Genomic DNA, 461,373 nt, shown 5'->3' with positions numbered 1-461,373 from the left:
CTTCACTCCTCAGCAGAAACAATTGCAGCACTACCTGGCTGCCCAAAATGCTCAGTCAGACTATTTTGATTTAGAGGAAAAAACTGCCAATATCTATCAATACGGGGCTCAAAATGAAGAGGACGAGTACACGCAACTTTTTCACTGGATAAAAGAACGTCTTGCACAGGGGAATACACGTATTGGGGTTGTGATACCCGATTTGGAAAAAAAATCGTCCTTCTTACAGCGAAAATTACAGCATCATCTTTCTTCAGAAGAATTTAATATCTCTCTAGGTAAACCTCTGGCCGACCTTCCTATGGTTGCACATGCCTTATCTTGGCTTAGCTTAGACGGTCAAACCCTCAATATTCATCAGGCCCGTTTGCTATTAAGTTCGCCCTATCTGGCATCTTCCCAGAGTGAATTACTTGCTCGAGCATACGTGATGGAAAATAGTTTCTGTTTACGTGAGCTAAACTTTTCGCAGGCCGCATTTGTCGGTGAATTAACAACCAAAGCACCAAAGCTGGCCAAACTCCTCCAAAGCATTGTTAGCTACCCAGAGGAAGCTAGTGTTCAAACCTGGATTACATTATTTCATCAACGACTTAAAAATCTTGGTTTTCCTGGTGAAGCAACTCTAAATTCCGCGAACTATCAATGCTATCAGCGCTTACTGCTATTATTTGATGAATACAAACAATTAGCATTGATTACCCCTAGTCTTAATAGAGGGGATGCATTGGCTGCTTTCAAACAATTGGCTGACTCCACCATTTTTCAACCACAAAAAATGGCTACTCCGGTACAAATTCTTGGGTTGCTAGAAGCATCTGGCTGTGCTTTTGATAGTTTGTGGGTTACAGGTTTAACTGATCAATGTTTACCACAATCCGTTAAACTCTCTGCTTTCATACCACTAAGCTTACAACGGGATGGCCTGATGCCCCACGCAGATCCGGCTCGCGAACTCTATTTGGCTGAAAAGACAATAAGCCGCTTAAAAAATGCAAGCTCATTTAGCGTTTTTAGTTACCCTCGATTAGTTGAGGATAAACCCAATATGGTCAGCCCTTTAGTTAGTGATTTGACTGACTATCAACCAATCAGATTGGACGTCGTTTCCTTAACTTCAGCACTTGAAACGGTTGTTGAAGAGTATTCGCTGCCCTTTATTGGTCCAGAGAAAATTTCAGGAGGCACCGCCATTTTAGCCAATCAGGCCAAATGTCCTTTTCGCGCTTTTGCTGCCCATCGTTTGCATGTGCGAAATGGATTAGAAACCTCCGATGGTCCCGATGCCAAAGAGAGAGGACAATTGATTCACAAAGTTCTGGAGTTGTTATGGGCAACCTTAAAAAGTCAGAAGAATCTTTTACAACTGGAAGAAAATGCATTAAATCAATACATTGAATCAGCGATAAATACCGCTCTAGAACCAATTATTCAGCAGCGGAAGTATTCATTTTCACCTATCATCCAGGAAGTAGAATTAGAGCGACTTAAACAATTAGTGCAAGCCAGTTTGGATTGGGAGCGTCAACGTCCCGCGTTTGAAATCGAAGCGCTTGAACAAGAATTTAAAATTAATTTAGCAGATATGACATTTAGAGTTCGCGTTGATAGATTGGATATCACCGAAAATGGTCAAAAATGGGTGATAGACTATAAAACAAGCTTGCCTCAAAGTTTACCCTGGAACGAAGAACGCCCTAAAGAGCCTCAATTACTGCTTTATGCATTGTTAGATGATGCCATTAATACTTTACTTTTTACCCAGTTAAAAGCGGGTCATTTAACCCCTAAAGGATTGAGTGAAGAGGACCTGACAACTCCTGGTATAAGTTCATTAAAAAAAGGACAAACTTGGACTGAGCTTCGCCAGTATTGGCATGATCAGTTAAATGAGTTAGCGCATGAATTTATTCAAGGGCACTGCAAGCCTCAGCCAAGCAGTCCGAGTATTTGTCAACAATGTGATTATCAAAACCTGTGTCGATTTAAGGTAAGTTAAGTATGAAACATTTGATTCTTGGTTATGGCTATTGTGGTTACTATTTAGCTCGACATCTATTAAATCAACAACAATCGGTCACCGCTATTTCTCGTCATTTAGATAGTGCGTATGCATTAGAAGGATTAGCGCATATAAGCCACGATATTGCAACGCCGTTCATATGGGAAGATGCCGATACAATAATTTATTATTTAATTCCACCAGCTGGGGATAATGACCACGATTTAGGTTTGCAGAAATTTTTAACGCACAGTCATTTGCAAGCCTCACAAGTCATTTATTTTGGTTCAAGTGGTGTCTATGGCGATCACCAGGGAGCCTGGGTGGATGAATTATCAGTGTGCCATATAACCAGTAAACGACAACAGCGTCGATTAGATGCTGAAAATCAGTGGGTAACTTTCTGCCAAAAGCACCATATTCCTTTAACTTTATTACGTATCGCTGGAATTTACGGGCCACATCGATTACCACTACAAGCAGCCAGAGAGCAAATACCTATCATCAATCCTCAAGTATCCCCTTACACCAATCACATTTATGTTGAGAATTTAGCAGAAATTAGTGTCGCACTTACCCAAATAAAATCGTCTGGTATTTATAATATTGCTGATGGCAATCCCACTACTTTTGGAGTATTACAACAGTTAGTGGCGCAACTATTAGAGCTTGCGCCCCCTTCTCTTGAAACCTTCGAGCAAGCTTGGGAAAGGGCAAGTCCCATGAAAAAAGAGTTTCTTAGTGCTTCAAAACGCTTGTCAATTCAGTCTTTAAAAACTAAGCTTCAATCTTCACTTCATTTAACGCCATTGGCTGACGCTGTGAAATTAAGTCTAAAATCGCAAGGACTACTCTCATGAAAATTTTGATTGCAGGCGCTTCAGGATTTATAGGTACAGAACTGGTTAATGCTCTACTCCCCCATCATGAGATTACTGTTTTAGGACGCTCGAAACGCAAAATGGAACAGCATTTTGGTGCGAATGTCACTCAGACAACCTGGGATATGCTGCCAACATTGGACGCGACTAATTACAACGCCATCATCAATTTAAGTGGTCATAACATTGCAGCCTCGCGTTGGACTGATAAAGTGAAGCAGTTATTGATAAGCTCTCGGGTGGATACCACTGCCATACTTATTAATTGGGCCGTATCTCACAACATTAAACCCCATTTTTATTGTGCTAATGCAGTAGGTCTGTATGGTTTACAACAAAATGGTGATCTTAGAGCATTTGACGAAAACACTACCATTGATTTTTCAAAACCCGCCGATTTTCTGCAGGAAATTGGTATTAAATGGCAGCAAGCTTTACAACCAGCACTTGATCACGGTATGAAAGTAACCACTACTCGTTTTGGAGTAGTGTTAAAAAAAGAAGAAGGCATGTTAAAGCGGTTAATCCCCAGTTTTAAGTTAGGTCTGGGCAGCATCATTGGTAATGGTCAACAAATTATTTCCTGGGTCCATGTCGAAGATGTTATCGGGGCTTTTAAGTTTCTATTAGAGCACCCAGAGCTTACTGGTTCGTTTAATATTACCTCCCCTAACCCGGTCAGCCAGGCGGAGTTTGCAAAAACATTAGCAAACGTTATGCATCGTCCCTTATTGTTTAGAACACCTGCTTTTGTTATTCACATTCTATTTGGAGAGATGGGAGACAGCCTCCTTCTACACGGGCAGCGCGTTTTACCTAAAAATTTGTTAGCTGAAGGCTATCAATTTCGCTTTCCTGAGCTTCGATTGGCTTTGGAAAAAGAACTCAAAAAGTAATGCATGAAGAGCAATTGTCTTCATGCATTTTTATCTTAATTGAAACCGAATGTCATTGAATCATCAAAACTAGTTTGAGAGCTTGAAGTGTTGGTGGGAGGAGTCATAAGCATATCCAGTAAAGAAGGATACTTTTCTTCTACTCCCTTCATGAATTCGTTCCAGTCTTTCTCAATAGTTACGAATGTTGAAGGTATAGTCTCCTGGGGCGTCACCTCTTCAGTGAATTCAGCACCGACTTCATTCATTTCAGTATCGGATACCACAACAGGATTAACTATAGATAGGGTTTGCTCTATTCTTGCAACTGCAATAGATTGCTTGTGTAAAAAGGTTTTAAATTTGGTTAAATCACCAACAACAGCAGCTTTTGTTTGCTCAAGATACAAAGCGGCATTGTCTTTATCATCAAATAAGGGGAGTTGTCGAGACAGATTGTTCAACAATGACAATGCACCATCGCAATATTTATTAACCCAATGGTTAAGATCAACTGTGTAATTATGACCACTAAAGAAACTTGGTTTTGCTGATATTTTCGCATAAGCTTTGATCTGTTTATAAGCCAAGACAACCACATTATTCCAGAATTCATTATACTGATTTTCAAATTTTCCTGAAAACTTCATTAAATCACCTATACGTTTGTTAATACATGCAATTAAGAATTTTGTAATTATTTTATACATTTATTATTAAGAAAATATTAATAGATATATTTTTAAACAAATATATTGAGGTGACAGGAGCTTAAGCTCTTGAAAAATCGAAGGTTAAAACATTTGCGATCGTTGTTTGAGAAAGTGCCAAAGCCAACAGTCTATCAACCCCAAGAGCCACTCCGCTACAGGATGGTAGTCCATGAGATAACGCTTGTAATAAATATTCATCGGGCTTTGGAAGCATCAATCCCATCCGTTGGCGTACAGTTAAATCCTGATCAAAGCGGTTGGCTTGTGCTAAAGCATCTGTTAATTCATGAAACCCATTCGCAAGCTCTACCCCTTTAAAATAGACTTCAAATCGCTCTGCAGTACCCTCATGCACTTTCGCTAAGGCAGCTTGGGAGGAAGGGAAATTATAGATTGCTACAGGAACTTCTTCCTCTCCAAGAGCAGGTTCAACAATGTGACTCATAATTAGAAATAAATATTGATCAAGATCATCTTCATCAGCTGGTAGTACATTATCGAGTGCGTGTTGCTTTAAAAAAATTTTGAGCTTTGGAATAGTAATTTCGAAAGGATCAAACCCACAAATTTCGAGAAAACTTTGTTGATATGTTTTTCTTATCATTGGTCGGGATTGCAAAATTAACTGCAACAAGGCATCAACCTCATCCATTAACTGATGATGATTAATATTTAATTGATACCATTCTAACATAGTGAATTCAGGATTATGCCAACGTCCTAATTCATCATCGCGAAAAACACGTGCGAGCTGAAAAATGGGTCCACTACCAGCCGCAAGTAACCTTTTCATGTGATACTCGGGCGAAGTTTGTAAGCAATAGGATTCACCCCGAAAAGTTGCTCGGATATTCGACAAGTATACGTCTGTAACACCAAAACGTGCCATTATAGGGGTTTCGACTTCGAGATAATTACGCTCAAGAAAAAATCTGCGAATTTGCGAAAGTAATTGAGCACGTAAACGTAAAACATCAAAGGATGCAGAAGGTTGCCAACGATTTTCTTTCATGACTAATAAAAAATTCCAAGCTCCAATCGAGCAGCTTCAGTCATACGCTCCTGAGTCCAGGGCGGATCCCAAACCAACTCTACCGTACAATCATTAACACCCTCTACTTGATTCACTGCTTGCTCGACAGTACCTGGAAACGTTTGAGCCACAGGGCAACCTGGAGTAGTCAAGGTCATTTGAATATGCACATGCTGCTCGTCATTAATGGCAACATCGTAAATTAATCCCAAGTCGTAAATATTGACTGGTATTTCAGGATCAAAAACGGTTTTTAGGGCAACGATAACTGCTTCTTTCAATGCTTCATTATCCTGTTTTTTTCTAAATCCAAACATGACCTCACTCCGTACTGACAGGGTCCTTACTTTTATTGAGTGCGGCTTCCAGGGTATGCCAGGCGAGTGTGGCGCATTTAACACGAGCTGGATACGCTTTAACGCCAGCAAGTACTGTCAATTTATCCAATGAAACCGTCTGCTCATCATTTGATGTAATCATTGAATGAAAACGCTGAAACAACTCATGCGCTTCGGTCATTGTTTTTCCGAGTAGCGCTTCGGTCATTAAAGAGGCAGAAGCTTGTGAAATAGCACATCCCGAACCGACAAAACTGACATCAATAATGACATTTTTTTCTAACTTCAAATAGACTGTGAGCTTATCACCACATAAAGGATTGAAACCTTGTGCCTGAGCACTCGCATTCTGCATCACATGGTGATTACGCGGATTGCGATTATGATCAATAATAATTTCTTGATAAAGCTCTCGCAGTTCCATTGTCATGCAAATACCTCTTTCACTTTATGCAGCGCTTTTACACAGCGATCAATTTCTTCCTTCGTATTATAGAACGATAAAGAAATGCGGCTTGTTGCTGCAAGACCTAGAAAATCCATTAATGGCATTGTACAGTGATGCCCACTGCGAGTCGCAATGCCTAACGAATCTAAGATTGTACCAATATCATGCGCATGAATTTTGCCATGAACAAAAGAAATAATAGGCACTTTATGTTTTGCTGTGCCTACAATGTTAAACCCTTTTACAGACTGAACTGCCAGTGTGGCATAGTCCAATAAATGCGCTTCATAAGCAGCGATAGCCTCCATATCTAAAGACCACAGATAATCTATTGCGGCTCCTAAACCAATTGTGCCCGCAATATTGGGAGTACCTGCTTCGAACTTATGAGGCAATTGAGCATAGTCTGTGGCCTCTAAAGTGACATAGTTAATCATTTCCCCACCACCTTGATAGGGTACCATGTCATCTAAGATTTTTTCTTTTCCCCATAGGACGCCAATACCCGTAGGACCATACATTTTATGCCCAGAAAAAGCATAAAAATCACAGTCCAAATCCTGTACATCGACAGGCAAATGTGCTGTTGCCTGGGCACCATCGAGTAGAACAAGCGCTCCATAAGCATGCGCCATTTCAATCATTTTTTTAACAGGATTAATCGTTCCAAGCGCATTGGAAACATAATTAATGGCCACAAATTTGGTGTTCTCGCTTAATTTTCGCTCAAACTCATCTAGCAAAATATCCCCATCAAATGAAATTGGGGCTACTTCAAGACGTGCTCCAGTTTTCTTACACACCATTTGCCAGGGAACAATGTTGGAATGATGTTCCATATGCGTAATTAAAATTTCTTCACCGGGCAATATACGTGGAGCAACAAGGCTTTGGGCAACCAGATTAATCCCTTCTGTTGTGCCACGAACAAAGATACATTCACGCGCTGATTTGGCATTAATAAATCGCTGAACTTTATTCCGAACGGCCTCAAATTGTTGCGTTGCTCGAACACTTAATGCATGAACGCCACGATGCACATTCGCATTATCATGCGCATAGTAATGAGCAATCGCATCAATTACCGCCTGCGGCTTTTGCGTTGTTGCTGCATTGTCTAAATAGGTTAATGGATATTCATTCACTGTCTGATTCAGGACAGGAAAATTTTTTCGAATTGCGTCAATATCCAATGTTTCAATTAATGCTGTCGCGCTACTCATAGCTATCACCTAACTGCTGCGTTAATAATGTTCCCATCCATTCGGCAAGCTCACGATGAGGCACTAAACGTAAATTATCTGCAGCAAAAGCATGGATTAAATAACTACTCGCTTCGTGCTTATTAATTCCTCGAGTTGCTAAATAAAATAAAGCGTCTTCGTCGAGCTGCCCTACTGTTGCACCATGGGTACAAATTACATCATCAGCAAAAATTTCTAACTGGGGCTTGGTATCTATTTCAGCTTGTGCCGATAACAGCAAATTTTTATTCTGTTGCTTTGCTTCTGTATGCTGGGCATTTTTTGCCACAACAACTTTGCCATTAAACACTGCTCGAGAACGTCCGGCTAAAATTCCTTTATAATCTTGCTCACTATGGCAATTGGGCACTAAATGATGCACCGTCGTATGATGATCAATATGTTGACCCTCTGTTGGCGCATAAATACCATTCATTAAACATTGTGCTCTCTCTTTATTTAAATAGAGGGAGATGTCACTACGAACCAATTTCCCCCCCAAACTTAAAGAGTGACTATTAAATTGGCTATTTTCTTCCTGTTGCACAAAAATGTGTCCTATATGATAAGCCGCTTTACTCTCACGCTGAATTTTATAGTGCGTTAATTTAGCATCTTTGGCAGTCCATATTTCTGTAATTGTATTGGTAAAATAACTGGATTGTTCAGCTCCATGGTAATTTTCAACTACAGTTACGTCACTGCCTTCCCCCACAATAATCAAATGACGACTATGGACAGCTTGTTCTTTATCCTGCCAGTGCGAAAGCACAATGGGCTCTTCAATTATAAGACCCGCTGGAACATAAATCACAACACCCGTATGCAACATTGCGGTGTTTAATGCATGAAAACCATGCTCTTGCTTTAGCAGTTGATTGAAATAGGGCTTAATTTTATCTTCATGTTGCGCTAATGCTTGAAATAAGGGCTGTATCAAAACTGTAGAAGGAAGCTGTTTACCCAGTTCATTGATTCCTGAAATTTGTCCGTTTTGAATGAGAATCTGATGTTTACCAGGGATATCTGAAATTATACTTGCTTCAGTTTGAGTCGCTTGCGGGCTTAAAAATTGTTGCTGCAACAAAGCATCTACCACTGTATATTTCCAATCTTCATTGTGTCGAGTTGGAAAACCGTAGTAAGTCAATTCTCGCAAGCCTTTTTCCTGTAGCTCAGCTACCCAGGGAATTGAAGACAATCCTTCTTTGGCCTGCTTTTGATAAAAATCAAGAACTTCGCTCATGCTTGTTCCATCTCCTCAAGCCAACTATACCCTCTTTCTTCAAGCTCAAGGGCCAATGACTTGTCACCTGATTTGATAATACGACCGTTTGCTAATACGTGGATAAAATCAGGTTCAATATAATTTAAAAGCCGTTGATAATGGGTTACCAAAATGATCGCCCGCTCAGGGGAACGCATTGCATTCACACCTTGGGAAATGATGCGTAGGGCATCAATATCCAAACCCGAATCAGTCTCATCAAGAATAGCCAATTTAGGCTCTAAAGCGAGCATCTGCAAAATTTCATTACGTTTTTTCTCACCCCCAGAAAAACCTTCATTAATGCTGCGATATAAGAAACTTTCATCCATGTCTAATAGTTGACATTTCTCACGGATAAAACTTAAAAATTCAATAGCATCCAACGGCTTTTTCCCTTGGCCTTTACGTACTGCATTGACCGATGCTTTAAGAAAATTAATATTGGTCACCCCTGGAATTTCAACAGGATATTGGAATGACATAAAAATACCTGCTTGAGCACGCTCTTCCGGTGCCAAAGGCAATAAATCCTGATTAAGGTAGTCTATTTTTCCACTGGTTACTTCATAGGAGGGATGACCGGCCAACACTTTTGATAAAGTACTTTTGCCAGAACCATTAGGCCCCATGATGGCGTGAACTTCACCTGGTTTCACGTTGAGATTAATACCCTTTAAAATGGGTTGCGCATTAATTGCGACATTTAATTGTTCAATTGTTAACATTAACCTACTGCCCCTTCCAAACTGATACCTAGTAATTTGGTGGCTTCCACCGCGAATTCCATAGGTAACTCTTTTAAAACTTGTTTACAAAAACCATTGACAATCATTGATACAGCATCCTCCATTTCTATTCCGCGTTGCTGACAATAGAATAGCTGTTCTTCACTGATTTTTGAGGTTGTTGCTTCATGCTCTACTTGTGCTGTTGGGTTCTTCACTTCAATATAGGGAAAAGTATGCGCTGAGCATTCACTTCCCATCAGCATCGAATCACATTGTGTATAATTACGCGCATTGGTTGCTGTCGGTGCAATACGAACTAACCCACGATAAGCATTATGGGCACGACCAGCACTAATCCCCTTAGAGATAATCGTTGAACGTGTATTTTTGCCCAGATGGATCATCTTTGTTCCTGTATCCGCTTGTTGAAGATTATTCGTCAACGCCACAGAGTAAAACTCACCCACAGAATCATCTCCTTGCAGGATGACACTTGGGTATTTCCAGGTAATAGCCGAGCCTGTTTCTATTTGAGTCCAGGAAATCTTGGAACGCTTACCGCGACAGGCACCGCGTTTCGTGACAAAATTATAAATACCCCCTTTGCCCTCTTTATCCCCAGGGTACCAATTTTGCACTGTTGAATATTTAATTTGCGCACCATCCAAAGCGACTAGCTCAACAACAGCCGCATGCAACTGATTTTCATCACGCATGGGTGCAGTACAACCCTCAAGATAGGAAACATAGCTGTCACTGTCTGCAACGATAAGTGTACGCTCAAATTGTCCAGTGGATGCTGCATTAATCCGAAAATAAGTCGATAATTCCATCGGACAACGGACACCTTTCGGTATGTAGACGAAAGAGCCGTCACTAAATACTGCTGAATTAAGTGCCGCATAAAAATTATCGCGATAAGGCACAACTGACCCTAAGTATTGACGAAGCAAATCCGGATATTTGTGAACTGCTTCAGAGAAAGGACAGAAAATAACCCCCACTTCAGCCAATTTAGCCTTGAATGTCGTCGCTACAGACACACTATCAAACACAGCATCGACAGCCACACCGGCCAACATTTCTTGTTCTTTTAAAGGAATTCCCAATTTTTCATAAGTTTTTAATAATTCAGGATCAACCTCATCAAGACTCTTTGGTGCATCCTTTTTACTTTTTGGCGCTGAATAATAGGAAATCGCTTGATAATCGATTGGTGGATAATGAACACTTGACCACTCTGGATGAGGCATGGTTTTCCAATATTCAAACGCTTTTAAGCGCCATTCTAATAAAAACTCAGGCTCACCCTTTATCGCTGACAAACGGCGGATGATGTCCTCATTTAAACCAGGCTCAAAGGTATCAACTTCAATATCGGTTACAAATCCGTGTTGATACTCCCTTTCCAATAGGGAATTAATTTGTTCACTGCTTTTAGCCATGCGTAACTCCACTTGCCAACTGCTTGATTCGATCTATTTCAACCGCTGGGAGTGTTGGTTTAGCCAGCATTTCCAAACTCACACTATCGAGTGCAGTTTCAATAGCCTGACTTATTAGCCGCCAATTTCCTTGAATATGACAAACTCCTTGTAAAGAGCATTCGTTTGGTTGCAAACTACACTCAGTTAATCCTCGCTGTTCATCCAGGGCATAAATAATCTGAGCGACAGAAATCTCAGCCGCAGGTCGTTGTAAACGATAGCCCCCAGTCACTCCACGAACTGACGTAAGTAATCTAGCCGCGGTTAAACATTTTAATATTTTGCTGACTGTTGGCACCCTAAGGTGGGTATGTAGCGCTATATCGCGCGCATTACACAACGTCTGTGCATGCTTGGCGAGATACACCATTACAACTGTTCCATAATCAGCCAATTTGCTGATGCGCAGCATAACACCCCCACATCAAATAATCTAGTACTAAATAAGTCTTATTTAATCACTATTAATATAGTACTAAAATGGTTCCATTTGAAGTAAACGAAGAATAATACTCTATTTTTAATAACTTGGCTAATAAAATTAACAAATTCGGGAACCTCTAAGCGTCACAATAAGCACAAAAATAGCTTTGAATTTCGCCGAGGTAGTTTGAGCGGGTGATGGGAATCGAACCCACGCTATCAGCTTGGGAAGCTGAAGTTCTACCATTGAACTACACCCGCATAAAATTCGACGTAATGATTTTATTACCATACATTTGGGAATTAGTAAAAGCAAGCATACCATCTAATGTTAGATGCTCATTTTGATTATATTGGAGACTACCAACACAGAATTCAATTGTGTAGCCTTTTGTTTCTGCAAATTTCAATGAATCTATTAAGCATTGCGTAATTACTGACGATCTCTTTTCATGTTCAACGCTCCACCTATTTCATAGTTCAGTATCATCCTTATTGGCCGAGCAGCTTTCCGCAATTCCATTAGGATAACTTCAACTCTAGCAAGTGTAAGTTAATGACATGAAATCTGCGCTTTATAAGGTGTGGTATAATTTAAATAACCTGTTACAAATAGTCTTTAGGAGTTTGTGGTGAGTAAGGCTTTTACGAAGGAAGAGGATGACTATATTGAGCCAGAGCGTCCAGACTTAGAGTTACCCGATATAAAAAATTATATGACTCCTACGGGGTTTGCGATGCTGCAAACAGAATTGCGTGATTTAGTCAGTAATGAACGACCTGAAGTTGTAAAGGTAGTCAACTGGGCAGCGAGTAATGGAGATCGCTCGGAAAATGGGGATTATATTTATGGAAAAAAACGTTTGCGTGAAATTGACAGACGTATTCGCTATTTAATGAAACGATTGGAAACCGCTGAAGTCGTCGATCCTAAACTTCAAGTTGGTCTTACTCAGGTATTTTTTGGAGCTACCGTTCAGTATCTCAATGAAAATGGTGAGCATCAGTCCGTCAAAATCGTAGGCTTGGATGAAGCAGATATTAAAGCAGGAAAAATAAGTTGGATCTCTCCGTTGGCAAAAAAATTATTGAAAGCACGAGTAGGAGACAGAGTATTCCTGAGGGTCGGTAATACAACCAATAGTTTAACGGTAATAAATATTTCATATGGGTAATTTTTAAATCTAAACTCTTAGCAAAAAACCCAATACCATGTAGTTCTCATTCGATAAACCTAATTACTAGACGAAATTATTTCCTATTGACCACTTTTAACAAACCACCGGACTACGCCTTTACGACTTTCATCAAAAATCAATATCGTTGAAGCGACGCCAATCGCCATCGCCCACTGGGCAAGAGTCAAATGAGTTGTCCCAAAAATAGATTGGGCCAGTGTCCAATGCACTACCAAAATCTGTAGAATGACAACAGCGGTGAGTGATAACCATAACATTCGATTTTTGAAAAAGCCTTTAACAAAGGCCGAGCCCTTTTCAACACGAGCATTAAAAATATTAAAAAACTGGAACAATACAAAGGTAGTAAATGTTAATGTCAAGGCACTCCGCTCGCTGTAATTGCTCACTGCATAGAACAGCACTCCAAGCGTACCAATCATCATTGTTAAACCGAAAGAAAAGATACGAATTATCCGCGACCATGGCAATATAGGCTCCGAACGATGACGTGGAGAATCTCTCATAATTCCTGCCCGAGGCGCATCCAGTGCCAGAGAGACTGCTGGTGGTCCATCCATGATGAGCGCAACCCACAAAATCTGGATAGGATTGAACGGTTCCGGTAGCCCCAGGAAAGGCGCACAAAATACAGTTAGAATAGCTCCCATGGTGGTGGAGAGTTGAAAACGGATAAATTTGAGAATATTGTCGTAAAGCACTCTTCCCTGTTTGACTGCAACAACAATTGTAGAGAAGTTATCGTCTGTGAGAACCATAGCTGAAGCTTCTTTAGCCACCGCAGTACCAGTAACACCCATCGCCACGCCAATATCTGCAATTTTCAAAGCAGGTGCATCATTAACACCATCACCTGTCATCGCAACTACATGCCCCTGACTCTGCAGCGCTTGAACAATTTTCACTTTATGAGCGGGTGAAACTCGCGCAAATACGGCAACACCATTGATGATTTTAGCAAGCTGTTCCTCATCAAGTCGATCGAACTCTACGCCAGAGATAGCCTCACCTTGTAAACCAAGTTCACGTGCGATAGCTACCCCCGTATCCTGATGATCTCCTGTAATCATTTTAACAGCGATTCCGGCTGCTTTACATTGCGAGATAGCTTGCTTTGCCTCTGGACGAGGAGGATCCTGAAGTCCAATCAGACCTAAAAAAGTGAGATCATTTATCCAAATCAATAAATTATCTGATACTTCAAATTTTTTGGCATCGAGGGTATGCGATGCTATGAGTAAACATCGAAGCCCACGGGATGCCATAATGCGGTATTGATCTTCTATTTCTTCTTTGTGCCTACTTTCTAATAAATCATGTTGCTCATCCTTATTTATAAAATGTTTACAGCGAGTGAGAAGAACATCAGGTGCTCCTTTCACAAAGATCCGAATATTTTCTCCAAGACGATGAAACGTGGCCATGAATTTATAGGTTGAATCGAAAGGTATCTCCGCAATGCGAGGGTACTCAGCCAGTATAGGTTCACGTGGAAGCCCCGCTTTTGCCGCAAATATTAGCAAAGCAGCTTCAGTCGGGTCGCCGATGACTGTGCCATTCTCTACATGACTATCATTACAAGAAACCAGGGGCACCAAAATTGGCCGCATATCTGGCATCAAGTGATTATTTTTTTCTTGAAAGACAGCACCTGCAGTACTATAGCCTTCGCCAGTAACTTTAAACAGCCGACCCAGGTAGAATAACTCACGAACAGTCATTTGGTTAAGGGTAAGGGTTCCAGTCTTATCAGAGCAGATAACTGTTGTGCAGCCCAGACTCTCAACACTAGCCAGACGCTTGACGATCGCACGTTGTTTTGCCATCTGATACATACCCAAAGCCAGGGTTACCGTCACCACCACAGGTAGACCTTCTGGCATTGCGGCGACGGCAAGCGCAATGGCATCGATAATAGCATGTGTGAGGCTCACACCTTGAAATAATTGAAATATAAATAGGAGACTAATCAGCAGTAAAGCAATCCCCCCTAAACGCTTACCGAGCTTCTCTAACTGAATTTGTAGCGGACTTAGACTTTCTAGTGTCGATGCTAATTGCTGCGATAATTTGCCCATCTCGGTTCGCATTCCAGTTGCCGTAACGAGAAGTTCAGCCCTCCCGCGAGTGACTATCGTATTCATGAAAGCCATATTCAAGCGATCGGCTACTGGAAGATCAGTTGCGCACATGGGGTTTACCTGTTTGCTAACTGGTTGGGATTCACCAGTTAAGCTTGACTCATCCACATCGAAATTAGCAGCAAGCACCAGTCTGCCATCAGCCGGAAGTTTGTCACCAGCTTCCAATAATACTATGTCACCAGGTACCACTTCTTCTGCATCAATAGTATATTTCTTACAATCACGCCGAACATTGGTTCGCGATGGAAGCATCTTTCGTAAAGCAGCTAGACTTTGTTCTGCTCGGTATTCCTGATAGAAACCAACGAAGGCATTTATAATGACTATCACAAGGATTACGCCAGCATCCTTGAAGTTTCCTACTAATGCAGCTAATGCTGCTGCTCCAAAAAGAATGAGAATTAAAGCGCTTTTAAACTGGTTCAGAAAAAGCAAGACTGGTGCTCGTGACGATTTCCCTTTCAGTCGATTAAATCCAATTAATGCTAATCTTCTCGCTGCTTCTCGCTGTGTAAGCCCATTAGACAGATTAACGTTAAGATATTGGGCTACCGCTGTAATTTCAAGAGTATGCCAAGATTCGTTATGACCTATGTCAGAATCTTTGTCTGGTTTCCCATTCAGTTGCATAACATTCCTTTTAATATATCAGACCCAAAATCTTGCTCCTTAGCCGGTATTATCTAACTAACTGAGTAGAAAACTCAAACCACGTTCATTGTAGATTAACCAAAGCCTCATTGAGGAATTGTTTACCTGCTATTCCCGATAGGAATTCCACCCATCTAAAAGTTTCTTTTTAAATAATTAATCGATTTGTTTAATATTTAATCATATTCATGATTGGAGAATACCCTTGAAAGCACGTTCAGAAACCATACAGCCTATACCATCACTTTTTCAATATATCTGGGCAGGTGGGCCAATCCCTGCAGATGACTTAACTCAAATTTGCGAGTTATCAACCACCAGCCGTAACTCTGGCTTCAAAACGATTCTATGGACAGATGATGAAAAATATATTCAAAAAACACTTGAACAGATTAATTTAGCAACCTCGATATATAAAGAAAAAAAGTTTTCAGCTGCCTCAAGACTTAGAAGTCAAGACACAGCAAAAAATAATTCAGCAGCAACTTTAGGGATTGACATCAATGCTAAAAATTTTAATGTTGAAGTAAAATCGATTTATGAATTACTGGAACTGCTAAAAACTGATCCTATCTTCCCTGATGATGAAACGAATCAATTTATTATTAATGTCTTTCGTGAGGCAATTGGACATAGAAATCTAGCATCCGTTAGTGATTTAATCCGTTATTGCGGTTTGTATTATTTTGGCGGTTATTACCTGGACACTGAGTTGAGAGCTAAAATTAGCTCTCAACTTTTGACTGCAGATAAACCGGAGTTTGGAATCATCGGGAATTTTTATATCGGTTTGGCAGAGACAGAAAAATTTAAAAAAAACTTTGGATTGCCTTATGAAGAGAAGTATGAAATTTACGGGAATAATGATGCGTTTGGAATAATACCTAGACATCCAATATTACGTGTGGCAATCCAAAAAACATTGAATTTTTACAAAAAGTTGGATGAAGATTCTATAATCTATAGCAAGGTCCTGGCTTCATCAATGGAGAAAAACCAGATTCCTCTTGCTCCCTTCGATAAGGCCTTTATAGAAAAGCTATCTCTAGTGGAAAATAAAGACCTTAAAGATAGCTTCATGAATTTCCTTCTCGATACAAGTTTTAGTTTGCGCCTTTTAAGAAATACCAAAACTGAATCTCAACAAGAGATTGATGAGCTTCAGGCAGATCTCATAAACGATCTAGAGGATAAAATTGAAAGAACAAGTGAGCAGCTAGGCTTAAATCCAAAAGACAATAGTGTCGTCTCTGCCTTAAGTAAAAAATTTCTTAACCATATTAATCTAGAAATTAAAGAGCACCAAAAACAATACGGTTTTGGTTATGAAAAAGCCACAGAAATGGATGCCAAACGATACCCTTATCAAAAAGGGATCAAGGAGACAGGGAGCAAAAGAAGGAAACATACTGTAAAAGCTGCTGTAAATTCTCTCTGCGATGCAGCTACAGAATTTCTACAATACAATGATAATAAAGAAAACTCCTCTTACACTCCAGAAGAGATGGCAAATTTCCCTATAGAGCGGCTGACACTAGCAAATTTTAGGGAGAACACTTTAACCCTGGAGCTTTATCATGATGACTCAACAATAATGATGGCTAACTGTTTAATTAAAATGGAGTATGCAAACAGTTGGCTTAAAGCTAATAGGAATAATAAACCCTCTTTTGATGATAGCGCCTTACCCTCCAAGACAAAGCTACGACTCTTCAAAGCAGGAGATAGGGTCAGAAAAACGAAAGAGGAGCGAAGCCAAGAGGTTGCCATAAACATGCAACCCAAATTCGAGACGTTTAATGAATTACCAGAAGCGCTTAAACTCGAAACCGCACAAAATTTATCAACCAGTGATTTAGTGAACTTGGCTCAGACATCAAAATATCATTTAGCTTTGTTTAAACCCATGATTAATGTTCGTAAGCTACTTAATCACGTGGTGCGTGGTGAGCATTATGCAGTTCACTCAATATTAACAGAGGATATAAGTTTAATGTTTAAAAGAGGCAAAGTAACGGATTGTTCTGGGCGAGAATTTGAGAACATAAGTGCCTTTGAATATGCACTTTGGGCCCTGGATAAACACATGTGGGGAAGAATGATTAGGCGCGTACCTAAGAATGAAGAAGGTAAAAAGACATTCCAAATATTGATTGCTCAATACAACAAAGTCAACACCGACGGAGTTACTTATAAGCTTAATGGAAAAATAATCACTGAAAAGCATTTTGATTTCGAAAATACCCTCATTAAAGAGCTGCAAACGCAAGTAAATTCGATGAACGAGCCAGGGGTTAAGAATTGGGATGCCATTGATAATCAGTTGCGAGAAGGTGTTGGTAGCGCACAAAAACGACTACCTATGCATATTGTTGATGAATACTGCTCTAAGGAGCCATTCGATCCTGTTCCTGATTTTATCTCACAGCCAATATCAACGAGAAAATTCTACATTTGGACTACTGATAGAGACGAATATTGGTTTAGCGGTGATTCCAAGTTAGGTTCTGAGTTTGCTATATATAAAGGCACGTGCTTCGGGCCGGTGCGTGCCCGACCGGCTGAGTGGCTCACCGGGCCGTGGCCCGTGCAGCGGGACGTCCTGTTGAGGCACGTGAGCGCGGATTTAGTTGCCATGAAGGCATTATGGGAAGTAAGAACCCTAGATCTTATTAATCTCAAATCACAACTGGAAGAGCAAATGGGCTTGGATAATCACTACCAAATTGTTCCGATGTGATCTAACCAATAAAAAAGGGCTTATTTATTCGAATAAGCCCTTTTTTAGAATGAAAAACCAAAGTTCGACTGGGGAGCATTTACTTACTTTAATTCGTAAAGTATAGTGAACAGGTAGAAGGATCTTTAATAAATTCTGTTTATGAATGAAAAGCTTATAGAACAAATTAAACTTTTTATAGCGAAATATAAGAGTAAATCTACTGAAAATTTTGAGGAACAATTTAAGTTATTTTGTAAAGAAAATAATCTGATTTTAGTTAAACCTAAACAAGATATTTCTTCTTTTGATCTTCTACAGGGTCAGATTTTATTTTTAGAAGCCCAAGATTTTAAAGATACTGAATTAAAAAAAGCCCATGATGCTGCACGAGAAGCACTCGGACAATCTTTCGATAACCCAAATGATACTAAGGCAAAAGACGCCTCACAAAAAGCTCTGGAAGTGCTATGTCTTGCAAAGAAAAAATATCTCAATCTATTGCATCAGGGAACAAGCTTTTATAACTTTAGATGTCAATTACATTATTTGTTTAATAAAAATTTAGACGAAGCGGACGATATTGACATTCCAAATTTGCTTCATAGATTGGCTATTGCTAAAAAAGATATTGAATCCTTTCAAACCCGTTTTCCCAACGAAGCAAATTTATTTTCAGCATTTCTATTTAGCTTTTTTGCTCAAAGTCTTAAAGATAAAATGGAATCGTTTGACTCCTTTTCCTCTAAAATTGATACTTCCAAAGAATCTGCCATTCCCAACAAAATTGCTAAAGATTTTATCTTCTTTCAAACGTCTCAATTAAATCAGGTAAGAAGAATTTGTCCTGAAGAAATTCAATATTGTATGGAAAACGCCCAAAAATGCTTCTCGCAATTTAACAATACGATGAGTAAAGAGATAATCGAATTTTTTGCCCTCGATCTTTTCCATTCAAATAGTTTAGCTGTTGAAGATAAACCTGGCACAGCAGACTCTGCTTGTAACTTTCTTATAAGTTGTATAAATCAATTGAATGAAAACTATAGCGAAGTTGGCAAAGAGGAATTAGCCCCTTTTTGACATGAAAACTCGTCTTACCCTCGGATGCTTTTAAAGGTCTTGTTGTTTGCATTCAATGCTCACACTAAGCAACTATACTAAGATATGAATAGGTTCTCAGGAAAAAATAATGCATAACCCTTCAGCATCGAATCCCTTGCTTTACACCGCCATTATGAATCTTGATGTTGAACAGTGTAACGGTCTTTTAAATGATAACAAAATTAGCGATATCAATGAATTTTCCGAAGTGATTACGAGTCTTCTCGCTGCCCCTAAAATTAATGAAAATCGTCATTCCTTTGGTAAGGCAGTTCAGATTTTAGATAACCTTTCGAATCAAGGTTTGTCTCTTGATGTTTACAAGTTACCTGAGGAGATATTCCATCGTTTATTGATGGAATATCCTGATACAGTTTTTAAGGTTATTAACGATTTTCAAAAAAAAATCAATCCAGAGTCATTCTCGGTTTATAGTGAGTTTCTGCAAAAAAATCTTGATGCGATGCTGTATAGCTATTCTGTATTAGGTTTCCCTGATAAAAATGGTCCTGCTTTTAAAAAATGTTTAGATCTTATTTTAAACTTTTTAAATGAAAATCAAGTCGATTATACGAAAGCACCCGAATTTGCATTTTTGCAAAGTTATAAATCCTCTTTTTGGCATTTAATGGCAACTCTAGTACAAAATGATAGTGTCATATCCTTCCAATCACTCCGAGAATTTCCAATATTCGCTCAATCAATGGATGATTGGGAAACATTGGCTATCTCAGAAGACAGTCCTAGGATATTCAGCAAAATTTGGCTAAAGAACATGGAAAATATGAGCCTGGATCAAATTTTCTCTACAATTAATACGCTTTATTCCAATCAAGCCTATAAATGTATTTCAGTTGTTATGGAAAATTTAGAGCTCAATGACGAAGTAATAAAACGCATTCAGGATTTAAGAACAATAAGTTCTAAGGATAAAATAAATGCGCTAAAGACAGGTAATTTTACAAAATTAAAACTGAAAGAGAATGGTGAAATTTTGCTTGCTCTATTTAAAAATAATTATCAACTTGCAGCAATCGAAAGTTTTAATTTATCTGAAATAAAATCCTATGATACCCAAAAAGTAAAAGATACCATGAAATATCAATTTTTATTTTTATTTTCATCAACATCTTTCGACAAAATTGATAAATTAGTTACCTCTATTCCTAAAGATCATCCCCATCTACAAACCATTAAAGAAGTTTATGCGGAGGTTAAAACTAAATATTGTGGCGCTGCACCCTGTTTTTCACGTTATGTTAAACCGCAACATACTGATAAACTTAAACAGATTTATGGAAAAACAGCAGGAAGCATTTATGATGATATCCAATTTGGTGCTAAACGCATGGAATTAGTTTATAAGCTCAATAACTTATTATCTAATTCAACACAGGTTACACCAAGCAGACCACCTTTTAACACCCTTTTACCCTCTAGCGGTAAATCACAATTAGCTGCTGTGGCTCTTGAAAAAGTATCTGATCTGCTTTTACAGACGGGACGAGAGAAGGAGGTAGGTCAGTTACGAGACTCTAATGATTATGGAACACCTGTTCGAGCGCAGTATTCATTTGCATTACCTCTTATTCGAAATGTGTTTTATTCCTCAAATAACGTAAGAGTAAATAAAAATGATTACTCGGTCAGTTATGGGCTATTTTATGATGATCTTCAAGTTAATAACATTGAGGAGACTAAATCTATTTTTAGTGGAACTCCTGAGGATTTTCAAGCAAAACCCAACTTGCAATGGCGACATGGAATGGCATCATTAAATGATACCTGGCCTAATATTGAAAATTTATTTGCAGAAATCTGGTCTATGGATTTATCTCCTGCAGGAGACTATTCTAGCTATCAAGAGAAGCTTACAGGCTTTTATAAGAGACTGGCCGAATTATCGTGGTTGATTGGGAATACCCAACCTCTACAACGTGGCACGGGTAGCTTTGCTGAAACGGTAGTCGCATTAATGCATGTCCATCATGGTTTAAACCCGCCAATTCTCAAAATTGATTTTCCACAACTTGACGTATTAAATATTACATTTCCTTTAGAGACCTATAAAAACATCTTCCCCTATTTTTTTGAACCATCAACCATTCCTAAACACTTAAGATCACTTACTAATATTCCTAACATGGAAAAATTCTCTATCTCCCAACAAATGCACCTTCTACTCACTCAATTCCAACAACAACCAATTACTAGTCGTTATGAGCTCGATGAAATTTCAATCAATGCTGTTCTAAAAAGTCATGTGACAAAAAATAAACCACCAACATTTGCTTTTTTGAATAAAGCAAAAAATTTATTAGCCAAAACATCAAATTATTATTTTTCTCTCTTTAATAAAGCGGAGAGTCCTGAGCAAAAAACGCTTCTTGTTTTAGCTATATTACAGTTTTCTAAAAATAAACATTTACAATTTGATATAGCAAAACAAATTTGTCTGGATAATTTTATTGGTTGTACTCACACGATGGATAGGGAACAAGTTATTAATAATGCGTTAGACTTCATCAAGACCAAGGCACTTGAAAATCCCGAAAATATGGACGAAAAAAGAATTGAACATTGGGAACATGCTGCAAAAGAAATTGCAAAAAATGAAATGGGGGAACCAGACAGAATAGTCCTCTCCAAGTTTGACAATAGCTTTATTAAGAATGGTACTGATAATAAACAAGAAAGTCCCTCAATACCCAATAAAAATAAAGTCACTATTAGCATCATGAAGATACCTCTGAATGAAAGAGAAGAAAATATTTTCGCGGTCTATGCGGTATTAAAGAATGATGATTTGTTGAGACATCCTAATGGAACCGTTCCAGCCATTATAAAGACCATACGAGACATAGTGGCGAATATCGACCCCTCAAAAGAAGACAATATAAGTAACGCTATTATTGAAATCAAAAGAAAAATAGCTGAAAACAAAGACAACAATTACAATGAGAATGCCGATGACATTCTCAAGGCCTTTGCCAAACCAAGCTGTTGCGATTTTCGCAAAATTCGCGAGGCCTTAACCGCCAATCCTAAAATGGATGAAATAATGAAACCTATCCGAGAAAGTGGGCAGCTAAAACTGTAAAACAAGAAACTTAATCCTTAGAGAATACCTTTGTTCCAATGATTGTCACCCCCTTGATTTATTAGATTTTAGTTTTTGATAGACAGAATTTTAGTACCTTAAACATCATGACCTTCTGTTATCCAGACAGATTAAGTACATTTTGTCTTCTATTCAAGCGAATAATTTTGCTCTAAACTACAAAAAATTAACTTGCCAATGCTTAAATTTATAGTTTTTGCACGACTAAGACCTCATCATCGTTATGCATATCAGTTGTGGTAACTGTTTTCTTTGGTGTTTCACTCATTAACATAATTTTCGTATCTGTTCTTGCCCCAAAAAATGACGCGATATAGTTCTTTGTTAATCCATGCCCATCTGCAGGAGAGTTACCTATTGAGTTAACAAGAATAAACCGTGAATCAGGAGCGGCACGTTTTAGAAGTGTAAATATAAGTGCGCCTAATGCCTTATCATCCAAGTACTGGAATATTCTTATGGCTATGAAATTAGTGGGTAAATTGCCATCAACATCCAGATCCATGCACTTATTAACATTAGCTACATCATTTAAATTTACTTGCCGGCAAGGTAACTGTTTACTTTTTAACATTTTAATAGCCTGGTCACTATAATCATACCCCATAACTGGATATTTCGTTCTGTACTCCTCCAAGAAACAACCTGTAGAGGCACCAAACTGTAAAATTTTAGAGTCCTTCTTTAAATAAACATCTAACATAAATTGTTTAAAGAATATTTGCGAATAACTGCTAGAACGAATAACTTTTCCGTTCTCGTAATTACCTACCGGGTTTTCATCATTGTATTCTTCCCAATAGTCTTTGTTTTTTTTGTTCTCTGGGTTCTCTGTGTCCAATGTTTTTTTAGATTGGATAGCTTTAAATTGTGGCTTCATAACAAATATTGACTCATTAGTTAACAAATAGAGAGCGATTTTATCACGAAGAAGATTACTTAAACCTTAAGGAAAAATGAAAACCCCATCGGTGGATTCCAACTTATTAGTGCAATTATTGTATGTAGGGAGTCAGATTATAAATAAAATGTACTACTCTATTGGTTATAAAATGGAACATTTTTATATTTTTCCGTTCTATTTAAATTGATTTCACATCCTTGAATTAAGGCATCTATATGATTGAAGGGTTAACCAGAGGAAATTGAATTTATACTAAATTTTAAATTACACGATATACTGGCTGTATAATGAATCCCCCTACTTGTCATCAAGGATCCCACATTTGAATCACCAATATCAAACCCCCTATGAACTACTTGACCCTAACGTCATTTTAGATGCTATTGAAAGCCTGGGTTTTCTTTGTACTGGCAGTCTGCTCGGACTTAATAGTTATGAAAATCGTGTTTATCAAATAGGGATTGAAGATGCTGAGCCTCTCATCGCTAAATTTTATAGACCTCATCGCTGGAGCTCAGCAGCTATTTTAGAAGAACATCAATTCTCATTTGAATTAGTAGAGGAAGAAATACCCATTATTGCGCCTTTAATAATAGACAATAAAACCTTACATCATTATAGTGATTTCAGTTTTGCCCTCTTTCCGAAACGCGGCGGCCGCGCACTAGAATTGGACAATGACGAACAATTGACATGGATGGGGCGTTTTATAGGGCGCCTACATGGAGTCAGCTCGTGCAAAAAATTTCAACATCGCATTCAATTAAATACTCAAAGCTATGGCCATGAACCCTATCAATTCCTGATTGAACAAAATTTTATTCCAGAATATTTAAAACCTAATTTTTGTAACACTGTCGAAACAGCCTTACAAAAAATCAATCAGATATTCGAATGTATAGGCCCCATTAAGCAAATACGCTTACATGGCGATTGTCATGCAGGAAATGTGCTATGGAGCTCTTCAGGACCTCATATTGTGGACCTAGACGATTGTCTTATGGGCCCTGCGATACAGGATCTTTGGATGTTGCTTTCAGGTGAACCCAAGCAAATGGATATACAATTGACGAAGATTCTACAGGGTTACTGTGAATTTCATGATTTTAACCCACGCGAACGCCATTTAATTGAAGTTTTACGCACGCTACGCATGCTGCATTATCAAGGATGGCTCGCAAAACGCTGGGCTGATCCAGCATTTACTTTGAGCTTTCCATGGTTTAATACACCAGTTTATTGGCAGAATCAGGTTATTAATTTAAATGAGCAGATTGAATTATTAGATCAAATTGAATGTTAGATGAATCTTGTTCGTACCTGACAAGATTCATCAACAACTGGTTAAAACGTTGACGCATCCATAAATAAATTAAAATCCCCAAACTAAATCTTCTAACTCTTTTAAAGTAGATACCGTGTTTTCCCAATCGTTAATTCTAACTTGAATCCTTAAGTTACTTCTATTTATGAAGAAGCATTAATGTAATTGATGACCGAGATTAGAATTTTGTTCATTAGGTAAACATGGATTTATCTCTGCTTCAGATGAAATTAACCCTTCTCATTGGATGTTGGCATTAAATATAATAGTTAACTAATTTATTGAGAGTTGCAATATTCCAGAGATTTTTAAATTTCATAATATAAACAAGATAACTCATAAGATGTCTTTCGCCTGCTATTTGATGGCCTAAACTGAATAGGAAACTTAAATTAGATTTAAAATTATAACTTCCACCCAGGGTAGTTAATGTGGTTTGTTTACCAGTAACAAGATTACCTGTTTGATTAAAAATTTCAGCACCCAACCCTCAAAGTAAAAATTCTTTGTATTTGGAGCTAGATTTTGAACATAGCCACCACCACCATACGTGGTCCAATCACCAAAAGACTTTTGAATCCAGATTGGATAAGTATTAATACTTCTACCATTACCCAATCCTTTTTTAGGATTCCCTGTTGGAAAACTCACAATTGGCGCAAAAGCAATCTGGGGAAATTTATTTGTTTCTTTAACCAGGGCTTATTTAAGAGTTAAATTTATATCAGTAAAACCGTATCCTCTTAGCAAAGAAGGTTCTTCTGTATCCTCTGCATGAATAAATTGTTTTTGATAAAGTAAACCGGTTGTTAAGCTCACTTCAAGATTAGAAATCGCACCGTAATTAATTGTTAATGAAGGAATATTTGCTTGGCGATAAATTTCAGATTTATCCATTGTAGAGAATAAATAGAATTGCCAGTGCTTCTATTCAACAGGCATGGGATCATCTGTAATAAAAGGTGGAGCAGCGTTCGTAAGCGAAGCAATCTGTTGAAGAAACACTCCTAATATAAATTTCTTAAAACTTTAGGATTTCTTTCAGTTTTACAGTTTTCGCCTTTCAGTATAGCTCCCACTTTCAATATTTAAATTTAGTATAAGGAAAAATCGATTTTTTATATTAGAGCCAAGTTTTAGAATTAATCAAATGAAATGGACTCGCCCACTCTAGTACGGCGCCCAAGAAAGTGCTGAAAAATGGAGGAGTCCAAGGTGAATATTAAACGATTAGCTGTTGATTTGGCAAAAGATGTCTTTCAATTATATGGTGTTGATGAACAAGGCCAAAAGGTATTAGATAAGCGTCTTACTAGTCGGGAGAAGTTTACTCGATGTGTTATCAAGCTCGGCGCAAGCTGTGAGATTGTGATGGAAGCATGCGGTAGTGCTAATTATTGGGCAAGAAAATTTATCGAGTTTGGTCATGTCGTCAAACTAATTTCCCCACAATACGTTAAGCCCTATATTCAGCGGAATAAAAATGACTTTCGAGATTCTAAAGGGATAATGGAAGCGTCTTTCTGGCCAGGTACACCCTATGTGACACCTAAAACGATAGTTCAACAAGATATCCAAAGCTTGCTTCGTATACGCACTAACTATTTAGAAATGCGTACAGCTGTGAGTAATCAAATAAGAGGGTTAATGAAAGAATATGGCGTTTTCGTTAAACAAGGCTATAGAAGCTTTTGTTAGGTATTAGTAAGCGCGGCGATACTTATGTGCGTCAGTTACTTATTCATGGTGGTCGAGCTGTTGCTCGTACTTGTAGTAAAAAAAATGATAATAGAAGCTGTTGGTTCAATCGAATTAAGAACAAGGTGGTTTCAATAAAGCGGCTGTAGCTGTTGCCAATAAGAATGCACGTATTGCTATGGCAATATTGTTATCAGGTGAGCCCTATAAAAAATCAGCCTAATGTCATAAAAAAGCAATTAATAAGTATACACAAAACTGAATTGCGAAGAGCATTCATCATAATGTTAAACAGGTAAGACCAACGCTTGAAAAACCTGATTAAGTCTGGGGCCCACCAAGGCCGGTAATCAGATAAGGAGCAAGCGTGCAAAGTTCATTAGGGTACCGGAGGCAATAAATTGATTCTAATATGCATTCACTGTCTTTCCAGATGTCGGATATAAGACTGAAATCTTAACCTTTTAAACAAAATGAAGTTTATTCTTTGACAATATGGTCGAGTCCATATAAGACTTAATGAGTGAATTTTAACCTTCCCTATATGACAATTTGAGGTTCGGCCGGGATCCCAACGAAAAGGACCGTTTCTTGTTATTTTTAACTCAATTTAAATTCAACTCAGTTTTTCCCTATCTCCTGTTAGAGGAAATAATCCAAATCGATTAAGATGACCTGTGTGATACGGCGATAAACCATTGAGCGGGGCGAATTTCATAGCCTTTAGTTTTCATCTCATTGATAACATTAGTCATATTGGCCACGACATGTAGAATAACGGCATTAGCAGCCAAGCGACCAAAATTAATAATTTTCTTTTGGATCCCTTGTAGGTAATCTTCAATAGTCCCCTCATGTCCGAACGCTACCCAATCAATGAAGTTATTAAACTCTTCACTTTCACAAGTGGCTGCATGAATAACCCGCCTCAGTTCAATATCATCGATATAATTGAGCAAAAATACCGTCTGAATTACCCGGCCTAATTCACGAAATGCCTGATAAATCTTATTCTTACGGCTTTGCGTGCATAACTAATTGTTATATGAAAATTTTTGTTTTATCTACAAAGTCTGAGTTTAAAGGAGTAGGATAATTTGATTATTAATTGATCATTATTTATCCTATATAGCCTACTTCGTATCAATATTGCTATGATCAAGATAATTATACTAATTTTTGTTTTTTTTATTAACTTTACTCTTCACGCATCAGACACAGAGTCATCCTCTTGCAATAATGCTTGCAAACGAATGACTATCAAAGTCCGCGGAAATTCAGCTCACTTTTACTGTTTGCATAAACAAGATGCGCCATCGGGATGGGGCTGGGTAGAAGATGGAAATTCACAGCAAGCACTACCATTATGTGAATGTCATCCTATGAGTCGTCCGGAAAAAAGATATTATGTGTATTGCGCATAAGATAAAAATTTGGTCGATATTAACATTGGAAATTTAATAAAATTCAGGGTCTTTAAAAACGTTTATTCCCATGTCTATAAGCTTCATATTGAACCTTTCAGTATATGGGATTAACCCTATTAATTTCACTTTTAAGCCATTACCTGTCTTCACTTATCAAATCTGGTTTAGAATTTATCAGACCTAAGATTGATACCATCATCACCCCATCTTACATCCGCAACTTTAGATGACTGTATTAAGTATTTATTGAAACCGAGGATTTTAATCAAGTATGAAATGTATAAACATTCAATGTCGGAGTCCCTATATTAATTGAACTATTTCATGGAATAAGAAAAATATTATTGTATAATTTTTTATATATTGTATATAATATATATTATTTGGAGGTGTAGAATGGAAAAGATTCTAATATCAATGTCAGATCAATTGGCATCTAGAATGAGGTCCACTATTCCTGCGCGGCAACGCAGTAAAACTATTGCTAAATTAATTGAAAAAGAAATAGAGAAACGCGAAAAAGCTCTCTTTGAATGTGCCCTAGCAGTTGAGAAAGATTCTGTTTTAGAGAAGGAAATGAAAGATTGGGATATAACCATAGGAGATGGTCTAAATAATGATTCGTGGTGACGTTTATTGGGTAAATTTAAATCCAACAACTGGTTCAGAAATCAATAAAGAAAGGCCATGTGTATTAGTCAGTGCCACCCCTATTAATAAAGCACGACGCACTGTTGTGGTCGTCCCTCTTTCTACCTCGGCGAAAGCTATACCACCTATAACAGTGGCAGTTACGTGTTTAGGGAAACAGGTAGTAGCTGTGTGCGATCAAATCAGAACTATTGACAAATCTAGACTAATGAAATCTGCTGGTAATCTATCAGCATCAGATTTAGATAAGCTAGACGATGGATTAAGACAGGTTTTATCTTTATAGCGAGTCGTGTGAATGGAAAAATGTGAAAGAATTCTAAGTGCCCCTCCTCTTTACTGACATATCAAGTATTTTCAATAATCGTCAGTGAAATTTATGGAATCTCAAAAGAATTAGCAGAAAGTGAATATATTGAGGCATTAAACCAACTCGCTTTAGAGTTCAATCTTTCAGAAAATCAAATTCAAGAATGGTCAGACAATCCTGAAACAAGGCTACACCTTTATAGAAGAAAAGATAAAACCTTACTTTTTTCTAAGAAGAAAAATATTGAGTATACTGGTAAAGATGTTAGCTTTGATGAAATACCTCATGATGTTGATCAAATCTATATTACGGCAGACGGGAAAGATAGAAAATTAATATCTTTGCAAATTAAAAATAATATTTTCAAATTTTTTCCTTTGCATGAGTCAAACACTATTTTAATTCAAGGTGACGAACAATGGGGGAATTGTATATACGAAACAATAAACTGCAATCTGGAAAAAATAAAAAAACCATTTAGAGATTTTCTATATCGCTTTATAAACTCAATCGGGTATTCATTAATTATTTGTTTGTCCTTTTTAGAATTACGACTTATCAAAGTCGCAGCCTGGCCGCGTAAGCCGCCACATGCTCATCAAAATGAATAAAATCACAAATAATCTGGTTTTTCATAGGTTACCATTCTTAAGAAAGAAGGAAACATACTGTAGAAGCTGCTGAAAATTCACTCTGCGATGCAGTCACAGAATTCTTACAGTATCATGATCATAAAGAAAATTCTCCTTAGCCCCCAGGGTAATTTAGGTTCCTTAACTTTATATCACTGGGAAATTGCCTTGGTGACCGGCTTTGGGGTGGGTATAATTAGTCTGCTTGCATCCTTTGGACATTTGGTTAAATTTCAAACCTCTCGTTGGGGTATAGCTTTTGTTGCCCCTGTCGGCACTGCCCATTTCTGATTATTTTAATCATGCAATGCTACCAGAAGCATTAGTGACAGGTTAGGAGCTGCATTGCTATCCTTGGTATTATCGTTAACACCGCTGGATCAGTTCATAGAAAAATTACAGGATACAAACAGTACAAAGCTTTAACAGCCCTAGGAGCTAAGTATTGATAGCGGCATTTTTCTTTAAACCCCATACGAATAGCCAATAATCACAATTGATTTGTAACGTTTTCATGTTAGAGTGTTGTGTCTCAAATCATTGATTTGGAATTTAGATTTAGCGTTTATATGGAGTGTATATGCTGAAGAAAAAAGTAGTTTCCTTTGCAATTTGCAATTTATTAATAACTTCCATTAGCCATGCTGGTGCAATGGGGGATGTTAACAATAACTTTGCTGTGTATGTTCCCAATTTGCCCGCATCAAGTGAATTTACTGCTGGGGCTGTTTTTCTACGTCCAGGCGGAAGTAATGATTATGCGGTTTTAGTTAGCCCCTTCACCCCAGATGTAACAACGCCTATTCTTTCCCCAGATTGGGAGCCTAAAGGAATTGATGCTGATTTTAGCCCAGGATTTACACTAAATTATCGCTATGTTTTTGCAAATTCAGGGACTGATTTTAATCTCTACTGGACGCATTTACATACTTCTGATGATTCAACATTCCCCGTGAATAGAAATCCCCCACCTGAGCAACAAATGACAGGACCATTCTGGAATGTTGGTCCAGATGCAGGACCTGTCAGTTCAGCCGCCGGCCAATTAAAAAATAAATACGATGTGCTTAATGCTGAGGTAGGTAAGCATTTAAATTTTGGTCCAAACCTTAAAAGTCGTTTTTTTGCTGGGGTAAGTGGTCTTTGGCTAGAACAAGAAATAATTGCCAACTTTGGAGGTACAGATCCTATTCTTGGTCCTTTTCGTTTTGGTATAAGCACCAAATCTACTTATAACGCTGCAGGTATGCGTTTGGGAATGGAGGGAGAATATGATGGATGGCATAATATCAATGTGGTGGGGTTATTAGCTGGCAATTTATTCATTGGGAGCCAACAACCCTCTACGAACTCTACTGGTTCAGGAAGTGTTTTGGCCGCTGCAGGAATTCCTGTAAATTATCAGTCCATCTCGCATAAAAGCTTTGTGCAAGTTGTTCCAGCCCTAGATGCAAAATTAGGCCTTAAATACTCACGACAATTTGCAAATGATAAATTATTTGCAATCGAAGGAGGCTATATGGCTTCAATTTATGTGAATGCGATACAAAACTACGTTCCATCAACCTATGTTCCCGGGTCTTTAGGAATAGTGAGTGGCGCGATGTTTTTGCAAAGTTTAGTCAAGACAACCGATAGTTTCTCTGTGGATGGACCCTACGTGACTGCCTCATTAAAAATCTAACCCTCAAGTCAACAAGACATCTGTCGCCTACCTGCCTCGGCTTGTCCGGGGCATCTAGAGAGGTTTTGAAATCTGTTCAATATTTCGTACAATATTTTTTGTAAGAAGGTTCAAAGGTAAATTATTTTCACCTTCGCCAAAAGGCTCCTCTAATTCTTCTGCTAAAATCTCCAAACCTAACCAAATATAAACAATCATTACCATAACCACGATCACTAAATAACCGAAAGTATCAGCCCAGCCAAAAGGGAACATAACGATATAAAATAATAACGCTTGCTTAACGAAATAAGAAAATGCAGGAGGGATAGTAGTGTTCGCAATTCTTTCACATCCTCCAACCATATCAATTAAGTTCACTATGTGTGTATCGAGTGCTAAATATTGCTCAAATTGTAAGACATTTTTTTGGCGTAGTTCATTAATGATGAAATACATACGCTTTGTTACGAGTAACACGGGATTTTGGGAGTTAAGTTCATGGATACATAAGGAAAGTAGCTCTGTCTCCAATTCTTTCGTGTTCTTTCGCAAATGCGCAGTAATAATCACGGGCAACTTAACTAAAAGATCATAAAATTCAGGGTTTTGTTTTAATCCAACAAAAATATCAAATTTTTGACCCAGGTTACGACAATTATTGACAATTCCTCCCCACAAAATACGCCCTTCCCACCAGCGCGAGAAACTACTGTTTACTCTAAAACTTATTATCACCGTTAAAATAAAACTAAAAATCAGATGAAATTGTCCTAAATTGTATTTATTCTTATTTTCAAAAAAATAAGCAATTAAAACTGCATAAATAATAATAATTGCCATTATGGGTAAAAGTTTGCGGAAAACTTTTTCTTTATAGAAAAGAAAAAGATGGGGAATCCAGGTTAAAAGATTATAGGATCTTAATTTCATCAAAACTTGCCTTTATTGATCTATTTAATAATACACTGACCATATGTTTTTCGAGTTAAGTTTATCTATAAATACCTTTCAGACAAAGGTAATTCTTTGAATAATCGTTGAATATTTTTTAATACGCTCAATAACAACACACAACTGATTATCTATCCATTCAATAAGGAATAAAATAAAATGCTTGCTTCAAAAGGCAATGAGAGGGATCTACGTTGATCATTTCCGATTATAAATTAAAACAATATCCAGAACTCAACAGCTTCTTAAAAACCGACCAGGAAGAAGAGATTTTACAGCAAAGTAAATTGCTGGCCCATTCGTATGCTGGATTAACTACCCCTTCAGAAATAAAACTAACGCCTATTGAAATAGCTGCTTATTTCAATAAAAAAATTCATGTAAGAATTCTATTATCTTTACCAATACTTCCTCTAGGAAATTATCCGCAATTAGTGGGGTATGTATTAAAAAGAGAAAATAACGACTCTCAATCTATGGATCAACATTCAGCAATTGCTACCTTATTTACTGATGCAAGCCAGTTTGTTGAGTTAAATAAAATGTCGTATGAAGCAGCAACATGTCTGGTAAAACATAATGATGCCTGTAAAAAAATAATAGACCTTTTTAAATCATCCCAACAATTTATTGAGCTTGCCAAAGGATCCAGTAGTGCTTCTCAATGGATGCTGTTTGATGAACCCAATGCCTCTAAGGTGATTCAACTGTTTAAAAAGTCCTCAGAGTTTAATGAACTTGCCCCCAATGGTGGTACTGTTGAAGCATTTTTATCTCATGACTCTGTCTGTGAGATAGTCGCTGGTTTATATACTCACGTAGATGAGTTTTTGGATTTAGCCAGACGATCTGAACCTTTACGCTCCGCTTCTGCAAGACTGGTGGGAAACGCACGCTCTACAGAAACAATCGCAAAACTATTCCCTCGTGCAGAAAAATTTATCGAGCTATCCGAATTGTGCCCTTTAACAGCACAGTATCTCACTATACCCAAACCAAACTGTATCATTATTGCGAAACTTTTTAAAAGCCAGGAGCAATTTTCTAAATTTGTAGCCACAAAATGTATTTCAGCCCACTATTTAGTTCTTTATGACGAGCCCTGTAAACTACTCGCCAGATTATTTACAAACACCAAGCAGTTGCAACAACTGGACGAAACGATGAAAAATTGCAGTTTTATATATAAAACAGACTGTTATGTAACTTTTATAGGAAAACATTTGGACTCTAAGCAGCAACTGAAGTTTTTCAAACCCGAGGATGCAAAAGATACTTCACTACAAGCGCCCCCAGGATATGAATGCTAGATGTTTAATTCAGTTTACGTCGGGAGTTGCACATTCGAAACTCCAGACCTATCTTCAGTTTCAGATACCAATTGATTCTTAATTTACTTTTGGAAATCTCTAATTGTAAACGGAAATAACAAGCTATCTATTATTTCGAATTACTTAAAAATATAAGTACTTAATTAGTTAGAAAATCATTCATGCTCAATATGTAGACATTTCAACGAAAAATCATTGAGATGTCAGCTTAGATTCAACTGATTAGTGCAACTTTTGTATATAATAAAGACAGAAGAAGTTAGTAAACTTCCCAGTCTTTAAATACAGTAGTTGTTTAATAAGTTATACGCGTTTGGACTATCTTAGGTTACTCGACTTATAAAGCGAATTACACACAAAAGTATGCCGATGATCGCCAAAGAGATAAGCCTAGGTATGTAAAAGCTAATGAACAGATTAAAACGTTTATTTCAGAGAAACTAAAGCAGGATTGGAGCCCAGAGCAGATTAGTGGTTATGCGAAGAAAAAGCGATTATTTAATTTAAGTTCTGAATGGATTTATCAGTTCATTCTAAATGATAAAAATCAAGGCGAAACTCTATTTAAACATTTAAGGCATCAGCAGAAGAAATATCATAAACGCTACGGTAGTCCAAAGCGACAAGGACCTATTAGAATTAGACGTTTCATTGATGAGCGACCTAAAATCATTGATAAAAAAACTCGAATTGGTGACTGGGAGATAGATACAATTATTGGTAAAAATCGTAGACATGCTGTTGTTTCAATCGTTGAATGTAAAACGAAGTTTATGCTTCTTAAAAAGGTCACAGACGAGTATCAGAATCTGTTACATAATTGGTTATATTTTAATCGACTAATTATTTCTATGAAAAACCGCTTTAGCGTCAATGTGGCATGGGTTACAGGTTGATTTAAAAGAGAAGTAGCCCATTTGCATACCTACAATCACTGCCTTGGATTTATCTTGTGCATCATCTAAGCTTAACCTGGAGTATATTTCAAGAGAATCTCTTTTAGTATGACCTGAGTAAGGATGAATAAAGTGTCATCAATTTTTTGCATCACAAGGCAAGTTCTATAGCTTAACGTCATTTAATTAACTTGACGTTGCCAACAAAACTCATTATTCGGGCTAGACTATATAGTATGGTGCAAATTTGGTGACTTACTATGGTCAAGGAATCAACCGGAATCAAAGGATTAGATGACGTTCTTTATGGTGGCTATCCAGCAGGAAGACCTACGCTTATTACGGGTGATTCTGGTACGGGAAAAACAATAATGACCCTTTTGTACGCCCGAAACCTACTATTACAGTCGGAACCCCTACTCTATATCTGCATGGATGAAAAACCCAGCGACTTAATTGCCAATATGAATTCGTTGTATAACAAGACGGAAACACCCTCATTGGATCAATTATTTTTTATCGATGCAGGAAGCCAGGTTGATCAGGAAGTATCAGGTAATTTTGATATGATGCTTCTGATAGAGCGCGCATCAAACTTGATAAAAAAGCATAAAATCAAAAGTATAGTTGTGGACTCGATACAGTCTATTCAATTGGGTACAACGAATTACAATCCAAGCCATGAGATTCTCCAGCTTTTCGAGTATGCCAGAACAAATGATCTCACTCTTGTGGCAACATTAGGTGAAGGCTTGTTAGACAAGGATGAATTGGTTGCCCGATTCTATGTTGATTGCGTCATTGAATTAAAGCAAGTCGTAAAAGAGACCATAATGACCCGCTTTTTAAGGGTTTTAAAATATAGAGGATCGCAACATGGAACTGATGTATACCCCTTTAGTATCAACAACAAAGGGATATCGTTGTTACCTATAACCAGTTCTAATTTAAAATATGATTCTACGGTTAGTTACATGTCTAGCGGGGTCAAAAAGCTGGATCAGCTCTTGGGAGGACGCGGCCTTCCTCTCGAGGCCACCATAATTATCAGTGGCCGAGCAGGCACTGCAAAAACGTCCTTAGCGGCGAAGATTGCCGAATCGGCCTGTGAAAATGGTCTAAACGTATGTTTCATGTCGTTTGAAGAGTCACCAGGAGATCTCATTCGACATACAGCGAGTTGCGGTATCAATCTGACAAAGCATGTAGAATGCCAAAAGCTGTTCCTGCGATCCCATCGCTCTGTTGAGCAAGGCCTGGAGGAGCATATTTTAACCACTATCGATTTTATCGAAGAAAACAAAATTGATATGATTGTCATTGATCCCATAACCGCATTGATGGACATTGGTGATAGCCGATTCGTTAAAAAACTGCTGTTACGATTCACCAGCTACGTTAAAGAACGCCGCATGATGGCTTTGTTTACAGAACTTATACCCGATTATTCTGATGATAAAAGTTATCTCAGTATTTCAAGCTTGACCGATGTATGGATTCGTCTTCGTCTAGTTGAGGAGGACGGAGAGTTTTACAGGGCTCTCCATGTAATTAAGGCTCGTGGTTTGCCGCAATCTCATGAAGTAAAAGAGATGAAATTAAGTGCTACCGGCATCGAACTACTCGATCCGTACGTAAGCGAAAATAAAATAGTGTTTGGCTCCAAAAAAGCCATTCTCGAAATGAAGGACAAAATGATCGAGACCGAGATGCGTGTCGAGGAGAGAAAAATTGCTGAGGATATCAAAGCCCTTCAGATGAAAAGACAAATATTGCAAGAAGAGATCAAATTACAAGTAAGCCAAAAAAATGCTTATCAGAAATCGAGGGAATGAGGCACTTTATGACACTGGTACAGGAGAAACGTCAAGTTACACTTTATATCCACAGCAAGTCGCCTCTCTCAATTGGTGCAGTTAAAGTCGTGAGAAAAATTTCTAGGGAAAAATCATTTAAAGCAAAATATCGACTGGCAGTAATTGAAATAGACAAGAAAATTGAGTTGGCTGAAAAAAACAAAATTTTGGCAACACCTGCGCTTATTATTGAAACAAACAATATCGAAAAAAGGATCATTGGCAACTTGTCCGATTTAGCGAGCATTTACAGGGAACTGTCTATAACTGGTGAATAGCATGAATCTCAACGAGGAAAAGACACTTAAAGGCTGGGCGGCACTGGTCAACGCACTGCAAGTTGGTGTCATCATAACCGACAATGAGAGTGTGATACGTTATATTAACGTCAGAGCTGCCGAAATCTTCCAGCGAAACTGCCAGGAACTCATAGGTAGTCCCTTTGGGTTTACACTAAGCAAGAATGAAGATACCGAAATTGAAATCATCCATCCAGACCAGAGCGTCACCATTGCTGAAATACATATAAATCAAGGGTTCTGGCTCGATAGAAAATCCTGGATTATTACCCTGCAGGACATTACTGAGAGAAAACACAAGGAATCAGAACTCGAAGTTGCAGCAAGAGTATTCAGCTCCTCCTGTGAAGGCATCATCATTACCGACATTGATGGTCGAATGATTGATGTAAATACGGGTTTTGAACACACTTTTGGCTATAAAAAAGAAGAAGCCATCGGCAAAAACGTCAGTTTGATAAAATCAGGCATGCAGCCGCCAGAGTTTTATCAGCATATGTTCAGTTGTCTCAAGAAAAACGGTAGTTGGCAGGGTGAACTTTGGGACAAAAGAAAGGACGGCAAACTGGTTCCAATAGTCCTAACGATTAGCTCCATAAAAAATGTCAATAATGAGACAGTGTTTTATGTCGGTTTGTTGCATGATATATCGATTATCAAGAAACAAGAGCAAGAATTGAGATATTTGGCACATTTTGACCCCCTTACCAATCTTTATAATATAAATTACATCACCGCAGAGCTGGAAATATCCATTAAACACTACAAAACATCCGGAACCCCCTTTTCTCTTGCATACGTTGACATTGACCGATTTCAAGATATAAACAAGCAGTTTGACACCCACATTGGGGATATAGTTCTTAAAAAATTCGGGAAAAACATGAAGCGTTTTATTGGTGAGCAAGGGTTGGTTGCTCGTGTCTCAGGCAATACCTTTGTAATATTGGTTAACCAATATCATGCCGAAAAATCGGCTCATATTTTTTTTGAAAAACTGATGAAAACCATCAACAAAAAGATCAGAATCAAAAAAAATGATATCTATATTTCCTGCAGTCTAGGATATGTCATATACCCATTAGAAGAGAACACCTCCTCAGGTCAAGTTCTTCGCCAGGCAGAAGCTGCCATGATTGAATCCAAAATAAAAGGAGGCAGTCAAGCCACAGAATATAACATTGATGAAGTCATAGAGCAAAAATACCGATACCATATCATAAGTGAGGTCACTCATGGAATTAACGCCAATGAGTTCGCTGTATTCTACCAACCCAAGGTAAACATGAAGACTGGAGAAATCTTAGGGGCCGAGGCTCTGATACGTTGGCATCACCCACAAAAAGGCTTGTGTTATCCAGAATATTTTTTACCCTATGTTGAGAATAATGAGGTAATGAATCGTCTATCATCGCTTATTTTTGATGAGGTTTTTAATCAGCTGGAAGAGTGGTTAAAACAAGGTATTGATTTAAGGATAAGCATCAACGTATCTGCTCATGAGCTTCAACAAGAGAATTTTTTTAACGAGATCAAAACAAAGATGGAACAATATGGCAATAGATTAAATAGGAATATTGAGCTTGAGTTACTAGAATCGGCAGCTGTTCGTGATATTAAATCAGTCAGAAAAATTATATCTCAATTTCATGAAATTGATTTGCGAATATCTCTTGACGACTTTGGTACTGGATACTCGTCACTCAGTTATCTTCGAGCACTGCAAGTAGATGCAATAAAAATTGATCAGTCGTTTATCAATGAGATTTCCAGCAGCCCCAAAGTAATTGCTATTATCGATTCTATTCTTCACATGGCAAAGCGGTTTAACCAGAGCGTTATTGCAGAGGGAGTAGACTCTCTAGAAAAAGGTATCTTGCTCCTGAAGCTTGGATGTGTCGAAGGGCAGGGATATTTTATAGGAAAGCCTATGCCTGTCTCTGAGTTTCAGAGCTGGATGGAATCATGGAAAGCACCTCCAGAGTGGCAGCAACAGCAGTCGGTGTACCAGGAAAATCTCGATTTAATTTACGCCCAATCATTCATTGTATGGGCAGTCAATACACTATCTCAAGCTAAAAAAATTTCCCACAGGGAAATGGTAAGCTTAGAGTCTAGCCTGAACTCCTTAGCCCACTATGTAAATAGCAGCTTTTCGCCACACTCGAATACCGTGAAAATGGAACTAGAGGAACTGATTGATGAATTTTTCCAAAAATGTAAATCTTTCAATACCGCTAGAATCACCCAACAAAATAGAGAGTCTTATCTGGCTGACCTCGTAAATTCCAGCCAATTATTGCAAAAAAAAATTGATCTACTAAATTTAAAATATGAACCTAATCAGAACAATCTATGTTAGCAAAACCGCAGGACACCTATCGATGTCAGATATTGATCATATATGGCGTATCTCGGTAAAAAACAACTCAGAGCTGCAGATACACGGATTGCTGCTGTACAAAAAAAATCAATTTATTCAGGTCCTGGAAGGTGAAAAAAAGGACATAAAAAAAATTCTACAAAAAATTAAAAAAGATAAACGACACAGCGAATTCAAAATTTTAGGCTCCGAACCGATTGATCACATTCATTTTAAACATTGGAATATGGGATATATTCTGGAAACCCCTCAGACCAGGCACATATTGGGGCAGTATTTTCCCGAATCCTATGCTCCTGATACCTTAACATTCGAAAGAGCTGTCCGTTTACTGAAAGAAATCGCTAATCAACACGGTGTTGTCCTTGATATTAAAACTCCTTTGAGGACTTCAGATTAAACTATACTGCCCGCGGCCACGTAAGTATTATTTGCGCGAAGCAATATAAACCAGGTAGCAGTAAGTTTCATTTCTACATCTCATTAGTATCTATCACTACAAATCCTAAAGAACTTATTTTATGTTGGTCGCCTATTTCCTACCCTGACTAGGCGTATCAAGTATTCATCGAATTTGTTTCCTCAGTTATGAAATCAACTTAATAGGATGTATGTCATAAATTCTCAAATAAATGGATTCGATACACCGAATGTAAATAGAGGCGTCAGGATAAAATAGTTTTATGGCTTTAAACTCCTGATTCAGGTACAAAATGTCATGCGGCTGATAGTAATGGTTGCCCCGATGGCTAGCCCTTCAAGAACAGGCTTCAACAATAATCTTCAAGCCCAATACAGTCCCATATTGTAATAAATTCTTGGAAATTTCTTAAGAATTAAACTATCACAAAATTAACCCGTTAATGCCTTCGCTTTTCCATAGAAACGCGCTATAAAGGAGTAAATTATTACTTTCGACGCTTAGGAATATCTGATACCCACTTTGTTAGGGCTTCAATTTCACGACAAATTTCTTTTTACCAGCCGACCTGCTTCGACTTCTCTTAGAATTTTTACAATTTGTGTTTCTGTATAACGTGATTTTTTCATTTTTGTTCTCCTCAAACATAGTTTAACTTCGAGAACTCTAATCAGAAATGCACCTATTTTAGGTGAGGGTTACAATTCCTCCCTAAAAATAACGATATTTTTAGGGAGGGTGAAAAATGGAAAATAATTTAGAAAATTTCCTGTGCCTTAACACCACACTGATAGTATTTATTGCCGGGTTCATTGAAATTTGAACTACCCATTTTTACCAGGATCTCGACCAGGGGGTTCTTGCACAAAACCAATCCATAATGTCTCTTTACTTTTCAATCTGTTCGTGTATAGTAGGAGCCAAATTTAATCTGAATGAATATAGATTGGACTTATATATGCAATCCAAATCCGAAATTTTTAATAACTTACTAGAAGAACTTAAAATTGAAACCGCTCAAAACTTATCGAATCGTGAGTTAGTTAATCTTTCCATGACATCAAAATATCATTTCAACTTGTTTCAACCTCTGATTGATGTTCGTAAATTATTGCATCATGTGACACGCGGGGAACACGATGCGGTTAAAGCGATGTTAAAGAAGGACATGAGTTTAATTTTTAAAAAGGGCCTCGTTACGGATTGTTCTGGGCGAGAATTTGAGAACATCAGCCCTTTTGAATATGCGCTATGGGCCCTGGATAAACACATGTGGGCAACAATGATTGCGTGCATTCCTCAGAATCAAGAAGGCAGAAAGGTATTTAAACAATTGATTGCTCAGTACAACAAGGTGAACACAATTGGTGTTACTTATAAGCTGAATGGAGCAACAGTCACTGAACAGCATTTTGATTTCAAAAATATCATCATTGAAACGCTGGTAGATTTGGTAAACGCGCAAGGGGTTAAGAATGGGAATGTCATTGGTATTGAGTGGCGAGTAGGTGTGGGTGGTGTACAAAAGCTACTGCCTATGCACGTTGTTTATGAGTACTGCTCTGATGAACCTTTTTTCCCTGTGCCGGACTTTACCTCACAACCAAAATCATCGAAACAAATCTATGATTGGGTTACTGATAGCAATGAAAATTGGTTTGGCGTTGATTCCAGGTTGTCCGTTGATTTTGCAGTATATAAAGGCTCGGTGGCTAAAGCACGTGCCTTACTCAGCCCGAGATTGCCCGGGGTTCGCTTGGACTTCGATTTGAATGCCATGATAGCCTTATGTAAGGTGAGAACAAAGGATTTTCTCGATCTCAACTCACAGCTTAAAGACCAAATGACGTTAGATAATCATCACCAGGTGTCTCAGATTTGTCCGAATTGATATCATGTCGATGGAGAGGTTCGGCGCCGTAAGGCGCCACATGCTCAGCCCAGCATGAGTCCAAAAACCATAAAAGCAAGTCCTGTATAACCAGCGGGCTCCTATTCTCACCCACCACAGAAATTGATCCTCTCCCTAAAATTAATCCAGCATTAATTAGAAAACCGGCACCTAACACCTTCTGTTTGAACTGATTTGGAGTCAAATTGTTAAGTAAAGAATGAGGTCGAAAATCATTATAATCCAGTCGCCATTCTTCAATTTTGTTTTTAGCATCGTCAAGAGAAAGAAACCAGTGGCTATTCAAGCGCTCATCCCGAAAACTTCCATTAAATGACTCAATAAAGGCATTGTCTGTTGGTTTTCCAGGCCTTGAGAAATGCAGAGTTACGTGATTCAGATAAGCCCACTTATCCGATATTTTTGAAATAAACTCAAGACCATTTTCACAACAGTTTGTTTTCCAGTACTCTATGTCCTTCAAGAACGCCCATGACTTCTTCACCTCGGATAGCTTTGTCCTACATAAATAGCCAGGCATTCGCGACTAAAATTATCCACTATAGTGAATGCCCGTATTTTCTTGCCATTAAACATGGTTATCGGAAACAAAGTCCATACTCCAGCATTCGTTTAAAGTAGAGGGTAGCGACCGCTCCTCTATGTGACTACCAGCTAACTGTCGTCGAGGTCGCTTCATTTGAAGATTAAGACCTTCTTCGCAATAAATGCGATGAACTTTCTTATGATTGATGACCGAGCTTTCTCATTGAAGCAGTACATGAATACACTGATAGCGATAACGAACTCTTGTTTCGGCTATTTCCCTGATACGGTGTCTTATAAAAGTATCTTCACCACGGGATGAGCTGTATTGGAATACGCTACGGCCTGTGATTAAAACTTCACAGCTCCTACGAACACTTATCGGATAGCCATCCTGAAGAGAAACAGTCAGTTCCCGCTTCTTACCTGGCTTTAAAGCTTTTTTTTCAGAACATCGTGCAACATCTGCTTATCCAAGCTTAAATCAGCTACCCGCTGTTTCAGGCACTTATTTTCATCTTCCAACTGTAGCAGTTTTCTAAGCTCGGAGGCACCAAGACCACCATATTTCTTCTTCCATATACAAAACGTCGCTTCGCTGATGCCAAGCTTCCCAAACACCTCCGATACGCTTGTGCCTAGCTCTACTTGCTTTAGCCAAATAATATGTTCCTCTCTAAATTTACTGCGTTTCATCGCAAATACCCCGTTTTTATTAATTGATATTTTGCCAGATTCTCCAATAAAACAGACCAATATGAAAATAAAAAATCCTTGCTCTGTGCTAACCCTGTTGAGGTTTTATCAGGCCTCAACAGCAAGCTTTTTCTCATTTTTGGCATAAGCAAATGTACCTGCCAAAAATAGAAAATAAACAATCCCTGAAACCGCACAGTACCATCCAAACAATATATTCGAATGGGTTTGATATAAATAATTTGCTATTTCGATTCCAACCGCCTGAATACACATTGCAAGCATGCTCATGAAAGCTGATGTTGTGCCTTTGCCTATAGGCGTTGAGAAAAGAATTAGACGACTTAAAGGAGCAGTTGCCACGCCTAAGCCAAAGAAATAGACAATTAACCCTGGCATTAACCAGAAAAAATAATTGCCCATGAATAGAGGCAATATAATCACTGCAAGTAAACTGACTACAACAATTATCGAGCCTAGCCATAAAATTCGTTTCAGTGAGCCTTTATGGGTTAATTTTTGTAAAAACCAATTCCCGCCTATGCATGCTCCAAATAAAGGCATTTGCCACAAACCGTATTCAATGACGGATAAATTAGCATCCTTAATTAGAATAACAGGAGCTAACGCTATCCAAACAATGCAAGGCAATCCCAAAAGACCTAATGCCACAGAACCGAACGTCACAGGTAAATTGATGAATAAATCTTTGTAGTTTTTTAAAACGACTTTAGGTGACAAAGGAACCGCTTTAATTTGTTCACCATCCCGTTTGGTTTGCCCAATAGGTTCTGGCATAAATCGCCACAACCCCCATAAAGCTAATAAAGCAAAACCACCAATGAGGACAAAAATATAGCGCCAATTAAAATATTTAACGAATACAGCACCTAAAAGCGGACCAATCAGAGGGGCTAAAATAGCCGCATTTGCCATAATAGCAATTAATCTAACTGCATCCATCTCAGCAAAAATTTCCTGCAGCGTGGCATAACCAATTACAGAAATAAAACAAAGTCCCATGCCCTGAAAGAAACGTGCAACCAAAAATTGATCGATAGAATTTGAACAAGCAATTAACACCGTGCATACAAAGAAAAAGGTAGCACCAAAAAGCATAACAGGACGGCGACCATAGCAGTCCGAAATAGGCCCTAAGAGCAATTGCAAACTTGCGCCCCCTAGAATATAGGCAGTTAATGAGGTGGCAATCGCTGATTCTGGACCATGAAACGAACTAACGACTTGTACCATCCCTGGCATAATCATGTCATTGGCGATATAGGTAAGGAACTCATATAGCACTAAAAAGCCAGCAAAAAATAAGGCTTGCTTACGTGTGATGTTAATTAAAGGTTGCGACATGGTATTCCTATAAAGAAATTGAATCGTCCCTGATTGTTTTCAAATTCTATTTTTTAAAACGTAGCTATCATTGCCGCGCTAAGTTCTTACTAAATATCAGTTTTCTAGTACGATTGCAATACATAAACAAATTGAACAATTGACATGCATCTTTTAACAGGTATAATTTTAACCCATTTTTAAATTTGTTGGGTTAATAATGAAAGGATCCATTAAAGCAATTGCCAAACCGCTAATTATCGCAAGTTTTCTCTCCGTTTTTTCCTTTTCTTCATATGCAGAACCTAATAATTTAAGCCTGCTCAAGAAAGAAATACAAACCTATCATGATTCTGGCTTATACGAAAAAGAGCTCGCGCATGTTATAAATCAAGCGGAGAATTATATTATTCAACAAGCAAAGATTAATGCGCGCCATGGCCATACAAAGAAATTAGCGATCGTTCTAGACATTGATGAAACAAGCTTAAGTAATTACAACAAAATGGCTAAGCGAGAGTTTATCGGCGATAAGACCCTCATTCATCAGGAAATTCTGGCTGCAAACTCCCCCGCTATTGAGCCCATGCTAAAACTTTACAACGATGCCATAAAAAATGGAGTTCAAGTATTCTTTGTCACTGGACGTGTCATGTCTGAACTGAATGCGACAAGGAAAAACTTACTAAATGCAGGATTTAAAAACTGGGCCGGCCTTTACATGCGTCCTGACAGTTACAACCAACCTTCAATTGCACCCTTTAAAACCCAAGCGAGAGCATCAATTACCAGCCAAGGCTATACCATAGTAGCCTCTATTGGTGATCAGTACAGCGACATTGAGGGTGGCTATATGCAAAAAGGATTTAAACTTCCTAATCCTTTTTACCATTTGCCCTAACCAGTTTTTATTCTTCATCTCTACGTCCCGCGGCTTGTCCGCGGGAGCTATAGTCAACAGGTGCACTGTTGGTAAATGGCTTTCTTATTTGTAGTCTACACCAACAATCTCGTACTCAACCATCCCACCTGGTGTTTGTACAGTAACCGTATCGTCAACCTGTTTACCAATTAAGGCTCGACCAATAGGAGAGCTATAAGAGATTTTATTGATTTTAATATCTGCCTCATCCTCACCAACTATGCGGTAGCTAATTTTAGCGTCGGATTGAATATGATAGACATGCACCATGGCACCAAAAACAACCTTCCCATTGTTTGGTACTTTACTAAGATCAATCACTTGAGCATTGGAAAGTTTAGCTTCAAGCTCTTTAATGCGTCCTTCGTTAAAACTTTGTTGTTCACGAGCTGCATGGTACTCAGCATTTTCTTTTAAGTCACCATGTGCACGTGCTGTCGCTATCGCCTCGATAATTCGTGGCCTCTCAATCGACTTTAATCGATGAAGTTCATTTTTTAGCGCTTCTGCGCCTTCCATTGTCATTGGATGCTTTTGCATATCCACCTCTAGTGTAAATCCTGTAATCGAGTTACTGTGTCTCGATCCTCATATTTCATTGCTAAACACGCAGCTTCTGCTCCAGATAGAGTGGTAGTATAGCTAATCTTATGCTGTAATGCATTGCGCCTTATGGCAAAAGAATCAGCGATTGCTTGCTTGCCTTCTGTAGTATTTACAATGAAATCAATTTCATTATTTTTAATAAAATCTACCACATGCGGCCTTCCTTCGGCCACTTTAAAAACGCGTCGGCAATCGATACCCGCTGCTTGTAACACTAGTGCGGTCCCTCTTGTTGCAATAATTTCAAACCCAAGTTGGATAAGACGTTTTACAATCTCACCCACGCGAGCTTTATCAGCATCACGCACAGATACAAATGCTCGTCGACGTTTTACAATATTACAACCCGCTGCTAGTTGTGCTTTAGCATAAGCCTGGCCGAAGCGTCTAGCAATACCCATCACTTCACCTGTCGATTTCATTTCAGGTCCTAAAATGGAATCAACCCCGGAAAATTTAATAAACGGAAATACAGGAAGCTTAATGGAATAAAATGCTGGCATTGGATAGTTCATACCTAAGCCTTGTTCTTTTAAACTTTGCCCCACTTTACAACGGGCAGCAATTTTAGCCAAAGGTAATCCGGTTGCTTTTGAAACAAAAGGGACAGTTCTTGAAGCACGAGGATTTACTTCAAGGACATAGATATCATCCGCTTGTATTGCAAATTGCGCATTGATTAAACCAACCACACCCAACTTCAAAGCCAGTTGACGAATTTGCTCCATCAAATCTTGCTGCACTACAACACTCAAACTAAACGGTGGTAGTGTGCAAGCAGAATCTCCGGAGTGAACGCCAGCCTGCTCAATATGTTCCATGATTCCGCCTATGAGGACCTCTTCTCCATCACAAACAGCATCAATATCAACTTCAATCGCATCATTTAAAAACTTATCCAATAATACTGGGGAATGATTCGAAACAGCGACTGCTTGTGTTAAATATTGACGTAAATCTTCTTCCTGGTGCACGACTTCCATGGCTCTTCCCCCGAGTACGTACGAGGGTCTAACGACGAGAGGATAACCAATTCGTTTTGCCAGTTCGATAGCTTCTGCTTCACTGCGAACAGTTCCGTTAGCAGGTTGGTGCAAGTTAAGCTCGGATACTAGTTGTTGAAAGCGTTCTCTATCTTCTGCCTGGTCAATTGCATCCGGGGAAGTACCAATAATAGTAACTCCATTGAGCTCCAGTTCCCGTGCAAGTTTCAGTGGTGTTTGCCCACCATAGTGAACAATAACGCCTTCTGGTTTTTCAACGGCAACGATTGATAATACATCCTCAAGTGTAACGGGCTCAAAGTATAGCCGATCGGAGGTATCAAAATCAGTTGATACCGTTTCAGGGTTGCAATTGACCATTATTGTTTGATAGCCAGCTTCTCTTAATGCCATGGCTGCGTGTACACAACAATAATCAAACTCAATTCCTTGTCCAATGCGATTAGGACCACCACCTAAAATCATCACTTTTTTCTTATCAGCTTCAGGTTTGGCTTCACAGACAGTTTCATAACAAGAATAAAGATAGGCCGTATCACTTGGGAATTCACCAGCACACGAATCGATGCGTTTATAGACTGGGGTTACTCCTAATTCTAAACGGTGTGCCCTAACTTGCTCTTCACTGCTAAACACGAGATCAGCAAGATAGGCATCGGAAAAACCTCGTCGTTTGAATTGACGCATGGTCATTTTATCAATCATCTTGATAGACTGACCATGAAGCGTTTTTTCCAATAAAATCAATTCCTGAATTTGAGCGAGAAACCAAGGATCAATTTTGCTTTCCTGATGAATCTCTTCGAATGTTAAATCGTGACGAAATGCATCAGCCACATACCAAAGTCTGTCTGGTGTCGGTTCACGAAGATGACCGCGCAACCTTGCCATGTCTCCTTTTTTAAACAAAGGTTCCAGACCTGAGCGCCCAATTTCCAAACCACGAATTGCTTTTTGCAAAGATTCCTGGAAATTTGAACCGATTGCCATAACCTCGCCAACAGATTTCATTTGTGTGGTCAGTGTTTTGGACGTCTGAGGAAATTTATCAAAGTTAAAACGAGGAATCTTGGTGACTACATAGTCGATGGTCGGCTCAAAGGAGGCCGGCATTTTACCGCCAGTGATTTCGTTAGCAAGCTCATCTAAGGTGTAACCCACGGCCAGTTTGGCAGCTATTTTAGCAATAGGGAAACCGGTGGCTTTTGACGCCAATGCGGAACTTCGTGAAACGCGAGGATTCATTTCAACAACAAGCATGCGTCCATCCTCAGGGTTGATAGCAAACTGTACGTTCGAACCCCCAGTATCGACACCCACGGCTCTTAGAACTTTAATCGCTGCATCACGCATACGCTGATATTCTTTGTCAGTGAGTGTTTGTGCTGGTGCCACGGTAATAGAATCACCCGTGTGAACACCCATGGGATCGAAATTTTCAATAGTACATACAATAATGCAATTGTCCTTCTTATCGCGCACCACTTCCATCTCATATTCTTTCCAACCAAGTACTGATTCATCAATCAATAATTCATGAGTAGGCGATAATTGCAAACCACGTGTACAGATTTCTTCAAATTCTTCACGGTTATAGGCAATACCTCCACCACTTCCTCCCATGGTAAACGAAGGACGAATAATTGCCGGGTAACCTAACTGTGCTTGCACCTGAAAAGCTTCTTCAAGGCTGTGGGCAATCGCTGAACGCGGCATTTCCAAACCAATTTTTTTCATTAACTGACGAAATTTTTCCCTATCTTCCGCTTTATCAATTGCTTCGCGAGTAGCCCCGATCATTTCAACCGAATATTTTGCTAACACACCTTCTCGCACTAAATCCAACGCACAGTTCAATGCTGTTTGTCCGCCCATCGTGGGCAATAAGGCATCTGGACGTTCTTTTTCAATAATGCGTTCAACTTCTTTCCATTGAATCGGCTCAATGTAAGTTGCATCGGCCAGTTCCGGATCCGTCATAATGGTTGCAGGATTTGAGTTTACTAAAATAACTCGATAGCCCTCTTCTTTAAGAGCGCGAACTGCCTGGGTTCCCGAATAATCAAACTCACAAGCCTGACCAATGACAATAGGTCCGGCACCCAGGATAAGAATAGATTTTATATCAGTTCGTTTTGGCATAGAAAATACAAAAAAAAAGGTAAAGTGACCTATTTTACCGAGTTTTGCCTAAAGATTATACCTATTCTTATTGATGATTTAATGAATCTTTTTAGATTGGGCAAATTAGACATTATAAAAAATCAGCAAGGAGAATTTTTATCTTGAAAAATAGAGGCTATCTCAGTACTATCAAGTGCATCACTATTGATAAATTTGTTTGATTTTTCTTGCACAACCAAAGAGGATTTCTATGCTCAATAAATTTAGTGCAGCATCGTTTGGTATTCTTTGTCTTGCTACATCGACTGTTTATGCAGAAAATGATTTCTCTTGTAAAGTACAAGTTGCTGTATCCACGCCTCCAGTACTACTTACCGATAATGTAGCCTTTAACATTAACTCTGTTGATGGCACAGGACCTAATAAGTCAATGACACTTAAAGGAGGCAGCGCTCCACAACTTTTGGATGTAGCGTGTTACTATGCCTACACAATTAGCGCTACTATATACCCCACGCCTTCAAGTCGACTCATGTCCCCTATCGGGGAATGCAGCTTAAAAGCAGGAAACATTGCTTTTAATTATTCCAATGACAATATTTCTGTCGTATTTCCGAATGATTTCATTTGTAATCAAGCTTAATTTCGACATAATCTAAATTTCAATGTTTAGGTTGTGTTCTCCCTTTATATCGACTTATTTACACTTTGATTATTTTTTTCACAGAAAGTATTGCTTTTTACATGGATAATGTATGAGAATTATCTCATTTGATTTTAACCTCATCATCATGTAGGAATTGAGCGCATGTCTAAAAAAGAGTTAATTGCTTCAGTAAAAGCATTGATTAAAGAAAAGAAGGTCAGAAAGGCCGATCAAATTCTAGCCAAAATTGAAAAAGGACAATATGGAAAAGCACTTTTGCTTGCTTGCAAAAATTGTAAAGCAGGTGACAGCGACATGCTCATACTCATTAAATTGATCTGTCGTTATAAAGATAAACTCTCGATTAATATTGATTACAGTGAAGACGGAGTCACCCCAATAACCTATGCTGCATTAAACACCAATGTTGACGTATTTCAAGAATTGATGCTTGCAGGCGCTAATATGTTCCATCCTTATTCAAGTTCTAGAATTGTGGGTGAACTTTTTAACGACAATATTAAAAAAGCTAAAGAAACAATAGCTCCCTTCTATAAGAAGCAATTCCAAGAGGAATATCAACAATTAAATGCTTGTTTTAATGACTCTAATCTATTGCCAAAAAGAAAAGAAGTCGTCTCGGAAACTGAAAACGCTACCTTTGATTTAAATCGCATTCAATTTATCATTCAAGCACTTGATTTTATTAAAAAATATCAAGATCTCACAGCTCGATTTAATCCTCTTCCCAGAGGTTTAAAATCTTCTGATCTTAGTATGGCCGAAATCGAGCTGGTAGAAAAATGTCGCATTTTAATTGAGCAAATATGTGTATGTATACAAAATCTATCCTATGAATTGCGTTCAGAACTAAGCTCAAGTTTTGCTCCTACTCCTTTTACATGGATTACATTTGATCAATTTGGCGGTTTAGCGAAAGAGCCCCCTTTAAACCAAATCAGAGTTATTCCAATCGTTGATATACAGGTCAAAGACGCTCATGATCTGACGCCAAATATTTCTCCTATGACGAGTGCTGTCAATATGTTAAATGAGCTGGCCGATCATCAGGAGATTGTTGAAGCAGCTCTAAAAGATTTCATTAACAAAGATTCAGATTCTTTAAAAGCCTTTTTCCAGGAAGTCGCTGTAAGAATTACTCACCCTGCCGAGAATCCTATCAAACCTGTCACTTTACCTTGTGTCAAAGCAATTACTACTTATGTATCTGATTTAGAAAATTTAATTAAGCTACTCAATTTAGTAAATTTCACAGGCAAACTCGAGCCTAAACGACCCGTTTTTAGCTTTGGTAATGTATTAATGACAGCGGTTCGTGATCGGACCGAACAATATAAAACTCGTTTTAACCTCACTACAAAAAGAGGGCAGCATGCGGCACTTCGCTTGCTAGAGATGATTGGTGAATTAATTACCGGTAAAAATTTCTCTCAATTTTTATGCAGACTCGATAACTCTATTGATTGGCGTGCATTTATCCTGGTAAGGGATGGGATTGTTCATCAAGATGAAGGTGATAACAAATATCAAATAGACCAGTTATTAGAGAATATTCCCTTATTAGAAAAAATATTTGGTGAAGACCTAAGTGAATTTTGGAGCCGATTAGTTAATCTTCTTGTCTTACGTGAACAAAAGTTAGGCGTCTATAGGAACGAACCCACTCTCTATTGGTCAAGAATTCTAAAACTTGACGCAGAAAACAAATCGGCTGAGGAAGAACAAATTCCCGTACCGGTTGTGCAAATTGAACGACGAGCCACTCTTGAAGACGAGCAAACATTCATCGAGGCGCTGCGAGAAAAAAATGCTGCTGCGTCAGTGATTGACACCTGCAAAGCAATTTTTGATGGAACTGGTAAGATACCTCCTAAAATGCAGATTGGCGAGATAATACGTTGTCTTCCAACTCGAGCAGAGGATAAAGAGCGAAATAAAAAACTTGTCGCAATTATGACAAAAGCCACCAGTAAGCCTTCTACTACTGAATCCGCGAGAAATGAAAAACGTGCTCAGGACCAGGCTGCAAGAGAAAGACGAGAATTAGAGAAAAGGCAACGATTAAAAGGCCTTGAACATATCCGCGGTTTGGCAGAAAAATTACACCAAGCAGACCCAACACATCTGTTAAATCGCAAAAAACGAGTAATGGCAGCGTTTGAGGCGCTATTAAATGTCAAAACATTTTTAATGGAAGAACACTATTTATTTGACGATTTACCTTACACCACTCTTTCAGAATGGGATGCACATCATGAGAAAGATTCTGGGTTAACACTTGCTAAGCTACTTGAAGCAAATTACGAATTAAATGATGCCATTGAATACAACGCAGCACAATTTTTGCAACATTTGAACACCATTAAAGAATATCCGGAAGCGGCAATATGCAATCAAATTATTGATAACTATGAGGACCTTAGAGCATTTAGAAATTACTTGGAGCATGGTGATCCACTCTATGATAATGAGAGATATAACTCTACTCAAGTTATTCCTACGCCGGATCTAAGACAACGATTAACTGCTCCTATGTTCATCAAGTTAGTCTATGAGATACTTCCTGAATTAATAAAGATGGTGGATACATTTGTAGCTGATCCGCATTTAACACCGCTTGTTAGTCCTGAAGAAGATAAACAATGGACCTTAGCCTGTACTCAAGGCTACAAAGATAATGGATTTTTTGTTAGTAATGAGAAGAAAACTGCTGCAAATAAAGCATGTACTCAATCTGACGCTGATAATGAATGTAAATATGGTTAATCTCTTAAGTGGTTATTGAAATTCAATAACCACTGCATTCATTTAATGTCTATAATTATGATGCAAAATTGCCCACCATCCTCCTAATACCTCATGTAAAGCAATGCTCAAATAAAAAAGATTATAAGGATTTGGCAGATAAATTTTTCCAAGGCGTTCATCATTCCAGAAATAGGTGAAATCTGTAGGTGCTGCTATGGGACGCAATCCTTGCGCAAGACACAATGCCATCGAGCGACGCATATGAATTGCCGAGGTTACTAAATAAAACGGCTCTTCTTTTACAAAGGATTTAATCGCTTTAGCTTGGTCAGCGGTATTGATAGACGTTATTTCCAGTACCATTTTAGATTGAGGAATGGAAAACCAAGACGCCAGTTCTGCAAGACGAAAAGCTTCAGGCCTCTCAAACCCATAGCCTCCTCCTGACAATAATAATTGCGCTTTAGGTAATTGGCGCAACAACCGGACACCTTCCAAGAGACGTTTAATGCTCGCTGAATTTAACTGGGCATTAATAGGTTTATCGTTAATTTCCGATTGCCCTCCACTGAGAACTACTACCCAATGAATAGTTGGATCAACTTTGGTAATCACCGGATACCTATCTTCTAATGAGCGCGTCAGAGTCTGCGGAAGCCATCCTGTACTAAAAATAATGAACAACACCAATACCAGCGTTAATCCCCAACAGACTAAGCGATTAGCCCTCCGTAACCATAAGATCACTAAGAATACAGCCAATAACACTAAACAAATCAGGTAAGGATTTAATAACATTTCCAATAAATGACGAATAATAACCATTACTTAACCCGACGCATTAAATAAAGTCCTAATAAAGCAAAGAGTAGAGTGGGGCCAATAGCAGCAATTTCCGCGGGCCATTGGAAAACTTGGCTTACAGGACCAAAAAAACGGTTAATAATATGAAAGCCAAAACCAACCGTAGCTCCTGCTACAATTTTTGAACCCATTGTTGATGAACGCAAAGGGCCAAAAATAAATGGAATAGCTAACATCATCATGACAACTGTTGTTAAAGGTTGCATTAAACGTTGCCAATACGCCAATTGATAATTTAAAGCACTCTGATGATTTTGTTTCTGGGCACGCAAAAATTGCCGCAGTTCATGCAAGGTCATTTCATCAGGCTCGTTACTACTTACTCGTAAAATACTTGGTTTGACAGATACATCCCAAACCATGGTTGGAAATTTCCGAGCTACCGTTTGATTATTATTAATCATTGTTTCGCTGATGTTATAAGCCTGCCATTGATTGTTCGTATGAACTATCTTCTCAATTTTACGTGCAAGACGCATATGATGCTCTGCATCAAAGCGAAATTGAAATACATTTTCCAGTGTATTGTTTTGAAGAATAGTACCAATTGCTATGAAATCATTGCCGTTACGCACCCAAACACCATGAGCAGTTCTTAAGGTCTGTCCTCCACTTAGCGCCTGAAGTTTTTGATCATTTGCCCAATGAGCTAATCGGGGTACCACTGTTTCTCCAGTGATAGTTACAAAAAGAATCACAATAAATGCTGCTTTTAGCACCGCAACAGTGACTTGACCAATAGACATGCCAGCGGCACGCATCACGACTAACTCTCTATTGTTAGCCATAACACCTAAGCCAATTAAACAACCTAGCAAACTGGCTAATGGAAAAAATAAATAGACTTGATAAGGCATTAGCAATAGTACATAAAGGGCTGTTTGCCAAATTCCAAAATCAGCCTTACCAATATCATCCAATTGATTCACAAAAAGAATAAAAATTTGTAAACCAGCTAGCATTAATGTCACTAATGCAATTGCTGACAGTACGGTTTTAGCGATGTAACGATCGAGAAGTTTCATGCGAGCTTCACCTGGTTACGCCACATTAAAAATATACCAAGCAATGCCACAGTGAGATGAAGCCACCACATGCCAACCCATAAAGGAACTTTAGCCGCTATAATCCAATCTCTGGAGACAAACATAAGATTGGCATAGACAATAAAAAGGACAATGGCCGGTAATAATTTTGCATATTTTCCTGAACGTGGATTGACTCGGCTCAAAGGGACTGCAACTAAAGTTAATGAAAAAACCATCAATGGGATTGATAAACGCCACTGTAATTCGGCCGCTTTTCGCAAATCTGAATTTGTAAACGGTAATAAACTCGCCGTAGATGCTGACCGAGTATCATTTTGAATGGTGATTGTTGGGTGTGGTAAGCGGACTTTATACTGCTCAAATTGAGCGACCTGGAAGTCCGCGTTCCCCGGTAATCCCTCATATTCACTGCCTTGCTGCAATACGATGTAATCCTCAAAAGTTTTGGGATCAGTTTCTGCAAAAGCTCGCTCTGCCCATAAAATATCCCACTGTGGCTTTTGTTCTTTAATAACCTGCCGGGCAAGAAATATATGTTGGGCTTTGGTATGGTCACGACTCATAGACTCCACGTAAAATACTTGCTTACCCTCGGATACCTGACGAAATCGACCTGGAACAATTGTTTGAATTAATGTTTGTACGCCAGTAGTTTTCATCAGTTTGGCCCGTTCAGTCGCAATCAAGGGGCTTGCCCAAAGCACAATTACCGTAACAATAATGGCTACCACAGTTGCCATGATGAAAGTGTGTTTAATCAACTGATAGGGTCCATAGCCACAAGCCTGTAATACGGTCATTTCACTTTCGGCATACAAACGGCCATAGGCAATCAAAATCGAGATATAAAAACCCAATGGGAGCAATAACCCCATCAAATTAGGCAACTCCAGCATCATTAATTTCATGATAATCATGCCAGGAATATTACCCGCAGCAGCACGATTTAAATATTGAACAAACTGATTACTCATAAAAATCAGTAGTAATATTGCCGTTAAAGCAGTTAACGTGATAAAAACTTCTTTGGCTAAATAACGAAAAATCAACACGAGGTTCTCTATTTGTTAACGCTATAATCCTACTCTTAAATTATATTTGCAGGTAGAATAGCAGGATGACCCTAGGTAAACTAACAGTTTTTACTCAAGATAGGAAGTAAAAATGAACTATGGCCTTATTGAAACGCCTACTCTAAAAGCCAGTGACTGCTTGGTTTTAGGACTTTTTGCAGACGAAGATTTTAGTGATTTTTCTAAAACTTTAGATAAGCAACATCAAGGTCTCATCAGTCGGTTATTTTCCAAATTGTCTGAAAAAGGGGATTGGACCTGGCAAGCCGATATTGATAAGCATAGTATGCTGTTAATTAACTGCGGTAAAAAATCCGAGTTTAATAGCAAAGACTTAAAAAAATATTTAAATGAGATAGTTCCCGTACTTATCAAGCAACGCCTTGCGACTGTAACTATTTGTATGCCAAAACTCCCCCATCATGAGCCTGACTGGCAGATTGAGCAAATGCTATTACAAATTGATGCACTCCTTTATCAATCTTTAGCATTTAAAACCACTAATAATAAAGTTTATCGTCTTGAAACGATTCAATTCCATTTGGCCGGGGCTACAGCCACCGCCATAAATGTAGCTAAAGCTATTGCTGAAGGCGTAAAATACACCCGAACTCTGGCAGATATGCCAGCGAACATATGTACTCCATCTTATCTTGGCGAGCAAGCTATGGAGTTATCAAGACAACATGAGCATTTGACGGCGACGATTTTATGCCAGGAAGAAATGCGTCAGATGGGCATGGGGGCATTACTAGCTGTTTCACAAGGTAGTATTCAAGAGCCACGACTTATCGAGATTAACTATTGTGGTGGCGGTGATACCTCTCCTATTGTTCTGGTAGGGAAAGGAATTACCTTTGATTCAGGTGGTCTTTCTATAAAACCTGCCAATGCCATGGATGAAATGAAATATGACATGTCAGGTGCTGCCAGTGTTTTTGGTGTAATAAAGGCTTGCGCTTTATTGAAATTACCTGTCAATGTTATCGGTCTAATTGCCAGTGCTGAGAATATGCCCAGCGGTTCCGCTGTAAAACCTGGTGATATTGTTACCTCTATGTCAGGGCAAACTATCGAAATCTTAAATACAGATGCGGAAGGAAGACTTGTTTTAGCAGATGCATTAACTTATGCAGAACGGCTTAATCCCGCCTTTGTGATTGATATTGCGACCTTGACGGGAGCAATGGTTATCGCCTTGGGCTATGTAACTACAGGCTTTATGACTGACGATGAACCATTAGCTATGCAAATTTTAGAGGCCGCGAAAGAAAGTGGCGATAAAACATGGCGTTTTCCTTTGTATGAAGATTATCAAGAAGCTCTGGAAAGTCCTATGGCTGATATGATTAATGCTTCATTTGATAGAGCTGCCGGTGCAATTACTGCCGCCTGTTTCTTGTCACGTTTTACAAAAAAATATCGCTGGGCACATTTAGACATTGCTGGAACTGCCTGGGTTTCTGGCAAAAAACGCAATGCTACTGGTCGCCCTGTTCCTTTACTTGTTCAGTTGTTACGACATGCCAGCAATTCGCGTTGATTTTTATTTATTAAGTGGTCAAGAGGATTCTGCACGCTGGCTTTTAGCGTGCCGTCTTCTTGAAAAGGCCTATTTACGTGGTCATCGAGTCTTTGTCTATTGCGAGTCACAAAAAGACGCTCATCAGCTGGATGAATTGCTTTGGACATTTAAAGATAATAGCTTCATTCCCCATAACTTACAGGGTGAAGGCCCTGAACCTCCGCCGCCCATACAAATTGGCTATCAAGCCGAACCCCGAGGCTATTCTGACATCTTGTTGAATTTAAATTCCAACATTCCGGAGTTTTACAAGCGTTTTAAACGAGTGATGGAAATTGTAGTTAATGACGAAACTGCCAAGGAATTAAGCCGAAGAAATTACAAGGAATACCGCGCTTATCAATGCGAGTTGTACACACACAACATCGACTAGTACTGTTTCTATTGTCCAATAGCATTTGAGTTTTAATGCGTCTGAAATTAAATACTTCTCCCCCTGGGAATGCAAATACAAACGAATCTACAGCCTATTTTACATTCACAACTCAAGAGCATTATGGCTCTATGAAGCAATGTTGGCTGTTAATTTATCCTTAATGATCATGATGTAATATGGTTATTTTTTGCATTAAGTGATTATTATGAAATCTCTATCAAGCATTTATGAACAAATTCAGCAAGACAAAAAATCTTATCAAGGGATTACTTTGTCTTATCAAGGGGCTCGCTATGGAGAAGCACACTTTGATAAAAACGGATATCTTGATTTTAATTCAGACTTAAGCCCACTCGAGGCTTTCGCTGAACGCTTCAAGAACATTGGAGCTTTAGTAATCCGGTTTCATTTAGGGCAGGGGCAACGTGCTGGATTATTACAACAAGTCGCAAAATTTGATTACTCTAACAACCCTGTAGAACGACCTGCACATGGAAATGATGAGGTTGATATGTTCTTTGATGGCTCTGACGTCTCGAGCTCAAAAGCGGTTGGTCAATCTTTAGAATTTGCAAGCCATCTACCCTTAGGTCGTTCAAAATTATTAAACGAAAGAGCGCAGCCTTTGGTGCATGTGAATAAACAAACGACTTATGGCGAACAAGCCCTATGGGATATTATTCACGCCCCAGTATGGAATGTCGGCCGAAATATGCGTTATGAACTAACCAAACAAGGATTCATTTATATAGCTTGTCCTTCTACCGTTAGCCCTACTGTTCGAAGAGGTATCGACAAAGAGTTACGAGAATCTGGAAAACCTGTTGACTCAGTATTTTCTAAATTTGGTTTGAAATTGGAAATTTCCCAAATCAGCAAGCTTGGATTTTATATGGATGACATGCAAGAATACACCAATGAGTCTAACGGACTTGCTATTTCTACACCTGAACATGAAAAATTTGCACCTTTAGGTTGGATTGTTCATGATCAAACAGGAGAGTTGTTGCCACAAGAAATAACGGAAGACATCATTCGCGTGACAGCAATTTCAGAAGGTGGGTTTTATGAAAAACGCCCTGCACAACAAAAAATCTTACAAGCAGGTAACCTTGTTAATAGCAGTGGTTTAGGTTTGTTTATTCAAAACCAAGCCTTTAATGCGATGTATGTCATTTTTGATTACTTACAAAAATACAATTTTGACCCACGACCATTGCTAAGCACCTCCTTATCAATCGTATGCAAAAAGCCATAAAAGAAGATCCTTCCTGTGTGGATGATTTTCTGGTGGGGGCTTTGCAAGATGAAATGGTGCAACCTTTACGTGTGAGTCAGCCGCGAAGTAAACGAACAGTATTACCCATAAGGTTTACAAATAATTTTGAGGTAATTTATAACAACTTAAAGGCGATTGCTTATGCTTTTGATATGAAAGACAGCCAAAACCAACCTATTTTTCGACCTTTTGATGATGGTGAAATTATTAATAGCCATAGTGATTTTATTGACGCTAAAGTTAATGGCTATTTGGTTAGTCCTTCTTTTAATACCAGCAGCCATGTCGCAGCCATATTAGCTACTGCCTTGTTAGTCGCTGAAGAAATGATACTGGAGCAATTATTACCAGAAGCAATTCGTTCAAAAGATAAGAGTGATTTTTTCAATCTTTTATCTGATCTTTTAGATAAGGAAGCCGCTCAACGAATAATTAACGAGTTAACTGTTGTTACAGGAAGTTTTCCCAAAGAAGAGGGTAAAATCATTGCTGGTACTCAGTTTGATTATTGCGAACCTGTTTTACAGATTTTACGTAAAAATCTAGGTTTGAATAAATTACCTGAGTTAATTTGTCGTCTTGCAAAACCTGGAGTTAGCACCGAAGAGGCATTGTCTCATTTTACTCCCAAGGAAGTTGAGCAATTAACGCATGGGTTAAAAATTTTGTATGAAATAGGTTTAAAATTACAAGAATACCCCTTAACTAGTGCTCAATCAGCAGGGTCAAGAGGAATCAATGCTGGACTTCAATCCTTAATTGCGCACCTGAATCCCCAATTGGCAAAGTCGTTGCGAATTCCGATGGACACTATTGTAAGGGCTGAAGTAAAGCCTGTTAATAAAGAAAAAGCAAAAGACAGAATATCAACTCAAGCTATTAGTAAATGCCCCTTCTTTGCACCGAAGGCAATTATGAACACTCAAAAAACCTCAGCTGCCACTGACTCAGAGATACCTCACAAAACCGCTGCATCTGCAGTTCCTATTCAGGAAGAAAAAAGCAGTAATGAGCCAAAATATCAACCTTCATTTTTTACTAAGTTATGGAATCATAAGCAAGAGATCGGAATTGCGGTGACTGGAGTAGTTTGTCTTGCTACTGGTCTTGTTATTAGTTCTCAATCTTAATCACTAAAAGCAAGATAAAGTTTACCTAAAAACCTTTATCTTGCTCGCTTTCTAAATAGCGAAATCAGATTGTTAAATTTACTTGCTACAAATTCATGATATGTATTAGTAAAGACAAAAATCTGCCCAATACAATCTTGGAATCTAGCACATTAGCTTAATATATGAATTTTTAAAAAGTAAGTTATCACTATTAAACATAGTCTTTCCTGCCGTATTTTTTTGTCAAATAGCCGGTAACCGCACGAAGTCCCATTGCTTCTCCACCTTCAGGCCGACCAGGTTTTGAAGAGACATTCCAAGCCATGATATCAAAGTGTGCCCATGAGACAGAGGCAGGAATAAAACGTTGTAGGAATAAGGCTGCAGTGATAGCTCCTGCATAAGGCGAGGCACTGGCATTGGCTATATCTGCAAGTGTCGAATCAAGCATACTGTTATACGCTGCAAACAAGGGTAAACGCCATACAGGATCATTAGTACTCTGAGAAGCCTCCCCTAGGGATTGAGCAAGTTTGTCATCATTACTAAACAGTGCCGCAATTTCGGTTCCCACAGCAACTCGTGCCGCGCCCGTTAAGGTCGAAAAATCGATTAATAACTCAGGCTGCTCTTCACACGCTTTGACAATAGCATCGGCAAGAATTAAGCGTCCCTCTGCATCCGTGTTATCCACTTCGACGGTTAAACCATTACGCATCGTTAAGATGTCTCCCGGTCTAAAGGCATCAGGTCCAATCGCATTTTCAACCGCTGGAATAAGAATCTGTAGACGAATAGGCAACTGTTGCTGCATAACCCATTGCGCTATACCCATCACATGAGCGGCACCCCCCATGTCTTTTTTCATTAAACGCATAGCTGTTGAAGGTTTAATGTCTAACCCCCCACTGTCAAAACAAACGCCCTTACCCACTAAAGTAACCTTGGGATGTTTTTCATCCCCCCAGGTTAAAGAAATAAGTCTAGGCGCTTTTGCGGAAGCACGTCCTACTGCATGAATAGCAGGGAAATTGTCTTTAATCAGTTCAGTGCCGACCCATTGTCGAAAAGTCGCATTATTCTTTTTTGCCAAATCAGCAACAATCGCTGCAAGTTCTTCTGGTCCTAAATCATTCGTAGGTGTATTAATTAAATCACGTACAAGAAAAATAGCTTCCACGTCTGACAATATATTGGGTAGATTTGCTTCATCAACAACCAGGATATTGGGAGTAATTTCCTGCTTTTTATAGGCGGTAAAGCGATACTGTGCCAAAGCCCATGCGGCAAGCGCATGCTGCGGTACAGTTTCTTTAAGCTGATAACGTGATATTGGCAATCGGGAAGCAGCACACGCAAGTGCAAGAGCATCTTCTTGATTCCCAGTTCCAAGGTAAGCTTTAACTAGCTCACCGTCACTGTTCATGATTAAACAAATTTCCCCTGCCTTTGCTTTGAATTGCTGCAGTGAGAAAAAATTGCGTTCAGCTGGAGTTAAACTCTCTACTCCTTGCTCCCATTGCTTTTGGCTAATTAAAACAAGTGGCAATGCTTTATCAGTGCTGGTTTCATAAAATAAATTGGCGTGCATAACTACTCCTTCATTTGACCGCGAAACTGCGCCGGACGCACCCCTAGTAATCGCAGACTCACAAAGTAAAGAATGACAACGACGGCTACATGACCAAGCAGCGTCGATAAACGTAACAAAGCCGACTTGGCTAACCAATCCTCTATATCTCCAACCATTACAAATAAATACGCTGCAACTACCGCATTCGCTAGTAGTAATTGCAACGTAAATTTGAGCCAACCTGGGGAAGGTAGATAAATTTTTCGGCGGATTAATAAAATTAGCAAAATACCACAATTCACATAGCCTGCCAGTGCCGAGGCTAATGCAAGTCCGGCATGAGCCAGGGACCAAATGAATAATAAACATAACAAACTGTTTACGAACATGGCCAATGCCCCGATTTTAACCGGTGTTTTAATGTCTTGGCGTGCATAAAACCCGGAGGCAAGTACCTTCACCATCATGAACGCAGGAACTCCAGAACCAAGCGCAATAAGACTTTTTTGCGTCTGAATCAAATCATAGGCTGAGAATTCTCCATAGGCAAAACAACCAGCAATTAAAGGCATCGCAAACATCGATAATCCCAGACCTGCTGGAATACCAATTAACAAGATTAACCGCAGCCCCCAATCGAGTGCACGTGAATATTTTTCAGTGCTTTGCTCAGCATGACGCCTTGATAAATGAGGCAAAATAACCGTGGCAATTGCAACACCAAATACGCCTAAAGGAAAATCGGTCAATCGATCGGTGTAATATAACCAAGTCACACTACCGACTTTCAAGAACGAGGCAAAGATAGAATCCACCATTAAATTAAGTTGGGCGATTGAAACACCAAACAATGCCGGAACCATTAACTTTAAAACACGCTTAACACCTGGATCATGCCAACCCACTTTAGGGGTGACGAGTAATTTATGGCGATACAAAAAGGGTATTTGGAATAACAATTGGGCAATTCCTGCAATTAGCACCCCCCATGCCAAACCAACAACAGGCTGCTCAAGATTCGGGCACAAATAGAGGGCTGCAAGAATCATACTGATATTCAATAAGACAGGAGTGAATGCCGGTACACCAAAATAGCCATAGGTATTAAGAACAGCACCTGCCATTGCTGTTAAGGAAACCAGCATTAAAAAAGGAAAGGTCAGGCGTAGCATTTCTGTGGCAAGTACCGAGCGCATGCTACTCTCACCAAATCCTGGCGCAAAAAGCCAAATAATGACGGGAGCTGCTAAAACCCCAATCACCGTCACCAAGGATAAGACTGCACCTAATTGACCAGAAACACGCCCGATAAACTCCCGCACCTCAGGAAAAGAACGTTGTTGTTGGTATTCTGCCAAAACGGGAACAAATGCTTGCGAGAAAGCCCCTTCTGCAAATAAACGTCTCATAAAATTAGGGATTCTGAAGGCTACGTAAAACGCGTCCATCCCTGCTTGTGCCCCAAATAATTGAGCAATCACCATATCGCGAACAAAACCTACTAGCCGAGATATTAAAGTCATTGCTGACACAAGTGTTGTAGAGCGTAAAAGACTTTGTCGTTTAGGTATCATTGTTTCAATCGCAGACATGATATAAATAAAAAAACTGGCAATGCTCCCTATGATACCCTAGTCGCTGGATTTTTATAATGAGGTGATATAAATTCGCAACAGCATGGGAAGATAGCTTTGGCTAAATAACCAGTTGAAAAGGATTTTTTTTATGACCCCATCCATCATTTCTATTGCACTCTATTCTCTTGTTGCTGCTTTTAGCATGATTCTTGGTGGAGCAATTGCCAGTTTTTACCAACCTGGTAACAAAGTAACAAGCGCTACCCAACATTTTGCTGCTGGCGTTGTCTTTGCTGCGGTAGCCAAAGAGCTTCTCCCCCAACTAGGTATTAATCAGTCTACTCTCGCTCTAATTATCGGTTTTTCTCTTGGCGTTCTATGCATGCTGTTTCTTAAAATGCTGGCAAATCAGCTATCGGAAGATGAGGTCAATGAATCCGGTGTTTCATTAGGCTTAGTCAGTGCTGTAGCCATCGATTTATTTATTGATGGCATTTTAATTGGTATTGCGTTTTTAGCAGGAGCACGTGGGGGATTATTAATTGCTATTGCTCTTGCCATAGAAATTCTTTTTTTAGGTGTATCTACTACTGCAACACTTGGAAAGCGTAACGTCACAAAAAAAGTTAGATTAGTATTAACCCTGCTCCTTGCTCTATTAATCCCTGTTGGTGCTGTACTTGGTGCCTTTTTATTGTCTCGCCTGGCTCCTGTTATCACCGAAGGTATCCTTTCATTTGGTGTCGCAGCCCTACTTTATTTGGTCACAGAAGAACTGCTAACCGAAGCGCATGAGCATGATATTGAAACTCCTTTCATCACAGCCTGCTTTTTTATTGGCTTTTTATGTATTCTGCTATTAGAAAATATTGCTGGATAGCAAATTTTCTCATGCAATTTCTTTTTACTCAGGCTATAATTTAAAAATTTGAGGCAGTGAGTTGGATGTTGTTATTAGTCCCTGTCTATATTGACAAATTCTGATACATTGTGCATGATCACCGTCTTTTGTGACATCTGAAATGAGTGGAGATTTTTAAGTGGCAAATATTAAATCAGCGATCAAGCGTGCTCGTCAAAACGTAAAACTGCGTCAGCATAATGCCAGTGCACGTTCTATGTATCGCACTTACGTTAAAAACGTTGTAAAAGCTGTTGAAGCTGGCGATCAAGAAGCCGCTCGCGCTGCCTACGCTAAAGCACAACCTGTTATTGATAAAGCTGCTAATAAAGGTTTAATTCACAAAAATAAAGCTGCTCGTATTAAAAGCCGCCTAATTGCCCGAGTTAAAGGGATGGCTGCTTAATTCCTGCTTTTTCCGTCGCTCTAGTCCGTAAACACCCGAACTGGTTTATTCGGTTCGGGTTCCTTTAAATTCAACCATGCTCTATAAGACTTTGTTGATTATGGAATGTCTTCCTGAGGTTTTTGTTTGCGGATTAGCGCGTAATCCTCGTCTTCTTGATTTTTTTGAATAAATTGGGCCAGACGACCTGAAAAGGATCGTCAGTTTTTGGTTATTCCCTTATTACTACGTCCCGCGGACAAGCCGCGGGACGTAGTAGCCACTCACTACTTGTAGTGAGCGAGAGCATTAAACTGCTTGTAGTAAACAATTACACTAAACCCAACTTGATTGTAAACCTTCATTGTTGGCTATTGCCACTTGGCGCACTCTTTTTCTTGGTGGTTTCTAAAATCCTGATATCATCTGCAAAGCACTTGGTTTCTCCTCGCCATGGTGCAACAAATTCTTCGCAATGATAATAAACAATAACATGACTATTATTTTGCATCGCTAATTCAGCTCGCTCGACTAAATCCGATTTAAATTGACCTATGGTGAAATGAAACTCTCGACCGGTTGCTCCTGTAGCATCTTCCAGTCCACCACGTATTAACTCTGCTTCATAGGTTCCCCAATAGCGACCTTCTTTAGCAACTTTAACAATGATCCCTGATTTTTGTCCCGATTTAACAGTCCAACAGGCAGTTAATAAGCTTGTGCTAACGACAAGCAATAGAAATAATAATTTTTTAGTCATCTGTTCAACCTTTTCACGCTCTAGTTTTACTTGGTTAGATAATATTGATGGCACTGAAAGAGTCAAATATTTTTCTATCTCACAGCACTATCTTATTTAAAAATACATTTAACAGAAAGCTAAAATACCGCAAACAAAGCGGTATTTTAGCTGCAAAAAAGTCTCCAATCCTAGTGCGCAATACTTACATTCAGCGGCGCTGGGGAATTAATATCTTGGTTTAATTGCTCAAAGGCACGTTTGGCAGGAATGTATTGGGGGAACTGAGTCATTATTCTATTTAATATCATGCGCGATAATGTCTCATCACCACGATTCCACTCATTTAATGCATCAAAATACATCAGATTAGCGGATTGTCCGGCCAGGATTGGCATTTGATTCATCATAACAGGCTCAATAAAGCTTAATCTATCCTGTTGTTGAGCATCCAGCCATTGCAACGTTTTGCGTGCCTGTTGACTTCCATTTGCACTCGCCTGGAGAAGCAATTTTTTACCCTCTTCAGGTTTCTGAGCTCCATCCAAGTACAATAAAGCTAGCTGGTATTGTGCATAGGCATTATTGTTTGCAGCGAGCTCAATGTATAATTCAACGGCTTTCTGGCTGTCTTTCACCACACCCAGGCCATATTGATACATTCTTGCAAGAGCCAATTTTGCCTTGTCATTCCCTTTATTAGCAGATTCCTGGTAGTAATTAACTGCGTTGGAAAAATCAAGTTTTGTTGCAACGCCTGTTTCAGAGAGCAAGCCCAGCTGATACAAAGCATCACTTTCCCCTAATGCTGCAGCTTTTTTATACCAATGCAAGGCTTGTTGCTCATCTCGAGAACCACCTAAACCATTAAAGTATAATTCTGCAAGCTGCGTCATGGATTGTTTGTGCCCCAACTCCGCAGCTTTCCCGAAAAGAGCTCTAGCTTTGGCGTAATCCACTGGCATGCCTTTACCATCTTCGTAAATTAAAGCTAAATTATATTGACCTATCTTATCGTTTTTCTGCGCAGCTAACTCATAATTTTTAAACGCGAGTGAGTAGTCATCATCAACCGTATCATAAATAAATCCGAGTGCTACAGAAGAACGAGAATAACTGGATTGTGAAGCGGAATACCATTTTTTCGCTTGCTCATAATCCGGTGCATTACCAATTTTACCTAACTGATACATGCGACCCAGTAAAAATTGTGAAACGGGTTGGCCCTGGTCAGCTGAAGCCGTATACCACTGTGTTGCCAGCTGGGTGTCAGGCTGCCCGCCTAATCCTTTTTCATAAAGGAAGGCCAATTTTAATTGTGCATCTTTATCACCTTTTTCAGCAAAGTATTGATAAATATCTCTAGCTTGCTGTAACTTCTCCGGATCTGCGGCTTGAGATAGGTAATAATCCGCTAATAATAACCCTGCAGTGCTATTTCCTGATTGGCGTGCTTTATCCAATTCTGAAAGGAAATTTTCACCCATATCGTGTTTTAAAACTGCGAGATTTAAATTTGCATAAGAGAAACCAGCATCAGCTGATTGCTGCAACAATGCTTTTCCTTTTTGAAGGTCTTTGCTAACCCCATTCCCTTCTGTGTAATAAGTTCCCAAGATAAAGTTATTGACAGAATTTGAGCCGGCTTGTTGATACCAATACATGGACTCAACATTATTCGCAGGTACGGCAATACCTCTTTCAAACATAATCCCTAAAAGAAGGGCTGCATAACTGTTGCCGGTTTTTGCTTCCTTCTTGGCGACTTCCAAAGCTTGCGCTTGTTTTTTCTTGTCTTCATCCATTGCATAGTAAAACGCCAAAGGTAAATTCGCTTCAGCGACCCCTTCTTTCACTGCACCTTCATACAAGCGTTTAATTAACTTGGTACGATTATTTTTAGCAGCAACACTTAATCCACCTTGCTGTTGTTTGACTAAATATTCAGCCAGTCGATATTGAGCTGGACCATAATGGTTAGAAGAGGCAAGATAATACATTGACATTGCTTGCTGTGGATTTGGTTGCAGGACCAGATTACCGGCGGCATCTTTGAACCCTTTTTCATAAATATGCGCCAATACATACTGTGCATTAACATTCCCTTTAAATGCAGCATCCATTAACCAGTTAATACCTTGCTGATAATCAACAGGATCCGTTAATCCACCTAAATACAAAATTCCAAGATTATATTCAGCTCTAACATCTTGCTGCTGAGCGGCCAATTTATAATAGGTGATTGCCTGAGGAATATTTTTAGCTACGATAACCCCATAATGATACAGTTGTCCTAATTCAAATTGGGCAGCAGACTCTCCTAAAATAGCCTTACCATACATTTGACTTAGCACAGCTTGATAATTCGCCTGTTGTTGCCAACCATTCATCATTTGGTTTATATAGTCAAAAGGCTGTGATGGATCAGATGAGGTTGGATACGGTAATCCTTCATCCACCATAGACACTCTTGGGGAATGCGTTAATGCCAATGATTCATTTTTTAACAAAGCTTCAATTTGAGGATCTAAAGGATAGCGAGGGAAAGCAAAAGCGCCGGATTGATCATCAGGGTTTAATGCTGGCGCAATGACATCAAAATAATCGCTAATAGCAATTTCTTTAGGTTGCATCATTTCAAAATTGGGCCTATACAATTCAGCTCGTGTAACTTCTTCCATTTGAGGCGCTGGGTTGTAATTGTTTTCTTTTAAAGCCCGTGGATTTTGCCAGGCATTAAAAATTCCACCTAATCGATAACCCTGCATCTCGAAATTACTGGATTGACCATTACTCAACCATTTTGAAACTTCAATGCCTGGATTAATCTTGGCTTCGTGGGCTGCTGTTTCTTTTGCTTTTTGTTGCCAAAGATTCGCCAGTTGTTGATCAGCAGCCACACCGGTTCCATCCTGATACATTTTAGACAATGCTTCTTGTGCTAGGGAAGAACCACTTTGGGCTGCTTGCAACATCCACATAAACCCAGTTTTTGGATTGTAGAGGCTGCTTTTGTCATCAAGATAGAGATTAGCCAGAGCCATTTCAGCTTGAGTATCATTTGCTGTTGCAGCTTTAGTGTACCAAGCCCTTGCTTTCTCAAAATCATTCTGTTGAGCCGCTATTGCTCCATATTTTATCATGGCAGGGATATAATTTTGTGCCACTGCTTTGTTAAGTAGTTCATAGGCTTTATTATCATCACGAGCGACAACACCTCCACTCAAATAAAGCTCTGCTAGTCTTAATTGAGCCCGGGGATTACCTTGTTCAACTGACTTATTTAACCAAATTAACCCTAATTTCTTATTTCTTGAATCGCGACTTTCAAGGAAATACTCACCTAAAGTAGCTTGCGCAATCGCATCGCCACGTTTGGCAGCATCAATGAAATAGCGTCTGCCCATGTCTGGACTTTCTTTAGAACCATAACCATTAATATAAGCAGCAGCACAATAAAGCTGTGCACTCAAATCACCCGCTGCAGCGGCCTTTTTAAACCAAAATAATGCTTTTTCAGGATCTTTGACTTGAATTAAATTATACCGTGCAAGTAACAGTTGTGCTGATAACACACCTTTTTCTGCAGCTTGTTCAAAGTAGCGCAATGCCAAAATATCGTTTTTTAATTCACCATAGCCATACAGGCGCATCCGACCAAGATAATAATTCGCAACGGGATCCTTATCTGATTGATTGACGAGTGTCTGGGCAGCCACTGAATAACTACCTTGACGATAAGCTTCCAAGCCATCTACTGCATAAGCCAATTGGCTGCCGGTAGCTGCCACCAGATAAAACCATGGTACGTATGATTTCATGGCTAATTCCCCTCTATATTTTGTTACCGCTGCGAGCGGCTTATTGCGCTGGAATAATTCCGTAATGAACGACTTCCCTGAGTGCGCCACTTCTAGTATTACTGTTTACTATCCAGTAATTGCCCCGATTGTTTAATCCGTAACGAACATTGGTATATTCACATACACGAACGCTATCAGCACAATCTACAATTTTTCCATACTCTTCTTTTCCGTCTGGAACAGCACAAATAAATTTCACTTTTTTCTCGCTAGTCGATAATACTGCCCATTGACCAGGTTGAATTGTATGATTCATATACATTGTTCGAGAACTTTCTTCATCTCGCATCTGGTACAGATTAACCTTTTGATTTAAAGAGTTAAACAAGAAATACATCGATTGTATTTCGCCTGCTTTTCCAGGAAACAGATGGAGAGTTTTCAGGTCAAATTGATAACCAGTATCATAGCAACCGAGTGGATTTCTGTTGTCCTCAACTTCTTTAGCTTCTTTGGCAGCCAAAACATTACCAGCCCCTGTACACAAGAAAGATACTAAAAAAATACTATTTAAAGTGGTTTTAGTGTTTGTTTTCATTATTTCTTCTCACTTGCTGTGGCCATAATGGGACGAACAATCACTTTAGTTCCCATAAAATGATTTTTCTCGTTGGATAATTCAACAAAGTTATGATTCATCCATTCCGCATCTTGCGTAAACATCCGCACACAACCATGACTTGCACGATAACCAGGAATATCTTGGGCACCGTGTAAGGCAAAACCTTTATGGAAATACATACAGTAGGGCATTTTGGCACCACCGCGACCGATGGGGAAAACCCCGGAACGACATTTTTCGTTTTCTTTGCTAAAGAAATGGAAGATACCTGTAATGGTTCTGCAAGTGCGAGCACTATTGTCAGAACATTTATCGCTACCAGAAGAGATAGGCCCCCATTTCACCAAACGGCCGTCTCGATCATAAGCCGCCCAGGCAAGCTTATCCTGATCAACAATAACTTGTTTTTCACCATCCGCATCTATTTTTAAGGGGAAAGGAGAAAAATCGAAAATTGTTTTTTGCGCTAAATTGCGCGGTACAACAATTTCTTTACCAGCCCAAAGGTAGTTATAAGATCGATTAAGGCGTTGCACAATGTCACGCTGCTGCTCATCGGGGAAAAGCTTTTCCCATGTTTGCCCGCTGGAGACTTTAATGCATTCATACTGTGGGTATGCGCACAAAGCAGTACCATAATAACTCGTGGCATTAACCAGAAATGCAGGTACCATGAGTGCAATCACTTCTAATAATTTCTTCATCGTGATTCCCCTAATCTTTAAAGTAATTTTTGTAATGCAAGAAGTATGCATAAATTACAATTCTTTACATCTAAATGCTATTTCGGTCATTTTTTAAAAAAGTTTAGGCAATAAGCTACTCTCTATGATTCAAATAAAAACAAACAAAGAGAAGAGGATATCTATATGATAATTAATATTTTTTATATTAATCAAAGAAAAATCATCAGGAATGAAAATGTTGATAAATTCGATTGGCAAGTTCTTCATTAATACCGCCTACCTTAGCTATTTCATCCACAGGTGCGCGCGCAAGCTCACGTAGGCCACCAAATCGGCGCAGCAAAGCTTGCCGCCTTTTGGGCCCGACGCCCTCAATTGTTTCAAGTGAAGATTCAAAACTAGCATGTTGACGTTTTTTGCGGTGGGTTGTAATTGCAAATCGGTGAGCCTCATCTCGAATATGCTGCAATAAATGCAATGCAGGTGAATCAGCAGGTAAGCTGACCTCTTTTTGCTCAGTCACCAAGATTAATCGTTCCCATCCAGCTTTTCTATCTGGTCCTTTAGCAATACCCAACAATACTACACTCTCAATGGCAAGCGACTCAAACACTCGTTTTGCCACAGCTACCTGACCTTTTCCTCCATCGATAATAAGCACATCAGGTAAACGTTGCTCTTGTAATAAACGTTTGAAACGACGCGTAATGGCTTGCTCCATAGCTGCATAATCATCACCTTTAGTAATACCTTCAATATTAAAGCGGCGATATTCATTTTTGCGTGGACCTTCAGCATCAAACACCACGCACGAAGCCACTGTTTCCTCGCCTTGGGTGTGGCTAATATCAAAGCATTCCATACGAGTAATTACTGTGTTGAAATGTAGCAGCTCGGCTAAGGCTTCATATCGTTTCTTCATGGTTGCCGAAGAGGCCACATAGTCTGCTATCGCTAAACGTAAATTATTAGTGGCAAAATCTAACCAACGTGCTTTCACACCGCGAGGGTTAGTTTGAATTTGACATCCTTTACCTCGCAATTGACTCAATACCATTTCCAGGGGGTCTTTCTCTGAAAAATTTTGGTTAGTTACGATGAGCGCAGGAATCCGCTCTGGAGTATCCATATAATAAAAAGCAACAAACGCTTCAAAAACCTGCTGCCATAAATCATTTTCAGATTGCTCTTCTTCTAAAAATGGGCGTTGCGGTACGGACGGAAAGAAGCTTTGGCTTGCAATAACATGACCATCCCGTACAGTCACACACTGAATACAAGCAAAACCAGGTTGTGTCTCAATAGCAATGACATCAGCATCCCCTCGTAATTGGACTACACTTTGCTGCTCTTGAATTAAACGCAAACTTTTAATTTGATCTCTTAAGACAGCCGCCTCTTCAAAATCTAAACGACAAACGGCTCGCTCCATGCGTTTGGCTAAATCATCAAGGATTAGTTGACATTTCCCTTGTAAAAATCGTGTAGCATCATTAATCGATTGTTTATAAGCTTCTTGGGAAATATACCCCGTACAAGGCGCCGTGCAACGTTTAATTTGATATTGTAGGCAGGGACGCGATCGTGCATTGAAATAACTATCGCGACAGTTTCTAATTTTAAATGTCTTTTGAATAGTACTTAACGTCTCTCGCACCGCTGCCACACTGGGAAATGGACCATAAAACTCACCCTTTTGCGGCTTTTTTTTGCTCCTGTAAAGCTCCATGCGTGGAAAAGCATGATTGCTTACATGAATATAGGGATACGACTTATCATCACGCAGTAAGACATTATATTTAGGACGTAACGTTTTAATGAGATTACTTTCAAGTAATAGTGCTTCTGTTTCACTGCGAGTCACACTCACTTCGATGAAAGCGATTTGATTAACCAGCGAGCGCGTTTTGGCACCAGCATTTTGTTTATTAAAATAGCTGCTGACACGTTTTTTTAAATTTCTTGCTTTACCCACATATAAGACAGTACCCTCTTTGTCTATCATACGATAAACACCAGGTTCGCTAGTGAGATTAGCTATAATTGCACTTAAATTATTAACACTCATTATTAATTATCACGAACAACTTCTATTGGACATCACAAGGCATTAACAACTTATTATAGTCCATTCCTTTAATCTCTAATATTCATTCTAAGTTAATTTAATAGCGATGCGGATTTGCTAATGTTTGTTGGGTCATCCTGACCCCAATTGTATAAAACTGATGTAAAAATTTATTGTTCCAAGGAATGATTATTCATCATGTAATGCATCATTGGGTTGTTCAATGACACGGTGTTTCATTGCCAGGAAAGTAAGCTCAACGTCGTTTTTTATACCTAATTTTTCAAACATTCGATAGCGATAGCCATTAATTGTTTTAGAGCTTAGAAATAATCGATCTGCAATATCTTGCACAGTCATACCGCTGGTAATCATTAGCATGACTTGCATTTCACGTTCTGAAAGCAGATCAAAAGGAGAGTCTTGTGTTGCTTCAAGGCTATTGATAGCCATTTTTTGTGCGATCTCCGCACTTAAATATTTCTCGCCTCTAGCCACTTTACGAATCGCCGCGGCCATTTCTTCAGCACCAGACTCTTTGGTTAAATAGCCCATCGCCCCCAATTGAAGAACGCGAGTAGGCATCGGCTCTGCACAGACAGCAGTCACAGCAATCACCTTCACTAGAGGATTAGATTTTTTAAGCCGTCTGGTCACTTCCCAGCCATCAATTCCAGGCATTTTCATATCAAGCAAGACTACATCAGGCTTATGAGATTTTACCAATGTCAAAGCTTGCTCACCGCTTTCAGCATCAGCAACTACTTCAACATCCGATAGATCCTCAAGTAATCGTCGAATCCCCATTCTTACCAGGGCATGGTCATCAACAATTAGAACTTTTATCAAACGATGGCTCCTTGACGTTTAGCCAATGAACACAAAACATGCATCGATATTAGCAAGACTAATCAGGCATTACAATTGGTACTGATTTTAATCATTCAGGAACTGTGATTCCCTGTTAATTTGCTAAGCACTTCTCAACATATTGATTCTTTAGCATGATTAGAAAAGAGTAATAATGTCCATTCCTGATTATAGTCGATTAATAAGAATTCACAGTTTAACAGCGCATGGAAATCTCATATTTTGGCGCGCTAACACGCCAAAATATGGATACTGGGATTATTTTCATCAACCGCGAAAAAAGGTGGGTATTCGCCCAATTCTTTTGCCCGCTCAAGAAATTTCATAATATCTGCTTCGACAAAATTATAAAGCATTTGGTAATTATCAATAACGAAATAGACGGGTTGTAACATGTCAATACGATAAGGCATGCGAAAGGCAACAACAGGGTCAAACAGCACACGCATGGGAATATCACTTTCAACACTATAAGGTGTCTCACTGATAGAGGATAAAATACCACCTCCATAAGCTCGCAATCCTTCAGAGGTTTTGATTAAACCAAACTCCACAGTAAACCAAAAAAGCCGCTGCAAAAGCGGCCATTTATCCTCCGTTAGATTTAAAACCTTGCGCGCATAATTGCAAACAAAATCCGCATACACGGGATCAGTTAACATGGGGCAATGGCCGAAAATCTCATGAAAAATATCAGGTTCCTGGACATAATCAATTTCTTCTTCACAACGGATAAATGTAGCGGCTGGAAAACGTCTTTCTGCTAATAATTGAAAAAATTCGCGCGCTGAAATTAAGGCAGCGACAGGAGCAACTTCCCAACCTGTTAGTGACTTAAGTCGACCACTTACCTCAGGTAATTGAGGAATACACTCTGAAGACAATCCAAGACTTTCCACGCCTTGAATAAATTCATTACACGCTCTGTTAGGAATAATTTTCATTTGGCGTTCATAAAGTAATTGCCAAATGCGATGCTCCTCACTGCTATAATTAACCATACCTTTGGCATCAGGTTGATGAGAAACATAACGACTGACAAATTCCATAAGAACTCCTAGATGCTAGAAAATAGTATTCCCGGATCATTTAGATTATAGCGCTTTTAGATAGACAGTATAAAACAAACTGACATTCTGAACACCTCTAAAACCGGCCTGGAATGACAAGTTAAGAAGTTACAATTTTAATTATTTTGAAACAGGACGTCGTAGAATTTGAGAAATAGGAATTAATGTTTCTGTTCCATCACCCACAACACGCTGCTCCCCTTTCCATGCATGCCCATAAACGACTTCATAGGTGAGCGGATACTTGCCTTCGACTGTACACAATGCTTTATAAGCTTCCTCGAAAACTTGCCAAGCTTCTTTCCCAGTTAAGCCTTCATTGCGTTTGGAGTTAATATTACGTACGCCCTGTGCTTTTAAATTGATTAATAACTTCTTTAAATTACCATAATGTACAGTTAGTAATTCCATGTCAACCACTGGATCTAGAAATCGCTCTTTTAAAAGACAATCCCCAATGTCATGCATATCGGCAAATTCGTTCGTATGCGCATACTGATCAGCAACTTGCCATGCTTGTTTTAATTCCTTAAATGTATCAGGCCCTAATGTTGAGAACATTAAACAACCATTAACATTCATAACTCGATTTAATTCTCGTATTACGGAAGATAAAGGTTGAGCCCAGTGAATCGTTTGATTCGCAAACACTAAATCAAAGGTTCCAGCTGCAAATGGGAGCGATGTCATATCGCCATTAATCAATGGCCATTTATTACGCCACCAACCTTGCTTTTTCTTCGCTTCCAAGAGCATATTTCTGGCTAAATCCAAACCGACAATTTCGGCTTGAGGATATTTCTTTTTAAGATGAAATGAGAACAATCCAGGCCCACAACCTAAATCCAGAATATAACGAGGATTAATTTTGAGATAATCAAGGCGTTCGAATAATCGCTGGCCAATTTCATGTTGTATCTTGGCAGCTTGTTGGTATTCGGTAGCATGCTTATTAAATGTATTGCAAATTTCTAAATTCAAATTCATCATGGAAAAGGAAATAATTACAAGGAAGCCAACTTTCGTGCGCTACAAAATAAGCAGTATAACACACATGTTACGTTTCCCATCTGCTTGTGTTATCTGTTCTCAGTATCATCGTGAAAACTGTGCGGTTTGTAAAAACTGTATGACTCTATTGCAGCCATTAGGTCATGCTTGCCAATACTGCGCATTCCCTCTACCTGATAAAGATTTTTTAGTGTGCGGTCAGTGCGCTAAAGTAAAACCTGCATTTGATAAAGCCTTTGTAATGTATCAATTTGAAGAACCCTTACGCACCCTTTTACACCAGTACAAATACAATGGCGCACTTTATTTACGAAAGTTTTTAGTACAGCTAATTCTCTCTGCCTTACCCACTGAAAAGACCAAAACTCAATGTCTTATTCCTGTCCCTTTGCATCCTCAAAGATTGCGTGAACGAGGATTTAATCAGGCTGCAGAATTCTCCAAACATTTGGCAAAAACATTAAAAATACCTTGCGAACTCAATTTGTGTAAAAAAATATTGCATACTCCCGCACAAGTCAGTCTCAACGGAAAAGCACGTCGAAATAATTTGCGTCATGCGTTTGAAATAAAAAATAACGCTTATCGTCACATTACTTTAGTAGATGATTTATTAACTACAGGCAGTACTGCAAATGAATTAGCAAAGCTTTTTAAAAGACAAGGAGTGGAGCGAGTTGACATTTGGTGTTGTGCTAGAACATGTTAATTTGATTATTAAGTTCTCTAAGCTCATTTAATAAATTATATCGTGCACTTTTTAAATATTTTTCACGAAGTACTTCAGTCTTGTATAACTGCATCGCTAATAAACTCTTTAAAACTTCTATTCTTTCCAAACAAAATTTTTTTAGCGTTAAATGCTTATATTCCAAACGGATTTGCTGCACATAGTTCTTGTATTCTTCTGCAGACGCACCAAGAATTGCCAAATCAAAGTCAAGAAAAAATAACAAATCATTCTCATCTTGCAACGATGAATCAACCAAATGTGTTTTGGTAGCCAAGATAAAATTAGAAATTCGGTGAGTATCTTCGTTATCTAAGTGGCTTTCCTTTGCAAAATCTAAAAAGAAATCATTACTTTTCTCTTCATTATTTTTCTCAGTCGCTTGATAAATAGCATCATGAAACCAGATGCTTAATAAAACCAGATGAGGAAGCTTTAGAAAACGATAATAATCGGTGTATAAGGTGATTAGATAGTCAATGTGAGATAAGTTGTGATAGAAACGATTTTTTTGAGTATATTGATGCTTTAAAATTCCCCACCATTTTTGAGCAATCTCTCTATCGCATCCAATATCTTGCATTAAAGAAAACCAATTGTTTTTAAGAAGAAAATCAAGCACAGGTTCCATCCTTTAATTAAGGATTAACAAAAAACACCAAAATTGTTTGTTGTTTTGAGATATAAAAGACCCAAGTCTCCAATACTACGAGTATAGCTTTAATACCGTATTATCAAAAAATATAAAATTTTAAATGTGTTATTAGGGCTTTAAATTATATGATGCAATTACTTTTTATTGAAACCTTGATATGTGATAATCTTACGACCAGAATGCTCAAAAATTCGACAACTCCAATTCGTGAAATTATTGAATCATGGAAGAGTTACACAACCAATGGCATCAGCAATTGGGAGATTTGTTGTTCTCATCGAAGACAGCCTATTGCTTATGGTTTTTTTGGGAAAGTAGCGGTCGGAATTTATAACGCATTAAACAAAACAACGACTACCCACTTTATTTTGAACTTGGCAGATACTCAGGATGAACAAACGATACATACCAATTTTAATTCGCCAAAATGAGAAGAGAACCTGGTTAATTCAAATGACCCAACCTACTACTGCACTAGCAGCAGCATTCTGGTCATTTTTAAAATTAGTTGCATACCTGATTGTGGATGCAGTTGCCTTTAGAATCACATGTTTGGCAATTGCTTGACCCATTGATAATGACTGGGGCTAGCTTTTAATGCAGATAACGCTTTATATCGTTTAAAATAAGTTGAACAAGCAAAACAATAAAAATAATCGTAACCAGACGATGGAATAGAATTTCCATGGGCACTGAAATCGGTTTCCCCCGAATTTTTTCGAGTAATGCATAGACAATTAAACCACCATCTAACCCAGGAATGGGGAATAAATTCACAAGACCGACCGCCAAACTTAAATTCGCGATAAAATATAAAAATACGGTGAAACCCTGGAAAAAAGAAGTAACCGATGCTGAAAATAATCCAATAGGGCCTAATAAAACTGCAAAAGGCAAAACTCCAGTCACTATCTGTTTAAGCATGGTCAGGAAAAAAGAAAGTAATTGCATAGACTTAACTACAGCGTGACAAAACGCATTAATGATAGACTCACCGTTTATTTGCTCTTTAGGGAGGTCTGTTTGTGGCTCAATTCCCAAGCTCTGCAGCAAGGACATCCCTCTTTGGTATCGCCACTGGGAGAAATCAAAATTCACTGACCTTAACTGACCTTGATTATTTATTATCACTGCAGGGACATTCTTTTTACCAAGAAGCATGATAAGCCTCATCCCTGTTTCTTGCCAGGAATTTACATTTTGCTCAGCTAAACTAATAAAACGGTCTCCCGGTTTAACACCCGCACTGCTTGCAATGCTATCTGCTTTTACCGATTGCACCAGTGGTGGGGTTTGTTGATAGCCGATTAAAAACAGTAGCGTTAATGCCAACCAAGCAGTGATTAAATTAGCGAGTGCACCTGAAAGCAAAATAATACATCGTTTCCATATGGGTTTTTTATCAAAGCACACTGGAAACTCTTCTGGAGGAACAGGCTGAATACGGGAATTGAGTAATTGAACATAGCCTCCAAGGGGCCATAAAGCCCATACCCACTCTTGATTAGATTTGGTTTTCCATGAGACTAACGGTTTACCAAAACCAATAGAAATTTTCTGAATTTTTACTCCAAAAATTCGTGCAGCAAGCGCATGACCTGCTTCATGAATACCTACAACCAAAATAAGAGTTAGAAGTATTGCCAGTATGGCCCATAACATTCATTATCTCACTTCTTTATTTTTGTATTATCAACAACGAGATGTAGCAAAGGCTCGCCTCGTCGTCCTCCAAGTTCATAACCTTTTCTATAAACCTCAAAGGTACGATAAGTTCGAGATGTTTCGCTATCCACAAGCTCCACCTCATCACCACTCTCATCAACCAATGTTACTGTAAGATGCATTTCGCGAAATTGGCCAATATTATAACGTTCTTTAAATAATCTCAGGACTGTTAATAAACTTTCAGCAGCCTCTTCACTATTATGCTGGCCTTGGAAAATGATATCCATCTGCATTCCCTTATCAGGAGAGCGTTCCTGAACAACGTGCCCTATTCATGTTAGCGGCTAAAAATAAAAGGACTTGAGCTTTTTAAGAACAATTAGTTTACTTTCGTATTCTTTTTCATCGGTACAAAGTCTGTAAATTCCGACGCTAATAGTTTACAATTCCAAGATTATTCTGCTGCCATTTTGAAAAAATCTATGGTGTTTGTTGCCTGCGGCCTAAATCATAAAACTGCTCCATTAGACGTGCGTGAAAAAGTCGCTCTGCCTTTGTCTATGCAAGAGGCTTTGCTTCATAATCTCATTGATTTACCTGCAGTGAATGAAGCCGCTATTTTGTCGACTTGTAACCGCACGGAGATTTATTGCGATACAGAAGACCCCGAAAGCTTAGCTCCATGGCTTGCGAAGCAACATCAACTTGCTCCCGAACTACTCTCTCCCTACCTTTATATGCATCATGGCCCTCAAGGGATACGTCATACTTTAAGGGTAGCGAGTGGTCTTGATTCAATGATGCTTGGTGAACCACAAATTCTTGGTCAGATGAAGCAGGCTTATCAACAGGCTTGTAAGTTAGGCGCAGTGAAAACAAATTTACGTCATGTCTTTGAATACATTTTCAGCGCGAGTAAACGAATTCGCAGCCGCAGTGGCATTGGTACTAATCCTGTTTCCATAGCTTATGCTGCAGTGCAATTAATTGGTAAATTATTTTCAGATTACAGCGCCCTGAAAGTATTCATTATAGGCTCAGGTGAAACATCCACCTTGGTTGCTAAATATTTGCATAAACAAGGCGTTAGACAATTTTTAATCGCCAGCCGTACAACTGAAAATGCAAAACAGCTTGCCGCCATATTTGATGGTCAGGCTTTGGCGATTGGTGATATTCCTGAACATCTATCTCAAGCCGATGTCGTTATCTCAGCAACGGCCTGTCCGCTTCCTTTTATCAATAAAAGTCTTGTTGAGCATGCCTTAAGCAAGCGAGCACATGCGCCCATGTTCTTCCTCGATTTGGCAGTTCCTCGTGATATCGAAGCGAATGTGGCCGAATTAAATGCCGTTCATCTTTATAATATCGATGATTTGCAACTGCTTATTGAAAAAGGAATGGATGAACGACGTGAGGCAGCCCTTCAGGCTGAGCAACTAATTGAGAGTGAACTTGACAATTTTATCCGTTGGCACCGTTCTTTACGAGCAAAGAATGTGATCTGTGACTACCGCAGTTACATGCAAGACTTAGCGCAGAAAGAATTACAGCGAGCCCAGGATAAACTTTCAGCAGGCTATAATCAAACTATGGTACTGCATGAATTTTGCGAGCGCTTAGTCAATAAATTAACACATCATCCCACTGTTGGATTACGTCAAGCTGCCTGGGATGGCCGTGAGGAATTACTTGATTTAGCACAATACTTATTTAATCCATCTAGTGATCCAGTTTCCATATGAAAAAATCGCTTGAATTAAAACTTGAGCAAATGCTTGAGCGGTTTCAAGAAGTGAGTCGTTTACTTTCTGAAGCCTCTGTTATTGCTGATCAAAATCAGTTTAAGAATTTATCAAAAGAATATGCCCAGCTGGAGCCGATAGCCAACTGCTATAATGCCTACATCAAAGCACGTGACAATGTCAGTTCCTTGCAAGAAATGCTGGCCGGTGGTGATAAAGAATTAGCCGCTATGGCAGACGAGGAAATTGCTAACGCGAGAGAAGATGTCGAAAAATTGGAAGATGAACTCCAGTGGCATTTGATTCCTAAAGATCCAGATGATACTTGTAATGTCTACCTTGAAGTTCGTGCGGGAACCGGTGGTGATGAAGCGGCAATTTTTGCCGGTGATTTATTCCGTATGTATCATCGCTATGCTGAAACTCAAGGATGGCAAGTCGAAATTATTAGCGCCAGCCATGGAGAACATGGTGGTTATAAAGAAATTATTGCGCGGATTACGGGGCAATCCGTTTATTCGCAATTAAAATTTGAATCAGGCGCACATCGCGTACAACGAGTTCCTGAGACGGAATCTCAGGGTCGTGTTCATACTTCTGCTTGTACCGTTGCAATTTTACCCGAAGTGGAAGAAATCGATAATATCGAAATTAACCCAGACGAAATACGTGTTGATACTTATCGCTCCTCTGGTGCTGGCGGTCAGCACGTTAATAAAACTGACTCGGCTATTCGTATTACTCATATACCAACAGGTGTGGTTGTTGAATGTCAGGATGAGCGTTCCCAGCACAAAAATCGCGCTAAAGCCATGGCCCTATTAAAAACAAGACTGTTAGATGCTGAACAAAGCAAACAGCGCCAACAACAAGCTGACACGCGAAAATCGCTGGTCGGGACGGGGGATCGTTCGGAGAGAATACGTACTTATAATTTTCCTCAAGGACGACTTACAGATCATCGAATTAATCTCACGTTATACCAACTTACAGATGTAATGGAAGGTCATTTGTCGCCCGTCATTGATGCTTTACAGCGCGAACATCATGCCGAATTGCTTGCTGAACTCGGACAATATGATGGAGATTAAGCAAGCCTTGGAACAAGCATCCATACAATTAGCACAATGCAGTAGCAGTGCCCGTCTGGATGCCGAAATCCTGCTTGCTCATGTTTTAATAAGAAATCGAAGCTATCTTTATGCATACCCTGAAGCAACACTAACGCAAGTTCAGTGGCAAAGCTTTCAACGTTTAATTGCCAGACGACTGGAGGGCGTGCCTATTGCCTACTTGACGGGAACACGAGAATTCTGGTCTTTACCTTTAAAGGTATGTGAAGACACTTTAATACCGCGACCAGAAACTGAACTTTTAGTTGAACTTACTCTAACATTGTTGGCCGACAATAAACAGGCACAAATTCTTGATTTGGGAACTGGTAGTGGTGCTATTGCCTTGGCTTGTGCCTCAGAAAAACCACAATGGAAAATTACAGCTTGCGATTGCAGCCCAGGTGCCTTGCAAACTGCGGAAGAAAATGCGGCAAGATTAGCATTATCGAACGTTTATTTTTATCACTCCGATTGGTTTGAGAATATAACACCTCATCAACTTTTCGATGCCATTGTGGCCAATCCCCCCTACATAGCTACCAATGATCCCCACCTTGTTGAAGGTGATGTTCGCTTTGAACCCCAGTTGGCTCTAGTGAGTGGAGAAGATGGACTATATGCATTAAAACATATTATTAAACATAGTATTGCTAGGCTTAAGCCAGGCGGGCTGTTATTATTAGAGCATGGTTTTGATCAAAAATCTGCGGTAACGTCTATGCTTAATGAGTATGGGTATACAGAGATTCAATGTTGGCAAGATTGGCAAGGTAATGACCGTGTGACGGGTGGTAAACGAATAATTTGTTGATGACCAGCACGATTTTTGATATACCTAGCGGTTTTCGATCGTGTGCCACAGTGGCATGACGAGAGGATGCAATAGCAGGAGGCATTGATGCCAGAACAAATAATCGATTCAACCAATGAGAGTATACGAAACGTGAAAAATGACGCCGTTAGCAACATGGGAATAGCACCATACCAGGAAACGGATGGCGAAGAGTACATGAATGACAAGCAACTTGCTCATATTGAGAAAATTTTGCTTGCATGGCGCCAATCACTGATGGAGGAAGTTGACAGGACAGTAACGCACATGAAGGATGAAGCGGCTAATTTTCCTGATCCTTCTGACAGAGCCAGTCAAGAAGAAGAATTTAGTCTTGAACTCAGAACTCGTGATAGAGAGCGTAAACTCATTAAGAAAATCGAAGATGCGTTAGAGCGTCTACGTGATGAGGATTTTGGCTATTGCGAAGCCTGTGGCATTGAAATTGGATTAAGACGCCTGGAAGCTCGACCGACTGCAACTTTGTGTATTGATTGTAAGACCTTGTCTGAAATCAAAGAGCGCCAAAACCAAGGTAGTTAATTTCTCATTGGTCTATTAGTGTCTTGTCTTGCTGATTTGTCAGATCAAATGATCTGACAAATCATTAGTTTTTCTTGATTATCTTAATAAGCCTCGCATCTTGTTCATACCAATGTCTCCGGCTTGGTATCCATATCCTACTACCTGATATCCCAAGTCCTACTGCTTGATATCCCACGTCCTACTGCTTGATATCCCACGTCCCGCGGCTTGTCCGCGGGATCTATATATTTGCAATAAAGCTGGTTCCCGCGGACAAGCCGCGCGACATAGTAAGCTTTGTTGTAAAGCATGGTAAGCGTTATTGTAAAGCATAGTAAGCAAGCGTGTAGTAAGCCTTGTTGTAAACACGCGTGCTATTTAATGAAGTTGTCACTCTTTGAGAATAGCGACTAAACCTCAGCGAATAGCGTTAAGAGCACTCTCTATTCTCTCAGCGTATCGTGCTACAGCACCTTTGTTCATTTCAAGAACTTGCGTCGCATTTTTTATCAATTGATCTTTTCGATTTTTATCATGATGAAGAGTAACAACTCGCGCAATTAATTCTTCGGCATTTTCAACCAGCTCAATCGCTTCTGCATTTTTAAGATCTTGGCAAATCGTCTTAAAATTATGAACGTGTGGCCCACTGAATACAGGGACTTTCATCGCTATAGGCTCAAGGACATTATGACCACCAACAGGCACAAAACTTCCTCCTACGAACGCATAATCACTTACTTGATACCATCCTAATAGTTCCCCTAGAGAATCTAATACAATGATTTCATTTTCTGGTGTTAAGGTTTCTATTTGCGAGCGAAGCCCAGTATTAAATCCCATATTTCTACATAATTGATGTATTTTTTGAAAACGTTCAGGATGTCTTGGAGCAATTAGGAGTATTAGCTTGGGGATTGCTGCCTGTAGTTTTTTCAATTGCGAAAGTATTTGCTCTTCTTCACTCTCATGAGTACTGGCAATCATCATTACCACTCGCTCATTACCCCATTTTGCTTTTAACTCAGTAAACAATTGCTGATTAATATCTTGGGTCTGCAAGTCAAATTTCATATTACCAAATACATTAACGGTTTTAGTATCTGCTCCTAATGCTATAAAACGTTTAGCGTCATCTTCTGTTTGAGCCAAGATATAATTGAATTGTTGCAGCAAAGGTTTGAAAAGAAATTTTACTTTTTTATAGCCTTGATAGGAGCGCTCAGAAAGACGAGCATTCACCAGGATAAGAGGGATTTTTGCTTGATGGGCGTAAAAACCTAAATTTGGCCATAATTCTGTTTCTACAAAAACCGCAACTTTCGGTCTATTCTTTTTGTAAAAACGCCCCACAACATCAGGCAAATCATAAGGAACATATTGGTGCGAAACTTTGTTGCCAAAGCGTTGCTGAACACGCTCAGCACCTGTAGGTGTCATCGTAGTCATCAAAATACGCAGCTGCTTTTGCAATAATGTATCAATCAAAGGCGTTACCGCAATCACTTCGCCCAAAGAAACAGCATGGACCCATACATCGAATTCCTCTTGTTTTATAGGACTAAGTGTGAAACGTTCTGAAATGCGCTCTCTGTATCCAGGAATTTGTCGCCCTTTCCACCAGAGTCTGAGCAATAAATATGGAGTAAGTATATAGAGCATTAAGGAGTAGGCTAGTCGCATATCTTATCCAGAGAAAAAAAAGCAAGTATATATTTATTTTGCTCTTTTGCGATTAAAAATTTTAAATGATTATAAATTTTAGGAAAATGCAATTCGAAAGAAGGGGCGAGCTTGAAATGCAGCGCTTAAGTATTTGTCGCTTGAAATGCTGGATTTACAAGTACAGAGTCAAGCATAATGCTAGTATTATGCTCTCATTGATAAAAAAAAGTTAATTTCTGCATAATTTGCACTCTAGGCATATAATTAAGCTTAGAATGGAAGAGTTCTTAAAAGAAAACAAACTGGATAATCAACCGCATGAATTTACGTGATTTTTTTAATCATTATCACTGGTGGGGAAAAGTGCTAGGTGCTTTTTTCGGCTATCTTATTGGAGGACCTGCCGGTGCCCTCTTTGGAATCCTTATTGGAAATTTTTTTGATCGCGGTATCGTTGAGCATTTCAATCGACCTCACTGGCACTACCACAAAGAGCGTCGAGAAGCCGTTCAAAAGATTTTTTTCGAAGCCACTTTTACAGTGATGGGTTACGTTGCTAAATCGGATGGTCGAGTCTCCGAGGAAGAAATTCAAATGGCCAAAACACTTATGGATGAGATGCGATTAAGTCGCGAGCAAAAAACATTAGCAAAGAAATTCTTCAATCAAGGAAAATCAATAACATTTGATTTGGCAGAGATGCTAAACCGCCTAGAACAGGTATGCAATGACAATCCAGATTTATTGAAATTATTTATGGATATTCAATATCGGGCTGCCAAGACTGATGAATTCTCAGAAGCCAAGATGCACGCATTGGATGTCGTCTTCAGACGTTTAGGCTTTGCCCCCATCCGTCAGCAATATCGGTTCTATGAGGATTTTGGGTTTCGATCATCACAATCCTCACAGCGCTCTCAATCTCAAAGTTCCTCGGATCAACAACGGCAATACTCTAACTATCAGACATCGACTAATAGTCTTGCCTATGCCTATGCCCTATTAGAAATTGATCAAAATGCCAATAAGCAAGAAGTAAAACGGGCTTATCGCCGTTTAATTAGTCGCAACCATCCCGATAAACTAATTGCTCAGGGATTGCCTGAGCAGATGATAAAAGTGGCAAATGAGAAAACACAAAAAATTCGCAAGGCTTACGAGCAGATATGTGCCAGCAAAGGATGGCAATGCTAGTTTTACAAATTGTTCAGTGTTGGTAGAGCATTTTCCAAATCTACAACTTCAGGTGAGACTTTAGGTGTACAGCATTCAACCAATAGTTTCGCTGTTTTACTAGCAAAACACATCCCGAAACAATTTCCTACCGTATAAACAACTATTGTCAGTGCATAAGTTGTCGCTTGGGTATTAGTATCTGCTTTAATCGCGTTTAAAACCGGTATTGCCACAGCTAAATAAATCCCTGTTAAAACGATTCCACCCACACAACTCATTCCTTTAACAAAACACTCATGGGTGCTAAGATTTTCTCTTTTCTTCTCCACTTTCTCTGAACGTTTTTGTTCTTTCTCAAGATAAATCTCTTCTGCTTTCTTAATTATCTCTTTTTTAGGTTCCTCCACATATTTCTGCTGGATTTCAGGTGAAAGCTCCATGTTAAGTTGAAAAAACAACAGTGGATTGCTCTTTTTGACTGCTTGAGCGGCAAGCATTTTCAGAGTAGGAACCTTTTCTGTTTTCTCTTTTTTCTTGTTGGAGCTTGCGTCAGTTACAGGACTTCCTTGTTGATTGAGTGCATTATTTTTTTTCATTTACTCTTACTCAGCATTTGTAGCGCATTGGTTGTAAAGTTTACATTCATTTTCTTAACGATTTATTAATATATTCTTATATAAAAATTACTCTTAATAAGATAAAAACATTCAATATAAACCTGAAAAAATTAGCGAATTTGGCGATTGCAAGCTAGTATTTAGGGAAAGAAACTCACTAAGCTAAATTATGATCGGGTTATATAGCATAGTTGTTGTATTAACCGTCTTAATTGTCGCACTCATTCAGCATTATCGCGGAATTAAATTTAAAAAATCATGGATCTTACTTGTCATTATCCTTATTCCTGTACTAATTTATACCAAACTTTATATTGCTCCTTTTTATCACGCAAAAACTTTTGAGGCCGATCTCAAAAAAGAATCACCCCTATTTGCTCTTCTCGCCGAAAAGTCACCCTTGGCTTTTCAAAACTACATCGACAAAGCTAAACACGATATTGTTTATAATCATGCAAAAAATATCTTGCCTTACACCGTTGATTTTATTTCTGCAGAGCTAACGAAGTATACTCCTCATGCTACGAATGAGTCTTTATATAATGAAGTTAAAATTACCGCCGAATACTATGATAAAATTTTAAAAATTAATCCCCTACTTATTCTATTTTCGGAGTTCCCCGATAAATTTGCAGACCAGGTTTCTATCGATGAAGTCGAAAAAATTCCTGGAGATTTTTCAAAGAAATTAATGGATGCCAAACTAGACATTATACAAAGCGCACTTAATACCCCTCAACTCGCTCTTTCTCCTGAGGAAATTAATCAAGGTCAAACACTGCTTAATGAAATCTTTGAGGCTTTAATCAACAAGTATGGCAATGATACAGTAGAAGGCACCTTCCACAATCCGGATAATCCCAATTTAGATAGAGCGGTCGAAGCAAAAATTATACTTGAATTTTATCAACGAATTCTTGATAAAGGTGAAAAAAATGCAGGGTTAATTCTTAAATATATTGAGACTGCAAGTGCATCCACTACATGATACAAGATGCATCATGTAGTGGTTTAATGAATTAGTGTACCTTATCTTCATCAGCATAAGGGAGTACCGTGACTTGTGTACCTATTGTGATGAACTCTTCATTTAACCATTTAGCAGCACTAGGTAGTACTCTTATGCAACCATGGCTGGTATTTGAATACGGTACTTCATATCCAGCGTGGATTGTATATCCTTGGAAGAAATACATGCAGTAAGGCATTTTGGCGCCCCCTGTCGTTTCTACAGGATATTCGCCTGAACGGCAGTCAATACCTTTTTTGTTGTAAACATGGAAAGTCCCTGTGACAGTACGGCAAGATTGGTTTTGATTTTCATCACAAACATCTTTACCACCAGAAGCACTACCTGTCATGACGCGATTACCGTCTGGATCATAAGCTGCCCAAGCAAAAGCTTTAGGATCGAAAATAAATTGCTTTTTACCCGTTGCAGGCGCTTTTACAGGGAAATAGTCCTGGCCTCTTTTATCTACAGTGTAATGAGTAGTACGATGAACAACTCCAACGTCGTCCGTGATATAGCAAGACTCATCACAGTATGGCATACAGCCTGCTAGTCCTAGACACAATAAGCCAACCCACAACAACAACTTATTCATGGTAAATCATTCTCTCTTTTTAGTTATTAAGACATCATGGTGAGGTAGACATCATGCTACCACACTTTTATTAAGCATCTAAACGACGATATTTAATCCGTGACGGTTTATCCGCTGCATCTCCTAAACGTCGCTTTCTATCCGCTTCATAATCTGTATAGTTTCCTTCAATGAAAACAACCTGCGAGTCGCCTTCAAATGCCATTAAATGGGTACAGATTCGATCGAGGAACCAGCGATCATGCGAAATAACAATCGCGCAGCCAGGGAAGTTTAATAAAGCCTCTTCGAGTGCACGAAGTGTTTCCACGTCTAAATCGTTACTTGGTTCGTCAAGTAGAATCACATTCGCACCTCGTTTCAAAAGCTTCGCTAGGTGAACGCGATTTCGCTCTCCTCCTGATAACTGCGACATTTTCTTTTGCTGATCACCACCTTTGAAATTGAAGCGACCGACATAAGCACGTGAGGGCATTTGAAAGGAGCCAACTTGCATAATATCATGACCATCGGAAATTTCTTCCCATACCGATTTGTTCGCATCAAGATCATCGCGCATTTGATCAACATAAGCCAAGTTAACTGTTTCTCCAATACGGATTTCACCAGCATCAGGTTTTTCTTGACTTGTGATCATTTTTAAAAAGGTTGATTTTCCTGCGCCATTGGGGCCAATGATGCCAAGAATACCCCCTTTGGGTAATTGAAAACTTAAATCGTCTATCAATAATCGATCGCCAAATGATTTACGCAAATTCTTCGCTTCAATCACTAAATCTCCCAGGCGCTCACCTGGTGGAATATAGAGTTCGTTTGTTTCATTACGTTTTTGGAATTCTTTGGAGTTCATTTCTTCAAATCGTGCCAGTCTTGCTTTATTTTTAGCATGACGACCTTTTGGCGAGGTGCGTACCCATTCCAACTCTGCTTTAATCGCTCGTTGATGAGCAGCCTGCTGTTTATCTTCCATTTCTAAGCGAGCTTCTTTTTGTTCCAGCCAGGATGTGTAATTGCCCTTGTAGGGAATACCTTCGCCTCTATCCAGTTCCAAAATCCATTCTGCTGCATTGTCTAGGAAATAACGATCGTGGGTAATTGCAACCACAGTGCCTTGGAATTCTTCAAGGTAACGCTCAAGCCAGGCAACACTCTCCGCATCAAGATGGTTAGTAGGCTCATCGAGCAATAACATGTCAGGGTTAGATAATAATAGTCGACACAGTGCCACTCGACGACGCTCTCCCCCTGAAAGCTGGCTTACTATAGCGTTCCAGTCAGGTAGTCGCAAAGCATCGGCAGCTACATCCAGGCGTCGATCAAGTTCCCAACCGCCACAGGCTTCAATATCATTTTGCAACTCACCTTGTTTGGTTAGCAAGGCATTCATTTCATCATCACTCATTGGTTCGGCGAAACGCATACTGATTTCATCAAACTGAGTAAGTTTAGCTTTAATTTCAGCGACACCCTCTTCTACTACCTCACGCACCGTTTTGGTTAAATCCAATTCCGGTTCTTGCGCCAGATAACCAATTTTTATTCCAGGCTGAGGTCTTGCTTCGCCGTCATAATGTGTATCAACACCGGCCATGATACGCAATAACGTTGATTTACCCGAACCATTTAAACCTAGAACACCAATTTTAGCTCCAGGAAAAAAACTTAACGAGATATCTTTTAATATAAAGCGTTGATTATCAACGACTTTGCTAACGCGATTCATGGTAAAAATATATTGCGACGACATAAGGTGCTCCATCTTCAAAAGCAAGCGCAGAAAAGTAAACCAAACAGCTTAATTTCTCAAGAGGGGAAACTCTTTAGAAAAGTCATTGATGAGTCTGCGACCCTCATCAATGATGTGAACTAAATTCCACTAGGTCCAATCAAGAATAACTTTTCCAGATTGTCCTGAGGCCATAATTTCAAACCCTTTTTGATAATCAGCTACAGGGAAATGATGCGTGATAACAGGTTCTAAGTTTAAACCACTTTGTAACATGGCTATCATTTTATACCAGGTTTCAAACATTTCTCGGCCATAAATACCTTTAATCACTAATCCCTTAAAAATAACCTGATTCCAATCAATAGCAGTTTCTTGGGGTGGAATACCCAACATAGCGATATGGCCCCCGTGATTCATAGTCTTCACCATGTCATTGAATGCCACGGGATTTCCAGACATTTCTAAACCGACATCAAAACCTTCTAACATCCCTAATTCGCTCATGACTTCTTTAATTGATTGGGATTTTACATTAACAGCTCTTGATGCGCCCATTTGCCGCGCTAATTCCAAGCGATACTCATTAACGTCAGTAATGACTACATGACGTGCACCAACGTGACGGGCAATAGCAACTGCCATTATCCCTATTGGCCCTGCACCTGTTATTAAAACATCTTCGCCAACCATATCAAAAGCTAAGGCACAGTGTGTAGCATTGCCAAATGGATCAAGAATAGATGCTTGATCACTAGTAATATTGTCAGGTAGAACCAAAACATTACTCGCCGGTAATGATAAATACTCTGCAAAGCAGCCAGGACGATTAACACCAACCCCTAGAGTATTACGACATAAGTGACGCTTTCCAGCACGGCAATTGCGGCACATACCACAAGTAATGTGACCTTCACCGGAGACACGTTGACCAACCTTTAAACCCTGTACTTCACGCCCAACTTCAACGATTTCACCATAAAACTCATGTCCGACAGTCATTGGCACAGGTATTGTTGCTTGAGCCCATTCATCCCATTTATAAATATGAATATCTGTACCACAGATAGCTGTTTTCTGAATTTTAATAAGGACGTCATTCACTCCATATTCTGGTACGGAAACATCTTCCATCCATATTCCTGGTTCACGTTTTGCTTTTACTAAGGACTTCATGCATTTCCCCTAAAAAATTAATTACCCAGGTTAATCTCACTGTCGAATTAATTGATTACACCTAGTTCTCTACCTACTTTTGCAAACGCTTCCAATGCTTTATCCAAATGTTCCAATTCATGAGCTGCAGACATCTGAGTGCGAATGCGTGCTTTACCTTTGGGGACTACAGGATAAGAAAATCCTACAACATAAATTCCTTCTTCAAGAAGACGAGCTGCCATTTTTCCAGCTAAGGCAGCATCTCCCAGCATAACTGGAATTATCGCGTGTTCGCCGGGAACCAAATTAAAACCAAGTTTAGTCATGCCATTTCTAAAATATTGACTATTGCGCTTTAGCTTTTGAGCCAATTCATTACTGTTTTGAAGCAAGTCGAGAACTGCAACAGAACTATGAGCAATCATGGGCGCTAATGTATTTGAGAAAAGATAGGGTCTTGAGCGTTGTCGCAACCAATCGATTATTGTTGCATGGGCAGCAGTGTATCCACCTGAAGCACCACCTAACGCTTTACCAAGAGTGCCAGTGATAATGTCGATTTTATCAGCGACCCCACAATACTCGGGGGTTCCACGTCCGGTTTCCCCCATAAATCCAACCGCATGAGAATCGTCAACCATCACCATTGCGTCATAGCGCTCAGCTAATTCACAAATGGCGGGTAAATTGGCAATAATACCATCCATTGAGAAGACACCGTCCGTCGCTATCAAACGAAAGCGAGCATCTTTGGCAGCCTTAAGCTGCTCTTCCAAATCTTTCATATCATTATTTGCATAACGAAAACGTGCTGCCTTACACAAACGAATACCATCGATAATACTGGCATGATTTAAGGCATCACTAATGATGGCATCTTCTGGCCCCAACAAAGTCTCAAACAACCCGGTATTTGCATCAAAGCAAGAAGAATAAAGAATGGTATCTTCCATTCCTAAAAATTGACTTATTTTCTTTTCCAAGTCCTTATGAGGAGTTTGGGTTCCACAAATAAAGCGTACAGAGGCCATCCCATAACCATATTTTTCAAGCGCTGCCTGCCCTTCTGCAATTAAAGTGGGATGATTAGCAAGACCTAAGTAGTTGTTTGCACATAAATTAATAACTTTTCCTTCTTTCACTGTCACTGCAGCCTGCTGTTGACCAGTAATAACACGCTCCCCTTTATACAACCCTTCTTTTTTGAGTGTGTCTATCTCTGACTGCAAAAATTCAGTAAATCGCTCAACCACATCAATCTCCTGTAATCAACAAAGCCGCAAATAATAACAAATTTTACACAACACCACTATGGAATCGTGCAATTCTTCTCTACCTCTAACACTCATTAAATAAATTATATAAAAATTGCTGAATCTCTCGTTAAGGAATCGCACCTTTTATCAATTCTTGCTAAAATGCCCGCAACGTTTTAACCTAGATATTCAAAGTAACGGTGAATTACCAATGACTAGTCAAAATGCGCGAGTTAATATGGTCAAGCAACAGCTTCGCACAGGCGAGGTTCTTGATGAAACCATTCTTTCTTTATATGAGGAGATTCCTCGTCATGAATTTGTGCCCCATAATCTACAACATTTTGCCTACTCAGATATGCAAATCCCATTAGCACACGGACAAAGAATGATGACTCCTCTGGAAGAGGGTAAATTATTACAAACGTTAGAGCTCAAAGGGAATGAAACCGTTTTAGAAGTCGGAACCGGGACAGGTTTTTTAACCGCTTTATTGAGTCGGTTAAGTAAAAAGGTCATTAGTGTTGATTATTTCTCTGATTTTACTAATCATGCTCGACGCAAAATGCATGAATATCATTGCACGAATGTTGAATTAATCACTGGCGATGCTTCTCGAGGTTGGCTTGACCAGGCTCCATACGATATTATGGTTTTCACAGGTTCTATTGAAGAACTTCAAGAAACCCACCGCCTGCAACTCTTACCAGGTGGAAAATTATTTGCCATCATTGGCAAAGAGCCAGTAATGCAAGGCCAATTACATCAACTAGGTTATGACGGAAAATGGCATGCAAAATTACTTTTTGAAACCAATATTCCTCCTTTAATTGATAAATTAAAACCGAAAGAATTTGTTTTCTAGGACAAGCTCGTATGAAAAAAACGCTGTTATGCTTGACATTGACTATTGGCTTTTCTTCTCTGTCTCATGCCACGGATTTGATGGATATTTATCAACAAGCATTGGAGAATGACCCAGAATTCAAACAAGCTTATAGCACTTACATGTCTAACACAGAGGCTATCCCGCAAGCCCGTGCAGCCTTGTACCCGCAATTAACAGTCAATACTCAGGCTGCTCGTAACATTGAGAATGTAAGTGCCGGAGGTTCTTCTGTCGAAGCCACATACAATAGTAATCAATGGCAGGTTACCACCTCACAGGCTGTTTTTAACTACCAGGCCTGGGCACAAGTACAACAAGCCAAAGCCTCCGTTAAGGCTGCGCAAGCAACCTTCAACGATGCGGCACAAGATCTTATTCTGCGAACAGCCAAGGCCTATTTTGACGTTTTGCTAGCAAGAGATACTCTTAATTTTGCAGAAGCAAAAAAACGGGCTAACAAACGCCAATTCGAGCAAGCTGAACAACGATTTAAAGTAGGATTAGATGCCATTACTTCTGTTTATGAAGCAAAGGCGGCTTATGATCAATCGGTAGCCGAGGTTATTTCAGCAAGAAATAATCAAATTAATAGAAATGAAGATTTACGTAAATTAACAAATCATATTTATGAGAATTTATCGCCACTACGCAATAGTGAAATACCACTCCTTAAACCCGAACCTGATAATGTGGATGAATGGGTAAACACAGGACTATTGCAAAACTATAAACTTTTCTCGGCCAAATATAGCCTTGAAGCTGCTCGAGAAAAAATCAAAGTTCAAGCTGCAGGCGCCTGGCCTACTCTTGCGATTCAAGGGAATGCCCTTCAAACTCATAATCAATCCTCGGGCTCTTCATTTTTTATCCCAACAAAGCAAAGTACCGCAAGTGTGGCTATAGCGCTAAATTTCCCTGTCTTTCAGGGCGGCTTAGTGCAGTCTCAAACAAGACAAGCCCAATTTGACTTTCAAACATCTAGTCAACAAATGGAGCAAACTTATCGAGATGTGGTTGTTAATAGCCGGATTGCTTTTAACACTATTGTTGACGGTATTAGCAAAGTGAAAGCAGACAGGCAAACCATCGTTTCTCAACGAAACTCGTTAGAAAGTACTGAAGCACAATTTCAGGTTGGTACGCGCACGATGGTGGATGTAGTGAATGCTCAACAACGTCTATTCGAAGCGCAAGAACAGTTAGCACGTGATCAATATAATTTCATCAACGCCATATTAAACTTAAAATACCTGGCAGGAACACTAAACGTCAATGACCTTGAAGAAGTTAATTCCTGGTTAGACACAACACGCATCAGTGCATTCCCCCCTCAAAAAACCTGTAAAGGAGTCGCTAAGGCGGTTATTGTTAAGCCATTAGTGAAGAAAGCCATTGTTAACAAGTCGAGGGTAAAAACCGCGTCTGAAAAAACCGTTCCCGACAAAACCATGCCAGAAAAAGAAGTGTTGGAAAATGCCGCGCAAGAAAAAGCTGTTTTAGAGAATGCAGTGCAAGAAAAAACCGTGCCAGAAACAGTCATGCCAGAAAATGAAGTGCTAGAAAATGCCGCACAAGAAAAGGCTGTTTTAGAAAATGCAGTGCAAGAAAAAACTGTGCCAGAAAAGACCGCAGATACATATGGCGAATAAATAAAACATTCCCGTACAAGCGGGAATGTTTTTACGTCGATGTAACATATTAATCATCAATTTCACATCAATTAAAAGCTTTTATAGTCAACCCTCTGCAATTTGCGATAAACTTAGCGTTTTGAATCGTTAGTTTTAGGTTGTATATGTCTTCTACTCCTTCATTTGTTGAAAAGAAACTTTTACATTATACCGGCAAAGCCATTGCTGATTTTAATATGATTCAGCGAGGGGACCGGGTTATGGTTTGCTTATCCGGAGGCAAGGATTCCTTTACTTTATTAACTCTTCTCCACACTTTAAGACGCCGTTCAAACAACAAATTTGATATTTTTGCGTTTACATTAGATCAAGCGCAACCCGGTTGGGATGATAGCAAATTGCGTCAATGGTTGGCTGAACGCAATATTCCTCATGAAATTTTAACACGAGATACCTACAGCATTGTCAAAGAAAAAATTCCCGAAGGTAAAACTTACTGCTCATTATGCTCAAGATTGCGCAGAGGTATAATTTACCGTTATGCTGAAGAGCAAGGTTATACAAAAATAGCCCTAGGCCATCACCGTGATGATCTTATCCGCACACTCATGATGTCTATTCTTTATAATGGTGATGTTCGCTCTATGCCCCCCAAATTATTGAGCGATAACAGAAAGCACATCGTTATTCGACCTCTTTGTTATGTCCAGGAAAAAGACATCATCAATTTTGCTCAGGAACAAGCTTATCCTATTATTCCTTGTAATTTGTGCGGTTCTCAAGAAAATTTGATGCGTAAACGTGTTGGAAAACTAATTGACCAATTAGCGGAAGAAAACCCTAAAGTACCTAGTAATATTCTCCATGCATTACAAAGCATTAAGCCAAGTCAACTCATGGATCAAGATCTTTGGCAATTTAAAAATCTGGAAAATCAATTAATAGCACCTTCGATGATTGATCAAGAAGCCGTTTTTTCCGATGAAGAATTACAACCCTTAGAGGAAGAATAATTCGTAGTAATTCTTAAATCCCTTCCGCGCTTCATCCCTGAGGAGTCCCCACAACCGCCATTATAAAACGCAACGATCCGAAATCGATACTTCGTATAATTTCAGGTCCCTGCAGTCGTAATGATATTATAAGTTAAATAAGAATATTTTATTCTCTTCAAAATTCTGAGGAGTTTCTTCAGGCTACATGCACCTTAATCTATCAACCCGCTTTATTAACACTCTGTCAAAGAGAATAATTGTAATCTAGGTTGAAAATAAATAAGATGTTATTCGGTTTCAACTTTTGCATTGAATAATAAATGACGAATTTTTATTGAATTTACCTGTCAATGTTAAGAAATTTTTCTTTTCTGTAAAGAAATAGGTTCACAAAATAAACAAACTGCGTTAGTATTGTGTTGGCTAAATCAGGGTATAACTAATCATGCGTGAAGCATTAACAACAAATCTTCGTAGGTTTCGTGTATACAAACACCGCTCTTTTAAATTTGATTTCATTGCAGCTATCGTAGTTTTTCTTGTTGCGATTCCATTATGTCTAGGCATTGCCTTAGCTTCTGGAGCACCTTTATTCTCCGGAATTTTAAGCGGCATCATTGGTGGTATTGTTGTTGGTGCCATTAGCGGTTCTCAGGTCAGTGTCAGCGGTCCTGCCGCAGGGATGGCAGCCGTAGTACTCGCCACCATCAGTCAGTTAGGCGACTTTAATGTGTTCTTGCTGGCCTTGGTTTTAGCTGGCGTGCTACAAATTGTAGTCGGTAGTCTGCGTGCAGGTTTTGTTGCTGATTATGTTCCTTCCAACGTGGTGCAAGGTTTATTATGTGCTATAGGAATTCTTCTTATAATCAAGCAGCTGCCTTTAGCATTTACTTTTTCTGATGATTTACAAGATTTAAAAGCTCATTTGTTGGAATCTACTGAAAGTGTCACATTTAATCCTCTGTATGATTTGTCCTATCATATCAATGGAGGAGCTGTAATTATTTCATTGATTTCCTTTGCTATTTTGATTTATGGGGACAAGGCAAAAAATAAATTGACACAAAACATCCCTGCTCCGATCGTGGTGGTTATTGCAGGCATCTTGGTCAATGAACTCTTTATCTTCACAAACTCCCTGTTTGCACAAAATAACCCACAGTTAGTGAATATTCCTCGTCATGATGGATTTTCCGATTTTTTAAGCCAATTAACATTTCCCAATTGGGGAGCCTGGACGAATCCCAAGGTCTATATGTACGCCCTCATTATTGCGATAGTAGCCTCCCTGGAAAGTTTGCTCAATGTCAAAGCCAGTGAAAAATTGGATAAAAAACGACGTCGTTGTTCAAAGGATAGAGAATTAATTGCGCAAGGTTGCGGTAACCTTGCAGCCGGCTTAGTGGGTGGTATTCCCATTACCTCAGTGATTGTTCGCACCTCGGTTAATATTCAATCTGGTGCCCGAACGAAGATGGCTGCTGTCTTACATGGGTTTTTTATTCTTCTCGCTGTTTTGCTGATGGCTAATTGGCTTAATAAAATACCATTATCCTCACTAGCAGTTATTTTGATTTTCACAGGGTATAAATTAACTAAACCCTCAATTTATACCAACGTCTATAATCAAGGGATGGATCGATTTATTCCGTTCATTGCTACTGTGATTAGTATTGTTGCTTTTAACTTACTTGCAGGTATTCTGATTGGTTTGGGTATTAGTCTCTTTTACATTTTAAAATCAAACAGCAAGGCTCGATTGGACATTGTCAAAGAAAATTATCCCAATGGTGTTACCAACCGGTTAATTCTGCCGCAGCAGATTACTTTTTTAAATAAAGCATCTCTTATAGCTGAGCTTGACTCTATTCCAAGGAACTCTCAATTAATTATTGATGCCCGCTATTCAGATTACGTTGATAAGGAAATTATTGAATTAATTAAGGAATTCAAGGATGAACAAGCGCCGTTGAAACAAATTGCACTAAACCTTATAGGATTCCAGGATCAATATGACATTCATAATTATATCGATTTTATCAATGTCACAACCTATGATGTATTGGCAACCCTAAAACCTTATCAAGTATTAAGCTTGCTGCGTGAAGGAAACCAGCGTTTCTTGCAAGACCATAGAATCCACAGAAGTTCCAAAATTGACATTAAATACACCTCTGAAACTCAGCATCCAATGGCGGTTGTTTTAGGTTGTATTGATTCTCGCGTTCCCGTTGAAACTATTTTTGATATGAGTTTTGGTGATTTATTTATCGCGAGAGTTGCAGGAAATGTCGTTAACAATGATGTGCTGGCGAGTATTGAGTATGCCTGTAATGTAGTTGGAGCAAAATTAATCGTAGTTTTAGGCCATACTCGCTGTGGAGCAATTCAAGCTGCTTGCGATGGTGTAAAAAAAGGGCATATCTCCGAGTTATTAGAAAAAATTCAACCGGCAGTACAGGCTGAAACTGAAACGAAAACCAATAGAAGCAGTAAAAACAATCAGTTCGTCAAACATGTAACTGAATTGAATGTTGCCAATACCTTGCGACAAATCTATGAAGAGAGTGAAATTTTAAGGCAAATGATTAATCAAGAATCTATTGGTATAGTTGGTGCAATTTATGACGTAACTACTGGAAAAGTTGATTTTAACGATTTTAGAATGAATGCAACGGAAGAAAATGACAAGGTAGTTCTCCCGTTATATGAAAAAAGTAAAAAAGTGCTTGAAGATGCTGAAAAAAATCCCTCAACATTTCAGATAGTCTAACACTGTCTTAGAGCCATCCCTATGGATTGCTTCGCGCTGCTCGTATTGAAAAACTGGACATCGTCATTATGGACATAGCCAAGCAATCCATATCAAGCTGTTAGAAACTTAATTTTACCAGTAACTTTCACTTAGCAAGTTTACATAAACGTTGCTAAATTGGCTGTCATGGCATCTACCCAAACTCGTATCTTGGGTTGTAAAAACCTTGCAGGATGGTAAAAAAGAAAAACTGGAATGACAGGCATCTTGAATTCAGGAAATAACTCTATCAATTCTCCACGATTTAGAGAGTCCGCCACTTGATAGTGATGCAAAGCTACTATACCGAGCCCACGAATGGCACAATCAGCCAAAGCAGCAGCATCATTAAGATACATCTTTGGTTGCAGTTGAATAATCTCTCCTGAAGGAAATACCCAACTATCATTAGGGGAACGCATACTGTGGGTTAAATAACTGTGAGCTTGTAAATCAAGCGCTCGCCTGGGATATCCATGAGACTCAAGGTAGGTCGGTGCGGCACAAAATACGTAACGAGTGGTCGTTATTTTTTTCTGTATCGAATTTGAGGCGACTTGCATCGACATGCCGTAAACGACATCAAGCTCCTCTTCCAGTAAATGCGGGACTTCTTCGGCGATTTGCAAATCCAAAACAAGTTGTGGATATTGGGCAATTAAAGCAGGCATACGCGGTAAGATTATTGTTTCGGCAAAAAAGCGGGAACTTTTGACCCGTAGAACACCTTTAGGTTCTGCTTGTGAAGCAATGACCACTGTTTTTGCCTGCTCTAGAGCGTGCAAAACAGCTTGTACCTCTTGAAAATAACTCTCACCAATTGAAGTTAGAGAGACTTTACGTGTGGTACGTTCAAGCAACATTACTCCTAGCTCAGCCTCGAGTAAGTTAATTTGTTTGCTAACTGCTGCAGGCGAAATGGTTAATTGCTTTGCGGCTGCAGTGAAACTTCGACATTGCACGACCTTACAGAAGGTTTGAATAAGAGCAAGGGTATTCACGTTCAGTATCACTCTTGTTTGTTAATCACCGCAGTATATAATACTTGCTTTTGTATTATCAGCAGGAGCAAGCATGCGCACATCGCAATGGTTATTGGCTACTCTCAAAGAGACCCCAAATGATGCAGAAATTGTTTCGCATCAACTCATGCTAAGAGCCGGAATGATTCGCAAACTCGGCTCAGGCCTATATACCTGGTTACCTCTTGGACTCAAGGTGTTACGTAAAGTCGAGTACATTGTTCGTGAAGAAATGAATCGCACGCATGCTATGGAATTGCTGATGCCTGCAGTTCAGCCTGCTGAGTTATGGCAAGAAACAGGACGGTGGGAAACCTTTGGCGGTCAATTATTGACAATGAAGGATAGTAATGACCGTGATTATTGTTTTGGTCCTACGCATGAAGAAGTGATTACTGACTTGATGCGAAGTGAATTACAATCTTATAAGCAATTACCTGCGAATTTTTATCAGATTCAGACTAAGTTCCGTGATGAGATTCGTCCTCGCTTTGGTGTAATGCGCGCCCGTGAATTCATTATGAAAGATGCTTATTCCTTTCATTTAAGCCAGGAATCGTTGCAAGAAACTTATGATGCCATGTACCAAGCCTATTGTCGCATTTTTGATCGATTGGGCTTACGTTATCGCGCTGTAGAAGCAGATACAGGCGCCATTGGTGGTTCCGCCTCTCATGAGTTTCAGGTGTTAGCTGATTCCGGCGAAGATTTAATTTTCTATAGTGATGAAAGTAGTTATGCGGCCAATATCGAACAAGCTACCTCCCTATCTCCTAAAAAAGCAAATACTCATCCTAAAGAGACAATGACTATTGTTAATACACCAGGACAAAAAACGATTACTGAAGTCGCTGATTTTTTAAAGATTGATGCAAAAGACATGGTCAAAACGTTGATTGTTGTTGGTGAAGCTCATCCTCTTGTAGCTTTGGTATTGCGTGGTGATGATGAGCTGAATGAAGTAAAAGCCATAAAACATCCTCTTGTAAAAGCCCCCTTACAATTTGTTGATGATCAAACTATCGTACAAAGATTAAAGGTCCCTGTTGGTTCTATTGGCCCTGTTGGTCTTGATATCCCTGTTATTGTTGACCATCAAGCTCTGGCAATGACAGCTTTTGTTTGTGGCGCTAATCAAGCGGATAAACATTATGCCCATGCAGCGTGGGGTCGTGATGCTACTTATCAAGATGCTTATGATTTACGCAATGTTAAAGAAGGTGATCCAAGTCCTGACGGTAAAGGAAAATTATATTCCTGTCGAGGAATTGAAGTGGGCCATGTTTTCCAGCTAGGTGATAAATACGCTAAAGCCATGAAAGCCGCCGTGATTAATGAACACGGTCAATTGCAAACAATGATCATGGGCTGTTACGGCTTGGGTATCAGTCGTGTGGTTGCCGCTGCTATCGAACAACACCATGATGCAAACGGTATCATCTGGCCACAAAGCATAGCACCCTTCCAATTGGTAATAATTCCCATCAATGGACATCGCTCAGCTACTGTTAAAGAGATGGCTGAGTCACTTTATCAACAATTCACAGCACTTGGAATTGATGTACTCCTTGATGATCGTAATGAACGTCCGGGCGTGTTGTTTGCTGATAGTGATCTCATTGGTATTCCCCATCGTCTGGTCATTGGTGAACGGAATCTGGAACAAAATGTGGTGGAATATAAAGCACGCAACAGTGATGAAGTAAAACTTATTCCCCTGGCAGAGTTGAAGACCTTTACTGCCGGTTTATTCTGATGCTTCTCAATTTGGTTGGGTCATATGACCCAACCTGCTCCTCTCACTTACGACTATTCCTTATAAGAAATTATTTCCTTTTAGAGTGCTACTCATATTTTCATTATGAACGTAATATTTTCTTAATCTAAAATAGATACACTCTTAGTTAATAGTATATAGATATAGTGAAGTTTAAAAATGTTTAAAAAATTAAGTGGTTCGGTGATTGATGTTTTTAAAGCATTGTGGACTATCCAGTCTGAGCAAGATAAATACTTTAAAATAAGAAGCTATGAAGAAAATAAATCAACGCTAGAAAAAGATATTCCTAGAATGTCTCTTGTTGACTTTACTTCCACTTTTGCTGAATTTGCCAAAGTTTGTAGTTCTGAGGACATGTATAAACAACAATATTTACAAGGAAATTTAGACGGGGGGCTGGCTATTGACCTCTTTAAAAGTTATGCCGCGGAACACATTGATGCTTTAGAGAAGCAAGCAAAACAATATCCTGTAAATAGTGATGCAAGAAAAAAATTTGACGAGGATATCGAAAAACAACTTTCACTATGGTTCAACCAAAGTAATCATGTAGTGCTGCGCTTCGCTTATCGAGATGAAAAAGGGCAATTATGTGCCTTAGGTTTTATGGCAAATACAAAAGTCCCCAATCACTGGACACTACAAATTTCTAAAAATGGCACCGACCCTCTTGAACAGAGAACGACAAGCTTCTTTGCCCATGAAAATTTTATTACTTCACCATCAGCATCAGCAGTTCAGCTAGAAGAGCTGCAGGAACAAATTAAAGCAGACTTAGGCTCCCCAAAAGTCTATCAGTTAATATCCTCAATACTTCAAAAAAATGGCGAAGTTTCGGTTCCAGAACTCAATGCACTCAACTTACGTATTATTTCTAACCAAAATATTGATAATCGTGATTTGAAGAAGCAGCAATTGTTAGATTATTTTAAATTTATCAGAGAAAATTTCTCTAACGACCAGTTATTGAAAATTATTGAAGATATTGAAAAGAATTCTGTAGAAGATATTAATTTCTTTAAGGATGAGAATTACTCAACAACTTTGAAAGAAATTTATGATACCGTCAATTTTTCTATCTCTCAACTTAATGAAGGCCCCGAGAAAGCTGACTTAATTTACAAGAATCAATTAACTTTTTTTGCTATACAATTTGAGCTTTCGGTACAAGCTCAGAAAGATGAGGAGTACATACCCGAGCATGTACGCTCCTCTTTTTTAGAAAAAGCCAGACAATTTCGTCAAGAACGTCATAACCTATCTAACCAGGCAAAAAATTATCAAAATAAATCCTTGTCTGAATTGATGAAAAGCACCGTTGATGAGGCCAACGAAGCTTACAAAGCATCTTTAATAAAAACTAGAGATAGCGAAATTGAAAAAAATAACAATAAAAAAATTTCACCGCCAATGAAGCACGACCAAAATTTTGGGGAACGTAACCAAGAATTGCTTATAGTAGGAGCTCTGGCAGTATTAACTACTATTTCTTTAATTTTAATCTTAACTGGCGTTCTCGCCCCGGTTGGCATTGCAATTGAAGTGGGAATCTATACCACACTAGCAATAGTTGGAACAGCACTTGCCGGAACTTCAGCGTTAGCTGCCGGCTCAGCAATCTTGTATCAGGAAAAACAATTTGCTAATGAAATGCAAACTTACGAAACAGAGGTGCAGAAACGTGAGAACCACACTAAACGATTAACTGAAGAGTATGCCCATCTTATTGAGAATGGAATAACTTCAAGCTGCGACTTCTTAAGCAGGATATTAGAAAACACTCAAGAGCCTCATCACGCTGAATCAAAAGATTTATCGGATGCACTTACTAAACTTGAAGAAATAACAGCCTCCTCTCCTGAGTATAATCGCGCTGAAATTTTGGTGGATAGCATATCCTTACCCTCAACAACAACAATAGTTAAGACAGCGAATGAAGAGCAGCAAGCTGTTCCGGCAATATCAGATGTTGATCCCAAGATCTAATTGGAGCAGAAAATATGACCAATGTATTTTTTGACACAAAGGGTGGTTTTTCCACCTACAAGAAAGTGCTCGATCAGAATGAGCACGAGTCACGCAAAATACGCATAGCTCACGCTGAAGAAGCACTGCAGCGTTTGAAGCAGGAAATTGATAGACGAATGGATAAGTTAAATGAAATTCTCATCCTCTCAGAGGAAAGGCATGCGCTATATGATTACAAGCTAGCGCAATATGAAGCTAAACCAACTCGAGCTTTGGCAATTGAATTAGGTGAATTAAGACAAGAGAATGAACAATTGGATAAGGCTCTCGAAGAAGCGCATCCCGAGGGGGTTATTGCTGCTTTAAGTGAGGGATACCGCGCATTAACCGAAGAGTTAGCCCAGAAAAAAGCGTTAGTATAAAACAGATTAAACTTGCAAAACACTGGCCAGTAATTGTTGAGTATAGGGGTGTTTTGGATATTTTAGAATTTGCTCACAGCTGCCATGCTCAACGACTTGTCCGTGTCGCATGACAAGCACATCATCGGCTATATAAGACACCACAGCCATGTTATGGGTAATGAACAAATAAGCCAACCCTTTTTCCTGTTGAAGTTCTTTAAGTAAATTTAAAATTTGTGCCTGTACAGAGATGTCCAAAGCACTGGTAGGTTCATCACAAATAAGTAACTCAGGCTCAGTAGCTAATGCACGGGCAATGCAAATGCGTTGCCGTTGGCCGCCTGAAAATTGATGAGGGTAGCGATGAAGACTATTTCGTGGCAAATTTACCTGCTCAAGTAAAGTGTGCTGTTTTTTCTTGATTAACTGTGTCGACGCGCCTTGGGCAAGCATCCCTTCCGCTAAAATTTCAGCCACCGTCATGCGTGGGTTCATAGAAGAGAACGGATCCTGAAAAATAATTTGCACTTTTTTTCGATAGTTACGTAATCGCTCTCTCTTTAAGCATCTAACATCTTCACCGCGATAAATCACTGCTCCCCCACTAATGGGTTGTAATCGGAGCAAAGCACGACTGGCAGTTGTTTTACCACAACCAGACTCACCAACCAGCGCCAGGGTTTTCCCTGAATAGAGCTCCAAGGATAGACCATCCACTGCTTTAATTTCCTCACTCCCTTTAAACAACCCCTTTTTAATATAAAAATAAACCGATAAATCTTTGGCAGAGAGTATAGGCTGATTCGAAACTGCCCCCATTTCTGGTGCCAATGATTTTCTTTGTATTTCCAAAGAAGGGGGTTCGGTTAACTGAGGATAAAGATGGCAACGTACTGTTCGCTCGCCAATGTTTTGCAACTGCGGCTCTACATGATTGCAGGGGGAAAATGCATGAGCACAACGAGGATGAAAACGACATCCTAAAGGTAGGTCATCAAGCGTAGGTACAGCTCCAGCGATGGTTTGTAAGCGTTGACCTCGTTTATTAAAATTAGGTACTGAAGCCATCAATTGTTGAGAATAAGGATGTTTGACCTGTGTAAAAAACTCTTCAACAGTGGCTTGTTCAACCACTTGTCCTGCATACATAACACAAACACGATCAGCAGCTTCTTTGACAACGCCCAAATCATGCGTAATCAACAGCATACTCATATTATGCTGACGTTGTAATTTTTTAAGCAAGGCCAAAATTTGGGCTTGAATCGTGACATCCAAAGCAGTTGTGGGTTCATCAGCGATTAAAATTTCCGGATTACTTGCCAAAGCCATAGCAATAACGATTCGTTGCTTTTGCCCACCTGACAGTTGATGAGGATACTGATCTAGACGCAAATGCGGTTTGGGAATTTCAACTTCATGAAGCAAGGCAATTAACCGCTCTTTTATTTGTGCTCGATTCATTTTTGGAGTTCGAGGCAAGGCTTCAATAAGTTGCTGACTTATTGTTAATACCGGATTTAATGCGGTCATGGGCTCTTGGAAAACCATCGCCAGACGTTTTCCGCGCAGGCGACGCATAACAAACTCAGGTATAGCGAGTATATCCTCTCCCTGAACGATTACTTCGCTTACTTTACCATATACAGCATGAGGGGGTAATAATCGCATCAATGCTAAGGAAGTTAATGATTTACCGCAACCTGACTCACCTAACATGGCCAGTGTTTCCCCGGGCGTAAGAGAAAAGCTCAGATTATCTACAGCAGTGATAGTTTGTTCTGACGTTTGAAACGCGACACTAAGTTTTTTTATTTCGGCCAAATTAGCCATGATATAACTTCAATATCCGGAAAATTTCTCAATGTAACAAAGAGATAGTCCAAAGGGCAACTAGTGTTTTCTTGCCTTGCGTATTTTGCTTAGCAGATCCATATCCGAACACGATTAAAAAACTTGAGGGATTGCCTGGTTTATTCGCAAAGAAAATAAGTAACCGCTTTATAAAAACTCGAAATCGTGACAGGATTGGAATGAGTTGTGTATAATCCAAAACATCCTGACACAGGAAATTCATTTTAATTTCAAAATAAGAAAAAAACCATGTCTAGAATAGTGATATTAACAGCCATGATTCTGTTTTCATGCCTGGCTCAAGGGAAAAATGCATCGCTTTATCAAGTGGATTTAATTGTTTTTACTCATCAAAATGCTTCATCTTTACTTAGTGATTTCAATGAGACAACTCCCCGCAGTCTGCATGGCATCCCTCTAAGGACAGAAATTAATTCTGCTATTACACCCTATCATTTAATGCCTGCTTCAACATCAAAGCTACGGCAAGAATACTGGGCCTTAAATCGTAAGCCACAATATCACGTACTGTTACATTACAGCTGGCTTCAACCTTTTAATAGCCAACAAGCAATAGTACTTCCAAAACTTAGTAGAGATGGTTGGAATGTCGAGGGTACAATAAGAGTTCGTCGTTCGAATTATTATTTGCTGGATACAAACTTGTTATTTTCTACTGCAAGTAACGCTGCCTTTGTTTTTTCGCAAAAACAACGCTTAAAAGGTGGAGATATTTATTATCTCGACCATCCACAAGCAGGAATACTTATTAAAGTGCATCAATTAGGATAAATTAACTGTATCTTTCTTTAATAATTGGTTGGCCGTGCTGGTTATGATCTTGGCAATTGCTTGCAGGCAATCTCTTTTTGCTGTGCCAGGCCTCCAATGCAACGCAATGGTACGAGTAGGGGCGGGTTTTGCAAAAGACCTTAATTGTAGCCCCCTCTTATTCTCATAAACGGCTAATGCAGGCAATAGTGTTACTCCCATTCCAGTTTCCACCATAAAGCGTAAAGTTTCCAAGCTAGTGGCTGTAAAATCCGCTCTTCCCTCTGCTTTAGCTAATTTACAAACGGCAATAGCCTGCTCTCGTAAACAATGTCCCTCTTCTAGTAACATAACCTGCTGATTCACCAAATCGCTCAGCTGCATTTCCGTTTTTTGTTTATTTTCAGTCCGATTTGTGGAAGCAAAATAGAAGGGCTCATCAAAAAGAACCTGACTTGCAAAATCCTCATTGACAGGCGTTGCCATGAGAGCTGCATCCAATTGGCCACTGGTTAATTTTTCAATTAAGCGATGCGTTTTTTCCTCCACAAGCCAAACACGCAATTTGGGAAAAGCACTCTGAATAGCAGGCATTACATGGGGAAGTAAATAAGGAGCCAACGTTGGAATAACCCCTAAATGCAATTCGCCACTAAAAGGGTCTGACGCCTGACGAGCAACGTCTTTCATCTCTGCAACTTGGGTGAGTATTCGTTGCACTCTTCCAAGAATTGCTCGCCCACCCTCTGTAAGCATGACTTGTTTGTTATTGCGTTCAAAAAGTAAAAGACCGAGCTCATCTTCTAGCTTTTTAATTTGCATACTCAAAGTAGGTTGGCTTATATGGCAGCGCTTTGCAGCTTCGCCAAAATGCATTACCTCTGCCAAAACAACAAAATAATGCAGGTCGCGTAAATTCATCCTTTCTCACAATAATAAAGCATATGCATAGCATAATTATTATCTAATATTTCTATGATATACCCAATCCAATCAAAGTTGTGTATAGTCAGCCTTTTTTTAATACATCGTAATAATTAATGACTCCTGCTAGTATTCCCTTTGTAAAAACGGTAGAGCGCTACGGCATTTGGTTAATAGGTGTTTCCTTTGTTTTGTTCCAGTTTTTTCTGCAGTTATCTTCTGGAGTTATCATAGGTAGCATCATGCATGAAATGCATCTTTCTGCATTGATGGCTGGAATTTTAGGCAGTTCCTTTTACTATGTATATACTAGCTTGCAAATCCCGGTGGGGCTACTGTTTGATAGCAAAAATACCCGTGTATTATTAACATCCAGTGCTGCATTATGTGGTCTTGGTTGTTTTTTCTTTGCTCACAGTTACAGCCTTCCTTTTTTGATTCTGGGAAGAATGATTATTGGCACAGGTTCAGCCTTTGCTTTTGTTGGTTTATCTCATTTATTGCGGCAGCATTTTCCATTACGACAATTTGGTTTTATGATTGGCCTATCAGAAACGCTCGGTTTTCTTGCCACCATGTTTGGCATGATAAGTATTGGAGCAATGGTTTCTCAATGGGGTTGGCGAAGTTTTCTTAATGGAGCCACCTTCGTTGGTCTTGGTATTGCTTTTTGCAGTTGGCAATCTATTCCCGATTATGCAAAAACATCTTCCCCTGTTAAGTTTGGTGAGCAAATCGGCCAAATTTTCACGAGTAGTCTTGCCTGGCTTAACGGATTATTTGTAGGGTTAAGCTTTACTGTGATTACTGTTTTTGGAGCGATGTGGGCAGTCCCTTTTATTCAAATTAAACTTTCTTGTAATTTAATTCTTGCCAGCACGATAGATTCGATGATTTTTCTCGGAGCAGCACTGAGCTGTCCTCTCTTTGGCTATCTAGCAGTCTTATTTAAACGACGACCGTTAATGCTTGGCTCTTGTCTTTCTACAGCAATACTCATTTTGATAGTACTTTATTTACCATTCCCGAATGCATTTATTCTTGGATTCTTCATGCTCATGATCGGGCTTTGTTGTGGGGCCTACATGCTTGCATTTTCCATCGCAAATGAATTAGCACCCAGTGAATCATTATCCACTTGCACCGGATTTACTAATACATTGGCAATGATTACGGCACCTTTGTTGCAACCTTTAGTCGGTTTTCTTCTGGATGAATTTAATCAAAAAACACCATTAGAAGCCTATCAAGCTGCATTATTAGTTGTTCCTATCAGCCTCCTCATTGCAGCGAGTTTGGCACTTTTTCTACCTGAGAAAAATACTGTCTAACTGATTCAGTGTGCGTTCGCCATGACAGCTAACTTTAAAGCATCTGGCAAAATTTTCTGTCCGATTTCATCTTTACTAATCGTACAAAATCCTGGCATTAAATCATTGGTAACACCTGCAATAAGATGATGGGGTTCATTTTCTTTAGCAAGAACATCCTGTAATAGCAGGTTTACTTTTGGAGAGGCGACCTGAATATTCCACAGACCTTCTTTTGTTTCTTTAATGGTTACAAATTGTGACATCGACACGGGGACGCCTTGAGCATTTCGCCATCCAGCCACAGCACCTCGCCATGCATCTGTCTCCTGCAAATTAACAGCGTAAAAGCCGCTGCCATCATTAAACTGACATAATACACCAGTGAAAGGATGTAACGAGTCTTGGGGCTTGCTTACCCAAATTTGCCTAAACCAAGCTTTAGGTGCCGTCACAAATTGCTCTGAACTATCCACACCGGTGTGCAAATGACCATTTAAACGTCCTGTTTGACTAACTAATAGTTCCACACCAGAACGAAGATCTTGGATGGTGGGTGTGTTTTGTTCTGCTCTTAACATATCGGCTTTAAAATTAAATCCTTTTTTATCTTTGGTTTTTATACCAAAGACCCAACTATTATTAATAGGATTGAATTGTAAAAAGGCATGCCCGACGTGCCAGTTGCTCAAGTCAGGTTTTTCAATAACAGCATTATTCTCTTCAAACAATAAAAGACTTTTTGTTTGACTATCTATAAGAGCCGCAACAGCATGAAATTGGGAATCCTTGCGATGCATTTGAAAATAGTAACTATAACGCTCACCACTTTCATTGCTCACGGTGCCTGAGAATACCCAATCTCCTTGTACAGCGTTAAGTGAAAGAATTTTATTTTCAACCGGACTAGCCTCAGGCTCTGCGGTTGCTGCAAGGGTGTTAACGCTTCCGGCGAATAATACAAAGTATAGAAACCACAGCTGCCATCGTACTTTCATCTTAAATATAGCCTTGTAATTGTTTATGTGACCATAATGCATGCCAAAATGACTCGCTCAGCGTTGCTTCAACGGGTAAAAAATACCAGGAGTTTGCGGCAAAAGATTGACATTTGACTGCATCTTTTTCTGTCATCACTACTATCTTTTCCCTGAATTGTAGCTCATGTGGCTGAAAATGGTGATGATCCGGAAATGGATACTTTTTAAATGATATTCCAAGATTATGCAAGGTTGTAAAAAAGCGTTGTGGATGACCGATAGCTGCCACAGCAGCAACTGGTGCAGTAAGAGACTCTTTGCTAATTTTCTGGCCTGTTAAGAGGTGTGTCAAACTTCCAGGTGTAAGACTCATAGAATAACCTTGCTTCTGCTCATCACCGTTAATAACAATGAAGTCCGCTTTTTGTAGTCTCTTAGATGATTCACGTAAAGGGCCTGCAGGTAAACACAATTCATTACCAAGCCCTCGTACCCCATCGATAACCACAATCTCCACTGCGCGTCCCATCGCATAATGTTGTAACCCGTCATCGCTAATGATAATTTCGCTTTGATGTTTATCAAGCAGATACTGAACGGCCTGGGTTCGTTTAGGAGCGATAACAACAGGACAGTTTGTTTTCCGAGCTATCAACAAAGGCTCATCCCCAACCAATAAGGCGTCGTCAGAAGAAGATACTTCATGGGGAAATTGCTTAAGCGTTGCCCCATAACCTCGACTAACTATTCCCACTCGCAATCCTTTAGCACACATATTTTTTGCCAGAGTAATAACTAGTGGCGTTTTACCAACGCCTCCCACCGTTAAATTACCAACAACAATAATGGGTACGGGAAAGTGTTGTTGGCGAAAATGAAGTAAATAGAAGCGTCGAATAGAGGTAATTAATTTATAACATTGCGCTATTGGCCACAGTAACCAACGTATTGGATGTTTTTTATACCATAGCGCGTCAATAGATAATGAGAAATACTGTGAACTATTCATACTTAGTCACAAAATTTACTGTGATATTAAGCAAGCACTTCATGTTCAATACCGAATTTTTGGGTACCATATAGTTGAGCATAATATCCATCCAAAGCAAGCAATGTCTGGTGATTACCCTGTTCAACAATTTTCCCTTGATTCATGACAATAATCTTGTCAGCCCGTTTGATAGTGGACAATCTGTGTGCAATTACGACAGTAGTACGATTTCGCATTATTTGCTCTAATGCCGCTTGAATATAGCGTTCAGACTCACTATCTAAAGCAGAAGTGGCTTCATCAAGTATTAAAATAGGTGCATCTTTTAAGATAGCTCTTGCAATAGCGAGCCGCTGGCGTTGTCCTCCTGACAACAATACCCCATTTTCACCAATTTTAGTGTCATAGCCTAACGGTAAGCGTTGAATAAATTCATCGGCGAACGCCAGTTTAGCTGCATGAATTATTTGCTCACGCGATGCATTAGGGCATCCATAAGCAATGTTGTTGGCTAAAGTATCATTAAATAAAGTAACATGCTGGCTGACCAAAGCAATTTGTGCTCGCAAACTACTGAGTGATAAATTAGCAATGGATTCACCGTCCAGCCGTATACAACCTTGATTAAGCTCATAGAAACGAGGTAACAGGCTAGCAATAGTAGTTTTCCCACTGCCAGAATGCCCTACTAAGGCCACTGTTTCTCCTTCCGCCACGGTAAAACTTACATCGTGCAATACTGTTTGGCCTTTACGATAAGCATAACTGACTTTATCAAACTCAATTGCACCCTTTGCTTTTTGAGTAAGTTGCTTCCCTTGTTCATTTTCGATAGGTTTATCCAGCAATTCAAATACACTTTCTGCCCCTGCCAGCCCTCGCTGGATTGTTGCATTCAGTGTGGTCAAGGTTTTCATAGGTTTAATCAATTGCAACATTGCAGCAATAATGGCTAAAAAAGATCCAGCCGTAATAGTAATTACTGTGGCTAATTGAATAGCAGCAAGAATAATTGCTGCAATCCCAATAGCAATAACAAACTGTACACCAGACACATTGATTGCCTTGCTTACAGCAACTTTCATATCATTTTTACGTGAGGTTTCTGTGGCCTTATTAAACTTTTCAATCTCGTATTGCGCACCGCCAAAAATTCTAACCACTTGATAACCGTCAATCACTTCACCGGCAATTTCAGTGACTTCTCCCATAGATTTTTGCACTTTATGACTACTGCGCCGAACTCGTTTGTTCGTATAGTTGACTATCAGTCCGACAAAAGGGATTGTTAGTAAAAACATCAACGATAATTGCCAGTTAATGACTAACATCACAATTAACAAACCAATGACAAGACAGGTATTTTGCACAAAATCCGTCAAGGCATCAGCGCTCACTTGAGCGACCTGCTCAACGTCATAAAGAATTTTTGATAATAATTGTCCTGAGGTTGCCTCATCATAGTAGTCAGCAGGGAGTCTTATGATATGAGCAAAAACTCCTTGTCGTAATACTTTGACAACCGAGCGCGCCACCCAAGTCATACAATAGCTACCCGCAGAACTTACCAGGCCCCGAATGGTAATCCCTAAAAGAACAATCATAGGAATCTTGCGGACAAAAGCCATATCAACATCGATGAAGCCTTTATCTAAAAAAGGACGCATCATGTAAGTAAATCCGGCGTCAATGGTGGAATACAAGACGTTCGCAAAAATACCAAGCAATAAAATAGGCCAAAAGGGTTTCACATAAGACAACAACCGTCTATACAGGAGGCCTGTTTTACCGTGAAGCTTTTTTTTCATTAGTACGCAAAGGCTGGAATAGGAAAGAGCAAATTGTACTCTTAAATATTGGGTACGCCAACTAGAACAATTTGTAGGGTTAAAATAAACTGATCTGAACTGAAGCTCAGATCAGTTTAGAGGATAATTAAACGGGCGGAGCAAAGCTTGTTTCAATTTCTGTGCCCAGCTTATTAACCTTATTAATAGAATCTGTATTTAATCTAAATAAAGTCAAATCGCCTTTAATTGCAGCAGCAATACCGTAACCGACAAATGCTGTTGCGATGAGAGTCAGTAAATTTAAAAGCACTTCTCCGACTTTCTTAAGTTTAATCCCGCGAAATTCTTCTAACTTAGCAACTTTTTCTTTAGATAAATAAGCTTTAGATTGTGTACGATATTCATCAGGAGTCATCTCTGTAGAAATATACTTTTTATTAACTTCTCTTATACCGGAAATAATTGCATCCAATTCGTTGAAAGCATCCGGATATTTTTTCAGTTGATCTTTTTTCTTTTCAAGGAGATCTAACTGAGCATTTATCTTACTTAGGTGTAGAGAACGAATTGCTGTCTCGACCTTAGTGGATTTCTCCGCTAATTGGTCTGTAGTTGAACTCTCTTTAGAAACGTTTGGATTCTCACCTGAAAAAGTTGGTTTCCCTTCAGCAACAACTGGTTTACCTTCAACAACAACTGGCTTCTCTTCAGCAACAACTGGCTTCTCTTCAGCAGAAATTGATGAACCCTTGGTGGCACCTAAAATATCTTCTGTAATCGCTTCCCCACTTAATTCAGATTTTTTCTTCTCTATATTGCCATTGCTAACGACTTTAAATTCTTGAATTCGTTTCCTAGTCAATTGAGAAATTTGTGTATCTAAGCTCTCTAATGTTTCTTGATGTGCCTGTGTAAGTTTAATATTTGGTTTTTTGACGATCGCGCTCATATTTCGTTCATAAAGTCGTTTAGCATCAATCAACTCCTGCAAAGAAGTACATCTATTATCACTCAAAAGAAAATCTTTAAAATTAGTTTTGGGCCAGTGAAGCTTGTTAAAATACTCTTGCTCTTTAACGGCGGCGGCGGCAGTCTTTTTTGTCATTGAATTACTCCTGGTAACAAATTTCTGAACAGATTTTATTGCATCTAAATTGGCAGACACGCAAAAAGGTGAAAAAAAAAATTAAGAAAGTTTAACTTTATTTTGAAACTTTGTCCACTTAAAGATCATAGTGTCGAATTAATAATATAAACAGAATCTACTTACTCTTATGATTCTTTTAAATTTTTTATTAGCAAAGAAATTAATTGCGGACCTTGGTAAATCAACCCTGTATAAATTTGTAACAAAGATGCACCGGCTTGTATTTTGTTCTGGGCAACTTCTGGCCTATCAATACCGCCTACACCAATTAAAGTGACTTCTTTGCCGACAATTTCTTTTAGCAATTGCAGACATTTTGTTGAACGTTTAGCAAGAGGACTGCCACTTAAACCACCTTGTTCATCACCATGAGGGAAATGACTAACCGCTTCCCGCGCGCAAGTCGTATTTGTCGCAATAATCCCTGCGATCTTTTTTTGGAGAATAACATCAGCCATGTGTTTTAAAGTTTCATCCGATTCATCGGGGGAAAGCTTAACCACTAAAGGTACAAGCCGTTGATATTCGTCGGCTAGTCGTTTCTGTTCTTCCACCAATTGATCCAAGAGTTGACCTAAAAATTTATCTTGCTGTAACAGCCTCAGATCCGGTGTATTCGGTGATGAAATATTGATCGTCACATACGAAGCATAGGGATAAACTTTACGCAAACAATGCACATAGTCCTCTCCTGCCCTGGTTAATGGCGTCTCCTTATTTTTCCCAATATTAACTCCCAATATGCCTTTGTAATTTGCCTTTTTTACATTAGCAACCAGCACATCAACCCCTTGGTTATTAAAGCCCATGCGATTAATCAGTGCCTGAGCCTTTGGCAGGCGAAAAAGGCGTGGCTTGGGATTTCCCGTTTGAGGACGAGGAGTAATGGTACCAATTTCTATAAAGGAAAATCCGAGTTTACTTAAGGCATGCAAATGATCTCCATTTTTGTCCAACCCAGCTGCGAGTCCAATGGCATGGGGAAACGTCAAGCCTAGGGCTTCAATGGGCTGACCTTGCTCTTTTTTAAAACAAAAAGCAGGAAGCCAATCCAGTAACGACAACGTCAATTGATGGGCTTTTTCAGTGTCCATACGAAAAAGAAAGGGACGAATGAGAGAATACATTCTTAACTCCAATCATCAACTAAAAGCAAATTCAGCGATAGCAATTTAAAAAAGCAGTGCATCATACCTTAAGTTGTAGACAAGTTATATTTCTTTATTACTACCTTTTACTTGTAGTCAATCGCATTATTCTAGGTTAAAGTTAAATTTTTAGTTTTAATTTAAGCGCTTACAACTATGGAATTCTGGGCATGCAACGTATCCTTAAGATAGGTACATATTTCGGATTATGTCTTTTAGTGTCCTGTCGGATTGCCCTACCTCCGCACCAACAAGTGCAACATTTACAAGCAACTCCTAAAATGAACCATACCGTGAACGCAAAGCTAAAAGAAAAAGAAATTTTTGCAGTAGGTGACTGGCCGAAAGAGCAATGGTGGCTTGCCTACAACTCACCAGAATTAAACTGTCTAATTCACGATGCTTTAGCAGCAAATCCATCGATTCAAGAAATTAAAAGTCGCGTGCAAATGGCCAGACAGGAGGCCATTGTTACCCGATCCACGCTTTTCCCATTGCTGTTTTTCGATGCCAGGGAAAATAAACAATATTTAAGTAAAAATGGATTGTATCGTGCTTTAAATCATACGATTCCTTTAGATGTCAATCTTTTGGATTTGTCACTCTCATTTACTTATGATTTCGATTTTTGGGGACAAAATCATAACCTTTTCTATGAAGCAATTGGTAAAATCAAAGCACAACAAGCCGAAGCAGCGGAAGTTCGACTGCTGATTACTACAGCCCTTGCGCAAGCGTATTTTGCATATCAGGTTAACCTGACTAAAAAACAATTTTACGACCAGCTTGTTAAGGTACGAAGCAATATTGCTCATTTACAAGCTCTTATGGCCAACACAGGCCTTGCCGGAGAATTACCCTCCTATTCTTCTCAAGAAAATTTAATTGAAGCAAAAAAATTGCTCAGCAGCATCCAGGAAGAAATTGCCATCGACAAACATCTAGTTAATATTTTAGCGGGGCGTAATCCAGAATTCCCACTGACAACTTCTCCTAAGTTACCTAATATTCCACGACGATTAGAGATCCCTAAAACACTTTCGCTCGATCTAATCGCACGTCGACCTGACTTGATGGCTCAAATATGGCGCGCTAAGGCACTTGCGTTTAGAACCGGAGCAGCAATGGCTGAATATTATCCGGATGTAAACCTTATAGGTTTGGTAGGATTAGAAAGTACTCGTTGGGAAAAGCTTTTAAGAGGTTCAAGTTTCACTGCAGCACTAAGACCTGCCATACATCTACCCATTTTTACAGCGGGCGCTATTAAAGCAAATATCAAAGCAACCAAAGCAGAGTTCGATGCCGCAATCTTTGCTTACAATGATTTACTATTACGTAGCGCTCAAGAAGTTCTTGATACGCTTGAATTTGCACAAAGTATTTATCAGCAAAAGAAAGAGCAAATGGGTATTTTGAATTATACGGATAAGCGCTATAAACTCACCCAATTACGGCAAAGAGAAGGTTTAGACAGTGAATTTGATATCTACACTCTCCAGGAAGAATTAATTGAAAAAAAACTTGTTAATTTAACGTTACTTTATAATCAATATTTAGCGTCTATCAAATTAACTAAAGCGTTAGGCGGTGGTTACTGTCAACCTAATGTTCCATTAGTGAGGCAGTCATGAACGAAAAAAGGCAGACAAACGAAAGAAAACCTACCTTCTATTTTTTTATCGCAGTTTTAATTTTGCTGTTACTACTTTTCTTTTATTGGCTATTTTTCTGGCGTTTTCAGGTCTTTACCAATGATGCTTATGTGCAGGGTAACCAGGTTAACATTAATGCATTACGGCGCGGTTTTGTTACCGGTATCTATACTGACGATAGTTTCTTAGTCAAAAAGGGACAGTTACTTGTTACTCTGGATGAAACAGATTCAAAAATTGCCCTAGACAAAGCGAAGGCTAAATTAGCACTGACTGTGCGTGAAGTTTGTCAGGCCTTTCATGATGTTTTTAGACTTGAAGCTGAAATAGGTGTTAGACGGGCAGAACATTTGAAAGCACAACAAAATTACCGTCATCGCGCAGGTGTAATTAAAGCCCGTGGTATTTCACTTGAAGATTATCAGAATGCTGCCGATGATTTACAAGCCAGTCTTGCTGCACTAAGAAGTACCAAAGATAATTATCAAAAAATTCTCGCTTTTGTACAGGGAACGTCAATCACTGAACATCCTGCCGTTCAACAGGCCGCCCAGGAAGTGAGAGATGCCTGGGTTCAACTTTATCGCTGTAAAATCTATGCCCCAGTGGAGGGACTTGTTGCTCAACGCACCATCCAGGTTGGTATGTGGGTCAAACCCAATCGCCCGCTTATGTCAGTTATTCCACTTGAACAAATGTGGGTTAATGCCAACTACAAAGAAACTCAGCTAAGTCATATTCGTATCGGTCAAAATGTTAATATCACTTCTGATTTATATGGGAGAGCTGTTGTTTTTCATGGCAAGATAGTGGGTCTTCCAGGAGCAGCAGGGAATGCATTTGCTTTGCTACCTCCAGAGAATTTATCAGGAAACTGGATTAAGATCGTCCAAAGACTTCCTGTACGCGTGGCTTTAGATGCCAATGAATTGAAACAACATCCACTTCGAATTGGTTTGTCTCTTGAAGCAACGACTGATATCTCTATGCAAGATGGATTACTGGTTCCTAATTCATTTATGGGTCCCTCTTACAAAACAGATATTTTTAATCGCGAAGAAACAGGAGATAAGGAGCTCATCGCCGCTATTATTTCTGCCAATATAGATCCTAATTTACAAGCTTATGCCCATGCTCCACTACCACTTAAAAAAATATCCATCGCAGGAGTGTCGCGCTAATGACTATGGCGATTTTGCTTCTGTCCTTAGCTGCCGTTATTTTTAATCTCACTTTGCCGATTATGGCTGGCATCTACATTGTAGGTGATTTGGGTGGAAGTACCTTTCTTAGTGTTTATGGAGTGAGTTTTTATTGTATTGGTAACGCGCTATCAGTCCCTCTGGGCAAACCTTGCATGACTCGCCTTAGTGCCGTGCAACTGTATCTAATTTGTTTGGGCCTTATGCTCTTTTTTTCGTGGCAATGTGCTACTTCTCAAGATTATTTCCATTTTGTTGTTTATCGACTTTTAGAAGGACTTGCTTCTGGGCCTTTGTATTTAATCATTACAGGTTCATTAATACCCTATATTTCTACACCAGAAAAACAAGCAAAATTATTGCCCTTTTTATACATTATTTTCTCCTTTACACCCGTTTTAGGCGCAAGCTGGGGTGGTTGGATTGCCTATGCGAATCACTGGCGGGCACTGTTTCTTACAAACATTCCTTTATGTCTCTTTCTCATACTCTATATGAGTTATAAGTTTAAGGAGTTTCATAGACCGCCCGAAAAACCACTATTTGATTCTATTGGTTATTTTTCTTTTTTTATTGGGATTCTCTTCATTGGAAGCGGATTAATAATGGGGCAAGAGCTTGATTGGTTTCGCTCTTCATTAATTACTTTTTGGTTATTCGTTGGGAGTTTGACGCTAATTTTCTTTATCTTGTATAGTCTTTCAGCCTCTCATCCTATCATTGATTTTTCACTACTTAAGAATTTTTATTTTTCATTTGCTATGATTCAGATCGCTTTACTCTTTGCCATTTATTTTGGCATGGTTGTATTGCTTTCTTTGTGGCTTAAACTTTATGTAAATTATACCCCCAACTGGATTGCAATTATCATCGGAACCATGGGATTCGGTGCCTGGGTGCCCATTTTTTTAAATTACAAACGTTTCGACCCGAGATTGCCGCTTATAGTATCTTTGATATTTTTTGCTATTTCTTGTTTTTATACGACCTACTTTAACGTAGAAATTAACTTTAACCGCATCGCTTATTCTCGTTTTTTAGCGGGTATTGCCCTTATGTTTTTTTTACCACCTCTTTTCCAGCTTTCCGTACAAAGGTATCCGCAAAAACTGAGTGAATCGAGCAATTTTTTTCATGTGGTACGACTGATAAGCTGCGGCTTAGGTGCTTCACTATTTGTTATTTTATGGCATCGAAGACAAGTTTTTTATTACGAGCGTTTAGGCGAAAATTTAACTGATTTTTCACAAAAAACCATCGATTTTTTAAGCCGAGCACAACAATTTCATGTTGAAGGGAAAAAGGCCTACGCTCAACTCAACGTGTTCCTCACGCGGCAAGCTACTGCTTTAGCACTTGATGATTGTTTCTATCTAATGGGCTGGATCAGTGTATTTTTAGCAATACTTGTATTTTTGACTTATTTTCCAATGCGTTTAAAACCCAATATCGTAGCGCCTAAAAAACTTACGCATTCTTAATCTGCCCATAAGGAATTGTAGGTATAATAATGCTACAAGTTATTTTAGCAATCTTCTTATGATAAACCCTGTCCCCAGTATAATTTACAAATCTCCACGCTCTGGTGATGAGAGAAAAATTATTGTGGTTGATGGCATACCATTTTATCAATCCACTGGAAAAAATTCCGGCGCGCGCGATACCTGGTTTCCTTTCGTAACGCTCCGAGGTAATAAAGAGCCTACAATTCCCGAGGATTTAACGGAGATATCCTCAACTTACTTAAGTTATATATTCGATAACTCTCCTGAAAATTACATTATAAAATATGATACTACTTGGGTAAAAACCGACCTGCCTCAAGTCATGTTTGATGGACGAATTCCCACAAAAAAAACATTGATTATTTCTTCTCGCTTAAACCCTTCTCCTGATGAAGAAGCTCTAACTGCTGCTGGATTAACCCCTAGTGAAATTGCCTTAGCGCAAGACAAAATAACTCTTGCTGCTGAAAGCGAAATAGTCAATGATCCGGATGCAGTCAATGAATGGTTAATAACTCAAAATGCTGAAATAGTCAGTAAGATTTTTGGTAAAAAAATAAATACACAAGCAAAATCCGGTAATAAAACTCAAGAATATGTTGATGCTTTTATTGCGGATATAAACGGGGATTTAAACGCTAAACAATATCAATTTTTATTACAGCTATTTGAACTTAATGAAAAAGTTAACGATCTTCATACAAGAGGTCAAATAAATGCTTTTGAGCAAGCATCCGCACTGCATACTACTTTATCTGATAATCTTAAAAATTTAGTCAATGGTACTATGGATAATGACACATTCAGAACAAGCTCCTCGAACGCTATCAAGCTGGCGCGTACTGAATTAGAACATTTTCGCGGCCTAAAGCTTATACTCGCTAATCTTGCTATTGCTTTAGTCACTCTGGGAGTTGGTTATATTGCGGCAGGATTGGCCAATTTATTTTTTACAGATCATTTTGTGCTATTAAGGCCACAATCGGCGCGAAAACTAGATGAATTAGATTCAGAACTATCGCAAATTGCACCTGGTGCATAACATTCTGAAAAAAAATAATCACTCCTACACAGGCAGGAGTGATTATGAATTTAAATTTCACATTGCTGTGCCCAAACCCGTAGCATTGCATTGCCACTAGGCTGCAAATGATAAGTCACTTCACGGACTTCTACGCCATAGTTTTCTTGTTGTAATCCTAAAAGGACAGGACCTAAAAATGGAGAAGGTTGATTGTGGCGATCGATAAGTGGAAAAATTCTTACCTCTCTTGCAACTCGTGCTAACTCTTTGATAACTTTCAAGTGAAACTCAACATCCTGATCATCCAAATCAGCAAATAAATAGTGTGAACTTAAGGCAAAATCGAAAGAAAAATTATCAAAAGGAAGCGTGTAGTTTTGCACTCCATAATAACGATTTTCCTTTTTCCCGCTTTCATAATCAGCAAAAAATTGCTTCATCCCTTTGCGTCTTTTCTCAATTAAGGCATCAAGGCTGCCATAAAAACTAAAATCGAATTTGTCCTGATCCTTGATGACTCGGGCAATCATATCTGCAAAGACTAATTCCACTTTGCTATATAAAGTATCTTTATCGAGAGTAAACAATGGGTCAGCACTAATAATTTGCCGTCCTTTTTTGCCAAGCTCTACATTGACCGCGCTAGGCCCACAACCATATTCTAAGATACGGGCATTCTTATCCGTATCTGCGAGGGAAAACATTTCCTGGTATTCATCAGCATGATGTCCCCAAAGCACAAGTTTACGCATGAATACCTCCTTCCTTTTTATTTAACTGCAATAAATTTCATAAAGTAGACCTCTTTATATTCAGTCTTCAATGACTGTTAACAAGAACTCTATTGCAACTTGAATTTGATTGGGTATAGTCTAGCCTATTTGCTTAAGTAACAGGAAGTCAATCTATGTCTAAAGGCCTACAATACCAACTTGGTGAAACCTATGACCTCTTGCGGGACAGTGTCTATCAGTTTGCAAGCAAGGAAATTGCTCCAATGGCTGCCAAAATTGATGAGGAAAATGCGTTTCCTAATCATTTATGGCGTCAGTTAGGAGACATGGGCTTATTAGGAATTACAGTAAGCGAAGAATACGGTGGCGCGAATATGGGCTATCTTGCCCATGTCATTGCTATGGAAGAAATATCGCGAGCGTCCGCTTCTGTTGGTTTAAGTTATGGTGCTCATTCAAATCTTTGTGTTAACCAGATTTATTTAAATGGTAGCAGTAGGCAAAAACAATATTATTTGCCTAAACTAATTAGTGGAGAACACATCGGCGCTTTGGCCATGAGTGAGTCCAACTCAGGTTCGGATGTCGTTAGCATGCAATTACATGCTCATGCAGAAGGTAATAAATTCATTCTGAATGGCACGAAAATGTGGATAACGAATGGTCCAGATGCAGATGTTTTGGTTGTGTATGCAAAAACTGACAGACAAGCCGGCAGCAAAGGCATCACCGCTTTTATTATCGAGAAAGGATTCAAAGGTTTTCGCACCGCGCAAAAGCTTGATAAACTGGGTATGCGCGGTTCAAATACGTGTGAACTCGTATTTGAAGAGTGTGAAGTGCCTGCAGAAAATGTTTTGGGTGAATTTAATAAAGGCGTGAAGGTATTGATGAGTGGGCTAGATTACGAGCGCACTGTGCTGGCAGCCGGTCCAATTGGTATCATGCAAGCCTGTATGGACATTGTTCTTCCCTACGTCCACGAACGTAAGCAATTTAATCAGTCAATTGGTGAGTTCCAATTTATCCAGGGAAAACTGGCTGATATGTATACAGAATTAAGTGCGTCCAGAGCCTATCTCTATACAGTTGCTCGCGCTTGTGATCAGGGTATGGTGAGTCGGAAAGATGCCGCTGGAGTGATTTTGTACACTGCGGAAAGAGCAACACAAACGGCGTTACAAGCCATTCAGATTTTAGGTGGTAATGGATATATTAATGAATATCCTACTGGCCGCTTGTTACGTGATGCTAAGTTGTATGAAATTGGAGCCGGTACCTCTGAAATTAGACGTATGCTTATTGGTCGTGAACTTTTTAATGAAACTGCATAAGGAAAAGAAAACATGGAACAGAATGATATTGTTATTGTTGCCGCAAAAAGAACACCTATGGGCGCCATGCTGGGCTCACTCTCAGGTATATCTGCCCCCGAATTAAATGCCGTTGCACACCGTGCAGCAATAGAACAAGCAGGTGTTTCCCCTGCCGATATTGATGAAGTTATTAGCGGTTGTGTCTTGCAAGCAGGTATTGGACAAGCTCCAGCCAGACAAGCAGCGATTTACGCAGGAATTCCCAATTCAGCAGGTGCTACAACCATTAATAAGATGTGTGGTTCTGGCATGAAAGCGGTGATGTTAGCACACGATTTAATTAAACTTGGTTCTGCAAATGTCGTAGTAGCGAGTGGTATGGAAAGCATGAGTAATGCACCCTATCTGCTCAGTAAAGCACGCGCTGGGTATCGCTTAGGTCATGGTGAAATCAAAGATCATATGTTTCTTGATGGTTTGGAAGATGCCTATGACCGCGGTCAACTCATGGGATGTTTTGCTGAAGAAACTGCCAAGCACTTTAACTTTAGCCGTCAACAACAAGATGAGTTTGCTATTCGCTCATTAACCCGTGCATTGAAAGCGCAACAAGAAGGCTCTTTTATAGAAGAAATTGCAGCTGTCACTATCGCAGGTCGTAAAGGCGATGTTATTGTTGACAAAGATGAAGGACCTGATGAAAGTAAATTAGCAAAAGTATCTCAGCTTCGACCAGCCTTTAAGGCTGATGGCACAGTGACTGCGGCAAACTCAAGCTCGATTTCAGACGGTGCTGCCAGCCTTATTTTGATGACTGCGGCGAATGCAAAAAAACGTAATATCAAACCTTTGGCACGCATTGTTGCTCATGCTAGTCATGCACAAGCCCCACAATGGTTTACAACAGCACCCGTTGATGCCATCCGTAAGGTTTTAAACAAAGCAAATTGGCGTCCAAATGATGTTGATTTATATGAAATCAACGAGGCCTTTGCTGTTGTTACTATGGCTGCTATTACTCAACTCGAACTTGATGATGAGCTTGTTAACGTTCATGGCGGCGCCTGCGCTTTAGGTCATCCAATTGGTGCTTCTGGTGCTCGCATTATCGTTACTTTAATGCATGCTTTAAAACAGCGTCAAAAAACACGTGGTGTTGCTTCCCTATGTATCGGTGGTGGTGAAGCGACAGCACTTGCTATTGAAATGCTGTAAGCAAATATGCATACTTGCGCATTAATTAAAGGTAACCGCGATCTGTTGATTAAGAACTGTTATACCGCAATTGTCTGCGGTATAACAGAATCAAATGTCATCAGTCTTCTTAACCCTGCTCTAACAAATCATTAGGGTTAAATATTACCTACACAGTGATTAACTTAACAAAGGATGTACATGCTTAGACAGAGTCTTATTTACCTAGTGTTAAGCATTCTGGTCGTAGTTTTTGCCAAATTCGCCCATATGCTTATTGTTTATATCGATATGCTATATGCATACATCAATGTTAAGTTAACCCCTATTTTTAGTCAAAGTGGTTTAGGTCTAGCCATTAGAAAAACAATTTTATTAGTCTTTATTCCAGTGATTATCGCGGCAATTCCTGCCCTTACCTATCGCTTGGTAAAAGGTAAAGATATGCCTCATCTTCTTGAATTAACCTGGTGCTTATGGCTTGTGATTGTGCTCAGTAATATTTTGATACATTAAGGGATGAGTTATGAGCAAAATTATTAGTCAGATAAATCCTGGCAGCAATGAATTCAAAGCCAATCAAGCCGCTATGCAGTCCCTGGTTACGGAATTACAAACTCTCATCAAAAAAATTGCGCAAGGTGGCGATGAGAAAGCGCGCCAAAGGCATTTAAAACACGGCAAATTATTACCTCGAGAACGCTTGCAGCAATTATTGGATCCGGGTAGTCCTTTCCTGGAGCTGTCACAATTGGCAGCCTATCAAGTTTATGACGATTACGTACCTGCAGCGGGGATTATTGCGGGTATTGGCTATGTCGCAGGCACTGAATGCATGATAGTCGTTAATGATGCCACTGTGAAAGGTGGAACCTATTACCCTTTAACCGTCAAAAAACATTTACGTGCTCAGGAAATTGCCAAGGCAAATCATCTGCCTTGCATCTATTTAGTCGATTCAGGGGGAGCTTTTTTACCACAACAGGATGAAGTTTTCCCCGATCGCGATCATTTTGGACGAATTTTTTATAATCAGGCTACATTATCTGCCGCCAATATTCCGCAAATCGCAGTGGTTATGGGGTCTTGTACTGCGGGTGGTGCTTATGTGCCAGCCATGGCAGATGAATCCATTATGGTACAAAATCAAGCCACAATTTTTTTAGGAGGCCCTCCTTTAGTCAAGGCAGCAACAGGCGAGGTGATTTCTGCTGAAGAATTAGGCGGTGCCGATGTCCATTGTCGCCACTCTGGCGTTGCAGATCACTATGCAGAAAATGATGCGCATGCATTGCATTTGGCCCGGGTTGCGGTAAGTCATTTAAATCGTATAAAACCTGAGTCACTCTGTCGCATCCCTAGTCGCGAACCTGCTTATGATCCAAAAGAGTTAAATGGCATAGTCCCAGCAGATCCCCGCAAGCCTTATGATATTCGTGAAGTGATTGCACGTCTCGTTGATGCTTCCGAATTAGATGAATTTAAAGCACTTTATGGCACCACACTGATTTGTGGCTTTGCTCATCTTTTTGGCTATCCCATTGGTATTATTGCTAACAATGGTATTCTATTCGGAGAAAGCGCACTTAAAGGCGCTCATTTTATTGAGCTTTGCACTCAGCGGAAAATTCCATTGCTATTCCTGCAAAATATTACTGGTTTTATGGTGGGTAGCAAATATGAAGCAGCGGGTATCGCAAAACATGGTGCAAAAATGGTGACTGCTGTAGCTAATGCCAACGTCCCTAAATTTACAGTGATTGTGGGTGGCAGTTTTGGGGCAGGCAATTATGCGATGTGTGGTCGCGCTTATGGCCCGCGCTTTTTATGGACATGGCCTAATGCACGTATTTCAGTCATGGGTGGTGAACAAGCTGCTAATGTATTGGCTCAGGTTAATCGTGATAAATATAGCAAGCAAGGTACATCCTGGCCTATTGAAGAAGAAGAGGCTTTCAAAGCAGAATTACGGGCTCAATACGAAGCACAAGGCAATCCCTACTATGCAAGTGCAAGACTGTGGGATGATGGGGTAATCGCACCAGAAGACACCCGTAGAATTCTTGGTTTAAGTTTATCTGCAGCGTTGAATGCACCAATTGGATCAACCCAATTTGGCGTCTTTCGCATGTAATTAACTTTTGCATTGTTAAGCGACTGAAGAGTAGCTCAAAAGGAGATGGCTCGTGAATGATTTGTTGTTAACTGAATTACAACAGCGGATTTGTATTCTAACGTTGAATCGCACCGACAAACATAATGCTTTTGATGATAATTTATTAGCAGAATTGCAAAAGAAACTTGATGAGGCCATTAGTAGTCCTGACGTGCGCATTATTGTATTAAGAGCCAACGGTCGGCATTTTTCTGCAGGCGCCGATTTATCCTGGATGCAACGCATGGCCCAATTTAATGAAGAAGAAAATCTTCGTGATGCTAAAGTTCTAGCACGTGTTATGCACACATTGCACAATAGTCCCAAACCAACGATTGCGGTTGTTCAAGGTGCTGCTTTTGGTGGAGGCGCAGGACTTGCTGCCGCTTGCGATATTACCATTGCTGCCTCATCAGCCCGCTTTTGCTTCTCAGAAGTTAAGTTGGGTTTAATTCCAGCGGTTATAAGTCCCTATGTTGTCAAAGCGATTGGGGAGCGTGCTGCTAAATGGTTATTTATGAGCGCTGAGACGTTTGATGCAGAGAAAGCCCAGCATTTAGGGCTTGTTCATTATACTGTTGCAGACAGTGAATTATGGAATTTTAGTTTTAATTTTGCAGAACAAATGACCAAACTTGCGCCACAGGCCGTCACTGACTGTAAACACCTTGTTGATAATGTAGCGAATAAAATATTGAACGAGGAACTACTAAACTATACAGCAAGTTTAATTGCAAAAAAACGTGTTTCCGCAGAGGGACAACAAGGCTTGCATGCCTTTTTGAATAAAGAAACACCTAACTGGAACTAGGACCTTCGATGTTTAATAAGATTCTTATCGCCAATCGTGGTGAAATCGCTTGTCGAATCATTAGAACCTGCCAAAAGATGGGGATTCATACGGTTGCCATTTATTCGACTGCTGATAAAGACAGTCGTCATGTTATGCTTGCAGATAATGCTTTTTGTGTAGGTGAAGCACCCGCTAAAGCAAGCTATCTCAATATTGATGCCATCATTAAAGTTGCCATTACCAGTGGTGCAGAAGCGATTCATCCGGGATACGGTTTTTTGTCTGAAAACCCTTTGTTTGCAAAAGCATGTGAAAAAGCAGGTCTCGTTTTTATTGGACCCTCTATCCCTGCGATGGAAGCCATGGCCTCAAAGCAACTTGCTAAACAATTACTCGAAAAAACAGCAGTACCGTTAACACCAGGTTATCATGGCAGTGAACAAACTGATGAACGTTTACTCATTGAAGCGCGTCGCATTGGTTTCCCTGTGCTATTAAAGGCTGCCAGCGGCGGTGGCGGAAAAGGCATGCGCGCAGTTCATCAAGAAAGTGAGTTTACCCAAGCTTTAGCCGGTGCACGGCGAGAAGCGATGGCAAGTTTTGCTGATGACACCATGCTCATTGAAAAACTTATTTTAAATCCACGCCACGTTGAAGTACAAATTATGGCGGATAATCATGATCAAGTCGTTCATCTGTTTGAACGCGATTGTTCCATTCAGCGTCGTCATCAAAAAATTATTGAAGAAGCCCCCGCCCCGAACTTGTCAGACACCTTACGTCAAGGACTTGCCGAAGCAGCCTGTGAAGTTGCACGTTCAATTCATTATCGAGGAGCAGGCACAGTTGAATTTCTGGTCGATGGCGATACGCATTTTTATTTCATGGAAATGAATACGCGTTTGCAAGTCGAACATCCCGTCACAGAAATGATAACCGGCTTTGATTTGGTAGCCTGGCAATTAAAGATTGCTGCCAATGAGTCCCTCCCCTGCTCCCAAGAGAATATTTCCGCAAAAGGACACGCCATTGAATGTCGCGTGTATGCAGAAGATCCCCGTCAGGGATTTATGCCATCGATTGGTCAACTGCATTTCTTACAAGAACCCCAGGGTGAAGGCATCCGAGTGGATAGTGGCGTCACAGTCAACTCAAGTATCACCATGCACTATGATCCCATGATCGCCAAACTGATAGCATGGGGAGAAAATCGTGAACAAGCCTTGCAACGTTTACAAAATGCATTAGAAAAATATGCTGTTGGTGGTGTAAAAACCAATCTCTCCTTTTTGCAGGCTATTTGCCAACATCCACGCTTCAGGCAGGCTGATTTAAGTACGGACTTTCTATCTCAGGAAACCATCGATTTGCCAACACCAGATACTGAATTGGCTCTCGTAATGGCTGCAAGTTATGATTATTTATTATTAACACAAAAAGAAAATGATCCTGTTCTTCACGAAACTTTTGCCTGGCAAATGCATTTATCCAGTCATTGGTATCGCCGTTATCTTCTTGACGGTAAGCAAGAAGACATTAAAATTATCCCGCGTGATGAATCGTCTTTTCAATTAATCCTGCAGGACAAAGAATTTAATATACGTGCTAAATTAATTGGAAATCAGCAGATTGCTATTGATGACGGTCAAAAGACACGACTTGCCTTGGTTGAAGATCAAATGCAAACTATTAGTTTTTATTTTAAAGAAGGCCCCGTCGTAATCGAGCGTTTCAGTTGGCAAAGCCTCGATTCTCAGACCGCCAAAAAAGGGCAACTCACGGCTCCCATGCCAGCAACCGTGGTCGCCATTTTAAAAAATATTGGTGATAAGGTGAAGGAAGGCGATAGTTTAATAGTTTTAGAGGCAATGAAAATGGAACATACCATTCATTCGCCACGTGACGGAGTGCTTGCAGAACTATTTTACGACGTTGGCTCACAAGTTAATGAAGGGGCTGAATTATTGGCTCTTAAAGACTGACCAGGGACATCCATGAAGTATCCGAAAAAAGTTACTATAGTTGAAGTAGGACCACGTGATGGATTACAAAATGAATCGTCTTTCGTGCCTACTGAGACCAAAATTGAATTGGTCAATTTATTGAGTCAAAGTGGCTTACGCCACATTGAAGTTACCAGCTTTGTTTCTGCAAAAGCGATTCCACAATTAGCTGACAGTGAGACTGTATTTTTATCCATAGAAAAACCAGAATCGATTCATTTTTCCGCCTTAGTGCCCAATGAGCGCGGTATGCTTAAAGCACTAGATTTGGGTGTAAAAGAAATTGCTGTTTTTACCGCTGCCAGTGAATCCTTTAATCAACGAAATATTAATTGTTCAATTGCTGAAAGTATTACTCGCTTTGAACCGGTGATTGAGATTGCAAAAACAAATAATATTCGCGTAAGAGCCTACATTTCTTGTGTTCTTGGGTGTCCTTATGAGGGACAAATTGCGCCTCAACAAGTTGCACAAGTAACACAGCAATTATTAGCCTTAGAAGTCGATGAAATTTGTTTGGGAGATACCATTGGTGTAGGAACTCCTCGGCAAACCCAAGCAGTTATTGAAGAAGTATTAAAATTCATGCCCCTTTCCCAACTGGCAATGCATTTTCATGATACTTATGGCCAAGCTGTTGCCAATATTTTTGCATCACTCGAATGTGGAGTTGATCGTTTCGACAGCTCTGTAGCAGGCTTAGGCGGCTGTCCTTATGCTCGTGGTGCAACAGGAAATGTTGCCACAGAAGATGTATTGTATTTAATGCATGGTCTTGGCATAGAAACAGGTGTTGATATTTTTAAAATTGTGTCCGCAGGCGACATGATTTGCAAAGCCTTAGGTAAAAAGAATCAATCCCGAGTAGCGAATGCATTATTGGCCAATCAAAACTAATTATTCGTAACAATGCCGTAATCAACTGTTACTTTTGCTTAAATTGCAAATTTATCCCCATATTTCTCCCAATAGACTATTTTTGATCGTAGTTAATAGTGATATCTTAACCGCATTTTTTCTACTGGATTAAATGATGACCGCCAATAAATTAAAAATCGGACTAGTACAAGAGAGATGGAGCGAGAACCCTCAAGAGCATCAAGAGCGCTTGGCTGCAGGAATCTTATCTGCTGCTAATCAGGGTGCGCAAGTCGTTTGTTTACAAGAGCTGACCTTGTCCCCTTATTTTTGCACGCGGCATGATGTCGATGGAACTCCTTATCAAGAGGATATCCAAACTGGTCCTACGGCACAGTTTGTAGGAACTATGGCAAAAAAGGCAAATGTAACTATCACGGCGTCTCTTTTTGAAAAGGCAGGTTTTAATACCGCTGTAGCATTTAATGAGCAAGGCAAACTAATTGCAATCACGCGCAAGCAGCATATCCCGAGTGGTGAAAAATACCATGAAGATTATTATTTTAAACCAGGAGATTCTGATTACCCAGTCCACACTTTAGTAGGTCACAAATTTGGATTACCAACCTGTTATGATCAGTGGTTTCCAGAGTTATCACGAATTTATGGCTTAAAAGGTACTGAAATTCTTGTTTATCCTACGGCTATCGGTGGTGAGCCCACTGCTCCAGGTTTTGATAGTCAACCTATGTGGCAAAAAGTAATGGTTGCTCAAGGTATTATGAGTAACACCTTTGTTGTTGCAGTAAATCGAATTGGTTGCGAAGACGATCTGGAATTTTACGGGAGCAGTTTTATCAGTAGCCCCATGGGAGAAGTTTTAGCGCAAGCACCACGCGATAAACCTGCTGTATTAGTTGCTGAACTGGATTTTAGTCACCGTGACCTTTGGGGTCGTTTATTTCCATTTTCCAGACAGCGCCAGCCTGAAACTTATCAGGAGCTTTTAAAACCTTACAACTCTAGCCTGGAATTTCCCTAATGATTAATAAAGTATTGGCAGAAGACAATTTATACAATATTGCTCACTGGGGTGAGGATTATTTTACAGTTAACTCTCGCGGCAATGTTCAAGTACACAAAAATAAAGAAAGCATCGGCGTAGAACTACAAGCCATTGTGAATGCAGCCAGTCGTGCTGGATTGCAGTTACCTCTGTTAATTCGTTTTACAGATATTCTTCACGATAGAGTAGTAAAACTTAATCAAGCCTTTGAAGAAGCCATTGAAGAAAATGATTACCGTGGAACTTACAAGCTGGTTTATCCCATTAAAGTTAACCAGGAATCGAGTGTTGTCAGGGAACTATTAAAAGCCCCTAAATATTCCGTGGGCCTTGAAGCCGGAAGTAAACCTGAACTCATGGCGGTTATTGGTTTGCTTGGACAAACCCCCTCTACAATCGTTTGCAATGGATATAAAGATAGCTCCTATATTCGCATCGCATTAATTGCTCAACAGATGGGACACGAAGTTTTTATTGTTATTGAAAAACGTTCCGAATTGGAGATTATTCTTAAAGAGTCTGCGCGTTTAAATATAAAACCCAAGATTGGCGTTCGTATTCGCCTCGTTACCAAGGGGGCTGGGAAATGGGAAAACACAGGGGGTGCTAAATCCAAATTTGGTTTAAATGCTGAGCAAGTACTTGATTTGATTAATCAATTAAAAGCCCATAATTCGTTAGATTGTTTGCAACTCATGCATTGCCATTTAGGTTCGCAAATAGCAAATATTCGCGATATTCGCCGCTGTATGCAAGAAGTTGGTCGGTACTATATTGAATTACGTCGCTTGCAAGCGCCTATTACTACAATTGATGTAGGGGGCGGCTTAGGTGTTGATTATGAAGGCACCCATTCCTCTACCGACTGTTCCATGAACTATTCGATAAAAGAATATGCGACTAACATTTTGCTTGCCCTGCGCCCACTTTGCGAAGAAGCAAATCTGCCTGAGCCTAATTTAATCTCTGAATCAGGCCGTGCATTAACGGCCCATCATGCCGTTTTGGTGTCCAACATTACCGATGTTGAAGTTATAAAACGAACACGCGAATTACCTTCTATTCAACCAAATGACTCTCACGTGATTCGCGATATTTGGAATACCTACCAGACAATGGCAGAAAATTCACCCAGTGAAATTTATAACTACGCGGTTTTAGCGTTGGAAGAATCAAATTCCATGTTTAAGCATGGTGCAATTAGTCTTGAGGAAAAAGCCAAGGTTGAGCAGTTTTTTACCGCCATTTGTTTTGTCATTGAACAGCAGTTGGATGAAAGCAATCCTGGAGATAAAGAATTATTAAATACCATTAATGAGCGCATGGCGGCAAAAATATTCTGCAATTTATCTTTTTTTCAATCACTTCCTGATGCCTGGGCTATTGAACAGATTTTTCCAGTGGCACCTATTTCACATCTTCATGAAAAACCAAGCATGCATAGTATTCTTCAGGATTTGACCTGTGATTCAGACGGTACCATTAAAAAATACACCGGCAGTGATGCCATCAATACAACTCTGATGTTACCTCCTTATAATCCACAATCCCCCTATGCAATTGCTTTCTTTTTAGTAGGGGCTTACCAGGAAATTTTGGGGAATTTACATAATTTATTTGGTGATACTAATTCACTAGACGTGAAATTACTTGGCGATGGTCAATTTGAGATAACGGATCTTATCAGTGGTGACACGGTTACAAACGTATTAAATTTCGCTCATTTTGATACAAAAAGGCTGTTATTATCTTATGAAAAGCAATTAATTCATGCGGATTTGCCGAGCGAAAAAATTCAAAGTTATCTCAATGAGCTACGCAGTATTTTCAGCCAACTAACTTATCTTGATAGTAAATAAGGATAATTATGATTACACCTAAAGACGCGGGTTTTAAAATGCCAGCTGAATGGCATTCTCATGCAGCCTGTTGGATGGCTTGGCCTTGCCATCAAGAAACCTGGGCAGCCATTGGGTTTGAACGCGCCAGACGCGCTTACGCGTTGGTAGCAAAAAGCATTGCTAAATATGAACCCGTAATCATGCTGGTAAATCGAGGTGATGAAGATACTGCAAAGCGCTATTGTGGCGAAGACATTCGTATTGTCAGTTTGCCACTCAATGACTCTTGGACAAGAGATACCGGTTGTACTTTTCTAATTAACGATAGCCAGGAATTAGCGGGTGTGGATTGGATTCATAATGCCTGGGGTGGTAACTATGAGGATTGTTCTTTAGATAATCAAATTGCCGCAGCCATGATTGAAAAAACTCATGCTCGCCATTTCAAAGCGCCTTTAGTGATGGAAGGGGGCTCTTTTCATGTGGATGGCGAAGGAACTGTGCTGACCACTCGTGAATGTTTACTTAATGTCAATCGTAATCCTCAGTTATCCCAAGTCGAGATTGAAAATTATCTTCATAATTATCTCAACACAGAAAAAGTTATTTGGTTAAACAAAGGGTTACTCGGTGATGAAACAGATGGGCACATTGATGAAATCGCTTGTTTCATCGCCCCAGGCAAAGTACTCGCTTTGATTACGCATGATAAAGAAGATGCTAACTACGAAACTTTGCATGAAAATCTCGAGCTATTAAAAACAGCAACAGACGCCAAAGGCAGAAAGCTTGAAGTATTTACTGTCGAACAACCTCCAGCGACTTATATGGATGGCGAGAGGCTCACCTTGTCGTACATCAATTTTTATTTGGCGAATAAGGGAATCGTCATGCCCGCTTTTGGTCACCCTAAATATGATAAAGCAGCGTATGATTTGTTTATCAAACTTTTCCCGAACTATCATATTTCGCAAATCGATGCGATTGATGTTTTTGCAGGTGGTGGTGGTATTCACTGTATTACCCAGCAACAACCCTTGATTTAAACTAAAATTTGAAGACTCCTGGATTAATTTAAAATTCGTGCTTTTAAGGAAAATAAGATGGACACACTGGTATGGCAGCCTAATGAACCCAAATTGACAAGAATGTGGGAATTTATGAATTTTGCAGGAGAAAAATATCAACAAACATTTACTCAATATCAACAACTCTATGATTGGTCAATCAAAGAACCGGCACAATTTTGGGAAACAATTTGCGAGTATTTTAAAGTTACTTTTGATACACCTGCGACCGAAGTACTCAATAATTATGATCTTATGATCAACGCCAACTGGTTTTCGGGGGCAACCTTTAATTTTGCGGAAAAACTGTTAAGCCGTCACGATGACCACCCAGCCATAGTAAGTGTGCTTGAGAATGGTGAGCGACATGTTCTTACTTATAAGCAATTACATCAGGAAGTTGCGGCCGTTGCCGCTGGATTGAAAGAAGCAGGTATTGTTGCAGGAGATCGAGTTGCGGCCATTATGCCCAATGTCTCATTCACCATCATTGCCATGCTTGCCACAACCTCCTTAGGCGCCATTTGGTCCTCCTGCTCTCCTGACTTTGGTGCTCAAGCGGCGATTGATAGACTTGGACAAATTGAACCCAAAGTGCTTTTTGCATGCGATGGCCATTTTTATATGGGTAAGCAACATGATGCAGCAGCGAAAGTGATTGAAGTAGCCAAAGCAATACCGACTTTAAAGAAAGTGGTTATTTGCCCCATTACTAAGAGTAAACAAAATTTAACTACCATACCCCATGCAACCACTTGGCAGCAATTTGCAAGGCCTGGAACACGCTGCGAATTTAAAAGCGTGCCTTTTGCACATCCGATTTATATTTTGTTTTCTTCGGGCACAACTGGTAAACCGAAATGTATTGTGCACGGTGCTGGCGGGACTTTATTACAACACTTGAAAGAATTGGGTTTACACACCGATATTCGCCCACATGATAATTTGTTCTACTACACGACTTGTGGCTGGATGATGTGGAATTGGATGGTCACCACTTTGGCTTTAGGCGCGACACTCACAGTTTACGATGGCGCCCCCACGCATCCCGATGCGAATCGATTATTTAAGCTAATTGATGATGAAAAAATAACTGTATTTGGCACTAGTGCAAAATTTATCTCTAGTGTAGAAAAAGCCGGAGCCAGCCCGCGCCATCAATTTTCGCTAAAAAGTTTACGAGCCATTTTGTCAACTGGCTCTCCTCTTCTGCCCAAAAATTATGACTTTGTTTATGAGCAAATTAAGCCAGACTTGCAGCTAAGCTCTATTTCAGGGGGTACTGATATCGTGTCTTGCTTTGCTTTAGGCAATCCAATACTTCCTGTTTATCGAGGCGAGCTTCAATGCCTCGGTCTTGGCATGGCTGTGAATGTGTTTAATGAGCAAGGCGAACCTATCCGTGAGGAACGAGGTGAGCTTGTGTGTACAAAACCCTTTCCATCGATGCCAGTTTACTTCTGGAACGATGCTGACAAGAAAAAATATAAGCATGCCTATTTTGAGCGTTTTGATAACATCTGGGCGCATGGTGATTATGCTGAAATTACAAGACACAATGGACTGATTATTTATGGTCGTTCTGATGCTGTTCTAAATCCAGGAGGAGTTCGTATTGGTACAGCAGAAATTTATCGGCAAGTAGAAAAAATTCCAGAGGTTCTTGATAGTGTTGTTATTGGACAAGACTGGCAAGATGATGTACGCGTTATCTTGTTTGTGAAGTTGCGCGAAGGCATTGCGCTTGATGAAACGATTGAAGATAACATTCGCAAAGTTATTCGCCACAATGCATCACCACGTCACGTACCAGCAAAGATTTTGCAAGTCGCAGATATCCCAAGAACGATTAGTGGCAAAGTTGTCGAAATTGCAGTACGCCAGATTGTACATGGTGAAACGATAAATAACATTCAATCTTTGGCTAATCCTGAAGCGTTAGATTTTTTTAAAAATCGCCACGAACTCAATGATTAATGTAACTTAGTTTGTTGGGTTAACGACCCAACAAACTAGTATAAAGAGCAGGATTATGAGGATTGAGGAGCCATTCTCGCAACAGGTGTCTCTTCAATATCGCTTTGCATTTCCATTCTCTCTTCAGGTCTAAGCATAGTTCGTATCTGCTTGCAAAATATTGCTTCCTTATAACTGTCATTTTGCGGATTAACAAATCTATAAATGCTTAAGATATAATTGATGCTGTTATCATCAAGATTACTCAATTTAAACCCTGTATTTAATTTTACAAAACATCGATTAATAAACTGAACAGCAACATATTCTTTATCATCTTTGAATTGATTATATAAATGTTCAATGATGAGTTTTTTATCCTGCAACATTGCTGCTTTATAACCAGGGAACTCTTTGAAATTATCATTTGCTATTTTCACAATATCCGAGAAAGGCATGGAATGAAGCTGATGAATCGTTTCAAAAATTTCGCATTTTATATGTTGTGATTGTAGAAACTGTCCAGGGAGCGGCGGTTCAACATATTGAGCTTGAGGATTATCAAGAATTGGTTTAGCTAAACTACTATATTGTTGAAAGACAGCATTAATTACATCAAAGGGATTTTTGAAATTTAGCCAATCACTGTCTTCTTTAGTTTTTGAATTTGAGGGCACTGAACTTTCCAAATCTTGATAATCGACATCTGGACCTCGATTATCAGTGTTTTGTTCCTCTATGCATTTATCCTTGGGATCTTCTAGATATCCTGTATCCTCTGCGTTTTTCGCAATGCCCTCTAATTCGTCTTTGCAGTCTTCATCTTCAAAAAGTATAAACTGAATAAGACATTGGCCAAAATCAATTAAGGTAATTTGAAGGTGTGTATCACATTCCACCACGCCCCAATTAGTATATCCTCTATCTCCTCGACCAAGAACTGTTAATAAAACAGCGCATGCACCGAGTCCCCGTACGGGTTTCGTGGCTCCTTGCGGAAGTACCACATCTCCTTCGGAATTAATTTTATACCCCAGGATTGTTTGTGCACTATGGTTGTAAGATGCCTTCCAGGTTTTGAAATGTTCCATAAAATCTGATCCAATGAACAATTCATTCAAATCTTTTCCATGGTATCGATTATATTTGGAGGTGCAACCAGGATTAATAGTACGTATTAAGTCTCCACAAAACATCTCTCTTGAGATCGCGAATAATTCTTCATTAACTTCAATTTCATCAGCGTATACGCTTTCATAGAAAGATTCATTACCAAGAACATCCCCTACCTTTATCAGTGCTCTTTTTGTACCATTCTCTTTTTTAGCTATACAAACAACTGAATTACCTTTAGGTCCATCTGAAACACGGGTAAAAAGCGTTGTCTTTTGTGGGTTTTTTTTAGATATTTTGAAAAAATACAAGATTCACCTTTATTGTTAGAGATTAATAATACTCCATTTAAAGTTATCCATTTTTAGCCATTTTTGCTTGGCGCGCAGCATAGCAAAATTTTTAATATCGTCAAGGTCAAAAAGTTACCAACAACTTTATTTCACTGAATCCCCAGGCCTAAATTTTTAATGCCTTAATTTTTTATTAAAACATCTATGTTAGACTCCAAATCTCTCGTTTATGCTAGGAACATGATGTGGTATCACACAATTCTTAAATCTTTAACAACAAAGGTTAATTATGAAGAAAGACACAATACCCACCTATTTTTAACAGTGTTCATTGAGTATTTGGATAATCTTCATCAACCACAACAGGTAGGTTCCCAACCATTCTTAAAGGATCTCTATAAATTAATCGATAGATGTATTCGCAGTAAGCAAAAGGTTTCCACAGAATCCGTCTGCAAGCTTTTGGATTTTCATTTTAAAAGACGAGAACCTCTTACAGTTTCATCGTTTACTAGTATGATGAATGAAATCTTTCTGAAGAAAGGCCCTCATTGTGCGAAGTTTATTCAGAATATCCTGGATAATAAATATGAGGCCAGAGCCCCACTCCCATTCGAGCTAGTCCTAGGTTTGGTTCAGCACATGTTTGCCAAGTATGAATCTTGTGATGATAACTCGGTTAATTTTACTAGTTTTACCCAAGATTTGTTCAGCCTTGGGCTAATTTATAGCAAATCCGCCCAAGACGAATTCCGCATAGATAACTCTGATTTTTATGAATTTTTCAGTTCACCACTTAGGCTGAGAACTCTTGAAGTGCTTCTCAAACAAGTTACTAATAAGACACGAATACCATTGCTTTCTCAACAAGATATCGAGCAGGTCAAAAAGAAGATAAGTCAACTTGAGCGGTTTACATTAGAAGCATTAAGTTTTTCGACAGAAATTAATTTTAACTTTTTATTGGAAGTGATTAAACGCCATCAATCCCCTCAACTTATTCAGGAAATGATGCAGTTTTTTAGATTATCGCAATTAAGTCCCTTTCCTTATATCGTCAAACAAAATGATCATTTCGTAAAATTTATTCTAGCTATACAGCGACTTCAATACCCAACAGAAGCTCAAAATTCGCATAGTTTCTTTAGTATGAAGATTCATTCCAGTGCAGTAACTCTTCAACCTTCATCATTAAAATATTCAGCGTTTACTGGCTTTGATTTGTTTGCGCATACTCGCGCTGAACTGCTACAAAGGAAGGATAATGGACCGGAAACGGTCAAAGAACTAAGCGTTTAATAAAAAGGCCAGATAATCTGGCCCTTTTTATTTATTTTGGAGTATTTTCTGACGTAATCTGCAATTCTTCGTCGGTTGATGAGGGATGACTCCCTTCCGTAAAAAATCGATCTCGTCCATAACCCGATTTTCTGGAAGAGTCATTGTCCTCAGCAACGTTAGATTGCTTTTCTGTCGTACTAGGAGATGCAACTTTAACATTTTGCTTTTCTTTTGCAGAAGCATCAGCGGCAGCTAGAACAATTCGAGCTGATTCAGCCACTACAAAAGTACGATAAAGTTTGGTCAATTGTGTGAGAACATAAGTATCTGCTTCCTCTCTATCTTTAGAGAGACCGAAAGGATTAATATTTTTCTTAAACAGAATAGCGTATTCCTTTTGCTGCTCTAAATAAGCAGCCTGTTCTTCCTCAATATCTGGCAATTTCCCTTGAAAGGCGGACAAATGAGCTTGTAATAAATGTTTTTGTTTCTTTTGATCATCGGCTGCTGCTAAATAATCTTTGTCCTCTTCTTTGAATCGTTTTTCTTCTTTCGCAATTAATTTAGCCCTATGCTTAAGCTGCACTTCCAATTCCACTTCCCATGGCTGCTGGCTTTTCAAAACTTTCTCAAGGAAAGTGATTTGTGCTTGATAACCTGACGAAATATCTGCATCACTTTTGCGAAACTTATCAATTCTTGCGAGTTGTCCCAAAATGTTATCTAACACTTTCCCTTGTTTTTTACGAAGAGAGTCACTGAGATAATGCAAAGGAATATCTTTATATTTTCCATACTCATCATCTATTTCTGTTTTGTAATGGCCCTCATCTGTGGCACGACTAGCATAAACACGAAGCGATTGAATTATATTCTCTACACTACGCTTTTCTCTACTAAAATGAGTAAATTCTGAGAGTGTTCCTTCTTCAAATCGCTTAAGGAGTGGAAGATAGCTTGCTTTATGCTCAGATAATTTGGTAATTGAATCTTTAAAGGGTTGGAGCCGTTTTTCGAATTGCTCTTTAGACTCTTGTGCAGCCTTTTCAGTATCTGTGCCAATTAAACGACTTAACCAGGCATCTTGCCCTATGAACAAACTTAATAATTCAGGTTCAATAGACACTAACTCTTTAAGGTGATGTCGCTTAATAAAGGAAGGAAGTTTTTTCCCAACTTTGTTTAACTTTATAACATTCGTTTCTAATTCCACTAGGGGATTAAAAACTTTTTGAGCAAACTCAACGAGAATTTTTTTATCATCCCCAAATGACACTATTTTTTTGAGGTCCGATTTCTTGTTGTTAAAATCTTGCTCATACTTCGTGAAAGGGTCAATTACTATCGCTCCACTCTCCATAGAGCTCTTTGGCAGTGAACCTTCCGGAGGTAAACTTTCTGGGTTTGAACCTTGGGCTGGATCATTTTTGTTTGAAACATCTCTAGATTTACTAGCTTCTAGAAAATCTTTCATTTCTTTAATTGCTCTTACCCTATTTAGTATGTCACGAAAATCCTTACGAATTTGCGCGATTTTTGCTTCATACTCGGCTTCTAAGGTTTTAAAAGCACTTACAGGCTTAACTTCTTGGCTCATAACGGCTCACTTACAATCTCAACTGGGAGGATTTTGATAAAATATATCTCTAATTGGAAAATATATCACTACTTTATTAAGTGAAGATTAAGGACTGTGAGTTTTATGCAAAGATTGATTGCTCACACACTGTCTAAATGTAAAAAATAATCGAACTAAAAATTTAAGCTAAGAGTTTTCTTCAATCGAAAGTTCGTGTATCATGTACCCTGCGCCGATTTGAAATTCAGCTTGCGGGCGCTCAATAGCAACTCTATTGTAAATACGGCTAAAGCGGGTTCTCTTCCTTCTTTACCCTGCACGCTGTAACTGTCAGGTAAAATCATGATTGAATTAAATGGATTAAATAAATCCTATGCGAATACTATTGCTTTGCGCAACGTTAACTTATTTGTGCAAGAAGGCGAGATTTTTGGCATTATTGGTAGAAGTGGAGCGGGTAAATCCACCTTGCTACGCTCTGTCAATTTATTAGAACAACCAGACAGTGGTGAAGTTGTTATTGATAACGAAGACTTAACCACCCTCTCTGCCAGGCAATTGCGAATTGCACGCCATAAGATGGCGATGATTTTTCAGCATTTTAACCTCTTGAGTTCAAAAACCGTTTACGAAAATATTGCGCTCCCAATGCGGATTCAAGGAATGTCCGAAGCAGTTATTAAAAGCAGGATTGAGGAACTTTTACCTTTAGTGGAACTTGAAGAAAAAATAAATTTTTATCCTGATCAACTAAGCGGTGGTCAAAAACAACGGGTGGCTATCGCGCGAGCGCTTAGTTGTTCCCCTAAAATTTTGCTTTGTGATGAGGCCACGTCTGCACTAGACCCCGAAACAACAAACTCCATTTTAGAACTCTTGAAAAAAATCAATAGCCTCTATGGGATAACGATTGTTTTGATTACCCATGAAATGGAAGTCGTAAAACGTATTTGCCATCGTCTGGCAGTGATGGAGGCAGGAGCCATCATTGAAACAACTGCATTAGCAAGTGTATTCAATAACAAAGATAGTCAAGCTCGCAGTATGCTTTACGCACAATTAAGTCCTGAGCTTCCGGTATGTCTACGTAATTCCCTGTCCAATACCCCGAACAATAAACCCTTGTTACGTTTATTTTTCCAGGGAGATAACGCTACTGTGCCATTCATTAGCCAAACCAGCCGCGAATTAAATCTGGACATTAATATTTTATTGGCCAATATTGATCGTTTTGATAGGGTCACTTGCGGTGTCTTAGTCGTTGAATTAATTGCGGATAAAAACTTATTAGATTTATTTATCAAGCGCTGCGAAGCGTCCAATTTAACTGTGGAGATTTTAGGGTATGTCACTGACAATGCTTTATGATTTATTAATAGCCAGTGGCGAAACTCTATACATGGTGCTCGTCAGCACCTTCTTCGCTGTTTTGCTGGGCTTACCATTAGGAACTCTTCTTTTTAGTAGTACTAAAATTAAGCCGCATGCCTTTTTAAATCGTTTTATTTCAGGATTTATTAATTTCAGCCGTTCTATTCCTTTTATCATCCTCTTGGTTGCACTAATTCCATTTACCCGGTTATTAGTGGGAACATCCATCGGTATACATGCGGCCATGGTGCCACTAACATTAGGAGCCACCCCTTTTTTTGCCCGGTTAGTAGATAACATTTATCAAAATGTGCCCAATGGATTAATTGAAGCCGGCTTCTCAATGGGTACAAATACCTGGCAAATGATTCGCTTTATTTTATTCCCTGAAGCTTTCCCTGCGTTAATTCAGGCGACTACAGTTACAGCAATTACACTGGTAAATTATTCGGCAATGGCAGGTACAGTCGGTGGCGGAGGCTTGGGCGATTTAGCAATTCGCTATGGCTATCAGCGCTTCAATATTGGAATCATGCTAGCCACTGTCGTGATATTGGTTGTCATTGTGCAATTGTTGCAAATGGGAGGCGACCGTTTGGCACGGCGCTTTTCGCATAATTAAGTCATTTTGAAGTAAATTGATTACGAGGAGAAAGAGTTAATGCGTATTTTAAGCCTGTTCGTCTTGATAGTTGGTTTAGTTGCCTGCAATAAACCCTCCCCGAATGCATTAAACATTGGCACCATAGCAGGTCCTGAAACTGAATTAGTAGAAGTTGCCAAGGATGTTGCTTTAAAAGAGTTTGATCTTGAAATCAAAATTGTTGAATTTAATGATTATAATTTACCGAATGAAGCGTTAGACGATGGTAGTCTCGATGCCAATGTTTATCAGCATCTACCTTATCTACAAGCTGCTATGAAAGCACATGGTTATAATTTGGAAGTAATAGGAAAGACCTTTGTTTATCCAGCGGGTATTTATTCGAACAAGGTTAAATCGTTAAAACAATTGAAGAATAAAGCAATTATTGCAATCCCAAATGATCCCAGTAATGAGGCACGTGCCCTATTACTCTTGCAAAAAGCAGGATTGATTACTCTAAAAAAAGCTGACACGACATCAGTGTCCGATATCGCGACCAACCCTAAACAACTGGTCATTAAAGAGCTTGATGCCGCGCAATTGCCTCGAGTTTTAACGGATGTTGATGCAGCAGTCATCAACACGACTTTTGCAATTCCTGCAGGACTTAGCCCTTCTCGAGATGCGATTTATAAAGAAGGTAAAGACTCCCCCTATGCAAACTTAATTGTAATTCGCCGAGATAGCATTAAAAAGCCTCAGCTTGAACAATTTGTTAAAGCAATGAACTCACCTGAAGTAAAAGCAAAAGCAAAAGAGCTTTTTGGGGATGCAGCCCTTCCAGCCTGGCAGTAATTTAAACGCCAAAAACCCGGAAGTCTGCTTGGTTTGCATCCGGGTTTTTTTCAGAACATTTCCTGCAAAAAAACACTGGCTTAAAGACTTAAAAAGCTTAATTCTAAGTTAAGAAATTAATGTTATACTGTTTTTATTAGAAGTTCTTACAGGAATTAACATGGGGCTTTTTAACTATCCACTATTTAGACTTCTTAGTACCACCAAAGACCTCGATAAATATTTCAGTCCTTCCAAACGAAAAGAATTTATTGAGCAGTATTTGCAAAGTATTCACCTTTCTCAAGGTGTCTCAGGGACTGAGAGTTTTAATACCTATCAGAAAACACGTGATAAAGGGTTAACTGATCTTCTTAAATTTCAGGTAGATACCGGTAAGAAAGACGATAAAAAACAACCGATTACAGCACCTGCTCTAGGGGATAACTGGAAGAGATTGCAAGAGAGCAACCATGCCAATACACCTGATGTTAAAAATGCAATTAAAACGGCATTGCAAGATACGCCCACACTGACAACAGCACTTGAGCGTTTTAATAACGACATGGAGATGCTCAACCAAAGGCTAAAAAATCCTCCTGTCACAGGCACTCCTCAGGAAATTCAGGAATACAATAAATTAATTAAGAATCTCCCGGGAATACTTCATGCCTCCAAGGTAGAAGCAATGGATGCCATTAAGGCTCATCAAGCTGAAGCCAAGCAAAATTTGATGGACTTAAAAACCGATGTGAATTTTAGAACTCATCTACAAAATGTAATGGGTTTAACTGGTGACGACGAAATTGATAATGCAATTGATGAACTGATTGACGCATCCGATAAATCACATGCTGCAAAACTGAAAGAATTTGAAAGCGGTGTTAACGATAGTATTTCAATGACTCATCAAGCAATACAACGCGAGCATGATCGTATTGCCTATATTGGTGCTATGCGCACCCTCAATAACAAAGAGTTTCAGAAAGCTATTGATGAACTTGCTACCCAAAACTTGAAGAAAATGGGTATAAAGCAACCCGGCGTAATAATGAGCAGTAATCCTGACACCGGTAGCGTTAACTTAAAAAATATGCGTGTTGAGGATCTATCTGTACTAAAAACAATTACAGGAAGAGACATTGTTAAAGCCCCAGACGGTAGTTTTAATGTGCAACTTCCTAAATTCGGTTTCATTTATTACAACAGTCGCCATCAACAGGTAGATTATGATCTTCAAAGTCTCGCAGAAGCCGTAAGAGCCTGTGGTCATGATACCGTTACTATTAATGTTAATTATGAAAAAGACCCTTTAGAAGCAGAAGAATACGCAAGAAAAATGTATGAAGCCTGCATCAATGCTGGTTTTGAACCTGACAAAATATCCATCAAAGTCAACGGTGCCGACAGAAAATTGACTAGTTCCAGTCACAAAGAAGGTGAGCCTGGTGGATTGTTTGATAAAGACCCTACTCGTCTTCAACGAACAGAAAGAATCGCAAAAAATTTGAAGGCAGAACGAGAAGAAAGCGCCAAAGCTCCTGCAACTACAGATCTTGCAAAGTATAAAAAAGAATTGAATACATTACGTGAAACACCCATACCTGATATCCCAGAACCCGATGCTCAACCACAACACACCCCTCCCTAAAAAAGCAACTTGCCAGAATTCCACTGTTTTTAACATTGGAATTCTGTTATTTTTCTATAAAGGGTCATATGATCACGGATTAACTTGCTGCAAGGAGGAATTGCAATGACCATACAACGCTTTGATGATTTCGACACGGACATGGAAGAAACTATCGCCTCACAAGACATTACCGAATCGGGGTTAACTACAAAACTTGAACGCCGCAGACGAATTGAAGAGCTTTTTGAAGAAAAGCGTCTTCGTGATGAATTGAATGAGTTTGATTTTATTTAATCATCGAGAACTGGATTACCCCTTTCTCCTGGAGCCTCGGACAAGCCGAGGCACGTAGAGAATAGGCCTCTAATCTCTGCTTACCCGCCGCAATCGCTATACTTTTGAACTAAACAAAGCCAGGTACGTAGAGAATGGGACTCTAGTTTCTCCGTTTAACTGCAGCACTTGCTATATTTTTTACCAGGACAATCGGGACCTAGTGAATGGACCTCTAACCTCTGCATTTACCCGCCGCAATCGCTATACTTCTGAACCAAAAAAACCCGGACATGTAGAGAATGGGGACTTAGTTTCTGCGTTTAACCACAGCAATTGACACATTTTTAACAGGACAAACGGAACATAGGGAATGGGACTCTACCTTCTAGCTCACTCATTACCTAGATTGGAAAATTTGACCTAAACTAAACCTCCTCCTCTCTACGTGCCTCGGCTTGTCCGAGGCATCCAGATTAATCTCTACCAGGAAAGTAAATATCAAAGCGTACTGTTTTGCCCGCTATAGTCGTGTCAGGTTTTTCTAACGCTGGTGAATGTTGTGGCCATTTGACAACAACTCTTTTCATTACTCTAGTCTTGGCCAATTGAATTAATTCTTCGGTCTTATCGTCTCGCGCAATCAATTGCTGCAATACCTGCATGTCTTTTTTTACCAACGCAGATTTTTGTCGTTCAGGATGCATCGGATCGATATAAATCACATCGGGGTAATCTTGTTGTGATAACTCATGCAGATAATTGAATGCATCGACATGATACAATTTAAGTTGCAAAATTTTTCTGGTATGCGCATCACGACGCATTAAAGCGTCATTCAATAACGCCGCTAAAATAGGCTGACGCTCTAACATGATTACCCGCGCTCCAAAACTGGCTAGCACTGCTGCATCACGCCCCCATCCTGCTGTAGCATCGATAATGCGAACACCAGGTCCAGGTTTACAAGCACGAATTAATCCCTGCTTTTTCCCTGCATCACGACGCTTCTGCCAGGTTGAGGCAGTAAAGTCAGCGTTTAAAGGTAAGAAATCACCCATTTTTAAAACAAGTTTATCGGCGGTAACAACCAATTGTTGTTCGGCTTGATTATTAATTTTTAACTGCAACGATTGGGCAAGTTCCTCTGCTTGGATTCTTTGCTCCTCGCCTTCATAACCAATTGCAATTTCATTCGTCATGTTTTAGCCAATAAAAAATCTACATATTCAATCAATGAGGAATACACCGGTACATGGGCATAATCTTGCAAGCCAACACGATCAGTCATCGGGGAAAGCACCATTATAGGAGTTGCCCCTGCCGCTTCAGCGGCTTGAATATCAGAAACCCTGTCACCTACAAAAGGAACATCACTTAAGGAACAATTCAAACGCCGCGCAAGTGCCTTTAGCATCCCAGGTTGCGGTTTGCGACAAACACATCCTGCATTAGGCATATGAATACAGTATTCTATTGCAGCGATTTCTCCCCCATCAGCCTGCACCTCCTGGATTAATTTATGATGAATAATTGCTAATTCTTCTTCAGTATAATAACCGCGAGAAACCCCTGATTGATTGGTCGCGACACCAATACGATAACCTGCTCTAGTTAGTCGAGCAATCGCATCAATGCTGCCTGGCAAAAAGATAAATTCTTCGGCTGATTTGATATAATGCAGTGAGTCCTGATTAATTACTCCATCCCTATCTAGAAGAATGACTTTATTCATGGATTCAACTGCAACAAAGAAATATCAGCAACTCCCTGCAACAAAGCTTGTAACCGAGCTAACAACTGTAACCGATTTTTTTTGATAGCTTGATTTTCAACCATGACCATGACGTGCTCAAAAAATGCGTCAACGGGTTCTCGCAAACTAGCAAGTTGGGTCAGTATATTTTTATAATCTGCAGCAATATAAAGTGGCTCTACTCTCTTCTCCATATCGCGCAAATGTGTAAAAAGTGACCTCTCAGCGCCTTCTTCCAATAGGTTTTCATCAATGGACATAGCTAGTGATTGATCTGCTTGTTGCAACAAATTATTAACTCGCTTACAAGCAGCAGAAAGCACCGTGGCCTCTGGTAATACAACAAACTCTGCTAATGCCACAATACGTTTGTCAAAATCAAAAAGCCAATTCTCTTGTCGTGCACGTACTGCATGGAATAAATCCACACTTATATTTTGACTATGGTAGTGAGATTGCATGCGCTCCAAAATAAACGGTTGAATCTCAGCAATAGAAGCTGCATCTATTGATACTTTATTGCCATAAATTTTAACCGTTTCTGCGATCAACATTGCAAGATTAAGTTTTGCTGGTGTTGAAATTAAAAGACGGGCAATAGCCAGGGCATGACGGCGTAATTTAAAAGGATCTTTAACACCAGAAGGCTTCTGTCCAATCGCAAAAATACCAACCAGAGTATCTAATCTGTCTGCTAAAGATATTGCGACACCTAAAGGCGACGAAGGCAAATTATCCGCTGCGAAACGCGGCATATATTGCTCATTTAAAGCAACCGCAACTTCATTCGCTTCCCCATCATGACGCGCATAATAATAGCCCATGAGACCTTGTAGCTCCGGGAACTCACCTACCATGCCAGTCATTAAATCGCATTTCGATAATTGAGCGGCACGAGTTGCTTGTTGTTTGTCCAAATGAAGTGAATCACTGAGCACTTTCATTAATTCTTCAATGCGTGCCGCTTTTTCACGTAACGTACCTAATTTAGCCTGGAAGACAACTTTTTCAGTAGCTGCAATACGCTGACTTAATGGTTCTTTCTGATCTTGATGGAAGAAGAATGCTGCATCACTTAAACGTGCCCGCATAACCTTCTCATTTCCTAATACCACTTGTGACGGTTGAGAGCTTGAAATATTTGCTACCGTAATAAAGTGAGGTAATAGTTGTCCTGATTTATCCTGTAAGGCAAAGCATTTCTGATGGGATTGCATCGAGGCTATTAATGCTTCCGACGGCACCTTGAGAAATTCTTTCTCAAAATCAGCAAGAAGAGCTTGTGGCCATTCAACAATAGACGTTACTTCATCCAGTAAACTTTCTGGCATCACAGCCTTTGCGCTGTAATTTTCTGCAAGTTGTTGCACTTGTTTTACAATCATAGCTCTACGCGCTGCAAAATCAGTAATCACAAAGGCTTGTTGCAGTAACGACTCATAGTCTTTAGGTGCCGTTATTTCAATTGCTTGCGGATGATGAAAACGATGACCGTAGGTCTTACGTCCTGTTTCTACTCCCAGAATATTGGTTTTGATAACTTCATTACCGTATAACAATACTGCCCAGTGTACTGGTCGAGCAAATTCAGCATCACCATCCCCCCAACGCATAGGTTTTGGGATAGGTAAATTAGCAATGGCCTGATGAACCAATTCCGGCATCAGATCTTTCGTTTTCGCGCCTTCGCTGGTAGATTCATACGCCAACCATTCGCCTTTATCAGTTTTACTGACTGAAAGCGCTTCCACCTCCACCCCACAAGATTTTGCAAATCCAAGTAAAGCAGGTGTAGGTTGTCCATCGGGGGCATAAGCCGCAGCTACAGCGGGCCCGCGTCGAGATACAGTCTGACTTGGTTGCTCTTCTTGCAATTGTGTAATTAGCACAGCTAATCGTCTTGGGGTAGCAAAAGAGTGCACTTTCCCATAGCTAATTTGGGCCTTTTCAAGCGCTTGAAGAAGATTGGCCGTCAAAGCCTCTGTTAGGGGCCAAACAGCACCTGAAGGAAGTTCTTCACATCCTAGTTCAAATAAAAAATCATTGACCATTGCACACCTTTAGCATAGGAAAACCCAGCGCTTCACGCGCATCATAATAAGCCTGAGCCACCGATCTTGATAAATGACGTACTCTAAGAATATAGCGTTGACGTTCGGTGACGGAAATAGCGCGTCTTGCATCTAACAAATTAAACGCATGTGAAGCTTTCATAACCATTTCATAAGCCGGCAAAGGCAGGTTAAGTGCCACTAATTTTTGCGCCTCTACCTCATAATAATCAAATTGCTTAAATAAGGCATCGACATTGGCATGTTCAAAATTGTAAGCAGACATTTCAACTTCGTTTTGGTGAAATACATCGCCATAAGTGACAATGCCATTAGCCGTTTTACTCCAGGGCAATTCAAACAAATTATCAACGCCTAAAACATACATTGAGATACGCTCAAGACCATAGGTCAATTCACCAGTAACTGGCTTACAAGTTAATCCACCAACTTGTTGGAAATAGGTAAATTGAGATACTTCCATCCCATTTTGCCAAACTTCCCATCCTAATCCCCAGGCACCAAGTGTGGGTGACTCCCAGTTGTCTTCAACAAAACGGATGTCATCAGCCAGCGGGTCGACGCCTAAGGCACGCAACGAATCAAGATATTTTTCCTGAATATCCAAGGGAGAGGGCTTTAATACAACCTGGAATTGATAATAATGTTGGACGCGATTTGGATTCTCACCGTAACGACCATCTGTAGGGCGACGAGAAGGTTGCACATAGGCAGCAGACCAAGGTTCAGGACCGATCGCTCGCAAAAATGTAGCAGGGTGAAATGTTCCCGCGCCTACTTCCATATCCAAAGGCTGCAGCACTACACAACCCTGGTCAGCCCAAAACTGCTGCAATGTTAAAATAATTTCTTGAAACGTGCTTGGTTTTGTCATAGTAATCTCAATACTGCCAGATGCCCGATAGTAACATTTTTTTGGCGTAGTTAAAGAGGAAAAATATTATTTCTATACAGTATAACCCGTATGGCGCCAGGCCTGTATCTTTTATTGCAATAGCATGACGAGAACGAAGTGACATTAACTCGGAAGGAACTATACATCAGTGACAAGCAGGTAATCCAAATCGGATCACCTGCTTGATGACTATTTAATTGCTAGTAGACGCCTTTTTAATAAGCTCTTGCAATGATTCTTCACTTGCAGCACCTGGAATAAATGAAGGTGTACTACCCTCTTTTAAATGTCCAGCAGGTGTAGCTGCAACGATAAAGGCAGGAGTACCCATTAAGTGTAGTTTTTCCGCCAATTCTCGATTTGCATTCAAAGCATCAGTCACTTTTTTGCTTTCCATATCGGTTTTTAGTTTTGTTGTGTCCAAACCAATAGATTTTGCGGTGTCCATGATAATTTTTTCATTGAGACGCTGATCTTGCTTAATTAAAGCGTCATGCATTTCTTTATACTTACCTTGCATAGCTGCGGCAAGCGCGGCACGAGAAGCCATATCAGAACTTTTACCGAAAATAGGAAACTCTTTAAATACCACTCTTAAGTTGTTATCTTTTTTAATTAATTCGCTGATAACAGGTGCCATTTTTTTGCAATGAATACACTGGTAATCAAAAAACTCCACTAAAGTAACATTACCTTTTGGGTTACCGAGTACAGTCAGGTCGTCATTGAGCAATTGGTTAGCATTATCTTTAATGGCAGCCTGAGCTTGCTCTTGCATGGCTTGTTGTTGTTTTTGTTGTAAGGCTTGAGAAGCTTCCAGTAAGACTTCTGGGTTATTCACCAGATAATCATGAATGATTTTTTCGATTTCTTTTTTTTGTGTTGCAGACATTGAATCTGATTTAGTAGTGTCTGCTGCACCAGCAGCAATAGCTAGTGGTGATGTCATAACTGTTGCCAAAACCCCAGCTGTTAACAGATTTGTAAATTTCACACCCTTCCCCTTGTTATAAATTAACATCATATTTAACGAACCATTGCTGGATCTGTCCTTTATTTACAGCGTTTATAAAATGGTCTAAAGACCCTAAAATTTTCGCACACAGAAACGTAGCACCTGCGTGTACTAAATTCAATATTTAGACGCAGTAATTACTTAAAAAGGTGCGTAATCCTCAACAGGTGTTAAATTAGCGTAGGCTAATACCAGCCATTTGGAACCGTGATCAGCAAATTTTACTTGCACTCTTGTGTGGGCACCACTTCCTTCAACAGCTAAGACGACACCTTGACCAAATTTAGGATGACTAACATTTTGCCCAAGTTTCAACCCAACTTCTTCGGCGGCAACAGTTGACAGATTTTTCGGAGAAAGTGGGGCTTGAAAACGCGCCTTCACTCGTACCTCGTCTAATAATTCCTCAGGTAGCTCTCGTAAGAAACGAGAGGGACGATGGTACTCTTCACGGCCATATTGTCGACGAACTTCAGCATGAGATATCACCAGCTTTTCCATTGCTCGCGTCATTCCAACATAGCAAAGTCTGCGTTCCTCTTCCAGTCGACCAGGTTCTTCCAAACTTTGTTTGCCTGGAAACACCCCCTCTTCCATACCGACCAAAAAGACTAATGGGAATTCTAATCCTTTAGCCGCATGAAGTGTCATCAAATGTACTGAGCGCTCATGCTCTTGTGCTTGCATTTCTCCAGCTTCCAAAGAGGCATGGGCAAGAAAAGCAACTAACAACGGTAAATCCTCTTCAACCTCTTGTTCATAGCGGAACTGTTTCGCGGCATTCACAAGCTCTTGGAGGTTATCAAGTCTGGATTCTGCTTTATCACCTTTCACTTTTGCAAAATGAGCATATAAGCCACTGTTTTCAATGACTGTGTTTATTTGTTCATCCAATTCTTGATGAGTAGTTTCAGCTTGCAGAGTTTCGATAAGTTCTACGAATTTTGCAAGAGACGTGGCAGCACGCTGAGGTAGTTGCTGCGCTTGCAATACTGTTTTTGTAGCCTGCCACAGTGAAATATCTTCAGACCGCGCTAAATGACGCAATTCATCCAAGGTTTTTTCACCAATCCCCCGAGTTGGGAAATTAACAATGCGCTCAAATGCCGTGTCGTCATAAGGATTGGCAATCAATCGTAAATAAGCCAGGGTATCTTTGATTTCGGCTCGTTCGAAGAAACGAAGGCCGCCGTAAATACGATAAGCGATACCTGCCCGCAATAATGCTTCTTCAATAACCCTTGACTGAGCATTTGAACGATAAAGAATGGCAATTTCATCCGCACTACGACCTGTATTAATTTCCATTGCAATTCGTTCGCTAAGAAAGCGAGCTTCATCTAACTCATTAAAAGCACTATAAACGATAATTTTTTCACCCGCAGAACCTGCAGTCCATAAATTCTTACCCATCCTTGAATTATTATTAGTAATTAATGCATTTGCTGCATCCAATATTGTGGAGGTAGAGCGATAATTTTGCTCAAGGCGAATAAGCTGTGTATTGTTAAAATCATGAGAAAAACGCTGGATGTTCTCAATTTTTGCACCGCGCCAACCGTAAATCGATTGATCATCATCACCAACTGCCATCACAGCGGCATGCTCACCCGCTAACAAGCGAATCCAGGCATATTGAATGGTATTCGTATCCTGAAACTCATCGACCAGAATGGCTTGAAAACGGTGACGATAATGCGCCAGAATGTCTGGATTGTCCCTTAATAGTTCGTGCGTACGAAGTAATAGCTCAGCAAAATCAATAACACCTGCTGTATGGCATGCCTGCTCATAAGCCTTATAAATTTGTACTAATGTGCGAGTGGGTCCATAAGGCAAAATATGGACATGCTCCGGCCTTAAACCTTCGTCTTTTTGGCCATTAATGAAGGATTGTGCCTGCTTAACAGGCCACTGATCTTCATCAAGATTCAATGCGGTCAATACGCGCTTTATCACTCTAGCCTGGTCTTCGCTATCTAGAATATGAAATTGCTCAGGTAATTTTGCCGCTTCATAATGACGACGCAACAAACGATGACATAAACCATGAAAGGTTCCAACCCACAACCCCACCAAGGGAGTTTCAAGCATGCTATTTAAACGAGTTTTCATTTCTCCAGCCGCTTTATTGGTAAACGTTACCGCCAATATTGCGTGCGGAGAAATGTGTTCCTGCTCAATTAGCCAAGCAATGCGACTAACTAACACGCGAGTTTTGCCACTACCAGCGCCGGCTAAAACCAGTGTATGTCCTAACGGTGCGCTCACCGCTTCGCGTTGTTTTTCGTTTAATTCTTTAAGCAGTGCTGTCATGCTTTAAACCTAATCAATCAAAATAAAACTCATTATCTTAAATTTAGCAGTGAAAAACAAAGCTTCAATAACAATACTCCATTTCCATGAAGGAATATAAAAAAATTACACGATTATCTATACTTAAGAAAAATAGTCGTTAATGAAGCCCGTCTATACATTCTCTCTTTGCATCTTGTAATTGACGGTATAATATGAAGACAAAAACGAGAAATTTATGCATTCCCTTTACCCTGCTATCAAGCCTTATCAGCGCCATGAGTTACCAGTCAGTGATCCTCATGCCCTTTACATAGAAGAAATCGGCAATCCCAAAGGAAAACCTGTTATCGTCTTACATTCAGGGCCTGGGGCTGGAGGAAATGAATGTTTTCGACGTTTTTTTGACCCCGAGCTTTATCACATAATTTTATTTGATCAAAGAGGTTGTGGCCGTTCTACCCCCCATGGGGAATTGAAAAACAATACCACACAAGAATTACTAGATGATATTGATGCCATTCGCGATTATTTAGGAATAAACCGATTTGTGTTATTTGGTAGCGGTTGGGGTACATTGCTAGCACTACTGTATGCTCAACAGTTTCCACATCAGATTGGTGCGTTATTATTGCATCAAGTTTTTCTTGGGCGCAAAAAGGACATCGACTGGTTTTATAAGGAAGGAGCCAACCTTATTTTCCCAGATTACTGGCAAGATTTTATTAGCGTGGTACCTGAATCTGAACACAATGCTCTTCCAAAATATTATGCACAATGTCTACAAGGTGATAACGAACTGGCTCGAATGTCAGCCGCCAAGCATTGGGCTCTATGGCAGGCTCGCTGTTCCAGTCTACATCCTCATCTGAACGTTATTGATCAATATTGCCTCCCTCATTTTGCCTTGGCGTTGGCAACCTTGGAATCTCACTACATTAGCAATCATTTTTTTATAAAAGAAAATCAAGTGATTGAGAATGTCCATAAAATTAGGCATTTGCCCACTTACATCATCCATGGTCGATATAATATGATCTGTCCTCTTGCAGGCGCTTGGGATTTATATCAAGTATTACCTGCCTCCAATCTTAGTATTGTTCGTGATGCAGGTCACTCAGAGCGTGAAGCAGGTATCATTGATGCATTAATTACTGCCAGCAAAGAAATTGCTCATAAGGATTTAGATGTATGTTAATAGTCGTTCAGCGAGTCAGTGAAGCGCATGTATCAGTTGATGACAAAATAATCGGAGCAATTTCTCAAGGACTTTTAATCCTTTGTGGTTTTGAACAAGATGATAACCAACAAACTCTTGAGCGCATGTTGGACAAATCTTTAAATTATCGCATCTTCAGCGATACAGAAGACAAAATGAATCTAAGCTTAAAAGATATCAAGGGTGGATTACTGCTAGTACCCCAATTTACCTTAGTCGCCGACACTAAAAAAGGCTTGCGACCCAGTTTTTCATCAGGGGCATCGCCTGCATCAGGGCAAGCCCTGTTTGAACAATTAATAGCACTTGCTCGTCAAAATTATCCTGAAGTCGCATGTGGTCAATTTGGCGCAAATATGCAGGTTCATCTTTGTAATGATGGTCCTGTCACATTTATCCTTAAGTTCTAATAGGTTTCAGTTTTCAATATAAACAAACTGGTGTAACATCACCTGATGCAGCAAATAAAAATATAAAGAATCATGCGCTTAATTGTAACTTTTGCAACAATAACCAGCTCTTTGATGCTCTCTGCCTGCATGACAAAAGGCCCCAATCCAGGTGATCCCTATGAATCCTATAACCGTAGGGTTCATAATTTCAATATGGCCGTTGATTCTACCGTGTTAAAACCCACCGCAAAATTTTATAAAGTCATTGTGCCACCGCCAGTACGCAGCGGTATTAATAATGCCTTCAATAACGTAGCGATGATACCTACAGTGGCTAACGATCTGTTACAGGCAGAATGGCGCTATGCTATCAAAGATACCTGGCGATTTATGATTAACTCCACATTTGGTATTGCCGGTGTATTTGATGTAGCTGACAAGCATTTTAGTTTACCACCACACTATAACGATATGGGGTTAACCTTTGCCAAATGGGGCGATAAGAAATCACCTTATATTGTGATTCCGCTCTTGGGCCCTGCTACCATTCGTGACGGTATGGGTATGGTATTTGATTACACCCTTTTAAGTCCTTATGCTTATATCAATAATGGTGCAGTCATTTGGGGATTGGCAGGATTAAGGTATGTTGATTTACGTTCTCAAATGTTTGAAACCGAAGCTTTAATGGCTCAAGCTTTAGATAAATATGCCTTTATTCGAGATGCGTATTTACAACACCGTGATTTCCGAATTACCGGTGAACAGCAAGAAATAGGTTCTCTTTACGTCGATGATGATGACAATGATGAAGACATTGGCGACTACATTGATGATGATCCACCACCTGCTAAAAATTCTGAATCTGCAAGTACAAAGAATGCTACACATAGTTCTCCATCAGCCTGAAATCCCCCCTAATACCGGGAATATCATTCGCTTGTGCGCCAATAGCGGCGCACAATTGCATCTTATTCATCCTTTAGGTTTTGCCCTGGATGACAAACGAATGCGTCGGGCAGGTCTCGATTATCATGAGTGGGCAAACATAATCCATTATGACAATGACCAAAGTTTCATTGAAAAAAATCAGCAACGACGAATTTTTGCTTGTTCAACGAAGGGAACCAAGGGCTATCATGAAATTAATTATAAAGATGAAGATATGCTTCTTTTTGGTGCGGAAACGCGTGGATTACCTGCTGATTTGAGAGAGCGTTACACCGCTATTCGCATTCCTATGTGTCCCAATAATCGTAGTTTAAATTTATCCAACTCCGTTGCTATTATCCTTTTCGAAGCCTGGAGACAATTGGATTTCCAAGGTAGGATATAGACCATATAGACAATGGCCCACAGATGCCGAATTTAATTAAAAAACTAAGGTATGTGGAGCTCTTAAGTCACACCCTGCATCATTTTTAAAGTCGACGCCCAACGTCATTTTAAAATCCACGTCCCGTGTCATTTTAAAATCCACGTCCCGTGTCATTTTAAAATCCACACCCCGTGTCATTTTAAAATCCACACCCCGTGTCATTTTAAAATCCACACCCCGTGTCATTTTAAGGCCACGTCCCGCGGCTCGTCCGCGGGATCCATGGATACCATCGATAAACCACGGCACCTCGACGTTTAAGGGTGAATTGTCTACAAACCCTAAACTCTGCTGTTTAATCCTTAATCTTTTTCTCCAGACATCGCAAATAATCACCTGCTATATCCAATCCGGTTTCTTTTGCAATCTCCTGCAAACAAGTGGGACTTGTTACATTAATTTCTGTCAAATAATCACCAATCACGTCTATGCCAACAAAATAAAGCCCTTTTTCCTTTAAAGTGTGACCAATCTGCTCGCAGATCCAACGATCTCTATCCGTAATAGGAACAACGTCCCCTTTGGCTCCCGCAGCAAGATTACCACGCAACTCGCCTTTCGCAGGAATACGAGCCAAGGCATACGGAACTGGTTCTCCATTGATTAATAAAATTCGCTTATCGCCCGAGTGAACAATTTCAGGGATATAATGCTGAGCCATAATGCTCACCGCTTGCCCTTTTGTTAACACTTCCAGGATAACCGACAGATTCATTGCCTTCTCATCGACATGGAACACCGAATTACCCCCCATCCCCTCAAGAGGTTTAAAAATGACATTGCGATGTTCCTCCCAAAAGGCACGCAGGTGTGCGATATCGCGACTTACTAATGTTGGTGGACAACATTGCGGAAAATTGAGAGTAAAAAATTTTTCATTCGCATCACGAAGGCTTTGAGGCTTATTAGCAACTAAAACCCCCTCTTTTTCAGCCAGCTCTAAAGCATAAGTTGCATAAATATATTCCATATCAAATGGAGGGTCTTTACGCATTAAAATAATATCCATTTCACTTAAATCTTGCTCACCAAGTACTGTGACTTGAGCCCAATCTTTTCCTGATAAATCACCAATACTAATCGTTGATAGCTGGGCATAAGCTCGCCCCTGTCGGCAAAATAAATCAGCATGCGTGAAATAATAACAAGACCATCCGAATGCTTGTGCCGCTTGAATCATAGCTAACGTCGTGTCTTTATACGGTTTTAAATGATGCAAAGGATCCATTAATACCGCAAGTTTCATGCAAAGCTCCTTTAGTTTTTATCAGGCTGAATCGCTGCGATTTCTCTTGCAGCGGCTAATGCAGCAAGACGGGCGATTACCCCATAAGCATAGAATCGATTTGGGCACTCAACGACATCCAAATCACGACGAGGCATGTTACACGCTTGGGCAAACGCTAATGGTTCAAAATGCATACCAGGAGCATTAAGATTTTCACTAGTTCCTCTGCCTTGATGCACACGATAAAAACCACCAACAACGAACTGGCCTATCATGTAAACTACAGGTTCTGCCACGGCACCATCAGGCATGGTTTCAAAGGTATAAACACCTTCTTGAATCATGACTCTATCAACTTTGCGGCTTCCTTTACTTGCAGACATACGGGTACGTTGCTTACGATTTAATTGCGTTAACTCTTCAGCTTCATGAATCATCATCACGCTCATGCCATAAGTGCCGTTATCTGCTTTAATGACTAGAAAAGGTTTTTCCGTAATGCCATAAGTTACATATTTATCTCGAATCATTGATAGCAGTTTGTCTGCTTCCAGAGCCAAACTATCAATACCTTCTTGAGCCATAAAATCAATACCATCAACTGCTGAAAAATAAGGATTGATTAACCACGGATCTATGTTAACTACTCTGGCAAATTCAGAAGCTACATCATTGAAAAAATGGAAGTGACTAGACTTTAATCGGTTAGCCCACCCTAATTTCGCAGTCGGTCGTATGGGTTGTTCTAAACCCTGAAAAATATCGGGAATCCCTGAAGACAAGTCATTATTGAGCAGTACAATACAAGGATCAAAATCAGAGAGACCTACTCGATTTCCCTGCCGTTTTATAGGTTCCAGACGTAAAACGCCGCCTTCCTCAACAATAATGTCTTGAGGTTCTGTAACTTCTGGATCCAAACTACCAACGCGAACCACAAAGCCTGCTTGTATAAAAATATCACGAAGTATACTTAAACTTTGTAAATAAAATTTATTTCGTGTGTGACTTTCAGGAATCAGCAAAATTCGCATGCAATTAGGAATAGAATCCACCATAACCGACTGCACAGCTTGAACGCATAAGGGTAAAAAATCACGATTTAAATTATTAAACCCTGCAGGAAATAAATTGGTGTCGACTGGAGCGAGTTTAAAGCCAGCGTGGCGAAGATCCACAGAGGAAGTAATGGAGGGGGGTGTTTCCTGCCATTTTTCTCTAAACCAGGATTCAATCGTTGCAACCTGATTTAAAATAATCTTCTCTACGTGATGTAGAGGCCCGCAATGTGCTGTTGTCAAATGAGGTACTGGTACATCTGTAGGATGCATACTGTTCTCTCCTGCAAAAACTATCAAAGGATGGTAACTCAAGGCGCGACTGGAAGCAAAGCATGAAAATTGTTTTGTATTCAATATAAAATGATAGACTAATGAGATTATAACTCAGACTTAGGTTTACTCGCTGTGAACAAGCGAACACTACTTTCCTTGCTCGTTTTAACAATATTAGGATTCACTTGGGGTTCTGGCTATGCACTTGCCAAATATGCAATGACTCATGATGTACCTGCCCTAGGTTATGCGTTTTGGCAGTCAGCAGGACCCGCACTGTTACTAACCGTGCTCAGTTTGTTAACAGGCCGCAATACCATTTTACAACCTCAATATTGGCCTTATTTTTTGGTATGCGGACTAGTCGGTATTGCCATTCCCAATACCAATATGTATTTAATAGCCAGCCACATTCCCGCTGGTTTACTTGCTGTGTTAGTGAATACAGTACCCTTGCTAGTTTATCCCATGGCCTTAGTCGTTAAACAAGAGTATTTTGACAGTTGGCGTATGATGGCACTGTTTATCGGGGTTGCCGGTATTTTACTCATTATTGGCCCCACGTTTCAGGGGTTCCTCTCTGGATGGGCGTTGTTGGCTTTGATAAGTCCCTTTGCTTTTGCTCTTTGCTCAATTTATATCACTGCTAAACAACCTTCTACACTTACAGCGCTTGAAGCCGCCAGCGGTATGCTACTGGCGTCTACTCTATTACTTTTACCTTTGGTTATTCAACAACACGCATTCTACCCACTAACTGGCCCTTTAACGCTAACCAAGCAGGTAGTCATTTTGGAAATTATTTTATCCAGTTTGGGGTATTTACTCTTCTTTAATTTATTGAGTTTGGCAGGGCCGGTATTTTATAGCTTAACAGGCGGAATGGTTGCATTAACTGGATTGTTTTGGGGCTTTGCAATGTTTAATGAACGTCCTAATCAGCTGCAAACTCTGGCTATCTTTTTGGTCGTTTCAGCTCTTTTTCTGTTATCATGGCGGCAGTCTAAACAATTGCAGGAGGCTGTGTGACGTTCAATGAACTGATTCATCAATACGAGGGACAGCTACAAACTTTTCAGTACTTGCTAATATTGATCAATGCATTATTGCATGTCTTGTTTGCAGGTGCAGTAGCTCGTGATGCTGGAAATTTATACCAGCTTGGACAGCGCCCAGCCCTGGTATCTGCAGCAACCTGGGCCTTTGCCACACTAATCGGTGGTGTAATTACTGCAACCATTTATTGGTTTATTCACCACTCTACTCTAACAAGACCCATGATTCGAGACAAAGCCTATGAACGAGAATAATATTGCAACGATTGACGTGCAGGAATTAAAAAAACTATTAGATGCAAATCCTGCCTTATGTCTTATCGATGTACGAGAATTAGAAGAATGGCAAAGCATCCGTATCCCTGGAGCAATTCATATTCCTAAAGATGAACTTCCAGAGCGCATTGAAAATTACATGTCAGACCTTAACCACCCTATCTATCTTCATTGTAAGGGAGGTGTTCGTTCGCTGTATGCAGCCCATTGTTTGTTAGATATAGGGTATAAAGAGGTTTATTCGGTGGACGGTGGAATCATTGAATGGGTAATGTTCGGTTATCCGGTGGAGGAGAAACACCCTGCGTAAACGCAGGGTGTTTTCGATTACACCTTAGCGCCTTTGGTATCTTCTAAAGTATCATCATACTCTTCTTCATCATCCTTCTTCTTGCTCGTTCCACTGAACCAACCCATAGGATTATAAGAAGCATAGGGACCTTTTTTACTTTCTGCTTCTCGACGCAAGCGTTCTTTTTCTTCGTTGATCATAGCATGACGACCATTATGAAGAACCGCTTTGCGAGCTGTGGCACCTAAGTCAATTCCTTGGACTTCAAATGTTACGAAATCCATACTCTCAATTTTGGAGAAAGGATTTTGCGCAAGCATTTTATCAGTACTTCCATGAGGGAATATTAGCGCAGTATAAAACTTCATGGCTTCTGAAGTCATATGAGCAGCACTCATTGGATCAATGATGTTTGCAGTAGTCCCTTTATCCTTGTTTTCAGCTCGAACACCCATAGTTTCTTGCAGAATATCACGTAGTAGACTCCCGCTAGCAGGCAACATCCCTTCGCTAATGATATACATTGCACCTGTAAGAATAGATGCTTTTAATCTTTCTTGCTCACGAATTTCTTTCTCCGTGTTTTTTACAGGAAGTTGATCAATTTGCTCAATCATTGTTTGCAGGAAGAGAACATATCCCTTTCGATGAGGAGGTAATTTATCTACTGAAGCAACTTTATGGTGACCTAAGAAAGTGAGAATTCCACGATCGAAACTCTCTTTCATAGTATTATACGACGTCAATGTAAAACCCATTATACTCTCCTTACTCCTTGAACAGGTTATTTGGTGTAATCATTCACCGTTGACCAGTGTAAACCAAATAAAACTTTTCGTCATGTGTTTTCTTTAAACGGACTATTCAATTTACAACCTACTGATTTAATTTAACTTCTTCCCATTATTCAGACAAGTAAAAGAAAATGATTTTCTTTTTAGGTAAAAATTAAACTATTTTGGATAATTCCCTATTTACCCATTGCGTGATCTGCATTAGGATCGCTCTATTTATTTTTTGCGAGACAGCCATGAAAAAAAAGTTGACTCTCCTGTTGTCACTAGCATCAACCTTCGTTTTTGCCACTCCCCAACAACCCAAATTGGTAGTACAACTTGTTGTTGATCAATTGAGAGGAGATCTCATTAGTCGTTACCAACAAAAGTTTGGCACTGATGGCTTTAATTATTTGCTAAATCATGGAATTGATTACCATAACGCCCATCACCCGCACGCCAACACCGTAACTTGTGTTGGACACGCAACTATTGCTACCGGAAGTTACCCTGCTTTACACGGTATTGTCAGTAATGAATGGTATGACAGAAAAACGCAACATGCGATTGCTTGTGTTGAAGATCCCCAAAGCCCTATCTTAACAACCATCCACTCTCAAAAATCTGTTGTCGGTCGTTCACCACGACATCTGATGGCCTCCACTCTAAGTGACGAAATTGTACTGGCACAAACAGGGCAAGCGTTTGCTGTGTCGTTAAAAGACCGTTCTGCGATTACTTTAGCCGGACATGCTGGAAAAGCATTTTGGTTTGACAAAGAAAATGGCGGCTTTGTAACCAGTCAACATTATTACTCGTCTTATCCTGAATGGGTCAATAACTGGAACAAGCATTATGATGCTAAAGAGTTAACGTGGAATTTAAGTGCTCCTTTGGCCAATTACACGTTCGCAAAAGCCCCAACATTTAAAAATCGCTTTCCAGAATTTGGTGCCTCATTCCCACACCATTTAGGCTCTCCTAAATCGGATACTTATTACAAATTCTTATCCATGACGCCTTATTCAGATGAATTGACCGCCGATTTTGCGATTAACTTGCTCAATCAAGAAAAATTAGGAACTTCAGAGGGGAAAGTTGACTATTTAGCCATCAGTTTTTCTGCCGTAGATGCCATTGGCCACCAATTTGGCCCTAATAGCATTGAGTCGGAAGATAATCTTTTGAGACTTGATAAAACCTTGGCGAAATTACTCGCTGCAATTGATAAACAAGTCGGTTTGAACAATACACTGATTGTATTAACCGCCGATCATGGCGTCAGCGACTCTCCTATTTATTTAGCCTCTCACGATATTAAAGAAAATCAGTCGTTAAAAATCCCACAGATGCAAACAGTGATTGAGCAAACTTTGGATAAACATTTCCAATTGCCGGCTAACACGTTACAAGCTATCTCCCCCCCTTATGTTTACCTTAATCATGAGATAATCAATCAGCACCAGTTGTCTATTAATCAAGTGAGTTCTTATTTGGCGGAAACACTGCGTCAGCAAATTGGTGTTTTCAAAGCCTACCCAATACCTTTAGCCAATACTGAACATGATTGGCTAAGCGCCAAAGTAGATAAAATGGCTTTTCCTGATCGTTCTGGTGATATTTATCTTGTTCCACCACCTTACCAGGCGTTGGCTGAAAAAAATGACCAACGTGTTGCTCATGGTACCCCCTGGCAATATGACAGTTATGTTCCGCTGTTATTTGTTAATGGTAATTTTAAAGCAACACGCATCACGAAACCTGTCACCACAATTGATATTGCTCCTACGTTGGCAGCAATTTTATCGATCAAATCTCCCTCTGCGGCTATCGGCCAACCTCTTCCTGAAGTGATAAACGCTTTTAACAAGAAAGCTTGAAATTGCCCTAAAATGCCCCTACTTTTTAGCTAAGGGGCATTTAAATGGACTTGTTATGAATAATGTAAAAACTTTTATATTACTTGCAGCTTTAACCGCTTTATTACTAATCATTGGTAATGTTTTAGGGGGTCGAGCAGGATTAATTTTGGCACTGGGCTTTGCCATTGTGATGAACTTTGGCGCCTATTGGTATTCTGATACCATTGTTTTAAAAATGTATAATGCACAACCGTTGGACCCAAACCATCCGGTCTATCGTATAGTGAACGAATTAGCGCAAAAAGCACAAATTCCCATGCCAAAGGTTTACGTGGTTGACAATCCAACACCAAATGCCTTTGCTACTGGCCGCAATCCCGAACATGCAAGCATTGCGGTAACCACGGGAATCCTTTCTCGTTTAACTGAAGAAGAATTAACTGGCGTTTTAGCACATGAGATGTCTCACGTTACGCATCGCGATACTTTAATTAGTGTCATTGCAGCTACTTTAGCCGGGGCAATTAGTGGTATTGCCAATATGTTTATGTGGACATCGATGTTCAGTCACGGTGATGAAGAAAGACCTAATGCTTTAGTTGCAATGCTAATGATGATTTTAGCGCCTTTAGCTGCAGCACTTGTGCAAATGTCTGTTTCGCGCGCACGGGAATATGAAGCCGATGCCGGAGGTGCTGAATTATCTGGTCATCCTTTATGGTTGGCCAGTGCCTTGGGCAAATTGGAAATGGCAAATCAACAGGGTCAATTTCAACAGGCGGAAGCACACCCAACAACAGCTCATTTGTTTATCGTAAATCCATTAAGTAGTGAACGATTAACAAGCTTATTTGCTACCCACCCTCCCATCGCTGATCGCATTAAACGTTTGCAGGAAATGGCAGGCGTCTATCGATAACCATTTTAGGGAGAATCTCATGGATGATAATAAATTCCAAAGGGCGTTTTCATTTGTTGATTTAAAACCTCTTCCTCCCAAACCACGTAGTACAGGACTCATCGAAATCCGAGGTCCTTACTACGAGGCATTTACCACCGTTGAACTTAAAGAATTGCTAAACACCTGGGGCTATTACATTGATGGGTTCAAATTTGCCGGAGGTACACAAGCTTTACTGGACCAAACTACAGTAAATTCATTTATTGAGATTGCTCACCATAATCAAGTCTATGTGAATACCGGGGAACGAATTCTTATCCAGGATAGCTGTCACATTGACCAGTACCTTAATGAAACCAAAGAATTAGGCTTTGATATTGTTGAGATATCAAGTGGTATGTTCGAGCATCCTGATGATTTCGTTCCCGAGGATCAAGTCAAACTCGTCAAAAGAGTTGAGAAATTGGGTTTAAAAGCAAAACCTGAGATTACCGTTATGAGTGGTGTAGGTGGAGGTGTAAAAGAACTTAACTATCAGCAGAACGTTAAGGCGACTAAAACTTTAACTCAACTCATTGAAGAAGCCGAGCGTTTTTTTGAAGCAGGTGCCTTCATGCTTATGGTTGAATCAGGGGGCATTACTGAAGGTATTGCTGATGCTAAAGATTGGAGAAGCGATATTATTTTTGCTTTGATTGAACAATTTGGACATGAAAAATTAATGTTTGAAATTTCCCCAGAAGATGATGAGGCCCGTCGAACATTCAAATGGTATCTAAAAAATGTCAGTCCTGACATTAATTTGATGATGAATGCCAAGAATATCGTAGAGTTTAATGCATGGCGCTTGCAATTATGGGGTGACCGCGAACTTTGGCGACATAAAAAAGTCTCTTTGAATCATTAAGCAATACCTGGATGCCTCGGACAAGCCGAGGCACGTAGGGCAAGGACCTATCTTACCTAGGGCTAGGGGACCTATCCCACCTAGGGCTAGGGGACCTATCCCACCTAGGGCTAGGGGACCTATCCCACCTAGGGCTGGGGAACCTATCCCACCTAGGGCTGGGGAACCTATCCCACCTAGGGCTAGGGGACCTATCTCACCTAGGGCTGGGGGACCTATCTCACCTAGGGCTGGGGGACCTATCTCTCCTAGGGCTGGGGGACCTATCTCTCCTAGAGCTAGAGACCTATCTCACCAAGGGCTAAGGACTATCTAATGTAATTCTACGTGCCTCGGCTTGTCCGAGGCATCTAGTAAAGAAGCCATTCTACTGCGCCTTACTACCCCTGATGCTTATGCTTTCTCTCGTGCTCAATCATCCATCGTTTACGAGCAAGCCCCCCACCATAACCACCCAAATCACCGTTACTGTTAATAATACGATGACAGGGGACAATAATAGCTAACTGGTTGGCGCCATTCGCATTAGCTACAGCCCGATAGGCTGAGGGTCGCTCCAAAAGGATAGCCTGTTCACGATAACTTCGTGTTTCACCATAAGGAATACGGCATAGTGCTTCCCAAACACTTTTTTGAAAAGGGCTTCCCAGCAACCACACTGGGGTTTTAAAGTGTTGGAGCTTACCCGCAAAATAAGCGTTTAATTCTTCCTCGATGGAAATGATTGGTGCTGTAGTCCCAGGAATGATGGCAGCGTTTAAACGCTGTCTTAATCGTTCCACCTCCCTTTCTAAACCACGTCTATCAACAAACTCTAAAAGATGAAGAGCCTCATCATTGGCGATAGCAAGCATAGGTCCTAATGGCATATCTAACCAGGAGGCCTTTAAAACCTGTTGTTCTTTTTTAGCCGAGGAAGGAGGTCCTCCCATAATTTTTGAAAATGCATCGCGAAAACCACTAGTAGACTCAAATCCCGCATCCAATTGAGCCGAAATCACAGAATCACCATGACGAATTTGTTTTAATGCCAGACCTAAACGCCGAGCACGAGCATATTCTACAAAGGTCATGCCAAATCGTTTTTTAAATTGCCGACGCGCTGTTGAAGCATCAATGGATAAGGCATCAAAATCTTTATCCTTCCATCGTTTGGTTGGGTTAAGCTCCACTGCCTCAACTAACAATCGAACTGTATTTGATACTTGATGGGGATTAGACAGAGGACAACAGCGCTTACAGGGACGATATGAGGCAAGTAACGCCTCTTGTGCCGTTTGATAAAATTCGCAATGCTCAAATTTGGGTTTTCGCGCAGGGCAGCTGGGACGACAAAATATACCCGTTGTTTTGACAGCTACAAAAAAAATACCATCGTAATTGGTATTTTTATCAAGGAGTGCTTGATAATAATCCTTTTTCATCATTTCAGTGAACATACATTATCATTTGCTTAAACAGTTATATTTCAACTATATCAAACTTTAGAATAAGGCATGACCGAAATTCAGGCATTGTTTTTTCTGCGCATTAACTAATTCAAGTGTATTATATTTGCTTATACCTAAGATTCTCTTAATATTAAAAAGATATAATTTACTCATACTGTTTCTATTATGACCTATTTGAAATGTTTGCCCAATTACTTAATGATGCCTTAGTCCCAAGAAATGATAGCTTTCTCTATCCTTTCCCTGCCTCTTTTTTATTTTATGATGTGCAAATCGATCCCTCGACTCCATTTCTTATAAAGAACAAGCAGGTTACTAAATTAAGATTGATGTACCAACACGAAGTACCCAATTTTTATGTTGACCAAAGACCACTTCCTGCAAATGCTGCCTGCTATATTCGCTATGAAAGCGGTGAAAAAGAGGTGTTGTCGATAGCGCCAGATAAACTGCAAGCTGTCCACGAACTTTTTAAAAAGCACTGTATCAAGTCTGTTCAATTTTTTTCAAGAATGAATCAAAAAAGTTTGAACTGGGATGAGCATTCAATGGATTTTATTTATAAGCAGCAATCTCAAGATCCAGGAGTATTTTACGCTGAATTGCACAGCAAAATAATCTCAGGCATTGAGTTTGTTGCAAAACGTGAACAGTTTATAGGTATCAATATTATTGATGGTGGTTGCGGAAATGGAGGGCTTTTAAAAAAAATCGAAAGCCAGTCTTCAGCCAGCCTCCCCAAGATGAAACTTCTAGGCTTTGATTTTAATCCGGAAAATATTAATGATTGTCTTTATGATTATTATGGTCAGTGCATTTTTATTGAAGGTAATCTATTAAAAATTGAGCAACTAATAAAAATTGCTAAAGAGAAAGGATGGATTAATCCTGATTGGCCCATTTTTCTTATTCTCTCCGGTTCTCTCACTCGCCTGGTTCTTACCGATGGATTTCAAGCTGCTAATGTATTAATGAAAGCATCAGCAACCAAGGTGAATTATTTAATAGGTGGAGGCGTTGGTGAGCCGTTGGTGACTCCCTGGGTGCTAAAGCATGTAGGATATAAGAGTAACGTCCTGCCTATAAGCGAAGGACATCATTTTTTTTCATACCAACAACAATCACCCGATGAGTTTTCTTCTGCCAAGCTTTCTAAATTACAAAAGACAAATATTTTGGATTTAGCACTTGCTCCTGAGCCTGTGAAATTACTCGATGTAATGGCAAGCTATTTAAAGAGTGACTCAACGATTGATTTATCCTTCCTTCCGCTAACACCTACACTTATAGATAGTATCACCGCTGTTTTACAATCAACACCTACTCTGAAATTAACTTTCTGGCATCCCCATGCTGAAGTAATTAAACAATTCCTAGCGCTTTTTTTCTTCAAAGTAGAAGTCTCTACCAAGATAACTTTTCAAGATGCTAATTTACTCTCATCACATCGATTCTATAGTCTGTTAAAGACTGCTGATCCTAGGGATTTCTTAGATTACGATATGGCGAATGACCTAATTTTTAATTATTTTCACGATAAACTTTCACTAAAATCATCTAAATATGGTAAAAGTGAAATAACTCATCTGAACGATTTACTCACAAATATAAGTATGCCCACCGTAAAAATTGAGGAAACAGATGATGAAAGAGCGCTCATTATTTTACCCAAAAATGATGACGAGTTTCTATTTAAGAAGCATTTTGCTCAATTTGTTTGCTCTCTGGAGAAGAAGATATTGGCTGGGAAGTTGGCTGATTTGCCTATACTGATATTTTGGTATAGAAAGGGAATCAATATTCGATATCAATCAAATTCTTGCTATGAAGTTGAATATCTCCATAGACCTGTATCAGAAATTCAACTCTACTCCTATTTAGCCAAAGAGCATTCTGCTCTCTTTGAAAGCGGGGCAATGCGATTATTAGCTAAGTGGACGATTTCAACGCAAACCAAACCTGAAACTCAAGAGCGAAAGGAAGCAATTGCAGAACTGGAATCCTCATGGCCTTCTTCCAGTGCATCACTGGCAACCACATCAGTGTCTACATTATCAACACCTTATTCTTAGCAGGAAAATTTATCACAACCATTTTTTATACTTAAAAAATTTATAAGAAAAAATACCTGAAAGAATCATCATAATAATGGCAAAGAGATATCCCCACTTCCAGGAAAGCTCAGGCATAAACTTAAAGTTCATGCCGTAGATGCTAGCAATAAGCGTGGGGGGTAGAAAAATAACAGCAGCAACAGAAAATATTTTAATAATAATGCTTTGATCAATGCTGATGAAACCTAAGGTAGCATCTAATAAAAAACTTACTTTATTAGCAATAAAGCCTGCATAATCACTTAAAGCATCTATATCTTCAGTAATTGTTGCCATTCTTAATTTCATTCCCTTATCCAAGGAGAATTCTATATTTTGAGATAAGAATCTAAATAAACGACTAAAAGTGACTAAACTATCACGCACTTTATTATTCAAATCAGCATAAAAACCGATTTTTCTTACGATAGATTGATAATTTACTTTCCTGGCTCGTTTACTCAAATACCCTTGACCAAAAATTTTCTTAGACACCTCATCAAGCTCTTCGCCCACAAGTTCCAAATTATCAGCTAGTCTATCAACAATCGCCTCCAGCAAGCCCATCAAAATGGCAGGGGCATTATGATGCGCCAATTGCAAATTGTTAACTTGTGAAAGAAATAAAGGGAATGCCTGCGGTTCTATATAGCGTACGGTTATTAGTTTTTCGGAAGTTAATATAAAACTTACTGGCTCATGCTGAGGTTCAGAGGTGGTGGAACCGGCAATCATCATAGCTGTCATATATAGGATTTCATTCTGTTTATACAGCCTACTCGATAACTCAATAGAGCGCATTTCTTCTCGAGTGGGTATATTAAGGCCAAAAACCTTCTCCAGCATTTCTTCTTCACTTTTCGTAGGTGAAAGCAGGTCTATCCATATTGCCTCTTTGATTAATTTCAGGTTTTTTCTTTTAACTTCACGAGAAATAAGTTTTTTTCTATCTGAATGAAGAGTTATCATATTTCTACTCCCTGAAGATATTTTTCTTATCGACAATTTTTACAAAAACTGTACATAAACCTCAGTTAATGGAAAAAAATTTTATTGATGACCCCATCAAATCATTTTCGTCCATGACTTGCTTTAGGTCGGCATTCTTAGGATAATTCGCCAATTTGTTGTTATAATTGGATAGACGTATGGGGCAGCTCGGACAATTTATTGTTAATCATTGGCCACTTTGGCTCGCATTGATCATTATTTTACTTTTGATCTTTATTAATGAAGCACATGCACAAAAAAAACGAGCTAAAGAACTTTCCCCTCAAGCAGCCGTTGACTTGATCAACCATAAAGACGCAGTAATCATAGATTTACGAGATGCAGAGACGTTTCGTAAAGGTCATATTATTGATGCGATCCGTGCAAGCAGCGAAGACTTCGATGAGCAACGCATGGATAAATATAAAGAAAAAACGATGATTCTTGTCTGTGCACGTGGTTTGCAATCAGCTCAACTGGCAGCGAACTTACGAGAAAAAGGTTTTTCAGAACCGCTGGTTTTAGCAGGAGGCATTGCCGCATGGCAAGCAGCTGAATTACCCGTAGTTAAAGGGAAATAAATAAAAGGAAGAAAACAATGGCTGACGTAATCATGTACAGTACTGCTTATTGCCCATACTGTTCCCGGGCACGTGATTTATTAGATAAAAAAGGGGTAACGTACACTGACATCCGTGTTGATGACGAGCCTGGCAAACGTGATGAAATGATTGAAAAAAGTGGGCGACGCACCGTTCCGCAAATATTTATTAATGGCCAACATATTGGCGGCTGTGATGATATGTACGAGCTGGAAAGACAAGGGCATTTAGATAAACTTTTACGAGGATAAAAAAATAATGACAGATCAAGCAAGTAGTGCACAAAATGCACAACAAGAAGCTCAATTCATGATTCAACGAATTTATATGAAAGACTCTTCTTTCGAAGCCCCAAATACCCCAGCGATTTTCCAGCAACAATGGGAACCTGAGCTTTCTTTAGATCTCAACACTCAAAATACTCAACTTGAAAAAGATGTGTTTGAAGTGATACTCACGGTTACTGCTACTGTAAAGAATCAAAATACCACAGCCTTTTTGGTTGAAGTAAAACAGGCAGGAATCTTTACTATCCAGGGTCCATCCAAAGATCAATTAGACCATTTGCTCAATAGCTTCTGTCCCAATATTCTTTTCCCTTATGCGCGTGAAGCAATCACATCACAAGTGATTCGTGGAAGCTTCCCACAATTAGTATTAGCGCCTATTAATTTTGATGCATTGTATATGCAACAAATGGAAGAGAAACAAAAAGCTGCTAAAGAACAAGCTGAATCAACTCATTAATATGAAAACAAAAACGATTGCCATCCTTGGTGCCGGTTCCTGGGGTACTGCTGTTGCAGTACACCTGGCAAATTGTGGTAATCCTGTCATGCTGTGGGGACACAATCCACAGCATGTACAAGACATGATTCTTAAGCGTAGCAATCAACGCTATCTACCTGAGACGATTTTCCCAGACTCACTTACTCCGGTGGTTGATTTTCAACAATGCATTGATGAAGCAGATGAAGTGATCATTGCAGTTCCCTCTCATGCATTTGCAAGTTTGCTCATTCAGATTAATAAACCACTTCATGGTATATCCTGGTTAACGAAAGGTATCGATCCTGTTACCAACAAGCTACCCAGTCAATTAGTCGCTGAACGTTGGGGGGATTCTTTTCCAGTAGGTATTATTTCAGGCCCATCTTTTGCACGCGAAGTTGCCAATTTTTTACCCACCGCCTTAACTTTGGCAGGTAACAGCTTAGATTATCAAAAATCGATTCAATCCTTACTACACCAGGGCAACATACGAGTCTATTTAAGTAACGATATGGTTGGTGTGCAGCTGTGCGGCGCGGTAAAAAACGTGTTAGCTATCGCTTGTGGTATTAGTGATGGTTTAGGTTATGGCGCTAACGCCAAAGCAGCCCTGATTACTCGAGGCCTGGCCGAACTGACGAGGCTCGGCATTAAAATGGGTGCCAAAGAAGAAACCTTTATGGGTTTGGCCGGTGTGGGTGATCTTGTTTTAACCTGTACAGATGATCAATCACGAAATCGCCGATTTGGCCTGTTCCTTGGTCGCGGAGTTAATTCATTGGATGCGACAAAACAAATAGGTCAAGTAGTAGAAGGAAGGCAGAACGCCGCACAGGTTTGTTCGCTAGCAGCAAAATTTAAAGTTGAAATGCCGATTTGTACCCAAGTCAATGACATTTTAGAAGGAAGAATCACTCCTCAACAAGGGACGCATAACTTAATGAGCCGTTCCTCCCGAGAAGAATAGGGCACTTAAACTTATTGCATCATTTGTCTAAGGATCTTGACTAGTGAACCCGCACCAGATTCCTCATTTTTTTGGGTTATTTTTTTTAATTACACCAATTTTTGCCGCGCCGGCTATTTATAAAATCCCAAATTTCTACCCCGTCACAGGAATCAGCGAAGACGAGGTACGCCAGCAATTAAATAATTCGGGTCCTATTATTAATAATCAACATTTCGATGCACAAACCCTTTGGCATATTAATTGGGATTATACCTGGCATTATGATAATCCTTCTCAAAATCCTTGTTACGTTACTAATACCAATGTCACTGTAACAATTACTCTTTTACTCCCCAATTGGATTAACCAATCTTCAGTACCGATTAACTTACAAAATAAATGGGATAACTATTTAATCGCACTTCAAAATCATGAAAAACAACATGAAAACAATGCCATCAATGCCGCGAAAGACATTGAGTCTGTTTTACTGAATAGTCCTAAAATGTCAAGTTGTGAATTATTGAAAGAAAAAATTAATCTAGCTACCAAAGAAATTCTTAATAAACATCATCTTTGGGATACACAATATGATATTACTACCAACCATGGTAAAAATGAGGGTGCAAGTTTCCCATAAGTCACCATTAATCAGATATCAAGCAAGCTTGGGAGGCTCTTGTCTATCTTGTTCGGTCGCTGCATGCGCGTCCTTCATTGCCTCGGCATCTCTCATCATGTGCATGAATTCTCGCATGTCTTTCGTTGTAGCCATTGCAGCCGCAGGTTTAACCTCGGCAATTAACTCCCTTTTTTTACTTGCTTTCGCCTCTACTTCCTCGAGATGACCGTCAATTACAATCTCATTATAAGTACCCATCCCTAAATCATCTTCAATTGCTGCTCCATAGCTAAAGCTAGCCTTTACAGCCCCATATAAAAAATGGGCTGTCTCCCCAACCTTTGCAGCCGCAGCCTGTGTTCTTATTTGCGCTAGTGTTTTCTCATCCCATTCTGGGTTCGCCGCCCCCTCTTCCATTAGTTCAGCATGCTCCTCTCCAAAAGAATGAGAAATTAATCGTTCTGCGGCCAAATCTGCCCCTGGCTCGAAGGGATTCATCCCTTGATTAAGTTGCACCAGGAAAAGAGCCAACTCTTTATCTCGTAATCCTACTCCGTGTTCATTCAATGCTCTGTTAACACCAGAGACTTCTGGACGCGGAAGAGCAGCATCAAGAATTTCACGATTGAGACACACCCAGGCAGGGGGTTTAGCTTGAGGAAAAACAACACCCGCAGCTACTGCCGCTGTAGCCTTAGCATAATCAGCTGCTCGTGGCTGATAAGGTGCGCGTGTTCCTTCAAAAAGTGCGTAAGCACCAGCAACGGCCAAGGCGGAACCAACAGCTACAGCTACCCGTTGTGTAGGCATAGTGCGTCCTATTATTTAACCTAATTAGTAAAATAATAGAACATTTTGATTAATTTTAAACTTTTACTGACTAAATCTATAGCACTTTTCATCCCATGCCCCTACGTGCTCGACTTGTGCGAGGCTAGTAAAGATAGAGAAATTTGATGAATAGATAGACTCCAGTCTGTTTAGGAATAGCATCCTATGGGTCAAATTTACATTCTAAGGCAATTATTCGCCACAGCCCCAAGGAGAACCACAGCCAAAATCAAAGTGCTGTAAATCGAAATTTGGCTGTTCTTGCTGAATCTCAGTAAGAGCACAAACCTTTTTTATTGGCATTTGAAACATTGTCTGCCCGACAACTTGCTCCAGTTTCTCCAAACGCTCCATAGCCGCGGACTCAATTGGGCTCTCTTTAGGCTCTAAATGAATACAGGGGCTGCATTCAAGACTGGGATGTAATAAAGGAGAAAAGCCCGTTCGCGTTATTAGTTGAATAAAATCCGCCTCTAATGTTTGCCATAGCGGATTCCACAAGGTTCGCCCTTGATATAATTCATTTTCATATTCGAATTCTTGCAAATCAGCATATCGTCGTGAATCACTTCGACGTTTTCCGGAAACGATATAAGCTTCACATGAAGGATCATAGTCATCCAAATGACTAATTATCGGTAAGCCCTTAAGAAAGCTGGCACACCACTGGAATTTTCGACTGGGGAATTGTTTACGTTCTATCACCATTTGTGCAAAAGTGGCTTGAGATTTTAACCGATGAACCCTAACCCCCTGCGCTGTCGCATAATCTGAGCAAGCCGCAATTCTTTGTGACCAGGAAGAATCAGCCCATCCTGTTTCCACATAAAGAAAATGCACGTCAGACAAGTTCTTTTCAATCAGAGCCTGCATCGCAGCTAAAGAGTGATTGCCAAAATTACCAATGATTATGTACATAATAGGAATGGTGCCCAGGGCCGGAGTCGAACCGGCACGGAGTTTAACCTCCGAGGGATTTTAAGTCCCTTGCGTCTACCTGTTTCGCCACCTGGGCATTTATTTCTGGAGGCTGAGGCCGGAATCGAACCGGCGTACACGGCTTTGCAGGCCGCTGCATAACCACTCTGCCACACAGCCAAAACTAATTCATTTAAAAAAAAAGCGACTACCGCGTCGCTTTAATTTGGAGCGGGAAACGAGACTCGAACTCGCGACCCCAACCTTGGCAAGGTTGTGCTCTACCAACTGAGCTATTCCCGCCTGTCTACGGGTTGCCATTCTACCGAAAATTAAGGCGCTGTCAACAAATTAAATTAATTTTTTTTATAACTAATTAATTGAATTCTAAACACTATGCAAAACGTTTAGATTTAACTCAATATTTGATAATAACCCAGATTAACATGTGAAATTTAGCTGCAAAAAGCCGGTACTAATAGGTTAAAGCAATTAGTACCCAAATAAGTATTGATACAACGATAGACCTAATTTTAGGATGTCGAGGATGACACAGGATGTTTATTCATTAATTGCGGCCAGGCTATTGTAAGATACATTATCATGGACCAAATGGTTAGAATTGCCGCTAAGTACAACAAGATAAAACCCAATACGCCCCAGCCAGATTGTGAAGGTGTGAAAGCAACCAATAAGAAAAGCGCAAACATTTGCAGGGTAGTTTTTATTTTGCCAATGTAACTCACCGTGACACTGGCGCGACTTCCAATTTCAGCCATCCACTCTCGTAATGCAGAAATAACAATTTCACGCCCTACGATAATAATGGCAGGAATGGTTATGTAGTCCATTTCTTTAGCACCTACAAGAAGCAATAAACTGCAAGCCACAAGTAATTTATCGGCGACAGGATCGAGAAATGCTCCAAACGGTGACATTTGTTTTAATTTACGTGCAAGATAACCATCAAGCCAATCCGTAAAACTTGCCAAGGCAAAAATAGCGGCAGCAATCCCATGAGCCCAACTAAAAGGCAGGTAAAATGCTATGATAAATACCGGTATAAGTACTATCCGCATCAATGTCAGTAGATTCGGTAAACTAGTTAAGGTACTCACTTGAGTGCTCCCTCTTTTGGCAAGTGTAAGTAATCAGCCAAATGCTGATAATCATCAAAAACTACTTTCGCCCCGGCAGCAAGTAAGGCATCCTTTTGCTGATGGTAAAAATCCACTCCAATTGCATCAACTCCAAGATTTTTAGCCATTTCAATATCCGTCACTGAATCACCTACCATAACTGCCTCGTCTGTTGTAAGACCAAACGTATCCAAAATCTCTTCAAGCATTTGCACGGAAGGTTTGGGAGCAGTTTGACCAGCTGAACGTGTGACTTTGAAAAATGCATCTAAACCAGAGACATGTAAAACACGTTGCAGTGATTGCTGGCCTTTATTGGTTGCAATCGCCACGTCAATCCCAGCCTGGCATAAACGATTTACGAAGTCTTTTGCACCTGGTATTAAATAAACTTCTGCAGTTCGAGAAATTAATGCCTGTTGTACAGCATTTAATAATTGTTCATGCTCCTCGTCACTTAAATGAGGAAATATTTTTTTTAGCGCCTTTACTAACCCTAACTCGACGGATTGACGCGCTAATTGCTCATCAATATCACCGAAATTCAAACGTCTAGCTTCCGTTGCAACACTATTGAAAATTTGTCCTAGTGTGTCTCCGAGGGTCCCTTCCCAATCAAACACGACCAGACGATATGATTTACTCATGAGTTAACAAGTTCCTCGCACGTAATCTTTTTAGTGTTTCAACAAACCGATCATCCAGGTTTGCTTCAAACAGATAATTTTTTCCGTCCAGATTAAATTGAATTGCTCTTGCATGCAAATAAAGGCGTGACTTAATTGTCTCAAGCCCTTCTAACTGCACTGCTTTTCCATACTTCTCGTCACCGACTATTGCATGTCCAAGATGAGCACTATGAACCCGGATTTGATGGGTACGGCCTGTTTTTGGCGAAGCTTCAACCAAACATGCTTGCTGGAAGTTCTCAAGTAGCTTAAAGATTGTTTGAGAAGATTTTCCTTCTGGATGCACATTAACGATTCGTTCACCTGATTTTAGTTTATTTTTTAACAATGGGGCGTCCACTAAAACAGTTTTTTTATCTTGCCATGGGTCACTCAATAATGCCCAGTAAATCTTTTGTACCTTGCGCGCCTCGAGCAGGGCCTGAATTGCACGTAACATACTTCGCTTTTTTGCTAATACCAAACAACCTGAAGTCTCTTTATCCAAACGATGCACAAGTTCAAGATACGTGAGGTCAGTTCGTGTTTTGCGCAATGCCTCAATAACTCCCAGACTTAAGCCACTTCCTCCATGTACCGCAATACCAACCGGCTTATTAATCACTAGAAGAGCGCCATCTTCAAATAAAATACTCTCTTGCAGTTGTTGTTCGAGCTTCGACCCGACAAAAATTTGTTTCTCTTCTGAAACCCGCACCGGGGGAATACGAACTACATCCCCTTCTGTAAGACGTAAAGAGGCTTGAGCCCTTTTCTTATTAACCCTTACTTCCCCAGCACGAATTATTCGATAGATATGACTTTTTGGCACACCTTTTAGAACCCTTACCAGGTAGTTATCCAGGCGCTGGCCCTCTTCTTCACTATTAATTTCAGTGTAACGTACATCACTCATTTATGCATAAACCTATTTGCTGTAGCCGTTTTTTTTGATAGTATTAAAAATCGCGTGAACTATTCGCGCGACCGAATTATAACGTATAAATTAAAAGTTTATCAGCCGCTATATAAGTCGGCTATATTAGGACCCTTAACAATTTGCAACGATGAGCACGACTAATTGTGCAATTTTGTGGCCCTCCAATTGGAGTTGCCAGCACAATATTAAAATAGTCGAAGGCGCCATTTGTAGTATAATTGAAAATAGGTCCTTAAAAATGAAACGCGCTCCCTTAAGTTTAAGAGAAAAGGAAGCACCCAATACCCAGAGCCAAATTGAAAAAGAACTCATCAGATACCCACGCATGTCAGACATGCCTTACATCAGTTTCAGTTCGTTTTGCGAATATAAGGCAAGGATGATTTTTATGAATAAAATCATCAATATCGCCTTTTTCTCACGAATTCTGTTCTTACCGATGTATCTCACAAGTATGCGCCGCAATATTTGCAGGCAACATGCGCGTGGTCTGTCCTTAAGGGTCTTGGGAAATGCTTAATAAAGTATTTTTTGTAGGTTAAGAAACGTTATTGCTAAATTGTTTATGATTTCTTGAAGAAATCAGAACTCAACTAATAAGACTGAACAATATAAGTAAGTCCTGCATAAACGGTGCTTCACAACAAGAAATAAATCCTTACACTGTCTAGCTTAGGTTGCGCCCTTTTATGGGGTAATTTAATGGAAAAAATGTTAATAAATGCAACGCAAGCCGAAGAGGTACGAGTTGCACTGGTCAAAGCCAACCATCTGTATGATTTGGACATAGAGTGTCCATCTGAAGTTAAGAAAAAAGGAAACATCTACAAAGCGGTCGTTACACGACGCGAACCAAGCCTGGATGCTGTATTTGTGGAATATGGCGCCAAACGTCAGGGTTTTCTTCCTCTGAAGGAAATAGCGCCTGAATATTTAAGCAAACATCCTGATGAGTTTGGTGATGAAAAGCCTCCAATTACGTCTCTTCTTCGCGAAGGCCAAGAGCTACTAATTCAGGTTGATAAGGAAGAGCGTGGCAACAAAGGGGCTGCTCTAACAACCTATATTACTTTAGCGGGATGCTATTTAGTACTTATGCCTAACAATCCTAATTCGGGCGGCATTTCACGTCGTATAGAAGGCGATGACCGTGATGAATTAAAAGAAACATTGAATGCTTTAGAACTGCCTGATGAGATGGGTTTGATTATCCGCACAGCCGGTGTAGGCAAGAGTCAGGATGAGCTTCAGGCTGACCTTGATATGTTATGCAATCAATGGCAAGCCATCAAACAAGCGTATAATACTCAGCTTGCGCCATGCCTCATTCATCAAGAAGGTGATGTGATCATTCGCTCTATACGTGATAATTTACGTAAATCGATTGGCGAAATTATTATCGATGATCAAATTTCTTACGTAAAAGCCAAGCAATACATTGAACAAGTTAAGCCTGACTTTTTACCGAATCTGAAGCTATATAACAGCACCGTACCTTTATTTAACTTCTACCAAATTGAAAGCCAGATAGAGATGGCTTATCAGCGAGAAGTTCCTCTACCTTCTGGTGGCGCCCTTGTTATCGATCGTACCGAAGCGTTAGTGTCTATCGACATTAACTCAGCCAAGGCTACCAGTGGTTCTGATATTGAAACAACTGCCTTGAATACCAATCTTGAGGCCGCTGATGAAATTGCCCGCCAACTTCGCTTACGCGATTTGGGTGGTTTGGTTGTTATCGATTTTATCGATATGAGTTCAAGCAAAAATCAAAGAGATGTTGAAAATCGTCTCAAAGAGGCATTAAAAGCTGATAGAGCTCGTATTCAGGTTGGTCGTATCTCTCGCTTTGGCTTACTTGAAATGTCTCGCCAGCGCTTACGGCTCTCCTTAGGAGAGAATGCTCAGGAAGTATGCCCACGCTGCGAAGGAAGAGGCACGGTAAGAAATATTCAATCTCATGGATTGTCCATCATAAGACTCATTGAGGAAGAAGCACTTAAGGAAAAGACCGCTGAAATTCAGGTTCAATTACCACCTGAAATGGCTACTTTTATCATGAATGAAAAGCGTGAATTCATCTTAAACATTGAAAAACGTCATGCGGTTCAGGTATTGATTATTGCTAACCCTTATTTACAACCTCCACATTATGAAATAACTCGTTTAAAAGAAGATAATGTGGGAAAAACTAAAAAACCAAGTTATACATTAATTCATCAGCCTGAACTTGCCCTTACTCGTGCTGATGAAACCACTAAGCTTGATGAGCCAGCAGTAAAAGCGTTTTCACTACAAACGCCAGCGAAAATACCGCATAGCGGATTCATTAAGCGCTTATGGAATAGTTTATTTGGTGCTGGTGAAACAACTACTGTTACAACTCGTCAGGAAAAAACGACACGAAGCTCTCATCCACCGAAGCAATCTCATCCTGATCGTCGCCAACAGGGCCAAGGCAATCGACGCCGACGTCCTAGTGGCAATCAAATGCGTAATACGAATAATCCACAACGCAAAAAAGGACAGGGTGGTAGTAGCCACCAGTCTAGTGGACGAGTCGTACAAATCAAACCGGATCAGGCAAAAAAAAAAGCGCCAGTTAGCAAAGACTCCCACGAGCATTGATGCTTAACTATTCATAGTTGGGTCGTATTGACCCAACTCTTTCATCGAAAGACCTACTCAACCACCTCATCTGGATAAGACCAATCACCACGCACAATTGCCACAAAGATAAGGTATGTCGAGCAAATCAGCAGTAGATGATAGACATCATTGTCGTAACGATACTGAACTGGCAATTCATAACCTAACATTGCACTAGTCCCTTCTCGCAAGCCAATCCAAATTAGGTTTGAAACAACCACAGCAATAAAACCAATACGCACCAAGCCTCTTGAATAAATAGCAACCAATGAATAAATAAAAATAACTGCAAGTGCAATGTATAAAAAGTTTTGTTGACTTAGATAAAAATAGGTAAATACCAAAGAAATAAACATGACGGCAAGGCGTATGAAACTTGAAATATTAATCGCATGAATCAAACAATAATTTAAAAATACCACACCTAAACTGATTGCAACCCAGATATGCGCTGTATAAGGTTGTCCATAAGAGTAATGCACCCATACTCCAAGTATCTTCAAAACAAAAATAGTCAGGAAAAATGTAACAATGTAGAGGGTAAATTTGTTATTACCCTTGAGCCATTGGATAGCTGCAATTAAAAAGTAGCTGAGGAGAAAAAGAGCATGAAGCGCATTAGTCCATGCATTTGTTGTAATCGCAGTCATAGGCTTTGACTTCCTTTTTAATGGATTGCTTCACCTTTTGCAATGACAAATGTTACTTCACAAAGCAGGCAACTCATTGTAAACGCAGTGAAGCAATCCAAGATTAGATAGATTCATCCTACGCAGTTCGAGTGTTTACAGATTTATGTTCTATCTTTTAAACCGGTAGCGATTGGAGTAATACCAATGTTAGGATTAAAACCGCAATCATCGAGTAATTTTAATAAATTATTCCCTCTGCGGGTCAAACGTTTTATACAATACTCCTCTAGATAACTGTAAAGAATGTAATAATATTCGGGCAAGGTCAGAATGGTAAGAATTTTTTCGGCACGCTCAACATGATGTGAATTATTATAATCACATGCCTGGAATAAAACTGCGGCAAGCATCGAGGCAAAGCTGGCTTTTCTAACGGGATTTGCTAAATAAAATCGGTGAATACACTCATCTAACGCTCTGTCCTTATCCCACTCAACCCAGATATCATAAAGATTTTTAGAGATATTTGGATTAAATTCTTCAATTGGGATTGCGCTTAATTCTTGTAATGCATAGGCAGCAGGCACTATTGCTTGAATATTCGCCCAAGAACAATTACCAGCAATCTGTGAACTAATCGGTAACTGTAAAACCTGTTGTAAACCCAATTTTTGGTTAATGATTTCATGAAAATAGCGGCGACTTTGTTTTTTATAAAGGAATTCAAGTAAAAAATTGAGATTAATCAGCTCAGGCCGAGTGATATAGTAAATATTAACACTGCCTTCGGTAAGACTGTTTTCTCCCCTATCAATCTTTGCCCACCATTGATTATAACGAACAAAACCAAGCGCATGTCCGCGACTGGCTGCTGGTAAAATTAACATGGGTGAACTCACTAGCTGAGCCAGGCGTTGCCGATGTTTATCGGTCAATAAATTGTGCTGCTGAAATTGCAGTAGTTCTGCAGCGACACCAAAAGCGTCCATAATTTGATACAGATAAGGGAAACGGCTGCGAAGATGACGTGTGGAATAACTGCTGGTAAAGCGTCGTAATGAATCTTTCACCACGGCCACAGTGAATTCTAATATAAAGCCTTCATAATCAAGCTCAATAAACTCTCCTTGCGCATTGACTATATCCACATCACCTGTCAGTTCAAAACGATGTCCCAATAATTTACCATTGATAAAATCCAGGGCAAAATCAAGCTTGGCACCATGTTGATATAAAAGATGCTTCAGTGAATCCTGCCCTCTTAAAACTGGATAAACTAAAATGGATAAACCCGCAGTGGTATAAGCATTCGCATTTGCTCCATGCTCTAACAACAAGCGAGACATTTCAAGGTCATTGTTATCTACTGCCCAATGAAGTGGTGTGCGGCCAGTGACATCCGCTTTGTTAACATTCGCACCACGGGCAATTAATTGTTCAGCAATTTGAGGTTGTCGCGTGATCGCGCATTCAATAAGGGGAGTAAAACCGTACTCATCAATATCATCCAATGATTCACCTTGACGTACATAGAAGTCAAAATCAGGCATACGGCAACTGATAATATCATTGGCAATGGTCATTTAAAATCCTATGGCTTGAATTGAGGATCTGTTCGAAACTTTGGCATATTACCCAATCGTAATTGTTTTTCCATCTCCTGCTCCCGTCGCTCATTATCATATTCACGACGCGCGTCTGTGCTTAACGGCGGTTCAGGATTTAACCCGGGATCAATGCCGTCATTACGCTGCGAATCCAAATATGGATGCTGCATAATACCGTTTTCCATTGCTTCTTCAGGTGAACGAGGTGCATTATCCTCATCACCATGCTCACGAGCATTTACTCTTGCTAATTTGCTATGCTGCTGTTGTTCCGCAATGCGTCTTTGTCGCTCCATAGAGCGAGTTTCTTCAAACAAAATGGAGCGCTCCCCCTCTTTGGAATGAGGAGGCCAGGATGACACAGCAGTACTGTCTGGTTTTTTTGGGTCAGGCATAACAACTAGTATAAATTATAAATATTCTCTCTGCAGAATTTCAGCAATCTGCACCGCATTAGTAGCCGCACCTTTACGGATATTGTCAGCTACTACCCATAAGTTTAAACCATTAGGATGAGAAATATCCTGGCGAATGCGCCCAATAAATACTTCATCATGCCCAATAGCGTGAGTTATTGGCGTCGGGTACTGTATCTTATTAAGATCATCGACTACTTTTACACCAGGCGCCTTACTCAAAAGTTTGCGCGCTTCTGCCGCTGTCATTGGAGTCTTTAACTCCAAATGAATTGCTTCGGAGTGTCCATAAAGAACTGGTACACGCACAGTTGTAGGATTTACTAAAATAGAATCATCTTCCATTATTTTTTTTGTTTCCCAAACCATTTTCATCTCTTCACGGGTGTAACCATTGTCCTGGAACTCATCAATATGCGGCAACACATTAAATGCAATTTGCTTTGGATAAACGGATGACTTAATAGGTCTACCATTTAGCAGTTCACCAATCTGGGTGATTAATTCACTGATTGCTTTTTTGCCGGTACCAGATACGGCTTGATAGGTGGCTACATTAATACGACTTATCCCCACTGCATCGTGCAAAGGCTTTAATGCCACGACCATTTGGATGGTGGAACAATTGGGATTAGCAATAATGCCGCGATTTTTATAATCACTTATACGATGCGCATTTACCTCTGGGACCACTAAAGGGATATCATCGTCATAGCGGAAACAGGATGTGTTATCAACAACAATACAGCCAGCAGCAGCAGCCTTGGGTGCATACTCTTTAGAAACACTTCCACCCGCCGAAAATAAAGCGATATCCGCCTTATTAAAATCAAATTTAGCTAAATCCTCCACGTCTAACTGGGTGTTATTGAACATTACCGTCTTCCCAACAGAGCGTGAGCTTGCCAAAGGATAAAGATTATCCACTGGGAAATCGCGCTCTTCCAGTACTGTTAATAACGTTTCACCTACAGCCCCTGTAGCACCAACGATGGCGATATTTAAACGTCTATTCATTGCTAGTCCTCTTATTATAACTGCCCTTACTGGGCATAAACACTCGAGTCTGTTAACAAATCACCCTACAAGCCGCGGGACTTGGACTTTAAGATGAAATATCAACTCACCTCTAATTAATTTATTGGTTTTGTGCTTTATGTCTTAAGTAATGATCCATTAACACCAAAGCCATCATCGCTTCGGCAATGGGCACTGCTCTTATTCCCACACAAGGATCATGACGCCCTTTCGTCACTACTGTAACCTCATTGCCCTGAGTATTAATGGTTTTTCCAGGTTTTATAATGCTTGAAGTAGGCTTTAGGGCAATACTTACCTCTAGAGTTTGTCCCGTTGAAATACCGCCAAGGATCCCTCCAGCATTATTGGTTAAAAAACCTGCCTTACTCATTTCATCACGATGTTCACTACCTAATTGTTCCACCGCGTTAAAACCCGCTCCTATTTCTACTCCTTTAACCGCATTGATTGACATCATGGCATAGGCAAGTGTTGCATCAAGCTTATCAAAAACTGGGTCCCCTAACCCTACCGGTACATTACGAGCAAGAACATTTACCCTTGCACCGATTGAATCCCCTTGTCGTCGTAATTCATCAATATAAGTCGCTAAATCTTGTATTTGATGTTCATTGGGGCAAAAGAAAGGATTTGTATCGATAAAGGCTTCATCCACAAAATCGATTGTAATGACTCCCATCTGCTGTAAGTAACCTCTAATTTCGAGCCCTAAGCATTGGTGTAAGTAGAGTCTCGCAATTGCGCCTGCTGCTACACGTGCTACAGTCTCGCGAGCAGAAGAACGCCCTCCTCCTCGATAATCTCGATGTCCGTATTTATGATGATAGGTAAAATCCGCATGACCTGGACGAAATAAATCTTTAATATCGTCATAATCACTCGAACGCTGATCACTATTATAAATTAAAAGTGCAATCGGTGTTCCTGTTGTGATTCCTTCGAAAACGCCGGAAAGAATCTGTATTTTATCCTCTTCACGCCGTTGTGTCGTATATTTCGACTGGCCGGGTTTACGCTTATCAAGAAAAGGCTGAATATCTTCTGCCGTCAAAGCTAATCCAGGTGGACAACCATCGACGACACACCCCAAAGCAGGCCCATGACTTTCACCGAAGCTTGTCACTGTAAACAACTTACCAAATGTGTTTCCACTCATAGGTTAATTACCTTGGGGCGAAAAATGGGTTTTCAACTGTTGACTAGTTAGCAGAAAGACCCCATGTCCACCGTGTTCGAATTCTAACCAAGTAAAAGGCACATTGGGAAATGCTTCTTCTAAGGCTTGGTCACTATTACCAACTTCAACCACTAAAATACCTTCTTCCGTTAAATAATCATGGGCTTTTGCCAAAATTTTTTCAACAATTGCCAAGCCGTTATTCGCCGATTCTAAAGCAAGTTTAGGTTCATGATAATATTCTTCAGGTAATGTTTGCATCTCTTCTGAACCTACATAAGGCGGATTAGAGACAATTAAATCGTAGCGCACTTGAGGTACTTTGTTCCAACAGTCTGACTCAATAAGATTAACAGTCTCTTCAACATCATGACGCCCACAATTAATAGCGGCAACAGCCAATGCGTCAGCCGAAATGTCGACAGCATCAACCACAGCATTGGGAAAGGCATAACTACAAGCAATGGCGATACAACCACTACCTGTACATAAATCCAAAACACGATGTACCCGCTCAGCAACAACCCAAGGCGCAAACTGCTGTTTAATTAGTTCAGCAATGGGAGAACGTGGAATTAACACACGCTCATCCACATAGAAGGGTAATTCGCAAAAAAATGCCTTGTTCGTTAAATACGGTACAGGGACTTTGTCATGAATACGTCGTGAAAGCTGCTTTACAAGCAGTTGTTTTTCTTCAGGACTCAGTCGAGCCTGAAAAACCATGGGGTCGACGTCCAAAGGTAAGTGTAAACTTTCCAAGATTAAGGAAAAAATATCATCCCAGGCATTATCGGTACCATGGCCAAAATATAGATTATTGGCAGTTGCCTGACTTAAACCAAAACGAAGAAAGTCTATAATTGTCGTAAATTCAGCCGTAGCCGTTTTATAAGAAACGCTCATAATTAACCTTGATTTCGAATTGCCCTTTTTAAAGACAGTGTCCATAATTATCACAAATTGTACTTGAGTTTAGAGCATTTGTCCTTAACGATGAGCCTGTCGTTGTAAGTCTTTAATCGAAACTCAAAGAGTGACTATAATCTAATTACTTATAAATATTGAAGTTACGTATGTCTGATGATTTCTTATCCGATGAAGATAAAGCCCTTTTTCGTAAAATGGCAGGCGATGTAAAACCATTGCAATACAATAAAAAAGTTGATTTTATCGCCGAAAAGCCCCGCGTTCCTGCCGCTAAATCGCAAGACGTGTTTCGTCCCCAAAATGACCCTGAGATTTATTTGTCCGATTATTATACGGATGAAGTGCAAGCTAACACGCTCCTTTCTTACTCGAGTCCTAGTATACCTCATAAGCGATTTCGCGAATTGAAAAGTGGCCAAATCAAATGGGAATCACGTTTAGACTTACACGGTTTAAGACCCGAAGCAGCCAAAGACGCATTAATTAATTACATTTTTGAACAAACCGCATTAACTCATCGTTGTTTGTTAATAATTCATGGGAAAGGTAGTTATAATGGCGAGCCACCTATACTTAAAAATTTAGTGAATCACTGGCTACGTCAATTTCCCCAAGTTTTAGCATTTTATAGCGCTTTAGGGCGGGATGGAGGAAGTGGAGCACTTTATGTATTGTTGAAACGGCAGCGAGAACGATAAATTTGAACCCATTGCGACAAAACCGTGATAATAATGGGATTAGTTGTATTTTTGGATTGAATTTATCCTTATAAACCCTTACCATTTGCACAAAATTTTGAATGATAGAATCATGAGTAAAAAAGCTATTATTATCGGAATTTCCGGTCCCTCTGCTTCAGGTAAAAGTCTTTTAGCCAATACTATTGTTAATGAATTAGGCTCTGAGCAGGTTGTAGTAATCTCTGAAGATGCCTACTACAAAGACAATAGTCATCTTCCCTTTGCTGAACGAGAAAAAATTAACTACGACCATCCTGATGCCTTTGATCATGCTTTGTTGTGTCAACATTTACGCAGTTTGCAACAAGGAAAATCAGTTGATATCCCCATTTATTCACATTCCAAGCATATCCGCTTACCAGAAACACGTCATATCGGCCAACATGCCATTATTGTTTTGGAAGGTATTCTGCTTTTTAGTGACAAAACATTAAGAGAGATAATGGATATTCGTATTTTTATGTCCACACCTTTAGATGTCTGCCTAACACGCCGATTAAAGCGTGATGTTGTTGAGCGCCACCGTTCTTTTGAATCTGTTGTTCATCAATATGAAACAACAGTCAGGCCTATGTATTTTCAATTTATTGAACCATCGAGCCGTTATGCAGATATTATCGTTCCTCGTGGTGGCGAAAATCGTATTGCTATAGATATGATTCAAGCAAAGATGCGTGAACTGCTTGCAACCCATAAGAATAGTTTATCTGCAGACCAAGTGTAGTTTTCATTATATGGGTTGCACGTATTGGTTTTATGCAAGATAGAAGTAACAATCGCTCCATAACGGAATAACTACTTCTACAAATTGAGGAGAGTAATGTGGGATTTTTAACTGGGAAAAAAGCGTTAATCGTTGGTCTTGCTAGTAATCGCTCCATTGCCTATGGGATTGCCAAGGCTTTCCACGAGCAAGGTGCCGAACTTGCCTTCACCTATCAAAATGAAAAGCTGCAAAGTCGAGTTGAAACCATGGCAGCCGAATTTAATTCAAATTTAACGTTCCCTTGTGATGTAGCCAGTGATGTTGAAATTCAAGCTGTGTTTGAGCAACTAAACCGACATTGGGACAAATTGGATATCGTAATCCATTCTGTTGCCTTTGCTCCTGCCGATCAAATCAGTGGGGATTTTGTTGACAGTGTTAATCGTGAAGGTTTTCGTATTGCCCATGACATTAGTGCCTACAGCTTGGTAGCTTTAGCTAAAGCAGCCCAACCTATGATGCAAGATACCCAAGGCTCTATTTTAACATTAAGCTATTACGGCGCTGAGAAAGCAGTTCCCAACTACAACGTGATGGGTATTGCAAAAGCAAGTTTGGAAGCCTCTGTACGTTATCTTGCAGCGAGCTTAGGTCCTAAAGGAATCCGCGTAAATGCTATCTCTGCAGGTCCTATTAAAACGCTTGCAGCAGCAGGCATTAAGGATTTTCGCAAGATGCAATCTGTCTATGCTAATTCAACGCCTTTAAAGCGTAATGTCACAGCGGATGAAGTAGGTAATACAGCAGCCTTTTTATGTTCAGATCTCGCTTCAGGGATTACGGCAGAAGTTATCCATGTAGACGCAGGGTATCATGCTGTATCTATGACTGATTTAGACTAATTTTTAATTCCTATCGTATCTTTACCGCGGCATTGTCCGCGGTTTTTTGCAGTAGTCTAATCACTCGGCATAAAAATAAATTATGCTAGAATCAAATAGAAGACTCTCTTGGTAGAGAAAACGTGAATTCATTTAAAAAAATTAATTTAAATTTAATGTTGCATTTAGATGCATTATTAAAAGAAAAGAATGTGAGCGCGGCGGCGGCTAAAGTTTTCGTTAGCCAACCAGCTATGAGTACTTCACTAAAGCAACTTAGGGATTTATTTCAAGATCCTCTATTAATTCCAAACAAAGGGCAATACGTTCTTTCCCCCAAAGCCCAAGAACTACAACCGCAATTAGAAGAAATAATGTTAGGGTTCAGCAATATTTTGCATCCTAAGGAAAAATTCAATCCAGCAAAAACCAAAAGAACGTTTAGAGTTGCTTTGCCTGATTATGTAGAATTAGTCTTGCTTCCAGAATTAATTTCGCATCTTGAAAACTACCCCCATATTGTCATTGAAACCAGTATTAAAGCCCTAGCCGATGATCCGTTGATATTTGTTGAAAATAATATTGATATTGCAATTGGCGCTATTGATGAACCTACCCTCTCTCCACATCTAAAGGCAGAAAAAATGTATGAAGAGGAAATCATTTGTTTTGCGAGTAAAAGCAATCCAATTATAAATAAACCCTTATCATTAGAGTCTTATCTATCAAGCAAGCATATTGCTTTTAGTTTCAATGAAGAAAGATTTAGTCATTCAGCGGAGTATTTGCTCAAACGAAAAATGATTCGCAATGATATACTCTTTGTGAACAATATCTTGCCCGCAATTTTCGCTGTAGCACGATCTAATAAGGTTATTGCTTCAGCCCCTAGCTTTTTAATCAACATTTTTTCCAAACAATTCTCGCTAGGAATGCAACCATTACCCTTTGACCTGGAACCAACTCCTATTTTTCTTGTGAGACATAGCAAGAGTCAGTACGATGATGGCGTAATTTGGCTCACTCAACTAATCAGTGAAAGTATCAAGTCTCTTAAACATCAGCATAACTTACCCTAGGGTGTTGCAATTCTCTTGAAGTCCCGAGGCTCGTCAGGATAAGCCTAGTGTTGAAGCCCACGTCCCGAGTCGTGTCCGCAAGATCCATGGAGATGTAAATCCTGAAAGTCCCTGATAACAAAAATCCAGTCATTGCGAGCTTAGCGAAGTAATCCAACTCGATACCTCGCCGGCTCGCAATAACGGAACGTTAGTACAGTTCTACGCCTGTAAGCGATATCGATAGCTTATCGCGGCTTTCGTATTTCGCGTAGTAATCGCTCTACTCATTGCATTTGGAGCCGCTGAGGCAAGACTATTAATCCACCAGGGCATTTGCTCGCCCTCCCAAATAAACAATAAATCACCTGCAGGTAAAGCAATAGGTTTCACAGGATGTATTAGAATTCCCTGATGATTGGGAAAAGATAACATTAAACTTCCCAATAACCAGTGCGAATCAGAAATAATTGCAGACACTTGATGACGTTCATTTCTTATATCATCAACAAATTGCTTTAATGGGAATTGAGCAAGATAGGGAGTGCGAAGAACCCATAAACTTATTAATGCCAACTGCACAATAAAGCATATCCCTAAATAGCGCTTGGCGTGGCGTACTATATAATTTTTCTGATTAACCAGGACAAGCAATCCTATTGGAGCCATGAAAAATAAGGGTAGAACCCAATGCGTTTTAACGTTGTGAACTTTTCCACCAATCACCACTAACAGTAGAAATGGAATGACTAACATATGATAACGCCGCACAAGCTGATTTTGGGCAGTCGCTGTAAAATTTGTTCTTGATACAGGGAAAAAAATGCGAATTAAAATCAAGGGAATAATAAAGCAGGCAGAAGCCTCTAATAATCGCCCTATTCCATGCCATTGATTTTTGCCAGGAATTGCTAGCTTATAGGATGAATATAAGCCCATTTTCGCATTATCAGCAAGCCATAGCCAATATGGACTTGTTATTGCCAGAGCAACCGCAATAGTAACTAGAATATGCCAGCCAATAAGCCTAGATCGATATTCTTTAATGGATAGTGCCGTTAATACAAAAACTGCCAGAAAGATAAAATAGTTAAATTTAGACAATAAGCCAATACTTATAATTAGTCCATAAATCAATGACCAAATCCCTTTTCCTAATTGTGTGGGTTTAATTAGCCAATACCACGTCAAACAGGCCGCTAATAGTGCTAAAATTGCATGAGTTCGATGCGGTAACAGATCATAACTGATGTTGGGAATCAATGCCCATGACAGTGTTGCACACCATGCTAGGAGGGAGTCTTGACAATATAGTCGACAAATTTGGTGATAGACATAAAACGATAGAAGTAACAGACTGTATTTTAAAAATGCTACACTCAGTAAACTTACCCCTAAGCCTTGAAAAATCAAGTACTGTAGCCATGTGTACAATGGCGGCTGTGAGGGATAGCCTGCTGAGAGTTTCTGAGCAAAAACAATTTGCTCTGCTTCATCCAGACCAAGAGTAGAGTTACATAGAAACAGGCGCGCCATTATTAGCAAGGCAATAACGATAGAAAAACAAATAAACACCTGTGGTTGAGAATTCAGATAGGACGTTTTTTGCATATTAAATGAGATAAATTAAAATTAGGCGTAGAGACTACCATAAGCTTAAGGTCTAAAGAAAGAATGGATGTATGAACAGTACTATTAATACAATCTTTGTCTGGGTAAGGTAAGAGAATTTGCTTAGAGTCAAAGGAACAATGCCTTTTTGCATTGTTCCTTCTTGTTTTAATGTCTATTAATTTCTGCTTTATTCAACAAACTTTTTACATATAAATCGTAATCCATTACACCATAATTGGATTCAATTTGCTGTGCCAAGCTTGCTTGTTGCTCTTTATCCAACGATTTATATTGGCCATTGTTTATTTTTTTGAGATGAACAATAACAAAATCGCCGTTCTTCAAACTTCGTCCTTGTTGAGTATTGGTACGTGCCAAACTGAACGCTAAATCATTAATCGCTGGATCAGCTTTGTCAGTATCTCGCATGGCTTGCTCAACTTGATGCCATTGTAATTGGTTAGTTTCCAATATTTTTTTCTGTGCAGCAGGATCTGTTTTTGCCGATAAGAAGGTTTCACCTAATTTTTTAGCAAATTGTTCTGCATTTCTTATCGCTAGCTTTTTGGTAATGTAGCCCTTAACCTCAGCCAGTGTTTTTTGTGTAGCAGGAAGGTGTTTATCAACACGTAATACAATCACACTGTCATTGTCTAATTGAATGGGTTCACTGTTATTACCAAATTCAAGAACATCGTGGCTAAAAGCAGCATTTACTACTTCTTTATTTTTAGTTAACGCCTCATCTCCTCCACGTCTGGGAAAAGGAGCTGCTTTTTCAATGGTTAAATTCAAAGCATCTGCAACAGGTTGTAACGAATCAGGTGATTGGTAACTCAGATCACTTAGCTGTTCTAAGGCTTGAGCATATTTGGTTTGAGAAAGCTCACCTAATAACTGATCTTTGATTTCTGATTGCACGTTAGCAAGAGGTTTTATAGTTGCAGGTTTGTAATCTATAAGTTTAAAAATCTCATAGCCGTGCGCTGATTTGATAGGCGGCGAAATTTGACCTTTTGTAGTTAATTTTGCCAACTCCTTGTCAAATTCACTATGTCCAGCAACTAACCAGGGAAGAGCGCCATTATTCATCGCAGCCAGTTTGTCATCAGATTTTGTTTTAGCCCACTCTTCAAACTGAGCAGGATTGTTTTGCAGGCTTTGATAAGCTTCATCAGCTTTTTGTTTAACTTGCTCTTCGGTTTCTGCCGATGCATCGTCAGGAACTGCAAAAAGAATGTGAGCCACTTGCCATTGAGCTGGTGTTAAAAAACTGCTTTGATTTTCATCGTAATAACGTTTCAATTCGTCATCGCTTATTTTAATCTGTTCTCTTAATTGCTGCATGGACAGACGCACATACTCAATCGACACTTTTTCGGGTGCAATAAATTCTTTTTGATGCTTCTGATAATACTCATTAATTGCTTCATCAGAAACTTGACTGTTGCTCATAAACAAAGAGATTGGAATTTGTAAGTAATCATAATCTCGAGTTTGCATGTAGAGTTTTACAAAACGTTTAATTTCATTCGGTAATGCAAAGGCACTGCCCATGAATGCAAAACGTTGTTGATTAAGCAGCATGCCTTGTTTTACTTCTTTTTGAAAAGACTCTGGCGTAAACATCGCACCGCTTAGTGCTTGCTGGTAGCGTGCGGCAGAAAAATGACCATCTTCCTGAAATTGCGGAATACTTAAGATTGCCGCATTCGCTTGTTCTACACTTACATCAAAGCCATTATCTTTGGCTGCCTGTACAGAAACCTCATTAACAATCATATCTTCCAAGACTTCTTTTTTTAAGGCTTTTTCACTTGCAGCAGTCATTTGGGCAGCATCACGCTGCTGACGTGCTCTGCGGTAATTAACTTCAAAGGCTTGTGCTGAAATAGGCTGTCCATTTACCTCAACAACAGCGTTGGAGGCTTGATGTGATTGCATATAATAGTCAACGCCAAAAAGTGTGAAAGTAATAGCAATAAGAATAATGACTATCCAGGCCACAAGGCCTTGTATGCGTTCGTTCAGCTTCTGCAACATGATTGGTGTTCCATAAATAGGGTAATTTGCAACAGAATCTTAGATTCAAAATTTGACTGGTAAAAAAAACGCGCCATACGGCGCGTTAATCTGGCGGAGTGGACGGGGCTCGAACCCGCGACCCCCGGCGTGACAGGCCGGTATTCTAACCAACTGAACTACCACTCCATTTCTTGGTGGGTGCTGCAGGGATCGAACCTGCGACCCTCGCCTTGTAAGGGCGATGCTCTCCCAGCTGAGCTAAGCACCCAAAAAACTTACGCTTCTTGTACAGCTTCTTTAAGTGATTTACCAGCTTTAAACTTAGCTACTCTTGAAGCTTTAATTTCAATGGTTTCACCAGTCTGCGGATTTCTACCAGTACGCGCAGAACGGTTACCAGTGGAAAAAGAACCGAAACCTGGCAATACAACTTGGTCACCGCTTCTTAAGGCGTCGGTCACGGTTGTCATAAAAGTATCGAGAACTCGACTAGCGTCTGCTTTAGTTACGCCAGAACCATTTGCAATTGCTTCAATTAATTCACTCTTATTCATCTTTTCCCCTATCAGTTATTCTTTCCTTACCCGTGGCGATTAAATCAGAATCATCAGCCCCAGTCAAGCAGTCACATCCTTGCATCGCCCGCCAGTAGCGGGCAACGGAGTGAAATATACCCGGTATTAATGGGCATGTAAATCCTTATTTTTAATTTTTTTTGAATTTTTGCTCGGAATTACCTCAGAGTGGGTAGGAGTTGGTGCATTTATGACCGGATTACGCTGTAAAGCAAGCTCTAATACTTGTTCAATTGTCTTCACAGGATGTATTGTGAGTTTCTTTAAGACATTATCAGGAATTTCTTCAAGGTCCTTACGATTTTCTTCAGGAATAATGACGTGCTTAATTCCACCACGATGCGCAGCCAAAAGCTTCTCTTTAAGACCACCAATAGGAAGCACTTGTCCTCTTAAGGTAATTTCACCCGTCATAGCAACATCTGCACGCACAGGAATTTGTGTCAGCACTGAGACTAACGCCGTACACATTCCAATACCAGCACTAGGACCATCTTTAGGCGTTGCACCTTCAGGCACATGCACGTGGAAATCATTCTTATCATAGAAATCATCAGGTAAATTCAGCGATTTTGCCCGACTTCTAACCACGGTCATTGCGGCATGAATGGATTCTTGCATTACCTCACCTAACTGACCGGTATGCGTGGTTTTGCCCTTACCTGGCATCATGGATGCTTCAATGGTTAAAAGTTCCCCGCCCACACTGGTCCAGGCTAAGCCAGTTACTTGCCCTACTTGATCAAACTCTTCAGCAAGACCATAACGGAATTTCTTAACACCTAAGTACTTTTCGATATTATTGCGCGTGACTGTTACTTTTTTCACACGTTTACCTGTTAATATTTCCTTCACAACCTTACGGCAAATACTTGCAATATCCCTTTCCAGGTTACGGACCCCTGCTTCACGGGTGTAATGGCGAATAATTTCACGCACACCGCTTTCAGCAATGTTTATTTCATTGGCCTTCAAACCATTCAAGACCAATTGTTTTGGAACCAAATAGGTCTCTGCAATATGAATCTTCTCATCTTCTGTATATCCCGGTAGACGAATAACTTCCATTCGGTCAAGCAATGGCGCAGGAATTTCCAAGGAATTTGCTGTCGCAATAAACATTACATCACTTAAGTCGTAATCCACCTCAAGATAATGATCGCTAAACGTATGATTTTGCTCGGGATCCAGAACCTCTAATAAGGCTGAAGCAGGATCACCACGGAAATCCATAGCCATCTTATCCACCTCGTCCAACATAATAAGTGGATTTTTTACCCCTGCTTTGCATAATTTCTGGATAATTTTTCCCGGCATAGAGCCAATATAAGTACGTCGATGACCACGAATTTCTGCTTCATCGCGGACACCCCCTAAGGCAATTCGAATAAAGGTTCTACCGGTTGCGTTAGCAATTGATTGACCTAACGATGTTTTACCAACCCCAGGAGGTCCAACTAAACAGAGAATGGGACCTTTCAAGCGTTTTACGCGCTGCTGAACTGCTAAATACTCAAGAATTCGTTCTTTAACTTTTTCAAGCCCATAGTGTTCTTTGTCAAGCAGACGCTCTGCTTTGCTTAAATCAAATTGAATCTTATTTTTTCGCTTCCATGGAACTGACAACATCCAATCCAGATAATTTCGGATAACAGTTGCCTCAGCCGACATAGGCGACATCATTTTTAATTTTTGCAATTCTGAAAGTGCTTTCTCTCTGGCTTCTTTGGGCATGCCTGCCTTATTAATAGAGCCTTCTAACTGTTCAATCTCATTACCTTCTTCACTGAGATCTCCCAGTTCTTTTTGAATCGCCTTCATTTGTTCATTGAGATAATATTCGCGTTGGCTTTTTTCCATTTGGCGTTTTACGCGACCACGAACACGTTTCTCTACATGGAGTAAATCAATTTCTCCTTCTATTGCAGCCATTAGACGTTCAAGACGGATACCAACATCGAGGATTTCAAGCAATTCCTGCTTATCATCGACCTTTAATGACAGATGAGCAGCTATAGTATCTGCCAGACGTCCTGGTTCTTCGATACTGGCTAATGAACTTAATACTTCAGGGGGAATTTTCTTATTGAGTTTTATGTATTGCTCAAATTGAGACATTAAAGAGCGCATCAGAATTTCTACTTCCTGCTGCTGCATTTGCTCGTTTATTTCTTCAATGCCTTCCAAAGATGCTTCAAGAAAACCTCTTTCATTAACATATTCTTTTACTTTGGCTCGTTGTTCACCTTCAACCAGAACTTTCACGGTTCCATCAGGTAGTTTTAACAATTGCAGAACACTTGAAATAGTACCTACAGTATAAATATCTTCTGCTCCGGGATCATCATGAGAAGATTTTTTTTGCGCGACAAGGAAGATCTGCTTATTATCCACCATAGCAGCTTCCAGGGCTTTAATTGATTTTTCCCGCCCGACAAACAAAGGAATAACCATATGCGGATAAACAACGACATCACGCAGCGGTAGTACGGGTAATAATGACGTCACTTCTTCATTTTCATCTGACATGAATTCATTTTCGCTTTCGCTAGACATAATAAGCCCTTATTCAAACGATAATCCTATGAGAAAAAGCACAGCCGCTTTAGTTGAATAGTCAATAGAAACTAAGACTGCCCTACCAGTTTAGCCGAATATGTAGGGCAGCGCTGCTAATACTTTCTTATTCTCTTCCACCAGCAGCAGATTGTTTGCTTTCTTCACCTTCGTAAATAAGAATGGGTTTTCCAGTGTTATTGATTACATTTTCATCAATAACGACTTTATTAACATCTTCCATTGAAGGTAATTCATACATGGTGTCTAAAAGTATATTTTCAAGGATAGCACGCAAACCACGAGCACCAATTTTTCTATCCAGGGCCTTCTTAGCAATCAGATGCAAGGCTTCCTCTCGGAATTCCAGCTCAACCCCTTCCATTTTAAATAGTGCATGAAATTGTTTAGTCAGTGCATTTTTGGGTTTAGTGAGGATGTCAATTAAGGCGTCTTCATTGAGTTCGTGTAATGTAGTAACAACCGGTAAACGTCCTACAAACTCAGGAATCAGGCCATATTTGACTAGGTCTTCAGATTCAAGAGCATCCAATACTTTTTCCATATCCTGGCTGTCTTTTTTCTTTTTCAATTCGGCAGAAAATCCGATGCCAGATTTATCACTGCGTTCTCGGATGACCTTATCAAGACCTGCGAAAGCACCACCACAGATAAATAAGATATTTGAAGTATCGACTTGCAAAAACTCCTGTTGAGGATGCTTGCGGCCACCTTGAGGCGGAACAGAGGCAATTGTTCCTTCAATGAGTTTAAGCAGAGCTTGCTGCACACCTTCACCCGAAACATCGCGTGTAATCGATGGATTATCTGATTTGCGTGAAATTTTATCGATTTCATCAATATAAACGATACCTTGTTGTGCTTTATCAACGTCATAATCACATTTTTGTAATAATTTTTGAATAATATTCTCGACGTCTTCACCTACGTAACCGGCTTCGGTTAATGTAGTAGCATCAGCCATAGTGAAAGGTACATTCAGGATCCGCGCTAACGTTTGCGCTAGCAATGTTTTACCACTACCAGTCGGACCAATCAGTAAAATATTACTTTTACCTAATTCAATACCATCTTCAGTTTTATGGTGTAATCGTTTGTAATGATTGTACACAGCCACGGAAAGTACTTTTTTCGCGTGAGGCTGCCCTATCACATATTCATCTAGAAAATTGGCGATTTCTTTGGGTGTAGGTAATCGAGTCTCTGTACTTTCCTGGGTTTCTTGAGTTTCTTCACGAATAATGTCATTGCAAAGCTCAACGCATTCATCGCAGACAAATACAGAGGGACCTGCAATTAATTTTTTTACTTCATGCTGGCTCTTTCCACAGAATGAACAATACAAGACCTTATCACCATCGCCGTTACCGGTTTTACTCATCTACAAACCCCTTTCTTACTGTTACCAAAAGCAGTGGTAATCTTGAAGGTTTGTCCCTAAAGCCTTCGAGATATATGGAGAAAATTGGCTGGAACAGGAATGACTCAATAGCGTGACTATTTGCTTTTGACTATCCGTGCTCCAATTTTCTACATTTCCCTTTTATTGCAACTTTAAGCACAAGCCTTAGTAAAATTTTAGACAATTGAATAAATAACGCCAAATAAAAATTTGCCAGTTATTGAAAAATAACCGGCAAACTAACAATTATTTGGTTTCAGCTAATGTATCGCGGCTGTGGAGAACTTTATCTACCAAACCATATTCAACAGCTTGTTGGGCACTCATAAAATTATCACGCTCTGTATCACGCATAATTTGATCGGGTGTTTTATTAGTATGTGCTGCCATAATATTGTTTAAACGCTCGCGAACCGCCAAGGTTTCACGTGCATGAATTTCAATATCAGTAGCCTGCCCTCTGTAGCCACCCAACGGTTGATGAATCATTACCCGAGAATTTGGCAAGCAGAATCGTTTACCTTCAGCACCAGCACAAAGTAATAGTGCTGCAGCACTTGCTGCTTGACCAATACACAAGGTACTAACATCAGGTTTGATAAATTGTATCGTATCGTAGATAGCAAGTCCTGCTGTTACTACGCCGCCTGGTGAGTTAATGTAAAGCGAAATATCCTTATCAGGGTTCTCAGACTCCAGAAAAAGGAGCTGAGCCACAACCAGGTTCGCCATATGATCTTCAACTTCACCCAGCAAAAAAATGATACGTTCTTTCAAAAGCCTTGAGTATATGTCATACGAGCGCTCACCGCGAGAGGTTTGCTCAACGACCATAGGCACCAATCCACTGGCATTTCTTATCAAGTTCTCTGAATAGGCCGCCATACTATTATGCTCCCTCTTTGGCTGTCTCTTTCTTAGGATTCATTACTTCCTCGTAACTCATTTTTTTCTCGACAAGCTTCGCATTTTCACTGATTTTCTCAGCAACCATTTCTTCCATTACTAATGCTTCGATTTCAGCCAGACGCTCTTTGCTGCTTTGGTACCAAGCACGGAGTTCTTCTGGTTTTTCGTAAGCACTGGCAAACTTTTCAATCATAGCATCCACTCGTGCTTTATCAGCAACAAGCTCATGCTTTTTAACATATTCAGAAAAGAGCAGCCCTAAATGAACACGGCGTTTTGCTTGTTCTTCAAATAATGCTCTAGGAAAATCAGGTATTTGCTCATTATCTGAATGCTCATGACCGAAAAGACGATGATACATGTCATGCTTCAAATGTTCTATTTCTTTATCGATCAAAGCGTTAGGTAAGTCAAAGGTGTTAACTGCCATCAATTTATCGAAGATTTTCTCACGATTCATTGAACTAACACGACGCTCTAATTCACGCTCCATATTTTCTTTAATATCTTTTTTCAGAGCTTCGATACCACCTTCTTTGATATTAAATTTTTCAGCGAAAGCATCATTCAATTCGGCTAATTTACCTTCCATAACTTTTTGGACAGTGATTTTGAAGGTTGCCTCTTTGCCTGCTAAATCTTTATGACCATAATCTTCTGGGAAGGTTACTTTAATTTCGAACGGTTTACCTTTCTTCGCACCAATTAATCCATCTTCGAAACCAGGAATCATTGAGCCAGAACCCACAACAATTTCATAACCTTCAGCGCTACCGCCTTCGAAAGCCTTGTCGCCCAAAAATCCTTGGAAATCGATAACGGCTTTATCGTCTTTAGCTACAGCACGTGATACTTCTGACCACTCTTTAGCTTGCTCACGTAATTTTTCGATCATCTCATCGACATCTTTATCGGTTACTTGAGCTTTAGTCACTTCGATCTTATCGTTATCAAGTTCGGTAATGGTTATTTCCGGAAATACTTCAAATGTTGCTGTATAGATAAAATCTTTGCCAGATTCTACTTGTTCAGGCTCTACCATTGGTGAACCAGCGGGCACTAAATTTTTATCTTGCAGAGCTTCATATAACGTAGATTGCACCATTTCTCTAGCGACATCTTCGCGTACGCTATCAGAAAAGCGACTTTTGACAACATTCATTGGAACTTTACCAGGACGAAAACCATCGACTTTCGCTTTGCGAGCAAGATTTCTGAGACGCAGGCTCACCTCTTCCTCTACTTTTTCGGTAGGTACCGAAATTGTTAACTTACGTTCCAAACCTTTCAAGGTCTCAACAGAAACTTGCATCTAAGTCACCTCTTGGAAATTATCATGAAATGGTGCGAAAGGAGAGACTCGAACTCTCACGGGTTACCCCACTGGAACCTAAATCCAGCGCGTCTACCAGTTCCGCCACTTTCGCAAACAGGGTGGAATTATCAAACAGTAAGCCATTATTGTAAAGACTCAGAATGGATCTTAAGCTTATATGGCTTTTTTTATTCCAAAATGCATTGTCTTCTACCTGAGTAAGAACCTTAATTACATTTTGGATGATACTGAACATGGGGTGAACGATGGGACTCGAACCCACGACAACCGGGATCACAACCCGGGGCTCTACCAACTGAGCTACGCTCACCATAGCAATACACTACTAATTTAAAGGAATTCTGCACGTGGCTGGCACGCCCGGCAGGATTCGAACCTGCTACCCTCGGCTTAGAAGGCCGATGCTCTATCCAGATGAGCTACGGGCGCAAATTTAAAAACTTGGTCGGGGTGGAGGGATTCGAACCCCCGACATTCTGCTCCCAAAGCAGACGCGCTACCAGGCTGCGCTACACCCCGTTTTTACCCGTCCCCAAGGACAGAGCGCAGATAATACTCGTAGCCGAGCTGCAGGTCAATAACCCAAGCAATTAATTTTTTTTCGAAGAATTTATTATTTAGCATAGATGCCGTGAATAAACCACGGTACGTTGGTATTTTAGTGTGAAGCGTACTACTAACAATAATAGCTCAACCAAATTATTCCTGAACACAAATCCGCTCACTGCAACGATAGTCAAAATTCTATGATTGCTGCTTTATTTTTTTTTAGTTAGCATAAAAAATCGTAATTTTATTTTTAGTACTATGAAATCTTACTTGCTACCCATTTTTGACAATATGGATCATCTTCATAAAAACGCAGACAATGTTTTGTTGCCTGATTCCCGTTTTCAAAAAGATTTTACCCATAGTTTAAATTTTTTGAAGAGCTATGTGGGTAGCCTTGGAACATTTAACAGTTACCGCCGTGAAGCTGAGCGTCTGCTGCAGTGGTGCTGGCACATTAAAAAAACGACACTTTGCGAGTTAAAACGTGACGACATAGAGCAATATGTACGCTTTTGTCAAAATCCTCCTCAAAGCTGGATCAGTTTAAAAAAAGTCCCCCGCTTTATTGAAAAAGAGGGTAAGCGCCAGCCGAATGAGAATTGGCGTCCTTTTGTAGTTAATGTAAGTAAAGCAGAAAGAAAGTTGGGAACTACCCCGTCAATCGAACAATTCAGTTTGTCACAAGGTGCTGTCCAGGAAATATTTGCCATCTTAAGTACCTATTTTAACTTTTTAATCGCTGAAGAATATTTAGTATCCAATCCTGTCGCGTTAATCCGGCAAAAAAGTAAATTCGTGCGCAAACGGCAAGGCAACGCCCCCATTCGCCGTTTAAGTTTAGATCAATGGGATGCTGTTTTAGAGGCCGCAGAAAAGCTAGCCCAGGAAAATCCAGAAAAACACGAACGCACTCGCTTCATACTTAGCATGCTATTTGGCATGTACTTGCGTATTTCCGAGTTAGCGGCAAGTGAGCGCTGGATTCCGACAATGAATGATTTTGCTAAAGACTCCAATGGTCACTGGTGGTTTACCACCGTAGGCAAAGGTAATAAGGAACGACAGGTTGCTGTTAGCGAAGCCATGCTTGAAAGTCTAATGCGTTGGCGCCAGTTTTTAGGGTTAACACCCTTACCTTCCCCTGCTGATAATTCTCCGTTAATCCCCAAAATTCGCGGAACAGGTCCTATGAGCGATACCGCGCCAATAAGGCGTCTGGTGCAGCTTTGTTTTGACCATGCTGTTGATTATTTACGACGAAATAATCGCCAGGAAGAAGCAGATAATTTAACCGCAGCAACAGTACATTGGCTACGGCATACAGGCATCTCCGAAGATGTAAAAATGCGTCCTCGAGAGCATGTACGCGATGATGCGGGCCATAGTTCAAGTGCCACAACCGACCGCTATATTGACGTGGAAATGCACGCACGTTATCAATCCGCACAAAAAAAGAAAATTGTGGTTGAGGACTAAAACCAGCTTAAGTCAACGCACAGGCATCAACGAGCTCAATTTGCTCCTGAGACAAGGGTTCCCCAAGGAAAATTTTTCCCACAGCCTGAAAACGCTTAATTGAGTCAGTTACCAGGTATTGGACAGTGGTTGTTGATGCTGTGTTGAATAAATCGGTCTCGGCTAGCACCTTATGCAAGGCTTTTGCAGTGGCTTCTGCAGAGTCAACAATTGTCACCCCTTTGGGTAAAAGTGTTTGCAGTAAGGATTTAAACACCGGAAAATGGGTACATCCTAAAAGTAAAGTATCTTCTTCGCCAAATTCAGACAAATAATGCTTTAACGCTTCCCGAGCAATCGCATTATCGGTCATGCCTTCCTCGGCTAAAGCCACTAGCACACTGCATGCTCGTGCACTAATTGTTGCATGAGGCAGCTTTTCGGATATTAGACGTTGATAGGCATTAGAAGCAATGGTTGTTTCTGTTGCTAAAACAGCCACACGATGATTTTTAGTAGCAGCCACTACAGCAGACGCCCCAGGAGCGACTACACCGATAACAGGAATATCAGGAAGCATCGCCTGCAAATGGGGGAGAGCTGCCGTTGTTGCAGTATTACAGGCAATCACCAGCGCTTTAATTTGTCGTTCCACTAATACTCGAGCCATCTGTACCGCATATTGCTGGACAGTATCAGGGCTTTTTGTACCATAGGGTAGGCGCGCCGTATCTCCCAGGTAAATAAATGACTCTTTAGCCAAAGTGGTTTTAAGTGCACGAAGCACTGTTAAACCACCCATTCCAGAATCAAAAACACCAATAGGCAGATTATTTTTATTCATTATTTTCCTAAAATAGTGTCAAACGTCAATATTACCCACCCGCTTTTATACCTGATAAATTGGGTTGAGTGGTTTGAACCTCTTTATTTTTCTGATCCACTTCCTGACGACCATCTTTCATCTCACCCCGAAAATGATCAGCTGTTTGCTTAGCCGCTTTGGTATCTTGCTCTTTAACTTTAACCGCTTCTTTACCAAATTTGGCTTTGGAAAGCTCTTTCATGGTCTCTAGGTGCCCTTCTTTATGATACTTCACCAATTCTTTATATTCAGGATCTGTAACGGTTTCTAAAGGCCATTTTCTTAGGTGTTCACTTGCCCTAAATGCGGGAGTTTGCACTTTAATAGCATCGCTGCTAAATTTCATATTCGGGTCATTTTGACCAATGACCATCAAAGCTAACCAGGCACCTTTCACGGCTTCGGGATCAGAGCCGCCTAAGTAAATAGGATTATCTTTTGATGGCGGACCGTTTAAACCTTTCAGCGCCTGCATTGCCATTGCCATGTAATATTCACGCTGCGCAGTTTTGTTAGCAGGGGGAACATTATTTGGGCCAGCGGGTACTACAGGAGGAATATCTCGAGAAGTAATGGTGTAATCAGCGGAATATTTCACCTTACCATCTTTTGTTGTTTCTGCAACATCAGGGCCACGTTCTTCCAAAAATCGACCTTGAACCTGATTGCCACCAACCATAACTCCAATCGTGTGATTACGTAGACACCCTTGAGGGATAGGTTTTTCAAGCTCAAACGCCAAACCAGGACCAGGTTTTCGGGTTTGTATAACAACGCCTCCTCCCATGGTAACTGTATCGGTACCCTTAGTACCTAATAACGATTTTTTCTGCTCGATTGGATAATCTGTGATTGAAGAATAGATTCCGAAGAATTTGATATCTTCCCCTTTCATCGCAGCTTCCAGTGTCTTTAAAAGTCCTTGTCTCTTTAAAGAACTTCCTATAGCGGGATGTGCACCGGGAATTTGCGTAGGATCAGGTGTTGGATCCCCTCTTAAGAGTTTTTGAACACCTTGATAAAGGCTAAGCTCTTTCTCGACAGATCTTAATTGTTTGTCAATCTCAGCTCTGGCTGCAGCTAATTTGTCTTTACGCCATTTCTCTGCAGTTGCAGGTAAATCAGATGCTTGTGGGATACTGGCTTTTTGCTTTTCTAATAGCGCTTTTTCATTCGCAAAAAACTGCACCATGCTGTCACACGCATTATCCAGCTCTTTATAGGTGTCTAACATTTCCCGCGCATTTTGCCTTGCAGTCGCCTGAAATCCTGGACTTAACCAATCAATCGCTCGAGTTTCAGCTAATTGTTTTAATTGTCCTTGAATTTTTTTATCAGAGGCGGTTATTTTTTTATGTAAATCTTCAAATGACCGTCGCTCTGTTTTTAAACGCTCAATTTCAGTAGTCACCTCTTGCTGAGGAGAATCAAGAAATTGTTTTTTATTCGCATTGATTTTGGCATCAGCAAATAACTCTGGAGTTATTTGCTTTTTAAGGCTTTCTAAAGTAAATATACCCGCAGGATTTGCGGCAGAATTTACCAAACCTGCATTGACTAACTCTTGAATAAATGCAGAAGGCGTTGCTGACTGTTTAAATGCTGTTATCGCATTGGCCACCTGTTGATTGTTATTTGGGAACGCAGCGCTCTTGTTTAATCCCATTAAGAATTCCAAGGCGACTTTTTCACTTGCGGTAGCAGCAATTACAGCAGGAGCAGGCGGAGCCGCTCTTCCATGATATTTAACATTTAAGTCCTGATTACGTTGTCGTTGAGCATCAATAGGGCCTTGTATGAGTGCATCAACAGCAGGCCCCACTGGATTATACCCAAAAGCTGCATTTAAACCTCCCACTGGAAGTGCTAAAACAGCAGTAATACGATCAATTGCAGTTTTATAAGCTGCTGGAGGACCTCTTAAATCTGTGGTAGGGTCTAAAAGAATCGTATTAATAGCATCAATTTGAGCAAGCGTTAGGGCTTGGGGTTGGTTACCAATAATCTCTGCCACCTTGGAATTGATGATTTTAGCAGCATAAGCATTGCGAAGGTTTTCTGCTGCCAGTGCATCTACCAAACCTGCTAAGGATGGGTCGTTAACATTGACATCATCCCCCAAAACTCGTTGAATAACTGCTCGTTGCTTTGTTGGGTCGCTACTGTGTGCATCCATTATGCTGCGAATAACATCAGGATTTGCAACAATCCCTTGCTGTTTTGCTAAGGGTAGTTTTTCAACGAGGTTAAGGAGAGCACCATGCGGACCAACGTTCGAGTAATTGGCCAAATTCGCTCTAATTAATTTCTTAGCTGCAGCAGTTTGTACTGCCGCCATGCTTTCTTTAGTTACCCAGTCATTCGAGGTAATACCAATAGCAGTAAGGGCTTGTTTAAATTGACGAAAATCTTTGGCATCAACCAGATTTTTAAAATTTTGTGTAGTTGGTCCATCGAGATCGGGATGTCTATTGATTAATGTCTCAACTAATCTGCCGCGAAACTCTTCTTTTTCTTTTTGGGAAAGGGAAGCAATTGCAGCGCCAACATTTACAGCATCTAAAGTAGCGCCATCTAAAGTTGCTGCAGCACCTGCGATCCCTGTGCGGTGACCAGATGTTGGTCTAATAATATTAAGGGCATTGATTTTTGCTTTAAAAGCCGCAAGATTCCCCCCGCTTAGGTCTATTTCTTTAGTTACTCGCAAGGTAGCTTCAACAGCAGCATAAGCCTTTAATTTTCTTTCAAAATCATGCGTTAGATCAGTAATTAAATTGTCCACATGAGGAATAGCAACATTATGCGTTCCACCTAACAAAACTCTCACACCAGCTTGCAATTCACCAGGATTAGTAGCAGTAACCATTCTCCTTACAGCTTCATTAGAGGTAAGAGTGGCATCGCTCATAGTAAGTTTAGTGAACTGCTGCAGAGCTTGTTGCTTCGCTCTAGTTACGTTATCAGGATTCTTAAAATAATTTTCAACTCCAGCTGAGGCAGGTGTCCCAGTAAATTGCTCCCAGGTGGCTTTAAAACTAGGGTTAGTACTGTTTAATAATTGCTGGAGTTTGACGGGATCATTTGCTACCAGTAAGTGCTTTCTTACAGAAGCAGCAGCAGCGATTTGTTGAGCACTTTTCGCATCAATAAATGCATTCTGAAAGTTAAGATTTGCTTTATAGCCTAAGGTATCACTTGTTGATAAAAGACGTTTGACATCCTGCACATTCGCGATTTTAGTGAGGGCATCAAGTGTTTCTACATCATTTATTTCAGCAATTTTTAAGCTTAGTGATTGTGTTGCTGCTACCTGACGTAAACTTGGAAGATTTTTATCTGTAACTGCAGCATTTAAATAGGCATCATCTGCATTAGCCGTTTTCAAGTAAGCTTTCTGCGCAGTCACGTCAGGTTGACTTGCTACATCATCAAGCTCACTGCGGTCCAGATGTTTAGCATAATATTCTTCAAGATATTTTTTACCAAATTGTTCCCGAACCCAGGTAATGTCCTCTGGGGCATTATTCAGTGGGGCGCGATATAGAGCCGGAACTACCGTCACGTCTGCCATGAATTGAACATCACCTAGTTGTAAGCTTGCAAAGGCATTAACCAAATGGAGTGGAGGAACACTAGCTAGATGAAGTTGGTATCCTTTTTTAGCCGCATCCACTGTTACTAAACGATGCAATGTTGCATGAGTCATTCTTTGGGCAGTAGCATCAGGAATACCTAGAGCTTTTACGGCATTACGCAAAGTAAGGTCATCATTAGCATTGAGTAATGCATCTATGTGGGTCTGATTCGTCGATGCAGCAATTTTTTGGGCTAAGAGTATGCGTTGCGCTTCCAATTGAATTTCAGTGATTGCGGGATCATCAAGAACAGGAGCTGCAGCCCAACCATGAATAGTAGTAGCTGGCTGTCCCACTAATATCCGTCCACCAGCATTCACTAGCATATTACGCGCATTAGCGGCAGTTCCCTCATTAATAAGAGCAGTAAGCGCTTGTTCATTCATTTGGCTTAAGCCAAGTTTTACCCGTCGAATAGCTGCTGCTTTAAATAAGGACGAAAAATTTTGGGCAACTGTAGGACCGCCACCGAGACCAAGATCTCCATCTAGTGTCAAAAAATTATTGTTATTACCATGACCTGTTGTATCAAAGTTAGATGCGCCTAAATTATTCCAAACCGCTTGATTATTCAAAATGGCTTGTCTAAAAGCATTTGCATTACCTGGATCGGTACTTAATATAGCGTTTAATGCGGGAAGTGCTTGAGGCTTGCTTGCTAGCGCTCTCTCATTAATGGCCAGTAATAATCTATCATTTAGGATAGGCATTCTTTACTCCAACGGCGGGTCATATAATCTCATTTTAAACTTAATTTCTTAAGTATTCCTTAAACTTATAAAGATTTTCCACAAAACACTTGATTTGGTCGAAACCTTCTCTATTTTTAATAGTATAGCAAGCTGTTTGGACAAGGGAATGAACAAGCTAATTTACTGTATTTTTGCATTTTTACCAGGGATTCTTTTCGCACAAGGTTGCATTGTTGGTGGTAAACCTGACAAACCCCGTTACGTTTGTGTGGATGGGCGCTCTTTGAGCCCAACAAGCAGTGGTTTTTTGTGGCATGCCAAGCGAGGATGTTTTATGAGTAAGATTCCTTGCTGTGCTTATGATGCCACACATTATGCCTTTTCTACGAATCCGTCCTATGTATATTACTCTTTTAAAAAATGTCGCGAAGGCTATCCTTATCATTTAGGAGAAATGCAAACCCATTAAACTTAATAGGCTTAAGAGTAGCTATAACTCACTGTTAAAAGAATAGCCACTAATAACCAAATATTCATGCTGGTGACAAAGGCATATTGAAAAGGTTCAAAACTTTTTCGTTTAATCCAGAAGTTAGCTAGAACAACGGGGAATACTGCCAAACCCATCATCAAAATTATATTGGCAACGGGAAGTGCGAAATCGAAAGGGAGCTGACTGGCAATCCAATCGGCCGCCTGATGTAAACACCATTTGGTCGTTAATAATCCCCATGAAACCCACGCTTCATAGTAAACCAGCAAAAAAGACACTACAAATAACGGCAGTAATAATTTCATGCCACGAATGGCAAAGATCTTTTTTAAAAAATTCGACCATTCCTGGGAGAAAAAAACCATGATTGCACAACAAAAAACGACCAGTGCTACGGTTAAGAGCATATCTACCCCTTTCCTTCCAATGTTTCCCAACGCTCATAAAGCTCAGCGAGCATGTGTTCATCAGTAGCCAGCTGTTGATTAAATGCAGCAATTGCTTGTGCCTCTTGCTGATAAAAATCAGTCTCAGCCATTTTTAGTTGAGCTTGTGCAATTTTTTCTTCTAATGCTTCAATTTTTTGTGGGAGCTGAGTCAATTCACGCTGTTCATTAAAACTAAGTTTTGCGGTATTCTTTGGCCGAGATTTGACAGGTTTTGCAGCAACCTCACGTTGCTGTTTTTTCTGGGTTTGATAATCATCATACCCACCCACATATTCGTTAAATTGGCCCTCACCCTCATAAACCAACACACTGGTTACGACTTGATTAATGAACGCCCTATCATGGCTAATAAGTATCAATGTTCCAGGATAATCCACAAGCATTGTTTCCAGCAATTCGAGTGTTTCAATATCCAGATCGTTGGTAGGCTCATCCATAACCAACAAATTGACTGGTTTTGCAAAAAGTTTAGCCAATAACAAGCGATTACGCTCTCCTCCTGAGAGAGTTGAAACCAGTTGATTAAAGCGCTCTGGTGGAAACAAAAATTCGCGAAGATAGGTAGCCACGTGTTTTTGTTGACCATTGATGGTGACATAATCAGCCCCGTCTCCAACATTCGCCATCACTGTCTGCTGCTCATCAAGTTTGCGCCTTAGTTGATCAAAATATGCAACCTCTAAGGATGTTCCTTGTCGCACCGTACCTGAGGCCGGAGTTAATTCACCCAACAGTAAACGTACGAGCGTGGTTTTACCGCAGCCATTAGGGCCAATAATACCCACTTTATCGCCACGCATGAGCAAGAAGGAAAAATCTTGCAATAACGTTTTGCCTTCAATACTGTAGTTAACATGGTTGGCTTCAATAACGACTGCTCCTGAACGAGAAACATCCAGGGAAATGGTTTTGACTTTACCCATTTGCTCTCGACGTGCCTTATATTCCTCACGCATGGCTTTTAAAGCTCTTACTCGCCCTTCATTGCGGGTACGTCGTGCTTTAATCCCAGTGCGTATCCACACTTCTTCATCAGCAAGTCGCTTATCGAATAAGTCATTCTGTTTTTGCTCGCTTAAACGCTTTGCTTCTCGCCTGTCTAGAAAGGTTTCATAGTCACAGTCATAGCCGTACAATTTACCGCGATCAATTTCTACAATACGATTAGCCACCTGACTTAAAAATTGACGATCGTGGGTCACTAAAAGCAAACTACCGGTGTAGCATTTTAAGTAGGACTCTAACCATTCAATGGCATTCACATCTAAATGGTTTGTAGGCTCATCAAGCAATAACAAATCAGGAGCAGCGATTAGTGCTGCTGCTAAAAGTGCACGACGTTTCATACCTCCTGATAATTGATTCATCTCAGCATTCGAATCGACACCAAGACGACTTGCCATCATTTCTATACGAGGCAAGATATCCCAAGCATGTAAATTATCCATTTTTTGTTGGCAGGCGGCCAATTTGACGGTGTCATTGATTGCTGTTAATTCATGGAATTGAGAAAGAACCTCTCCAACTTCCCCTAAACTTTTTACTAAAAAATGATAAACCGTTTCCTTAGAGGTTATTGGAACTTCCTGGGTTAAACCTGCTACGCGTAAACCATTTAAGCGACTTATTTGTCCACTATCTGGTACAAGTTCTCCTTGCAATAAACGTAGCAATGACGATTTGCCAGCACCATTCCTGCCTACCAAGGCAACTCTATCTTGGGGCTGGATTTGCCAGTCTGCTTTATCCAGTAAACGGTTACCACCAAGATTTAAAATGACATTATGAAAGGAAACTATACTCATACTAACTCAATTATATTCAATTTGTATTATAAACAATTTGCGGTGTGACAATTCAGTCTTAACGCTGATATGTTACGTTTTATGTCTAAGGAATGCCCTCATAAAACTCCCCTTAAAGACGGACCATTATAAGTCCTTTATGTACTACACATTTTTATTATCTTCAAATTATGAAGGATGCTTCAGTGTTTATCCACAGCATCTATGGATCCCGCTGACGAGCCGCGGGACGTCGATTAAAAAATGACGCATGACCTAGATTTTAAGATGACGCATGACATAAATTTTAAGGTAGCACATAGCGCAGGTCGTGGGGCTTAGAAGAAATATCAGCACACTAATCCTTTCTCAAAATTAAACGCTTCCCTTTTTGTGATAAATCAAATTTACCCAGCACATTCATACCTAATAATACTAAATCATCATCACCCGGTATTATGACTGCTTTAACATCCTTTAAAACAAAATCGGCAAACGATAATGTGTTAATACGGGTTAAAGACCCTGTAATATCACCGCCTGCCGTTTGAATAGTTACTGAATAACGGCCTTGTAACTTCATTTTTTTAGCCAGACTCTCAGGAATTGCCACTAATGTGGCTCCGGTATCTAACATAAACTTTACTGGATAGTCATTTATGGTGCCGTCAAGATAATAATGGCCTTGCTTATCAGGCGTTATCGTGACCATACCCGGGTTAATTTGATATTTGCTTTGACCAACATAATCATACGAATAAAAAAAAACAAACATCAAAGCAAAAAAGATAAGCCAGACGATCAGAAACATGAAACGTCCGACTTTGGTATATTCCGTATTACTCACCTGGCTTATCTTGCTATTTAGCAGGCAGAACCATAATGCCCTCAACCTCAACTTGCGCTCCACGAGGTAAGGCACTAACACCTATCGCTGCACGGGCAGGATAAGGCTCTGCAAAATAGCGGGCCATTGCTTCGTTAACCAAGGGGAAATGGCTGAGATCGGTTAAATACACGGTAAGTTTGGCAAGATGAGCAAGACTACCACCCGCAGCCTCACAAACTGCCATCAGATTATCAAATACCTGATTAATCTGCATGCGGATTTCATTGCTACATAACTGCATGGTTTTGGGATCAAGCGGTATCTGTCCAGAAAGATAAACTGTATTTCCACAACGAATTGCCTGACTATAAGTGCCAATTGCAGCTGGTGCCAAATCACTATGAATAGGTTGCATCAATTACTCTCCTGCTTATTACGATAAAGTCGCATGACTACTTTATTTGCCCGTAAGCGTCGCATTACCCGAGCTAAATGCGTTCGGTCACGTACACTGATAGAAAATGTTACTGCGTTATGACGGCCATCCCGCGGATCGACATTAATGTTACCGATATTCGATTCCGCTTCAGAAATTGCTGTTGCCAATGCAGCAAGAACACCGCGCTGATTTGCAACTTCAACCGTGATATCCACCCAATACTCACCTTGTACTTGTTCATCCCAGCGTAAAGAAATTAATTGATCGGGATTTCCTCGTCCTTGGTTGATATTTGGACAATCACTGGCATGAACAATAATACCTCTTCCTTGCTGGAATCGACCTAAGATACTATCACCTGGAATAGGTTGGCAACAATCTGCAAAATGAACCACCATCCCTTCGGTTCCTTTAATCGCCAGAGGACGACTCTTGGTTGATTTATCAAGTTCGGAAGTTTCCTGAGAAATAATCAAGCGTTTCGCAATAACCATTGGCATTTGGTTACCGATACCGATTGCATAAAGTAGTTCATCAGCCGATTTGTAATTCAAATCATGAAGTAACGCCTGCAATGTTTCTGGGGGAACTTTTGCATAATCACTCGATAATTCAGTCAATGATTGTTCTAATAAACGCTTTCCTAAAACAATCGATTCCGCGTGCTGTTGGCTTTTAAGAAAATGGCGGATATTACTACGTGCCTTGCCAGTTACCACAAAATTGAGCCAGGCAGGGTTTGGATGAGCCCCTGGTGCGGTAATAATCTCAACTGTTTGCCCATTCGTTAAAGGAATGCTTAATGGGACCAAACGTCGATTGACTTTGGCTGCCACACAACTGTTACCTACTCCGGAATGAACAGTATAAGCAAAATCAACCGGTGTTGCTCCTTTCGGTAACTCCATAATATGACCTTTGGGAGTAAAGACATAAACTTCATCCGGAAATAAATCGATTTTAACGTTTTCAATAAACTCCAGTGAATTACCCGTGCTGCGCTGCATTTCCAGTAGTCGCTGTACCCACTCACGCGCACGTAATTGCGCTTCATTGACCTCTAAACCCGAGGATTTATAAATCCAATGAGCAGCCACACCGTTCTCAGCCACTTTATCCATATCACGAGTACGTATTTGTACTTCCAGGGGAACGCCAAAAGGACCAAATAAAGTGGTATGTAGTGATTGGTAACCGTTAGCTTTGGGTATACCAATATAATCTTTAAAACGTTGAGGAACTGGTTTATAGGTGCGATGCAAAGCACCTAATACACGATAACAAGCGTCAATATCTTCTGTAATCACACGAAAAGCAAAAACGTCTGTAATTTCAGCAAAAGACGCTTTCTTTTGTCGCATTTTACGATAAATACTGTACAAGTGTTTTTGTCTGCCAAACACATGTTCATAAGGAATATTCAGCTGTTTTAGCGCTTGCTCTAAATCCTGTTCAATCTTTTGAGTTAACTCTCGACGATTCCCGCGGGATTTTTCTACTGCCGATTTAATTGCACGATAACGCATCGGGTAAAGTGCTTGAAACCCTAAATCCTCAAGGCCGGTATAGATAGCATGCATACCCAAACGATTTGCAATCGGAGCATAGATTTCCAGTGTTTCAATGGCAATACGTCGTCTTTTAACTCCGGGCATAGCTCCTAATGTACGCATATTATGGTAGCGGTCGGCTAATTTAACGATGATGACGCGGATATCTTTAACCATCGCCAGCACCATTTTACGAAAATTTTCGGCTTGCGCTTCGGCACGTGATTCAAATTTAATCTTGGTTAGTTTAGTCACACCATCCACTAAAGCAGTGACGTCTTCACCAAACTGCTGAATTAAATCTTCCTTGCTAATAGAAGTGTCTTCGACTACGTCGTGAAGCAAAGTGGCCATAATGGTTTGATAGTCCAAACGCATACGAGCTAGTATTAATGCAGCAGCAACCGGATGAGTAATGTAAGGCTCACCGGAACGGCGCATTTGACCACGATGTGCTTTTTCTGCCACCAAGTAGGCTTGATAACATTTTTCAATAAGCGGTTGCTCAAGGTAGCATTTAAGCTCTTCGTCCAACTCCTTAAAGTAGCTCACGAAAAATACTCCCGTCCCTTTAACTACCGCTCAAATTTCTTGATTTCAGTCTTTGGTAAATTGAACTGTTTTCTGCACAATTTAAGTGCAAAACCCAGATTTTCAGGCACTGCAACGGCAAAAGTCAGTAGCAAATCCTGAAATACCTGGGGGTTCAAACCATTGAAACGAAAATGATTCAATTAATCTCTATCCAGAATATCTGGCTTAATAAGGCCTGCTGCAATTTCGCGCAGAGCAACTACGGTAGGTTTATCATTTTCCCACTCAACCAGAGGCTGTTCACCACGTACAGCGATCTCGCGAGCACGTTTTGTTGCTACCATTACCAGTTCAAAACGGTTTGCTACATGTTCCAAACAATCTTCTACGGTTACACGTGCCATAACATCTACCCTCCAGAAACTCAAACATTGTGTGCCAATGATAGTTAAGGGCCTTTGTTAAGTTTACAAGTAACGGATTTTCTAATCTCTTATTTTATATACTATAGCTAATGTGCTGATAATAAAGTCAGAAAATCAACGTCTTGTCACTAAACAGGTGTAAAAGGCCCAAAAAATAGTCTATTTTACTGCGATGACAACAGGAAAGAAAGTAATTTTCTTTGTTGTATAGATTGTCGTTCTATTTTCAAGCGGTTTGCAACTACGATTGCAAGCAATTCTGCTGATGCTTTTTCAAAATCGTCATTGACAATAATGTAATCAAATTCAGAATAATGACTAAGTTCATCCTGTGCACGTTTCATACGTTCTTTAATAACGTCTTCATGATCCTGACGTCTTCCCTGCAGACGTTGCTTAAGAACATCCAGGGAGGGAGGAACAATAAATACGGAGACTGCATCAGGAAATAAACGTCGAATCTGTTGTGCACCCTGCCAATCGATATCGAGAAGCACGTCAATACCAGCCTCTAATCGAGCCTTAATTTGAGCCACAGAAGTGCCGTAATAGTGGCTAAAAACCTGAGCGTATTCAACAAATGCGTTTTCACTGACCATTTTCAAGAAGAGCTGTTCATCAATAAAAAAATAATCAGCACCATCTACCTCACCAGGACGCTTGTTGCGTGTTGTGTGAGAAATAGATATAGCAATATTATCTACGCTAGATGCCAATTTTCTCACTAAGCTGGTTTTACCTCCTCCAGACGGTGCGGCTACTATTATTAAATTTCCTGTATAAGTAACAGCCATAATGTTTACTCTATATTTTGAATTTGTTCACGCATTTGCTCAATGAGAACCTTCATTTCCAATGCACTTTGAGTCAGAGCAATAGAATCCGATTTTGAACTTAAGGTATTCGCTTCACGATTTAATTCCTGCATTAGAAAATCCAGGCGTCGTCCAGAAGCTTCTGCATTCTCTAAAATTTTAGCAACTTCTTTCACATGAATCTGTAAACGTTCCAACTCTTCACTAACATCGGCACGCGCGATTAGTAAAGCCATTTCCTGCTCGAGACGTGTACTATCAATAGCTAATTGAAAATTAGCCAAGCGTGTTAGTAATTTATCACGGGTTTGCTCTACAGAGTTAGATGTCTGTTGCAAACTTGCTTTTATTTCTTTATCCAGTTTTCCCAAACGCAAGTCTAATTGCTTTTTCAAAGCTTGTCCTTCAGTTTTTCTTACGACAAGCAATTGCGTTAAGGCTTCTGCAAATAATTGTTCAGCTTCTTTTGCCAATAATTCTGCATCGGGTTGTGTTACATCAATAACACCAGGCCAAGCTATAATGGTACTGACTGATAAATCATTCGCAATCAATTTTTCAGCCGCTAATTTATCGCCTGCTGAAAGCAATTCATTAACCAATTTTTCATTAATAACAGCTGCCTGACTAGAACTCACAGTGGCTTGAAATTTTAATTGACACTCCACTTTACCACGGCTTATTTTATCACGCACCAGAGTACGTAACACAGGCTCTAAAAAGCGAAAAGAGTCTGGCATACGAAAACTGAGATCGAGATAACGGTGGTTTACGGATTTAATTTCCCAGCAGAAAACTCCAAGATCAAGTTGGCGTTGCACCCTGGCAAAAGCGGTCATACTGTGAGTCATAATAATACCAATTAATCCAAACGTGGGCGCGACTATATACTAAATTTGTACAAATGCAAAACTTCTTTTTTATTAACTATTGTATGCCTGGCAGGTGCATAGTATGCGTGAAAGGTTTATACTTGGTCATTTTATCGAGGATTAATCATGCGCCCGAGTAATCGTGAATCTAGTCAATTACGTCCCATAAAGATAACTCGAAATTACACCCAGCATGCTGAAGGTTCAGTGCTTGTTGAATTTGGTCAGACTCGTGTTTTATGCAATGCTTCAGTTATTGATGGGGTACCCAGATTTTTGAAAGGAAAAAATCAAGGTTGGGTTACTGCTGAATACGGCATGTTACCTCGTGCAACACATAGCCGCACTGAGCGTGAAGCCAGTAAAGGCAAGCAAGGCGGTCGAACTTTAGAAATTCAACGATTGATTGGACGCTCTCTTCGCACTTGCGTTGATCTAAAACTTCTTGGAGAAAATACCATCACTTTAGATTGTGATGTACTACAAGCAGATGGTGGGACACGTACTGCGGCAATTACCGGAGCATGTGTTGCATTAAAGGATGCCGTTGCATGGATGGTTGGACGTGAAAAATTACGCAAAATGCCTGCATTTAACTATGTGGCAGCCGTTTCGGTTGGAATTTATAGAGGTCAACCTGTCTTGGACTTGGATTATGCTGAAGATGTATTGGCTGAAACCGACATGAATGTTGTAATGAATGAAGAAGGACATTTTATTGAAGTACAGGGCACTGCCGAAGATAAAAGCTTTACCCGGGAACAGCTTAACAGTATGCTTTCTCTTGCCGAGGAAGGAATTAAGCAGCTACTTGAGATGCAGAAAAACGCCTAATCAAGTCGGATGATGTCATTCCCGTACAGACAGGAATGACATCAAACGCTGGACAGGGCAGGCGATACCCAAGTTCGGCTATTAATTGCTATCTAACCATTTTTTTGCTTAATTTAACCCTATGACCACCATCGCTGAAAGAGTACATTACATCCAGGATTTAATTCAATCCACAGCTCAATATTATCAGCGCTCGTCAAAAGAAATATTGCTTCTTGCTGTCAGTAAAGGTCATTCGGTTGAGAAAATTCAAGAAGCTTATCAAGCAGGTCTTAAACACTTCGGTGAAAATCAGTATCAAGAAGCCTGGCAGAAAATTCAAACACTCCATTCTTTGCCTATTTGCTGGCATTTTATAGGACCCATTCAAAGCAACAAAGCGAAAGGAATTACCCAGCACTTTCATTGGGTGCACAGTTTAAGCCGCAAAGATATTGCTGAGCTATTGAGTAAGCATCGCCCTGGCAATCTCCCCCCCCTTAGTGTTTGTTTGCAAATTAATCTTGATAATGAAGCCACTAAGACAGGTATTAAACCTGAAGAGGCCGCTGAATTTGCTGAATTCATTAGCAAGTTACCTCAGCTAAAACTGCGTGGCCTAATGGCTATTCCCATACTTCATCATGACGAGCAATTACAATATGAAAGTCTATTACGGTTGAACCATTTAATGAACGACCTTAATAAAACACTTCATCTGTCGATGGATACACTATCTATGGGTATGAGTGAAGACTTGATTGCAGCAATTCGAGCAGGTAGCACCATAGTACGCATTGGCCGGGCATTATTTGGTGAACGAATTTAAGGAACTCACATGAAAATTAGTTTCATAGGCTTTGGCAATATGGCTCAAGCGATTGCTAAAGGATTATTGGTGAATAAGAATTATCAAATTCTTGCAGCAAGCCCTTCTCTTCCTAACGGAGTTAATCAGGATGGTATTGTTACCTCTTCTAATAATCTGGAGATTATTCGTAATGCAGAGGTCATTATTCTGGCTGTTAAACCGGGTAAAGTGAGCGAGGTCTTGCAGGAGGTCGGTAATCATCTTCCAGATAACAGCCTACTCATTTCTATTGCAGCCGGCGTTAGGCTCGACTCTTTAGAAACATATTGTCGAACAGACCAAGCTATCATTCGCAGCATGCCGAATTTACCTATTGCTCTGGGAAAGGGCGCTACGCCACTGATAGCCAATGCGAAAATGAATGACAAACACCAACAGTGGGCTGAAAACATCTTTCAAAGTTTAGGCATCATCCATTGGACAATGAATGAAAAAGACCTAAATCCCTTTACCGCATTGTCAGGTAGCGGTCCTGCTTATGTTTTTCTGTTTATGGAAGCGATGATTGAGGCCGCTCAAAAATTAGGGCTTGATGAGGAAGTTGCTAGAACATTTACCCTGCAAACTGTCGATGGTGCATTAGCTTTGGCCTATAACGCGGATATAAGCAGCTTAAGACAGCAGGTTACCTCACCCGCAGGGACAACAGCCGCCGCTTTGGATATTTTACAGCAGCATCAGTTTAAAACATTAGTATTTAATGCTATGAAAGCGGCTGCTGAGCGAGCTGAAATTTTAAGTATTTAGTCAATTTTCTGTTAAGTACTTAAGAATATTTAGCCAATGCCTCAGGAATGCATCTATAATGCAATCATTTCGCCAAAAATCGCTTAATTATTGAGAGTAGATATGTCAGGTTTAATTACGGTAATTTATTTTTTAGTGAAATTATTTTTCAATCTAGTCCTTTTTGCGTTATGGATTAGGGTAGCTTTACGTTATTTTCAAGTGAGCATGCTTCATCCAGCAGGACAACTGATTTATCAACTCACTGATCCCATTGTTCGCCCCATTGAACGTTTAGTTTACCCCCCAAAAGCGCCTCCCAAACGCTATGATTGGGTCACTTTGGGATTAATCGTTCTCGTTGAGCTGTTGAAGTTTATCGTGATTGGGCTTCTTTTCTATGGCGTATTGTTACCCTTCTTTCATCTAATATTGTTTGCATTTGCGGATTTAATCATTCAAGTTTGCGACCTACTATTCTATATGCTCCTTATCCGAGTGCTTGTCAGTTTAATCAATCCCACGCGACAACATCCCTTTTTGGATATTATTAATTTAATTACTGATCCTTTGCTGGACTTGGGACGCTTTCTTGTACCCAATATTTCTGGCTTTGATTTTTCGCCCCTTATTATTATGGTTATTTTGAAGGTTATCGCGCTATTTATGGCCGCAACACTTCCTTTTAATCTGTAAGCAAAATTAGCCAAGGAGGGCTATACTTGAAGCAAGCAAAATCCAATGGATAATCACATGACTACGCACTGGACTCTATTCCTAGGCATCGCATCACTTGGTTTTTCCATAAACGCTTTTGCTGTGCAATCGATGTATTGCCCACAAAATCATGGCTACATCAATATAGGCATGTCGCCAGACCAAGTGTTAAATGCTTGTGGCCAACCTTTGAGTCGGCAAGAATCAAATACTCCGGTTATGCAAAAAGTTCCCGTTTTACAACTTCTCTATAATAACAAGGGCTCCCAGTCTGCTTTTTACGGCGTTTGGTCGTTGCCAGTAGGAGTGAATAGTGGTGCTCAGCTTGAAATCGATATCATTGACAATAAAGTAAGTGCTGTGCGACTTAATGGCTCGCAAACCAATGCTTTTTCAATTTGTGGTGGCTCAATGGTCCAAGTAGGCGACCCCGTGGGTAAAGTTTATGGTTCTTGTGGCAATCCTTCCCTGGTTAATAATACTTTTATCAATCAACCCATTCAAAGCAACCAAAAACCTGAAATTTGGGTTTATCAGGCCGATAAATTTCAAACGCCCTTCCGCTTGACTTTTGTTAATGGCAAATTACAATCCATCGATTAGATTACTGTTGGAATAGACCAATGAGCGAAACAATCGACGATTTGACGATTGCCTATAGTGAGAATGGCATCGACACTGTGAAAGAGCTGGACAAACATGTTTTGTCAAAAGGCGCATGGACAACAATCATGTTTCGTTACCAGGATTGGGACAATGCTAAACAGGATTTTGGTCCCGTAAAATATTCTATACGCCGCTACCAAAAGAAAAACAATCAATACTGGATGAAATCCAAGTTTAATATTTCTAGCGACGATCAAGCTCGCAAAATTATAGATGTTCTTAATGGCTGGATTGAAACTGAATCAAAATAATATTAAAACAGGCAGTTGCCTTATTTACCGCAACTGTCTGCACTATAGACTGCATCAGTGTTTGAACAGTAAACCTGCCCTGTTGGTCCAGAAGTCTGGGCTTCATTTCCAAAAAGAGTACCTCCCAGATAACCTAGAAATGACGGCAAAAACAAGAATATTGTCGCAATACAAGCTTGTCCAAGTGCTTGACCAACAGAGACTTGTGTTGGATTGTCTTTATGCTGTTTAAATTTCATCACAGCCACAATTGCAAATGCCAATCCACCTATATAACTCAGTGCAGTAATGAGTCTGGCAACACTGGTAAACGAATTTGTAATATTTGTAGTGACATCTCCGAAGCTTTGTGGTGTAGCAAGTGCTCCTAATAACCCTGGGAAAATTATTAATATAAGAAAAACTGCTGCTTTTATTAGCATTTTCATCCTAATAAATTATATCCTTTTAGATTAAATTATAGTGTGTATTTGAGTTTGTTTGACCGATAAGGAGGAATTTATCTCTTTTTTTGAATCCTTATTCAAACTCCTTTATAATCATTTTTCACCTAAGCCTCGGACGTCACTGGCATGAAATACAGCTCTATTCTCTTGTTTTTGTCGCTCGCGGTTATACTCTTTGCAGCCTATTCTTTTCTATCTCCAACTCATAAATTGCACGGGAGAGTGACGGAGCCTAAACCAATTATTGTAGAAACAGCCCCCGTTACTGAAAAAATACTTGCTGATCAATTTGAAACGATAGGAAGTCTTGCGAGTACAGATAACATTGATATTAGTTCTGAACTATCAGGCCAAATTGCCGCCATTTACTTTAAGCCCGGCACCCTTGTCAAAAAAGGAACCTTACTTATTCAGCTGGATGCGACTGTATTAAAAAGTGAATTAGCAAGTGCCAAAGCAAATTTAGCATTAAGTGAAACTAACTTTGAACGCACCAGTGAACTTGCCAAAAGAAAATTAGCTTCCGAACAAGCATTGGATCAAGCTCTTGCTGACTTACGCGGAAAACAAAACACCGTAAAAGCGAAACAAGCCCAACTTGAAAAACTGAGTTTGCGCGCTCCATTTACAGGCACACTGGGATCGCGACAAGTGAGCATTGGTCAATACGTTCGAGTAGGTCAACCTCTGGTGCGATTGATAGCTAACCAGAAATTGCGTGTTGAGTACACTCTTCCAGAGCGATATTTACCGCGAGTTCTGGAAGGACAACAGGTAACGGTGGTTTCCGATGCTTATCCTGACGAAGTTTATACAGGTTCTGTCAATTACATTGATCCCGCAGTAGATAAAGAGACGAGAACAATCGCCATCGAAGCACTCATTGATAATCCTGATAATTTGTTATCTGCAGGGTTATTTGTGCGAGTTAATCACGAGTTTGGAGAGAAAACAAAGCGTCTTTTGGTCCCAGAAGAAAGTCTAATCCCCACAATCAATGGTCAAAAAATCTTTATCGTTCGCAATGATAAAGCGATAGCTATACGGGTCAAAACTGGCGCCCATCATGGGGCCATGACGGAAATTTATAGTGGTTTAAGCGTTGATGATATTGTCATCGTTCGCGGTCAACACAAACTTAGGGAAGGTAGTCCAGTTATTGATATTCACCAAGGATAGAATCGATTGTGATTTTTTCAGAACTTTGCATTAAACGCCCTGTATTTACTGTCGTTTTATCATTAATGCTGGTGATAACTGGCATTTTACATTATCAGAAATTAGTTATCAGACATTTGCCTAATATTGACAAACCGGTCATCCATGTCGCCACCGATTATGAGGGTGCAAGCCCGGAGCTTGTCGAAAAGGAAATTACCATCCCCATAGAAAATGCGCTATCAGGTATTTCAGGTATCGATACCATACGTTCTACCAGTATGTTAGGTAAAAGTCGTATTAATATCGATTTTCAGCTTGGAATTGAAATTAACGAAACAATTAATGATATTCGTAATAAATTATCAGCACTACAAGCCAAACTCCCTCGAGAAAGTCACCCACCCTCGGTCAGTAAGAATGATGCTGACGCTAACCCGGTATTAATTTTGGGTTTTCATGATGAAACCAAAACCCCTTTGGAAATTACCGATTATGTTAATCGGTTTATTAAACCTGTTTTGCAGGAAGTTAAAGGTGTGGGCGAAGTGGTTTATCACGGTAGCCGCGATTATGCAGTTAAAATCTCCTTAGATCCGGTTAAGATGGCAGCACATCAAGTCACTGTTGCCCAGGTTAAAAAAGCGCTCGCTCAACAAAATATTGATGTTCCAAGTGGTCAAATTAAAAGTAGTAATCGTTTTTACACTGTTGTCACTCATGCCCGTTTACAAGATGCCCGGCACTTTTCTGATTTAGTGATTGCTCAACATAATAAGCAACAAATTCATTTAGGAGAAATTGCCTCAATCACTGTTGGCAGTGAACGTGAAGATAATATACTGCGAATTAATGGTAAACCGGCGGTAGGTCTTGCAATTCTGGCACAATCAACCGCAAATCCAGTTGATGTAGCCACGGAGATAAAAAAAGTCATTACAGCGTTGCAGTCTACTCTACCGCCTCATTTCAGAATTCAATTAGTCTTTGATTCAACGTCATTCATTCAGCAATCCATTCATGAAGTTTATAAAACTTTTCTTGAAGCCGTTTTATTTGTAGCCATTGTTGTCTTTTTATTCATTGGAAATTTACGGGCTGCGACAATTCCTATTATTACCATTCCGATTTGTCTTATCAGTACTTTTTGGCCCATGCATTTACTTGGATTTGAACTGAATATTATCACGCTATTGGCGATGGTCTTAGCGATTGGCCTGGTTGTCGATGATGCAATCGTGGTTTTGGAAAATTGCCATCGTCATATGCAAACTGGCTTATCGGCCAAAGATGCAGCAATTAAAGGTAGTAATGAAATTATCTTTGTGATTTTGGCAATGACCATTACATTGGCAGCTGTTTATGCACCCATGGGGTTTGTTTCCGGATTCACAGGTAAATTATTTTTACAATTTGGGATTACCTTAGCCGTTAGTGTCCTTATTTCAGGACTTATTGCATTAAGTTTGTCTCCAATGATGTGTTCAAAATTATTAACCTACAAAGAGAGCGGTTATAGCCGCTGGCTTACCAAGCAGTTTGACAAGCTTGGTTCTCATTATGTCCAGAGTTTAAATCTTTCACTGAAACATCCCTTTATTGTGGGTATGGTATTAGCAGTATGTTGTTTTATCGGTCTTCTTTGTTATTGGCAATTAGGTGCTGAACTTGCTCCTGTTGAAGATCAGGGATATATCATTGGCTTTCTTTCCTCACCTACAAACTCAAGTACTCGCTACACCGATCAATACACCCGGGAGCTGGAAGCCATTTATGAAAAAATTCCTGAAAAGGCTGCTTATCTTAGCTCTGTGCGCTCGACCTCCGCGTTTACTTTGTTGAAACTTACGCCATGGGGTGAGCGTAATCGACGTCAAAAAGAAATCAGTAATGACTTAAGCGAACAAATGCAAAAAATTACTGGAGTCAATGTTTTCCCTGTCAGCCCAAACCCTTTAGGCCAACGTACTGGCAACAGCCAATTTAGTTTGGCTCTCATTGGGAATACTTCTTACTTAAGATTAAATGAGATAAGCAGCGAGATTGTTAAAGCCTTGGATGATTATCCTGGGCTTAGGCATATTAGAAATACCCTCGCTCTTGATAGTGAACAAATTGACATTGAAATTGATAGGCAACTGGCTGCAGATTTGGATGTGAATCTAGCCGATGTCGCAGAGTTACTATCAACCATGTTGGGTGGTAGTAATCCGGTTAATTTTACCTATGAAGGGCAAGCTTACAAAGTTATTTTGCAGGTTCAACAAGCTGAACGTCGAGACATAGCCGTACTCAATAAACTGTATGTTCAAAGCGGTCGCGGAAGAATGATTCCTCTCTCCACATTAGTAAATATCAGTAATAATATTGGTCCTGATAGTTTGCCACATTTAAATCGAATGCGAAGTGCGATAATTAGTGCTGAACTTGGGCCTGATGCACATCTGGATGAAGTCATTAAAGACGTGAAAAAATTGCTTCATACTAAATTACCTGACGATATCCAGTATCGTTTTACAGGCGTTGTGAAAGATTATTTGGAATCTGCTGGTAGCAGTGTCTATGCATTTTTGCTTGCTCTATTATTTATTTACTTGGTACTAGCCGCTCAATTTGAAAGTTTTATTGATCCCTTCATTGTACTTTTAAGTGTACCTTTAAGTTTGGTAGGTGCCGTACTTACGCTGCTTCTATTTCACCAAAGTTTATCTATCTACAGCACGATTGGAATTCTTACATTAATAGGTCTTGTCACCAAACATGGCATTATGATTACTGAGTTTGCCAATCAACAAATCAGTCTAGGGAAAGAGCGAATCCCCGCAGTCCTTGAGGGTGCACGTATTCGTCTTCGCCCCATTTTAATGACTACATCGGCGATGGTTCTTGGAGCTTTTCCTTTAGCAATAGCTACGGGGGCTGGCAGTGAAAGCCGCCAGCTGTTGGGCTTAGTGATTATCGGTGGCATGTTGGTGGGGACTTTATTTTCTTTATATATAGTGCCCTTTGCTTATCTGATTATCTCTAGGCGACACACCAAAAAAGTCAGCGAAACAATGCAAAGCCCAATAAGCGCGCATCCCTTGGCTCAATTCAACAGAATAGAAAAATAATCGCTCAGCGCCACAATTTCACAACTCTAACTTCAAAGATGCTTCGTTAGTTTCCGAGGTTTGTTTCGACTTGAAAAAACGATAAGAATGCTGATACGACACTTCGCCGGGTTTGATTAATTTGACAATATCCTGGCGATCAATAATTTCAGCAAGCTCAAGTGGCGAAATGGAGATTTTGTCTTCAGCCATACTTTTGCGCTCAAGGAATTGCTCCATTTTAGACACAATAATTCCTTCATTAGATTTATCTTTTTTAATACATGCCTCAATTAATTGTCTCAGTTCAACTTTATTGGTTACATGGGGAATATTGAATTTTATATTCTTTTCCAGCATTAATTTTATAAAGTCTATATCACCCCCTTGAATGGCAATATGAGCTGGGGTAATTCCATTGAGAGCCCTATCCCAATTCACATCAAGTTCATATAGCGTCGTTAGCACATTGAGCATCTTCTCTTTAATTGCTACATGAACAAGAGTTTCTTGCTGTGCATTTAAGCTCTCAAAATTAACACCATACTCATAAAGTTTTTGAATCACATTGACGCGTCCATATCGAACGGCAGCAAAAACAGGGGTTGTTCCCTTGATATCCGCTTGATTGAGGTTAACATTATAGTCATGAAGCTTTTCAAGGATAGCAACCTGGCCTTGTATTGCAGCAGTCACAGTGAGAAGACTTCCTTTCGCACTCGGTTTGTCAAGGTCAACACCACACTCATAAAGTTGCTCAATAACAGCAACACGGCCAAAATAGACTGCCAGGAAGGCTGGTGTTAAACCTTGTTTATCAGGCTTGTTAACATCGACTTTACATTCGTGAAATTTCTTAATGACGGCGGCGTGGCCATTTGTTGCAGCCTTAAAAACAGGAGTTACGCCTTTATCATCTGCTTTATCAAGCTCAACACCACATTTATAAAGCGCTTCAATGGCCGCAGCATGGCCATTTTGCGCAGCAATATAAGCAGGAGTTACTCCCCTTGTATCAGCCTTATTAAGGTCAGCACCACATTGATAAAGCGCTTCAATGACTGCAGCATCACCTTTTTGAGCAGCAGTATACGCGGGGGTTTCACCTCTAATGGTACAGCAATTAAGCTTAGCTTGGCATTGATGAAGTTTTATAATGACATCAATATGCCCATTATCAACAGCGACATGCAAAGGAGATGCACCCTCTTTGTTTGCTTTATCAATATCAGCGCCAAGTTTATAAAGGGTTTCAATGACATCGGCATAACCTTTTTGCGCCGCAATAAAAGTGGGGGTTGAGCCCTTTAAATTTTCTTTATCAAGGTCAGCACCGAATTTATCAAGTGTTTCAATGACAGCGATGTTGCGGTTATATGCTGCAATAAAGATGGGGGTTGCACCTTTCTTATCTGCTTTATTAAGATCAGCACCACATTTATGAAGTGTTTCAATGATTGCGAGATTGCCAACATCTGCAGCGACAAAAACGGGCGTTATTCCTTTATCATCAGCTTTATTAAGATCAGCACCATATTTATAAAGCCTTTCAAGGACTTCCCCGTGTCCATTTTCAGCAGCGATATAGGCAGGGGTTGTCCCCTGTTTCTCTGCTTTATTAAAATCAGCGCCACATTCGTAGAGTTTATCAAGTACAGCAACGTGACCATTTTGGGCTGCTATATAGACAGGAGTAAATCCTTTAGTTGTTGATGCATTAGGATCTGCGCCATATTCATAAAGCTTGGCCAGCACATTGACATGACCTTTATATGCTGCAATAAAGAAAGGAGTTGCACCGCTGGGTTTCGCCCTATGAAGCTCAGCTTTACATTCGTGAAGTTTTATAATGACATCAACACACCCCTTTTCGGCCGCAATATAAGCAGGCGTTCCCCCATTTAAGGTGGGTTTATCAAGGTCAGCACCATATTCATGAAGTTTTGCAATTAGATTGGCATGGCCATTTTGGGCTGCGATATAGGCAGGAGTAGCACCTTTCGTGTTTGGTTTATGAATATCAGCCTTGCATTCATGGAGTTTTACAATTACGGCGACATGGCCATTTTCTGCAGCAACGTAGGCAGGTGTGTTCCCTTCATTTGTTGCCTGATTAAGATTAGCATTATATTGGTAAAATTTATCAATCAAACCTATATGTCCATGTGCAGCAGCAATATAGGTCGGTGTGGCACCGTATGAATTTGGCTTATCAAAGTCAGCCCCTAGCTGATGCAGAAACTCGACAGAATTAAGATCACCGAGGACTGTAACAATATGGGTTAAATTTAAATCAGTATTGCCTGTACCGTTAGAAAACTTATTAACAATCGCACAAAAACGATCAAAATTTTTTTTACCGGACCCTATTGCAGAATGTTTTTTGTTATAAAAATGAGAAATTTTTGTATAGTTACGTATAAAGTTGTCAGTAAATTTGTAGTCATTGATGGTGAGTTTAAGAAATGACTTGGTATGATCAAGATCGGTTAAAATAAATTCTAGTAAGGTTTGAGGTTTTCCTGAACTTTTGGGTATTGCCCTGGTTTGCGTCAGTATTTTTGTAAATTCAAAAACAGAAAGCACAATAGCCAATCTTTTTTCTGAAAAATTGTTCATTAACTCCTGCAATGCATTTTCTTCTGGGGATAACTGAATTTCTTTCTTCTTTTGTGGTTCTTTTTTTTCAGAAGAGAGTTGAGTGTTCTTTTTCTTTTTAAGAGATGGCGGCGGCTCTTCCTTCGGAGATTCTATTTTTTGGATGTTTTCTTTTTCTTGCGTTTTATTGTCTCCAACAATAGAAATGGTGGGATTGATAAGCCCTTGTTGGAAGGTCTTAAATTCGCTCTTGGTGCGACCCAGTACGTTTAAAAAAATGTCGAGTGCCTGAGAGGCATTCCCCTGCTGTAACAGTTTTCTCGCCTCATCTTCCCAGTCTTGTGGGGTTGATTGATGGAGAGGAACCTGAGATGGCACAGGTTGTTTGTAGTCATTGTTAAACGTAGGTAATAAGGCGTCATACATCGCTTTGGTGGGATGCTTTTTATCCTGCACCACAATTAATTTACGTTTCGCTCGCGTGACTGCAGTAATCAAGCGGTTAAAATAAGGCAGACAAGAGTCATCCCCCTCCCCTGCTTTGGCGCGATGGGTTGTGGTATTGGCTATGCTTTGGTTGTCTTTCAGTTTTGTACAGGCAACTGTACTGTCTTTGACATCAAGAGGGCGCCATACAAGGATGGCGTCATACTCCAGTCCTTTAATTTGTTCTGGCGTAAAGACTAAGGGCGTTTTAAATGCTTTTTTTGCCTCATCCACAAACTCAGGGAAAGTAACGACAGCAAACCTGGTATTTTTTGCGGCCTCTTGTTGCAACGCCTCAAGCTCTTTGCTGTAACTATCAATCCACAACAACTCCCCTTGATCATCGTCTTCTTTGGCCGACACGATGTGAGCAAGTTCACCTTTATCAGCAGCCCCACCAGTGACTTGGTATTTCAGTTGAATCAGCATATTGGTGACATTCACAACAGCTTGCGAACAACGGTAACTCCCCGACAGCTGATGCGCGTTAAACTCTTTCTCATTCCTATAAAATAGCTGGCTTAAAAACGGTAAACGCGATTTGCCATCGAAAAGAATTTGATGGTCGCCTAAGAAATAAACAAGATTTCCCGCCGACAAGTGATAAAGACTTTCAAGTTGGGCATAGGAAAAATCCTGCGCTTCATCCACCAATATCATCGGATAGGGTTGCAGCGTTGAAATTGGGGTGAGTTCGCTAGCAATGTAATGACTAAGGAAGTCTTGATAGAATTGGCAGATTATCAAGCGTTGCTCTTTACTGACATTACTTTGACGACTTCCTAAACCAAGGTAATCTTCCTGCGTGTAACCTGAACGAATTCTAAATTCATGCCAGAGTTCTTCTGCGCTAAAGCTGTTATTTAACACCTTGTATCTCGGGTGTTTGCTAACCTTGTTTAACCACTCACTAAACAAGGCATAATTCGCCAGGGATTTTTCTTTGTCGTCGACAACATGCTTTTTAAATAATTCCTCATAGGTGGTGAAATTCACGCAATCCCGGTGAGGATTCTCTACCGTGCTCTCCCACTGCGATTTCATGTCCGCAACCAAAGAGGCTGAGCGACTTACATAAAGAACAGGCGCAGGTTCATGCAGACTCATCCGCTTGACGTAATCATGAAGGGCTAAGAACGCAACACAGGTTTTACCAGAACCTGCAGGCCCATATACCACAGCGGGCAGTCTGGCATGCACCGCTTGTTCTTGCGCCTCACTTAGACAAATGAAATTCTCTTTGTAGTAATCAAAGGCAATTACCCGACTCTTTTCTTTCTTAGGCGGTAAGCGTCGTTCGAGCTCGTCACTACTGCAACGCTCTGCCTCTAACTTCTCCGCAATTTTAATGTCAACGGGGCAGTTATCTAACTTGCCTAGAAACGTTTTTAACAAGCCGGGATTTCTGATGTAGCGGTTCTTGTGGTAATCGTGATTGTAGACGGGATCTAATAAACATAATTTCCCCTGATGGGTCGTGAACAACAAACGCGTCTCCCTATTCACGCGAATGCTGAAAATCGTGACTCCTTTAACCCCTTGAAGCTCCTCCAAATCAAGGCTTTTATAATCCCCTGATAATAACTGCTCTATCTCCGTCTTGAATGTCGATAATAAATCCTCTTTGCCTACAATTTCTCGCCAGTAATAAATGTCACTCATGATATTCAAATAAAAATCAAATTGATTTATATTAATCCGGCGTGCGAGATTATTGTATGGGTGAAACTACCCACACTCCTTTGCATGTCCTGTAAATTCATCTTTCATTGGTTTGCCATTAAAGACACATGTTGTCGATATTAAAGGCTGCAACGGATTTAATAAAAAGATCTGATTTTAATCTAAAAGATCGCTATGGCATGTGTTTCGTTTTAGCTTGAAGGCTAGCCCTCTATGCACGAAACGCCCGAATATTTTGATTTCTCTCAACTCTCTTCTGAAGAGATTGCCCGCCTGCTTGATACTTACAACATTCGCCTGACTACTAATGAAGCGCTGACCATCCAAAATAAGCTGTTAGAACGTCCACCTACTTATGCGGAATGTGTATTGTGGTCAATCCACGGTTCTGAGCACTGTTCTTATAAAAGTAGCCGTAAACACTTAAGCCGTTTTAATACGAAAGCACCTCAGGTTATTCTCGGGCCGAAAGAGGATGCGGGAATTGTTGCTGTTGCAACTGACAAGCAAGGCAAGCGTTATGGCATTTTTATAAGTCATGAATCCCACAATCACCCTTCGCAACTTGTGCCTTATGAAGGCGCTGCAACAGGTGTGGGTGGTAATGTTAGAGACGTCTGCTGCATGGGCGCTGAAGTCATTGCTGTGGCTGATTCTTTACGCTTTGGCGATATCAATAGAGCAAAAACAAAATGGATTCATGATGGTGTTGTGCGAGGTATCGGCGGCTATGCCAACCCTTTGGGTATTCCAAATCTGGCAGGCGATACTTACTATGATGAAGGTTATAATGAGAATGGTCTCGTTACTGTAGTTACCTTAGGCGTCGTCCGCGAAGATCAGATAATTCATTCCTACGCCCCTCCCAATGCAACAAATTATAAATTTATTTTAATTGGAAAGCCTACTGATAACAGTGGTTTTGGTGGAGCTGCTTTTGCCTCATCAACATTAGGTGAAGAGCAGGAAAGAAACAAAGGCGCCGTTCAAGAGCCTAATGCTTTTTTACAGCGTCATGTGCTTAAAGCAAATTATGCATTTTTCGAACTCCTTCGTGAGCGAAACTTAATCGACCAGGTTGGGTTTAAGGATTTAGGTGCTGGTGGAATTGCGTGTGCCAGGGTTGTGGCAGCAAAAACATTATTACCGGTATTAGGTGTCCCCATGCCTTCCTCTACCTTTACAGATGGGTTAGATGCTCTTCTTTCGATAGTACAAATGCCCGCAGGTAATCCAGTAGGAACCTTGGCTGTGGGGAAAGCAGGCGCGATTAATGCCGCTATTTTTGCAGCAACCATCCTTGGCAATCAATACCCTGAATACCGCACTGCCGTGCAAAAATATCGTGCCAAGCAAGCACAAAAAGTGCTGGAGAATTCTGAAATTAAGGGGTAGTTAATGATTGTTGTTGTCTGTTTTTAAGAGCCAGAACATACCTACTACCTAGTCTCGCGGCTTGTCCGCGGGACGTAGGATTAGAATGGCCTGAATACCGCACTGCCATACAAAAATATCGTGCCAAACAAGCACAAAAAGTACCCGATTAAGAAATTAATCGAATATGGTTAATCCTTTACCCAACTCACATTGGATTTGCATGTTTTTTACTTTGCGCTAATCTTCAGCGCGCATCACGGTAATATCAAGTGATGCCTGACCATCCGCTTTCAAATTATATTTGCTGAAAGTAAATGATGGCTTATTCGGCAAAGAGGGATCATTCAGAGAAAAATGCCGGTCTGAGGCTGTAATACGTTGATTTGCAATTACCATCACAGCATTCGGTTTAACCGATGTGATAATTTCTGGCAAGCTATTCTCTGAGCTGCAATTTTTTAGATTCCATACAAAAGTCAGCTGTTTACCAGTTGCAACTGCATTGGCCATCTCTGCAAATGAAACTAGCTCTCCTGCATGGATACCAATACTCACCATAGCGAATATCAAAGTCAATAATTTCTTCATTGCATCCTCTTCAAAACAATTCCTGTTAAATTTCTCTGCCTTTTTTGCAGCGTAAGTATTGTAATTGTTAACCTATAAAAAGTCCTCGATTATAAAGCAGTAAATTTATCTGCTACACTAATTAATTCACTCATAAGATAAAGGATTATCTAATGCGTCAAATACTTTTTCTTTTCATGATTTTATTCTCTCCGTTCTGTCTAGCAGAAGAGGTTCGTGAAATTGCCATTACTATTGATGACTTGCCCTTAGTTGGTGGACGAATGGATACCCCAGGAAATCAGCAAAGAGCAACCGAGCGCTTTATGAAAATCGTCAAAGCATTGACTGACTATAATGTGCCTGCCACTGGCTTTGTCATTGCCGGCTCTATCGCAAAAGGAGAAATGTCTTTTTTAGAGCAATTTCGTCAGGCTGGATTTATGTTAGGTAATCATACCTATTCTCACTATAACTTAAATCAAATGAGTGCTGATAAATACATAGGCGATATTGATAAAGCCGATAAAAAATTAACCTCTATTTTAACGGAACCAAAGTATTTTCGTTACCCTTATCTGGCAGAGGGCAGCAACCAAAAGAAACAGAAGGTACTGGATTATTTGGCCACTCATAATTACATCGTGGCACCAGTCACAATCGATAGTCTTGATTTTAGGTTCAACGAAAAAATCTACAGAGTTCCTTATCGCCAACGAGAAGCTTATATCCAGAAGCTTAAACCTCAGTATCTCGCATTCATATGGAAGCAAACACAACGAGCAGAAAAAAGAGCCAATGGAAAACCAGTTAAACAAATTTTATTGATTCATGCGAACATACTGAATAGCTATTTACTTGGCGACATCTTACAAATGTACAAGGACAATGGTTATAAATTTATAAGCTTAACTGAGGCACTTAAAAATCCCGCGCCGACAATTACTTTTTCAGCAGCACCCTCAAATGAGCAGCAAACAGAGGGTGATTTTTCCTTGTGGGACGAGGAGGACAGTGAGGATTAATACTCACTAAACTGTCAATCTATAGATGATAGCAGTATATATAAAAACAATGCTTTTACTGAGATTACTTAAGTTTACGTTAGAGACATTGTACTCTTGTCATTATTTGCTTGTATATGTTGCTGAGCTTCCGCTATAAGATTTTTCAACGCAGGAGTATCGTCAGCGTATACCTCCATTGAAACGTGAAGCAAAGAGTTGTTATTTAAAATTGCTGTTGCTATTGCACTTCTATCTCCAGGTTGTAAACGGCAATCCCATAATTTTAATACTAACATTTGCGTATTATTATTAATAATATGGACTAAACGTGCCACATCATCTGGATAAAAAGGGAACGTATCAAAAACAGCTAGCGTGGTATGGGGATCATTAGCTTCCAGTAATGTTAATAAACGTTCTTTGCCTTCCATTACTTGATTTTTTGTAACTCTAAACATGATAACTCCTGTTTATCAGTCATTAAAAAGAAATTAACCTTTTAGCACCTTAGCTGAATATTCATTTGCATAATTGTGAACTAATACTTCGATTTTGTTCATACTGCGAATAAGTCCACTTTTCGTGAATATACCATACACTTTACCAGCCTGCTGTTCAGCACGAGAATTTGCCTCTCTTACCTGGCCAATTAACTGTGTTAGTTCATCAACATTCTTCGCTAGATTTATTTTTTCTTTAAACTCCAGTGCGATTGCGAGTTTGTTCTTGGTTAACACGTCGTTACGAAAAACTCTACTAATAAAACTTAAATCGTCTTTACTATCACTACGACCGCGCGCAAGAAAGCCTTTGCTAATGTAGCTCTCAAATTCTCTCTCTTAAATCGGCAGGTATTTCTTGAGCGATTTCAAGTTCTCCTGCGCTTAAATACTCAACATCATCAGATGTAAGGGCCAAGGGCGTTTTTGCAAAACCTTCAATATGCTTGGGGGCATAGCTATCGTTAAAATAGGTTAGATAACGCTGCCATGCGGCTTCTCGGCGTGCACTAAATTCTGGATCAATAGCCGCTTGTTGTTTAAAAAATTGATTATAATTTGGAGGTAATGCTAATTTACCATTTTCAGGTACGGAAACATTGTAATCAGGTACTAAATTTAAGGTATACTGAGCAGGTCCAATAACCTCATGAAGACTATGAAAACCTCCACCTACAATATAGCTGGCTACAGCAGCTAAATAGTTCTTTTTTAATTCCTCATTTTCAAAATTTGCTACTACCTCCATTTGACCTAAGAACATCGAAGTCATGCCAGAAGGGCCAGCCACATAGACAGCATGATTTTCAATTAAATCAACTACATAGGGTGAAGAAAGATTAGCACCTTGATTTTTACAGTCTGTTGCCCACTGGCTTCTATGAGTAGGAAAACCAACCTCGTATTCTCTTTGGCTATTTAGCATGAGCCCCAATTGATGTGTACGTTCAGAAGACATATAGCCTTCTCTACCTCGGTTACCCCAAGCAGTATACAATCGTGAGTTATACATCTTGGCATCTGCAACGCAGGATCGTAAACTCTGTCCTTCCCATCCGTTTGCGATTCCTTTAGTAAAAAATTCTTTTGGGTCTCCTCTCCAAAATTCTTTTACTATGTCTGCAAATTTACCTACAGGTTCTCTAGCTGGAGCTGTTTTAATAGGCACGCTACGATAGATTTTTTGTGCAAACTTAAAATGAATAAACATTATTTGTATTAAGTCTTCAGGGTTATTCTCCATCAAGGTTTTTTTAATACCTTCTACAGTAGGAGTATCTTTATTATCATATCCTCCTAAAGCAATTACATGGTCTTCTTGTGTGAAAATTGAAAGATAATTGCTAAATTTACTGTATTCGTCCCATTTTTCCATTTCATCAATCATTTTTACTAATTCGGCCGATACCCTACCAACCGCTTCCATCATTGCTTGGGTTGGCTTCTGTAATAAAAGGATAGCAAGTTCTGATTCAGCACGTCGTGCTAATGGATTTTCAAATTTTCTTGGGCCGTTTGCTTGGTAAAATCGCTGTTTATTATATCTTTTGCAAGTTCCTTAACTTGAATACTAATTTGTCGCGGCAAATCAGATAGGTTTCCTAAATAGCTAGCAACCCTGGTGATATCCTGCTCGTGATTTTCCATATCAACTTTAATTTTCTCAATACAAGAAACCAGTTTAGCATGCCCAATGTTGTCTTCCTCAGAAAGACTTTATTTTATCTTTTGTAACAGGACAATTGCGTAAGAATAAGCCTCTGTTTTTGATTTAAATTGCATGGTTATCCAACAAAATATAGTCTTTAATATATTGTTATGATAGACAAAAATTGTTAATAGAATATTAATTGACCTAATTTTAACAGGACTGTTTGCTTTTTGATTTCGAGAGGGGTTTCTTTGTATAATTTTGGCCACTCTATTTCGTTGAGTTAAGAAGTATGCAGCAGTTTTTTAATGATGTTCGTCAATTACCTGGAAATAACAAATTAAATATTTTTGCCTTGTTCATTGCAAAATTATCACAGTTTGCATGTCGAAAACCTGATGATGCATTTCTTCTTAAGTCATTGATAAATGAGGTTAAAGTATTATTTCACAACCATGAACAACAGCTTGGAGTATTTGTATTTACTCTGCAGCAGAATCTAAAACAATATCCTAAGATTTCTGATGAATTATCTCTGTTTATTCTAGATGTTATTGAAAGTATGCAACTCGATGCGTGTAAAGAATATTTCGCAAACGAGTCACCGACTAAAGATGACCTTCAATGTCGTATTGGGCGAATTTTTGAATCTTATTTAGCCGTTGACATACTCTTAAATCCAGGTGCAAACACCTGGAGGACAGTCAATAAAGTGAGTATTAATTTAATAGAGTTTATTGAAAAAAATTATGAGGCAGATGCTTTTAAAACTTTTCTAAGCAACTTAGGGGCTGAAGAAGAATCTCCAGAAGCACCTAATCTTGCCTTGGCCTTTGGTCATTTTGACCATAAGCCGACCATCGAAGAGGTCATTGGAACACTTCAGGAATCAAAACATTTTGCTCGTATTATGTTGATTCATTTTATGTTTATGCGCGATGTTTATTCAGGATTTACACTTTCCTCAAAACGTGAATGTACCATTCAGCAATTTGAGTATGGAGGCGATTTTAAAAAATTTTTAGAAAAAAATAAAAAAGGCGATATGCGCTATTTCTTTTGGAATTATCCAAAATTTCCTCTTTATAGTGACAGAGGGCGTAGTGTATTTGTTGATTCTCTGTCAAAACGATTAGGCATCTGCGTTGATGAAGAAGACAGAGCAGAGTTTCCTATGGCACAAACAGCCTGGTGCCCTGATGCCATCTGCCAAGAAGCCGATTTAAATTCACCTTACGTGCAGTCATTAATAGCGCGGGATATCCCTTATGTTGCAGGCCCATCGGGAATGACCTCCGTTTTAAGCGGAACGATGCTATTTTTTGGTCAATTCAATAATTTGGACGATCACCATTACTACATTCTTGCTATCATGGCTTTCATTACTGGCGGTGGTTTGCACAGTATCCACGAGGTACTTACCGTCCCTCATGTACGCTTAGGCTTGCTCAGAAATTACAAAGCATTTGGTCAACAAGCTGGCAATTACAATGATTTCTTTTCTCTATTTAGTTCTGATGCAATCATCAGCAATAACATTGACAAGGCTTGGAAATCAACGATTAATTGGCTATGCCAACGTTATCCTGAACTAGTGACGCTCAATATCAACATCCCTCAGAATGATAGTAACCAAAATGAGAATCAACGAAATACTGGCTGTATTATTTTCTAATTCTTTAAGAAGAGTTGCTAGCTATCTTTTGATAGCCAGCAATTTTATTCAGAAGTAGCAACCCAGACCATCAAATCCGATAATTTGGCATTGTTTGAGCAGGGAATCATCAAGTTGATAAACAGTAGCTCCATAATTAGCAATTATCTTCCCAGTTTTTGTTTGGCTTAATGCAGGCTGTAAATAGGTTGTCTTCAAGGTACATGATTTCTTCAATTGAACCCATCGCAATTTTCCTAGAGTCACTACTCCACTTTTCGGTTGATATACATCTTTTCCACACAAAGATAATTTAAGATCATTTACTTTGGGTGCGGTGAGGATTAAATCATAATTAGCGATAGCAGCCTTAATCGCATTTTCAGCATTCAAAATTCCATGTCCACAAGGCTTTGTTCCTTTGCATGAATTGTTTGCATCGGCAGTTTGACCAAAATCATGCGTGGTTGCATATAGTATTTGCTCTACCTTTTCAGGTTTAATGGCACCATCATTGACAGCAAAAATTAATCCAGCAACACCTGCCACGTGAGGTGAAGCCATACTCGTTCCCTGGTAGAAATCAAATCCCGAATTTTGATAGCCTCCACCTGGATTCACAGTCGATAAAATTCCCCCTTTTTTACCATAACTAAGATCCCCACCTGGAGCCGCAAATGAAATACTCGGACCGTAGTTTGAATAATAAGAGCGAAGACCTGCAGGCCCTGTTGCGGCAACTTTGATAGTGCTATTGCATACAGCAGGGGCATTATAATGTTCCCATTGATTATCATTTCCAGCAGCTACAGAAATGACCGCTCCTTTTTTTCGAGCATAAAAAATTGCCTCTTGTAAAGCTTCATCGCAATGATCGATTTCTTTACCGGGGCGTTCATCAACACCAAAACTCATATTGAGAACTTTTGCTGGATAGGAATTAGCGGGGACACCAGGTACATCTCCTCCCACAGCCCAATAAATAGCATTAATAACCTGACTTTCATAAAACATACCAGACCTGTCAGGAATCTTTAACGGCAATATTTTTAAATCTTCTCCCATCCCCATCATGACAGCACCGTAACCTGCAATAGTTCCTGCCACATGGGTACCGTGATAAGAACCTGTTTCATCATTAATGTTGCGGTTATTGGCTGCAAAGTTCCAACCCCATACATTCCCTTGCTGATCTTTGACAAGATTATTTATCAAGCTTGGATTTAGCGCGACCCCTGTATCAAGCACAGCGACAACGATTGGTTTTGAGGCATGACCTGTTGTATAAGACCAAGCACCATCGCGATGTCCCGGAGCCGACTCCAGCATAACACCAGCAGGAGGAGTAAATTCATCCCATTGAGAGTCATGAGATAGAAGTGACAGTGTCGAAGAAAGATTCGGTTGTGTTGGCAATGGTTTGAAATGCCCCATTCGGTCCTCTACTGCATAAGCAATATTGGGATTTTGCTTTAATTGATTGATAATTTTTATCATTAAATTGCTTTTTGCTTTATGACTTAAACTCTTTGTTTCATAGACAAGAGAATAAGCCCCTCCTGCCATTGGTCTTAGAGAATGAACAGGCAAATGAGCGTCTTGGCTGAGTTTAATTTTTAATGCCGTAAATGCGGCCGGTCTTTCTTTGTACTTAATGATAAGATGAATTGTATTGTCATTCGCTATTGCAGTTGTTGCGCAAGCGAGAAGAGTGAAACCTACAAATCCTGATTGGTAAAACATGCATTCCTCCTTTGCATTGAGTTTCAAAAGATAGTATGCAGAAGAAAATTGAAAGCGGGAAGTAGGCGAGTTATCGATGATTTGTGAAGATTCTGGATTGCTTAGCGTTGCTCACGATAACAGATCTCCTTACAGTCACAGGATCATGTCATTGCGAGCGCCGTAAAGCAACCCGAAAATAATTATTGATTAATAACGATAATGCTCAGGTTTAAAAGGCCCATCTACGGAAACGCCAAGATAATCAGCCTGTTCTTGATTAAGTTTGGTCAATTTCGCCCCTATTTTTGCTAAGTGCAATCGCGCTACTTTTTCATCCAGATGTTTAGGTAGAACATACACTTGATTGTCATAATTCTGGCTATGCTGGAACAATTCAACTTGAGCCAAGACTTGGTTAGTAAATGACGTTGACATCACAAAACTGGGATGGCCTGTTGCACAACCTAAGTTAACCAAGCGACCTTCTGCAAGAATAATTAAGCGCTTGCCATTAGGAAATATTACATGATCCACCTGAGGCTTGATATTTTCCCAGGTATATTGGCGCAAACTCTGAATATCTATTTCAGAATCGAAATGACCAATATTGCATAAAATGGCTTGATGCTTCATACGCAACATATGAGCATGCGTAACAACATGATAGTTCCCCGTTGCGGTTACAACGATATCGACTTGCTCAGCAACATCATCCAGGGTAACCACACGATAACCTTCCATTGCAGCCTGCAGCGCACAGATAGGGTCGATTTCACTAATGCAAACAGTAGCGCCTTGTCCACGTAATGCCTGTGCACATCCTTTGCCCACATCTCCATAGCCTAAAATAAGTGCAACTTTACCTGCCACCATGACATCAGTAGCTCGTTTTAGACCATCTAATAATGATTCTCGGCAACCATACAAATTATCAAATTTAGACTTGGTTACTGAATCATTGACATTGATAGCAGGAATCTTCAACTGGTCTTTTTTAGCCATTTCATAAAGTCTGGCAACACCGGTCGTGGTTTCTTCAGAAACTCCTTTGATATCAGCAAACATCTCAGGGTATTTTTGATGAATAAGTAATGTTAAATCACCACCATCGTCCAAAAGCATATTAGGGGTCCAGCCATTAGGACCACGCAACGTTTGTTCAACACACCACCAATATTCATCTTCTGTCTCACCCTTCCAGGCAAATACGGGTACCCCTGCTGCAGCAATCGCCGCTGCCGCATGATCCTGGGTAGAAAAAATATTACAGGAAGACCATCTTACTTCAGCCCCCAAGGCTTGCAATGTTTCTATCAGAACTGCTGTCTGAATCGTCATGTGCAAACAACCTGCTATTCGCGCACCTTTCAAAGGTTTCTGATTGGCAAATTCTTCACGCAAAGCCATTAATCCAGGCATTTCAGTTTCGGCAATTGCAATCTCTTTACGCCCCCAGGCAGCCAGTGACAAATCAGCAACTTTATAATCTTTGGCTGAAGCAGTTTGCTTAATCGTCATATTCGCATGTTCCATAGTTTATCCTTTTTAGTGCCTAATAAATTATAAGGCTTTGCTTAAAACAGCAACTTTATCTAAGCGCTCCCAAGGAAACTCTTCTCGGCCATAGTGACCATAGCTTGCTGTTTGACGGTAAATAGGACGCAAAAGATTATGATGATTGATGATCCCTTGTGGTGTTAAATCAAAATGGGTATTAATCAAATCAATAATTTCCGCATCAGGGAGTCGACCAGTATTATAAGTATCAATGCTAATTGAGGTAGGCTCTGCTACACCAATAGCATAGGATACTTGTAATTCACATTTATCCGCGATACCTGCAGCAACAATATTTTTAGCAACATGGCGAGCAGCGTAAGCGGCTGAGCGATCCACCTTGGAGGGGTCTTTACCCGAAAAACATCCTCCACCATGGCGTGCCATACCGCCGTATGTGTCTACAATAATTTTTCTACCTGTTAAACCGCAGTCGCCAAGTGGCCCACCGATAACAAATCGGCCCGTTGGATTAATAAAATAACGCGTGTCAGAAGAAAGCCATTCAACAGGTAATACCGGTTTAATAATTTCTTCACGAACTGCTTCAACCAACTCTTCATGACTAATATCAGGCGAATGCTGAGTAGAAAAAACAATTGTATCAATACCAACCGGCTTCCCTTGGGCATATTTCAATGTAAGCTGGCATTTAGCATCAGGACGTAACCAAGGAAGCTTGTTTTCTTTTCTTAAAGACGCTTGTTTTGCCATAAGACGGTGTGAATATGCGATGGGAGCAGGCATATACACATCTGTTTCCTTGCTCGCATAGCCAAACATCAGACCTTGATCGCCAGCGCCAAGAATCTTGGTTTCAGCATTATCGACACCCCGAGAAATATCAGGAGATTGTTTACCAATGGCACTTAAAACAGCGCAAGATGCCCAGTCAAATCCCATTTCTGAACTGTTATAGCCAATATCTTTAATCACTTCGCGAACAATTTCTTCAACGTCCACCCAAGCACTGGTTGTTATTTCACCACCAACCAAGACCATGCCGGTTTTTACAAAAGTTTCGCAGGCCACACGTGCTCTAGCATCTTTAGTTAAAATTGCATCAAGAATAGCATCTGAAATTTGGTCTGCTATTTTGTCAGGATGTCCCTCTGAAACAGATTCGGAGGTAAATACATGAAAATCACTCACACTGTGTCCTCTTTAATTGATTTGACTGCATCATTGAAATAAATTGATCAAAAATAACCATTATATCATGAGGGCCAGGACTAGCTTCTGGATGCCCCTGAAAACCTAAAGCCGGCCTCTCTTTGTGCTTAATCCCTTGCAAACTTTGATCAAACAATGAACGATGTGTTACTTGTAAACAATCAGGCAATGACGATTCCTCGATAGTAAAGCCATGATTTTGACTGGTAATAAAAACGCGTTGGTCCCCATTCGTTTCAATGACCGGATGATTTGCGCCATGATGCCCAAACTTCATCTTTATTGATTTAGCACCACACGCCAACGCTAAAATTTGAAAGCCTAAACAAATACCTAAAATAGGAACGCCTTCTTGCAAAAATTGACTGGTTGCCGTGATTGCATAATCACAAGCCAGCGGGTCTCCTGGACCATTCGATAGGAAAATACCATCAGGATTCAGTGCCATAGCCTCAGAAACGCTTGATTTTGCCGGCACAATAGTTATATAACAACCTTTATCATGCAGAATCCGAAGGATGTTATGCTTCACCCCAAAATCATAAGCAACAACATGAAATTGATTGGGTTTAGATTCATTACCCCAAACTCCCCTTCCTTCATGCCAGCGTTCAATCGTTTGTCTTGAAACTTCACAGGCTAAATCCATACCTTCCAAACCAGCAAACGATTTTGCTTTTTGGATAGCTAATTCTGGTTCTTGAACATTCGTACTAATGCAAGCCGCTATTGCCCCTTGTTCACTCAGCCGAAGTGTCAATTGTCGAGTATCAATGCCCGCAATTGCTACCACTCCGTGTTTTTTTAACCACTCAGGCAATGACTGTTCAGCACGGTAATTACTGGGACGAAAAGAGCACTCTCGCATTACCAGTCCTGAAGCCCATACCCGTGATGACTCCATATCTTGCGAATTACAACCGGTATTCCCTACATGGGCAGTAGTTAATGTAATAATTTGTTTGGTATAGGAGGGATCGGTGAGCATCTCTTGATAGCCAGTCATAGCTGTATTAAAAACCAATTCGCCGATACAATCACCACTGGCACCCATGGATATGCCTTGAAAGACAGTTCCATCGGAAAGAACTAAAATCGCTGGTTTATTGAACATAAGAGACTCTTTAGTAGTGCGAACAACTGCTATTTACTGCCTTGCTCGCACTAAGGACTGCACAAAAATACTTAATTGTACAGCAGGTTTATCAAAATTTCATGTCTTCAAAAAATTTTTTTACTCCATCAAACCAGGAGGTGGTTCGAGGAGAATGTGTTTTTTTACTGCCGTCTAGAGAATCCTGAAGTTTTTGTAATAACTCTTTCTGTTCTTTGGATAAATTGACTGGTGTTTCCACAACAACTCTGCAAAGTAAATCACCCGTTGCGTGGCCACGAACAGATTTCATGCCCTTTCCACGCAAACGAAATGTGTTACCCGTTTGTGTTTCATGAGGAATTTTTAAAGTCACACGTCCTTGTAAGGTGGGTACCTCAATCGAGCCTCCCAAAGCTGCAGTAATAAAACTGATGGGAACTTCGCAATACAAATCACTATCGTGACGTTCAAAAATGGCATGTGTTTTTACATTAACCTGCACATATAAGTCACCTGCTGGTCCTCCGTGAACACCCGCTTCACCTTCTCCACCTAGACGCACACGATCACCGTTATCAACACCGGCAGGTATTTTGACCGTTAATTTTTTGCTCTCTCTTACCCTTCCCTGACCATGACAACTGTTGCATGGATCAGTAATTACTTTGCCTTCGCCATGACAACTTGGGCAAGTTTGTTGAATCGAAAAAAAGCCTTGTTGAATTCGAACTTGACCAACACCATTACAAGTTTCACAGTTTTTAGGGGTAGACCCCTTTTTTGCACCGGACCCTTCACAGCTTTCACAAGCGACATGTCTTGGAACTGTAATATCAATTTGTTTACCCAGTGCGGCTTCTTCCAAGGTAAGCTGTACGTTGACTTGTAAATCCGCACCTCGTTGAGCTCTGGATTGGCCTCCACGACCACGGCCACCCGAAAAGATATTCTCAAATATGTCTTCGAAGACATCACCAAAGCCGCCACCAAAACCACCGCCGAAACCACCTTGTCCCATTGAAGGGTCAACACCAGCATGACCAAAGCGATCATAAGCAGCTCGCTTCTGTGAGTCAGACAATATGGCATAAGCATTTTGAATGTCTTTAAATTTCTCTTCGGCTTCCTTGTCATTAGAGTTACGATCGGGATGATACTTCATTGCCAGTTTACGATAGGCCTTCTTTATCTCGGCATCATCTGCACTACGGCTAACCCCGAGAAGTTCATATAAATCCTGCTTTTCCATAATAACTCTAACACCAATTAAGATTAAACTATTCTACCATTATAGAAGTACAAAAAAGAAACGGAGTGTATAACCACTCACATTTCTTATTCGTTTTCTTCTGGTAAGCTTCAAAAGCTAACGCCAGAATACAACGTTAGCTTTGCTCAATTTCTTACTTCTTATCGTCTTCTTGTACTTCTTCAAATTCGGCATCAACCACACCCTCATCAGCACGTTTAGGCTCTTCAGTTGCCTTAGTTTCATGAGGTTGTTGTGTTTGAGTATCAGCAGATTTTTTCGCATAAACTCGCTCAGCCATTTTGCCGGAAACATTCGTCAAGACTTTTAATTTTTCTTCGATTTGTGCCTTGTCATTTCCTTTCATTGCTTCTTTTAATTCAGCAATTGCTGCTTCAATGCTGCTTTTCTCATCTGCAGATAATTCACCTTCTAAATCTTTCATGGATTTTTCACTGCTATGGATAAGAGCGTCTGCCTGGTTACGGATGTCAGCCATTTCCTTAAATTTCTTATCTTCATCCGCATGCGCTTTAGCATCCTTAACCATGGCTTCAACTTCTTCATCACTTAAACCGCTTGATGCCTTAATAACAATGGATTGCGCCTTTCCAGTCGCTTTGTCTTTCGCAGAAACATTTAAAATACCGTTCGCATCAATATCAAAGATAACTTCAATTTGTGGAACACCACGTGGTGCTGGTGGAATATCACTCAAATCAAAACGGCCTAATGATTTGTTGGCAGAAGCCTGCTCACGTTCACCTTGTAAGACATGGACAGTAACTGCTGTCTGGTTATCATCTGCTGTAGAGAAAACCTGATTTGCTTTTGTCGGAATGGTGGTATTTTTTTCGATGAGCTTAGTCATTACACCACCCAATGTTTCAATACCTAAAGATAATGGTGTTACGTCAAGTAACAAAATATCTTTTACATCACCTGATAAGACGGCAGCTTGAATTGCAGCACCTACAGCAACTGCTTCATCAGGGTTCACATCTTTACGTGGCTCTTTGGCAAAGAATTCTTGCACTTTCTTTTGCACCATTGGCATACGCGTTTGTCCACCAACAAGAATCACCTCGTTAATCTGAGACACATTCAAACCAGCATCTTTTAATGCAGTTTTGCAAGGTTCGATAGAACGCTCAACCAGGTGCTCAACCAGTGACTCTAATTTGGCACGGGTTAACTTGATATTTAAATGTTTAGGACCTGATGCATCCGCTGTGATATAGGGCAAATTAACGTCTGTTTGCTGTGCTGAAGACAATTCAATTTTTGCCTTTTCCGCCGCATCTTTCAAACGCTGTAGAGCCAAAGGATCGCTATGTAGGTCAATGCCGCTATCTTTTTTAAATTCAGACGCGAGATACTCAATCAACGCCAAGTCAAAATCTTCACCACCCAAGAAGGTATCTCCATTGGTAGCTAGTACTTCAAATTGGTGTTCGCCATCAACTTCAGCAATTTCAATAATTGAAATATCAAATGTACCGCCTCCAAGGTCATAAACAGCGATGACAGAATCACCACGTTTTTTGTCCATACCATAGGCAAGGGCTGCTGCTGTTGGCTCGTTAATAATACGCTTAACTTCAAGACCTGCAATTCGACCTGCATCTTTTGTTGCTTGACGTTGTGAATCATTGAAGTAAGCAGGAACAGTAATCACAGCCTCATTCACCTCTTCACCCAGATAGTCTTCAGCAGTTTTCTTCATCTTGCGTAAAACTTCCGCTGAAATTTGAGGAGGTGCTTTCTCCTGATCTTTAACACGAACCCATGCATCCCCATTGTCTGCTTTGACAATTTTGTAGGGGACCATTTTTATGTCTTTTTGAACGATAGGATCATCAAAGCGACGACCGATTAAACGTTTTATCGCAAAAAGAGTGTCATCAGGATTCGTCACTGCCTGACGTTTAGCAGCTTGTCCCACTAGGATTTCCCCATCAGCTGTATATGCAACAATAGAAGGGGTGGTACGATGACCTTCACTATTTTCAATAACGCGTGGTTGATTGCCTTCCATTATCGCTACGCAGGAGTTTGTAGTACCTAAGTCGATTCCGATAATTTTTGCCATTTATTCTTGCTCCGATAGTTTTATATTTGCAATGTTTTTCATATGGGGTGAAATTTATAAATTTCAAGCCGTCTTTTTAAAAACTAAGCGCTCTTTCCCTTAGTAACAACGACTCTGGCAGGGCGAATTACTCTGTCATGCAATTTATAGCCCTTTTGAAACACCGCCAAGACTGTATTTGGTGCCGCATCTTTCGCTTCTTGAATTGACATCGCTTCATGTTCTTGGGGATTAAAGGGTTCACCCAAAGGGTTCAGTTGTTTAACACCATTTTTTTCCAAAACATCAAGAAACAGTTTCATGGTTAATTCCAATCCTTCATGCATACTGTTGTTTTTCTCTTTTTCAGAAAGTTGTAGTGCTTGTTCGATGCTATCTGCAACAGGTAAAAATGAGGTGATTAGTTTCTCTACCCCATAACGGTGCGCATTAGTCACATCACGCTCCGCACGACGTCTGACATTCTCTAATTCAGCCACAGCCCGAGCAGCTTTTTCCCAGTTTTCATGGGCTTTTTGCTCTGCCGCAGTTAATTGATCCTCAAGAGCGGTATAACTGGGGTGTTCAAGCGCAGGCTCATCGACTTCCAGCATTTCTTCATCGTCACCAAAAAGGTCATCCTCTGACATTCTTTCTTCGCCTAACTCGTGTTCCTCTTTGATTTTATGCCAATTTTTTTTATTATCTTTGCTCATATAACACTCCCACATAAATTTGATGCCAATAATGGGGGCTTTTGGTAAAAATTCAAGTGCAAAACACTTACTTGCCCCAGAATAATGACATTGCTAGTAAATAATAGTCGTTATTTATCGATTTTAAAAAAAATTCTGTCAGTTAAGTGAGCTCCATAGTCCTTTTACCCTTCCAATTTAGCCAATAAAAACAATGTAGAACTTGCTAGAACTGTTCATTCATCGCATACTCGGTATTATAACTAATCAAGAGGTTCTTTTTTATGCGCGAGTGGTCGCCAGTATCTTGGCAGAAGTATTCTTACGAACAAGCAGCCAGTTACCCTGATGAGAATCAATTGGCTAAAGTTGTTGAACAACTGAGTCAACTTCCTCCTTTAGTTACGAGTGGGGAAATTAAAAATTTAAGACAAGCTATAGCCAAAGCAGGCAGACGAGAAGCATTTATTCTTCAGGGTGGAGATTGTGCAGAATCCTTTAATGATTGTCGTTCAGATATTATTACTAATAAACTTAAAATTTTATTACAAATGAGTCTTATTTTATTACATGGAATGCGAAAACCCATCGTTAGAATAGGACGAATTGCTGGACAATATGCCAAGCCACGCTCGTCGGATTATGAAACCATTGGCGGGATTACTTTACCAAGTTACCGAGGTGATCTGGTAAATTCTCAGCAGTTTGATGCTGATTCACGCATACCCAATCCTAAATTAATGTTACAAGGCTATAGTTGTGCAGCCATGACATTAAATTTTATTCGGGCATTACTGGACGGAGGATTTGCTGATTTAAATCATCCACAACGCTGGGATTTGCGATTTGTTGAACACTCACCTCAAGCCGATGAATATCACGCTATTGTGCATTCTTTATCCGATGCCTTAGCATTTATTGAAGCGATTGATGGTTTGCGTGATAGCGAATTGAGTAAAGTTGATTTTTACACCTCGCATGAAGCCTTGCATCTTCATTATGAGCAAGCGCTAACCCGCCAATTGCATGACGGCCTATGGTATAACCTTTCAACACATTTACCTTGGATAGGAATGCGTACGGCCAAGGTTGACAGTGCTCATTTAGAGTTTATGCGGGGTATACAAAATCCTATTGGTATTAAAGTAGGGCCTAGTGCTACTAAAGAATGGCTGGCGGAAGTCATTAAAACTCTGAATCCAAATCGCGAAGAGGGACGGTTACTGCTTATCACCCGCTTAGGCGCTAAAGACATACAAAAATTATTGCCGCCTCTTATAGATGCAGTAAAGACAACCAATTGTCCAATAACCTGGTCGTGTGATCCCATGCATGGTAACACGGAGACTACTCCTGACGGGATTAAGACAAGGCATTTTGACAACATCTTATCTGAGCTGCAGCAAGCGGTTACTATTCACCAAGAGATGGACAGTTATTTAGGCGGTGTTCATTTTGAGCTAACTGGTGATAATGTTACGGAATGCATCGGCGGAGCTCGTGGTCTCAACGAAGACGATCTGAAAAGAGCCTATCGCAGTTTAGTCGATCCTCGTTTAAATTATGAGCAGTCTCTGGAGATGGCGATTCAACTAAGCAAACAATTTAAATCCATGTAAGAATCATTGGAACTCGCTGATAAAGCGGGTTCCAAGTCACTCGGTTAAAATAATGCTGACTTTAAAAAGTGAGGAATCCGCTGCTCTAACCAGTACACAGGCACACCAGGCACATTACCCATGATGAAACCGACATGTCCTCCTGAAGCACTAAGCTCAAGCATGATATCTTTTGATAACTCTTGTTCTGAGGGAATTATTTCTGGTGTCATAAACGGATCATCCAATGCATGGATAATTAACGTTGGAGTTGTAATGTGGCGTAAATAACTTCTCGAACTCGCTTCACGGTAATACGTATGCACATTCGCAAAACCATGCAGAGGTGCTGTAACAAACTCATCAAACGTCCAGAAACACTGCCATTTTTCAATGTTTTTAAGTGGATTAGGTAAATTATTATCAAGGACATTGAGTTTCTGTGTGAAGACTGTCTTTAAGCGGCGTAATAAATAACTTTGATAAATTCGGGAAAAACCCTGACTGATTTTATCTGCAACCAGGCGAAGCTCAAACGGCACTGACACAGCAACCGCTACTGATAGTAAAGTTTGTGATCCTTTTTCACCTAACCATTTCAGTAACACATTACCACCCAATGACACTCCTATGGCAGCTTTTTTTGTATGCGGTTCGCGTTTTGCTAACACTTGCAGGAAGAAATCAAAATCTCCAGTATCTCCTGAATGATAAGCTCTTGGCAAGCGATTAGGTTCTTTGCTTGCGCCGCGAAAATGCATAAGCACAGCTCTAAAGCCGTAGTTATTAAGTGCATACATTAAACCTGCAACATAGCCAGACTCTACACTACCGCCTAGGCCATGTAATAACACCACAATGGGTGTGTCCTTTGATAATCCGTTGACAGCCCAAGCCAAATCGATGAAATCGCCATCAGGTAATTCAAGACGCTCATTTTTATCAACGGGCGCTTGAATCCGACGAATCAAAGTCGGGAAAAGAGTTTGAGCATGAGAGTTTGCTAACCACCATGCTGGCTTGAAATTGCTGTCAACTATCATACTTATCCTCCGTGATAAGCAGGACTATATTCGTGTATTGCTTCAAGCATAGCAGAAACATGCGCAGGCGGCACATCAGGAGTAATACCATGACCTAAGTTAAATACATGCCCTTCACCCCTGCCAAACGAATCCAGAACTTGCTTCACCTGAGCAGTTATACATTGAGGATTGGAAAGTAATACTGCAGGATTGAGATTGCCTTGCAAGGCTACTCTGTCTCCTACCTGCGAGCGAGCAAAACCAAGATCAGTAGTCCAATCCAGCCCAAGCGCATCACAGCCAGTTTCAGCCATTTGTTGTAGCCACTGGCCACCCCCTTTAGTAAAAAGAATAATCGGAATATGGGGATACTTTCGCTTTAATGCGTTAATAATTACTTGCATGTAATCGAGTGAAAATTCCTGATAACTTTGTGGAGTTAGTATGCCACCCCAGGTATCAAACAACATCAGCGCATTCACCCCAGAGTTGACTTGCTCATCAAGATAAGCAATGACAGCTTGTGCAAGTTTGCTCAACAGCAGATGTAGAGTTGCAGGCTCTGAATAAAGCAAATGCAAAATTTGCTTAAAATCACGACTACTACCCCCTTCAACCATATAGCAAGCAAGAGTCCATGGACTACCAGAAAAACCAATTAAGGGAAGATCCTGTGGCATTGATTTTCGGATTAAGCGTACTGCGTCAAAAACATAACTCAACTGCTCAAGAAGATCAGAACTATTTAATGCATTTATTGCCGTAAAGGTACGTACCGGCTTATGAAACGCAGGCCCTTCTCCTTCGGTAAAATACAATTGCAGTCCCATGGCATCAGGGATAGTCAAGATATCAGAAAATAATATTGCAGCATCCAAAGGAAACCGAGCTAGTGGCTGTAGGGTAACCTCACAAGCTAACTCTGGATTTTTACATAAATTTAAAAAACTACCGGCTTGCTCCCTGACTCGACGATATTCAGGTAAATAGCGACCTGCTTGACGCATTATCCACACTGGAGTGCGAGGCACAGGCTTACGTTGAAGCGCGCGAATAAATAACGAGTCCTGTATTGCTTTAGTATTCATAAATTATTTCAATTATTAGCATACTTTAAATTTTACCATTGTAGCTAATAAAAGACAGGTCTAAATTCCAACACTTAATCCACCAGATAATGATGCTATTGGCAATGAGTTTGAAGTTAGTTTGCGCTCAATAAATTCCAGCCGATTCGTCAAAGAACCCTGGCTATTGTAACTGGGATGTTTTTGCACCCCATTCTTTAATTGCTCTAACACTACTACAATGTCTTCACCCCTTCTAATTGATTTTATTGCCTCTGATACAGCTTCATGGTGGTGACGTCTCCAATGACCAGAGATAAATAAACCAAATACGGGAAAATTCCAATCTTGCTTTGAATAATCAATCAACACTGATAAAACATTGTCTTCTAATTGTTTTTCCTCAGACCACAAATGTCGATAATTTAACTGTTGTTTAGCGGCTTGTGCGCCCGCTTCAGCGAGAAAACGTTGTTGCAGTGGGGAAAAATTAAACCAGATTGGAAAACGCAAATATTGTAATAGCTTTTCATTGGCCTGCTCGAGATAATCAGAAGCCTGACATTTTAAAAAATTTTCAATATCAGCATCTTTTAACTTGGCTAATTGACTTAATGCAATAAAGATAGCGAGCAAATTACTAGCTTGTCCCCTCGTTCTTAAAGATTCTGCAACTTTGATTCTTTCTTTGGAAAAGGGACAGAAAATTTGATTGGATGTCAGCTGCACGCCATATTGATTCGTCAATTGCCCATGGTTAAATGATGTAATTTGAGTCTGTTGGAGAAACATTTCTTCACGAAACCTGATCAACTCCGCAATTGCCCGTTCAACATTACCTTCTATTTTGGCAAGCCGTTGAAAATCCTGGATATAAGTTGCTATATCTCTATGTATAAATCGATGAAGTTTTAGCAATAAGGGTGAATAAATGACTGAACTACTTAAAAGCGGTGCCACCTGCTGTAGTTCATTTAAAATATCATCAATGCTTTTCCCGTTCAAAGCACTCATTTTTAGTAAAAAGTCTTTATAACGCTCCTGTGATGGTGATAGATTCTTGGCATATTTCAGAGCAATACTTATACCCGTATTGTCCTCTTTTAATTCTTTTAAAATAGAACGAGAAGTTTCTGTCATCTGTTGAAGTTCTCTCGTTTTCTCATACGAGAATAGACGTACAACCTGTTTGTCGGGATAAAGGTAATTAACCAATATGGGATCTACTGGAATTTCATTTAAAACAGGATCAATCACTAGGGAAATTTTTTCTGCAATTGCTTTTCGGTGATCAGAAATATCTATATCAGAGAATAAAGGCATAGTCATATCCTTATAGCATAGCCTCGCAACAAATTACTTAACAACATTTTATTGGCATATCTTTCAGTCATGTAACCAGCTAGTGGTCCAATATAGAGCATATCTTTTGATGAAAAACTAATCAAGCAACTTTCGAAAAGAAAAATTACTACGCAGTTCAGATAGAAACATTGCTCTTCAAACATGGCATTGTTATGCTACTGCCATTTATTTCGGGAACAGTCATGGATCTTCTTCAAATAAAAGGCTTAAGTGTTCTTACTCGCATTGGAGTATATGCTTGGGAACAACAAATATTACAACGTTTATTAATTGACATATCCATCCCTGGTAATTTTAACGCTTGCCATGATGATATTGCCAATACAACTGATTACGATAAACTTTGCCAGCAGGTTACAGCCTATGTTTCATGCAATGCATTTCATCTGATTGAAACTGTTGCTGACAATGTCGCAAACTTTATTAAACAAGAATTTAATATTCCTCAACTCACAGTCAGTGTCAGTAAACCTCATGCAGTCAAGAATGCCAGTGATATCCGTATCACTGTAACGCGTTAACCGTGTGGTGTTGAAATAAATCAGGTTCTGGAGAATAGGGATTAAGTAGTTTGTTACCAAACAGTAGCGTGGGAGCTACTTCTTCTTGCAACTCAGACTTCAATGTAATTTCTGGTTTTTTACTATTAAAAAAATTGGCCAAGCATCCATACGATTCTCTAGGTCCGTCATTTTCCTCCACCTTTTTCGGCATAACATGCCCTGGATTTTGGGTTTTAAAACGATAAGCATTAAGTAAGATTAAGCTTGTTTGTAAGATCATTAAAACAACACCCACCGCGGGATTTAATGTAAACCCGAGGGCTACTAACAACCCCCCAGTCAATGTCATCGAAGCCATATTGTAAATTAAACTAAATCCAAGATTTTGCTTGATATTAGCAACAGTTTGCTTTGCAATCGTAAACACATTAACTATGGGTTGCAAAGAGTCGCCTTGAATCACAACACTCGCTTTTTGGTGGGTGATCTCATCGGCAGACTTCGATCGAATAGCAATGCCAAAACAACTCGCCACAGCAGAAGAATCGTTGGCGGCATCTCCTATCATGGCTACAACGTGGCCCTCGGCCTGAAGTTTTTTGATGAATGCCGTTTTAGACTTCTCTTGGCTATTTTCAGAATATCCCACACAACCCCAAGCAATATTTTCAAGAGGAATATCAAGCAATTCGGCAATACTTTCTGCTGTCATTTTATCTGCACCAGTACAAAGAAATATTTTTTTACCCATTTTAGTTAATGCTGCAATGGTTTCTTTAGCATTTGGGCGCAGCGGATCGGTTAGTAGCATATAGCCTAATAATTGTTTATTGCGAGCAAGATAAACCAGCGATTGGCCGCCTTTAAGATTTAAATTTTGTAGAGAAGAAACATCGATATTATTTTCTTCCATCATCGTTTGATTACCGAGAATCAACTCTTCCTCAATTTCATCAGTAGTCCCTGAATTATTGGGTAGCTGCCGAATAATTTTCGCTCTAACTCCGGAATGGTTGTTTTTATCAATCTCACTGACAGTAAACCCTTCAGGTGTCACATTTTTGACATACTCTATTATCGCCTTAGCAATGGGATGTCCGGCGTTTTTTTCCATAGCAGCAAAATAACCAAACATCGTTTCCTTACTACATAGGTGAGGGTCATGACCGAAGTGAGTGACTTGCGGAATCCCAGTCGTCAACGTTCCATGAACATCAAAAACCACAGCGGTCACACTGTCAGCCGCCTCAAGCATTTTTGCACTTTTAAATTGCACACCGTGGTCTGCGGCTTTATTCATGCCAATCTTTACCGCAAGAGGAGTTATCAAGCCAAGTGTACAGGGACAAGCAGCAACTAAAACAGAAATAGCACATTGCAAAGCGAGTGCCGGAGGGAAAAATAGGCCTATGATTATCCCGGAAATTATCGCTACCAAAATGACAGTTGGGATAAAATACTGCAGGGAGCGAGCGGTTGTTTCTTGAATTGGCGCCTTTTCAAACTGGGCTTGCTCATTATTTTTGTCCAACCTGTGTAAATAGGAATAGGTAGCCACTGACGTGACTTTTATTTTAGTTGCCGACTCCAGTCGTGTTCCTGCCAACACAAAATCACCCGCACTTATTTGTTGCTTTTCTTGTAAATCTTCATCAAAAATCTCGCAGTCCTGCTCACTTACACCATCAACAGGAGTACGATCTCCACTTTCCAGGGACACAATAATTGGAGTGGCTTTTAATTTCATTGGCGAAGCGTCTTCTGCCAAGACCATTCCTGCCAGCAATTTTTCTCCTGGTTTTACCACTCGTGGCAAAGGGGAGCCCGTGATTATCGTATCGTAAATAAGACTTGTAGTAAGGCACTCACCATCAACAGGAACAGTATCTTTTGCATACAACTGAAGTATCTCGTTTTCTTTAATCGTGCTTAATTCACGCTCTTCTTCATCAATAACTTTCACTTTAAAAGGTAGGCGATCTTTAAAGAGTTTTTCCACACCGATGTTTTGTGTAATCGTTTCTTCAATAGCAAGTCCAAGATAGCGGAAGCCAAAAATCAGTAAGCCTGCTTCAAACATCATCGGTAACCAGGGCACTACAAAAGAAGCAAGAGAGGTAATAATTACAGTCAGAGTACTCACCGTGAACAAGGTGTCCATAGTTAGTGTTCTTGCTTTTACTAAATTAATAACTGCCTGATAATAAAAAGGAGCACCAAGTGCTAATGTTAAAGCGGTACTGCCTGCTCCAATAGCAGCCATTCCTACTAAGGATAAACCACCAGTAAAGAATACCGAAAAAAGTAATAAGGTAGCCCCACTGATAGTTCCGAGAGCAGCTAAAAACCAATTAGACGTGAGTACTCGTTTATAAAGAGGTGCTGGGGCTGAGGTTGTTTTTTGCGTAATTTCTCTACAGGGAAAACCCGTTTTCGTAATGTAATGCCTAAGTATCTCTGCATTTGTTTCTCTTTTTTTACGATTGTTTTCTATCTGGAGTTTAAGTACTTTTTTTTCGCGATCGAATTGATGGGATTTGACGATTATTCCCGTCTCCGTACCGGATATTTCAAGTTGAGTTAAGATACTTGCTATACAACTCTCACAACTCGCCGTCGGTAGATTAAACTCATAAATATCAGACATAGTAACACTCTCAAATTAGATTAGTGTTGCCATTGCCAGTATTCGAAATAACTACTTAAGCATTCAGTTTTCGTACCATACCTTTAATACGCTCGCTACGAGCAACAGCAACTTGAATTTTTTCAGCTTCCATTTTGGAGCCATAAGGTCCAAGGATCACTCTAAACCATCCACCTTGTTGCGGCGGCGCAACTACGATATGAACATCAAAGCCTTTTAAAGTAAGAGAAGCTTTTAAACGTTCTGCTTCTTGCTTACTTTTAAATGAAGCCATCTGTACTAAATAGGATTCTTTTGGCTTATTCGCTGAGGCGGTTGCAGGCACAGGCTTGGCCTCTGCGACCGGCGCTGGAGCATGGTTTACCACGACAGGCGCATTTGTAGCAGGAGTTGGTGCTACCGCTACAGGGGCAGCTGCTTGCATAGGCGCTCCCTGAGGAGGCGTTGCAGGTTTAGCAGGTGTGGCTAACGTAGGCCGTTGCAAAGGAGTTGGCGAGCTATGATCTTTAGCTAACAAGGTATAAAACTCAAATTTTGGCTTTGGCAAATTTTCCTGCTTGGCAACAACCTTGGTTTCAGGTTGCGGCTCATCATGCGCCAAAATATTTTTATGAACCCAGTTATTTAAACTGGTAAAGTCAAATACATTCGCAGTTAAATAACCCAATAAAAAAGAGGCCACGATCCATAAAAATTGTTTAGGAGCACTGCTTTTTTGTCTACCCTGTCTTCGTTTTCCGTAATCCCTTGCCATCACATGCTCTCAGGAGTTGATACACCAAGTAGTCGCAAACCATTTCTCAAGATTTGTCGCACTGCTACCAATAAACATAAACGCGCACTTCTTAATTCATCTTGTTCACATAGTAATTGTATTGCGTTGTAGTAACTATGCAATCCGTTGGCTAATTCACGTAAATAATAAGCCAATTGGTGAGGTTCGCAAGCTCTGGCAGCCGATTCAATGACTTCTGGATAGCGGCTAATTAACGTTATCAATACAGCTTCTTGTGGCTCTTTTAAAAGAGTAATATTGTCAAGCCCCTTCGCCTCATCCCAACTTAAACCACGCTCTTGTAATTGTCTCAACACTGAGCTTATTCGAGCATGAGCATACTGTATATAATAAACCGGGTTATCACTGGATTCCGATTTCGCTAAATCCAAATCAAAATCCATATGTTGTTCAGGTTTCCGCATGACATAGAAGAAACGCGCGGCATCGTTTCCAACTTCTTCTCGCAATTCGCGCAAAGTAACAAAGGAACCACTGCGAGTGGACATTTGCACCCGCTCCCCTCCGCGGTAAAGAATAGCAAATTGCACCAATAAGACATCGACAGCATTTTCATCATGGCCTAGGGCCTTAACGGCTGATTTTACCCGCGTGACGTACCCATGGTGGTCTGCACCGAAAATATCTATCACACGATCAAATCCTCGATCATATTTATTCCAGTGATAAGCAACGTCAGAGGCAAAATAGGTGGTATTCCCATTTGCACGCACAAGAACTCTGTCTTTCTCGTCACCAAAATCAGTGGCGCAAAACCATAAAGCGCCTTCTTTTTCGTAGGTATGTCCACCGTCTTTCAGAGCTTGGATACCTTTTTCTATATCGCCGTCATCAAGCAAAGATTGTTCAGAAAACCAACAATCAAATTCAACGCCAAATTCAGCTAAATCATCCTTAATATCACCTAGAACTGAATCAAGTGCATGTTTATGAAATAATTTAAAATTTTGTTCACCAAGAAGGGCTTTAGCACGAGAAATAATTGCATCGATATAAATTTCTTTGTCCCCGCCGTCTGGCTCATCAGCAGGTAAACCTTCAATAACTGTAGACCAGGGATGCACAAAATCACTTCCCTTTTTATCAAGCACTTCCTGAGCAATATCCATGACATAATCACCGCGATAGCCGTTAGCTGGGAAGACTATCTCTTGACCCGCTAAAACTAAATATCGTAACCACACGCTTGCGGCAAGGATATTCATCTGACGCCCGGCATCATTGACATAGTATTCACGATTAACCTCAAAACCTGCGGCGGTAAGAAGATTCCCTAATGTAGCTCCAAATGCAGCACCACGACCATGTCCTACATGCAAAGGGCCTGTAGGATTTGCAGAAACAAACTCTAAAATAACTTTTTGACCTTGTCCCAAATTACTGCGACCAAATTGATCACCCTGTTTGAGTATCTGAGCAACTATCTGTGAAAGTGCATCATTGCGCATAAAGAAATTGATAAACCCAGGGCCTGCTATTTCAACGCGATCCACAGAAGAATGGGCTGGTATAGCATCAACAATTAATTCAGCTAATTTGCGGGGGGATTGACGACAGGGCTTTGCTAAAATCATCGCCAGATTACTTGCAAAGTCACCATGACTGTTATCTTTAGCTCGCTCCACTTTTAGATCAACATCCAAATCCTGTGGGATCACAGCAGTTTTTTTAAGGGCTTCCAGAGCTTGAGCGAGTAATTCTTCAACAGTTTGTTTCATAGTGGCTTGGGGTCAATCGTCAAAAAACAGCTATTATGCGCTTTTTCATATCAGATGCAAAGTGCAGGATGGGATTAGTTTTTAGATAACGAATAAATAGCCTCCAATAAGTCTATATAACCAATAACCAGACTGACTTATTACCCTATTATAAAGAAATCTCCCTTAGATTGCTTCTCCATTGCTCACTCAAAAAATGTGCTATTTTAAATATATTTGAACAATATTTTGAGAGATAATACTCACATTTTGGGTTAAATCTGACGGAATAGGTTAAACCCTGGAGCATGGCAATGAAACAAACGGGGATAGTTCTTCAAGGAGGTGGGGCTCTTGGTGCCTACGAGTTAGGCGTCCTGAAGCGTTTATATGAGCATATCGAATTTTCCCCCAACATTGTTGCCGGTGTGTCAATTGGCGCCATCAATGCTGTTACACTCATTGGGGCAAAAGGTGATCCTATTAAAACCCTTGAAGCCATATGGGAAGAATTAACTGTTTTTTCTATTCCTTTTAGTGAAGCTATGGAAAGTTATTTATCGCTTTGGGGAAATGCATCTTTTTTTAATCTGCGAACAGATTTTTGGACTTTACCCTACTGGACCAGTTTTTATTTTACCCAGCCATTACAAACTCTTTTGTTAAAATACGTTGATTTTAAAAAAGTAAATAATTCACCCATCCATTTGATTTTAACTGCCACTGATATTGAAACAGGTGATGTGATTACTTTTGAAAATAAAGGTAAAAATCGAACAGAAATTACGCCTTTACATGTCTTAGCCAGTGGCAGTCTTCCACCTGGTTTTCCAATGACCACAATTGGTACTAAAAATTATTGGGATGGCGGGTTATTTGAAAATACCCCTCTGTCCCCAGTATTAGAACGCCTTAATCCTAATCCGCAAGTTGAAAAAGAAATTATAGTGGTGAATTTGTTCCCTTCCTCAGGAAAAATTCCCACCAACATGGTTGAGGTTTTTGACCGGGTTTTTGAAATAATTTTTGCCAATAAGATTCGCTTTAATTTAGAACTCACTGAAAAAGTAAATGATTATATTGAAGTTATTAATGCCATCGAAGAAATCGTTCCCGCCAATAGTCCAATCAAAAAATTACCAGGATACAAACGGTTGATTAACTATAAATACATTCAAAATATCATTTACATAGAAAACATCGATCCAGAGAATGTAACAGCATCCTTTGATTTTTCACGCAAAAGTATCCAGAAGAGGATCGAAGCTGGTTATAGAGACGCAGGGAGCGCTTTTTTATAAAGTATCAAGAAAGATATTTATTCTATGGGACTCTTTTTAAATTTCCTAACAACTTCTTCAGTAATATTATCAAAGATTTCTCCATGAGTTCCACAACCATTTCCATTATGATAAGTCAGCATCCATATATAAAGATCATCGATATCATCGCCTGACTTTTGCGCTATTTCCTCATTATTTGAGTATATTTTAGCCGTATAATGATGGTTCATGGTATCTTAAAAAAACTAGTTGGACTCACAGTAAAGATAGTATTTAAAAAGAACTGTAGCAAATTATCTCCCTATTTTTTTTACCTAAAAATTTTTAAATTTTTGAGAGGAATTTAATCATAAGAAATTTTAATTATTTTAAAGAAAATAATTGATTAAATTTATTAAAAAATCTAAATTTCTTCTGGGTAAATGACAGAATTTTTATGTTCACCCTGCCAAATTTCTTCTTCAGCTAACGTTGTCTCAATAAACTCGATAGGTGTTCCGCATTCGGCTATGATAGCAACTTTGTAGCCAGAGAAAGGTTCATAAGGTCCTAAAATAACTTCCTTACCATCGATCGCTTGTTCAAGGCTATCAACTTTAAACGCCACATGAGGCATCGTTTTAATTAGAGGATGTAAGGGGGATTCCTCTTCAAATCGATGATATTGAATCCGGTATTCGCTATTTTCTCCCCCACTTGTGTACATTTTAAATGTTGAGCTATAGCGCTCGTTTTCTTGTTTAATTTGCGTGGGAATACCCATATGATGATATTCATAACGAGTCGTTTTTACAGTCATTTTTTACCTTCACTTTATGGAGTCACTCATCGATTCGTTACTTTAAATTAAAATGTGCTAAAGGGGTATAAGATGGTGGGCTCTTACCAAGTTTACTTTCTAACAAATAGATTGTACTAACTTTAATGTCTGGAATAAAAGGCAATTGAATCTCTGCAAGCGATTCCTTTTTACAATGATAATTATGTAATCGCGCTAGTGTTAAATGTCCTCGAAATGCACGCGCCTCAACTGGATAATGTGTTGCACAAATGGCTTGCCGTACTTTAATGGCCAGTTCGCTTAAACAACGTTCAGGGCCCAATGTTAGAGATATAATGCGTGGTTTCATAATGCTCGGGAACAATTGTAATCTATCCAATTGTAAGTGAAATGCAGGCACATCCCTTAATACATGCTGCGCATTTTTAATCAGTTGAGTCAGATGTTCAACTTGAATATTTCCTAAAAAACCTAGAGTAACATGAAGATTATGCACAGGGGTCCAACCAACCTTTTCTGCGGGAATAGCATTTTGCAATAAAGCAATAATTGATTTAAAACGCTGCTGAAGTTCTTCTGAAAAATTGATTGCAAAAAAAACTCGCCACTTCATTGTTAATCTCTACGCAGTAATACCATGTCAAGGTTGAATTGAACTAGAAGAATCATTCTCAAAATCCAAGCTTTTCTCATCCAAAGGGTCCGAAAGTCCATCTTTGTGTAGGTCTTTATAATCTAACCCAACAGTATCAGATACTGGAGCTAAATTACTCCCCTCTTCCTGTGGCTCATCCAATGAAGAAAGAGAGTCCCACACTATCGATTTAATTTGAGAAGCTAACTGAACCCATCCTTCAATGACTTCCAACAGCTCCTTTATTTCTCTTTCCGAACTCATAGATTCGTCCCACTCCTATATTTATAAGGCAGATATTTGTAATAATAGTACATTCGAGAGGATCACTAGAAAGCACTAAACTAACGGATGGAATTCATATGATTGAACAATTTTTAGGTTTGAATAAATTTCAATTAGATACACCGTGTCTAGTGATTGATAGAGAAAAGCTTCATCATAATTTAAAGCGCATGCAGCAACATGGGCTACAATATGGCATCAATATAAGACCGCATTGTAAAACCCACAAATGTACAGCGTTGGCCAAACTCCAATTGGAGTATGGGGCGATTGGCATCAGTGCTGCCAAAATCTCAGAAGCCGAAGGACTTATCAATCAAGGAATTCAAGGAGTATTAGTAACCTCTCCAGTCGTAACCCCTTATAAAATCACAAGACTTCTTAACTGTTTTAAACAAGCACCCGATAGTTTAGTTGTGACTGATAACCAACAAAACATAGTGGATTTGGAACTTGCAGCAGCCAACCACAAGCAAGTTATTAATGTGCTTATCGACATTGACCCGGGGCTTGGAAGAACAGGAGTGAAGCCCTCTCTTGCCATTGAACTCGCAAAAAAGATTGAACAATCAAGGTGGTTAAACTTTAAAGGAATTCAATGCTACGCCGGTAATTTACAACATATCGCCTCTTATGATGAACGTAAGATAAGCTCATTACAAATTATGGAAATGGCAAGTGATGTGGTTAAAGAGTTAAGAAAACAAGGGATACCTTGTGAAATTTTAACAGGATCAGGTACAGGCACTTATGATATTGATATTGGAGCAAGTGAAGTGACTGAGATTCAACCAGGTTCATACACTGTAATGGATGTAGAATACGCAGCCATCGGCTCAGAACAACACAAAACGCATTTTCACACCTTTTTACATGCAATGACACTATTAACTACAGTTATAAGCAGTAATCGTGCTGAGCACGTCACTGTAGACGCCGGCACAAAATCTCTTTATGTCGACAAGAAACATTTTCCCAAGATTATAAGTCACCCTAATCTCGACTATGATTGGGGAGGATTTGGTGATGAACAGGGCAAAATTACGTCTAGAGATGGTCAATTACCTGGGAATGGGGAAGTGTTGGAATTAATTGTTCCCCATTGCGATCCGACCATTAACTTATTTGACAAATTTTATATTGTAAGCAACGACACAGTAATTGACGTCTGGGACATTAATTTAAGAGGCGCATCACAATAATACTTATTATTCTGTCAGGTATTATTTGCTTTATCTTTATCAAGGACCTCTTTCCAGGCACTTTCTTCGTCTTTAGTTTTGTATATCTCTTTGTTGGATAATTTTTTTTCCAAATCTTCGCCTTTATGTTTAGAGCCTGCCAAATTGCTCGGTTTATTAGGAGACTTATTTGCTCCTTCTACCGCAAAGGGTTGTGGATTTTGAAAAATTTTCATAGATAAATCCTTTTATTGAATTTATATTTAAGTATAGTTCCTTAGCTCTTTGTGCGCCGAAATTATATTCTCTCATAAGCTTTTTGAATGTAACCATCTTGAGACAACATAACGGCGATAGGACGTGTGGCATCAAAATGCGCAAAAATAATCATCATCATTACTGTAATAGGCACCGACAAAAACATGCCCAAAATTCCCCATATTGCGCCCCATAGCGCAAGGGCAATTAAAATAACCAATGCACTTAAATTAAGTGATTTGCCTAAGAATCGCGGTTCAACCAGGTTACCAACAATAAATTGTATGGCGACAATTCCTGACGTAATAATGACAAAAGGCACCCAGCTTTGAAACTGTATTAATGCTAGTAACATAGGGAATGCCGTAGCAAGGATAGCGCCTATGTTGGGTATAAAATTGAGGAAGAAAATTAATAATGCCCAGAATTCTGCAAAATCCAGGTTGACCGATTTCATAATAATCCAACTTGCTATTGCAGTGATAAGACTAAGTAATGTTTTTAACCCCAAATAGGTTTGAGTGTCTTTAACGATGTGGGTGATAATGTTGTTGACTAATTGTCGATGACCTTTCTGAGGAATAAGGGCATTAAGTTTTTGGCGAAAGAAATGCTGCTCAACAAATAAAAAAATCACATACAACGCAATAAGAACAGCCGATCCTGTAATTGCCGTAAAAACCGCATAAATATTAACCAAAAGACGCTGCACACTTAGACCCTGCATAAAATTATCAACACTAGCCATAGTCTTAATATGAAAGCGTTTGTCCATATTATTAAAAATATTGGTTAAATTTTCTTGATACCTTGAGGACGCAGCGATAACGTCATTAACATTGTTGGTGATGATATCAATTAGAATTTTTACTAATAAGGCGACGACTAACAAGGCGAGAACCATGCTCAGCCAATTAGGTAAATGAGCACCTATAAATGGCGTACGCTGCACGGCGTTATGAATGGTATTTAACAAATGCCAGATAAAAATAGCAATCACTAATGGGATTAAAAGACTACGACCAGCAATCAGCAGATAGCCAATCAGGGAGACTAAAATCAAGCCTGCTGTAAACGTTATGATAGGATGTTTATTTTTATCCGCGAAGTTTTTTACCATGGTAAAGTCACAGGAAGCCATTTTCTGTTATTATCAATTTTTTTTAAGATAAATCATACTGTGTTGCAACAATCTTGCGAAATTTTATCTGGGGTCGGTCCTACAATGGCCACTAAATTGGCAAAGTGCGGCATTTATACCGTTGCCGACTTGCTATTTCATTTGCCCTACCGTTATCAAGATAGAACTCGAATTACCGCTATTTGTGATTTGCGCCCCAATGATTGGTGTGTGATAACAGGCAGAGTGTGCAAAACGGAAGTACAATACGGTAAACGCATGATGCTAAACTGTTATGTAGAAGATAAAACCGGCATCTTGAAACTGCGTTTTTTTCATTTTAATAAACAACAAATCAAAGCACTAAATGAAAGCAATTTTATACGCGCTTTCGGTGAAGTCCGAGTATTTGCCAATGTTCTCGAAATGATTCACCCTGAATATCAACTTTTGTCCAATGATAAAGAATGCGTCGTCGATGAAACGCTCACTCCAATCTATCCAACTACTCAAGGGCTTAGTCAAACTCGCTTACGCCAATTAGTTAAGATTGCCTTGAAAGATTTCCATGATAAATTGAACACTTTGGAATGGATGAGTCCAGAAGACATTTCATCTCACCATTTTTATTCGTTAGGAAAAGCAATTGAGCTTTTGCATAATCCACCTCCTGATACCTCTTTACTTGCACTTGAGGAAGGCAATCATCCCGCCCTGCAGCGTCTTGCTTTTGATGAATTATTAGCACAACGTTTGAGTTTGCAATTTGCAAGACGGCATCGCGAACAACTACTTGCACCGTTATTCTCTATTGAACAGCAGCTACGACAAGCATTTATTCACCAATTACCCTTCTTCCTCACCCAAGCTCAGCAACGAGTTAGCGAAGAAATAGCCTCCGACCTGGCGCAAACAAAACCAATGCTTCGTCTTGTGCAAGGGGATGTGGGTTCTGGCAAAACAGTAGTCGCAGCATTAGCTGCTTTACAGGCCATTGCGAGCGGCTATCAGGTTGCGTTTATGGCACCTACAGAATTATTGAGTGAGCAACATGCCACAAATCTTGACTTATGGCTCTCGAGGTTGGGAATAATCTGTTGTCGTCTCAATGGAAAAATGAAAACTGCTGAGCGTCGTGAAACACTGGCCAAACTAAAAAATGGTCAATGCCAACTGCTGATTGGCACTCATGCTTTATTCCAGGAAGAAGTCCAGTTCGCCAAACTTGGTTTAGTCATTATTGATGAGCAACATCGTTTTGGTGTAGAACAGCGGCTGTTATTACAACAAAAAGGACAAAAGGCCACTCTGATTCCTCACCAACTGTTAATGACAGCAACCCCTATTCCCAGAACCTTGGCTATGACCCAGTTTGCTCATCTTGATTTGTCAATTATTGATGAATTACCACCAGGACGTACACCTGTAAACACCGCCGTATTAAGTCAAGAAAAAAGAGAACCGGTCATCGAGCGATTGCAGGCAGCGATTGCCAGTGGACGTCAAGCGTATTGGGTGTGCACATTAATCGAAGAATCTGAAAAATTGCAATGTATGGCCGCGACAGCCACTTCACAAAATCTTCAACAACAATTACCCAATGCCAAAGTAGGTCTGGTTCACGGACGAATGAAAGCAGCAGAAAAAGAAGCGACTATGCTCGCTTTTAAAGAAGGTAAAATTGACTTGTTAGTAGCAACAACGGTGGTTGAAGTGGGCGTTGATGTTCCAAACGCCAGCCTCATGATTATTGAAAATGCCGAGCGTCTAGGTTTGTCCCAGTTGCATCAATTACGAGGTCGAGTAGGACGAGGCAGCGCGCAATCTCATTGTTTATTACTTTATCAATCCCCCCTATCTCAGCTTGGTGCTGAGCGCCTACGCGTTATGCGTTCCACGACAGATGGTTTTGTGATTTCCGAAAAAGATCTGCAGTTGCGGGGTGCAGGCGAAGTATTAGGAACACGTCAAACGGGCTACCATCAATTTAAAATCGCGAATTTACAACGTGATCAGGCTCTTCTCCCTCAAGTAGCAAAAACCGCTAAACAACTGGTTGAAGAAAAACCTCAGCTAGCACGTATAGTTGCCAAACGCTGGTTAGGTGAATTTGAGCAATTTTTACAAAGTTAGAAGATAGCGAAGTCTCTTTTTAAAAATATATAAAATTCTTGCAAGTCAAGACTGTTTTTTCATTTTTTCTTTGCTAAGATAGCTTTGCTAATCCTCCTGTACACTTCTTAACAGATTGTGGATAACTTTGTCGTATTTGACTATCTCTGAAACTAAATTTCTAACCATCTAGTTGCCTTAATCCTTTGTGGATGTAGCTTTCTATCTATTTTTTTAAATTTTAGTACTCGTGGGAATTATCCACAATTTTTGTGGATAATTCTGTGTACAGAATAAAAAACTCCTTGTAAAAGAACGGTTAGGTTAAACTGTTTGAGAATTCACCAAACCTGATCTTTAAACATTGCAATCCTCATCTGTTTAATCCCTTTAACTTGACCAACAGCGAGGAAAGGTTAAAATATTGGTCATTTTATCATCAGGTTTTCTCATGTCGTCAAAGCGTAAAGCTGTAGCATTGATCTCCGGTGGACTGGACTCCATGTTGGCAGTTAAAGTAATCCAGGACCAAGGCATTCACGTTGAAGGAATAAATTTTTATACGGGCTTTTGTCATTCAGGACACACCTCAGCCATTCGTAATCGAAAAACAGAAAAACCATTACGTAATGATGCACTCTGGGTTGCTGAGCAGCTGGGCATTCAACTACACATTATCGATATTGTTGAACCTTATAAAGAAATTTTACTAAAACCTAAGCACGGTTATGGCAAGAATGTGAATCCTTGTCTGGATTGTAAAATATTCATGGTCCAGGAAGCCTATAAGTGGATGTTAGAAAACAACTTTGATTTTATTATCACCGGTGAAGTTATAGGTCAGCGGCCCAAATCCCAACGCAGTGCTACCATGCCTTTAATTGCCGAGCAGTCCGGCGCGGACGATCGTTTATTACGTCCACTGTGTGCTAAATTACTTCCTGCGACCCTACCTGAACGTGAAGGATGGGTGAATCGTGAGGCCTTGTATGACTTTAAAGGCCGCAACCGCAAACCTCAATTAGGCCTGGCCGCGTCAATGGAAATTGAAGAATTTGCGCAACCTGCTGGTGGGTGCTGCGTGTTAACTGATGAAAATTATACTCGCCGTTTACGTGATATGTGGGACCATCGAGATACCCGCGATTATGAGCTTGAAGACATTATTCTGCTGAAAGCAGGCAGACACATACGTCCTTTGCCGCATTATAAAATGATTATTGCACGTGATGAGGCCGAAAGTAATTTTTTAACCGGATATCGCAAACAATTTATACACATGCAAATTAAAAATCATCGTGGTCCCATGATTCTCATTGAAGGACAACCAACTCCTGATGATTTGCACACCTGTGCACGTATAGCCGGCAGATTCTGTTCTGGTCGAGATGAGGCTTGCGTGGAAGTTGAATTAAATCATTTAGATGGACAGCAGCAAGTGTTGCAAGTACAACCTATACGGGCTGATGACATTCCGCGATCATGGTATTTATGAGGTTCTTATGGCGCATTATGATTTAGACGCTCGCCGACTTTTATGTCCGATGCCCGTGATTAAAACACAAAATATGGCGAAAAAACTCGCTCATGGTGATACATTAACCATCATTGCTACTGATCCTGGTTCTCAACATGATCTTCCTTGTTGGTGTAGGATTAATGGTCATAAACTCACTGAATGCAAAGAAGTTGATGGTGAAATACATATCACACTTGAATTAATTAAGGATTAGCAATGACTCAGCAGGATCGCTATCAACAGGCTAAAAAAATAACTCTTATTGGTGCTGTAATTAATGCGATTCTAGGATTTATCAAACTTATTGGCGGCATGCTTTTTCATTCTCATGCTTTAGTCGCTGATGGTATTCATTCTTTCTCCGATCTCTTTACTGACTTGATGGTGGTATTTGCTTCCAAGTACGGTAGCCAAGATGCCGATGAATCTCATCCTTATGGGCATCAACGCATCGAAACTGCAGCAACCTTACTGCTTGCTTTATTACTCATTCTTGCAGGAGCAGGTATCGCCTGGGATTCTATTAACGAAATAATTCGCGGCTCACATGACTATCCTGGATGGATAGCGCTTCCTATTGCCTTGTTGTCCGTACTTGCCAATGAACTGTTATTTCACTGGACTAATCATATAGGAAAGCGTATCCAATCTTCGCTGGTTATTGCAAATGCCTGGCATCATCGTTCAGATGCTGCATCATCTATTGTGGTTTCTCTAGGTCTGATTGGAACTATTTTGGGTTTCATTTACCTTGATGCGGTAGCAGCAATTATTGTTGGTGTCATGATTATTAAGATGGGCATTAGTTATGGCTGGGGTAGCGTTAAGGAGTTAATTGATACTGCCGTAGATCCTGAAACATTAAAAAAGATAGAAGATATTATTCAGGGTATCCATGGCGTTGAGCGAATTCATCAACTACGCAGTCGCTTAATGGGAGGTGACATTCTGGTTGATGTGCACATCCTTGTCTCCCCTTATATTTCAGTATCTGAAGGACATTATATTGCCCAGCATGTTCATCAAGCTCTTGTTACTCAACTTGAACGTGTAAAGGATGTGACGGTCCATGTCGACCCGGAAGACGATGAAATATCCTGCCCTTCACTGCACTTGCCAAGTCGCGATGCTTTACAAGAGCGGCTAATGCTTCATTGGCAAAAAAATTATCCGGAACTTTTAAATTGGACGATACATTACTTAGATGGCAAACTGACCATTGATTTGATTTTCTCACAAGAACATCCAAATTGGATTTCTCTTAAAGAACGCATTATTCACGACGTGGCTGCTGAAGAGTATCCCATAGGTGTACGCTTTTTTTGCCAACAAGGACATAGTTATCATGAAGAAACCTAACATCGTTGTTTTGGACTCAAAACCACTCATTAACGACGGCTTGTCTTTAGATGCACTTTACCAATTAGGCGAAGTGAGCCTGTACGATAAAACTCCAGAGGAATTGGTTATAGAGCGTGCTTTAGACGCAGAAATTATCCTTACCAACAAAGTCAAATTGCGTGAAAAACATTTTAGCCAACTACCACAACTTCGTTATATTGGAGAAACAGCAACAGGGGTTGATAATATTGATGTGAAAGCAGCAGCCAAACACAACATCATTGTCACGAATATTCCTGACTACAGTACCGATAGCGTTGCCCAGCATGTTTTTGCTTTATTGCTGACTCATACTAATCATATAGAAGCGCATAATCAATCCATTCAACGAGGTGATTGGCAATCTAATCCCTATTTTGCTTACTGGTTAAATCCTATTACCGAATTAGCGGGGATGACCTTGGGTTTAATGGGTTATGGCAGAGTGGCTCAAAAAGTTGCCTCAATAGCCAATACACTCGGCATGCGAGTGATTGCACACAAACCCACGCCCTTTTCTGATAATCTGGCAACCTGGGTCAGCGAAGAGGAGCTGTTAGCACAAAGTGACGTCTTAAGTTTGCATTGCCCATTAACCGAAGCGACTAAACATTTTATTAATGAAGACACACTTAAACACATGAAACCTGCAGCCATTCTTATTAACACAGGCCGAGGTGGCTTAATTAATGAATCTCATTTAGCACATGCCTTGAAAAAGAAACAAATAAGTGCAGCCTATCTAGATGTTCTTAGTGAAGAACCACCTGCGGCTGACAATCCTTTAATCGGTTTATCCAATTGTATTATTACACCGCACATTGCCTGGGCCTCAGTTGCTGCACGAAAACGCTTGCTAAATATAGTCTGTGAAAATATTATTCACTTTCTCAATGGGCAACCCATTAATGTAATACGTGCTTCATAAGGGGATGGGTGTATGGCTACGGCCACTTTAAAGATAATTTTTTCCGTAATTCTTTTCGTAGTGATTCTATTAGCCGGATGGTATCCCTTTAAAAAACGGGTCCAGGGAGATGGTCATATTGATTTTCCTATCGGCGAAACATTAGCTACTGGAGTTTTCCTTGGCGCAGCCTTATTGCATATGCTCCCGGAATCCAGTTTGTTATTTCATGAAATGGGTTATCACTATCCATTCGCCTTTATTATTACAGGTGCAGTCTTTTTACTCTTTTTATGGTTTGAGCATTTAGGGAAAGAGTTGTACCACCATCATGATGCGTCTCACCCTGCTTTTGCTATTCTTGCATGGGCCATGCTGTCGGTCCATTCCATTATGTTGGGGACAGCTCTAGGGTTAACTCATAGTAATTCCATGATGATTATGCTTTTTCTCGCCATTATTACGCATAAATGGGCAGAAAGTTTTGCAATTGCCGTGCAGCTTAACAAGAGCTCTTTAACGCGCAATCAGTGCTTCGGCTTTTTCTTAAGTTTTTGCTTAATGACACCGTTGGGTATTTTTATTGGTTGGTATTTCGGACATGGTGTAGAAACCAATTCGTTATTCGACCCTATTTTAATTTCTGCCTCAGCGGGTACGTTTCTCTATTTAGGAACCCTTCATGGTCTTGAGCGATGTGTAATGGTTGAGCGCTGCTGCAATTTACGAGATTTTAGTTTTGTGATCATAGGTTTCTTGCTGATGGCTTCGGTAGCAGCCTATGTCTAAATTTTTAACTCAGCAACCCATTATTCTTGCCTCCGCGTCTAAAATTCGTATACAACTTTTAACAAGCTTGGGAATTAACTTTGAGGTTATTCCAGCAGCTTGCGATGAGGAAGGGATTAAGAAAGTGTTGCGGACTGCGTCAATGCTTGAATTGGCGAATACTCTAGCGCGCTGTAAAGCACTTGAAGTTAGTAATCGCTATCCCGATCATTTTGTAATTGCTGCGGATCAACTTTGCATTATTGACGAAACTTATCTTGATAAACCACTCACCCACGCGGTTGCAGTGACACATCTTCGCCTGTTACAAGGAAAAATCCATCAACAATTGTCAGCTTACTGCATTGCAAAAGCAGGTCAGCTCATCTTGCAAAATCATGATGTCGCAAAGCTCACCATGCGTAAACTCAGTGATAGCACCATTGAAGCTTATTTAAAGCAAGATAAGCCCTACCAAAGCTGCGGCGCTTATCATTTTGAAGGCCAGGGCAAATGGCTATTTGACGACATCAACGGCTGCGAAAGCACCATCCTTGGTTTACCGTTAGTTCCCCTAACTCAGGCATTAATAAGCCTTGAAGTGGTTAGATTTGGTTAATTTGTAGTAAACTCTAGCATTGTGATTCATTGTTGAGTCAAACGAGCCAACCTACTCAATTGTGGCAATGACACAATTTACTATTGCGTCTGGCTCTGAAGTTGTAGATATTTGTTATATACTCTTCTTTATATGAGGAACTTGGAGCAAGGATATGGCTGAACGTACTTCAGGGAAAAAAAAGCCGGCACATAAAAAAGCGCTTGGTTTAATTAATAAACCTGAAAAAACAACAAATGCTAAACAAACCTATGATCGAATCGCTTGTGTATTTCAAGGTGGTGGCGCATTAGGAGCCTATCAGGTCGGTGCTTTTCGCGCTATTCATGAGCGTGGTTACCATCCCAATTTTCTTGCGGGTGTTTCTATTGGGGCCATCAATAGCGCCATTATTGCAGGCAATTCACGTGAAAATCAAATCGATAAATTATTTGAATTTTGGGATACCATTGCTCCAAAATTATGGCTCGATTTGCATACACACTCCCAGGCTCCAGGTGATATCCTGGATTGGACTCATCATCTCCATAACCGCTTCGGTGCCTTATATTCTGTTTTCTTTGGACTAGAGGGCTTTTTTAAACCAAGAATGATGCCACCAGGTCCTTTCACGCATGATACGCCAGACAAATTAAGTTATTACGATACCACCGAGTTACGCTCAACTTTAGAGCGTTTGATTGACTTTGATCGTATTAACGATAAAAAAGTCACTCTTTGTCTAGGAGCAGTCAATATTACTACAGGCGAAATGGAATTTTTTAATAATCAAATGATAACACTTACCGTGGATCACGTCATGGCCAGCGGCGCCTTGCCTCCAGGTTTCCCAGCAATAAAGATAGGAGATGATTATTATTGGGATGGTGGAATTTACGCAAATACTCCTCTGGTGACTGTTCTTGATGCGCTACCAGAATTAGATACCTTATGTTTTGTTGTTGATTGTTTCAGCTTACAAGGCCCCCTACCACACGATATGGACCAACTTGAGGAGCGTCAGAAAGATATTCGTTATGCCAGCCACTCCCGTCGCTTAACGAATGTTTACACCAGTCGACAAAATCTACAAGCTGCTATTAACTATTTAGGGAATAAATTACCACCAGACGTTAAATCGGATCCTGAGGTACAAAAAATTTTAGAGCTGGGCCATGAAAAACGTTTCAGTGTTGTGCATATCATCTATAACGGAACCCCTTATTCTCATTCTTTTAAAGACTATAATTTTATTCGTTCAGCAATTAATGTTCGTTTAAATACAGGATATAAGAATGCTATCGATGTTTTAAATAAACCCGAGTGGGAGAAGAAGTCAGATAAAAAACTCGCATGTTCGATTTACGGAGTTACTTCGGATTACTTTGAGCAACATTGATAATATTATTTAAATATTCATCAAAATAGTTTGAATTAATTTTGTCTTAATTATTTTGTTATAAAATAGGTCTATTTATTCAAAATAGTACTTATCATGCTCAACGAATTAAATTCCCAAGGTGCTACATTGTCAATCGATACAATGAGTGTTGTTGTCGACTACTATACTCAAAAAGCACGAAAAAAAGCGATTAATTTCAACTGCTTTGTTTTAGCGCGTGATAATGGCGACGGTGATGAGTTCCTTGATTTTCTCTCTATTCTTCAAGAAAACAAAGAACACTTTCCTGATTACACTCGATTTCAAGTGATGTTTCTAGACTCAGGACATTGGAGTGCTATGGATGTTCGAATTAAAAACGGTTGCCTCGAATTTTTTATTATCGATGCCGCAAACTCTCTACCTCAAGTATTAAGTGCTATTACCGCAATTCACGAGAAATGTCCCGACTCTCTGACGACTTACAGCGGTGGTTCAATGCAAGCTGATGAGGACAATTGTGCTTACTTTGCCTTAGAACACGCTTATGCTTTGGCCAAAATACCTGATCTTCATGATACTCTAAAAGAACATGTAAATACTGGAAAAATCGGTCCATTCAAAAACTATGTGAGCTTTATTGAATCTCTGATACACCAAGATACCAGAATTCTTAGAACACTTGCCCAAGACCGAGTATTAAATGCCGTAGATAAATTACAATATGTACCGACTATAAACTTCCCAAAACACTTTGGCTCTTTACTTAAACACATGCAACATTTAAGTATTTTTGATAACCATTTTGCCAAAAAGGGTTTTATCCGTCACAACAAAAAAACGTTAGATGCTTACATCAAAGATCATACTAAACCTTTCAAAAAAGATACTTACTCCCAGCCCCATGACAGGAATTTTTCGATTATTGACAAAATAGCCAAAATTAAAATGAATGTATTAGCCTATCTTAGTACAATTAATCATGCTGTTACTGCTATTTTAGAAAACAGAAAGAACTACACAAAAGAATTGCTTGCTTTACAAAAAAGATCGCCTAGTGCATTAGATACCAAGGAAGCCAAAAAAACTGCTGGTCAAGAAGAGACGTCCTCTAAATCGCAAAAAGCAATAGAATTAGATTATTTAACCTCATTACCAGCCATGATTCGTTTAAAAGAGGCAATTAGCGCATTGAAAACCCATGGTATCGAAGTTGCCAAGGAAGACGAAGAAAAAGGTCTAAAAGCACAGAAACTTGCTGAAAAGCTAGAAGAATCGGTAGCTATTTTTATCACGAGTAACAAGGGTAAGCCAAAAGCAGAAATCGATCTTGATACGTTCAAAAAAGGATTTTTTCCCCAAGATATCGATATGTCTGACCACCGCAAATTCTGGAAAGTAGGTTTGGCCAATGCCGCCATCGGATCAACGATTGTAGGTGCTTTTATACTTCTTATCAAAACTCTAGCGTCCGTGTGTAATCCGAAAATTTCACCTCTCTTTTTCTTTCAAACACAAAGAGAAAAGAAATTTGAGAATATCGTACATGAACTCAATGATTTATCCTTCAATTAATCAATAAGTATTCAATGTAATATCCAAGCTTTGAATAAGAAAAGGAGAGCCGTGAGAGGGGTCAGCCGTGACAACAAGGACGTTAAAATCAACTCTATTTCTTAGTTCAGGAATAAGGAAGGCTTGATGTACTCGCCAACAACTTGTCGCCTCGCAATCGGCAACAGTAACAACAGAGGGCACGATAGGTTGTGGATGGAGAATAATATGCTTTTCATTCATAAGTTCGACTTTGTCCCGAAAAAAAGCTTCCATTGGTCTCCAGGCAGTGGCCAAATAAAAACGACGAACATTTGCAGCCTCCGAAGCATCATCATGTTTACCAGCAACTAATGTTAGCATTAACGTTTGCTCAGTCCATTCACTAATTTCACTAATCGGGTAATCAGGATGAACTACATAAGCGACAGGAAAGGCAACCACAGGTGAGAACATAAGAGCAAATAAGAATAAAAGGTGGTAGCTACGAAGTCTTTTCATAATCACTCCCTTCCTGGTTTCTTATTCAAGCAACACGGTTGCAAAAAGCAACGGGGCATTATCAGTATAGCAGATGGATTTTATATAACATGAATAATGGCAATAAGTCTTTTGCAGATGTAAAATGCAATCCAGTTGAACTTGAAATCACTTCTACTGGATTGCTTCTCATAGTATAAAACTAGTGAAGCAAAGGTTAATTTTACTTCACTAGCTAGACAATATTACTTTTTAGGTTCAGGCATTTTTTCATTATGTCGAAACATTGCCGCTGGATTAGGATTCACAGGAATCATGGGTTTGCTGTTAGCACCAGACATCATTGGCTTGCTCTCAGGCATATTTATTTTATTGACTGGTGTCGTCATTTTGGATGCTGGCATGGCCACCTTGCTCTGAGGCATCATTTTGCTTGGCGTGCTTTTTTGTGCCGCTGAACTTGCAACTCTGGAAGTTGAAGTTTGTGGCTTTCTTGTTGCTGTAATAGCTTTAGCAACTTTGCTTGGTTTGCTAGCAGGCTTCTTCATTGATTTGGATTTTACTGTAGAAGATTTTGCTGCACTACCAGTAGCGCTCTTTTTCAACATTGGTTTTGCTTTTGGTTTCGCTTTTAGTGTTGAAGAAGATTTTGCTTTAGAAGCACCTGTTTTAGAAGAAGTCATTGCCTTCTTAGGTGCAGCCTTTTGACTTGAAGAAGTTGCTGATGCTTTTTTAGCAACAGACTTTTTCGCGCCAGAGGCTTTTGCTTTGGGTTTCGCTTTGGCTGGAGCGCTTTTAACAGCTCTTGTGGACATTGTTGATTTCGCTCTTTCAACCACAAGCTCGGAGTTTCTTCTCATTTCTTTAGAAACTAAAGCAAAAGCATTTTCTAAAATTTGAAAAGAGTGACGCATATAATCGAGCATTTGATGGCTATTTTCCATCGCAATTTTCATTTGATGGTCAATCATTCTATGAGGTTGTTGCCAAGAAGAAGAATTTTCCTCCGGCTTCATATAATGCAAATTCTGAAGCGTTTTAATATTTAGCTCCATCATTGCTTGAAATGGTTTATGCATTTCAGTCACTAAGGCAGCCCAACTTTTCAAATAATCCTGATTCATTTATTATCTCCATTTATGTTGCGTTGCACTAATGTCAGCCTAGCTGATAAATTTGAATTTTGCGAATTAATTTTGGATTTTTATAAAAAATTTTGATTTAATTCGCATTTTTGACTAAAAAAAAATCACATTGAAGTGGTAAGCACATTTGTATCCGCACAAAATGGTCCATCTATTGCGGAAGCAAATGGAGAACTGAAATGAGGGATTTCAGTGACCTTTAATTTTTCTTCTGATTCTTTTTTCGACGCATTTAACTCTTCCAACATCGATATATATGAGTGTTCTAATTCTTTAATCGTATGCGCAGGATTTGCAAAAATAACACTTTTTGTCGCTCTCACTGGATAAAGCCACTCACCAAGATCATTAAAAAAAGTGTGAGTCTTTGCAAAAGTTCGGTGCATAGAATGCGCTAGAGGAACATCCATTAACACTGCAATCCGATCCACTATCATATTGATAGTAAAGATCAATGCTTTAATCGGACTAGAAATGACTTTAAAACAAACATGCAAAAATTGGCTACCAGCAACAAGTATTCGATTCAAATCTGTAGTGATTTTGCTATACAAATCTCGCCCCGCATTTTTGATAGGCTCTAGCGGGGATGGATTTCCTAGAACCCATGCCAAGGGACTCAGAAAGAAAGCAAAAGCAAAACGTAATACTGCCGGGATGTAGGTAAGCGGAATCGAAAATAATTGAAATGCGATACTTGGTTCTTGTTCTGGATAAAGAATTTTTTTAAGAGAAGAAGCTTCCTCGACTGTAAACAATTGATCGATGTGTCTTCCTAACATAAATAACAGATCAGCCTCCAATTTTGGTAGCGTTTCAGCGTGCAATGATAACCAGGTTGCCATTTGCAAGCGTTTAATCGTTTTCTGTTGCGATTCGCCGAGGTTTTTAGAATTACCATGCTCCGTGCCATTAAAATTAATTTTAACAGGATGGAAATTTTCTGTGGGATTGTGATGAAACAATTCATAACTTCCAATGGCAAATTTTCCACCAATGAAAGGATAACTAGCCTCTGGTGTAGAGCCTAAGTCTTCTCGCAATATATCACTAAGCCCTGGAATTCTGTGTCCATGGATACCGTTAACCAGGACATACCCTAAGGTATAGGCCAACGCAAAATATGACGCATAGGTGAGAGGATCTTCAGCAACCTGTACAGCAACATTAGCACCAAGACTATCAGGGCCATGCACTACTGTATCCCAGCCACTAGCAAATACTTGAGCCTGTGTTGAACCACCTGCTAAAACAGCAGCAAACTTGCCTGCCCCCATACTGTAAGAAAAATTCGAAAACCAATTAACATAACTTGCACCAAAAAGAGAAGACGCCAGGGAAGGACAAACAATAGCAGCAGCTCCAGCAGCATACGCTGTTGTGAAGATCAAGCCTGCTACAGGGTCTTGGCCATAAATATTATGAGTAAAAACGGTAGCAAAACCATCCAAACCACGCACCATGGCGGTTAAAATATCATTCTGCTCACCCGCAGTTAAATGATAATCTGTTTTAGCAAGTTCGCTGACTACCTTAGATTCACTGTCTGGTTCAGGAAAATCCTTTAACAGTTGCTTTAATCGCCTCTCTTCTTCTTTAATAATACTAGCAATTTTATCTTCAGCGTCTTTAATCACTGCATCAACATCTTTCAACGATTTACTTGAATTCCAATCATTAAAGATGTCATTGGGAATATGAAAAAGCTCTGTTCCCAAATTCCGAATGCCCTTGAAGCAATCGACTAATGCATGCAATGCTGCCTTGAGAAACTTAACAGGTTTTAAAAAGAGTGGTTCATTAGGTTCGGCTTTTTCTCTTAGCTCTTTTGCTACAAGATGAAATTTTTTATTTTTCCATGTTTCTTCTTCCCAGGGATGGGTGTAGGTTAACATGCCTTTAAAAATATTAAATACAAAATAGAAAGCACTTTTAATCGCTGCCCCAAAATTGCGATGAAGTTGCCAATTGGTTGCAGTAATCAAAGTTAAAGGTTCACTTCCCAGATGATTCTTAATACGAGGATTTTTAGAGTCGCTGCAATCAAGAGTATCCCAGCCCTCAATAAAACTTATGCCGAGTAGTACTTGACGCTGCCGAGCCGGCGTTAAATTATCTTGACCAAAATCATAGGTAACATTGCCATTTTGACTACTATATAGCCCATGATGTTCCGCACGAACCGCATTTCTTAGATCAACACTGTAATCATCAAGTTCCTTGCGAGCATCCTCTATGCAATCATTTAAGCTACCTCGTGTCAGAGCAAATCGTCTTTTTTTGCTGTAAGTGACATCCTGGTTAATGCCTTGCATTTGGTATAGGTTTTCCAGCATGCGTTCTTTGACAAAGCTTAAAACCGAATACTCACCTCTAGCGCGATTATAGTCACGTAGTGCCTGTGTATCCTTAGAAAACTTCTCAGTCATTTGCTGTCGATAAGATTCGGCGTTAGTAATTTCATCAGAAATATCTTGCTGTAACTGCCTTATTGCAAGCGGATCAAGCTCAGTTAATTGAGTATTTGCAAAATGTGTTTCAAGATTATGACGGATATCAACTAATTGCTGGATATAACGTCCAATAGCGTCCTGATAAGTTGCGAGCGAATTGTCCCGATTCACTAATGACTCCAATTCCTGTAATGCTTCGCAGCGCTGTTGGTAGTGGTCAAGAAGCTGAATTTTGAATTGTTGAGTATTACTTACCATGCCTTTGGCAATTCGTTCATGCGCAGTAACGCGATATCGACCCAATGTGGAAATGACCTTTCCCGTTAAGGATTGCGTGCTCACAATCCCCCAGCGCACTGCTTTTTTTAAGTTCTCAGGACTGGTTTGCCACTGAAACGAATAGGGCTCCTCATTTTTACTGATAAAATTAACTTGGTGTTCGCTATATTTACAGATCGTTTTCTCAAAAAAGTCCGCTCTAGCTGCAGCGCCTATCCAGGGGACTGCAGAAACAGCAGGTAAAAGAAGGGTTTTCGCGTCATTCACTAAAAAATGTTGATATTGTTTTAAGTTGTTTTTAATCAGAAGTTTTTTAGCACTGTCAGGAAGCATAAGAATCAGTTAATTAGAGCCCAATTGCGCAATATTTTAACAGATTTCTATTAATAAAGTCTTAAATAGGACGTTAATAATCATTACAACTTTGTAAAATAATTAATTTTTGTGCGAATAATCTCATCAAAACAATTAATCAATTTTTGTTATCAACGAACAATTCTTTTTTAAATCAGATTGCCAATATTGACCACAGCATGTATATTATAAGACCATAAGATCGCTCAATGATTGAGTCTCCAATCTCTTGTGCACTTCATAGAGGACGACAAATTTTTCCAAGCATAAAAATCTGCGGTAACTACTAGCTCTTTAAATTAGGGCTTGCTGCGCTTAACTGAGGAATGTCCTATGTATAGACTATTATCTAAAAATCCTGGTATTCAAATACCTTCTTTTAGAAATTACTCTGTTTCCCTTAAAGAGTTTAGCCTTGCTAATCTCTCAGCGCATAAAGGAAAAATTCTTCGAGTCTCACTAGCGGATAAAAATCAGGTGCAAAGTTGTTATGAGGACATTTATCAGGAAATTATATTGCCCCATAAAAATTCCCTGTTTATTGGTACCATTCCCACAGTTCGCTATAGCAAAGATTATTTGCAAACTATTTATCCGGGTCATAACTTCTCATTTATTACCGATAATATGGGTAAAGTTTCTGCATCTGTCAGCAAAAGACCAGATACCAACAAGCCAATAGCCGTGCAAAAACGTATTAACGATAAACGCCTGGAATCTTTCCCTGCTGTTTTTAATTTATATGAACCACACTACACCTCTTTACCTGAGGATTTAAAGAAATGGCTTGAACGAGCTAAATTAGTGTCTGGTTGCTGTTTATTTTTTCAAATTTTTCCTTTAGCTCCTGAGCTTGGTCTGTCTCCTCATAAATACAAAGCCAATGTTAATGGTTTATTACAAGACAAAATACCCTACAGCTTGTTTAGTTGGATTCATCCTACGGATGCCGAGCGAATCATTCGGGCAAGTAATTGTAATAGTGCCATTCAAAAAGCAATTTTTGGCGAGGATATTCATGAGGTACAAGATATGTTTTGTCAGGAAGCAGCGATGACCATAGGCAGGGAATTAGCAAAGAGCGCAGAGTATGAAAAGGCAGTCGAATTTTTGCAACTTAACCAAGGTATTGAAAAATCAAGTTTGACCTCTGAAAATTATTTGCCTATTTTTACGGCTTAGTGTCGCTTTAGATTTGGTTGCAATCCCTTGCAACCATCCATGTTTAAAGTTTTTCTAATACGTCCTGAAGATGCTTAACGGGTTGTACTTCCATATCAATATTTTGTTTAGGTGCATTGGCAAAAGGAACAATAGCCCGCTTAAATCCATGTTTCGCCGCTTCACGTAATCGCTCTTGTCCACTTTGTACAGGCCTTATCTCACCCGCCAAGCCCACCTCACCAAAAATAATTGTTTCCCTATCAAACACACGATTTCGCAAACTTGAAATAACAGCAGCTAATAACGCTAAATCACTGCCCGTTTCAGTGACTTTTACGCCTCCTACCACATTGATGAATACATCTTGATCGAAGGTTGCAATGCCACCATGCCGGTGTAATACAGCAAGTAAAATAGCAAGTCGATTATGCTCAAGTCCTGCGGTGATACGTTTTGCTTGCTGTCCATGTGCTTCATCGACCAAGGCTTGCACCTCAACAAGCATCGGACGTGATCCCTCCCAGGTCACCATCACAGCGCTTCCTGGAGTAGGATCTGGCTGACGCGACAAAAAAATCGCAGAAGGATTAGCGACCTCTTTTAAACCGCGGTCTGTCATTGCGAAAACACCTAATTCATTAACAGCACCAAAACGATTTTTTATCGCGCGAATCACACGAAAACGGCTATCACTTTGTCCTTCGAAATATAAAACACTATCTACCATGTGTTCTAAAACTCGAGGCCCTGCCAATGCCCCCTCTTTGGTGACATGACCGACAATAAATACTGCGGTTTGTGTTGTCTTAGCAAAACGAACTAACTGGGCTGCAGATTCCCGAACCTGCCCAACCCCTCCAGGAGCTGAGCTTAGTGTCTCTGTAAAAATTGTTTGTACGGAATCAATCACCATAATACGCGGCATTTCCTTTTGAGTGTGGGCGATAATTGCTTCAACCTGTGTTTCAGCAAGTAAACGCAGACCAGCCATTGGCAATTGTAACCGCTTGGTTCGCATAGCAACTTGTTGTAAAGACTCTTCCCCTGTAACATACAATACTTTCTGGCTTTGCGAGAGATTGGCCAGGGTTTGTAATAATAGAGTGGATTTACCTATTCCAGGATCACCTCCAATCAACACTACTGACCCATCAACCAAGCCGCCACCTAAGACACGATTTAATTCCGACAAGCCGCAGTCCATCCTCACTTCACTATCAAGGATCACATCTTCAACTGAAGTCACCGTCGAGCGTTGATTGGCATAATGACCCACACGAGGATTACGTGCATTGGCAACAGAAATATTTTCCTCACCGACTGAATTCCAGGCACCACATTGGGTACACTGCCCCGCCCATTGTGAAAAAGTGGCAGCACACTGGTTACAAATAAATTGGGTTTTTGTTTTCATTTTGTAAGGTTGCTATTGAAAGTAATAGCACGGATCCTGCATGAATCTAAAGGGCAGTGCAACTATTCATGACCCTATCTACTTGATTCCCTTGTTAAAATAATTTTCTCACTTTAGAATTTGAAAAATTAATTTTAATTTACCGGCATATGCATAACAAAACTTTCCAATGGGCTGTAGTTGGAGCAGGACCCGCAGGGATTGCTGCTATAGGTAAATTACTTGATGCTAAAGTCAAAGCCACCGACATTCTATGGCTAGATCCAGCTTTTAAAGTAGGCGATTTAGGACAACTTTGGCATAACGTTTCCAGCAATACCAATGTTAAGCGTTTTCTCGATTTTTTAAACGACGTAGACTCGTTTTCTTATTCTAAAGCACCAGCTGATTTTAAACTCAATCATCTGGCTCCAGAAGATACCTGCTGCTTAGATGAAATTGTAAAGCCTCTGCAATGGGTTACTAATCATCTTATCCAGAAAGTAGTTACAGAGCCGGCAATAATACACAGTATGGCTTTAACCAAACGAACTTGGAATCTTTGTACTAACTCACAAACATTTAAAGCAAGAAATGTCATTTTAGCGACAGGCGCTGTGCCATCCAGTCTCAATTACCCTGGTGTTGATGTCATCCCATTCGATACCGCTATTGATAAAAAACGTTTAGCGGCTACCGTAGATAACGAGGAAACTTATGCGGTGTTTGGCTCTTCTCATTCAGCCATTATTATTGTGCAATATTTAGTAGAGCTAGGCGTCAAGAAAATCATCAATTTTTATCGTTCTCCTTGCCGTTATGCTATTGATATGGGTGACTGGATTTTATTTGATAATACAGGACTCAAAGGTCAAACAGCAGCATGGGCGAGAGAAAATATTGACGGAACCTTACCGACCAATCTTGTCCGTTACAACACCACTGAAACCAATATCGCTCGCTATTTACCAGAATGTAATAAAGTGATTTATGCAGTCGGCTTTGAAAAGCGTAAACATCTCATCATTGGTGATTATGAAGATACAAGCCATAATCCCTACGTGGGTATTATAGGTCCTGGACTTTTTGGTTTAGGCATTGCCTATCCCGAACTGCGGGCTGATCCTTCTGGTAATATCGAATCTCAAGTCGGTTTATGGAAATTTATGGTGTATCTAACTCGAGTGATGCCTTTTTGGTTTAAATATCCCGCTTAATTTAACCCCATTTGCCAGATAATTGTTTGAGACTTAGCCTTCAAGTATACTTCAAGCATTTCTCAATTGCAGGCGGTGCTTCTATGACTAAACCCATTCATTTTGAAAAATCCATGGCAGAACTTGAAGAAATTGTTATGCAACTTGAAAAAGGTGAATTGACATTAGAGGATTCATTAAAACAATTTGAGAAAGGAATTACTCTTGCACGTAAATGTCAGGAAGTTCTAAATCAGGCAGAACAAAAAATTGAATTGCTCGCGATGTCTGAAATCAACAGCGGTAATACCGCGAATGATTAACAAGGCAATTAGTCAATACTTAGCACATTATGAACGCTTTTTGAATGAATTGATTTCTCAGGCAGATATCCCCGCTAAACGAATAAAAGAAGCCACGCTCTATAGTTTATTTCCAGGCGGTAAACGGCTAAGGCCTGTACTTGTCTATTTATGTGGGGAAATTACAGGAGTTGGCCAATCCAGTCTTGACGTTATGGCTTCAGCAATTGAATTGATTCATTGTTATTCATTGGTGCACGATGATTTGCCCGCTATGGATAATGATGACTTTAGACGCGGCAAACCCAGCTGTCATAAAACTTTTGATGAGGCAACGGCGGTGTTGGTTGGTGATGGATTACAACCTTTAGCTGTTGATATTTTACTCACTTATTTACCTAACTATTTAACCCCCTCACAGGTGCTTCATGTTACTCATGAACTAGTGAAGGCAAGTGGTCCTTCAGGAATGGTCAGCGGTCAAAGCCTTGATCTTTCCGAACTCTCCAATCCTGCGACCAGTGAGGAAACATTACGCTTCATTCATTCGCTTAAAACAGGTAAGCTGATTTCCGCCTGTTTTAAAATGGTATTAGCTGCCAGTTCAGTTCCCTTCACGGTAAGTAATGCTTTACTGACGTTTGCAGACCATCTTGGATTGGTTTTCCAAATGCAGGATGATTATCTTGATCACTACGCAGAGGCTAGTCAATTAGGCAAGGGCCGAGCATCAGATGTTGCAAACAAAAAACTAACGTTTGCTACACTCTACAGTCAAAAAGAATTATTCGATTTAATAACCAACCACTTCCAGCAAGCCAAAGCTTCCCTCCTCCCCTTAGGGGAAAAGGCAACTAATTTACTGGAGTTAGCTGAGTATATACAACAGCGTAGTGTTTTATAATCTACGCCCTCCATATACCTATGCCCCGCGACTTGCCCCAAGTTCATGAAACATTGATAACGTACTAGATTCCGCGGTCGAGCCGCGGAACGTTGAGCAGGCTTAATGCTTAAAGGTTTTATAAAGTCCTGTCGCTCACAAAGACGTAGATTTTGTTAGGCATCAAGACATTATTTCCCTAAAAGGCAACAACACGATCAGTTTTCTTCAGCCATGCCTTCAATATAGTCAAGCTCTACCTCTTCCAGCTCAAACTCATTTAGCGCCAAATCATCTTGCATATGCTGCTGGTTGGTTGTTCCTGTAAGAGGAAGAATATTCTTTTGTAATGCAAAGCGAAAAATAATTTGAGGAATGGTTTTATTATATTTGGCGACCAGTGCTTTCATAAGTGGTGTCAAAAGATGGTTATAATTCGCGGTTAGCAAGGAAAAACCTTGATAAATAATTGCATGCTTTTTGCAGAACTCTCTTATTTCTTTATCCCATCCTTGAGTAGCAAAACAACGATTTTGCACAAACGTTGGTTTAATGGCAGCTTTTTGATGAAGTGATTGCAATTGCGAGAAACTGACATTCGATATACCCAGAAAATTCACTTTTTTAGTATTCACTAATTGTTCCATAGCTCCCCATGCCTCCCAATCCTCATGACAAAGTCCTACAGTAAAATAAGGTCCATGAAGGATATACGAATCGATATGGCTGGTTTGTAAATGTTGCAATGAACTCATAAACGATTGAGTAACTTGCTCTTGAATGGTGGCATTTTCATCGTAAGGTTTACGCTCATCCTGACCTGTCGCAAAGGTAAATTTTGTTTGAAGGAATAAATCCTCTCGGGTTTTATCACTATTTTTCAAAAATTCCTGCAACCCAAGCCCTACCCCCTCTTCAAAATAATGTTTACGTTGATTGGCCGTATCAATTCCTTCAAAGCCAGCCTGCAAAGCCTCACAGGTTAATTTTGCCGTATTTTGCTCTTTCCATGCTGTACCATAAAGCATGAAAGGAATAGATTGTGAATGAATGTGTTTTTTAAAATATTCTAGTGTCATGTTTTATCCTCCCTGAATAATGCTTAAAGTAGTATCGATGACATTAGATGAAATCACAGTCTGCGATCTCATCCAACGTTTATTCGTTTGACTTTTATTCGCGACCGATTAGCCTACAAAAGCGGGATTATCGGTACGAAGGAATATCTGAGTAAAATAAATTTTTCCACGACTGTCGCGAGCAAGTCCTATTCCTGTCAAATTGTAACTCCCCAAAATATTACGTCGATGTCCTGGGCTAGTTAACCAGTTTTTTACAACATCTTGTGCGTCTTTGTAATTGTAGGCTACATTTTCTGCCCCACCGCGACACTGTTGAATCTCTGAATATAATCTCTTGATGCGTTTATTAAAATCCTGGTGGCCAAAACCAATTTTATGAGTGGCCATTTCGCGACTATGTATTTCTGCCTCTTTTGACATGATTACATTCATCTTTAGCGGTTTTAATCCTTTTTTTGCGCGATATTCATTAACATAATATAAAATTGCTTTTTGCATAGGAGAGCCAATAGCCACGCTTTGATTGCTTGTTTTTGCTGCTAACGTGGGTTGAACCATCATCAATAATGAGGCAAGGCATACGCTTAAAAATAACCTTAGTTTTTTCATTTAATTACCTTTTTTCTAATTAAAACTATAATATTTTTCATGCATATTGTTACAAATTTTTTGCGTTTGTCCATAATTTATTTAAATCAGTGCCGATCTTTTATTTAGGAAGGAAACTGCACTATACTTCGATGATAAAAAATAATGAGATAACGCAATGAATATAATGCAAAGTTTCAAAAATTCATGGATTTTTTTGAACTCTTGTCTTAGATTTCTTACAAAAAATCCTGACCTACTTCTTCTGCATTTTTTTAGTAATTGCCATGATTCTTATCATAGCAAGCCTTATTATTTCTTCTTTTTTTGAATTAAATTTCTTGGTCAATAATTTTCAACAACATCCTATTTTTGTATTAATCTTAGGACTGGCTTTTTATTTTTTCCCTTCCTTCATTGTGCTTCATTTTAATGCTTCACTAATCACCTGTCTTATTCACCGTTTGCAGGGGGAAAGGATAAGTATTTTTACAGCCATGCGGCTTACCTTGCAAAAAACGAGCGCATTGCTGCAATGGACCTTTGTAAGCGCCACCATTTGTGTGATTCTTAACGCACTGGAGCAAGCACATAGCCTTGTGGCAGACATTATTTATGCCATTTTTGGCTTTTCCTGGTCAGTAACAACCTATTTTGTACTTCCAATTATGATTGCCGAGAATGTGGGGCCCATCCAGGCATTTAAGCGCTCTATTCAATTGATTGGTAAAGGTTGGCGAAAATTTCTTTCCGTTAATTTTATTCTCTTTCTTATTATCGCAGGGCTTGTTGCTTTAGTTTATTCAGTGTCCATTTTCTTTAATCAATTCCAGTTAAACATGGCAATTACTATTCCATTAATCCTGTTTCTTGTCGTAATGTGGTTTATTATCAGTAAAACATTTAATAGTATTTTTAATAGCGCACTTTATTTAACGATAAATAATAAAAATTTACAGGGGTTTGATGAAGAAATATTATCAAAATTTATGGTGAAAAAATAAAAATTTCAATCTATTGCGTGATCTATTCCCGACTGAAATTTCCAGCAAATTCGCTCATACCCAACACATGGTATTCCATCGCTTTAATAATATCCTCTTTAAGCGCAGACTGGTCATAAGGCAATACAATATCTAAAGCATACAATTTAAAGACATAACGATGACTGGTACCAGAAGGTGGACAAGGACCCTTATAACCTGTTAGCCCCCAACTATTCTTTCCACTGATAGCGCCCTGAGGTGCTTCTCCTTCAGTAAGGTTTCTTATCTCTGGAGGGATATTAAATAAAAGCCAATGCACCAAGACTTCATCTGCAGCATCAGGATCCTCAATGATTAAAACAAAGGATTTGGTCTCTTTTGGCGGATTTTCCCAAAATAACGCAGGAGATATGTCAGCACCTACGCAAGTATATTTTTCTGGAATAAATTCATTAGCATCAAAAACAGGGCTACCGAAACGAAATTCTTTGGTATCGGCAAAGCTAAAGAAGGAGAGGAGTATAAGCAATAACAATACAACTTTCTTCATTCCCTGCACCTCCACAACACTCGCTAAAAAAGAATCCTCTCTTTAGTTTAGCCCTTAACAGCCATTTTGAGTATTTTTACAAGCCTAATCCCGTTTTTTCATAGTCCTCAAAATGCGAGAACATTTTCTCAGTAGCTGTTTGACGCGTAAAAAATCTATCCAGGAAAGTAGGGGCTCTATGGACCTGTATTTCTTTAAGATGTGAATTTTTCCATTGGTGTAAGTTTGAAAAGAAAGAGGTAAGCGACTCATCACTCTTTTTTATTTGTTCATTGTAAAGCGCTTTTAAAAGTGCAAACTTATCTTGTGTTTCTTTTGATTCAGGAGCAATGTGAAGCATTTTCTCTAATCGATGAAACATCTCATTCATCACTTTCAGTTTTACAGGGTCTAAATTTGTCGATGGAGGGGCGGGCAAAATATAAAATGGCATTTCTCTATCTGGATGCACTAGGAAAGCTCGTTTAGTCTCTGCGCCCCGAGTGATTTCAAGCTCATCACCATTGGCAATTAATGTGGTCTTTAGTGGCAAACCAAAAAAGAATTGGGAAGAAATATTATCTGTCGAGTGTGCATCATGATAAACATAATTTATGATTGATTTTGCTGTATGACGACAAGTATTTTTGAAATTAGCTTTTTGAGCATCGCCAATAAGATTTTCTGCTTCTTCGCTTACTTTCTTATTCAATTCAATGGGCTCTGCAGTTAATCGAAGCTTTATTTGGGTATCGGTTTGTTCTGCTGGTCTATAACAATCGATTTCCACCTTTTCCTCTTTTTCAACTCGTTGAATTAAATCAACGAAATCGACATATTGTTCGGGGCTGATTGAATAAGCAAGGTAGCTAATAGGAAGTTTTCTATCTTTCTCTTTATAAATTTTCTCATCAATCAATCCGGCCATTGCAGAGGAGAAAGTAAAACCCAGAGTTGGTCCACAAAGATCAGTGAAAGATCCATATACCACTTTCCCCATCCTCGCTAAGATATGATTTTTATTTTTAGTTTTTACCCCGGCAAAAATAAAGCTATGTGAGCCATATTTCGCCATGGCGATGTAGAATTCATCGGACTTATTAGCAAGGATTTCAATCATAATAATATCACTTATCAGCTAAGCTGAAGATAATAGCATTCAAGGCTTAAGAAAAAATTAAGGATTAGCAAGCCATTTTAATGACAGATTGTAAAATATTTGCGGCGATAATTTAAGAGAATACTTCTTTAACGCCTGGAAAATAGTTGTCTAAAGGACATTTCGTTGCAATTATTAATAATTTGTTGCTTTGTTGGTCACTACAAGTTAACAATGATGCATGGAGAATTGTCGTAGAGTTTCCATGTTAATTTATAACGGTAAGGAACTAACAAAATATAAGGATAAAACAGGAGGTAAGAATAAAGATCCGATTGATGGCTTTTATCGGGATTCTGATGGCAATGAATTCTTTATTAAAAATCCGGCGGATTCGAGAGAGCTCTTTACTGAGTTATTTGCTGGCCTCTTGTTAGAAGAGTTTAAACGACGCGATTTGATTCCCAAGCGCTATCATTCATCATTTATTTGTTCAAATTATATCCGCCTCGAGGATGGCTGCTATGCTCTGATTCAGCCTAAAGTCTCATTTAAAGAGTTATTTCACGTCATTGGCACTGGCAATAAAGAAGGGTCTGACCGGCACAGTCTCACAGAAGTACTTTTCGGACCTGATTATTATGTACGTCTCACTGAAATAGAAAGCCATTTTGGCCTTTCTATGATCCTGATGATTTCCTTGCTCTTTGGTGATTACAGCGTTCACAGCGGCAATGTGGTTTGTTTGAATTCTACAACAAAGGCTATCCAATTTGGACGCATCGACTTAGGAGCTGCTTTTCGCAATTTTGGTTATAAAGCCAATAATAGCAATATATTATATCCGCTAGAGTACCAAGGATGGTTCAATCATACAGGCTTAACCAAAGGCTATTTTTTAAATTACAAAAAAATTATTGGCCTTTTTCCTGCGATTGCCCAAAAAGCCAAAACACTTGAGCAGAAATTAAGCACCCCCTTACTAGAAGATACTATTAATACGGTCTTAGCAAAAATCCCCGCCGATTTAATAGACGAGTCAGTTAAAAACAGACTATCTAGTTACTTAGGTATTTCCTCTTTCAGCGAGATTTCTTTAGGTAAAGAGCAAAATAGTTCATCATTTTGCCGAGATTTTATTGAAATTTTAGAGTTACGCTTAAAAAAAATTACTGAACTCCATGATCTTGTGCCTGCAGACTACGGCAAACTTTACCGCTCGAAAAGCAAGGAAAATCTAATTGCTCACCAAAAGTTAGCGTTACTGACTAACAATAAGTTGTCTTTTCCTCAGCAAATGGAGACTTGGCAAGCGCTGCTTGCGGGAAGTAGAAGCGCTTGCCTGACAGCAGATAAAATCCATTTGGGAGAATTAGTTGCTGAATTTAATCATTTTCTTAATACTCTCATCGATCATGTGGCATCGACTCAAGCTAAAATTGATGAAAGCACACTGTCTTCACAAAATTGCCAGGAAGACATCGTGTGTTCCTGCCCGGAGGCCCTTTATCTGCGCAAATTTTTTACTTTGAATAGAGATGGCATCCCCACTTTTAGTGAAAATACCTTAGAAGGCTTACCAAATCCTCACGACCCTCCGTGGAGTACAGTTCACACCCTGTTGACAGCAGGTTTTAACATCCTTGTAACGCTTCGTATCACTCAAGAAACTCAATCTCTTTCCGACCCAGACAACACCCATGATTTTGCACTTTGTAATTTATTTTCCAACCTTGTGGTGCATTTGGCTGAATTTCAACAAGCCTATCAAGCCTTAAAGTCACACTATAATCTTGCTGACCATGCACCTCAAATTATGCCCAAAAGTTCAAATGCAACCTCATCTTTGTCAGAAATTAATCCATTCCGAGAAGAAGCAAATAAAAATCGCTTGGCTCAGACCAAGTCAGGAAAATACCGCTTTTTTAATCTCGCATCATCACAAGAGGGTGTGGAGCTTGATACATTCAATTGCCCCAAAGAAGAAAATAACTTAGATGTTAAAGAGGATATTACTACCAATCAAACTGTTTAATAAGAATTATTCGCAAAGTCGTTGGTTAACGGTATAATTGATTTTTTTATCGAATGCATAGATTGCATTTAAAAAATATTTGACGTGTCACCTTCAAATCCAAACCCTATTGTGGAGGATAAATAATGCATTTATTTGATCCTGGTAAACTGTTAAACATTACTTATGCCCTAAGCATATTCTTCATTGGCTATTTAGTTGCAAAACGAATAGCAGTAATTACAGAACGAACGCTTGGCAAACGATTTTCCCGCCATCATACATTACTCGCAAGTCGTTTTACTTTTTATCTGGTTTTTACCATCTTTTTTGTAACCAGTTTACAACATTTAGGGTTTAAACTGAGCGTTTTATTAGGGGCTGCCGGTATATTTACTGTTGCTGTGAGTTTTGCATCTCAAACTGCCATTTCAAATTTGGTCAGCGGAATATTTTTACTTTTTGAGCAACCTTTTAAAGTGGGAGATACCGTTGAAATAAAGGGCATCAATGGTATTGTTGATTCTATTGATTTATTGTCCACCAAATTAAAAACACCTGATAACAAATTGGTGCGAATTCCCAATGAAGCGATGATCAAATCCGAAATTACCAATTTAAGTTATTTTTCCACGCGTCGCATTGATTTGATTATCGCAGTTGCCTACGATTGTGATATCGCGCATGTCAAAACCAAGTTACTCACCATTGCTGATAATTGTGACAAGGTCTTAAAAGACCCGCTACCCAATGTGACCATTGATAACTTTGCCAACTCAGCAGTTGAACTTAAATTTATGGTTTGGGTGAACACAGCCGAGCTCGCGGCTGCACGAAATTTGTTGCAAGAAATTATTAAACAGCAATTTGATCTGGCAGGTATTGAAGCCCCTCCACCACAGGTAACAGTACATCGAGTATAACTATGGATCCTGTTACTCAGGGTGCTTTAGGGGCTGCATGTGCCCAAGCAATTCTACATAAGAATGATAAGCATAATGCCTGGATTGTTGGTGGTCTTGCGGGTATGGCGGCAGACCTTGATATCCTGATTAATTCCACCAACGATCCTATTCTATTCTTTATCTATCATCGACACTTCACCCATTCTTTGAGTTTTATTCCAATAGGCGCAGCGTTAGTTTCATTGTTTCTCATCCTTTTTAAACGACTTCGCAAGGCGCCTTTACTGACGTTTTTGGCTGCACTTATTGGCTACGCCACGCATGGCTTACTTGATGCCTGTACGAATTACGGGACACTACTCTACTGGCCCTTTTCCAATACACGAGTCAGTTGGGATCTAATTTCTATTATTGATCCCTTTTTTACATTCCCTTTAATTCTTGGCTTGGTCTGGACAATTATTAATGATGACGTCAAAGGAGTACTGCTGGGAATAGTCCTTGCTGGTATAGTGCTACTGTTCAATGCATTCCAACACCAGCGAGCAATGCATTTAATACAATCTTTTGAAAAACAACATCGTTTAACTCTACAAAAAAAACGAGCATTTCCCAAAATGACAAGCTCTACACTTTGGCGAGGGATAGGAGTTCATAATAACCGCTTTTATGCTTTGGACATGACAGTCCCCTTATTAGGGCAAGGGCATACACGCCTGATTGCTAATTATCCTTTAGCGAGTCATCCACATCTTCCTGATTATTTAAAAAACTCACCCTCGTTGATGAGAGATTTTTTTGTGTTTTATTGGTTTACTGATGGTTACATTATCCTGGCAAAACGATTACCATTAATGGTTGCAGATGGTCGTTTCTTGCTCGATGAAAACCCAACTATAAGCCTTTGGGGAATTCTGTTTCTTGAGAATCACCCCCATATTCAGCGCCTTAGTTCAATACAATTGGATAAATAGAATGACAATAGCTTTACTCGCTACCGGGGATGAGATTATTCATGGTGACACTCTAAACACGAATAGTCATTATATTGCTCATGCTCTAAGCTCAGAAGGATTACCACTTGGTTTGCAGATGGCCTGTAGTGATAAAGAGCATGAGATTCATGAGTGCTTCAAGTTTTTGACAAAACATCATGATGTAATCATTGCTATTGGTGGCCTTGGCCCTACTTCTGATGACCGTACGCGTTTCGCTTTAGCGCATTTTCTGAAAACAAAATTGATTGAATTCCCTGATGCAAGTGAACACATTGAAAATCGTTTGCGAATTTTCGGGAGACAATTAAATGCTGGAAATAGACAGCAAGCACTTTTTCCCATGGGAGCAACTTTATTGCCCAATCCAAATGGAACTGCTTTAGGATGTTCCTATCAATGGCAAAACAAACTTTATATTCTCTTGCCTGGTCCTCCCAGAGAATGTTTGCCAATGTTTAATGACTATGTTTTTCCTTTATTGCAAACAAGACAGCATAGCAATAAATGCATTCTAAAATGGCGTCTTTTTGGTGTTGCCGAAGGTCTAATTGCCGAAAAACTTGATAAAATCCTGGCTGATTTCGACTGTCAAACAGGTTATCGTCTTGAAACCCCTTATGTTGAATTTAAAGTACGCTGTAAGGCAGAGATAGTTGCTCAAATTAAGGAACGGATTGATTCAGTTGTTGCCCCTTATCTTATTTCAACTATAGATAAAAAAGCATCAGAGCAGTTTTGTGAACAGATTTTACAATTAAAGACGCCCATTTCGATTGTTGATGAGGTTACTGGTGGGCTTTTGCAAACCCTTATTCAACGACCGGAAAACTATGATTTATTACAATTTAATAATTGCAATTCACATACGTCTATACGCTTTCATCTGCGTGGTTTAGAAGAATATTGGCACCAAAGGCCGATAAGTGGAAAAACCCAAGTCTACATAGACTATAGTAATTCCACACAACAAGGCACAGAAACTCATGAGCTTGCTCACCGCAGCGCATTGGTGGTGCACCTGGCTGCGGAATGGTTATGCTTCCGCCTCTCTCATCTCATCAATCAACTGCATTAATGCGTAAGACAATTGTTGGGTACCTTCTCCACTGATCGCAGAAATACAAAAAACTTTTTCTTTCCAGTGTAGACCGTCAATGATGGCTTGCATCGCCTTTTTGCGTTCTGCTTCATCATGAATTAAATCGATTTTATTCAATACTAACCATCGGGGTTTATTAAGAAGCTCAGGATCATACTCGCCAAGTTCCTTAATGATCGCTTTTGCTGAGTCGACAGGATTAGTTTCATCAAGAGGTGCAATATCAATGACATGCAGCAACACGCAGGTACGAGATAGATGTTTTAAAAAGCGATGTCCAAGACCAGCCCCTTCAGCCGCACCTTCGATAAGTCCAGGAATATCAGCCATAACAAAGCTTTTATGAGAAGACACACCAACCACACCTAAAGAGGGATGTAATGTAGTGAAAGGATAATCAGCTACTTTGGGTTTCGCACTGGATACCGCACGAATTAATGTAGATTTACCCGCGTTAGGTAGACCCAATAAACCAACGTCTGCTAATACTCTTAATTCCAGCCGCAAGTGACGTGCTTCACCGGGTGTTCCTGGCGTTGTTTGTCTGGGTGCACGATTGGTGCTACTCTTGTATCGTGTATTTCCCAAGCCATGAAATCCACCTTGGGCAACTAGTAAACGCTCACCTGCTTGATTAATGTCACCAAGAAGCTCTCCCGTATCAACATCAAAAACCATCGTCCCTACGGGTACACGAATGATTAGGTCTTCCCCTTTTTTACCCGTGCAATTGCCTCCCATTCCTGGTTGGCCATTATCGGCTTTATAATGACGCTGATAGCGGAAATCAACCAATGTATTTAGCTCAGAACTTGCTTCAAGAAAAACACTACCACCATCGCCACCATCGCCTCCATCTGGACCACCGCGAGGAACAAATTTTTCACGCCTGAAGCTTAAACAACCATGGCCGCCGTTACCAGCTTCTACTTTAATCAGTGCTTCATCGACGAATTTCATGATTTAATCACCTAAAAAAAAACCCCGAATACGGGGCTATTAACTATTCAGGCTCGGCTCCAAGGGAAAAATCAAACGTGACAACTACTATCCATTACTGGTGTTCTTCGCAGTACTGTGAAGATAATTAGGACTGGATAAGAAGAAACAACAACGAAAGTTAATTATTCTTATCCATCGCTTTGAGGCATCTTTCTATCAGAACGAAGCCTCAGCCTTTGAGCTTGAGCGCAACAATATATGGTTTTACTTATTCCTGGACAGCTTCAATGCTAACAAACTTGCGATTTTTCGCACCTTTGATAGAAAATTGTACAACACCAGCAACTAAAGCATATAACGTGTGATCACGACCACAACCTACACCGTTGCCTGGGTGAAAACGTGTTCCACGTTGACGTACAATAATTTCACCAGCATTAACCATTTGGCCACCATAACGCTTAACACCAAGATACTTGGGATTCGAGTCGCGGCCGTTACGAGTACTACCACCTGCTTTCTTATGAGCCATTTCTTCTCCCCTATTTACTTACTAATCGCAGTAATTTTTACTTGCGTATAATATTGACGATGCCCCATTTGTTTCATATGGTGCTTACGACGACGGAATTTAATAATTTTAATTTTTTTATGTCGGTCATGACCGAGAACTTCAGCTTTTACCACAGCATTTTTAACCAGTGGTGCGCCACAAGTAAATTTGTCACCGTCAGCAATCATAAGAACTTCAGAGAAGCTTACTTCATTACCGACGTCAGCGGGCAGTAGTTCCAGCTTAAGAATGTCACCTTCTTTTACGCGGTATTGCTTACCGCCGGTTTTAATTACAGCATACATAGCTATTCTCCAGCGCCTAAACGGCTTTCACAAATTCAACAAAGTGGCATATTCTATGGGATAACTACAACGACTTCAAGTTGATTTTAAATTATACTTACTATATTGCGTATTGAATCGCTTGAACTTCGAATATTATAAAACAAAACTCAATTTGTCCCCACGCGAAGTATATTATATACTATGTCGCCCTTTCCTGCATTTAGGTGTTTTGTCCTGGTCGCGGGCGAAACAAGGGTTTACTTAAATTATGGAGACTTATAGATGTCAACAATCGTTTTAGAAGCTGAATCAAGAAAAGATATAGGGAAAGGTGCGAGCCGCCGCCTACGTCGTCTTGAAAACAAAGTTCCCGCTGTTATTTACGGTGGTGAAAAAGCACCCAAATCAATTCACTTGCTACATAATAAAGTGATTAAAGCTTTGGAAAGTGAAGCTATTTATTCAAGTGTTTTGGACTTAAATATTGATGGTAAAGTTGAGCATGTCATTCTGAAAGATTTACAGCGCCATCCTTACAAGCCTGTTATTTTACACATGGATTTACAGCGCGTTTCTGCAAAAGATGTTCTGGTAAAAAATATTCCTATTCATTTTACCAATGAACAAGCCTCTAAAGGCGTGAAAGCAGGTGGTATTGTTACGCACACAATGACTCAGATTGAAGTACGCTGCAAAGTGAAAGACTTGCCTGAATTTATTGAAGTTGATATGACCAACGTAAGTTTGGATGACGTTGTTCACGTCTCTGACCTTAAATTGCCTAAAGGCGTTCAACTGGCTACTGCCCTTGATGAAAGCCACAATTTACCCGTTGTAAGTATCCATGCTCCTAAAGTTGGTGCTGTTGAAGAAGAAGCTCCTGCTGCTTCTGCTGCTGTTCCTACTACCGAACAAGGTCCAGAGCAAGAATCATAACGATTTTAAGGCGGGTTCATTCCCGCCTTGTTTTTAGACAGCAATAAATCTTTCCAAGTTAATCATATACATTATATAGAATACCATCATGGCAATTAAACTTATCATTGGGTTACGTAACCCAGGTTCTGCCTATGAGCATACACGACACAATGCCGGAGGATGGTTTGTTGAAGCATTAACTCGTCATCACGGTGCTTCATTTAAAGTAGAAAAAAAATTAAATTGTGAATTAGCTAATTTTGAGATTAAAAATACTCCCTGTAAAACCGTGCTCCCGCTCACTTTTATGAACCATAGCGGTATGCCTACGAGAGAAGTAGGCCAATTTTATCGCATTGAAGCCGATGAAATTCTTGTCGTTCATGATGAGCTTGATTTGCCTGCTGGCCGTATCAAAATGAAAACAGGGGGTGGGCATGGCGGTCATAATGGATTACGGGACATCATTACCCAGTTAGGAACTACCAATTTCCATCGTTTAAGAATTGGTATTGGCCATCCAGGACATAAAGATATGGTATTAAATTATGTGTTAGGCAAGCCATCACAACAAGATAGACAATTAATATTTGACGCTATAGAAAGAGGAATTGCAGCGATGCCAACTGTTTTAACGGGCACTATCGCTGCCGCAATGAATTTAATTAATGGATAATCGTTTGGATAGTTAATATGACTCTCCACCTGGATTACTAACCGAGGTAAAAAATATGGGATTTAAATGTGGAATTGTGGGCTTACCTAACGTGGGTAAGTCAACATTGTTCAATGTCTTAACCAAAGCGGGTATTGAAGCGTCCAACTACCCTTTCTGCACGATTGAACCGAATGTTGGTATTGTCACTGTTCCTGATCCAAGGCTCGATGCTTTAGCAGAAATAGTAAATCCACAACAAACGCTCCCTACAACCATGCAGTTCGTTGATATTGCCGGTTTGGTTAAAGGTGCTGCCAGTGGTGAGGGTTTAGGAAACCAGTTTTTAGCGAATATTCGTGAAACCGATGCAATAGCTCATGTCGTTCGTTGCTTTGAAAATACTGATATCATTCATGTCGAGGGTAAAGTTGACCCAATTAGTGACATTGAAGTTATCAATACAGAGCTTGCTTTAGCGGATATGGAAACTGTTGACAAAGCATTAATGAAAGCCGCCAAAAACAGCAGGAGCGGCAATAAAGAAGCTCTTTTTGAAAAGCAAACATTGGAAAAAATAAAACAACATCTTGATGCAGGAAAACTGGTAAGAACATTGGATTTAAGCAGTGAAGAAGAGATTATTGCTCGTCGCTTGTTTTTATTGACTGCAAAACCTGTACTTTATATTGCCAACGTCGATGATAATGGTTATGCCAACAACCCGTTTTTAGATCAAGTCACCAAGCTTGCTGCGGAAGAGAACGCCAAAGTTGTCGCCCTCTGCGCTGCAACAGAAGCTGAACTCATGGACTTAGACGAGGAAGATCGCAGAGAGTTCATGGCTGATCTTGGTCTAGATGAGCCTGGTTTGAATCGTGTAATTCGCGCAGGGTATGACTTATTAGGCCTTCAAACTTATTTTACCGCCGGAGTCAAAGAGGTACGCGCCTGGACCATTCCTAAAGGTGCCACAGCCCCTCAAGCCGCAGGTGTTATTCATACTGACTTTGAAAAAGGCTTTATACGTGCCGAAGTTATTGCTTATGACGCATTTATTGCACATCGTGGAGAGCAAGGAGCAAAAGAAGCAGGAAAATTGCGTCTTGAGGGTAAAGACTACATCGTTTGTGACGGGGATGTCATGCATTTTCGCTTTAACGTCTAACTAGCTTAAGCCGTTTGTAGAAAGGTCCTTTGTTATTACCTAAGCCCGCGGTTTTTTGTACCTTACCCTAATTGGCCCTACGCACCGCGGCTTGTCCGCGGGGTTTAACGATGGCTCCGTACTGGATCCCGAGGACAAGCCGCGGGACGTAGGATATAGATTACGTGAACTTAGAGTAGGGATTACCACGGGAAGACACGAATTGTCGTGGTCTAGAGTAAGAGTTCACCTACAGATAAATTGTGACAACTTATCTTATACCTATGCCCCATCTTATACCCCCGTCCCCATAATATACCTACACCTCATCTATACCTCCGCCCCATCTTATATACTTACGCCCCATCTTTATACCTACGCCCCGAGGCTTGTCCGCGGGGTCTACGATGGCTCCGCGCTGGCTCCATGGACAAGCTGTGAAGCGTGGGATATAGACTACCGCAGGACTTTAGAGTATGAATTACCGTGAGGCGAGGTAGATGCTTAACATACTACGCTTTTAGTCTTCCTCACTTTTAGGTAAACTTGACATTATTTTATGCCCCCCTTAGCATGCATAAATTCTATCTTAGAGGATAAGTAATGACGGTTGCCCGTTTACGTGAATTAGTTAATGCAGATTTTGAAGAAGTCAATGCACTAATTATTGATAAAATTCAGTCTCAAATTGGTTTGATTGACGATTTAGCGCATCATATTGTGCAAAGTGGTGGCAAACGCTTACGTCCTCTATTAGTACTTTTAGCAAGCCATGCATGCGGTTATCAGGGAAATGATCATATTGCCCTTGCTGCCATGGTTGAATTTTTTCATACAGCTACGTTATTACATGATGATGTTGTTGATGAGTCCACTTTACGTCGTGGTCGAGAAACAGCCAATGAAATTTGGGGTAGCAAAGCGAGCATCCTGGTTGGAGACTATTTATTTACTCAATCCGTTCAATTGATGGTAAATGTTAATAATTTTCAAATCTTGCGTTTATTAGCGAATACTTCTCATGAAATAAGCTGTGGTGAAGTTAAACAGCTTGTCAATCGACACAATATTGAATTAACTATTGATGAATACCTCGATGTAATTCGTGCTAAAACAGCCCTGTTATTTGCTGCGTCAGCCGCAATTGGAGCACATTTGAGCCAAGCTGGTGAAAAAATAGAACAAGGACTTTATGATTACGGACTGCATTTGGGAAATGCTTTTCAACTCATTGATGATGCTTTAGATTATTGTTCTGATGCTAAAACTATTGGCAAAAATATAGGCGATGATTTGGCAGACGGTAAAGCCACTTTACCTTTGCTGCATGCATTACAGCATGGCAATACTTCTCAGCAAAAATTAATTAAAAATAGTATTAAAGAAGGTAGCTTGCAGAATTTATCAGAAATTTTGGCCGCTATAGAAGACACAAAAGCAATAGAGTTTACTCGAAACTACGCTGCACTCGAGGTCGATAGAGCACTCACTGCTTTACAATGCTTGCCTGCTTCAGTTTATAAAGAGGCTCTTGAAGAGTTAGCCCTTTTTGCCATCAAGCGTGATCATTAATCGGAGTGTAGCTCAGCCTGGTAGAGCACTGCCTTCGGGAGGCAGGGGTCGCAGGTTCAATTCCTGTCACTCCGACCAAGCCCAGCTCGAAGTTAGACAGGAATTAATGCAAATGCTTTGAATCTTAGGTCGACTTTCACATGGTAGAAGTGTTAGTAACGTTTATCTCCTCTTGGAGAGTACCTTCACTCTGTGGACGGGTCTCTTCATCAGCCTCTTTAGTTGAGGGGTGATCAAGTGTATCCTCTTCATCGTTAACATTTGCAGAAGAAGACACAGAGCCTGGGACGTCGTTCCTGGGTTTTAACCCATCTACTTCCATTATCTTACTATAACTGCTGCCAAAAGGTACCTCAGTAACGCTGGGTCGCTCTTCATTATGTTCCGTCACTACTACAGTCCTTGGGATAGCATTAGAAGTTTTAGCACTTGTTTCAGCTGCTTCTGGAGCTTTAGGAGAAACCAATGGGGATCCCCAAGACCCAAAGAAAAATTGGGATGTACTCATATTACCATTACGCCATGCTTTGAAGTTGGGAAACCAGATCCCTTCGCCTCTCCAGGCAGCGGCAAAGTTTTTGAAAAATGCTTTGAAACTGTCCCATTTGCTTTCATAGATAACAGCGCGACCAACATAGGCAGGATCATAGGTCTTGGCAATTGGTGTTTGTAGAACCGTTTTCTGTACTTGCCGAGTAAGCAATGCTATAACGTTCTCAGGAAGACTAAGTCTAGAAAGCTCTACTCGCAATTTGCCCACCTTAACTTTGTCTTGAGGCTGTGCTTTATTCACTTTACCCGCCTCAAATCTTGCCTGGAGATCAGCTTTCATATTTGTCCATTCTGATTGCAGAGCAACTTGATAGTTTTGCAAATCACCATTGATTTGCTCTATGTTAATTGGCTCTTTCTCCAACTGAGCTTGAATTTTTGGCAACAATTGATTCCATAATTTATCACCTTTATCAACAAATTGTTGCCAGGGTACAAGAACCTCATCCGTGTTATAACCTGCGGCGAGCGAGGCTTTAAACTCGTCAAAAAACTCTTTTGTTAACTCGAGTCTAAAGTCATTAACGACATCTTTGATGAGACGCTGTTTCTGCTCAAAAACATCCATTCTTGCTTGTAAAAGCTCCAGGTAATCGTGCGTTGCTGTATAAAGCTCCAAAGGAATACTCTTAAGACCTAAGAATTTCTGGATTCGTTCGCCTTCACGTTCAATATCTAAAATTAATTGAGAATCCCCTTCAGCACCAAAGCGACCAGCACGACCAATAATTTGCCAGAAATCGCGTACTCGAGGGAGATAAGTACCAATCACTTTGAGTCCTTTCTTTATAGCCTCACCATGAAGCTCAATATCCGTACCTCTACCAAGCATAGCGGTTGAAACAGTAATCGCACCTGGCTGACCTGCTCCATCTTTAACATGGGCCAGTTCTTCCTCAAGAGGAGTTTCAGCACTGATACGTTTTAATTTTTGCTTTTGGGTATCGGTTAAATTTTCTTCCAGGAATTTATAAAGTGCTGCACTCTCATTATCGTCTTCACAAACCAAAAGAATGGGTTGGTCATTTTCAATCGCCGCGATAATGGACTTTAGAATTTTTTGTTGCTGAGCAGTTTTATTGTTAGTCAGTGCAACTGGAAAATCAATCCGTTGCTGACCACGGTGCCTAGGCACATCAAGGAACGTCATCGACTTAGTTTCTACAAGCTCTCCATGTTTATTTCTAACTTTTTGTGCATAAGCCTGTCTTGCTTCTTCTTTTTCTTGAACAGAACCAGCGGTACCTGTGACAGCCAACATTTCGCCTTCTTCATACTCATCCAGCAGGGACTTACTAGTCGACGAATAGACGATTTGCGTTTCAGGATCGATATAGAATGGTGTTGGATAGACCTTTTGATTCACCTTTTCTTTTAAAGGATCACGTGGTAATAAACCTGACCTAACCATATTTAATCGAGCATGCAAGCATTGATGAACACCAAAGGAGAATTTGGCGGCACCACTTGCACGACCATCAGAACGTAATTGTGCTTGGTTTACAAACTGAGTACCATGTTTGGTTTGCACAGTAACATCTTTAATGATGGTAAATTGATTGCCTAATTCCAGATGCAAAGCCTGCAGGGCTGCGAATTGCCAAGCTTCCAATTGGTTCTTGGAGACAACTGGTCTTGGCATGTCTTTATTAAACTCAAGGCGTGCCATCCACTCAGGATGGTCTATTAATTTGCCTCGAGCAAAGTTGATGAATGCTTCATTACATCGATCAGCATCTTTTTTAAATAGTGCTTCATTACCTTCTTGACTAAAGAAATCAACCAACAACGGATAAATCCATTCCATTCCTCGTGTTTCAGGATTGGCTTGTGCGGAATAATTAAATCGAGTATTCGCACAGTCAAAATACGTTTTATCCGCCTCATCCAACATTAGAGCGCGCTTTTTGGGATCGGCTTCAATGACTAAACTCAATTTGCCTTCACTACGTGCTTTGTTGCGAAAGAGACTCAAATTCGTTGGGTCTGAAAAATGAATACCGCCATCCAATATATATTCTTCTGGAGGCATATCTGATTTAATTAAACGAGTTTCAGCCCCAAATGATTTAAAGAATGCCTGGAATTCAAGGTAATCTCGAGTTGCTAAAGACACATCGGCGGTAACGAAATCTACCGTGTTCCCTAAAGCATATTGACAGGCAAGAGAGATCATCATTATACGAGACTTACCCTCACCTGTACCAATTTGACTTGTTACGTGCCCACCTGCTTTTAACATAGAGTGGATAGCGAGGTATTGGGTTGTATTAATTTCAAAGGAGCGACCCCATTTGCGAGTTTTACCCTCACCCACAGCCTCAAGACCTTTGGTGCGATATAGCAATTCCGCAGTTAAAGCGACTAATCGGGAAGGATCTTTACGGTTCGCTTTCTGTAAATCAGCATCAGAGCGAATTTGTTTAATTTCCTCGATTAACTGAGCAGTATCTAAATGTTTGACACCCGCATCACCGTTAACCTCTGCATCTAATTGCTTCAGATCATTCTCAGTATAATGAATGCCTTTTAACTTTTTGACCTGCTCTCTTGCTTTTTTAAGATCAAAGCCATTGACGCCCTCTTCTCGTTGTACAGGCTCGCGACTCCAACGGTTGTATTCAAAGACAATATTACTGACAAGATTTTCTGCAGGTATATTGTTAACAGCATCATCAAACCAAGAATTAACCTGCTCGAAGGAAGGGTATGGCGCATTGGCGAATACTTTCTCAATTGTTTGCTTGTAAAGTACGCCTGTTTTTTCATCCGCACATCTTGAAATCAGACCTTCAATATCTCGAAGAGAACAAGGTTTGTTGTTATTTAATAGAGCGGTGACAACCGTTAAAATCTGCTTTTTAGCACCTGGGTTGTTCTCATCTAATTTAGGGAAAGCAGTAAATGAATACTCGTGCTCACCTTTCTTGATTGTTTGACCACTGAGAATAGCAAATAAATCGCGATAATCAGTTTTTACACGATTTTTATCTTTTAATGCTCCCAACTCAGGTTTCTTAGCGACTGCACCAAAATGTTCGCATAAACTGATAACGAGATTTTGATCGTTGAGTGCTTCAAACTCGGTTTTCAACAGGTGGATATTGTTGAACGCAGCTATAATTTGCGAGCCATCTGTTGTATTAAAACTCAGATAATGGCGACACTGTGCTAAAATCTGCGATTTGGCACTTGGGTTACTGTTAATTAACTCTTTAATTAAGCCGAACGTTTCAGCCAGAGCAAAAGTATAGGATTTTGAACTACTAATTAAAGTATCCAACACGTTAGATACATTTTTAAACAACTCACGATTGGGTTCTTTTACGATGTCTTTCACACCCATTTGAGCAGGAATTATAGTTACATCTTGATCGTCTTCCCCATCAGTTCTTGTCCCTGTTTCTTTAGCTTCAGTAGTAGGACTCTCTTGCTTAGGAGGAATATTCTCTCTTGGAGTAACAGTTTCCTTCGAACTTCCCCAAAGCCATTTACCAAACCTTTTTGCACCATTGAATACGGTTTTACCAGCAGCCTTAGCGAGCTCAGTTGCAACAGAGGAAATAATCGTTTTTGCCGGTTTTTCTTTTATAATTCGTTGTTCAGGCGTTATAACGTAGGGTTCCGTTTCCTTCTTTTGCAGCCATTCAAGATGTTGCCTTAGATCCAAGATCTCTTTTAAATCAGGTCGATAGATCGCTAAATTGTTAATCGCCTCTTCAATCTTAGATAAATCAGTACCTTCAAGAGCGGATTTTAATCGAGTCAATGCATCGACTAATAGCGGCTTAATATCAAATTCTTGTTGCAACTCATTAGGATTAGCTGCTAAGACCACATCAACAGCCAAATTAGCAAGCTCAACTTCGCCAATGTCATTCGTTTTAATCTCACGAATTTGAGGAAGAGCCTTGGTTAAAAAGTAAGTCGCTTTTTCGGTTAAATTTGCAATCGGCTGATGTGGAAATCTATCGGCCACTTGTAAAAAGTAAATGAAACTACTTGAGCCTCTGTTATTAATGGCATCCAACAATGCCAAATACTCATCGAGACTTGCCTCTGTTAGTTTTGGCTGTTGCAAGAGTTTAAATAGGTCTAATCTAGCTACAGGCGTTAAATCACCACCAGCAGCATGCAATTGCATAATAAGTTTAACCTGTTTCTCCGCATCTTCTTTGCTGTAACTTGTCTGGATCTTTTGTACAAGTTCTCGAGCCTCTTTATCCTCTTTAAATCGAGTATTGATCTCGAGTTCCACTTGTGGTGTAGCTTTTGTAGCTCGTTTATTTTTAAAATAATCCACTGGAAAATGCGCTTTCATGCGCGATTCAACGAAGTCAAGTAGAGCATTTTTATAGTCTGGATTTGCTTCAAAGATGTTCTCAATCAGTTTTCTGTGTGAGTATCTCTCACTAACTTCCTCCGCTTCAGCTTCCAGCTTCAACATTTTTTCGCTATACTGAGTCATATACTCTTCATCTATTGTTTCAGCTTTAGCTTTTAGCTCTTCTTGAAGACTAGTTTTCCTTGCCCGAATCTCCGAGTTAAGTCGCTGACGTTCGTCATTGAATGCCCCTTCGTGAAGCGCGACTTCATTTTTTATTGCAGGGATGAGCTCATATACTTTATCACCTAAAGTAAAAATGAATTGCTGCAAATCTTTTGCCTTCAATCGCTCTTTTGTGCCAGCCTTCCCTATATTGTTGATATCTCTAAGGAGGTTTATTCCGTAATTAACGAGGACATTCGCGTAATCATTATTGTTCTCTTCTCCTCTATTCTCATCTGAAAAAACAAATGGACAAAAATGGCCAGCTCGAGGATGTCCTTCTGGATAAACACTGCGTCTAAATTCAGCAATGACTGGATCAACGTTTTTGTCACTATTTTTATGTTCTGCAGGATAACGGTAATTAACTTTTACTTCTTTAACGTCAAAGGCTCCACCTTCTATAATTTGTTCTGCTTTTTTATCAGAATCAATATAAAAATAAGCGACCTTTAATACGGCACCAACAGGAAGCTCTTCACCGGAAGGAATTGGCTGATTTCGCTTACTTACTTCAGAATAATTCGCTGGATAAAAATAGACTTCTTTAAGCGCTCCTACAACTGGAGGCTCTGGTAGTGGTTCCTCTTCAATAATCAATCTATTTTCAGAAAGTATTTGACCTGCTAATTCATGTCCTTTAGGGTAAACATGCACCCAGGCTCTCACCGCACCTGGAATGGTAGACACATCCACACCATCAGGTATTCTAACGCCTTTATTTTCATGGGTTTCAGGGTAAAAATACATCTTCCTTAATTCTGCGACTATCGGAGCCGCTCGTAGATCCTTTCTTTCTTTTACTAACTCAATGTCTGGTAATAGTTGGCCAGCTAATTCATGTCCTGCTGGATAGACATAACCCCACATTTTTTCGGCATCAGGAATAGAGGACACATCTACATTTTCCGGTATTCTTTCGCCTTTCTTTTCATCGGTTTCAGGGTAAACATAGATTTCTCTTAATTCTGCTTCAATATTACTAACATCCGGTGGTAGTTGTTTGACTTTAACTAACTCACTTCCTGATACGACTTGACCTGCTAACTCATGCCCCTGAGGATAGACATAACCCCGGACTTTTACCGCGTCATCAATCGTAGAAACTTCATCTACAGGTATTATTTGCCCTTTGTTTATATGGCTTTCAGGGTAAACAAACATTTCCCTTAATTCTGCTTTGAGAAAACCAGGTATTTCCGTTCCTCTCTTTTTTTCCTCGGGGTAATTACCAGGATATAGATAGGAAATAGAACTAATCTGAGCTCCCTGTCTATCTGTTGCAAACAGTAATCCTGAGCGACCTTGTCGACTTAATTGCGGTACTTTTAACCCAGCTTTTTCATGACCTTCTGGATAGGTGTCAGGAGAAAATTTATTATTTATTGCAAACTTAACAGCAGAGGCCAGTTGTTTGACATCATCAGGTGTAATATGAAATGTACTCACATGCTCCTGCATTAAAAATTGAAACTCTCTAGAATGAGAATCCAAAGTCCCGCTAAACGCGAAATTAGTCTCTGCAATTTTTTCACTGACTTCAAGATGACGTACGAATAATGACTTATTATCAACGGGTTTATAATCATTATCGTCGTAAAATTTCATACCGAGATAGATATTATCTCCGAAAGAATAAAGTAAGGATTTTAATCGTTTATTGCATTCGAGTAATTTTTTAGCTTCTTCTTCCAGCTGGCTTTCCTTCCCACCAAAAAGCTTTTTAACTTGACCGACTGTTTCCCCAGCAAGACTAATATCATGAAATGGAGCCATCGATAGCGTGGTCAATCGGGATAGAACAGGCAATGCAGGTATTTTTCCTAATTTGTAAAGTTCGTCGACAGCCTGCTCTTGTACTTGCCGGACTACTTGAGATAACGAAGCTTTTACATCCTTAATTTCGTTGATAATATTCTTCCATTGCTCCATTGCCATTTCTGGTGTCTGTGCATAGAACTTATAATTATCTCCGGTGGTAGAAGCAAGTAGTAGGGAATACAATTTTGTTCTTGTCGAATTAAAATGTTCACCGGGAAAAGCATCATCAACTTTTTTCTTTGCTTCCTTATAAAAATCCAAGGCAAAACGATGTTCCTGATAAGCAAGATAACCATAAAAAAATTTATTGATCTCTTTACTATTCGTAACTTCGGTAGAGGAATCCCACTTATAGTTGCCGTCGTATAAATTCAGGGTCAGCTCTTTGTCAGGATCGATATCCATTTGTGGGATTACAAAGCCACATGCCCGAGGTTGACCTTTTGCAAAATTTAATGCTCGTAAGGCCCCCTCAGAAGAGAGATCGATTTCACTCATAACCTCCCATTGTGCAGCCCTGTCACTCTTATTATCCCACTTACGAGAGGTATCACAAAGACTTAAGATACTCAGTATTCTACCGACAGTAGCGGGTAGATTACCGATACCTTTAAATAGTACTCCGCTTTTTTTATTATCCTGGAAATATTTCTTAAAATCGATTGAATAGAACGTTAAGCCATGCTGTGCAATCGCTGACGAAAAGGCAGTAAAACTATTGTAAACTGATAAGAAATCATCTTCTTTTGGAACATGGGCTTCGTATAACTTATCCCACCATTGTCGTTGCTCTTTACCAAATGCGCCAATTGTTTTTGCAGCATCCAAGATTCGATCGTTTAATAAAAGACTTTCATAATTTGTACTATTTTGCGCAATTGATAAAAACAAGGCGTCAGACATACCCGGCGTTGCTACGATATCATCCCATTTCTTTAACAGTTTCTCTATGCCACCCGTACCGTATTTATCATACAAACGCAGTATTTCATTCAATGAATCATTGCTTAGGTGCAATTCTTCAACAGACATCCAAAGTCTGGCACGTAAACTACTTTGTTCTTCCTGCTCTAATACCGTAAAAAGAGGATGCGTTTCTGAGGCTTGTTTTCCTTTATTGTCGGCAATCGTCTTCGCTAAAGTAACAAAACTTCTTCTACCTGCAACCGACAGAAATCTATTTTCATCAAGCATCCAGTCAATAGAAATTAATGAGTTCTCATGATCTTCATCATAATTATCAGAGTAAGAATTCCTTGCTTGCTCTAAATGTTCGAAAATAAATTGTAATTTGTCATAATCAAAGTTCTCAACATCAACACATAATTCAACAAGCTCATTGATTTTTTCAACTTCCAGTGTCATTAACTGAGGAAGGAATTTACGAAAAATTTCACTATCCTTTTGGGAATACTGTTCTTCCTTTTGTAAAGATTGCCATAAAGCTTTAAGGGGGTGCTCGGAGGCGAGCTTCGCCAATGCTGACTCGACTACGTCGATACTTAAAACAGCCTCTTTCTTAGGTTCAACCAATGCAGGTGCAAAACTACCTTTAATTGTGCTAGCAGGATCGTAGTGAAGTAACGTGGCCTGGGGATTTTTCGGATCGGAAATTAATACAAAGCCTTGAGGTAACTGGTCAATATTAATACCATTACCTTTCTGGAAATATTTTTTGAATTGTATTAATTGTTCCAATGCTGTATCAGTGAATCCAGCAAATTGAGGATTAACATGAAACAATTGTTCCCCAAATTTTGTTCCTACTTTTGAGTTAGCAATATTCGCGCTAAGTGTATGCCAGTAATCAACAAATTCTTTTTTGGTGAGTCCGCGAGCTACCTTTGCAAAAATATTGAAAGCCGCTGGATCTTCAGAGGCTAAAGCTAATCTTAAATCATCGTGTGTTACCCGATTAATCTCCGTGTATTGCTTTGATTTTTCAGTTTTCGTTACAAAAGGATCAACTATTACGCTTTCCTCAACACCTTTTTGCAATTCAACATCAGTATTAATCGCTTTAGTAAAATCGACATCAGGACGCGCGCGAACAGGGCGGTCTTTTTTCTCTTTAGCAACCAGTTTTTCCTTACTTAAAGAAGTAACTAGAGTCTCGCTGTTTTTTTCACGTAAATTAATTGCTGTAGCCGCATCAAATTGCCGTTGTAAATTATGGGCTTTAAATTGTTCTGGAAGATCAATTTTTATAGCAATTTTTTCTTTTACTACGAAATCTTTGAGTTGTTTATAATCTTTTTCCTGCAAACGTCCTTGAGGATCATCAATCGTCAAGCGAACCAAATTTTGTCTTGATAAATTTTTTAAGGCTAGTTCGAGGTGTCTTACAAAACCTTCAGTCTCTTTCTCACCAATATCGACGTTAATTTGTAATGTGCGGAAAGGGATTGCAGAATCAGACACTGCCACGAAACTGTTTAAGCCCTTTAATGCTTCGCTGTCAGCATGACTTAAGCGCAGTACCGGAACAATAGAAGCAGTCTTGAAAACGTCATTACTGAGTTCAGTAAAGAAATGTTCATATTGAATGGCATCTAAATCGTCGCTTTTAGCCCCTATCGGAAAACTTAAAAGTTCTTGTCCCGCTGAGTAGGATCCAATCCCTTTAGTCACTGCTTCACTAATGATGGTTTGTTGTACAGGAGCAGCCTCTAACTTTTCTATAAATCTCTGTAGTTCAATATCATCAACTGTAACAAGCTCCGCATCTTTAACTAGTGGCTTTTTAAACTGTTGATGCTTCGCAAAAATATTGTAAATATCGACAGGGATATTAAAGCTCTCAAGCTGTATTTGGAAAAAATGCTTAACTAAAGTTTCACTATTTGTTTTATCTAAACTAGCATAGCTCGATGCTTGCAGGTTATTACCACGGACGTCAGCGTTCTGTAATAAAGCGTGTAACGCTCGATAACCACAAGAATAGGAATCAGTTTGTGAATGATTTCCAGTAATGCTGCTAGCAGGAACATGATGTCCCTCTTCAGTGACAAGTGTTCTTTCTTTAAAGGCCGGGTGGAAACTATCTTGACTATCGATAGCGGCCTCGATAGTTTCTTGATATTTTTTTCGTGTTTCTTGAGACAAACCAACACTATCTTCAATTTGGTAGCTAACTTCCCCACTAGTAGGGCTATAAAATACTCGGGCTGAAATCCAGTGACTATCACCGCAGTTGATGATTAAAGGAATGATATAATGGGTTCCTGTCTCTGTTGTTACTTCAATAGTCTTCTCAGTTCTCTTTGCTTCAATATCCTTTTTTGCCAAATCCAAAGTTGCAGCAATACTTTGAATAGAAAGAGGTACAATACTTACTTTTTGATCAAGCCCCATTGCTTCCAGCATGCGCTTTAAGTCTAAGTCGGTAACCCAATGTTTTCCGTTTAAAATTCCTCGGGTATATTTTTCCCTGATTCCCAATTGATTTGGTGCCTCATAAACCAAAACACGATCTTTTATTTTAAGTTCAGGATCTAATAGATAAGCTTTAATCCCAAATGCAAACTCTTTATTAAAACGAACAGGTTCATGACTCGTATCAATGGTTTGATCCAAAAAACGATGAAAGAGAGTAATATATTTTTGTTGTGCTAGACGTGTCGCTTCTACCTCGGAACCCATCGCAGCAAGATTAAAAACTTCAGTGTCGACATTTTTTTCCAAGAATTGTATTGCTTCTTTAAATGCAGTCGCATAGCGTTTACGCAAAGATTCTTTCTCAGGCTTAGGTTCTTGAGCCGCTTTGTACAATTCTTCTATGTAATCTGTAAATAATTGTTGTTGCTGCTTTTTATCGGGATTCATCGAGGCCCCCACAAATTGTGTAAAAAACTATCAAAAAGTATAGCTAGAAATATGACTTAACTCTAATTCTACTTGATTCTACTTAAGGCATTATTAACAAATAGAGTGAATTTGTCTAAATTAAAGTCACTCAGGCACAAAAAAATCATTTCGATAAGATAAATTATTAACCTTTGTGAGTTTTTTTCAACCTTTATTTTACTTCAGTTATGAGTTATATTGAAGATGGCACTTTCTAAACGGATAATGATCATGACAATTTCTTCTTATGAGTTGAATTACTTTTACAATGGCCTAAACCTCACGGCCAAAACCGCCTATGAGGGAAAGAAAGAAGAAGTTGATCAACTTATATCCGATGGGGGGGCCCTTGCTGATGCAGCCTATGGCTATGCTTGGGGAGAACATCACACACTTGTGAAAAATATACTCGACGCTCATCCTGAATTAATTGAGTATGCCGTTACAGGCTATGCGCGCGCAGGTAATAAAGAAAAAATTGCTGAATTTAGTAAGCAGGAAGCTCTTAAACACGCTCTTGTTTATGGATTTGCTTTAGCAGGAGATGAAACTCAAATTCGGGCAGCTTTAAATGCACGTAATGGCACAAAATATCTACCCGATATTATTAAAGGTTTGGCCAGTGCTAACCATATGGAACTGTTATTAAATTTAGCCATGAGTACGAAATTTTACCCTATTGCACTTAGAGCTGCTGCAAAATCTGGGCATGTAAGTCTTGTCAAAGCACTTCTTGATCAACTCTCTATTGATTTTGATAAATTAAGCAAACCTCTTGAAATAGAAATTAAAACAGCTCTTGGCTACGTACTGCAAGGTTATAGTGAAGGTCGTCATTTTTTAGAGGCAGCAGAACTGCTTAATTTAGGTGTTAATCCTATGTTTTGTTTGAATAGTCTTGAAAATGGCCAAGGAAAATTAGATGCCACTGATGCGAGCTATTTGCTTTCAGCGATAAAGAACCCCAAACTCCAGGATAGCATGAAAGAATTAATGGAAAGTCAATGTGGACTTAATCTTGAAACATTAAACTCAGAATTAACCTTTAAAACCATTGAACCTTATTGGCAACATACTGCATTCAATCATCATCAATAATACAAAAAAACTCGTCTAGCCAACAGAATTTAGACGCGACGCATATTGGTTGTTTTGACTCCAATCCTGATTACATCCTGCTACATGCAGGATTGATTTAATATCCTCAGCAATCTCTGGCTTTTCACTCAATGGGGCAACTGTCGTAAGAAAATGGTGCACATCATAATCTATTTGAAATTGTTTCAATGCGTTAACAAAATCAATATATTCTTGAGGTAAGCCAAAAAGTTCAGAAGAGATAACAGGCTGTAAATCATATTTTTTAATTTTTGCCGAGAGTATGTCATTAAGCATTTTTTGGAAGGAATGAAGTACAGCCACCAATGACTGAGAAATTTCTAAATACTGATTGTCTGTTTGTATGTGACGTAAGTTTGCCTCCGAATAATCTAATAATTGCACTCCCGCTCTTGCACAGGCATACACCAGCTCTATTTGCGCATTGCTTTTTATCCATTGTTTCTTGTTAGCAATGATATAGTCAGTGCGAAAAATAGCTTGTTTATGCTGCTCTATACGCTCTTGACTACTATAGGCATCCAAGCGATTAGGATTAAACTCGGTAGCCCATTTAAGGGAGTGCGTCAAAAATAGAAAATTCATTAATAAATAATTTGTACGGCAATTTACATCATGAAAAAGATGGAGTATTTCTAATTCATGAACCAGGTTGTCAATAATTTCAATGATTGTTTCAGGATATGTGGCTTGAGAAATAGTGCGATTAAATTGCTCAACTGCTTTTTCAGCCCACGCTTCGGCAATTACACGTGTTGGCGGAAATAAATGAATTTCTTCACCGCTTTGAATTAGGCTATAGATTTTTCTTGCTAAATTATCTAATTCCTCGTCATTAAACTCATGAATATTAACTGTTGTAGGAGCAACATGACCCGCACTCGCTAAAGCATGGTCTCTTGAATGGTCAAGATCATATACAAACTCTGCTTTTGGGGAACTTTTTGTAAAAATTCGCGCTAAATCGGAATAATAATAGGATAAGTTGCTCCAAAAACGAGAATTACTCACTTTTTTATCAGGTTCAAAATCCTGTAAAAAAGTATTAATTATTAGTTCTATTTGTTTTTCAGTTACATTTTTATTTTTTTGGACTGCCTCGTGAATAGCCTTGTCTTTTAACTCGTTTAATTTATTCAGTCTTTCTAATGCCAAATATTCATCCGCTCCCAGGCTTCCCACTACTTCATTTCTAATCAATGTAGACATAATGAAACAAAAGTCGGAGGTAATAAAGCATCGTTTAAAATGACCTATTCTGAAGCCATCTGCCAGATTATCCGTTTTGATCCGCTGTAATAGTTCTTTTATTCCTGCCACCGTCACTGCATCGGCATGCAAGGGAAACGAATTGTATCCCTCTCTGAATGTACCTCGCCTGTCTTCTGTTGAGTCAGCATAAATACTATCGCTCAAAACACGATGCAATAGTTTTATATTATCCATAGTTACAGGAGAGGTTTTTGAAGACGTCATCCAAAGACCCGCCAGCAAGGTCATTCCTTGGAATAAATCATACACACAACCCTTTCCTTTTGGCTCTCTGGCATTATATTGACGCCAATTCTCAAAATTAAGGAAAAACTGATGATCAATAAATAATAAAAAAAGAATTTCTCTAGGAATCTGATTTAAATAGAGTAAAGGAGGTTGGTTTAATTGTAATTTGCTTTCGTCGTGAGGATTAAAATTAAAAGAAGCAATTTGCAAGGCCTCTCTTTTTTCAAGTTTCAATTCATCAAACGGTAACGAAAATCCCTTAATATAAATTGATTTAATCAACGATGAAAGTTTTCCCTCCTGCTCTGCTTCTGACGGTAATAACAAAATATCACTACAGAATTCTTGCAGTGCCTTCTTACTCAACTGACTCTCATCTTGTACCTCTATTTCAATAATACCTGCAACGGAGAGTCGTCTGCTAAACCAATTTTCCTTAGGTTTTTTAGCCGCATCCAGGGAAGGGTAAGCTTCAAAATACCCATAAAGAGTAGCTTTTTTTATCTCTTCCACAAGAGTTCGAACAAAGTTGTTATTGAGACGCAACGCTAAATCAGGGATAACAACATACCGTTTAATCGAAGGCATCGTTATTAATCAATTTAATTTATCTTAGAAAAAGTATAACCAGAATGAGTAGAGATTGAGAATCTGAAGTTAAGTGTTTATTAGTACTATGGATAACCATAAACATAATATCAAGATGCAGTGCATATTGGACTTGGTGACCGTATGGATATTATTTTTTAATAATATCCAAGCCTTTCATATAAGGTTTCAACGCATCAGGGATATGAATATTCCCTTCTTTATCTTGATAATTTTCCAAAATAGCAACTAAGGTCCGTCCAACAGCAAGTCCTGAACCATTTAAAGTATGTACTAATTCAGTTTCACGTGTTTCTGGATGTCTATAGCGTGCCTTCATTCGTCTAGCTTGAAAAGATTCCATATTAGAGCATGATGAAATTTCTCTATATGTATTCTGACTGGGAAGCCAAACTTCTAGATCATAGGTTTTTGCAGCGCCAGCCCCCATATCACCAGTGCATAAACTCATAACACGATAAGGCAAATTCAACCGTTGCAAAATAACTTCTGCATGGTTTGTTAATTGTTCCAATGCTTCATAAGAAGACTCGGGCGTGGTAATCCATACTAATTCAACTTTTTCAAATTGGTGCTGTCTTATCATTCCTTTTGTATCCTTTCCATAGGAACCTGCTTCACTACGAAAACAAGGAGAATGACAAGCATAGCGTATGGGTAAAGCATCCAGATTTAAAATAGTATCTCTGACTGTATTGGTTACCGGAATTTCTGCTGTTGACGTGAGATAGTAGTTTTCATCACCTTTTAACTTAAATAAATCAGCCTCGAATTTAGGCAGCTGTCCCGTACCTAATAAACTGTCTGTATTAACAATATAAGGGACATAAATTTCCTGGTATCCATGCTCTTCGGTATGGATATCCAACATAAATTGAATAAGAGCACGATGTAGTCTTGCTATTTGTGCTTTCATGACAACAAAACGACTACCTGTAATTTTTGCAGCCAAAGCAAAATCCATTTGGCCAAGTGCCTCTCCTAATTCATCATGGGATTGCACCGCAAAATCTAACTGAGGTACGTTTCCCCAGCGACGAACTTCTTTATTATCCTGTTCATCTTTACCTTCGGGTACGGAAGAATGTGGTAAATTGGGAAAGGTAAGGACCATGGTTTCCAATTTTTGGAGAACTTGATCCAGTTCTGTTTTTGAATTCTCAAGTTCGACTCCAAGTCGATTGACTTCTTGTCTCATCGACTCGATATCTTCACCGCGAGCCTTTGCCTGTCCGATAGCTTTCGATCGTTGATTACGTTCATTTTGCAATGCCTGAGTCGCTACTTGTAATGTTTTTCTACGCTCTTCAAGAGCAGTAAACGCATCGACGTCAAAATGAAAACCACGCTTTAGTAGTTGCTCTGCAACCCACTGTGGCTTATCCCGTAACAACTGAGAATCTAACATAGTTCACCCTATTTCAAACTAATGCTCATCCTAAATAATAAGTTTATTGAGAACCACTCGACCAAAGTAGATACCAATAAAAACCATGACTAACGCACCAACGTTGTTTAACACAATATTGGTTAATGCAGCTAGAGAATTACCTTTTTGATATAAAACCCACGTTTCCCAGGAATAGCTTGAGAAAGTTGTATAAGCCCCCAGGAATCCTACTACCAAAACTAAACGCCAAAATTCAGCAGCTGCGACACGCTCCAAAAGGAACACCATTATCAAACCCGCCAGAAAAGAACCGATGCAATTAACGGCTAAAGTTCCATAAGGGTAGTTATAACCCAAAACCTTTTGCATTAGCACTACTGTAGCAAAACGTACAACCGCACCCATTGCTCCACCACAGGCAATAGCAAGCAGTGATAACAACATAATTAGCGCACAACCCCTCTTGCTGATTGATTTAAAGCATCAATCATAGGGATTACTTCCGGACAATCATGTTGCATTATTTCTAATTCAGCAACCGCTTGCTGGACTGTTAAACCTTTGCGGAAAATTATTTTATAAGCGCGTCGTATTTGATCAATAGTCGTTGAAGAGAATCCTCTACGTCGTAATCCAACAGTATTAATACCGCAAGCCGACGTTGTATGACCAGCAATCATTACATAAGGTAAAACATCTTTACTGATATAGGTTGCTCTTGCAATGAATGCATACGAACCCACATGGCAAAACTGATGAATAGCTGCATAAGCGCCTATAGTGGTGTAATCGTTCATAGTAACATGGCCTGACAATGCTGCATGGTTAACCATAACGTTGCTATTCCCAATGACACAGTCATGTCCTACATGAGTATATGCCATGAAATAATTGCCATTACCTATTTTTGTCAAGCCCAGGCCTTTACCTGTGCCGCGACTGATCATGCAATATTCGCGAATGATATTATTATCGCCTATCTCCAAGCGTGTAAGCTCACCCTTGTAAGTAATGTCTTGAGGTTCATCCCCCAGAGAAGCGAATTGGAAAATTTTATTATTTTTACCTATTACAGTGGGACCTTGAATAACTACATAGGGACCAATCCAAGTACTTTCGCCGATTTCTACATCAGCACCAATAATACTGCCCGGACCTACAGAAACCCCTTTCGCCAATTTAGCAGAAGGGTGGATTATCGCTCGTTCATCTATCACTTTTTAACTTCCTTCGCTGCACTCATTAAATCGGCAGAGCAGGCCAGTTTATCACCAACAAATGCCTCTCCACTCACGCGCCAAAAATCTCTTTTTTGCCCTATTAATTTCACTTCCAATCGGAGTTGATCACCTGGAGTGACTATTTGCTTAAATTTTACTTTATCAATACCGGCAAAAAAGTATAAAAATTCATGCCCTTCTTTAGGGGTTCTCGATAAATTAGACAATATAGCAGCAGCTTGCGCCAAAGCTTCAAGCATTAACACACCGGGCATAATTGGGTTACCAGGAAAATGTCCAATAAAAAATGGCTCATTAATTGTCACATTTTTAACGCCAATCAAATACTCAAACGTTTTGTATTCCATCACCCTATCAATCAGGATAAATGGATAACGATGTGGCAATAAGTCGAGAATCTTAGCTATATTAATGACTTCATTCATGCGCTATCTCACTAATTCTTCTTTTTAAATAATATTTTCGGAACCAACTTGTGACTCATCTTTCTCAAGTTTTATAAGTCGAGTAATATAGTCATCAAGTCGCCGAAAACGCGCTGCATTGCGACGCCATTGTCGATGCTCGCAAACCATCGTACCTGATGAGTATATTCCAGCTTTTGTCAGAGATTTATTCACTGTTGACATACCAGTTATTACAACATCATCAGCTAAATGAACGTAGGGAGCAAGACAACTAGCCCCTCCTACAATACAATGCTCACCAAGTTGTGCGTATGCACCAATAACTGCACAACCCGCTATAGCTGAATTTGCACCAATGATAACATCATGTGCAATCATGACCAAATTATCGATATGAACTCCATGCGCAATCAAGGTATCACCCATTGCCCCTCTAGTGATTACGGTGTTTGCCCCCAAATGCACTCTATCAGCAATAAGCACACCACCTACTGCACGGCCTGAAAGCCAGCGTCCATGTTCTTTTACACTATTAAAAGGAGCAGCGCCAATAATTGCGCCACTTTCAATCACAACCTCTGCACCAATCTTGCTACTCGTGTGTATATGAACAGCGTGATGGATAAGGGTTTTCTCGCCTACATGTACATTCTCTTCCAACACACAGTTGGCTCCTACAGATACCCTGTCTCCAAGAATGACACCAGGACCAAGTACTGTATTTTCTCCAACTGATACCTCTTTACCAAGTTTGGCACTCGCCGAGATGAGGGCAGTCGAATGGATATTTGTGCAAGGCTTTTCTACGGGCATAAATAATGCTGCCGCAGCTTGCATACTTGAGAGCGGCTCAGACACCACAATGGCATTTACAGGGCAACACTGAAGAGAAATTTCAGTCAATAAGACGCCTCCAGCCTGAGTCTTGCTTAGTGATTCCAGGAAAGCGGGATGGTTAAAGCAGGATAAATCAGTTGGGCGGGCGAGACTTAACGAGGCAACACCCTGAATGGGTTGCATGGGATCCCCATACACAATGCCATCCAGGTGTTGAGCCAATTCGGCCAGAGTATACGCACTCACGAAATATTAATTGATTTCTTTCATTACGCGATCAGTAATATCTAACTTAGAAACACTGAAAGGTGTTGCATCTTTTTGAAGAATTAAGTCATATTTATCAGTTTCAGCGACTTTATTGATAGCTTTACGAATTTTGCTGTAGAGCTCTTCCATTGCTTCATTGTGAGCTGTGCTTAATTCTTGCTGATATTGCTGACCTTCTCTTTCAAACGTCTGTTGCGTAGCAATGATTTTTCTCTCCATCTCTTTCTTTTGAGCCTGGCTCATTACCGTACTTTCACGCTTGAATTTTTCCATCTCTTTCTTTAAGCCGTCTTCCATTGCTACAAGCTTGTCACGACGTGGTTTAAAATCTTTTTCCAATTTTTGTTGAATTGCTTTCATTTGACTGGAAGTTTGCATAATTTTTTGCAAATCAACCACACCAATTTTAGCCCAATCTGCAAACGCATTTGCGCAAGAAAATACCAACGCAAAAGCAACTAAAAACCCACTCACACGCTTCATCGTTAATCTCCTAATTAAAAGTCTCCGATGCTAGCACAATTCAACGTAGGTTGCGATAACTCTATGCAAGTAATCATTGTTTTTTATGCCCACATAATGCTATAATTGATTAGTTTTTTATCAAATAGGTGTTTTATGACAGACGTCGTCATTGTAGGTGGTGGACCAATTGGTCTTGCATACGCTTGGGGTATGAAAAAACTTAATCCAAACCTCGATATTGTAGTTCTGGAAAAATACTCAGAATATCAACGCAAACATACCCTTGTAATGCAATACAAGCAATTACAAGCTTTAATGGATGCTACTGAAACCGCAGAGGATAATACCTTAAAAAATCTCGTTATGAGATTGAAGGCCGACCCTCATATACGAACCAATGAACTTGAAACCATCTTTAAAACTTTAGCTACAGAAGCCAAGGTGAAAATTGTTACTGAAGAAGTTAAAAAAGAAACTATTCAGGAACAGATCTTCGATAAATACCCAAATGCTCGTTTAGTTATTGGCGCAGATGGAACTCATAGTACCGTGAGTGAAACCTTATTCCCTCCCAATAATCAAATAAAACACGAATTTGATTATGTTTTACAACTGCGCTACGAAGTAGAGGGTGAGAGAAAAACTAATTCCCTCAGCACAACCACCTTTTACCAAGAGATGGCACGCCAAGGATTGATTGCTAATGAGTATGTAGGTAGTTTTGCCGATGGAAAAACCCCTGTCACAATGCAAATGATGATTTCCAAAGAAGCGTTTGAACAGCTAAAAGCCAAAGCCACGTCCAAAAACCCTATTTTACCTTTCAATCAACCTGATCAGGAAGGAACAGTAATCCCGGAACAACCTATTGATGATTTACCAGGCGAGATTAGTACCTTTGTGTATCGCTACCTCCACCATAAAATTAGAGAATGCAAAGATGGTGAAAAAATTGCTTATCAATCTATTCGTGTTAGTGTCAATGAAGCGCCAGCAACACATGCAGCTCAACTAGTTCATACCAAAATCGACGATGGTGAACGCTCCACTGCTCTAGTTTTAGGGGGGGATGCCAGCTTAGGTTTATCGTACTTTAAAGGTTTGAATGCTGGACTAGAATCTACTGCCTACTTTTTTGAGCATTTAAAACCGGTGATTAAAAATGGTCTTCCAGATGCAAAAGCAATCACCTCTGCTCTTGCCAATTACCAGAGCTGGTTTTTGGAAACTTTTGCTCCCAGTAAAATCCAAGAAGTAAAGGATTACAGTACTTATCGCATTAGAAAAGTATGGAATGGTTTTAAAATTTTTCGAGACATTAAAAACGCGTCTACTATAGACATTGGTGATGGGGATACTCAAAAAGAGATTATTGCGGATTATTTTAAACTTCTTGCTCGGGACACGAAAGCTGCTTCTGACAGCAGCGTGGCTTGGCGTCCTTATCCTCATCGAAGTTATGAGCCCGTTAAGTTAGGTCAATTTGCCTACATACCTATTCAATATACTTTATCAAGGATAGGAAAGATATTTATTGATTTTTTTAAACCGTATAAATCTGAATACCAGCTAAAGCAAGATTTTAAACAACCGCTCGTCGGTTTGAATGATACTTTCATGGGACTTCTTAAAATTGTGGTGGGTTTCTTTACACTAGATTTCTGGCGTTTTGCTGACGGCATTTTCTCTGTTTTAAAAGGGGCAATTGAATTAGCAACAACTCCCCTTGTATGGATTGTAAAACCCATTTCACGTAGTCTCATCAGTCTGTTTTCCGATCCTATTAAAATTGAAGACAATAAAGGTATACGCCAGCTAGCTGCTAAGGGGTTAGATTATTTAGATAGGGGTAAAGACAGTGAATTGTCACCCCATAAATTGCATGAACTTCTGGCCATATGTAATGATCTGGATAGGAAATATAATAAATGTCTTACACGGGGTCAAACAAGTGATATTACCCAGAGTGTAGAAAAAGACTTATTTTATAAAGCCAAAAAAACATCCGTTGATAATATTTCACGAAAAGAGATAAGGAATTACTTTTCACTATTTCAACAGAAACCCGCTCAAGAACAAACTAACAAGGACGTGTCTACTTCTTTGGAGTTAAAACAATAATTGCCAAACATTTTAAATAGGCTTTGAACAATTTTATATGCAAAGCCTATTTTATCTGTTCTGTCTTTGTATGCCCAAAGTATAGCAAGATGAGGTGACATCAGACCTGATGCAGATGCCACCTATTGATAGGTCTTAGTTTAGAAGCCTGAAGACAGGGTAAACTGGAAGACTTGTTGATCATCCCATGGTTGTTTGTTCAAAGGCTTAGCAACGCTGAATGCCAATGGGCCAAACGGAGAGCGCCATTCCACGCCAATACCTGCAGAGTAACGTAATGGGCCTTCACCGAAACCACTTAAGTAAGAAGGTGTTCCACGGATAAAGACGTTACCCGCATCAGCAAAAATGGTTGTTCTTACAGTATCTCGGCTTAATGGATAAGGTAAGATTACGCCAGCTGAGCCATTCACTAAGAAGTTAGCACCTATTGCATTACCATGGTTATCACGTGGGCCTAAAGAATAACTCTCATAACCCCGAACTTGACCTGGTGATGCAATACCCCCTGCATAATAGTTTTCAAAGAAGGGTAATCCATTGTTATTGAAAGTATTTCCATAACCAACATTACCTAATACGGTAAAAATAAATCCCTTCATCAGGGGCTGATACAAATGTGCCTGATAACTTGTTTTGTAATAAGACAAGGAATCGGATGAAGCGGGTAATGCCACTAACACACTTGCTTGTTGGTTTAATCCTCTGGTTGGGAACGGGATTTGATCATAACTGTTACGATTCCAACCTGCTATTAAGCGGATTTCATGAAAATCACGTCCATATTCATTCACAAAATTCTGAACCTGCGTCACAGCTCCTGCAGATTTAATACGCAAATCCTGATAACCATAGCCAAACTGGAAGCTACTTTTCTCAGAAAGCAGCATGTTGTAATTCACATCCACCCCGAATTGATCAGATGAATACGCGGAAATATCTAATTTTTTAGGGTCAATGGTACGGTAATAAAAGTTAAGACCGCGGCCAATCCCTGTATTGGTATAGAAGGGATTGTAATAATTTAACGAGTAATCCTGTCCCCAATAACTGGCATTAAATCCAACACCAATAGAGCGACCTGTTCCCATAAAGTTGTGTTGGTTAAACGCTGCATTAAATTGTGGCCCGTTAGTACCATATCCGAGAGATGCCGTAGCCTCCGCTGAAGGAGCCTCTTCGACCTCAACATCTAAATCAACCTGGTTATTTGTTCCTGGGACAGGCGTAGTTTTAACGTTTACATTTTTTAAATAGCCTAAAAGACGTAACTGCCGTTCAGACTCTTTAATATTGTGCAACGATAGTACACTACCTTCATCCTGGCGAATAACATTACGTAATACATAGTCAGCTGTCTTGGTGTTGCCTCGGAAATTAATTCGTCGTACATACACATGGCGACCCGGCTCTACAATAAAGGTAATGAACACGGTTTTATTATTTTCATCAATACGTGGCTCAGCATTAATAGCAGGGAATCCATAGCCGATATCTCCCAATGCCAAACCGATGTCCGAAATACTTTCAGTCACTTTCTTACGTGAAAATACATCCCCTTGCCTTACCTGGATTAATGAGTCAATCTTTTCCTTCGGCAGAATCGTTTTACCCACAACACTATAACCTGCGAATCGATACTGAGGCCCTTCATTAACATGAATATTAATGAATACATCTTTCTTATCCGGTGATAATAGAACTTGCGAAGAAACAATCGTAAATTTCAGATAGCCTCTATCCAGATAGAACGAGCGAAGTGCCTCTAAAGAAGCATCCATTGCAGATTTTGAATACTGATCTTTCTTGGTGAAATAAGTAAATATTCCGCTTTCGGATAAAGACATTTCTGGCATTAATTCACTTTTAGAGAAATCATGATTACCAATGAATTTAATTTCTTTAATACGAGAAACGCGACCTTCCGAAATAGTAATCGTAATCGCGACACGGTTTTCAGTGAGTGAAGTAACACCGGTTTCAATTCGCGCATTATACTTACCACGAGCGTTGTAAGCTTGCTTTAATTCCTTCTCTAAACGCTCAAGAGAGGCACGTTGAAAAACGCGTCCTTTTACCAAGCCCATTTGCTTCAGTAACTCTTTAAGCTTATCACTGGGAATTTCCTTATTACCTACAGTCGTGATAGAACCAATCGTTGCTCGCTCCACAACATTAACAATTAATGTATTTCCCTGGCGCTCAAGAGATACGGCTTGGAAGAATCCTGTATCATACAATGCTCTGATAATTTGTGCTGTGGAGGCGGGACCCACCTCCTCCCCAACTTGAACGGGTAAGTAATTTAATACTGTACCTGTGCTAACGCGCTGTAAACCAGTAATTTTGATGTCGCGTACAATAAACCCATCTGCGGCTTGCACATGCACAGACCAAGCTAACATTGACGAACAACAAACACCCAAAATAATTTTTTTACTGACTTTTTTCATTATTATTTTACGTCCAGGACTACAGAATAAAATTCTGGATTAATTCCAGCGAGAATATAAATTGCCACCCTTTTATAGGAACTGACTGAGCCTGTCAAGAAATTCCATAGCTCAGAATTTGGTTAGATTAAATAGTACAGCATAAGTTTTGAGTGGATTTTTAAAACAATTTAAATAAAATCAAAACGCTATTCACTTTAACTAATCAATCTTGACACGTCATTACTTAGCGCCAAAATTGTTAAGGCGACTAAGAATACCAGACCTAAATAAATACCAAAGGATCTTACTTCTTCTGAGAGTGGCTGCCCACGAATAATCTCAACCAAACAATATAATAAATGCCCTCCATCCAGCATCGGTATAGGCAATAAATTTAAAACACCTAAACTGATACTCACTAATGCTAAAAATGATAAGTAATATGCTAAACCACTACGAGCAGATTCGCCTGCTCCTTGAGCTATCCCTACAGGTCCACTGATACTTTTAAGACCTAATTTGCCTGTAGCAAAACGGCCAATCAGTGAGAACGTTGCGCCTGTCAGTTCGACAGTTTGCGCAAAAGCAGTACTTAAAGCGTCTATTGGACCTTGACGTTGCACGCGTAACCATTGCGCAGGCCAATCCACTTTTTCAGAGCGGATTCCTAAAAAGCCTTCTTTTCCATTGTTCTCTGTTTTTGCCCCTATCCGAACAGGGAAATGATGGATTTTTCCCTCTCTAAGCACAGATAGCGTCAACATCGTATCGGGATGCGCCCTTACATAACTCACCATGTCCAGCCAATCATTCAAAGGTTTGCCATTCATTTGTTGAATAACATCGCCTTTTTGCAAACCGACTTTACCTGCCGGTGAATCGCTTACCACTTCACCAATTATGGGAGGGATGCTGGGGATAAAAGGGCTTATTCCCAAACTACCCAAAGGATCGGGATTGTTTGCATCAATTTTCCACTGCTTAAGCGGCAACGATAAAGAACTTCGTTTACCATCCGCCAATGATTTGACCGTAAGATGAATTGTATCATCACTACCAAGCAGAGGCATTAAAGCAAATTGAAAATCACGCCAGCTATCGATTTTCTTATCATTTAACGTCAAGATTTCCTGCTTGGCCTTAAGACCTGCTTGCGATGCAATACTGTTGGGCTCTACTTTATCAATCATTGGCGCTAACGATTGAATACCAATCACTAAAACGAGCCACAAAGCAAAAAATGCCAGAATAAAATTAAATAAAGGCCCAGCGACGACAATCGCAATGCGTGCCCAAACTGATTTATTATTAAATGCAAGATGCTTCTCATTCTCAGGCACATCTCCCTCTGCTTCATCCAGCATTTTTACATATCCACCCAGAGGAAACAGTGACCAAGCGTATTCTGTACCTTTTTTATCATGCCAACGAGCCAGGACTTTACCAAAACCAAATGAGAAGCGTAAAACTTTCACACCACAAAGACGCGCAACGATAAAATGGCCGTATTCGTGCACGGTGATTAACACTAACAAGGCTAGAAAAAAGTAAAATAATGTGGCAACCATACTACAGTCCAGGTGTTAATAAACGTAACCCCCAATAAAATAAGGGTGACGCTGCAATTAAGCTGTCCAAGCGGTCGAGGACGCCCCCATGACCAGGTAACAAATGGCCAGTATCTTTTAGTTTAGCTCTTCTTTTAAGAATGCTAATAAATAAATCACCCAAGATAGAAATTAATGCGGTAGCCGCCGCGATACAAAACCATATCAATGGTGTTTGTGGTTGAAAATAAAAATACCCAGCTACAGCAATCAATAGAGATAAAATGAAACCTCCGAGGGAGCCTTCTATCGTCTTGCCAGGACTTACCGCCGGAATCAATTTATGACGCCCGAATTTCTTCCCTGTTAAGTAAGCACCGATGTCAGCAGCCCAAATTAAAACCAGGAGATATAATATGAATGCCTTACCCTGCTCTTCTGCATGGATTTTTATCATGCTTTGGGCAAATAAAGGTAATACTAACAAACCAGCAAGGTTTACAACCCAAGGATAGCCCCAGGTAGATTGAGATGCAGGAAAATATATTACTGCCACTAAAATGCCTAGCCACAAAACAAATCCAAGTACTAGAAAGCCGTCAAACCAATACTGACAAAGCCAGGCTAATGCCAATACCACAGCGACAAAGAGACATTTGAGAGCTAACTGTCTAAGAGGTATGAGTTGCAACCATTCTATAGTACATCCCAATAGCAATAAGGCTATTAAGCCAGCAAACATCCAATCCGTGGCATAATAAAGAGCAATAAGAACTAAAGGCACTAAAACTAAAGTGGTTATAAGCCGCTGTTTAAACATGTTCTGCCTTATGAATTTGCTGTGAGGTTTTCCCGTAACGGCGCTCACGTTGACTAAAACTGGTTAATGCTTTTTTAAATTCTTCTGCCGTAAAATCTGGCCAGTGAATATCGGTGAAATAGAGTTCAGTATAAGCCAACTGCCATAAAAAGAAATTACTTATTCTCTGCTCACCACTTGTACGTATGAATAAATCAGGATCGGGTAAGCCATGACAACTAAGTGCTTCATTTAATAATTCTTCATTAATAGTTTCAATCGCTAGTTCACCCGCAGCAACTCTTGCTGCAATGTTTTTTGTGGCCTGTACAATATCCCATTTGCCCCCATAGTTGACCACTACATTTAAAACTAAACGTTTATTAGCTGCAGTAAGTTCCTCTGCGGCCTGCATTTGCTTTTGCAATTCTTTTGATAATCCGGCCCTGTCACCCGTAAAGCGCAAACAAATACCGTGCTGATGAAGTTCCTCTACCTCATGTCCCAGTGCTTCAATGAAAAGCTTCATAAGAAACTCTACTTCGTTTTCTGGCCTGGCCCAGTTTTCACTACTAAAAGCAAATAAACTTAAGACAGGAATTTGAGCTTGTAAACAACAACGGATGACTGTTTTTACAGCGTCAACACCTGCACGATGTCCTTCTACCCTTAATAATCCACGATTTTGCGCCCAACGTCCGTTGCCATCCATGATAATGGCAACATGTTGAGGTATTATCTCATTCAACCCATTCACCCGACATTCAAAATGGCTGATAGTCTAACCGCTTTAGCACAAAATATTAAGTGCTGCGATAAAACCAATTAAGTCAACACTGAATTATCGTTTACAATCATGGAATTGTATCCAGTTAAAGTACTAAGAGATCTTCAAATGAGATACATGCTTGCAATTAAGATAAGTAAATTTCGCTAATCACCCAAGAAGGCTCTGTCTAGAATTAAAAAGAAGTATATAATCGTCCTTTTATATCGATGCGAGAATTTGCAATGCAAACAAATGCACCACTCGTCCTAATTGTTTTAGACGGCTGGGGATATCGTGAAGAGCTTGCACATAATGCAATAGCCTCAGCGGATACCCCTCAATGGGATGCTTGGTGGTCCTCCTATCCTCATATGCTACTCAATGCTTCAGGTCACCAGGTTGGCTTACCTGATGAGCAGATGGGAAACTCTGAAGTTGGCCATATGCATATTGGCGCAGGTCGCATTATTCCTCAGGATTTTACCCGCATTAATGGTGCTATCGCGAATGGTGACTTCGCTCTCAATGAAGTATTTCTAACTAGTCTTCAAGATATACAGCAGCAAGGGAAACGTTTACACGTCATGGGTTTACTCTCTCCAGGCGGAGTACATAGCCATGAGGATCATTTATTTGCTTTTTTAGCGTTATGTCATGAGCATAATTTTAGCAATGTCTGTTTGCATCTCTTTCTCGACGGCCGAGATACCCCTCCACAAAGTGCATTACATAGTTTTGAGCGACTCAACCAGCATTTAAAGAAATATCCAGTCGCCAGAATAGGTTCTATCGCAGGCAGGTACTTTGCCATGGACCGTGACCAACGATGGGAGAGAACTGCTATGGTATATCGTTTGCTCACAGAAGGTCAAAGTAACTTTCAATTTGCAACAGCTGAATCTGCGATTCAACATTTTTATGCCGAAAAAAAATTCGATGAATTTATTCCGCCTACTATTATCGGCGACAATTGCCGCATGGAAGACGGTGATTCTGTATTCTTTTTTAATTTTCGCGCGGATAGAACTCGACAGTTGACTCAAGCTTTCATCAATGAATCTTTTGATGGATTCGTACGCTCGAAACAGCCAGATTTAGCACATTTTATTACCATGACTCGATATGCAAAGAATTTAGTCACTGAATGCGCCTTCCCTCCTATGATATTACGCAACACATTGGGGGAGATTGTTGCTGATGCAGGATTAAGCCAATTACGAATTGCTGAGACAGAAAAATATGCGCATGTGACTTTTTTCTTTAATGGTGGTTCAGAACAAGTTTTTGCCAATGAGGATAGAATTTTAATATCTTCTCCTCAAGTCGCTACTTATGACTTATTACCGGAAATGAGTGCTCCTGAGCTCACACGAGTTTTAGTAGACGCTATTCGCAGCGAAGCTTATGATGTCATTATCTGCAATTATGCCAATGCTGATATGGTGGGACATACCGGCGACTTCAACGCTACTGTGAAAGCGATTGAATGTTTAGATCGATGTCTACATGAGGTTGGCCAGGCAGTCCTTAATAAGGGTGGCGCTTTACTAATTACGGCCGATCATGGAAACGCCGAAGCAATGTTTGATGAAACAACCCATCAAGCTCATACAGCACATACTTGCCAGCCTGTCCCTCTTCTTTTTATTGGTGAAAAATGGCATTTTAAACAAATGCAGGGCAGTTTAATTGATATTGCCCCTACAATGTTAACCCTGTTAAACCTTGAAAGACCCAGAGAAATGACTGGGGAAGCTTTGTTAGTGGAGAATGAATGATTTTACAGCTTAGAACCTCAGCACTGTGCAATTTTGTTTTTGTTATTACCTTCATTTTCCCCATGACATTTTCTTGGTCGGAAAGCGCCACCATTGTACAAACAAAAAGCAGGTTAAAAAAATTAGATGCTCAAATTGATAAATTAAAACAAACATTGGCCACTGCCACTGATAGACGCGGCGTACTTAATCTCGAACTTGCAGGCACGGAAAAACAAATCGGGGAAGGAATACGACAATTACGTACGATTCAAAGTGATATGACTTCTAAACAGCATAAGATTGTTGCCTTACAACAAAATCTGAATGAATTAAACAAGCAATTGATTGCACAGCAGCAATTACTTGCCACTCATGTACGTACACGCTACAAAATGGGGCAGTATGAACCACTTAAATGGATAATCAATCAAGATGAGCCTTATGCCATCAGCCGTTTGCTAACTTTTTACCAATATTTAATCCGTTCTCGTCAAGACATTATTGATCAAATTGATACAACTAAACGCGACATCACTCTTAATCAAAACTCCCTAAGAATAGAACTTAGCGAACAAGAACAGTTACAAAAAGAACTTAATAGTCATCAGCAAAAACTTGAGAGGAATAAGCGTTATCACACAGCTGTTATTCAATCACTTAATAATGAAATTCAAACAAAACAACATACATTGGAGGAATACGAGCACAATAAAGACAACCTTACTCGTTTGTTAAAAACACTCGCTGTGCAGAGCATCATGCAATCAAACAAACCCTTTACGCAAATGCGCCACAAATTGCCAAGACCTGTCGCTGGCAATCGTAGTGGTTTTCAAAAAATGAATCAAGGCGTGACATTTTTTGCCGCGGAAGGAACAGCAGTAACTGCCGTTTATCCAGGAAAAATTGTTTTCAGTGATTGGTTAAATGGATATGGCTTATTGCTAATCATTGACCACGGTCAAGGATTTATGACGTTATATGCTCACAATCAATCGCTATTTAAATCAAAAGGTAGCAATGTCTTACAAGGAGAATCTATTGCAGCAGTGGGCCATAGCGGCGGACTTAAACAAAACGGACTATACTTCGAAGTGAGACATCGTGGTAAAGCGGTACCTCCGCTTGAATGGTTGTCCTAGAGATTATCTAATAGGTTCTATAGGCTGAGTCAAATTTGTAGGACTAGTTTGGAATGTGCATTTAAATCTGCCAAGACCAAAATGCCCCCGTTAATATCAACAAGGACACAGGATAATAGAATTTATTACCAGGCTCTAAATTGGCCTTGGCATTTATATTGCTATATATACTTATACCCGGAGCTGGCCGCTTGTTGCGCGCCAAACTACCAAGGAGAACAGTATGCACAACAAACGGTTTTTTTATAAAGCAGTAGTCGCTTTGATCACAACCGCTTTTATTTTACCTGCGCCAGCCTTCACAGCTGCAGCGGATACAAGCAGCAGCACTTCGGAGGATACCACTACTACAAAAAAAATTCCGATGGAAGACGTACAACGTTTCTCCAATGCCATTGGTCAGATTAAAAAATATTACGTTAAGCCAGTGGATGATAAAGAATTATTTGATAATGCCATTCGAGGCATGCTAAACGGCTTAGACCCACACTCTACCTACTTAGATGAAGATGCGTTTAAAGAATTGCAAACATCAACTAGTGGCGAATTTGGTGGTTTGGGTATCGAAGTAACCATGGAAGACGGCGTGGTTAAAGTAGTGACCCCGTTAGTTGATACCCCAGCATTTAAAGCAGGAATTAAAGCCGGAGACTATATTATCAAATTGGGAAATCGCTCTGTCCAGGGTATTAGCTTGAAAGAAGCCGTAGACTTAATGCGTGGAAAAGAAGGTACTACTCTTGATTTAACAATTTTACGTAAAGGGGAAAGTAAGCCACTTGTTTTTTCTCTCATCCGTGAAAAAATTCTAATCAAAAGTGTTAAAAGTAAATTGCTGGATGATGGTTATGGCTATGTCCGTTTAACTCAGTTCCAAGCCATGACAGGTGAGGACATGGAAAAAGCAATTGCTCAACTCAAACAGGAAGCAGGTGGCCCATTAAAAGGACTGATCCTTGATTTACGCAACAACCCTGGTGGCTTGCTAGATTCAGCAATTCAAGTTTCCGATGCCTTCCTTGATCCAGGGAAGAATGGCAAACCAGAACTAATTGTTTACACTCAAGGACGATTACCCGGTTCAAAATTTACTGCGTTGGCAAATCCTGGGGATATACTGGATAATGCACCTCTTGTTGTCTTAATCAATAATGGCTCAGCTTCAGCTTCAGAAATTGTAGCTGGCGCACTTAAAGACAATAAACGCGCAATTATCCTTGGTACTCAAAGCTTTGGTAAAGGCTCGGTTCAGACTGTATTACCTCTCGATGAAAAACGAGGTATAAAACTTACAACTGCCTTATACTATACGCCTTCTGGTACTTCAATTCAGGCAAAAGGTATAACACCTGATATCGTGGTTGAAGAAATCTCTGTGCCTAAATCTGATAACAAAACCGATGCATTCGCAGGCTTCAGTGAGGCTGATTTGAGCGGTCATCTTCTTAATAAAAATGAAGGCGTTGAGCCTAAAAATCCAACTGCTTCTAAAGATGATGCCACACTTCTTCATGAAGATTATCAGTTGTATGCCGCTTTAACTATCTTGAAAGGCTTAGCAGTTGCCAAACGTTAATCAAATTCGCCACAGGCTGTGTGCCTGTGGTTTTTTCTCCTCCGCTTAATTGCTATAAAACACTCCCGCTTCATGACTATTATTTGCACAGCGTGACTAACTAAGTTGAGATTTTTTTGTCATTTTATGAGATAATTCATCCCTAATAGTTTTCCTTCATCAAGTTATGCGTTTTTTCAGAATTTTACTTCTTGGTCTAGTAGCCTGTTACCAAACCCCTGCTCTTGCCAATATAGACAATTACTTCAATACCATTAAAAAAAATCCGAATGCCTTGTTTGCTTTTTTGAAATCAATGCCCAAGGGTGGTGAATTACATTACCATCTCGCCGGAGGTGCATACCCTGAAGCTATGTTGTCCGTAGTTGCCAAAGAAAATTACTGTCTGAATAAAAATACGTATAACCTCACCAAAATTGTTGAAGATTGCCGCGGGGTTCTTATTCAACAAGTGATGACTCAACCTGATTTTTATGAAAAAACTATTGAAGCGTGGTCCATGAAAAATTTTCATCCCCTTCAAGAGTCAGGGCATGATCATTTTTTTAATAGCTTTTTCAAATTTCTTCCGATAGTTGTGAATCACAGTCCTGAGCTTTTAGCTGAAGTGATGCAGCGCGCTGCAAATCAGCAAGAACAATATATGGAAGTGATGATTGCACCTGATAATATGAACTCCATAGGCTTTGGTACGTCTAATCTTCTAGCCACATCCCCCACTCACGCCAAAGAACAATTACTGGCTAATGCAGATTTTCAGAATAACATTCATGAGACGGTGAATGAGACAACGAATCTTCTTAAAAAAGCCAGACAACTTTTAAGCTGCGATAAAAAACCAGAGCAGCAAGTCTGCCAGTTAACCGTAAAATTTCAGTACATTGTTTTACGTGAACAACCTTTAGAAAAAGTTTTCGCTCAGGCATTGAATGGCTTTGCGGCAGCGTCCCAATCTCAAGAGCTCATTGCAATTAATTTAGTTCAACCTGAAGATGGTTTGATTTCTTTACACGATTACCATAAGCAAATGGAAATCTTTGCGTTCTTGCACCAGGCTTATCCCAATGTTCACCTAAGTTTACACGCAGGTGAGTTAGAACCTGAAGCTGTTGCTCCATCCTCGTTAAATTTTCATATGAACGAAGCAATTAACATTGCTCATGCACAGAGAATTGGTCATGGAACCGCTGTTGCTTATGAAGATAATGCACAACAGCTTTTACAGCAAATGGCCAAACGACAGATTGCTGTTGAAATTAATTTAACCAGTAATCATAAAATTCTTAATATTCATGGAAAAAAACATCCTCTGCGTTATTATTTGGCTAATAATGTCCCTGTTGTTCTATCAACCGATGACGAAGGTATACTACGCACTGATCTAACGCGAGAATATGTGAAGGCCGTATTAGAACATAAGCTTGATTATCCCACGCTAAAACAAATTAACCGGAATGCTCTCAGCTATAGTTTCTTATCTGGCAAAAGCCTCTGGCTTGATCCAGCAAAGGCAAAGCCTGTTAAAGCATGCCAAAACCTGCATAGTACGAGCTGTCTGGCATTTATTAAAACCAGTGAGAAAGCAAAATTACAATGGCAATTGGAAGATAAATTAAATCAGTTTGAAATTAGATACGCTAAGTGACTAGATCACCTCTTACAGGAAATTTGCATACATTCTCTGGATACCTAGGACAAGCCGAGGTAAATAGATAAATTACGGGAGATAAGGTATCTCTCTCCCTACCTGCCTCGGCTTGTCCGAGGCATCCAGAAAAACGGCGCATATTTTTGTTCGAATTACCTGATAGGGAATTTGTAACTTACCAGCGGATCTAACTATTTGGTTCTATTTTGTAGAACTCATCGTCCGGAAATAATTCACCCTGCGTCGCTTCCTCCCTCACATTTTTCTCTTTTGCCATATCAGGAAAAAGACGTCTTCCAACGGCCAGAATTCCTTGATAAATATGATCCACTAAACGCCAGGAAGACATCACCGACAAATGTCCGTGACGATCAAATATTTTCGAGGCGCCAGGGTTTTTTTTGACATAATTATCCACATAACTCGAATCCGTTGTAACCAAGCCATCATTATCCACACCAATAAAATTGTATTCTTTTGTACTATTGCTGATTGCTTCGTTGAGTTTATGCAATATAGCAGCCTCGGGTTCCATTTGAGCAACCGAAGTAGACACTAAAGTTAATGGCTTCATCGCCCAAGCTGAACCTTTATAAGGAGCACAGATAGGAAATAAGGAGTGAACATGTATTCCTGACTCCTCAGCAAGAAATTCTGCTGCCTGGGAAATAACCAGGCCTCCTCTAGAATGCCCAATCAAAATTACATGTTCATGTCCATTCGTTTTTATCTTTTCTATCAACTCTTTTGCAAAAAATTTAATTCCCTTACCTTGATATCGATGCTCGAAACCAACTGAATGAATTGAAGAAATATGATCGGGAAGGCCTTTTTTTATTAAGCGCTCAATGATTCTTACAAAAGCACCAGGCTGATCACCAGTGCCATGTACGCAATAGATTGCTACACCTTTTCGCAAAGAAGGATCACTTGTTTCAGGCGTTTTAAAATTTGGATTGCGATAAACAATATCACCAGACATTAAGCTGGTAAGCCAGTAATAGGTATGGCTTATAGCACCCGTTGTGCTTACAGGTTGATTTGCTCTCACCCAACCCCAGAAAGAAGAAAACATCCTTGCCTCCTTATCCGACTCTATTATCCTAGCCGCTATATAGGACCCTTTTGCTATGGTCAAATTGATGCAAATTAAAGCTATAGTTTAGATTGTAATTATAAGCAGGTTGTTAGTTGTCCAACAACCTGCTACCAGTAGATTATAGAGAAATGATTAAACGCCAAAAGGATCGCGTAAAATAATCGTAGAATCTCTTTCTGGACCTGTTGAAAGCATATCAACAGGAACCTGGAGCAATTCCTCGATACGTTTAATGTAGGCAATCGCATTCGCAGGAAGCTTTTTTATATCCGTAACGTCTGCTGTTGATTCTGACCATCCAGGCATTTCTTCATAAATAGGTTCTAAACCTTCAAAATCTTCAGCAGCTTGAGGAGGACGAGACAATAGTTGTCCAGTAACATCACGATAAGCTATGGCAATTTTTACGGTTTCAAGACCATCTAACACATCTAACTTGGTCATGCATAGACCAGTAATACTATTTAATTCAATGGAACGTCGTAAGAGTACTGCGTCAAACCAGCCACAACGGCGTGGGCGACCAGTGACAGCGCCAAACTCATTACCTCGCGATGCTAATCCTTTGCCAATATCATCATGTAACTCAGTTGGAAAAGGACCACCACCAACTCGTGTTGTATAAGCTTTAGTAATACCGAGAACATAATCTAAATAACGGGGCCCAAAGCCTGCGCCATTGACCACACTACCTACACAAGTATTTGATGAGGTCACAAAAGGATAGGTTCCATGATCGATATCAAGATAAACCCCCTGAGCACCTTCAAATAAAATAGCATCACCCTTTTCGCGATGTTCGTGCAAACAAGTTGTTACATCGCAAATCATGTCTTTTAACTCATTAGCCCAGACTTTGGCTTCTTCCAGTAGCGGCGCTAATTCAACCTCAGGTTGATTATAATAGTTTTTTAATACAAAATTATGATATTGCAGCAATTCAGTAAGCTTGGCTGTAAAACGCTCATGGTGTAACAAATCTTTAACCTTAAGCGCTCTCCTGGCAATTTTATCTTCATAAGCCGGGCCAATTCCGCGACCAGTTGTTCCAATAGCAGCAATCCCTTTTTGGCTTTCACGGGCTTTATCCAATGCGATGTGATAAGGCAAAATCAAAGGACAGGCCTGGCTAATATGTAACCGGCTACGTACGTCAACACCTTTGCTTTCCAATTCTTTAATTTCATCCAGCAACGCTTGCGGTGAGAGCACAACCCCGTTACCAATATAACATTGGACATGAGGGCGCAACATTCCTGAAGGAATTAAACGCAATACGGTCTTTTCGCCTTTAATTTTAAGGGTATGACCAGCATTATGGCCTCCCTGATAGCGAACAACAACCTGGGCATCGTGAGTAAGTAAATCAACAATTTTACCCTTACCCTCATCACCCCATTGTGTTCCGATGATTACAACATTTTTACCCATAATGGACTCTTTACTCTGCAAATTGATGAACAATGGTGAGGAGAACAACTCCTACCAGCATGCTAAACAACCCGGTGATACGCAATACTTTTTCATCCTGTCCAATAATTTTGCGCAATAATTCCTTCCATTTCACGGGTGAAGTAAATGGCATTAACCCCTCAAACACTAGCATAAGTGCAAACGCAGAGAGGAAATTAATGATCACAAACAACCTCCAACAAAAAAGGGTTAAGCATGCTTAACCCAATTTCGGCAAAATTAGCGATTATATCAGTTTTTTAAGTTAGTACCATCACCTTTTCGTCCTGCACTCTTAAAGTAGTCAAAAAAAGCACTGCTTTGGTCAAGAATAAGAATATCTCGCTTATTGTTAAAGCTGCCTTTATAGGCTTTCAGACTACGATAAAACGCAAAGAACTCAGGATTTTTGTTAAATGCTTCTGCATAAATCCGAGCAGCTTCAGCTTGACCTCGAGCTTTAATTTTTTGCCCCTCACTTTGTGCCTGAGCCAGTAAGACGGTTACCTGCGCATCCGCTGCAGCTTTGATAGCCTCAGCAATGGCATTACCATCTGCACGATGACTATTAGCAATTTTTTGCATATTGGCTCTCATTAATTGGAAAATATTATTACTTGTATTTTCCGGCAATTCGATGCCCTTAATGCGAACGTCAACAATTTTGATACCCAATTGGCTAGCTTGCTGTTCTGCTTTAGAACGTAGTTTCTCAGTCAGATCTTCTCGTCCACCAGACACATCAGAAATAGTACGTCTACCAAATTCTGCACGTAATGATGTATTTAATTGCTGCTCCAGTAAAGTTTCAGCCTTAAATTCATTACCACCAGTTGACTTATAATATTGTGCCAAGTCAGCGATTTGCCATTTAACATAATAGTCAACGATGACATCTTTCTTTTCTTTAGTAACTATACGAGAGGATTTAATATCCAACGTCTGAATACGTGTATCAAAAACGCGTACATTTTCAATAAAAGGCGTTTTAATATGTAAACCAGGGCCTAGAATTTTAACATTCTGACTATGATTATCCATAACCAAACGGCCTAAGCGGAGCAATATTCCATGCTGTCCTTGAGTAATAGTAAAGACACTCGCAAGTATCACCAATAAGATGGCAAACGCAAGAATGCCCAGTATCGTTTTTGCTGCACTCATTAGTCATCTCTCCCTTGCCGATAAGTTCGTCTACCAATATTGCGGTCAATTACTATGGTACTGTCTGCCTGATCATCTGCTGCTTCCTTTTTCTTTGCATCAGCAGGCATGGTATCCAATACAGGATTAAGACTCGCATTGGCTAATTTATCTAAAGGTAAATAAAGAAGATTTCCTGATTTACCATCGACAATAATTTTACTGCTCTTGCTCAAGACTTGTTGCATCATGTCTAAATACATACGTTCCGAGGTTACAGCAGGTGACTGAACATATTCAGGCAATAAGGCTAAAAACTCGGCAACCTCTCCCTTAGCACGGAAAATGACCTGCTGAGCGTAGGCTTGAGCCTCTTCAAATATACGCTTGGAATTTCCTTCTGCAATCGGTACCACTTTAGCTTGATAAGCCAAAGCCTGCTCTTTAAACCGCTTTTCATCTTCACGCGCCTTAATCGCATCATCAAAAGCATCTTGAACATTTTCCGGTGCTCGAGCAGGTTGTGGTGATACGTTTACAATCACGATCCCCGTTTTATATTTATCCAAAATCTTTACCAAGGTATCTTGGACACTGTTTCCCCAAGCCTCTCGCCCTTCAGTAATAATTTGATCAAACGTTGTTGTCCCTACTACCTGCCTTAAGGCACTTGATGTCGCTTGCTGGAGACTTTCCTGCGGATCAGCCACATTAAATAAATAATCTTCCAAATCACCAATACGATATTGAACGACTACAGAGACCGCAACAAGATTTTCATCCTTGGTGAGCATCTGAGCTGAATAGGAATAATCCGATACCCTATCAACATTTTGTACAATTTTGGAGGAAATAATACGTGGAATCCAATGGGGACCTGGCCCTACTGTCTCTACATATTTGCCAAAACGTAGAATAACAGCTTGCTCGCCGGTATCAACAATAAAGATACCCGCTATAGCCCATAAAATAAAAACAATCAAGGCAGCCATAATAGCGAGCAACCCGCCACTACCTTTGCTCGTTGGAGAATCCCCTTCAGGTTGGTTAGAACCGCCGCCAAAAAAAGTTTTTCTAAGTTTTTCTTGAAAACGCTTCAATGCTTCATCCAAATCCGGTGGCTGATTTTTACCGCTCCATGGATCCTTGCCCTTATCTGGCTCATTCCAACCCATCTATATCTCCGCTTTTACAGAAAATTAGAATTCTATGGGGTATACTCGCTTTAAGCAAGCAAAGTAAAACATTAGACCATCGCATTGACTTCAATGCGCTTTGTCAAATCTACTGCAACAATGGAGTTTGGTCCAAACTTACATGAATAGAGTGCGTTGTTTTAGTCATCTCAACCACAATTCTGGCGGTTCGCGAACCAGGATGCATTTCGGCATAAGCCTTAGCATGTTCCCAACAAGTAACCTCCCCCTTGGCGATTAAATGCAACATCTCACTCCAAGGGTTAAAAAAGCTGGTCTTTAAAACTTGCTTATATCGTTTGATAAATTCTGTAAAAAGCGCTTCTTCCTGAGTGAGTACCTCTTGGTTTTTTTCGTCAACAAGCTCACTCTCTTCTACTTTTGCAGTAGAAGGCTTCTGTGAACTTGATTGAATTAAAAATGGAAGTTCAAGTCCTAAACCGTCAGCTTTACCTACCAAATGACGGAACGTTTGCCCCCAGGAATTCTTGGCAAACATAATATCATGCAGAGGATCTTGTTTATTGTAACATTTTCTCAAAAACGTAGCGGCTAGTTTTGGCTGTTCCTTAGTGTATTCTTTAACTGCGGCAAATAATTCGTGGCGATTATCCATAAGCAACGAGCGCAATAACGGATGTGCAGCAACTTCTGCACCATGACAAAGCAACATGGCAATACCATGAAGCGCTTCTTTAGGCTTTTTATTATCATGCACACGGATACAGAGACGATCCATTGCACTATAACGATCTTTATCCACAACACTTATAAATTCCTGATTACTCTTCAAATCCAAACTTTGATAGTGGACAAGTAATTCTTTCATCGCGTTGATTTGCCCATGACGAGCCGCAAGTAAAAGAGGCGATTCCATCAATTCGCCAAATGGATTTGAAAGTTCAGCGCCTGCCTGAATCAATAGAGGAATAGCGTTGGAAAAACCACTCAGCACTGCTTGATGAACAGGCTGTATCTCCCAGCTTCTGCTTCCAACTTCGGATGGACTTGGCAAATGAATGTTAATACCCTGTTTGATTGCTAACTCTAAATAATCAATATTTCCACTTTCAATGATTCTATAAATGAGCTGCTTTCCCTTGATATCCCTTGTATTCAAATTTAATCGTTGTCGAGGCTCTTTATCATCAGCTAAGTGTTCTTTCAGAAAAAGAGGCACTAAATCCAGCTTTTTTAATTGAAAAATAAGATGTAAGGGCTCATTCGCATTAATGTCTATCGTTTGTTGTAAAAGCCATTCAATCTGATTAGTTACATTACATTCTTCTGAATGCATTTGAATCAAATATTCAAGAACCGTTTGTTGTTTTCCGGTGGTAGTAAAAAATACCTTGCGAAGAAAATTTTCGTCTTGTTGAACTTTGTTTTGAATTAGCTTTACAAAGGCTTCCATTCCTTCAGTAATTGCTTGATTTATTTCATCAAATAAATTCATCGTCTTTAATTCCCCAATATTTTTCTTCTTATCGAAAGACCATTCTACATATTGGACAATTGAAGATCAATTTATTTGTCTTTTAACCCTTTTTATAAATCAAATCCCAAACCCCATGCCCAAGCTTATTACCACGTTGCTCAAATTTGGTTAAAGGTCGAGTTTCAGGTCGTGGAGAAAACCCACCTTGTTGCTGCATATTCTCTAAGGATGATTCTTTAGACAATACATCAAGCATATGATCAGCATACTCTTGCCAGTCTGTCGCACAATGAATAAAACCACCTGTTTTAATTCGTTCAGTGAGCAATTTTACAAACTCCGGTTGAATTAAACGTCGTTTGTGATGACGCTTCTTAGGCCAGGGATCGGGAAAGAAAATTTGAACACCCGTTAACGATTCTTTGGCAATGTGATGCTTAAACACTTCCACTGCATCATGAGCAACAATACGTACATTATTAACTGATCTTTCATGCAAATCAGCAGCTAAACTACCTACCCCCGCTTGATGAACTTCAATACCCACGAAATTACGCTCAGGAAATTGCTCAGCCATCGCTAATAATGAGGCTCCCATACCAAAACCGATTTCAACGATAGTTTCTGCTTGCCGAGCAAACAGTTGTTCAAAATTCCATGGGGAATCCGTTAATGGTAGCTCATAATCTTTTAACCAAAGATCCAGGGCTTGTTGCTGTCTATTACTGATGCGCCCGCCTCGTAAAACAAAACTCTTTATTGTTCGCATTAAAAACACTCTTTATTAAAATGTTGTGAATTATACCTCTTACTGACAATTTTGTGATCATATGGTATGCTAATCTTTAAATTCTTAGAAATAAGAACAAATTATCTTTGCTTCTAACAAGCCCATCGGATAAAACTTGGCTTGGACTGCTTAGTCAATGTCCATAGGATGTCATTTCAATTCGTTTTGAGTAAAGATTTATTGCTGGCAAAATAAGGTAAAACATTGCATAATGAGCCTTTTTTTGCTATAAAACCGCTCTTGTATTTTACACCCGGCCAATTCGCTTGGCGAATGCCTTGAATTTATACAAAGCTGAATTATTAAATTATCGGAACACTTTGGAGTAATACCATGTCAAGAGTATGTCAGGTTACTGGCAAGCGACCAACCACTGGTCACAATGTGTCGCACGCCAACAACAAAACCAAGCGACGTTTTTTACCTAACATCAAAGAGCACCGTTTTTGGGTTGAAGAAGAAAATCGTTTCGTTCGTCTTAAAGTAAGCACTAAAGGCATGCGAATTATCGATAAATTAGGCATTAAAATGGTTCTGGATAAACTCAGAGCACAAGGCGAAAAAGTTTAATTAAAGAGGAAACATCATGGCAGCGGTTACTATTAAAGTTAAAATGGAGTCCAGTGCTGGAACTGGTTATTTCAAAACTACTACAAAAAATCCTCGTAATGTAACGGAAAAACTTGAATTAAACATGTATGATCCTGTAGTTCGTAAACATGTTATTTTCAAAGAGAAAAAAGTTAAATAAATTACATGAAGGGCCTCTTAAGAGGCCTTTTTTTCGTCAAAAAATTTTCGGTTAGTAAAATTATAAAACTTCTAGTTCATTTTTAGCCTCAACAGTCCTTAAGAATACTGTATTCGCTACTGGATAATCCCTTTGGATCAGTTAAACTTAGTAAAAAGCGGTGAGAACAAAGAGGATTTGCATGAAACCATCGTTGCAGCTAAATATCAGTCAGCAGTTAACACTTACACCTCAACTTCAGCAGGCTATTCGTCTTTTACAATTATCTACGCTTGATCTGCAGCAAGAAATACAGCAAGTCGTTGAATCAAATCCAATGCTTGAGGTAGTACCAAATGACGAAAAAGATGAGCCCCGTATAGAAAACAAACAAAATACAGATGAATTTACTGACTTTCAATGGGCTCAACTTTACTCCAGTCAAAATAAAAGAACTAATTTTGATGATCTGGATTTTAATTACGAAAATTTATATTGCACAACGACCAACTTACAAGATCATTTGCGTTGGCAGCTTGATTTAACACCGATGAGTGATGTCGATCGAGTTATTGCCACAGCCATTATTGATGCGATTGATGACGATGGCTTTTTAACTCTGCCGCTCACGGAGTTACACATGAGCCTAGACAGCGAGGCTCACCCTCTTGATTTAGAGGAGATTGAGGCAGTCCGCCACCGTGTTCAGCATTTTGATCCTGTTGGTTGTGCCGCTACTAATTTGGCAGAAACTCTTTTGATCCAGCTTGAGCAATTACCTGATCATAACGGTGATCTCATTCTGGCAAAGCAAATTATTCGAGATGACATTGAATTGCTCGGGCAACATAATTACCGCCAACTCATGAAGAACTATCAAATTAATGAGTCTACGCTTGATCGTGTGCTGCAAATTATTCAGCGCCTCAATCCTAAACCAGGTAGTTTAATTCAACAAAGCACTACCGAATACATTATCCCTGATGTGATTGTCAAAAAAATAGAAGGGGTATGGGAGGTTGCCTTAAATCAAAATATTCTCCCACGTTTAAGTATTAATACGCATTATGCCTCTCTTATCCAACGAGCAGATAATAGTGCCGATAATCAATTTCTAAAAAATAATTTACAAGAAGCACGCTGGTTTCTAAAGAGTATTCAAAGCCGACAAGAAACCTTATTAAAAGTGGCACAAAGCATTGTGGAATATCAGCAAGATTTTCTAGAGCATGGTGAGGAAGCAATGAAACCTCTTATCCTAAATGATGTAGCTCTCGCTCTAGATATGCATGAATCCACTATCTCCCGTGTTACCACACAAAAATTTATGCATACTCCGCGGGGAGTATTTGAATTAAAATACTTTTTTTCTAGTCATGTAGGGACAATTACAGGAGGGGAGTGTTCATCCACTGCTATTCGCGCTGTCATTAAAAAGTTAATTGCAGCTGAAAACCGCAAAAAGCCCTTAAGTGATAGTAAAATCGCCCAATTGATAGGAGAACAAGGTATTCAAGTTGCCCGTAGAACAGTTGCTAAATACCGAGAAGCCATGGGGATTGCTCCTTCCAATGAGCGAAAAACCATTCGTAATTAGTTGTATTAATAATAGTAGGAGAACGTTATGCAAATTAGCTTTACTGGTCATAATGTGGAGGTTACCCCCGCTTTAAGAACCTTTACGGTAGAAAAATTTAATAAACTTGATAGACATTTTGATAAGATAACGTCAATTCATGTAGTCTTCGATATTGAAAAATTGAGCCAAATTGCTGAAGCAACTATTCAAGTTGTCAAAGGCGAATTACATGCGCGAGCAGAATCTGAAGATATGTATGCAGCTATTGATGCATTAATAGACAAACTTGATAGACAATTGATTAAACATAAAGAAAAAATTCGTGACCACCGCGAGTAATAGGGTTCAGTATTCCAATGGCAGAGTTTTACTCTGCCTTTTTTTTTGAGATAGCATTAAGGAGTTGTGTCCTCACTATAAGACAAGGTAAAATACAACTAGTTTTTCTTTTAATCTGTAATCATGCAACTTTGTCAGGTGATTCATCCAAGCGATGTTTGTATTGATAGTACTTCACACAGCAAAACCGCAGTGCTATTAAAAATTAGTCAATTACTGAGTCAGACTTATCCGGAGCTGGATCCACAAGAGTTATTTGATGCTTACTGGAAACGAGAATGCCTCGGAAGTACTGCCATTGGCCAGGGAATTACCATTCCTCATATTCGCTCCGCTGCAATTAACACACCGAAAGCGTGTGTTATTCGTCTACTTAATCCTATTGATTTTGGAGCTGAAGATAAACAACCGGTGGATTTAGTGATAGGACTTGTGGTACCACAAGAACAAGTCAATCAGCATTTGCAATTACTTGATGCCATTATTAAACAATTTAGCCAGTCATCCTTTCGGGATTTATGCCGACAAACAATGTGTCCTAACGAACTTTATCAACTGGTAAGTATTACTAACTCCCCTCTTGAAACAGCCTAGCTTTAACTCAGTCATGAAGCTAATTTGCACTTCCTGGCATTTATTCCTATATAAATAATAACGATTAAATACCCAAAGGGAATTGTATGGGGAGGTGAACTTCTTTTTATTTTAACCTTTCAAAAAATTATAACTTTGGGTCAGACTAGAAGTGACTGTTATGACCAATATTGCTGCTATAAGATGGCTTACTCAAGGGCCGCGTAAACCGCCTCTAATTCAATACATGTTACTTGATCAACAGTTAGAATATCTTATTTATCCTAAACAGATAATTGTCTCTAATCTTAAGCTGGATTTATATAAGATTTTTAATCATATTGAAGAATTTTCTAAACATTCTTCGCTTAAAGTAAGATATAAATCCATCACTAAAAGTTATGGTGGTCATCGCCGAGATTCTGGAAAATTTCATTTACTTATTAACCGTATTTTACAACGAAAACATTTGCTTGAATCGAATAGTCGAACAGTGTCTTTGCTAAAAAAAGAGCAGTTGGCTTTTTTTAAAAATGCTCTTTATTTACTCGATATTGATTGCAAAACAAGAGGCAACACCTTTGTTGCTCATCTGTGGGCAATTGCTTTAAAAGTGACTAAAAAACAAGTCAGTTCTGTAGTCAAAAAAATATGGAAGACTTGTCAAGGGATAAAAAGAATGAATAAACATTCCACCGTCAAATTTGCTGAATTTTATGCCCATATTAATTTTTATAGTAAGCATCCACCTGGCACCTATTTTTGTTGATAATCACTCCCTCTAGCCTATCCACTACCCATTGTAGAAAATTGCAGCACGTGTTACATTGTAACGGTATGATTAAAACTAAAATTACCATTATCAATAAACTAGGTTTACACGCTCGAGCTTCTGCGAAATTCGTTTCTACCACATCGCGATTTCAAAGTCATATTGACGTTACCAAAGATTCAAAGACCATCAATGGAAAAAGCATTATGGGGGTCATGATGCTTGCTGCCAATAAAGGTTCTGAATTAATCTTGGAAATTGAAGGTCCTGATGAACAAGAAATGGAAAAAGCGATTACCGATCTAATCAACAATCGCTTTGGGGAAGCTGAATAAATTTAAACTTGTTTTTTATCATCCTCGGTCGCACGTTTACGCTGCTTACGCACTCGCTGTACAGCTATCAATGTTTGGATAGGGCCTGACAACGCATAAATTACAAATCCCGTAAATAAAACTACCGACGGATTCGCAGCAATCGCTACAAATAATATAACCATTACTAACAAATATAGAAACGGTACTTTTCCTTTAAAATCGATTTCTTTGAAGCTGTAATAACGAACATTACTAACCATCAAAATCGCAGCAATAATAGCGATTACTGCTGTAATAACTGCAATGATGAAATGCGTGAGTTGGTTCTGGTAACAAAACCAGACAAGCGCTGAAACAATAGCAGCCGAGGGAGGGCAGGCTAATCCTTGAAAATAGCGTTTATCCGCAGTTTCTACCTGAATATTAAAGCGCGCTAGACGCAAAGCAACTGCAGCAGTATACATAAACGCAACTAACCACCCTACTTTCCCTAGTTTTTGCAAATTCCAACTATAAAGCAGTAAGGCAGGTGCGACACCGAAGGTGACCATATCTGACAGGCTATCGTATTGGGCCCCAAATGCAGTTTGCGTATTTGTTAAACGTGCAATTCTTCCATCAAGGCCATCAGCAAGCATCCCTATAAAAATAGCAATTACAGCAGCCTCATATTGCGCTTTAAGCGATGCCACAATAGAGTAAAAGGCAGCGAATAAACTTGCCGTTGTAAACAAATTGGGTAATAAATAAATGCCTGAATGACTTTCTTTTGGGTTCACAGTCTCGACTCAGTTAAATCAACCGCCAACATCCTATCATAATCCCCGCCATTCTTGCTATTACCTCGTTGTTTTTACAAGATGATGCTATACTAGGCATACTGTTTTTATAGTGCTTAATTTTCGCAGATTGACATGACCGATTCCAAGACCAAAAAAATTGTCATTGAAGGTGTTACGGAACAAGGGAAGCCTTTTCGTCCTAGTGATTGGGCTGAGCGAATGAGCGGGACCTTGGCAAGCTTTAAAAACAGACGAATCCACTATTCTCCGCTTTTGCAACCAAGTATTAACACGGAAGGTTATAAATGTGTTTTACTGGACCCCAAACTGAAAGAATCCAGTCCACAGGTTTACCAGGCCATTCTCGATTTTGCCAAAGCTAATAATCTTAAAATTTGTGGTGAAAACGAATAATCTTGAGATGCATTCTCATTAGGAACCAGTCCCTGAACCACCGGTGTAACTTCTTATAGTGATTGTAAGCTGGACCAGTTGATTCACTATAGCAGCCAGCATGCTTGCTGTATTCTGAAAGTTCATTGCCAATATGCCGGCACAAAGAAAGACCAGCCCCTTTGGCCCCCATTGCACACCAGGCTCACTGGCGTGCACCAATAAAACACAGCCCCGTATAAACCAGATAAGACCTGCCGTTTGAATGACAAGTATCATCGAACTGTAAATATTATAAGGGTTATAATCTGAATACTGTAACACATTGCCAGTACCAAATGCGGTATTCGCCATTAAACTAACACCAGTGGGTAAATAAAGCAGTACCGCAGCCCCAACTAAATAGGCAGCTGGCACAAATGGACGTTCATTGGATTGGCGACCACCACCGATTTTCTTTAGTTTTGTTAAAGCAGTTATAAAAAAAACAATTCCCAGAATATATGCACCCCCCGAAAGAAGATGCTGAACAGGGAAAAGTGATCGGCTTATATTGCCAATCATTGTTACTAAATCGATGCTATTCATAGTCTAATTATATACCAATTCATACGTGGCTCTTGCAATGCATAATTTTTCCCCTAATATTAGTCAATTTTCTTTACTATATATTTATTATGCAGATTCTAACCTTCCCAATTACTTTAAAAGAAGCCTTTATGCTTTCGCCTAAAGTAAAGCATTTTATTTTTAATGCCGATCAGACTCCCCCGTTTAATTATATCCCTGGGCAATTTATTACCATTCATTTTGAAAAAGATGGTAAACATTTTAAACGTAGTTACAGTATCGCCAATGCACCGTCACAAGACAATCGAATTGAATTTGCAGCAGGCTATGTCGAGGATGGTCCTGGAACTGATTTATTGTTTAACTTAAAACCTGGCGACACGATTAATATCAGCGGACCTTTTGGTCGTTTAATTTTAAAAGATACCATGCCTGAGCGTTACATTCTGGTTGCAACCAGTACAGGTATCACTCCCTACCGGGCAATGATAGATGAATTAAAGCGTCGCCTACAAACAAATCCCTCACTGAAAGTAGTCATTCTTCAGGGCGTGCAAAGGCATGAAGAAATTCTCTATTTTGATGAGTTTCAAGCATTTGCAAATCAATATCCTCAAGTTAGTTTTCGTGCTCACCTAAGTCGAGAAGCTTCAGATAAATTACAAGAACATGAGTACCCAGGCTACGTGCAGCACGCCTTCCCTGATCTTTCTTTAAATCCGGAAGGTGATGTAGTTTATTTATGTGGAAATCCCGGTATGATCGATGACTCTTTCAATTATTTGAAAGATAAAGGTTTCGGTATGCAGCAAATTATTCGAGAAAAATATATTTCAGCACCAGGCAAATAATCTTTTGCCGCGTAAACAGGAGAATAAATAAATGTATTATGATGAATTATCAGCGACCATGGAGCATTTACTGCAAGATGGTAAAGGGATTTTAGCCGCTGATGAAAGCAACAGCACCATTGGCAAACGTTTTGACTCTATTGGCATTGAAAATACTGAAGAAAATCGTCGAGATTACCGCTTACTTCTCGCAACAACACCCGATCTTGAACAGTACATTAATGGCGTTATCTTATTTGAAGAAACATTCGAACAAAAAGACGAGGCAGGTACTCCTATCGCAGAGCTCTTTGCAGCGAAAGGTATCGTACCAGGAATTAAAGTCGATAAAGGTTTAACCAAACTATCGAATACTGATGATGAAAAAGTGACGATGGGATTAGATGGACTTACTGAGCGACTGGAGCATTTTAAAAAATTGGGTGCTCGCTTTGCGAAATGGCGTAATGTTTACACTATCAGTGAATACACTCCCAGCTTAACAGCTATCAAAGCAGGTGCTGAAATGCTTGCTCGTTACGCTGCAACTTGTCAGGAAGTAGGTATTGTCCCTATTGTTGAGCCCGAAGTATTAATGGATGGCGATCATTCTATTGAGCATTGTGCTGAAGCTTGTGAAATGGTTCTTCATGAGGTTTTCCATGCTTTATTTATTCATCAAGTTGAATTAGAAAATATCGTATTAAAACCTAGCATGATTACTTCTGGTAAATCAGCAAAACCATTTAGCACTCCAGAAGAAGTTGCAGATTACACGGTTAGTGTCTTTCGTAATAATGTACCTGCTGCAGTGCCCACCATTAATTTTCTGTCTGGCGGTCAATCTCCTGAACAAGCTACAGCCAATTTAAATGCGATTAACAGCACCGGCTATCAGCCATGGAATTTAAGCTTCTCTTATGGACGCGCCTTACAAGAAGATTGCCTACAAGCTTGGGGCGGAAAGAAAGAAAATATCAATGCAGCCCAAGCAGCGTTACTAAAGCGTGCTCGTTTAAATAGTGCTGCTTGTTTTGGTGAGTACAATTCCGATATGGAATAAAATGTGATTTAGATTGCTTTGTGTTGCTCGTAATGACAATAATCAGTCCCAAATCATCATGACGAACATAGCGAAGCAATCTATTGCGCTTATAGTCTCCTATTTCCCTGAATAATTAAAATTCAAACCGTGCCAAAAGTGGAACATGATCGGATAATAAACGCCATGGCTTGCCTCGTAGGCATTGCACATCAGCAACCTCCATCCCTCTGAAATATATTCTATCCACGCAAAATGCTGGCTTTATAGCAGGAAAAGAGCGCGCATGCTGCCCTTCCATCCTAAAAAAGGCTTCGTGTATACCTAACTCCTCTTCTAAAGGTTTAGAAAGATGATGACGCCAGTCATTAAAATCTCCAGCCATCAATAGCGGTTCATTCTCAGGAACCACTGCATTAATTCGCTCCATCAGGGCCTTGCATTGAGATGCACGCTCTGCTTTAAACAAACCAAGATGCACACAAAGTAAATGGATAGTCGGTGCATCCTCCGCTATCTTTATTTGTCCATGAAGAATGCTGCGAGAGGCCCTGTTCATTGATGATAAATTGATATTTTCAAACTCTTCAAAGGCAAATTTACTTAGAATGGCATTACCATGATGACCTGAGGTATATACTGCATTTTTTGCGTACAAGTAATGAGGCCATATTTTTTCAGCAATGTATTCAAATTGCGGTAGATCAGGCCACGCATCAATACGTTTCTCGCGACGACGATGCTCACCCTGCACCTCTTGTAGAAAGACAAAATCGGGATTGAGCCCTGATAATGCTTCCCGCATTTCTGGCAAGAGAAAACGAATTTTACCTAAGCTAAAGCCCTTATGAATATTGTAAGTAATCAAGGACAAGCTACGTTTTTTTGATTGCATATATTATCTAAGAATAATCTCTTATTTTAAGCATATACCAGCTTCAAGCTAAACTTCTCACTTATATAATGTAACATATACAATATTATAATGAAAAAAAGCCTTGAGGCTTCTTATGAATACATTTACTGTTTCAATTCCAGGATTTACGATTGCTGGCAAAGCCTATGGCGACCCCAATTTGCCGCCTATGCTTGCGCTTCATGGTTGGCTGGACAACGCAAATTCTTTTGATCTATTAGCACCTTATCTTGAGAAGCATTTTTATTTATTGGCTGTTGATTTACCTGGTCATGGTCATTCGTCGCATTTACCTGAGGGTTGCTACTATCATTTCAGCGATGGTATTTTTACCACGTTAGCAATTATTAAAGCTCTGCAATTTCGACAAGTACATTTGTTAGGCCATTCCATGGGCGCATGTCTTGCAAGTCTTATTGCAGGTGTAGCACCTGAGGCAATCTTGTCCTTAATTTTGATTGAAGGCTTAGGTCCTTATTCAAAACCCGAGGAAGCTTGCCGTGAACAACTGGCACAATACCTCCATCATACGAGCCAAAAAGAAAAAGAACCCAGACCCTATTACTCGCTTATGCTAGCAGCTCAGGCACGGTCTAAAAGAGGTTATTTGTCGTTAGAACATGCACACATTCTTTGTGAAAGAGGAACACGTAAAGAAAATAATGCTATATACTGGCGTCACGATAGGCGCCTTTTAACCCCAACGCCATTAAGAATGACAGAAAAACAGATCCTTTCTTGCTTATCCAATATTACCGCCAAGAGTTGCCTCATATGGGGAAAAGAGAGTTCTGTTTTCGATGACTATGATATGGAAACACGAATCAAATCCGTTGCCCATTTAAACGTTTATTATTTGCAAGGGGGACATCATGTTCATATGGAACATCCTGAGGCACTAGCCAAATGTTTAACTCAGTTTTACGAGCTGACTTAATAGGAAACAGCTAATTAATTTAAGTTTGGTCATCCCCGAAGGGATGACACAAACATAACGTTGAGCGTTATTTAGAGGGCGTGGTTAAATTGCAGAAATCATATTTTACTGCAACTTCCCCAAGAGACGCTTTTACGTCTTCTAAAGAGTAGTTATAGTCTCTTGCTGCAGCAAGTACACCACATCCACCTTCATCAAAGCTTGAGTTAGGAGTCCAGTAATCCATATTTGCTTTCACCATCACGTCAAACGCCTTGCGCGAATCCCAACCTGGTTTATTTGCCAAGATGTAATACAAGTGATTGAATACACCGCTGGAATAGTGCACGTCCAAACCACTATTGTACTCATCAGCAGAGTCAATTGACGAACCATCACGACTTGGCTTATCCATATAACGCAAAGCATCCCAACCGCTGTCTTCTTTCATGATTTCAGCGCCGATTTGCCAACTGCTTTTTCCTACTGAATAGAATTCAGCAGCTTGAGCAGCCATATCCGAAAAAGCCTCATTCATTCCACCAGATTGACCATAGTACTCCAGGTTAGAATGTTGTTCAGTAAAACCATGGCTAATCTCATGTGCACCAACACCCAGTGATACCAAAGGATACATCATCGATTCACCATCACCGAAGGTCATTTGCTCACCATCCCAATAAGCGTTTTCATAACCATCACCATAGTGAACACGCATCACTAATTTCATTGGTGAACCATCAGACTTGGTTAACGCTTGCACGCCATACCAATCAAAATACATATGTTTGATGACATAACCGGCATACAATGCATCATTTGTTGGTGAGTAAGCACCGTTGTCTCTGTCATATCCGTCACCATCACGACCTGTCCAGAAAGTGAGAGTAGTGTTATCTATAGACTTTTTACATCTGAATTTCATGGGCTTATTATTGGAATAATATTCATGTTCCATATCAACAACTTTGACATCGGTATTTTCCAGATAACAGGTACTACCAATTTTTTCACGAGTAATATCTAACAATGGAAAGTCTCTTCCATAAGAAAACAAGCCAACTTTGTTATTACCGCCAAAACCCATACCTTTTGCTGGAATACGAGCTGTTTTAACATCATTCCACTGAACAAAGGGTTTGAATGATACAGCATCAACATAGGCAGTTGGTTTCTCAGGAATTTTATCAGTATGACGTACAAAAATACTGACTTTATATGCCCAATGGGCCTGGTTGTTATCATCCATGTAAACAACAGGCGTTACTTGCTCAGCACTTAGATCTTTATTTTGGTAAGGGGCTTTAAACTTTTCTAAAGCAACTTGACCATTTTTTACAAAATCTGCAGCAGGTTGCCCTAATTCTTTTTGTAAATCACGATAAACTTTACCGTTCATGGTTGCATCTTTTTGCGCACTCAAAAGGCTTTTTGCATTACTATAGCTGTGAACTATTGCATAACCACCGATAACAGGGAAACCGGCATATTCTTGTTGCATACGAATATGAGTCACGTGATTTTTATCCGTGTGTTGCTTAAGAAACTGTAAATTGTTAACAGTAATTGAAGAAGCTTGTTTACTAACACCGGGGAGGTTTAAGTGGAATTGCTGCTGTAGTTGTTTAAAGGATTCCGTTTGCAGAGAAATCGGTTCAGCCGCTTTAGCAGAAGATGCCATGGTAAGTGCTAAACTTGCAACTAACGGTGATAAATAAAAATTTGTATGCATTAATCTACTCCTTAAATATCTGAGGCAATCTCATCCGGGAGTGCCATGTTGGGGGTAACTCTTTCCACGGTGTTCTAACTGAAAACTCATGTCAAGAAAACCTAGGTAACAACTATCCTTACAACAATATCCCGTTGAGTTGAATTTCGAACTTTAGAGTAAGCATGTTGAGGTTGGGCTATGCTAAAATCCGAGCGTCAATCTTAACAGGTATTGGTCAAGCTATCATAGTTTTTCTTTTTTTTAAATTAACAATTTCAATTTCACACCCTCTTAAGCGCCCAAATAAAAAACATTTTGTTTGAAATTCTTAAAAAATAGTTGATAGTTTAAAATTAAAGCAATAGAAGGGTTTGCCTCAAACTAGTTTTAAGTGATAATTCCCTATTGCCAAGCAGTGAAATTATTCGTTATGAGCACCATTATTACTGATGTTGAATTAGCTAAAACCCATTTACAACGGGGAGAGATTGTTGCGATTCCTACAGAAACGGTCTACGGACTTGCCGGAAACGCAGAAAATGATGAAGCTATTCATAAAATTTACGCACTCAAACAAAGACCACTCAATCACCCATTGATTATGCATGTTGCTCAAGATTGGGATTTATCAAAATGGGTCTCGTTTGTTCCTGAATACGCACGTATTTTAATTGATAAGTTTTGGCCTGGACCATTAACTTTAGTACTAAAAAGTAATCTGGCGACAGTAAGCCCTTTAATTACCGGCGGACAAGATACCATTGCATTGCGAAGTCCCAAACACCCCATAGCTCAGAAACTTCTACAAGAGCTTAATTTTCCTCTGGTGGCTCCCTCTGCAAATCCTTTTGGCAAAATCAGCCCAACCACAGCGGAGCATGTTCGTGACAGTTTTAAAGAGAATGAATTATTGATTCTTGATGGCGGGCGATGCCAGGTTGGTATTGAATCTACGATTCTTGCGGCGATAGCTCCCGACCAATACAAGATTTTGCGTCATGGGGTGATAACAGAACAACAAATTTCAGCGATTCTGCCACAAAAAGCAGCCCGAGAAGAGAGTTCTATTAGAGTTCCTGGAAAATTAGCAAGCCATTATCAACCTGAAAAACCGCTCTATTGTTTTGAGAATGCTGCGGCTATTCAGCAGTTTTGCGAACGCATTCAAGAGGCAGTGTTTGTAATTTCTTTTGCCGAATTTAACCAGCATCCCTCGCATTTATACTACAAAATGCCAGTCTCAGCAGAGCAATATGCGTTTGAGCTGTATTATCAATTACGCCATGCTGATCAATCCCAGGCCTCTTGTATTGCAATAGAGTTGCCCCCTGCAGGAGTGAACTGGGAAGGTGTTCGGGAGCGGATCCTGAAAGCTGCCTATCGCTAAACCATCAGAAATTTTACTGCACTTTAGTTCCCTTTCTCTAAATGCAGTAAAACTTGCGCCGGTGTTACCTTATCCCCTTTTTGGCAAAATATTTCGGTAATTGTACCACCAAACGGTGCTTGAATTTCAGTTTCCATTTTCATAGCTTCAAGAACCAACAATGTCTGTCCCGCGTTTACTTTCTGTCCGACTACCACGGTAAGATTGACAATGGACCCAGGCATGGCCACGGTAATATCCCCAGGACTGGACGTTTTTTTCTTATTGGAGGTTTTCGCATGAGCGTCTTCAGACTCTTCCTCTTCTTCAGTAATAATTACTTCCTCAGGCACCCCATCAACCCATAAGAAACACGCCTGTTGTCCTCTTTCGCGCTCCCCATAGCCTGCAATTTTTACATGGTAATTTTCTCCATGGAGCGTGATATCAAACTCTGACAGATTGCTATTCGTAGTAGTATTAGGTTCAGTAATGAGTGGTTCAGGTTGAAGTGTATTATGTTTACGCTCATGCAAAAATTGTCTACCAATTTCCGGAAACATTGCAAAAGACAGAACATCTTCGTCACTTTTTGCCAACTCTCCGATTTCCTGGCGCAATCGATTTAGCTCATTAGGAATTAAATCTGCAGGTCTTACATCAATTGCTTCCGTATGACCTATTGCCTTTTTACGTAAACCAGGACTTATTTTTCCGGGTGCCGCCCCATATTTACCCTGACAATACAATTTAACTTCATTAGTAATTGTCTTATAGCGTTCGCCCGTTAAAACATTCATCACAGCCTGAGTACCAACAATTTGCGAAGTTGGTGTTACCAAAGGTGGATAGCCTAAATCGTGACGAACACGTGGAATTTCAGCTTGCACCGCATCAATCTTATCCAGTGCTTGCTGTTCTTTCAGTTGACTATACAAATTTGAAATCATCCCACCAGGAACTTGATAAACTTGGACCCGAGGGTCTATATCACGCGCTTCACTTTCAAATTGCTGATATTTTTTTCGAACCTGTTTGAAATATTCACCAATATCCAGCAATAAATTTAAATCCAAACCCGTATCAAACTCTGTCTCCGTCAAGGCGGCAACCAGGGACTCCGTCGCCGGGTGCGATGCCCCACCTGAGAACGAGGAAATGGCTGTATCAATATGGGTGCAACCTGCAAGGATAGCCTGGTAATGACACATGCTGGCTAGACCAGAGGTTGAGTGGCTATGGAGATGAATAGGTAGTTGGGTGGCTTGCGCTAACGCCTCATAAAGTTCCACTGTGGCGCTTGGCGTTAATAATCCTGCCATGTCTTTGATTGCAATGCTATCACAGCCCATTTCAGTCAATGCTTTGCCCAAATCCACAAAACTTTCAAGCGTATGTACTGGACTTGTTGTATAACAAATTGTTCCTTGAGCGTGTTTTTTATTCGCTTTAACTGCTTGAAGAGCGACACGCAAATTGCGAACATCATTTAATGCATCAAAGACGCGAAAAACATCAACACCATTATTCGCCGCCAATTTAACAAAGGCCTGCACCACATCATCGGCATAATGGCGATAACCTAATAAATTTTGCCCACGCAATAACATTGACAAGCGTGTGTTAGGCAAGACTTTTCGTAACTGTCGCAAGCGAAGCCATGGGTCTTCTTTTAAAAAGCGTAAGCAAGCATCAAAGGTTGCCCCACCCCATACCTCCATCGCCCAAAAACCAACTTTGTCCATTTTGGGGCAAGCCGGCAGCATGTCTTCAGTGCGCATCCGAGTCGCGATTAAACATTGATGTGCATCACGTAAAGTAACATCAGTTATATGTACTGTTGGCATAAATCAATCCATTGCTTCAAAAAACGTTCTTCCTTACAAAGTTATTGTAAAGCCTGTCTGAAGTACAGTTTTAAAGTGAGCTAAGATTGAATTGATCTAATTCCAAGTGTGGCGAAGTCGCATAAAATTGACAAAGTGCATTTCTAAAATGTGCTATTCTTGGCGTTAGACCCGTTTTACAATATAAAGAAACCTGTTGGTAAATCGCTCGTTTAAATTCTTCAGCATCTAAAGCAGGCCCATTAAGATTATCAATACTAATTCGAAATTGATAACCGGCGGCAACTGATAAAATCCATTCCAACGCTTGAGGCTTTGCCTCAACACGTTGAAAAATTTGTTGTTGTTCTGCGCTGCGGCCATCAGGTTCATACCAATAACCATAATCCACTAATTTTCTACGCTCTTTGCCAGCAATTAACCAATGAGAACACTCATGGAGTGCACTACTAAAAAAACCATGAGCAAAAACAATAGCATGATAGGGTCTTTCTTCATCTGCGGGGAGATAAATTGGCTCATCATCGCCTTTGACTAGTCTTGTGTTATATTTTTCGGCAAAACAATTATCAAAAATTGTTATTAAATCTTGATAGTGATATTCCAAACAGCTCAATACACTAACCTCCAAATTCCGCTATTTTGCAAAGCTCACAATTATAAAAATTACGGCAATTATCGCAGAAAATAATTAAATTTCGTTGAAATTTATGGGGTGGATTAACATTTTATCTTTAAATTCTATTAATAGCCCAATTGAATGTATCCATAATTTTAATTGGCCTTGCAAAGTATTACCAAAAAAAATCCAAAGCGGATACGAAGTTTTAATGAAAATCCCCGACATTATGCCGACATCATGCCGATATCCTCGGATATCTAGACATTATTGCAAAGTTCAGGCAGAATTCCTTCAATTTTGACAAATCACCTTATGATGAAAAAAATACTTGTTCTTAACGGACCTAATTTAAACCGTTTAGGCTTACGTGAGCCTGAAGTATACGGTTCAGAAACTCTAAATGAGTTAAATAACTTGTTAATCGAACAAGCCAAGACAGCAGGTTTTACGCTTGTAAGCCGTCAAAGCAATAGTGAAGCTGAACTGATTGGTATAATTCACCAAGCAGCCGATGATAACGTAGATTATCTCATTATCAACCCCGCTGCTTTCACTCATACCAGCATTGCACTACGCGATGCGTTACTCGCGGTTAAGCTGCCTTTTATTGAGGTACATATCAGTAACATTTATGCCCGGGAAACCTTTCGGCATCATTCCTATTTCTCCGATATCGCCACAGGCGTTATCAGTGGGTTGGGAGTTAAGGGATACACCCTGGCTCTACAAGCAATCATCAACGAATTAAACCAATAGAGAGTTATTATCAATGGATATTCGAAAAATCAAAAAATTAATTGAATTATTAGAAGAGACGGGTATATCTGAAATTGAAATCAAAGAAGGGGAAGAATCCGTTCGTTTAAGTCGTCATAGCTTTCCAGTGGAACAACCTGCGCAAATTCGCTATGTCACGCCCCCTCCTCAACAAGCCATAGCTCAACCTGCTGTTGCAGCACCTGTTGCCGCAATGAGTGAAAGCAAAGCCGCAGCGCCAACCACAAAAGGCCATAAAGTACGCTCTCCAATGGTAGGCACCATGTATATATCGCCTTCTCCCGATGCAGCGCCTTTCGTCACTGTAGGTCAAAGCGTTAAAGTGGGCGATACGCTTTGTATCGTTGAAGCGATGAAGATGTTTAATGAAATTGAAGCTGACCGAACCGGTAAAATTATTGAAATTCTGGTGGCTAATGGTGAACCAGTTGAATATGACCAACCCCTATTTGTCATTGAAGAATAAGAGAGTAAATTGATGCTCAGTAAAATTGTTATCGCTAATCGTGGCGAAATCGCCCTACGTATTTTACGTGCTTGTAAAGAACTTGGCATTCAAACTGTGGCCGTCCATTCCGACGTTGATAAAGACTTGCTTCATGTGCGTTTAGCCGATGAAACCGTATGTATTGGTCCAGCAAGCTCTCAAAAAAGTTACTTAAATATCCCAGCCATTATTTCGGCAGCGGAAATTACCGATGCAGTTGCCATCCATCCTGGTTATGGTTTCTTATCAGAAAATGCTGATTTTGCAGATATTGTTGAGCAAAGCGGTTTTCGTTTTATTGGTCCCCGCGGTGATACCATTCGTTTAATGGGCGATAAAGTATCTGCCATTGCCGCCATGAAAAAAGCAGGTGTTCCCTGCGTCCCCGGATCTGACGGTCCTCTAACTGATGATGATGATCGCAACTTGGAGTTAGGTCGCAAAATTGGCTACCCAGTCATTATTAAAGCAGCGGGTGGCGGTGGTGGTCGCGGTATGCGTGTTGTTCAAACCGAATCGAATTTGCTCAATGCAATTGCGTTGACTCGCAGCGAAGCAAAAGCAGCGTTTAATAATTCCATGGTTTACATGGAAAAGTTTTTAGAAAATCCACGTCATGTCGAATTTCAAGTATTAGGGGATGGTAAGGGTAATGCAATACATCTGGGAGAACGTGATTGTTCCATGCAGCGTCGCCATCAAAAAGTGGTCGAAGAAGCCCCTGCACCAGGAATTACTCCTGAATTGCGAGCTGAAATTGGAACCTCTGTGATTAATGCTTGTCGAGAGCTTAAGTATAGAGGCGCCGGAACCTTTGAGTTTTTATACCAGGATGGCTGTTTTTATTTCATTGAAATGAACACACGTATTCAGGTTGAGCATCCTGTTACAGAATTGATTACTGGAATCGATCTGGTTAAAGAGCAAATCAAAATTGCCAGTGAAATTCCCTTCACCTTAACCCAGGAAGACATTAAATTCCGCGGGCATGCTATCGAATGCCGTATTAATGCGGAAGATGCAAGAACCTTTATGCCATCTCCTGGTACGATACGTTTACTCCATCAACCCGGTGGGCCTGGTATTCGCTTCGATTCTCATATTTATAGCAGTTATACTGTACCTCCCAATTATGATTCCATGATCGGCAAATTAATTGCTTATGGTGAAACTCGTGCAGAAGCATTTGCCAGAATGCGTAATGCACTGGATGAAATCATTATTGATGGTATTAAAACTAACATTGAATTACATGAGCGTATTTTGCGAGACAAGGCATTTATGCAAGGTGGAACCAATATTCATTATCTTGAAAAGATGTTAAAGGAACAATCTAGTGTGGTATGAGTTAAAAATTGATCAATGCCACCGTGACGAGGTTGAGCAATTAAGCGAAGCGCTAGAGGAAACTGGCGCTTTATCCATTACTCTGACAGATAAAAATGACGTGCCAGTACTAGAACCTGAACCCGGCACTACACCATTGTGGCCTGATGTCATTATCAATGCACTTTATACGGATGAAAATGACGCCAAGCAGGCCATGCAAAATCTGATGCCTCAGTACCAGCATTTACATTTTTCTATCCATGATTTGCCTGATCAAGATTGGGAGCGTGCTTGGATGGATGATTTTAAACCCCAACGTTTTGGTAACAATTTATGGATTTGTCCATCCTGGATTGAGCCTCCTGAACCTCAAGCAGTAAATTTGATTCTAGATCCAGGTTTAGCGTTTGGTACCGGTACTCACCCAACAACAGCACTTTGTTTAACCTGGCTTGATGAAACAGCACTAGAGGGAAAAACACTCATTGATTATGGTTGCGGCTCGGGAATTCTTGCACTTGCCGCCTTAAAACTTGGAGCAAACAAAGTTCATGCCGTCGATATTGACGAGCAAGCTTTACAAGCGACATTAAACAATGCTATCAACAACATTGATGATTCCTCACAATTGCATGTAGGTTTTCCAGACAGTCTGACTACCAAAGTTGATATTGTAATCGCCAATATTTTGCTGGCGCCATTACTTAATCTACAAACTAAATTTAAAGAATTTCTCAACGAAAAAGGCATGTTGGTAGTTTCTGGAATTTTACAAGAGCAAGCGGCATCATTAATTGAAACCTACGACGCTGATTTTAATCACTGTAGTACGCAAAATATGGATGGCTGGTCTTTATTGGTATTTACCCGCCGTTAAAATAAAATTTTTTTTATGTGAGCTTCATGACTATGAGCGATCGGGAATATGTGCCATTCCACCCTAAACGGGCATTATTGAGTGTATCTGACAAACGAGGTATTGCAAAACTTGCAAAAACCCTTCATGAAAAAGGAGTGGAACTTGTTGCAACGGGCAATACCGCAGCTCTGTTGCAGGAGCATCATTTACCCGTAACCGATGTTAGTGCCTGCACTCAATTTCCGGAAATGTTAGATGGTCGCGTCAAAACCTTGCATCCTGCTATTCATGCTGGATTGCTTGCTCGAGGTCAAGCTGATGAAGTGACTTTGCATGAATATCAAATCCAACGTTTTGATTTATTAATTGTCAATTTATACCCCTTTGAACAAACAATAAGTCATCCCGATTGCGATTTTCAAAAAGCGATTGAAAATATCGATATCGGTGGACCTGCCATGATTCGCGCAGCGGCAAAAAATCATGAACATGTTTTTGCTATTGTTAGTCCTAATGATTACGACGAATTAGAAACTTACGTGAGCTCTAAGAAAGTGCCTCAAAACTGGGGATTTTTGCTCGCGAGAAAAGCATTTGCCCATACAGCTGCGTACGATGCAGCAATTGCCAATTATCTGGGCACGCTAAATGATGTGAAAGAACCCTCAGGCTTTCCCTCAATTTTAACGTGTCAATTTAAAAAACAATACGAATTACGATATGGGGAAAATCCTCATCAGCAAGCTATTTTTTATCGTGATAAAAATCCACCAGAAGGCTCTCTAGCCACTGCACAAACCATTCAGGGAAAGCAACTTTCTTATAACAATCTGCTCGATGCAGATGCCGCCTTTGATTGCGTCAGATCATTTCCACAGGACGCAGTAACGTGTGTCATCGTTAAACATGGCAATCCTTGTGGTGTGGCAATAGGTGAAACACCAGCTGAAGCGTATTTGCGCGCATTTCAAGCCGATCCCGTTTCAAGCTATGGTGGTATCTTGGCATTCAATCAAACAATTGACAAAAAAACTGCACAATCAATTCTAGAAAAGCAATTTGCCGAAGTAATTATAGGACCTGCTATCAGTGACGAGGCTATAGCAATTTTTGCAAAAAAACCTGCGATGCGTGTTTTAATAACCGGCACATGGCAAAAACAGCATGCGTCTAAACTCGATATGCGCACCATTCACGGGGGTTTACTAGTACAAGAACATGACGATCATCTAATTAATAGTAATGACTTAACCATCGTGACAGAAAAGCAACCGTCTCCACAAGAAATGCAGGATTTACTGTTTGCCTGGATAATAGCCAAACACGTAAAATCCAATGCTATCGTTATTGCAAAAAATGCAGCCACGATAGGAATCGGACCAGGACAGACAAGCCGCGTTATGAGTACTCGGATTGCATTATGGCAAGCGCAAGAAGCAGGCTTTACAACCACTGCAGCAGTATTAGCTTCAGACGCGTTTATACCTTTTCCAGATAATATAGAGATGGCCGCAAGCGCTGGTATTAGGGCTATAATTCAGCCCGGAGGCTCAATTCGCGATGAACAAGTGATTGCTGCTGCCAATGCAAAAGGCATAGCTATGGTATTTACTGGTTATCGACATTTTAAGCATTAGTCTCGTAATTTACGGTGGTAACAGACGTCGTTGAAAGTGGTTCCAAAACCGTTTCTGGTGTAGGTGGCTCATCCGCTAGAGGAAACATTGAAAAGCGTGAGCCCACTGCCTCTCCTCCTGAGAGTTCAAGAGGCAAAGATTGTTCAACCTGCTCGCCTGCATCATTTTTTCTCATATCGAAGATAGTACAACTATCCAGATCAGCACGAATAAAAAAGCCTTGACCAAGAGTGCCATCATAAAGAGGAGTTTGACCGTAGCAAGTGAGTATGTGAACATCCAAATTTTCTAATTGTGGTATAGAACCCATTTTCGCTCTTTGATGGTCAGCACAAATCTCTATACCGTAATGCACACCTTTTACAGTAAAGATTGGCGAAAATAAATCTTCATGAGTTAATCCATGCTTTTGCAATACGCTGATTTCACCAGGTAGAGGTGTTTTTCCAAACATGACAACCCGAGGTACCATATCTTCCAACTCATCTTCAGCATATACTTTAACATCCATACGCTCACAATTTGAGGTTAAAGCTTGGATAAATTCTTCCTCTGATTTGATTAGTGTTGCATTAAATCCTGCGCCTGTGCGAAAAAGACTTTGCAAGTAATCCCCTTTTTTAATCAACCGAATTAAATTACCCATGTAAAAAACTGGCACTACATTTTGCACATAAACGTCGGATAAGTAATTTTTAGAACCATTTTGGCGATAATTTTTCTTGTCGATGTTTAATTTATCAACAGAAAGATAGATGCTGCCAGGAATTATCAAAACATTAGGATATTGAGCACTAATTTTACCAAGTTCATTTACAAAGAAATCAATTCCCTCTGCTTGTGGGATGCAACCATGCTCAACATTCTTACATCCACTTCTAAAAAAATCTTCATGCCCTATAACAACGCCATGAGAAAGTGATAAACGCGCAACGTCTTCAGATGTGCTTTTCACAACTGACGCGATAACGTCTTTTGCTTCGGAGAGAAGAGTTTTTACTTTATCTAAGCTCGATACTGTTTTAACTTTAGTTGGCTTTAGAAGCGGTAAAAAAGAAACCTTAATTTTCATAATTCAGTCATAATAATTTTAAAATAACCATTATGACCGAATTAAATCAGATTGACAACTATTTGAACAATAAAATCGTGGAAAATATTACCTGTTTAGTGCCATATCCTTATAGTGAGAATTAATATTTGTCATGATTTAATGCTTTATAGATATCAATAAAGGTAGAAACACGAGTAATATCAATAGGGACATGTAAGCGACGGGCAATGTCACTGGCAGAAAGAATTCCACGGATGCAATTTCCTTCATCTGTCACTAAAAAATGTTGCTTGCCTTCATTTTTAAGTGTTTCGATAACATCTCTAATTTTGGCTCTTTTTAAATCATTAAACGCAATGGCTTTTAATTGAACTCTAGGAGTCATCACATCACTGACCAAAATTTGATTTCTTGGCGTGTGGTGCGAAAGAGCCATCATTTTTTCACCGATCAAATCAGCATAGGCCAGCATGCCAACAAACTCTTCGTTCTTCTGCACAAGCTTCAATCGCACATGGGTCTTCTTCATTAAATCTTCAGCAGTTACTACATCTAATGAATCATCAATAACTAACGGTTCAGTCTTTTGAAAGTCGGTGAAAATGTCTAATGCAGGAGAATCTAATGTTATTGCAGAAAATTCTTGCGGTGTAATCAAATGATTAATGTTGGTAATGTCATAAGTTTTTAAAATCATAATTGCTTCCTTGTACAGCGATTATTAAATAACCCTCTATAAATTATTTCACAAACAGAGCCATTTGTCCTTTATCAATCAACTTCCTTGACAAAATACCCCACTGGGTATATACCCTATAGAGGTATATGGGAGAAATTTATGTCGAATCATCCAACACATGCAAAAGAGTTATCCCGCATTAATCGAGTTCTTGGTCAGCTTGAAGGTATTAAGCGGATGATTGAGGAAAAACGCTATTGTGTCGACATCATGACGCAGTTACGTGCCTCTAGAAACGCCCTAAAAACAATCGAGCTCAGTGTTCTTGAAACCCATTTAGGCCATTGCTTAACAGAAGCATGCCAAAGTAATGATGAACAACGTAAGTCTGAACAGTTGCGAGAAATTATTAATTTATTGCAAAAATATGAATAGGTGCATTTATGAATCACAAACATCATTCTCATCATCATGCAAAAGACGTAGAGCACAAACATAGCTGCTGTCATTCATCATCTACTCAAGCGAAAAAGGTGACAGAAGCCAATGGCCCAGCCATTTATACTTGCCCGATGCATCCTGAAATTCGACAGGATGAACCAGGTAACTGCCCTATTTGTGGGATGGCACTTGAACCTGAGGTTGTTTCATTGAAAGAAGAACATAATCCTGAATATATTGATATGCGTCGTCGTTTTTGGGTTGGATTATTTTTATCTTTACCTGTGTTAGTCCTTGCTATGGGAGAACATCTACTCCCCACTATTCCCGCAAAACTGTCATTGTGGATACAACTGATTCTAGCAACCCCCGTTGTTTTATGGGCTGGCTGGCCATTCTTTGTTCGAGGTTGGCAATCAATAAAAACAACTCATCTAAATATGTTCACACTCATTGCCATTGGTACTGGAGTAGCGTGGGGTTATAGTCTCGTCGCCACCTTATTTCCACAGTTTTTTCCTGCAAGCTTTCGTAACGAGCATGGGGTTGTTGCTGTTTACTTCGAGGCGGCTGCAGTAATAACAACTCTGGTATTGCTCGGGCAAGTGCTGGAACTTAAAGCCCGCGAAAAGACAGGAAGTGCTATAAAAGCGTTGTTAAGCCTCGCCCCAAACAATGCACATCGTCTTGATTCCGACAATCTCGAACAGGAAATTAGTCTTGAAGAGATTGCAGTTGACGATAGGTTACGCGTTCGCCCCGGTGAAAAAATTCCAGTTGATGGTGAAATTCTTGAAGGTTATAGCAATATCGATGAATCGATGATTACAGGCGAACCTATCCCAGTTAGTAAAAAAATAGGGGATCAAGTTATCGGAGGTACTATTAATCAGACTGGCAGCTTTATCATGAAAGCTGTTCACGTGGGCCGTGATACCATGTTACAACGAATTGTGCAGATGGTAAGTGACGCCCAACGTAGTCGCGCGCCCATCCAACGGCTAGCCGATCTGGTCGCCTCCTGGTTTGTCCCACTGGTTATTGTCATTGCCCTATTTGCATTTATTATTTGGTTTATTGCAGGTCCTCAACCCGCAATGAGTTATGGTTTAATTGCTGCGGTTTCTGTGCTGATTATCGCTTGTCCTTGCGCCTTGGGACTAGCTACTCCGATGTCAATTATGGTAGGTATTGGTAAAGGGGCAGGAAGTGGCATACTCATTAAAAATGCCCAATCTCTTGAGCAATTAGAAAAAGTAAATACCCTGGTAGTTGATAAGACCGGCACTTTAACCGAAGGTCATCCTCAACTAACTCAGGTTGTTACAGAAAAGCTTTCCGAAACAGAGGTACTAATCTTAGCAGCATCGTTGGAACATAACAGTGAACACCCTCTTGCTAGAGCCATTGTCATGTCTGCTAAAGAAAAAGGGTTAACACTGGCCACGGTGACGAACTTTGACGCGCCTTCAGGCAAGGGAGTCCGTGGTGTTATTGATGGCCATAATATTTCTATTGGCAATGCTCTGTTAATGAAAGAGGAACAAGCCGATGTGACTGCATTTCAAACCAAAGCCGATGAACTGCGAACAAATGGTGCCTCTGTGATGTTCATGGCAATTGACCATACTATTGCAGCAATTTTAGTCATAGAAGATCCAATTAAATCGACAACAAAAGCTGCCATCGATGCTTTGCAAAAAGAGGGCATCGAAATCGTCATGCTGACTGGTGACAATAAAAAAACAGCCGATGCAGTCGCTGCAAAGCTTGGTATTCATCACGTGGTTGCTGAGGTTTTGCCGGCTGACAAAAGTCGCGTCGTTGCAGAATTACAGGCAAAAAACAAAGTTGTTGCTATGGCTGGTGATGGTGTAAATGATGCTCCCGCTTTGGCAAAAGCAGACATCGGCATTGCGATGGGCACGGGTACAGATGTAGCTATAGAAAGTGCTGGAGTTACCTTGCTTCATGGCGATTTAAATGGCATCGTTAAAGCTCGACGCCTTTCTGAAGCAACCATGCGTAATATTCGCCAAAATTTATTTTTTGCCTTTATCTATAATATGCTCGGAGTTCCTGTTGCCGCAGGTATTATCTATCCTTTCACAGGATTACTCTTAAATCCAATGATTGCCGCAGCCGCGATGTCCTTAAGTTCAGTGTCTGTTATCGTTAATGCACTACGCTTGCGCTGGGTTAAGTTATGAGGATTGGTAAACCGGATGGTCACACGCTGGCATGCCTGCTAATCGCCTGTTTGTTGCCGCTAATTAGCTTTGCCTCACCCCCATTGAAGTTAGAAGCACTGACAAAAGCGGCTATTGAAAATAATAAGGACTTACGGGCAGCACGCTACAGCGTCCTTCTGGCAGCCTCTCGTCTTAAGCAAGCCGGATTGTGGCCAAATCCAAGTTTACAGCTTTCCAACACCGATGACCGTCTCCTAACGAATGAAGGTGAATATTCTCGTAGTATTGGATTTTCACAAGCCTTCCCTATCTCTGGCCGTCTTCATCAACAAAAAAATGTAGCTCGCGTTGATATTGCCATTGCTATGGGAGAAATTAGAAATGCAAAACGTCAGCTTCGAGGACAAGTGGCTGATAGTTTCTACGCCCTGCTGATTACTGAGGAGCGCTTAAAACAATTGAATAAACTTTTGAGTATTAATCAACAATTAATGCAGGTCAGTCAAAAACGTTTTCATGCCGCAGAAGTTTCAGAGTTGGATGCAAACACAGCGAAACTCGAATATCAGCGTATTTTACAAGAAAAGCAATCACTAACCAGTTTTAAAATTAATCAACAAGCGCAACTTAATCAACTGTTGGGTCGCTCAAAACAAACCCCCTTATTAATCGATAGAACTTTGCCAAAATCCATGTTCCTGCCTTCTCTGGAAGAGTTACAAAAAAACGCATTAGAACAACGCCCCGAGATGCAAATTGCCTGGTTAAGTTTCAACCGCTCTCAGGCTGCTCAACAACTTGCTCGCGCAGAACGATGGGCTGACTGGACCATTGGATTGGGCGTGCAACAAGATAAGATCGCAGTAGAAGGAGCTCCCCTGCAAAGGCCGGATCGTGCTTTTAACGTTAATATTACTATCCCTCTTCCCTTGGTAAATAGAAATCAGGGACGCATTATGGAGACTAATCTGCAAGGAACGCAGAATCTTATGAAAATTAAGGCCCTTAGTCTAACTATAAAAAATGAGGTCGCCAGTAATTACGGTCAGGTTATGGCATTGCAAACAGCTTTACGGCAATCACAATCCGGTGAAACATTCAAACTTATCAATCGTAATGTTACATTGGCAAGAGAAGCTTATCGCAATGGTCAAATTTCTTTGCTTGAAGTGCTACAAATCCAACGTCAACAAAATGAACTACAAACCACGCGATTGAATATTCTTGAAAAATATTTACAAGCGGTCGTGAAATTATGCACAGCGTTAGGCAATAACCGTGTTCCACTCTGCAGCCCTTTCTCTGGAAAAAGGACATTACATGTATGCACTCATCATGAAGTATTATAAACAAAAATACTTATTTTTGGGGTTCCTACTGTCTTTCGCATTTAGTCATGCGATTTTTGCGCATGGGGAAAAAATTGAGATTTCTGACAAGCCGCGTGGCCCCATTTTTCTTACCAAAGAACAAGAAAAAATTATTGATTTAAAGCTTATAAAAGCCACAAAAGGTCCTCTTGCTCAGATGTTAGGCCTCAATGGTGAAATTCAACTTTTACCGAATGAACAAGCTGACGTCAGTGTTAGAATTAGTGGCAATGTTTCCGCCTTGTATGCCAATTTAGGTGATCACGTCAAAGCTGGACAACCTTTGCTGAAAGTGCAATCACGCCTTATCGGTGACCCACCTCCGAGTATTATAATTAACTCCCCAATGACAGGGATAATTGACGCTCGCAATGTAACCCTTGGACAATCTGTCGAACCCAATACCATTTTATACCACATCAGCAATCGCAATCGTCTTATTGTCGTGGCTAGTGTCTATGAAGAAGATTTAGGTAAGGTAAAGCTTGGACAACAAGCCTATGTCCATGTTCTTAGTTATCCCAAGCAACCCTTTATCGGCAAAGTCATTTTGATAGAGCCTAATCTTGACTCCGTCACTCGAACCGTAAGGGTACAAATTATTCTTGATAATACAAATGATCTTCTAAAGCCTGGCATGTTTGCGCGGGCGAATTTAATTTTGCAACAAAACCAGAACGCATTGACTGTTCCCAATTCCGCCGTGTTAGAAGCGAATGATGAAAAATTTGTTTTTAAACGTGAAGGTAATCAATTTCAGCGCACCCTCGTTAAAACAGGGATAAGTGATGAAAAATATGTCGAAATTACTCAAGGTCTTGTTGACGGTGATGAGGTGGTTATTCAGGGAAATCGCCAACTCTATACACTGTGGTTAACAGGGGGACAATTACCCAATACAGAGGATCATCAATAGATGTTTAATCGTCTTATCGCATGGTCCCTTGCTAATCGGGCAATTGTATTGGCCTTAACTATGGCCCTATGTATTCTGGGTGGCTATGCTTTGCAAAGAATGCCTGTCGATGTTTTTCCAGAATTCGCACCTCCGCAAGTAGTTGTACAAACTGAAGCACCGGGTATGGCGCCTCAGGATGTCGAAGCTCTCATTACCTATCCTCTGGAGAGCGCGATTAATGGTACACCTGGGGTCACAGATGTGCGCTCACGTACCTCAGCAGGGTTATCCACAATTGTAATTATCTTTGACGACAAAACCGATATCTATCTCGATAGACAACTTATCAATGAGCGTATTCAACAAGTCGCCAGCAAACTACCTCCGGGCAGTTCAACACCAGTCATGTTACCAGTCATTTCTGCTGTAGGATGGATGCTTAAATACGCTTTGGTGAGTGATACCTTATCCCCTGAAGAATTACGTACAATTTCCGATTGGGTAATTCGTCCACGAATTCTTGCCTTGGGGGGTGTTGCATCAGTTGTTGCCTTAGGAGGGGAAGTCAAACAATATCAAGTGTTATTGGACTCTTCGCGTATGTTGGCTTATCGCATCAGCGTGGAGGAAGTGCGTCAAGCTTTAGAAAATTCGAATCGCAACGTTCCCGGTGCTTTTTTACAGAAATCAGGCCGAGAGCTTATTGTAGGAACAATTGGCCGAATAAAAACATTAGAAGATATACAAAAAACAATCATTACGACGCGTAAAGGTATTCCCATAACCATTGGGAATGTCGCAACAGTAACCTTTGGCGGTGAAATTAAACGCGGAGATGGCGCCTACGGTGCAAAAAATGCAGTTATCGGTACAATTTCCAAATCTTACGGCGCTAACACACTCACCACAACTCATAAGGTGGAAAAGGCTCTGGCCGAGATCAAAGCCTCACTCCCTTCTGGAGTTGAGTTAAAAACGGATGTGTTCCGACAAGCAACGTTCATTGAGGCAGCGATTAAGAATCTCGGTATTGCCCTCCTTGAAGGTGCTTTGATTGTCATTGCGGTGTTATTCATTTTTTTAATGAATCTTCGTGCCTCCTTTATTACATTTTTCTCAATGCCTGTGTCTTTTGTCTTTGGTATTCTCATTTTGTACCTCTTTGGGTTTGGTATTAATGCCATGACCTTAGGCGGTATTGCTATTGCTATTGGTGAAGTGGTTGATGATGGAATTATTACGGTAGAAAACGTGGTCAGGCGACTACGTCTAAATCGTTTATCAACCAATCCGCTACCCAGTCTGACCATTATTTTCGACGCTGTCGTTGAAATAAGAAACTCAGTCATTTATGCCACTATCATAGTAAGTTTGGTATTTATACCTATTTTTTTCCTCTCTGGAGTGAGTGAAAAAATCTTCAGCCCCCTGGCCGTTGCCTATATTGCCTCCGTATTAGGTTCTCTCGTGGTCTCCATTACCGCGGTACCTGCGCTGTGTTATCTGTTATTAGCAAATAAAAAAGAAAAGCTTGAGGATGATAAATACAGTGTATTGGAATTATTGCAAAGGCCTTCACGACTGGTTAAGGATACAACGGCGGAGTCATTACATGAGGTAACTGAAAAAGAAACTGGCTTTGTTTCCTGGCTTAAACACCATTTTAAACGTCTCTTATTATGGTCACTTAACCATTTTTGGTCCGTTACCACCGCCGCATTCCTGGCATTATTCATGGCATTAGCCCTTCTTCCTTTTTTTAGGACTGCTTTTTTACCGGAGTTTCACGAGGGTAATTTTATCATTGCCATGACCACGTTGCCGGGAACATCCGTGGAAGAATCGATGCGCCTGGGAACTCAAGTTCGTAAACGACTATTGAAATACCCGCAAGTGATTTCTATCGCTCAGCGCGCAGGTCGCAGTGAGCTCGATGAAGATGCCTTGCCTCCTAATGTGAGTGAATTTGATCTCTATCTGGATTTTGATAAAGATAAATCCATGCCAGCTGATGAGTTACTTCGACGAATACGTCAGGATTTGGCCCTTATTCCTGGCGCTGTTTTTAACGTCGGGCAATTCATTGCCCATCGCATGGATGAAGTACTTTCTGGTGTTCGCGCACAGGTTGCCATTAAAATTTTTGGTGACAACTTGACCCTGCTTAATGAGCTTGCCGAGTCAATCACATCATTAATTAAGAAAATTCCCGGAATCGTGGATATTAACAAAGAACAGCAAATCAATGTTCCCCAATTGATTATCAAAATTGATCGCGAAAAAGCTGCTTACTATGGCATTAACGTCGGACAAATTTCAGAAGACATTCAAACCTTGCTCAATGGTATACGAGTCTCTAGTGTGCTTGAAGGACAACGCAGTTTTGATCTTTATTTACGCCTGGCTGAATCTGGGCGACAAAGTGTGAAGGCAGTTCATGACATGTTGATTGATGCGCATGGAATTAATACACCACAGACTGAAAAAATTCCTCTACGCGCAGTGGCTGAAATATCCGAACAAGAGCAGCCTTTTTTAATTAATCGAGAAAATGTACAACGCATGGTCGTTGTGGCTTTTAACGTAGAAGGAAACGATTTGGGCGGCATTATCCGTGAGGTAAAGCAGCAAATAAAAGAGCAAGTCAAATTGCCATCCGGATATTTTATTCAATATGGTGGACAATTTGAAACCCAGCAACAGGCCTCTCGCACAATTATCTTTTTAGGTGGTTTGGCTATTATTGCTATGCTTCTGCTGTTATATAAGGCTTTCGGTACATTTAGAGAGGCATTATTAGTGCTTTTTAACCTACCTCTGGCTTTAATTGGTGGCGTCTTGTCCTTATTTATTGCTAGTGGGGAAATGAGCATTGCTGCCATGATTGGTTTTATTACCCTATTTGGTATCGCAGCACGCAATGGCATTATTTTAGTCGCTCATTACAATCAATTACGAGCCGCTGGCAAGCCTCTGAATGAAGTTGTCATACAAGGCACTTTAGATAGACTTGTGCCGGTATTAATGACTGCAGCAACCGCAGCTTTGGGTTTAATCCCCCTGCTTTGGGGTTCTCCTGTTGGTAAAGAATTAGAGCGTCCTTTAGCCCAGGTACTCTTGGGTGGGTTATTAACTTCAACCTGTCTTAATATGATTGTTGTGCCGACAGTGTATAATTACATCGAACAAAGGCGAGCTCGGCGTCTATCGCAGTAAATAGGTAATATAGTGGAGCAAATGTCGTGAAAAAATTTTCTTTTAGCATTAATCAAAAAGGCGTATTTCTTCTTTCTTTGATGTGTCTGACTTATCAACCATTAATCGCCCATACAACAGAAGAAAAGCCCCATGAGCATCACCATTCGATGAAACATGCACAACAACCCCCTACTGTTCGGTTCACTATTGAGAAAATAGTAGATGACGGTGGAAAAAAAGTTGTCTTTTTCAAATTAATGGACAGCAAGTCCAACAACCCCATCCGCTTGGCTGATCTGAAAGAAGTCCATACCCAAAAAATTCATTTGTTAATTATTGATAATACCCTAACAGACTATAGCCATGTTCATCCACAACCCACTAGCGAACCCGGCGTTTATCGTTTTCAATGGCAGCCAACACATAAAAACAGCGCGTATCGGGCATGGGCGGATCTTGTGCCAATTCACACTAACAAACAACAGTATGTTACTGCTGATTTGCTACCTGGAAAATCCAGTACAACCATAAAAGCAGACAACAAACTCTCTTATGAAAGCACCATTAATGGCTATCAATTCCACTTATCATTTGATGCTCCTCTTAAAGTAGGAAAAGCTGCTATGGGTAAAATTACTGTCACGGATAGTGAGAGCAAACCCATTCACACCTTAGAGCCTATCATGGGGGCTTTTGCTCATATCGTTGGCTTTAATAATGATCTTCAAACAGTCGTACATATTCATCCTATGGGTACGGAGCCCAACAGTGAAGCAGCACGGGGCGGCCCTGAATTGCAGTTCCATATTGAACCGGAAAAAACAGGATTTACCAAGGTTTTTGCTCAAGTGAAAATTAATGGCCAAGAACTTTATGCACCATTCGGCATTTTTGTTGAAAACAATAAAAGTTAACTACGACCTTAAGTTTGCAAATTTTTTTAAACTACATCGATTTATTTTTATTTAATTTTGATAAATATTGTCAACTTTGTTAAAATAAAAACCCACTTAATCAATTTTTTATCAAAATGCTGCAACAATCTGTAATCGATGTGGCTGTCGTCGGCGCAGGAGCTGCCGGTTTATCAGCGATTGCTTCCCTTATCGAGGAAGCAAAAAATAACCCTTCCGTAGAACTTCGAATTCATGTCATCGAAAAACGCAAAGAATTTACTCGCCGACAAAAATTGATTATTCCAAAAGATGAAGTTTTACCTGCACAAGAATTAAAATGGGATACATTTTGCCGTGAATTATTTGATCCTAAAAATGAGCTTCGAGTAAACGAAGCTGGTGAATTAGTCGATAGAAATAAAAAACCCATTGTGAATTTAAATAAACGACAAAAATTGTTACGTAAATTGCTGCGACAAACTGATGATTTACCATCGCCTAAAAATTTTTCTATCAAATCACTACAGGAAGCTCTAAAAGAGCATATTGATAGTCAAACTCTTACTAATATCAAACTAAACTGGCCTCCAGAAACTAAAGCGAATGCAGTAGATTTAAACAAAAAAACGATTGTTTTAGATAACAATGAGGTCATTAACTTTGATTATTTATTGCTATGTGAAGGCGAACAACGAGAGTTAACACAACAAATCAACAAAACTATCAACACAGATTTTACCTCCTCCATGACCCCGTTCAGCTACAAAAAAATGGGGGTTCCCACTTACAACATGGCGGCACGTTTGACAGTTAAGCCCTTAGAAAAGGGCCAAAGCTATCATGATTTTCTAGCGAAACATCGAAAAAAAATTGATTTACGTTTAAAAGATCTGCAGCCTTATGGATGGTCTATTGAAGAGGGTGACCCAGATTTTATTTTTGACGATAACTTATATAAAGAAAGATTTAAGGATCCCAACTGGACGCCTCGCTTATTTGTAGCCTCTCGTATTCCTGAACTTCTACACACCAGCTCAACTTCCATTAAACGAAGAAAAACGCTCGAATGGGCAAGCCTTTTTGCAGCAGTGCGAGTGCAAATACCGGCAGAAAATTTCGTGATTGATGAAAAAGGAGAAAGCGAAAAACAAGCCAATGTTGGTACCTTTATTTCTGATATCAAATATGTGGATGATCCAGTCAGAAGACTGCCCAATGGAGGGTATATCATTCTTTTGGGCGATTGTGCCATGTCTCCTTATTATCCTGCAGGATTTTCCTCTGCCATTGCCATGTGCGAGGCCAGGATAGCTGCAGCATGTATTGTTCATTCTCATCAAAAGACAAATCAATTCATGGCATTGGTTGCAAAATATCATATTTATGAAAAATACATCGCCGAATACGTCGGTTATCGAAATGAAGACATTGAAATGCTTGTCGATTACATCCAAGGAGTTCGAGCTGATTTGCAAAAGGCATTAGCCACGATGCCAGTATCGACTAAACACGAAATCCATGCTGCTTTGGATAAACAATCAAGAATTAATCTTTTAACCCAGCTGTGCCATTTGCTAACTGCAACAAGTAATAAAAGCAATACCTTAGCTCAAGTGAAAACAGCCCTTGACCATTTATCCCTGACAGAGATAGCCTATTTTGAAGCAATTAAATGTGAACCCAGCATAAAGGAGCTTTTTGAAACACTGGAAAATGGACAATTACTGCAGGAACTTAAGCAAAAGGGAAGTTCTTTAGGAGTGAAATTATAAGGATTGCTCCTATTCGCAATGGCCTTTTTAATACCATTGCGAATACAATCCATTTTAGGCACCCATGATTTTATTTATTTTCTCGTCGAAGGCTTCAATCGTATTCTGAGACGCTGTTTTGGCAAAAAACAAACAAGAATTAATGGAAAGCTCAGGCTTCGTAACTACACTATGTAGTGTCTTAAGAGCAATAGCAACTGCTCCGATACCAGTAAGAGCCAAGAAAATATTTGCTACAATGGGCTTCCAGGCCTCACGATGAGTATTCATTTCTTCATCTTTAGAATGAAGGGTTTGTCTAAACTTAGCAACCATTGCTTTTAGCCTACCCTGTTCGGGAACAGGCTTTTCCAATTCGACAAAAAGTGACCGCCATTGTTCTCGTAACTCAGCTACTAACTGTTCCACGCCCTGTTTCTTATCCGAGGTAATTGATTTCCCAAATTCTTCCATTTTAGTAAGGCCATCAGTCAGGTTATGCGATTTAAATCTTTCCAATCTTAATTGATTACGACTAATCAGAGGTTCAAGCAATTGCAGGGCTGGAGTCTTAAGCTCTGAAGAACTGTAAAATGTGGTGACCCGCTCCAACAACTCGAAAGAGTTGCTATCAAGCAATGCGTTATCCAACTTTTCACATAGCTGCTTGCCAAATTCAACTTCCACGTTCTCCCCCGGATATTGGGAAAAATCCATATCCCAATATGCTTGCTGACTGACGATAAGCTTATTAAAACAATCTTGGTTTGGGACTGTTGCAATAAAAAGTCTGAGATAATCAAAAAGCAATTTAACAGGATGCTCATTAAACTCTTTAAGTTTTTGAGATATTTCCTGCTTGAGTGAAGGGTAGGAGGTTTCTTCGCCAAATGCTTTCATAAACTCTCGCATGGTGGCTAAAGAACTATTTTTTAGCAAGATGGTGGTTACACCGTCGTTTAGCTTCGCCTGAAATTTACTTTTTGCAGCAGAAAAATTTGCTTCAAAACAAATTGTTTTCAATTCGGATTTGCATGCATTTAGGAGATGCAAAAAAGCAACTTTAGCAGGACTATCAGTTACCTCGTTAACAAATTTCTGAAGATGTTCTAACTCTTTGCTTAATCCTTCAATCTCGACCATACGTTGATTGATTATCGTTACTAGAGGAGCAAACAAAGGTGATTCTTTAAAGAAATCCCGAAAAGATAATATTGTCTTTTCAAAGCCATACTGAAGTAATAAACTTTCTAATTCCTTCAGAAATGGCTCAAATGAATAATCATCGGACTTTCTTTCTAACTGATAAAAATTATCTCTCCTAACTTTCATCTGCTCATTAGCTAATTTTAAAAACTTCTGGGCCATTATCGGCGATAATGTAGTAGAAAATTCTTTTAATTTTTGCAAGCCTAAAGTAAATTTGTCTTGCAAAAACGCCTGCTCAAGTTGCTTGGATATTTCTTCGGCCTGCTCAGAAAATAAACTACTCTGGGGAGTAAGATTTTTATGAAATATCCGCATTGCCTGTAAATCACTGCCAAAAATCGTTCTTACTTCTTTCAGAGTAGCTTTAATGCTCTTTTTTAATTCAACAATAAGAGTTGCATCGATTGGTTGTTGTGCAAATAGCTGTTTGAGTTCTTCATTCTTTTTCTGCAAATTCCGAGCAAGTGCCCTTAATGATTCGGCTTTATCAGCATATTGAAAACTCTCGATTTGGATAGCGGTACTCTCCATTGTCTCGATAAGACGAGGCAGGTTCAAAAATCCAATCATTTCATAAAATTCTGGAGAATCTGGTGTTAATCCTGAACACTCATTCGTGAACGCTTTTAGTACTTCTTTATCAGCATACTTTCTGAAAATAATCTCCATATGAAAGAAATTATCATTCAAATTAAAATCGGGTTCTTGCAGTAATTCCCTCTCTAGCTTATTCAGCAAATAGAGGACTGCTTTTGTTTCATTAGAGAAGAGCGTTTTTGTTTTGATTGTTTTTTTACCCGTTTGAAACTCAGTGGTTAGATCTGAAATTTCTTTTGTCCAACCCAAGTAGTGCTTCAGCTGTAGAGTGATGTAAACCAAATCAGAATTCCAAATTGCATATTCGTCTTGACTTTTAACATACACAAGAGTCCTTAAAAAAAAGAAATTGCTAAACTCAGTTAGAGAAAGCGAGCTGGGGCCTTTATTTTCAAATTTAGCATAAGTCCTTTCAATAACACTCACAAGCACTCCAACTGGGATAGAATGCTCTTTTGAATATATTTCTGATTTCAATGTATTGAACAGTTTTACCAGGAACTCTTGAGCTTTGTGTCTATCTTCCGCTTTAACGTTTTCAAGCAAAGGTGCCAATAATTTTAGATACCACATAAAACACCATGTTTGTTAAATATATTGACATTAAGAGTAACATTTGTAACTTAAGGGATTATTAATACACAATTAATTCGGTAATTTTTTATTGCAGACTTTGGACGAAGTCCCAATTTCTAAACTGTCTGCTTTTTCTCAGTCCATTTTTTAAAGGGCCCTGTAACTGTTTTCATACATGGATTGTCAAACTCTACTGCTAGTTTTGAGGTGGGAGAAAATTGGTATTCAGGAAGGCTAGGAAATTATCAGTTAGTGTATTGCATTTTTCTTAAATTTCTTTTCTATGACCTTATCAAGATTATTTATGATTTGACCACTAAAAGCGCCAAAATGTTGATCGCCCTGATTAAGCATCCAAATAAACAAACCGTCTAAATTATTTCCTGATTTTTGACTGAATCCATGAGAACCAAAATACACGGTAGCAGTATATGTAAACATTCTACTCTCCTCTCTAACTGTTAAGAGTTTTAGTGAACTAAGAGGGTATAATGTGATTACAAAACCCCTTTGAGGAGGGAGTGTTTATACTGTCTTAATATCTCTATTATAGCTTATTGTTGCACTTGCCGTCGGAATAGACTATTGAGGACTGTTTGATAGTCGGCTCTAACCATCGGGTGCCTAGGCTTATCGAAGCCTCCAGGAATAGCAATTTTTTCTATTGCAATCTCTCCTGCATCTGTTCTTCCGAGCGCTCTAAAGTCGAGAAGATTTTAAAAATTTTTTCTCTTATGCCTTTGGATGAAGACAGCGTATAGTCAATATCTGAATTAATTAATGCTTGCAATAAATGTTTATCCGTCGAGTATAATTGTAGTTCTGAAATAACAGCTGGCTTACCCTTCATCTCATTTAATAAAAATGAGATAAACGAATGATTGTTTGCACGTGCTTTATTTTTGAATTTAGTACCAGATTCATCGGTATAATTGTCACTGTAAAAATCTTGAATTCGATATACAATCTTAGAGAAAGAGACATTGCGACTATCCTCAACCAAAAGAGCCGCCTTTGCTATTCCGTCTTTACCATGTCGATGGAAAAAACCAACGGACATTGACCCGCCAGATTTTTCTTTAATCCAGTTATAATATTCAGCAAAAGCAGTCTCGATTATTGTTTGTAATTGTTTAGCGGTATCAAGAATCGTGACGTCCTCTGATTTTTGAGAGGTACTCGATGTTTTATTCTCACTTTGTGATGTTTGATGAGAGTCGAAGACCTTTAATCTTTCGGGGGCAACTTCAAACATAATTTGTCGAGCATAGAGACGAAATTTAGAAGCTTTCATAATGTCTTCCAACAGCTCTATTCCTTTTTCCTTCTTCCCTTCATACCCCATTTCTTCTTTAGCCATAAATTTTGCTTTAGAAAATAATGCCTCTTCTGAACCCAATTCAATCGCCTTATCTAGAAAATAATGCAATTCGCTTTTGTTACCCTCCCGTATCGCATCCATAGCTTGCTCCAACATAAAATCAGCTTTATTGTCTGGAAGACACATTCCCTGCATTTTGTAAAATTTTTCTGCATTTCTGAATCCACCATGATAAGTTTTTACTCTTATTTTACTTAAGTCCAAATGATATTCATCTTTCAGTATCGCTAAAAAATGGAGTAAATTTTTAATGGTTGGTTTGTAATGGCCACTCAGTGTTGTAATTTCTGTTAATGTTCCCTCTTTGAATTTAAGAGTACCCGCACAAAGAACTGATTTTCCCTGTAGAAAAGAGGAATGATGAAACGAACTGCCTAAATGGGCTCTAGGATCACTGGTATAAATCGAACCATCCTTTCCCACTACGAAGATGACCTCTCCGCCCTTAACATGTGCCCCACTTGAATTTGTTGAGTCAATAGGCTGACTACTAAAATAAAATTTTTTATCCTTAACCTTTAATTTATAATTTTCTGGATTCTTAAGGTAGGTTGTATAAACTGCACTAATTCCACTTAAGTTGTGATTATAGTGGGTTAACTCTTGATAGGATCTAAAATTATGCTTTGCATCAAAGGAAACCTCATTGATCCATTCATAAATGAAGGTATTGCCTTGAAAACGAGACTCAGGCCAATACGCTGAATCCATCAGCTTGCCCTTCGTCTTTGGTGACATTAAGTTTTTTATTAATGACCATCTAGCTTTCGCCTCTGTTTTTCCCTCGGGAAGAAAGAGCAAAGCAACTGCTTTCTTTTGGATATTTAAAATATCCACAGCTTGTGGATAGTCTTTTAATTGCTCCTGCCAAGTTACATCTTTATCGAACAGACTTTTATTTCTTAGGGTCAGAGGTATTTTTTGAATATAAGTATCAATAGCGCTAATTATCGGTTCAAGCAGGACAGGTTCAGCTCTTCCTTGTAAAGAGGCTAAATTATATTCTTCGATCGCATTATTAATGTTCTCTATATCATGATTCCCATCCGCATTTTTAATCAACTGGAAAGCAAACATATTAACGCTCGTCTAGGTATAACATAATTCTTTTAAATTATGGTAAAGACAGATTAAGAGGATATGACGTGAACTGGATGTTTTATATGATATCTTTAATACGAGTTGAGGGCAGAAAAGCAGATTTATTTTGAAAGCCTATAAGGAAAAACCACAAATCCGATAATCATTATCGGATTTGTGGTTGCCAGGTATTAATCGAGTAAACCTAGCTCTTTAACAGTATCACGCTCTTGACGAAGTTCATCGAGAGTCGCATTGAATTTTCCTTTCGCATAATCATTAAATTGTAATCCCTCTACAATTTGTATTTCGCCATGTACACGACGGCAAGGGAAAGAGAAAATCAATCCTTCATCAACACCATATTCTCCCTGCGAGCTTAAGCACATTGAGAATGATTCATGAGCTTGAGTATCCGTTGTTAAATGATTAACGCCCTGGATAATTGCGTTTGCTGCTGAGGCGGCAGATGAAGCGCCACGTGCCTTAATGATTGCAGCTCCGCGTTGTTGGACAGTGGATACAAACGTGTCTTTCAGCCAGCTTTCGTCTTTAATTACAGAGGCAGCAGGTAAACCATTAATTTTAGCATTATAGAAATCAGGATACTGAGTTGATGAATGGTTACCCCAAATTGTCATTTGACTAACTTCAGTGATATCCACGCCCGCTTTTTTAGCCAATTGCGTACGTGCACGTAATTCATCTAACATGGTCATGGCATAGAATCTGTCATTAGGAATATCTTTAGCATTATTCATCGCGATGAGGCAGTTTGTATTGCAAGGATTTCCTACGACAAAAACACGAATGTCTTCGGCAGCATAGTCATTAATAGCCTGACCTTGCTTGGTGAAAATACCACCATTAATTTGCAACAAATCAGAACGCTCCATCCCTTGCTTACGAGGCACTGAACCCACCAATAAAGCCCAATTCACACCATCCATTGCCTGTTTCAGATCGGCTGTACAAACAATACGTTTTAATAAGGGGAAAGCGCAGTCCTCTAATTCCATTGCCACACCTTCAAGTGCTGGCAATGCAGGCTCTAATTCAAGAAGATGTAATTCAACATCGGTATGAGGACCAAACATTTGTCCTGACGCGATTCTAAATAATAAGGCATAACCAATTTGCCCAGCAGCACCGGTTACCGCAACTCGTACTCGTTTATTCATTATTCTTTTCCTTGTTCCACCATTGTTTGACTAAAAAAAGCGCAGCAATACTTCGCGCCTCAGAAAAATCAGGCCTTATTAGTAATTCATCAATTGCATCTAATGGCCACTCAATCACTTCCAGTGGCTCAGGCTCATCCCCTTCAAGAGGAGAAGAATATAAATCATAGGCCACTACCAAGTCTAAAGCTGCACCAAAATAACCGGGTGCCAATGTCATTCTCTTTAATTCCTTCAGTTGCCTGGCGGCAAACCCCGTCTCTTCTCTCAATTCCCGGTTTGCGGCCTCCAATGCAGTTTCTCCCTGATTAGTAATTCCTTTCGGAAAGGCTAATTCATAAGCGTCTGTTCCAGCGGCATATTCACGCACCAAAAGAAAAGATTCACTCGCGGTAACCGCTGCTATTAGCACAGCGCCATGGCCATGACTGCGAATCCGTTCATAAATTCGTTTCGCGCCATTCGAAAAATGCAGATGCATTTGTTCAATCGTGAACAAATTGGATTTAGCAACCACAGAGCGTTTCGAACAAACTGGTTTTTCGCGCATCTTCAAAGTTACCTTTCTCAAATTACTCAGTAAACCAAATGCCTGGAGCTAAAATCAAGCTCTGACTGTTTTGTAAAAAATATTGTCATGATACTATTACAGGCTTAAACAAGCCAGCCCTATAGTAAACGATGATACCAACCTCTTTGTACATTCACATCCCTTGGTGTGTTCGCAAATGCCCCTATTGTGATTTTAATTCTCACAAAAGCCCCGACAATCTCCCTGAAGAGACTTATGTTCAGGCCTTGGTTGATGATTTAAAAGCAGATTTGGCCTTTTTTCCTGTGCGCGAAATTCACAGTATTTTCATTGGTGGAGGAACACCGAGTTTATTTTCCGCACGTGCTTACGACACCTTATTTAACCATTTAAGTCAGATGGTTCCTTTTGCAAAAGGGCTAGAAATTACCCTTGAAGCAAACCCGGGCACTGTAGAGCAACAGCGTTTTAATGATTATCGCCGACTAGGTATTAATAGGCTTTCCCTAGGGATACAAAGCTTTAATCCGCAACAGCTTAAAAATTTAGGACGCATCCATGATCACCTGCAAGCCCATACGGCAATCGAGTCTGCCCGTAAAGCAGGGTTTGATAACATTAATATTGATCTCATGCATGGCTTACCGGGTCAATCTGTCGAGCAGGGATTAGAGGATCTGAGGCATGCGCTAACGCATCAACCCGAACACTTGTCATGGTATCAATTAACTATTGAACCAAATACAGTGTTCTATAAAAAACGTCCTGTTTTGCCCAATGAAGATGAGACTTGTGAATTAGAAGACCGTGGACTCGAATTTTTAGCCGAAAAAGGGTTAACCCGTTACGAAATTTCAGCCTTTTGCCAAGGGAACAAGCAAGCTCGCCATAACCTAAATTATTGGCTTTTTGGTGATTATTATGGCATCGGCGCTGGTGCTCACGGAAAATTAACCGCGACAGACGGCGAGATTTTTCGAACTCGCAAACACCGACAACCCAGCGAATATCTGGATTCTAATAAACCTTTTCTTGCAGCTAAGGAAAGTGTTGAACCTAATTCAATCATGTTTGAGTTTATGCTCAATGCCACTCGTCTGCAACAACCCATTCCTTACTCATTATTTAACGAAAGAACAGGCTTGGAATTCACTCATTTAAAACCTCTTCTAACTCTTGCAGCAGAGAAACAATTAATACATTTAGACGAAACATTTTGGCAAATTACTGAACTCGGTCGGCGTTACACTAACAATTTACAAACGCTATTTTTACCCTAATAAAATTTTTCTTTAATCGTTGCGAAATATTCACAATTATTCGAAATTTCTTTGCCTGAGATCAGTCTATACTCTACATGTCTTCACAATGATTCCGCTTTCATGAATAATGAAGCTTTTCCACTGTCCGGGAGGCGTGATGTTATCTGCCCTGTTGTTTCTATTTGTTGTCGTAGTGGGTTATTTAGCGGGCTCTGTGTGCTCAGCAGTAATTGTTTCACAGGTTTTTTCTCTACCTGACCCTCGCATGACCGGCTCACAAAATCCAGGGGCCACGAATGTATTGAGAATTTCTGGTAAAAAATATGCTGCTATGGTGCTCATCGCAGATGTTTTAAAAGGTCTTTTACCTGTCCTTTTTGCTCAATTGCTCGGTGCAGGCCCTGTTGCTGTTAGCTTTACTTGTTGGGCTGCGGTTATGGGACATATGTATCCCGTTTTTTTTGGTTTTCGCGGTGGAAAAGGGGTGGCTACAGCGATTGGTGTTTTGTTAGGTTTGCACTTTATGCTGGGTGTTGTCGTGATAGCAACCTGGCTTTTAGTGGCTAACTTTAGCCGCTACTCCTCCCTTGCATCCATGGTTTCGATAAGCTTGGCACCATGGTATGCGCTCTTTATTCCTAATGGTTTACTACTGTTTCCTCCCCTATTCTTTATTATGTTGTTCGTCATTTATCAACATCGGGAAAACATCACTCGTTTGATTGACGGCAAAGAATCCAAGATTGAATTTAAGCGTTCATCCTTACGTGAAGAAATTAATGCTGTTTTGGAAGAAGAGCAAGAAGAACTTGAACAGACAGAAACCCCTGTGAAACTTGGCAGTGAAGAAAATCCAACGCCAACTCCTGTCGCTCAAGAGCGTCCAGAATCTGAGCCCACAGAAAATCCGGAAAAATCCTCGTAATTGAAGCGAACAATCTTCTACTTTGTGCACTAAGTAGAAGATTGTTCAGTCAATGGCCAGCGTGCTTTTACGTCGACAGAAAAATCACCATCTTTTTCCCCACGCAACAACCGCAGACAACCAGCATAAGCCACCATAGCACCATTATCAGTACAATATTCCGGTCGAGGAAAATAAATCTCACCATCCATCTCACCCATAAGTTTGGTTAATGCAGCTCTTAGTGCTTTATTAGCCCCAACCCCACCAGCAACAACAAGTCGGTGACTCGACGTTTTTTTGACCGCACGTCTACATTTAATAATTAACGTTTCGACGACTGCATCCTGAAATGCTTTTGCAATAGCCATTCTGGCATTTTCATCTTTATCACTGGCGTGCCAGGTTGTTAATGCATGCGTTTTTAAGCCACTAAAACTAAAATCCAAACCAGGCCTATCTGTCATCGGGCGTGGGAATGCTGACAGTGTATTGCTATTAGTCGTTGAAGCACTGTCAGCAAGTCCTGCCAAAATCGCACCACCTGGATAAGGTAATCCCATCAATTTTGCTGTTTTGTCGAATGCCTCACCTACCGCATCATCCAGGGTTTCACCAATAATATGGTATTCCCCTAAGGCACGCGCTTCGATAAGTTGTGTATGACCACCCGAGACCAAAAGTGCCAGGAATGGAAACTCAAGACCGGGTGAATCAAGTTTTGCTGCCAATAAGTGCGCTTCTAGATGATGAATTGCCAATGCCGGTCTACCGAGACTGAAAGCCAAACTTTTGGCAAAACAGGCACCTGTAAGCAATGCACCGATAAGACCTGGTCCCGCGGTGTAGGCAATAGCATCAAGCTCATTGATTTTAATAGCTGCCTGATTTAACGCTTGCTCAACCAGGGGAACGATGTATTTAACATGATCGCGTGAAGCCAACTCCGGCACCACTCCACCATAACGTTGATGAGTTTCCAGTTGAGAGTGTAGAGCATGAGCCATCAACCCTTTATCAGAATCGTAAATCGCAACCCCGGTTTCATCACATGATGATTCAATGCCCAATACTCGCATCACGCCTCTGCCACTATGATTAAAAAATAAACGATCATTATACGAAAGACCGTCTTGAACACCAAGAAAGACTTCACTATTTTATTATGGCACCCTCATTTACCAATTAAATGAAATAAAAAATTCCTGGCATAATAAAACTTGACGATTGCATTAACTGGCACTAGAATTGCCAGCCTATTATGTTAAATTAATTAGAGGAAATGAATTAATGCCTACAGTTCGTGTGAAAGAAGGCGAAAATCCTGAATATGCACTCCGTCGCTTTAAGCGTTCTTGTGAAAAAGCAGGAATTTTAACTGAATTACGCCGTCGCGAATTTTATGAGAAGCCAACTGCTGAGCGTAAACGCAAGCAAGCTGCAGCTGTTAAACGTCACCTTAAGAAAATTTCTCGTGATGTTTCCATGTCAGCTCGTCGTATTGCAAAACACAGACGCAAGTAATCATGACTATTAAAGACCGTCTCAGTAATGATGTTAAAGATGCAATGCGTGCCAGAGACAAGCAAAAACTGGACACGCTTCGTCTTATTACTGCTGCAGTCAAACAAGTCGAAGTCGATGAGCGCATCGAAGTCGATGAAGCTCGTATGCTAGTTATTCTTGATAAACTTGCCAAACAACGCAAAGAATCTATTGCTCAATTTCAAGCTGCTGGTCGTAACGATTTAGTCGAACAAGAACAGTTTGAGCTGGATATTATTGGTCATTATTTGCCTGCCCCACTCTCCGATGCCGACGTTGAAGCACTTATTGCAAAAGCAATTGCTGAAGTTGGTGCGGAAAAAATGAGTGATATGGGTAAGGTAATGGCGCTTTTGAAGCCTGAGCTTCAAGGTCGAGCTGATATGACAAAAGTTAGTGTGCTAATCAAGGCCAAACTGAGTTAATTCTTTATCATGTCTGGCTTAATCCCGCAGCCATTCATCGACGAACTTCTTACTCGTACCGATATTGTTGAACTCATTGATAGCTACGTCCCTTTAAAGAAAGCTGGTCGAGCTTTTGTAGCCTGTTGCCCTTTTCATAGTGAAAAAACTCCCTCTTTTAATGTTGTCGCTAAAAAGCAGTTTTACCACTGCTTTGGCTGTGGAGCGAGCGGTAACGTCATTAGTTTCGTCATGAACTATCTTAATCAAGGTTTCATTGATGCTATAGAAACTTTGGCATCTCGACTTGGCTTGCAAGTGCCTCGCGATGGGCGAGCAGAAAAAAACCAGCAATCATTAAGTTTGTATCAACTTTTAGGGCAAGTGAATCAATTTTATCAGCAAACCTTAAAAACCAAAGGCCAACAAGCTATCGATTATTTACGTCAGCGAGGACTTACCGGTGAAATCGCCAAGCGCTATCAACTTGGCTATGCCCCACCTGATTGGCAAAATCTTGAAAGACAATTTAAAAGTTATCGCGCTGAGCTGATTACCACCGGTATGCTCATTCAAAAAGATGATGGCAAAACCTATGATCGCTATCGACATCGAGTGATGTTTCCTATTCATGACCGACACGGACGCATTATCGGTTTTGGCGGGAGAGTGATTGATGCACAACAAAAGCCCAAATATCTCAATTCTCCAGAAACTGTCATTTTTCAAAAAAGCCGTGAACTCTATGGCTTGCATCAAGTTCTGCAAACCGAAAAAAACGTCGAAAATATTATTATTGTTGAAGGGTATTTGGACGTCATTGCTCTTGCACAGCATGGAATTAACAATGCTGTAGCCACTTTGGGAACTGCAACCAGTGTTTATCACATTCAACTATTGGCTAAATATACCCAACAGTTGATATTTTGCTTTGATGGCGATACCGCCGGACGACAAGCCGCCTGGCGTGCGTTAGAAAGTTGTCTACCTCAATTAAATGCAGGACTTAGCGCCAGCTTTATTTTTCTTCCAGAAGGTCATGATCCAGACAGTCTTGTTCGAGAAGAAGGCAATGCAAAATTTTTAGAACGCTTAAAACAAGCCAAACCTTTAAATCAATTTTTCTTTGAAACGCTTAGCCGTACTATTGACCTGTCTTCTGTAGCAGGTAAAAGCCAATTAATTAATGTTACAAAGCCTCATTTGCTCAAAATGCCAGAAGGGCCTTATAAGCAGCTTTTATTAGATGAGCTTGCCCGCATTAGCCACATCGAAACACATCGCCTGACGCAATTGATAAGCGATAAAACGGTACCGCAAGCATCAACAAACAATAAACCGATTACACGCTCCCCCATTCGCCTGGCCATTGCATTACTCATTCAACACCCTGAGATTTATAGCAGTAGCAAAGAAGCTATTGACCCGAATTTACTTGACGGCAAAGACCAGGATTTATTACAAAAATTATTACACCAGGTCTCCAAATCACCAGAAGTCAATACTGCAACATTAATTGAACAGTGGCGCAATACGTCCTATTTTGACGCATTAATCAAATTAGCCAGTTGGGAGCATCAAGTGCCAGAAGCCGCCTTGGTGAAAGAATTCGTTGATATCATTTTATTTTTGCAAAAACAAAATTTGGAGAATAAAATTAGCCAATACATTGCAAAATCGCGAAATGAGGGCTTAACTTTAACGGAAAGACTTAATTTACAGGAAATGTTGAAACAACGTCATCATATTGATGATAAAAAATAACGCAAAATATGCTGGCATGTTTGCCCATGCAGGTTTATAATCAAAACCTTTTTGTGGCCCCTTAACCTCACCAACGCCTATGACGACTATGAATGATCAAGAACAGCAGCACTCGCAAATCACAAAAGTCATCCGATTGGGTAAAGAACAAAATTACCTGACCTATGCACAAATCAATGATTTGTTACCTAACATCGTCGATACGGAACATTTTGATGTGATCATTAGCATGTTGGAAGGCATGAACATCAAAGTATTCGAAGTATCGCCCAGTGAAGATGAACTGGCACTACTCGGAACAACTGAAGATGCGCCTGATGACGTCGAAGAAGCTGCAGCTGTACTTGCTTCTGTTGATAAAGAGACCGGACGTACCACTGACCCTGTGAGGATGTACATGCGTGAAATGGGTACAGTCGAGCTCCTGACACGCGAAGGTGAAATTCGTATTGCCAAGCGCATCGAAGAGGGTATTTACCAGGTTCTTAAATCACTTGCTCATTATCCAGAAACAGTACAACTGGTTCTTGAAGATTATGATCGCGTAGTTACCGAAGAAATCCGCTTAAGCGACATCATTAGTGGCTTTGCCGATGTGGAAGAAGAAGCACCTGCTTCCAGTATCGGTTCTATGCTTGATGAGTCACAACAAGATGAACTCATCCTTGATGCCCTCGAAGAAGAGGAAGGTGAAGAAGGTGAAGGTGGACTTGGCGAAGCTGATGAAGGCCCTAACCCTGAGCAAGCAAAAATTTATTTTGATGAATTGCGTGAGTGCTATGCCAATGCCATGGAAGCATTAAAGAAACACGGCCGCACCGCTCCTAAAACCTTGACGCAATTAGAAGCCATGTCGGAATCGTTCTTGAAGTTAAAATTGACTTCGAGACAGGTTGACAAATTAACGCGCCATTTCCGTCAGCTTAGAAACCATATCCGTGAATTTGAACGTTCGATTATGCGTCTTTGTATCGAAAAAGCACGTATTCCTCGCAAACTCTTTATTGATACCTTCCCAGGTCAAGAAACTGACTTAACCTGGTTGGAAACAATAATTAGCAAGCATACCAAAAAATTGGATATGGCGCGTATCGAAGAATACCGTGAAGAAATCTTACGCTTACAAAGCAAGTTAGCTAGCTTTGAAGAAGAGTTTGGCTTAATCATTAGTGAAATTAAAGACATCAACCGTAAAATGTCTATTGGTGAAGCAAAAGCCAGACGTGCCAAGAAAGAAATGGTTGAAGCTAACTTACGTTTGGTTATTTCAATTGCGAAAAAATATACCAACCGCGGTTTACAATTCCTTGATTTAATTCAGGAAGGTAACATTGGTCTGATGAAAGCTGTGGATAAATTCGAATATCGACGCGGCTATAAGTTCTCAACCTATGCGACCTGGTGGATTCGTCAGGCCATTACCCGTTCGATTGCGGATCAGGCACGTACCATTCGTATTCCGGTCCATATGATTGAGACCATTAACAAGCTCAATCGTATTTCACGTCAAATCATGCAAGAAACAGGTCGTGAAGCGACTCCTGAAGAATTAGCAGCAAAAATGGACCTAAGCGAAGACAAGATTCGCAAAGTTCTAAAGATTGCTAAAGAGCCAATTTCCATGGAAACACCAGTTGGTGATGACGACGATTCACATTTAGGTGAATTTATCGAAGATACTAATATCGAATCACCAATTGAGCGAGCAACTGCTGAAGGCCTACGTGAAGCAACTCTAGAGATCTTAGAAACGTTGACTCCACGCGAAGCAAAAGTTCTACGTATGCGTTTCGGTATCGAAATGAATACCGACCACACCTTAGAGGAAGTCGGTAAGCAATTCGATGTAACCCGTGAGCGTATCCGTCAGATTGAAGCAAAAGCACTACGCAAGCTACGCCACCCATCCCGTTCAGAGAAGCTCCGCAGCTTCTTGGAAGGCGATGATACCTAGCATTAGAATAGGGTTATTAAAGAGTTATAGAACTCTCTAATAACCCCCCAATTAATTAGCAATTTTTTAGAAAAAATTAAAAAATTTTGTGGTATTAAACCCACATAACCATTACAATGGCAACTCTCTCCGGGCCCATAGCTCAGTTGGTTAGAGCAGCGGACTCATAATCCGTTGGTCCTAGGTTCAAGTCCTAGTGGGCCCACCAATAAAATCAAGTAGTTACGGTAGTTTTCAGAAAGTTCGAAAAAGTCATGTAGACGTAATGTAGACGGATTATTAAGGATATATTTGTAGGAGAGCAAATTGGAAGCAGCAGCGACTACGCATCTATACTCTAATTGGTCCTTTTGGACAGTATTAGTTTCTGCTATTGCAGTAATCCTCTCCCAACTTCCTCCTGTTCGCCTTTGGTTTAAAAAAGCTAAATTAGATATTGGAATGTACTCAAAGATATCTATCACACATAAAGTTGGCAATCCTAATCTTCAGATCCACTTGATAGTAAATAATATTGGAGGCCGGAAAGTCAGAGTCAAAGGTATTACTGCTTCAATAACAAAATACAGTGAATTGATAGCCACCTTACCAGCACAAAACTATTTAGAGAACCAAAACGGCCAGAATACATTACTATTCACCCCATTCTCTTTAAATCCTTCCGAAGAATGGGCTCATATTATAAATTTACTCAATTTTTTTAACCGTGAAAATGAGCAAGAATATAGAAGACTAGAAGCAAGAATGCTTGCCAACTATCGGTCGAAAAAAGGTACCCCTAATTCAGAATCGCAAGACCTTATCGAAATTGATGAAAATCTTGTTCAACCATTTCACAGCTTCTTTGATAAACATTTCATCTGGAGAACTGGAGAGTACCAACTAACTGTTAATATCAATACCGATCATGAAAAAACCAATATTTCCAAGAAATACAGGTTCACCATCTTTGAATCACATACGGATCAACTCAAAGAAATCACTGATAAATATAAGTTTGGCGATGGAATATGGTGGAGCTCTGGCTTAGCAAGTGTAATTCTTGATATAAAAGAAGCCTAGCCTGTCGTTAAACAAACCCAATTCTGCATGCTTTTTTTATAATGAGGATTTATTGTTGTTTCTTATCCAATATATTTCAATAAGCTCTGCTAAATCATCAGAATCAGTAAAAGAATAAGGACAAAAAATGCTTTGGAAGCAAATATTCAGGATATGCAGATTTTCCAAATATGTGTTTTTTGAGTGGGCTACTGAACCTGTTTTTAATAGAGGTCTTATTTTGGCACTTGTTGCACCCGCCATCACTCTTTCATTTTACCGCTATTTTTTTGGTGAAGATACAATGATGGAGGAATTAAATTCCTTAATAATCGGTACAATAACCTTTATTGGATCTTATCTAATATACCTTTTAATTGGTCTTTTTTGCGCCCCATTTATCGCTTATAAGAAAGAAAAAGAGAAAGGTAGTTTTTTTGGAAAACGTTTTGTTTATCACAATGCTTATCACATTTACACAACAATAATTAAACCCGAAGACCATGAACAAACTATCACTTTTGTAGTAAAAGATGCTGAACCTTATTCACTAGTTTGTTTTGATTTCAAATATAGAGGTGGACTTGGTTATGTCTCAGTGATGTGTTCGTCAGAATATGTTAAAAATTCAACTCAAGCAGCGAATTTGAGAAATCAGCAGTTGACTCTTAGATTAGATAAGCAACGTAATGCAACTTTAAAATGCTGCACGGCTCCAAACTCTGATGACACTATTCTTGGAATATATATGCTTAGTTGGGAATATTAGGGATAACAGACGCAAAGATTATTCTTAATCCGCTGAGCTAATATGGGTTAGGCTTCAGCAAGCGTAGCCTGGTTGCTTGCAACCAGGATTCATTATTCCCAAAACTTCCCCTCAAAAATGCCTACCCAATGTCTTGGTAATCGCCTTTCACGAACATAACGATGGAAGCTTGAATAAGGCCACTCTAAAACCTCTCTTACCAAGCCATGTTTCACAGAGTTGAAAAAAACTAATTCCATTACAAAGTTATCAAAAACCACAGGGACAAATGGGACTATTGGGGCAACCGCATCATTGCTGGTCTGGAGGCGTCCCCCGCCTCAAAATTCAATTTGGGGCATAAGGGACAGTTTTGGCTTGGTTAGTTTAAGGGAATATTTAATATGCCCGGCTTTCAGAGGAGTTTTTCGGGATCAGGGATAGGATTGTATGTAAAGGATGGTATGTGATCGGCATTTTTCTTCGATACGGGTTTGTTCACTTGTTTTTTATGGCGTTGGTCAATGCTGTCCTTCTGGCTATAACCAGACAATTGGCCGTTAAGATATTTCAATACATATAAACGGAATGTGTTATAGGTGGCGGTGAAGCCTCCTTCATCGTGCAAAGTTTCCCATATGGCAGTAAGCGACCAACCCTTTTCCAACGCTTCGGAGATTTCTTCTCGTAAGGCTAGAAATTCCACTTTGCTTTTGGTTCTTTTAGGGCTCTGTTCCCTAGTTATGACTGTTTCTATTAAGGATTTTTTCATTATCGATTCTCCGTAAAAATGGTTATTCAATCCTTTGAGGTTTATTGTTTATTTCCATTTATTTTTGAACTTTTAGATACCTAGCAAAGCCCTTTTTGGTAACTTTTGGAATTTTTTCGTTTATTCCCGTTTATTTTTGATTATTTTTATTTATAAACGACTATGTTCCAAAAAGCCCTCAAAGAGAGGCTTAAAATAAATTTCAAAATACAGGGCAAGATAGGTGAAGTTAGCTAACCAGCGAGCTGGTTACCATACTTGACTAATCTTATTCGCACCTTCGGTGCTCAACGTAAAAACAAATTTTATAGTCAATTCTTATTCACCTCCCCAAATTTTACCGGTAAAAACATACAACCTTGGTGTGCCAACCCCTTTGATTCTTGGCTTGTGTGAGGCTTTGCCATCAGAGGCGGGTTTAAGCCAGCCAGCTTGTAATAAAACTCTTGTCACGGTGCGTTGATCAAAGCCTTTGCACAGTTCATTTTTTTACGTCTCGGTTAACACCATGTAGATTCGAAACCCTTCGCCATCTGTATGATAAAACCCTCCTCGATTGAGAATCTTGTCATTGTTGGGTGAGTTGGCATTATCAAATCGGCTGGCACCATGAGATTCAAAGAAAGCGCGTACTTGCGCCATAATGGCGCGATCTTCGCGCTGGCCATCAATCCCAAAAGCATCCTGCCATGCAATAAAGCAGGGCTTCGCAGCATGGAAAGATTCGCTTTTTTGCCATCCTGTCAAACCAAATTGACTGGCCAGTTCTCCCGCAGCAGCAACTAATGCAAAGCGTCTGGCAACACGGATTATCTGCCCTGTTACATCGGGTTGAATGACGGCATCAACAAAGGTTTGAATGGTGTCGGTAATATATCGGCTGATTGTTTGTCGGTTGGCAACTACTTGATTCAACCACGCCATACCGATTGCGCCATGATATTGACTGCTGTATTTCTTTAGCGATAATGCCATGCTTGCTGGGCTTAGTTGATCATGAATTGTTTCAAAGATCCCCATCTGACAACCTGCATCCGCCTCAATATCAGCAAGCCTGATTTCCTGACCTGCGTTAATGCGCTGTCCTGATTTTGCCATCAGAGCCGTCAAAGATTCTTCTCCAGCAGATAAGAAAAATAAGGACCATCGGGAAGATTGCTTAACCGTGCCAGTACGTGACGCACGTGTTTTTCCCTGACCATTAGCCAGCAAATAAGCTGCCTCCCCTGCTTCCCTGGGATCGATTTGACTGAGTTCATCAAGAATCAGCAATCCATCATTGTGTAATGACGCCAAACCTTCAAGCCCATTGGTGGTGCTACGCCATAAACGACAATAAGATTGTGGGTTTCCCCAAACCGAGGCAGCCAGACTCAATGCAGTGCTTTTACCTGATGAGGATGCGCCTCTGAAATGAAAACCGCCTGAGTCTTCGCCAACAATCTTTGCCAGTACAGGTGCTAATGCCACAGATGTGGCAAACACCAATCTTGAGTTGCCTGATGCCAGCCGACCTATTGAGTCGCGCCATTCTTCAACGCTTCCCTTGATGGACACTGCTGGTTCAATAGCATTGGTATTCTGGAAGACAATCTTTTCTGTTGATTGTCCGATACATTGGGAAGCAGTTACAAAGACATCCCCATGCCACCCGAGTTTATCAACACATCTTGCACGTGCGTCTACTGGAAAGACTTGTAAATAGGAGGCTAACAAATTGCGAGCAGTTCTATTAGGTGAAATACTCAATCCCAATCGTGCTAGCTCTCGTCTCACATCAGAGGCATCACCTTGCAACAAAGCCAATGGCATTGCCCACTGATGATTTACCCCATCATCATCCTGCCATTCCAGTAAACGACCCCATTCACCACTCTGGGCATCCCGAGTCTTTGCAACGACATACAATGGCGCGCATATCCATCGAGGTGGCAATGGAGTGCCATCCTTATCAATACCGATAAAGGTTAACCCCTCAACAGTTAAGCGAAAGCGACCTCCTGCATAATCACAGATAATCGGACGCTGCTTTGATGCATTGGCTAATTCAATAACATGATTTTGTGACATACATTATTCTCCATACAACAGTCAAACCATCGGAATGAATCCAATTCATTCTGACGAATTTTAAATTTATGCGTTCTCAACGAGCTGCAACTGACCTTCGTCACTGGTTGAGTAATAAATTTTTTGTTGTTGGAGAAAATTCAGCACATCGCTTTTTCGGTATAAAACCTTGCGACCTATTTTAAATAAGGAACACCACCACCCGCCCATCGGTTACGTTCAAGTAACTGGGTGGAGCAGCTTAATACCGCAGCGATTGTTTGTTGATTAAAAAGAGCAGAATGTGGCGCAGATTCAAATTCTTTTAATAGATGTAAACGGGATGTTTTTTTTAAAGTCATAGGAAATTCCTCAGTTATTTACACCTCAGCCAAATGCCGAGAGGTATCTTCCTTGAACAGAACTCAACGCATCATCCAGTATCACCCTGGACAATTGATTGATATTCTTTTCTCCTAATCCTTTGACTTCCAACTGCCTACATTTTGTTGGAACATCGGGCTTACTCCTTAAGCTTGGAAAAAGTATCTCGTATTCCCTCAAAGAATGTCAAGCACAAAAGATCAATTTCAAAGATGTGTTATCGAACGATATTGATTGATGCTAAAAATGAAATATAACATGTCATAAATTCGGAATTCGCGAATCGCGAATTTATCATAATTAAATGCAGAGTTATCAGTGTCCCATACGTCCCAAGGTTCCAAATAAGCTAGGGACGTGTCTAGCCCAGTAATGACATGGATGCCCCATCTGTCCCATTAGTCCCGGATATTTTTTATATGTCTACAAATGAGCATTGAATAAAATTCATTTGCATTCCATTTTGGACGAGGCTATATTCCATAATAGACGGAGATACAATCCATTTTGGACGTACGTATAATCCATAATGGACGAACTCATAATCCATATTAGACGAAACTTAGGACACCTTCTTGAATACGAAAACAGATAATTTTCCAAGACAACTTAAAAGTCGAATGGAAATTGCCATGAAGGATACACCCGTTGTTTTAATAAACGGGCCTCGGCAATCAGGAAAGACCACTTTAGTCAAAGAATACTCGCCTTCCTTACCCTACTACACATTGGATGATGACAATATTCTTAATGCAGTAAAACAAGATCCTGTGGGTTTTGTTAATCGAATCGATAAAGCAATCATAGATGAAATTCAACGTGCTCCAGAATTACTACGCGCGATAAAACTTTCAATTGACGAAAATAGACAGCCCGGCCGCTTTTTATTAACTGGATCAGCCAATTTACTCGCATTACCTCAAATTGGAGATAGCTTGGCTGGTCGAATGGAAATATTAACCTTATTTCCACTTTCTCTAGCTGAAATCCAACGTAGAGAAAATCACTTTATAAAATATGCCTTAGATCAATCCTGGCCAAATCATGTAACACATTCAGAACAAACAGACATTATTTCACAGGCTCTGACTGGTGGATATCCCGAAATGTTAACGAGACCAACTTTTGAAAGACGAAATGCTTGGGCTAAATCTTATATCAAAGCAATAGTAGAACGAGACGTAAAAGATATCTCATCAATAGAAAAATTAGTGGAAATGCCACGATTACTGGAGGTACTGGCTCAACAATCAGGAAAATTAACCAATTTTACTCAAATTGGTGGGCAATTAAATTTAGATACCAAAACAGCGCAGAAGTATGTCGGTTTACTGGAAACACTATTTTTAGTACATCAATTAAGACCTTGGCAGGACAATACCTTAAGCAGGATAGTTAAAACACCAAAAATTCATTTTATTGATAGTGGTCTTTTGGCATGCCTGAACAGAGTTACCATCGAAAGCATTGAAAAAGATAAATCTTCTTTTGGAGCTTTACTAGAAACTTGGGTATATAGCGAATTACTGAAAATGTGCACTCTAGCTAATGAGCCATGGAATATTTATTACTATCGTGACAAAGACCAAGTGGAAGTGGATTTTATTCTTGAAAATCATGCTCGCAAGATTATTGGTATTGAAGTTAAAGCAAGTCAAACTATTCTTAATCAAGATTTCCGTGGATTGAGAAAACTGGCCAGTTTAGCTGATAAAAATTGGGTAAGCGGGATCGTTCTCTATAATGGAGATAAATGTTTGTCATTTGGAGATAATCTCTGGGCAATACCATTTTCATTTCTTGATTGAGATTAGAGTGAGGAAAATATTTAATGATTGAGCATGTGAATCAAATACACAAAGTCACAACTTTAATTCTTATACTCTTTGTTTTTGCATTATTTGCTTTTAGCAAATTTACATCAGTAGCACTACCTCCCTTGATAGTACTAATAATATTGTCTGCGATTTTTATACCAGCAATGATTAGTAGTGCATTATTTGCAATAGTGTATGTTAGTGGCTGAATACGAAATAAAAATATGTACTTAATTGGCTGTTACTCTATCTTTTGCCTTATAAATCATCAAATATTAACTGTTTATACAAAAGATTTAATCTATTAGGCTCTAGGGTATAACCCGCAGTATCTAGCTCATACAACGTCTTTTATCTCTACATTTGTACAATTACCGATAGGGTTATTTCTAATCACTAATTTAACAATTGTTTTTTGTAATGCAATGTTTTTATTAGTAATGCTAATACCACCTTTAGTAAAATTATTTCCCTTTTACGAAAAGGAAAAATCTAAGGAATGTCGAGATAAACTCTTTCATTTAGAATTTGGAGCCACTATTTTGGCTGTTTCTGTTATGCTGATGTATCCTCTAGCAGGCTTAATTAACCATAAGGCTATAATTCGCAACATTGCACTTATGACAGATTATTATCCTGTTTATCAATCTACATAGATATGCAAAGAAGCAAGATCATATGATCTATTCAATTATTTGAACAAAAATATGATTTCTGTATCTAAATATGATGAATATACTAATGAGCATATTTTTAAAACATTGAATTGCGCTACTGTTTAGATTGAAGAAATAAAGATCTAATCTATAAATTACTCAACATTTGATGGTCGACTATCGAAATCAGTACTTTTCATTAAGTTAGGTTTTGGTTTGGTTGCTATAACTTGTAAACACCAAAAACTAACGGGGATTAAATCTTCTTGAGAACAGACCACTTTTTTCAGATACTCAGTCACAAAGTCATTCAAAAATTCAGATTTCCTGTTTTCAGGAATTTGTTTTATCTGAGATCCTGCAGCACTAAAAAAATCTTTAAGTTGTTCTTTTGACTTAAAGGAATAAGTCATTTCTTCTTCTGATAAGTCAACTACTTCTAATCCTGATTTAACAATCATTTCTTTGTAATCATGTGGATCAAAAAATAAACGAGGGCTTACAAAATCAATAAAATAATTTTTCCATTTACTACTAGAGCAAACTTTATCCAAAACCAGATGATATAAGGATTTTTTATGCGATAAAAGAAGAACTACTTGAGCACCATATGCTGCTGATTTTTCTATCCCAAATAGAGTATTTTGCTGGTCTTTAATCCAATGGAGACAATTAAAAGAAGTAATAACATCGAATTGTTCTCTAAAAATATTTCTACTGCCATCCATGGTTAAAAAACGCAAGTTATCTTGATCCATGTATTTTTTAGAAGCAAACTCAATCATTTGTTCGGAAATGTCAGTACCAATAACACAACCTTCATGAACAATTTCAGCAATTTCATTGGTAATCACTCCATCACCACACCCAACGTCTAATACTCTGGATTTCTTATCAAATGAAATTTTTCTTAGCAATTTCATAGCAAAATTGTATTGTAGTGCATTGTTTCTACTATATTTATTAGGATCGCAAAATTTATGACCAATCATAAAAACTCTAATTTCAAAAACTTGCAATATTCTACAAAATATTATGACATGTAGAAACGGAGCCTAAGACCAGCCTGCTAATCATAATCTTCCGAATTTATGGCTCACGTATTATCGGTAAGAGATGTTTCCAGTGCTCTATTAGTTCATTGATATTCATAACTCAGCCATCGTCATAATATGCTTAAGTATAAAATTAGCTACTTGTTGCATCGGTTTCCTCAACCGTTCAACGTCTTTCATGATATACCCTGCTGTAACATCATTATTCATTTTATGATTAAGAAGTCTCTTTAAAGCATAAGCAGGTAAATCCAGGCTATCTGCGATAGTTGCAAAAGTTCTACGAAGATCATGCAAGGTAAATGGTACGCCAGATAACTCAACCACCCTATTCACTGCTTTTTTAGGTTCATAGATATAGCCAGTTTTACTTTCAGCAGGGAATACAAATTCACTGGTTTTATTCCGGCTTCTGCGCTCCATTAACTCATAGACAAAATTGGACATAGGTAGTGTATGTATTTCATGGTTTTTGGTGTCTTGCAGGGTGATGGTTTTGGATTTGAGATCAATATCTTCCCAGCGCAAAGAGGCTGCTTCCATTTTTCGCATGCCGGTGAATAAGAGTAATAAAAAATAATCATGCCACAATAAGGCATTACGGTAGTTGTCAGTCTCCACCAATATAATGACTGCTTTATACCAGTCAGCTAATTGATGCGGCTTGATGACTGTTTGTTTTCGATCTACTCGATACCATGCCCGGGTATGCGAGAGGTATTTGACTGGATTAATGGTGATGATTGGATAACCATTATCGTCTTAATACTCATACATGGCGTAATTAAAAATAGCCCTTAATACCCTCATGGCATTATTGGCACGTGCTTTACTGTTTGCCTAACCATGCTTAGTATGCCGTTTGGCTATCATCTCACGAGTAATGTTCACCAGCGGTTTATCAAGCCAGTCAGGTACGACGTCATGCAGCACACATTGGAAATCGTTTAAGGTGCGTGGCTTTAAATCTTTTCTTGCTTTAAGGTAATCATTCAATACTTGCTGCAAAGTCATAGCATGGATTTTTTTGGTTTTCTTCTCAGCTATTGGATCATCACCTCTCGCCACACTACCCAAAAGACTTTTGGCTTGTTTTCTAGCTTCTTCAACCGTCAGGTTCCCGTATTTGCCTAAGGTGACTCTTTTTACCTTGCCATTGATTCTGGTTTCAACGATGAAACTTTTAACACCACCCGAGGTAATTCTTAAAGCAAAGCCTTTTAAGTTATTATCACGATAAAAAGTTTGGGTCTTTGCTGGGATATGTTCGAGTTTATGAACGATGGTTTTGGTTAATTTAATCCCTTTTTCAGCTTCCGTCATAATTTACCCCTAAAATTCCATGTAGACGCCATGTAGACACTTGTAGACGGAATCTAGACCCGTGAATTAACCAACCTTTAATACTTTAGATTCAATTAAGATTCTTTCATAAATCGATATCATAAGATTAATTAGATCATATCCTCTTGTAGCTATATCATCATCTATTAAAATTCCCAATGCCCAACATAGTAAAACAATCTCTCGTTGGAAATGATGTATAAATGTTTCTGTTGGGGACAAGTTGAATGTTCCACCATCATGGGCATATAAAATTTTATTTCTTGCATCTGCACGTGAAGTCACAAATCCTTTGACTGTGCATTTTTCAGGAAGAAATTCTAGAAATCTGCGATACCAATCCTCAACTGTGTTTCTCTCATTTTCTGCTTCTAATGTAATATTCACTGGTAGAGGTGATATTAGCTCTTGCTCTTCTAACTTAATCAAGAGTCTAATACTATCTCCTTTTAGTACTAACTTTACTTCTTCTCTTTGGGAATCTCCAAAAAATTTCATATTCTTTAATATGGATGTGAAATAGTCTAAAACAGGGGCTAATGAAATCTTAACCGCATGATTTTTAAAATTACTTGTAAATCTGATGTTACAAAATTTTTGTATTTTTAATTGCTCAAATATACTAATTACAATCTCTTCCTCGGAAGCTACAAGTCTTATAAATGCCATTTCATCATCAAAATCGATTAGTTTAATTGATTTATTATAATGGTCTCTCGCCTTTAAATATCTGCTTTTTATTTTTGTTGGGGCTAACCTCAAAATAAAATCATTTAAATCTGATGGTATTAACTTATCCCATTTACTTATTTGCATAATACTCCTTTATAATGAGAAGTAAGTATAGCGAGGTAGCCTGGTTGAGGCTTGCAGCAACCGGGGTTATATCAATCATTGTCTTCATTCTATATTCAATAAATACGAGGTTTTGAAACTCGGTTGTCGCTTAGCGCCAACCAGGCTACACTTCCTGGACTTCCTAATCAATAACACAAAACGATAATCAAATCGTGCAGTAAAAATTATGATTTATGTTTAAGCTTTTCCAGAGTGTCTTTCACACGCCGGGTTGCTTCATGGCCTTCTTGTATCGTTTCTTGCGCACGATCGAACTCCATAAGACCGATATAGCCAAGCTTCGGTGTGATGAGAACGTCAGGTGGATCCTCTGCCACGCGCGAGTTAGTGATGCGATCCTGCATAATGTTAATGGAGCTGGCGATCACGTCGAAAAGACCGGGTTCATGGATTTTCTTCTTATGCAGGGAGGAAATAAATGAATCCAGCCTAATGCCGAAGTCAGCTTTCAGCTTGGACGCCCACATAGCGATGTTTGGATCATGCTTTTCAGCATATTCCAATTTCTTTTTGTTACCTTGATTATCCGCTGCATCACTGTGATGTAGGGAGAAATGTCTGCCGATGAGATCACTATTTAGATTAACGGCGATGATATAATCAGCACCCATAGCGCGTGCGAGTGAAATAGGTACTGGATTAACTAGGCCGCCATCCACCATAATATCGTGTTTTAAAGCAATAGGTGCAAAAATTCCAGGTAGGGCGATGGACGATCGCACAGCATTGAGTAAGGAACCATCCCGCAACCAGTGCTCTTTACCATTCAAGAGCGATGTTGCAACACACCCAAAGGTAACTTCCAGATCCTCGATATTAGGATTGCCAATGCGTTTTTCGATGGCAATCATAAGAGGTTTACCCTGGATAAAACCGCCACCAGCCATTCGCACATCTAATAATTTTAGAATGTCTACACGCCTAAGGGTGCAAATCCATTCTTCAAATTCGTCGAGGTGACCTGATGCATAAGCGCCTCCGACCACAGCACCTATGGATGAACCTGTAACAAGATCTGGTCTTATGCCCATGTTTGCCAACTCACGGATAACGCCTATGTGTGCCAAGCCGCGTGCTGATCCGCTGCCTAGTACTAGTCCTATTTTGGGTCTTTCCATATTATCCCCTGCTTTGGCCTGCATAAACCTATGAAAAAGATAACTTCTAAGCTTATGGTAAACTTTTAATAAGATCTTACTACCATAAGGAAATTCAATTTTGGTGCAACCTGCAACTATCATTAAGCAGTCGTAGCTGATTGACGCCTGCGGCAACCGTGTTATTTCAATCCATTTTCTTCATTCTATATTCAATAAATCCGAGTTTTTAAAACCCGGTTGTCGCTTTGCGCCAACCAGGCTACATTGCTACATTTGCTTCGTTTGAGATAGTACAGAGTGATCGGGCGATGTACCCGACCTACTTATGAACAATATTTATATTAGTTGCAATTCTGATTTTGGATGCAGGTGCCGTTAAAGTCACAGGTTTGGCAATTGTTGGAACCATTGATGATCACTGTTGGAGCAACCCAGCCATTGCTTGGATAGTAATTCCCAACATTTCCATTATTATAATGATATGCGCCGCCAACTCCCCCTACACCGCCAACTCCCCCTACACCGCCAACTCCTCCTACACCGCCAACTCCTCCTACACCGCCAACTCCTCCTACACCGCCAACTCCTCCTGGTCTGCGGAAACCAGGATCAGCGAAACAGTTTGTAGAGATAATGGTAATAATAAAGATAAAAATAGGGGAAAACCGATAAACCCACTTAGATATACTCATAACTATCTCCTTGTTAGCAATATATCCATAAAAGAAGCAAATGATGATTGAAGTATAGATGATTTAATGTCGCTATGAATGCTTGAATAAGGCCAAACTAAAGCACGAGTTACATAGAGTTGCCGATACGAATACAGTCAGGCTGTGCTTAAGTAAATTGGGTTTTGATATAAACCAATATTTAGGACCAAATCATTTTAATGTTTCCTTAATTTCCTTCATGTACAATCTATAGACAAAAAACCCATAAGTTATTGAAATCAATATGCCCAAATATACAAATACCGCCGGTAAAATTAACTTAAATCATTATACAAAAGTTAAAGAGCTCACTACTGGTAAGACAAATCAAGTTTCCTTATGGGAACATAAACAAGACCGTAATTTGAAAATTGTAGTTAAAGTACCCAATGGTCCTAATTCCTATCTCATTCAAAATAATGTGCGTTCTATCAATGCTTTCTTTGGGGACGATTCTGCTTGGTTAATTGAAGGAAAAAATCAAGGTAAAGAAGGGTTTGCCATGAAATATTACCCTGGCATGCCTCTTTCTCCTCAAGAAGAATCTCAACTAATTGATAAAGATGAGAGTCCCTTAAGAACTATCTCTAAGAATGGACTGTTATTTACTATGTTAGATCCCAACAAGGATAATTTCTTAAAATTATCTTCTGGTGAATTCATTCCTATCGATTTCGATTATATGATTATCCATGGGACTAAGCTTTTACCTTACCAAGAACTGTATTTAGAAGGCAGAATGGGTTTTGCAATTAGAGTGGGAGGCAGATCTGAAGCAGAGGCAACCGAATATGTTTTAGATAGTTATCCTGCTGCTGCGTCCTACTTATACGAACAATGGGGCCATAAATATCTTAAGACAGATAAGTACACTCAAACCTCTGAAGTACCAAAACTAGTTATTGATATACCAACAACCCAAAAACAGAGACCTATCAGCACCGCTGAGAAGAACTTTAATGATAATATTGATTTACTACATAAGAAGATTACAGCCTTCTCAGGCAAACCAGAATGTCAGGATGCTCTTAAGGCAGCGAATATAGTTTATGATGCCTTAATGACAGAAGGAAAAAACTATTTCTCTGGTGCACCATCAAAGGAAAGGTATACACAGTTCAAAAACAATTGTGAAAGCTACATTAAAACAGCAAGACTTGAACTTGATAACCATAGAGGATGTAGAAAAATTCTTCTTAATATTCTGGCAATTGTTCTGTCTGGCGGAATTGGTTATGCTTTTGCTGCAGGTGTAAATATTGCTTTGAACAGAGGTAAATTTACCTTCTTCTCTACAGACAGCTCCATAAAACTTAATAGTATTGTAGACGGTATTAATAAGATGGCCCCCGCGGCATAAACATCAAAACAAGCCAAACCCGGTTGTCGCTCTGCGCCAACCAGGCTACCACCTATTGAACCACCTTTTAATCACCTACACTTAGCAATTCAGCTTCGCGTGAAAACTCAGGTTTACGATATTTTGGATTAACTTTCACATGCCAGATGGGCAGCATCAAAAAGAATGGTATGACGCAACAAACGAACAAGGTCAGGAAGAAATTATCCCAGCCGTAATTTTTGATGATTGCCCCCAAAGGAGCACCAGCAAGAACTGCCCCTAAACAATAAGCAAAAAATCCGGCAAAACCAGTTGCAGTCGCCGCTGCTTTTTTATGGGCTAATTCCGCACAGGCCATACCAATCATCATTTGTGGCCCAAAGATAAAAAAACCGAAGAAGAAAAGAAACAAGGAGTCGAGGAATGGTGTATATTCCTTAGTCAACGTAAATAATAGCAAAGTGACAAATACACCTGCGGTAAAAAGAATATTAATTGGGTTGCGTTTACCTTGAAATATTTTATCAGAAGACCAACCAGCAACCAGATTTCCAAAAAAACCACCCACCTCAAACCATATGACACAACTACCTGCTGTGATTAAGGAATAATCCTTCACTTCCGTTAGGTACAACATACTCCAATCATTAATGGCCGTTCGGACAACGTAAATAAACAAATAAGAAACGGACAGTATCCAAACATAGGGGTTGCTTAACACATAATTCCAAAGAATTTCTTTGACTGAGAATTCAGTTTTTTCCTGGTGATGATGGGATAAACCAGAAAAATCGTCACGATGTTGTTCTATCGCAGGTAAACCAAGTGACTGAGGCGTATCTCTTAAACGATTAATTAAAAAAAGACCTCCAAAAATACAGATGATCCCAGGCACAAACATCGCCGAACGCCAGCCGAAATACTGCGCGCACATGGCAACAATCAAGGGAATTAATGCACCACCTACGTTATGTGAGGTATTCCAAAGGCTCCACCAACGACCCCGCTCGGATTGAGAATACCAATGTGTTAATAATTTAGTACAGCCTGGCCATCCCCACCCTTGAAACCAACCATTTAATCCCCAAAAAATAGCAAATAACCACCAGGTGGAAGACAATCCAAACAAAATATTAAAAATACCTGTCAAAATTAGCCCGATCGCCATTAAATAACGAGGATTAGACTTATCGCCAAGAATTCCACTCAAAAATTTGCTGATGCCATAACTTAAACTCAAAATGCTAGCAATCATTCCCAGTTCAGTTTTGGTCATCCCCAAGGTGCTTTGTAATGCAGGCATCGCGAAGGTAAAACTTTTTCGCGTAAAGTAAAATAAAGCATACCCTATATACATTGCATAAAAGGTACGAATACGCCAATAACGGTATTGCCGTTTAACAATGGTTTTATCCTGAATTTCGTTCAGATAAGGAGCAGGTTTTAGAATATTCAAAAATGCCATGATCTTCCATCATCATGAAAAAAACAAGATTAGAATGGAACTCACAAAGTATGTCAAATCTTTCTAATAAAAATAATAACGGTATCCTACTTATTGAGAAATGAATGAAAAATTTAAATGGAATTCTTGTGAAATTATAAATAAGCTACACGATTTGCATTAAACAGGGATTTGTAGGAATGAACGTAATAGTTAGTTTATTAGAACAAGAGCAAATCGATTTTACGCCATATAAACGTCCTGAAGTCATTATGGTTTTAAAAAGAAAATTTCAAACTCAAAAAGAGTGGATGATTACTTCTTTCAACCAATATAAATTTTCTGATGATGAAGCGGAAAAAGTCCAACAAGCCATTTTGAATGGGGATCTTCGAATCACAGATCTTCTAAAACGTCCTTTTTCCCACAATTTTTGGAGCTTTCTTACCTTTAAGTGGGGAGAGATCCTTGCGGGTGGAAAACGATTATCCAAGCAAGAAGTCTTGCAAATTGCTACCTGCTCTAGCAAGGGCCAGGAATTTTCAAGAACACCGACTCAGAATAGAAATAGGCTCCTAAAAGGAGTGCCATTGGTCGTTGGCAAAGTCGTTACCTCCATGGCACTTTGCATGGTATTTGGCTTGGGATTATTAGCGACTTTAGGAGCTCCCTTCGGCTTTAGCCTCGCTTTAGCGATAGTACTTTCCTTATGTAATGGAATAGTGTGTTTATTAAGTCGTGGGCGTGCCATGCTTGACAGTGCTGGCTTTCAGCCTCAAAAACAAAAAACATTTACGACCCCTGAAGAAAATGCAAGAGAAAAAACGGTATTCGATAGAGGTGAGAAATTATTTTTTGGTATCGTGACCTTATTGGCCTGTATTTCTGCGGGCATTTCTGGATATGCTGGTCTCGTAGGACTTCTCACTTTTCTGGGAGCAGGCATGCTCGCCTCTAACCCTCTAGTTTTGATAGTGACGGTTGGATTATCTTTGATTACCGCTATCTCTTTTTATTCATTTCAAGCTGTAGGCATACGTGAAAATTATGCAAAATTTAAAAATCTCTTTATTGAAGATTATAAAAAACCCCATGGTCTTTTGCGATGTGTCTTATTAGGAGTCGTAAGTGCAGTCTTTTTAGCGGTTTATGCGACATTAACCTGGTTTACTACTGCATCGGGTGTAAATAAATTTTTCGGCGTTTTAGGTGCGAAACCTGATACCTTTTTAGCCCATGTTATTTCTATGATATGTACTACAACAACCATGGTTGTTAATACTTTTTCACAAGTTTATAAAGTCTTTAACCCAAAAACCTATGTTGATCTGAAAGAAAAATTTGAATCAATTTATCAACCCTCGGACGAATCCCAAACAAGAGCCCAAAAGATAAAGAATGGAGCAATCAATATCCTCAAACTATGTGCTTTGATAGGCGATTCTCTTGCGTATTCTGTCGCTGGTGGAATCCGAAGTGGAATTCATGTTGGTGAAACACTGGGAGAAGCAATAGGGCAAAAAATTGCATTAACCGTTACCATGGCAATATTGTCTCCGGTGATTTTAGCATTCGTATCGATAGCGTTTACCTGGCCTACCGTTTTTAATCGAAGACAATCATCTCCACCTTCTTCACAGGTGGAAGCGCAATTGAGAAAAATGAGTTCAAGCCCTATTCCAGATATCCGCCCAAATAATACCTTATTACCAATATCTGAAAAATCTCCCCAAATTAAGCAAGGTGGACTAAGATTTTTTGATGCGAATAATACTCTTAATCCTAATGCCCCCCCTACTATAGGCGCAGGAGCAGTTTTGACATCCTCCACGCCATCATAAATTGATGTATGGGAGGGCATTGCTGGCATCAGTGTCTGGCAATCAAAGTAAGTCATTTAGCTGTGGGGCGCGGTTCTTGGGTCAAACGACCCTATATACTGGCTTTGGGCCATCCAATGACTCATGCTATTATTCTATCTAAGCAGTAGCCTGGTTGAGGTATGCGGGCAACGGGGTTTCACTAAAGCTCTTACTATGGGTTTATTACAGTTGAAGTGTCGGGGTCATCTGAAACAGTTGAGGCGATATCACTTTTTTGTAATTGCCTCACACCTTGTTTGAAGTGAGCTGTTATTTTTACGCCATTATCTACAGAATCTGTTTTTGCTAATGAGTGAATTGAGCGAACTGTTGACGCAATAGCGTCTGGCGCCTTGGGTCGGCTTTCATCATTAAAACCACAATACTTAGATAACCATTCAAATAATTGACTCATATCACCAACAATAGGCTCTGCTACCTGTTGAAACACAGACGGCCCGTTGATTGAATTTGCAAGACTTACCACACAATCGCCTGTTGCCATATCCATCGCACAAAATGAAATCGAGCCAGTATTATTGCCCCAATGAAAGGCAATCGTTTTCTTGAGGTTACTATCACTATAAACCCCCATCCCCAACCCCCATTGAACTTGTGATGTGGGAGAGGACGTTGGCGGGAGACTTGATAGAGTTCCTGTGAGTAGTTTGGATTTAAGAAATTCATTTTTAAAACAATACTGTAGAAAAGTGATGTAGTCCTCTGCAGTTGTAAGTAAGGAACCAGCAGGAACCCCGGGTGAGTTGTCTGGCACTACTGGTAAAGGTTGAAGAGCACCATTTGTATCTTCTTTATGCGCGCTGGCAACAAGAGGGCTGGCTGGCAAGCGTTTAAAAGTAGAACTCTTCATACCGGCTTTGATAAAAAAGTCTTGAGCGATTGCTTCCCATTCCTTACCCGTTTTTTTCTCAATAACCTCCTTTAAAAAATCAAGTGCCACACCTGAATAGGTAAATCGCGAGTTAGGTGTTGCAATAAATTTTTTCCCATCATCTCCGTCCTGTCCAAAGTTGGCTAGACCAGAACATTGTCCAATTACCATGCGCATTGTTAGTTTTTGATAATTCGGGTCTTTCTCAAGTTCAGGTGGCCCAAAGGAGGAATATTTAAAAAGGGGCGTGTCTAAATCCCACTTATCCGGGAGGTCTTTATTTAAATCCTGTTCAACCAAGTCTAAAACAATTGCTGCTGATACGGGCTTACTAAGAGATGCCGCTTGAAATAAAGTATGGGTATTAACCTGGCTGGGTGCTTTTGTGTCTGTCTCCCCGTAAGCCATAGCATGGCGAGTCTCTTTTTGACACCAGGATAACGATAATGCAGGAATATTTGCATTAGCAAGCAGTTCTTTCATTAATTCCTGTCGTTCTTTCATAAAACACCCCGGCACTTAATAAAGTTTTTCAACCTAAATTATAACAAGCGTAGTCTCATACTTGGGTGCAATTTCTTTTTTTCACTATTAATTTACAAATGAAAGGTAAGCGTGGCGAGCCATGGGGACCGACCCGCAAAAATTAACCTGCATCCTCATTTATAATGATAATCAACTATTGAGCCAGCTTTACCATCAATGAGCATTTTTTTGATGTTTCGTCAGTGTGTTCATAAGAGTAATTTGCTCGTTAGCTTGGTTTATTTTCATAATCCGCAAAGGGATAAGAAAAAATAAACTGGAGATTCAATGCTAAAGGTTGGGCCAAAATGTCCCAACCCTCTTTGTTTATTACTCTGGTAGCTTAGGACCGCGGGAGATATCGTAAGGAGTTGGTGACTTATAGAACTCTGCTTGAAAATCTTGGTCTGCTACAATTTTTTGTTTTGCGGACTGTGTGAGATCTAATTCAACTTTTCGTGTAGGAATCAAATTCTTATCGGTCAATCTCGTGACAAAGGCATCATATTGTTTCTTATCAGGAATTTGAATGAATAAGTTATTGTTTTCCCTGGTTAACGTGCCATGAAACTGAATTCCTCTATCATTTAACTCTTTTGCAAATTGTTTAAATTCACCATTAATTGCATCATATAATGCATCAAGATCCGCTTGGTCCTTCTGATTAAGATTCTCATCGCCTTTGAAGGTGATTAATCCATGAGATAGATCAAGGGACAGAGACAAAATGGCTAAATCACCCTCGAATAAATACAACAAATCCTCTTCGCTTGATTCATGCCAAACTTCGCTTTCATCTAAAAATGAGGATACGGAAATAGCTTCAACAGGCGTGGGTTTTAAATCGGGTGAAAGACCATCTTCATTAGTGTATGTCTCGTCATTAGTCCACTCATCACTTCCTGAACCGCCCCCAGACTCACCACCGCCCCCGCCCCCCCCCGTGCCCGCGGCAAACAGGTAAGCCAAATGCTCGACATAAACTACATGGGTTATTTTCGATAGCTTTGCTTCTTAAATCCTTTTTACTCTCTTTATCCTTACTCTCTTTATCTGCAAGTTTGACCATGATTTACTACCTTAATATTATGTCCATTCATTTTATCACCCGCTAATTTGGACATAAGAGATTACTGTCAGGATTTTACACTTTATTTGCAAAGTGTTTTTATGTTGTTTGTTCATTTGAGTTCAGCATCAGCCTGCGCAGTGTATACAGGATTACCAGACACTTCGGCAATCCCTTTATTGTGATATCAAGTTCGAACGCGTTGATGTTTAAGGGCTAATAGCTAAAAATGTTTCTTAAGAGTGAATTTAAAGTTTTCACCTGTGTAATATTAATAATGAAACCTCAAATTTTGCAATGTATGAAAAAAACATTTGCATTTGGCTAAAGATTCGGATTAATCTGGAAGAGACTCATAAGGAAAAGGAGCTCACCATGGGTAAGAAAGATGCAAATACTCGTATAGTTCATGGAAATAATAAAACTAAACAACCTTACTCAAACCAGGAAACACAACTTTTTTTCAATCAAAAACAGAAACCTTCGTCAACTGAAGTACAACCCTTTAAAGAAATACAACCACCTGCTCAAGAAATAAAGATAGAAACTACGACGGACCTTTTATTAGTGGCTATTTTAGAAGAACTAAAAACTCATAATATGATTGAACTTATGAAACTAAAGACTCAACAAGAACAAGAGGAGAAGGAACTGCAAGCCACACAAAATAGGCAGGCACAGGATAATACGCGATTCGAAGAAATCCGCTCTACTATGTATCTTTGATTAACATTTCAACATAGGTTGGTCGTTTACTCATTGGTTATTTATGGGCTAAACGACCTACCCTACCACGGTAGGACCTTAACCACCTCGGTTTCATAAGCATAGCAATTCCACACTGTTCGATTCCCATTAATTAAAAATGCAACTTGGGTAATTTGATAAAAGCCTCCGTTAATGTGGGTATCTAAAACACATAATTTATTGACCCCATCCATAGTGATATAGAATAAAACTGCATTGGATGGTGTTACGTTTGATGGAGGGAGAAGATAAACGTCGTTCCTTTGTTCCAACGCCATGGGTAGCCCCTGAACGAAAATGATGGCTCCCGAAGAGGCAAAACTCATGGTCATAAACCCTAAAAATAGAATGATTTTCATAGCCATCCTCTGATAATCATTGTTGATTATTGATTATATTATATGTAATCTGTGCCAATTTTTCTCATGAATAAGGAAAAGATAATTATTTGACTTAGCGCCACCAATGAGTTCAGCCGCTCACTTCAACATCGAGAGAAATCTCTTAAAAGTTCTTGCAAATGTGTGATTCTATTGTTGCGCAATGGTTGTAGTCTACTGATGAGATAATATTTCTTTAAGTATGAAGTCTAGAGGATTCAGAACATTTTTCAAATATGTGCAATAATTAATCAATCGCAGTAAAAAGCTTATCCAGAATGGAATATGGAGAGTGTATGAAAACTAAGGGAGATAGTACTGGAGAGGTTACCGTTGAGCTAACTCAACTCGCTGAGTGTGATTCAAAGCTTAAGGTAAACAAAGAGCCATCTATTGTTAGATATAGCCAGATTTCTCCAATTATTAAGCCTGATAAATGCGGCAAGAAGAATCTTTATTTTAATCCTTGTCACCCCTTCAAGCACTTAACGGCTAAACAGAAAGAAAGTGCCGCAAATAAAATTGCTGCCCATCTTCATGACAATATTCCAATCACAAAACAAATCAATTCTGGACTCATACCAGCCCCCGCTTCAAAAGGCAGAACAGCAGAAAAACTACAGTTACTCGCTCAAAATAAAATTGTAAGCGCGAAACAAAAAATTGACGAAACCGAAGTCCATAAAATCTATCAGCAATTTATCAATGACATCGAGGATGCTCAAAATAAATTATTTATCAGTAACATTCGCCCTTTTATTCAAATTTCTAAAAAGGATTTACAGGATCTTGATAAATTGTCTCATGCAATCTCAATAAGTCCTTTGTTCAATCCTTATTTTACGTACTCATTAAAATATTCCGTCGGACTATTTGTTAGCTATGAGCAGGAATGGCATCACCTGGGTTATTCACGCGGGGAATTAATAAAAACATTAGAGCTTGCTCCTGGAGAAACCGTAACGCTGGAATATCACTACTGGGATAAATCAATTATTAAAAATGAGAATGAATTATCCACCGAGCTTGAGCTGAAATCGAGCTCGACTGTTACACAGCGGGATACTAAACAAATCTTGGACGAGCTTACAGCTAATAATCAATTGCATCTGAATGGTCATGAGGGAGGAAGCATTAAAATTCCTGATACGCCTATAACCCTGGAAGCTGGTGCTGATGGCGGTATTTCGTCACAACTCCAGCCTCATGTATCAAATACGATAACAAACACCACTGAAAGTGTGATTAATACTGCCAATGATTTTAAGCAAAATAGAAAAGTAAGGATAGAAGAAACCAGAGACTCTGGAATCGAAAACAAACAAACTCGCGTGGTTTCAAATACAAACAGATGTCATACAGTACAATTTAATTATTTTGAAATAATTTCAAATTATACTATTGTCACGCGATTATCAACCATTCGCCCCTGTGTTCTGCTTCCTTATTCTGTAATCTATGAGAATAAACCATTAACGCCCAAGCGCATTAATGACCATTTCATTTTATGTCATGAAAATATTCTCAAAAGCGCGTTATTAGACAAAATATTTCTTCCTGGATTTGAGGCAGCCAAGAAAATTGCGTCATTCAATAAAGTGAAAAAACTCCTTGAGGGTGATTTTGTTCAATCGGGGACTAATCCCACATCAAGCTCCACTTCAACGACTTCAAATTTAGAAAAGGAATTTGCAGAATACAGAAAGCAGATTATCGAGGATTTTAATAAAATTGCAGGTTCACAAAAGCCTTTTGTTGATTTTGCCAAAAGTTTGGATTTAGCAAAAATCGATGACACCGTGACTAAAGTCACCAATTTTATCATTGAACTGCTGAATCATCCGAGCCGTGCAAGACATGTTTTATATCTGATTTCACTATCTATCAAGAATGATGCGATAAATGCTTTAAAGGCACTAAAAAAATCGATGGATGATAATAAACCAGCTGAAAGAGCAATGATCGATTTCTTTGCAAAGGTTGACGAAAATGATTATCAATTCATGGATCCCATTTCAGGAGAAATTTCTAAATTTTTCCAATCTTTTGGGGTTCCAAACGATGCTGCCGATTTTTAGCAGGTGTTGTGGAGTTCTTTTTAAGCACACAGGCAGCAGCTATAGCGGGGGCTGTTATTGGTACCTTGATAGAACCTGGGTTAGGAACTGCAATTGGTGCTGGGATTGGGGCAGCTGTAGGTGCTGGTCTTGAAGTGGGTGGTGGAACATTATTGTCATCACTCAGAGACGACGCCGGTTTACATAATGATGTCGAGGCAGCTCAATCATTCTTTAAAAATACAAAATTATCCCCCACTGGAGCTGTTAATGAAAATCTATCCAGTGATTCACAAGCAGCCCCCTATGTTAAGACAATTGCTGACTTTGTTTCGATTACTGATATTGCAGATGCTAATGTTGAACTGGAGCGATTAATTTGCCATATAAAATGCAACTATGAATACTATAAACAAGCACTCTGGTTAAACAAAGATGCCGATTTCAGAACGAGTAAAGCAAGTCTTACTGAAAGATTTTAAAATTAAAATTAGCAACAGCCGATTTAATTACAAAGGGGTTGCCAGGGGATTTTCAACCCTCGGGGTGACGGGGGGCCTAATGATTTTAAGTGGGGTATTTGAGGCCATTCAATTATTAGAAATACCTGATCAGATAGATGCAATTAAAGAAACTCAAATCGATCCCATTATCGTTGATGTTGCTTTGAAACAAAGCAGGATAAGCGCGCTACTCGATAATAAAAGAAGCAGCTTGCAAGAAATATCATGGGAAGAAGGCAGCGAACTACACTCTACCAATCTTTTAATCGACACAGAAACTGGAAATCTCGCAGCAGTGGTACTTGAAGCGACAGACGATTTGGAGGCCGGGCAAATCGTGGGTATCGGAAGGTCAAGGTTCATCACAGATAATGTTGTCATGAAGTCTAATATTTATAAAGACAATCGCACCAATGATGTTTATTTTCAATCTGAACGAGGAAATTGGCTAGTCATCGGCCCCTCCACAGGTTCATGGGAACTGTTTCCATTTCAATAATTGCTCGTGAAAAACCCGGTTGCAAGCAACTGCTATTTAACTTAGCTGTAGCCTGTTGCTTGCAACCGGGTTGTCTATATAAGCATCGACGACGCCCCCTTATTAAATTTGCTGAAACTCTGTCTCTGGCGATAAAGAGTTATCGTTCTTAGCTGTAGTTTCCTGTGATTGCTTATGAGAAAAGAAGAAGAATTGCAGCTCTTTATGCAGTAATATTTTTTTATTATGCACGTCTAGTCGTGCCGTAATATTTATTTTTGCTCCTTGTACCCGTTTTGCATCATCCTCATCTTCAGGCAACAGGACGGGAAATTGACTTACTGTCTTCAGATAATTTTGAGGAGATTGCCCCTGCTTAATATATTCATCAGCGATCATAGGGTATGCCCAAAAATCTCTAAGATTAAAATTAACGTGATCCTTATTTGCCTGAAGAATTTCATTCACTGTTTCAAAATCACCATGTCGCGCATAAGCCAACATTCGCTCTCCAATGGATAACTCCTGAGCTATTTTAAATAACTCCTGAGAATGGATTATCACATCATTAATAACAGGCGCTAACCCTAATTTCATTGCACAGGCATTAGCAGCTCGAATGTTTGCCGGTGAAAAATAGGCATGAGTAAAATTAAAAAAAATACTAAGGTTTACTTCATTGCCTGCGTGCATAGCTGTAAATAATTCATTCGTATATTTTCCTGTATCATGTTTGATAGCGCTCCCTATTTTAAATTGCCAATCCCCCTGCTCATCTTTAAAAAATAAAATATTTTCCAGACCAACCGTGTCTAAAATGATATTTGTTTTTTGATAAAACTCCCGATAATGATTTAGAAACTCACTCATCACTTCTCGCAGTTGAGCATCACTATCTAAACGTTGCAAAATACCACCGATTCGCTCATCAATATTCACATAATCACTCAGATTAAAACTGTATTGAGAACCATCATGATAAATAAGCGCTTTATTAGCCCTATCAAATAACCCTTTATTATGATTTATTAAGTATGGGTCCAGTTCAGCAGGTTCCATTTTGAAATCAAATTTCACTTTAGACTTGAAACATTTTTGATAGGGAACGATTGACAGTGCAGCGTTCTGAATTTTTTTTCCTGGGAGTAGCACTGGCAGTGTGACATGTTGTTCCCGTATGCATCTTTTCTTTCCATCTCTATCAAAACAATCGTATAAAACAGCATATTTCTTTTCCAACTCTTCAAGCTCTTTAGGATCGGGGTTATGCTTCATCAATTTAATTACAAAAGGAGCATTGGGAAATCGATAAAGCACATGAGTCCCACCCTCAGCAATATGTTCAGCTTTTGTTAAATCAATTGCTCCGGACTCGGTTTTTGGGATGGATTTAACCTGGAGGTCCCTCAAAGCACTCACCCAAGTGTTAACATCATTTTCATCGTGAATTATGTCTTCGGAGTTTTGATAGGAGGTCACTATTTTTCCCTCTACCAAGGTAATTTTATGGTTAATATTAGGTTTTTGAAGCATCTCTCCAGGCTTCACATTAGGATGCATAAAAAAATCACTGCTCTCATTAGGAGCCATCGTTCTCATTGACGTCCATTGACCATTTTCCTTTTTTATCATGGCAAGTACATGCGTTTTTCCAAGCCCGTCAACATACCCAAATACCATCTCTTTCGGCATAGGAATCTTTGAATCGGGAGTATAAGTAAATGTTGCAGTCAGGTCAGAGGAAGTATTGTCAATGGTAACCTCAACTATCCCTGCACTTTCTCCTGTTACAACTAATTTCATAAATTTTGACATTTTCGTTCTCATTTAATCTCGGTATACCGATTATCCCGGCTAAATAATCACTTTTTTGCTTGTTAGGTTAAATTTTACGCAATATTTTCAGTTTATTTCTATTTGTCATCAGTGGCTTATCTTTATTCTGATTATGTTCATGTGATACTCTTGGCGGCCTATTTAAGAACAATGGAGGTTGATGTGAAAATTAGATCGTTCGTTTTTGTAGCTTGTTTTGGTTTGTTATCAACAGCATTTGCAGAAAATCATCACTTTCATGCAAGTGCCGAAACAAATGAAACGACTTTTGCACCGGGTCCCTGTGAGATAGAAATTGTCAATGATAGTTTCGATGATATTAATATCTACGGTCGATTTGATGATGGTACTTATTTGGTCCCCTTTACAATGAAGCGTTGGGGTGAACCAAACTATATCAGTCTTTTCTATTACAATAGCTGTCATGCTGGAATGGATTTTTACATAGAAACAGTTGATGGTAAGCACAAATACAATGGCTTTACTCCTGTTGGAAAGACAATCCGAATTAAAAGCTACTAATTGATAAAGTTCAGCTAAACTCGTTAGAAAGAATTGTACAGATGCTCAAGGGTTGGCAGTTCTTGATTAAAAAAATTGCTGCATTGAGCCATTTTTTTAATCATTAATACGCTTGCTTCCTACGTCGCGCAGCCTGCCCAGGGACGTAGGAATATAAGATCAATGAAGCTGTTGTTACTTCATCAAATTATCGATTAAGCTAATCTCCTCCAAAGGTTCATTCCATATTTTTTGTGTGTTACTTCTACGTTATAATCGGCGTTTCGAAGGGATTAGAACTCAGCAATTCCTCTGTACAAGGAGATTTATTCTATGTTTCGAGCTGCCTGTCATTCCAGGGTGGGATTTAATGTTCGTCGCCGTCGTCCTGCAAGTGTGCTCCATATTACAGATAGCGAAGGCCATGATGCATCCTTTGCCAATTCAATTGCACGCAGTCATATAGTCGAGTTTGATAAACATGGGCAATTAGCATTTCAACCTTCGGCAGTAAATCCTTTTTTTGTTTATGGGGGTGATCTCACAGACCGTGGGGTTGGAGATATGAAATTACTTAAGCAGCTCCTGACTTTCAAAAAACGTTATCCTTCCCGGGTTTTCTTGCTAGCTGGAAATCGGGAAGCGAGTAAAACCCGTTTTCATACCGAATTACATCCAAAACATATTCGTGATCGCCTAATTAAGGGTACGGCCCCTCATTGGCTTCAATCAGCCCCTCATCAACTCCCTTCAGATTACGTCAAAAAGCACATGCTTAAATATGGCAAAACACCTCAGAATTCACAGGAATTAAGTGAGTATGTATACACTTTAAGCACAGAAGACTGTCAACTTATTTATTTAAAGTGGATGCTCGAAGAAAATTTAGGCTGTACCAACACTTTCTCTTATCATGCTCAAGAACTTGCGGCGCAGCTGGGAAAAAAAATTGATGAGATCTCAGAGTCCATGATACTCAATAGTATCATGGACATGACATCCCCCACAGGATTGGTAGGTGAGTATCTTAAGAATGCACAAGCTGCCGTTATTGTACCTAATACTGAAATTTTAGTAGTGCACGGGGGTTTAACTCCTGTCAATATTGGACGCATCCCTGGTATGACGCCTACTGATAAATTGATTTCTGATGCACGCGTGTGGGTAAGTCAATTCAATTATTGGTTTCGATCAGAAGTAAGGAATTGGGCCAACTCTGATCCCGCAACTATTGCATTGCAATTACGTGCCGCAAGTTCTCCATTAGATACGTTTTCGATGACTGTCCCTGCCCCTTTTAGAACGGTAGTCACCGCGTCCATGCTCGATGATCAAAGACGATTTACTGAAGTTTCACCTGAAGTGAGCTCTTATTTAACTAAAAACAAAATCTCTGTAGTTCTCACAGGACATCAACCTTGTGGCGATCATCCCGCAATTTTACGTAGTAATGATGACCAGGTTGTATTCATTAATGGTGATACTGGCTATGCCAATGCTGAAGCCAAAGATCCTCATGACACTCGCGGCCCGGTTACCCATACGCTGCAAATCTTTTCAGAGGATGACAGTACAACGATAAACATCGATGCACGCTTGCTTACTGAAGGCCGTATTTCGACTCAATTGAAAATTGCTCAAGGGAAGGTCATTAGTGAGCATCTTGTGGGTAAATTGCTGCCTGATAATCAATTAGTTCAATGTCAATTACCCAATGGAAATTATCGCATTGCTCATCAACAGGGTTTCACAGTCCGGTACGAAGAGCTAACCCCCGTTGAGGTAGAACAGAAACTCAATCTATCCTCATCCAAACAAATCTCAAAGATGACTTTGTAGCCTGTCAAAGGGATAGGCTACAAAATTATGCTCGCATTGCTAAATACTTATCAATCATTTGTCGTGAAAGACTAATTGGTTTTGGCAACTTAGGAAGCTTATCGAGTGAAAACCATTGCGCATCCTCTAGTTCATTAGTGTCGATTTGAATGTCACCACTGTCGTATTCAGCAATAAAACCCAACATTAAATTACTCTGAAATGGCCAGGGTTGAGATGAAAAATATTGCATATTTTTTACGGTAATTCCTACTTCCTCTTTAACCTCTCGCCGGACAGTCTGCTCAAGCATTTCTCCAGGCTCAACAAATCCGGCCAATGTACTATAGATGCCTGGAAGAAAATGAGGCGAACGAGCCAATAAAATCTCATTATCTCGCCAGATTAGTGCCAACATGACCGGCGAAATTTGTGGGAATATCAACGAGTCACATGAAGAGCAAACTTTTGCACGCTCTTTATCGCTGTATAGAGTTTTTTCACCACAGTACCCACAAAACTGCGTACTTTTATCCCAGTGCAAAAGTTGTTTACTCCTAGAAACAACTTGGAATAACTCATCGTCTTCTAAAGTTTCATGAGCTTGACGAATATGCTGAAACGTCATGTCCTGTGTTAATGCAACAGGCTGTTGACTAATTTGCACCGTAAAACAAGGAATTCCTCTATACATCCCTAAATAAATTTGCCGCTCAATAGTTAGATGCAGTTCATGGATACTTGAAAACTGGGGTATTTTATTATTTTTTAAAAGAATTTCTTCCTCATGAAAAATGAACCAAAATGCAGGGTGACTTAACGACGCAGGAGGATGAATCTGGGAAGTAAATGATATTGTCATAATATAAATCCATAATCAGAAAATAAATATCCAGTTAGCGATTACTACTCTCATAATGCTAATGTTCTGAGAAAATACTCCTTTTATCAATGCCAATGTCCATGAATAAGTTTTTTTTTGCGCAATTAAGTTGCTCCCAAAGATTATAAATGTATATAATGCCCGCGTTGAGAACGCACTGACTAAATAATGGATAAACTGCATATGGAGAGTGTACATATGAATAATAATAAAAAAGGAATTGCATCCCTAATCTGGGTTGTCTTCGTCGATTCAATGGGATGGGGCATCGCCTTCTCCATCTTTGCAGCCCTCTTTTTCAAAAGTCATTCTAATATCATACCCGACACTGTTTCAGAAACTTCAAGATACATGTTGTATGAGTTTTTATTAGCGATTTACAGCGTTTTTATGTTCTTCTTTGCTCCGGTTTTAGGAGGAATTGCTGATCGATACGGTCGTAAACCTGGGTTAAAGATTTCCATGCTAGGTTTAACAATGGGCTTTATTTTGAGTGCATTGGGTTGTTATTGGAGTAGTATTTGGTTTTTAATTTTAGGCCGTATTATTTCAGGAATGACTGCGGGTTCTTTATCAGTAGCACAAGCTGCCGCAGTTGATATTAGTACACCACAAAACAAATCATTTTATCTTTCAATTTTAATGTTATCAAATTGCTTAGGCTTTTCTTTAGGTCCCATTTTAGGTGGTGCACTCATGCATTTCAATGTAGGCCCAATTGGAGCTTCTACATTCTTAATTGGGGCTATAATGAGTGCGATTGGATTTTTAAGTATTCAATTATTTTTTAAAGAAACCTATGTCCCGCAAAAATCCAAAGATCAGTTCAATCTGATAAAAGATTTTGCAAATATCAAAATTGCCTTTAGTAAACCCCTATTAAGTAATTATTTACAAGCCGTCTTATTTTCCATGGTTGCTTTTGGTTTGTTCTTTTCGGATATCCCCGTATTTTTGAGTCGATATTTTCCTGCTCAAAACTCTTCTACAGATTTCATATTAAGTTTCGAAGCGATTATTTTCTCACTCACTTTAATGTTTGGTGGCAAGTATCTCTTTGATTACTTTGAAAAAATAAAAGTCGTATTCTTTACTCTGGTTATTCAGCTACTCGCTTACCTTTTTATATCCCTTGGCATTCAATCTTTTGCATTAAACGTGCTTTTGTTTACTTGTATCTCAGCATTTACAGGGCTGATGTACATAGCACTGTTAACTCTAATTTCAGACACAACAGAAAGTGATTGGCAAGGTCGTGTAATGGGTGTTGTAGCTGCTTTGTCTTCAGTAACTTGGGGTGTAGGTCCTTTGCTAACTGGCGGCTTGAATTTCTATGGTGCTGGCATCGCGTTTTTATTTTGCGCGTTGCTAATCATCATCAGCATTCTAGCTCTACGCAAATCTTTGGCAAAAAATAAGGACATTAAGTTCGCTAGTGCCAGCCAATAGTTTTTAACTGGCACTTAATACCTCGAGAAATGCGAATCCTTTGAGTCCTGATTGCTTTACAAGGAGAGGTTTAAATTGTCATTAAATAATAAACAATTAGAAGAGTTCGGCATTGAAAAGTCCTCTTTGCCGGCCGGGAAATATTCTAAAATTATTTATGATTATAGGGCTCTAGAAACGCTATCTTATGAATTCAAAACCTTATGTCAGTTATTTGAGGAACAAGTTGCCAGAGCACCCAATAATATAGCTATTGAGTATAAAGATGTTGTTCTTAGCTTTGCAGAACTTAATCAACTATCCAATCAATTAGCACGATATATTAGAAAGCAATATAAATCTGTAACCCAGGAAGAATTAAAACCAGATACACTGATTCCTATCAGTGTGGGACGAAGTGCTGACTTTCTTATAGGAATTCTAGGGATATTAAAAGCGGGTGGCGCTTACGTCCCTATTAATCCAGATTATCCGACTAATCGTATTCAACATATTTTGACTGATATTAACAGCAAAATTATTTTAACTGGGAATCAATCATCCGAGCAGTTTAAAAATAATCATGGTGATCTTCAGCAAATTGTCCTTGATGAGCGCTTATTTTTAAAAGAATCCACCGAAAATTTATATATTCAACTTAGTCCTACCGATTTAGCCTATGTTATTTATACTTCTGGAAGTTCTGGTGCCCCAAAAGGAGTATTGGCACAACATGCTAACGTTATCTCACAAGTCATTTGTGCCAATTATTTTTACGCCGATGAATCAGACACAATGGCATTTTTCTCTGATGTGTCATTTGATTCAACAACCTTTGAGCTTTGGGGTTCATTATTAAATGGTGCACGCTTATTTATCCCTGATAATTTTTTCGAGCTGTTGTCTAACCCCATACTATTTAAAGAAACTATAGATAAAAAAAATCTTACTATTCTTCTCATCACAAGAGCTTTATTTGACTTACTGTATACACTTGATGAAACCGTATTTGCTCCATTAAAATTTTTATTGGTCGGCGGGGAAGCGTTAACTAAAAATATAATGCTCAATTTGATGAACTCCCCTTATAAGCCAAAAAATTTGATTAATGCCTATGGCCCTACTGAAAACTGTACCTTTTGCACAACTTATCCAATTAATGAAGATTTTAGTTTATTAAACTCAGTACCTATAGGGAAACCGTATTCAAATCGAGTAGGCTTTGTTGTTGATAAACATCTTCAACTGGTACCCATTGGCATTATCGGTGAAATTTACGTTGGCGGACCTAGTTTATCTAGAGGCTATTTAAATAAGCCCGACCTCACCGAGGAGCGATTTATTACGAATCCTTTTTTTCTCCAAAGTGGCGAACGGTATCCTCGCATTTATAAAACCAGTGACTTGGTGAAATGGTTACCCAATGGCAACCTTGAATATGCTGGCCGTAATGACTTTCAGGTGAAGCTACGCGGATACAGAATTGAATTAGCAGAAATAGAAACCAAGATCCTTGAATATCCTGGAATAAAACATAGCGTTGTGCTACTTCACAAAAACGAAAATCTCTCCTTTTTAGTGGGTTACTATGTCGCCGACAATACAGTGGATGATAATCTGCTTCGTCATCATTTAGCAGCAATTCTACCGGATTATATGATCCCAAGTATCTTCATTTATTTAGATACTTTACCCGTTACCACGAATGGCAAATTAGATAGAAAGGCCTTGCCTGCTCCGGAATTTCAAGCTGAGGACACTGCTGAGGCTTTAGATAAATCAGCATCAGTTGAGGATACCATTTCTAAAATTTGGTCGAGAATTTTGAATTTTAGTAATTTTGGAAAAGACGAATCATTTTTTAATTTAGGGGGTAACTCCCTGGCTGCGATGATGGTTCGCAAAGAACTTGAAGATGCCTTTGCTATAAAACTTAACATTGTTGAATTGTTTCAATATACCACCCTAACCCAACTCACTGAGCGAATTTCGACACTTATTCAGTCGACTAATACAAAGAAACAAGGCAAACAAGAAAAACCAAGCCTTGAGCTGCAACAATCAGTGACAGAACAGAGATTCAACGAACCTATTGCTGTTGTGGGAATGGCATGTCGGATTCCAGGAGCAAACGATCCTGAGTCTTTTTGGAATCTTCTAATTCATGAAGAAACTAATTTGCGACAATTATCATCTGAAGAATTGAAAGCCAACTCCGTCAGTGACGCATTCATTTCCAGTGATTCCTATGTAAAGCGAGGGGCGATTTTTGAGAACCCTTTTAGTTTTGATGCAAATTTTTTCGGGTACTCAGTAAAAGATGCTGAAGTTATGGATCCTCAGCAGCGCCAATTTTTAGAGTGTGCCTGGGAAGCTTTAGAGTTTAGTGGCAATGTCCCGGAAAAATTTAAAGGTGATATTGCAGTTTTTGCGACACAAGGAAGAAATGATTATTTTATGAACCATATTTATGGCTCGCCGATCGCACAAACCAGTTTATTTCAAGCTATTTTGGGAAATGAAAAAGATTTTTTAAGTACCAAAGTATCTTACAAATTAAATTTGACTGGACCAAGTATCACCTTACAAACGGCTTGTTCGAGCTCACTTGTTTCAGTACAAATGGCCTGTGAAAGTCTTAAAACCCATAGTTCAGATATGGCACTAGCAGGCGGCGTTTCGCTCTTTTATAACTATGGTTATGAATATCAAGACGATATGATTGAATCGCCTGATGGTTACTGCCGCGCCTTTGATGCCCGTGCTAAAGGGACTGTTGTCACCAGTGGTGTGGGTGTTGTTGTTTTAAAGCGCCTGAGTGATGCAATTGCAGAGAAAGATACTATTTATGCAATCATTAAGGGAGGAGCTATCAATAATGATGGTTCCTCTAAAATGGCGTTTACAGCTCCAAGTGTCGAAGGACAATCTGCTGTCATTGAAAAAGCACTTAAAAATGCGAATCTTTCTGCGGATCAAATTAGTTACATTGAGGCTCACGGTACAGGCACCCAGTTGGGTGACCCCATCGAATGGACAGCACTTCACAATGTGTATCAAAAATACACACAACAACAAGGTAAGTGCATCATTGGCTCCGTTAAAACTAACATAGGTCATACTGATTCTGCGGCCGGTGTTTTTGGGTTAATGAAGACTGTTTTTGCTTTAAAGAATAAAGTGATTCCAGCCACGTTGAATTTTGAAAAACTAAACCCTGAGATTGCATCATTTAATAAATTATTTACAGTGTCGAATCAGACATTGCAATGGGAAACTAACGGAACTCCTCTTCGCGCGGCGGTAAGTTCATTTGGGCTAGGTGGAACTAATGCTCATATCATTTTAGAAGAATATAACGAAGACGAATCAGGGCATGACTTAAATCAAGAGAATAAGGACACTTATTTCTTAGTTCCTTTTTCAGCCAAAAATCGAGAATCACTGTATCTAATGGCTAATAAGTTAAAAAACCACATTGATACGACTGAAATGATAAACCTCAATAATCTTGCATTCACTGCTCAACAAGGACGCGCTGAATTTAAAGAAAGAGGATTTTTCATCGTCAGCACTAATTTACAAAAAGACAATAGCCTGATTAGTTTGTCCTATCTTCATGAGGGTGATTCTCATGAAAAACCACAAGTTATTTTTGTGGTGTCTGACTTTATCGCTAAATCCTTAACTCAATACGAAAGCCTTTATAATAAATATCCTGAATTTAAAGAGACGCTTGATTCTTGTGCTGTCATTATCCAGGACGAGTACCATATCGATATTAAAAAACCCTGCAATAATAATGTTGACGTTGAATTACATTCGAAACTTACCTCTTTTTCAATTCAATATGCTTTGTTTCAATTAATCGTTTCAACAAAAATAGACGCTCATGGATTACTTACCCAAGGTAATGGTGCTTACTTAGCTGCCGTTATTTTAGGTGCTTGCTCTTTCAAAGAGGCATTACCTCTCTTGTTATCCCATGAAGATAATGAACACAACCTATCCATAAAATCTTCAGAGTCAACAATTAAACTGTATACCAGTAAAAATGATTTGTTGACGGAAAAAGACCAGTCTCAGTTTATTTTTGTTGAGCTTGGCACGTGCTCTAACTTAGACCAAGATACAGTAAATGCAATGAGTGCCCACCCGACAAAAGATCAATGCGCTGAAGTGGCCTTTTTAAGAGCGATTGGTTGGTTATGGTCTAATGGCTCCCCTATTTTCTGGGACAATATCAATCCTTCATCAGCCCATTCAAGAAAAACACGTATTCCAACGTATTGCTTTACAAAAAAACACTATGAGATTGAAAAAGTTAAAACCCGTGCTGCATCGACTCAGGACGAAAATACATCAGCTAATGCAGATTTATCCATGGAAGAACAGTTGAAAGATATGTGGTCAAAAGTTCTCGGCGTTTCTGCAGGCGAACTTAGCAAAAATTCCCATTTCCTAGAGTTAGGTGGTGACTCCTTGTCATTTATTGACTTACTCAAACACATTAAAACGTCATTTCTCATTGATATGAATTTCGAAGAAGTCGTCCAAAACAATGAATTTGGAGAAATGCTTAATTACATTAGTACAAAAAAGGTGACTCATGCCTGAATTAGTTTTTGCAAATAGACACGATCTGGAAGTACAAAAATATGACCTTTCTATTGGCCAGAAAGAATTATGGTTTATTCACTCCATGGATGGTGCAGCCAAAACGGCATATAACGAGCATTTAATTTATACGCTGAAAGGGTTCCTTTCCGTCAATAGCCTAAAAAAAGCATTTCAGGCGTTACTCGATAAACATCCGATATTACGCACTTCGTTTGCCAAAGATTCGGAAGGTAATATTTCTCAACTATTGCACCCAAATGCAGGGTTGGATTTTACGGTAACCAATGACATCGGCACTGGAGAACTTGAGGAATATATTACGCAACAAATTAGCAAGCCCTTCGATTTGAATCATGCTCCTTTGATGCGCGTATCACTCGTTAAACTAAGTGATACTGCGTTTACTTTGATTATAATTCTTCATCACATTATTACTGATGGCACATCATTCTCTATTCTTATTAACGACTTGAATCAGTGTTATAACCAGGCACTGCGTGGTGAGGCAATCCAACAATCAGAAACTAAAGCATCCTATTTTGAGCACATCCATACTGAGCAGACGCATTTTTTATCCCCAGCTTACCGCGAAAAAGTTAATGCCGTTGCCGATTCGCTAAAAGGGTACTCTGGGTTAAATTTTTTAACGACGCCTCAGGGAAAAGAGAAGCTTGATATTTTTTCAGGTAATCGTGTTTATTTTAAGCTCGACCAAGCAACCTGCAGCAAAATGAATGAGTTTGCACAAGCACATCGAATGACTTTGTTTCACATTCTTTATGCTGCTTACTGCATTTTTCTAAGCCAATATACACGTAGCCAAGATATCCTTGTGGGTGTCCCCTTTGCAAACAGAGAACATGATCTTGAACGACAGATTATGGGATATTTTATCAATACCCTCCCTGTTAGAATCACCTTAAAAGAAGAGGAAAGCTTTTTTGAACTGCTTACACGCGTCAAATCGCTTATTTTTTCCTCTCTTTGCAAACAAGAAGTCGCATTTGAACACATTGCTCCCCAATTACATTTACCCAGAAAAGCTTCGGGGCAACATCCGATCATTCAAACCATGTTTGTGTGGGCTAATACAGGAAAAGTAAAACTGATGCTAGAAGGGATAAGTGCCCAACAAGAGCATCATCATTTCTGTAAAACGGCGAAGTTTGATCTTTCTCTGTTTATGCTGGAAGAAAGTAAAGACAATATCATTGCTTATATCGAATACAGAGATGCCTTATTTGAACAAGAAATTATTGAGCGTCTTGCGAGTAGTTTTACTATTTTATTGAAAAATATTCTTAATAATCCCGAGGGACTCGTTCAATCATTTAGCTTACTAGATGTCGCTGAAAAGCAGCGTATGAAAGAAAAATTTTTTACTGCGAAGCTTGACCGAGTTGTAACCACATCACTTAATGAATTGTTTACAGAGACTGTCTCTCGTCATCCCAAAGAAATTGGTTTGATTTTCGGGTCTAATCACTATGACTACGAAACGATTGAAGAGCGTAGCAATCAGTGGGCCTTTTACATCAGAAAGCAATATAAACAACTTTATGGTCGTGAGTTATCAGGGGATACTTTAGTCGCTTTATGTGTCGATAGAAATGAAGACATGATTTTTGGTATGCTCGGCATCCTCAAAGCAGGTGCTGCCTATGTACCTGTTGATCCAAAATACCCTCAAGAGCGAATCAATTACATCATTAATCACAGTCAAGCATCGCTCTTATTAACGCACCGAGTACATGATGCCCTGAGTCTTGATTTTGCTGCTGAACGCATTATTTATATGGATGATGAGCGTATTCATACGTCACCCCATTTTGTGAATCGACCACTAGAACACAAAGTCAATCCCAAAGATTTAGCCTATGTTCTTTATACCTCAGGATCGACTGGCAAACCCAAAGGGGTGGGTGTTTCACACGAAAATATCATCTGTTTATTTGAGTCCTTAAAAAAACAATTTGAATTTTCAACTCACGATGTGTGGAGCCTCTTCCATACCTTTTGTTTCGATATTTCCGTTTGGGAAATTTGGGGAGCCTTTTTATTTGGTGGAACTTTGTTAGTGATTCCCTATGAGGTTACACGAGATACCAAGAAATTTTACCAACTCATCGAATCTGAAAAGGTGAGTGTTTTGACTCAAACTGCCTCGGCATTTCAAATGTTTATCAACGAAGATATGCGCTCCAATAAAAAACTTGAGCATTTAAGGTATGTTTCTTTCGTTGGAGAATCCCTAAAGGTATCCATTCTAAGACCCTGGGTGGCAAAATATGGAGTGGATAAACCTCGTTTGGCGAATATGTATGGGATTACCGAAACAACGGTATATACCAATAATAAATTTGTAAACCAATCCGACATCGATAAGGGAAGAGACAATATTGGCTGGCCCCTTGAAGAGTTTAGCATGTGTGTGATGGATGATAGTTTACAATGGTGTCCAGTTGGGATTGTAGGAGAAATTTGCATTGGTGGGCGCGGTCTTTCAAGAGGCTATCTCTATCGAGATGATTTGACTCAGGAAAAATTTATTAAAGATCCCTATGCGTCGTTTCTAGGATTGCCAGAGGATACACGTTTATACCGAACAGGGGATTTAGGACGGTGGATGGACGATGGTTCTATTGAATATTTAGGCAGAAAGGATTTTCAAATAAAATTACGTGGTTTTCGCATCGAACTAGGGGAAATCGAATCAACGCTTGGCAGTTATCCTGGTATCACTCACACCGCTGTCTTGCTGAAGGGTGGAGGTGACAGTGCATATTTAGCCGCCTATTACACAGTAAAGGTTGGAGACTATATCGATGTAGCTAATCTTAAAAGCCATCTTAAATCATTTTTACCAGAATATATGGTACCTGCTACTTTTACTGAACTTGAATCATTCCCTATGACAGTGAATGGTAAAATCGATAGAAAAGCACTTAATGCAGTTGAAGATAATATCAGCATTGAGAAAAATGTGATCGCTTTAAGTACCTCGCTTGAATTCGAGATTGCTTCGATTTGGGCAGAAATTTTAAAAATGAATAGCCAGGATCTTGGAGCATCTTCCAATTTCTTTGAGTGTGGCGGAAACTCCTTATTGGTTGTCAAAATGCTTACTGTAGTAAGTAACAAAATCGGCAAAGAGTTATCACTGAGCCAATTTATTGCAATGCCTACTATCGCTACCTTAGCGGCGCAAATTGAATCAAACATTGATCCAAAACAACGCATGCACTTGTTTAAGGAGCAGTTACAAACTGATATACGTCTTGCTCCTGAAATTAAGCCTTTGCCAGCAACAAATTCATACATTCACGATCCAAAGGCAATTTTACTGACTGGTGCTGCAGGATTTGTTGGTGCACACTTGATCAATGAGCTCATTGAAAAAACCAATGCTACCGTTTATTGCCTGATAAGAGCTTCAAATGTTGAAGAGGCGTTAAAACGATTAATTGGCAAGCTAAAAAAATATAATCTTGAACCTAGTCTCCAAACTACGCGGATAGTCCCTGTATTAGGTGACTTAAGCGCTCCAAAATTGGGTTTATCGGAGAGGGATTATGAGCAATTAACTCAAGAAATTGATGCCATATTTCATGTAGGAGCCTGGGTACATCATGTTTTTGATTACAATACACTCTATAAAACCAACGTCCAATCCGTAAATGAAATTCTTAAAATGGCAGTTTGTCGTAAAAACAAAGCCATACATTTTATTTCAACATTGGCAACGGTTTTAATTTCTCCAATTGAACGCATTCATTCAATAGCTCCTGATTCCATCGATGCCTATTTAAACATGAATGGTTATCTCACAACAAAATGGGTTGCTGAGCAATTATTAAAAGAAGCCTCTTCTAGAGGTATTGTCGCTCATGTCTATCGCCCAGGTAATGTTGTTTCAGGAAACCATGGCGTTTATGAAGCAGAATCAAATCATACCTTATTAAGACTTAAAGGAATGTTGCAGCTTCGACAAGGCTTTGTCATGAATCAAGAAAGGGTAGAAATGATGCCCGTTGACTTATTAGCTTCCGCAATTATTGAAATTGCCAAAGACCCACAGCTCTTTGCATACAATTTAAATAATGCAAAATCCATATCTTGGTTTGATTATTTAAAAGTCGCTCAAAATAAAGGTTATCTATTTGACTTTATTTCTGATAAGGAAAAATGGAATCAACTCATTAGTAACTTGGATGAACAAAACGCATTGTATAAATTATCTCACTTGTACAAGCTTAACTCCTCTGCTGATAATGAGTACCAGGAAGAGCTTCTAATCACACCGGATTATACCATTGAAACGCCTTCTTATTTGGAGATGATAGAACAGCAATTATCATCCCTTATTGAAAATGGTTTCCTGGAAAAACCTCCTGTTATTTCTGTTTAGTCAAAAACTATATCAAAAACTATAAAGGTTAAACTTCGTAATCCGGATGCCAAGCAACACCTGGATTACGAAGTTTTTTCTTTACTCTATTGCCCCTTAAAAATTAGACGCATTAAGTTTTTTATTCATCATTTATTGGTGTATTTGATTTGAATTTAATTTATACTTGGCGCCTTTAAAAAGGACTGACTAGGAAATTTTTATCATGTTTAGGATGTTCAATGGTGAAAAAAAAGAGCAAACAAGTAAAGCGTTAATAAAAACAAACAGCGTAACCCCGCAAACTTCTGTAAATAATGAAGAACAAATAACCCCTCTACTTAGAAAAGATGATCAATTAGACGAAATTGACATCTCCTCCTCACCTAAATCTCAGGCTTTAGTTCACCAGGATAATGGCCTGGAAGCACTTTATGACCACTTTATCAAGGAAACGAATGGCGACCCCATCCCTTTTGGTAGAGGTTCAAAGATTGGTTTATTTTTAGAACTTTTAGGAGGTACAGGAGGTGTTTATGCCTGGCCACCTGCTTGGGAATATGCAAAACAGAAAGCACCTTGGCAGGCTTACAGTTTTGCAATTGCTAACCCTATAAGTAATGCTTTATTTTTAATTAAAGCGACCGATGATTTAATTGATACAATTCAAGCAGAAGCGAATGTACCCAAAGAAATTGCAGCCTTACTTGATTCCCCTACAAAAAGAAGTTTAATTGCCAAATATCTAAAGATGGGCTTGGGCTCATTGGTTTGTGTGGTTCCTTTTTCAATTGCTGTTTATTTATTTCCAATACCGGGTTGTGATACCGATTGGTGTCTTGGATTAACAGTATCGCACTCCACATTATCCTCAACTATTTTGCATGGGGTAGCCTGGGGCATTATCCTTACCCCTGATTATTGGTATTATCGTCTTCCAATTCTCCCTTTGGAGAAACTGTATTCCCTGATAAAAAAATCTTGTACTCCGAAAGAGAAACTTGAATTGTTACGGTTAACTGATCTACAACAAACTATTCAAGCAAAATATAAAAATCAACTGATTGGCACTTTTTCAAAAGCAGTACAAGCTATTATCAATCAACGGTCACAAACAGAAGAAGCTGCTGTAAGAACAATTCAAGGTGAAGGTGCATCACTCATCGAGTTTTTTGAATTAGCAAGACTCAATATGCCAGCACTTCCTCCGCCTCCTGCTCATCAATCTTATTTTCGTCGTTTTATTAGCAAAACACATAGTTTTTTGTCGAATGGCGGGATAAGCGTCTTAGGCGCTGGAATTATGATTACCGGTTGTATAGGATGGGTTGCCAATCCAATTTACATTGGTTTTTTAGAAGGATTTAATCTAGGTGAAAGTACTGCTCTGGGAGGTCTTCCTCTTTATTCAACAGCGGTATTGTGCGCTTTTTATGGCATAGGAATTTTTAATCAACTTTATAATTATTTCACAACATGGACGGGTTCAGCACGGGATAAAGTGTCGCCAGAAATAAGGATGTATCCCAAAACATTTGCTCTATATACCTTGGCAAATCTCTATGTTTCCTTTTTTGCGTATGCAAGCGGTGTACAACTAATTAGAACTGTTTTCGCCGATAAAATGTGGGATGACATTAGGCCTGCTTTAGAAGACATAGCAATGCCTACTTTGCAAATACTTTCATTTATTCCGTTAATGGATCTCTTCAGTTTAATGATTCGCAAATCACAAGCAAAATTCGGTTCGCTTGAAAATGATGACACGCTTGCTGCCAGGCTTCTTGTCAAAATGTCTTTGATTATTCACTATATACAGCAGATGAAGGGAGAGGTGTTGATGCAAAGTATTAACCGCTATACTCCTGAACAACAGCAAGCGTTAGGAATAGATCCTGAACAATTTAAAACTGATCTTGAAGCTTTTTCCAAATTAAAAGAACAAATGACTCAGTTGCAAATAGAGCACGTTCCTGTGGATATTGAAACTCCTCGAGGAACCGCTGGCCGAAATAGATTTTTTTCGGCGCAAACATCTAATACCCCTTTATTAGTCGGTAAAGCTCCAATATATGGTTAAAGGAAAACACATGGACTATCAATCTCTTAAAGCCGTAGGAACAGCAGTTGTTATTGGAGGAAATCGCGGTATTGGCTTAGGTTTTGTGAAGGAATACCTAACCGCAGGTTATTGCGTTTATGCGACTTATCGTGAGCAAAGCAATCAAGATGAGTTACTAGCATTGAAAAAAATTTACTCTAACAATCTACTGTTAATTTCTCTAGACGTTAGAGATAAACAAGCTATTGCATACCTTTCTGAAGAAATAAAGGGCTTTATTGATGTTCTAATCCTCAATGCCGGGATTATACGTTGTCCGTCAGGTTCTCATTCTTTAATTGAAACAGAAGAACAACTGCGTGAAACAATGGAAGTGAATACCTTTGCCCATGATAATATCATGCGGGCATTATTCTCAAAATTGCTTCACGCAAACAGCTGTGCAGTTTATATTAGCTCTACTTTGAGTAGTACTGCAGACAATCTTAAAGGACGATTCGGTTCCTACCGAGCCAGCAAGGCAGCAGGCAATATCCTCATGCAAACTTGGAATATTGAATTAGCATCTATATGGTTGAATGAAGGTAATCCTTTGGGCAATCGCCCCTGTGCCTTCCCTATATCTCCAGGATTGGTCCAAACTGATATGGGCGGAGGGCGTGGCGAACTAACCGTAAAACAAAGCGTTTCGCAAATGATTTCTGTAATTGAAAAAGTCAGAGAGCATAAACATTGTTCTCTCTATCTATACGATGGCAGTATATTGCAGTCTTATCCAGAGCCATTAATAGCTTCGGAACAGACTGCCTAAACTTCCTTAAAACTATTGGAACTGGGCTTCGGGTAATACGATAAATTGACTATTAGGACACATAGATAACCACTCAGAGGCTTTTTCAACGGCTGTAATATCCGCTGTCAGTAATAAATAACTTAAGTTGCTTAACTGGCGAATTTCTTCAGGATGACCCAGTAACAATTCCCAATCGGCTGTAGTTAGGCGCAGGTGACTAATTTTTTGAACCTGCAAATACTTCAAATAATTATTTCCATCCGTTTGCGGATTTACTCTTCCCATTGCAAGAGCACCACTTACAAATAACGGCGCTAATAAGCAAGTAAACATTATGGTAAGCGGTAAAGACGAAGATACATCAAAGATCGATTCCGCAGTAAAATTAGTCGTGCGATTTAACCAAAAACTATAATTAATAATGTTTTTGTGAGTCAACGTTTGATAGTCACTTCCATTTTCTCCCGTGATAAAAAGTATTAACGGCTTATCAGCTGAAGAAAGATTTGGCAGAGAATTACTAGCGCTATTTTGAGCAAATACCTCTTGAAGAGTATAGAGGGAGAACAACCCTTGAGAGTTATCTACACCAGAACCTTCTGATCGGATAATGACATCAATCTTTAGAGCTGTTGCAAGCGTATTAATTTGCTTTGCTGAGTACTCCCTTGAAATTGGAGCGCAAATACAACCCGTTTTAGCAATCCCTAAAATTAAAGCAACTGTATCGACTCCTGGCTCAACCGAGATACCGACAAGACTTTGTGAAGGTAAATTGAGCGTATTAATAAACGTTGTGATTTTTTCAGCCTTTTGCCATAACTGATAGTAAGTAAATGCCTGATTACCTTGGTAGACAGCAGGACTATCTGGCGAGCGACAAACAGATTGCTCAAACAAATCAGTAATTGTATTACTAGGCAAAGGAAGATATTTGCCAACCCCCCAAGTAAATAACTTTTCTTGTTCTTCTTCAGTAAGAAAAACAAGTTTATTGATCGATGTCTCTGGATGATGCAAGAGATATTGAAGAATATTATTGATATGAGCTGACATTCTTTCAACTAAAGGAGCGACAGTTCCACCTTGAAAATCCACATCCAATCGATGAGAGATTCTTAGTGAATTGGATTTCTTTTCCACATCAAAATGAATTAAGGAATTTTCAGGTACCTCCCTTGTTTCATTAGAGAGACTACAAGTAATAACACATTCTTTAATCAATGATTTTAACGAGGGCTGTCGAGCATAGATATCACTTAAATAGGAACCTCGCGCAGATAGCAATTTAAGTATTTTACCCACTTCAACTAATACTTGATTGCAAGTAAAATTATCCTGCAAATTCAGAGTCATTGGCAGTAAGTCAGCCCATAACGTATTAAACACTTTAGAATAATCGCCGCTTAAAAAAACAGTCGAATTCTCATAATTATTTAAACGATATAAGTAAATAAATACGCTCGCTAATAAATAATGAGTGGGATTATTTATTGTCTTGCTTAGCTCATCATCAATAGTAATAGACACTAATTCAGAAAGGCAGTGATTTTTGGCAAAAATTCGATCGCAATACGTCGTATGATCAACGGCCTGAGTCAATTGAGCCAACCAAAATTTTTCATGCTTTAGTGCTTTGCTATATAAAGTATGTCCCTCTTGGACAAAGGAACGATTCAATAAGGGTAACTGATGATTGACTTTTAAGCCGTAGTATTGAATAAGTCCATCAGCAGTGATTTGTTTACCCTCAGGAGTAATGAGCTTTTTAAGCAAAACGGGTTCACCTCGTGTCGAAATAAGTAGCCCATTTCCATCGATTGCGAGGATTACTCCCCCTTGAGAACTAGTAGATCTTGCTGTTGATTTCTCTACGTCTAAGACAATGAGGTAATCCTCTTTTAAATACAATTTTAGGGTACCTAAATTATTGCTGTAATTTCCAAAATTGAGTGCACGACAAAACCAATCAATCTGCTGTGCTGTCGCAGTTTCCCAGTTGATAAACCCTAAATCAGGTAATGGATGAGTGAGTCCAAAATAACTACGTATTTCTGTGTTTTGCTTTTTCTTGATGAGTGAAGAGGACTGAATCTTTTCAATAATATCAACAAATCCATTCGTTGCCTCATCAAAGCAACGTAAGTTGAGTGTCAATGCCGTTTCATTTTTTGACAGTTGAAAAGTTGATTGATAAACAATATCCCCTTCGTCAATGCCGTCATTAACCATATGCCAGGTAATGCCATGGGTTGTTTCACCATGAATCAGTGCCCAGGAGGTGGCGTTGACTCCGGCATATTTAGGTAAAATGGAGTCATGGTAGTTTATAGTGCCAAAACGAGCGATTTTTAAATCGGGCTCTTTTAGGATGACACCATTGACAATACTAAATAAATAATCAACCAGGTTTTCCCTATCTTCAGGCAATTGCTCAAGGGAAGTTACCCATGGTATGTCATTTTTTTCACACCATGTTTGGATTGATTTTACTGGAGAAATGACCCATTTAATTTGATGATGATTTTCTAATAAATAGTTGCCACATTGGATTAGCAAATTATCTTGCCCCATTAAAATGCAAGTTAAGCGCATGACTTAATCTCCCATAGAGAACCTGAAATATCGTCCAAACTATTCCCTACTCTGGAAATATGCCAATCCGGTCGAATTAGCAGGTAAGTATAGGGGTAGAGGTGTGGATCAACGTTTAATACATTGATCTGCTTTAATAAAAAAAGCTCATTAATTAATTCAAGATCTGATTCTTGCATTTTTCCTTCACCGCAAATAATCAAATTCCACTGAATCGATGACAATCGTTTATAAATTGTCTCTCCTTGAAAAATCACATGAGGAAGAAAATAACCTGGTTCAGATATTGGTGTATATTCAAACGGTGAGTGCTCATGCCGCTTAGTGGATAACTCTTTCGTTAAAGGAGTATCCAAATAAGAATAACCAAGAGTAAGTCCTGAAGAACATAAGAACTGATTGCCTAAACCTGCATAGGCATGAATATAGGCGTTATAATCCTTCTCAGGGGGGTATTTTTTCTTCAACTCAACAAACTGCTCAGCGTTTTGCTTGGCAAAATTTAAATTGCTTTGCCATACTGGTCTTCGCTCCATTTCATACGTCTCGAGTAATTGACGTGGGGCTTCTTTTTTAATGACAGCGGCTAGTTTCCAGCCTAAATTTTCTGCATCGCCAAATCCAGTATTTAATCCTAAACCGCCTGTAGGAGCAAAAGCATGTGCCGAATCTCCGACCCAAAATATACGATTATCCTTATTGGCAAATTCGGCAAGCTGAACTTGCATATCCCAAAAATAAGAGTCAACAATGACTTTATCAATTGGCATACCAACGATTTTGTCAATAATTGCTGATAAGGTGGACTCATCGGGGTTAAGATTGGGATTACTCCAAACAATTTGCGCTAACCACAATCCTTCCTCAAGATCGATAGGTCCAACAAAAGCCATTGCCCCATCATCAAGAACGAAATACATAATTCCATCTGCAACTGTTTTTTTATTCATAATGTCTTTTGAGACAAATAAGGTACCAAGCATTTTGGTTTGCTCAGATAATTTGCTAAATGGATTATTAAATATTTTTTTAGATGAGCCTGTTGCTCCATCACAACAAGCAAGAAAAGTCGATTGATAGGTTTTTGTGACCTGAGTTAGTTTATCGTAGGCTTGAACAATAATCTGGTCATTAATCAGGGTCATTTCCTCCACGTCATGTTGTTTTAAAAAATCAACACATGGAAAATCCAGCAAGCGTTTTCGTAACACCTCTTCCGTGACCCAAAGAGGAATACGAATACCTTCTTTAGGGGATGCATTTTCTTTTAATTGATTATCGCCCCATGCACTAACAAAATACGAATCACCACATAAGTTAGAACACCATATTCCTGTTTGTGGAAAATCTTTAGGTAATAAAAGACTATCTTCAAGATTCTTGTCTATTCCCCACCGTAGAAAAAACTCCACGGTACGGGCAGACAAGGACTGAGCACGTGGGGTACGCAACGGTTGGGGATGCTTCTCAAGAATTAAAGTACCTATGTTTTGCATACCAAGCTCAATTCCAAGAGCAATCCCAACAGGCCCCCCGCCGACAATGATTACTTCATAATTACGCATTATTTAAATAATCAGCGTTAGGATAGAAAGACATCCACAGCTCAGTAATTTTGTGATTGGCGATAGTGTAAAGCATAATGGCATCCCATTTAACGGGTTCAGAACCATCGCGAGGAATATGTCGTTGTTTCATTCTGACAGAAACTTTTCCCTGCTCTTCGTCAATAAATACTTCTTGAATACCATAATTAACTTCAGCAAATTTTCGCTGAGAAAATTCCAAACGATTTAAAATATCTTCTAGTGTTATCTCATTAAAATCAGAATAAGCTTTAAGATTTTTATCATAAAACGTGGGGATTTTTTCAGCATCACGCTCCTTCCAAGCTTGATAAAAATCATCAATAAATTGCTTGAGCGCTTGTTTATCCATAATAATTCTCCTGAGGATGTTAAGTATGAAACATCTAAATAAATTGGAGAGACTGTTATCCTGCATTTTTCCCGGGATAAACTCTGTGAGAGATTCCGATGTGTTCCATTCAAGATGCAAAAAGTTTACACCGTAATCCTATATCACAAATTCTCTCTTGTGCAGAGTCAGATTTATTGGGATGTCGCGCGGCGATTATCATCCCAGAGCTAAATTGCTGTCAAGTATGTTTTTTGATCATTTTATTCTTTAAAAGAGTACTAAGTTCATAATATAAAACAATTTTAACCACACACTCTTCAAAAAAATTTATTCATGGTGCTTTTATTTAAGTCATCTAAGTGTATAATTTCGCAAACTTAGGATGTCATAAGTTCTATTTTGCCCATTTTTATACTGTTGCGCAGAAATTCTTTCAATTAGCTCACAACGGTAGCAAGCCTGATACTTTGCTAAACGGTCCCAAAATAAGAATTGGATAAAAAATAAGATATAAGGAAGTAATTCTATGGATGAATATACTAGCACTCAATCCTTCTACAAAAAGGCAAAAACAGTTTTATCTCCAGATGTTTTTTCTTTTATTGATGGAGGGAGCCTGGATGAACTTGCATTAAAAAGAAATCGCGAAACTTTCAGTAAAGTACTTATTTCTCCACGAGTTTTGCGAGGAGTAAATAAATCCACAACACAGGTTAAATTATTCGATCATACTCATAGTGCCCCAGTATTAATCGCTCCCGCTGCTTACCAGAGTTTATTATCATCCAAGGGCGAACTGGATATGCTTGAGGCAGCAAATCAATTCAATACCACCATGATTCTGAGTATGTTTTCCTCAATTGATTACACCTTAATCGCCCGAAATAAAAAAGTTCCTGTTTGGTCGCAAATGTATTTTTTAAAAGACAGAGGAATCAATAAAAATTTTATTCAATGGATGGAAGAACTTAATTTTGACGCACTGGTTGTGACAGTCGATGCTCCTGTCTATGCAAAAAAAGAGCGAGAACGCTCCCAACCACTCCGCTTTCCTGAGAATACTTCATTTCCTCATCTTAAAAAGATAGGAATACCTTTTGAAGAATGCTTGAAGACCAAAAGACATCTCTCTACTTTACTCGATCATTCAATCAGTTGGGATGATCTAGATTGGTTGGCTGGAGTAACTAAGCTACCCATCATTTTGAAAGGAATTATTGATCCTCGCGATACTGAAATTGCACTGACTTACCCGAATGTCAAGGGCATTGTTATTTCTAACCATGGTGGAAGACAACTGGATTCAAGTATAGCCCCCTTGGAGGTCATGCATAAACATCGAGAAAAGGCAGGCAATAAAGTAAAACTATTTTTAGACGGAGGAATAGCACGCGGCAGCGATATTTTCAAAGCATTAGCTTTAGGTGCCGACGCGACTTTAACCGGAAGAACAGCATTATGGGCTTTATCTATAGGCGGCAGTGCAGGAGTTTTTCACGCATTATCAATCCTGCAACAAGAGCTGCAAGAAACAATGATTTTATCTGGATGTTCAACAATCAAAGATATAACTTCTGACTATTTAGCGTGCAAGGGTGACACATAATGAAACAAAAAAATGCGACTGGTGCAATTATTGAAAGTATTGCTTATATAGAAATGTATGTAGGCAATCTTTTTCAAACCAAAAATTTCTTCACAAATGCTTTAAAATTTGAGCACGTTGCTACCAAGAAAGTAGAGGATGTGGTTACTTTTTTAATGAAACAAGGGAATATTCATATTCTTCTCACATCAAGTTTAAATCACAATACGCACATTGCTAAACACGTTAATGAATTTGGCGATAGTGTTAAAAAAATTAGCTTTTTTGTACATGATGTAGCCGCATGTTTTGAGGGAGCAGTGAGCAATGGCGCTAAACCTGTTTTCTCACCCCAGGATTTTGATGGTGCCTATGCTGCATCCGTGGAAGTGTTCAATAAGGTAGAGCATGAGTTTTTGCAAATGAATCCCAGCCATAGAATTCCTGGGTTCAAATATAATGAACATGCCTGCAATAAGAACCCTATGATTTATAACATTGATCATATCGCAACGTGCCATCCCAAAAATACAATCGACAAATGGGTGAAATTTTACAAAGACACTTTTTCTTTTTCTGAAAATACCGATGAAGACATTCATTCAGAAGAGAGCGGGATGCACATTACTATAATGAAATCCCCAAACGGAAAAGTGAATTTACCTCTGGTGGAACCCAGCTCTGAACGCTCCCCACTCCATACTTACTTAAAATACAATTATGGCGCGGGAGTCCATCATATTGCATTTCAAACGGATGACATCATTGCCTCAGTAAAACATTATGAACACTTTTTTGGGGAGTTAAGGAAAGCACCGCCCAGCTATTATGATGAAGTAAAAGAACTATATCCTGAGGAGATTAAACGCATTGAAAAAGTTGCTCCTTATGGAATTATGCTCGAGCAAGATGTGAAGGGGATTTTGTTTCAAATATTTACTAAACCCGTAGTAACACGACCTACTCTCTTTCTAGAGTTTGTTCAGCGCGAAGTTTGTGAGGGTTTTGGTACAGTGAATATTAAAGCACTTTATGAAACACTCGAAGCTTAGGCGCATTCAAAATTAATGACGCATGGTCCTGATGCGACCAAATATATTGGTTGCATCAGTCTTACTTTAATAGGGATTACCGTTGTATGATGAATGAACGAATTCAACCCTTAGAAATACAAAAGTATGTCAAACTATCTCAACGTAATGATGTGATTTCTTTTGCGGCAGGTCTACCTGATCTTTCTGTAATGCCACTTGAGCAATTAAAAGAAGCTTATGTGCAATTGCTGCATGAGAATTCTGGATCATTCCAATATCAAGCACCTATTGAGGCACTTAAGCAAAAAATACAAAAAATGATGGCGTCTCAATCCGTGTTCTGCAACCTGGATGAGATATTGATTACTAATGGTGCACAGCAAGCTATCTATTTAACTGCTAATCTATTCCTAAAACCCAAAGCCTCTTTGATGATTGAGGAGTTTGTTTACCCTGGTTTCTTACAGATTGCGAATATGTTTGATTTAAATTACTTACCTATTCCGTCTCTCTTCAATCAAGGTTTAGATTTAAATTATTTAGAAAGTTTGTTAAAAACGAATAAACCGTTACCTTTTTTATATGTAGTATGTAATGGACATAATCCACTAGGGATCACCCTCAATACTCAAATCAGAAAAGAGCTTGCTGTCCTTGCAGAAAAATACAACCTTATTATCGTTGAAGATGACCCTTATGGGTATTTAAATTTTTCTGATGAGCAGTTTTTACCAATGCGTGCGTACACGAAAAACGCCATTTATATTGGTTCATTTTCCAAAACAATCGCACCAGCTGTTCGCACAGGCTGGATAGTTGCTGAAAAGAATATTATTCAAAAATTACAACAACTAAAAGATATGAATGATCTTTATTGTTCAAATACAAACCATTTAGCATTGAATACAGTATTAGATAAATACCCCATGGATGAAATCACCTATCCCCAAAAAATACACTACAAAAGTAAATTAGAATGCATGATCAATGCATTGGAGGAGTTCATAGATATACCCTGTCGCTATATTAAACCAAAACATGGAATGTTTATTTGGTTAGAATTTCTAAGTAATCAGTTTAAATTAGAACATGATAGGATATTTCATAAATCAAATGTTCTCTACATACCAGAGTCCGCTTTTGCAGTAGGAAAATCTACAGGAAAACAAGCCATTAGACTCAGTTTTGCTTATCCAACATTGGATCAAATTATCCTGGGTATTAAAAAATTAGGGGACACCATACAAAAGTCCGCAGGAAAAAACTTTATGATGCCCTGTGAAATTATTTAGCGAGCTTGCTATATTTTTTACGTTTCATCAAAACCCTGAGATTCTCTTTCTTCTTTGAGCAATAGTTTTTTGAGCCACGCAATAAAATTTTTTGACATTTCATGCTAATTTAGATGGGCTGGTTTTTTAACAAGGAGAATAGCAATGAGATGTTATGCTTTAGGAACATGCAGCGGCGATGGCCCTTTTGAATGGTTTATTTCTCTTAGTAATAGTTTTTTTGGCAGTAGCTTTTTTGAAAAACAGATTAAACAAGCCATAGAAAAACATCAGGCAGAAATTACAAATTATTGTGCAGATTTAAATCCCAATGAAACCTATTGGATGGAAAAAGACGGTATTTATATATATGTAAGACGTGTGGTTGATGATTATTGTGGCGTTATAGTCGACAGCAAACTCGATCAAAAACAAATAACCTGGCTTAGTTTGTATTTATTAAAATTTAAGCTGGAAAAGAAAACAATTGCCGCCAACATTGAAGAATTTACTCAGGATTATAAAGTTCGAAAGGTACAAAAAGAAGTTGATGAAACCATGCAAATTATGCTCAAGAATATTGAAAAAATGGAGAAACGAGGTGAAGCTCTGCAAACCTTGGTAACAAAAACACAAGATCTTGAAACATCTTCATTTCAATTTAAAAAGAAAGCCGCGGATTTGAATAGTTGTTGGCCAAGTTGCACGCTTATTTGATATTTCTTATCATAAACCTGTATCGGAATTCTTAAATCAAATACAGGTTTATTTCTCTCTGTTTTAATCTGACATTCAATCATAATATCTGGTATAACGAGCACTCTTCTTTTTTATGAATCTTATTATGAAAGAAATTATCTTAGCCACAGGAAACAAAGGAAAACTTGCAGAAATAGCAGCAATACTTACTCCTGTTCACTGTATATCTCAAATCGAATTAGGCATAGAATCTCCGGAGGAAACGGGTTTGAGTTTTATTGAAAATGCTCTTATCAAGGCAAGACACGCGAGTCGTTTAGGCAACAAACCAGCTTTGGCGGATGACTCCGGTTTAGTCGTGGATATATTAAATGGTGAGCCAGGTATCTATTCGGCACGTTATGCCGGGGCTAATGCTTCAGATGCTGAAAATATTGCTTTATTACTCGATAAACTGGCTCATGTTCCCGAAGCTCAGCGTCAGGCGTACTTCTACTGTGCTATTGCTGTTGTCTCCCATACCAATGATCCAACACCTTTAATTGCTACGGGTAAATTTTCCGGTAGAATCATAAGTGCTCGCGCTGGTGAGGGCGGTTTTGGCTATGATCCTATCTTTTTTATTGACTCAATGGACTGCACAGCTGCTCAATTACCTGCTAAGATTAAAAATACGATTAGCCACCGCGCACAAGCATTGAATCAGCTGCGCCATCTATTTTTTACCGAACTATCATGACTAATATACGAGTATGTTCTTTTGATGAATTGAGCAAGGAAGCACTGTATGAAATTTTAGCCTTGCGTAGTGATGTTTTTATTGTAGAGCAGCAATGTTTTTATCAAGATTTAGATTTTAAAGATCAAGATGCTCAGCACCTTTTGATGTATGACCAGGGTAAATTGATTGCCTATGCTCGCATTTTAGCGTATGGCGATGAAGGTATGAGTTTCGGTCGCCTGGTGACAGCAGCGTCTCATCGCGGCCTTGGACTCGGCAAGCAACTCATGGATTGTATTTTAAGTTACTTAAAGACCCATCATTCTACTCAACCTGTGATAATCACGGCTCAAAATTACCTACGCCATTTCTATGGAACTTATGGTTTTATTGCAGAGGGTGAACCTTTTGACATGGATGGCCTACCCCATGTTCGAATGGTTAAAAGCCCATGAGTTCAAATATAGAAACGTTATTTGCTGAAGCGTATTTGTTACAGCGGCAAAATCAATTATCTGAAGCAATTACACTTTATGAAAAACTTCTAGCCATGGAACCTCGGCATGTGCAAACACTTCATTTTCTTGGCTTAGCCTACGCTCAGCTTGGAGATATTGATACTGCACTTCACTTTCTGCATAACGCGTTGGATTTAGAGCCTGATAATGCCAATCTTCATAATAATCTTGGAAATGCTTATAAAAAAAAGCAACAGTTGAATAAAGCGATTGCTCATTACCAAAAAGCAATTGCGCTCACTCCTCAGTATGCGCAAGCACACCATAACTTGGCAACAGTATACGCGGCACAAAACAATTATCTTAAAGCACTTGAGCATTATCGATTAGCCGTACATGCCGAACCTGATTTTGCAGCAGCGCATTTTAATTTAGGACTATTATTGTTACAAAATAAAGAACTAACTGCCGCAAAAACCCAATTTAAAAATGTTCTGGCGTTACATCAAGATCATCTTGAAGCCAATTTTTATTTGGGTGTATTGAACCTTGAAGAGAATTTGCTGGATGAGGCTGAACAATCGTTTCAAAAGGTTTTGCAGGAAGATAACCATCATATTGAAGCACTTACTAACTTGGGCGTGATTGCTCTTAAACGTGAACAAGGGCAATTGGCTATCGATTATTTCACCAAAGCATTGGCCTTTGACAATAATCATCTCGAAGCCCGTAATAATCTAGCAGGTACTTTTATGCATCATGATCGCTTTGAAAATGCGTTAATGCACTATGACGTTCTCCTCCAACAAGACCCCAAAAATTGTGAATATTTATACAACTCTGGTGTTGCACAAATGGCACTCGGCCACTTAAGTGAAGCTATCAATCATTTCGAAGATATTCTGCAACAAGATCCTCACCATTTTGCTGCCCTAAACAATTTAGCAGCCATTTACATTCGCCTTGAAGATAAAGACAAGGCGAAGGCATTACTGGAGTTAGCAGTCGCCACCAATCCACACGACAGTGCAAGCCAACATATGTTAAGTGCATTAAGTAATAACGAATTAAACCCTAAAGCATCCCCTGAATATGCAACCAATTTATTTAATAATTATGCCTTATATTATGATCAGCATATGACAGGCCCCTTAGCCTACGCACTGCCGCAACATATTGGCCGTATCATTCATCAACTTAACCTGTATAACGTCAAGCATGCACTTGATTTAGGTTGTGGAACTGGTTTAAGTGGTGTTGCCATGCGAGAGGTGAGCAAACACTTAACAGGGGTTGATCTCTCCGCCAAAATGCTCGCCCAAGCTAAAAGGAAATTTATTTATGACAAATTGGTTGAGGCCGAATTGTTGCAATTTCTCGATCAAACACAGCAAAAGTATGACTTGATAGTTGCGGCAGATGTCCTTCCTTATTTTGGAGAACTGGATAGTCTTTTTGGGGCACTTACGCAACGCTTAGGCGTCAAGGGATATTTGATCTTCACCGTAGAGATTAGCGAGGACAAACCGTATTATTTACAACCCACCGCACGTTTTTGCCATAAGCCACATTATATTAAAGCATTGGCCAACAAATATTGCCTTGAAGTCATTCAGCAAGAAAAGGTAAACGCTCGCCAACAAAATCAGCAAGTCCTTGAAGAAATGTTATTTGTTATGCAAAAACAAGAAAACCAATAACCCGAGCATTGGTTGCATCCGACAAACCGAACTACGTCGCCATACCTCCTGACATAGCTTGTCGCAGAGGGTTACCCCCCCAGGACACATTCAACACATCCTATCTCAACTTGTATCAGGGGAGCCCCTCCCAAGAGAAGTTCCCCTGTAGTTGCCTCGGCTTGTCCGAGGCATCCAGATGGTGAGAGTCATCACCTAAGAGAGTTATAGCTCAAGAGAAGAAGAAGAATTCCCAACAGTGGTGCGTTTCTTAGAACAAGGACTCATACAAGAACTTATAAAGGTTTGCGTCAAATGGTCTGCACAATCGATGGGACTTTTTGAGTTAACATCGCAAATATCAACGGAAGCACCTGACTCAATTAATAATTGAATCATGGTATTATCCCTATTTATAACAGCTTCATGCAAAGGGGTTTTCCCCTCTTTATCTTGAATATCGACTGCAGCGCCAGCATCAATTAAAGCACGAGCACAATCAGAATTGCTTTGTTTCACAGCCCAATGTAAGGCTGCTCGCTCATTAGCAAGATCTTGTGAGTTCAACTCATTGGATGACATTGATGCGATTAATACTTTCAGTTCGAATAAACGCCCCCAAGCGGCTGCTCGTCGTAATGCCTGGCCATGAACAGGACTTCCCGTTTCGCTAGATTTTCGCAAAGAATCACAAACTCTTGCCAACTGAACATGCTCTTGAGTTCTTTTAGGCGCTCCAATAAAACTCAGCAACTGTGGTGCTATCCTGCCATTAGCTCTCTCGACAATGTCTTGATTATAGCTAATTAAGCGCGAACTAACAGATGACATGCTCAGAAGATCATTGGTTCTTTCCATCTGTTGTTTGCTAAGTGGCTTGTAGGCGAAAAGTAAGTCGGATAATTCTATAATTAAATCTGGCATAGCACCAAATAATGAGGTATCGTCAGCGACCATTGATTTAACCGCAATAGCCCAAGATGCAACAAACTCATCATTGAGAGTAAAACTTTCTGAATAGCGTTGATAAAAGGGAAGTTTTCCATCATGAAGAACCTCAAGCGTACTTAAGGATCCTGTTGATAAGACCAGGTTACTTGACGCTTGGGATGCCATCCTTCGCATAACTCCATTTTGTAGGGAATCATAATAAGTAATTTGCGGAAATTTTTGCGAGCTTATTAATGTCTTATCATTGTCAAATGCATATTTAATATCATATTTTTGGGTAGAGAAATTACCGACTAGGACATAGTCTGAAAAACCAGTGAGCTTAATATACTGAGAAATCAATTTACTATCGTCTTTTAAGTCGATAGCGGATGCATACATAAAACCATAGGCAGTTGTGGGCAATAATGCCTTTTCTTTAAAAGTTAGGGCCGGTAAATCCTCTGATTTAGTAATGCCTGGTAATCCTATTCTCCCTTTCCCAGGTCCTGCAGTGCCCATAAAAATATCCAGACAATCGAAATACTGATATAAATTGGGTTGACCCTTTTCTAGTTGCAGAAGATATAAAGTTTGGGAAAATAGGCCTGATATAGCATGTTGGTTAACATTACCGACAAACAAAAATTTACTATCGGGAGAAAGTATCTTTTTTACCAGTTCAGCTGGAGCATATTTACAACGGTTTGCTTCAATAAATCCTACTACCTTGTACTTAACAGCATCAAATAACTCCAAACTGGAAAGTCCTACTGTTTCTCCTTCTATGGAAATTTTTCCATCCACAGGTTTACCATAAAGACTTTGATATCGAGACATACCGTCAAGGGTACTCACCAAAATTACCTCAATATCCAATGCTTCTTTGTGAAGCTCTCGAACTATATCCTTGGCAAGTGCACCAGCAAATGCGAAATCACCTTTTGCTGAACTATTATGACAATTGGCGTAGATAACGATTGCGTCTTTCATGTTTGAATACTCGGTTGCTGTTTAAATTACTTTTAAATTTTAAAATCTAAAAATTAACAAAATATTAACAAATGATTTTTTTTTATTCTTTTTGAATTATTTTGTATCAAATAAGCAATAGGAGGAGATAATCCTGGGTTTAGGATTAAAAAGATTCCAGAAAGTAATGGAGTTTTAGTATTAAGATAACTTGAAAAAATTAAGAGAATATTAATTTGATAAACTTAAAGAAAATAGATGTTGAGGCTGCGCCCAACATCTGTAATTCCGATAGAATTATTAAAATGAAAGCACTAAATTTTTGTCTAAACTATGCAATTGCTCTCTAAATAGTGTCTGAATATGTTCAAGACTTGTTTTATCCTTGGCCTCAAAGCGTGCAACCAAACAAGGAGTGGTATTGGACGCCCGTAAAAGCCCCCAACCTTCTGCAAATTCTACCCTTAAACCATCAATTGTTATGATTTGAGCATTCGGAAAATACGCCTGTTCACAAAAACGCTGCATGAAACCAAATTTTTGCTCCTCTGCGATAGGAATTTTGATTTCAGGGGTATTAATGCTATTCGGAATTGCGGCAAATTGCTTGCTAACCGCCAAAGGATTTAAACTTAAAATTTCGAGTAAACGACAAGCACTATAAAGCGCATCATCAAAACCATACCATCTATCTTTAAAAAAAAGATGGCCACTCATTTCACCAGCTAACGCGGCCTTTTCTTCTTTCATCACCGCTTTAACAATAGAATGTCCGGTAGGACACATTTTTCCTACACCACCTGACTCTTGGATAACAGCTCCTAAGTGACTTGAGCATTTCACATCAAAAACAATTGTAGCTCCTTTATTTTTTTCTAAAAGATGGCGAGCGTAGAGCATCAATAATCGATCAGGCCAAATTACTTCGCCTTCATTAGTGACAACACCCAAACGATCTGCATCACCATCAAAGGCAATACCAAGATCGGCTTGATGGTCCAGTACAGCTTGCTTTAGGCCCTTTAAATTCGATTCAACACTGGGATCAGGGTGATGATTAGGAAAGTTTCCATCGACATCGCAATAAAGAGGAATCACTTCACATCCTAATGCTTGAATGACTGGGGGAATAATTGGACCACCAATACCATTCCCACAATCAACAACCACTTTCATAGGACGTTTGAGCTTAATATCATTAACAATTCGCTTTTTGTAAGCAGGCATGATATCAAATTGTTGGTACTCGCCTGCCCCACGAAGTCTTGTACCCGCCACTACCAAATCATAAAGATGATGGATATCTGACTGCACTAATGTTTTTCCGGCAAGGACAATTTTTATGCCATTATAATTTGCAGGGTTGTGGCTGCCTGTTACCATTAAACCACTATCTACCTCTTGCGAATGAGTTGCAAAATACATGACTGGTGTTGCGACAGCACCTAAATCAATTACATTAATACCACTATCAAGCAGACCTTGCAGCAATGCTTTTGCCAACATTTCACTGGTCAATCGGCCATCTCTAGCTACAAAAATCTTGTTACGTTTTAACTCATGCAGACGACAGCTAATGGCAAGACCAATACTATAAAAAGCATCTTTATCCAGTTGTTTGCCAATAATTCCACGAATATCATAGGCTCTGAAAACAGAACGTTCGACCTGTTTTTGCTGATAAACCACTACGCTCTCCCTGAACTACCAAATCCATCCGCCCCACGACTACTCTCAGTAAACGATTCAACAATTTTAAACTCTGGATGCACTATTGGGAGAAAGACTAATTGCGCAATACGATCACCTGGATTGACTGTAAAATGCTCCTGATTCCGATTCCAACAGGAAATCTTAAGCTCACCTTGATAATCAGAATCAATCAAGCCCACCAAATTCCCCAGGACAATCCCATGCTTATGTCCTAAACCAGAACGTGGTAAAATCACCCCTGCCAAATTTGGATCTTCAATATAGATCGCTATTCCAGTGGGTAATAACACTGTCTCTTGAGAGGCGATTTGTAAAGGTTTATCAATACATACGCGCAGATCAAGACCCGCTGAACCTGGGGTCGCATAATGTGGCAGCTCAATACTACTACCTACTCGTGGATCTAAAATTTTTAATTGAATCACCTTTTTCATGTTATTCCTCTACCTTAGACAGTGCTTCATTTTGAATAGTTGCTGCCAGGATTGCAATCATTCGTCCTGCAAGTCGCGCTTTATGGATATATGGGAGTTCTATTTGTTTATCTTTTGTTAATACTGTAACTTGGTTATAGTCGCTACCAAAACCTAAGCCACCACCGACTTGATTAGCAATAATCATATCAATTTTCTTGGTTTTTAACTTCTTTTGTGCATGTTGAATAACATCATTGGTTTCCGCGGCAAATCCAACCACATACGATGCTTTCCCGCTTTGAGCAACACTGGAAAGAATATCTGGGTTTCGTATTAATTTAAGCGTTAACTCTTTACCCGACTCTTTTTTTATTTTCTCATTTGTTGGAGAGGCCATTGAGTAATCTGCCACTGCCGCGGTACCGATAAAAATCATATCGTTCTGTAAATTTGCCATCACCGCGCTATACATATCTTTAGCGGATTCAACGCGGTGTACTTCAACACCAGCAGGGGGAGTTAAACCAGTAGGACCTGTCACCAGAACAACCTTTGCTCCAGCTAAAACTGCAGCCTCGGCCAAAGCATAACCCATCTTTCCAGAACTGTGATTACTTAAATAACGGACTGGGTCAATGGCTTCTCGTGTGGGGCCTGCTGTAATTAATAACGTCTTCCCCACCAGGCATTGATTAATTTCATAGCATCGCAATGCATTTATTATGGCTTGGGTTTCGCTCAAGCGTCCCAATCCCTCTTCACCACACGCTTGTGAACCTTCTTCAGGCCCAACAATAATCACTCCCCGCGCTTTTAATAAAGTGCAATTGGCTTGCGTTGCAGGATGCCTCCACATTGAGCGATTCATTGCAGGACAAATAATAACGGGAGCCTCTGTGACTAGATAAAGCGTGGATAGTAAGTCATCGGCTAAACCATTAGCCATTTTCGCCAAACAATTAGCTGAGGCTGGAGCAATAAGAAGATAATCTGCCCAACGCGCTAACTCAATATGTCCCATTGCACGTTCGGCTTGTTCATCAAACAATGTTGTTCGTACATCATTACCGCTTAACGCCTGGAAAGTCAGGGGTGAAATAAACTGTTGGGCAGAGGCAGTCATTACAACGCGTACATCCACACCCAGATTGGTCAACTCCCGCACTAAATAGGCAGTCTTATAAGCAGCAATACCGCCACAAACACCTAATACAATTTTTTTATTTGCCAAATCTTGCATGGTTTGTCGTTTTTAATAAGAATACCTGCGATCAAACCACAAACTTCGCAATAAAGGAATAACAAATGGCGCAATCTCAAGTCTTGCCGCAATCATTTCGCGTGCGTGAAAAATTATTATCTCATGGTGCCCACATGCTTTCTGATGCTGAATTATTAGCTGTCCTTATCAGCTCAGGGAACAGGAAAAAATCGTGTATGCAGCTTGCGTTGGATTTAATTAAACAATTGGGTGATTTACGCGCTATTCTAAATGCCGATCCAAAAACTTTTAATCAAGTTGACGGACTGGGCATGGTAGGTTATGTACAACTGCAAGCGGCACGAGAAATTTGTCGGCGCAGTGATTTTATTAGCTTGCAAAAAGAAACTCAGCTAACGAACTCTCAGCAAACACACACCTATCTTAAACGGCAGTTAAGAGATCAAAAAAATGAAATCTTTGTGGCTCTATTTTTAGACAGTCAGCATCGTGTATTAGCTTATGAAGAATTATTTCGGGGAACAATCAATGCAACGAATATCTATCCTCGTCCTATTATTGACAGAATTTTTAAGCTAAATGCGGCGGCTGTGATTCTTGCCCACAATCATCCCTCAGGAATTGCAGATGCTAGTCCTGCTGATATAGCAGTAACCACCCGTTTAAGTCATGCTCTGGAACTAATTGATGTTCGTTTGCTTGATCATTTGATCATTGGTGATAATGAAGTTTATTCAATCATCAATAGTATTAAATGGCCTTGCCACTAAACCCGCTAAGATGATTGATTTTATTAGAATTGAACTCTTTCATATTTCACTTTATGCTAGGTGAAATTCAGAATCTGAATTTCTTACAAACTCTCGTGATTTAGGGATAATTATGCCAGAGAATGAAAAAAAAATACTTTCCGAAAAAGATACTTTTCTTATAGTCGGGGCTGGCCCCTCAGGGCTTTTTACCGCTCGTGCTCTTGAAAAATCGGGGATTCCTAAAAAGAATATTAAGATTTTGGATAAAAACAACTGGATAGGTGGCAAATGTCGTACCTTTACTGATCCGACTAATCCAGAACTCACTACAGGCTATGGTGCAGAATTAATTGCTCATAATTATCAAGTTGTATTAGATGTCATTTTTGAAAAAAAAATACCCATAGAAAGCGTATTACCCACCAAACTCGATTCCATGAATTTTATGAAAGAATTCTACGAGAAAGAGAAATGGGGAAAATTTGTCTTTTCTGCAGAAGTAATCAAGGAATTAGCACTATATGAAAAATACTTGCGCGAGTATGAGTATGCTCGTGATAAGAATCTTCCTCTTCCTGACGACTTTAATTTACCCTTTGAAGAATTTGCAAAACGTAAAGGGTTAACCAAATTAAATGCCTTGTTACGTCCATTAGTCACAGGATTTGGCTATGGAGCCATGCAAGTTTGTCCAACTTATGCCGTTTTTGAATACATGGGACATACCACGATTCCTGCCATGCAATTAATTCCTGGTTTACTGAATCAAGGACCTTTTTATGCCATTCAAGGTGGTTTTCAACGCCTGATGGAAGCAATTGCTGCAGATTATGAAGTTCTAACCGAAGTTACCATCACATCTATTGATAGAAGTAATGGTATAGACATCAACTTTACTCGCAAAAATGAAAAAGAAGAAACGCTCCATGCCGATTATTTAATTTTGGCGCTATCCCCAGTACATTGGAAAAAACTAGGCATGTCGCTTACTCCTACTGAAGAATTAGCGGTGCAACAAGTGAGTTATTACAACTATCCCGTGGCAATCTGCAAATTAACAGGCTATCCACCTCAACACGAATTCTTCGAGCACGGATTACAACCAGAAGGCTTTGGTGATTTGGCGCTGGTTACTACCTGTGATGATCGTCCTGAACCCCAAGACGGTCGTTTATGCACTGGATATATCAATCTTCCCAAAGAGCCTACACAGGAGAAATATAGCTTACCCGACATCTCAAAGTGGAAACACGAATTGCAACAAGTTAATGGCGTCAAAGAAGTTAAGATTCTTGATACTCATACTTGGGATGATTACATGTCCATTCTGCCTTGGGCCCTCCGTTGTCAATTGGTTAAAGAACAATTTAAAAGCGCAACTGGTTACTGTGGCTCTTATCTCTCTTTTGAAGATGTTGGCTGTGTTGCTAATTATGCCACGAAGTTAATTGAGAACAGCTTCATTCCTTTATCAAAACAAAAACTTTATGACAACTCAATAACCACAGAACTACAGCGAATGTATCGCTTATTTAAACTACCACAACATGCACCTGTACATGCCAATAAACCTGTAAATTCAAATAAGCCTGTGAACCCCAATAAAATGGAAGAAGAGACACATCCTCCCGAAGAAGCAACGTATTCATACACTTAATAGACCTGCAAGGCAGTTATTAGTTGACATTCTAATTGCCTTGCACCTAAACATGACTATGGAGTAATCATCATGGCTGAGAAGTTAGAAGTTTTAGTTGTGGGTGCCGGCCCTGTTGGTTTGTTCTGTGCGAATGAATTAACAAGACACGGTCTTCACTGTCGCATCGTAGATAAAAAATCAGGTTTAAGCGACAAATCTAAGGCCTTGGCCATTCATATTCGCTCATTGGATGTACTCGATGATTGTGGTTTTATTGATGAAATTCTTACGCAAGGTCAGCAAATTGATGGAGCCATTTTTAAATCAGGTAAGCAACAGCTTTTCGACATTGATTTTGCCGAGTTAGAAAATTCCACACGCGATTTTTTTATCGACCTGCCACAAGATAAAACTGAAAAAATTTTATATCAAGGTTTAATGAATAAAGGACTCCAGGTTGAATGGGAAACCGGACTTACTGATATTCAACAACATAGTGATGGTGTTACAGCCACATTAAAACGTTCTGATGGCAGTGAAGAAAAAGTGGAAGCCTTTTGGGTTATTGCCTGTGATGGCTCACATAGTACTCTAAGAGCGCTTGTCAATGCACAATTTGTTGGTAATGTTTATCACCAAACTTGGTGGCTTGCTGACCTTCTCATTCATTGGGATTTTCCCATTACCAAATTAGCCATGTTTTCTAGCACCGAAGGCCCTTTGGCTTGCTTCCCCATAGGAGGCCAGCGATATCGAATTGTGATGACTGCCGAGGAAAAAGTTTCTCATGAAGAACCTACCATGGCAGATATTGAGCGAGTTTTTAAAAAACGTTGCCAAGACGAGGCTACTCTTTCTGATCCAATATGGATTAGCCAATTTGGCATTGCTCATCGACAGATTGATAACTATAACTATGGTCACATTTTTTTTGCTGGAGATGCAGCACATGTCCATAGTCCCATGGGCGGACAAGGCCTTAATACTGGAATCCAGGATATATACAACCTGGTGTGGAAATTAGCTCTAGTACAAAAAGGTTTAGCCAAAGCAAACTTATTGACAAGTTATAATAGTGAACGTCATCCAATCGCTACAGCTGTTTTAAAGAAAACCGGGGTAATGACCAGGATGTTTACGTTAAGACAGCCCTTTTTAATTAAATTGCGCAATACCTTCTTAAAGTTTATAACTTCGTTTCATTTTGTTAGAAGATATGTTGTCACCGATTTAGCTGAATTAAACATTTCCTATGCTAAGAGTCTTATTGTCAAAAAACTAGGCAAGAAAACTCATTTTAATGTCGGTGAATTTCCCAGCAATTTTTATTTAACCGAATTACCAACGAAAGAGAAACAATCACTTCGTGAAATTCTTCGTGGTACGATGCATCATTTATTTTTATTTACCGGTATAGACAGTTCAGCCCTCTCTTCAGTATTAAAAATTGCATCCTTGATGAACCAACGTTATCAATCCGTGATGAAAACTCATCTTGTACTCACCGAAGAAAGTGAAATTCCTAGTGCTAACTCTGTCTTTTTCGATGCAGGAAAAATTGTGCACGATCGTTTTGCAATTACTGAAACTACAGCAGTGTTGATAAGACCGGATAAATATATTGGTTTAACACAATGCCCTGTGAATCAAGATGAATTAATTCGCACTTTGGATGAGATTTTTTTACTTAACAAATAATTGCCCACTACCTTTGGAGCATAACAACAATGATGACCTTATTATTTTTTTTCTATTTTATTGTTGGTGTACAAATCGTATTTAAACCCAATCGTTTTATCAAATTGCAATTTTTGTTTTGTTTGTTTTTAACCATGATGTTATTCAACGTTCACAGTCACCTGGTGAGAATTTAAATGACACAAAATAAACTACATAAATTAGGTAACATTCTTGGTTTGATACTCACTTGCATCATTCTTGGATTTGCCTTCTACCAACAATTAATTGACCATTCACTTCCTTGTCCCCTATGTCTTCTACAGAGATTGTGTTTTATTGCAGTCGGCCTATGTCTTTGTATGAATTTGATGAATGGAATTCGAGTGAGCTACTACGGACTCATGTTTTTAGCATCATTACTCGGTCTTGGTATTGCTTTGCGGCAAATATTTCTTCATATTTCCCCGGGTGACTTAGGCTACGGCTCACCGCTTCTGGGATTATATCTTTATACCTGGTCTGCCATTGGCTTCGTAATTATTATAGGATTACTGGCTATTAGCCTCCTTTTTGAAAGAGCTTTTTTTGAACAAAGTTCACCACCAGGACGATTTACTTTTATTTTGACCTGTCTCTTTCTTCTCTTGATTCTTGCGAATGGAATCAGTACATTTCTGGAATGTGGTCCTTTTATATGCAAAGATAATCCCGTTCATTATTATTTATTTGACACTGTGGGTTAACCTTCGTTAGCCACATTGATAACTATAGAGGAAAACAATGCGTGCCTTAATTCTTTTGTCTTTCCTGCTTTGTGCTTTCGGTTCACAAGCAGACACCATGGATCATTACATGAATATTTCCAATTCAATTCCACAAATGGAAATGAAAGCCGATCCGCAAGCGCAAGCGTGGGCAAGATCAGCACGAAATGTTTTAATTATTACAGATGAAAGTATTGCCGAAACCCTTTTACAAGCGAATGAATTGGCCAAATCTCAAGGAAAATCGTTATTTTGTCTCCCACCCGGAACAGCTCTAAACGCGATCACTTTAAATGGGATTATTCTAGAAACCTATCGAACTATTTCAAGCCAACAAAGTGATAAAGATAAAATGACAGTGTCTCAGGTTGCCTGGCTTGGTGTGACCAAGAAATATCCTTGTGAGGGCGATGCTCATGGAAAGCAGATGGAACATATGGGATCGTTGTTAGCGCATTAGACAAAATAGTGTGATGAAATTTAATTAGGTGTAAGTTAAAAGATAATAAATTACACCTAATTATTAGTTATCCAATAAACTCAAGTAGCGTCTAACGGTATTCAAACTGAGGTCCCGCCAAGCTATTCATTACTAAATCTACAGCTCCTCGATAAAGCGAAGATTGCAAATGATCTTTCAAATTAGCTAGAAACTTTTGACAACGCTCCAATGCTTCAGGAGATTTGTCATTCGCTCGAATTTGGTTGACTAAGCCCAGAATTCTTTTAGTAAATTCACTGTCAACTGTTGTAGGTTCCTTGGTTAAAAATCTGTTAAGTAAACCATGACCTCTATACAAATGAGGATTGCGTGCCTCATGAATTGCCTGATCTCTTTCTAAGATTTTTAATTGTGTTTCAGTTGTACCGCGGTTAAATGCAGAGACGCATCTATCAATCACCTCTTCTTTTCCAGAGAAAAGCATATGATCATTATCTTGTTTATACGCCTGCATGATTTTGCCAAGCAATTCTTTTTTGGAAATCGACGCAGTATCCCCAAGATCATCCACTAAAATATAAGCTGCTTTAAAACATTGCACTGCTAAACGCGAGTTTTGTTCCTTTAATGCTAACTCACCCTCGTTGCATAACAAATTAAAATAAATTGCAGAATGCTGTCTGCGAAATTCTTCAGACGTAATATGCACATTGGGTATATTAAATTGCGTTTCATCCCCATAAATAGGAGGCGCAAAAGTATATAGCCTGTGTTTAAATCCAGTTAACGCTTTATGGGCATTGTTAAGTGATTTATGCTCATGGTGATCATCATCAATATAAATGACGATGTCGTCCTCTTTATAACTATCCAGCATAGTATATTGCGCATAAATCTCGCCTTTATTTTCATCCGCAGCCAGTTTGACCCCAGAACTTTCATAGCGCAAGGAAGCGATGTAACGAGTATCTCCATAGTGTGCAACCTCTAGAAAATAATTATCCACAAGCTGTTGTTCTTCTGCGGTATTATCTTCAGGGGCTTGATAATCGTTGTAGGTTTTAACTAACCGGTCATAATATTCTTTGACAGTAGTTTTAGCTATTGTTGAGTCATTTTTACTGGACTCTCTAAATGTAATAAAGATTTCTTGAATTGAGTGGAAATCAATCTCAGTACCCTTCGTCACATTTTGTCCAAGCACTGTTTGGTCAATTAACTTGAAAGACGCTTCTTTTTTCTCACCCGCCTCTTCAAGAGTATCTGTCCAGTTGAGTGCACCATTTTGTATCAAGAAATTCAATTGCTTAATTTGTTTTTCTTTATTCTTATGATCCCTATATTGTTGATAACGCTTACTATACTCTTTAATTTTACCCACATTAGCGATGGCCTCTTCAACAGGTCTCATTAGCGTTGAATACGTTTCACCTAACTTAAGATTGGGAAAATAACCTGACTTTAAAAACATATTATCTTTGGTAGTCAACACCTTTCCTACTCGTATTCCATTTTTTTCCAGGTGCTCAATGAGCTCAACTCTCAGTGCCTTACCAAAATCGGCAGAAACCATATCCATTTTAGTTAAAAAATCAACTTCCTGGACACCAAAACGTTTAAGCTCATCGATAAGCGTTTGATTAAAAACTGCCTTTCCCTCGCGGGTAAGCATTAATGTGTAATCTACATCCAGTAAGTAACGAATTGCCATTCTTAACCTCAATTTAATAATAAAAGTGTCAACTCACTTGCATCGGGCCATGAAAAATACGTGAGTAATTTGTATTATTATTATCCTGTTTGTGTTTGATGCAATCAATGGGTAATGTTACCCATTCTTAGCCGTTGCTATTGGCTTGATTCAAAGGTTTAATGGAACATGGAAACATATTGTCAACTGAGGTCTAACATGGAAAGAGAACGCAAGGAAGAGCCTAGGCCTGTTGAAATCACTCAGAATTCATCAGAAAGTCAAGGAATTATTTCCATGCCTTTTCCATTTTTTTCAGAGCCCAATAATCACACGGTGCTGCAGGCGTTTAAGAAAAAAACGAATGATAAAAGTTCTGTTTTAAAATGGATTGGCGCGGGCTGCTTAGGCGGTGGGGCAATTTTTTTTATGTTAGCGAGTTGTACAATTGGCGCATCTATACTCTTTAGTTTTCAAATTAGTCTTGCCTTAGTAGGATGTGGTTTAGCTTTGATGATAGCCGGAGCAATTCTGCTAACAATGGATAAACTCAAACCCAAACCGGCACCTGACGCAAAACCAAGTTTGACTGTTTAATGCGAGATTACTTCAGCAAGTCAGCGCAACCATTGAGAATTGCGCTAACCTAATTCCACACTCACAATTAACCATTAAATTCTTCAAAAGCTTCCAACGCTTCAGCCGCATACATCAAAGATGGACCGCCGCCCATGTAGACAGCCATGCTTAAGGTTTCCATTAATTCTTCACGAGTAGCCTGTAATTTTACCAACGCTTGAGAATGAAAACCAATACAGCCTGGACAGTGGTTCGCGACTGCAAGAGCCATAGCAATTAATTCTTTTGTTTTTTTGTCGAGAGCACCATCTTTGGTAGCTGCTTGCGCAAGCGAAGAAAATCCTGCCATTACTTCTGGCATTTCTTTCCTCATTTTTGCTAATTGCGTGCTAATGTTCTTGGTTATTTCATTGAACTTCTGAGACATGGCCTACTCCTTGTGATTAATAACAAGCCTAATCTTATATCACGCTTGTATGTTGGTCACAATGCCAACCCACAATTTTTCAGCAATCAGTCATGTCTTTAATAAACCAGGATTACGGATGTAGCGATTCTTGTTATACTCGTACAACTGCTCTATCTCGGTTTTAAATGTTAAAGGAGAGACCGTCCTAGCTAATAATAAGGAATTTAAGATTAGAGATTCGGTAAGGTGGATAAGATGATTTACAACAACTGTACCGATTTAGCGGTTATTTTCCAAATCTGGTACAGTGATTTTTCTTTCTGAATTAAGCAAAAATTTCTGCCAAAAAATTGGCCATTGACTGTAAAGCCCGACGTTCTGCTTTAGCATTATAAATCGTTCCCAATTGCTTATCGTGAGCATGTGGATTGGCAAAAGCATGTTGAGTATGACCATACATGTGGACCTGCCAATCAACATGGGCTTCCGTCATTTCGTGACAAAATTCATTAACTTGCTCAGGTTTTACCATGGGATCATCGTAACCGTGCAAAGCCAGCACTTTGGCTTTAATGGGCTGATTAGGAATGTCTTTGGGCTTATCTAACAATCCATGGAAACTGACTACCCCTTTAAGATCGGCTCCACTTCGTGCCAAATCTAAAGCACAAAGGCCACCGAAGCAAAATCCTATTACAGCAATTCGACTATTATCAACCTCAGACATGCCAAGAACAGCATCGTAAGCTGCACGCATACGAGCACGAAGTAATAAACGATCATTGGCAAGCGGCTCCATTAAAGCCATTTTTTCAGGGGTAATTGTACCAATGCGACCTTGTCCATACATGTCTAATGCAAAACCGACATAACCTAACTCAGCAAGCATTTTTGCTTTTTCGCAAGCAAAATCATTGCGTCCCGACCAATCATGCGCTACTAATACAGCAGGTCGTGGCTGGTCTATGCGTTCATCGTAGGCTAAAAAACCATGTAACTCCTGTTCACCATGATGATATAAGTAGTTTGATGTATCCATTAATAAATCCTTTTTACTATAATGAACTCTAGTCTAAAGTGATATTTGTAAAAGTCCAGTAGCAGTTTAAATTTAGTAATATTGAAAAAATTATTCAAATCATTCGTATCTGGACTAAGCTAAATTTATAAGAATAAATGAGAGGGTGAAGACTATGCTTTCGAATAAGTTGACAGAGTATAGAGACTTAATCCATGCACAACTATGCTATCAAGTCTTTATTACACCACTACACCTCCCTATTGAAAAAGAATACCGAGATTTTGCTCGACGTGCCTGCGAATTTTTTTTAGAAAACCGAACCGACCTGATTCATTGTGAAACCCCAAGACATCACGTCATTCATCGCTTTAAATCTACTAAAAATTCGCAATCTAAAAAAATTCTCATTACGCACGGATGGATGTCACGCGCGGCATATATGGTTCGTTTAATTAATAGCTTAAGCGAGCAAGGTTATGATGTGTATGCCTTAGATTTTCCCGCACACGGTGAAGCAAAAGGTATGCAACTAACGTGGATGGATGCGGTCTTATTGCTAAAACAAATTTTAAACAAATTAGGGCCCTTTTATGGTGTAATTGGCCATTCTTTTGGCGGTTCCATGCTTTTAAATACCCTTAATTTAGCAAGCCAATTTCCTGAGTGGCAACTTGATCATACTCCCGAACGTGCTGTACTCATTGCCTCACCAACTCGTATGCGAATTCCTGTAAGTCGATTAGCAAGACGATTGAAACTAAATCGCCGTGCCTTTTTGTTTTTGCGAGAAATGTTCCAGCAAAATGCTGCTATTGATTTAAAAAACCTTGATTTTCATCATTTTATTGAGCGCTCCACGACTCCTTTTTTGTGTATCCATGGAGAAAAAGATGTCTCCATCACGCCGACAGAATCTATTGTATTTTGCGAACAGTATGATCATAGCTACTTAGCGTTGTTACCCGATGCAGATCATGTGAGTGTCTTAATGGATGAGCGGGTTGAAAAAACAGTATCTCAATTTTTATTTTGATTAGTCTAAGGTTTGGCGATAACGCGAGAATCCGAGAGCCATCACGATGAAAGTGAATAGTGTGATGGGAATCACTTCTCGCCACACCTCAAAAAAACCATTTCCCTTTAATAAAATACCACGCACAATTACTAAAAAATGCGTGAGCGGGAGGATATTGCCTACCCATTGGGCCCAATCTGGCATGCCTCTAAAAGGAAACATAAATCCAGAAAGTAAGATGGAGGGTAAGAAGAAAAACATTGCCCCTTGCACGGCTTGTAACTGATTACTCGCTAAGGTTGAGAAGGTTAATCCTACTGAAAGATTGGCCGCAATAAACGGTAAACATAGAATTAACAAAAGAATAATATTCCCTTCCATAGGAACATTAAACACAAACTTGGCCAATATTATAATCATGAGTACTTGCGCATAGCCAACAATAATATAGGGGATAATCTTACCAACCATTACCTCAAGCGGCTTAAGAGGGGTGGCTAATAAATTTTCCATCGTACCCCGCTCAAACTCGCGCGTTAAGACAAGCGCGGTAATAATAACCATGGTCATCGTCAGCACGACACCCAATAAGCCAGGGACAATATTGTAGGAGGTGATAGCCAATGGGTTGTAAATTGCATGGACAACCGGTTGATATGGGGGTGAACTCGGTGACAAGTTCTTAAGTGTACCCACTAATTCTTCATTCAAAACTGACGACGCCAATTCAGTAAAAACATTAAGAGCACGACTTGTAGCAGCCGGATCGGTTGCATCCGCTTCAAGCAATAATGAAGGCTTTAATCCCTTCACCAGATCATGAGAAAAGTTTGGTGGGAAATTAACTATAAATTGAACTTTACCTCGTTTTAATAAATCCCTTGCTTCTTCTTCTGTCGAGGAAGGCGCTATAAAATGAAAATAGCTTGAATTCTCCATCCCCACCAAAATTCGCCGCCCCATGTCACTTAAATCAGGATTAACAATCGCTGTAGGTAAATTGCGGGGATTCGTATTAATGGCAAAACCAAACAAACAAAGTTGAATCAGAGGAATACCAATGATCATGGCAAACGTAGCTCTGTCGCGACGCATTTGAATAAATTCTTTAACAATGACCGCACTTAACCGTGCAAAAGAAAAAATTTTCAATCCATCGCTCCATGCGTTTTCTTAACAAGACTAATAAAAGCATCTTCCAAGGTTGAATCAATAGCTTGCCAACTGATTGGATATTTTTTTGCTAAACGTTCCAGCTGTGGTTCAATTTTTGCAGGCTCATAACCACAAATATGAATTTTATTACCAAATAAAGCGGCTTGGGAAACACCTTGTAATAGTTTTGTTTGCTGTAATAAAGAAGTGGTTACTTCTCCTGTAACTTCCCAAGTAAATAGGCCCGTTTTAGCAATGACATCCTTCACCGTTCCCGTCACAAGCAAATTACCATAAGCAAGATAGGCCAAGGACGTACATCGTTCAGCTTCATCCATATAGTGAGTGGATACAAGTGTAGTAATCCCTTGCTCACTTAACGCATGAATCTTGTCCCAAAATTCGCGACGTGCGATAGGATCGACACCCGCGGTGGGTTCATCTAAAAGCAATAAAGCTGGCTCATGCAGTAAACTGGCAGCCAACGCTACTCTCTGTTTCCAACCACCAGAGAGATCTCCTGTTAACTGTCGACGTCTATCTTCTAAACCTAAATCCTCTAACGCTTTCTCTACCCGTTCTTTTCTGTTATCCAGATTGTAGACGCGAGCAATGAAATTTAAATTTTCCTCAATGCTCAAATCAGTATAAAAACTGAATTTTTGTGTCATGTAACCGACGTGTTGTTTAATTTTTTCAGACTCTGTCAGAATATCATAGCCTAAGCAAGTACCCTGTCCGGCATCAGGAGTTAAAAGCCCGCACAGCATACGAATGGTGGTAGTTTTTCCACTACCGTTGGGGCCTAAAAAGCCAAAGACATCACCCTTTTCCACACGCAAGGCAATATCATTAACAACAACTTTATCATCAAATAATTTGCGTAAACCACTGACATCAATGACCGCTTCGTTCATGGTATCAATACCGTTACTGGCTGGCCGGGTTTGAATTTTTCAGGTTGGTCAATACGAGCCTTAATTCTAAACACCAATTTATCATTGTTTTCACGGCTGAATACGAGTGGAGGAACATACTCTGCTTCAGGTGAAATATAGTTAATCACTGCCGTACCTCGCGAAGAGCAACCAAAACAAAGGAATTGAATTCTTTGACCACGCTTCAGACGCGGTAAAATATCTACAGGTACAAAAAATTGAATTCTTACATACTGAGGTGGTAATAAAGATAAAACAGCTTGCTCATTGGCAACAAATTCACCCACCTGAAAGTAAGTATCGAAAATATAGCCTGCTGCAGGAGCATACATTCTTTTTTGATTGAGTTGCCATTGAGCCTCTTTTAATCGTGCCGTCAATGAAATGACTTGAGCTTGTTGTGCCTTAACTTGCTCATTCCGGCTTCCAAGTCTTGCCAATTGTAAATTAGATTCATATTGTATTTTTAACTGTTGTAGCTCTTTATACCTTGCAATTGCTGCATCGACTGAGTCTTTATCGATTGCCTGTTTAGCATACAAGGTTTGCATACGACGTACGCGTATTTCAGCAAGCTTTAATCTAGCTTCAGTTTGTTCTATCTGAGCTTTAATGGCTTCAATTTCAGGTGTTCGGCGTGGTTGCTCTAAATCATTTAATGTTTTTTGAGCTTGAACTAAATCTGCTTCATATTGTTTAACCACGAGTATCTGGGGATCTTCGTCCAGTTGAAACAAGATTTGTCCTTTTTTGACTTGATCACCGCGATGAACAAACAATTGTTTTAAAATACCTGAATTAGGTGAAGCAAGATAGATATTTTCACCCTCAACATAGCCTTGATACTGTTTAGGCGACCGATCACATGCGCTTAACAGCACCATTGCACAAAGAAAAAGTGTCAGGAGTCCTATTTTCATACCAACTTACTATTCCTAATTGATAATTTAGTATAATGAAAGCCCCTTAGTATTTCAGCTAATCTTTTAGATTACTCAGTTTTTTTCATCACAAACTATGCTCGATAAATCAATTAGATAACAAAAAATAAAAGCCGTACCTTTACTAATCAGAAATCAATGCATTGATTCTCTTAATTTTAGCTTGCAAAGCTAACGCTTACAGCTAAAGTAATTAGAACGATTGTTTTGCTTGTCGCTATAACCTTTCATATTATTATGAAAACAATGAAAAAGGGGCATCCATGAAATTTGATTTACTTGTTTTAGGTGGTGGTAGTGGTGGTATAGCCAGTGCAGTTCGTGCTGCACGTCATGGAGCCAATGTTGCAGTTATTGAAGAAAAACATTTAGGAGGTACTTGCGTAAACTTAGGCTGTGTTCCCAAAAAAGTAATGTTTAACGCCTCTATGGTTGCCGAAATATTGCGCAAATCACCTGATTATGGTTTTCATCCCACTGAGGTCCAGTTGGATTGGCAAACATTAGTTTGTAAACGTAATGCCTACATTGAGAGATTACGAGAAATCTATGCTAAACGCTTTACTGAATATAAAATGACTTATTTACATGGGAAAGGGGTTTTTGTTGATGCCCACACCATTGATGTCAATGGAAAACAATTTAAAGCCGATCACATTATTATTGCCACAGGTGGCGAACCTATTTTACCCAATGATCTGTTAGGTGTTGAATACGCTATTGATTCAGATGGTTTCTTCTCACTAGCTAGCAGACCTAACAAAGTAGCAATTATAGGGAGTGGCTATATTGGTGTAGAATTAGCGGGTCTTTTACATGGATTAGGTGCTGAAACCCATTTATTAATTCGAGGCGAGCGTCCACTTTCTCGGTTTGATTCCATGCTAGGAGACACATTATTAGAGATTATGCGTGAACAAGGTATATCCGTTCATCTTAATCACTGTGCTCACAGCATTACTTTACAAGAGGATGGCCGCAAAATCGTTAAGTGCCAAAGCGGAGCGCTTCTGCCTGATCTTGATACTGTAATTGCTGCAGTAGGAAGAGCGCCGCGCACCTTTAATCTAAATCTTGATGCAGCAGGTATTAGTAAAGATGCCCATGGCTTAATTACCGTCGATCGCTACCAAAATACCTCGACGCCAGGTATTTATGCCATTGGCGATGTGACAGGCGCCCCAGCTTTAACACCTGTTGCTATTGCTGCTGGGCGTCGACTTTCAGATCGTCTTTTCGGTGGTCAAAAAGATGCCCATTTAAATTATGAAAATATTTGTTCAGTCATTTTTAGTCATCCCCCGATTGGCACTGTCGGTTTGAGTGAAGAAGAAGCGATTAGCAAGTTTGGCAAGGATGAGGTCAAAATTTATCAGACTCGCTTTAATCCGATGTTTGATGCACTAAGCGACGTTAAAACGCCAACTGCTATGAAATTAGTAACAATCGGTCAAGATGAAAAAATTGTTGGCCTGCATGTTATCGGTTACGGAGCGGATGAAATGCTGCAAGGCTTTGGCGTTGCTGTTAAAATGGGCGCTTTAAAACGTGATTTTGATAATACTGTTGCTATTCATCCAACTAGCGCAGAAGAATTGGTAACTATGGTATAAAAATGTCTCCCATTCGTACTTTTGAAAACAAACACCCTCATTTGGGTGAAAGAGTGTATATTGATCCCCAGGCAACCGTCATTGGTAATGTTCATCTTGGCAATGATGTATCCATTTGGCCAATGGCAGTTGTTCGTGGTGATGTTAACTATATAAGAATTGGTAACTCTTGTAATATTCAAGATGGGGCTATTTTACACGTCACTCATGACGGTCCTTATACACCTGGTGGCAAACCACTTATCCTCGGGGAAGGTATAACAATTGGTCATAAAGTTGTTTTACATGCCTGCAGCATAGAAGATTTTTGCCTAGTGGGAATGGGAGCGCTAATTTTGGATGGGGTTTATATAGAACATCATGTAATGCTTGCTGCAGGCAGCGTGGTGCCTCCTGGCAAACGTTTACAAAGCGGTTATTTATATCTCGGGAATCCGGCCAAAGCAATAAGACTGCTCACCTCTGATGAATTGGCGAATCTTGAATACTCTGCTAACCACTATGTGAATTTAAAAAATAAATACCTAATCCTTTAAATAAACTCATATGTCTTAGTATAACTTTGGAGAATACGACGAGCTTTCAGTGTTATTGGATTCTACTATTTGAGAGCTTTCTTTCTCTTTTGTCGAAACTGACGTAAATCCGATACATCTTAATGCGTCTGGCGCGGGTGGGGTGCTGCGCCATAGAGCGGCTTTAGGAGATTTTGGCATTGACGACAATTGCCTACCCTCTTCGCCTGTATTAACTACGTCCTGATTCTGAATTTCTGACTGCAACTCCACAACCGTGACATCTTCAATCTTTGGACTATAAATAGGTCCTAACACTCTCAATTTGAACACCAATACAAAAGCCTTCCAATAGGTTAATTCTTCATAGCCATGTTGATCAGGTTTTTGCAACGTTGCCTGATATTTCTCAGGAGATAACACCTGGATACAGCTTATATTCGAACGAAAATAAATCTTTCCATCGGCACCATTAATTAACATTGGCTGCGTTTGCGGTTTTTGGTAATCAACCTCAGGAAGGAAGCAAAGACCACCATAATCAGGGGTTTCTGGTTTAATGCCATTTTGTATTAACCGAGTAATATCGCCTAGCGAATTTGTCATCCCATTGACGAGCATGTTGCTATTCTCAGCATTGTTTTGATTAAAATAAGTTCCATCACCATAAGCTTGATCATCTTCAGAGTACATCCTAAAGGCATCCTTTTCAGTAGTTGAGGGCTGGTGAGGATTAATTACTTCGACACTACGTATGTTATCTTCATTATGCATATTGTTAATAAGAATACTGCCCCAAGTGCCGAATTTCTCTGGCATCGTTTTACGTAATAAGCCTATACGATTTAAATGACCAGCTGCATAATGATCAGAGTAAAAGTGCATAGTAAATAAATCCTGACTCACCGCTAATGCATGAAATCGATGAGCTAATTCGTAATAAATTTTTGAATTGGAATCATCCGCTGTAAATCCGTAGGCTTTTGGATCGGATTTAATAAGCTGAAGAATATTTTCTAGCTCACCATGTAGGGTTTCATTAGCAGGCTCAGTACTTTCTCCTGCAGCGATCTTTCTGCAAACATGAGCCAACTCTGCATTATGCAAGGCAGAATGATGACCAACAGTATAAGCTCTTGCCGACCATGGAGAAAAATGAGCTTCATTTTGAGTTAATTTTGCACTATACCCTTTGACAGTCAGCGCATAAACTAATTGTTGAAAAATACTATTCAGTGAGTTGAAAAACGGAATATAGGTAGTCTTTTCAATGTTATAAATTTTTTCGACATCTGATTTTTTAACGTCTGGGGACGCTAAATCACTATAAGCTTCATGAAATGCTCTTGTTTCTTTTGGATCAACTCTCTGATTAAATAAATCAATAGTACCAGCAATTTCATTACTGGTGGTTTGAGGAATATTTAATCTTAAGCCCCAGCCTGCTTTTGTATAATAGTCACCTGCTAAAGCAACAATATCACCCGCTGTGAGTTCAAGAGCCAATGGTACTGGAACCCCATTAACTTGTCGCATCATGGTCACAATTAACTCATCACCTTTGAGCGGGAACCATTTTTTACTTCCTTTAAGATAAGGATTATCTAATGTTTCAATGCGTATCTGGTCGCCAGCTTGTTTGTGCTCTTTAGTTTCCATAGATGCGTATAAAAAAAACTGAAATTAAGCGAGATTTTATCTGAAAAAAATTAAGACAAAATTAATAGGTGCTTCTTTTTTAATCCTCACGCTGCAAAACTCTCGATTTAGTATTCATTAAAATTTTAGATATCCCTTATATGAATAATCAATTTTTACTCAATTCACCAAGAATATATTATACATGTTGAACATATTTTATTCAGATATCAAACAGAGCCTGCTATGCGACAAAAAAATGAAACCGAAAAAGAAGTTAAGAAGAAATTCGTAACTTCAATTAGACCTTCTCTATTTAGGGCAGAAAAAAATAGCGAGAAAGATTCTTTTGAAAATTTTCTTAAAGAACATGCAGACAAATCCATAAATGCAAAATTCCTATTGGGTAGAACAAAGTTTTACAATTTAGAAGCATTCGAAGGAAGATTTATCAAAGATCTTCCTCTATTAAAGGAAATCATTACCGCAGAGGTTAATCGTTCGGAAGGAACATTTGTGTTTTATAACGGAAGCTCCAGTGCGGTGAAATTTTTTCGAATGGTGACAAGTGTTATTCACCGACTAGACGATTTACATACAGATAAAGAGCGTGCAAAAACAAATATGGTGATAGGCTGTCTGAAAAAAAAATCTTTTCCACCGCAAAGATTTTTTGACAAAACCTTAGATAGAATGAAATCTTATCATCCTTTCAATTCTAATTATTTTGCCTCAGCGATAAAAGAATTTGATCATGAGGATAACATACGTAAACATCTTTTATGCGCCTCGATACTTTTGCATGATGGTTACTTTGGTGAAACAAGCTGGCTTTTATTTCAAAAAAATAAAAGCATGTCGGTAATGAATGAAGAAAATTTTCTTGGTACCGTTTTAGATGAATTGTGCAAGAAAAAGAAACTGGAGCATTTTCCAATAGAAGAACTAGTAAAATTATATTCGAGTTATAAACAAATTTTACAAGCTCAACTCCTACAGATTTTTATTAATCAAAATGCTTTTAACGACTTAGGTTATTACTGCTACGCTGGTGGAACACCTTTAGCCGCAGATAGTGCTGCCTTTTTAAGTGAACTCTTCGTGCAGTTAGCAAGCCAAAATTCTGATAACTGGCAAAGTGCGCTTAAGGAAAAATTCGTCCAAGGTTTTAAAGAAAATAAACTTCATCCTCTAGTCGATAGTGACCCTTCCAGTAATTTAACGGAAGAATGGCTGTGCGCATTACAAGTTCGTTTTGTAGCTACCAATCCAGACTTTTATAATTCTGAAGCAGTGACTATAAATGAGTTCTATAGAACAGATGAAGCTTACCATACCACTAAGAGACTAAAGAAAGAATTAGAAACACTTATTTCTTCATATTTTGCTGAAAAAGCAGATGAGCAAACTATACAACCTTTGTAGGCTGGATTTAGAAAATCATTGCGAATTGCCGGATTATATCATCTCAGTTGGAGTCAATGACCGGTATTTGCGAGTACTTGCAGTCATGTGTGAGAGTCTAGATTGAACTCTTAATGGATAATCAGATGCAATACTTCGCATTGTTCCCAAAACAACATTCAAACGATTCAAAAAGCACAAATAAAAAAAGCGGCACAAAGGCCGCTTTGGAATAAAGCCCTGGCAATGACCTACTTTCGCATGAGGACACCTCACACTATCATCGGCGCGGGTCTGTTTCACTTCTGAGTTCGAGATGGAGTCAGGTGGTTCCAGACCGCTATGGTCGCCAGGAAAACTGGTTATCCTAAACTGGGGTTGACAGGATTAACTGTCTTGCCAGTCAGGCTGGTAAAGAAGTAAGGGTAACACAAGTTGCCTTTCGGCTCTAATCTTTTGTTGCCATATTCCGAAGCAATTCAGGTTATATGGTCAAGACAATCAGCCAATTAGTACGAGTTAGCTTCACACATTACTGCGCTTCCACACCTCGCCTATCAACGTCGTAGTCTTCAACGGGCTTCATGGGAAAACTCATCTTGAGGGAGGCTTCCCGCTTAGATGCTTTCAGCGGTTATCCCGTCCGAACTTAGCTACCCGGCAATGCAACTGGCGTCACAACCGGTACACCAGAGGTTCGTCCACTCCGGTCCTCTCGTACTAGGAGCAGCTCCTCTCAATTTTCCTACGCCCACGGCAGATAGGGACCGAACTGTCTCACGACGTTCTAAACCCAGCTCGCGTACCACTTTAAATGGCGAACAGCCATACCCTTGGGACCTGCTTCAGCCCCAGGATGTGATGAGCCGACATCGAGGTGCCAAACACCGCCGTCGATATGAACTCTTGGGCGGTATCAGCCTGTTATCCCCGGAGTACCTTTTATCCGTTGAGCGATGGCCCTTCCATTCAGAACCACCGGATCACTAAGACCTACTTTCGTACCTGCTCGAGCCGTCACTCTCGCAGTCAAGCACCCTTTTGCCTTTACACTCTTGGTACGATGTCCGACCGTACCGAGGGTACCTTTGTGCTCCTCCGTTACTCTTTGGGAGGAGACCGCCCCAGTCAAACTACCCACCATACACTGTCCTCAACCAGGATTACTGGCCCAAGTTAGAACCTCAATAATAACAGGGTGGTATTTCAAGGTCGGCTCCATGCGAACTGGCGTCCGCACTTCATAGCCTCCCACCTATCCTACACAGTTATCATCAAAGTCCAGTGCAAAGCTGTAGTAAAGGTTCACGGGGTCTTTCCGTCTAGCCGCGGGTACACTGCATCTTCACAGCGATTTCAATTTCACTGAGTCTCGGGTGGAGACAGCGTGGCCATCGTTACGCCATTCGTGCAGGTCGGAACTTACCCGACAAGGAATTTCGCTACCTTAGGACCGTTATAGTTACGGCCGCCGTTTACCGGGGCTTCGATCAAGAGCTTCTCCGAAGATAACCCCATCAATTAACCTTCCGGCACCGGGCAGGCGTCACACCCTATACGTCTTCTTTCGAATTTGCAGAGTGCTGTGTTTTTAATAAACAGTCGCAGCCACCTGGTCTCTGCGGCCCTCACCAGCTTCGTTTAGCAAGTAAACTAACCAGCAAGGGCGTACCTTCTCCCGAAGTTACGGTACCATTTTGCCTAGTTCCTTCACCCGAGTTCTCTCAAGCGCCTTAGTATTCTCTACTTGTCCACCTGTGTCGGTTTGCGGTACGGTTCTCTATAAGTTATGGCTAGCAGCTTTTCCTGGAAGCTTGGCATCAATGACTTCCCTGCACCCCGTAGGGTCAGGACCACTCGGCACCTCTGCGTATCGAGAAACCGGATTTGCCAGGTCTCTCCGCCTACATGCCAGTACCGGGACTACCAACGCCCGGCTCACCTAGCCTTCTTCGTCCCCACATCACCACTTATAGAAAGTCCAGGAATATTAACCTGGTTCCCATCGACTACGCTCTTCAGCCTCGCCTTAGGGGCCGACTCACCCTGCTCCGATTAACGTCGTGCAGGAAACCTGGGACTTCCGGCGAGAGGGTTTTTCACCCTCTTTATCGTTACTCATGTCAGCATTCGCACTTCTGATACCTCCAGCCCACTTCTCAATGAACCTTCATCAGCCTACAGAACGCTCCCCTACCACGTGCACTTAGTGCACATCCGCAGCTTCGGTGTATAGTTTTAGCCCCGTTACATCTTCCGCGCAGGCCGACTCGACCAGTGAGCTATTACGCTTTCTTTAAAGGATGGCTGCTTCTAAGCCAACCTCCTGGCTGTCTATGCCTTCCCACATCGTTTCCCACTTAACTATAACTTCGGGACCTTAGCTGGCGGTCTGGGTTGTTTCCCTCTTCACGACGGACGTTAGCACCCGCCGTGTGTCTCCCGTGATTCAATTTGCCGGTATTCGGAGTTTGCATCGGTTTGGTAAGCCATGACAGCCCCCTAGCCGAAACAGTGCTCTACCCCCAGTAATCATTCACGAGGCGCCACCTAAATAGCTTTCGGGGAGAACCAGCTATCTCCGGGCTTGATTAGCCTTTCACTCCTAGCCACACGTCATCCGATAATTTTTCAACATTACCCGGTTCGGACCTCCAGTTGGTGTTACCCAACCTTCATCCTGCACATGGCTAGATCGCCCGGTTTCGGGTCTACTCACAGCGACTCTCGCCCTTTTAAGACTCGATTTCTCTACGGCTTCCTTATTCAGTTAACCTCGCCACTGAAAGTAACTCGCTGACCCATTATACAAAAGGTACGCAGTCACACAGCCTAAGCTATGCTCCCACTGCTTGTACGCAAACGGTTTCAGGTTCTATTTCACTCCCCTCTCCGGGGTTCTTTTCGCCTTTCCCTCACGGTACTGGTTCACTATCGGTCAGTAAGGAGTATTTAGCCTTGGATGATGGTCCACCCATCTTCAACCAGGATTTCACGTGTCCCGGCCTACTTGTTCGCATGCCTAGTTCTTCAATACTATGTCGTATACGGGACTTTCACCCCCTACGGTCAGCCTTCCCAAACTGTTCTACTTCTAGTATCGATAAATCATGCCAGGCTCTTCCCCGTTCGCTCGCCGCTACTTAGAGAATCTCAATTGATTTCTTTTCCTTCGGGTACTTAGATGTTTCAGTTCCCCGAGTTCGCCTCTGTAACCTATGTATTCAGCCACAGATAACCTACTCTCGTAAGTTGGGTTCCCCCATTCGGACATCTCTGGATCAACGCACGTTTCCAACTCCCCAGAGCTTTTCGCAGGATTCCACGTCCTTCTTCGCCTCTTACTGCCAAGGCATCCACCGTTTGCGCTTCTCTTCTTGACCATATAACCTGAGTTTCCTCAGATTATTTCCGACAAAAGATTAATACTAATTCGCTTGTGTTTACCCTTTCTTCTTTACCAAATTGTTAATGAACGTCCGGATTAACCAGATTAAAGTAATCTCTATAAAATCACTTTGATCTAATCCATCCTACAGAAACGTTGGTGGAGCCGGGGAGGATCGAACTCCCGACCCCCTGCGTGCAAGGCAGGTGCTCTCCCAGCTGAGCTACGACCCCATTTTTTGACGGCGATATTTTACTTTACTCAGCGTTATGTCGATTCTTTCGCTCAGTCACATACTCGCGTATGCTCTTTCGCTCTTTCATCAACATGCCTCGATTAAAGTAAAATCTCTTGCAAAAACCTCTTTGCCATCTTCTTTGTAAACGCTTGGAATACAACAAAAATTTGTCAAAATTATTAGACAACCCTTGGTAATTATCCAACCATGCTTGGTAGCCTCGCTCCCTCGCATCAGAGTCTCTAGTCGCTTCTGTTCTT

380 protein-coding genes, 13 tRNA genes, 2 rRNA genes and 9 pseudogenes (1 of these 404 only partly in view) are annotated in these 461,373 nt (G+C 39.6%); 199 read left to right on the top strand and 205 right to left on the bottom strand.

The features are described 5' to 3' along the window. The 3 genes in view from LHA_RS04170 to LHA_RS04160 are tightly spaced (at most 2 nt apart) and all read left to right on the top strand, a layout consistent with a single transcriptional unit that may run on beyond the window. Positions 1 to 1,999, top strand: the 3' portion of a protein-coding gene (locus tag LHA_RS04170; protein WP_065238343.1) for a PD-(D/E)XK nuclease family protein. 521 nt of this gene lie to the left of the window's left edge; only the last 1,999 of its 2,520 coding nucleotides appear in the window; its start codon lies beyond the left edge, outside the window; it ends in the stop codon at positions 1,997 to 1,999. Between the two features lie 2 nt (positions 2,000 to 2,001). Further along, positions 2,002 to 2,862 (top strand): SDR family oxidoreductase, encoded by an 861-nt coding sequence (locus LHA_RS04165; RefSeq protein ID WP_045105416.1) that lies wholly within the window; start codon positions 2,002 to 2,004, stop codon positions 2,860 to 2,862. Further along, on the top strand, positions 2,859 to 3,779 hold the full coding sequence (locus LHA_RS04160; protein ID WP_045105415.1) for a TIGR01777 family oxidoreductase: 921 nt from the start codon (positions 2,859 to 2,861) through the stop codon (positions 3,777 to 3,779). Before LHA_RS04165 ends, LHA_RS04160 begins: the two co-directional genes overlap by 4 nt. A gap of 35 nt (positions 3,780 to 3,814) precedes the next feature. On the opposite strand, the gene LHA_RS04155 is transcribed toward LHA_RS04160, so the two are convergent. The 10 genes from LHA_RS04155 to LHA_RS04110 form a co-directional block, all read right to left on the bottom strand. Beyond that, positions 3,815 to 4,468 carry a hypothetical protein gene (locus tag LHA_RS04155; protein ID WP_231861971.1) on the bottom strand — a complete coding sequence of 218 codons (654 nt, stop codon included), beginning with the start codon at positions 4,466 to 4,468 and terminating at the stop codon, positions 3,815 to 3,817. 61 nt (positions 4,469 to 4,529) lie between these two features. Then, the gene (gene epmA / locus LHA_RS04150) at positions 4,530 to 5,483 is read right to left on the bottom strand and encodes an elongation factor P--(R)-beta-lysine ligase (protein ID WP_045105413.1); all 954 of its coding nucleotides are present in this window, start codon (positions 5,481 to 5,483) and stop codon (positions 4,530 to 4,532) included. 2 nt (positions 5,484 to 5,485) lie between these two features. Continuing rightward, positions 5,486 to 5,821, bottom strand: a complete 336-nt coding sequence (locus LHA_RS04145) for an SUF system Fe-S cluster assembly protein (RefSeq protein ID WP_045105412.1) — start codon at positions 5,819 to 5,821, stop codon at positions 5,486 to 5,488. A 4-nt stretch (positions 5,822 to 5,825) separates the two neighbouring features. Further along, positions 5,826 to 6,272, bottom strand: a complete 447-nt coding sequence (sufU, locus tag LHA_RS04140; protein ID WP_045105411.1) for a Fe-S cluster assembly sulfur transfer protein SufU — start codon at positions 6,270 to 6,272, stop codon at positions 5,826 to 5,828. Continuing rightward, positions 6,269 to 7,513 carry a cysteine desulfurase gene (locus LHA_RS04135; protein ID WP_102046630.1) on the bottom strand — a complete coding sequence of 415 codons (1,245 nt, stop codon included), beginning with the start codon at positions 7,511 to 7,513 and terminating at the stop codon, positions 6,269 to 6,271. The genes sufU and LHA_RS04135 overlap by 4 nt, the downstream gene beginning before the upstream one ends. Next, complete coding sequence (gene sufD, locus LHA_RS04130; protein ID WP_045105410.1) at positions 7,506 to 8,780, bottom strand: Fe-S cluster assembly protein SufD; 1,275 nt, start codon at positions 8,778 to 8,780, stop codon at positions 7,506 to 7,508. Before sufD ends, LHA_RS04135 begins: the two co-directional genes overlap by 8 nt. Beyond that, entirely contained in the window at positions 8,777 to 9,529 is a 753-nt protein-coding gene (gene sufC, locus LHA_RS04125; RefSeq protein WP_045105409.1) for a Fe-S cluster assembly ATPase SufC, read from the bottom strand. The genes sufD and sufC overlap by 4 nt, the downstream gene beginning before the upstream one ends. Next, positions 9,529 to 10,977: a Fe-S cluster assembly protein SufB gene (gene sufB, locus LHA_RS04120; RefSeq protein WP_045105408.1), complete on the bottom strand. Its 1,449-nt coding sequence runs from the start codon at positions 10,975 to 10,977 to the stop codon at positions 9,529 to 9,531. The genes sufC and sufB overlap by 1 nt, the downstream gene beginning before the upstream one ends. Next, positions 10,970 to 11,431 (bottom strand): SUF system Fe-S cluster assembly regulator, encoded by a 462-nt coding sequence (locus tag LHA_RS04115; RefSeq protein WP_045105407.1) that lies wholly within the window; start codon positions 11,429 to 11,431, stop codon positions 10,970 to 10,972. Before LHA_RS04115 ends, sufB begins: the two co-directional genes overlap by 8 nt. 201 nt (positions 11,432 to 11,632) lie before the next feature. After that, positions 11,633 to 11,703, bottom strand: a tRNA-Gly gene (locus LHA_RS04110). Between the two features lie 371 nt (positions 11,704 to 12,074). Here LHA_RS04110 and greB point away from each other — a divergent pair. Further along, positions 12,075 to 12,617 carry a transcription elongation factor GreB gene (greB, locus tag LHA_RS04105; protein ID WP_045105406.1) on the top strand — a complete coding sequence of 181 codons (543 nt, stop codon included), beginning with the start codon at positions 12,075 to 12,077 and terminating at the stop codon, positions 12,615 to 12,617. Positions 12,618 to 12,700: 83 nt separating this feature from the next. Here the strand turns inward: greB and LHA_RS04100 are convergent, their stop codons facing one another. Then, a complete protein-coding gene (locus LHA_RS04100; protein WP_045105405.1) occupies positions 12,701 to 15,415 on the bottom strand; it encodes a calcium-translocating P-type ATPase, PMCA-type in 2,715 nt (904 codons plus the stop codon). A 1,795-nt stretch (positions 15,416 to 17,210) separates the two neighbouring features. Here LHA_RS04100 and LHA_RS04095 point away from each other — a divergent pair. The 3 genes from LHA_RS04095 (at position 17,211) to LHA_RS17245 (ending at position 22,359) form a co-directional block, all read left to right on the top strand. Continuing rightward, positions 17,211 to 18,176 carry a hypothetical protein gene (locus LHA_RS04095; RefSeq protein ID WP_045107388.1) on the top strand — a complete coding sequence of 322 codons (966 nt, stop codon included), beginning with the start codon at positions 17,211 to 17,213 and terminating at the stop codon, positions 18,174 to 18,176. A 141-nt stretch (positions 18,177 to 18,317) separates the two neighbouring features. Continuing rightward, positions 18,318 to 19,238 carry a hypothetical protein gene (locus LHA_RS04090; RefSeq protein WP_045105404.1) on the top strand — a complete coding sequence of 307 codons (921 nt, stop codon included), beginning with the start codon at positions 18,318 to 18,320 and terminating at the stop codon, positions 19,236 to 19,238. Positions 19,239 to 19,347: 109 nt separating this feature from the next. Beyond that, entirely contained in the window at positions 19,348 to 22,359 is a 3,012-nt protein-coding gene (locus LHA_RS17245; protein ID WP_052673581.1) for a hypothetical protein, read from the top strand. 208 nt (positions 22,360 to 22,567) lie between these two features. Here the strand turns inward: LHA_RS17245 and LHA_RS04080 are convergent, their stop codons facing one another. Then, positions 22,568 to 23,260 (bottom strand): SAM-dependent methyltransferase, encoded by a 693-nt coding sequence (locus LHA_RS04080; protein ID WP_045105403.1) that lies wholly within the window; start codon positions 23,258 to 23,260, stop codon positions 22,568 to 22,570. A gap of 346 nt (positions 23,261 to 23,606) precedes the next feature. On the opposite strand from LHA_RS04080, the gene LHA_RS04075 reads away from it, so the two are divergent. Further along, positions 23,607 to 24,587 (top strand): serine/threonine protein kinase, encoded by a 981-nt coding sequence (locus tag LHA_RS04075; protein WP_045105402.1) that lies wholly within the window; start codon positions 23,607 to 23,609, stop codon positions 24,585 to 24,587. A 447-nt stretch (positions 24,588 to 25,034) separates the two neighbouring features. Here the strand turns inward: LHA_RS04075 and LHA_RS16885 are convergent, their stop codons facing one another. Both LHA_RS16885 and LHA_RS15930 read right to left on the bottom strand, forming a co-directional pair. Beyond that, positions 25,035 to 25,259 carry a hypothetical protein gene (locus tag LHA_RS16885; RefSeq protein ID WP_156413572.1) on the bottom strand — a complete coding sequence of 75 codons (225 nt, stop codon included), beginning with the start codon at positions 25,257 to 25,259 and terminating at the stop codon, positions 25,035 to 25,037. Positions 25,260 to 25,310: 51 nt separating this feature from the next. Next, the gene (locus LHA_RS15930; protein WP_052673579.1) at positions 25,311 to 25,505 is read right to left on the bottom strand and encodes a hypothetical protein; all 195 of its coding nucleotides are present in this window, start codon (positions 25,503 to 25,505) and stop codon (positions 25,311 to 25,313) included. Positions 25,506 to 25,823: 318 nt separating this feature from the next. Here LHA_RS15930 and LHA_RS04065 point away from each other — a divergent pair. Then, a pseudogene (locus LHA_RS04065) lies at positions 25,824 to 26,529 on the top strand (IS110 family transposase). A gap of 442 nt (positions 26,530 to 26,971) precedes the next feature. On the opposite strand, the pseudogene LHA_RS04060 reads toward LHA_RS04065, so the two are convergent. Continuing rightward, a pseudogene (locus LHA_RS04060) lies at positions 26,972 to 27,328 on the bottom strand (Tn3 family transposase); the annotation flags it as partial. A gap of 801 nt (positions 27,329 to 28,129) precedes the next feature. Here LHA_RS04060 and LHA_RS04055 point away from each other — a divergent pair. From LHA_RS04055 to LHA_RS04035, 3 genes are all read left to right on the top strand, one after another. Further along, complete coding sequence (locus tag LHA_RS04055; RefSeq protein ID WP_045105400.1) at positions 28,130 to 28,363, top strand: hypothetical protein; 234 nt, start codon at positions 28,130 to 28,132, stop codon at positions 28,361 to 28,363. After that, positions 28,350 to 28,670 (top strand): type II toxin-antitoxin system PemK/MazF family toxin, encoded by a 321-nt coding sequence (locus LHA_RS04050; RefSeq protein WP_045105399.1) that lies wholly within the window; start codon positions 28,350 to 28,352, stop codon positions 28,668 to 28,670. Before LHA_RS04055 ends, LHA_RS04050 begins: the two co-directional genes overlap by 14 nt. A 1,236-nt stretch (positions 28,671 to 29,906) precedes the next feature. After that, a complete protein-coding gene (locus LHA_RS04035) occupies positions 29,907 to 31,010 on the top strand; it encodes an Lpg1974 family pore-forming outer membrane protein (RefSeq protein ID WP_045105396.1) in 1,104 nt (367 codons plus the stop codon). 54 nt (positions 31,011 to 31,064) lie between these two features. Here the strand turns inward: LHA_RS04035 and LHA_RS04030 are convergent, their stop codons facing one another. After that, the gene (locus LHA_RS04030; RefSeq protein WP_045105395.1) at positions 31,065 to 31,922 is read right to left on the bottom strand and encodes a bestrophin family protein; all 858 of its coding nucleotides are present in this window, start codon (positions 31,920 to 31,922) and stop codon (positions 31,065 to 31,067) included. Between the two features lie 215 nt (positions 31,923 to 32,137). On the opposite strand from LHA_RS04030, the gene LHA_RS04025 reads away from it, so the two are divergent. From LHA_RS04025 to LHA_RS15920, 6 genes and pseudogenes are all read left to right on the top strand, one after another. Then, a complete protein-coding gene (locus tag LHA_RS04025; RefSeq protein WP_045105394.1) occupies positions 32,138 to 33,253 on the top strand; it encodes a hypothetical protein in 1,116 nt (371 codons plus the stop codon). A 332-nt stretch (positions 33,254 to 33,585) separates the two neighbouring features. Further along, a pseudogene (locus LHA_RS17640) lies at positions 33,586 to 34,065 on the top strand (IS30 family transposase); the annotation flags it as partial. Positions 34,066 to 34,430: 365 nt separating this feature from the next. Next, entirely contained in the window at positions 34,431 to 36,005 is a 1,575-nt protein-coding gene (kaiC, locus tag LHA_RS04020; protein ID WP_052673577.1) for a circadian clock protein KaiC, read from the top strand. Positions 36,006 to 36,013: 8 nt separating this feature from the next. Next, a complete protein-coding gene (locus LHA_RS15925) occupies positions 36,014 to 36,304 on the top strand; it encodes a circadian clock KaiB family protein (RefSeq protein ID WP_052673576.1) in 291 nt (96 codons plus the stop codon). A 1-nt stretch (position 36,305) separates the two neighbouring features. Then, positions 36,306 to 38,687 (top strand): putative bifunctional diguanylate cyclase/phosphodiesterase, encoded by a 2,382-nt coding sequence (locus LHA_RS04015; RefSeq protein ID WP_045105393.1) that lies wholly within the window; start codon positions 36,306 to 36,308, stop codon positions 38,685 to 38,687. Between the two features lie 22 nt (positions 38,688 to 38,709). Then, on the top strand, positions 38,710 to 39,108 hold the full coding sequence (locus tag LHA_RS15920) for a BLUF domain-containing protein (RefSeq protein WP_052673575.1): 399 nt from the start codon (positions 38,710 to 38,712) through the stop codon (positions 39,106 to 39,108). A 559-nt stretch (positions 39,109 to 39,667) separates the two neighbouring features. On the opposite strand, the pseudogene LHA_RS17635 reads toward LHA_RS15920, so the two are convergent. Next, positions 39,668 to 39,758 (bottom strand): annotated as a pseudogene (locus LHA_RS17635) (transposase); the annotation flags it as partial. A 329-nt stretch (positions 39,759 to 40,087) separates the two neighbouring features. On the opposite strand from LHA_RS17635, the gene LHA_RS04005 reads away from it, so the two are divergent. After that, a complete protein-coding gene (locus LHA_RS04005) occupies positions 40,088 to 41,020 on the top strand; it encodes a hypothetical protein (protein WP_045105392.1) in 933 nt (310 codons plus the stop codon). A 187-nt stretch (positions 41,021 to 41,207) separates the two neighbouring features. Here LHA_RS04005 and LHA_RS16470 read toward each other — a convergent pair. Then, positions 41,208 to 42,262: pseudogene (locus LHA_RS16470) on the bottom strand (IS3 family transposase); the annotation flags it as partial. Positions 42,263 to 42,370: 108 nt separating this feature from the next. Continuing rightward, positions 42,371 to 43,627 carry an MFS transporter gene (locus LHA_RS03990; RefSeq protein ID WP_045105390.1) on the bottom strand — a complete coding sequence of 419 codons (1,257 nt, stop codon included), beginning with the start codon at positions 43,625 to 43,627 and terminating at the stop codon, positions 42,371 to 42,373. 199 nt (positions 43,628 to 43,826) lie between these two features. Between LHA_RS03990 and LHA_RS03985 the strand changes: the two genes are divergently transcribed. Then, complete coding sequence (locus LHA_RS03985; protein WP_045105389.1) at positions 43,827 to 44,507, top strand: HAD family acid phosphatase; 681 nt, start codon at positions 43,827 to 43,829, stop codon at positions 44,505 to 44,507. Between the two features lie 84 nt (positions 44,508 to 44,591). On the opposite strand, the gene greA is transcribed toward LHA_RS03985, so the two are convergent. Together greA and carB are read right to left on the bottom strand one after the other, a co-directional pair. Further along, a complete protein-coding gene (gene greA / locus LHA_RS03980; protein WP_045107383.1) occupies positions 44,592 to 45,068 on the bottom strand; it encodes a transcription elongation factor GreA in 477 nt (158 codons plus the stop codon). A gap of 8 nt (positions 45,069 to 45,076) precedes the next feature. Continuing rightward, a complete protein-coding gene (gene carB / locus LHA_RS03975) occupies positions 45,077 to 48,280 on the bottom strand; it encodes a carbamoyl-phosphate synthase large subunit (RefSeq protein ID WP_045105388.1) in 3,204 nt (1,067 codons plus the stop codon). Positions 48,281 to 48,512: 232 nt separating this feature from the next. Here carB and LHA_RS03970 point away from each other — a divergent pair, with 232 nt between their 5' ends. Together LHA_RS03970 and LHA_RS03965 are read left to right on the top strand one after the other, a co-directional pair. Next, positions 48,513 to 48,905 carry a hypothetical protein gene (locus LHA_RS03970; RefSeq protein WP_045105387.1) on the top strand — a complete coding sequence of 131 codons (393 nt, stop codon included), beginning with the start codon at positions 48,513 to 48,515 and terminating at the stop codon, positions 48,903 to 48,905. A gap of 165 nt (positions 48,906 to 49,070) precedes the next feature. Continuing rightward, entirely contained in the window at positions 49,071 to 51,695 is a 2,625-nt protein-coding gene (locus LHA_RS03965; protein ID WP_045105386.1) for a hypothetical protein, read from the top strand. A 42-nt stretch (positions 51,696 to 51,737) separates the two neighbouring features. Here LHA_RS03965 and LHA_RS03960 read toward each other — a convergent pair whose 3' ends face one another. The 3 genes from LHA_RS03960 to lptF are packed head-to-tail and all read right to left on the bottom strand — an operon-like array spanning position 51,738 to position 54,642. Continuing rightward, positions 51,738 to 52,502: a YdcF family protein gene (locus LHA_RS03960; RefSeq protein ID WP_045105385.1), complete on the bottom strand. Its 765-nt coding sequence runs from the start codon at positions 52,500 to 52,502 to the stop codon at positions 51,738 to 51,740. After that, on the bottom strand, positions 52,502 to 53,566 hold the full coding sequence (gene lptG / locus LHA_RS03955; protein WP_045105384.1) for an LPS export ABC transporter permease LptG: 1,065 nt from the start codon (positions 53,564 to 53,566) through the stop codon (positions 52,502 to 52,504). Before lptG ends, LHA_RS03960 begins: the two co-directional genes overlap by 1 nt. Beyond that, a complete protein-coding gene (lptF, locus tag LHA_RS03950; RefSeq protein WP_045105383.1) occupies positions 53,563 to 54,642 on the bottom strand; it encodes an LPS export ABC transporter permease LptF in 1,080 nt (359 codons plus the stop codon). The genes lptG and lptF overlap by 4 nt, the downstream gene beginning before the upstream one ends. Before the next feature lie 112 nt (positions 54,643 to 54,754). Here lptF and LHA_RS03945 point away from each other — a divergent pair, with 112 nt between their 5' ends. The 4 genes from LHA_RS03945 to LHA_RS17480 all read left to right on the top strand — a co-directional run bounded on the left by LHA_RS03945 (position 54,755) and on the right by LHA_RS17480 (position 59,033). Continuing rightward, positions 54,755 to 56,206: a leucyl aminopeptidase gene (locus LHA_RS03945; protein WP_045105382.1), complete on the top strand. Its 1,452-nt coding sequence runs from the start codon at positions 54,755 to 54,757 to the stop codon at positions 56,204 to 56,206. Continuing rightward, the gene (locus LHA_RS03940) at positions 56,187 to 56,621 is read left to right on the top strand and encodes a DNA polymerase III subunit chi (protein ID WP_045105381.1); all 435 of its coding nucleotides are present in this window, start codon (positions 56,187 to 56,189) and stop codon (positions 56,619 to 56,621) included. The genes LHA_RS03945 and LHA_RS03940 overlap by 20 nt, the downstream gene beginning before the upstream one ends. A 208-nt stretch (positions 56,622 to 56,829) precedes the next feature. Continuing rightward, the gene (locus tag LHA_RS17485; RefSeq protein WP_052673574.1) at positions 56,830 to 57,882 is read left to right on the top strand and encodes a hypothetical protein; all 1,053 of its coding nucleotides are present in this window, start codon (positions 56,830 to 56,832) and stop codon (positions 57,880 to 57,882) included. Then, on the top strand, positions 57,867 to 59,033 hold the full coding sequence (locus tag LHA_RS17480) for a hypothetical protein (protein WP_052673573.1): 1,167 nt from the start codon (positions 57,867 to 57,869) through the stop codon (positions 59,031 to 59,033). The genes LHA_RS17485 and LHA_RS17480 overlap by 16 nt, the downstream gene beginning before the upstream one ends. A 193-nt stretch (positions 59,034 to 59,226) precedes the next feature. On the opposite strand, the gene LHA_RS03930 is transcribed toward LHA_RS17480, so the two are convergent. Next, the gene (locus LHA_RS03930; protein ID WP_045105380.1) at positions 59,227 to 60,606 is read right to left on the bottom strand and encodes a leucyl aminopeptidase family protein; all 1,380 of its coding nucleotides are present in this window, start codon (positions 60,604 to 60,606) and stop codon (positions 59,227 to 59,229) included. Positions 60,607 to 60,608: 2 nt separating this feature from the next. Then, complete coding sequence (gene murJ / locus LHA_RS03925) at positions 60,609 to 62,180, bottom strand: murein biosynthesis integral membrane protein MurJ (protein ID WP_045105379.1); 1,572 nt, start codon at positions 62,178 to 62,180, stop codon at positions 60,609 to 60,611. A gap of 133 nt (positions 62,181 to 62,313) precedes the next feature. On the opposite strand from murJ, the gene LHA_RS03920 reads away from it, so the two are divergent. Next, a complete protein-coding gene (locus tag LHA_RS03920) occupies positions 62,314 to 63,045 on the top strand; it encodes a ZIP family metal transporter (RefSeq protein WP_045105378.1) in 732 nt (243 codons plus the stop codon). 160 nt (positions 63,046 to 63,205) lie between these two features. Continuing rightward, entirely contained in the window at positions 63,206 to 63,472 is a 267-nt protein-coding gene (gene rpsT / locus LHA_RS03915) for a 30S ribosomal protein S20 (RefSeq protein WP_045105377.1), read from the top strand. A 340-nt stretch (positions 63,473 to 63,812) separates the two neighbouring features. Here rpsT and LHA_RS03910 read toward each other — a convergent pair whose 3' ends face one another. The 8 genes from LHA_RS03910 to bioC all read right to left on the bottom strand — a co-directional run bounded on the left by LHA_RS03910 (position 63,813) and on the right by bioC (position 74,296). Continuing rightward, on the bottom strand, positions 63,813 to 64,211 hold the full coding sequence (locus LHA_RS03910; RefSeq protein ID WP_045105376.1) for a hypothetical protein: 399 nt from the start codon (positions 64,209 to 64,211) through the stop codon (positions 63,813 to 63,815). A 170-nt stretch (positions 64,212 to 64,381) separates the two neighbouring features. Next, the gene (locus LHA_RS03905) at positions 64,382 to 68,011 is read right to left on the bottom strand and encodes a tetratricopeptide repeat protein (protein ID WP_045105375.1); all 3,630 of its coding nucleotides are present in this window, start codon (positions 68,009 to 68,011) and stop codon (positions 64,382 to 64,384) included. A gap of 40 nt (positions 68,012 to 68,051) precedes the next feature. Continuing rightward, entirely contained in the window at positions 68,052 to 68,591 is a 540-nt protein-coding gene (locus LHA_RS03900) for a hypothetical protein (RefSeq protein ID WP_045105374.1), read from the bottom strand. After that, on the bottom strand, positions 68,591 to 69,319 hold the full coding sequence (locus LHA_RS03895; RefSeq protein WP_045105373.1) for a L,D-transpeptidase: 729 nt from the start codon (positions 69,317 to 69,319) through the stop codon (positions 68,591 to 68,593). Before LHA_RS03895 ends, LHA_RS03900 begins: the two co-directional genes overlap by 1 nt. 205 nt (positions 69,320 to 69,524) lie before the next feature. Next, complete coding sequence (gene uvrC, locus LHA_RS03890; RefSeq protein WP_045105372.1) at positions 69,525 to 71,369, bottom strand: excinuclease ABC subunit UvrC; 1,845 nt, start codon at positions 71,367 to 71,369, stop codon at positions 69,525 to 69,527. Positions 71,370 to 71,558: 189 nt separating this feature from the next. After that, positions 71,559 to 72,218, bottom strand: a complete 660-nt coding sequence (letA, locus tag LHA_RS03885; RefSeq protein WP_045105371.1) for a two-component system response regulator LetA — start codon at positions 72,216 to 72,218, stop codon at positions 71,559 to 71,561. 251 nt (positions 72,219 to 72,469) lie between these two features. After that, the gene (gene phhA, locus LHA_RS03880) at positions 72,470 to 73,288 is read right to left on the bottom strand and encodes a phenylalanine 4-monooxygenase (protein WP_045105370.1); all 819 of its coding nucleotides are present in this window, start codon (positions 73,286 to 73,288) and stop codon (positions 72,470 to 72,472) included. Positions 73,289 to 73,429: 141 nt separating this feature from the next. Continuing rightward, the gene (gene bioC / locus LHA_RS03875) at positions 73,430 to 74,296 is read right to left on the bottom strand and encodes a malonyl-ACP O-methyltransferase BioC (RefSeq protein ID WP_045105369.1); all 867 of its coding nucleotides are present in this window, start codon (positions 74,294 to 74,296) and stop codon (positions 73,430 to 73,432) included. A gap of 37 nt (positions 74,297 to 74,333) precedes the next feature. On the opposite strand from bioC, the gene LHA_RS03870 reads away from it, so the two are divergent. Continuing rightward, on the top strand, positions 74,334 to 75,029 hold the full coding sequence (locus LHA_RS03870) for a ComF family protein (protein ID WP_407927331.1): 696 nt from the start codon (positions 74,334 to 74,336) through the stop codon (positions 75,027 to 75,029). Here LHA_RS03870 and LHA_RS03865 read toward each other — a convergent pair. Continuing rightward, positions 75,016 to 75,672 (bottom strand): HD domain-containing protein, encoded by a 657-nt coding sequence (locus LHA_RS03865; protein WP_045105368.1) that lies wholly within the window; start codon positions 75,670 to 75,672, stop codon positions 75,016 to 75,018. The genes LHA_RS03870 and LHA_RS03865 overlap by 14 nt on opposite strands. 158 nt (positions 75,673 to 75,830) lie before the next feature. On the opposite strand from LHA_RS03865, the gene LHA_RS03860 reads away from it, so the two are divergent. Beyond that, a complete protein-coding gene (locus LHA_RS03860) occupies positions 75,831 to 76,136 on the top strand; it encodes a hypothetical protein (RefSeq protein WP_045105367.1) in 306 nt (101 codons plus the stop codon). A 163-nt stretch (positions 76,137 to 76,299) separates the two neighbouring features. Here the strand turns inward: LHA_RS03860 and LHA_RS03855 are convergent, their stop codons facing one another. Next, on the bottom strand, positions 76,300 to 77,367 hold the full coding sequence (locus LHA_RS03855) for a M50 family metallopeptidase (protein WP_045105366.1): 1,068 nt from the start codon (positions 77,365 to 77,367) through the stop codon (positions 76,300 to 76,302). An 8-nt stretch (positions 77,368 to 77,375) separates the two neighbouring features. Further along, entirely contained in the window at positions 77,376 to 77,660 is a 285-nt protein-coding gene (locus LHA_RS03850; protein ID WP_045105365.1) for a hypothetical protein, read from the bottom strand. A 195-nt stretch (positions 77,661 to 77,855) separates the two neighbouring features. On the opposite strand from LHA_RS03850, the gene hemA reads away from it, so the two are divergent. The 4 genes from hemA (at position 77,856) to dksA (ending at position 81,608) form a co-directional block, all read left to right on the top strand. Beyond that, positions 77,856 to 79,118, top strand: coding sequence for a glutamyl-tRNA reductase (gene hemA, locus LHA_RS03845; RefSeq protein WP_045105364.1), 1,263 nt, complete (start codon positions 77,856 to 77,858; stop codon positions 79,116 to 79,118). After that, positions 79,115 to 80,209: a peptide chain release factor 1 gene (prfA, locus tag LHA_RS03840; RefSeq protein WP_045105363.1), complete on the top strand. Its 1,095-nt coding sequence runs from the start codon at positions 79,115 to 79,117 to the stop codon at positions 80,207 to 80,209. The genes hemA and prfA overlap by 4 nt, the downstream gene beginning before the upstream one ends. Next, complete coding sequence (prmC, locus tag LHA_RS03835; protein WP_045105362.1) at positions 80,196 to 81,044, top strand: peptide chain release factor N(5)-glutamine methyltransferase; 849 nt, start codon at positions 80,196 to 80,198, stop codon at positions 81,042 to 81,044. The genes prfA and prmC overlap by 14 nt, the downstream gene beginning before the upstream one ends. Before the next feature lie 87 nt (positions 81,045 to 81,131). Then, positions 81,132 to 81,608, top strand: coding sequence for an RNA polymerase-binding protein DksA (gene dksA, locus LHA_RS03830; protein WP_045105361.1), 477 nt, complete (start codon positions 81,132 to 81,134; stop codon positions 81,606 to 81,608). 399 nt (positions 81,609 to 82,007) lie between these two features. Here the strand turns inward: dksA and waaA are convergent, their stop codons facing one another. Further along, complete coding sequence (gene waaA, locus LHA_RS03825; protein ID WP_045105360.1) at positions 82,008 to 83,273, bottom strand: lipid IV(A) 3-deoxy-D-manno-octulosonic acid transferase; 1,266 nt, start codon at positions 83,271 to 83,273, stop codon at positions 82,008 to 82,010. Between the two features lie 300 nt (positions 83,274 to 83,573). Here waaA and djlA point away from each other — a divergent pair, with 300 nt between their 5' ends. After that, complete coding sequence (gene djlA, locus LHA_RS03820; protein ID WP_045105359.1) at positions 83,574 to 84,449, top strand: co-chaperone DjlA; 876 nt, start codon at positions 83,574 to 83,576, stop codon at positions 84,447 to 84,449. Positions 84,450 to 84,451: 2 nt separating this feature from the next. Here the strand turns inward: djlA and LHA_RS03815 are convergent, their stop codons facing one another. After that, positions 84,452 to 85,027 carry a hypothetical protein gene (locus LHA_RS03815; RefSeq protein WP_045105358.1) on the bottom strand — a complete coding sequence of 192 codons (576 nt, stop codon included), beginning with the start codon at positions 85,025 to 85,027 and terminating at the stop codon, positions 84,452 to 84,454. A 190-nt stretch (positions 85,028 to 85,217) separates the two neighbouring features. On the opposite strand from LHA_RS03815, the gene LHA_RS03810 reads away from it, so the two are divergent. Beyond that, positions 85,218 to 86,036, top strand: coding sequence for a hypothetical protein (locus tag LHA_RS03810; RefSeq protein ID WP_045105357.1), 819 nt, complete (start codon positions 85,218 to 85,220; stop codon positions 86,034 to 86,036). A gap of 31 nt (positions 86,037 to 86,067) precedes the next feature. Here the strand turns inward: LHA_RS03810 and LHA_RS03805 are convergent, their stop codons facing one another. From LHA_RS03805 to LHA_RS03790, 4 genes are all read right to left on the bottom strand, one after another. Beyond that, positions 86,068 to 86,655 (bottom strand): L,D-transpeptidase, encoded by a 588-nt coding sequence (locus LHA_RS03805; protein WP_045105356.1) that lies wholly within the window; start codon positions 86,653 to 86,655, stop codon positions 86,068 to 86,070. Positions 86,656 to 86,725: 70 nt separating this feature from the next. Beyond that, a complete protein-coding gene (gene ettA / locus LHA_RS03800; protein WP_045105355.1) occupies positions 86,726 to 88,402 on the bottom strand; it encodes an energy-dependent translational throttle protein EttA in 1,677 nt (558 codons plus the stop codon). 129 nt (positions 88,403 to 88,531) lie between these two features. Then, complete coding sequence (gene tdh / locus LHA_RS03795) at positions 88,532 to 89,557, bottom strand: L-threonine 3-dehydrogenase (protein WP_045105354.1); 1,026 nt, start codon at positions 89,555 to 89,557, stop codon at positions 88,532 to 88,534. Between the two features lie 47 nt (positions 89,558 to 89,604). Next, on the bottom strand, positions 89,605 to 90,792 hold the full coding sequence (locus tag LHA_RS03790; protein ID WP_045105353.1) for a glycine C-acetyltransferase: 1,188 nt from the start codon (positions 90,790 to 90,792) through the stop codon (positions 89,605 to 89,607). A gap of 214 nt (positions 90,793 to 91,006) precedes the next feature. Here LHA_RS03790 and LHA_RS03785 point away from each other — a divergent pair, with 214 nt between their 5' ends. Both LHA_RS03785 and LHA_RS03780 read left to right on the top strand, forming a co-directional pair. Then, positions 91,007 to 91,660 carry a protein-L-isoaspartate O-methyltransferase family protein gene (locus LHA_RS03785; RefSeq protein ID WP_045107381.1) on the top strand — a complete coding sequence of 218 codons (654 nt, stop codon included), beginning with the start codon at positions 91,007 to 91,009 and terminating at the stop codon, positions 91,658 to 91,660. Between the two features lie 11 nt (positions 91,661 to 91,671). Beyond that, positions 91,672 to 93,030: pseudogene (locus LHA_RS03780) on the top strand (TolC family outer membrane protein); the annotation flags it as partial. Here the strand turns inward: LHA_RS03780 and LHA_RS17630 are convergent. Continuing rightward, positions 93,015 to 93,224, bottom strand: coding sequence for a pentapeptide repeat-containing protein (locus LHA_RS17630; protein WP_370447955.1), 210 nt, complete (start codon positions 93,222 to 93,224; stop codon positions 93,015 to 93,017). The pseudogene LHA_RS03780 and the gene LHA_RS17630 overlap by 16 nt on opposite strands. A 255-nt stretch (positions 93,225 to 93,479) precedes the next feature. Between LHA_RS17630 and ttcA the strand changes: the two genes are divergently transcribed. Together ttcA and LHA_RS03770 are read left to right on the top strand one after the other, a co-directional pair. Then, positions 93,480 to 94,328 carry a tRNA 2-thiocytidine(32) synthetase TtcA gene (gene ttcA / locus LHA_RS03775; protein ID WP_045105352.1) on the top strand — a complete coding sequence of 283 codons (849 nt, stop codon included), beginning with the start codon at positions 93,480 to 93,482 and terminating at the stop codon, positions 94,326 to 94,328. A gap of 427 nt (positions 94,329 to 94,755) precedes the next feature. After that, entirely contained in the window at positions 94,756 to 97,083 is a 2,328-nt protein-coding gene (locus LHA_RS03770; RefSeq protein WP_045105351.1) for a bifunctional SulP family inorganic anion transporter/carbonic anhydrase, read from the top strand. A gap of 140 nt (positions 97,084 to 97,223) precedes the next feature. Here the strand turns inward: LHA_RS03770 and LHA_RS03765 are convergent, their stop codons facing one another. Continuing rightward, a complete protein-coding gene (locus LHA_RS03765) occupies positions 97,224 to 98,105 on the bottom strand; it encodes a LysR family transcriptional regulator (protein WP_045105350.1) in 882 nt (293 codons plus the stop codon). Positions 98,106 to 98,178: 73 nt separating this feature from the next. Between LHA_RS03765 and LHA_RS03760 the strand changes: the two genes are divergently transcribed. The 3 genes from LHA_RS03760 to LHA_RS03750 all read left to right on the top strand — a co-directional run bounded on the left by LHA_RS03760 (position 98,179) and on the right by LHA_RS03750 (position 102,296). Beyond that, a complete protein-coding gene (locus tag LHA_RS03760; protein WP_045105349.1) occupies positions 98,179 to 99,882 on the top strand; it encodes a proline--tRNA ligase in 1,704 nt (567 codons plus the stop codon). Positions 99,883 to 100,062: 180 nt separating this feature from the next. Continuing rightward, complete coding sequence (locus LHA_RS03755; RefSeq protein WP_045105348.1) at positions 100,063 to 101,892, top strand: hypothetical protein; 1,830 nt, start codon at positions 100,063 to 100,065, stop codon at positions 101,890 to 101,892. Positions 101,893 to 101,906: 14 nt separating this feature from the next. After that, on the top strand, positions 101,907 to 102,296 hold the full coding sequence (locus tag LHA_RS03750) for a hypothetical protein (RefSeq protein ID WP_045105347.1): 390 nt from the start codon (positions 101,907 to 101,909) through the stop codon (positions 102,294 to 102,296). A 6-nt stretch (positions 102,297 to 102,302) separates the two neighbouring features. Here the strand turns inward: LHA_RS03750 and LHA_RS03745 are convergent, their stop codons facing one another. Further along, positions 102,303 to 104,111, bottom strand: a complete 1,809-nt coding sequence (locus LHA_RS03745; RefSeq protein WP_045105346.1) for an ABC transporter ATP-binding protein — start codon at positions 104,109 to 104,111, stop codon at positions 102,303 to 102,305. Positions 104,112 to 104,381: 270 nt separating this feature from the next. Between LHA_RS03745 and LHA_RS03740 the strand changes: the two genes are divergently transcribed. Next, positions 104,382 to 104,924, top strand: a complete 543-nt coding sequence (locus LHA_RS03740; protein WP_045105345.1) for a CsiV family protein — start codon at positions 104,382 to 104,384, stop codon at positions 104,922 to 104,924. Here LHA_RS03740 and LHA_RS03735 read toward each other — a convergent pair. Then, complete coding sequence (locus LHA_RS03735) at positions 104,916 to 105,824, bottom strand: LysR substrate-binding domain-containing protein (RefSeq protein ID WP_045105344.1); 909 nt, start codon at positions 105,822 to 105,824, stop codon at positions 104,916 to 104,918. The genes LHA_RS03740 and LHA_RS03735 overlap by 9 nt on opposite strands. A 119-nt stretch (positions 105,825 to 105,943) precedes the next feature. Between LHA_RS03735 and LHA_RS03730 the strand changes: the two genes are divergently transcribed. Next, entirely contained in the window at positions 105,944 to 107,158 is a 1,215-nt protein-coding gene (locus LHA_RS03730; protein WP_082060275.1) for an MFS transporter, read from the top strand. Positions 107,159 to 107,163: 5 nt separating this feature from the next. On the opposite strand, the gene LHA_RS03725 is transcribed toward LHA_RS03730, so the two are convergent. From LHA_RS03725 to LHA_RS03705, 5 genes are all read right to left on the bottom strand, one after another. Further along, positions 107,164 to 108,135 carry a hypothetical protein gene (locus tag LHA_RS03725; RefSeq protein WP_045105342.1) on the bottom strand — a complete coding sequence of 324 codons (972 nt, stop codon included), beginning with the start codon at positions 108,133 to 108,135 and terminating at the stop codon, positions 107,164 to 107,166. Position 108,136: 1 nt separating this feature from the next. Beyond that, positions 108,137 to 109,126 (bottom strand): tetraacyldisaccharide 4'-kinase, encoded by a 990-nt coding sequence (gene lpxK, locus LHA_RS03720; protein WP_045105341.1) that lies wholly within the window; start codon positions 109,124 to 109,126, stop codon positions 108,137 to 108,139. A gap of 26 nt (positions 109,127 to 109,152) precedes the next feature. Further along, positions 109,153 to 110,916, bottom strand: a complete 1,764-nt coding sequence (msbA, locus tag LHA_RS03715; protein WP_045105340.1) for a lipid A export permease/ATP-binding protein MsbA — start codon at positions 110,914 to 110,916, stop codon at positions 109,153 to 109,155. Between the two features lie 127 nt (positions 110,917 to 111,043). Continuing rightward, positions 111,044 to 112,003, bottom strand: coding sequence for a hypothetical protein (locus LHA_RS03710; RefSeq protein ID WP_045105339.1), 960 nt, complete (start codon positions 112,001 to 112,003; stop codon positions 111,044 to 111,046). Positions 112,004 to 112,170: 167 nt separating this feature from the next. Next, positions 112,171 to 113,172, bottom strand: coding sequence for a quinone-dependent dihydroorotate dehydrogenase (locus tag LHA_RS03705; protein ID WP_045105338.1), 1,002 nt, complete (start codon positions 113,170 to 113,172; stop codon positions 112,171 to 112,173). A 191-nt stretch (positions 113,173 to 113,363) separates the two neighbouring features. Here LHA_RS03705 and LHA_RS03700 point away from each other — a divergent pair, with 191 nt between their 5' ends. The 4 genes from LHA_RS03700 to LHA_RS03685 are packed head-to-tail and all read left to right on the top strand — an operon-like array spanning position 113,364 to position 118,597. Then, positions 113,364 to 114,827: an efflux transporter outer membrane subunit gene (locus LHA_RS03700; protein ID WP_045105337.1), complete on the top strand. Its 1,464-nt coding sequence runs from the start codon at positions 113,364 to 113,366 to the stop codon at positions 114,825 to 114,827. Continuing rightward, positions 114,824 to 116,029, top strand: a complete 1,206-nt coding sequence (locus tag LHA_RS03695; protein ID WP_045105336.1) for an HlyD family secretion protein — start codon at positions 114,824 to 114,826, stop codon at positions 116,027 to 116,029. The genes LHA_RS03700 and LHA_RS03695 overlap by 4 nt, the downstream gene beginning before the upstream one ends. Continuing rightward, a complete protein-coding gene (locus LHA_RS03690; RefSeq protein ID WP_045105335.1) occupies positions 116,029 to 117,531 on the top strand; it encodes an MFS transporter in 1,503 nt (500 codons plus the stop codon). The genes LHA_RS03695 and LHA_RS03690 overlap by 1 nt, the downstream gene beginning before the upstream one ends. 58 nt (positions 117,532 to 117,589) lie before the next feature. Beyond that, the gene (locus tag LHA_RS03685; protein WP_045105334.1) at positions 117,590 to 118,597 is read left to right on the top strand and encodes a hypothetical protein; all 1,008 of its coding nucleotides are present in this window, start codon (positions 117,590 to 117,592) and stop codon (positions 118,595 to 118,597) included. Positions 118,598 to 118,647: 50 nt separating this feature from the next. On the opposite strand, the gene LHA_RS03680 is transcribed toward LHA_RS03685, so the two are convergent. Continuing rightward, positions 118,648 to 119,331, bottom strand: a complete 684-nt coding sequence (locus LHA_RS03680; RefSeq protein ID WP_045105333.1) for a hypothetical protein — start codon at positions 119,329 to 119,331, stop codon at positions 118,648 to 118,650. Between the two features lie 155 nt (positions 119,332 to 119,486). Between LHA_RS03680 and LHA_RS03675 the strand changes: the two genes are divergently transcribed. From LHA_RS03675 to LHA_RS03625, 11 genes are all read left to right on the top strand, one after another. Further along, entirely contained in the window at positions 119,487 to 120,647 is a 1,161-nt protein-coding gene (locus LHA_RS03675; protein ID WP_045105332.1) for an isovaleryl-CoA dehydrogenase, read from the top strand. 12 nt (positions 120,648 to 120,659) lie between these two features. Continuing rightward, positions 120,660 to 121,844: a thiolase family protein gene (locus LHA_RS03670; RefSeq protein WP_045105331.1), complete on the top strand. Its 1,185-nt coding sequence runs from the start codon at positions 120,660 to 120,662 to the stop codon at positions 121,842 to 121,844. Positions 121,845 to 122,024: 180 nt separating this feature from the next. Continuing rightward, on the top strand, positions 122,025 to 122,339 hold the full coding sequence (locus LHA_RS03665; RefSeq protein ID WP_045105330.1) for a hypothetical protein: 315 nt from the start codon (positions 122,025 to 122,027) through the stop codon (positions 122,337 to 122,339). A gap of 10 nt (positions 122,340 to 122,349) precedes the next feature. Further along, a complete protein-coding gene (locus LHA_RS03660; RefSeq protein WP_045105329.1) occupies positions 122,350 to 123,957 on the top strand; it encodes a carboxyl transferase domain-containing protein in 1,608 nt (535 codons plus the stop codon). Positions 123,958 to 124,009: 52 nt separating this feature from the next. Beyond that, a complete protein-coding gene (locus LHA_RS03655) occupies positions 124,010 to 124,789 on the top strand; it encodes an enoyl-CoA hydratase-related protein (protein ID WP_045105328.1) in 780 nt (259 codons plus the stop codon). Between the two features lie 8 nt (positions 124,790 to 124,797). Continuing rightward, on the top strand, positions 124,798 to 126,753 hold the full coding sequence (locus LHA_RS03650; protein WP_045105327.1) for an acetyl/propionyl/methylcrotonyl-CoA carboxylase subunit alpha: 1,956 nt from the start codon (positions 124,798 to 124,800) through the stop codon (positions 126,751 to 126,753). A gap of 12 nt (positions 126,754 to 126,765) precedes the next feature. Then, positions 126,766 to 127,671, top strand: a complete 906-nt coding sequence (locus LHA_RS03645; RefSeq protein ID WP_045105326.1) for a hydroxymethylglutaryl-CoA lyase — start codon at positions 126,766 to 126,768, stop codon at positions 127,669 to 127,671. A gap of 136 nt (positions 127,672 to 127,807) precedes the next feature. Next, the gene (locus LHA_RS03640) at positions 127,808 to 128,674 is read left to right on the top strand and encodes a carbon-nitrogen hydrolase (protein ID WP_045105325.1); all 867 of its coding nucleotides are present in this window, start codon (positions 127,808 to 127,810) and stop codon (positions 128,672 to 128,674) included. After that, the gene (speA, locus tag LHA_RS03635) at positions 128,674 to 130,557 is read left to right on the top strand and encodes a biosynthetic arginine decarboxylase (RefSeq protein WP_045105324.1); all 1,884 of its coding nucleotides are present in this window, start codon (positions 128,674 to 128,676) and stop codon (positions 130,555 to 130,557) included. Before LHA_RS03640 ends, speA begins: the two co-directional genes overlap by 1 nt. 8 nt (positions 130,558 to 130,565) lie before the next feature. Continuing rightward, on the top strand, positions 130,566 to 131,585 hold the full coding sequence (locus tag LHA_RS03630) for an agmatine deiminase family protein (protein WP_172480823.1): 1,020 nt from the start codon (positions 130,566 to 130,568) through the stop codon (positions 131,583 to 131,585). 57 nt (positions 131,586 to 131,642) lie between these two features. Beyond that, positions 131,643 to 133,583 (top strand): acetoacetate--CoA ligase, encoded by a 1,941-nt coding sequence (locus LHA_RS03625; RefSeq protein ID WP_045105323.1) that lies wholly within the window; start codon positions 131,643 to 131,645, stop codon positions 133,581 to 133,583. A 53-nt stretch (positions 133,584 to 133,636) separates the two neighbouring features. On the opposite strand, the gene LHA_RS03620 is transcribed toward LHA_RS03625, so the two are convergent. Beyond that, positions 133,637 to 134,986 carry a hypothetical protein gene (locus LHA_RS03620; protein ID WP_045105322.1) on the bottom strand — a complete coding sequence of 450 codons (1,350 nt, stop codon included), beginning with the start codon at positions 134,984 to 134,986 and terminating at the stop codon, positions 133,637 to 133,639. Positions 134,987 to 135,172: 186 nt separating this feature from the next. On the opposite strand from LHA_RS03620, the gene LHA_RS03615 reads away from it, so the two are divergent. Then, positions 135,173 to 136,267: a hypothetical protein gene (locus tag LHA_RS03615; protein ID WP_231861970.1), complete on the top strand. Its 1,095-nt coding sequence runs from the start codon at positions 135,173 to 135,175 to the stop codon at positions 136,265 to 136,267. A 31-nt stretch (positions 136,268 to 136,298) separates the two neighbouring features. Here LHA_RS03615 and LHA_RS03610 read toward each other — a convergent pair whose 3' ends face one another. After that, positions 136,299 to 137,846 carry a hypothetical protein gene (locus LHA_RS03610; protein ID WP_045105320.1) on the bottom strand — a complete coding sequence of 516 codons (1,548 nt, stop codon included), beginning with the start codon at positions 137,844 to 137,846 and terminating at the stop codon, positions 136,299 to 136,301. A 324-nt stretch (positions 137,847 to 138,170) separates the two neighbouring features. On the opposite strand from LHA_RS03610, the gene LHA_RS03605 reads away from it, so the two are divergent. The 5 genes from LHA_RS03605 (at position 138,171) to LHA_RS17040 (ending at position 142,546) form a co-directional block, all read left to right on the top strand. Beyond that, positions 138,171 to 139,196, top strand: coding sequence for an ATP-binding cassette domain-containing protein (locus LHA_RS03605; protein WP_045105319.1), 1,026 nt, complete (start codon positions 138,171 to 138,173; stop codon positions 139,194 to 139,196). Beyond that, positions 139,174 to 139,821 (top strand): methionine ABC transporter permease, encoded by a 648-nt coding sequence (locus tag LHA_RS03600; protein ID WP_045105318.1) that lies wholly within the window; start codon positions 139,174 to 139,176, stop codon positions 139,819 to 139,821. The genes LHA_RS03605 and LHA_RS03600 overlap by 23 nt, the downstream gene beginning before the upstream one ends. Before the next feature lie 39 nt (positions 139,822 to 139,860). Next, positions 139,861 to 140,640 carry a MetQ/NlpA family ABC transporter substrate-binding protein gene (locus LHA_RS03595; RefSeq protein WP_045105317.1) on the top strand — a complete coding sequence of 260 codons (780 nt, stop codon included), beginning with the start codon at positions 139,861 to 139,863 and terminating at the stop codon, positions 140,638 to 140,640. 160 nt (positions 140,641 to 140,800) lie between these two features. Continuing rightward, positions 140,801 to 142,270 carry a hypothetical protein gene (locus LHA_RS03590; RefSeq protein ID WP_045105316.1) on the top strand — a complete coding sequence of 490 codons (1,470 nt, stop codon included), beginning with the start codon at positions 140,801 to 140,803 and terminating at the stop codon, positions 142,268 to 142,270. A gap of 105 nt (positions 142,271 to 142,375) precedes the next feature. After that, positions 142,376 to 142,546, top strand: a complete 171-nt coding sequence (locus LHA_RS17040) for a PA3496 family putative envelope integrity protein (RefSeq protein ID WP_172480822.1) — start codon at positions 142,376 to 142,378, stop codon at positions 142,544 to 142,546. A 455-nt stretch (positions 142,547 to 143,001) separates the two neighbouring features. On the opposite strand, the gene LHA_RS03585 is transcribed toward LHA_RS17040, so the two are convergent. From LHA_RS03585 to uvrD, 6 genes are all read right to left on the bottom strand, one after another. Next, on the bottom strand, positions 143,002 to 143,727 hold the full coding sequence (locus tag LHA_RS03585) for a class I SAM-dependent methyltransferase (protein ID WP_045105315.1): 726 nt from the start codon (positions 143,725 to 143,727) through the stop codon (positions 143,002 to 143,004). Further along, complete coding sequence (gene gmhB, locus LHA_RS03580; RefSeq protein WP_045105314.1) at positions 143,724 to 144,260, bottom strand: D-glycero-beta-D-manno-heptose 1,7-bisphosphate 7-phosphatase; 537 nt, start codon at positions 144,258 to 144,260, stop codon at positions 143,724 to 143,726. Before gmhB ends, LHA_RS03585 begins: the two co-directional genes overlap by 4 nt. Then, positions 144,257 to 146,332 carry a glycine--tRNA ligase subunit beta gene (glyS, locus tag LHA_RS03575; RefSeq protein WP_045105313.1) on the bottom strand — a complete coding sequence of 692 codons (2,076 nt, stop codon included), beginning with the start codon at positions 146,330 to 146,332 and terminating at the stop codon, positions 144,257 to 144,259. The genes gmhB and glyS overlap by 4 nt, the downstream gene beginning before the upstream one ends. Then, a complete protein-coding gene (gene glyQ, locus LHA_RS03570; protein ID WP_045105312.1) occupies positions 146,322 to 147,227 on the bottom strand; it encodes a glycine--tRNA ligase subunit alpha in 906 nt (301 codons plus the stop codon). Before glyQ ends, glyS begins: the two co-directional genes overlap by 11 nt. 214 nt (positions 147,228 to 147,441) lie before the next feature. Further along, positions 147,442 to 148,242 (bottom strand): DsbA family protein, encoded by an 801-nt coding sequence (locus tag LHA_RS03565; protein ID WP_045107378.1) that lies wholly within the window; start codon positions 148,240 to 148,242, stop codon positions 147,442 to 147,444. Positions 148,243 to 148,404: 162 nt separating this feature from the next. Further along, positions 148,405 to 150,579 carry a DNA helicase II gene (uvrD, locus tag LHA_RS03560; protein WP_045105311.1) on the bottom strand — a complete coding sequence of 725 codons (2,175 nt, stop codon included), beginning with the start codon at positions 150,577 to 150,579 and terminating at the stop codon, positions 148,405 to 148,407. 217 nt (positions 150,580 to 150,796) lie between these two features. Between uvrD and pip the strand changes: the two genes are divergently transcribed. From pip to trmL, 4 genes are all read left to right on the top strand, one after another. Next, a complete protein-coding gene (gene pip / locus LHA_RS03555; protein WP_045105310.1) occupies positions 150,797 to 151,756 on the top strand; it encodes a prolyl aminopeptidase in 960 nt (319 codons plus the stop codon). Then, complete coding sequence (gene dtd, locus LHA_RS03550; protein ID WP_045105309.1) at positions 151,750 to 152,187, top strand: D-aminoacyl-tRNA deacylase; 438 nt, start codon at positions 151,750 to 151,752, stop codon at positions 152,185 to 152,187. Before pip ends, dtd begins: the two co-directional genes overlap by 7 nt. Positions 152,188 to 152,259: 72 nt before the next feature. After that, positions 152,260 to 153,078: an MlaA family lipoprotein gene (locus LHA_RS03545; protein ID WP_045105308.1), complete on the top strand. Its 819-nt coding sequence runs from the start codon at positions 152,260 to 152,262 to the stop codon at positions 153,076 to 153,078. Then, positions 153,050 to 153,505: a tRNA (uridine(34)/cytosine(34)/5-carboxymethylaminomethyluridine(34)-2'-O)-methyltransferase TrmL gene (gene trmL, locus LHA_RS03540; protein WP_045105307.1), complete on the top strand. Its 456-nt coding sequence runs from the start codon at positions 153,050 to 153,052 to the stop codon at positions 153,503 to 153,505. Before LHA_RS03545 ends, trmL begins: the two co-directional genes overlap by 29 nt. Positions 153,506 to 153,541: 36 nt before the next feature. Here the strand turns inward: trmL and LHA_RS17240 are convergent, their stop codons facing one another. The 3 genes from LHA_RS17240 to gshA are packed head-to-tail and all read right to left on the bottom strand — an operon-like array spanning position 153,542 to position 156,106. After that, positions 153,542 to 153,796, bottom strand: a complete 255-nt coding sequence (locus LHA_RS17240; protein WP_231861969.1) for a hypothetical protein — start codon at positions 153,794 to 153,796, stop codon at positions 153,542 to 153,544. Between the two features lie 46 nt (positions 153,797 to 153,842). Then, the gene (gshB, locus tag LHA_RS03530) at positions 153,843 to 154,793 is read right to left on the bottom strand and encodes a glutathione synthase (RefSeq protein WP_045105305.1); all 951 of its coding nucleotides are present in this window, start codon (positions 154,791 to 154,793) and stop codon (positions 153,843 to 153,845) included. Positions 154,794 to 154,804: 11 nt separating this feature from the next. After that, the gene (gene gshA, locus LHA_RS03525) at positions 154,805 to 156,106 is read right to left on the bottom strand and encodes a glutamate--cysteine ligase (protein ID WP_045105304.1); all 1,302 of its coding nucleotides are present in this window, start codon (positions 156,104 to 156,106) and stop codon (positions 154,805 to 154,807) included. A gap of 135 nt (positions 156,107 to 156,241) precedes the next feature. Between gshA and LHA_RS03520 the strand changes: the two genes are divergently transcribed. Genes LHA_RS03520 through LHA_RS03510 form a run of 3 tightly spaced genes read left to right on the top strand, consistent with a single transcriptional unit; the run spans position 156,242 to position 157,750 of the window. Further along, positions 156,242 to 157,138 (top strand): DMT family transporter, encoded by an 897-nt coding sequence (locus LHA_RS03520; RefSeq protein ID WP_045105303.1) that lies wholly within the window; start codon positions 156,242 to 156,244, stop codon positions 157,136 to 157,138. Continuing rightward, entirely contained in the window at positions 157,135 to 157,419 is a 285-nt protein-coding gene (locus LHA_RS03515) for a hypothetical protein (RefSeq protein ID WP_045105302.1), read from the top strand. Before LHA_RS03520 ends, LHA_RS03515 begins: the two co-directional genes overlap by 4 nt. Further along, positions 157,406 to 157,750 (top strand): rhodanese-like domain-containing protein, encoded by a 345-nt coding sequence (locus tag LHA_RS03510; protein ID WP_045105301.1) that lies wholly within the window; start codon positions 157,406 to 157,408, stop codon positions 157,748 to 157,750. The genes LHA_RS03515 and LHA_RS03510 overlap by 14 nt, the downstream gene beginning before the upstream one ends. 17 nt (positions 157,751 to 157,767) lie before the next feature. Here the strand turns inward: LHA_RS03510 and LHA_RS03505 are convergent, their stop codons facing one another. Beyond that, the gene (locus LHA_RS03505) at positions 157,768 to 158,490 is read right to left on the bottom strand and encodes a hypothetical protein (RefSeq protein WP_045105300.1); all 723 of its coding nucleotides are present in this window, start codon (positions 158,488 to 158,490) and stop codon (positions 157,768 to 157,770) included. Between the two features lie 272 nt (positions 158,491 to 158,762). Here LHA_RS03505 and LHA_RS03500 point away from each other — a divergent pair, with 272 nt between their 5' ends. From LHA_RS03500 to LHA_RS03490, 3 genes are read left to right on the top strand one after another with little or no spacing between them, the layout of a single operon-like run. Next, positions 158,763 to 160,388, top strand: a complete 1,626-nt coding sequence (locus tag LHA_RS03500) for an alkaline phosphatase family protein (RefSeq protein ID WP_045105299.1) — start codon at positions 158,763 to 158,765, stop codon at positions 160,386 to 160,388. Between the two features lie 55 nt (positions 160,389 to 160,443). Beyond that, the gene (gene htpX / locus LHA_RS03495; RefSeq protein ID WP_045105298.1) at positions 160,444 to 161,289 is read left to right on the top strand and encodes a zinc metalloprotease HtpX; all 846 of its coding nucleotides are present in this window, start codon (positions 160,444 to 160,446) and stop codon (positions 161,287 to 161,289) included. Positions 161,290 to 161,308: 19 nt separating this feature from the next. Continuing rightward, a complete protein-coding gene (locus LHA_RS03490) occupies positions 161,309 to 162,178 on the top strand; it encodes a phosphosulfolactate synthase (protein WP_045105297.1) in 870 nt (289 codons plus the stop codon). 380 nt (positions 162,179 to 162,558) lie between these two features. Here the strand turns inward: LHA_RS03490 and LHA_RS03485 are convergent, their stop codons facing one another. After that, the gene (locus LHA_RS03485) at positions 162,559 to 163,617 is read right to left on the bottom strand and encodes a bifunctional transcriptional activator/DNA repair enzyme AdaA (RefSeq protein ID WP_045105296.1); all 1,059 of its coding nucleotides are present in this window, start codon (positions 163,615 to 163,617) and stop codon (positions 162,559 to 162,561) included. 191 nt (positions 163,618 to 163,808) lie between these two features. Here LHA_RS03485 and LHA_RS03480 point away from each other — a divergent pair, with 191 nt between their 5' ends. After that, positions 163,809 to 165,701, top strand: coding sequence for a hypothetical protein (locus tag LHA_RS03480; RefSeq protein ID WP_045105295.1), 1,893 nt, complete (start codon positions 163,809 to 163,811; stop codon positions 165,699 to 165,701). A gap of 12 nt (positions 165,702 to 165,713) precedes the next feature. On the opposite strand, the gene LHA_RS03475 is transcribed toward LHA_RS03480, so the two are convergent. After that, entirely contained in the window at positions 165,714 to 166,691 is a 978-nt protein-coding gene (locus tag LHA_RS03475; protein WP_052673572.1) for a magnesium transporter CorA family protein, read from the bottom strand. Between the two features lie 179 nt (positions 166,692 to 166,870). Here LHA_RS03475 and LHA_RS03470 point away from each other — a divergent pair, with 179 nt between their 5' ends. Genes LHA_RS03470 through LHA_RS03450 form a run of 5 tightly spaced genes read left to right on the top strand, consistent with a single transcriptional unit; the run spans position 166,871 to position 169,674 of the window. Further along, entirely contained in the window at positions 166,871 to 167,293 is a 423-nt protein-coding gene (locus LHA_RS03470; RefSeq protein ID WP_045105294.1) for a rhodanese-like domain-containing protein, read from the top strand. A 17-nt stretch (positions 167,294 to 167,310) separates the two neighbouring features. After that, positions 167,311 to 167,565, top strand: a complete 255-nt coding sequence (gene grxC, locus LHA_RS03465; RefSeq protein ID WP_045105293.1) for a glutaredoxin 3 — start codon at positions 167,311 to 167,313, stop codon at positions 167,563 to 167,565. 7 nt (positions 167,566 to 167,572) lie between these two features. Then, entirely contained in the window at positions 167,573 to 168,061 is a 489-nt protein-coding gene (gene secB, locus LHA_RS03460; RefSeq protein ID WP_045105292.1) for a protein-export chaperone SecB, read from the top strand. A 1-nt stretch (position 168,062) separates the two neighbouring features. Beyond that, positions 168,063 to 169,052, top strand: a complete 990-nt coding sequence (locus tag LHA_RS03455) for an NAD(P)H-dependent glycerol-3-phosphate dehydrogenase (protein WP_045105291.1) — start codon at positions 168,063 to 168,065, stop codon at positions 169,050 to 169,052. A 43-nt stretch (positions 169,053 to 169,095) separates the two neighbouring features. After that, complete coding sequence (locus LHA_RS03450) at positions 169,096 to 169,674, top strand: DUF922 domain-containing protein (protein WP_045105290.1); 579 nt, start codon at positions 169,096 to 169,098, stop codon at positions 169,672 to 169,674. A gap of 18 nt (positions 169,675 to 169,692) precedes the next feature. Here the strand turns inward: LHA_RS03450 and LHA_RS03445 are convergent, their stop codons facing one another. The 8 genes from LHA_RS03445 to LHA_RS03410 form a co-directional block, all read right to left on the bottom strand. Further along, positions 169,693 to 170,466: a hypothetical protein gene (locus LHA_RS03445; RefSeq protein WP_045105289.1), complete on the bottom strand. Its 774-nt coding sequence runs from the start codon at positions 170,464 to 170,466 to the stop codon at positions 169,693 to 169,695. Positions 170,467 to 170,679: 213 nt separating this feature from the next. After that, positions 170,680 to 171,405: a phosphoadenosine phosphosulfate reductase domain-containing protein gene (locus LHA_RS03440; RefSeq protein ID WP_045105288.1), complete on the bottom strand. Its 726-nt coding sequence runs from the start codon at positions 171,403 to 171,405 to the stop codon at positions 170,680 to 170,682. Positions 171,406 to 171,413: 8 nt separating this feature from the next. Further along, positions 171,414 to 171,502: transfer RNA gene (locus LHA_RS03435), tRNA-Leu, on the bottom strand. A gap of 9 nt (positions 171,503 to 171,511) precedes the next feature. Further along, positions 171,512 to 171,585 (bottom strand) — tRNA-Cys (locus LHA_RS03430). 47 nt (positions 171,586 to 171,632) lie between these two features. Further along, positions 171,633 to 171,708, bottom strand: a tRNA-Gly gene (locus LHA_RS03425). Between the two features lie 230 nt (positions 171,709 to 171,938). Beyond that, positions 171,939 to 172,523, bottom strand: a complete 585-nt coding sequence (gene pgsA, locus LHA_RS03420; RefSeq protein WP_045105287.1) for a CDP-diacylglycerol--glycerol-3-phosphate 3-phosphatidyltransferase — start codon at positions 172,521 to 172,523, stop codon at positions 171,939 to 171,941. Beyond that, the gene (locus LHA_RS03415) at positions 172,520 to 173,191 is read right to left on the bottom strand and encodes an HAD family hydrolase (protein WP_045105286.1); all 672 of its coding nucleotides are present in this window, start codon (positions 173,189 to 173,191) and stop codon (positions 172,520 to 172,522) included. Before LHA_RS03415 ends, pgsA begins: the two co-directional genes overlap by 4 nt. Then, the gene (locus tag LHA_RS03410; protein WP_045105285.1) at positions 173,184 to 174,128 is read right to left on the bottom strand and encodes an RluA family pseudouridine synthase; all 945 of its coding nucleotides are present in this window, start codon (positions 174,126 to 174,128) and stop codon (positions 173,184 to 173,186) included. Before LHA_RS03410 ends, LHA_RS03415 begins: the two co-directional genes overlap by 8 nt. A 262-nt stretch (positions 174,129 to 174,390) precedes the next feature. On the opposite strand from LHA_RS03410, the gene LHA_RS17235 reads away from it, so the two are divergent. Together LHA_RS17235 and LHA_RS03400 are read left to right on the top strand one after the other, a co-directional pair. Next, the gene (locus LHA_RS17235) at positions 174,391 to 174,672 is read left to right on the top strand and encodes a hypothetical protein (RefSeq protein WP_156413570.1); all 282 of its coding nucleotides are present in this window, start codon (positions 174,391 to 174,393) and stop codon (positions 174,670 to 174,672) included. 182 nt (positions 174,673 to 174,854) lie between these two features. Further along, the gene (locus LHA_RS03400) at positions 174,855 to 176,780 is read left to right on the top strand and encodes an Rne/Rng family ribonuclease (protein ID WP_052673571.1); all 1,926 of its coding nucleotides are present in this window, start codon (positions 174,855 to 174,857) and stop codon (positions 176,778 to 176,780) included. A 53-nt stretch (positions 176,781 to 176,833) separates the two neighbouring features. Here LHA_RS03400 and LHA_RS03395 read toward each other — a convergent pair whose 3' ends face one another. From LHA_RS03395 to prmB, 6 genes are all read right to left on the bottom strand, one after another. Further along, a complete protein-coding gene (locus tag LHA_RS03395; RefSeq protein WP_045105283.1) occupies positions 176,834 to 177,451 on the bottom strand; it encodes a hypothetical protein in 618 nt (205 codons plus the stop codon). A 143-nt stretch (positions 177,452 to 177,594) separates the two neighbouring features. Beyond that, positions 177,595 to 179,016, bottom strand: coding sequence for a Dot/Icm T4SS effector AnkH/LegA3 (ankH, locus tag LHA_RS03390; protein WP_045105282.1), 1,422 nt, complete (start codon positions 179,014 to 179,016; stop codon positions 177,595 to 177,597). 8 nt (positions 179,017 to 179,024) lie between these two features. After that, on the bottom strand, positions 179,025 to 179,435 hold the full coding sequence (locus tag LHA_RS03385) for a hypothetical protein (RefSeq protein ID WP_052673570.1): 411 nt from the start codon (positions 179,433 to 179,435) through the stop codon (positions 179,025 to 179,027). 15 nt (positions 179,436 to 179,450) lie between these two features. Beyond that, complete coding sequence (locus LHA_RS03380; protein ID WP_045105281.1) at positions 179,451 to 180,473, bottom strand: aspartate-semialdehyde dehydrogenase; 1,023 nt, start codon at positions 180,471 to 180,473, stop codon at positions 179,451 to 179,453. 121 nt (positions 180,474 to 180,594) lie between these two features. Beyond that, positions 180,595 to 181,653: a chorismate synthase gene (gene aroC, locus LHA_RS03375; RefSeq protein WP_045105280.1), complete on the bottom strand. Its 1,059-nt coding sequence runs from the start codon at positions 181,651 to 181,653 to the stop codon at positions 180,595 to 180,597. 3 nt (positions 181,654 to 181,656) lie between these two features. After that, positions 181,657 to 182,580 (bottom strand): 50S ribosomal protein L3 N(5)-glutamine methyltransferase, encoded by a 924-nt coding sequence (gene prmB / locus LHA_RS03370; RefSeq protein WP_045105279.1) that lies wholly within the window; start codon positions 182,578 to 182,580, stop codon positions 181,657 to 181,659. 170 nt (positions 182,581 to 182,750) lie between these two features. Here prmB and LHA_RS03365 point away from each other — a divergent pair, with 170 nt between their 5' ends. The 4 genes from LHA_RS03365 to lelA all read left to right on the top strand — a co-directional run bounded on the left by LHA_RS03365 (position 182,751) and on the right by lelA (position 186,010). Next, the gene (locus LHA_RS03365) at positions 182,751 to 183,302 is read left to right on the top strand and encodes a Smr/MutS family protein (RefSeq protein ID WP_045105278.1); all 552 of its coding nucleotides are present in this window, start codon (positions 182,751 to 182,753) and stop codon (positions 183,300 to 183,302) included. A 112-nt stretch (positions 183,303 to 183,414) separates the two neighbouring features. After that, positions 183,415 to 184,068 (top strand): uridine kinase, encoded by a 654-nt coding sequence (udk, locus tag LHA_RS03360; RefSeq protein ID WP_045105277.1) that lies wholly within the window; start codon positions 183,415 to 183,417, stop codon positions 184,066 to 184,068. 98 nt (positions 184,069 to 184,166) lie between these two features. Next, entirely contained in the window at positions 184,167 to 184,952 is a 786-nt protein-coding gene (locus tag LHA_RS03355) for an enoyl-ACP reductase FabI (RefSeq protein ID WP_045105276.1), read from the top strand. A gap of 122 nt (positions 184,953 to 185,074) precedes the next feature. Continuing rightward, positions 185,075 to 186,010 (top strand): LysR family transcriptional regulator LelA, encoded by a 936-nt coding sequence (gene lelA / locus LHA_RS03350; RefSeq protein WP_231861968.1) that lies wholly within the window; start codon positions 185,075 to 185,077, stop codon positions 186,008 to 186,010. Positions 186,011 to 186,211: 201 nt separating this feature from the next. Here the strand turns inward: lelA and LHA_RS03345 are convergent, their stop codons facing one another. The 13 genes from LHA_RS03345 to LHA_RS03280 form a co-directional block, all read right to left on the bottom strand. Continuing rightward, entirely contained in the window at positions 186,212 to 187,600 is a 1,389-nt protein-coding gene (locus tag LHA_RS03345) for a glycosyltransferase family 39 protein (protein WP_082060274.1), read from the bottom strand. A 168-nt stretch (positions 187,601 to 187,768) separates the two neighbouring features. Beyond that, positions 187,769 to 189,646 carry a SurA N-terminal domain-containing protein gene (locus tag LHA_RS03335; protein ID WP_045105273.1) on the bottom strand — a complete coding sequence of 626 codons (1,878 nt, stop codon included), beginning with the start codon at positions 189,644 to 189,646 and terminating at the stop codon, positions 187,769 to 187,771. A gap of 91 nt (positions 189,647 to 189,737) precedes the next feature. Continuing rightward, positions 189,738 to 189,814 (bottom strand) — tRNA-Asp (locus LHA_RS03330). A 6-nt stretch (positions 189,815 to 189,820) separates the two neighbouring features. After that, positions 189,821 to 189,896: transfer RNA gene (locus LHA_RS03325), tRNA-Val, on the bottom strand. 7 nt (positions 189,897 to 189,903) lie between these two features. Continuing rightward, positions 189,904 to 190,182, bottom strand: coding sequence for an HU family DNA-binding protein (locus tag LHA_RS03320; RefSeq protein WP_045105272.1), 279 nt, complete (start codon positions 190,180 to 190,182; stop codon positions 189,904 to 189,906). 126 nt (positions 190,183 to 190,308) lie between these two features. Beyond that, the gene (gene lon, locus LHA_RS03315; protein WP_045105271.1) at positions 190,309 to 192,759 is read right to left on the bottom strand and encodes an endopeptidase La; all 2,451 of its coding nucleotides are present in this window, start codon (positions 192,757 to 192,759) and stop codon (positions 190,309 to 190,311) included. A gap of 127 nt (positions 192,760 to 192,886) precedes the next feature. Continuing rightward, on the bottom strand, positions 192,887 to 194,161 hold the full coding sequence (gene clpX, locus LHA_RS03310; protein ID WP_045105270.1) for an ATP-dependent Clp protease ATP-binding subunit ClpX: 1,275 nt from the start codon (positions 194,159 to 194,161) through the stop codon (positions 192,887 to 192,889). Positions 194,162 to 194,428: 267 nt separating this feature from the next. Next, positions 194,429 to 195,067, bottom strand: coding sequence for an ATP-dependent Clp endopeptidase proteolytic subunit ClpP (gene clpP / locus LHA_RS03305; protein WP_045105269.1), 639 nt, complete (start codon positions 195,065 to 195,067; stop codon positions 194,429 to 194,431). A gap of 4 nt (positions 195,068 to 195,071) precedes the next feature. After that, positions 195,072 to 196,403 carry a trigger factor gene (gene tig / locus LHA_RS03300; protein WP_045105268.1) on the bottom strand — a complete coding sequence of 444 codons (1,332 nt, stop codon included), beginning with the start codon at positions 196,401 to 196,403 and terminating at the stop codon, positions 195,072 to 195,074. 30 nt (positions 196,404 to 196,433) lie between these two features. Continuing rightward, positions 196,434 to 196,518: transfer RNA gene (locus tag LHA_RS03295), tRNA-Leu, on the bottom strand. A 143-nt stretch (positions 196,519 to 196,661) separates the two neighbouring features. Then, positions 196,662 to 196,737, bottom strand: a tRNA-His gene (locus tag LHA_RS03290). 42 nt (positions 196,738 to 196,779) lie between these two features. Next, a tRNA-Arg gene (locus tag LHA_RS03285) sits at positions 196,780 to 196,856 on the bottom strand. Positions 196,857 to 196,869: 13 nt separating this feature from the next. Next, positions 196,870 to 196,946 (bottom strand) — tRNA-Pro (locus LHA_RS03280). A gap of 288 nt (positions 196,947 to 197,234) precedes the next feature. Here LHA_RS03280 and LHA_RS03275 point away from each other — a divergent pair. Then, the gene (locus LHA_RS03275) at positions 197,235 to 198,455 is read left to right on the top strand and encodes a tyrosine-type recombinase/integrase (protein ID WP_045105267.1); all 1,221 of its coding nucleotides are present in this window, start codon (positions 197,235 to 197,237) and stop codon (positions 198,453 to 198,455) included. 7 nt (positions 198,456 to 198,462) lie between these two features. Here the strand turns inward: LHA_RS03275 and murI are convergent, their stop codons facing one another. Both murI and LHA_RS03265 read right to left on the bottom strand, forming a co-directional pair. Continuing rightward, positions 198,463 to 199,278, bottom strand: coding sequence for a glutamate racemase (gene murI, locus LHA_RS03270; protein WP_045105266.1), 816 nt, complete (start codon positions 199,276 to 199,278; stop codon positions 198,463 to 198,465). A gap of 31 nt (positions 199,279 to 199,309) precedes the next feature. Continuing rightward, positions 199,310 to 203,644, bottom strand: a complete 4,335-nt coding sequence (locus tag LHA_RS03265) for a hypothetical protein (protein WP_045105265.1) — start codon at positions 203,642 to 203,644, stop codon at positions 199,310 to 199,312. Between the two features lie 148 nt (positions 203,645 to 203,792). Between LHA_RS03265 and LHA_RS03260 the strand changes: the two genes are divergently transcribed. Next, positions 203,793 to 204,095 (top strand): hypothetical protein, encoded by a 303-nt coding sequence (locus LHA_RS03260; RefSeq protein WP_045105264.1) that lies wholly within the window; start codon positions 203,793 to 203,795, stop codon positions 204,093 to 204,095. A gap of 11 nt (positions 204,096 to 204,106) precedes the next feature. Here the strand turns inward: LHA_RS03260 and LHA_RS03255 are convergent, their stop codons facing one another. The 8 genes from LHA_RS03255 to LHA_RS03220 all read right to left on the bottom strand — a co-directional run bounded on the left by LHA_RS03255 (position 204,107) and on the right by LHA_RS03220 (position 211,795). Next, entirely contained in the window at positions 204,107 to 204,526 is a 420-nt protein-coding gene (locus tag LHA_RS03255) for a hypothetical protein (RefSeq protein ID WP_045105263.1), read from the bottom strand. 2 nt (positions 204,527 to 204,528) lie between these two features. Further along, complete coding sequence (locus LHA_RS03250; RefSeq protein ID WP_045105262.1) at positions 204,529 to 206,373, bottom strand: ATP-binding cassette domain-containing protein; 1,845 nt, start codon at positions 206,371 to 206,373, stop codon at positions 204,529 to 204,531. 337 nt (positions 206,374 to 206,710) lie between these two features. After that, the gene (locus LHA_RS03245; protein ID WP_045105261.1) at positions 206,711 to 207,199 is read right to left on the bottom strand and encodes a retropepsin-like aspartic protease family protein; all 489 of its coding nucleotides are present in this window, start codon (positions 207,197 to 207,199) and stop codon (positions 206,711 to 206,713) included. Positions 207,200 to 207,212: 13 nt separating this feature from the next. Beyond that, positions 207,213 to 207,596 (bottom strand): RidA family protein, encoded by a 384-nt coding sequence (locus tag LHA_RS03240; protein WP_045105260.1) that lies wholly within the window; start codon positions 207,594 to 207,596, stop codon positions 207,213 to 207,215. Next, positions 207,596 to 209,722: a bifunctional GTP diphosphokinase/guanosine-3',5'-bis pyrophosphate 3'-pyrophosphohydrolase gene (gene spoT, locus LHA_RS03235; RefSeq protein ID WP_045105259.1), complete on the bottom strand. Its 2,127-nt coding sequence runs from the start codon at positions 209,720 to 209,722 to the stop codon at positions 207,596 to 207,598. The genes LHA_RS03240 and spoT overlap by 1 nt, the downstream gene beginning before the upstream one ends. A gap of 182 nt (positions 209,723 to 209,904) precedes the next feature. Next, a complete protein-coding gene (rpoZ, locus tag LHA_RS03230; protein ID WP_045105258.1) occupies positions 209,905 to 210,108 on the bottom strand; it encodes a DNA-directed RNA polymerase subunit omega in 204 nt (67 codons plus the stop codon). A gap of 185 nt (positions 210,109 to 210,293) precedes the next feature. Beyond that, positions 210,294 to 210,923, bottom strand: a complete 630-nt coding sequence (gene gmk, locus LHA_RS03225) for a guanylate kinase (RefSeq protein WP_045105257.1) — start codon at positions 210,921 to 210,923, stop codon at positions 210,294 to 210,296. 5 nt (positions 210,924 to 210,928) lie between these two features. After that, positions 210,929 to 211,795, bottom strand: a complete 867-nt coding sequence (locus LHA_RS03220) for a YicC/YloC family endoribonuclease (RefSeq protein WP_045105256.1) — start codon at positions 211,793 to 211,795, stop codon at positions 210,929 to 210,931. A gap of 147 nt (positions 211,796 to 211,942) precedes the next feature. On the opposite strand from LHA_RS03220, the gene rph reads away from it, so the two are divergent. The 6 genes from rph to LHA_RS03190 all read left to right on the top strand — a co-directional run bounded on the left by rph (position 211,943) and on the right by LHA_RS03190 (position 215,860). Further along, on the top strand, positions 211,943 to 212,650 hold the full coding sequence (rph, locus tag LHA_RS03215; protein ID WP_045105255.1) for a ribonuclease PH: 708 nt from the start codon (positions 211,943 to 211,945) through the stop codon (positions 212,648 to 212,650). Positions 212,651 to 212,771: 121 nt separating this feature from the next. Further along, positions 212,772 to 213,458 carry a YggS family pyridoxal phosphate-dependent enzyme gene (locus tag LHA_RS03210; protein ID WP_045105254.1) on the top strand — a complete coding sequence of 229 codons (687 nt, stop codon included), beginning with the start codon at positions 212,772 to 212,774 and terminating at the stop codon, positions 213,456 to 213,458. Positions 213,459 to 213,467: 9 nt separating this feature from the next. Continuing rightward, on the top strand, positions 213,468 to 214,247 hold the full coding sequence (gene proC / locus LHA_RS03205; RefSeq protein WP_045105253.1) for a pyrroline-5-carboxylate reductase: 780 nt from the start codon (positions 213,468 to 213,470) through the stop codon (positions 214,245 to 214,247). A 102-nt stretch (positions 214,248 to 214,349) separates the two neighbouring features. Further along, positions 214,350 to 214,922 (top strand): YggT family protein, encoded by a 573-nt coding sequence (locus LHA_RS03200; protein ID WP_045105252.1) that lies wholly within the window; start codon positions 214,350 to 214,352, stop codon positions 214,920 to 214,922. 57 nt (positions 214,923 to 214,979) lie between these two features. After that, a complete protein-coding gene (locus tag LHA_RS03195; protein ID WP_045107373.1) occupies positions 214,980 to 215,546 on the top strand; it encodes a DUF2845 domain-containing protein in 567 nt (188 codons plus the stop codon). A 20-nt stretch (positions 215,547 to 215,566) separates the two neighbouring features. Beyond that, positions 215,567 to 215,860 (top strand): hypothetical protein, encoded by a 294-nt coding sequence (locus LHA_RS03190; RefSeq protein ID WP_045105251.1) that lies wholly within the window; start codon positions 215,567 to 215,569, stop codon positions 215,858 to 215,860. A gap of 20 nt (positions 215,861 to 215,880) precedes the next feature. Here LHA_RS03190 and LHA_RS03185 read toward each other — a convergent pair whose 3' ends face one another. Continuing rightward, entirely contained in the window at positions 215,881 to 216,282 is a 402-nt protein-coding gene (locus tag LHA_RS03185) for a type IV secretion protein IcmD (protein WP_147292388.1), read from the bottom strand. A 246-nt stretch (positions 216,283 to 216,528) separates the two neighbouring features. On the opposite strand from LHA_RS03185, the gene LHA_RS03180 reads away from it, so the two are divergent. Further along, the gene (locus LHA_RS03180; protein ID WP_052673568.1) at positions 216,529 to 217,485 is read left to right on the top strand and encodes an efflux RND transporter periplasmic adaptor subunit; all 957 of its coding nucleotides are present in this window, start codon (positions 216,529 to 216,531) and stop codon (positions 217,483 to 217,485) included. 8 nt (positions 217,486 to 217,493) lie between these two features. Next, positions 217,494 to 220,577, top strand: coding sequence for an efflux RND transporter permease subunit (locus tag LHA_RS03175; RefSeq protein ID WP_052673567.1), 3,084 nt, complete (start codon positions 217,494 to 217,496; stop codon positions 220,575 to 220,577). Between the two features lie 18 nt (positions 220,578 to 220,595). On the opposite strand, the gene LHA_RS03170 is transcribed toward LHA_RS03175, so the two are convergent. After that, positions 220,596 to 225,302: an ankyrin repeat domain-containing protein gene (locus LHA_RS03170; protein WP_045105250.1), complete on the bottom strand. Its 4,707-nt coding sequence runs from the start codon at positions 225,300 to 225,302 to the stop codon at positions 220,596 to 220,598. Positions 225,303 to 225,536: 234 nt separating this feature from the next. On the opposite strand from LHA_RS03170, the gene LHA_RS17550 reads away from it, so the two are divergent. Then, a complete protein-coding gene (locus LHA_RS17550) occupies positions 225,537 to 226,718 on the top strand; it encodes an AIR carboxylase family protein (protein WP_082060270.1) in 1,182 nt (393 codons plus the stop codon). Between the two features lie 219 nt (positions 226,719 to 226,937). Here the strand turns inward: LHA_RS17550 and LHA_RS03160 are convergent, their stop codons facing one another. Then, complete coding sequence (locus LHA_RS03160) at positions 226,938 to 227,288, bottom strand: VirK family protein (protein WP_045107368.1); 351 nt, start codon at positions 227,286 to 227,288, stop codon at positions 226,938 to 226,940. Positions 227,289 to 227,440: 152 nt separating this feature from the next. Between LHA_RS03160 and LHA_RS03155 the strand changes: the two genes are divergently transcribed. Then, complete coding sequence (locus tag LHA_RS03155) at positions 227,441 to 228,292, top strand: polysaccharide deacetylase family protein (RefSeq protein WP_045105249.1); 852 nt, start codon at positions 227,441 to 227,443, stop codon at positions 228,290 to 228,292. A 74-nt stretch (positions 228,293 to 228,366) separates the two neighbouring features. On the opposite strand, the gene LHA_RS03150 is transcribed toward LHA_RS03155, so the two are convergent. The 3 genes from LHA_RS03150 to LHA_RS03140 form a co-directional block, all read right to left on the bottom strand. After that, positions 228,367 to 228,732: a hypothetical protein gene (locus tag LHA_RS03150; protein WP_045105248.1), complete on the bottom strand. Its 366-nt coding sequence runs from the start codon at positions 228,730 to 228,732 to the stop codon at positions 228,367 to 228,369. A gap of 33 nt (positions 228,733 to 228,765) precedes the next feature. Continuing rightward, positions 228,766 to 229,011 (bottom strand): hypothetical protein, encoded by a 246-nt coding sequence (locus LHA_RS03145; protein ID WP_045105247.1) that lies wholly within the window; start codon positions 229,009 to 229,011, stop codon positions 228,766 to 228,768. Between the two features lie 88 nt (positions 229,012 to 229,099). Next, a complete protein-coding gene (locus LHA_RS03140) occupies positions 229,100 to 230,203 on the bottom strand; it encodes a hypothetical protein (protein WP_231861967.1) in 1,104 nt (367 codons plus the stop codon). A 514-nt stretch (positions 230,204 to 230,717) separates the two neighbouring features. Between LHA_RS03140 and LHA_RS03135 the strand changes: the two genes are divergently transcribed. Continuing rightward, the gene (locus LHA_RS03135) at positions 230,718 to 232,100 is read left to right on the top strand and encodes a hypothetical protein (RefSeq protein WP_045105245.1); all 1,383 of its coding nucleotides are present in this window, start codon (positions 230,718 to 230,720) and stop codon (positions 232,098 to 232,100) included. 48 nt (positions 232,101 to 232,148) lie between these two features. On the opposite strand, the gene LHA_RS03130 is transcribed toward LHA_RS03135, so the two are convergent. From LHA_RS03130 to grpE, 7 genes are all read right to left on the bottom strand, one after another. After that, entirely contained in the window at positions 232,149 to 233,822 is a 1,674-nt protein-coding gene (locus LHA_RS03130) for a S8 family serine peptidase (RefSeq protein ID WP_045105244.1), read from the bottom strand. 189 nt (positions 233,823 to 234,011) lie between these two features. Beyond that, positions 234,012 to 235,337 carry an adenosylhomocysteinase gene (gene ahcY, locus LHA_RS03125; protein ID WP_045105243.1) on the bottom strand — a complete coding sequence of 442 codons (1,326 nt, stop codon included), beginning with the start codon at positions 235,335 to 235,337 and terminating at the stop codon, positions 234,012 to 234,014. A gap of 27 nt (positions 235,338 to 235,364) precedes the next feature. After that, entirely contained in the window at positions 235,365 to 236,513 is a 1,149-nt protein-coding gene (gene metK, locus LHA_RS03120) for a methionine adenosyltransferase (RefSeq protein ID WP_045105242.1), read from the bottom strand. Further along, positions 236,506 to 237,648: a glutamine-hydrolyzing carbamoyl-phosphate synthase small subunit gene (carA, locus tag LHA_RS03115; protein ID WP_045105241.1), complete on the bottom strand. Its 1,143-nt coding sequence runs from the start codon at positions 237,646 to 237,648 to the stop codon at positions 236,506 to 236,508. The genes metK and carA overlap by 8 nt, the downstream gene beginning before the upstream one ends. Positions 237,649 to 237,739: 91 nt before the next feature. Next, positions 237,740 to 238,879 (bottom strand): molecular chaperone DnaJ, encoded by a 1,140-nt coding sequence (dnaJ, locus tag LHA_RS03110; protein WP_045105240.1) that lies wholly within the window; start codon positions 238,877 to 238,879, stop codon positions 237,740 to 237,742. Between the two features lie 154 nt (positions 238,880 to 239,033). Further along, complete coding sequence (gene dnaK, locus LHA_RS03105) at positions 239,034 to 240,971, bottom strand: molecular chaperone DnaK (protein WP_045105239.1); 1,938 nt, start codon at positions 240,969 to 240,971, stop codon at positions 239,034 to 239,036. Between the two features lie 83 nt (positions 240,972 to 241,054). After that, on the bottom strand, positions 241,055 to 241,666 hold the full coding sequence (grpE, locus tag LHA_RS03100; protein ID WP_045105238.1) for a nucleotide exchange factor GrpE: 612 nt from the start codon (positions 241,664 to 241,666) through the stop codon (positions 241,055 to 241,057). A gap of 263 nt (positions 241,667 to 241,929) precedes the next feature. Between grpE and LHA_RS03095 the strand changes: the two genes are divergently transcribed. After that, positions 241,930 to 243,264 (top strand): 3-deoxy-7-phosphoheptulonate synthase class II, encoded by a 1,335-nt coding sequence (locus tag LHA_RS03095; protein ID WP_045105237.1) that lies wholly within the window; start codon positions 241,930 to 241,932, stop codon positions 243,262 to 243,264. Positions 243,265 to 243,308: 44 nt separating this feature from the next. Here LHA_RS03095 and LHA_RS03090 read toward each other — a convergent pair whose 3' ends face one another. Genes LHA_RS03090 through LHA_RS03080 form a run of 3 tightly spaced genes read right to left on the bottom strand, consistent with a single transcriptional unit; the run spans position 243,309 to position 246,658 of the window. Continuing rightward, positions 243,309 to 244,286 (bottom strand): hydrolase, encoded by a 978-nt coding sequence (locus LHA_RS03090; RefSeq protein WP_045105236.1) that lies wholly within the window; start codon positions 244,284 to 244,286, stop codon positions 243,309 to 243,311. 2 nt (positions 244,287 to 244,288) lie between these two features. Continuing rightward, positions 244,289 to 245,356, bottom strand: a complete 1,068-nt coding sequence (gene hemE / locus LHA_RS03085; protein WP_045105235.1) for a uroporphyrinogen decarboxylase — start codon at positions 245,354 to 245,356, stop codon at positions 244,289 to 244,291. A 60-nt stretch (positions 245,357 to 245,416) separates the two neighbouring features. Beyond that, a complete protein-coding gene (locus LHA_RS03080) occupies positions 245,417 to 246,658 on the bottom strand; it encodes a DUF5617 domain-containing protein (protein ID WP_045105234.1) in 1,242 nt (413 codons plus the stop codon). A 224-nt stretch (positions 246,659 to 246,882) separates the two neighbouring features. On the opposite strand from LHA_RS03080, the gene folB reads away from it, so the two are divergent. Continuing rightward, entirely contained in the window at positions 246,883 to 247,221 is a 339-nt protein-coding gene (gene folB / locus LHA_RS03075) for a dihydroneopterin aldolase (RefSeq protein ID WP_045105233.1), read from the top strand. Here folB and LHA_RS03070 read toward each other — a convergent pair. Genes LHA_RS03070 through argS form a run of 3 tightly spaced genes read right to left on the bottom strand, consistent with a single transcriptional unit; the run spans position 247,205 to position 252,364 of the window. Beyond that, positions 247,205 to 249,850: a heavy metal translocating P-type ATPase gene (locus LHA_RS03070; protein WP_045105232.1), complete on the bottom strand. Its 2,646-nt coding sequence runs from the start codon at positions 249,848 to 249,850 to the stop codon at positions 247,205 to 247,207. The genes folB and LHA_RS03070 overlap by 17 nt on opposite strands. Before the next feature lie 55 nt (positions 249,851 to 249,905). Beyond that, positions 249,906 to 250,604 carry an SPOR domain-containing protein gene (locus LHA_RS16750; RefSeq protein WP_045105231.1) on the bottom strand — a complete coding sequence of 233 codons (699 nt, stop codon included), beginning with the start codon at positions 250,602 to 250,604 and terminating at the stop codon, positions 249,906 to 249,908. Then, positions 250,604 to 252,364 (bottom strand): arginine--tRNA ligase, encoded by a 1,761-nt coding sequence (gene argS / locus LHA_RS03060; RefSeq protein ID WP_045105230.1) that lies wholly within the window; start codon positions 252,362 to 252,364, stop codon positions 250,604 to 250,606. The genes LHA_RS16750 and argS overlap by 1 nt, the downstream gene beginning before the upstream one ends. Positions 252,365 to 252,657: 293 nt before the next feature. Here argS and LHA_RS03055 point away from each other — a divergent pair, with 293 nt between their 5' ends. After that, the gene (locus LHA_RS03055; protein WP_045105229.1) at positions 252,658 to 253,644 is read left to right on the top strand and encodes a patatin-like phospholipase family protein; all 987 of its coding nucleotides are present in this window, start codon (positions 252,658 to 252,660) and stop codon (positions 253,642 to 253,644) included. Between the two features lie 17 nt (positions 253,645 to 253,661). On the opposite strand, the gene LHA_RS17225 is transcribed toward LHA_RS03055, so the two are convergent. From LHA_RS17225 to LHA_RS03035, 4 genes are all read right to left on the bottom strand, one after another. Next, positions 253,662 to 253,856, bottom strand: coding sequence for a hypothetical protein (locus tag LHA_RS17225; protein ID WP_045105228.1), 195 nt, complete (start codon positions 253,854 to 253,856; stop codon positions 253,662 to 253,664). 173 nt (positions 253,857 to 254,029) lie between these two features. After that, complete coding sequence (locus tag LHA_RS03045; protein ID WP_045105227.1) at positions 254,030 to 254,425, bottom strand: VOC family protein; 396 nt, start codon at positions 254,423 to 254,425, stop codon at positions 254,030 to 254,032. A gap of 37 nt (positions 254,426 to 254,462) precedes the next feature. Next, a complete protein-coding gene (gene thpR / locus LHA_RS03040; RefSeq protein ID WP_045105226.1) occupies positions 254,463 to 255,020 on the bottom strand; it encodes an RNA 2',3'-cyclic phosphodiesterase in 558 nt (185 codons plus the stop codon). Positions 255,021 to 255,047: 27 nt separating this feature from the next. Further along, a complete protein-coding gene (locus tag LHA_RS03035) occupies positions 255,048 to 255,305 on the bottom strand; it encodes a hypothetical protein (protein ID WP_045105225.1) in 258 nt (85 codons plus the stop codon). A gap of 98 nt (positions 255,306 to 255,403) precedes the next feature. On the opposite strand from LHA_RS03035, the gene LHA_RS03030 reads away from it, so the two are divergent. Next, positions 255,404 to 256,528 (top strand): DSD1 family PLP-dependent enzyme, encoded by a 1,125-nt coding sequence (locus tag LHA_RS03030; protein WP_045105224.1) that lies wholly within the window; start codon positions 255,404 to 255,406, stop codon positions 256,526 to 256,528. Positions 256,529 to 256,542: 14 nt separating this feature from the next. Here the strand turns inward: LHA_RS03030 and LHA_RS03025 are convergent, their stop codons facing one another. Together LHA_RS03025 and LHA_RS03020 are read right to left on the bottom strand one after the other, a co-directional pair. Next, positions 256,543 to 256,743, bottom strand: coding sequence for a hypothetical protein (locus LHA_RS03025; RefSeq protein ID WP_045105223.1), 201 nt, complete (start codon positions 256,741 to 256,743; stop codon positions 256,543 to 256,545). Between the two features lie 62 nt (positions 256,744 to 256,805). Then, positions 256,806 to 257,906, bottom strand: a complete 1,101-nt coding sequence (locus tag LHA_RS03020) for an AI-2E family transporter (protein ID WP_045105222.1) — start codon at positions 257,904 to 257,906, stop codon at positions 256,806 to 256,808. Positions 257,907 to 257,945: 39 nt separating this feature from the next. Here LHA_RS03020 and recG point away from each other — a divergent pair, with 39 nt between their 5' ends. The 9 genes from recG to LHA_RS02975 all read left to right on the top strand — a co-directional run bounded on the left by recG (position 257,946) and on the right by LHA_RS02975 (position 268,125). Next, a complete protein-coding gene (gene recG, locus LHA_RS03015; protein WP_045107367.1) occupies positions 257,946 to 260,018 on the top strand; it encodes an ATP-dependent DNA helicase RecG in 2,073 nt (690 codons plus the stop codon). 430 nt (positions 260,019 to 260,448) lie between these two features. Continuing rightward, complete coding sequence (locus tag LHA_RS03010) at positions 260,449 to 261,492, top strand: tRNA (5-methylaminomethyl-2-thiouridylate)-methyltransferase (RefSeq protein WP_045105221.1); 1,044 nt, start codon at positions 260,449 to 260,451, stop codon at positions 261,490 to 261,492. Between the two features lie 7 nt (positions 261,493 to 261,499). After that, a complete protein-coding gene (locus tag LHA_RS03005; protein ID WP_045105220.1) occupies positions 261,500 to 261,730 on the top strand; it encodes a sulfurtransferase TusA family protein in 231 nt (76 codons plus the stop codon). Between the two features lie 2 nt (positions 261,731 to 261,732). Continuing rightward, positions 261,733 to 262,875 carry a cation diffusion facilitator family transporter gene (locus tag LHA_RS03000; protein WP_045105219.1) on the top strand — a complete coding sequence of 381 codons (1,143 nt, stop codon included), beginning with the start codon at positions 261,733 to 261,735 and terminating at the stop codon, positions 262,873 to 262,875. Next, the gene (locus tag LHA_RS02995; RefSeq protein WP_082060268.1) at positions 262,862 to 263,824 is read left to right on the top strand and encodes a D-2-hydroxyacid dehydrogenase; all 963 of its coding nucleotides are present in this window, start codon (positions 262,862 to 262,864) and stop codon (positions 263,822 to 263,824) included. Before LHA_RS03000 ends, LHA_RS02995 begins: the two co-directional genes overlap by 14 nt. A 12-nt stretch (positions 263,825 to 263,836) precedes the next feature. Further along, a complete protein-coding gene (locus LHA_RS02990; RefSeq protein ID WP_045105218.1) occupies positions 263,837 to 264,592 on the top strand; it encodes a ZIP family metal transporter in 756 nt (251 codons plus the stop codon). Further along, positions 264,585 to 265,190 carry a Maf family protein gene (locus LHA_RS02985; protein WP_045105217.1) on the top strand — a complete coding sequence of 202 codons (606 nt, stop codon included), beginning with the start codon at positions 264,585 to 264,587 and terminating at the stop codon, positions 265,188 to 265,190. Before LHA_RS02990 ends, LHA_RS02985 begins: the two co-directional genes overlap by 8 nt. 154 nt (positions 265,191 to 265,344) lie before the next feature. Then, entirely contained in the window at positions 265,345 to 266,568 is a 1,224-nt protein-coding gene (locus LHA_RS02980) for a patatin-like phospholipase family protein (RefSeq protein ID WP_045105216.1), read from the top strand. 96 nt (positions 266,569 to 266,664) lie between these two features. Next, a complete protein-coding gene (locus LHA_RS02975) occupies positions 266,665 to 268,125 on the top strand; it encodes a hypothetical protein (protein WP_045105215.1) in 1,461 nt (486 codons plus the stop codon). Here the strand turns inward: LHA_RS02975 and LHA_RS02970 are convergent, their stop codons facing one another. The 3 genes from LHA_RS02970 to LHA_RS02960 all read right to left on the bottom strand — a co-directional run bounded on the left by LHA_RS02970 (position 268,126) and on the right by LHA_RS02960 (position 272,794). After that, positions 268,126 to 268,605: a hypothetical protein gene (locus LHA_RS02970; protein WP_045105214.1), complete on the bottom strand. Its 480-nt coding sequence runs from the start codon at positions 268,603 to 268,605 to the stop codon at positions 268,126 to 268,128. 224 nt (positions 268,606 to 268,829) lie between these two features. Then, a complete protein-coding gene (locus tag LHA_RS17090) occupies positions 268,830 to 269,639 on the bottom strand; it encodes a hypothetical protein (RefSeq protein ID WP_193392401.1) in 810 nt (269 codons plus the stop codon). A gap of 194 nt (positions 269,640 to 269,833) precedes the next feature. Continuing rightward, positions 269,834 to 272,794, bottom strand: coding sequence for a hypothetical protein (locus LHA_RS02960; protein WP_045105213.1), 2,961 nt, complete (start codon positions 272,792 to 272,794; stop codon positions 269,834 to 269,836). A gap of 354 nt (positions 272,795 to 273,148) precedes the next feature. Here LHA_RS02960 and LHA_RS02955 point away from each other — a divergent pair, with 354 nt between their 5' ends. Beyond that, positions 273,149 to 273,997, top strand: a complete 849-nt coding sequence (locus LHA_RS02955; RefSeq protein WP_045105212.1) for a hypothetical protein — start codon at positions 273,149 to 273,151, stop codon at positions 273,995 to 273,997. Between the two features lie 43 nt (positions 273,998 to 274,040). On the opposite strand, the gene radA is transcribed toward LHA_RS02955, so the two are convergent. Beyond that, positions 274,041 to 275,393 carry a DNA repair protein RadA gene (gene radA / locus LHA_RS02950; RefSeq protein WP_045105211.1) on the bottom strand — a complete coding sequence of 451 codons (1,353 nt, stop codon included), beginning with the start codon at positions 275,391 to 275,393 and terminating at the stop codon, positions 274,041 to 274,043. A 149-nt stretch (positions 275,394 to 275,542) separates the two neighbouring features. Between radA and LHA_RS02945 the strand changes: the two genes are divergently transcribed. From LHA_RS02945 to LHA_RS02935, 3 genes are all read left to right on the top strand, one after another. After that, positions 275,543 to 276,589, top strand: a complete 1,047-nt coding sequence (locus LHA_RS02945; RefSeq protein WP_045105210.1) for an FAD-dependent oxidoreductase — start codon at positions 275,543 to 275,545, stop codon at positions 276,587 to 276,589. A gap of 83 nt (positions 276,590 to 276,672) precedes the next feature. Beyond that, entirely contained in the window at positions 276,673 to 276,891 is a 219-nt protein-coding gene (locus LHA_RS02940) for an exodeoxyribonuclease VII small subunit (RefSeq protein WP_045105209.1), read from the top strand. Next, entirely contained in the window at positions 276,884 to 277,774 is an 891-nt protein-coding gene (locus tag LHA_RS02935; protein WP_045105208.1) for a polyprenyl synthetase family protein, read from the top strand. The genes LHA_RS02940 and LHA_RS02935 overlap by 8 nt, the downstream gene beginning before the upstream one ends. Before the next feature lie 197 nt (positions 277,775 to 277,971). Here LHA_RS02935 and LHA_RS02930 read toward each other — a convergent pair whose 3' ends face one another. Then, positions 277,972 to 278,832 (bottom strand): aldo/keto reductase family protein, encoded by an 861-nt coding sequence (locus LHA_RS02930; protein ID WP_045105207.1) that lies wholly within the window; start codon positions 278,830 to 278,832, stop codon positions 277,972 to 277,974. A 108-nt stretch (positions 278,833 to 278,940) separates the two neighbouring features. Then, positions 278,941 to 279,444 carry a CAP domain-containing protein gene (locus tag LHA_RS02925; protein ID WP_045105206.1) on the bottom strand — a complete coding sequence of 168 codons (504 nt, stop codon included), beginning with the start codon at positions 279,442 to 279,444 and terminating at the stop codon, positions 278,941 to 278,943. Positions 279,445 to 279,710: 266 nt separating this feature from the next. On the opposite strand from LHA_RS02925, the gene LHA_RS02920 reads away from it, so the two are divergent. Beyond that, positions 279,711 to 280,427: a DUF6159 family protein gene (locus LHA_RS02920; protein ID WP_045105205.1), complete on the top strand. Its 717-nt coding sequence runs from the start codon at positions 279,711 to 279,713 to the stop codon at positions 280,425 to 280,427. Positions 280,428 to 280,449: 22 nt separating this feature from the next. Here the strand turns inward: LHA_RS02920 and LHA_RS02915 are convergent, their stop codons facing one another. Together LHA_RS02915 and LHA_RS02910 are read right to left on the bottom strand one after the other, a co-directional pair. Then, positions 280,450 to 280,959: a YbhB/YbcL family Raf kinase inhibitor-like protein gene (locus tag LHA_RS02915; protein WP_045105204.1), complete on the bottom strand. Its 510-nt coding sequence runs from the start codon at positions 280,957 to 280,959 to the stop codon at positions 280,450 to 280,452. A gap of 76 nt (positions 280,960 to 281,035) precedes the next feature. Then, a complete protein-coding gene (locus LHA_RS02910; RefSeq protein ID WP_045105203.1) occupies positions 281,036 to 282,058 on the bottom strand; it encodes a hypothetical protein in 1,023 nt (340 codons plus the stop codon). 244 nt (positions 282,059 to 282,302) lie between these two features. Here LHA_RS02910 and LHA_RS02905 point away from each other — a divergent pair, with 244 nt between their 5' ends. The 4 genes from LHA_RS02905 (at position 282,303) to LHA_RS02890 (ending at position 287,029) form a co-directional block, all read left to right on the top strand. Next, entirely contained in the window at positions 282,303 to 284,072 is a 1,770-nt protein-coding gene (locus LHA_RS02905) for a hypothetical protein (RefSeq protein ID WP_052673565.1), read from the top strand. Positions 284,073 to 284,197: 125 nt separating this feature from the next. Then, entirely contained in the window at positions 284,198 to 284,974 is a 777-nt protein-coding gene (locus LHA_RS02900; protein WP_045105202.1) for a mechanosensitive ion channel family protein, read from the top strand. 2 nt (positions 284,975 to 284,976) lie between these two features. Next, entirely contained in the window at positions 284,977 to 285,930 is a 954-nt protein-coding gene (locus LHA_RS02895) for a metal-dependent hydrolase (protein WP_045105201.1), read from the top strand. Position 285,931: 1 nt separating this feature from the next. Next, entirely contained in the window at positions 285,932 to 287,029 is a 1,098-nt protein-coding gene (locus LHA_RS02890) for a competence/damage-inducible protein A (RefSeq protein ID WP_045105200.1), read from the top strand. Here LHA_RS02890 and cgtA read toward each other — a convergent pair. The 3 genes from cgtA to rplU form a co-directional block, all read right to left on the bottom strand. Next, positions 286,988 to 288,013, bottom strand: coding sequence for an Obg family GTPase CgtA (gene cgtA, locus LHA_RS02885; RefSeq protein ID WP_045105199.1), 1,026 nt, complete (start codon positions 288,011 to 288,013; stop codon positions 286,988 to 286,990). The genes LHA_RS02890 and cgtA overlap by 42 nt on opposite strands. 250 nt (positions 288,014 to 288,263) lie before the next feature. Beyond that, positions 288,264 to 288,527: a 50S ribosomal protein L27 gene (rpmA, locus tag LHA_RS02880; protein WP_045105198.1), complete on the bottom strand. Its 264-nt coding sequence runs from the start codon at positions 288,525 to 288,527 to the stop codon at positions 288,264 to 288,266. 14 nt (positions 288,528 to 288,541) lie between these two features. Then, positions 288,542 to 288,853: a 50S ribosomal protein L21 gene (gene rplU, locus LHA_RS02875; RefSeq protein WP_045105197.1), complete on the bottom strand. Its 312-nt coding sequence runs from the start codon at positions 288,851 to 288,853 to the stop codon at positions 288,542 to 288,544. A 264-nt stretch (positions 288,854 to 289,117) separates the two neighbouring features. Here rplU and LHA_RS02870 point away from each other — a divergent pair, with 264 nt between their 5' ends. The 5 genes from LHA_RS02870 to LHA_RS02850 all read left to right on the top strand — a co-directional run bounded on the left by LHA_RS02870 (position 289,118) and on the right by LHA_RS02850 (position 293,205). Further along, positions 289,118 to 289,771 carry a 50S ribosomal protein L25/general stress protein Ctc gene (locus LHA_RS02870; RefSeq protein WP_045105196.1) on the top strand — a complete coding sequence of 218 codons (654 nt, stop codon included), beginning with the start codon at positions 289,118 to 289,120 and terminating at the stop codon, positions 289,769 to 289,771. An 88-nt stretch (positions 289,772 to 289,859) separates the two neighbouring features. Continuing rightward, the gene (gene pth / locus LHA_RS02865) at positions 289,860 to 290,429 is read left to right on the top strand and encodes an aminoacyl-tRNA hydrolase (RefSeq protein WP_045105195.1); all 570 of its coding nucleotides are present in this window, start codon (positions 289,860 to 289,862) and stop codon (positions 290,427 to 290,429) included. A 55-nt stretch (positions 290,430 to 290,484) separates the two neighbouring features. Next, positions 290,485 to 291,576: a redox-regulated ATPase YchF gene (ychF, locus tag LHA_RS02860; RefSeq protein WP_045105194.1), complete on the top strand. Its 1,092-nt coding sequence runs from the start codon at positions 290,485 to 290,487 to the stop codon at positions 291,574 to 291,576. 582 nt (positions 291,577 to 292,158) lie between these two features. Continuing rightward, positions 292,159 to 293,127, top strand: a complete 969-nt coding sequence (locus LHA_RS02855) for a polyprenyl synthetase family protein (protein ID WP_045105193.1) — start codon at positions 292,159 to 292,161, stop codon at positions 293,125 to 293,127. Position 293,128: 1 nt separating this feature from the next. Further along, positions 293,129 to 293,205, top strand: a tRNA-Pro gene (locus LHA_RS02850). A 58-nt stretch (positions 293,206 to 293,263) separates the two neighbouring features. On the opposite strand, the gene LHA_RS02845 is transcribed toward LHA_RS02850, so the two are convergent. Further along, positions 293,264 to 303,874, bottom strand: coding sequence for a preprotein translocase subunit SecA (locus LHA_RS02845; protein WP_045105192.1), 10,611 nt, complete (start codon positions 303,872 to 303,874; stop codon positions 293,264 to 293,266). A gap of 252 nt (positions 303,875 to 304,126) precedes the next feature. Between LHA_RS02845 and LHA_RS02840 the strand changes: the two genes are divergently transcribed. Then, positions 304,127 to 304,993 (top strand): hypothetical protein, encoded by an 867-nt coding sequence (locus LHA_RS02840; RefSeq protein WP_045105191.1) that lies wholly within the window; start codon positions 304,127 to 304,129, stop codon positions 304,991 to 304,993. 15 nt (positions 304,994 to 305,008) lie between these two features. On the opposite strand, the gene LHA_RS02835 is transcribed toward LHA_RS02840, so the two are convergent. The 7 genes from LHA_RS02835 to LHA_RS02805 form a co-directional block, all read right to left on the bottom strand. Then, positions 305,009 to 307,102, bottom strand: coding sequence for a hypothetical protein (locus LHA_RS02835; RefSeq protein ID WP_045105190.1), 2,094 nt, complete (start codon positions 307,100 to 307,102; stop codon positions 305,009 to 305,011). Positions 307,103 to 307,253: 151 nt separating this feature from the next. Beyond that, positions 307,254 to 308,531: a serine--tRNA ligase gene (serS, locus tag LHA_RS02830; RefSeq protein ID WP_045105189.1), complete on the bottom strand. Its 1,278-nt coding sequence runs from the start codon at positions 308,529 to 308,531 to the stop codon at positions 307,254 to 307,256. Between the two features lie 30 nt (positions 308,532 to 308,561). Beyond that, a complete protein-coding gene (gene crcB / locus LHA_RS02825) occupies positions 308,562 to 308,957 on the bottom strand; it encodes a fluoride efflux transporter CrcB (protein WP_231861966.1) in 396 nt (131 codons plus the stop codon). A 2-nt stretch (positions 308,958 to 308,959) separates the two neighbouring features. Further along, a complete protein-coding gene (gene lpxA, locus LHA_RS02820; protein WP_045105187.1) occupies positions 308,960 to 309,730 on the bottom strand; it encodes an acyl-ACP--UDP-N-acetylglucosamine O-acyltransferase in 771 nt (256 codons plus the stop codon). Next, complete coding sequence (fabZ, locus tag LHA_RS02815; protein ID WP_045105186.1) at positions 309,727 to 310,179, bottom strand: 3-hydroxyacyl-ACP dehydratase FabZ; 453 nt, start codon at positions 310,177 to 310,179, stop codon at positions 309,727 to 309,729. Before fabZ ends, lpxA begins: the two co-directional genes overlap by 4 nt. 24 nt (positions 310,180 to 310,203) lie before the next feature. Then, the gene (gene lpxD / locus LHA_RS02810; protein WP_082060267.1) at positions 310,204 to 311,244 is read right to left on the bottom strand and encodes a UDP-3-O-(3-hydroxymyristoyl)glucosamine N-acyltransferase; all 1,041 of its coding nucleotides are present in this window, start codon (positions 311,242 to 311,244) and stop codon (positions 310,204 to 310,206) included. A 6-nt stretch (positions 311,245 to 311,250) separates the two neighbouring features. Further along, the gene (locus LHA_RS02805; protein WP_045105185.1) at positions 311,251 to 311,751 is read right to left on the bottom strand and encodes an OmpH family outer membrane protein; all 501 of its coding nucleotides are present in this window, start codon (positions 311,749 to 311,751) and stop codon (positions 311,251 to 311,253) included. A 135-nt stretch (positions 311,752 to 311,886) separates the two neighbouring features. On the opposite strand from LHA_RS02805, the gene LHA_RS02800 reads away from it, so the two are divergent. Next, positions 311,887 to 313,854, top strand: a complete 1,968-nt coding sequence (locus LHA_RS02800) for an FAD-dependent monooxygenase family protein (protein ID WP_052673564.1) — start codon at positions 311,887 to 311,889, stop codon at positions 313,852 to 313,854. A gap of 140 nt (positions 313,855 to 313,994) precedes the next feature. Here LHA_RS02800 and bamA read toward each other — a convergent pair whose 3' ends face one another. From bamA to LHA_RS02780, 4 genes are all read right to left on the bottom strand, one after another. Then, complete coding sequence (gene bamA, locus LHA_RS02795; RefSeq protein WP_045105184.1) at positions 313,995 to 316,307, bottom strand: outer membrane protein assembly factor BamA; 2,313 nt, start codon at positions 316,305 to 316,307, stop codon at positions 313,995 to 313,997. A 197-nt stretch (positions 316,308 to 316,504) separates the two neighbouring features. Beyond that, positions 316,505 to 317,857 carry an RIP metalloprotease RseP gene (gene rseP / locus LHA_RS02790; protein WP_045105183.1) on the bottom strand — a complete coding sequence of 451 codons (1,353 nt, stop codon included), beginning with the start codon at positions 317,855 to 317,857 and terminating at the stop codon, positions 316,505 to 316,507. A 1-nt stretch (position 317,858) separates the two neighbouring features. Continuing rightward, positions 317,859 to 318,656 carry a phosphatidate cytidylyltransferase gene (locus LHA_RS02785; protein WP_045105182.1) on the bottom strand — a complete coding sequence of 266 codons (798 nt, stop codon included), beginning with the start codon at positions 318,654 to 318,656 and terminating at the stop codon, positions 317,859 to 317,861. Beyond that, positions 318,649 to 319,383, bottom strand: coding sequence for an isoprenyl transferase (locus tag LHA_RS02780; RefSeq protein WP_045107361.1), 735 nt, complete (start codon positions 319,381 to 319,383; stop codon positions 318,649 to 318,651). The genes LHA_RS02785 and LHA_RS02780 overlap by 8 nt, the downstream gene beginning before the upstream one ends. Before the next feature lie 263 nt (positions 319,384 to 319,646). Here LHA_RS02780 and gpmI point away from each other — a divergent pair, with 263 nt between their 5' ends. The 4 genes from gpmI to LHA_RS02760 all read left to right on the top strand — a co-directional run bounded on the left by gpmI (position 319,647) and on the right by LHA_RS02760 (position 325,527). Continuing rightward, positions 319,647 to 321,182: a 2,3-bisphosphoglycerate-independent phosphoglycerate mutase gene (gene gpmI, locus LHA_RS02775; RefSeq protein ID WP_045107360.1), complete on the top strand. Its 1,536-nt coding sequence runs from the start codon at positions 319,647 to 319,649 to the stop codon at positions 321,180 to 321,182. A 62-nt stretch (positions 321,183 to 321,244) separates the two neighbouring features. Continuing rightward, positions 321,245 to 322,306: a murein hydrolase activator EnvC family protein gene (locus LHA_RS02770; RefSeq protein ID WP_052673751.1), complete on the top strand. Its 1,062-nt coding sequence runs from the start codon at positions 321,245 to 321,247 to the stop codon at positions 322,304 to 322,306. Between the two features lie 223 nt (positions 322,307 to 322,529). Next, the gene (locus tag LHA_RS02765) at positions 322,530 to 323,882 is read left to right on the top strand and encodes a S41 family peptidase (protein ID WP_045105181.1); all 1,353 of its coding nucleotides are present in this window, start codon (positions 322,530 to 322,532) and stop codon (positions 323,880 to 323,882) included. Positions 323,883 to 324,048: 166 nt separating this feature from the next. Then, a complete protein-coding gene (locus tag LHA_RS02760; protein ID WP_045105180.1) occupies positions 324,049 to 325,527 on the top strand; it encodes an adenosine deaminase family protein in 1,479 nt (492 codons plus the stop codon). Positions 325,528 to 325,717: 190 nt separating this feature from the next. On the opposite strand, the gene LHA_RS02755 is transcribed toward LHA_RS02760, so the two are convergent. The 7 genes from LHA_RS02755 to trmB form a co-directional block, all read right to left on the bottom strand. Beyond that, positions 325,718 to 326,605 carry an alpha/beta hydrolase gene (locus LHA_RS02755; protein ID WP_052673563.1) on the bottom strand — a complete coding sequence of 296 codons (888 nt, stop codon included), beginning with the start codon at positions 326,603 to 326,605 and terminating at the stop codon, positions 325,718 to 325,720. Between the two features lie 156 nt (positions 326,606 to 326,761). Continuing rightward, positions 326,762 to 328,060, bottom strand: a complete 1,299-nt coding sequence (locus LHA_RS02750) for an adenylosuccinate synthase (RefSeq protein ID WP_045105179.1) — start codon at positions 328,058 to 328,060, stop codon at positions 326,762 to 326,764. A 10-nt stretch (positions 328,061 to 328,070) separates the two neighbouring features. Then, positions 328,071 to 328,268: a DUF2065 domain-containing protein gene (locus LHA_RS02745; protein WP_045105178.1), complete on the bottom strand. Its 198-nt coding sequence runs from the start codon at positions 328,266 to 328,268 to the stop codon at positions 328,071 to 328,073. A 65-nt stretch (positions 328,269 to 328,333) separates the two neighbouring features. Beyond that, on the bottom strand, positions 328,334 to 329,245 hold the full coding sequence (hflC, locus tag LHA_RS02740) for a protease modulator HflC (RefSeq protein ID WP_045105177.1): 912 nt from the start codon (positions 329,243 to 329,245) through the stop codon (positions 328,334 to 328,336). Beyond that, on the bottom strand, positions 329,245 to 330,399 hold the full coding sequence (gene hflK / locus LHA_RS02735; RefSeq protein WP_045105176.1) for an FtsH protease activity modulator HflK: 1,155 nt from the start codon (positions 330,397 to 330,399) through the stop codon (positions 329,245 to 329,247). Before hflK ends, hflC begins: the two co-directional genes overlap by 1 nt. A 109-nt stretch (positions 330,400 to 330,508) precedes the next feature. Next, on the bottom strand, positions 330,509 to 331,876 hold the full coding sequence (gene ankC, locus LHA_RS02730; RefSeq protein WP_045105175.1) for a Dot/Icm T4SS effector AnkC/LegA12: 1,368 nt from the start codon (positions 331,874 to 331,876) through the stop codon (positions 330,509 to 330,511). An 82-nt stretch (positions 331,877 to 331,958) separates the two neighbouring features. Continuing rightward, entirely contained in the window at positions 331,959 to 332,627 is a 669-nt protein-coding gene (trmB, locus tag LHA_RS02725) for a tRNA (guanosine(46)-N7)-methyltransferase TrmB (RefSeq protein WP_045105174.1), read from the bottom strand. Positions 332,628 to 332,981: 354 nt separating this feature from the next. On the opposite strand from trmB, the gene rpmB reads away from it, so the two are divergent. From rpmB to LHA_RS02690, 7 genes are all read left to right on the top strand, one after another. Continuing rightward, on the top strand, positions 332,982 to 333,218 hold the full coding sequence (gene rpmB / locus LHA_RS02720; protein ID WP_045105173.1) for a 50S ribosomal protein L28: 237 nt from the start codon (positions 332,982 to 332,984) through the stop codon (positions 333,216 to 333,218). A gap of 16 nt (positions 333,219 to 333,234) precedes the next feature. Further along, on the top strand, positions 333,235 to 333,399 hold the full coding sequence (rpmG, locus tag LHA_RS02715; RefSeq protein WP_045105172.1) for a 50S ribosomal protein L33: 165 nt from the start codon (positions 333,235 to 333,237) through the stop codon (positions 333,397 to 333,399). 181 nt (positions 333,400 to 333,580) lie between these two features. After that, positions 333,581 to 334,975, top strand: coding sequence for an RNA polymerase factor sigma-54 (locus LHA_RS02710; protein WP_045105171.1), 1,395 nt, complete (start codon positions 333,581 to 333,583; stop codon positions 334,973 to 334,975). A 27-nt stretch (positions 334,976 to 335,002) separates the two neighbouring features. Further along, a complete protein-coding gene (gene hpf, locus LHA_RS02705) occupies positions 335,003 to 335,296 on the top strand; it encodes a ribosome hibernation-promoting factor, HPF/YfiA family (protein ID WP_045105170.1) in 294 nt (97 codons plus the stop codon). Positions 335,297 to 335,419: 123 nt separating this feature from the next. After that, positions 335,420 to 335,890 (top strand): PTS sugar transporter subunit IIA, encoded by a 471-nt coding sequence (locus LHA_RS02700; protein ID WP_045105169.1) that lies wholly within the window; start codon positions 335,420 to 335,422, stop codon positions 335,888 to 335,890. Between the two features lie 160 nt (positions 335,891 to 336,050). Further along, complete coding sequence (locus LHA_RS02695) at positions 336,051 to 336,638, top strand: hypothetical protein (protein ID WP_231861965.1); 588 nt, start codon at positions 336,051 to 336,053, stop codon at positions 336,636 to 336,638. Between the two features lie 68 nt (positions 336,639 to 336,706). Beyond that, positions 336,707 to 336,976, top strand: a complete 270-nt coding sequence (locus tag LHA_RS02690; protein ID WP_045105168.1) for an HPr family phosphocarrier protein — start codon at positions 336,707 to 336,709, stop codon at positions 336,974 to 336,976. A gap of 2 nt (positions 336,977 to 336,978) precedes the next feature. On the opposite strand, the gene pssA is transcribed toward LHA_RS02690, so the two are convergent. After that, the gene (gene pssA / locus LHA_RS02685) at positions 336,979 to 337,737 is read right to left on the bottom strand and encodes a CDP-diacylglycerol--serine O-phosphatidyltransferase (protein WP_045105167.1); all 759 of its coding nucleotides are present in this window, start codon (positions 337,735 to 337,737) and stop codon (positions 336,979 to 336,981) included. Positions 337,738 to 337,872: 135 nt separating this feature from the next. Here pssA and LHA_RS02680 point away from each other — a divergent pair, with 135 nt between their 5' ends. Then, a complete protein-coding gene (locus LHA_RS02680; RefSeq protein ID WP_045105166.1) occupies positions 337,873 to 338,154 on the top strand; it encodes a DUF3579 domain-containing protein in 282 nt (93 codons plus the stop codon). A gap of 18 nt (positions 338,155 to 338,172) precedes the next feature. Here LHA_RS02680 and LHA_RS02675 read toward each other — a convergent pair whose 3' ends face one another. After that, entirely contained in the window at positions 338,173 to 338,721 is a 549-nt protein-coding gene (locus LHA_RS02675) for a hypothetical protein (RefSeq protein WP_045105165.1), read from the bottom strand. An 89-nt stretch (positions 338,722 to 338,810) separates the two neighbouring features. Here LHA_RS02675 and LHA_RS02670 point away from each other — a divergent pair, with 89 nt between their 5' ends. Beyond that, positions 338,811 to 339,554, top strand: a complete 744-nt coding sequence (locus LHA_RS02670; RefSeq protein ID WP_045105164.1) for a ferredoxin--NADP reductase — start codon at positions 338,811 to 338,813, stop codon at positions 339,552 to 339,554. Between the two features lie 31 nt (positions 339,555 to 339,585). After that, positions 339,586 to 340,596 carry a class I fructose-bisphosphate aldolase gene (locus LHA_RS02665; protein ID WP_045105163.1) on the top strand — a complete coding sequence of 337 codons (1,011 nt, stop codon included), beginning with the start codon at positions 339,586 to 339,588 and terminating at the stop codon, positions 340,594 to 340,596. Positions 340,597 to 340,711: 115 nt separating this feature from the next. On the opposite strand, the gene LHA_RS02660 is transcribed toward LHA_RS02665, so the two are convergent. Then, positions 340,712 to 341,470 carry an endonuclease/exonuclease/phosphatase family protein gene (locus LHA_RS02660; RefSeq protein WP_045105162.1) on the bottom strand — a complete coding sequence of 253 codons (759 nt, stop codon included), beginning with the start codon at positions 341,468 to 341,470 and terminating at the stop codon, positions 340,712 to 340,714. A gap of 115 nt (positions 341,471 to 341,585) precedes the next feature. Between LHA_RS02660 and LHA_RS02655 the strand changes: the two genes are divergently transcribed. Beyond that, positions 341,586 to 342,428, top strand: a complete 843-nt coding sequence (locus tag LHA_RS02655; protein ID WP_045105161.1) for an alpha/beta fold hydrolase — start codon at positions 341,586 to 341,588, stop codon at positions 342,426 to 342,428. Between the two features lie 67 nt (positions 342,429 to 342,495). On the opposite strand, the gene proA is transcribed toward LHA_RS02655, so the two are convergent. After that, positions 342,496 to 344,139 (bottom strand): zinc metalloprotease ProA, encoded by a 1,644-nt coding sequence (gene proA, locus LHA_RS02650; RefSeq protein ID WP_045105160.1) that lies wholly within the window; start codon positions 344,137 to 344,139, stop codon positions 342,496 to 342,498. A gap of 412 nt (positions 344,140 to 344,551) precedes the next feature. Between proA and LHA_RS02645 the strand changes: the two genes are divergently transcribed. Then, a complete protein-coding gene (locus tag LHA_RS02645; RefSeq protein ID WP_045105159.1) occupies positions 344,552 to 345,508 on the top strand; it encodes an L-threonylcarbamoyladenylate synthase in 957 nt (318 codons plus the stop codon). Positions 345,509 to 345,531: 23 nt separating this feature from the next. On the opposite strand, the gene oadA is transcribed toward LHA_RS02645, so the two are convergent. Further along, a complete protein-coding gene (gene oadA, locus LHA_RS02640; protein WP_045105158.1) occupies positions 345,532 to 347,334 on the bottom strand; it encodes a sodium-extruding oxaloacetate decarboxylase subunit alpha in 1,803 nt (600 codons plus the stop codon). 70 nt (positions 347,335 to 347,404) lie between these two features. After that, complete coding sequence (locus LHA_RS02635; RefSeq protein WP_045105157.1) at positions 347,405 to 347,950, bottom strand: elongation factor P hydroxylase; 546 nt, start codon at positions 347,948 to 347,950, stop codon at positions 347,405 to 347,407. Positions 347,951 to 348,271: 321 nt separating this feature from the next. Here LHA_RS02635 and aroQ point away from each other — a divergent pair, with 321 nt between their 5' ends. The 5 genes from aroQ to purH are packed head-to-tail and all read left to right on the top strand — an operon-like array spanning position 348,272 to position 353,045. Beyond that, positions 348,272 to 348,712, top strand: a complete 441-nt coding sequence (gene aroQ, locus LHA_RS02630) for a type II 3-dehydroquinate dehydratase (protein ID WP_045107356.1) — start codon at positions 348,272 to 348,274, stop codon at positions 348,710 to 348,712. Positions 348,713 to 348,725: 13 nt separating this feature from the next. Next, the gene (accB, locus tag LHA_RS02625) at positions 348,726 to 349,199 is read left to right on the top strand and encodes an acetyl-CoA carboxylase biotin carboxyl carrier protein (protein ID WP_045105156.1); all 474 of its coding nucleotides are present in this window, start codon (positions 348,726 to 348,728) and stop codon (positions 349,197 to 349,199) included. Positions 349,200 to 349,211: 12 nt separating this feature from the next. After that, the gene (gene accC, locus LHA_RS02620; RefSeq protein WP_045105155.1) at positions 349,212 to 350,567 is read left to right on the top strand and encodes an acetyl-CoA carboxylase biotin carboxylase subunit; all 1,356 of its coding nucleotides are present in this window, start codon (positions 349,212 to 349,214) and stop codon (positions 350,565 to 350,567) included. Next, positions 350,557 to 351,426, top strand: coding sequence for a 50S ribosomal protein L11 methyltransferase (gene prmA / locus LHA_RS02615; RefSeq protein WP_045105154.1), 870 nt, complete (start codon positions 350,557 to 350,559; stop codon positions 351,424 to 351,426). Before accC ends, prmA begins: the two co-directional genes overlap by 11 nt. A gap of 32 nt (positions 351,427 to 351,458) precedes the next feature. Next, positions 351,459 to 353,045 carry a bifunctional phosphoribosylaminoimidazolecarboxamide formyltransferase/IMP cyclohydrolase gene (purH, locus tag LHA_RS02610; RefSeq protein ID WP_045107355.1) on the top strand — a complete coding sequence of 529 codons (1,587 nt, stop codon included), beginning with the start codon at positions 351,459 to 351,461 and terminating at the stop codon, positions 353,043 to 353,045. Here the strand turns inward: purH and LHA_RS02605 are convergent. Further along, positions 353,035 to 354,117, bottom strand: coding sequence for a hypothetical protein (locus tag LHA_RS02605; RefSeq protein WP_045105153.1), 1,083 nt, complete (start codon positions 354,115 to 354,117; stop codon positions 353,035 to 353,037). The two genes, purH and LHA_RS02605, sit on opposite strands and share 11 nt — an antisense overlap. Positions 354,118 to 354,238: 121 nt before the next feature. Then, a complete protein-coding gene (locus LHA_RS02600; protein ID WP_045105152.1) occupies positions 354,239 to 354,796 on the bottom strand; it encodes a CBS domain-containing protein in 558 nt (185 codons plus the stop codon). 141 nt (positions 354,797 to 354,937) lie between these two features. Here LHA_RS02600 and LHA_RS02595 point away from each other — a divergent pair, with 141 nt between their 5' ends. From LHA_RS02595 to LHA_RS02565, 7 genes are all read left to right on the top strand, one after another. After that, the gene (locus tag LHA_RS02595; protein WP_045105151.1) at positions 354,938 to 355,213 is read left to right on the top strand and encodes a metal-sensitive transcriptional regulator; all 276 of its coding nucleotides are present in this window, start codon (positions 354,938 to 354,940) and stop codon (positions 355,211 to 355,213) included. A gap of 8 nt (positions 355,214 to 355,221) precedes the next feature. After that, positions 355,222 to 357,429 carry a copper-transporting P-type ATPase gene (locus LHA_RS02590; protein ID WP_045105150.1) on the top strand — a complete coding sequence of 736 codons (2,208 nt, stop codon included), beginning with the start codon at positions 355,222 to 355,224 and terminating at the stop codon, positions 357,427 to 357,429. After that, on the top strand, positions 357,426 to 358,760 hold the full coding sequence (locus LHA_RS02585; RefSeq protein ID WP_045105149.1) for a TolC family protein: 1,335 nt from the start codon (positions 357,426 to 357,428) through the stop codon (positions 358,758 to 358,760). The genes LHA_RS02590 and LHA_RS02585 overlap by 4 nt, the downstream gene beginning before the upstream one ends. Continuing rightward, complete coding sequence (locus LHA_RS02580) at positions 358,747 to 359,697, top strand: efflux RND transporter periplasmic adaptor subunit (RefSeq protein WP_052673750.1); 951 nt, start codon at positions 358,747 to 358,749, stop codon at positions 359,695 to 359,697. Before LHA_RS02585 ends, LHA_RS02580 begins: the two co-directional genes overlap by 14 nt. Beyond that, positions 359,698 to 362,895, top strand: a complete 3,198-nt coding sequence (locus LHA_RS02575; RefSeq protein WP_045105148.1) for an efflux RND transporter permease subunit — start codon at positions 359,698 to 359,700, stop codon at positions 362,893 to 362,895. Positions 362,896 to 362,921: 26 nt separating this feature from the next. Then, positions 362,922 to 363,791 carry a hypothetical protein gene (locus tag LHA_RS02570; protein ID WP_052673562.1) on the top strand — a complete coding sequence of 290 codons (870 nt, stop codon included), beginning with the start codon at positions 362,922 to 362,924 and terminating at the stop codon, positions 363,789 to 363,791. A gap of 116 nt (positions 363,792 to 363,907) precedes the next feature. Next, positions 363,908 to 365,545, top strand: coding sequence for a hypothetical protein (locus LHA_RS02565; RefSeq protein WP_045105147.1), 1,638 nt, complete (start codon positions 363,908 to 363,910; stop codon positions 365,543 to 365,545). Between the two features lie 54 nt (positions 365,546 to 365,599). On the opposite strand, the gene LHA_RS02560 is transcribed toward LHA_RS02565, so the two are convergent. From LHA_RS02560 to nudE, 5 genes are all read right to left on the bottom strand, one after another. After that, positions 365,600 to 367,903, bottom strand: a complete 2,304-nt coding sequence (locus LHA_RS02560; RefSeq protein WP_045105146.1) for a hypothetical protein — start codon at positions 367,901 to 367,903, stop codon at positions 365,600 to 365,602. A gap of 252 nt (positions 367,904 to 368,155) precedes the next feature. Next, the gene (locus LHA_RS02555) at positions 368,156 to 368,347 is read right to left on the bottom strand and encodes a hypothetical protein (protein WP_045105145.1); all 192 of its coding nucleotides are present in this window, start codon (positions 368,345 to 368,347) and stop codon (positions 368,156 to 368,158) included. A gap of 220 nt (positions 368,348 to 368,567) precedes the next feature. Then, the gene (locus LHA_RS02550) at positions 368,568 to 370,364 is read right to left on the bottom strand and encodes a hypothetical protein (RefSeq protein ID WP_045105144.1); all 1,797 of its coding nucleotides are present in this window, start codon (positions 370,362 to 370,364) and stop codon (positions 368,568 to 368,570) included. Between the two features lie 194 nt (positions 370,365 to 370,558). Further along, on the bottom strand, positions 370,559 to 371,548 hold the full coding sequence (locus LHA_RS02545; RefSeq protein ID WP_045105143.1) for a malate dehydrogenase: 990 nt from the start codon (positions 371,546 to 371,548) through the stop codon (positions 370,559 to 370,561). Next, the gene (nudE, locus tag LHA_RS02540) at positions 371,541 to 372,098 is read right to left on the bottom strand and encodes an ADP compounds hydrolase NudE (RefSeq protein WP_045105142.1); all 558 of its coding nucleotides are present in this window, start codon (positions 372,096 to 372,098) and stop codon (positions 371,541 to 371,543) included. The genes LHA_RS02545 and nudE overlap by 8 nt, the downstream gene beginning before the upstream one ends. Before the next feature lie 131 nt (positions 372,099 to 372,229). Between nudE and hemW the strand changes: the two genes are divergently transcribed. Together hemW and plsY are read left to right on the top strand one after the other, a co-directional pair. Beyond that, positions 372,230 to 373,360: a radical SAM family heme chaperone HemW gene (gene hemW / locus LHA_RS02535; RefSeq protein ID WP_045105141.1), complete on the top strand. Its 1,131-nt coding sequence runs from the start codon at positions 372,230 to 372,232 to the stop codon at positions 373,358 to 373,360. Positions 373,361 to 373,499: 139 nt separating this feature from the next. Beyond that, positions 373,500 to 374,267 carry a glycerol-3-phosphate 1-O-acyltransferase PlsY gene (gene plsY / locus LHA_RS02530; protein ID WP_102046627.1) on the top strand — a complete coding sequence of 256 codons (768 nt, stop codon included), beginning with the start codon at positions 373,500 to 373,502 and terminating at the stop codon, positions 374,265 to 374,267. A 29-nt stretch (positions 374,268 to 374,296) separates the two neighbouring features. On the opposite strand, the gene tsaD is transcribed toward plsY, so the two are convergent. Continuing rightward, positions 374,297 to 375,325, bottom strand: coding sequence for a tRNA (adenosine(37)-N6)-threonylcarbamoyltransferase complex transferase subunit TsaD (gene tsaD, locus LHA_RS02525; RefSeq protein ID WP_045105140.1), 1,029 nt, complete (start codon positions 375,323 to 375,325; stop codon positions 374,297 to 374,299). Between the two features lie 211 nt (positions 375,326 to 375,536). Here tsaD and rpsU point away from each other — a divergent pair, with 211 nt between their 5' ends. The 7 genes from rpsU (at position 375,537) to LHA_RS02490 (ending at position 381,723) form a co-directional block, all read left to right on the top strand. Next, positions 375,537 to 375,770 carry a 30S ribosomal protein S21 gene (gene rpsU / locus LHA_RS02520; protein WP_045107351.1) on the top strand — a complete coding sequence of 78 codons (234 nt, stop codon included), beginning with the start codon at positions 375,537 to 375,539 and terminating at the stop codon, positions 375,768 to 375,770. Positions 375,771 to 375,772: 2 nt separating this feature from the next. Next, a complete protein-coding gene (locus LHA_RS02515) occupies positions 375,773 to 376,216 on the top strand; it encodes a GatB/YqeY domain-containing protein (protein ID WP_045105139.1) in 444 nt (147 codons plus the stop codon). Positions 376,217 to 376,225: 9 nt separating this feature from the next. Then, positions 376,226 to 377,959, top strand: a complete 1,734-nt coding sequence (gene dnaG, locus LHA_RS02510) for a DNA primase (RefSeq protein WP_045105138.1) — start codon at positions 376,226 to 376,228, stop codon at positions 377,957 to 377,959. Between the two features lie 88 nt (positions 377,960 to 378,047). Then, positions 378,048 to 379,913, top strand: coding sequence for an RNA polymerase sigma factor RpoD (gene rpoD, locus LHA_RS02505; protein WP_045105137.1), 1,866 nt, complete (start codon positions 378,048 to 378,050; stop codon positions 379,911 to 379,913). Between the two features lie 131 nt (positions 379,914 to 380,044). Further along, positions 380,045 to 380,121, top strand: a tRNA-Ile gene (locus LHA_RS02500). A gap of 98 nt (positions 380,122 to 380,219) precedes the next feature. Continuing rightward, positions 380,220 to 380,975: a hypothetical protein gene (locus tag LHA_RS02495; RefSeq protein ID WP_045105136.1), complete on the top strand. Its 756-nt coding sequence runs from the start codon at positions 380,220 to 380,222 to the stop codon at positions 380,973 to 380,975. 127 nt (positions 380,976 to 381,102) lie between these two features. Further along, entirely contained in the window at positions 381,103 to 381,723 is a 621-nt protein-coding gene (locus tag LHA_RS02490) for a hypothetical protein (RefSeq protein WP_147292385.1), read from the top strand. A gap of 92 nt (positions 381,724 to 381,815) precedes the next feature. Here LHA_RS02490 and LHA_RS17220 read toward each other — a convergent pair whose 3' ends face one another. The 4 genes and pseudogenes from LHA_RS17220 to LHA_RS02475 form a co-directional block, all read right to left on the bottom strand. Then, complete coding sequence (locus tag LHA_RS17220) at positions 381,816 to 381,962, bottom strand: hypothetical protein (protein WP_231861964.1); 147 nt, start codon at positions 381,960 to 381,962, stop codon at positions 381,816 to 381,818. Positions 381,963 to 382,117: 155 nt separating this feature from the next. Further along, positions 382,118 to 382,474: a TraK family protein gene (locus LHA_RS02485; protein ID WP_045105134.1), complete on the bottom strand. Its 357-nt coding sequence runs from the start codon at positions 382,472 to 382,474 to the stop codon at positions 382,118 to 382,120. Positions 382,475 to 382,792: 318 nt separating this feature from the next. Then, positions 382,793 to 384,544: pseudogene (locus LHA_RS02480) on the bottom strand (DUF927 domain-containing protein). Between the two features lie 66 nt (positions 384,545 to 384,610). After that, positions 384,611 to 384,885, bottom strand: a pseudogene (locus LHA_RS02475) (DNA-binding protein). 597 nt (positions 384,886 to 385,482) lie between these two features. Between LHA_RS02475 and LHA_RS02470 the strand changes: the two are divergent. Beyond that, positions 385,483 to 386,715, top strand: a complete 1,233-nt coding sequence (locus LHA_RS02470) for an ATP-binding protein (RefSeq protein WP_172480821.1) — start codon at positions 385,483 to 385,485, stop codon at positions 386,713 to 386,715. A gap of 820 nt (positions 386,716 to 387,535) precedes the next feature. Here the strand turns inward: LHA_RS02470 and LHA_RS02455 are convergent. The 5 genes and pseudogenes from LHA_RS02455 to LHA_RS02430 form a co-directional block, all read right to left on the bottom strand. After that, entirely contained in the window at positions 387,536 to 388,372 is an 837-nt protein-coding gene (locus tag LHA_RS02455; RefSeq protein ID WP_045105130.1) for a class I SAM-dependent methyltransferase, read from the bottom strand. A 156-nt stretch (positions 388,373 to 388,528) separates the two neighbouring features. After that, positions 388,529 to 389,758 (bottom strand): annotated as a pseudogene (locus tag LHA_RS16445) (tyrosine-type recombinase/integrase). A 66-nt stretch (positions 389,759 to 389,824) separates the two neighbouring features. Further along, positions 389,825 to 390,595, bottom strand: coding sequence for a hypothetical protein (locus tag LHA_RS02440; protein WP_045105128.1), 771 nt, complete (start codon positions 390,593 to 390,595; stop codon positions 389,825 to 389,827). A 206-nt stretch (positions 390,596 to 390,801) separates the two neighbouring features. Then, positions 390,802 to 391,878 carry a patatin-like phospholipase family protein gene (locus LHA_RS02435; RefSeq protein ID WP_231861963.1) on the bottom strand — a complete coding sequence of 359 codons (1,077 nt, stop codon included), beginning with the start codon at positions 391,876 to 391,878 and terminating at the stop codon, positions 390,802 to 390,804. Between the two features lie 200 nt (positions 391,879 to 392,078). Next, the gene (locus LHA_RS02430) at positions 392,079 to 392,429 is read right to left on the bottom strand and encodes a hypothetical protein (protein ID WP_045105127.1); all 351 of its coding nucleotides are present in this window, start codon (positions 392,427 to 392,429) and stop codon (positions 392,079 to 392,081) included. A gap of 265 nt (positions 392,430 to 392,694) precedes the next feature. Between LHA_RS02430 and LHA_RS02425 the strand changes: the two genes are divergently transcribed. After that, on the top strand, positions 392,695 to 393,810 hold the full coding sequence (locus LHA_RS02425) for a hypothetical protein (RefSeq protein WP_045105126.1): 1,116 nt from the start codon (positions 392,695 to 392,697) through the stop codon (positions 393,808 to 393,810). Between the two features lie 67 nt (positions 393,811 to 393,877). On the opposite strand, the gene pgtP is transcribed toward LHA_RS02425, so the two are convergent. Further along, on the bottom strand, positions 393,878 to 395,257 hold the full coding sequence (gene pgtP / locus LHA_RS02420; protein WP_045105125.1) for a phosphoglycerate transporter protein PgtP: 1,380 nt from the start codon (positions 395,255 to 395,257) through the stop codon (positions 393,878 to 393,880). Between the two features lie 179 nt (positions 395,258 to 395,436). Here pgtP and LHA_RS02415 point away from each other — a divergent pair, with 179 nt between their 5' ends. Beyond that, positions 395,437 to 397,077: a hypothetical protein gene (locus LHA_RS02415; RefSeq protein ID WP_045105124.1), complete on the top strand. Its 1,641-nt coding sequence runs from the start codon at positions 395,437 to 395,439 to the stop codon at positions 397,075 to 397,077. 193 nt (positions 397,078 to 397,270) lie between these two features. Here the strand turns inward: LHA_RS02415 and LHA_RS02410 are convergent, their stop codons facing one another. Continuing rightward, positions 397,271 to 398,494 carry a serine hydrolase domain-containing protein gene (locus tag LHA_RS02410; RefSeq protein ID WP_045105123.1) on the bottom strand — a complete coding sequence of 408 codons (1,224 nt, stop codon included), beginning with the start codon at positions 398,492 to 398,494 and terminating at the stop codon, positions 397,271 to 397,273. Between the two features lie 351 nt (positions 398,495 to 398,845). Continuing rightward, the gene (locus LHA_RS02405) at positions 398,846 to 399,484 is read right to left on the bottom strand and encodes a hypothetical protein (protein WP_052673561.1); all 639 of its coding nucleotides are present in this window, start codon (positions 399,482 to 399,484) and stop codon (positions 398,846 to 398,848) included. 475 nt (positions 399,485 to 399,959) lie between these two features. Between LHA_RS02405 and LHA_RS02400 the strand changes: the two genes are divergently transcribed. Continuing rightward, positions 399,960 to 400,310, top strand: a complete 351-nt coding sequence (locus tag LHA_RS02400) for a hypothetical protein (protein ID WP_045107348.1) — start codon at positions 399,960 to 399,962, stop codon at positions 400,308 to 400,310. A gap of 62 nt (positions 400,311 to 400,372) precedes the next feature. Here LHA_RS02400 and LHA_RS02395 read toward each other — a convergent pair whose 3' ends face one another. Continuing rightward, positions 400,373 to 400,690, bottom strand: coding sequence for a hypothetical protein (locus tag LHA_RS02395; protein ID WP_045107347.1), 318 nt, complete (start codon positions 400,688 to 400,690; stop codon positions 400,373 to 400,375). A gap of 317 nt (positions 400,691 to 401,007) precedes the next feature. Between LHA_RS02395 and LHA_RS02390 the strand changes: the two genes are divergently transcribed. The 3 genes from LHA_RS02390 to LHA_RS02380 all read left to right on the top strand — a co-directional run bounded on the left by LHA_RS02390 (position 401,008) and on the right by LHA_RS02380 (position 403,770). Further along, on the top strand, positions 401,008 to 402,789 hold the full coding sequence (locus tag LHA_RS02390) for a hypothetical protein (RefSeq protein WP_045105122.1): 1,782 nt from the start codon (positions 401,008 to 401,010) through the stop codon (positions 402,787 to 402,789). Positions 402,790 to 402,797: 8 nt separating this feature from the next. Next, positions 402,798 to 403,250, top strand: coding sequence for a hypothetical protein (locus tag LHA_RS02385; protein ID WP_045105121.1), 453 nt, complete (start codon positions 402,798 to 402,800; stop codon positions 403,248 to 403,250). 79 nt (positions 403,251 to 403,329) lie between these two features. After that, on the top strand, positions 403,330 to 403,770 hold the full coding sequence (locus LHA_RS02380; protein WP_045105120.1) for a hypothetical protein: 441 nt from the start codon (positions 403,330 to 403,332) through the stop codon (positions 403,768 to 403,770). A 102-nt stretch (positions 403,771 to 403,872) separates the two neighbouring features. Here LHA_RS02380 and LHA_RS02375 read toward each other — a convergent pair whose 3' ends face one another. Beyond that, the gene (locus LHA_RS02375; protein WP_052673559.1) at positions 403,873 to 405,564 is read right to left on the bottom strand and encodes a hypothetical protein; all 1,692 of its coding nucleotides are present in this window, start codon (positions 405,562 to 405,564) and stop codon (positions 403,873 to 403,875) included. 183 nt (positions 405,565 to 405,747) lie between these two features. Between LHA_RS02375 and LHA_RS02370 the strand changes: the two genes are divergently transcribed. Then, positions 405,748 to 406,107: a hypothetical protein gene (locus LHA_RS02370; protein ID WP_045105119.1), complete on the top strand. Its 360-nt coding sequence runs from the start codon at positions 405,748 to 405,750 to the stop codon at positions 406,105 to 406,107. A 312-nt stretch (positions 406,108 to 406,419) separates the two neighbouring features. Further along, entirely contained in the window at positions 406,420 to 407,925 is a 1,506-nt protein-coding gene (locus LHA_RS02365) for a metallophosphoesterase (protein ID WP_045105118.1), read from the top strand. Positions 407,926 to 407,950: 25 nt separating this feature from the next. On the opposite strand, the gene nudC is transcribed toward LHA_RS02365, so the two are convergent. Beyond that, positions 407,951 to 408,766: an NAD(+) diphosphatase gene (nudC, locus tag LHA_RS02360; protein ID WP_045105117.1), complete on the bottom strand. Its 816-nt coding sequence runs from the start codon at positions 408,764 to 408,766 to the stop codon at positions 407,951 to 407,953. Positions 408,767 to 408,985: 219 nt separating this feature from the next. On the opposite strand from nudC, the gene LHA_RS02355 reads away from it, so the two are divergent. The 5 genes from LHA_RS02355 (at position 408,986) to LHA_RS02335 (ending at position 422,095) form a co-directional block, all read left to right on the top strand. Beyond that, on the top strand, positions 408,986 to 410,236 hold the full coding sequence (locus tag LHA_RS02355; protein ID WP_045105116.1) for an MFS transporter: 1,251 nt from the start codon (positions 408,986 to 408,988) through the stop codon (positions 410,234 to 410,236). Between the two features lie 75 nt (positions 410,237 to 410,311). Next, a complete protein-coding gene (locus LHA_RS02350) occupies positions 410,312 to 414,832 on the top strand; it encodes an amino acid adenylation domain-containing protein (protein WP_052673558.1) in 4,521 nt (1,506 codons plus the stop codon). Continuing rightward, positions 414,825 to 419,243: a non-ribosomal peptide synthetase family protein gene (locus tag LHA_RS15900; protein WP_052673557.1), complete on the top strand. Its 4,419-nt coding sequence runs from the start codon at positions 414,825 to 414,827 to the stop codon at positions 419,241 to 419,243. The genes LHA_RS02350 and LHA_RS15900 overlap by 8 nt, the downstream gene beginning before the upstream one ends. 205 nt (positions 419,244 to 419,448) lie before the next feature. Next, positions 419,449 to 421,302 (top strand): hypothetical protein, encoded by a 1,854-nt coding sequence (locus LHA_RS02340; protein ID WP_156413569.1) that lies wholly within the window; start codon positions 419,449 to 419,451, stop codon positions 421,300 to 421,302. A 10-nt stretch (positions 421,303 to 421,312) separates the two neighbouring features. Next, positions 421,313 to 422,095 carry an SDR family NAD(P)-dependent oxidoreductase gene (locus LHA_RS02335; protein ID WP_045105114.1) on the top strand — a complete coding sequence of 261 codons (783 nt, stop codon included), beginning with the start codon at positions 421,313 to 421,315 and terminating at the stop codon, positions 422,093 to 422,095. A gap of 12 nt (positions 422,096 to 422,107) precedes the next feature. Here the strand turns inward: LHA_RS02335 and LHA_RS02330 are convergent, their stop codons facing one another. Genes LHA_RS02330 through LHA_RS02320 form a run of 3 tightly spaced genes read right to left on the bottom strand, consistent with a single transcriptional unit; the run spans position 422,108 to position 426,610 of the window. Next, positions 422,108 to 424,672, bottom strand: coding sequence for a formyltransferase family protein (locus LHA_RS02330; protein ID WP_045105113.1), 2,565 nt, complete (start codon positions 424,670 to 424,672; stop codon positions 422,108 to 422,110). Then, positions 424,663 to 426,237, bottom strand: a complete 1,575-nt coding sequence (locus LHA_RS02325) for an FAD-dependent monooxygenase (RefSeq protein ID WP_045105112.1) — start codon at positions 426,235 to 426,237, stop codon at positions 424,663 to 424,665. The genes LHA_RS02330 and LHA_RS02325 overlap by 10 nt, the downstream gene beginning before the upstream one ends. Continuing rightward, the gene (locus tag LHA_RS02320) at positions 426,230 to 426,610 is read right to left on the bottom strand and encodes a nuclear transport factor 2 family protein (RefSeq protein WP_045105111.1); all 381 of its coding nucleotides are present in this window, start codon (positions 426,608 to 426,610) and stop codon (positions 426,230 to 426,232) included. The genes LHA_RS02325 and LHA_RS02320 overlap by 8 nt, the downstream gene beginning before the upstream one ends. A 508-nt stretch (positions 426,611 to 427,118) precedes the next feature. Between LHA_RS02320 and LHA_RS02315 the strand changes: the two genes are divergently transcribed. The 7 genes from LHA_RS02315 (at position 427,119) to LHA_RS02285 (ending at position 434,060) form a co-directional block, all read left to right on the top strand. Further along, positions 427,119 to 428,198: an alpha-hydroxy acid oxidase gene (locus LHA_RS02315; RefSeq protein ID WP_045105110.1), complete on the top strand. Its 1,080-nt coding sequence runs from the start codon at positions 427,119 to 427,121 to the stop codon at positions 428,196 to 428,198. Continuing rightward, complete coding sequence (locus LHA_RS02310; RefSeq protein WP_045105109.1) at positions 428,198 to 429,229, top strand: VOC family protein; 1,032 nt, start codon at positions 428,198 to 428,200, stop codon at positions 429,227 to 429,229. Before LHA_RS02315 ends, LHA_RS02310 begins: the two co-directional genes overlap by 1 nt. An 86-nt stretch (positions 429,230 to 429,315) precedes the next feature. Then, entirely contained in the window at positions 429,316 to 430,503 is a 1,188-nt protein-coding gene (locus tag LHA_RS02305; protein WP_045105108.1) for an aminotransferase-like domain-containing protein, read from the top strand. A 144-nt stretch (positions 430,504 to 430,647) separates the two neighbouring features. Continuing rightward, positions 430,648 to 431,199: a hypothetical protein gene (locus tag LHA_RS02300; protein ID WP_045105107.1), complete on the top strand. Its 552-nt coding sequence runs from the start codon at positions 430,648 to 430,650 to the stop codon at positions 431,197 to 431,199. A 127-nt stretch (positions 431,200 to 431,326) separates the two neighbouring features. Next, on the top strand, positions 431,327 to 431,920 hold the full coding sequence (rdgB, locus tag LHA_RS02295; RefSeq protein WP_045105106.1) for an RdgB/HAM1 family non-canonical purine NTP pyrophosphatase: 594 nt from the start codon (positions 431,327 to 431,329) through the stop codon (positions 431,918 to 431,920). Continuing rightward, positions 431,917 to 432,357 carry a GNAT family N-acetyltransferase gene (locus LHA_RS02290; protein ID WP_045105105.1) on the top strand — a complete coding sequence of 147 codons (441 nt, stop codon included), beginning with the start codon at positions 431,917 to 431,919 and terminating at the stop codon, positions 432,355 to 432,357. The genes rdgB and LHA_RS02290 overlap by 4 nt, the downstream gene beginning before the upstream one ends. Continuing rightward, the gene (locus tag LHA_RS02285) at positions 432,354 to 434,060 is read left to right on the top strand and encodes a tetratricopeptide repeat protein (protein ID WP_045105104.1); all 1,707 of its coding nucleotides are present in this window, start codon (positions 432,354 to 432,356) and stop codon (positions 434,058 to 434,060) included. The genes LHA_RS02290 and LHA_RS02285 overlap by 4 nt, the downstream gene beginning before the upstream one ends. Before the next feature lie 204 nt (positions 434,061 to 434,264). On the opposite strand, the gene ankY is transcribed toward LHA_RS02285, so the two are convergent. From ankY to coaBC, 4 genes are all read right to left on the bottom strand, one after another. Further along, positions 434,265 to 435,962 (bottom strand): Dot/Icm T4SS effector AnkY/LegA9, encoded by a 1,698-nt coding sequence (gene ankY, locus LHA_RS02280; RefSeq protein ID WP_065814322.1) that lies wholly within the window; start codon positions 435,960 to 435,962, stop codon positions 434,265 to 434,267. Between the two features lie 279 nt (positions 435,963 to 436,241). Then, positions 436,242 to 437,630: a phosphomannomutase/phosphoglucomutase gene (locus LHA_RS02275; RefSeq protein WP_045105103.1), complete on the bottom strand. Its 1,389-nt coding sequence runs from the start codon at positions 437,628 to 437,630 to the stop codon at positions 436,242 to 436,244. After that, positions 437,630 to 438,088 carry a dUTP diphosphatase gene (gene dut / locus LHA_RS02270; RefSeq protein WP_045105102.1) on the bottom strand — a complete coding sequence of 153 codons (459 nt, stop codon included), beginning with the start codon at positions 438,086 to 438,088 and terminating at the stop codon, positions 437,630 to 437,632. The genes LHA_RS02275 and dut overlap by 1 nt, the downstream gene beginning before the upstream one ends. A gap of 1 nt (position 438,089) precedes the next feature. Continuing rightward, on the bottom strand, positions 438,090 to 439,310 hold the full coding sequence (gene coaBC, locus LHA_RS02265; protein WP_045105101.1) for a bifunctional phosphopantothenoylcysteine decarboxylase/phosphopantothenate--cysteine ligase CoaBC: 1,221 nt from the start codon (positions 439,308 to 439,310) through the stop codon (positions 438,090 to 438,092). A 65-nt stretch (positions 439,311 to 439,375) separates the two neighbouring features. Between coaBC and radC the strand changes: the two genes are divergently transcribed. The 6 genes from radC to LHA_RS02240 all read left to right on the top strand — a co-directional run bounded on the left by radC (position 439,376) and on the right by LHA_RS02240 (position 444,587). Further along, on the top strand, positions 439,376 to 440,062 hold the full coding sequence (radC, locus tag LHA_RS02260; protein ID WP_082060260.1) for a RadC family protein: 687 nt from the start codon (positions 439,376 to 439,378) through the stop codon (positions 440,060 to 440,062). A gap of 112 nt (positions 440,063 to 440,174) precedes the next feature. Then, positions 440,175 to 441,701: an NAD(P)-binding protein gene (locus tag LHA_RS02255; RefSeq protein WP_052673556.1), complete on the top strand. Its 1,527-nt coding sequence runs from the start codon at positions 440,175 to 440,177 to the stop codon at positions 441,699 to 441,701. A gap of 72 nt (positions 441,702 to 441,773) precedes the next feature. After that, a complete protein-coding gene (locus LHA_RS02250; protein ID WP_045105100.1) occupies positions 441,774 to 443,381 on the top strand; it encodes an FAD-dependent oxidoreductase in 1,608 nt (535 codons plus the stop codon). 29 nt (positions 443,382 to 443,410) lie between these two features. Next, positions 443,411 to 443,557 (top strand): DUF5993 family protein, encoded by a 147-nt coding sequence (locus LHA_RS17625; protein WP_370447937.1) that lies wholly within the window; start codon positions 443,411 to 443,413, stop codon positions 443,555 to 443,557. Further along, on the top strand, positions 443,558 to 444,106 hold the full coding sequence (locus tag LHA_RS02245; RefSeq protein WP_045105099.1) for a disulfide bond formation protein B: 549 nt from the start codon (positions 443,558 to 443,560) through the stop codon (positions 444,104 to 444,106). Between the two features lie 37 nt (positions 444,107 to 444,143). Then, the gene (locus tag LHA_RS02240; protein ID WP_045105098.1) at positions 444,144 to 444,587 is read left to right on the top strand and encodes a hypothetical protein; all 444 of its coding nucleotides are present in this window, start codon (positions 444,144 to 444,146) and stop codon (positions 444,585 to 444,587) included. Between the two features lie 91 nt (positions 444,588 to 444,678). Here LHA_RS02240 and LHA_RS02235 read toward each other — a convergent pair whose 3' ends face one another. Then, entirely contained in the window at positions 444,679 to 446,280 is a 1,602-nt protein-coding gene (locus LHA_RS02235) for a hypothetical protein (RefSeq protein WP_045105097.1), read from the bottom strand. A gap of 198 nt (positions 446,281 to 446,478) precedes the next feature. On the opposite strand from LHA_RS02235, the gene LHA_RS02230 reads away from it, so the two are divergent. Further along, complete coding sequence (locus LHA_RS02230) at positions 446,479 to 446,856, top strand: hypothetical protein (RefSeq protein WP_045105096.1); 378 nt, start codon at positions 446,479 to 446,481, stop codon at positions 446,854 to 446,856. Positions 446,857 to 446,923: 67 nt separating this feature from the next. On the opposite strand, the gene LHA_RS02225 is transcribed toward LHA_RS02230, so the two are convergent. Both LHA_RS02225 and LHA_RS02220 read right to left on the bottom strand, forming a co-directional pair. Next, positions 446,924 to 447,265, bottom strand: coding sequence for a carboxymuconolactone decarboxylase family protein (locus LHA_RS02225; RefSeq protein ID WP_045105095.1), 342 nt, complete (start codon positions 447,263 to 447,265; stop codon positions 446,924 to 446,926). Between the two features lie 307 nt (positions 447,266 to 447,572). After that, positions 447,573 to 448,286, bottom strand: coding sequence for a dienelactone hydrolase family protein (locus tag LHA_RS02220; RefSeq protein ID WP_045105094.1), 714 nt, complete (start codon positions 448,284 to 448,286; stop codon positions 447,573 to 447,575). A gap of 154 nt (positions 448,287 to 448,440) precedes the next feature. On the opposite strand from LHA_RS02220, the gene LHA_RS02215 reads away from it, so the two are divergent. After that, on the top strand, positions 448,441 to 449,301 hold the full coding sequence (locus LHA_RS02215) for an alpha/beta hydrolase (protein WP_045105093.1): 861 nt from the start codon (positions 448,441 to 448,443) through the stop codon (positions 449,299 to 449,301). On the opposite strand, the gene LHA_RS02210 is transcribed toward LHA_RS02215, so the two are convergent. Genes LHA_RS02210 through LHA_RS02200 form a run of 3 tightly spaced genes read right to left on the bottom strand, consistent with a single transcriptional unit; the run spans position 449,302 to position 452,296 of the window. Further along, positions 449,302 to 450,435 (bottom strand): ABC transporter permease, encoded by a 1,134-nt coding sequence (locus LHA_RS02210; RefSeq protein WP_045105092.1) that lies wholly within the window; start codon positions 450,433 to 450,435, stop codon positions 449,302 to 449,304. Further along, positions 450,432 to 451,355: an ABC transporter ATP-binding protein gene (locus LHA_RS02205; protein ID WP_045105091.1), complete on the bottom strand. Its 924-nt coding sequence runs from the start codon at positions 451,353 to 451,355 to the stop codon at positions 450,432 to 450,434. Before LHA_RS02205 ends, LHA_RS02210 begins: the two co-directional genes overlap by 4 nt. Beyond that, entirely contained in the window at positions 451,352 to 452,296 is a 945-nt protein-coding gene (locus tag LHA_RS02200) for an HlyD family secretion protein (protein WP_045105090.1), read from the bottom strand. Before LHA_RS02200 ends, LHA_RS02205 begins: the two co-directional genes overlap by 4 nt. A 284-nt stretch (positions 452,297 to 452,580) precedes the next feature. On the opposite strand from LHA_RS02200, the gene gorA reads away from it, so the two are divergent. Both gorA and LHA_RS02190 read left to right on the top strand, forming a co-directional pair. Further along, a complete protein-coding gene (gene gorA / locus LHA_RS02195) occupies positions 452,581 to 453,930 on the top strand; it encodes a glutathione-disulfide reductase (RefSeq protein ID WP_045105089.1) in 1,350 nt (449 codons plus the stop codon). Positions 453,931 to 453,932: 2 nt separating this feature from the next. Further along, on the top strand, positions 453,933 to 454,466 hold the full coding sequence (locus LHA_RS02190) for a gamma carbonic anhydrase family protein (RefSeq protein ID WP_045105088.1): 534 nt from the start codon (positions 453,933 to 453,935) through the stop codon (positions 454,464 to 454,466). 15 nt (positions 454,467 to 454,481) lie between these two features. On the opposite strand, the gene LHA_RS02185 is transcribed toward LHA_RS02190, so the two are convergent. Beyond that, a complete protein-coding gene (locus tag LHA_RS02185) occupies positions 454,482 to 456,104 on the bottom strand; it encodes a hypothetical protein (RefSeq protein ID WP_052673555.1) in 1,623 nt (540 codons plus the stop codon). Between the two features lie 225 nt (positions 456,105 to 456,329). Here LHA_RS02185 and LHA_RS02180 point away from each other — a divergent pair, with 225 nt between their 5' ends. After that, positions 456,330 to 457,508, top strand: a complete 1,179-nt coding sequence (locus tag LHA_RS02180; RefSeq protein WP_045105087.1) for a hypothetical protein — start codon at positions 456,330 to 456,332, stop codon at positions 457,506 to 457,508. A 217-nt stretch (positions 457,509 to 457,725) separates the two neighbouring features. Here the strand turns inward: LHA_RS02180 and rrf are convergent. The 3 genes from rrf to LHA_RS02165 all read right to left on the bottom strand — a co-directional run bounded on the left by rrf (position 457,726) and on the right by LHA_RS02165 (position 461,108). After that, positions 457,726 to 457,841, bottom strand: a 5S ribosomal RNA gene (rrf, locus tag LHA_RS02175). A gap of 134 nt (positions 457,842 to 457,975) precedes the next feature. Then, positions 457,976 to 460,870, bottom strand: a 23S ribosomal RNA gene (locus tag LHA_RS02170). A 162-nt stretch (positions 460,871 to 461,032) separates the two neighbouring features. Further along, positions 461,033 to 461,108: transfer RNA gene (locus tag LHA_RS02165), tRNA-Ala, on the bottom strand. Positions 461,109 to 461,373 lie beyond the last annotated feature (265 nt).

Origin of the sequence: Legionella hackeliae (genome assembly GCF_000953655.1) — a bacterium.
Classification (GTDB): Bacteria; Pseudomonadota; Gammaproteobacteria; order Legionellales; family Legionellaceae; genus Tatlockia; species Tatlockia hackeliae.
The sequence above is the reverse complement of the archived record's forward strand: the minus strand, read 5'-3'. Positions and strand labels throughout refer to the sequence as shown.

Coding starts and splice junctions, on each gene's coding strand:
- LHA_RS04165 (WP_045105416.1), top strand. CDS start 2,002: ATGAAACATTTGATTCTTGGTTATGGCTATTGTGGTTACTATTTAGCT.
- LHA_RS04160 (WP_045105415.1), top strand. CDS start 2,859: ATGAAAATTTTGATTGCAGGCGCTTCAGGATTTATAGGTACAGAACTG.
- LHA_RS04155 (WP_231861971.1), bottom strand. CDS start 4,468: ATGTATAAAATAATTACAAAATTCTTAATTGCATGTATTAACAAACGT.
- epmA (WP_045105413.1), bottom strand. CDS start 5,483: ATGAAAGAAAATCGTTGGCAACCTTCTGCATCCTTTGATGTTTTACGT.
- LHA_RS04145 (WP_045105412.1), bottom strand. CDS start 5,821: ATGTTTGGATTTAGAAAAAAACAGGATAATGAAGCATTGAAAGAAGCA.
- sufU (WP_045105411.1), bottom strand. CDS start 6,272: ATGACAATGGAACTGCGAGAGCTTTATCAAGAAATTATTATTGATCAT.
- LHA_RS04135 (WP_102046630.1), bottom strand. CDS start 7,513: ATGAGTAGCGCGACAGCATTAATTGAAACATTGGATATTGACGCAATT.
- sufD (WP_045105410.1), bottom strand. CDS start 8,780: ATGAGCGAAGTTCTTGATTTTTATCAAAAGCAGGCCAAAGAAGGATTG.
- sufC (WP_045105409.1), bottom strand. CDS start 9,529: ATGTTAACAATTGAACAATTAAATGTCGCAATTAATGCGCAACCCATT.
- sufB (WP_045105408.1), bottom strand. CDS start 10,977: ATGGCTAAAAGCAGTGAACAAATTAATTCCCTATTGGAAAGGGAGTAT.
- LHA_RS04115 (WP_045105407.1), bottom strand. CDS start 11,431: ATGCTGCGCATCAGCAAATTGGCTGATTATGGAACAGTTGTAATGGTG.
- LHA_RS04100 (WP_045105405.1), bottom strand. CDS start 15,415: ATGCAACTGAATGGGAAACCAGACAAAGATTCTGACATAGGTCATAAC.
- LHA_RS04095 (WP_045107388.1), top strand. CDS start 17,211: ATGCAACCCAAATTCGAGACGTTTAATGAATTACCAGAAGCGCTTAAA.
- LHA_RS04090 (WP_045105404.1), top strand. CDS start 18,318: ATGAATGAAAAGCTTATAGAACAAATTAAACTTTTTATAGCGAAATAT.
- LHA_RS17245 (WP_052673581.1), top strand. CDS start 19,348: ATGCATAACCCTTCAGCATCGAATCCCTTGCTTTACACCGCCATTATG.
- LHA_RS04080 (WP_045105403.1), bottom strand. CDS start 23,260: ATGAAGCCACAATTTAAAGCTATCCAATCTAAAAAAACATTGGACACA.
- LHA_RS15930 (WP_052673579.1), bottom strand. CDS start 25,505: ATGGATAAATCTGAAATTTATCGCCAAGCAAATATTCCTTCATTAACA.
- LHA_RS04055 (WP_045105400.1), top strand. CDS start 28,130: ATGGAAAAGATTCTAATATCAATGTCAGATCAATTGGCATCTAGAATG.
- LHA_RS04050 (WP_045105399.1), top strand. CDS start 28,350: ATGATTCGTGGTGACGTTTATTGGGTAAATTTAAATCCAACAACTGGT.
- LHA_RS04035 (WP_045105396.1), top strand. CDS start 29,907: ATGCTGAAGAAAAAAGTAGTTTCCTTTGCAATTTGCAATTTATTAATA.
- LHA_RS04030 (WP_045105395.1), bottom strand. CDS start 31,922: ATGAAATTAAGATCCTATAATCTTTTAACCTGGATTCCCCATCTTTTT.
- kaiC (WP_052673577.1), top strand. CDS start 34,431: ATGGTCAAGGAATCAACCGGAATCAAAGGATTAGATGACGTTCTTTAT.
- LHA_RS15925 (WP_052673576.1), top strand. CDS start 36,014: ATGACACTGGTACAGGAGAAACGTCAAGTTACACTTTATATCCACAGC.
- LHA_RS04015 (WP_045105393.1), top strand. CDS start 36,306: ATGAATCTCAACGAGGAAAAGACACTTAAAGGCTGGGCGGCACTGGTC.
- LHA_RS15920 (WP_052673575.1), top strand. CDS start 38,710: ATGTCAGATATTGATCATATATGGCGTATCTCGGTAAAAAACAACTCA.
- LHA_RS04005 (WP_045105392.1), top strand. CDS start 40,088: ATGCAATCCAAATCCGAAATTTTTAATAACTTACTAGAAGAACTTAAA.
- LHA_RS03990 (WP_045105390.1), bottom strand. CDS start 43,627: ATGTCGCAACCTTTAATTAACATCACACGTAAGCAAGCCTTATTTTTT.
- LHA_RS03985 (WP_045105389.1), top strand. CDS start 43,827: ATGAAAGGATCCATTAAAGCAATTGCCAAACCGCTAATTATCGCAAGT.
- greA (WP_045107383.1), bottom strand. CDS start 45,068: ATGCAAAAGCATCCAATGACAATGGAAGGCGCAGAAGCGCTAAAAAAT.
- carB (WP_045105388.1), bottom strand. CDS start 48,280: ATGCCAAAACGAACTGATATAAAATCTATTCTTATCCTGGGTGCCGGA.
- LHA_RS03970 (WP_045105387.1), top strand. CDS start 48,513: ATGCTCAATAAATTTAGTGCAGCATCGTTTGGTATTCTTTGTCTTGCT.
- LHA_RS03965 (WP_045105386.1), top strand. CDS start 49,071: ATGTCTAAAAAAGAGTTAATTGCTTCAGTAAAAGCATTGATTAAAGAA.
- LHA_RS03960 (WP_045105385.1), bottom strand. CDS start 52,502: ATGGTTATTATTCGTCATTTATTGGAAATGTTATTAAATCCTTACCTG.
- lptG (WP_045105384.1), bottom strand. CDS start 53,566: ATGAAACTTCTCGATCGTTACATCGCTAAAACCGTACTGTCAGCAATT.
- LHA_RS03945 (WP_045105382.1), top strand. CDS start 54,755: ATGAACTATGGCCTTATTGAAACGCCTACTCTAAAAGCCAGTGACTGC.
- LHA_RS03940 (WP_045105381.1), top strand. CDS start 56,187: ATGCCAGCAATTCGCGTTGATTTTTATTTATTAAGTGGTCAAGAGGAT.
- LHA_RS17485 (WP_052673574.1), top strand. CDS start 56,830: ATGAAATCTCTATCAAGCATTTATGAACAAATTCAGCAAGACAAAAAA.
- LHA_RS17480 (WP_052673573.1), top strand. CDS start 57,867: ATGCAAAAAGCCATAAAAGAAGATCCTTCCTGTGTGGATGATTTTCTG.
- LHA_RS03930 (WP_045105380.1), bottom strand. CDS start 60,606: ATGCACGCCAATTTATTTTATGAAACCAGCACTGATAAAGCATTGCCA.
- murJ (WP_045105379.1), bottom strand. CDS start 62,180: ATGTCTGCGATTGAAACAATGATACCTAAACGACAAAGTCTTTTACGC.
- LHA_RS03920 (WP_045105378.1), top strand. CDS start 62,314: ATGACCCCATCCATCATTTCTATTGCACTCTATTCTCTTGTTGCTGCT.
- LHA_RS03910 (WP_045105376.1), bottom strand. CDS start 64,211: ATGACTAAAAAATTATTATTTCTATTGCTTGTCGTTAGCACAAGCTTA.
- LHA_RS03905 (WP_045105375.1), bottom strand. CDS start 68,011: ATGAAATCATACGTACCATGGTTTTATCTGGTGGCAGCTACCGGCAGC.
- LHA_RS03900 (WP_045105374.1), bottom strand. CDS start 68,591: ATGAAAACAAACACTAAAACCACTTTAAATAGTATTTTTTTAGTATCT.
- LHA_RS03895 (WP_045105373.1), bottom strand. CDS start 69,319: ATGAAGAAATTATTAGAAGTGATTGCACTCATGGTACCTGCATTTCTG.
- uvrC (WP_045105372.1), bottom strand. CDS start 71,369: ATGAGTGTTAATAATTTAAGTGCAATTATAGCTAATCTCACTAGCGAA.
- phhA (WP_045105370.1), bottom strand. CDS start 73,288: ATGGAATTTGTCAGTCGTTATGTTTCTCATCAACCTGATGCCAAAGGT.
- bioC (WP_045105369.1), bottom strand. CDS start 74,296: ATGAATTTGAATTTAGAAATTTGCAATACATTTAATAAGCATGCTACC.
- LHA_RS03860 (WP_045105367.1), top strand. CDS start 75,831: ATGATGCAATTACTTTTTATTGAAACCTTGATATGTGATAATCTTACG.
- LHA_RS03855 (WP_045105366.1), bottom strand. CDS start 77,367: ATGTTATGGGCCATACTGGCAATACTTCTAACTCTTATTTTGGTTGTA.
- LHA_RS03850 (WP_045105365.1), bottom strand. CDS start 77,660: ATGGATATCATTTTCCAAGGCCAGCATAATAGTGAAGAGGCTGCTGAA.
- hemA (WP_045105364.1), top strand. CDS start 77,856: ATGGTGTTTGTTGCCTGCGGCCTAAATCATAAAACTGCTCCATTAGAC.
- prfA (WP_045105363.1), top strand. CDS start 79,115: ATGAAAAAATCGCTTGAATTAAAACTTGAGCAAATGCTTGAGCGGTTT.
- prmC (WP_045105362.1), top strand. CDS start 80,196: ATGATGGAGATTAAGCAAGCCTTGGAACAAGCATCCATACAATTAGCA.
- dksA (WP_045105361.1), top strand. CDS start 81,132: ATGCCAGAACAAATAATCGATTCAACCAATGAGAGTATACGAAACGTG.
- waaA (WP_045105360.1), bottom strand. CDS start 83,273: ATGCGACTAGCCTACTCCTTAATGCTCTATATACTTACTCCATATTTA.
- djlA (WP_045105359.1), top strand. CDS start 83,574: ATGAATTTACGTGATTTTTTTAATCATTATCACTGGTGGGGAAAAGTG.
- LHA_RS03815 (WP_045105358.1), bottom strand. CDS start 85,027: ATGAAAAAAAATAATGCACTCAATCAACAAGGAAGTCCTGTAACTGAC.
- LHA_RS03810 (WP_045105357.1), top strand. CDS start 85,218: ATGATCGGGTTATATAGCATAGTTGTTGTATTAACCGTCTTAATTGTC.
- LHA_RS03805 (WP_045105356.1), bottom strand. CDS start 86,655: ATGAATAAGTTGTTGTTGTGGGTTGGCTTATTGTGTCTAGGACTAGCA.
- ettA (WP_045105355.1), bottom strand. CDS start 88,402: ATGTCGTCGCAATATATTTTTACCATGAATCGCGTTAGCAAAGTCGTT.
- tdh (WP_045105354.1), bottom strand. CDS start 89,557: ATGAAGTCCTTAGTAAAAGCAAAACGTGAACCAGGAATATGGATGGAA.
- LHA_RS03785 (WP_045107381.1), top strand. CDS start 91,007: ATGACTAGTCAAAATGCGCGAGTTAATATGGTCAAGCAACAGCTTCGC.
- LHA_RS17630 (WP_370447955.1), bottom strand. CDS start 93,224: ATGACTGTTTCTGGCACGGTTTTTTCTTGCACTGCATTCTCTAAAACA.
- ttcA (WP_045105352.1), top strand. CDS start 93,480: ATGTCTTCTACTCCTTCATTTGTTGAAAAGAAACTTTTACATTATACC.
- LHA_RS03770 (WP_045105351.1), top strand. CDS start 94,756: ATGCGTGAAGCATTAACAACAAATCTTCGTAGGTTTCGTGTATACAAA.
- LHA_RS03760 (WP_045105349.1), top strand. CDS start 98,179: ATGCGCACATCGCAATGGTTATTGGCTACTCTCAAAGAGACCCCAAAT.
- LHA_RS03755 (WP_045105348.1), top strand. CDS start 100,063: ATGTTTAAAAAATTAAGTGGTTCGGTGATTGATGTTTTTAAAGCATTG.
- LHA_RS03750 (WP_045105347.1), top strand. CDS start 101,907: ATGACCAATGTATTTTTTGACACAAAGGGTGGTTTTTCCACCTACAAG.
- LHA_RS03745 (WP_045105346.1), bottom strand. CDS start 104,111: ATGGCTAATTTGGCCGAAATAAAAAAACTTAGTGTCGCGTTTCAAACG.
- LHA_RS03740 (WP_045105345.1), top strand. CDS start 104,382: ATGTCTAGAATAGTGATATTAACAGCCATGATTCTGTTTTCATGCCTG.
- LHA_RS03735 (WP_045105344.1), bottom strand. CDS start 105,824: ATGAATTTACGCGACCTGCATTATTTTGTTGTTTTGGCAGAGGTAATG.
- LHA_RS03730 (WP_082060275.1), top strand. CDS start 105,944: ATGACTCCTGCTAGTATTCCCTTTGTAAAAACGGTAGAGCGCTACGGC.
- LHA_RS03725 (WP_045105342.1), bottom strand. CDS start 108,135: ATGAAAGTACGATGGCAGCTGTGGTTTCTATACTTTGTATTATTCGCC.
- lpxK (WP_045105341.1), bottom strand. CDS start 109,126: ATGAATAGTTCACAGTATTTCTCATTATCTATTGACGCGCTATGGTAT.
- msbA (WP_045105340.1), bottom strand. CDS start 110,916: ATGAAAAAAAAGCTTCACGGTAAAACAGGCCTCCTGTATAGACGGTTG.
- LHA_RS03710 (WP_045105339.1), bottom strand. CDS start 112,003: ATGACAAAAAAGACTGCCGCCGCCGCCGTTAAAGAGCAAGAGTATTTT.
- LHA_RS03705 (WP_045105338.1), bottom strand. CDS start 113,172: ATGTATTCTCTCATTCGTCCCTTTCTTTTTCGTATGGACACTGAAAAA.
- LHA_RS03700 (WP_045105337.1), top strand. CDS start 113,364: ATGCAACGTATCCTTAAGATAGGTACATATTTCGGATTATGTCTTTTA.
- LHA_RS03695 (WP_045105336.1), top strand. CDS start 114,824: ATGAACGAAAAAAGGCAGACAAACGAAAGAAAACCTACCTTCTATTTT.
- LHA_RS03690 (WP_045105335.1), top strand. CDS start 116,029: ATGACTATGGCGATTTTGCTTCTGTCCTTAGCTGCCGTTATTTTTAAT.
- LHA_RS03685 (WP_045105334.1), top strand. CDS start 117,590: ATGATAAACCCTGTCCCCAGTATAATTTACAAATCTCCACGCTCTGGT.
- LHA_RS03680 (WP_045105333.1), bottom strand. CDS start 119,331: ATGCGTAAACTTGTGCTTTGGGGACATCATGCTGATGAATACCAGGAA.
- LHA_RS03675 (WP_045105332.1), top strand. CDS start 119,487: ATGTCTAAAGGCCTACAATACCAACTTGGTGAAACCTATGACCTCTTG.
- LHA_RS03670 (WP_045105331.1), top strand. CDS start 120,660: ATGGAACAGAATGATATTGTTATTGTTGCCGCAAAAAGAACACCTATG.
- LHA_RS03665 (WP_045105330.1), top strand. CDS start 122,025: ATGCTTAGACAGAGTCTTATTTACCTAGTGTTAAGCATTCTGGTCGTA.
- LHA_RS03660 (WP_045105329.1), top strand. CDS start 122,350: ATGAGCAAAATTATTAGTCAGATAAATCCTGGCAGCAATGAATTCAAA.
- LHA_RS03650 (WP_045105327.1), top strand. CDS start 124,798: ATGTTTAATAAGATTCTTATCGCCAATCGTGGTGAAATCGCTTGTCGA.
- LHA_RS03645 (WP_045105326.1), top strand. CDS start 126,766: ATGAAGTATCCGAAAAAAGTTACTATAGTTGAAGTAGGACCACGTGAT.
- LHA_RS03640 (WP_045105325.1), top strand. CDS start 127,808: ATGACCGCCAATAAATTAAAAATCGGACTAGTACAAGAGAGATGGAGC.
- speA (WP_045105324.1), top strand. CDS start 128,674: ATGATTAATAAAGTATTGGCAGAAGACAATTTATACAATATTGCTCAC.
- LHA_RS03630 (WP_172480823.1), top strand. CDS start 130,566: ATGATTACACCTAAAGACGCGGGTTTTAAAATGCCAGCTGAATGGCAT.
- LHA_RS03625 (WP_045105323.1), top strand. CDS start 131,643: ATGGACACACTGGTATGGCAGCCTAATGAACCCAAATTGACAAGAATG.
- LHA_RS03615 (WP_231861970.1), top strand. CDS start 135,173: ATGTTAGACTCCAAATCTCTCGTTTATGCTAGGAACATGATGTGGTAT.
- LHA_RS03610 (WP_045105320.1), bottom strand. CDS start 137,846: ATGAGCCAAGAAGTTAAGCCTGTAAGTGCTTTTAAAACCTTAGAAGCC.
- LHA_RS03605 (WP_045105319.1), top strand. CDS start 138,171: ATGATTGAATTAAATGGATTAAATAAATCCTATGCGAATACTATTGCT.
- LHA_RS03600 (WP_045105318.1), top strand. CDS start 139,174: ATGTCACTGACAATGCTTTATGATTTATTAATAGCCAGTGGCGAAACT.
- LHA_RS03595 (WP_045105317.1), top strand. CDS start 139,861: ATGCGTATTTTAAGCCTGTTCGTCTTGATAGTTGGTTTAGTTGCCTGC.
- LHA_RS03590 (WP_045105316.1), top strand. CDS start 140,801: ATGGGGCTTTTTAACTATCCACTATTTAGACTTCTTAGTACCACCAAA.
- LHA_RS17040 (WP_172480822.1), top strand. CDS start 142,376: ATGACCATACAACGCTTTGATGATTTCGACACGGACATGGAAGAAACT.
- LHA_RS03585 (WP_045105315.1), bottom strand. CDS start 143,727: ATGACGAATGAAATTGCAATTGGTTATGAAGGCGAGGAGCAAAGAATC.
- gmhB (WP_045105314.1), bottom strand. CDS start 144,260: ATGAATAAAGTCATTCTTCTAGATAGGGATGGAGTAATTAATCAGGAC.
- glyS (WP_045105313.1), bottom strand. CDS start 146,332: ATGGTCAATGATTTTTTATTTGAACTAGGATGTGAAGAACTTCCTTCA.
- glyQ (WP_045105312.1), bottom strand. CDS start 147,227: ATGACAAAACCAAGCACGTTTCAAGAAATTATTTTAACATTGCAGCAG.
- uvrD (WP_045105311.1), bottom strand. CDS start 150,579: ATGACAGCACTGCTTAAAGAATTAAACGAAAAACAACGCGAAGCGGTG.
- pip (WP_045105310.1), top strand. CDS start 150,797: ATGCATTCCCTTTACCCTGCTATCAAGCCTTATCAGCGCCATGAGTTA.
- dtd (WP_045105309.1), top strand. CDS start 151,750: ATGTTAATAGTCGTTCAGCGAGTCAGTGAAGCGCATGTATCAGTTGAT.
- LHA_RS03545 (WP_045105308.1), top strand. CDS start 152,260: ATGCGCTTAATTGTAACTTTTGCAACAATAACCAGCTCTTTGATGCTC.
- trmL (WP_045105307.1), top strand. CDS start 153,050: ATGCTACACATAGTTCTCCATCAGCCTGAAATCCCCCCTAATACCGGG.
- gshB (WP_045105305.1), bottom strand. CDS start 154,793: ATGAAACTTGCGGTATTAATGGATCCTTTGCATCATTTAAAACCGTAT.
- gshA (WP_045105304.1), bottom strand. CDS start 156,106: ATGCATCCTACAGATGTACCAGTACCTCATTTGACAACAGCACATTGC.
- LHA_RS03510 (WP_045105301.1), top strand. CDS start 157,406: ATGAACGAGAATAATATTGCAACGATTGACGTGCAGGAATTAAAAAAA.
- LHA_RS03505 (WP_045105300.1), bottom strand. CDS start 158,490: ATGGGTTTTACATTGACGTCGTATAATACTATGAAAGAGAGTTTCGAT.
- LHA_RS03500 (WP_045105299.1), top strand. CDS start 158,763: ATGAAAAAAAAGTTGACTCTCCTGTTGTCACTAGCATCAACCTTCGTT.
- htpX (WP_045105298.1), top strand. CDS start 160,444: ATGAATAATGTAAAAACTTTTATATTACTTGCAGCTTTAACCGCTTTA.
- LHA_RS03490 (WP_045105297.1), top strand. CDS start 161,309: ATGGATGATAATAAATTCCAAAGGGCGTTTTCATTTGTTGATTTAAAA.
- LHA_RS03485 (WP_045105296.1), bottom strand. CDS start 163,617: ATGTTCACTGAAATGATGAAAAAGGATTATTATCAAGCACTCCTTGAT.
- LHA_RS03480 (WP_045105295.1), top strand. CDS start 163,809: ATGTTTGCCCAATTACTTAATGATGCCTTAGTCCCAAGAAATGATAGC.
- LHA_RS03475 (WP_052673572.1), bottom strand. CDS start 166,691: ATGATAACTCTTCATTCAGATAGAAAAAAACTTATTTCTCGTGAAGTT.
- LHA_RS03470 (WP_045105294.1), top strand. CDS start 166,871: ATGGGGCAGCTCGGACAATTTATTGTTAATCATTGGCCACTTTGGCTC.
- grxC (WP_045105293.1), top strand. CDS start 167,311: ATGGCTGACGTAATCATGTACAGTACTGCTTATTGCCCATACTGTTCC.
- secB (WP_045105292.1), top strand. CDS start 167,573: ATGACAGATCAAGCAAGTAGTGCACAAAATGCACAACAAGAAGCTCAA.
- LHA_RS03455 (WP_045105291.1), top strand. CDS start 168,063: ATGAAAACAAAAACGATTGCCATCCTTGGTGCCGGTTCCTGGGGTACT.
- LHA_RS03445 (WP_045105289.1), bottom strand. CDS start 170,466: ATGCCTACACAACGGGTAGCTGTAGCTGTTGGTTCCGCCTTGGCCGTT.
- LHA_RS03440 (WP_045105288.1), bottom strand. CDS start 171,405: ATGTACATAATCATTGGTAATTTTGGCAATCACTCTTTAGCTGCGATG.
- LHA_RS03415 (WP_045105286.1), bottom strand. CDS start 173,191: ATGAGTAAATCATATCGTCTGGTCGTGTTTGATTGGGAAGGGACCCTC.
- LHA_RS03410 (WP_045105285.1), bottom strand. CDS start 174,128: ATGAGTGATGTACGTTACACTGAAATTAATAGTGAAGAAGAGGGCCAG.
- LHA_RS17235 (WP_156413570.1), top strand. CDS start 174,391: ATGAAACGCGCTCCCTTAAGTTTAAGAGAAAAGGAAGCACCCAATACC.
- LHA_RS03400 (WP_052673571.1), top strand. CDS start 174,855: ATGGAAAAAATGTTAATAAATGCAACGCAAGCCGAAGAGGTACGAGTT.
- LHA_RS03395 (WP_045105283.1), bottom strand. CDS start 177,451: ATGACTGCGATTACAACAAATGCATGGACTAATGCGCTTCATGCTCTT.
- ankH (WP_045105282.1), bottom strand. CDS start 179,016: ATGACCATTGCCAATGATATTATCAGTTGCCGTATGCCTGATTTTGAC.
- LHA_RS03385 (WP_052673570.1), bottom strand. CDS start 179,435: ATGCCTGACCCAAAAAAACCAGACAGTACTGCTGTGTCATCCTGGCCT.
- LHA_RS03380 (WP_045105281.1), bottom strand. CDS start 180,473: ATGAATAGACGTTTAAATATCGCCATCGTTGGTGCTACAGGGGCTGTA.
- aroC (WP_045105280.1), bottom strand. CDS start 181,653: ATGAGTGGAAACACATTTGGTAAGTTGTTTACAGTGACAAGCTTCGGT.
- prmB (WP_045105279.1), bottom strand. CDS start 182,580: ATGAGCGTTTCTTATAAAACGGCTACGGCTGAATTTACGACAATTATA.
- LHA_RS03365 (WP_045105278.1), top strand. CDS start 182,751: ATGTCTGATGATTTCTTATCCGATGAAGATAAAGCCCTTTTTCGTAAA.
- udk (WP_045105277.1), top strand. CDS start 183,415: ATGAGTAAAAAAGCTATTATTATCGGAATTTCCGGTCCCTCTGCTTCA.
- LHA_RS03345 (WP_082060274.1), bottom strand. CDS start 187,600: ATGCAAAAAACGTCCTATCTGAATTCTCAACCACAGGTGTTTATTTGT.
- LHA_RS03335 (WP_045105273.1), bottom strand. CDS start 189,646: ATGTTGCAGAAGCTGAACGAACGCATACAAGGCCTTGTGGCCTGGATA.
- LHA_RS03320 (WP_045105272.1), bottom strand. CDS start 190,182: ATGAATAAGAGTGAATTAATTGAAGCAATTGCAAATGGTTCTGGCGTA.
- lon (WP_045105271.1), bottom strand. CDS start 192,759: ATGTCTAGCGAAAGCGAAAATGAATTCATGTCAGATGAAAATGAAGAA.
- clpX (WP_045105270.1), bottom strand. CDS start 194,161: ATGAGTAAAACCGGTAACGGCGATGGTGATAAGGTCTTGTATTGTTCA.
- clpP (WP_045105269.1), bottom strand. CDS start 195,067: ATGGCGGCCTATTCAGAGAACTTGATAAGAAATGCCAGTGGATTGGTG.
- tig (WP_045105268.1), bottom strand. CDS start 196,403: ATGCAAGTTTCTGTTGAGACCTTGAAAGGTTTGGAACGTAAGTTAACA.
- LHA_RS03275 (WP_045105267.1), top strand. CDS start 197,235: ATGAAATCTTACTTGCTACCCATTTTTGACAATATGGATCATCTTCAT.
- murI (WP_045105266.1), bottom strand. CDS start 199,278: ATGAATAAAAATAATCTGCCTATTGGTGTTTTTGATTCTGGAATGGGT.
- LHA_RS03265 (WP_045105265.1), bottom strand. CDS start 203,644: ATGCCTATCCTAAATGATAGATTATTACTGGCCATTAATGAGAGAGCG.
- LHA_RS03260 (WP_045105264.1), top strand. CDS start 203,793: ATGAACAAGCTAATTTACTGTATTTTTGCATTTTTACCAGGGATTCTT.
- LHA_RS03255 (WP_045105263.1), bottom strand. CDS start 204,526: ATGCTCTTAACCGTAGCACTGGTCGTTTTTTGTTGTGCAATCATGGTT.
- LHA_RS03250 (WP_045105262.1), bottom strand. CDS start 206,373: ATGAGTATAGTTTCCTTTCATAATGTCATTTTAAATCTTGGTGGTAAC.
- LHA_RS03240 (WP_045105260.1), bottom strand. CDS start 207,596: ATGCAACCTATTCATAGTGATTTGGCACCAGCTGCAATTGGCACTTAT.
- rpoZ (WP_045105258.1), bottom strand. CDS start 210,108: ATGGCACGTGTAACCGTAGAAGATTGTTTGGAACATGTAGCAAACCGT.
- gmk (WP_045105257.1), bottom strand. CDS start 210,923: ATGGCTGTTACTTATACAGGAAATTTAATAATAGTAGCCGCACCGTCT.
- LHA_RS03220 (WP_045105256.1), bottom strand. CDS start 211,795: ATGACTCACAGTATGACCGCTTTTGCCAGGGTGCAACGCCAACTTGAT.
- rph (WP_045105255.1), top strand. CDS start 211,943: ATGCGCCCGAGTAATCGTGAATCTAGTCAATTACGTCCCATAAAGATA.
- LHA_RS03210 (WP_045105254.1), top strand. CDS start 212,772: ATGACCACCATCGCTGAAAGAGTACATTACATCCAGGATTTAATTCAA.
- proC (WP_045105253.1), top strand. CDS start 213,468: ATGAAAATTAGTTTCATAGGCTTTGGCAATATGGCTCAAGCGATTGCT.
- LHA_RS03200 (WP_045105252.1), top strand. CDS start 214,350: ATGTCAGGTTTAATTACGGTAATTTATTTTTTAGTGAAATTATTTTTC.
- LHA_RS03195 (WP_045107373.1), top strand. CDS start 214,980: ATGACTACGCACTGGACTCTATTCCTAGGCATCGCATCACTTGGTTTT.
- LHA_RS03190 (WP_045105251.1), top strand. CDS start 215,567: ATGAGCGAAACAATCGACGATTTGACGATTGCCTATAGTGAGAATGGC.
- LHA_RS03185 (WP_147292388.1), bottom strand. CDS start 216,282: ATGCTAATAAAAGCAGCAGTTTTTCTTATATTAATAATTTTCCCAGGG.
- LHA_RS03170 (WP_045105250.1), bottom strand. CDS start 225,302: ATGAGTGACATTTATTACTGGCGAGAAATTGTAGGCAAAGAGGATTTA.
- LHA_RS17550 (WP_082060270.1), top strand. CDS start 225,537: ATGCACGAAACGCCCGAATATTTTGATTTCTCTCAACTCTCTTCTGAA.
- LHA_RS03160 (WP_045107368.1), bottom strand. CDS start 227,288: ATGAAGAAATTATTGACTTTGATATTCGCTATGGTGAGTATTGGTATC.
- LHA_RS03155 (WP_045105249.1), top strand. CDS start 227,441: ATGCGTCAAATACTTTTTCTTTTCATGATTTTATTCTCTCCGTTCTGT.
- LHA_RS03150 (WP_045105248.1), bottom strand. CDS start 228,732: ATGTTTAGAGTTACAAAAAATCAAGTAATGGAAGGCAAAGAACGTTTA.
- LHA_RS03140 (WP_231861967.1), bottom strand. CDS start 230,203: ATGATGGAAGCGGTTGGTAGGGTATCGGCCGAATTAGTAAAAATGATT.
- LHA_RS03135 (WP_045105245.1), top strand. CDS start 230,718: ATGCAGCAGTTTTTTAATGATGTTCGTCAATTACCTGGAAATAACAAA.
- LHA_RS03130 (WP_045105244.1), bottom strand. CDS start 233,822: ATGTTTTACCAATCAGGATTTGTAGGTTTCACTCTTCTCGCTTGCGCA.
- ahcY (WP_045105243.1), bottom strand. CDS start 235,337: ATGGAACATGCGAATATGACGATTAAGCAAACTGCTTCAGCCAAAGAT.
- carA (WP_045105241.1), bottom strand. CDS start 237,648: ATGTTCAATAAACCAGCGATTTTAGTTCTTTCCGATGGAACTGTCTTT.
- dnaJ (WP_045105240.1), bottom strand. CDS start 238,879: ATGGAAAAGCAGGATTTATATGAACTTCTCGGGGTTAGCCGTAGTGCA.
- dnaK (WP_045105239.1), bottom strand. CDS start 240,971: ATGGCAAAAATTATCGGAATCGACTTAGGTACTACAAACTCCTGCGTA.
- grpE (WP_045105238.1), bottom strand. CDS start 241,666: ATGAGCAAAGATAATAAAAAAAATTGGCATAAAATCAAAGAGGAACAC.
- LHA_RS03095 (WP_045105237.1), top strand. CDS start 241,930: ATGCGCGAGTGGTCGCCAGTATCTTGGCAGAAGTATTCTTACGAACAA.
- LHA_RS03090 (WP_045105236.1), bottom strand. CDS start 244,286: ATGATAGTTGACAGCAATTTCAAGCCAGCATGGTGGTTAGCAAACTCT.
- hemE (WP_045105235.1), bottom strand. CDS start 245,356: ATGAATACTAAAGCAATACAGGACTCGTTATTTATTCGCGCGCTTCAA.
- LHA_RS03080 (WP_045105234.1), bottom strand. CDS start 246,658: ATGCCTTTATTCTCTGATATAGATATTTCTGATCACCGAAAAGCAATT.
- folB (WP_045105233.1), top strand. CDS start 246,883: ATGGATCTTCTTCAAATAAAAGGCTTAAGTGTTCTTACTCGCATTGGA.
- LHA_RS03070 (WP_045105232.1), bottom strand. CDS start 249,850: ATGTCTGATATTTATGAGTTTAATCTACCGACGGCGAGTTGTGAGAGT.
- LHA_RS16750 (WP_045105231.1), bottom strand. CDS start 250,604: ATGGCAAGGGATTACGGAAAACGAAGACAGGGTAGACAAAAAAGCAGT.
- argS (WP_045105230.1), bottom strand. CDS start 252,364: ATGAAACAAACTGTTGAAGAATTACTCGCTCAAGCTCTGGAAGCCCTT.
- LHA_RS03055 (WP_045105229.1), top strand. CDS start 252,658: ATGAAACAAACGGGGATAGTTCTTCAAGGAGGTGGGGCTCTTGGTGCC.
- LHA_RS17225 (WP_045105228.1), bottom strand. CDS start 253,856: ATGAACCATCATTATACGGCTAAAATATACTCAAATAATGAGGAAATA.
- LHA_RS03045 (WP_045105227.1), bottom strand. CDS start 254,425: ATGACTGTAAAAACGACTCGTTATGAATATCATCATATGGGTATTCCC.
- thpR (WP_045105226.1), bottom strand. CDS start 255,020: ATGAAGTGGCGAGTTTTTTTTGCAATCAATTTTTCAGAAGAACTTCAG.
- LHA_RS03035 (WP_045105225.1), bottom strand. CDS start 255,305: ATGAGTTCGGAAAGAGAAATAAAGGAGCTGTTGGAAGTCATTGAAGGA.
- LHA_RS03030 (WP_045105224.1), top strand. CDS start 255,404: ATGATTGAACAATTTTTAGGTTTGAATAAATTTCAATTAGATACACCG.
- LHA_RS03025 (WP_045105223.1), bottom strand. CDS start 256,743: ATGAAAATTTTTCAAAATCCACAACCCTTTGCGGTAGAAGGAGCAAAT.
- LHA_RS03020 (WP_045105222.1), bottom strand. CDS start 257,906: ATGGCTTCCTGTGACTTTACCATGGTAAAAAACTTCGCGGATAAAAAT.
- LHA_RS03010 (WP_045105221.1), top strand. CDS start 260,449: ATGTCGTCAAAGCGTAAAGCTGTAGCATTGATCTCCGGTGGACTGGAC.
- LHA_RS03005 (WP_045105220.1), top strand. CDS start 261,500: ATGGCGCATTATGATTTAGACGCTCGCCGACTTTTATGTCCGATGCCC.
- LHA_RS03000 (WP_045105219.1), top strand. CDS start 261,733: ATGACTCAGCAGGATCGCTATCAACAGGCTAAAAAAATAACTCTTATT.
- LHA_RS02995 (WP_082060268.1), top strand. CDS start 262,862: ATGAAGAAACCTAACATCGTTGTTTTGGACTCAAAACCACTCATTAAC.
- LHA_RS02990 (WP_045105218.1), top strand. CDS start 263,837: ATGGCTACGGCCACTTTAAAGATAATTTTTTCCGTAATTCTTTTCGTA.
- LHA_RS02985 (WP_045105217.1), top strand. CDS start 264,585: ATGTCTAAATTTTTAACTCAGCAACCCATTATTCTTGCCTCCGCGTCT.
- LHA_RS02980 (WP_045105216.1), top strand. CDS start 265,345: ATGGCTGAACGTACTTCAGGGAAAAAAAAGCCGGCACATAAAAAAGCG.
- LHA_RS02975 (WP_045105215.1), top strand. CDS start 266,665: ATGCTCAACGAATTAAATTCCCAAGGTGCTACATTGTCAATCGATACA.
- LHA_RS02970 (WP_045105214.1), bottom strand. CDS start 268,605: ATGAAAAGACTTCGTAGCTACCACCTTTTATTCTTATTTGCTCTTATG.
- LHA_RS17090 (WP_193392401.1), bottom strand. CDS start 269,639: ATGGAGCTAAATATTAAAACGCTTCAGAATTTGCATTATATGAAGCCG.
- LHA_RS02960 (WP_045105213.1), bottom strand. CDS start 272,794: ATGCTTCCTGACAGTGCTAAAAAACTTCTGATTAAAAACAACTTAAAA.
- LHA_RS02955 (WP_045105212.1), top strand. CDS start 273,149: ATGTATAGACTATTATCTAAAAATCCTGGTATTCAAATACCTTCTTTT.
- radA (WP_045105211.1), bottom strand. CDS start 275,393: ATGAAAACAAAAACCCAATTTATTTGTAACCAGTGTGCTGCCACTTTT.
- LHA_RS02945 (WP_045105210.1), top strand. CDS start 275,543: ATGCATAACAAAACTTTCCAATGGGCTGTAGTTGGAGCAGGACCCGCA.
- LHA_RS02940 (WP_045105209.1), top strand. CDS start 276,673: ATGACTAAACCCATTCATTTTGAAAAATCCATGGCAGAACTTGAAGAA.
- LHA_RS02935 (WP_045105208.1), top strand. CDS start 276,884: ATGATTAACAAGGCAATTAGTCAATACTTAGCACATTATGAACGCTTT.
- LHA_RS02930 (WP_045105207.1), bottom strand. CDS start 278,832: ATGACACTAGAATATTTTAAAAAACACATTCATTCACAATCTATTCCT.
- LHA_RS02925 (WP_045105206.1), bottom strand. CDS start 279,444: ATGAAAAAACTAAGGTTATTTTTAAGCGTATGCCTTGCCTCATTATTG.
- LHA_RS02920 (WP_045105205.1), top strand. CDS start 279,711: ATGATTCTTATCATAGCAAGCCTTATTATTTCTTCTTTTTTTGAATTA.
- LHA_RS02915 (WP_045105204.1), bottom strand. CDS start 280,959: ATGAAGAAAGTTGTATTGTTATTGCTTATACTCCTCTCCTTCTTTAGC.
- LHA_RS02910 (WP_045105203.1), bottom strand. CDS start 282,058: ATGATTGAAATCCTTGCTAATAAGTCCGATGAATTCTACATCGCCATG.
- LHA_RS02905 (WP_052673565.1), top strand. CDS start 282,303: ATGTTAATTTATAACGGTAAGGAACTAACAAAATATAAGGATAAAACA.
- LHA_RS02900 (WP_045105202.1), top strand. CDS start 284,198: ATGCATTTATTTGATCCTGGTAAACTGTTAAACATTACTTATGCCCTA.
- LHA_RS02895 (WP_045105201.1), top strand. CDS start 284,977: ATGGATCCTGTTACTCAGGGTGCTTTAGGGGCTGCATGTGCCCAAGCA.
- LHA_RS02890 (WP_045105200.1), top strand. CDS start 285,932: ATGACAATAGCTTTACTCGCTACCGGGGATGAGATTATTCATGGTGAC.
- cgtA (WP_045105199.1), bottom strand. CDS start 288,013: ATGAAATTCGTCGATGAAGCACTGATTAAAGTAGAAGCTGGTAACGGC.
- rpmA (WP_045105198.1), bottom strand. CDS start 288,527: ATGGCTCATAAGAAAGCAGGTGGTAGTACTCGTAACGGCCGCGACTCG.
- rplU (WP_045105197.1), bottom strand. CDS start 288,853: ATGTATGCTGTAATTAAAACCGGCGGTAAGCAATACCGCGTAAAAGAA.
- LHA_RS02870 (WP_045105196.1), top strand. CDS start 289,118: ATGTCAACAATCGTTTTAGAAGCTGAATCAAGAAAAGATATAGGGAAA.
- pth (WP_045105195.1), top strand. CDS start 289,860: ATGGCAATTAAACTTATCATTGGGTTACGTAACCCAGGTTCTGCCTAT.
- ychF (WP_045105194.1), top strand. CDS start 290,485: ATGGGATTTAAATGTGGAATTGTGGGCTTACCTAACGTGGGTAAGTCA.
- LHA_RS02855 (WP_045105193.1), top strand. CDS start 292,159: ATGACGGTTGCCCGTTTACGTGAATTAGTTAATGCAGATTTTGAAGAA.
- LHA_RS02845 (WP_045105192.1), bottom strand. CDS start 303,874: ATGAATCCCGATAAAAAGCAGCAACAACAATTATTTACAGATTACATA.
- LHA_RS02840 (WP_045105191.1), top strand. CDS start 304,127: ATGACAATTTCTTCTTATGAGTTGAATTACTTTTACAATGGCCTAAAC.
- LHA_RS02835 (WP_045105190.1), bottom strand. CDS start 307,102: ATGCCTTCGATTAAACGGTATGTTGTTATCCCTGATTTAGCGTTGCGT.
- serS (WP_045105189.1), bottom strand. CDS start 308,531: ATGTTAGATTCTCAGTTGTTACGGGATAAGCCACAGTGGGTTGCAGAG.
- crcB (WP_231861966.1), bottom strand. CDS start 308,957: ATGTTGTTATCACTGCTTGCTATTGCCTGTGGTGGAGCAATGGGTGCG.
- fabZ (WP_045105186.1), bottom strand. CDS start 310,179: ATGAATGAAGTCATTAATATAGCTAAGATTCTCGACTTATTGCCACAT.
- LHA_RS02805 (WP_045105185.1), bottom strand. CDS start 311,751: ATGAAGCGTGTGAGTGGGTTTTTAGTTGCTTTTGCGTTGGTATTTTCT.
- LHA_RS02800 (WP_052673564.1), top strand. CDS start 311,887: ATGACAGACGTCGTCATTGTAGGTGGTGGACCAATTGGTCTTGCATAC.
- bamA (WP_045105184.1), bottom strand. CDS start 316,307: ATGAAAAAAGTCAGTAAAAAAATTATTTTGGGTGTTTGTTGTTCGTCA.
- rseP (WP_045105183.1), bottom strand. CDS start 317,857: ATGGTTGCCACATTATTTTACTTTTTTCTAGCCTTGTTAGTGTTAATC.
- LHA_RS02785 (WP_045105182.1), bottom strand. CDS start 318,656: ATGTTTAAACAGCGGCTTATAACCACTTTAGTTTTAGTGCCTTTAGTT.
- gpmI (WP_045107360.1), top strand. CDS start 319,647: ATGCAAACAAATGCACCACTCGTCCTAATTGTTTTAGACGGCTGGGGA.
- LHA_RS02770 (WP_052673751.1), top strand. CDS start 321,245: ATGACATTTTCTTGGTCGGAAAGCGCCACCATTGTACAAACAAAAAGC.
- LHA_RS02765 (WP_045105181.1), top strand. CDS start 322,530: ATGCACAACAAACGGTTTTTTTATAAAGCAGTAGTCGCTTTGATCACA.
- LHA_RS02760 (WP_045105180.1), top strand. CDS start 324,049: ATGCGTTTTTTCAGAATTTTACTTCTTGGTCTAGTAGCCTGTTACCAA.
- LHA_RS02755 (WP_052673563.1), bottom strand. CDS start 326,605: ATGTTTTCTTCTTTCTGGGGTTGGGTGAGAGCAAATCAACCTGTAAGC.
- LHA_RS02750 (WP_045105179.1), bottom strand. CDS start 328,060: ATGGGTAAAAATGTTGTAATCATCGGAACACAATGGGGTGATGAGGGT.
- hflC (WP_045105177.1), bottom strand. CDS start 329,245: ATGAGTGCAGCAAAAACGATACTGGGCATTCTTGCGTTTGCCATCTTA.
- hflK (WP_045105176.1), bottom strand. CDS start 330,399: ATGGGTTGGAATGAGCCAGATAAGGGCAAGGATCCATGGAGCGGTAAA.
- ankC (WP_045105175.1), bottom strand. CDS start 331,876: ATGAATTTATTTGATGAAATAAATCAAGCAATTACTGAAGGAATGGAA.
- trmB (WP_045105174.1), bottom strand. CDS start 332,627: ATGCGAACAATAAAGAGTTTTGTTTTACGAGGCGGGCGCATCAGTAAT.
- rpmB (WP_045105173.1), top strand. CDS start 332,982: ATGTCAAGAGTATGTCAGGTTACTGGCAAGCGACCAACCACTGGTCAC.
- rpmG (WP_045105172.1), top strand. CDS start 333,235: ATGGCAGCGGTTACTATTAAAGTTAAAATGGAGTCCAGTGCTGGAACT.
- LHA_RS02710 (WP_045105171.1), top strand. CDS start 333,581: ATGAAACCATCGTTGCAGCTAAATATCAGTCAGCAGTTAACACTTACA.
- hpf (WP_045105170.1), top strand. CDS start 335,003: ATGCAAATTAGCTTTACTGGTCATAATGTGGAGGTTACCCCCGCTTTA.
- LHA_RS02700 (WP_045105169.1), top strand. CDS start 335,420: ATGCAACTTTGTCAGGTGATTCATCCAAGCGATGTTTGTATTGATAGT.
- LHA_RS02695 (WP_231861965.1), top strand. CDS start 336,051: ATGACCAATATTGCTGCTATAAGATGGCTTACTCAAGGGCCGCGTAAA.
- LHA_RS02690 (WP_045105168.1), top strand. CDS start 336,707: ATGATTAAAACTAAAATTACCATTATCAATAAACTAGGTTTACACGCT.
- LHA_RS02680 (WP_045105166.1), top strand. CDS start 337,873: ATGACCGATTCCAAGACCAAAAAAATTGTCATTGAAGGTGTTACGGAA.
- LHA_RS02675 (WP_045105165.1), bottom strand. CDS start 338,721: ATGAATAGCATCGATTTAGTAACAATGATTGGCAATATAAGCCGATCA.
- LHA_RS02670 (WP_045105164.1), top strand. CDS start 338,811: ATGCAGATTCTAACCTTCCCAATTACTTTAAAAGAAGCCTTTATGCTT.
- LHA_RS02665 (WP_045105163.1), top strand. CDS start 339,586: ATGTATTATGATGAATTATCAGCGACCATGGAGCATTTACTGCAAGAT.
- LHA_RS02660 (WP_045105162.1), bottom strand. CDS start 341,470: ATGCAATCAAAAAAACGTAGCTTGTCCTTGATTACTTACAATATTCAT.
- LHA_RS02655 (WP_045105161.1), top strand. CDS start 341,586: ATGAATACATTTACTGTTTCAATTCCAGGATTTACGATTGCTGGCAAA.
- proA (WP_045105160.1), bottom strand. CDS start 344,139: ATGCATACAAATTTTTATTTATCACCGTTAGTTGCAAGTTTAGCACTT.
- LHA_RS02645 (WP_045105159.1), top strand. CDS start 344,552: ATGAGCACCATTATTACTGATGTTGAATTAGCTAAAACCCATTTACAA.
- oadA (WP_045105158.1), bottom strand. CDS start 347,334: ATGCCAACAGTACATATAACTGATGTTACTTTACGTGATGCACATCAA.
- aroQ (WP_045107356.1), top strand. CDS start 348,272: ATGAAAAAAATACTTGTTCTTAACGGACCTAATTTAAACCGTTTAGGC.
- accB (WP_045105156.1), top strand. CDS start 348,726: ATGGATATTCGAAAAATCAAAAAATTAATTGAATTATTAGAAGAGACG.
- accC (WP_045105155.1), top strand. CDS start 349,212: ATGCTCAGTAAAATTGTTATCGCTAATCGTGGCGAAATCGCCCTACGT.
- purH (WP_045107355.1), top strand. CDS start 351,459: ATGAGCGATCGGGAATATGTGCCATTCCACCCTAAACGGGCATTATTG.
- LHA_RS02605 (WP_045105153.1), bottom strand. CDS start 354,117: ATGAAAATTAAGGTTTCTTTTTTACCGCTTCTAAAGCCAACTAAAGTT.
- LHA_RS02600 (WP_045105152.1), bottom strand. CDS start 354,796: ATGATTTTAAAAACTTATGACATTACCAACATTAATCATTTGATTACA.
- LHA_RS02595 (WP_045105151.1), top strand. CDS start 354,938: ATGTCGAATCATCCAACACATGCAAAAGAGTTATCCCGCATTAATCGA.
- LHA_RS02590 (WP_045105150.1), top strand. CDS start 355,222: ATGAATCACAAACATCATTCTCATCATCATGCAAAAGACGTAGAGCAC.
- LHA_RS02585 (WP_045105149.1), top strand. CDS start 357,426: ATGAGGATTGGTAAACCGGATGGTCACACGCTGGCATGCCTGCTAATC.
- LHA_RS02580 (WP_052673750.1), top strand. CDS start 358,747: ATGAAGTATTATAAACAAAAATACTTATTTTTGGGGTTCCTACTGTCT.
- LHA_RS02575 (WP_045105148.1), top strand. CDS start 359,698: ATGTTTAATCGTCTTATCGCATGGTCCCTTGCTAATCGGGCAATTGTA.
- LHA_RS02565 (WP_045105147.1), top strand. CDS start 363,908: ATGCTGCAACAATCTGTAATCGATGTGGCTGTCGTCGGCGCAGGAGCT.
- LHA_RS02560 (WP_045105146.1), bottom strand. CDS start 367,903: ATGTGGTATCTAAAATTATTGGCACCTTTGCTTGAAAACGTTAAAGCG.
- LHA_RS02555 (WP_045105145.1), bottom strand. CDS start 368,347: ATGTTTACATATACTGCTACCGTGTATTTTGGTTCTCATGGATTCAGT.
- LHA_RS02550 (WP_045105144.1), bottom strand. CDS start 370,364: ATGTTTGCTTTCCAGTTGATTAAAAATGCGGATGGGAATCATGATATA.
- LHA_RS02545 (WP_045105143.1), bottom strand. CDS start 371,548: ATGAATAAACGAGTACGAGTTGCGGTAACCGGTGCTGCTGGGCAAATT.
- nudE (WP_045105142.1), bottom strand. CDS start 372,098: ATGCGCGAAAAACCAGTTTGTTCGAAACGCTCTGTGGTTGCTAAATCC.
- hemW (WP_045105141.1), top strand. CDS start 372,230: ATGATACCAACCTCTTTGTACATTCACATCCCTTGGTGTGTTCGCAAA.
- plsY (WP_102046627.1), top strand. CDS start 373,500: ATGTTATCTGCCCTGTTGTTTCTATTTGTTGTCGTAGTGGGTTATTTA.
- tsaD (WP_045105140.1), bottom strand. CDS start 375,325: ATGCGAGTATTGGGCATTGAATCATCATGTGATGAAACCGGGGTTGCG.
- rpsU (WP_045107351.1), top strand. CDS start 375,537: ATGCCTACAGTTCGTGTGAAAGAAGGCGAAAATCCTGAATATGCACTC.
- LHA_RS02515 (WP_045105139.1), top strand. CDS start 375,773: ATGACTATTAAAGACCGTCTCAGTAATGATGTTAAAGATGCAATGCGT.
- dnaG (WP_045105138.1), top strand. CDS start 376,226: ATGTCTGGCTTAATCCCGCAGCCATTCATCGACGAACTTCTTACTCGT.
- rpoD (WP_045105137.1), top strand. CDS start 378,048: ATGAATGATCAAGAACAGCAGCACTCGCAAATCACAAAAGTCATCCGA.
- LHA_RS02490 (WP_147292385.1), top strand. CDS start 381,103: ATGCTTTGGAAGCAAATATTCAGGATATGCAGATTTTCCAAATATGTG.
- LHA_RS17220 (WP_231861964.1), bottom strand. CDS start 381,962: ATGGAATTAGTTTTTTTCAACTCTGTGAAACATGGCTTGGTAAGAGAG.
- LHA_RS02485 (WP_045105134.1), bottom strand. CDS start 382,474: ATGAAAAAATCCTTAATAGAAACAGTCATAACTAGGGAACAGAGCCCT.
- LHA_RS02455 (WP_045105130.1), bottom strand. CDS start 388,372: ATGATTGGTCATAAATTTTGCGATCCTAATAAATATAGTAGAAACAAT.
- LHA_RS02440 (WP_045105128.1), bottom strand. CDS start 390,595: ATGCAAATAAGTAAATGGGATAAGTTAATACCATCAGATTTAAATGAT.
- LHA_RS02435 (WP_231861963.1), bottom strand. CDS start 391,878: ATGATAGTTGCAGGTTGCACCAAAATTGAATTTCCTTATGGTAGTAAG.
- LHA_RS02430 (WP_045105127.1), bottom strand. CDS start 392,429: ATGAGTATATCTAAGTGGGTTTATCGGTTTTCCCCTATTTTTATCTTT.
- LHA_RS02425 (WP_045105126.1), top strand. CDS start 392,695: ATGCCCAAATATACAAATACCGCCGGTAAAATTAACTTAAATCATTAT.
- pgtP (WP_045105125.1), bottom strand. CDS start 395,257: ATGGCATTTTTGAATATTCTAAAACCTGCTCCTTATCTGAACGAAATT.
- LHA_RS02415 (WP_045105124.1), top strand. CDS start 395,437: ATGAACGTAATAGTTAGTTTATTAGAACAAGAGCAAATCGATTTTACG.
- LHA_RS02410 (WP_045105123.1), bottom strand. CDS start 398,494: ATGAAAGAACGACAGGAATTAATGAAAGAACTGCTTGCTAATGCAAAT.
- LHA_RS02400 (WP_045107348.1), top strand. CDS start 399,960: ATGGGTAAGAAAGATGCAAATACTCGTATAGTTCATGGAAATAATAAA.
- LHA_RS02395 (WP_045107347.1), bottom strand. CDS start 400,690: ATGAAAATCATTCTATTTTTAGGGTTTATGACCATGAGTTTTGCCTCT.
- LHA_RS02390 (WP_045105122.1), top strand. CDS start 401,008: ATGAAAACTAAGGGAGATAGTACTGGAGAGGTTACCGTTGAGCTAACT.
- LHA_RS02380 (WP_045105120.1), top strand. CDS start 403,330: ATGATTTTAAGTGGGGTATTTGAGGCCATTCAATTATTAGAAATACCT.
- LHA_RS02375 (WP_052673559.1), bottom strand. CDS start 405,564: ATGTCAAAATTTATGAAATTAGTTGTAACAGGAGAAAGTGCAGGGATA.
- LHA_RS02365 (WP_045105118.1), top strand. CDS start 406,420: ATGTTTCGAGCTGCCTGTCATTCCAGGGTGGGATTTAATGTTCGTCGC.
- nudC (WP_045105117.1), bottom strand. CDS start 408,766: ATGACAATATCATTTACTTCCCAGATTCATCCTCCTGCGTCGTTAAGT.
- LHA_RS02355 (WP_045105116.1), top strand. CDS start 408,986: ATGAATAATAATAAAAAAGGAATTGCATCCCTAATCTGGGTTGTCTTC.
- LHA_RS15900 (WP_052673557.1), top strand. CDS start 414,825: ATGCCTGAATTAGTTTTTGCAAATAGACACGATCTGGAAGTACAAAAA.
- LHA_RS02340 (WP_156413569.1), top strand. CDS start 419,449: ATGTTTAGGATGTTCAATGGTGAAAAAAAAGAGCAAACAAGTAAAGCG.
- LHA_RS02335 (WP_045105114.1), top strand. CDS start 421,313: ATGGACTATCAATCTCTTAAAGCCGTAGGAACAGCAGTTGTTATTGGA.
- LHA_RS02330 (WP_045105113.1), bottom strand. CDS start 424,672: ATGCGCTTAACTTGCATTTTAATGGGGCAAGATAATTTGCTAATCCAA.
- LHA_RS02325 (WP_045105112.1), bottom strand. CDS start 426,237: ATGCGTAATTATGAAGTAATCATTGTCGGCGGGGGGCCTGTTGGGATT.
- LHA_RS02320 (WP_045105111.1), bottom strand. CDS start 426,610: ATGGATAAACAAGCGCTCAAGCAATTTATTGATGATTTTTATCAAGCT.
- LHA_RS02315 (WP_045105110.1), top strand. CDS start 427,119: ATGGATGAATATACTAGCACTCAATCCTTCTACAAAAAGGCAAAAACA.
- LHA_RS02310 (WP_045105109.1), top strand. CDS start 428,198: ATGAAACAAAAAAATGCGACTGGTGCAATTATTGAAAGTATTGCTTAT.
- LHA_RS02305 (WP_045105108.1), top strand. CDS start 429,316: ATGATGAATGAACGAATTCAACCCTTAGAAATACAAAAGTATGTCAAA.
- LHA_RS02300 (WP_045105107.1), top strand. CDS start 430,648: ATGAGATGTTATGCTTTAGGAACATGCAGCGGCGATGGCCCTTTTGAA.
- rdgB (WP_045105106.1), top strand. CDS start 431,327: ATGAAAGAAATTATCTTAGCCACAGGAAACAAAGGAAAACTTGCAGAA.
- LHA_RS02290 (WP_045105105.1), top strand. CDS start 431,917: ATGACTAATATACGAGTATGTTCTTTTGATGAATTGAGCAAGGAAGCA.
- LHA_RS02285 (WP_045105104.1), top strand. CDS start 432,354: ATGAGTTCAAATATAGAAACGTTATTTGCTGAAGCGTATTTGTTACAG.
- ankY (WP_065814322.1), bottom strand. CDS start 435,962: ATGAAAGACGCAATCGTTATCTACGCCAATTGTCATAATAGTTCAGCA.
- dut (WP_045105102.1), bottom strand. CDS start 438,088: ATGAAAAAGGTGATTCAATTAAAAATTTTAGATCCACGAGTAGGTAGT.
- coaBC (WP_045105101.1), bottom strand. CDS start 439,310: ATGCAAGATTTGGCAAATAAAAAAATTGTATTAGGTGTTTGTGGCGGT.
- radC (WP_082060260.1), top strand. CDS start 439,376: ATGGCGCAATCTCAAGTCTTGCCGCAATCATTTCGCGTGCGTGAAAAA.
- LHA_RS02255 (WP_052673556.1), top strand. CDS start 440,175: ATGCCAGAGAATGAAAAAAAAATACTTTCCGAAAAAGATACTTTTCTT.
- LHA_RS02250 (WP_045105100.1), top strand. CDS start 441,774: ATGGCTGAGAAGTTAGAAGTTTTAGTTGTGGGTGCCGGCCCTGTTGGT.
- LHA_RS17625 (WP_370447937.1), top strand. CDS start 443,411: ATGATGACCTTATTATTTTTTTTCTATTTTATTGTTGGTGTACAAATC.
- LHA_RS02245 (WP_045105099.1), top strand. CDS start 443,558: ATGACACAAAATAAACTACATAAATTAGGTAACATTCTTGGTTTGATA.
- LHA_RS02240 (WP_045105098.1), top strand. CDS start 444,144: ATGCGTGCCTTAATTCTTTTGTCTTTCCTGCTTTGTGCTTTCGGTTCA.
- LHA_RS02235 (WP_045105097.1), bottom strand. CDS start 446,280: ATGGCAATTCGTTACTTACTGGATGTAGATTACACATTAATGCTTACC.
- LHA_RS02230 (WP_045105096.1), top strand. CDS start 446,479: ATGGAAAGAGAACGCAAGGAAGAGCCTAGGCCTGTTGAAATCACTCAG.
- LHA_RS02225 (WP_045105095.1), bottom strand. CDS start 447,265: ATGTCTCAGAAGTTCAATGAAATAACCAAGAACATTAGCACGCAATTA.
- LHA_RS02220 (WP_045105094.1), bottom strand. CDS start 448,286: ATGGATACATCAAACTACTTATATCATCATGGTGAACAGGAGTTACAT.
- LHA_RS02215 (WP_045105093.1), top strand. CDS start 448,441: ATGCTTTCGAATAAGTTGACAGAGTATAGAGACTTAATCCATGCACAA.
- LHA_RS02205 (WP_045105091.1), bottom strand. CDS start 451,355: ATGAACGAAGCGGTCATTGATGTCAGTGGTTTACGCAAATTATTTGAT.
- LHA_RS02200 (WP_045105090.1), bottom strand. CDS start 452,296: ATGAAAATAGGACTCCTGACACTTTTTCTTTGTGCAATGGTGCTGTTA.
- gorA (WP_045105089.1), top strand. CDS start 452,581: ATGAAATTTGATTTACTTGTTTTAGGTGGTGGTAGTGGTGGTATAGCC.
- LHA_RS02190 (WP_045105088.1), top strand. CDS start 453,933: ATGTCTCCCATTCGTACTTTTGAAAACAAACACCCTCATTTGGGTGAA.
- LHA_RS02185 (WP_052673555.1), bottom strand. CDS start 456,104: ATGGAAACTAAAGAGCACAAACAAGCTGGCGACCAGATACGCATTGAA.
- LHA_RS02180 (WP_045105087.1), top strand. CDS start 456,330: ATGCGACAAAAAAATGAAACCGAAAAAGAAGTTAAGAAGAAATTCGTA.